The following is a 461,373-nucleotide window of genomic DNA, read 5'->3' as shown; positions in this document are numbered from 1 at the left end:
CGACCCGAAGAACCTGGTCAGCTTGCTGCAACTCGGCGCGGGCGCGAATGCGGCGCTCGTGGTGTCCGCGCAGGGCGTCGATGCGGCCGATGCGCTTGCGGCGCTGGCGCGCACGATCGAGGCGCTCGCGGCCGAAGAGCATGCGCGCGCGGCCGCCGCGCAGGCGCGCAAGCAGCAGGCGCAGCCCGCACTGTGGGCGCCGGAGGACCCGGCGACGGCGATCGACGGCATCGGCGCGGGGCCCGGCCTCGTGATCGGGCCGGTGCGCGTGCTGCGCGCGGCGGCGCTCGAGATCGAGGACCGCCCGGGCGATCCGCTCGACGCGTCGCATCGTCTCGAACAGGCGTTCGCGGATACGGCCGCCGAGCTTGACGCGCTCGCCCGTTCGACGGCGGCGCGCCTCGGCGCAGCCGAGGGCGAGATTTTTGTCGCGCAGCGCGAACTGTTGAACGATACCGCGCTGCTCGACGAAACCGCGCGGCTGGTCGCCGACGGCCACGGGCTCGCGTGGGCGTGGCATCGCGCGGCGGACGCGCAGGCGGCGCGGCTCGCCGCGTTGCCCGATCCGTTGCTCGCCGCGCGAGCGGCGGATTTGCGCGATGTCGCGCGGCGCGTGTTGCGGCATCTCGGTGAAGCGGGCGCGGGCGGCAGCGCCGATGCGGGCGCGGGCGCGCCTTCGATCCTGATCGCCGAGGATCTGACGCCGTCCGACACCGCGCAGCTCGATCCCGCCGTGACGCTCGGCTTCTGCACGGTCGCAGGCGGCCCGACGTCGCATACGGCGATTCTCGCGCGCACGCTCGGCGTGCCGGCGGCGGTCGCCTGCGGCGCGAAGCTGCTGGAGATTGCCGACGGCTCGCACGCCGTGCTCGACGGCAACGCGGGGCGGCTGTTCGTCGGCGTGTCCGCGCGCGACGCTGAACGCGCGCGGCAAGCGCAGCTGCGGCTGATCGAGGAGCACAAGCGCGCGAGCGCGAACCGTGCGCTGCCCGCCGCGACGCTCGACGGCCATGTGATCGAGATCGGCGCGAACATCACGCGGCCGGACCAGGTTGCCGACGCGCTCGCGCAAGGCGCGGACGGTATCGGCCTGATGCGCACCGAGTTCCTGTTTCTCGAGCGCCGCGACGCGCCCGACGAGGACGAGCAATACGACTGCTACCGCCGGATGGTCGACGCGAGCGGCGGCCGGCATCTGATCATCCGCACGCTCGATATCGGCGGAGACAAGCAGGTGCCGTACCTGAACCTGCCGCACGAAACCAATCCTTTCCTGGGCGTGCGCGGAGTGCGTCTGTGCTTGCGGCGTCCCGATCTGTTCATTGCGCAATTGCGCGCGCTTTATCGCGCGGCCAAGCATGGGCCGCTGTCGATCATGTTCCCGATGGTGTCGACGCTCGACGACGCGCGGCAGGCCATCGCGCTTGCCGAGACGGTGCGCGTGGAGCTGGAGGCGCCGAAGGTGCCGCTCGGCATCATGGTCGAGACGCCGTCGGCCGCCGCGCTCGCCGATCATTTCGCGCAACTCGTCGATTTCTTCTCGATCGGCACGAACGATCTCACGCAATACGTGCTCGCGATCGATCGCGAACATCCGGAGCTGGCGCGCAATGCGGAGAGCCTGCATCCGGCGGTGCTGCGGATGATCAAGCAGACCGTCGACGGCGCGCGCCGGCATCGCAAGTGGGTCGGCGTGTGCGGCGGGCTCGCGGGCGATCCGCTCGGCGCATCGATTCTCGCGGGGCTCGGCGTCGACGAATTGTCGATGAGCGCGCGCGATATCGCGGCGGTCAAGGCGCGGCTGCGCGGCGCGCGGCTCGACGCGCTGCAAACGCTCGCGCAGCGCGCGCTCGATTGCGGGGATGTCGACGCGGTGCGGGCGCTCGATGCCGCGGATACGCGGGCGGCCGCATGAGAGGCGATTTCGGAACCGATATGAACGCTGATTCCACCACTGCAACCACCGATTCAACCACCGGTTCGAAAGCTGGCGTGCAACCCGACGCGGCCGGTGTTTCGGCCGCCCCGCCCCGTGCGACGGTCGTGACCGTCACGCCGAACCCCGCGCTCGATCAGACCGTGCGTGTCGCGAATCTGACGCTCGGTGACGTGAACCGCGCGGAGTCGCTCGAATTCAACGCGGGCGGCAAGGGCGTGAACGTCGCCGGTTGTCTTGCCGACTACGGGATCGACACGATCGCCACCGGCTTGCTCGGCATGGAAGACAGCGCCGTGTTCGACGCGATGTTCGCCGACAAGGGCATCGCCGATCGCTTCGTGCGGATCGCGGGCCGCACGCGCATCAACGTGAAGCTCGTCGATCCGGCGCGCGACGAGACAACCGACGTCAATCTCGCGACGTCGCGGCCCACGTCCGGCGACGTCGCGGCGCTCGAGCGCCGGCTGGCCGAACTTGCCGCGCCGGGCTGCTGGTTCGTGCTCGCGGGCAGCCTGCCGCCGGGCGTCGACGCGTCGTTTTACCGGCGTGCGACGCGCATGCTGCATGACGCGGGCGCGCGCGTCGCGCTCGATACGAGCGGCGCGCCGCTTGCCGATGCGCTGGCGGCCGCCGATCCGCGCGAGCTGCCCGATCTCGTCAAGCCGAATCTCGCCGAGCTGGAGGCCGCGTTGGGCCGCACGCTCGGCGATGACGACGGCGCGATCGCGCGTGCGGCTTGCGAGCTGGCGGCGCGGGGAATCGGGTATGTCGCCGTGTCGCTTGGCGCGCGCGGCGCGCTTGGCGTGACGGCGTCCGGCGAAGCGGAAAAAGCGGGCGCGGCGGCAGCATGGCACGCGCAAGCGCCGCTCGACGCACGGGCTGCATCGAGCGCCGCGCAAGCGTCGCTGCCGGCGCCTGTTGCGGCTGCCGCCGGCCAAACGGTGGCGTCGACCGCCACCGCGGTCGCGGCGGCAGCAGCGACGGCGGCCGACAGCGCCGCGGCATCGCCGCCGCGCCGCGCGGCGCCCGTCACCTTCGAAGGCTTTCGCGCCACGCCGCCGCGCGTGCGTGTCGCGAGCACGGTCGGCGCGGGCGACGCGTTCGTCGCCGGGCTCGTCGCGAGTCTGACCGAGGCGCGGACGTGGTGCGACGCGGGGCGCCGCGCGAGCGCGTTCGCGGCGGCCAAGCTCGCGCGCGTCGGCCCGCATTTGCCGGACCGCGCCACGCTCGACGCGCTCGCGGCGCAAGTCGAAGTCGAGCGTTTCACGCTGACCGCGTCCGCGGATGGCGTTGTCGTTGATCTATGAGCCGGGCATGCCGGAGACAGCAATGAAAAATTTGATCGGATTCGTGGCGGCGGACGCGCAAACGGTCGCGCCGGCCTTTGCGTCGCACGCGCTGAGCCGCGCGGCGCGCGCCCAGGGGATTGCGTTGACGCTCGAGACGCGCAGCGCGCTCGGCGTGCAGACGCCGGTATCGGCCGCGCAGATCGACGCGGCGAGCGCGGTGCTGATTGCCACCGATGGCGTCACCACGATCGACGAAGCGCCGTTTGCGGGCAAGAAGCTGCATCGCGTGTCGCTCGACGATGCGATCCGCGATGCGCACGGCGTGCTGGCGCGCGCGGCAGGCGGCGCATCTGCCGCCGCGCTTGCGCATCCGGCGGCAGATGCGCCGGATGCGGCGGCAACCGGCATGACGCCGGCCGCCGGCGCATCGTCGACGAATGGCGCCGGCGCCGCATCCGGCGCGCGTGCGCTGAAAATCGTCGCGATCACGTCGTGCCCGACGGGCATCGCGCATACGTTCATGGCGGCCGAAGGGCTCACGCAGGGCGCGCGCGCGCTCGGCCATACGATCCACGTCGAAACGCAGGGCTCGGTCGGCGCGCAAAACCGGCTGACCGATGCGCAAATCGCCGAGGCCGATCTCGTCGTGATCGCCGCCGACACGCAAGTCGACAAGCGGCGCTTCATCGGCAAGCGGCTCTATCAGACGGGCACCAAAAGCGCGATCGGCAAGGGCGCGGCGCTGCTCGACAAGGCGATCGCCGAGGCGAGCGTCGAAGGCGGCGCGCAGGCCGGGGCTAGTGCGAACGCCGCGCCGCTCGTCGATCAGGTCGCGGCCGCGAAGCAGGCGCGCGCCGCGAAAGCGGGCGGCCCGTACCGTCATTTGATGACGGGCGTGTCGTTTATGCTGCCGTTCGTGGTTGCGGGCGGTTTGTTGATTGCTTTGTCGTTTGCGCTCGGCGGCATTTACGCATTCGACGATGCGCACAAAGGCACACTCGCATGGTCGCTGTTCCAGATCGGTGCGAAATCGGCGTTCGCGCTGATCGTGCCGGTGCTGTCCGGCTATATCGCGTATTCGATCGCGGACCGGCCCGGGATCACGCCGGGCATGGTCGGCGGGATGCTCGCGGCGAGCCTGAACGCGGGTTTTCTCGGCGGCATCGTGTCGGGTTTCCTTGCGGGTTACACCGCGCTGCTCATCAATCGCCACTTGAAGCTGCACCGCAATCTCGAAGGATTGAAACCGGTGCTGATCATTCCGCTGCTGTCGACGCTGGTGGTCGGCCTGCTGATGCTCTATGTGGTCGGCACGCCGGTCGCCGCCGTGCTGCATGCGCTCGAAGGCTGGCTGCGCTCGATGCAGACGGGCAGCGCGGTGATGCTGGGCGCGCTGTTGGGCGGCATGATGGCACTCGACATGGGCGGCCCGGTCAACAAGGCGGCCTACGCGTTCAGCGCCGGTTTGATCGCAAGCCATGTGTACACGCCGATGGCCGCGACGATGGCTGCCGGGATGACGCCGCCGCTCGGCATCGCGCTCGCGACCTGGCTGTTCCGCAGCCGCTTCGGCGCCGAGGAGCGCGAGGCGGGCAATGCGGCCGCGGTGCTCGGCATCGCGTTCATCACCGAAGGCGCGATTCCGTTCGCGGCGCGCGATCCGATGCGCGTGATTCCCGCGTGCATTGCGGGCTCGGCGGTCACGGGCGCGATCTCGATGGCGGCGGGCGCGGAGCTGAAAGTGCCGCACGGCGGGATTTTCGTGCTGCCGATTCCGAATGCGGTCACGCATCTCGGCGTGTATGCGCTCGCGATCGTCGTCGGCACGCTCGTGACGGCGGTGGCGGTGGGCGTGCTCAAGCGCAGGCCCGCTGAGGCGGCGGGCGCTTGAGCGTGGCGGCGTATTGGCAGGCGAGCATGCTGGCCAACGCGTGAACGCGCGCTGTGCGCATGGCGGCGGCGCATCGGGCGGCGATACATCGGACGCCACAGTGAGTGGGCGGCACATCGGGCACCGTTCGTTCGCGGCCGTGCGCTGCGGCGGGGGCGCCGCCATTCTATAGGGCCGCCAGCCGCCAGCATGCCAGCCGCCAGCCGCCGGCACGCCAGCCGTGCGCATACCAGCCGCGCGGCACGCGCCGCTTAGTTGAACCGGTGCGCGAACTCCAGCCAAACCGTGCGCCCGTAAGGCATGTAGTAGCCGACCGGGTAGTAAGGCCATCCACTCGAATCGTCGTGCTTGATCGTATCGAACACGTTATTGACGACAAGCGTCAGCGACGTGTCCTTCGTGAATTGATGCGACACGCTCAGGTTCGCGAGCGTCGTCGGCGACAGATACGCGGTCTGTGCGGCATTGGGCACTTTGCCGTAGCGCTCGACCTGCACGGTCGTCGTCCATTTCGGCAGCGACCACGTGACGCTCGTCATCAGCTTGTCGGGCCATTCGGGGTTGCCGGTCGGATTCTGCAGCGAGTGCAGCACGTCCACCACCGCGCCGCCCGCGTTCTCCTGATACTTGTGGCTCAGCACCTTCGTGAAATTGACGGTCCACAGCAGCGTGCCCCAGCCGCGCAGCCGGAAACGCCACTTGCCGGTCAGATCGAAGCCGGTGGTTTTTTCCATCGCGGCGTTGATCGGATTCACGAGAATCGTATTGATCGCGCCCGGATCGAGCACGGCCGTCAGCGGGTTGCGGACCACGCGGCGCAGCGCGTCCTGGCAGTCGACCGAGTTGGCGTTCAATTGCCCGCTGCGGCACGCCGATTCGGTGCGCAGCAGGTTGTCCGGATCGATGTTGGTGACGAGATTGTCGATCCGGATGTTGTAGTAATCGGCCGATAGATCGATGTCCGGCGTCGGCGCGAGCACGAAACCCGCGCTCCACGACTTGCCGTTTTCCGGCTTCAGATTGTGATTGCCCATCTGCACGAAATTGGAGCCGGGCGATACCCGCGCATACTGGCATGATGCGATCGGCTGCCCCGACTGCGCGCAGCGGTAGTAGTCCGTGGTCGATTCGAAATAGCCTTTCGTCGGGGCCTGGAAGATGTAGTTCATGTCCGGCGCGCGGAAGCTCGTTCCGTAATTGCCGCGCAACAGCAGCTCGCGCAGCGGCCGGTATTCGATGCCCAGATCGTAGGTGAACTTGTGATTGCGCGTGCCGGCAAACGAGTAGTCGTCGTAGCGGGTCGCGACGTTCGCGATCAGTTGCTTGAACACAGGGATGCGCAGCTCGAACTCGGCCGCATAGCGCTTGCGGTTGCCGCTCGCGCCGTAGATGCCGTTTTGGTTGTAGTACGCGCCTTGATTGAGCGCGGAGTCGACCGTGTTGCTGAAGCCTTGCGTGCCGTACTCGATCACGCCCGCGGCCTTGACCGCGCCCGCCGGCAGCTTGAACAGCTCGCCGTTGCCGGACAGGCTGACCGTCTGCGTCCACGTGTTGTTCTGGTTGCTCGACTGGCCGTACAGCGAGCTGAATTGGCCGGGCGTGACGGGCGACGAGAAGCGCGACGGATCGGGCGCGTAGATCGGCGTGCCGTCGGCGGTCGTGCCGAGTTGCGGGCCGAGGAAGTACGAATCGATGCCGGCGCGCAGGATCGGTCGCGTCGCGCGGCTCTGATAGCCGGATGCGCTATATGACAACTCGTAGTTCCAGGTGCCGGTGCCGGGCACCGTGCCGCGAATGCCGGTAATCAGGTTGCCGAAGCGATCGTCCCAGCGCTTGTTCCAGTTCGTCACGCCGCCGATTTCCTCGGGAGAGAAGCGCTTGGTCCATTGCTCGTTCGCGTCCGTCAGCGCATTGTGGAAATAGCCGGTCGATCCGCCGAGCGATGTCCAGTTCGGGCCGCGCGTATTGTTCTCCGTCTGGTTGAACGCGGCCGACACCGAGCCGAACAGCGTGGCGTGTTCGTTGAGCCGGTATTCGACGCCGCCGTACAGGTTTTCGCTGCTATTGTCGGTCTGCGTGGTCCAGTACGCCGGCAGCGCCTGGCCCGAGCCGCAGTATGTGCCCTTGCCGCCGGTGACGCTCGACACGGAGCCGCCGAACGCGCCAATGCCGTTGAGCGCGCTGCACGGGCCGGACGCGTTGAAGTACTTGCCGGTGTCGAGGTTGCGGCGCGACCAGACGATTCTCGGCGTCTCGCCTTCGAGCGTCTCCGACGACATGAAGTCGCGCTCGCGTGCCCAGATCGGCCGGGTCTTGCTGACTTCCAGGCCGAACACCGCGCTCAAGTCGCCGAGTTCCTTGCCGCCCGTGATTTGCAGCCGGCCGTTTTCGCCGCCGCCGCGCGTCGCGCCGCCGCCCTTGACGTTGACTTCGACGCCGTTGATGTGCTTCTTCATGATGATGTTGACGACGCCCGCGATCGCATCGGAGCCGTACACGGCGGACGCCGCGCCGTTCAGGATCTCGATGCGCTCGACCATCGCGGACGGAATGTTCGCGAGATTGGTGAAATTCACGTTGCCGTCATAGGCGATCGGATAATCGGCGAGCCGGTGGCCGTCGATCAATACGAGCGTGTGGTTCGGCCCGAGCCCGCGCAGGCTGATCGCGTTGGCCGCCGGCGTGAACGTGTTGCCGTAGTCCGAGCCTTGCGTGAAGCCGGTATTTTGCGTCTGCTGCTGGAGCGCGTCGAAGACGTTGCGGTAGCCTTTTTCGTCGAGTTCCTTGCCGGTGATCACCGTCACGGGCGTCGAGCCTTCCTTTTCGGTGCGCGGAATCCGCGATCCCGTCACGACGAATTGCTTGAGCGACGCAACCGGCTGCTGCGCGGGCGTTTCGCGCGCGGCGGCGACCGTGCCGGATGCCGCCGTTGCCGCGGTGGCGCTGGCCGCGCCGGACGCACCGGCAGCCGTGCCGGCCGGCGCTTGTGTTGGTTGCGCGCCGGCCGGGGGCATGGCGAACAACATCAAGGACAGGCCGAGCGCGAGCGCGCCCCTCCTCGTAAAGGATAGTGGTTCGTGAAGCGGGTTCATATTGTTTTATCGACGACCAGACCGACAGGTCATACGGCTGCCGCCCGGCCCCGGCGTCGCCGGGCGAGCGGCGATGCGGCGGCGCGCGACAACCCCCCCTGCTCGCGACGATCCGGTCTGCGTGTCGATCAGGACGCCGATCGAACCGCGACACGCGAATCGAGAGCAGACTATTGCTTGACGTTGCCCGGCGCGCGCTTCGAGACGCGCGTCCGGCGACGCGTGGGGAGGACTCTAGCGACAGAGAAATCCCGGATCAAACGATCTTTTCTGCTATGAATGTGATATTTCGAATGTTGGCGGCACGGTGTGTCTTGTGCTGAGCATGCCGCGCGCCGGCATGCGCCGTGATGGCGCGACGGGCATCCCCGGTACAATGCGCGAACCCGGCAGCCGCGCGGCCGCATGCCGCCCTCACAACGGCGCGACGGCAATAGGCCGACAGACTGGTAGGCCGACAGGCCGGCGGCACGAGCGAAGGCGATACCGCGGCGGCACGGCACACGACAACGACACGAATCTGGAATCTGGAGACACTCCCGCATGATCTCAACGGATAGCGACCCGCGCACGCCGCCCGTGCCTGCGTCCGGACGTGCACCGGCGACGAATCCGACGCATGCGGCGGCGCTCGACGCCGGCGCCATCGCGGCGCGCCTGGACCGCCTGCCGCCCACGCGCAGCGTCTGGAAACTCGTCGTGCTGCTGAGCCTGGGCTTCTTCTTCGAACTCTACGATCTGTTGTACAGCGGCTACGTCGCGCCCGGTCTCGTGAAAAGCGGCCTCTTTACCGCGACGACGCATGGCTTGTTCGGCACCACGGGCATCGCGAGCTTCATCGCCGCATTGTTCGCGGGGCTGTTCGTCGGCACGATCGCGTGCGGTTTTCTCGCCGATCGCTTCGGGCGCCGCGCGGTGTTCACGTATTCGCTGCTGGCCTATACGGCCGCGAACGTCGTGATGGCGTTCCAGCACACGGCCGCGGGCGTCAATTTCTGGCGCTTCGTCGTCGGGCTCGGACTCGGCGTCGAGATGGTGACGATCGGCACGTACATTTCCGAGCTTGTGCCCAAGCAGATCCGCGGGCGCGCGTTCGCCTGCGAGCAAGCGGTCGGCTTCGTGGCGGTGCCCGTCGTCGCGCTGCTCGCTTATCTGCTCGTGCCGCGCGCGCCGTTCGGCATCGACGGCTGGCGCTGGGTCGTGCTGATCGGCGCGCACGGTGCGATCTTCGTCTGGTGGATTCGCCGTCAGTTGCCGGAGAGCCCGCGCTGGCTCGCGCAGCAGGGCAGGCTCGACGAGGCCGAGCGCGTGCTCGCGGCGCTGGAGGTCAAGGTCGAGGCCGAGCATGGCCGGCCGCTGCCGCCGCCCGGACCCGCCGAGCCGGTCGCGCCGCGCGGCCGCTTCAGCGCGATGTGGGTGCCGCCGTATCGCAAGCGCACGCTGATGATGACGGTGTTCAACGTGTTTCAGACCGTCGGTTTCTACGGTTTCGCGAACTGGGTGCCGACGCTGCTCGTCAAGCAGGGGATCACCGTGACGACGAGCCTGCTGTATTCGAGCGTGATCGCGCTCGCCGCGCCCATTGGCCCGCTGATCGGCCTCGCGATCGCCGACCGTTTCGAGCGCAAGACCGTGATCGTCGCGATGGCGGGAGCGGCGATGGTCTGCGGGCTGCTGTTCAGCCAGACGTCATCGGCGTGGCTGCTGGTTGCGCTGGGCGTGGGGCTGACGCTTGCGAACAACATCATGTCGTACAGCTTCCACGCTTATCAGGCGGAGCTGTTTCCCACGGCGATCCGTGCGCGAGCCGTCGGTTTCGTTTATTCGTGGAGCCGGTTTTCGGCGATCTTCACGTCTTTTGCGATCGCGGCCGTGTTGAAGGGATTCGGCACGGCGGGCGTGTTCGTGTTTATCGCAGCCGCGATGGCGATTGTCATGTCCGCGATCGGGCTGATGGGGCCGCGCACGAAAGGCATCGCGCTCGAGGCGATATCGGGCTGATCCGGCGGATGATTCGCGCGGGGCCGCAAGCGTGCCGCCGGCACGCTTGCGGCGGCCGGTTTGCCTGCCGGGCCGTGGCGCGATCGCGAATTGCGTGTTGAGCCGCGCCGAACGCGATGCGATGCTCGAATCCGGCGGCTTCACGCGCCCGTACCAACTTGCCCGGCGGCCGAAGCCGCCGTCATCGGCGGTTGCCTGCACGGACGGCTTGCCGGCGCGACCCGGCCGGCGGCATCCGCATGCCGCCTTATGCTTCCAGCGCGAGCGTCGCGAACGACGCGAGCCAGTGCTCGCCCATGTAGTCGCCCGTCACGTGCGGCAGCGCGCTCGCCAGATGCCGTTCGGCCGCCTCGGCGAGCACGGCCCGGCGGGGATCGTCGTGCGGCAGCGCTCGCGCGAGCGAGCGCTGGCACCATGCGCGGCTCAGGTTCAGCCCGTCGAGGTGGGCGATTTTGCCGTCGCTGCGGTCGGTGACGGTCGCCGGCGTGAATAGCGTCGCGGGTTCGCGCGCAGCGAGTGCCGGCAGAAATGCGTTGAACCACGGCAGGAATTCGTCGGCGGGCAACACGCGTCGCATCAGCTCCGCTTCCATCAGCGCAGGCGACAGGAACTCGTCGCCGCCCGGCTCCCAGGCTTGGCAGTGCGCATCGCGCAGATGCCAGCGGCGCGCGGTCTCGACGATCAGCGCATCCAGCGCCGCATGCTGGGTGACGCGCGCGAAATCGAGCGCGAGCGACAGCGCGAACGACGTATTGAAGTGCGTGCCGACGCGCACCGGATAAGTCGCCTTCGGCAGAAACTCGACGAAGCGCTCGACGACGATACCCGTGAGCGGCGCGAGCGTCGCGCACCAGCGCTGCGCTTGCGCCGAGCGCATCGACGCGAGTTGCGCGGACAACGCGAGCAGCCACGCCCAGCCATAAGGGCGCTCGAAATTGCGGTTGTGCGGCAAGCGCAAGTAGGCCGCTTCGCCGGCGGCGTTGGCGGCGGTGAAATGCTCGTCGACGACCGATGCGATGCGCGCTGCTTCCGGCAAATCCGGAAAGCGCTCGATCAGATGCGTGACGAGCCAATAGCCGTGCACGCAAGAATGCCAGTCATAGCTGCCGTAGAAGATCGGATGCAACTCGCGCGGGCTGCGCACGTCTTGTGGCCCGGCGAGCGAATGCGTGATCCGGTTTGGGTATTCGCGCGTCAGGTGGCCGAGCGCGACGCGCGCAAAGTGCGACGCGAGCGCGGCCGTCAGATGGCTGTCGGTCATGAATGAATGGACTCGATGGGCGCGGCGCGGGAGCGCGCCGCGATCGGCATCATCTTACTGGTTGACGCGCGAACGCGCTCGGGCCGCGCCCGGCCGTTTGCCGGCTACGGGCGGCAGTTCAGCTGCCGGTAGCGGGCTTCCAGCTCGGCCTGCCTGTCGCTGCGCTCGCGTTGCTGCTTCTTGTCCTTTTCCGTCATGGGAAAGGCGGCGGGATCGTGATGCAGCGCGGACGGGTATGCCGGCGGCACGTTCGGCGGCGTGCGGCCTTGCTGCTTGGGCAGCGGCCTGGACGGCGGCGGGAGATAGACGGGCGCGGCAGGAATCACCCACGGCGCGGGATCGTAAGCCGCGCCCGGTGCGCGCAGCGACAGCGGCGGGGCAGGCGCTCCCGGCGTACTTGCGCGCATCAGATTGTCGATTTGCGATGCGAGCTTGTCGCATTCGTCGAGCCGGCCATATTCCTGCGCGTGCGCGAAGTTGCGCTGCAACGGCGCGGCATATTGCGCGTGGGACGCTTCGACGCTCGACGACGCGGCGCGCACAGCGTAGGCGGCCGGCGCGGCGGCCGCGCGTGGGACCGTGCGCAGCGCGGCCGAGTGAGCGTGAGTGGGCGGCGACGGATGGCGGGGCGACGGCGGTTGTTGCCGCGTCGTGCCCGGTTGCGGCTGGCCAAGCGGTTGCGCGCTCGCATAGGCTGGGCTCAGCAGCGAGATGGCCAGGGCCGCATTTGACATCGAAAACTTCATGCGGACGAACGGAGAAACGAGAATCCAACGGCCGCGTATCGTCTCACATTGCGCCCGTCTCGTCGAATCGGGCGCGTATCGAATCAAGCTCCGCTTGCGCGTTGCGCGTCGTCGAGCCGGCGCATCGCGTCCGCGACGTCGCTGCGAAACCGCGCGAGCGCCTCGCGCTGCGGCTCGGGCGGTTGCAGCGCGGCCCACAGCAGATCGGTCAATTGCTGGGCGGTCGCGTCGATATCGAGCTTGCGGTGGCCGAGCGTCGCGTCCCACAGCACGTGCTCCATCGGCCCGAATACCAGCGAGCGCAGCAGGCTCAGCGGCACGTCCGCGCGAACCTGGCCGTTTGCCTGGCCGCGCGCGAGCACGTCCATCAGCGGCGCGGTGTAGCGGCGCTGCAGCGCGCTTAGCTCGTCGGCGAGCGCGTGCTGCTTCGCGCGCCCCTCGGACAGCACGAGCGCGCACAGCCCGGTGCCGTGCACGAGCATCAGCCGCAAGTGCGTGCGCACGATGAAGGCGAACTGCTGGCGTACCGATGCGTCGCGCGGCATGCCGGTTTCGAACGCGTCGATGATCTCGTCGTACCAATCGGCGATCACGCGCGCGCAGAGTTCGCGTTTGCCGCGAAAGTAGTTGAATACGGTCGCTTCCGAGACGCCCACCCGATGCGCGATCTCGGCGGCCGTCGCGTGCTCGTAACCTTTTTCGGCGAACACGGCGCGCCCCGCGCGCAGAATGTCCTGCACGCGCTGCTGCGATTTGGGGCCGGTGGGCGCGCGCGGTGTGCTGGGACGGTCGGTCTTGGCTGGCGTGCTCATAACGGAAGAAGGGCGGATTCGCGTCGCCGGTGCAGGATTGGAACAGTTTCGATGATAGTTGAGTATCGCTCAGAAAACTATTGACGATTGCGTGGGCGACGCGCGAAACTAGCAAAAATTTTCGCTGTATATAGCGTTGAAACTGTGGCGGCACGAATCTGAGCATCACTCAGAAGCCGGCGCCTCGCCGAACTTCCTGGCATTGGAGGAGACATGAGCAACCTGCCTGGCGTGAACTTCATGCTCGGTGAAGATATCGAGATGCTACGCGATGCGGTCGCGCATTTCGCCGCGAAGGAAATCGCGCCGCGCGCGGCGGAAATCGATCGCACCGATCAGTTCCCGATGGATCTGTGGCGCAAGTTCGGCGAGCTTGGCGTGCTCGGGATGACGGTTGCCGAGGAATACGGCGGCGCGAATCTCGGTTACACCGCGCACATGGTCGCGATGGAGGAGATCTCGCGCGCGTCGGCATCGGTCGGGTTGTCGTATGGCGCGCATTCGAACCTGTGCGTGAACCAGATCCACCGCAACGGCACCGACGCGCAAAAGCAGAAATATCTGCCTAAGCTGGTGTCGGGCGAGCATGTCGGCGCGCTCGCGATGAGCGAGCCGAACGCGGGGTCCGACGTCGTCAGCATGAAGCTGCGCGCGGACCGGCGCGGCGATCGCTACGTGCTGAACGGCACGAAGATGTGGATCACGAACGGCCCGGACTGCGACACGCTCGTCGTCTACGCGAAGACCGAGCCCGACGCCGGCCCGCGCGGCATCACCGCGTTCATCGTCGAGAAGGGCATGAAGGGTTTTTCGGTCGCGCAAAAGCTCGACAAGCTCGGCATGCGCGGCTCGCATACGGGCGAGCTGGTGTTTCAGGACGTCGAGGTGCCGGCCGAGAACATCCTCGGCGAGCTGAACGGCGGCGTGAAGGTGCTGATGAGCGGCCTCGACTACGAGCGGGCAGTGCTGGCGGGCGGCCCGACGGGCATCATGGCCGCGTGCCTCGACGCGGTGGTGCCGTACATCCACGATCGCAAGCAGTTCGGCCAGCCGATCGGCGAATTCCAGCTGATCCAGGGCAAGATCGCCGATATGTACACGACCTTCCAAGCCTGCCGCGCGTATCTGTACGCGGTCGGGCGCCATCTCGATACGGCGTCGTCGGGCGGGCATTTGCGCGAGGTGCGCAAGGACTGCGCGGGCGTCATTCTCTATACCGCGGAAAAGGCGACGTGGATGGCCGGCGAGGCGATCCAGATTCTCGGCGGCAACGGCTACATCAACGAATATCCGGTCGGCCGTCTATGGCGCGACGCGAAGCTCTACGAGATCGGCGCCGGCACGAGCGAGATCCGCCGGATGCTGATCGGCCGCGAGCTGTTCGCGCAAACGCTTTGATTTCGTGCGTGGAGCCTACGCGATGCCGATCATCGAATCCAAGCTGAACCCGCGCGCCGACGATTTCCGCGCGAACGCCGCCGCGCTCGAGGCGCTCGTCGCCGATCTGCGCGACAAGATCGAGCGGCTCGCGCAAGGCGGCGGCCAAGCCGCGCGCGACAAGCATCTGGCGCGCGGCAAGCTGCTGCCGCGCGAGCGGATTGCGCAACTGTTGGATCCGGGCACGCCGTTTCTGGAGCTGTCGCAACTGGCCGCATACGGGATGTATAACGACGACGCGCCGGGCGCGGGCATCATCACCGGCATCGGCCGGATCGCGGGCCGCGAGTGCGTGATCGTGTGCAACGACGCCACGGTCAAGGGCGGCACCTACTATCCGATGACCGTGAAGAAACATGTGCGCGCGCAGGAGATCGCGGCCGAGAACCGGCTGCCGTGCGTCTATCTCGTCGATTCCGGCGGCGCGAACCTGCCCAACCAGGACGACGTGTTTCCCGATCGCGATCATTTCGGCCGGATCTTCTTCAATCAGGCGAATTTGTCGGCCGAAGGCATCGCGCAGATCGCGGTCGTGATGGGTTCGTGCACCGCGGGCGGCGCGTATGTGCCGGCGATGAGCGACGAGTCGATCATCGTGAGGAATCAAGGGACGATCTTCCTCGGCGGCCCGCCGCTGGTGAAGGCGGCCACCGGCGAGGAAGTCAGCGCGGAGGATCTGGGCGGCGGCGACGTGCATACGCGGCTGTCGGGCGTTGCCGATCATCTCGCGCAGAACGATGCGCATGCGCTCGCGATCGCGCGCGGCATCGTCGGCCATCTCGGCGCGCGTGCTTGGGCGCCGCTCGTCGCACGCGAGCCGCTGCCGCCGCGCTACGACGCGAAGAGCCTGTATGGCGTGATTCCGACCGATACGAGAAAGCCGTTCGACGTGCGCGAGGTGATTGCGCGGATCGTCGACGATTCCGCGTTCGACGAATTCAAGGCGCGTTTCGGCACGACGCTCGTCACCGGTTTCGCGCACATCTGGGGCTATCCGGTCGGGATCGTCGCGAACAACGGTATTCTGTTTTCCGAATCGGCGGTGAAGGGCGCGCATTTCATCGAACTGTGCTGCCAGCGCAAGATTCCGCTCGTATTCCTGCAGAACATCACCGGGTTCATGGTCGGCCGCAAATACGAGAACGAAGGGATCGCGCGGCACGGCGCGAAGATGGTGACGGCGGTGTCCACCGCGCAGGTGCCGAAGTTCACGGTCATCATCGGCGGCTCGTTCGGCGCGGGCAATTACGGAATGTGCGGCCGCGCGTTCGGCCCGCGCTTTTTGTGGATGTGGCCGAATGCGCGGATCTCGGTGATGGGCGGCGAGCAGGCCGCGTCGGTGCTCGCGACGGTGCGGCGCGACGGGATCGAGGCGAAGGGCGGTCAATGGTCGGCCGACGACGAAGAGGCGTTCAAGCAGCCGATTCGCGAGCAGTACGAGCGCCAGGGGCATCCGTACTATGCGAGCGCGCGCTTGTGGGACGACGGCGTGATCGATCCGGCGCAGACGCGCGACGTGCTCGGCCTGGGCCTTGCTGCGGCGATGAACGCGCCGATCGGCGAGACCCGCTTCGGCGTGTTCCGGATGTGAGGACATGGTCATGCGCTACGAAACGATCGAAGTGACCGAAGACGGCCGCATCGCGACCGTCACGCTCGCGCGTCCCGACGTGCGCAACGCGTTCAACGAGACGATGATCGCCGAGCTGACGACCGCGTTCGAATGGCTCGATGCGCACGAAGGCGTGCGCGCGGTGGTGCTCGCGTCGCGCGGGCCGGCGTTTTGCGCGGGCGCCGATCTGAACTGGATGAAGAAGATGGCGGGCTTCTCCGACGACGAGAACCGCGCGGATGCGCGCAAGCTCGCGCGGATGCTCGATGCGATTTACCGCTGCGCGAAGCCCGTGATCGCGCGGGTGCACGGCGATGCCTATGCGGGCGGAGTCGGCCTCGTCGCCGCGTCCGATATCGCGGTCGCGGCCGACGGCGTGAAATTCTGCCTGTCGGAAGCGCGTCTCGGGCTGATTCCGGCGACGATCGCGCCATACGTGGTGCGTGCGATCGGCGAGCGCGCCGCACGCCGTTATTTTGTGACCGCGGAGGTGTTCGATTGCGCGAAAGCCGAGCAGCTCGGCTTCGTCCACGAGCGCGTGCCGGGCAGCGCGCTCGACGAGACGGTCGCCAAGCTTGCCGATGCGCTGTGCGCGAACGGGCCGCAGGCGGTGCGCGCGTGCAAGACGCTGGTGCGCGACGTGGCGGGGCGTCCGCTGGATGCGGCGCTGATCGACGATACCGCCGAGCGTATCGCGCGCACGCGCGCCGGCGCGGAGGCGCGCGAAGGCATCGCGTCGTTTCTCGAAAAGCGCGCGCCCGCGTGGCGCACGTGAACCGGCCGCCAAGGCAACGCGCCGCCGCAGGCGCGGCGCACGCCGAGCGCCCGATGTCCGAGTTTGTCCGGCAGCGGATGCCGCGCGCCGCCGGATAGGGCAGCGCCAGCCTGCTGTCAACCGAACCCGTTACTTTCACCCATTCCCAGAGCCGCCATGTTCGACAAGATCCTGATCGCCAACCGCGGAGAAATCGCGTGCCGGGTGGCCGCAACCTGCAAACGTCTCGGCATTGCCAGCGTCGCGGTTTATTCGGACGCCGACGTGAACGCGAAGCACGTCGCCGCGTGCGATGAAGCCGTGCATATCGGCGGGGCGGCCGCGGCTGACAGTTATCTGCAAATCGCGCGCATCGTCGATGCCGCCCGGGCGACCGGCGCGCAGGCGATTCATCCGGGCTACGGCTTCCTGTCGGAGAACGAGGAATTCGCGCGTGCGTGCGCCGAGGCGGGGATCGTGTTCATCGGCCCGCCCATCGACGCGATCGCGGCGATGGGTTCGAAAGCCGCCGCGAAGGCGCTGATGCAGGCTGCGGCGGTGCCGCTCGTGCCCGGCTATCACGGCGACGACCAGGCAGCCGATTTGTTGCGGCGCGAAGCAGACCGGATCGGCTATCCGGTGCTGCTGAAGGCGAGCGCGGGCGGCGGCGGCAAGGGCATGCGGGTGGTGGAGCGCGCGGAGGATTTTGCTGCGGCGCTCGTGTCGTGCCAGCGCGAAGCGGCCGCGAGCTTCGGCAACGATCGCGTGCTGATCGAAAAATATTTGCAACGCCCGCGCCACGTCGAGGTGCAGGTATTCGGCGATACGTTCGGCAATGCGGTTTATCTGTTCGATCGCGATTGTTCGGTGCAGCGCCGTCACCAGAAGGTGCTCGAGGAGGCGCCCGCACCGGGCCTGCCGGACAACGTCCGGCAGGCGATGGGCGCGGCGGCGGTCGCGGCCGCGCGTGCGGTCGGCTATGTCGGCGCGGGCACCGTCGAATTCATCATGACGGGCGATACGTTCTACTTCATGGAGATGAACACGCGGCTGCAGGTCGAGCATCCGGTGACCGAAATGGTCACGGGGCTCGATCTCGTCGAATGGCAGCTGCGCGTCGCGGCGGGCGAGCCGCTGCCGTTGCAGCAATCGCAGTTGCGCGTGCGCGGGCACGCGGTCGAGGCGCGGCTCTATGCGGAGAATCCCGTGCGCGGCTTCCTGCCGTCGACCGGCACGCTCAAGCATCTGCGGCTGCCGGCGGGCGTGGAATTCGCGCTCGGCGCGGCCGTGCGCATCGACAGCGGCGTGCGCGAGGGCGATGCGATCACACCGTTTTACGATCCGATGATCGCGAAACTGATCGCGCACGGCGAAACCCGTGCGCAGGCGTTGGCAACGCTCGTGCGCGCGCTGCGCGAATGCGAAGTCGTCGGCTTGCAGACGAATGCGGCATTCCTGCAACGCATCGTCGAGAGCCGGCCGTTTGCCGACGCGGATCTCGACACGGGACTGATCGAGCGTCATCGCGACGCGCTGCTCGCGCCGCGCGATGCGCCCGCTGCCGCGCTCGCGCTGGCCTGCGCGGCGCTATTCGCGCGCGAGCAGGATGCGGCGCGGTGCGGCGAGATCGCGTCGCCGTGGAGCGCGTTGTCGAACTGGCGGCTCAACGGCGGCTATGCGCGCACGCTCGAATGGCGCGCACTCGCTGACGACGCGGCGTTCACGGTCCGCCACGCGCAGGACGATGGCGAGCAAACGCTGCAGATCGATGGCGTTGCCCGGCCGTTCGTTTGGACGCGCGGCGCCGGCCCGCTCGATTTCGACGTGATGTTCGGTGGCGTGCGCACGGGCGGGCGCGTGTATGTCGACGGCGACACGTTCCATGTGTTCTGTCAGGGCGTTGCATGCGCGTTCGAATGGCGCGATCTGCTCGAGCATGCGGCCGATTCGACCGAGGGCGAGGGCCGCCTCACCGCGCCGATGCCGGGCAAGGTGATTGCGGTGCTCGTCGAGCCAGGGCAGAAGGTCGAGCAGGGCGATCCGCTGATCGTGATGGAAGCGATGAAAATGGAGCACACGATCGGCGCGCCGGCGGCAGGCGTCGTCGGCGAAGTGTTGTATGCGGTCGGCGATCAGGTTGCGGACGGTGCGCAGTTGTTGATTTTGAGCAAAGAGTGACAGCCGGACGACGCCAAACCTTAACGATATCTGACAGTCCGATTATTTGATGTCCGCTAGACTCATTTATGGGGGCGCGCGACGCGGGCGGTAGAACTTAAAACGCAACAGGCGGGCGGCGCGCTACACTGCGAACTTTCCCTTGCCTCCGGCATGCGATGACACCCCCTGTCGATTTAAATGGCTTGCGTATTGGCATCACCATCGGCCTGCGCGAGCCGAATGAGAGCCTGTGGATCAACGGCATCAAGCAAAATGCGCTGTTTTTAGCGAAATTGTTGATGAAATCGTCGCGCGGTTATCGCGTGACACTCGTCAATACTACTGATGTTCCGCTCACCGACGCGCTGCCATGGGACCGCCGGATTTTCGGCACCCGTTCGTTTTCCGAAATGAAGGATTCGCTCGATGTACTAATCGAGCTTGGTGGCCAGATTGACGGCGAGCAGACTGCGTATTTGAAAGCGCGCGGCGTGAAAATCGTCAGTTATTGCTGTGGTGTCGAATATATTAACGCGGTCGAATCGATTTTATTCGGCCGCCGAATGTGGGAGTCACTCTTTATCAATCGCGGTTACGACGAGATTTGGGCGATTCCGCAAATCGCGCAGTCGTCGTTGCCGTTTTTGCAGTCGTTGCGGCGTTGTCCGGCACGCGTCGTGCCGTTCGTTTGGGATCCGATGTTTCTCGGCGAGCGCACGCGGCTTCTGGCAGGGCATGGCGAATACCAGCCGAGCGGCAAGCGGGCGAAGCGGCTGACGGTGATGGAGCCGAACTTCGACGTGGTCAAGTGCTGCATCTATCCGCTGCTCATCATCGACGAGGTGTATCGCCACGATCCCGATGCGATCGCATTTACGCATGTGACGAACGCCGATCGCCTCGCGCGCGAGAGCCCGGAATTCACGATGCTGATGAACTATCTGGAGATCGTGCGCGCGAGCAAGGCGAGTTTCGTCGGTCGCTACGACACGCCCACGTTTCTCGCTGAGTACTCCGATGTCGTCGTGTCGCACCAGTGGGAAAACCCGCTGAACTACTTCTACTTCGACGTTTGTTGGCAGGGCTATCCGCTTGTCCATAACGCGAGCCTCGCGCCCGATCTCGGCTATTACTATTCGGGCAACGACGTATCCGCGGGCGTCGACGCGCTGCTGCGCGCGCTGCGCGAGCACGACGACGACTGGGAAGGCTATACGGCGCGGCAGCGGGCGATCCTGCGGCGCTACACGTCGAAGAGCCCGGCGCTCGTTGCCGAATACGACACGCTGCTCGCGAATCTCATTAACGACAGAAACCGCTGATGCGGCAACGGCCGGCGGACGCCTGCGTTTGCCGCATCACGCCCCGTCATGCCGCGCCATGCGATGCATGGCCGCACGCCGCGTTTATCGATATAGCGCGACAAGTGCGTCGGTATAGGCGGCGATGTTGCCGGCGTTGTAAATGCTGACCGAGTCGAGCAATGCCCGCGCGTTTTCCCGGTACGCATCGAGATGCGCATCGTGGTTGCGGAACGCGTCGATGAGCGCGCGGCCGCCGTGCTGGCAGTTGAAATCCGGGTAGTAGTAGCCGCATTTGCCGAGAAACGGCGAATTGTGGATCAGCGGATAGCCGCCGTACAACAGCTCGTAGTACAGGTAATTTTGCGCGTTCTCCCACGTGTGCGAAACCACCGCGTCGCCATACGCGGCCATGAACTCATACACCGCGAAGCGTCCTTCGAACGTCGTGAGGCCATGCGCGACGATATCGAGGTTCGTTGCGAATTTCACGAACGTCGCGTGTTCTTTCATATGCAGCGTGTTGCACACGCGCGTGTTTTCGAGAAACGACGGCTGCGCGCGATACGCTTCTTCGACGATCAGCATTGGGATCATGCTGGTCTTCACCATGCAGATGTTCGGCTCGAAGATCGCGACGCGCCAGCGCGGCTTACCCGGTTGATAGCCGAATTCGAGGTGCGGGGCGAGCGTTGCGCGGGCCTTGTCGAACAACATCGGATGCCAGATGTGCGCGACGATCGTGACGGGCGAGCGCAGTCCTGTCTCGAGATAGTGCCGGCACGAGCGCTCGAATTCGGGAATCGTCCAAACGCCGTCGTAGGCCGCGCCCGAGAACAGGAAGCCGGGCGGCTTGTCGAACATCGCCCGCTCGATGTCGATCACATAATCGTTGCCGACCCGCATCGTGACCACTTTGCCGCCGCTTGCACGGAAATGTGCGATCCAGCTCGCGTCGAACTGTGCGCTCATCTCGATCAGCACGTCGCAGCGGGCGAGCGCTTCGTCCATCGACCACAGCGGAACGTTCCATTCGTCGAGCATCATCTGAGGATCGGCCACATTGCCGCCGCCGCCGTTGACGAGCACTGCTTCGGCGACGAGCGGCGACTGACGCAACAGCAGCACCAGCAGCAGGCAGTTCTGGAAGATGCCGTTTTCCCATAGCGATTGGCCCGCGCCGCGAACGAACAGCGATACGCCGACGACGACACGCTTGCTGCCGTCACGCACGCCGCGAGCGGTGGATTCGGACATGCTTTTCTCCGGGATTCAAGCTTTTGCAATCAGACGCATCACGAACGCATCGACGTTGCACGGATTGTCGATCGCGACATCGCGCAGCAACGCGTTGGCGGCGGCACGATACGCATCGAGCTGCGCATCGTGATGTTGCCATGCGTTGGCGAGCGCGCGGCCGCCGGCCGCCGAGTCGAAATCCGGGTAATAGTAGCCGGCGCCGCTGAGCAGCGGCGAATTGTGGATCAGCGGATAACCGCCGTACAAGACGTCGTAGTACAGATAATTTTGCGAATTTTCCCAATGATGAGACACGACGGCATCCGCATGCGACGACAGGAACGACGGCAGATCGATCCGCGGCTCGAACGTGGCCTTGTGATCGCGAACCAGGTCGAGCGCGTTCGCGAAATGCACGAAGCTCGGATGCGACTTCATGTGCATGGCGTTGACGACGAACATGTGCTGGACCGCATCCGGTTGCGCACGGTAAAACTCCTCGCATGCGAGCATCGGGTAATGACAGCTTTTGACGACCGAGATGTTCGGTTCGAGGATCGCGAGCCGCCAAGGCCGCGGACCAGGGCGATAGCCGTAGGTCAACCCTTTGGCCGCGAGTTGCGCATTGCGGCGCTCGATGAAATACGAAGACCAGATGTGCGGCATCGTATGGACGGGAGTGCGCAATGAGGTGCGTAGCAGCGGCGCGCACGTCTTCTCCGATTTTTGCAGTACCCACGCTTCATCGAAGCGTGCGCCGTTGAACACATGGCTCGACGGCAGCCCGAAGAGCGGCGCCTCGCACAGCCCCGCATAAGTATGGCCGACAAAGAATGCGACAAGCTTCTTGCCGAGCGCGCGCATATGGTTGAGCCAGCCGACATCGAGCTGCGCGCCCATCTCGATCACGACATCGAGTTCGTGCGTGACGTCGCGCGGATTGACGAGCGCAATATCGAGGCCGCCGAAATCGAGCCCGTCGGGCAGCTTGCTCGCGTCGCCGCCATTTAGAAAGTAAACCGGGCCGATTGCGTCCGATTGCTTGAGCAGCATCGCGAGAAACGCAATGTTTTGATGGATGCCGCTTTCCCAGATGGCCTGACCGTCACGGGCAAACAGCGAGATGCCGACGGCCGGGCGTTTTTCGCGCCGTCTGGCGGACGATGAGGATGCTTGATCGATCACCGGCTATGTCCGTTTTCAGCATCGAACCTCATCGGTGGCCCGACGGGTCGATGCGCAACTGATGAGAGCGACGCGGCTGGCGTGCTCGAGCGCGATCCGCAAGCCGACCGGAATGCGCCTGGAGCGGGCCGGATACGCGAGCCGGATCGCCGGGCCGAACAAATCGGCCCGCGCCAGATTGTGACATAGAAGCCCGCGCGCGAAGCGTCCGGCGTTGTGCGTGCGGGTTTCCATGCCGGTCACGGGCCAGTGGTCATGAACCCGGCGCCGACGAGGCGAGCGGCGTCGAAACGCATTCGAACGTGAGGCTCAATGGTTCGTCATGCTGACCGTTATCGCGGTAAGCGGCGTCGGCCGCAATCGTGTTGACTTGGCGATCGCCGCAGACGCGCGCGGCGACATTCGTGCAGATTGCGCTTTTCCCGAACAAGCCGCCACAGGAGACGCGGTACGCGTCTGGATGGTCGGGCAGACGGGTCTGCGTGACCGAGTAGGTCGGCCAACTCGACGCAGTACATCCTGCCGCCGCGAGCGCGGCGAACGTGAGCGTGGTCCAAGTGATCTTCATCGTCATGTTTCCTCCAATTTGACGCGGCGGCGCAATACGCTCGCCGCTGCGCGTTACTTCCATTGATAAAGCATGCCCGCGCCGAGCACTTTCTGACTGCCGCTGAGACCGCCATTCAGCGAAGCCTTCAGGTTTTCGGTAAGCCGCGCCTGTATGCCGAGCGCCATCGCCTTCTGACCGAGGAACGTCGATGAGCCGACACCCATCGCGAAATTCGCGTCGCGATCCATATGCGGAATCGCCGCCATGGCCGCTACGGCCGCGATCCCTTGGCGTGCCATCGCATCGGTTTGCTGGAGCTGTTGCTGCTGTTGGTTGACCTGCGCGCCGAGCGTGTCTATCTGCGTCTGCTGATTCGAAAGCGATTGCGACATCGAGGCCGACACCGCATTCAACTGGTTCAGGTTCACCGCATCGGTGCCTTCGGTGCCCGGCGCGACGTTCGTGATTTGTCGCTGCTGCGTGGCGCTGCCGACCGACACCACGTTCGAGCGGCCCGCATCGTTCGAATTCGCGCCGATCGCGACCGAGTTCGAGCCGGCGGTGACGGAGGGCGCCGCAGCGCTCGGCGCGCTCATGTCGGCCGCGATGCCGGTGCTCGCAGGCAGCGAATGAATCACGTTTTCCGTGATCGACGTCGATAGCGATGTGATCTGCGTATTGATGTTCGTTACGCTCGTCGATAGTGAGGCGACCGAGGTGTTGGTGTTCGACAGACTGGTCGACAGTGAGCCGAGGCCGCTCGACGTTGACGTGGACAGCGACGCGAGATTGCTGTTGGTTGCCGACAGCCCAGTTGACAGCGAGCCGATGCTCGTCGACGTCGACGTGGACAGCGATGCGAGATTGCTGTTGGTCGCGGACAGCCCGGTGGATAGCGAACCGACCGCGGTCGACGTCGACGTGGACAGCGACGCCAGGTTGCTGTTCGTCGTATTCAACCCTGTGGACAACGATGAGACGATGTTGTTGGTTGCATAGAGCTGACTGCCGTTGACCGCGTCCGTGCTGACCTTCGCAATCCTGCCGGCTGCGACGTTCGTGATTTGCCGCTCGGCGCCCGGTGCGCCGACGCTGAACACGCCGACCGGGTTGCCGCCCGCAAAACCGCCGAACGTCAATCCCCCGATGGCCACCGACGACACGGCGACGGCGGCCGACGTCGTCGCGCCGTTGCCGATCGCGATCGAGTCGGCAATATTGGCGATCGCGTTCGGACCGATCGCCACGCTGTTCGCGCCGGCCGCGATGCTGTCGGGTTGGGTCGAGTTCTCATGGAAGTACTTGATGCCTTTTGCGTTGATGCTGTCGATCACGTTGCCGACGCTGTGATTCACGCTCGTCGTGCCGTCGCTGTTGTACGTGATGTACGACGGCGCGGAAATCACGCCTGTTGCAGAGTTGTACGAGGCGCCGCCGCCGAGCGCAGCAGCGGTACTGGTGCCGAGTTTCGTCGTGTTCGACGTGATCGAGCTGAGTCCGGTCGACAGAGAACCGAGGCCGGTGGAAGTGGACGTGGACAGCGACGCGAGATTGCTGTTGGTTGCCGACAGCCCGGTGGACAGCGAGCCGATACCAGTGGAAGCCGAGGTCGAAAGCGACGCCACCGAACTGTTGGCCGACGACAGGCCGGTGGACAGCGAACCGATGCCAGTTGACGCGGAGGTCGAAAGCGAAACGAGCGAACTGTTGGTGGTGCTAAGCCCGGTGGAAACCGAGGTCGAAAGCGACGCCACCGAACTGTTGGTCGACGACAGCCCGGTGGACAGCGAACCGATGCCGGTCGACAGCGACGAGATCGAACTCGTCGCCGAGCCTAGTTGCGACGCCACCGAGTAGAGCTGGCTGCCGTTGATTGCATCGGTACTGGCGGGACTTACCTGCCCTGCCGCGACGTTCGTGATTTGACGCGGTGCGCCGGGCGCTCCGACGCTCACGACACCGATCGGCGTGCTGCCGGCGAATGCGCTTAACTTGATTGATCTGAGCGTTGCATTGGCGACGGGAACGGCCGCATCTGCCACGGAATTCGCGCCAAGTGCGACCGAGTTATTGCTGCTGGCCACCGCGCCGATACCAATGGCGACGGCGTTCACGCCGGTTGCGATGCTGTCCGTGCCTGCCGAGTTGGCGTGAAAGTACTTGATGCCCCTTGCATTGATGTTGTCGAGTGCGTTGCCAACGCTGTGATTTGCGGTGGTCGTGCCATTATCGTTGTACGTGACATACGATGGCGCGGAGATCTTGCCCGTGGCAGCGTTGTACGCCGCACCGCCGCCAAGGGCGGCGGCGGCGCTGTTGCCGAGGTTGCTGGCAGTTGACGCGACGCTCGACAGGCCGGTGGACAACGAGCCGATGCCGGTAGATGCGGAGGTCGAAAGAGACGCCATCGAGCTGTTGGCGACCGACAGGCCGGTGGAAAGCGAGTTGACCCCGCTCTGTGCGGTGCTGATTCCCGTCGAAGCCGAAGTTGATAACGATGTTAATAAATTATTAGTTGTACTAAGCCCGGTGGACAACGAAAAAACGGTGCCGTTGGTTGTAGAGAGCCCACTGGAAAGCGATGCGATGTTGCTGTTGGCCGTGCCGAGGCCGGTGGAAAGCGAATTGACTTCGCTGCGAGCCGTGTTGAGCCCGGTTGAGGCCGAGATTGATAAAGATGTTAGTAAATTATTAGTTGTACTAAGTCCAGTGGACAGCGAAAAAAAGTTGCCGTTGGTTGCGGATAGCCCGCTGGAAAGCGAGGCGATATTGCTGCTGGCCGTGCCGAGCCCGGTGGAAAGGGAGCTGACGCTGGCCTGAGCCGTACTGATTCCGGTTGACGCGGAAGTCGACAGACTCGCAATGTTGGCTGCGGTCGTCCTCATGCCGGTGCTCAATTGCGCGACCGTCGCGGCGTCTTGCGGCGCGGCGCCGTCGGCAACGTTCGTGATGCGGCGCAGATTCGTCGTACTGCCAACCGATACCTCGGACTGCGGCGCGGCCGTTGCGGTCAGGTAGCCGGAAAGAGTGGGCGCTTTGGAGCCAGTTGTGCTGCCTTGGCCGATCGCGACGCTGTCCGCGTATAAAGCTGCGCTCGACGGGCCGATTGCTACCGTGCCTGCCGCATTCGCATTCGCCTGTGTGCCGATCGCGGTCGCGCCCGTGCCGTTCGCGTTGGTTTGATTGCCCAGCGCGAGCGCGTTCGTGCTGTTCGCAGCCACCGTTGCGCTGTTGCCCATTGCAACGCCATTCGTGCTCGTTGCGTCGACCGTCGCACCAAGTCCGATCGCGACGCCCGATTGTGCTGCCGCGCTGGATTGTCCGCCGAGCGCAATCGCATCTTGCGCGGTCGCTTGTGCGCCTTTCGTTGCATTGCTGCCGATCGCAATCGATCCCGCACCGGAGGCGAGCGTCGAGTTTGCCGCCGACAGCGCAGTCGTGCCGTTGCCGCCGGCGCCGCCGATCGCGACGGAATTCAGCGCGCTTGCGATGCTGCCGAAGCCGACCGCGGTCGCGGCCGTGCCGCTTGCATTCGCTTCGAGACCGGCTGCCGTTCCCCATAGGTCCGCCGAGCTGAGAAAGCCGGTGGCGGTGCCGCCGTTGCCCGTTACCTGTGCGAATACGCCGTAGACGGTTGCCGCAAGCTGATTGTTGCCGCTCGAATTGCAGCCGCTGACGGTCGAATACGTACCCGAGCCGTCGACAGGATAGGTATCCGTGTTGCCCGTGGCCGTCCGCCCGACGGTTGTCGTGCCGCTACCGGACGAGCAGGTCGCGTGAGTGAGTTCTCCGGTGGGCGAGATTTCGTCGGGAATATAGACGTCGGCGCTCGCGAGCGAGGGTAATCCGGCCAGCAGTGCCACGATCGCCGTGACGATGACGGAAGATTGGTTCGGCTTGCCGCGCGCCGATTCAAGTTCCGATGTAGCAACCCACGCGCCGAGCGCTTCGTTCCAAATGGATCGGTATGAGCGGTTCATGCTGAAGTTCCCCTAAAACGAGTGCGCAATACGTCCGTCTCTCGTTTGCGTCGATCTCGTGTTGACGTGTTGTGATCAGGGAGCGAATTCTAGTATTGATAATTTGGAAGAATGAAAAAGAAATGGCCGTCAGAATGTTAAAAAGTGTTATGGCAAGATGGGGGAATAAGAGGCGTCATTTTTACCATTTTTGTAGATTGATGTTTTGATTGAAGTTTTTGCGTATTGGTTAACTGATTGAATGAGTTTTTATGTTCGATGCCGGTGTTGTTTCAAACACACTGAAAATTTCAAATTCAATAAATTCGTAAGGTTTTGGGCCATTTTCATACAAATACCTCTTCTATTTGTATGACTTTATTGAAATGAATGTGGAGGAATATCCGATTTATTTTTTTGTGATGCTGTTAATTAATTTTTTGAAATCGTCTGGTGGTGATGAGCGCGGCTGGATGATTATTGAAAATTGATCAGGCGGATGCTTAATTATATTCGGGATAATCGGTATTGCGAATGATATGAAAAAGGCGCGGCCGGTTCGGAGCCGAAGGCGCGCCGGCAGAGGATTACTTGCGCAATAAACGCAGCGCTAACCGCGCGAGCCGGGGGACGGCTGTCGGGCGCAGTAGCCGTTTGTCGTAACCGGCCATCCGTCGTTCGTTCTCGACGAGACAAAGTTCGATCAGTTCGCGCGGATTCAGCGCGTCGCCGACGGTGGCTGCGGTATTGGCCGGAAAATTCGCATCACGGGCGACGCCGTCGGCGTCGATGCCTCGCGCGATGCCGATTCGCTCCCAGATCAGGAACGCCCACACCGCCGCGACCCGTGCGAAGAACCACGGCCGGCGCCACCACGGCAGGTTGCGCCAATACCAGCCGAACCAGTTCACGAAGAACAGAATGTGGCGGCCTTCTTCCTGGATCACGGGCTCGAAGGTTTCGACAAGCGCTGGTGGAAAGTAGCCCGAACGTTGCGCGGAGCGGAACAGTCCGAACGCGAAGAAACTGTCGATGCATTCGCTGAATCCGGTGACCATCCACGCCCACTCGGCATCTTTGGGCGCCGGATAGTCCGGCTCGGGCGCGAGCTTGATTCCGTATGCCTCGACGAGCTTGGACAGCACGACCTTGTGCCGGGCTTCCTCGGCGCCGTCCATCTCGAGCGCCTTGCGCAGCAGCGGGTCGTTTTCCACCGTCGATGCGAAGGTCGCTACCCGGATCGACGCGCGGCCTTCGGTTTGCACGGCGATGTCCCAGATCGGCAGCGACGTGAGTTTTGCCAGCGAATCGGCGTCGAGCAGCGGCCAATCGATGACGGCCGGCTTATACGGATTGTGAGTGTCGAGCAGCATACGGCAGAACATCTGCTTATGCATATCGGAACCGATTCGCACCGGGCCGCGGCTTGGATGGACCCAGTTGCGCATTGCGTGATCTGCTGCTTGTTCCGCCGTTTGCTCTTGTGGCAGCGTGTCGGACATGGCCAGGTTGGTAAACGTGATGTAAGGAGTAAGCGATTGTTACATAGCTCCGGAAATCACGTATTTTGCCCAGCCGATGTCCGTGCGCGATGTGGCACGCGGGCAGTCGTTTTACCGAGCGCCGCTGGCGTCTGGCTCAACAGTGCGAGTCGACCCAGAGGCGTCCCCAGCGGAACGCATAGGCGAGTGCATGCTCTTCGTCGAAGAAGAAATCGATGGCGTCGAACGAATAGGCACGGGCGGGGGCGCTTGCCTTTTCGATGGTGAGGTTCGCGGCGAACAGGCCGTTCGGCAGTCGCGCCGCAGCGGGCGCAACCTCATAGCCCTTGTAGCGGATCGAACGATTCATGGCTTACGCGAGAGTTGAGAACGAGCTTGCAGCGTAAGCAATCGGCGTGCGACGGTGAACCAATCTTTATAGGTAAGCAAATCACCCGGCGGGATCGAATGTCATGAAGACGGCTCTCGATCCGATAGGCGCTTGGTGCGCATTCCGCGGCGGGGCGACACGCTCCGGTGCGATGCGCCGATCCGCTCGCTAAAAGGCGGACACGGCAAATACGGCGGACCCAATTAGGCGCACCTGATCAGCGTCCGACGGGCAGGCAAGCGTGGCGGCGCGCCCGCGCGCCGCGTGTTCAACCGGCGGTGGTTTCGAGCACCGCCGCGAGCGCATCGTCCCCCGTGACGCGGGCGGCCGCGCGGTGCAACGCGAACGCGAGTGCGAATTCGGCAGCTTGCTTACCGACGGTTTCCAGCTGTGAAGCCACCTTGGGATCGGAGCAGTTATCGGTGGTGTCGAAGCGGGTTTCGAGTGTGTTGACCGTCGCGCCGAACGGCGTCGGCCAGCCGCGCAGCGCGTGGACGATCGAGCGCAGCGACGTCAGCACGGTGCCCGCCGCCTGCCAGCCGTATGCGGTGACGATGCAGCCCACCGCGCGGCCGTCCAGGTACGGACGCTCGTCGGCACGCAATTCCTCGAGCGTGTCGAGCGCGTTTTTCACGAGTCCGGATACGCCGCCGTGGTAGCCCGGCGTTGCGATGATCACCGCGTCGGCGGTGCGGACAGCGTCAATCAGCTCGTGCTGGCTATCGGTCAGTTCGCGCCGCTCCGGCGCGTAATGGGGCAGCGTATGCAGAAATGGGCCGTCGAACAATCGCGTGCGCGCGCCGGTTGCTTGCGCGCCGCGCAGGGCGAAGCCGAGCGCGCGCTCGGTCGACGATGCGGCTCGGGTAGTGCCGCCGATGCCGACGATGAACGGCCGACGATGCGGATCGAATGCAGTCAAAGTGCGCTCCATGTAGGTGCGGCGCCTGATTAAAAGTAGGCTGGATACAGCATATTAATGACGTAATCGATGCTGGAGAAACGACTTTTCATTCTATCGATATGCTAATTGAGGAGGGGAACGGTGCTGCGCGCCGTGAATTGAATAGCAGAAATGCTTGGTTGGGAGGCACGCAACGGATCGATATGATCGCACCTGTCTCCTCCGTGAGATTTCTCTAACATGGGTTGGCCCCGCCGGTGGGAATGTCGGCGGGGCTTTTTTTCGTGCGTTGGCGATTCGATATTCGCAATGCCGGATCGGCCATCGATTTGGATAACCGAACATCTCGCGCGTGTTTTCGATTGGGTTTCGATTCGCGCGCGAGATGCTTTCGGCACGCACGGTGCCGCACCGGGTCGAGCCGCCCGCTACGCGAGCGCGCCATTGCGGTTGCGAGGCAGTCGGTAAGTACCTGCCGGGCGGCAGACTTCGCTTTGCTTTGCCCAATGGCCGGAGCGGTATCAACGGCGAGTTTCGCGTCGGCCGTGGCTGGCCGAGTGTGCGCGGCATGGCCGATGAGGATCAAACAAAGTTTGATGAAGCGCGCTTGACGCGGTGTGCCGGCTGCCGTGCTGCCGCCGAGGCGGTGCGCTTTTCTTGTCAGCTTTTTGCCGCGGCGCGCAAAAGCAGCATGTCCGACGCCGGCCGCACTTGACCGGCGCCGCCGCGCGTGTCGTATTTGCGCAAGCGTTTGTCGTAATTCGTCGGCTGGACAGGGTTTTTTCTGGCAACCATGTAGGCACGCTCTGATGGCTTGATTTCCGCTACACCAGGAGACGGTTGCAATGGATGCCCCGAAGGTCGTGGTCGAAGGTCTGTGCAAGGTATTTGGAAATAATCCGCGGCAGGCGCTCGACATGCTTGCCGCGGGCGCGACGAAAGATGAAGTGTTCGCACGCACGGGCCAGGTGGTCGGTGTGCATGACGTCTCATTCGACGTGCAGGAAGGCGAGATTTTCGTGCTGATGGGCTTGTCGGGTTCCGGCAAATCGACGCTGATCCGGCTCGTTAACCGGCTCGTCGAGCCCAGCGCCGGCAAGGTGCTGATCGACGGCCGCGATGTTGCCGCCGTGCCGCGCGCCGAGTTGATCGCACTGCGCCGCAAGGACATGAGCATGGTGTTCCAGTCGTTCGCGCTGATGCCGCAGCGCACGGTGCTGTCGAATGCCGCGTTTGGTCTCGAGGTTGCCGGGGTGCGCCGCAAGGAGCGCGAGCGGCGCGCGATGACGGTGCTCGAGCAAGTTGGGCTCGCGCAATTCGCGCACAAGCTGCCTGCGGAATTGTCGGGCGGCATGCAGCAGCGTGTCGGGCTCGCGCGGGCGCTTGCAGTTAATCCGTCGTTGATGATCATGGACGAAGCGTTTTCCGCACTCGATCCACTCAAGCGCAAGGAAATGCAGAACGTGCTGCTGCAACTTCAAAAGGAGCAGCGCCGCACGATCATGTTCGTGTCGCACGATCTCGAGGAGGCGCTGCGTATCGGTAGCCGGATCGCGATCATGGAAGGCGGCCGGCTCGTGCAGCTCGGCACGCCGCAGGAAATCATCGCGCATCCGGCTGACGAGTACGTGCGCGCGTTCTTCGAGGGCATCGACACGAGCCGCTATCTGACGGCCGGCGACCTGATGCTGACGGGCGCGGTGCCCGTCGTCTCAAGGCTCGATGCGGCGAATGTTGCCGCGACGCTGAACGGCAGTGCCGAATACGCATTCGTGCTCGACGAAACGCGCAAGTTGCGCGGTTGCGTGACGCGCGATGCGCTGGGCAGCGCGAAGCTCAGCGTGAATCAGATCGAGAGCATCGCGCGCGACGCGTCGCTCGAGCATGTGATCGAGCGGGTGGTCGCGCATCCGCACGCGCTGCCCGTCGTCGACGATGATGGCTGTTATTGCGGTTCGATCGACCGGACCGTGTTGCTGAAGGCCATTACGCGCTCGCGAGGTTCCCATGTCTGAACGCATTCCGCTCGGTAGCTGGGTAGATCAGTCGGTTCACTATCTGCTCGACCACGATGCCAAGACGTTCGATTCGATCGGCCGCGCAATCGAAGGGCTCGCCGCGTTTGTCGAGCACACGCTGCAAGCGGTGCCGATGTGGGCGATGATCGCCGGTTTCGTCGGCGTCGGGCTATGGCGTGTCGGCTGGCGTTTCGCATTGTTCACCGCGTTGTCGCTCGGCCTCATCGTCGGCACGGGCTTTTGGGATCAGACGGTCGTCACGCTCGGGCTCACGTTGTCGTCGACGATCATCAGTCTTGTGCTAGGCATCCCGCTCGGGATCTGGGCGGCAAAGAGCAAATGGGTCGCGGCGCTCGTGCGCCCGATTCTCGATCTGATGCAGACAATGCCCGCATTCGTCTATCTGATTCCGGCCGCCATGCTGTTCGGTTTGGGCCGTGTGCCTGGCATCTTGTCGACGGTGATTTTCGCAATGCCGCCCGCCGTGCGGCTAACGAGCCTCGGCATTCGCCATGTGAACCGCGAGATCGTCGAAGCGGGGCAGGCATTTGGCTGCACGCCGTGGCAGCTTCTCTACAAGGTGCAGTTTCCGAATGCGCTGCCGTCGATCATGCAAGGCGTGAACCAGACGATCATGATGGCGTTGTCGATGGTGATCATCGCATCGATGGTCGGCGCGGGCGGCCTCGGTAACGACGTGCTCGCGAGCATTCAGCGTTTGGACATCGGCCTGGGTTTCGAAAGCGGGTTGTCCGTCGTGCTGTTGGCGATCATTCTCGACCGTATCACCGAAAGTTTCGGTCGCGCGCCGGGCACGGCGAAAACCCCGTTGTTCCCCGGCCTCAGGCAATTGTTCGGCACGCGCTCGTCGATTGCGCAAGCCTGACGTTTTTCGTCATTCCGAGTGTCGCAAACCGGCCGGCTCAGGCAGGCGTGCAGCCGCCCGAGCCGGTCGGCCGCAGGCAACCTGATTGCTGGAGAACGATGTGACGTCCGCCCCCGCCGTTGCCGTATTTGATGCCTGTACTGATCCGCTTGCTTCGGTCAGGAATTTTGGATTCCTGACGTTGAATAATTTTTCGATGATCGCGTTTACGAGTGCGGTCGAAGTGTTGCGGATGGCGAATTATGTTGCGCGCGCCCAGCACTACCGCTGGTCGGTGCTTACGCTCGACGGCACGCCGGCGCATGCAAGCAACGGCATTGCGGTGCGGCCGACGCAACCGCTCGACATCGACGCGCCGCCCGATGCGCTGATTGTTTGCGGCGGAATCGGGGTTCGTGAGGTGGTCACCTCCGCGACGTGCGAGGCGCTCGTCGCGCTTGCCGGGCGTGGCGTGCCGCTGGGCGGCTTTTGCACGGGCGCGTATGCGTTGATGGCAAGCGGCTTGCTCGACGGCTACCGGTGTTCGGTGCATTGGGAGAATCTGTCGGCGCTGCACGCGCAGTTTCCGCAAGTGAGCTTTGCCGACGAGCTGTTCGTCGTCGATCGCGACCGGCTGACCTGCACCGGCGGCACCGCGCCGCTCGATCTGATGCTCAATCTTGTCAGCGCGCAGCTCGGGCAGCGGCTTGCCGCGCAGGTTTCCGAGCAGTTCGTCCTCGAGCGGATTCGCGGCGCGACCGATGCGCAGCCGATTCCAGTCGATGCGCGCGTGGGTTTTTCCCGCGCGGAGCTGATCGAGGTCGTGCGGCTGATGGAGTCGAACATCGAAGAGCCGCTGTCGCTGGATGAACTGGCGCGGCTCGTGCAGCTATCGCAACGGCATCTGCAGCGCATGTTCAAGGTGTATTTGAATGTGTCGCCGACGCATTACTACCTGACGCTGCGCTTGAAGCGCGCGCGTGATCTTTTGCGCACCACCGACACATCGATCGCGCGCGTGACGGCGATTTGCGGTTTTCATTCGCCATGCCATTTCAGCAAGGCGTATCGCGCGCAGTTCGGTCATGCGCCGAGCCACGAGCGCCGCGCGCCGGCGGCGGGCTGAGCCGGATGCGAACCCGCGCACGGGCAGGCTTGCTGTTTGCCGATGCGCGATAGGCGGCGCGATGCGCGATCCTCGCATTCGCGAAGCACGGATTTCATGTGGAAGACGTCGTAGTCGAGGAGAACAGGAATGAAACGACAATGGATCGCGGCGGCTTGCGGGTTCGCCATTTCGGTTGCGCCGTTCGCGGGCGCGCGGGCTGGGGAGCCGCTGGCCTGCAAGACAGTGCGCTTTGCGGACGTCGGCTGGAGCGACATAGCCGCGACGACAGGGCTCGCTTCGACGATGCTCGCGGGCCTCGGCTACACGCCGACTAAGACGATCGCGTCAGTGCCGATCACGTTCGCGGGCATCAAGAGCAAGCAGATCGATGTGTTTCTCGGCTACTGGTCGCCGACGATGGACCCGATCATCGCGCCGTTTACGAAGGCGGGTACGATCAAGGTGCTGCCCACGCCGAACCTGACGGGGGCGAAATACACGCTCGCGGTACCGGATTATGTCTATCAAGGCGGCCTGAAGTCGTTTGCCGATATTCAGAAATTCTCGGACAAGCTCGGGGGGCGCATCTACGGCATCGAACCCGGCAACGACGGCAATATGCTGATCAAGAAGATGATCGACGGCAACCAGTTCGGGCTCGGCAAATTCAAGCTGGTCGAATCGAGCGAGGCAGGGATGCTCGTCGAAGTGAACCGCGCGATTCGAGACAAGCAATGGATCGTGTTTCTCGGCTGGGAACCGCATCCGATGAACGTGCAAATGAAGATCGATTATCTGAGCGGCGGCGATGACGTATTCGGCCCGAACTACGGCGAAGCGAAGGTGCTGACGGCGATGCCGCCCGATTACGCATCGCGTTGCCCGAACGTCGCGAAATTTGTATCGAATCTGCAATTCTCGACGTCGATCGAGAATCACGTGATGGTGCCGATCATGAACAAGGAGGAACCGAACAAGGCGGCGGGCGAGTGGCTGAAGGCGAATCCGCAAATGCTCGATAAATGGCTGGCCGGCGTGACGACGTTCGACGGCAAGCCGGCGGTGCCGGCCGTCAAGCACTATCTCGGTATGCAGTGAATCGCGGCGCCGTGCGCGCGGCGCTTTCCGTTCTTCGCATCGCCGGAATCGTTGATTGGAGGACGTCGGCGGCGCATCGCACGTCGCTCGGCAAAGCTGCCGGGGCCGCCGCCGAAACCCCATGGCCGCCGGCAAGACCTTCATCGCGACAGGCGCCGCTGGCCGATGCCCGGCGTCACAGATACGGCCTGAGCCAGCCCAAGCCCTCCGACGTGCCGGCTCGCGGCCGGTATTCGCAGCCGATCCAACCGTCGTAGCCGAGCGCATCGATCAGCGCGAACAGGTACGGATAATGGATCTCGCCGATGTCGGGCTCGTGCCGCTCCGGCACGCCGGCTATCTGAATGTGGCCGATGGTCGCGATGTCGCGTTTGAGCGCCGTCGCCAGATCGCCTTCGACGATCTGGCAGTGATAGCAATCGAATTGCACTTCGAGATTCGGCGCGCCGATCTCGCGGCGGATCGCTTGCGCTTCTTCCTGACGGGTCAGGAAATAGCCGGGTATGTCGCGCGGATTGATGGGTTCGATCAGGATCGTCACGCGCTCGGCGTGCGCCGCGTCGGCCGCGTAGGCGAGGTTGCGCAGATAGGTGTCGCGGTGGCGCGCGCGGTCGTGCGTCGGCGCGATCGCGCCGGCCATCACATGAATTTTGTCGTTGCCGATCGCGCGGGCGTAGGCGAGCGCCGTGTCGATCGAGCACTTGAATTCGTCTTCGCGGCCCGGCAGCGACGCGATCCCGCGTTCGCCCGCGGCCCAATTGCCGGCGGGCGCGTTGAAGAGTGCTTGAGTCAGGCCGTTCGCGTCGAGCCGGGCTTTGAGTTCGGCGGCAGGAAAGTCATAGGGAAACAGGTATTCGACTGCCCGGAAGCCGTCGCGCGCGGCGGCGGCAAAGCGTTCGACGAACGCGTGCTCGTGGTACATCATCGTCAGATTGGCGGCAAAGCGTGGCATGGCAGCGTGATGAGGTTTAGACGTCGATTGGACGATGTGTCGCGCGTCATACGTCATGTGACGCGCAACGCGTGGGCGCGCGTAGCGATCCGCGATCTGCCGGCAATGCGCCGACGCTGGTTCCTGTACATACCTTCAGTATGACGGTGCCGCAGAGGCTAACTTGATCGCGCGTCTTTTTCAGACCATTTTATCTGGCAGGCAACTATTCGGCATGAATGGAAGTGAACGCCGGCGCTCTGGCGAGGTAACGACAACGGGTCTGGCGCTATCGTCAATCGCCGGATGTCCGGCTATTGAGCGAGCGCGCAGGGACGCGAGTTGGCGTCGTGCGCGACGTGGGCCGTTGCGCTCGCGTCGCCTGCAAGGGCAACGCCTTTATCCCGGTAAGCCGCGGGCGGTTCGCCGAACTGCTTGCGGAATTCCCGGCCGAGGTGAGACGCGTCGGAGAATCCGCAACTCGACGCGATGTCGGCGACGGTGCGGTCCGAACTCGTCAGCAGCCACGCGGCGGTGCGCAGCCGCACCTGCTTGGCGAACGCCTGCGGGGTCTTGCCCGTTTCCGCCTTGAACAGCCGCTCAAGCTGCCGCGTCGACAGGTCGAGCTTGCATGCCAGTTCGTCGAGCGGCAGCGCACGGCCGACATGCTGCTCCATCAGCAGGATCGCGCGCTTGATTTTCGGATGCGTCGCGGGCGCGAGGCCGGGCGGGTGCGGTTGCGGCGCGTTGCCTTTCTGCATCTCGCCGACGAGCAGGATACGGAGCGCTTTTTGTACGGTCGCGTGATCGAAGTGGCGCAGCAGGATCGCGGCGGCAACGTCGATCGACGCGCGTCCGCCCGAGCAGGTGATGCGCCGCCGGTCGATCACGAACAGCCTGTCGGCGATCAGCAGATCGGGGTCGATGTCCGGGAAGCGCTCGACGAAATCCCAATAATGGAACCAACTCACGCAGACTCTGTGTCCGTCGAGCACGCCCGCTCGCATCAGCGCGAACGCGCCGGTGCAAATGCCCACGAGATGCGCGCCGCGTTGCGCGGCGCGGTGAATGAATTGCAGCACCGGCTGGCCCGCCTGCGGCCCGGAATGCAGCAGCCCGCCCACGACGACGACGTAGTCGAACGTGCCCGCGTCGTCGAACGTTTGCCATGGCGTCACCTGGATCCCGCAACTCGCGCGCACAGGCGCGAGCGTGTCGCCGATCACCGTCCATGAGCAGCGCACCGGCTTGCTGTGGTCGCCGTCGTCAGCCGACAGGCGCAGCATGTCGACGAAGCCGGAGAACGCGGTCAACGTGAAATTCGGCAGCAGCACGATGCCGAAGCGCAGGCGCGGCTTGGCGTCGGTCGCGGCTGCAGGGGGCGGGGCGGATGCGTCGGCGGTCATCGTGGCAGTCTTGGGCTGAATCGTTTAGCTGATGCGGCAGCGCAGCATGGCGCCGCAGGCGCACCGGTTGCGGATGGTTCGCGGCGGGCCGGTGAATGGTCCCTGACGCGGAGCGCATCCGGAACCCTATCGCGAGCGTCGCCGATCGGCTCGGGCGGGACTTGTGTTTTTTCGCCGCGAATCATCGCCGAAACGCATCGCCCGGCCGGCGGGCGCGGCGCTTGGCGGCGGCGTCCCACGCCGATGCCGTTTTTGTTCTATCGGCCAATTTTACGCTTTGGTGTACTGACACCCAACGTCAATTTCACATTGCGTCGTCACGCAAGGATGGCCGAATGAATGTCAGCGTCTTCGATCTGTTCAAGATCGGCATCGGTCCGTCGAGTTCGCATACGGTCGGACCGATGATCGCCGCATGCCGTTTCGCGTCGCATGTCGAGGATGCGAACCTGCTTGCGTTCGTGCGGCGCGTGCGGGTGGAGCTGTATGGCTCGCTCGGCGCGACCGGCAAGGGGCATGGCACCGACAAGGCGGTGCTGCTCGGTCTCGAAGGGCATCTGCCCGACCGTATCGACCCCGATCTGATCGCGCCGCGCTTGGCCGAGATCCGTTCCCGGAAGTCGCTTGCGCTGCTCGGCAAGCATCCGGTGCGCTTCGACGAGAAGGACGATCTCGGGTTCTATCGCAAGCTGATGACGGGTTCGGGCGTCGTGCATCCGAACGGGATGCGGTTTCAGGCGTTCGACGAGCAGGGGCAGCTTCTCGTCGAGAAAGAGTATTACTCGGTGGGCGGCGGTTTCGTTGTCAATCGCGACGGCGATCGCGTCAACGGTGCGCGCGCGGGGGCCGACGTGCCGTATCCGTTTCGCACGGGCGACGATCTGATGCGCGCGTGCCGCGACAGCGGGCTGTCGATCGCGGCGCTGACGTTTCGCAACGAATGCGCGCTGCGGCCGCCCGAAGAGGTGCGTGCGGGTCTCGTCGCAATCTGGCGGGCGATGGCTGCGTGCGTCGAGCGTGGCTGCAAGGCGAGCGGCGAGCTGCCGGGGCCGATGCGCGTGAAGCGTCGCGCAGCCGAGCTGCATGCGCGGTTGCGTGAGCGATCGGAGGAATCGCTACGCGATCCGCTGTCGATGCTCGATTGGGTCAATTTGTATGCGATGGCCGTCAATGAGGAGAACGCGGCGGGCGGCCGGGTGGTCACCGCGCCGACCAACGGCGCGGCGGGCGTGATTCCTGCCGTGCTGCATTACTACGTGAAGTTCGTGCCGGGTTCGAACGAGCAGGGCATCGTCGATTTTCTGTTGACGGCCGCCGCGATCGGGATCATCTACAAGGAAACCGCATCGATCTCGGGCGCGGAAGTCGGCTGCCAGGGCGAGGTCGGCGTCGCGTGCTCGATGGCTGCCGCCGCGCTTGCCGCGGTCATGGGCGGCACGCCTGGCCAGGTCGAGAACGCGGCCGAGATCGGCATGGAGCACAACCTAGGAATGACTTGCGATCCCGTCGGCGGTCTCGTGCAGATTCCGTGCATCGAGCGCAACGCGATGGGCGCGATCAAGGCGCTGAACGCGTCGCGGATCGCGCTGAAGGGGGACGGTCAGCACTACGTATCGCTCGATTCGGTGATCAAGACGATGCGCGAGACGGGCGCCGACATGAAGACGAAATACAAGGAGACGTCGCGCGGCGGGCTTGCCGTGAACGTCATCGAATGCTAACGAAGGGTTGATCCATATGAGCCGCTATTCGATATTCAGCCTGTTTCGCAACGGTCTGTCGTACCACGAAAACTGGGAGCGCCAATGGCAGAGCCCAGAGCCCAGGCGCGAATACGACGTCGTGATCGTCGGCGGCGGCGGGCACGGGCTCGCGACCGCGTATTACCTCGCCAAGGAGCACGGCGTGACCAACGTCGCGGTGCTCGAGAAGGGCTGGATCGGCGGCGGCAATACCGCGCGCAACACGACGATCGTCCGCTCGAATTATCTGTGGGACGAATCGGCCGCGCTGTACGAAAAGGCGATGAAGCTGTGGGAGGGACTCGCGCAGGATCTGAACTACAACGTGATGTTCAGCCAGCGCGGCGTGATGAATCTCGCACACACGCTGCAGGACGTGCGCGACACGCAGCGCCGCGTGAACGCGAACCGGCTCAACGGCGTCGATGCGGAGTTCCTGACGCCCGAGCAGATCAAGGCGATCGAGCCGACGATCAATCTGAACAGCCGCTATCCGGTGCTCGGCGCGTCGATCCAGCGGCGCGGCGGCGTCGCGCGGCACGACGCGCTTGCATGGGGCTTCGCCCGCGGGGCCGATCGCGCGGGCGTCGACATCATTCAGAACTGTCAGGTGACGGGCATTCGCCGCCAAGGCGGTGCGGTCACGGGTGTCGATACCGTGAAGGGCTTCATCAACGCGAAAAAGGTCGCGGTGGTCGCGGCCGGCAATACAACGACGCTCGCCGATATGGCCGGCGTGCGCCTGCCGCTCGAAAGCCATCCTTTGCAGGCGCTCGTGTCGGAGCCGATCAAGCCGGTCGTCAATACGGTCGTGATGTCGAACGCGGTGCACGCGTATATCAGCCAGTCCGACAAGGGCGATTTGGTGATCGGCGCGGGGATCGATCAGTACACGGGCTTTGGCCAGCGCGGCAGCTTCCAGATTATCGAAGGCACGCTGCAGGCGATCATCGAGATGTTCCCGGTATTTTCGCGGGTGCGGATGAACCGGCAGTGGGGCGGTATCGTCGACGTCTCGCCGGATGCGTGCCCGATCATCAGCAAGACCGACGTGAAGGGGCTGTACTTCAACTGCGGCTGGGGCACCGGCGGCTTCAAGGCCACGCCGGGCTCGGGCTGGGTGTTCGCCCATACGATCGCGCGCGACGAGCCGCATCCGTTGAACGCGCCGTTTACGCTCGAGCGTTTCTACACCGGCCACCTGATCGACGAGCACGGCGCGGCCGCCGTTGCGCACTGAGCATCGCACGCCACGAGGAGAACTGAATGTTATTGATCGAATGTCCGTGGTGCGGCCCGCGCGCCGAATCCGAATTCACGTGCGGCGGCGAGGCTGACATCGCGCGTCCGCTCGATACCGACAAACTGTCGGATCGCGAATGGGGCGATTACCTGTTCATGCGCAAGAATCCGCGCGGCACGCATCGCGAACAATGGTTGCACACGCATGGCTGCCGGCGCTGGTTCATCGCGCAGCGCGACACCGTCAGCTACACATTTCAGGGATACGAAACGTTCGACAAGCCAATCGACAGGCCGGCCTCGAGCGCAACGGAGGAAGCGCGTAAATGAGCCAGAAAGACCGACTCGGCACGGGTGGGCGCATCAACCGCGCGCAGCCGCTCACGTTCACGTTCAACGGCCGCACTTATCAGGGTTATCAGGGCGACACGCTCGCCTCGGCATTGCTCGCCAACGGCGTGCATTTCGTCGCGCGCAGCTTCAAATACCACCGGCCGCGCGGGATCGTGACGGCGGGCGTCGACGAGCCGAACGCGCTCGTCCAGCTCGAGAGCGGCGCCTATACGGTGCCGAACGCGCGCGCGACCGAAGTCGAGCTGTATCAAGGACTGGTTGCGACGAGCGTGAATGCGCGGCCGTCGCTCGAGCATGACCGGATGGCCGTGATGCAGAAGTTCTCGCGCTTTCTGCCTGCGGGCTTCTATTACAAGACGTTTATGTGGCCGCGCAAGTGGTGGCCGAAGTATGAGGAAAAAATTCGCGATGCGGCGGGCCTTGGCCGCGCGCCCGATGTACGCGACGCGGACCGCTACGATAAGCGTTATGCGCACTGCGACGTACTCGTCGTGGGTGGCGGCCCGGCTGGCTTGGCGGCTGCGCAAGCGGCGGCAGCCAGCGGTGCGCGCGTGTTTGTCGTTGACGATCAGCGCGAACTCGGCGGCAGCCTGCTTTCGTGCCGTGCGCAGATTGACGGCAAGCCGGCGCTTCAATGGGTCGAGAAGACCGAAGCCGAACTCGCGAAGCAGCCGGACGTGACGATTCTCACGCGCAGCACGGCGTTTGGGTATCAGGATCATAACCTGGTCACCGTGGTGCAACGGCTGACCGATCATCTGCCGATATCGGTGCGTAAGGGCACGCGCGAGCTGCTGTGGAAAATCCGCGCCAAGCGTGTGATTTTGGCCACGGGCGCGCACGAACGGCCCCTCGTGTTCGGCAACAACGATTTGCCCGGTGTGATGACCGCCTCGGCGGTGTCGACGTACATTCACCGCTACGGCGTGTTGCCGGGACGTGTCGCGGTAGTCGCGACCAACAATGACCGCGGCTATCAATGCGCGCTTGATTTGAAAGCGTGCGGCGCGCAGGTGACGGTGGTCGATGCGCGCCCGTCCACGCGCGGCGAGCTGGCGGCTGTCGCCAGACGCAATGGCGTGACCGTGATGAGCGGCGCGGTCGTGATGGCGGCGCAAGGTAAGCTGCGCGTCGCATCGGTTGACGTCGCGTCGTATACGAACGGCAAAATGGGCGCCAGGCTTGCGACGCTCGTGTGCGATCTCGTCGCGATGTCGGGCGGTTTCAGCCCGGTGCTGCATCTGTTCGCGCAATCGGGCGGCAAAGCGCATTGGAACGACGACAAGGCGTGCTTCGTGCCGGGCAGGCCGGTGCAGGCGGAGACGAGCGTCGGTGCGGCGGCAGGCGAGTTCGAGCTGTCGCGTGCATTGCGGCTCGCGTTCGACGCCGGTGTCGATGCGGCGAGGGCGGCGGGCTTTACCGATGCCGTGCGCCCTGCGGTGCCGCATGTCGTCGAAACGGCCGACGACGCGATATTGCCGGTATGGCTCGCGAGTGGCATCGACGCCGCGGTGCGCGGCCCGAAGCAGTTCGTCGACTTCCAGAACGACGTCGGCGCAGCCGACATTCTGCTCGCCGCGCGCGAAGGCTTCGAATCGGTCGAGCATGTGAAGCGCTATACGGCGATGGGCTTCGGCACGGATCAGGGCAAGCTCGGCAATATCAACGGAATGGCGATTCTCGCGCAAGCGCTCGGCAAGACGATCGCCGAAACCGGCACGACGACGTTCCGTCCGAACTACACGCCGGTGTCGTTCGGCGCGTTCGCGGGGCGCGAACTCGGCGATTTTCTCGATCCGGTCCGCAAGACCTGCATGCATGAATGGCACGCCGGGCATGGCGCGCTGTTCGAGGACGTCGGCAACTGGAAGCGGCCTTGGTACTACCCGAAGCCTGGCGAGGATTTGCATGCGGCGGTGGCGCGCGAGTGTCTCGCGGTGCGCAACGGCGTGGGCATGCTCGACGCGTCGACGCTCGGCAAGATCGACATTCAGGGCCCGGATGCGGTGAAGCTGCTGAACTGGGTCTATACGAATCCATGGAACAAGCTCGAGATCGGCAAATGCCGTTATGGGCTGATGCTCGACGAGAACGGCATGGTGTTCGACGACGGCGTGACCGTGCGTCTCGGCGAACAGCATTTCATGATGACGACGACGACGGGCGGCGCGGCGCGCGTGCTCACATGGCTCGAGCGCTGGCTGCAAACCGAATGGCCCGATATGAAGGTGCGGCTCGCGTCGGTGACCGATCATTGGGCGACGTTCGCGGTCGTCGGCCCGAAGAGCCGGCAAGTCGTGCGCAAAGTATGCGAAGACATCGATTTCGCGAACGACGCGTTCCCGTTCATGAGTTTCCGCGAAGGCACCGTCGCCGGCGTGCGCGCGCGCGTGATGCGCATCAGCTTTTCGGGCGAGCTTGCATATGAGATCAACGTGCCGGCGAATGCCGGGCGCGCGGTCTGGGAGGCGCTGATGGCCGCCGGCGCCGAATTCGACATTACGCCCTACGGCACCGAGACGATGCATGTTTTGCGTGCGGAGAAGGGCTATATCATCGTCGGGCAGGATACCGATGGCTCGGTCACGCCGCATGATCTCGGCATGGGCGGACTCGTCGCGAAATCGAAGGATTTTCTCGGCCGGCGTTCGCTGACGCGCACCGATACCGCGAAGGCGGACCGCAAGCAATTCGTCGGACTGCTGAGCGACGATCCGCAGCACGTGCTGCCGGAAGGCGGCCAGATCACGGAGGCCGACGCGACGGCGCGCGCGGACGGCACTTGCGCGATGCTCGGTCATGTGACGTCGAGCTATTACAGCCCGATTCTGAAGCGCTCGATTGCGCTTGCCGTGATCAAGGGCGGATTGGATCGAATCGGCGACAAGGTGGCGATCTCGGATGCAAGCGGCACGCGCGCGAGCGCAACGATCGCAAGCCCGGTTTTCTATGACACGCAAGGGGTGCGCCAGCATGTGGAATGAGACAAGAAACGAAGCGCCCGCGCGCGTGCAGGCGCCGGGCGGCATAGCGCTCGAATCGCCGCTCGTGGGCGCCGGTGATGTATTGAAGGCGTTTCAGGCGCGCGAGTCGACGAAATTCCAGTTTCGCGAGCGTGCGTTCCTCGATCTCGTGAACGTGCGCGGCGAGCCGGACGATGCGGCTTTCGTTCGCGCATTCGAGCAGACCGTGGGCTGCTTGCCGCCCGTCGAGCCGAACACGGTCGCCCGCGCCGCCGAATACGACGTGCTGTGGCTCGGCCCCGACGAATGGCTGGTGCGCTCGAACGGACCGGTCGCGTCCGGCCAGCTCGAAGCGAAGCTCGTACCGGCGCTCAACGGCATCTATGCGGCGGCGGTGGACGTCGGCAGCGGCTACACGGTGGTCGAAGCGAGCGGCGAGCGTGTGCGCGACGTGCTGGCACGCGGTTGTCCGCTCGATCTGCATCCACGCGTGTTCGGCGTGGGGCAATGCGCGCAGAGTCACTACTTCAAGGCATCGATCGTGCTCGTCGCGACCGGCGACGCGACGTTCGAGATCGTGGTGCGCCGCAGCTTTGCCGATTATTTCTGCCGCATCATGCTCGACGCGGCCGAGCCGTTGATCGGATGAAACCCGTCGAATCGCCGTTTGCGGCACGCGAGCCGATGATGCAGAACGGCCGGGGCTGGAGCGTATTCGTCGACGGGTTGAGCGTATCGGCGCGCATCGGCATCTATGCGCATGAGCATGCAGCGCCGCAGCCAGTGGTGATCGATGCGCGGCTCGCTTACCGATGCGAGCCGTCCGATGCGGACAACGACGGCTGGATCGATTATGACGCGTATTGCGCGCGGATCACGTCATTTCTCGCGCATAAGCCGCATACGCGGCTGCTCGAGACGCTCGCGGTCGAAATCGCGGCGCTTTCGTTCGAGGCTTGGCCCGCGCTTGATGCATTGATTCTCGCGTTGCACAAACCGAAGATCAGGCCGGGCACGCAGCGTATCGGCATTGAGCTTAATTGGACGCGCGCCGATTACGCTGCGTGGCGTGCAGGCGCCGACCGTGCGTCGAGCGCGATACGTTGATGCGCGTCGCGCTTGATTCGTTAGGCTATCGACAGCCGCGCGCGCGGCAAGTCGAAACTTGGTTCGTGGGCGCATCGATCGCGCAAGCCGCATTTATCGCATGATTCGATAAAACGGCAAAAGCCGGCACGCGATGCCGCGATGCCGGCGATATGCCGCTCGGGTGCAGCGGCGGCCGGCGCGCCTCACAGCGTAAGCCGCGCCGGCGCGGCCGCGTTACGAGCAGGCCTTGCCGTGCGATGCGTGGTAGCCCTTCGCCTTCGCATCTGCTTCCGACATGTACGAGCCTTGCTTGGTCTTGCCATAGTACTTGTCGCCCTGGCAGTGGTAGACCTTGGTGCCGGTGTTGACCCACACTTGGCCGGGCGCGCCCGCGGCCGCCGTGCTCTTTGCCATGCTCTTCGTCGAGGCGCCCGTGCCCGATGCCATTGCCGGAGCCGATGCGGCAGCGGCCGGCGCCGTCGTGGCGGACGCGCCGCTTGCGGCGGTTTCCGCCGATGCGCCGTACCAGGTCTTCACGCCCTTATGGCCGGCGCACGCGCCTTTTTTCGATGCGCCCGAGTAGTACGAGCCGTCCTTGCAGAGACCGGTCGTGCCGGCGGGCGCATTCGCGGGGACTTGCGCGAAGCTGCTGATCGAGATGCACAAGCCGGCGGCGAGCGCCGAGAGGATTGCGGTCTTTTTCATTTCGACTCCTGACTGTATGGGATTGGCGCAGATTCACTTGCGTGATCCGTGCGTGCGCGCTTTCTTTCGAAGAGGGCGCAGCCCTGACGCGATTCAGTGCGCCAGTACCGTCAATAACTCTTGTTGCAGTCGATTGGTTGACGCTCGCGGCGTGGAGAATCGTGCATTAATGCAACGATCCGTGACAATCTGTAACGCGGCGGCAGGCTTAGCCGCGCGGCACGCTAGCCGACGCTGCGATCGTGCGATACTCGCGAACCGGCCGCGCCGCGGCCTGCTATGACATATCGACGGGAGTTGCCGTGTTTGCGAGTTTTGAGCCGACCGCCACCGGTTTTGTCGCGGAAATCGACGGATGCCGTTGCAGCATCGAAGGCGCGCCGTCGCCGATCGCCGATCGGATCGACTGGCGCTGGACGATTGCGCAACCGGAGGCTGATAACCTCGACGGCGCCGATCCTTACAAATATGAAGTGCTCGCGACCGGCGAAACCGTGACGCCGCTGCAAGCCGAGCAGCAGATCGTCGCATGGCTGGAGGCACATCCGCCGGAGGCGGCGTAATCGTCGAAGGAAACGCAGCGAGGGGGGCTTGCTGTTGCGTTTCGGCGCTTGCGCTCCGGTGTATTGGTGTTTCGTTTTTATGTTTTCACGTTGCTGCGCGCGTTCGTCTGTGCTGAACGGCGCCGCCGTGAAGTCCCAGCTTCTCGTGTCCCCTGGTTGACGCATCCGAATGACAAGGGCGCGGGAACGGCGCAGCAGTCGAAGCCGCCATGTTGGCCACCGCTGCCTTCTCGGCGTGCTTTCCATCCGCGTATGGCATGACGCGAAGGTGGGCTGGTTGATTAGAGCGTGCGTGACAACAGGTAAACGACCGAACTACCGGTTGCCTGGATGACCGCTCCGTTTTCTCCTCCGTCCACCGAACGATTGACACACCGCTTACCGTTGCATTTTACCTCTAGGAAAAATGCCGGAGCGGGAGGGCGATGTTCGACATTCACTTGGCCGCGGCCAATCAGCGGTTCCCAATACCGAACCCGAACTTTGGCGATTTTTCCATTGGACAGTTTTGTTGTCACGGTCCATGAAATGTCAAAGAGGCAGGTCGCCAACAAGCGCTTTAAATTGATGGTTACTTGCCCGTCTGTCGAAACGTCAAATGATTCGGGACCGAAATCGGCAAGGCAAGTATGATCGATAAGACTGACGTGATAGGCCACGTCGTGGCCGGGGATGCCTTTCCAATTTTTCCATGTGACCGGGATGGTCATCGGTAAGTCCGCATGAGCGCTGCCTATCAAAGCAAACGAAAATGCAACCAAACTTAATTTTAAGCGAATGGGGAGATGTGATTTATTCATGGAAGACCTCCGTCGATTCGATTGAAATTACGGGTATCCGGCGTTCATATGTAATATTTATTTGGGATATTTTTATACTATTGTTGCTTGCTGCCGAAGGTGACCGGGGAACGTCGCCCGCTAGACATCCGGCGTGGCCATAGCGCAACGGGCAGATGACGGACGCCAGATAAACGCTTGGCGGCGAGTGCATACGGCGCGACGCGGTGCGCGTATGTCGTTCCCGCAATCATTGCCCCGGAATTGCAACGCATAAAACGATCATTCCTGCCTCAATCGAATCAGAATGATGCGATTCAGCTCGAGCAGGCGTGACCTAAAACGGGGCCGCTATTTGTGCCGTCAATATGCCCGGTTTGCCGGGCGGCTTGGCATTGCCCCGTGCGATGCTTCCAAACACCCCTGAAATAGCAGCGCTGCTCTCGATGGCTGCGGCGAGCGTCGCAACAAGCTCACGAACCGGCATGCGTAGCGAAACCGCTGCGGCGCAACAGGCCGCATCCATCCCTTCGCCACGAAACTCTCCGCGTAATGATCCGGCAGAAAGCCAAGATAGCGACCGGACAAAATCAGCGTCGCGATCGACTCCTGATCCGATGCCGTCGCGCTGCGCGTGAGTTTTGCCCGATGGCTGACGTCCATGTTCGGCGAATGGTAGCCAAGCCCGGCAAACGCGTAGTCGCGCACCTGGCGCCAGGTCAGCTTGCCGTGCGGCGCGTCGAACAGCGGGTGGCCCGCGCCGCAATAGAGCAGCATCCGCTCGTCGAATAGGTCCGTGTAGACCAGGCTGCCTGAACTGCGATGCGCGGGAATGATGCCGATTTGATAGCTGCCGTCGATGACCCCGCGCTCGACCTCGTTGATCGATGCGACATGCAGATTCAGCGCAACGCCGGGCGCCTGATCGTGAAAGCGGCCGATCGCGTCGGGCAGCCGCGATAACGGATTCGTTGCGGTCTTGTCGAATATCGCGACGTGCAGCTCGCCGCCCATCCGATCGTGGATGCCGTCGATCCGGCTTTTAAACGCCTCGACCGACGCGAGCAGCCGCAGCGTTTCCTCATAGACGGTCTGGCCCTCCGGCGTCAATGTGAAGCCTGCGCGCCCGCGCCGGCACAGCACGAGCCCGACGCGCGTTTCGAGATCCTTCACATGCCGGCTGATCGTCGAAATGCCGATGTTCAACTCCAGCTCGGCCGCCGCCATCCCGCCGCATTGGACGACACTCCTGAACACGCGCAACAGGCGCAGATCCATATCGGTGAGCTGGCCGAGCAGCGCACGGCTCTTCGGTTTTTTTGCTTGCATGAATGCTCAAGTAAACATTGATATTGCGATATTTAAAAGACTATTTGTCGACTCGACAATGCGCAATATCTTTCTCAACCTCCGCGCGCTGCGCAGACCGCCATGAACGCCCCGACAGATCCCAAGACCCTCGACACGCCGCCGCGCACCGACGCCGAGTGGCTCGACGCGCATTGGATGCCGTTTACCGGCAATCGCCAGTTCAAGCAGGACCCGCGGATCATCGTCGCGGGCGAAGGTGCGTACTATATCGACGCCGACGGCCGCCGGATCTTCGACGGCCTGTCCGGCCTCTGGTGCTGCGGCCTCGGCCACGGCCGCAAGGAGATTGCCGACGCGGTGAGCCGGCAGATCGCGCGGCTCGACTATTCGCCTGCATTCCAGTTCGGCCATCCGCAATCGTTCGAACTCGCCAACCGGATCAAGGCGCTGACGCCCGCCGGACTCGACTACGTGTTTTTCACCGGCTCCGGCTCGGAGGCGGCCGACACGTCGCTGAAAATGGCGCGCGCGTACTGGCGCGCGAAAGGCAAGGGCACCAAGACGCGTCTGATTGGCCGCGAGAAGGGCTATCACGGCGTGAACTTCGGCGGCATCTCGGTCGGCGGGATCGGGCCGAACCGCAAGCTGTTCGGTCAAGGCATCGACGCCGATTTCCTGCCGCATACGCAATTGCCGGAGAACGCGTTTTCGCGCGGGCAGCCTGCGCGCGGCGCGGAACTGGCCGACCGCCTGCTCGATCTGATCGCGCTGCACGATGCGTCGAACCTCGCGGCGGTGATCGTCGAGCCGTTTTCAGGCTCGGCAGGCGTGATCGTGCCGCCGCAGGGCTATCTGCAACGGCTGCGCGAGATCTGCACCGCGCACGACATCCTGCTGATCTTCGATGAAGTCATCACCGGCTTCGGCCGTACCGGCGCGATGACGGGCGCCGATGCGTTCGGCGTGGTGCCGGACATCATGAACGTCGCGAAGCAGGTGACGAATGGCGCGCAGCCGCTTGGCGCGGTGATCGCGAAGCGCGATATCCACGATACGTTCATGGCGGCAGGCGGCCCTGACTACATGGTCGAATTCCCTCACGGCTATACGTATTCGGCGCATCCGGTCGCGTGCGCGGCAGGCGTTGCCGCACTCGATCTGCTCGAGAAGGAGGATGCGCTCGGCCGCGTGCGCGCGCTCGCGCCGCACTTCGAGGCCGCCGTGCACGGCCTGAAGGGCGTGAGACATGTCACGGACATTCGCAATTGCGGTCTGGCGGCTGGGCTCACGATCGCGCACGCGCCGGGCGAGCCCGCACGCCGCCCCTTCGAGATCGCGATGCGCTGTTGGCAAAAAGGTTTCTATGTGCGCTATGGCGGCGACACGATTCAACTCGCGCCGCCGTTCGTCGCGGACAAGCGCGAGATCGAAGATTTGATCGGCGCGTTGAACGACGCGCTGCTCGCGACTGATTGAGCGCGGCAGGCTGACGGCCGTACTGCGCGGTCGGCGGATGCGGTGCCCGCCGTCTTGATGGTCCCGCGCTCGCGGGTTTACCGCCGGCGTTTGCCAATAGCCGCCGCGGGCTGCCCGACCGGGACCGGCCGCTCAGCCCGCGGGCGATCGACCGCTCGCCCGTAAGCGCGTTACCGAGTTTGTGCCCGTTGCGGCGAGCGACGTCACACCTGGCCTGCAATGAGCCGCGTGTCGCGCCGCCGCTTTTTTTCGACCCATTCGAACCCGAGATCGCAGGAACCTTCGCGATGAAACACGACAGCAACGTGACCTCCACCCTCGGCCACCTGATCGACGGCAAGCGCGTCGGCGGCGGCGAACGTGTCCAGCCGGTGTTCGATCCGGCAACGGGCGTATCGGCGAAGAGCGTGACGCTCGCCGACAAGCCGACCGTCGAAGCCGCGATCGCGGCCGCGCAGGCGGCGTATCCCACGTGGCGCAATACGCCGCCGCTGAAGCGCGCGCGCGTGATGAGCCGTTACAAGACGCTGCTCGAAGAGCATGCGAACGAGTTGTGCGCGCTGATCACGGCCGAGCACGGCAAGGTGCTCGCTGATGCAATGGGCGAGTTGCAGCGCGGGATAGAGAACGTCGAGTATGCGAGCTATGCGCCCGAGCTGCTGAAGGGAGAGCACAGCAAGAACGTCGGGCCGGCGATCGATTCGTGGAGCGAGTTTCAGGCACTCGGTGTCGTCGCGGGCATTACGCCGTTCAATTTTCCGGTGATGGTGCCGCTATGGATGTGGCCGATGGCCGTTGCTTGCGGTAACACGTTCGTGCTGAAGCCGTCGGAGCGCACGCCTTCGTCCACGCTGAGGATGGCCGAGCTTGCGCTCGACGCCGGGCTGCCGCCCGGCGTGCTGAACGTGGTGAACGGCAATAAGGAGGCGGTCGACGTCATCCTTGCCGATTCGCGCGTCAAGGCCGTAAGCTTCGTCGGTTCGACGCCGGTCGCCGAATCCATTTATACGATTGGCTGCGCGCACGGCAAGCGCGTGCAGGCGCTTGGCGGTGCGAAGAATTTCGCGGTCGTGATGCCCGATGCCGATATCGGCAACGCGGTGAGTGCGTTGATGGGGGCGGCATATGGCTCGTGCGGTGAGCGCTGCATGGCGATTCCGCTCGTCGTCGCGATTGGCGACGACACGGCGGACCAGGTCGTCGAAGGTTTAAAGGCCGAGATCGAGAAGATGAAGGTGGGGCCCGGTGCCGGTGAGGGCGTCGATATGGGGCCGCTCGTCACGAAGCAGCACTTCGACAGGGTGGCTGGCTTCGTCGACGCGGGTGTGGCCGCCGGCGCAACGCTTGTCGTCGACGGGCGCGGCGTGAAGATCGACGGCCACGAAGGGGGCTATTATCTCGGCCCGTGCCTGTTCGATCACGTGAAGCCCGGAATGCCGATCTATCAGCACGAGATTTTCGGGCCGGTACTCGGCGTCGTGCGCGTTGCTTCGCTCGCCGAAGCAATGGCGCTCGTCGATGCTCACGAATACGGCAACGGCACCTGCCTTTTCACGCGCGACGGCGAGGCTGCGCGTTTCTTCAGCGACAACATCCAGGTCGGTATGGTCGGCATCAACGTGCCGCTGCCTGTGCCGGTTGCGTATCATTCGTTCGGCGGCTGGAAGCGCTCGCTGTTTGGCGATTTACATGCCTATGGTCCGGACGCGGTGCGGTTCTATACGAAACGCAAGACGATCACGCAACGCTGGCCATCGGCCGGCGTGCGCGAGGGCGCGGTGTTCAGCTTCCCGTCGAGTCGATAGACCGTGCCGAATAGAACGGCCGATGTAATTTTTTGAAAGCGATAGGCATTGATTCGGTGTCGCGTGGTATTAATCTCCGGCCTCGCGTCGACGGATGTTCGTTGGCGCGGCGCACTTGCATTGTTTACGAGGAGATGTTGATACCGATGATGTCGTCGTCCAAACCTACTCATCGCTGCGTTCGAAAATCGTTCACGTTAGCGTCGCGCGTGACCGGCGTGGTTGCTGCTGCAATGCTCGCCGCCTGTGCGACGCCACCGAATTCGGCGCCTGCTGCCGGCTATCAGGGCAAACCGCCTGCCGGCGCGACGCAGTCCGCGCAGTCGTCCCTTCAGCGGTCCCCATTGCCGGATGCATCAACGCCGGCCTTCGCATGGCCGGTGCGCGGTCCGATTCTCAAGCCAGTCGGCAATACGAAAGGCGTCGACATTGGCGGCACGGCGGGCGAGCCCGTGAAGGCGGCCGCAGGCGGCGTTGTCGCGTATGCGGGCAGCAGCCTGCGCGGCTATGGCAATTTCGTGATCATCAAGCATGACGATACATATCTGAGCGCCTATGCGCACAATCGCGTGCTGAAGGTCCAGGAAGGCGACAAGGTCGAAAAAGGGCAGACGATCGCCGAGATGGGCAGCAGCGATGCGAGTCGCGTGATGTTGCATTTCGAGATCCGCCGCAACGGTGTGCCTGTCGATCCGCTGAAATATCTGCCGCCTCAATAAAGCCTCAGCGGGCGGGCAGCGAACGCCGGTGATCGTTTATCCGATCGTTCGGGAATCCGATCGATCGTCGCGGACTTGCCACCTGCCTTCGCGTTTGTCCGCCCGTTTGCGATGCCGTCGCGGGCAGACCGCCTTTTAGGGCGATGGCCTGACCACGTGCCAAACTTCCTTGAAGCCGTCGCCTTGTATGCAGTGACGTGGTTGCATGCTCGCACGCTGCGCGAATCGTCAGCGTGCGTCATTTTGTCCTAACGCTTGCAGGAACAGCGAGAATAGTTCGGGCTGCGATGCAATGCCGAGTTTCGAATAAAGGTGCCGGCGATGTACCTTGACGGTTTCGGGCGAGATCGAGAGCCGCTCGGCGATCGCCTTCGACGAGTTGCCGCGCAGCACGAGCCGCGCGATCGCCATCTCGCGCTCGGACAGACGCTCGGCGCCAAAGCGTGCCAGCGCACGCTCGACGCGTACCGCAAGGTCGCTGTCGGTGCGGCCGTGCGCACTGTCGTTTTGCAGCCTGCGCTGCTGGCGCAGTGTCGCGATCAACCACGGCGAACACGCGCACAGACGGCCGAGCGAATCGGAGTCGAAACGGGTGCGTGCGCCGAGCGATAGCGACAGCATCTCGTCAGGCCGTGTACGCACGATGATCTGCAATTCGTCTTCGCCCACTGCGTCGCGGAAATAGCTCAGAAAATATTCGCTCTGCCTGAACCGGTCCGGCGCGACTTCCTCGAGCCGGTAACAACCGTCCGCGAGACCGTCCTGGGCGGCCTGCAGGAACGGATCGAGCAGATACAGCCCGTCCAGATAGAGCGGCACGGGCGATGGCTGGCCCGCGCCGCCGGTGTCATATTCGTCGAGCACGGCAGGCACGCCGTCGGCGCCGATTACGGTCGCGAGCGCATTGTCGAACGGCACCAGCTCGTTGAGAAACAGGATCAGCAAGCGCCAGAAGCGCGGCTCGCCGAGATGCTCGAGTGCCCGTCCGAACGCCTGATGCATCGCCACTTCACTGAACAATCGATCCATAAACGCCCCAGATTGGCGTACCTACAAAGGGGAATTGGCACGCGCAAATTGTCTTCCTAGACTGCGCGCCATGCATAGCCCGAGTATGGGCGTTCAAAAACCCGGCGGCAAAGGAGAGCAAGATAGCGATGATATCGGAGCCTTCGAGCACGACGTCCGACGCGCCGCGCGACGCGCGAGCGGCCGATGCGCTTGTGCGCTCGCTCAGCGTGCGTGACGTCGTGATGATCACCGTGTCGGGCGTGACGCCGGCAAGCTCTATTTTCGTGATCGCGCCGTTCGCGATTCGGCAATCGGGCAGTGGCGCGGTGATGTCTTTCGTATTCGGGGGCTTGCTCGCGCTTGCGTTTGCGCTTTGCTACGCGGAACTGGGCGCGGCCCATCGCAGTGCGGGCGGCGAGTACGTGATGGTGAAGCGCGTGTTCGGTGGATTGTCTGGCTACCTGACGTTTGCCGCGGTACTCGCCGTCAACGCATTCATTCCGGCGGTGCTCGCGAGCGGCGCTGCCCCCTATCTGAATGCGGCGCTCGGCACGCATATCGGTAATCAGCCTGTGGCGCTCGCGATCGTGTTCGCGAGTTATGCGCTAGGCATCCTGAATATTCGTACCAATGCGTGGATTACTGGGGGGTTCCTCGTGATCGAGGTACTCGTGCTCGCGCTGATCGCGTATCTGGGGTTCTCGGCGCCGCACCGATCCGCGTTTGCGTTCGTCAATCCGGTCATCGTGAGCGGCGACGCGCTCGTACCCGTGACACTCGCGGCGATCATACCGGCCATCGGAACGGCAATCTTCTGCTACAACGGCTTTGGCACGGCCGTCTTCCTTGCCGAGGATCTGGAAGGCGGCAATCGCGATGTCGCGAAAGCCGTGATCTGCTCGCTCGCGGTGGTGCTTGCCGTGGAACTGGTACCGCTGAGCGCGATCGTGATCGGCGCGCCATCGTTCGTCGAACTCGCGAAAAGTCCGGACCCGATCGGCTATGTCATACGTTCATTGAGCAGTTCCGCCGTATCGCGCGTCGTGAGCGCGGGCATTTTCCTATCGGTGTTCAATGCGATCATCGCGATCGTGATCATGACCGGCCGTTTGCTGTACAGCAGCGGCCGGCATGCAATGTGGGCGCCCGCGTGCAATGCTGCCTTCACGCGCATTCATTCACGCTTTGAATCGCCGTGGGGCGCGACACTGGCGCTGGCCGTGCCGTCGATGCTGCTCGTGTTCGTGTCGAGTCTCGACGAACTGACCGCTTTTACCGTCGATTTACTGCTGCTCGTCTATCTCGCGGTCGGTATTGCCGCGCTCGCGAGCCGCGTGCTGCGACGCGATGTCGAGCATCATTACCGGATGCCGTGGTGGCCTTTGCCGCCGATCGTTGCAATCGCCGGCGCGGGTTATACGCTTTATACGACACTCGCTGCCGCGGCCGGGCCGACGGATCTGTACATCATTGCGGGAATTGCCGGCGTCGCGTTCGCGGCTTACGCGCTCTGGGTCCGCCGCAGTGTCCCATTCCGGCAGCTTTGACTCACGCATCCATTCATCAGGAGGACTAGCGACATGCGCACACGGGATCTGGGCATCCGCATCGGCCGCGGCCGGCCAGGACGCTTCAACGCGATCACCGACGTGACGGGCGTGCGGGTCGGCCATCATACGATTCACGTCGATGCAGGCGATGCGTCGGCGCATACCGGCGTGACGGTGATCGAGCCGCGCGTGAGCCGCGCGCGTGACGAACCGTGCTTCGCCGGTGTGCACGTGCTGAACGGCAACGGCGACGCGACAGGGCTCGAATGGATACGCGAGGCGGGGTTGTTGACCACGCCGATTGCGTATACCAACACGCACAGCGTCGGCGTCGTGCGCGACGCGTTGATTGCGGCCGAGCGTGCCGAGGGCGGCGTGCGTGATCGTGAGCAGGTTTATTGGTGCATGCCGGTTGTGCTGGAGACGTTCGACGGACTCCTGAACGACATCTGGGGGCAACATGTGCGCGGCGAGCATGTCGCGCATGCACGCGCCGTTGCGCGTACCGGGCCGGTCGACGAAGGCAGCGTCGGCGGCGGGACCGGAATGATTTGCCACGAGTTCAAGGGCGGCATCGGCACCGCGTCGCGTGTCGTCGACGCGACGGCAGGCGGCTGGACCGTCGGCGCGCTCGTGCAGGCGAACTATGGGCAGCGCGAGGCACTGCGCGTTGCCGGTTATCCGGTCGGCGAGGTGCTGCGCGACGTACATTCGCCGTTTCGCGTGCCGGGTGCGGGCGAGCCGGGAATGGGCTCGATCGTCGTGACACTTGCGACGGACGCGCCGCTGCTGCCGCATCAATGCCGGCGGCTTGCGCAGCGGGCCAGCATCGGGCTCGCGCGAGCCGGCGGCGGCACCGACAATTCGAGCGGCGATATCTTCGTTGCGTTCGCCACGGGTAACAGCGGGCTGCCGATTGCGAGCTACGGATGCGCCGCCGCTGCGACGCTCGACGTGCGGATGGTCGCCGATTCGCATATTTCCGCGCTGTTCGAGGCGGCGGCGGAGGCGGTGGAGGAAGCGATCGTCAACGCGCTTGTCGCCGCGACCGATCTTGCTGCGCGTGGATGCCGCGTCGAGGCGCTTGGCGCGGCCCGGCTGACGGATGCATTGCGGCAGACTGGTTGGCGGCCCGCGCGTGACGCTCAGCTTCAGCTATAGCCGTGGCAGCGTTTCAGGCCGGCGTAGTCATAAAAATGACTGCCGGCTGCGATTCGTGCGCCGTCGCAAGCGGGTTGAAAATCCGTTTCGCGCTCGTTGTACAGCATCTTCACGATAAGCCGCGAGCCGTTGCGATATACGTCCCATTGCAGGTTCGCGGCCATCGGCGATACGGTTTCGCCGCGCCAAGGGTTGTTTGCATACGTGTAGGTTTGCGCTTGCGGCACGGGAACGAATACATCTTTGAGCTGCAGAATCGATGCGAACGGAATGATGACCTCGGCGTGCGTGAAACGCAGCGTCGCCGCATTCGTCAAATCGCCGCGCGCGACAGCATCGATTTCATTGAAGAAGTCATCGGCCAGCCGTTGAGCCATTCGATAGGTTATCGGATTGGATTCGGCCACACCTGGGCCTTTCGTGTAGAAATCCTCTGCATCTTGAAGATAGGCGAGATATTCGGCCTGGGGCGCGGCGATATAGCGCTCCATCGTCACGCCGCCGGTTTCCGCCGCCATCGCCGGTGCGATTTGCAATAGGTTGTACAGTACGTTTGCTGCGTCGGTGGCGGACTTGATCTTTGTCTTGCCGTCGCCGTTGAGCGTGTTGCTGAATTTGCCGTCCGCCGACGTGAACGTATACGTACCTCTATTCGAGAATGTATAGCCCGCCGTGCCGAGTTTCGCGACGAAATCGGGTTTCATCAACGCGGCGAGGACAGTTTGTGCGACCTGTGCGGTTTGCGGCGCTTGCGTGATTGCGTCGAGCTTCGCGGCGACGACGGGATCGTTCGCGTAGGCCTGATAGGCGAGGCTGTCGCGATATGTCGCGTAGTACGGATCGGCGCTCGACGTCACGAGATCGGTTGCGGGCTTCAGCGCATGAAAGTACAACAGAAATCGATTGACGCCCGCCGGCTGTGCGATTGGCGTGCCTTGCGGATAACCTGCCGGCGCGGCGGGCCGCACGATCGCCGAGGCGAGTGCGGGCCGTGCGGATACGAGTGCATTCGCGAAATAGGTCGAACTATCGACTGCGCGGTCTTGACCGGAATTGACGACGACGATCTTGCGGCGCGACACGCCGGATGCATCCGCGACAGCGTCGAACAACGCCGGCATCCGTTGCAGCAGGCGCGAGGCGAGTTGCTGATGCTCGCTGATGCCCGCTTGCGTCAAATTTCCGTAGCCGGGAGCCGAGATGCCCGCTATGCCGTGGCCGAGCAGCGCGTTCGCCTTGATCAACGTGAACGTATCTGCTTTGAGTTGCTGGCCGAGTGCAGTCAGTGCACCGTCTGCATCAGCCTTTTGCAGCATGTCGTAGATTGCGCCGTCGTATTTGAACCCTGACAGTCCTCGCGAACCGTGGCGTGCAACCATTTGTGTGTAGATCGGCGTATAACCGGCGGGCGGCGCTTCGTATGCCGAAATATCCTGAAGCGGACGATACGGCGTTTTCGTTTGATAATAGGTTGGTGTAGCCGGAGCAGGAGCCGGAGCGGGCGTCGACGCGGGTGTATCGGGAGTATGGGGTACGGCGTTCGACGCAGCGCTGGGCGGCGGATTGTCGTTGACGTTATCCGAATTGCAGCCGGCGAATGCGGTGCATAGCAGAATCGGTCCGAAGAGGCGGGCGAGGTGGCGTTTCATCGGGGTGGTAGCGCGCAATGGAAAGGCATAGGGCGCCGCCGCTTGTGGAAGCGGTGCGCGGCGGTCGGTCGATCGCGCAGTCTCGCAAAACTATTTGACAGCTTGAAGTCATCGAACGGAAAGCGTCCCGCACGCTTTCCGTTCGCATCCGCTTGCGGCGAACATAGTGTTTAGCTGCCGAAATAGATATTGCAGAAGCTGACGGGGCCCACGCACTCGCCCGATTGCTTGCGGCTCTGATGAGCGGGCACTCGGCCGTTTTGCAGAACGGATTCGGCGCGGCTTGCCGATTGAGGGTTCGCGCCGGCGGCGGTTTGTCCTTGAGATGCCATTGCAGCGGTGCCAATCGACAGGGCTAAGAGAGCGGCACACAGCGACTTCATGTTGTTTTCTCCTTGATGTTCAACGCCTTGCTTGGCGTTGACGACACTATATGACTCGGATTCGAGCTGATTAATCGTCGGTGTTGGAGAGCTTCTTTCCATATCGAACAACGATTCACGCGCCATATCGATAAAGGGCGGCGTCAGCGTCGACGCGGCGTGCGCGCCTGCGTATACCGGCGAAACGGTGTGTCCCGGTCGATCAACGCACTGCGGATGAAATGCAGACAACTGGCGATGCGCTGCATGCGCCGGCGTTCGTCCGGGATCGCATGCCATATATGTTGCGTATGCTGAAGCGCCCGAATCGCGAGACTGACCGACTTCAGCGCGGTTGCGAGCCGGTGGGCGTCGGGCGATTCGAATAGGCGCGGCAGCGTGTCGGATACCGCGCCGACGAGCGTCGTCCAACGCGGCGCGGGCACGGTTGGCGTGCTCGAGTAGACTTGCATTTCATTGCGCAGATCGACGACGGCATGACCCACTTCGAGCGTGACGAGCATCCAGCGCATCGCATTGCGATAACCACGTGAGCGCCTGACGAGCAGGTTGCGCAACTGCGACATCAAGTCATGCGTGCTCGATTGAAACCGCTGATCCAAGCCGGGCAACGGACCGTTGCACGCGAGCGCGACCTGGCGGCGCAGGTCGCGTGTAATCTTGCCGATAAGCCAGGGCGACTCGGTAGGCAAGATCACCGCGAAGGCGAGCGATGTGGTGAGCATCGATACGATCAGCGCGAGCCCGTTGTTGAGCAACACGTCCGGCGCGTAGGCGATTACGTTGTCCGGCCCGGCAAGCAGGCAGAAGAACACGACGAAGCCGATTCCGTAGCCGGACTTGCCGGGCAGCGTCGCGAGAAACGCACCGAATGCGAGCGTTGGTGCGAGCGCTGCGCATAGCAGCCCAAAACCGTCGATGTTCGGGTACACGTAGCAGAGGTACAGGTAGCCGGCGAGCGTCGCGCCCGCCGCACCTGCCGCCATCTGTGCGATGAAGCGGCTCGCGCGCGCGGCGCTCGAACTGAGCGCGCACGCGATGGCGGTGCCGATTACCGCGAATGCGCCGCTCGGCCATTCCGAAGCGATCCAAAATGCGCTCATCGAGCCCATCGCCACGATCGTGCGAACGAACGTGAAGCCGACGAAATAGCGGTTGGTCTTCACCGCATAACGGGTAACCGAGCGTTCGAGAACGTGACTGTCCAGCGCGAGCGACGCATGCGTCTGCGCATAGCCGAGGAATTCGTCGACGAAGCGATAGAGCAGTTCGATCGCGGTATCGAAATCGAGCAAGCCGGCCCGTGCATGCTCTTCGATGATTCGGCGCGATGCACGCGCGCGCATGGGCAGCGCGGCGAGGTAATCGCTCAGTGCTGCAATGGTCAACGAGTGCGCGTTCCCGTCGCGTTCGAACTCGGCGCCGAGCTTGCCGAGCAATGCCGATAACGATTCGATATGCGAACCGACGGCAGCGAGCACGTCGCTCGCATGCCTTGTTCGCAATCGTTTGATCAGCTGATGGAACGCGTGCAGCCGCGCGCATGCATTCATGAATTCGCTGTTGAGCCGCGCAAGCCTTCGGCTGCGCGCGCGAATTCGCGGATCTTCGAACGAGGCGAACGCGCGGGTTGCCTCGAAACCAACGATGCCGTCGACGAAATCCGCGAAACGCCGCTCGAACGTGCCTCGTTCGACGAGGCCGCCGAACGTGCCGGCGGCGAATGCAATGAAATCGCGATGACGCGTGTTCAACGTGCGCATCAATGCGTTGCTCGCACTGAGTGGGAATACGATCGCGCTGACCGTGGCCGAGCAGATGATTCCGACGCTGACTTCGCTCGCGCGCGTGAGCGCCGCGAGAAACAGCGTATTCGGCGCCATCACGGCTGGCAGACCGATGAGCGCGGCGGTATAGCCGGCAAGCACGTAGCCGTACCAACGGAAATGCCGGTTGCGCACGGCCGCCGTAATGCAGAGTGCGACCCACAGCGTCATGCCGGTCATATAAAGCTCAGGCTGTTGCGCGCACAGTGCGCCCAGGGCCAACGCGGCGGCGAGCCCGACGGCGGTGCCCACGATTCGATAAAAGCTTTTCGCGAACACCATGCCGCTCATCGGTTGCATCAGCACGAAGACGGTCGTCATCGCAATGCGCGGCTGCGGCATGTCGAATAGCATGGCGATACCCATCGCAAGCAACGCCGCCGAGACCGTTTTCGTCAGATGAAGCCACACAAGTCCGCTGCTCTTCGCCCAGTCCCGAGCGAGCTTGACGAACACCGGCCACCGCGACTGCCATCGTTGAGGATCGATGCAGAATCGCGATGACGCAGGCTCGGTTTTCATGACAAGGGCGAATGCTCGTAACGGTGCTGATCGGGGAGCCCCAATCTGTGCGGCGGCGCCGGATCGATTGGAGCGGCGCCGATTGTAGGAGCGTCGCGCATGCGTATTAACAAAACTACGAGGAAACCATCGTTGCAACAGAGGTAACAATCGACACCGGGTGCTGGAGGACAATAGCGGCTCTTCGACAAGTTTCGAACCAGCATGGATACGTTACAGAACATGCGGGTATTCGCCCGTGTGGTGGAAGCGGGGAGCTTCACGGCAGCCGCGCAATCGCTGAATTCGACGACGGGCGCGATGTCGCGCGCTGTGTCCGAACTCGAGGCCCGGCTGAGAACGCGCCTGATGAATCGTTCGACGCGCCGCCTGGCACTGACGCCGGCCGGCGAGCGCTATCTGCTGCGCTGCCGGCAGATTCTGGCCGACGTGGACCAGGCCGAGGAAGAAGCGAGCCGCGCGCATGAGCGTCCGGCGGGCGTGTTACGCATGCATAGCTTTGCAAGCATTGGCCAACATTATGTGTTGCCTGCATTGACTGCGTATCGCGAGCAGCATCCGGATGTGTCGGTCGAGCTTACGCTGTCACAACGAATGCCCGATCTCTTTGACGGCACCAATGACATGGCAGTCGTCACGGCCGCCGCGCTGCCCGATTCGGAGCTGGTGTCGCATCTGCTGGGTTCGACCTATAACATCCTCTGCGCGACGCCGGCTTACCTGCGCGCGCATGGCGCACCATGCAGCCCGCGCGATCTCGCGCGGCATGCGTGTCTGACGCTGTGCACGCCCGCGTTTCCGTCGCACGAGTGGCAGCTCGAAGGGCCGGCGGGCACCGAGACGATCAAGGTGGAAGGGCCGGTGCAGACCAACACCGCCGAATCGCTCGCAGTGGCGATTCGTTCCGGTATCGGCATCGGCATGCTGCCGCTCTACGCGGCAATCGAAGATTTGCGGCGCGGCATGCTTGTGCGCGTGTTGCCCGCGTATCGGCTGCAGAAGATGAACGTTTACGCGCTCTATGCGTCACGGCGCTTTATCGATGCGAAAGTCCGGACCTGGGTGGATGCATTGCGTTTTCATATGCCCAAGATGATCGCGCGTGACGAGGCGGTGTTGTCTTCGATCGGCGCGCAGACGTCCGAGGCGGCGCAGACTGCCTGTGCGGTTGCGCGGGAGGCGTTTGCCGATTCCGAACGGACGTTGACGCATTGATGCACGAACCAGTGCGGATTTCTCAGCGTTTTCGAGGTGCCTGAAACGGTCGCGATAAGTGTGCGACACATTTGACCGGTTTGAACTCAGCTGTGTTGCGCGCGCGTTTCGCACGTCATGCCGCGCATACGGAATGCGTGCGAAGGGAGGTGTCGCTTATTCGTCGCTTATTGGACGCGGGCCGCGGTAGGTTTGCCGGCCTCGACGGTGCCGCTGACGGCCGCGCCGTAGGACGTCGCCGCCTTTTTCTGGGCGAGGCGTTTCTGATCGAGCCGTTGTTGAGCGGCTTGAATGTCTTCCGGGTAATTCGCGTCGTTGCCGCGTGCCGGCTGGTAGCCGACCGATTCGAGGTCGACGAGTTCCTGGATGACTTGGGCGCGCGTGGGCCCTTGGTTCGACGGCTGCTGCGCAAACGAGACGACCGGTGCGGCGAGCATCAGCGCGGCAGCGGCAGTGGCGACGATCGATTTCATATAGAACTCCGAGATGATTCAGTGCGATTCGACGTAGTTCGCGTCTAGTGATCCGAACTGTCGATACGCAGTTTATGGAGTCGCCGCGTGTGGAAAAACCCTCGAAGCCGGTTTGCAGCCTTCCAGATCGAACAACATTGAATCGATATGAGGCGCACGGCAGAACATGGCGTCGTATTGCGCGGCGCCGTGTTGCATGCGGTGTGTGGTCATTCCGGTACGCCGGTGCTGGGCGTGCGATCGCTGCCTGTGCGTTGCCATCGATGCGATTCCGCTTTGCGGGGCACGCGTTGTGCGATAGCAGTATCTATCCGAAGCGGGCGGACGGACATATGAACGCCAATTGCGCTGATCTATCCAGTTTCTTTTCATCGAAATCGGCAACATGCCGTTCGTGCGGAAAAATGTGCGACGCGTGTTCGTAGTGGTGCATCGCATCATGTTTTGCACATTAAAATGGCGGCCGGATCGACGGCCGAGCTACGGGCATTGTGCAATCGGCACATCGCATATTGCCCGCTTTGCCGCGCTTTACCGCCGCCATGCCGGCCGTGAGCATGGCATGACCCTTGCAATCATCGGCGTGCCGCCAGTCGCGGCATACCAACTGTTCGCGCTGAAGCGCTGGAGACCTGAACGATGACGAAGCAAGGCGAATTTTCATTGAGCGAAGTGCCGCAGAACGAGCGCAAGGGTTTGTTCTCGATCACGATGGTATTGCTGAGTTTTACGTTTTTCACGGGCACGATGTTCGCGGGTGGCAAGATCGGTATGGCATTCGGTGTGGTCGACATGCTTTGGATCGCCGTTGCCGGCAACCTGTTGTTGGCCGCCTATGCGGCGTCGCTTGGACTGATCGCGGCGCGCAGCGGCCTCAATTCGGTATTGATGGGGCGCTTTTGTTTCGGCGAGATCGGCAGCAAGCTGTCCGATTTCCTGCTCGGTTTCGCGGAGCTTGGTTGGTACGCTTGGGGCACCGCGACGGTTTCGATCGTTCTCGTCAAGCTGCTCGGCTGGCCGCAGGCGGTGACGCCGCCGCTGATGGTGCTGTTCGGTCTGGGTTTCTCGATTACCGCGATCGTCGGTTATCGCGGGATGGACGCGCTATCACGCGTATCGGTGCCGCTGATGTTCGTGCTGCTGATCGTATCGATGTGGATCGCGACGCGCGATATCGGCGGCTGGCCGGGGCTGATGAAAGTGTCGCCCGCGCATCCGATGGCGTTTCCGGCGGCGATCACGATGGTGTTCGGCACGTTTGCAAGCGGCGCGACGCAGGCGACCAACTGGACGCGCCTCGCGCGCGGCGGCCGTACCGCGATGATCGCAAGCCTGATCGGCTTTTTTGTCGGCAACGGCTTGATGATCGTCGCGGGCGCATATTGCGCGATCGTTTATCAGCAGCCAGATATCGTCGAAGTGATGATGTTGCAGGGGCTGTCGATTGCGGCAGTCGTGATGCTGTGCCTGAATTTGTGGACGATCCAGGGGCCGACGATCTATAACGTCGCCGCCGCCGCATGCCATCTGCTGCGCACCGAGCGTCGCCGCACGCTGACGTTCGCGGGCGCTGTGCTTGGCATCGTGCTGGCGATCGGCGGCATGTACGAATTGCTGATCCCGTTTTTGCTTCTGCTCGGCTCGATCATTCCGCCTGTCGGCGGCGTGATCATGGCCGACTATTGGTTCCGGCACCGCGGCCGCTATCCGGCGCTCGTGTCGGTGCGATTGCCGCGCTTCAACGTCCCGGGGCTGGCCGCCTATGCGGTAGGCGCGGTGACGGCGTATGTGTCGCCTTGGATCGCGCCGATCGTGGGGATTGCGGCTTCGTCGTTCGCATATATCGTGTTCGTGCAGATCACGCAGCGCGTCGCACGCGCGCCTTCGATTCAGGAGCCATGAACCGATGAGTTCGAGATGATTTCGCGAAGAAAATATTCGGAAACCTGATCGATGGAAATCGCAGCCATACGGCCGTGCCGATCGAAACGCCGGGCGCGTTGCCACGAATGAACGGCCACGCAAATCGCGTGGCGGAGCAATGACCGATTCACCGCAATACGCCCAATCGTCGGCCGCGTTGCTTGCATGGCGGACGCTGGACACTCAACTACAGGAACGTTCATGAAAATCGTCAATGCCGCGCTGCGCAAGCGCAACGGCCTGCACACGATCGATATCGACGGCGGCGCGATCGCAGCCGTTGTCAAGCAACCCGAGCGGATCTCAACGCCGGGTGCGGATCATATCGATGCGGCCGGTCAGCTCGTGATCGCGCCACTCGTCGAGCCGCACATCCATCTCGACGCCGTGCTGACTGCGGGCGATCCGCAATGGAATATGAGCGGCACGCTGTTCGAAGGCATCGAGCGTTGGGCGCAGCGCAAGGCGACGATCACGCATGACGATACGAAAGCGCGCGCGCATGCGGCGATCGGAATGCTGCGCGATCATGGAATTCAGCACGTGCGCACGCATGTCGACGTGACCGATCCGACGCTTGCCGCACTGAACGCGATGCTCGAAGTGAAAGACGAGGCGCGCGGGCTGATCGACCTGCAAATCGTGGCATTTCCGCAGGAGGGTATCGAATCGTTCGACGGCGGCCGAAGGCTGATGGAACAGGCAATCGAAATGGGCGCGGATGTCGTCGGCGGGATTCCGCATTTCGAGAACACGCGCGAGCAGGGGGTGAGTTCGATCAAGTTTCTGATGGATCTCGCGGAGCGAACCGGCTGTCTCGTCGACGTGCATTGCGATGAAACCGATGATCCGAACTCGCGTTTTCTCGAAGTGCTCGCCGAAGAGGCGCGTGCGCGCGGTATGGGCGCACGCGTGACGGCGAGCCATACGACGGCGATGGGCTCGTATGACAACGCATATTGCTCGAAGCTATTCCGGCTGCTGAAGCGCTCGGCGCTCAACTTCATTTCGTGTCCGACCGAGAGCATTCATTTGCAGGGACGTTTCGATACATTTCCTAAGCGGCGCGGCGTGACGCGCGTCGCCGAGCTGGATCGTGCGGGGCTCAATGTGTGTTTCGGCCAGGATTCGATCAAAGACCCGTGGTATCCGCTCGGAAACGGCAATATCCTGCGTGTGCTGGACGCGGGCCTGCACATCTGCCACATGATGGGCTACGACGATCTGCAACGCTGTCTCGATTTCGTCACCGATCATAGCGCACGCGCGATGCATCTCGGCGAACGCTACGGAATCGAGCCGGGACGGCCCGCGAACCTGCTCGTATTCGATGCCGACAGCGACTACGATGCGGTGCGCCGGCAGGCGAAGGCGCGACTGTCGATCCGGCATGGCAAGATCATCATGCAGCGTGAGCCGGAGCGGCTTGCCTATCCGGCGTAACGCAGCAAGGGCGAGAAGGCCGGGCGCGGTCTTCTCGCTTCACTCGCGCCCGCCGCGCAGCCGCAAGCTGGCCAACGCCGCGATCACGAGCGCGGCGGCCAGCAGCAAGAGGCCGTTTTTCGCGTCGCCGCTTACCTGCTCGATCGTGCCGACGACTGTCGGCCCGACGAAGCCGCCGAGCAAACCGCACGTATTGACGAGTCCCAGGCCGCCCGCGAGCGCGCTGCCGGTGAGCCGCGACGCGGGAAACGTAAAGATGATCGACTGCACGACGAAGAACATCGTTGCGGCAACACACAAGCTGATCAGTTCCATCATGGGCGATGCGTGGGCAGCCCCAGCAAGCCCGAGCGCCATTACGGCGAGCCCTGAGCACAGCATCGTGCGCGCGCGGCGCGAATTGCGCGCAAAGCGCGGCAGCGTTGCCGCGCCGAGCGCGGCGGCAAGCCAAGGCGTAGCCGTCAATACACCGACCTCGAACGGCGAGAATTGTCCCGACGCGCCGATGATGCCTGGTAAAAAGAAGATCACGGTATAGATCGTCAACTGGTGGCAGAAGTACACGAAAATCGCCAGCCAGATTTGCGGGTCGCGCAGCGCGACACCGAACGAATGGTTGCCGTGCGCGGCCGAGCCGGTTTCCTGCTCGGCTGCGAGTGCGCTCTCCAGTGCGCGGCCGGTTTCCGGTGCGAGCCAGCGCGCGTCGCTCGGACGATCGGGCAGGCGCATCCAAACGACGAGTGCAAGCGCAATCGCGGGTATGCCTTCGATCACGAATAGCCATTGCCAGCCATGCAGCCCGAGCAGGCCGTCGAGTTCGAGCAGCACGCCGGCTAGCGGGCCGCCAACGATATTCGCTATGCAAACGCCGAGCAGAAAGTAGCCCGTCGCGCGTGCGCGTTCGTCGCGGCCGAACCAGTAGGTCAGATACAGCATCACGCCGGGAAAGAGTCCGGCTTCAGCGGCGCCGAGCAGCAACCGCATCAGATAAAACGACGTTTCGCCACGCACGACGGACATCGCGATCGATAGCGCGCCCCACGTCATCATGATCCGGGCGATCCAGAAACGCGCGCCGACACGATGCAAGATCAAATTGCTCGGGATTTCGAAGCATGCGTAAGTCAGGAAAAACAGCCCTGCTCCGAGACCATATGCGGCCGACGAGATGCCGAGATCAACGCTCATCGAATGCTTCGCGAACGCAATGTTGGTACGGTCGAGAAAACTGATGACATAGGCGGCAATCAACAGCGGCAGCAGCTTTCTGAACAGCAGCCGGTTCAAGGGCGGATCGGCGTGAACGGCAGCGGGGCGCAACGCTTGGGCTTGGCGAGTGGACATGCTGACGGCTCCGGTAAAGGCGAACTGGCGCGCACGGCAAGCGCGACGCACCGTGTTCGATTCGTGTTCGACAAAAGTTGAGCAGATGACGGAGTCGCGCGCCGGCGGCACTCACCGGGAGCGGGGCGATGACGGCTTGACGGTGGTCGGCGTGGGCCGGCACCGTGTCTCTGCGTTTGCTTGCGTATTCAGCGAGCGGCGGGCGGCCGCCTCAGAACTTCACCGCGCCGCTGCCCTTGAGCCCGAGCATCTCGCGTGCGTCTGCCGGCGTAGCGATGTCGAGCGCCAATCCTTCGAGTACCTGACGAATTTTCCGCACTTGCTCGGCACTCGATTGTGCGAGCTTGCCGGGCGCAATCCATAGCGAATCCTCGAGTCCGACCCGGACATTCGCACCTTGAGCCGCGCCGATCGACGCGAGCGGAATCTGATGGCGGCCCGCGCCGAGAACCGACCAGACATAGTCCGCGCCGAACAGGCGATCGGCTGTGCGGCGCATGTGCATCAGGTCTTCCGGATGGGCGCCGATGCCACCGAGCAGGCCGAACACGCTTTGAATGAAGAACGGCGGCTTTGCGAGCCCGCGATCGACGAAGTGCGCGAGGTTGTAGAGATGCGAGATGTCGTAGCATTCGAATTCGAAGCGCGTGCCGTTCGCGCCACAGCGCGTCAGGATGGTTTCAATGTCCGCGAAGGTGTTCTTGAATACGAGGTCGCGGCTCTTTTCCAGATGCTCGCGCTCCCACGGGTGCTTGAATTCACGTGTGCGCTCGAGCATCGGGTAGAGGCCGAAATTCATCGAGCCCATGTTGAGCGACGCGATTTCCGGTTGAAAATGAAGCGCCGGACGCAGGCGTTCGTCGACCGTCATGTGCGGGCTGCCGCCCGACGTGATGTTGATCACCGCATCGGTTTGCGCTTTGATGCGCGGCAGGAATTGTTCGAACACGGCGGGTTCTTGCGTGGGCTTGCCATTGAGCGGATCTCGCGCGTGCAGATGCAGAATCGCCGCGCCAGCCTGCGCTGCGTCGATTGCCGCGGTTTCGATTTCGCGCGGCGTGACGGGCAGGTGTGGCGACATTGACGGTGTATGGATTGCGCCTGTCGGCGCACAGGTGATGATGACTTTGCGAGCGTTTGCCACGATGGTCTCCTGGTCGGTCTGGGTGCAGGCGGATTAAAGCGTTTCGACGTTGCCGCAGACGGAAATGGCCTGGCCGGTGATGCTGCGTGCGCCCGGCGTGCATAGGAACAGCGCGGTGGCGGCGATTTCGTCGGGATCGGTCATGCGGCGCAGTGAAATCTTCTCGAGGTAGCGTGCCTCCATTTCGCGATAGCCGAGGCCGAGTTGCGCGGCGCGTGCTTCGATCACGCGTCGCATCCTCGGCCCGCGCACGATGCCCGGCTGGATCGCGTTTACGCGGATGCCGAGTGGGCCGAGTTCGATCGCGAGACTTTTGACCAGACCGACGATCGCCCATTTGGTCGCTGAATATGGCGTGCGATACGCGTAACCCAACCGGCCCGCCACCGACGACAGCGCAATGATCGAGCCGCCATGGGCGGCATTGCGCAACAGCGGCACTGCACGGCGCGTGAACTCGAATTGCGCGTTCAGATTGATCGCGACGGTCTGTTCCCACTGAGCAGACGTGATCTCGTCGATACCACCGGTCGGCCCTGCGATGCCGGCGTTGTTGACGAGCACGTCGAGCCCGCCGAATGTGTGCGCGATATCGGCGAACACGCGATCGATTGCGCGCGGATCTGTGACGTCGGCTAGCGTCGCACCGAGTGCCGGCCGCTGGGGGCGATCGACAACTGCGGCGAGTGCTGTTTCGGATGCGTCGCAGATGTGCACACGCGCACCGCAATCGGCGAAGGCGTCTGCGATCGCGAGGCCGATGCCGGCCGCACCGCCCGTCACGAGCACGCGTAGATCGTCATAGGGTTTGAGCAAGTCGTGTGCGGCCATGCGCAATGTCTCCTTCGGTGTTGGATGGCTGTTCGAATCGAAAGCGAATCGGTTTGCGCTTAACCGGCTCGCGGCGGGCCGGCGCGGCTGCCAGGTGCGTTGCCTGAGTGTCACGAGCGCGCGCGCAGCCGCGGCGACGCCTGCTCGGCCGTGAGCGAAGCAGCGAGATCGTGCGCGGCATGACCGATGTCCAGCGCGATGCCGGCACGTACGCCGGCGCCGTCACGCCGCTCGAGCGCGTCGACGATCGTGCGGTGCGCATCCATCGAGCGGCGCATGTGCGGGATGTCGAGCGCGACCATGTTCAAGAACGGGCCGATCCGCATCCACAGGTTCTGAATGATCGCGAGGGTGCTTTCGCTCGCGCCGTGCGCATAGATCGCGCTGTGAAACGCGAAGTTGCTTTGCAGGTACGCGCGGGTCCGGCCGGCTTCGGCGTGGGTTTGCATGGTTTCGCAGAGGCGGCGTGTGCCGGCGATCTGCGCGTCGGTCATTCGCGCAGCCGCACGTTCGGCGACGCAGCCTTCGAGCGCGATGCGCACGTCACGCAGCTCGTCAAGCATGCCGGTCGTCATCGGCGGCACCACGAGCGCCCGGTTCGGACCATCGACGAGTGCGCGCTCGGCACGCAGCCGCGTGAGCGCGGCGCGCACCGGCATCGTCGACGAGCCGACCGCCTGCGCGACGCCACGCAAGCTCAACGCCTGACCAGGCGCGAAGCGGCCGCTCATCAGTGCTTCGCGCAGTTGTTGGTAGACCTTGTTGGCCATGGTTTCTTGTTCGATGACCTTCAATGCGGGCGGGGCGATGCGCGTGATCAATCCGGTCTCCTGATTTTGATGTGTGATTCGTGATCACACTGTGAATGCGTGGAAGTGTTGTCGATGGCATCGCATGCGTCAAGGAGCGAGCGGTAGGGGAAAACGCTAGACGTGCGAGCGCAGATCGGGATGCGGCCAGCACGCGCAGCGTGTTTGTGCAAGAATCCGCCCGGTTCGCCAAATCATGCCGGCGGCATTGAATGCCGGTTGGCCCGCTAACGAGCACGCGATTGGCGTCACCCTGAACGAAGAGACGAGGAGAGACAATTGATTCAACGCATTTCCGTTTTTTTCACGCAGATCGTGCATCGGGTACTGCCCGATCCGTTGATTTTCGCGATCCTGCTGACCATCGCGACATTTGCGCTCGCGTTCGGCCTTACGCCTCAATCGCCGCCGCAACTTGTGATGATGTGGGGCTCGGGCTTTTGGAATCTGCTTGCATTCTCGATGCAGATGGTGATGATTCTCGTCACTGGGCATGCACTCGCCAGCTCCGCGCCGGTCAAGCGCTTGCTGGTTGCGCTGGCGTCGTCGGCGCGTTCGCCGGGGCAGGGCGTGATGCTCGTGGCGTTCGTCTCGGCGCTCGCGTGCGCGATCAACTGGGGCTTTGGCCTTGTGCTCGGCGCGATGCTCGCGCGCGAAGTCGCGCGGCGCGTGCGCGGCGTCGATTACCGGCTGCTCGTCGCATCGGCTTATATGGGCTTTTTGAGTTGGCACGGCGGGTTGTCCGGATCGATCCCGCTCGTTGCCGCGACGAAGGGCAATCCGATGGAAAAGACGGTCGGCTTGATCCCCGTGTCGGATACCCTCTTTACCGGCTATAACGCATTCGTGACGATCGGCCTCATTGTGATGCTGCCGTTCCTCGCACGGTTGATGATGCCCAAGCCGTCCGACGTCGTGATGGTCGATCCGAAGCTGCTCGAAGACCCGCCGAGTGTCGAGCGCACGCTCGGGCCGGATGCGACGCTTGCCGAGCGGCTCGAGGAGAGCCGTTTGCTGTCGATGCTCGTTGCGGCAGTATGTTTCATATTTCTCGGCGTGCGCTTCGCGCAGAAGGGCTTCGCACTCGACATCGACACGGTGAATCTCGTGTTTCTTGCCGCCGGTATCCTGCTGCACCGCACGCCGATGGCTTATGCGCGCGCAGTTGCGGCGGCCGCGCGCGGCGCATCGGGAATCATGATCCAGTTTCCGTTCTATGCGGGTATCCAGGCGTTGATGGATCACTCGGGGCTGGCGGGCGTGATCACGAAGTGGTTCGTCGATATCGCGAACGTCCACACGTTCACATTGCTTACATTCCTAAGCTCAGCCGTAATCAATTTCGCGGTGCCGTCGGGCGGCGGTCACTGGGTCGTACAAGGGCCGTTCGTGATGCCGGCGGCGCAAGCGCTCGGTGCGGATCTCGGCAAGGCGGCGATGGCCATCGCATATGGCGAGGCGTGGACCAACATGGCGCAGCCGTTCTGGGCGCTACCCGCGCTCGCGATCGCAGGGCTGGGGGTACGCGACATCATGGGGTATTGCGTGACGGCACTGTTGTTTTCGGCAGTGGTGTTCGTGGCGGGGATGTATTTGTTCTGAGCATGCGCGGCCGCCACGGCGTTGATGGGTTTCGACTCTCAGACGTGCGTCGCTTACGATGCCGGCGCGCATTGGCGCTGCAGGATGAGTTCCATCATGCCGGGGCTGCGAGGTTGGTGTAGCGTTTGCAAATAGCTGGCCGAATAACGTTGCTGATCCTGATCCTGTTCGTCCAACAGAAAGGGAGTCAGCGCGTGGCCGGCGAGATCGCTGAAGAGGTTGTATTGATCGACGGAAGCAAAATGGCGAGTCGAATCGGCCCACCGGGCACGCATCAATGCTGGATACGAAGGCGGCTGTGCCATGCCGGCAACCGGCGCGGTCAACTGCTGTTGCATCGCATGGCTGACATACAGCGTGACCGGGTTGTCCGGGAAAACTCGCCGGATGGCGTTTAAACGGTGCGCTTTTTCCACGCCCGTCATGTCGTCGGAAAACAGTCTGCGCATGATAAAGATGCCGACCGGACGACGCGGCGCAATGGCAGCGCGCAATTTATCGAGGGCGGCGACGATTTGCGCGGTGGAAAAAAGCCTGAGCGTGCCGACGGAGGTGGTGTAGTTGCCGCCGAGCCAGATCGCATAATCGACCGGCGGGGCGGGAACCGGCAAAACGTTGGCGCTGCTAACCGTCGTCATGACGAGCGGTGTCAGGTATACGGCAACGCGTGGATGCGCGCGCTGCAACCGGCTGTACAGATCGGCATCCCTTTCTTGCAATAACGCAAGTTGCGAATCCGTCGTGTACAGATTCAGCCGGCCCATGTTGTCGATCTTGTCGCTGACGAGCGTCTTGATCGTGCTATCCAGCAGATGGGTATAAATGGCGACGGGACGCGTGAGCAGCGACGATCTTATCCGGTCCGTTGCCAGCAACGAATCCGCGGCACGCTGCCCGACAATCATGATGCAGGTTGAAGCGGTGACGTCGATTTCCTGCGGGGCGAGCTGTGCCAGATCGACGAACTCCGCCGCCGGGGCGAGTTGCGTTGCAAGCATCGACGCGGCTTGGCCGTCGCCTCCGTTGCCGCTGGCGATCACCACCGTTTTTGCCGGTGCCGATACGTTGGCGGCGAGCAGCAGCGTCAACAGAGCAAGTCGGTTTTTCATGCGTTCGTGGCAGGCCAGCGGTGTGTTTGCGTCGGATGTCGTTTGTCTGTCGCGCTTCGACCGCATTTGCCGGATACCGGTGCGGCGTCAACCGGCAATCGATCGGCGCACGCCATTTTTACCCGATGCGCGTGCGCTGGCGATCGGGGTATCGGAGAAATTGGTACGGTATCCGAAAAGGCGGCGGCTTGGGTCTCGCCTGCCGCGGGCCGCTGATTACCGCCATGCGGTCCATCCACGTGTTGCGCTCGGCCGCATTGGGCGAACCGGTTCACGCTCAATCGGACTTTTCATCGGTGAGCGTTTTCAGGAAAGCGATGATGTCCTGGATATCCTGCGGCGACATCGCGGGCTGAGCGCCGAGCTTGCGATCGAACGGTGCGTCGGTCACGTCGACGTTCGCCCGGTAGCGGGCCGGCATGTCGTCGTATTGATCGATCTTGCCGTTCGGCCCGCGTGGATAAAACTTGCCCGGATCGATGTTGCGCGTGTTATAGAAATCCATCACCTGATCGAGCGTGTGATAAATGCCGTTGTGGAAGAACGCGTGACGCGTGGCCGCGTTGCGCAGCGTCGGCGTGATGAACATGCCGCAATATTGCGTCTGGTCCTTCAGATCGTCGCGCAACGGTCCGCACACGCCGAGATCGTAGAAACCGGGATTGCGGTTCTGCGCGAGCGCGCGATTGCGCGGCACGCCGAGTGCTTCGTACTGGTAATCGGTGAACATAGGCGGCAGGCCGTCCGGACTCGGTTTGGACAAGTGGCAGCCGGCGCAGTTGGCCTTGGCGGGATCGTTGAACAGGCGCAGCCCGCGCAACTCGGCTTGCGTGAGGCGCGCGTCGCCTTCGAGCCATCGATCGTACTTGCTGTGATACGGATGGAACGACGGGTCCTCGACCTGGAAACGCGCGATCGCGAACATCGCCTCCGATACGGCAAGCCGCGTGTTGTCGAAGATGCGCGGACCGAACAGTTGCGTGAACTGCCGGGCGTATCGCGCATGGGACAGCTTTTTCGCAACGGTGTCGATGTCCGGGTTGGCCATCTCCAACGGGTTGAGCAACGGGCCGAATGCCTGCTGTTGAAGCGTGTCCGCGCGGCCGTCCCAGAACATGCCGCCTTGTGGAACCATCTGCGGCGTGGCGGCGATGCCTGCCGTCTTCTGCGTCTTCACGACACCGGCTGACGATGCAGCAAGCTGTGCGACGCTCGGCGCGTTGTCGCTTTCGCCTTGGTCCGGGCCGATGCTGAAATTCGGCTGGCGATACAGATACATCAGCGAAGGCGGCGGCCGATAGCCTTGCGATGTGAGTGTGGGGCCGCCCCGCTGCACGTCGAGATCGTTCGGCGGCCCATACGCGTGTGCGGGGCTGTGGCACGACGCGCACGATTGGCGGCCCGACGCAGACAGCGCGGGATCGAAGAACAGCGTCCTGCCGAGCTTTGCAGCAGCGCTGAGCGGCGCGGCAGCGGGGCGTTGCAGGACAACGGGGTGAGGATTCGCGCCGGTCAGGTTCTCGACGATTTCGCCGATTGCATTCGGCACCTGCGCGGGAAATGCGAAGGCGAATGCAGCGAACCCGAGCGCGCCGGCGGCGAGCGCGATCGCCAGCACGCACGATGTGCGGCGCAACGCTGGGGGCCGTTCGTCTGGTGGCGGGCAGCGGGTTGGGGTGGTGCAGAGTTCGGTCATGCTGAAGGTGGCGGCGAGTGCGAGCGATGTGCGGCGCAGGCGCCCGGCTGCCGTATGCGGCGCCGGATATGGCCTGAGCGCGAAAATGCCGGCACTTGCGTGCCGGCTCATGTCGGTGCGTCGACGGCCGATTGATCAGATCGACGGCGGCGCGCTGACCTGCGTGCCGAGCGTCGGATCGAGATACAACGGCGTCGTATTGGCGCTGCCGCCCAGGTTCAGCATGTCGCGGATGTCGCCGGCGCTCACATCGAACGAACCGCCGCCGATGCGCTGACCGTTCAACCAGTTGTCTTCGATGAAACGCACCACCGAAGCCTGGTCGATCAGTGTATGGCTCACGTAGTTTTGCTTGACCCACGGCGATACCAGCAGGAACGGAATCCGCGTGCCCGGTCCGCATCGGCCGTTGACTGCCGCGCCGTTTACGCCCGTCGTCGCCGTGCCTGAGCCGCACCTGGCCGGGCCGTTCAATTGATCGACCGCGTCGAACGAAGCGTGGGTCGGCTGCGCGTATGCGTGGTCGTACCAGCCGTCCGAGTCATCATAAGTGACGATGACGGCCGTGCTTTGCCAGTCGGGCTGCTGCTGCAGGAAGTTGATGACCTTGGTGACGAACTGCTGCTCGTCGAGCGGATCGGAATAGCCTGCGTGCGCATCCTGTGCAGCCGGTGCCTTCAGGAAGCTGACCGACGGAAAATTGCCGGCCTTCACCGCGGCGAAGAAATCGTCGGTGTCGTATTGATGGTTCGCGGGCTCGGCCGTCTTGCCGTCCGTCTGCACGCTTGAGCCGATCGCCGCGACCGAACTCGGGCGCGTGTGTTGCGGGTTCGCGGTCGACGCGTAGTACTGGAACCAGTTGTGATGCGGGATATAGTCGGCTGTTGCCGCATTCACCGCGGTTGCGATCGTGCTGCGCTTGCAGCCCGTCGTGCCGTTGCTGTTCGTCGTCGACAGGTTGAAGCCGCCCATGAAGCCGCCCCACGTGATGCTCGCGGCGTTCAGCAGATCACCGATATTCTTGCCCGACATCATCGCCTGATCGGTCGGGCTGGAGCAGACGTCGTAGCCCGGATCGACGTCGTTGATCATCGTGTAGCCGCCCTGGCCGTCATTGACGTAATACGACGATTTCGCGAGCGTCGACACCGCCTTCGACGTTTTCACGATCTGCATCCCGTTCGTCTGCCCGGAGATCACGTTGAGCGCGCCGGGCGTCGACGGGCCGTAGGTCGACGTATATGCGTTGTCGTTCATCGCGAAGCGTTGCGCGTAGTTCCAAAGCGCCGTTACGGTGTTGCCGTCGAAGTAACCCATCACCTGGCCTGTCGTGCCGAACGCGCCGGCGCCGCCGCTCGACCCTTTGCCCGTATATTTGGGGAAAAGGTCGGCTGCGCCGTTGTCGTAGGCTTGCTGCTCGGCCGTATATGCGTGGTTCTGATCGGCAGTCGCGGCCTGCGTGCGATCGAGACGGAACGGGTTCGTCGCACCCGCGCCGTTCGCACTGTTTGCCGCATTCGGGTTCGCGTTCAACAACGCATCCGACAGACCGTTGACCGACGGTGTGCCCGCCATCGCATTGAATGCCGGTTCACCCGGCGGATTCGTCGCTTTCGGATAGGTGCCGAAGTAGTGATCGAATGAAATGTTCTCTCCGTAGATCACGACGAGGTGCTTGATCGGCGTCGCGGTTTGCAACGCGTTTTGTGGCGACGTGACGGCAGCGGGACTGTCTGAGCCGTCGCATGCATAGAGGGCGAATGCCGCCGCGGCACAAGCGGTGACGATCAAAGAGCGATGAAGCATCTGGCGAAACTCCGTTGAAGGCATGGATGGGCGCTGCGTCGCGCGGGGGTACGGAGGGTTCGACGAAGCCGGCGCGCGATGCGGATATCGCAAGGGATGGTGACGAAACCGGAGCGTATTGAAACAAGGTTGTATGAAGATAAGGGGGCGGGAACCCTTCGATTACTTTACGGGCGGCGCAGTCGTGATAGCGGTCCACCGGTCCACGTCGGGGCGACGACACCGCCGGAAGCAGTGCGTTCTTTTTGTCGTGATTGGATCGTGATGGAAAATACGCGTGCATTCGGACGCCGATGCAAGGCTTGTGACTGCTCGCATCGGCCGTGCCGAGAAGAATTGCCGCGCGGCGGATGCGAGCCGACGAGCGATTGAGAAACAGCGAATGAGACCGTCAAGGCAAACGCATGATTTTGTATCGCAGGCGCGTGATTTTTATTTCCAGCTGGAGTAGGCGTTTTTGCGCGTTGTTTGATATTTTCTTGATTGGCGATTTAGTCGAATCGGGAAATGTTCACAGCATCGATTCCGCCAAAGGGCGGCCCGAGCGGACATGGGCTGCACGCCGATAATCGGAAGGTGATACACCGGTATGCTCTTTGAAAAAACGCGAGAAATTGCTGGCCGCCGAAAATCCCAGTTCATGCGCAAGGCTCGCGAGCGGCAACCGGCCGTTGATCAGTTCACGGATCGCCTCTTCGAGCCGAAGCGCGCGCCAGAATACTTGCGGCGTGGTATTGAGCTGATCGCGGAACAACACGAACAGGCGCGCGCGCGAAAGTCCTGCTTCGCTGGCGATTTCGTCGATGGTTGAGCGGGTATCGACGCGCTCATGCATCAGATGCACCGCCATTCTGAGCTTACGGCTCAATACCGGCGCGTTGACGATCTTTGCTCCGCACTGTGTCGTGGCCGACGACGCCCGCACGGACATGGCGATCAGTTGCTCGACGGCTTGATCGATCGACGCGCCCTTTTCCGAATCGGAGAGAATCAGCGCGAGGAGCTGCCATAAGCCGGCACGTAACGCCGGGTCGATGTCGATTCTCGGCGAAGGAAATAAAAAAGGGCCGCCCGCTGTGCGCGCCTTTTGCTCCAGCCACGCTTTCTCGATATAGACGGCAAGAAACAACGCGGGCCGATCCGATGCGAGCAACCTCAGGTCGTGCTGCTCATACGGATTGACCGCCGAAGCCTGGGTTGCGCTGTACCGAAAGACCTCGGTGCCGATTCGCGCCTCGGCTTGCGCGCCGCCGAGCCACCAGACGATATGCGCATCCGGATGAGCGTGAGCGACCAGCCCCGAGCGCAGCGACAACAGCGATATGCGGCCGAAAGCGCCGTCATGGAGTGCGAATGTCTCCGTCATGCTTCCTCCTGTTTGCGTGTCAATGCATTTGATTTATAAGCGATAAGACTAGCATTTTCGTAGTTGACCGGGAATCTGACGCGTGAACGAATCCTGACTGAATTTTTAAAAAAATGGATTCTTGGATAAGTGACGGCTGATGAGAAATGGCATGACTGAAAGGATTTCGGTTTTCAAAAAATAGCGAGACGCCGCGATAGACCGGCAGACGTTTCGATATGGCGCAGGCAATCAGCATTCGTAGAATCGCCGCATACGGAATCGAGGTGTGTGGCCGCGATTCCAACTGGCGGGCGCGGTTTTCGCGCGAGCCCAACGGAGAGCGCGATGTGCACAGTGTCCGAGCAGCGCACCCAAACAGTCGATCGACCCGACGAGCCGCCAACGGCCAGGCTGCTGGCCGAGACATTCGCCATTTGCAGAACCTGCCCGAGAAACCGGCCCGGCAGCGGAGCGTTCGCCCATGCGTTGTACCGGGCGATGAAAGATGCGCTGTGCGGGCAGGGTGTCGAAGTCAGGCTGGTGCATTGCCTTGGAAGCTGTGTCGATCCGTGCGCCGTGGCGCTCGATTCGCCTGTGAAGCCACGGCTTCGTTTGTCCGGGCTGACGGAATCGATGACAGGGGATCTCGTCGACGCTGCGCTGGCTTACCGGTCGGCCGATGCCGGACATGTTGGCGCGTCGATGCTGCCGGTGGCATTGAAGTCGAACATATCGGCGATTTCGCCAAAAAAACCGGCTTCGGACTGACGCCGCGCGCGGGTTGGATCGGCTCTCAACCGATTTTCGAATCGGTCAACGAATAATCAAGGAATGCGAATGAAGGTGCGATACGACGACACAGGGCACGGCGTGCCGGTGGTTCTGATTCATGGCCTGGGTGCCTCGGCGAATATTTTCGGCGCGCAGGTGGCGGCGTTGCAATCCGATTTCCGGGTGCTCGTGCCGGATCTGACGAGACAACGGCGCGACACCGGTATCGCGATATCGATCGATACGCTGGTGGGCGACGTGATCGAATTGATCGACGGGCTGGGTATCGAGACAGCTCATTTCGTCGGTCATTCGCTGGGCAGTGTGGTCGTACAGCATTTGGCGGTGCGGTATTGGCCGCGAGTGAAGAGCATTGCGTTGATCGGCCCGATTCAGGTGCCCACCGACGCAGGCAAGCAAGCTTTGCTCGGGCGTGCCGCACGCGCAAGGTTGTCTGGAATGACCGAAGTGGCGGATACGACGGTACTGTCGGGAACTGCAAAGGAAACCCGACGCGATCGTCCGGAAATCGCAGCCTTCGTGCGTGAACTGGTGATGCGTCAGGACCCCGAATCGTATGCGCAAACCTGCGAGGCGATCGTCGCGCTGTCGCCCGCGCCCATCGAGACGCTGCGTTGCCCCACGCTGGTTGTGACTGGCGATCAGGATGCGACGTCACCGCCAGAGGTTGCAAAGGCGATTGCGCAGAAGATTCTGGCCGCGACGTATGCGGAGCTGCCCGCCTGCGGCCACTGGACACCGATAGAGAAAGCGGGCGAGATTAGCGGCTTGCTGCGCGAATTTCTATTGCGTGTCGCCGACTGAGTGTCAGTGGCGGCGGCACGCGAACATCGCCGCGTCCAGATCGAAGCCCGCACCGCTCGAGGGCAATGTCGCGACTGAAGGGTTGTATTCCGGCGTTCATCGTGAGAGAGGCAAATGAAGCCACAATTGTTCACGCAGTTGAAGATTTTCGATGGTACTGGCGCGCCCTGTTTCGAGGGCGAGGTGTTGGTCGAAGGAAGCCTCATCCGAAGCGTGGGGCGCGGGGCGCACAGCATCACGCGCGAGTCGCACTACGACATCATCGACGGACAAGGCATGACGCTGATGCCGGGGCTCGTCGAAGCGCATGCGCACGTGACGTACAGCAACATGGCGAAGTTCAACGAGCTTGGGCAAATTCCGCTCGAAGAGCACACGCTGTTGACGCTCGAGAACGTGAAACTGATGCTCGACTCCGGATTCACCAGCCTTTATTCGGCCGCATCCGCGAAGTTTCGGCTCGAGGTGCCGATTCGCGATGCGATCGACTCAGGACGGTTTCCGGGCCCGCGCATGCGCGCCGCTTCGCCGGAGCTGGTCGCCACTGGCGGTCTGGGCGACGAACGTCAATATCATATGCATCATCAGGGGTTCGAAGTGATCGCGGACGGCGTCGACGAAGTGCGCCGCACCGTTCGAACGCTGATTCGCGAGGGTGTCGATACGGTCAAGGTGAATATCTCGGGCGATCCATTCTATGGCCGTCACGGTTTTGGCCAACGTCTGTCGTATACCGAGGCGGAAGTGGCCGCAGCGGCCGAGGAGGCGCACATGCGAGGCGCGTGGCTGTCTTGCCATGCACGCGCGGACGAATCGGTGAGGTTGGCATTGAAATATGGCTTTCGCGTGATTTACCACTGCGATTTCATCGAGGGCGACACCTTCGATCTGCTCGAAGCGCAAAAAGACCGCGTTTTTCTCGCACCCGCGATCGGCGCGATCTATACGGCCGCCTACGAGGCCGAGCCTTGGGGCATCACGCAGCAGTTTGCGCAGGACCACGAGTTATTCGACATGCTCGAACGATGTCCGCGCGTTTACCGCGATTTGAAGGCGCGCGGCCTGCGCATTTTGCCGGGCGGAGACTACGGATTCGCGTGGAACCCGATCGGCACGAATGCCCGTGATCTCGAACACTTCGTGAATCTACTCGGCTTCACGCCGGCCGAGGCGCTGATGGCCGCGACGAAATGGGGCGGCGAAATCATGGGCATCGCGAATCTGGGGCTGATCCGGGAAGGTTATCTCGCGGATTTGCTCGTCGTCGACGGCAATCCCGTCGACGATATTACGTTGCTGCAGGATCGTGACAACATCAAGATCGTGATGAAGGATGGAGCGTATTGCAAACGGCCTGCGCCGGCCGCAGGAAGGATCGAGCCGCTCGGCGGCCGCCGGGCCTATGCGTGAGCGATGGTGTTTGCGCACGTGCGGATCCAATGCATGGTTATCCGAAATATTTGATGAACGTGGACGGTATTAGCCGATCCGCATGGAGGAGGATTTTCGATGATGATTGGCGGCATTTTTCATTGCGCGATCCGCACGGCGGATCTCGACGCCACGCTTCTTTTCTACAAGGGTGCACTCGGGTTGAAAGAGGTGCCTCGGCCGGCCGGGCTGAAATTCCCCGGCGCTTGGCTTGCCGTGCCGAACGCGATCGGTCAGCCGATTCTTCATGTTTATGCCGGCTATGCGGCGGCAGACGGCCGCGGAGAGATTCCAACGGACAACGAACGAGGCGCGGTCGATCACATTTCGCTGCTCGCGCACGGGTTTACGCACTATCGTGCGCATTTCGAAAAGTTAGGAATCAGCGCGCGGGAGCAAAACCAAAACGGCGGCTCGAACTGGCAGATGTTCGTTCATGATCCGAACGGCATCAAGATCGAACTGACCTTCGATCAGGCAGCGGAGCCGGATTTGCCGGTGCCCATTGCCGACGCGCGCCGCTACGACGCCAGCGAGCGGTTCTTCGATGCGCGCGAGTATCTGGCGTTGAAAGAGAAGATTGCGTTGTCCGCGAATGACGCGACGTGAGCGAAGCGTCGGAACGACCGCCTGCTGAGCACGACGCGTGCGGGCGTTCCACCGAAATCGACGTCGCACGCGTGAACGTGCCGGCTGGTGCGGCTCAAGTGGGCTTCCGCGCGCGCATGCGATATCCGCGCTTTGCGCAGCCGATCAGAACGCCGCTACTGGCTTGCGGCCGCTTAGCGTGTTGTTCAGCTTGCGAATTACTTTATGGACGAGAAGCGCCGGCTTGGAAATGTGCGGGCGCAGAATCGCATGCTTGCGGACGTATCGGGGTACGTACCATTCGGAATGGCTGCCGGCGGGAAACAATGCGGCGTCGCCCGCGCGCAGCGTGCGAGGGGCATGGCCCGGTGACGAAATGATCACTTCGCCTTCGATCACGTGAATGGTCTCGTCGACTTCGAAGTACCAATTGAAGCGTCCCGCAGTGCAATCCCAGACCCACATGGTCGTCGTCGAATCAGGGCTGGACGACCATTGACCGCAGCGGGCGACGGGATTGCCCTCGATGATCCAGGCCGGATTGATGGGCGAGGGTTGCAACACAACGTCGTCCAACCGTACGGACTCGAAAGCGGGAGAGGACATCGATCTACCTTTGCAGCTGTTGAATTCGAGGATGAGAAAAGCGCGGTTCCCGATACAGGAAAATGGCTGCCGTGTACTTGGTGAAGAATCGGCGATGGCTATTTTGTAAGGCAGAGCCGCATACCAGCAAGAAAAAAATTGTCTACTTGTAGAGAATTAACAAATTCTGGTAGCGAATTGCAGAGTCGTTGCAAAAGATGATCAGATCGGATGGGCGCGACGCGGTGGAATGTACTGGCATGCATTCACTCGCCAGATTGGCAGGCGGCCGCGTTCGCGGCGGCGGTGCGCTTTTCCTGCCGGAAAAGCCTCCTCGATGCGCGGCATTGCGGCGCACCGCCTGAATGACGCTGCGTAGGTTGGCGGGTGGTGGCGTGATAGTGGTCCGGTATTTATCCGGGAGTGCGTATGATTTACCAGGCGCGGGGCACAACGCGTTTACAGCGCTCGGACAATTCCGCCGTCCACCCGGATATTTTGGCCGGTGATATAGCCCGCGCCATCCGACAGCAGGAACGCCACCGTCTTCGCGATCTCCTGCGTTTTACCGAAGCGGCCAAACGGAATGCGCGCGACGATCTCAGGCGTTTGCGGCCAACTGTCGATGAAGCCGGGCAGAACCGAATTGATGCGGATGTTGTCGTTCGCATAACGCTCGGCGTATAAGCGCGTGAATGCGCTCAACGCGGCGCGAAGCGCGGACGAAACCGGCATCGCCTGCTCGGGAGCGTCGGCCGCGAAGCTCGAGATGTTGACGATCGCGCCGCCGCCTTGAGCCTGGAAGACCGGCGTGACGCGACGCAGCACACGCACGACGTTCAGAATGATGAGGTCGAGGCCCGCGTGCCATTTTTCGTCGTCGATCGACAGCAGATCGCCCTTGGGCGGGTGCCCGGTATTGTTGACGACAGCATCGATGCGGCCATACCGTTCGAGCGTCAGATGGACCAGGCGATCGAGGTCGGCCGTATCGGTCACCGAGCCGGCTATGCCGATGCCGCCGAATTCCGCGGCGAGCTTCTCGGCGCTGCCCGACGGCGACATCAGTGCTACCCGGTAGCCGTTCGAAGCCAGTTCCTTTGCGATCGCCGCGCCCATGCCTTTACCCGCTGCCGTGACGAGTGCCACTTTTTCTACGGTCATATTGTTCTCCTGAATTCGTGCCGTATATTTTGCTGCCTAAAAATCTGCTTTTATTCACGGTACTTTAGAGAGATAGAATGGTTCTGTCGAACCATGATTTCTCATCATTGCCTGTAGTTTTTCTGCTGTATGAAAGATGAACTGAAAAGGCGGCGCCTGCCGCCGCTCAACGCATTGCGCGCGTTCGAGGCGGCGGCGCGCCATCTCAATTTTCGACTGGCGGCGCAGGAGATCGGCGTGACGCAAGGCGCGGTCGCGCAGCAGGTGCGCCATCTCGAAGCGGCGTTGACGCTGAGGCTCTTCGAGCGTCTGCCGCATGGACTTGCGCTGACGGACGAAGGGCTCGCGTATTTCTCCGCTATTCAGCGTGCGTTGCACATCATCTCCGATGCAACCGACGCGCTCGACCGCCGGCCGTCGACACTGACGGTCAGCACGACGCCTTCGTTTGCATCGAAATGGCTGATCCCGCGCCTGGCTCAGTTCAGCGAAGCATATCCCGCCATCGAAGTGCGCGTGGTGGCAGACGAAAAACTCAGCACGTTCAGGGGCGACGGTGTGGATATTGCCATTCGTCTTGGCAAACCGCCGTTCGGCAACGCAGTGAGCGGCGATCTGCTTTTTTCTCTCGATATCTTTGCGGTCGGCAGTCCGTCGCTGCTCGATGGTCCGCGCGCGGTCCACGCACCGTCGGATCTGGCCAAGCATGTGTTGCTGCACGACACGCACGACCTATGGCCCGAATTTCTCGGCGCGCTGGATCTGCTCGATCAGATCGATCCCGCGAAGGGACCGCGATTCAGCATGTCGGCGCTGGCGATCGATGCCGCCATTGCGGGCCAAGGCGTCGCGTTGACGAGCGAGCCGTTGGTGGGCGGCGATATTGCCGCGGGCCGGCTGCGTCGGATTGGCGATTTTTCGTTTCCGCTGTCACTGGGTTTCTACGTGGTATATCCGAAGGAATCCAAATCGTCGGACACGGCTCGGGCGATGCGCGAGTGGTTGTTCGCGCAGCGCGACAAGGACCAACAAAGCCACTGGGCGAGCTTGCTGCGCATGTGAACCGCGCGGCTCGAACGCGCGCCGGGGCACCGGCGCGCATTGCCGCTTGCTTACGGCGTCGTGTGAGTATCCGGAAACGACGGCAATGCCGAGGCGTCGGTTCCCCACGCTGCGGCAGCCGGATTGCCCGTCATCGTGAAAGTCAGCTTGCCTCCGCGCGCAATTGCCGCGAGCGGCAGCCACGCGCTCGAGTAGGCTGCGCCGTTCAATTGCAGCGATTGGACATAGAACGCTGCGGTGTTGCTCGAGCCGGCCCCAGGCGCGACGATGCGCAACAGCCGGTAGCGGCCGTTGGCCTGCCCGATGCGCACGTCGATTTTCTCGAACTGCGGACTCGACAGCGCCAGTCCGCTCACGCCCGGCACGACTGGATAGAGGCCGAGCGAGGCCCACACGTACCAGCCCGAGATTGCGCCGAGATCGTCGTTGCCCGGCAGGCCGCCCGGGCTCGTATCGAACTGGGTTCCGAGCGCCGCGTGCAGCACACGCTGCGTATGGGTAGGCGCGCCGGCCCACGCATATACCCATGGCACGGCCATCGTCACTTCGTTGCCGACGTAGAAAAAGGGTTTTTCGGTACCGACGTTCAGGTTCGTGAAAAATGCGTCGAGCCGCTTGACGACCGTGCGCGTATCGCCGATCCGGCTGAGCAATTCACCGAAATTCTGCGGCACATACCATGTGTACTGTTCGGAATTGCCCTCCATGAAGCCGCCGTTTGCCACCCATGCGCCAGTCGGCGTCTTCGGATGAATGGCGCCCTGGTTGAGCAGATTTTTCCAATTGCCGCTCGATTTCAGCAGGGTGGCGGCTGTGGCCGTGTCGCCGAGGGTCATTGCAAAGCGCGATACGGCGAAGTCGCGTAGTGCGTACTCTAGCGTATTCGACGCGCTTTGGTTGTCGTCCGCGCTTGTCGACGGCACGTAGCCGAGGCGATCGAAGTCGGCGCGGCCGCCCATCACCGGGGAGCCGGCGCAGGCCGCGCCCGGCGCCGTGCTGTTCTTCATGATCGCGAGGGCGGCCTGCGTATCGAAATTCGTTGCGCCGAACGCGTGTGCATTCGCGACGAGCAGCGACCCGGCGTCGCCGGGCATGACTGCGGTTTCCGTGTTGAAGTACGCCCAGCGCGGGAATGCACCGCAAGTTTGCGCGTCCAGAACGAGCGACTGCACGATGTCGCTCGTTCGTACCGGATCGAGTAACGCCTGTAGTTGCATGAACGAGCGGTCGATGTCCCAGCCCGAGAAGTTCGCGTACATCGTGCGGCCGCGCACGACCTGCTTCGTTTTCGGCGTCGCGCCGGACGTGAGAAAGTCGGGATACTGGCCGTTGACATCGTTGAAAACGTTCGGGTGCAGCGATGCGTGATAGAGCGCCGTGTAGAACTTGGTCTTGTCCGCATCGCTGCCGCCTGTTACCTGAATCGCGTTCAAACGTGCATTCCATGCAGCGTCGGCGGCCGCGCGCACTTGATCGAAGTTCCAGTTTGCCCGGCCGGCGGCATCGGTGTCGGGGTTTTCGGCGTCCAGATTAGCCTTTGCGTTTGCCTCGCTGACGAACGAGATGCCGAGCTTCATCAACACGGCCGGTTGTTTTGCGTCGAGCGCGAATGTCACCGAGACGGGCCGATTGGCGGCGAGCACCGGCTTTGCCGCGAACGGCCGGCTGAACTTTGCGTAGTAATAGACTGGCACGCTATGCCCCGCCCAGCAGAAGCCGCCGCCCGCGATTCGGCCCGAGAGCGCACGATCGCCGATTTGCTGGATCGTGTCGCTCGTCGAACCCTGCGCGCGGTTGTTGAGCACGGTCGGATCGATCGAGATGCTCGCTTGCTGGCCCTGTGCGAGCGCCGGATAGTTGAAGCGCGCGTAGCCGGTGCGCAGCGTTGCCGTCAATTCCGCCTTGATGCCGTTGTTGAGTGTCACGGCGTAATAGCCGGCCCGCGCGGTCTCATTCGCGTGACTGAAGCTTGTCTGGGTGCGCGCGCCGGGGGAGAGCGTCGGCATCACGTTCAGGTAGCCGCCGTTTGCCCAGCAGCCGGTGCCGCTCAGATGCAGGATGCTGAATGCGTTGATCGACGTGTCGCCATACCAGTAGCCGCCCGAGAATCCGGAGCCGTCGCCTACCGACGCGTCGTATTGCGCGGTCGGCGTCATCGGGCTCCATTGAATCATCCCGAACGGCAGCGTCGCGCCGGGGAACGTGCCGCCGCCAAGCCCCGAGCCGACCGGATCGGCAGGGCGGTGCGTCGCATAGTCCGTGCCGATCAATGGGTTCACGTATGGCGTGAGTGCGAGATCTGCGTTTCGCTCGGAGGCCGCGCCGCCCGAATCCATCGGACCATTCGGCGCGACGGCTATCGGTTGGGCGAGCGGCGCGAGCCGTGCGCCGTCGAACGCAAGCGCATGGCCGCCATACGATGTCAGTGCCGTGTAGAGCATCAGCATCGCACCCGTCAGCTTCCCGCTTCTTCGCATTTTCGTCTCCGTTTGATTTTGTTCCGGATCGGCCGGTCCTGTTCGGCGCCGTATCGATGTTTATGGGGTTTATTGAATTGAGATAAACAAAAGATTTCTGAAACGAGCGGCCGGATGTACGGTCCCTTTAAAAGGATTCGGCGCGCGGCAATCAATAATAATCGTTCGCCGAGGCAGCTTGTGGTTTTAGATGAAAGTTACTTTGTTTATATGAATGAGAATGGTGTGCCAATGTTCGCTTGGGTACGAAACAGGCGGAAGCCGCGGCTAAACTGATCGATGCAGGGCTACGCAGGTTGTTTGCCGGGCTATTTCAAATAATATGTCTTATCAATATTCGATGTATTAAAAGACCGACTATTGGTTGAAAGCATCCGGCAATGACGGCGGCGCGCCGATAAATCGGGGCGCGGAAACTTTCACGAATTCAAGTAGACGAGGTATTCAATGGGAAACCTGATCCGCAAGCTGCAGTTTCCGGCACGAACCCGCGCGCGCTCGCACTGGGTGGGCACGCTGTCATTGTTGGGAGGCCTGACGTTTTCGCTGACGGCGCTGGCTGGCGCGACAGGCTATACGACGCTGTTCGGCGGCGGCCCGATCTATAAGAATACGTCCAACAACATCAGCGAACTGGCGGCGTCTGGCGCGACCGAGATCGTCGTCTGGAACATCGCGGTCAGTTCGGCCGGCGATCTGAATTTCAACGGCGAGTTTCCGCTGGTGAAGAACGGAGTGTACGTCGGCAACGCTACCTATCCGAATTTCGCGAACAACCTGGCAGCGTTGAAGCAGGGCACCGTCAAGCGCATCACGTTCAGCATCGGTTCGTCCAATGTCGGCGACTGGCAGAACATCAAGGCTCTCGTGCAGTCGCAAGGAACGGGACCCTCCAGCATCCTCTATAAGGACTTCTTGGCAATCAAGCAGGCACTGCCCTCGGTCGACGCGATCGACTTCGATGACGAGAACAGCTACGACGCCGCAACGACCGTCCAATTCGGCGTCATGCTGGGCAGCCTGGGTTACCACGTGATGCCCGATCCCTATACGAACGCGTCTTATTGGACTTCGGTGGTATCGCAGATCAATGCGCAAAGACCGGGAACGGTCGATGGCGTTCATCTGCAAACTTATGCGGGCGGGGCGCTGAATACCCCGTGCAGTGGCTGGAATTTCGGCGGCGTTCCGGTGTTTCCGGGTGTCGCGGATTGGGATGACTCGCCGCCGCAGGCTCAAAGTGTGATGAGCGCGTGGAAGAAACAATGCGGGATCGTTGGTGCGTTCCTTTGGCTGTATGACGATATCGCGGGGAAAAACTATGGGGGCGTCAGCACAGCGTCGGCCTATATGAGCGCTTTCAGCGCCGGGCTCGCAGGCAAATGAGCAAGTCGGGGCCGGAGGCGGGCCGGTTCGTGCTCGGCGGGCTCCAGTGGGAATCGAAATCCGCTTCGCTTCTGTACCGATGAATTGCACAAGACGATGGCGGCGTTTCGATTATCGCTTGATCGATGCCTGATCATATCCGTCCGATCGCGCCCACTTCGAATGGACGGAATGCGTTTTCGGCGCGAGCGATTCGTATGCGGCATTCGCATGTACATGCGCCAACGGGCGTGCATTGGCAACCCGAATATCGAGGATGCTTGCTTGCCGAGCGGCCTTGCATGGACTCCATCGCGTCGAGCGGGCCGGTATTCACAAAAGCTCAACGAGCCGCTACAATGACGCCCCTTGCCCAGGTGGCGGAATTGGTAGACGCACTATCTTGAGGGGGTAGCGCCGAGAGGCGTTCGGGTTCGAGTCCCGACCTGGGCACCAAACATCCTTTCCCGGCGCGCCTTTTGGCGTAGTTGGGTGGGAGGCGGGCAGGCTTATCGAAGAGGCTGCCAGCCTGTTTCGAGCACTCACGCCGCCGGCGTGATCTTTGTTGCCGCAATGGCTTCGATACGCGCCTGATACTTATCCATTTCATGATCGCCGAATCGCCAGCCACCGGACCATTGATTTCCGTCGGATAGCATGTGAAATGGCCTCCGGTCGCTTTTGAGCCGCGCGGTTTCGACCAGCGCGCGGACTTGCCATCGCTTGATGGCCACATTACATGTGCTCAGTTTCCCGGCTGCGTAATGATGCCAATTAGAACAACAAACCCAGCATCGCTGCTTTTACTGCCGCTTCGGTTTTATTTGATGCATTGAGCTTGCGCATTGTATTGACCAAATGAAACTTGACGGTGCGCTCATCTATGCGCATGATTTTACCGATTTCAAAGTAAGTTTTTCCGCATGCAGACCATTTCAATGTTTCGCGTTCTCGGGCGGTGAGTTCCACGGCGTATTCTGCGGCTAATTCTTTGAGAAGATACTGGCTCATTGCAGCGTTGGCTGCACTCACAAGCCACGACATCTGATATCCCCGGCCAATGAGTTCGCGTTCCGTGATGGGTTCACTGGAGCGCACCATAGTTACGAGTCCAATCATTCCCGCTCGTCCCCCAACGGGCATGCACCAACCGTAGCGCAAGCCATAATCGGCCGCCTCCTCCCAAAATTCCGCGCTCTGCGTTTGATTATCTGCTTGCCAGCTCAGCGGTAGCGACTGTGTCAGGCTGTATTTAACCGTCGGATCGATCGCAAAGTAGTTGTGACGGATATAGCGTTCCACCCATGCGTCTGGATAGTTCGACTGAAGGGAAAATTGCGGTTCGGAAACGGGGAGCGACACGCGGGCGCCGAATGCGCAGTGCTCGAATCCCAGCTCCCGAACCGAGGCGGCCAGCGATTGGAAAACGCCGGCACCAGACGTCGCGGTGGCGAACGAATCTAAATAGGCTTCTCTCCATCCACTCATTCTGTATACCTTCATCGGCTAATTGTGCTCAAAAAGGGGTATTGTTGGCATTGCCACCGCATTAAAGCGTTTAAATTTTTTTGAAATGTATTCCCATATTTATTTAAACGCATATTTAAATTGATCTTTGAAAGAAAAGGAGCGACGTTGGTTGGGTTTGAATGTAGTACGGCAATGATGTTGGGATGATGAAAGATTGATGTTACTCTACATCTACAATATGAAGGACGACTTGAGAAAATATCTATCCCTGTTTCAGAAATGGCGCAATTTATCTTCAATGTGCGGATGGGCATATTAAGCAATGGGTGATAGATATTTATGAGTGTCTCGGGCTATATTTTACGTGCTAGAGCGTCAACAGCATATGTATCTGTGAGCGCGGTATCTGTAGGGCGACCTTGAGCGGGAGGGATGCTATGAGCGTCGGTTACTATGGACTCGCATATGACGACACGCATCCGGCTGTCAGTGTCCGTTGCGTGTTTAATGTGCGGCAGTTGGTTGGTGCGATGTCACGATCGATGCAATCAATGTCAGCAACGGGATGCTCGTTGATGGGAACGGCGGTGATGTGGGTTATCGTGAGTAATATAGCCAGATGATCATTCAGAATCAGCTAGACTCGGGTGCCAGTAACGTGACTTCTCGGTTGCAATGGTCAACGATGCAGGCGTTCGCCATTATTCATCATCCAGCAGTTGATTGGGTCTGCACGGCAATGCGGGCGATGGTTTGGGGTTTCTGCGTTGGCGGCGGCGTGACGCGTATCGATAGTCGATTCCGCGCTTGCTGGCACATTCGTCGCTCATATCTCTGCGCGGTGTGCCACAGCCCATCCGACGCGGTGTAGTAGTCTGCTCGGAAAAGCGGCCGCGCGTCTTATATGGCGATGCGACGATTACACCAACTCATGTGCTCATATGACGCAAACAGGCGGCCCAGCGCGCTCAACAGAATTTGGCGGGGAACGCTGACGACGCATTCCACATTCTGATGGTTGGCGCGGAGGTTTCCTCGATCTGTTAGTGTTCACTGACCCGGCACTGCCCGTTTGGGCAGCTTTCTAGAGTGCCAATTATCGGGTTCAATTTTCGTCGGAGTTATGAAAGCCAGGAGATGCCTGAGCCGGAACGGAAGCCCGATTTATGCCGGGAAGCGACCATCGACGGCAACATTTCCGCTCCAACGCGTTTCAAGGGCTCGAGTCACTATTGCTTGACCATCCGAGTCGGCATCTTTCCCCGTAAAATCATCTACATTTTCGATATGCTGATAAGAAAGATTGGATTCCTCTCCGGTGTGGCGATCGCGGTTTCCATGGTAGTGGGGTCCGGCTTATTCGGCCTGCCGGGGCTTGCTGTCGAGTCCACCGGACCAGTGGTAGCGCTTGCGGGGTGGATTTTAATTATATTGTTGATGCCCGCGCTTATTCACATTTTTTCTTTTCTGGGCCGGAAATATCCATCTTCAGAAGGTATTGCGCTCTACGCCAGCATTGGATTCGGTTCCTGGTCGAAAAACGGCATTTTGTTATTGACGTGCGGCACTTTGGCCGTCGGCATGCCGGCGTTTTTTTTGGTGGGGGGAAGCTACTTAGCGAGTTTATTTGGCATCGATACGAAGATCTGGGCTATTCCATGCGGTGTCGGCCTGGCCATTGCCACGACCGCGGTCAACCTGGCCGGCGTAGAAAAATTAGGCTGGATGAACCGAGTAGCTGTCGCGCTGGTGTTGTGTATCGTCGGGTACATCACAATTACGTCGTCAACGCATGTGACTGAAGCTTTTGGTGCGCTTTCCGTTGCCGATCTGGCTCAAATACATGTTTCGAGTGTGTGGCTTTCTGCATCCATTGCATTTTGGGCTTTCCAGGGGTGGGAGAATCTTACGTTTGGATTCGATGAAATAGAAAATCCATCCAGGAATATTCCTAGAATATATTGGCTGAGTTTTGTTTTTGTTGCGTTGATTTATCTCGTTTTCGCAGCGACTATTTCGGCATCCGCACTGCGTGGGATCGATGTATCTGGATTGGCGGGTGTCGCATCGCTACTTCCAAGCACCAAATTTGGCCGCTTCGTCATTCTTTTAATGGTCGTCATCCTTGCTGCTAACGCGAATTCATGGGTTTTCGGAGCATCTCGTGCGTATATGTCGGCTGCTCGCGCGGGGGTTTTGCCTAAATTTCTGGCTCATGTGACGTCGAAAGGCATTCCTGCAATCAGTTTGCTGGTAGCTTTACTGGTTTACATTGTGATAATGTTCGCAATGAAATATTTTAAAATACAAACCAGTTATGCATTTCTGATGACGACGCAAGGGTTTATTTTGTTGTATGGAGGTGCGATTCTGGCATTTCTCAAAAATACCAGAAGCGCCGGCAGTAAAATCGTCGCACTCGTCGCGGTTGCGAGCTGGATTTTTCTGATGCAGGGGTTCGGCTTGATGATTGTGTACCCGTTGACCTTATTTGTGCTGGGATCTTTGTTGTCGCGCGGAGCAGGGCAGGCAGCTGTGGACATTAAAGATTAATGCGATAAATTCTTCCATCCTTCACCGCGCGATGATCGTGGCCGATGATCGCGATCATCGCGCAATATTAAGTTTGGTTTCGCACGCCCAATGGGTCCCGCCTTGCTGCCGATGTAACGCATTTTTAATGATCAGATTGGTTTCATTGATTTTGCGATATTGAGCGCGTTACAGTAATCTAGATATTTACATCCTTCCAATTTCGCGGTTAACGTAAATTAATCAATTGGTGTAAATTGCATACGCATCGAATGGCCGCGCGGAATCATTTCCTTTTTCTTGGTGTGTCGCCGAGCGTGTACTGAATTGATGGTGCATGAAATGTTATACCTTATCTCCGTTTTATTATTGAAGCATTTTGCTTTCAGTGCGGTTGGTTTGATTTTATTATTCGGTGACCGAAGAAAATAACTGGAAAATTTTTGTGAGAATTGTTTGTTCTGAATTGTATGTGTTTATCGCCTGGGTTCTATCGGGCTGGCGCAGTAGGTATTTACATGGAAATGTCAGCTTATCTTGTTGTGGCTTGTTGATTTGGCAAATTTGATTTTTTGCTGATTGACCTCCGTAACCAGGCAGTTTATTGAGCATGGAAATATCGTATCTAATAATGGTAAGCCCATGCAATATTTCCGATGTGTCGCGGTGATAATGGCGTTGCGTGCCAAAGAGAAAAAGTGGTGGGCTGGGCAAGTATTATGAAGTTGCTTACATAATCTCACTTCGGATTTAAGGGCTCTCATGCTCATCGTTTGCAACTGGTGAATTTGTTGGGCGATGTTTTATCGTGTGCCCAAGGTTGTCCGGTATCTACGCACTATCAGGGTTTATGGGGATTGCTGTTTTTTATGATCAATATATTTTGCGGTGCAATATTTTCTAATTGAAGGGCATGGCGAGGCGTGTGAATCGGTAGTGCGAAACTCGGTGTGCCTCCGATAGGCATGATGTTTGAAATGCCGATTATTTTGCCAAATTTCCAGTTCATACTCTCTTCCGAGGTTGAATGCAAATATTCGTCGAACAACGTCCTCGGTTTGTTGGCGAAAATAAGTGCTGCCCTTTGAGTTCGATATCGGCTGAAATAATATTTTCGCCTATTGCGAATTAGATTCCTGGGTGATTGATTTTTCCACGAAAAATCTGTTGCTTATGCAGATGGTTTTGCAATATGCGTTCAATAGGTCATTTCGGTAGCGCGCAGCTAGTTGCTTCATTCTCGATTTCGTTGTGCGGTAGCTGATAACCGTCAGGTGTTTTTTTAAGGAAAATTATTCAAAGAGTGTGGAGGGGACCATGGTAGAGGAATATGATGGTGATTTGATTGAGTTTTCTGATCGCATAAACGAAATGAGGAATCATCGTGTGTTTACGCAGATTGGGAATATAAATCAACTGAAAATTTTCATGGAATGGCATGTTTTCGCGGTTTGGGATTTCATGTCAATAGTTAAACGTTTGCAGAATGATTTTACCTGCACGCGCGTACCCTGGGTGCCACGTTCCACGTATCGTTCTGCGCGGCTGATCAATGAGATCGTGCTTGGCGAGGAAACGGATGAGATCCCCGGTGGCGTTCATTTGAGCCACTACGACCTCTATCTGGCTGCGATGGAGGAAGTGGCGGCGGATTCGCAGCAGATCCGCCAGTTCGTGTCTCTCGTTGAGAATGGCGTACCGACATCCACGGCGCTGGTCGAGGTATCGGCGCCGCCGCCGATCCGGCAATTTGTCACCGCGACGATGCGTGTCGCGGAGATGGGCAAGATCCATCAGGTTCTTGGCAATTTTTTCTATGGCCGGGAAGACGCCATCCCTCAAATGTTTCGTTCGCTGCTGAACAGCTGGGCGCTTGCTCCAGACGACGCGCCGATGTTTCGCTATTACCTGGACCGTCATATTGAGCTTGACGGCGAGAATCATGGGCCGGCAGTGAAGGCAATCATCTATGAAGTCGTGAAGGGCGATCCGGTGCAGATGGCCGAACTTAAATCCGCTGCGCTGGAGGCAATCGAGCAGCGAATTGCACTCTGGGATGCCCTGTCGACCCATTTGCAAACCATCCAGCAGGTTTTGCTGCCGATGTAACGACCCGCCATTTCCCAAATGACAAACAATGACCTGTTCACTCTCTTATCCGGAAAAATCGTTTCCGATGAATACTTGAGTGATTACTACACGCGATGCCTGCACGAAGATTTTGTATCTACGGGATACGTGAAGCTGCCGAATTTCTTCGTTGCGCCGATTCGAGACCTGATCACGGGGCAGCTTCAAAAAATCGAATCGCTGAGCTGCCGAAAGAATTTCGTGATGCCCGGGTATGAAACGCCGCGCCGTTTATCCGTTGTCGGAGGTGCAAGGATCCTCGAAGAATGTTTTCCACTGGCGATGGTATATGCGAACCATAGTCTTTGGTCGGTTCTTTCGGAGATTACGGGAAAAAAGCTTTATTCCGTCACACATCCCGACGAGTTTATTGTCGCGAATTTTTTGCAGCACGAAGACGACACGCATGGCTGGCATCTAGACGATCCACAGTTCGCGTTGATTGTCGTGTTAGCCGCGCCGCCGCCAGACGATGGTGGAATGTTCGAATACGTCGCGAACTGGGTTGCGTTTTGCGAACGGCATGGTTTACACCCCGAGAAGAATCTCGAGAGTGCGGTCGAGCTTGCGCGTACGAGCGGAGAGCTGCGGCGGCTTCATCATGCTGCTGACGACTGCTTTCTGTTGAATGCGGCCGAGAACTTGCATCGTGTTACGCCGATCGTCAGCCATGCGTCGCGAAGCGCGTTAAACATGGCATTCGATGATCGCCCGGATCGACGGTACGGTAATACGGCCACACTCCTGTATGGTGAGGAAGTTCATGTTTGATTCTTCTGTTCTCCGAGGCGCTGAACGCTTTGATGGACAAGTGACGGTCGTCACGGGCGGTGCGACGGGCATCGGTTGCGCGACGAGCCGGCGTTTCGCGGAGCAGGGCGCGCGGGTTGTGATCATCGACATCAATATTGCCGCGGCCGATCGCACTGCATCGGCTCTGCGCGCGCGCGGCTATGAGGCAGAGAGTTTCGAAGCTGACGTAGCCGACGACAATGCGTGCCGGCGTGCTATCGAGTTCATCGAAAAGCAGTACTCGCGGCTGGATATTCTCGTCAACTCAGCCGGTGTCGTGCGCCGCGCGACAGCGGTGGAGACCACCGTCGCCGAATGGGACCGCGTGTTGGACGTCAATCTGCGTTCGGTGTTTTTGATGAGTAAGTATGCCGTGCCATTGATGTGCCGGGGCGGTGGCGGCAGCATCGTCAATGTCGCGTCCGGATGGGGGCTTGCGGGTGGAGCGAAGGCGGCGGCCTACTGCGCATCGAAAGGAGGAGTGGTGCTCCTGACCAAGGCAATGGCGATCGATCACGGCCCGGAGGGCATCAAGGTCAGTTGTGTTTGCCCCGGTGACATCGACACGCCGCTGCTTCTCGAAGAGGCCCGGCAGCTGGGATTGAAAAAGCACGCCCTTATAGAGCAGGCAGCGAGCCGGCCACTCGGCCGTGTCGGTCAACCAGACGAGATCGCGGCTTCGATCGTGTATCTCGCTTCCGCGGATGCGTCGTTTATCACTGGAGTGGCGCTCGTCGTCGACGGTGGTGGGCTCGCAGGTTCGATGTGACGAAGTTGGAGGATAGCCATGGCGTTGACCGTTACACGTGATCCTGCCGCTGCGAAACAGCGAGTGTTATCGATCGCGACGAGACTTGGGCTCGATGGGCATCTTTCGGTGTACGACGTGAATGCGCTGACGCTACAGGAGCTGCTCCACCTCCTGCCCGTTCGCGGCAAGAGCGAACTCGTATCGTATGGTGTGGGGGCCGTTGACGTTCATCTGGAAAAGGCGTTGTTGTTCAGCGAGACTTCCGGCACGACTTCGACGCCGTTGCAGACACCTCGCGGCGCGGTCGATCTCAAGTGGAATACGCTGAACCAGATATTTGCGTATAAGCGTTATCTGCAACCGGGGGTTGATCGTGTCGCGATCTTGCATCCCGGCGTGCTGAGTCCGTTCGTCGAGGCATCCGCACGGGCGTTGCAGGAACTCGGCGTAGGTTATGCGCGTGTTTATCCGATTCCGCGCGTTTGCGAATACGAGCGCATCTATAGTGTGCTGGAGCGTTATCGCATCACGGCGATTATGTCGACGCCGACGCTCGTCTACAAGCTCTTATACGAATTGCACTCGATTAGAGGCGGCTGGCTGCCTCGCGATCTAAAAACACTGTTGCTGACGGGCGAACACTTCTCGCCGGCTAGCGCCGCCAATTTTGCCCGCATCCTTGGTCAAGGCGGACGTGCGGTGCCGTTCGTGTATGGATCGAGCGAAGCCGCCACATTGATGTATGGAATGGAAGACGGCAGTTATCGCGCTGTGTTGGAAGACTTCATTTTCGAAATCATACCGGACAACTCGACGGTGGCTGCGCTGGAACGGAACGACACGTGGTCGGGCCTGCTCGTGGTGACATGGTTGCGCGAAGGCTTGATGCCAATACTGCGCTATGACACCGGCGATTTGTTTACGGTCGAACGCGAGACGCGGACGGGCGAGTATCTGTTCCGTTCAAGAGGGCGCGCGACTGACTACCCGCTAAGTACCGCACAAAAAGATGCGCTCGAGCAGGCGATTTACGGATTCGATTTTCCGGTGTTCCATTACGAATGCTCGATGCGACTCGACAAACGCGAATTGACAATCCGGATTGTGACGAGCGGGGGCGTGAGCATAAAGACAAGTGCCATAGAACGGGCTCTTAAAAAAATTTTGAACGCCGAATGGGAGGTCAGTTTGATATTAAATCCAAAAGATTGCGAATTCTACGAATTCTCGCCAACTACGAAAACGAACCGTTTTTATGTCGACTGAACGGCTTCTATTTTAACCTTGATGGAGGGGACCATGCCCAACTGGCTATGGATAGACCTGATTATCGTCCTTTGCTATGGACTGCAGCATTCGCTGTTGACCAGCCGTGTTGCGATAAAAATTTTCAACGGAATTTTTCCGGATTATTTATGGAACATCGTCTACAGCCTCATTTCGCTGGTCACACTCATTGCCGGGTTCCACTATTGGAAAGGCTCAGGTATTTATCTGTTTTATCTGCAGCCTGGCGGTTGGCTATTCCATTTGAGTGTCATCTCGCTGGCGGCGTCACTGTTCTTTTTCTTTTTTTGCTTTAAGTACACGACGTCTTTCTGGCAATGGCTCGGCGTCAAGCAGGTGGCGCACAAGCTGATGGGTAAGGAGATGCCCGAGTATTACCGGGTACGTCAGAACGGGATCAAGCGTTATATCCGTTTTCCGCATCATACCTGTCTCGTTATCCTATTCTGGACACATCCGGTCATGACACAGGACACGCTGTTTCTGGCAATAGCGGCGACAGTGTATCTGTACGTCGGCACTTATCACCAGGACTTGCGTGGACTGCATATCATCGGCGAGGAATGGGCGGCTTACCGTCAAGAGACCAATTTGTTATTTCCGGGTGGGAAGGCGTTTCGCCGCTTGTTCCGTGATTTGAAGGCGGCCCGTGCCGACTCGGAAAGCGCACCGACGCAGGCTGGCTCCGGGCGCGCAGCGCTCGAAACAGCGAGAGATTAGTGACGTTGCGCTGCAACTACGAACGTTTTGAATTGGGAATTTTCGGCGCCGTCGGGTGGGCAAAATTCGCTCGCCATAGAGCATGTCGAGCGAAATTTGCCATTTGTGAATCTGGCAACCAATCATGAGATTGCGTCGCTTGCATGATAAAGCGATCAGCGTGTGCTTTTGCCGACCCAATTTTGCGACCCGCGGATGTGGTGGGTGGACGAGTGAAGTCCGCTGTCCCACAGTGGGGCGATGTCCGCGGATTCGCATGCGGCGTTGCGCCCGCGACAACGCGTTGGCCGACACCGTCGGGTCAGTCTTTTTCCGATGAATTCGATTACCTGCTGTTATTCCGATATCGGTCAGGCCGCCGGCGGATGGTTCGCCACGAACGGCGAATTGGACAAATTTCGGTATTCAATACGCACATTTCCGCCGCTCTCCTCTATTATTTTTCAGGATGCGACAGCGGCAGTGTCGTATCCCGTGCGGTTTCCTCCTACGCGTGCCCCACTTGCACGAGGCAAAAAATGAACCTGCAACAATTTCCGCGTTATCCGCTCACGTTCGGCCCGACTCCGATTCAGCCGCTCGAACGCTTGAGCAAGCACTTGGGCGGGAAAGTCGAACTGTATGCGAAGCGCGAGGATTGCAATAGCGGCCTCGCGTTCGGTGGCAACAAGACGCGCAAACTCGAATATTTGATTCCCGACGCGATTGCTCAAGGTTGCGATACGCTCGTTTCCATCGGCGGCATTCAGTCGAACCAGACCCGGCAGGTGGCGGCCGTCGCCGCCCATCTCGGAATGAAATGCGTGCTCGTGCAGGAAAACTGGGTCAACTATCACGATGCTGTCTATGATCGCGTTGGCAACATCGAGATGTCGCGGATTATGGGCGCCGACGTGCGTCTCGTATCGGACGGCTTCGATATCGGTTTTCGCCGGAGCTGGCAGGAGGCGATCGACAGCGTTCGCCGTGCGGGCGGCAAGCCGTATGCGATTCCCGCCGGCTGTTCGGATCACCCGTTGGGCGGGCTTGGATTCGTCGGTTTTGCCGAGGAAGTTCGCGCACAGGAAGCTCAGCTCGGATTCAAGTTCGATTACGTCGTCGTATGTTCGGTGACCGGCAGCACGCAGGCCGGCATGGTGGTCGGCTTTGCGGTGGACGGACGCGCGGATCGCGTTATCGGCATCGATGCGTCGGCGAAGCCCGAACAGACACGCGAGCAGATCGCTCGCATTGCCGCTCATACCGCCGAGCAAGTGGGTCTTGGCCGGCGCATCGCCGACACGGATATCGTGCTCGATACCCGCTATGGCGGCCCCGAGTACGGTTTGCCGAATGACGGCACGCTGGAGGCGATCCGCCTGTGCGCGCGCTTGGAGGGCGTGCTGACCGATCCGGTTTACGAGGGCAAGTCGATGCACGGGATGATCGACAAAGTGCGCAACGGCGAATTTCCGCCCGGCTCGAAGGTGCTGTACGCCCACCTTGGCGGTGTGCCCGCGCTCAACGCCTATAGCTTTATTTTCCGCAACGGCTGACGCGACGGCGTGATTGAAACGCACGGCCGCACCGGCCGCTTCTTAAAACGCGATCTCGCAGATCAGCGGAGCGCGCCACTCGCCAGATCCACGGCCGAGGTCCAGCGCGCTTATTCCGCGGCTTGCGCGCGAATGAACAGATGCACGGGAGCTGAGTTGGACATCGTATGCATCAATGGCCCGATCAATTCCGGGAAATCCACGGTCGGGCGCTGCTTATGCGAGCTGCTGCCGGGTGCGCGGTTCGTCGACGGCGACGATCATGGTGCGCCGGAAGACGCCGATCTCGATACCGTGATCGCGGTCGCGCTTGCGCGGATCGAGGCGCTGATCGCCGATGCCCATGCCGATACCGATCTGATCGTCGCCTATCCGCTGCGCGTGGAAGATCATGCGCGCTTGGCCGCCGCGGCTGGCCGCCGTGGCGCGGGGTTGTTCGTCGTGACGCTGGCACCGCCGCTTGCCGTCAGTTTGAGCAATCGCGGCGCGCGCGCCTTGTCGCCGGCGGAATGTGAACGAATCGCGCAAATGTATGACGAGGGCTATGCCGATCCGCCATTCACCGATCTGCTGCTCGATAATGCAACGATGGCATCGACGCAGACGGCCGAGGCGATCCGCTCAGCGTTGGCGGCATGGCGCCGATCGTGAGCGCCGCTGCCGTTGAAATGCGGCTGCGGGTTGGTTGCCGGCGGCTCGTCCGCCGGTTGCCCCAGACCGTCGCCAAGCAGCTTGGTTCGTTGCTTGAATGCCGAGTGCGCATGCGGAACGCTCGTTCGGCCTTTTGCGGATTCGCAGCCCGATGGCAGAAAAATCTTGATGATCGCGATACCGGGCGGCATTCGCGATTCGATTGGCCGAATATTGCCGGCGGCCGCCGTTGCGTACTCCGGCGGGCTGGCCCGATCCGGCCGGCCATCTCCTGCGTGGCACGCGTTGTCATCCTGGATTCCGCTGATGAACGGAATACCGATCGGCGGCATAGCGCCGGACGCTTGCGAATCCGCGCGAGCGGTATGGTCAGCCGGATCGCGACGGCCATCGCGTGCGTACCGGCGGCACTCGAGCGGCGGATTGGCGGGTGCTCCGAGGGGGAGTGACGGCGCGGATGATGTTGCATGCGCTCGGGCGTTTGCGAGCCGTGTCGAGTGAGGACGCTGCGCCCGCGGATGCCTCCGTGCCTCCGCAGGCGCAGGGTCGCGCCGGATGCGGCGCGTTGAGCACGCGATGGATGACGCGTGACGTGGCGGGGGCGTAAGTCGGTCGTACCGCGTCAGAGCTGCTCCAGGCCGAAGGCCGTGAGCGTCGGCAGATCGAGCACGTCGATCTGGTTATAGGCGACGCGCAGCGCGCCCAGCGCCTCCAGATGCTGGAGCGCCTGATTGATCCGCTGCCGCGACACACCGACGAGCATCCCCAGTTCCTCCTGCGAGATCGCGAGCGTCGCGCCGGTATCCGGATACAGATCGGGGTTGAAGAGTTGCGCAAGCGATTGGGCAACTCGCGCGTTCACGTCGAGCAGCCGGCTGTTTTGAATCGACGCGATGAATTCGCCCATCCGGTTGTTCAATTGGCGGATCACGAAGCCGGTGAACGGTAGGCTGCGTTCGAGGAGCGCGTGGAATGCATCGGCGGGCACGAACAACACGAGCGAGCGCTGGATTGCGATCACGTCGTACTTGCGCTGCTCGCGCTTGATCACGCTGCCTTCGCCGAACCAGCCGCCGGACGGCACGCCGGAGAACGTGCAGCCGCGTCCCGAGACGTTATAGATAGACAATTTCACGAGCCCGCCATGCACGCCGATCCAGTAATCGGACGGCGCATGCCGGCGCGCGACCCAATCTCCGGCATCGTGATGCTGCGCGTGCGATTGCGCGATGACGAACGCCTGATGTTCGGGCGCAAGCGCGTTGAACCAGCCGCTACGCGTGAAGAGTGCACGTAGGCTGCCTGTGATGCGGCGTCCGGCCGAGCGGGGGGCGCTCGCATCGATTGCTGGGGAGACAGTGGGCGATGATGCGGCGCAGGTGTCGGCAGGGGGCATGCCGGCTGCTTCGCCGCAGGCTTTGTCAAGTACTTCGAAGGATGCTCCGTCAGATGTTCCCGCCGGTGTTGCGCATATCGCTTCGATCGCCGCATAGGCCGATGCTCGACCCGCTGCGCAGGCGGACCCGCCGTTGCCAGCCGCGCCCGGCGCTTCAGTCAGCCGTTCGCCAGCATGTTCGCCGGCCTGTCCGGCGGACCTGACTGACGACCCGGAAATCGGCGCAGCCGGCTGCGCGGCGGGCATCGACGAAACTCGGCAGGCTTGATGATCGTTTGGCATCACACAGGGTTTGCGAGGATAGGGAATACGCGCGGTTGCCGGCGGCGAGTCTGTCGTTCGGATGACAGACGGCTCACAATGGCCGCGAGTAGCCTGATTGGATCACAAACGAACGTATCGAGGCGCCCGCTTCGCAGGAGACGACATCATGACGCAGAAATTCGACGACGGGCTCGGCCGTCGCGACGCGAACTACGTGCCGCTCACGCCGATCGACTTCATCGCCCGCGCGGCGGAGGTTTATGGCGACCGGCTGGCTGTCGTGCATGGCGACATTCGCCGCACGTGGCGCGAGACTTACGCGCGCGCACGACGGCTCGCGAGCGCGCTCGCGCGCATGGGGGTGGCACGCGGCGATACGGTAGCCGCACTGCTACCGAACATTCCGGAGATGATCGAAGCACATTTTGGCGTGCCGATGGCGGGTGCGGTACTGAACGCGATCAATACGCGGCTCGATATACCGTCGATGCTGTTCATGCTTCGCCATGGCGAGGCGAAGGCGCTGATCGTGGATACCGAATACGCGGAATTCGCGCAGCGCGCGGCGCAGGAAATGCCGGGGCTCGCGATTATCAGCGTTGCCGACGCGCTGCCCGCCGATCCGGCGCGCTTCGCGAATGCGACGGACTACGAAGCGTTGATCGACGGTGGCGACCCGGCATACGCATGGACGCCGCCGCCCGACGAATGGGATGCGATCGCGCTCAATTACACGTCGGGTACGACGGGCGACCCGAAGGGCGTCGTCTATCACCATCGCGGCGCGTATCTGGCTGCGATCAGTAACATCCTCGAATGGGATATGCCCAAGCACGCCGTGTATCTATGGACGCTGCCGATGTTTCATTGCAACGGCTGGTGTTTTCCGTGGGCAGTCGCGGCGCGTGCGGGCGTCAACGTATGCCTGCGCAAGGTCGACGCGCAGCGCGTGCTCGAGTTGATCCGGCGCGAGCGCGTGACGCACTACAGCGGCGCGCCGATCGTTCACGGCGCGATCGCCAATGCTCCCGCCGACTGGCGCGCGGGGATCGACCACACGGTTCATGCATTCGTCGCGGGCGCCGCACCGGCACCCGCGGTGATCGCGAAGATGAAGGAGATCGGTTTTGATCTGACGCACGTGTACGGGCTCACCGAAGTGTATGGCCCCGCGGCCGTGTGCGCGAAACAAGCGCATTGGGATACGCTCGCCGACGACGAGCTTGCGCGGCTCAATGCACGGCAGGGCGTGCGTTACCACCTGCAGACAGGGGCGACGGTGCTCGATCCCGATACGATGTTGCCGGTGCCCGCGGACGGCGAGACGCTTGGCGAGATCATGTTTCGCGGCAACATCTGCATGAAAGGCTATCTGAAGAATCCGCGCGCGACCGACGAAGCATTCGCGGGCGGCTGGTTCCATACCGGCGATCTTGGCGTGCTGACGCCCGACGGGTACATCCGGATCAAGGACCGTCGCAAGGACATCATCATTTCAGGCGGCGAAAACATTTCGAGCATCGAGATCGAGGATGCGTTGTACCGGCATCCGGCGGTTGCGGTCGCGGCGGTCGTCGCGCAGCCCGATTCGAAGTGGGGCGAGGTGCCGTGCGCGTTCGTCGAGTTGCGCGAAGGGATGACGGCGACCGAGGAAGAGATCGTCGCGCACTGCCGGCAATGGCTCGCCGGCTACAAGCTGCCGAAGGCGGTGCGTTTCGGCGAGCTGCCGAAAACGTCGACCGGCAAGATCCAGAAATTTCAATTGCGGGCGCAGGTCGGGTCGGCCAAGGCCATCGATCTGGCGGGCGGCGGCGCGGGCAAGAACCACGACGGACAGTGATGCGCGGCGGTATGTGTACGCGCCGCCGCGTTGGTCGTTGCCGACGCGTGCGCGATTACCCGGCGGATGCCTGCCGGGTAATCGCGGCGGCGGCAATATCGTCCCGGCCATGCACGAGCGGGCGCACCGCCGACGGCCGAATTCGCCGCCCGGCGACGATGCGCGTCGCTTACTGAAGTGAGCTTGCTTCCGTAAAATGAAGGTCCGGCAATCGCATCGTTTGTGCGAGCGCCTTGTCCGGTTTCGAAGGCTCAGTCCGCCGGAATCTGGCGGCGCAATTCGCTTTTGCGATTGAGCCAGTAAGTGAGTTGAGATGACGGCTGGGATGCGAATTCGCCGGCCGGATCTTCAGACGTGCTGCCGTGAATTCGGCGCTCGCTCGTGGCGCTGGACGCGGACGCGTTTTGGCTCGATTCGCCATTATCGATGCGCGGCTGCTTGGGCGGCGGCCCGTCGCCGGAGCCGCCGTTGTCCGATCCGGCCGGCCGGTCCGGCCGCGGCGCCAAACGCTGCAAGCGCTGCCGCAACTGCTGCAACGCCTGTTCGGTTGCCTGTATCAGCTCGTCGGCGCCTTGTGCCTCATCGCCGTGTCCGCCCGGAATGCCGCCTCGCAGAAGCCTCTGCATGCGCGGCAACGTAGCCTCGTGAATCACCTGGAGCCAGTCTGCATGCTGTTCCAGAAATTGATCGTGTGCGTGAGCAAGCGCCGGCGTCAGAAAAAACTCCATACGCTGCATCTGGTTGCGTTGCTGTTGCAGGTTCGCACGAAAGACGTTGTTAGGCGGCAGGTTGTTCAGCGCATGGTCGATGATTTGCCGTGCCTGGACCACGTTGGTTCGAATATCTTCGCCGTGACGCTGGGTGGCGGGATTGGCCAAATAAATCCGCGCCTGGTTGACGGCCTCCCAGGCGGGTTGGACTAGCGGCCGCACTCGATCCAGGGGCGTCTGGGCTTGTGGAATCAGCGCTCGCGCCCGCTCCAGGTTTCGCTGTGCGTTGTCCGCGAGCGGCCATATGGCCCGCGGATTGTCGCCTTGGTCGAGCCGAGCCGTCGCGTCCTGAATGCGGTGCCGTGCTTGGGCGATTTCGTTTCTGATATCGGTGACCACACGCTGAACCTCGATGGCCTGCGTGGTGGCATCGTTGAGCCGCGTGAGGGCCGGCAGAAGTGGAGCGGTGAATTGGTTGAACTGGATGGTAGCCAGATCGCCTGCCAGCATCGCCTGATGGTCGAGCGGCAACGCGGGCAAGGGTGGATCCAGGCGGGTGGGGTCGGGGGGGATTCGGTTGTCTTCCCTTTTGATGCGCTGGGGTGACGATTCCCGCGTTTGTTTTAGATGTTGGACGACGCCCTTCTTCAGTGCCTGAGGTGCTTGGGCTGGCGTAGGCCAATCTGCGCCGGATGGCCGACTGTTTCGATGATCAAACTGAATCGATGCTTGCTCGATCTGCCTTGAACCTACTGCTATCGACATTCAAAAACTCCTAAGGAAATTCCAAATTTTCCCTCTACCTATGCGCGAATAATGGATGAAGGGAAGAGGCGCAGCTCAGGAGGCTAATGGATATAACGACGAAACCCGCATCACTGCCCGAAAGCATCGCTCGTCGAGCGAAAGCGGGTGGTTTATCTCATATTTAATTCCGCTATTTTTTGATGGCCGTCTCATCGCGGTTTTTCGTCGCGATGGTCAGTTTGACTAAATGTGCTGCGAATTTTTCGAGTGCCGGGATGTCGGGAAAGGCAGGGTGTCGGGTGATTTTGACGAGTCGGAAAATCCATGAAGCGTGACGGCGCGCGGATGCTTGCCGAAAACGCGCGAGCGCACGCCGCCGGTGCAGCCGACCCGCCGTCGTCGCTCGCCGCGCTAATCAGCCGCCTGCTCCGCGGGATCGGTCCGGCCCGCTTGCTTCCACTTCGCCGAGTACCGGAAATGGCTGCCCAACTCGATCGCGACGCCCAGTGCGATGCCGCAAGCCGCAACCAGCAGTCCGACATGCCGGAACGCAATCTGATCGGCAAGCCAACCGGTCAGCAATGCGAAGAAGACGAGCAAGCCGGTTCCGATCGCATTGCTGCCGGCCGTCAGCGTGACGATATCTTCCGGTTCGCTGGTTTGGATCAGCGCCGATTGCGCTGCTGTAAACGCAACTTCGAACAGGAAGATGAACGCGAAGTAAAGCGCGAGCAATTGCGTGCGCGATTGCGCGAAGGTCGTTGCATAAAGGCTCGCCGATGCCAGAAGGTTGACGGCGAAGCCGAAATGGCCGAGCTTCACGAGCTTCGGCATGATCGACACGGCGAGTGCGCCGAGCACGATCGCAATGCCGCTTGCCACCTGCAATTGCATGACCGCGGTATCGGACAACGCCATCGTCCGGATCGGCAGGATGGTGCGCGCGGCGTTGTGAAAACCCTGGAATATGCCGGTTGCGACACACAGATAGCAGAATGCGCTGAACAGCGCACGGTGCTTCATGGCTGCGGCGGCGGCCGACGCGATCGCGCCGCGCGCAACAGGTGCGGCGCGCCGCTGCGGTGTCACGTTCGGTAGTAATGCGTAGCAACTCGCCGAGAACACGAATGCAGCCGCGCTGATTTGTGCGACGCCTAGCAACGACACGCGGCTCACGAGCACGCTGCCAAGCACGCCGCCAAGCACGCCGCCCAGGTAATACGACAGATTGAATGTCGATGATGCCAGTTCAAGCTGACGGCCTTCGAACAAGTATTTGACCATCACCACGCGGCTCGTTTTCGTGATCGCTTCGACAAAACCGCGCAGCAGGAAGCAACCAAGCACAGGTATCACCCAGCCGTGTGCGAGCAACAGCCCGATCGTCAATGACAGCACGGCGCCGGTCAGATCGCTGGTTACGATGGCGCGGCGCAAGCCGGCGGTCTCGCAGATGCGCCGGATCGTCGAGACGAGCAGCACCGGCAGGATCCATTGGAACGCAAACACCGACGCCGCGCCGATGCCTGAACCATGCACGCGGACCAGATTGGACGACACCGCGAGCAACAGAAAGAACGTGCCCGTGGCGCTGACCAGCATCGCCAGCCATAGCAGCAGGAACCGTCGGTCGCGCGCGAGGAGTAGCCAATCCCGCATAGTTGTCCTTTCTCAATCGTTGATTTCGACCAGCTTGATGCCCAGCACCCGCTCCACGTCCGCGTGCACTTGCGCGACCTGGCGTACCACGTCCGTGTAATTGTCCGCGGTCATGCGCACCACGCCGTGAACGCCATAGTTGTTGTCCATTTTACGCAGCGCCATTCCGGCGCGGATATCCGAGCTGCCGGAATGCAGCCGCGGGAGAAACGCATCGAACCAGTCGGCCGGCAGATCGTCGCGCACCACGCAGTCGCGCTCGGCCGCGATAAACGAATGGCTCGCGGCCGTCAGCGTTGGCAGGCGCTCGATGTTCAGGCGCTCGCCCAGGTAGACGCGCACCAGCAGCTCGAACAGGTTGACGCCGCTCGATGCGCGAATCAGATCCGGAATCGAGCCGCCGGCGATGCGCGGATTGACTTCGACGAGCTGCGGGCCGTCATGAGTGTAGATGAATTCGACGTGGAAGATCCCGAGATCCAGCCCGAGCGTGCGCACCACGCGGATCGCATAATCGGCCGCCGCCGCGTATTGCTCGTCGCTCAGACCGGACGGAATCGTCGAGCCCATTTCGAGGATCGGATTGTGGCGGCCGGTCTTGCGCCGCACGATCGCAAGCGGCGCCCATTCGCCGTGGGCGCTCGCCGCGACTTCGATCGAGAACAGCGGCCCGAGCGCGATCTCTTCGATGATGAACGCGAGCGAGACTTCGTCCTTCAGGCCATCCTCCAGTGCGTCGAATTCCCTGGCCGCCTGCTCGAAGTGCGCGGCGAGCCCGACGTCGTCGTGAACCACCGAGGTCAGGATCTTGCCCATGCCGGTGGCCGGCTTGACGATCGCCGGATAGCCGATCCTAGTGAGTGCGTGCCGTGCTGCGTCGAGCGACGTGACGAACGCGTATTTGACGCACGGCACGCCCGCTGCCGAGAGTAGATCGCGGCACGTTGCCTTGTTGCGGGCATTTTGAATGCCGGCGACGCTGGTGCCGCGCAGTTTCGCGCGCTCGGCCGCGATCGCGGCGGGCAGCGCACACATGTGCAGCGCGCTGAGCACCGTATCGACGCGGTGCCCGGCGGTGCATGCCGTGAGCGCCGCGTGAACGGCGTCGGCGTTTTGCGTGTCGGCGGCTTGCCAGGTGAAATCGACAAGGCGCTTGCGCTCGCCCTTGGCGGTGTCGTCAAGCAGCCAGTCGAACTTGCCGGACGTGATCAGCGACACGGTATGGCCGAACCGCTTCGCGGCTTCCAGCGCTTGAAGGCCGGGGCGGGTCGTTTCGACGAAAACTAGGTGAGCCATGAGGGGGTAGTTTATTCGTATTCGTGGGTGGAAACAGAAATATCGGACGACGGCTCGTTCGGCGCAAGCCCCGGACTTTGCGGCTCGCGGCCGCATGCGCGCAAAGCTTGCAGGATCTGGCCGCCGCGCAGCGCGTATTGTCCGGTGGGCGTCAGGCTGTTGTCGTCATATGGGTATGGATTCATCCCCATCACGAAGAGCGGCAGCGTCCCGGCGCCGGGCACGCGCAGCCGGCCGGCGCGATCCGTCTCTACGATGCCGCCTGCCGCGCACATTGGCACGTCGACGCCGTCGACGGTAAGCGGCAGCACGTTGCTTTCGTAGCCGAGCGCCTGAACGATGTAGTCGGCTGCGTCCAGTTTCGGTGCGGCCGCCGCGATCGACGGCGCGCGCAGCAACGTGAAGCCGGACACGCGGCCCGCCGCGATGTCGACGAACGTGGCGCGCGCCGCATGGCGCAGGCCGGAGTAGCGGAACACGTTGCCGGTTTCGGGGCACTGATTGAGCGCCGGATCGGGCACGGCTTCCAGTGGATGATGAGGCTCGGCCGCGTATTCGTCGAAATTGCGGTAGAACAGCTTGACCGGGCCACGGTGCTGCAGCGTCACGGTGCTGCCGGCCGCCAGCGCACCCGGCGCGCGCAACAGATTCGCGATCGCATACGCGCTATGTGAGCCGCCGACGATATGCACGTTGACCGGTGCCTCGCGCCAGCGGGCGGGCACGCCGTGTTCGACGATGTGCCGGGACAAGAGCAGCTTGTCGCGCCAGCGTGCCAATTCGGCGTGCGGCCGTTCGCGGATGCCGGTGGCCAGCACCGCCATATGCGTATGAATGCGCGTGCCGTCGTCGAGATGCACGGTCGCTGCGCCGTGCTCCACGTTGATGCGCATCGCCCGGCGGCGTTGCCACACGCGCGCCGCGCCCAATTGATCGCGGATCGCGTCGCCAAACGGACGCAGCGCGTTCGCGAGCCGCGCGAGCGGGAAACTGCCGGCTGACTGGCGCAGCAAGGTCACGTCGGCGTGGCGCAGCGCACCGCCGAATGCGCGCTCGGGGTGGACCCAGCCGAAGAAATCCGAGCCGTAGGAGTTCGAATCGATCCGATACGACGCGAAGCTGCCCGGACCGAGACGGTCTCCGGCATCGACGACGCCGATCTGGTATTCGAGCAAATCAGGATTGGCGCTCAGCAGGCCGGTGCCGCGCAGTCCGCATCCCACCAGCAGCAAGTCGAGGGCTTGATTGGGTTTCATGGTTGATGGCGTTGGCACGCGACGGCGCATGACCGTCGCGTGCCTGCTTTGCCGTTCAGGCTGCGAGCGAAGCGGGCTGAACCGTCGGCAGCATGACCATCATCCTGTCGCAGACTTCGGCCGCATGTTCGAGCCGGCGCGCCATGCCGAGCGCGATCGGCGCGAGCAGTTCGGGCTGCTTGTCGAGCAACGGCAGTACCACTTCGTTCATCCATCCGTGTGCGTGCTCCACGTCGACCACGGTGTGTTCGAGCAGATAGCGCATCCGGTCATCCGCCCAGCCGACCCGGCGCCAACCCATGATCTGCTGGTCCAGGCGGCCCGGCACCATCAATTCGGTCGCGAGCATCATGCCGATTGCCTGCGGCAGCAACGCGCGATTGAACACGGCGTGGAAGTACATGTTGGCAAGTCGCAGCTCTTCGACGCAGAAGCGTTCGATCTGCGACAGATAAACGTCGTCGACTTCGTCGAGCGCGCTGGTCATGTCCAGGCGCAGTTGCCGGTGCATCGCGGCCGTTTCGCCGCGGCCCATTTCATCCCAGAAGTTCTTCGAAAATTCCGATTTGGCCGCGCCGTAGACGCCCGGCAGCATTTTGGCGAGGATGTCGCCGAAATGGATGTCGAACGGCGTTTCTTGAATCAGGAATTCGCGCAGTTGCGCGTAGCTTGCGGTGTCGCGCAAAAAGGCGAAGAGCGGGTGGGCGACGTTCGAGCGATGCGCTTGACAATGCCGGGCCGCCCACGCTTCGAAATCGGCCGGCGCGGGCAACGGGCCGAAGAAATCGCGATAACACGCGGTTTCGCGTTCGGACCACGCATCCTCGAACATTTGCCGTAGCCGGTCGAAGCGGTGATGATCGAGATTGCGCCAGCCGGGTGTCCACGGCGCGGCGATCCGGCCGGCATACAACGCGTAGAGGACGCGGTGCAACGCCATCTCGGCGCTGGCCTGTCTTTCGTCCGGCGTGCCGAACGCCGCCGTGCAGGCATCCTCGGCTGCCTGGAACAGGCGCTGCCAATCCTGCTCGGTCGAGACGGCCTCGATGCCGAGAAACAGCGGCCAGACGGGATGGCTCGTCGTTGCTTGGGAATGCGCGATCATGGGAGTCATGGTTGTCTCTCGATTTCGTTAGTTGTGTTGAAGCAATTGCGTATTCAGCCACTCGGCGACTTCGTCCTCGGTGAAGAGCGACTGATTGAGGGCGCGGTGATAATCGGCGATGCAGCGGCGCAGATCGTCGTGCGCCGATGCGCTGCGCCGTTTCCACTCGGCTTCGAGCAGCGGATACAGCCGATCCGCAAGCTCGGCGGTCGGTTCGAGTCCGTGAGGCTCGAGCAAGCGGGTTTCCCGCAAAAAGCGCAGCAAACCATCCCGTCCACTGCGCACGCCGAACATCTTGACGAGACTTGAGCCGATCTCGTGCGGATCGAGGATGTCGAAAATCGTCGGTGCTTTGGCGAGCAGCTCGGTGCGTATGCCGCTCTGGATGCTGTGCGTGATCACGCCGGTGATGGCTTGCGCGGGATTCTCAAGCAATCCGTACAATCGTTCGCTGAGCCGGCTCAAAGCGAACAGGCTACGGTAGTCGAAGCCCGCGAGTTCGATGCCGTACAGCTTGCGCAATGCCATTGCCACTTCGGCAAGCGCCGGATGGCCGGCGCGATTCGCGAAGCCGCCAACCGACACGTCGACGCCCTGCAAGCCGAGCGACAGGCCCACGATCGCATTGCTCGTTGCCATGCCGAAATCGTCATGGAAATGGCCGTAGAAGCGCAGTGCCGGATGGCGCGTGACGAGCGTGCCGACGGTCTGCTCGAGTTGATGCGGCAGGCAAGTGCCGGCGGTATCGACGAGCCGCACCTGTTCAAAGCCATGCCGGGCGACGAGATCGACTGCATTGACGAGATGGCCGTGGTCTGCGCGAAATGCATCGAGCAGACCGATCATCACGCCACCGCCTCGAAAGCGTTTGAGCGTCGGCAGAAACGCGTCGAGCCACTGTAGATTGAAATCGCGCCGCTCGGCCGTGGTGCGGGCGTCCCAATCGGCCTGATCGAAATCGATCGCGCAATCCTTGCGCAGAATCACCGGGAACAGATGTTGGACTTGTTGATCGGAGACCGAATGAATCGCGATCAGCCACACCGAATCCAGCGGCAGGCCATGTTCGCGCGCGATCCCGTCGAGTGCCGCGAACGATTGCTCCATCGTGATGCCGACATGCGAGATCACCATGAAGCGCACATGCGCGGCAATCCGGCCTGCCTGCTGCCGGCGCAGCAATTCGGCGAGGAATGCGATGTTGTGCGGGACGTCCGGAAACATGCCCACCACGATCGTGCGCACGCCGCACGCGGCAATGGCTTCCGCAAGATCGCATTTCGCTTCGAGCGTCGGTGGCACGGTTGCGCGCTCGGCGCCTTCGCGCAGCGATTCGTCCATCAAATCGATATCGGACTTGAAGTGATACGTGTGTTCCGGCAGCACCATGCGTGTAATGCTCGAAGCGGTGCTCATGCGGCCACCTCGTCTGTCGCACGCGTGCGATGGTCGGTATCGACAGCGTAGCCGTTGGCGCGCATCCAGTCGTCGTCGAGGAATTTACTCAGATACATGTTGCCCGAATCGGGAAGGATTACCACGATGTTCTTGCCCGGATAGCGGGCGCTGATGCGCGTGGCGACCGACATCGCGCTGCCGCTCGATCCTCCGCACAGAATCCCTTCTTCGCGCACGAGGCGGCGCGCCATCACGAATGATTCGCGATCGTCGACCTGGACGATGTCGTCGATCACGCTGAAATCGACGGCCTTGACCAGATAATCCTCGCCGATGCCCTCGACCTGGTAGGTATGTGGCGTGCTCAGACGCCGGTGATGGAAGTATTCGTAGAACACGCTGCCGATCGGATCGACGCCGATGATCTGCACATTGGGATTGCGCTCTTTCAGATAGCGCCCAATGCCGCTGATCGTGCCGCCGGTTCCAATGCCGGAAACCAGAACATCGATTTCCCCTTCGGTTTGCTCCCATATTTCGGGGCCGGTGCTCATATAGTGCGCTTCGGCATTCAGCGGGTTGTTGTATTGATCGGGGTAGATCGCGTGCGGCGTCGTCGAGGCGATTTGCCGGGCGACGCTGTAGTAGCTGCGAGGATCGGCGGCGTCGACTGCGGTGGGCGCCACGACGACTTGCGTGCCATAGGCCCGCATTCGAGAGATTTTTTCGCGGCTCATCTTGTCAGGAATGGTGACGATGCAACGCAGGCCATGTGCTGCCGCCACCATGCTGAGTGCCGCGCCGGTATTGCCGGACGAATTCTCCACCAACACCGAATCCTGCGTGAGTTCGCCGCTTTCCTGCATGCGCTTAACCAGATGCTTGACCAGGCGATCCTTGATGCTGCCCCCGGGGTTCATGAACTCGAGTTTGGCGTAGAGGTTTGCAACATGCCCTTCGCCGAGTAACCGATTGATCTTGACGAGTGGGGTATGGCCGATCGCATCGAGAATCGATTCTGAAGCCTTCATGTCATTACTCCGCTTATTAATTGGCATAACTAACAGATTGATGTTGGGAACGACGCGTCCAGGCGTGTTCCGACATATCTGTCGGGCAGCCCTATGCCTGAGCATCCGACAAGAAAATGGATATGCGGAGATACCCTCGGTGCAGCGAGTGGTTTGCCTTGATCGCTGCGCTTATCACATTTAGTTCTATGGTTATTCCATAGAAAAAATAAAGCAGTGTCAATCCGTGATTTGGAAGGCCAAATCGAAGGGGCTAAGTAATGTATAGAAAATTAGGAGAACGGTCGTTCGAAAAAGACGGCTTTGAGAGGGCGATGGCAGATATTGAAGTGGGTGCTGGGAATCAGATATTGATTTTGTTATTTTCCGGAAAGAGTTGCTGTCAAAATTAACAGGTTGCGAAATGGGAAGTTCTATTGATTTATTTTTTGACAAATCTATGAAGGCTTCAGGCGCAGGATAAGTTCGATAGGGGATTACCCGCGTTTGGCGCTGGTTGAACTACTTGCATTTCTCGATGATGACTGGCGCGCTTGCTTTTCGACACATTGTGAGGTGCGCTGCCGTGATCGCGCACTTCCTTGGGATTTAATTCGACGGCATGTGACGGTGCAATTCGCTGAATGATCGTAAGATTGATGGATGTGACGAGTGGCTCATGCCGCCTTGTGAAGTGGCTGCTTGTTCGGTGAAAATTAGTCCCTCGAGATCATCCGCGCTCGATATTTTCAGTATTCCTGAAATTACGCTTTAAAGAAACTGCGCTATGTGACCTGGTCGAGCGAAAAACCTGCAGGAAACGCACGACACCAAAGTTCTTGACGACGATGTCCGATCCCGCCTTCTTTGGGACGAACGGAACTTGGTCATCGGTGAGCTACTACGGCTGGCTGTTTTGCGGCAGGCTCGAAATCACTGCTCGGCAAAATCGGTACACGTCACATTACTTCGAAACGCTTCGCGCGCAGCAAACTTGAACACATTGAGTGCTTTGCGTCATTGAAGCCTTGTCGCGCGACTGTCGGCAATTGGAGCGGAAATCCCGCGGTTTCTATAAAGTCAGGCACAGTCGAGCTTGCTAATGTCAGCGGGTGACAAACGGCGGCGTAACGCCCGCCGCGCTCTCGCTGCGGGCGAATTTTCGTTCGCGTAACAGCGCGACCCGGCAATTTTCGCGGGCCGTTTCGTTGCCGGCGTCGTCGAGCAGCACGAGATCCCCACGCATCACATTGAACGTGACGACCGCGCCGGTATCGGACGCAAGTGCCTCAGGCGTGTGGTGCGAACCAGTTGGCTCGAGCACGGTGCTGCCTGGCCGGGCGACCCAGTCGTATTCGCGATAACGCCATTCGCCTTGCAGCGTATAGACAAATACCGGACCATCGTGCCGATGGCGCGGCAACGCGAGACCTACCGGCATCTTTAGGAGTACAGTCAGTTCGTCGCTTGCGACATTGATGTGCAGATACTTGATTTCGAGACCAGGCAGCTTTGCATCCATTGGCAGCCACGGGCGATCGTCGTCCTGTACGCATGGAATCGGCGGCAAAAGGGCAGAGGGAATGAGCGGAGGCGGTTGATGCATGGCGTCGATATGGCGCTTCGTGCGCGGCAAAATGTGTGAAGCGCGATTATCGCAGACCGGGCCGTGGAATGCCGCGCGGGCTCAATTCGCGGCGGCGCGGATTGGATCGCGAGCGCCATCGTCGGTATGGTTTGCCGATGAAAGTATTTCCAGCGCGATGCCTTTTGTTTCGATGCCAAGCAAGCCGACTGCGAGCGCCGCCGCGGCGAACGACAGCGCACCAAGCGTGAATACGCCGCGTTGCCCGAACACGGGCAGCACGATGCCGACAACGTATGGCCCGATCAGCGAGCCGACGCGCCCGATTGCCGAGGCGAAGCCCGAGCCTGTTGCACGCACGCCGGTACCGTACAACTCCGGCGTATACGTATAGAGTACGGCCCACATGCCGAACAGGAAGAACTGCATCGCGAGACCGGTGCCGATCAGCAGCGCGATGCTGCTGCCGGCGATCGCACTTTGTCCGTATGCATAAGCCATTGCACCGCCGCCGACGAGTGATGCGATGCAGGTAGGCTTGCGGCCCCAGCGTTCGACGAGCCATGCGGCGCACAGAAAACCAGGGATGCCGCCGAGCGAAATGAGCACCGTATAGAACACCGACTGCGTGACGGCGAAGCCCGCTTGTTGTAACAACGCGCCCAACCACGACGTGAGACCATAAAAACCAAGCAGTGCGAAGAACCACAGCAGCCAGACCATTGCCGTGCGACGGCGATAGGCGGCGCTCCAGAGCTCGAGCAGCGCGCCGCCTCGGCGGGTGACGGGCGCACCGGGATCGGCGTTCAATCGTGCGGGCGCGGGCAGGCTCGTGATGCGGGCGGATCGCCTTACCTTTGTTTCGATATCTGCGAGCACACGCTCGGCATCGGCGAGACGCCCCTGGTGCTCGAGCCAGCGAGGTGATTCCGGCACGACCCGGCGGATGACGAGCACGAACACGGCGGGCAGCGCGAGCAACGCAAACACGGTGCGCCAGCCGAACGTCGGTAACACGTAATAGCTGACGATGCCGGCGGTGATGAAGCCGAGCGGCCAGAAACCGTCCATCAGCGCAATCAGCCGGCCGCGTTTTGCCGCCGGAACGAATTCGGACAACAGGGTTTGCGCAACAGGAAACTCCATCCCCATGCCGATGCCGAGCAATACCCGATAGACGATCAGCGTTTCAACGCTTTGCGCGGTCGAACACAGATAGGATGCCGCGCCCCATAGCACCATGCTCCACTGAAACACCGGCCGCCGGCCGAAGCGATCGGCAAGCAGGCCCGCGGCGGCGGCGCCGGCCACCATTCCGAAGAAACTGGCGCTCGCCACGGCACCGGCCGTCGCGCTCGACAGGCCGAATTCCTTTTTGATCGAGCCGAGTACGAATGTCATCGTGCCGAGATCGACCGAATCGAAGAAGAAGGCGATTGCGATGATCGAGAAAATCAGCCGGTGGTAGCCGGAAAACGGCAGACGTTCGAGACGCTCGGCGGCGCTCGCGCGCGGGGCGGGCGAGCGGAAGGCGGCGGTCATGGCATCCTCCGGCAAGGCGGCCTCGAAGCGAGGCACGGTTCGCTCAGTAGACTCGGCCATTATTCGCCGCCATAGAAGGAAAGCGGCATTGGGCTGGAACGCCCGCGCCATGCACAACGCGCGCCGTTCGTCGATTCAACTCTTCAAGCGGTAGCCGGTCCGGAAGATCCACGCGACGACGGCGAGCAGCACGACGAGGAAAAGCGCGGTCATGCCGAGGCTTGCGCCGATGTGCACGTCGGCGAGCCCGTAGAATGCCCAGCGAAAGCCGCTGATCAAATAGACGATCGGATTGAACAGTGTGACGACTCGCCAGAATGGCGGCAGCATGTCGACCGAATAAAAGCTGCCGCCAAGGAACGTGAGGGGGGTGATGATGAGTAGCGGCACGAGTTGCAGCTTCTCGAAGTTATCGGCCCAGATTCCGATCACGAAGCCGAACAGGCTGAAGGTGAAAGCCGTCAGAAGCAGAAAGACGAGCATCCAGACTGGGTGCAGGATATGGAGCGGTACGAAGAGCGCGGCTGTCGCGAGGATGATGAGTCCAAGTATGATCGATTTCGTCGCTGCCGCGCCAACGTAGGCGACGACGATTTCGAGCGGCGAGATCGGTGCCGACAGCAGTTCGTAAATTGTGCCGGTGAAGCGCGGGAAGTAGATGCCGAACGACGCGTTCGAGATGCTCTGCGACAGCAGTGACAGCATCACGAGGCCCGGCACGATGAACGAACCGTAGCCGATGCCGTTTACGTCGCTGATCCGCGAACCGATCGCGGAGCCGAACACGACGAAGTACAGCGATGTCGAGATCACGGGCGCGATGACGCTTTGCATCATCGTGCGCCGGGTGCGGGCCATTTCGGCGCGGTAAATCGCGCGGATCGCGTGGAAATTGATCATTCGTCGTTACGCTTATCGGGTAACGGCCGCGTGGCCGTTTGCATTTTCGTTGCCATTGCCTTCTCCGTTGCGCTGGTTGCCGACCAGGCGCACGAAGATTTCCTCGAGCGAGCTTTGTGTCGTGCGCAGATCTCTGAAGCGAATGCCTGCCGCGCCGAGCGCGTTCATCAACTCGACGATACTGGTGCGCTCGCTGCGCGTGTCGTAGGTATAGACGAGTTCGCCGCCGTCGCGCGACAGCTCCAGCCGGTACGCGGCAAGCTCGGGCGGCACGCCCGCGAGCGGCTGCTCGAGTTGTAGCGTGAGCTGTTTCTTGCCGAGCTTGCGCATCAGATCGGCTTTCTTATCGACGAGCATGATTTCGCCGCCGTTGATGATGCCGATGCGGTCGGCCATTTGTTCGGCCTCCTCGATATAGTGCGTAGTCAGCACGATCGTCACGCCGTCGGCGCGCAATTCTTCGACGAGCCGCCACATGTCGCGGCGCAGCTCGACATCGACGCCCGCAGTCGGCTCGTCGAGAAACAGCACGCGCGGCTCGTGCGCGAGCGCCTTGGCAATCAGCACACGCCGCTTCATGCCGCCGGACAGCGTGATCAGCTTGCTGTCACGCTTGTCCCAGAGCGACAAATCCTTCAGCACCTTCTCGATATAGTCCGCGGCCGGTGCTTTGCCGAACAGGCCGCGGCTGAAAGACACCGTGTTCCATACCGTTTCGAACGCGTCGATCGTCAACTCCTGCGGCACGAGCCCAATCAGCGCGCGGGCCGCGCGGAAATCGTCGCGGATGTCGTGCCCGCCGACTGTCACACGGCCTTCGGTCGGCGTGACGATGCCGCAAATCGTGCTGATCAGCGTGGTCTTGCCGGCGCCGTTCGGCCCGAGCAGCGCGAAGATTTCGCCGCTCAGGATATCGAGATTGATGTTTTTCAGCGAACGCACGCCGGATTTGTAAGTTTTCGACAGATTGGAAACGGACAGGATCGGCTGCATGCTTGGCGGACGTTGAGTCGAGCGGGCAAGGGCTCTTGTTGCGAAGCGCGCGGGCAGACAGGCCGGATGCGGGACGGCGCGACGCGGACATATCGGAACACTTGCCGCAACGACGGGATCGCTATCTTAGCAACCGCCCGGAAAATTTGCACAACGCACCGACGCAGGCTTTCGGCGATGGTTTTATAGCAGGCGGAAGCAGATGTCAGCAGGAGGGAGATCGGGGAGGCGGCACGCTGGCTGGCGCGGTTCGGTGCGGTCAGAATGCGGCCGGCGATTTGACGGATCGGCGCAGACGGACTGTTTTCGGCTGCGCCGATGGCCGGCACTGAGCGGGCGCGGCCTGCGCCGTGCATGGGCGGCCGGCGCTTTTGTGCAGCACTGGCCGGACGCCCCCGTTTGCCGGGCCGATTACAGTCTGCCTGCTGTGCGATTGCGCCGGCCGGGCCGATTGCCCTAGTTGGCACAACGAGCCCGCCGTCGGTGTGCGGCCTGATTTGCTCAATTGTCTGCGGGAATCACCTGCTGCCCGGCCGCTCGTCGGTGCGCTTCGCGCGGCGCGTTACGTGATGGCCGGTGTGGGCGCCGAGGTGCCGCACTGCCGCGCGGGCGCGCCGTTCGCGACGTAGTATGCAACGTTTGCCCGAGCGAGCGGCGGACGCTTGCGGATTCTGTCGGCGATTTTTTCGGCAATCATGATCGTCGGCGCGTTCAGATTGCCGGTCGTGATGATCGGCATGATCGACGCGTCGACGACTCGCAGTCCGTCGATGCCATGCACCCGGCCTTCATCGTCGACGACTGCCATGTCGTCGAAACCCATCTTGCATGAGCATGACGGATGAAACGCGGTTTCCGCGCGAGCCCGCACGAATGCATCGAGTTCGGCGTCGGTCTTCAGATCCGCGCCGGGGTTCAACTCACGGCCGCGATAGCGATCGAGTGCGGGTTGCCGCATGATCTCGCGCGTCGCGCGGATCGCGTCGCGGAACTCGCGCCAGTCGAGTGCTTCGGACATGTAGTTGAACAGAATGCTCGGATGGTCGTGCGGGTCGCGCGAGCGCAGCTTCACGCGGCCGCGGCTTGGTGAGCGCATCGAGCCGACATGGGCCTGGAAGCCATGCATCTCGATTGCATTCGAGCCGTTGTAGTTGATTGCGACGGGTAGGAAGTGGTACTGAACATTCGGCCAGAGGTCGTCGTCGCGGGTGCGGATGAAGCCGCCCGCCTCGAAATGGTTGCTCGCGCCAAGGCCCGTGCCGGCCAGCATCCATTCGAGCCCGATCTTCGGCTGGTTATACCATTTGAGTGCGGGATACAGCGATACGGGTTCCTTGCACTCGTATTGGATGTACATCTCCAGGTGGTCCTGCAGATTGCGTCCGACGCCGGGCAGATCGAGTACGACCGGGATGTCCAGTTCGCGCAGCCATTCGCCGGGTCCGACGCCTGAGCGTTGCAGCAACTGCGGCGACGCGATCGCGCCGCTGCACACGAGCACTTCGCGGCGGGCGTGCGCGGTGACGCGCTCGCTGCCCCGCACGAACGTGACGCCCGTTGCGCGCTTGCCGGAAAACAGAATGCGATCGGCCATCGCATGCGTGACGATTTCTAGGTTCGGGCGCGCGCGGGCTTGATCGAGATAGCCGCGCGCGGTCGACGCGCGTCGGCCGCGGGGCGTGACCGTGCGGTCCATCGGCCCGAAACCTTCTTGCTGGTAGCCGTTGAGATCGTCGGTGCGCGGATAGCCGGCTTGCACGCCGGCCTCGACCATGGCCTCGAACAGCGGATTCACGCCGGGTTTGCTCGTCGTTACCGAAACAGGGCCGTTGCCGCCGTGATAGTCGTTCGGGCCCGCGTCGCGGCTTTCCGCTTTCTTGAAATACGGCAGGCAGTCGAGATATGTCCAGTTGGCGAGGCCCTTGTGCTGCTGCGCCCAGTTGTCATAGTCGAGTGCATTGCCGCGGATGTAGCACATCCCGTTGATCAGGGACGAGCCGCCGAGTCCCTTGCCGCGCCCGCACTCCATCCGGCGGTTGTTCATGTGCGGTTCGGGGTCCGTTTCGTATGCCCAGTTGTAACGGCGGCCCTGCAGCGGATAAGCGAGGGCCGCGGGCATTTGCGTGCGGAAATCGAAACGGTAGTCCGGGCCACCCGCTTCGAGCAGCAGCACACGGACTTCCGGATCTTCGGTCAGGCGCGTGGCGAGCACGTTGCCCGCCGAACCCGCGCCGCAAATGATGTAATCGAATTCGCGAGTCGTCATCGCAGCAGTTCTCCCAAATAGGATGCTTAGAACACCGGCTGATAGCGGCCGAGTTCGACCTGCACCGATTTGATCCGAGTGTAGTGCTCGAGCGTCGTGATGCCGTTTTCTCGCCCGACGCCGGATTGCTTGTAACCGCCAACCGGCATTTCGGCGGGCGATTCTCCCCACGTGTTGATCCAGCAGATGCCGGCTTCGAGGCGATGGATCGCACGATGCGCGCGCGACAGGTTCTCGGTGACGACGCCGGCGGCGAGCCCGTAGTCGGTCGCGTTCGCGCGTGCGATCGCTTCGTCCTCCGTATCGAATACGAGGATGCTCATCACCGGGCCGAAGATTTCCTCGCGGACGATCTTCATATCGTCGCGGCAGCCGTCGAACACGGTTGGCGCGACGTACTGGCCGTTCGCGAAATGATCGTGCACGAGGCGCTCACCGCCCGCGAGCAGCTTCGCGCCTTCGGCCTTGCCGCTTTCGATGTAGCCGAGCACCTTGTCGAGTTGCGCGGCGCTGGCGAGCGGGCCGAAATTCGTATCGGGGTCCGAAGGTTTGCCGATGCGGATCCGCGCGACGCGCTCGAGCACGCGCGCGACGAAGGCATCCTTCACTGAGCGTTGGACGAAGACGCGCGTGCCGTTCGTGCATACCTGGCCTGCGCTGAAGAAGTTCGCGGTGACGGCGATGTCGGCTGCGCGGTCGAGGTCGGCGTCGTCGAATACGATGAGCGGTGACTTACCGCCGAGTTCCATCGTCACTTCCTTGAGCGACGACGCGCCTGCGATCGACATGACTTTCTTGCCGGTTTCGACACCGCCCGTAAACGACACCTTCGCGATTCCCGGATGCGCCGTGAGCAGCGCGCCAACCGTGCCGTCGCCTTGCACGACGTTGAACACGCCGGCGGGCACGCCTGCCTCGGTATAGATCTCGGCAAGCTTGAGCGCGGACAGCGGCGTGACTTCGCTCGGCTTGAAGATCATCGCGTTGCCGGCCGCGAGCGCGGGAGCGCTTTTCCAGCACGCGATCTGGATCGGATAATTCCATGCGCCGATGCCGCAGCACACGCCGAGCGGCTCGCGGCGCGTATAGACGAACGAGTCGGGGCGCAAGGGCACTTGCAGCCCTTCGATCGCGGTCGCAAGGCCTGCGTAATACTCGATCACATCCGCGCCGGTGACGATGTCGACCGCGCGCGTTTCCGCGATCGGCTTGCCGGTATCGCGCATTTCCAGCTCGGCAAGCACATCGTTGCGCTCGCGCAGCAGCTCGACCGCGCGGCGCAGGATCCGTGAGCGCTGCATCGCGCTCATCGCCGCCCATTCGCGCTGGCCTTCGTGTGCGGAGGCGACCGCGCGGTCGATGTCGTCGGCGCTCGCTTGTTGAACCGTCGCGAGCAGTGCGCCCGTCGCGGGATCGAGCGTGTCGAACGTCTTGCCGCTAGTGGCATCGGCATAGGCGCCGGCGATGTAAAGGCGTTGCAGACCGAATACGGACATGTGGATCTCCTTGTACGGGATAGAGCGAATGCGCGTCGCGTCAGGGGGCCGACGCGAGCAGCAGGTCGATGTAATCGTTGGCGAGCGCGAGCGCCGCCTGGGTGTCGAATGGTCCGCCCGCGAGCGCGCCGCGCAGCCACAGGCCATCGATCAACGCCGCCAGGCCGCTGGCCGCTTCGCGGGCGCGCAGGCGCGGCAGCGCCAGCGCGAACGCTGCGCACAGATTCGAATAGAGCCGCCTCGTGTTGACGCGTTGCAGGCGCTTCAGCGCCGGCTCGTGCATGCTTTGCGACCAGAATGCGAGCCAGGTCTTCATCGCCGGCGCGTTGATCTGCGTGTCGTCGAAATTCGCTGCGGCGATCGCTCGCAGGCGTTCGCGTGGCGTGCTTGGCGCGGCGGCGCGGTGACGGGCGGCAGCCGCGCGCAGATCGTCCAGCACCCGGCGCATCGTTGCTTCGAGCAGCCCGTCCTTGTCGCCGAAGTAGTGGCTGACGATGCCGGTCGAGATGTTCGCGCGCTGTGCGACTGACGCGAGCGTCGTGCCGGGCAGGCCGACCTCGTCGATCGAGCGCAGCGTCGCATCGATCAATTGCGCGCGACGAATCTCGCGCATTCCAAGTTTCGGCATCGTGTGTCTCAGTGCACCGGGTTGGAAGGAGATCGTGAGGATATCCTTTTTTTATTGAACGATCAATCAATAAAAAAATAAAAAGGGGATGATCACGTCTCCGGCATGCGGCTGAGGGCGGGGTGGGTGGCTGTTGTGCGGCGCGGATGGGCGGCGGCGGTGCGGCGTGAGCGCGTGGTGGTGCAAACGAAAGGAAAAGGAAGGAATGCTGAGAATGTTTAAAACGTTTTAATCGGGTGCTCACCATTACTTATTGTCTAAACGGTAATTTAGATACGACTTATTGATCGGCCGATGAGTGGTAATGGATTGGTGGTCGGATATTGAGATGTCGGATTGGACGTAAGTTTGCACTTGGCCGGGTAGCGTCTGAAATAAAGTGAGTCCGGGATGGCTGGCAAAAATATGTAAGGTGGAGTTGGGTATTTTTTAAGTCCTATGTGCTTGATTTTTATGGGGCCTCGTGGAGAGAGCCGCGGGCGTAGGGTGTGGCGGGTGCGTTCGGGAGCCAGGCTGCATGACGGTTCGCTATAGCACAGCCAATATTTCGTGGTGATGAATGAGTTAAGTTTGAAGAGGAATTAGAGGGCGCTGTTCAATGTTGGCTGGAACACATTCGGTGAATTTTTGAAGAAAGTTAGCAAAAGTAGTTGAGGCGGCAATATTTGGCGTATTAATATCACACTCATAAAAAACGCCAGCGGCTGCGTGATTGCCGGCGAGTACGTTGGAATCGGGGTGCGATTGGCCGAAATCAGAAGGGGCGTCATGCGAGACAAAGGGACTGGAGACCGCGAGCCGATGATGAAGGCAGGACTGGGCTCGGCGGGAAGCATGGTCTGCGATGGTGGTAGGCAGGGGGGTAAGCAGGCGTGTTCAGTTCCATCGGACGGGTAACCCATACGGCATTGGGCGTGACCAAGGTCGCGTGCGGATGGCGTGGGGTTACATGAAAGCGCCCTGGAGAGGGGGCGCACTAACAGTTCAATTGTCGAGCAGATGCGGGAGAAACTCGATGGCTATCGAAAAACAGGTCGTAGCGCTGCCGAGCGGATTGAAGGTCCATGTCGAACGTCACGTGTTCGACCCATCTTTTGAAACGGTCATTCTCGTCAACGGAGCGCTGGCGACGACCGCGTCGTTTGGCCAGACGATCCGTTATCTGGGTGAGCGCCTGAATGCGGTGTGTTTCGATTTGCCTTACGCGGGCCAGTCGCGGCAGCACAATCCGAACGAATTCATCCTGACGAAGGACGACGAGGTCGATATTCTGCTGTATCTCGTCGACCGGTTCGCGCCGAGCTATCTGCTGTCGGTGTCATGGGGCGGCGTCGCGTCGCTGTTCGCGTTGGCGCGCGGCTGCGCGAGCGTGCGGCGGGCGGTGATCGCGTCGTTCTCGCCGTTCCTGAACGACGCGATGGTCGACTACGTGACCCGGGCGCGTGATCATATCGCTGCGGGCGAGAACCTGAAGGCCGCGCAATTGCTGAACGATACAGTCGGATGCAATTTGCCGCGGATCATGAAGCTCTATAACTACCGCTATCTGACGAAGCTGCCGAAGAGCGAGCAGAATCAGGTTGCGTTCCACGTGGACCAGATTCTGTCGATGCAGCCGGAGCAGTATTTGCCGTCATTTCGCAATATCAACTGTCACGTGCGATTCATCAACGGCGAGCTGGACGAATACACGACGGCGGCGGACGTGCGGCGGCTGGGCGAGTACATTCGCAGGGCGGATTTTCAGACGATCCGGCAGGCAGGCCATTTCCTGGATCTCGAGGGGCGGCAGCAGCAGGAGCAGATGCGCAACGCAATGCTCGGTTTCTTCTGCGCGGAACGCGGGGCTGACGACGCGACCGAACCGTTCAGCCGGCAGGCGAATCTCGTCCATGGCGAACTGCCCGCGATGTCGTGATTCGTCGGGCAGACGTTTCCCTCTCCTTCGTCGATAAAGGCTGACAACCGTGAACATCGTTCAAACCCTCGCCATCATCGTGCCGTGGCTCCTATGGCTCGCCTACTGGATCGCAACGTCGAAGGCCGTCAAGAAGACGGCGCGCACGGAGACGTCGATCGCGCGCAAGCTTCAGTCGTATCCACTGATCGTCGGGGGCGCGTTGATCGTGCTGCCTGATCTGTCCGCGAGCGCGCTCGTTCCTGACTGGTCGCATATCGGCCCGCTCCAGTATGCGGGCCTGGCGGTTTCAATCGCCGGTTTGCTGTTCTCGGTTTGGGCGCGCGTGCATCTGGGCACCAACTGGAGCGTGTCGGTTACGCTGAAGGAAGGACATGAACTGATCCGTAGCGGCCCTTACGCACTCGTTCGGCATCCGATCTATACCGGCTGCCTGCTGGCGCTCGTCGGTGACGTGATGATCGGCGGCGTGTGGCGCGGCGTGCTCGGCATCGTGCTGATCTTCGCGTCGCTCGCCTACAAGGTGCGCGTCGAGGAAAGCTGGCTGTCCGGGTACTTCGGCAACGCCTATGCACAGTATCGCCGTGAAGTGGCGGCGCTGATCCCCGGCCTTTACTGATCTCTCGCCGGACGTTCGTCATGGCGAAGATGGTGATTACCGCTATCGGCTCGGCCGGAGACATCCATCCGATGCTCGGGATCGGTCGCGCGCTCGGCGCGCGCGGCCATCACGTCGTGTTCTGCACGCATCCGCAGTTCGAAACCGACGCGCGGCATTGCGGCTTCGAATTCGCGCCGGTCGGCACTGCCGACGAATACGCACGCGCGATGGCGGACCCGGCGCTTTGGAATCCGCGCACGTCGTTCAAGACGCTGTGGCGCGTGATCGCGCCGAGCATGCAGCCGCACTTCGATACGTTGCGTGCATTTACCGATCGCGACACGGTGCTGATCGGCACGCTTTGGGCGTTTTCCGCCCGGATGATGCAAGAGCGGTACGGTACGCCGTATGTGTCGGTGCAGATCTCGCCGTCGACGCTGTTGTCCGCGCACGCGCCGCCGACGCACAAGCGCCTGACGATCCCGCGCCGCATGCCGCTCGTCCTGAAAGCGGGGCTGATGACGCTGATCGAGCGGCAGGTGCTCGATAAGGTGTGCGGTCCGCAGCTCAATGCGTTGCGCGCGTCGCTCGGCCTTGCGCCGGCCAAGCGTATTCTCGGCCGCTGGCTGCATTCGACGGACGGCGTGCTGTGCTTGTTTCCGGACTGGTTCGCGGCTCCCCAGCCGGATTGGCCCGCCAATCACCTGCAAAGCGGTTTCCCGCTCTTCAACGATGCAGGCGAGCGCAACGCCGATCCGGAACTCGACGAATTCGTCGCGGCAGGCGAGCCACCCGTCGTGTTCACCGCGGGCTCGACGCTTGTCGATGCGCTCGAGTATGCGCGTGCGGTTGCCGAAGCAGTGCACGCGACGGGCGTGCGAGGGTTGCTGCTGACGCCCGATGTGGAGCGCGTTGCGCGCGACGCGGTATCGGCTGGCCTGCTCGTGCGCCGCTACGTGCCGCTGCGCAGGTTGCTGCCGCGCTGTCGCGCGCTCGTTCATCACGGCGGTATCGGCACTGCATCGCTTGCATATGAAGCGGGTATTGCGCAGGTCGTTACGCCGTTCGCGCACGATCAATTCGACAATGCGCAGCGCGTTGCCGACAGCGGCTGCGGGTTGCGCGTCGACGCGCCGGTGCGCGGCGTGGCGCTTGCCGATGCATTGGCGCGGGTGCTTGGGAACGCGTCGATTGCGAAGCGCTGCGCGCAGGCCCGCGAGCGGATTCTGGCCGCGCCGGACGGTTGTGTCGAAGCGGCGCGGTTCATCGAGCGTTTCGTACCTGCCGCCGGCGGCGTGGGTGCGCGGCTCGCGCCCGCGCCCGCGGTTGCCGGCGCACCGATGGCGCGAGGCGTATGAGTACCGCTCCGGTGTTGCCGGCCGAGGCTGCGGCGCCTTCGGCGAACCGTGGTTTGCGGCTCGCGCTGCTGACGTTCGCGCTGTCGCTCGCGACCTTCATCGAAGTGCTCGATTCGACCGTCACGAACGTCGCGGTGCCTGCGATTTCGGGCAGTCTCGGTGTGTCGAACAGCCAGGGTACGTGGGTGATCAGCTCATATTCCGTCGCCGCGGCAATCGCAGTGCCGCTGACAGGCTGGTTCGCGCGGCGCGTCGGCGAGGCGCGCTTGTTCGTTGCGGCGGTGATCCTGTTCACGTTGACATCGCTGCTTTGCGCGTTCGCAACCGACATACGGATGCTGGTCGTCTGCCGCGCGCTGCAAGGATTGTTCTCCGGGCCGATGGTGCCGCTGTCGCAGACCATTCTGTTGCGCAGCTTCCCGCCCGAGCGGCGCACGCTCGCGCTTGCGCTATGGGCGATGACCGTGCTGCTCGCGCCGATCTTCGGGCCGGTGGTGGGCGGCTGGATCATCGATAACTTTTCGTGGCCCTGGATCTTCCTGATCAATCTGCCGATCGGCGTGTTCTCATTTGCCGTCTGCACGACGTTGCTGAACCAGGAGCCGGGCGACAAGGCAGCAGGTGGGGTCGATGTCGTCGGTATTGTGCTGCTAATGGTCGGCGTCGGTTCGCTGCAGGCCGTGCTCGATCTCGGTCATGACCGAGGCTGGTTCGATTCCACGCTGATCACGACGCTCGCGATCGTCGCGGTGCTGTCGCTTGGGTCGTTACTGATCTGGGAGGCGGGCGAGGCGCATCCCGTCGTCGATCTGAGCCTGTTTCGAGATCGCACGTTTTCGTTCTGCGTACTGATCATTTCGCTTGGGATGATGAGTTTTTCCGTCGTCGGCGTGGTATTTCCGCTGTGGCTTCAGGCCGTGATGGGCTATACGGCATTCCATGCGGGGCTGGCGACCGCGCCCCTCGGCGTCCTTGCGCTCGTGTTTTCGATTCTCGTCGGCATCTATGCGAACCGCTTCGACGCACGCGTGCTCGTGACGTTCGGCTTTCTCGTGTTCGCGGGCGTGCTGTGGTGGGATGCGCATTTCACGCTGACAATGACATTCACGCAGATCATCACGCCGGGCCTGATCCAGGGGATTGGCCTGCCGTGCTTCTTCATTCCGCTGACGGCGGCGACGTTGTCTCGAATTCCCGACGACAAACTTGCGGCGGCTTCAAGCCTGTCGAACTTCCTTCGGACGCTGTCGGCGGCATTCGGCACGGCGATGAGCGTGACGCTCTGGGACAACCGTGCGACCTATCATTACGATATCGTGTCGCAGGCGGTCAACCAGGCATCGGGCAACACGCAGCGTTTTGTCGGGACGCTCCATGCGATGGGATTCGACGGTGCGCGGGAGTTGAGCGTGCTGCATCAAGTCGTGATGCAGCAGGCCTATATGATGGCCACGGGCGACATGTTCTTCATCGCATGCGTCACGTGCTTGGTGCTTGCCGCGATGATGTGGCTGACGCGCCCGAAACGCGGCGCCGCTGCCGCGTTCGGGCATTGACGGGGAGCCGCGATGAAACTCGGGGCGCTGGTCATTCTTTATCATCCGACTGCCGATCATCTGGCGCGTATCGCGACGATTCGGCGCGAGTGCGACGCGCTCGTCGTCGTCGACAATACTCCGCAGCCCGATCGGGAGGCGCGCGCACTGGCTGAGCGAGACGGTATCACGCTATTGCATCACGGCAATCGTGGCGGCATCGCCGGCGGGTTCAACGTGGGGCTTGAGGCGTTGTTTCCGGACGTCGATGCGGTTGCGTTGTTCGATCAGGATTCGACGTTGCCGGATCGATATTTCCCGATGATGCGCGAGATCGGCTCGGGGCTCGCGCCGCGACCATTCATCGTCGGTCCGCGTATTTTCGACGAGAACGGGCAATGCTTCCTGCCCGAACTGATGACGAACGGCGTGACGGTGCGCCGCGTGCGGTTGGAGCCGGGCGGCGAGATGCAGCGCTGTGCGTTTCTGATCTCGTCGGGAAGCGTGGTGTCTCGAGAAGCGTTCCAGTTGCTCGGGCGCTTCGACGAGTCGCTCGTCATCGATCACGTCGATACCGAATACTGCTTTCGCGCGCTCGCGAGCAATGTACCGCTTTACGTGGTGCCGTCGCTCGTGCTGTCGCACCGGATCGGCGTGCGGCAGCGGCACCGGATCGGGCCGTTCGAATTCACGTCGATGAACCATCCGTGGTATCGCCGCTATTACAGCGCGCGCAATGCGGTGCGGCTCGGCATTCAATATGGCATGCGTTTTCCCGTGGCGATCGTGCCGAATTTGCTGACCGTCTGGCAAATCGTGCAGATCATGTTGTACGAGCACGATAAGCGGACGAAGCTGAAGGGTATTCTGCTGGGCGTCGCTGACGGATTGCTGGGGCGGCTCGGCGCGCTTGAGGACGTGCGGCCGCAGTGGACGGCGAGTGTCGCGCGGCGCAGAGCAGCGCGTCACGGATGACAAGGTTGACGAGGAGGCGGTCGAATATGGTTTTGCGCGCTTGGGCCGGGGTGGTCGCGCTCTCGTTCGTACTCGCCGGCTGCGTGCCGTCGGGTTTTCACACGTCGCTCACGCCGCGCGCGAGCGCGAGCGACGCGCTCGCGCATACCGCGCCCGGCTCGCCCGACGGCGAGTGGCCTGCGCCCGACTGGGTCGCGCGGCTCGGCGATCCGCAGCTTGACGCGCTCGTGGCCGACGCGCTGCGCGACAACCCCGATCTACAGGCGGCGCGCGCGCGAATCGACATTGCGCAGGCACAGTTGCAGCAATTCTCGTCGTTGACGGGATTGACGGGCACCAGCGCGCTGTCCGTCAGCAAGGCGCGCATGCCGCAATCCGACGACGTCGCCAACGTATCGGTTCAAGGCTATCAAGTGCCGGTGCAGTTGTTCGGCGATCCGGTGGTGTCGCCGTCGTCGCTGTTCGTCGCGCTTCATTACCAGCTCGACTTATGGGGCAGCAACGCGGCCGCGACGCGCGGGCTGGTGTCGATGCGCGACGCGGCGCGCATCGATGCGCAGCAGGCGCGGCTCTCGCTGACGGTTGCGCTCGTCACGCTGTATTGCCAGCTCGACCAGGCGTATGCGACGCGCGATTTACTCAATGAGAAGCTTGCCGCGAGCGAGCAAGTCGACGCAGTGCTGCGCGAACGTGCGGCGCGCGGCATCGATAACGCATACGACGCAAACGACGCAACGCTCAAGCGCAACCGGCTGCGCGCGCAGGTACAGCTCAACGACGAGCGCTTGCAATTGACCGAACTGCAGCTCGGCGCGCTGTCGGGGCGCGGGCCCGAGGCCGGGCTGTCGCTGAAGCGGCCGCATCTCGCGCCGCTGGCCGATGCACCGCTGCCGCCGCGACTGTCGCTGGACCTGATGGGCCGCCGGCCCGACATCGTCGCGGCGCGGTTGCGCGTCGAAGCCGCTTATGCGAATCTTGATTCGACACGCGCGCAGTTCTACCCGGATGTGAATCTCGCCGCATTCGGCGGGCTGTTCGCGCTGACGCCGGCCGGGCTGTTTTCGAGGAAGGCGCTCGCGGGTTCGATCGGCCCGGCGATCTCGCTGCCGATCTTCGATCGCGCGAGGCTCAAGGCGAAGCTCGGCGAGGACGCCGGCCGCGCGGATGTCGCGATCGCGCTGTACAACAAGACGGTCGACGATGCGCTCGGTCAGGTCGCGCAGCAGATGACGTCGCTTCGCTCGGTCGATGCGCTTCTCGCGCATCAGGCGCAGTCGGTCGACGCGGCTGCGAAGATCGCCTCGATTGCCGCGCAGCGGCACCGGCGCGGCCTGATGATGATGCGCGACGTGAATCTCGCGCGGCTTTCGCTGATCGACGAGCGCATGCAGCTCGTCGAGTTGCGCGCGCGGCGGCGCACGTTGCGCGTCGGGTTGATCGGCGCACTTGGCGGAGGCTTCGACGCGGGCCCGGACGCGGCCGCGCCGCCGACGCCCGGCCGGCGCCAGCCGCCTGCCGGGAAGAGCCGGCACGATGGCGCTGACACGCCGTCCACCTTGTCTCAACAACACGCTCGTCCGAACGATACAAGACTCGACTGAATGCACGCCGATAACCACGTTCACCAAGATCCGATCGTCGCCCAGCGCGAAGCTGAAGCGCTCGAGAAAAAGCGCGCAACGCGCCGGCGCCGTTTCGCGATATTTTTTGGCCTCGTCGCGCTGATCGCGATCGGCGCGAGCGTGCACTGGTTTCTCAGCGCGCGCTTCAACGAAGAAACCGACGATGCATATGTCGCCGGCAACGTCGTGCAGATCGCCGCGCAGACGGCGGGCACGGTCACCGACATCCTCGTGGCCGATACGCAGCAGGTCAAGGCCGGTCAGACGCTCGTGAAGCTCGACGACACCGAGGCATCGGCTTCGTTCGAGCAGGCGCGCGCGCAACTCGCGCAAGCGGTGCGGCAGGTGACGAACACGCGCGTTTCGATGGGCATGTACGAGCAGACGGTCAAGGCGCGCGAAGCCGATCTGAAGCTGGCGCAGCAGGCATACGCGGCGCGTGCCGGCGCGTCGGTCGAAGTGGTCGCGCCGGAGGAGTTGGCGCGGGCGAAATCGGCGCTTGCGGGCGCGCAGGCGGCGCTTGCCGGTGCGCAGGCGCAGCTCGATGCGGCGCGCACGTTCGGCCCCGAGCGTCCGGTCGACCAGGCGCCGAGCGTGCAGCAAGCGGCCGCGCAATTCAAGCTCGCGTTTCGCAACCTGAAGCGCACGACGATCATATCGCCCGTCGACGGAACGGTCGGGCAGCGTTCGGTGCAGATCGGCCAGCAGGTGGGGCCCGGTGTGCCACTGATGTCTGTCGTGCAGTTGCGGAAGGTCTGGGTCGACGCGAACTTCAAGGAAGGGCAGCTTCGGCATATGCGGGTGGGGCAGCCGGTGCGACTGGTCTCGGATCTGTACGGCTCGCGAATCGTGTATCGCGGGCGGGTGGAAGGTTTTTCCGCGGGAACGGGAAGCGCGTTCTCGATGCTGCCGTCGCAGAACGCGGCGGGAAATTGGATCAAGGTCGTGCAGCGGGTGCCGGTGGTGATCTCGCTCGATCCGGCCCAGCTTGCCGCGCATCCGTTGCGTGTCGGGCTGTCGATGCAGGTGACGGTCGATACGCGGGAACGCGGCGGCCACTTGCTGGACAGCGACGCACCGCTGCCGGCGCTTGGCACGCGCGTGCACGACAGTTACGCGAGCGAGGCGGACGCGGCGGCCGACGCGGTGATTCGGGAAAACAGCGGACGGCGCTAAATCGGGTGGCGGGCCGCACGTGCTGCGTCGCAAGCGCGTTTGCGCTGCATGCGCAGCCGAGGATCGAGCCGGTGCGCACCGATGATGCGCCAAGCGCGTCGGATAACGAAACATTCGCGGCGATGCGGTGCACCGTTGGGCTTGATTGGAGGATTCGGCTATGGGCAGCCGTTTCTGCGGAGCGTTGATCGGAAAATTGCGCTACCGGCGTTTCCGGGCGATCGTGACGGGGTTGCCCGCAGACGATCGCACGCCACGGCTTCGATCGCCGTTTGAGCGCTTGGCCGCAGCCACCGATCTTTGCGCAGCCGGACCGTCTCTTCCGCCTGTCCGGCCGCAAGCCGCCTATTTAGGCCGCTGTGTATGCGGGGCGATTCGCGACGTTATTTCTATCGTTTGATCGTTGTCCGTTCTTTTGAAATGAAAAATAATTAGTTCGACTTTTTCGGCGTCTCTCTCATAGTGGGTGCCTGATGGCTATAGACGGCATCAGGTCGTCAAGCCTGCCCCATATTTCGCGCGCCACGCGCGATATTCCGAAGGAGACGCCATGACGGTCGAACTCGACGAACGCACCACTCATCCAATACTCGAAGCCGCACGCGAAGCCGCTCGCGAGGCGGGATTGCCTTATGCAGGCGGTGTATCGCCGCAGGACGCATGGGCGCTCGTCACGGCCGGCAACGCATTGCTCGTCGACGTGCGCACGGCCGAAGAGCGCGCGTTTGTCGGCCACGTGCCGGACAGCCTGCACGTGCCCTGGGCCACCGGCACGAGCCTGACGCGCAATCCGCGCTTCGTGCGCGAACTCGAGGCGAAAGCAGGCGGTAAGGATACGGTCGTGTTGCTGCTGTGCCGCAGCGGCAATCGCTCGGCGCAGGCCGCCGAGGCTGCCGCGAAGGCGGGCTTCTCGCAGGTTTTCAATGTGCTCGAAGGCTTCGAGGGCGACCTCGACGGCGCCGGCCATCGCGGTGCAATCAACGGTTGGCGCCTGCACGGTTTGCCGTGGCAACAAAGCTGATGCACGGGTGCGTGCGCAGGCACTGACGAGAATCAATCGCAATGCAGGTGAACTGCATATATAGACTGAGGGGCGGCAACCGTGGCGGTATTCGATATCGACGACATCGTTCAATCGCTTCAGACTGTGCGCCAACGCTGGCGCGAAGTGCAGCGGCGTTCACTGGAACCCGGCGGGCGCGAGTTTCCGGCGCGCGAGGCGCTCGCGGATATCGTCGACGCATTGAAAGGCGTGCTGTTTCCGATGCGGCTGGGGCCGCCCGAACTTCGTCAGGAAAGCGAAAACTTCTATATCAGCCACGCGCTCGACGATGCGCTGCACGCGCTTCTTGCGCAGGCGCGGCTTGAGCTGCGCTACAGGGCTCGGCACGATACTGCGCCGCCGGCCGACGCCGCGCTCGACGCGAATGCCACAACCGCGGTGCGCGCATTCGCCGCCCGGCTGCCGGAGATTCGCGCGCTGCTCGATTCCGACGTGCTCGCCGCGTTTCATGGCGATCCGGCGGCAGGCAGCGTGGACGAGGTGTTGCTCTGCTATCCCGGCGTGCTCGCGATGATCCATCATCGGCTTGCCCATGCCCTGTACCGCCTCGGGCTGCCGTTGCTCGCGCGCATCGTCGCCGAGCATGCGCATGCGCAGACCGGCATCGACATTCATCCGGGTGCGCAGATCGGCGCCGGATTCTTCATCGATCACGGCACGGGTGTCGTGATCGGCGAAACCGCGATCATCGGCGAGCGCGTGCGTGTCTATCAAGCGGTGACGCTCGGCGCGAAGCGCTTTCCACGCGATGCGGCCGGCCATCTCGAGAAAGGGCTCGCGCGCCATCCGATCGTCGAGGACGATGTCGTCATTTATGCGGGCGCGACGATTCTCGGCCGCGTCACGATCGGCAAGGGCGCGGTGATCGGCGGCAACGTCTGGATCACGCAGGACGTCGCACCTGGCAGCCATGTCACGCAGGCCGTTACACGCAACGATCCAGCGCGGCCGGCCGATGCCTCGCTGCCGTCACCGCAGGCACAAGGTGCGGACGGCGCGGCGCTGTCGTCGGCCGGAGTGCTGTGATGACCGCGCTCGTTCAACGCTTTGGTGCGGCGATTCGCGCGTTGCGCGAATCGCGCGCGTGGTCGCAGGAGCAACTCGCCGAGCACGCGGGGCTGAATCGTTCGTATGTCGGCGAAATCGAGCGCGGCACCGCGATTGCGTCCATCGTTACCGTCGACAAGCTCGCGCGCGCGTTCGATGTGCCGATCGCGCACCTGTTGCCGCCCGCCGTCGAAATGTCCGATCAACCGCCGCCTGGCCTTGGTGCGTCGGGCACATCGAGCCGGCGTTGTGCCGATCCGAGCTGAATTTTCAGCGTCGAGTTTCGATTCCAATCGTTGAATGTTGACGGCTATAGCATGTTGAGCCGCCCAAATCACGTCTCGATAATGCAAATGCATTCTCGTGATAAGCATTTCTTTTTTTGTTCTAAGAAATCCGGAGTTCCCTATGTCGACGACCGTGGGCGCCCAGACGGCGCTCGGCGACAACGCAGCACGGCAACTCGCCAATGCCACCAAGACTGTTCCGCAGCTTTCCACGATTACGCCGCGTTGGTTGACGCATTTGCTGCAATGGGTGCCGGTCGAGGCCGGTATTTACCGGCTCAATCAGGTGAAGAATCCCGAAGCCGTGCGCGCCGCCTGCACCGCACGCGAGGACGAAGGCACGCTGCCGACCACATTCGTGCCTTACGAGGAAGAGCCGCGCGAATATTTTCTGAATGCCGTGAGCACGGTGCTCGACGTGCATACGCGGATTTCGGATCTCTACAGCAGTCCGCACGATCAGATCAAGGAACAGCTTCGTCTGACGATCGAAACGATCAAGGAGTTGCAGGAAAGCCAGCTCATCAACAATCCGGACTACGGACTCCTTGCGAACGTCGCTGAAGAGCAGCGCGTGTTTCCGCTGACGGGCGCGCCCACGCCCGACGATCTGGACGAACTGCTGACGAAGGTATGGAAGGAGCCCGCGTTCTTCCTCACGCATCCGCTCGCGATTGCCGCGTTCGGCCGTGAGTGCACGCGGCGCGGCGTGCCGCCGCCGACCGTCAGTCTGTTCGGCTCGCAATTCCTCACCTGGCGCGGCATTCCGCTGATTCCGTCGGATAAGGTGCCGGTGGCCGATGGCAAGACCAAGATTCTGCTGCTGCGCGTGGGCGACAAGCGTCAGGGCGTCGTCGGCCTCTACCAGCCGGGCGTCGCGGGCGAACAGGGGCCGGGGCTGTCGGTCCGCTTCATGGGGATCAACAATCAGGCGATCGCGTCGTATCTGATTTCGCTTTATTGTTCGCTTGCCGTCCATTCGCCGGATGCGCTGGCTGTCCTCGATGACGTGGAGATCGGCAAGTACCATGACTATCCGGACACCTACCGTTAATCCGGCGGCGAGCGCCGCCACTGCCACGCCGGCCGCGCGTGGGTCCTTGCCTGCGGCTGGCGTGCCGAACGCGGCGGTGCCGCCGTCCGATGTGGCCGTGCCCACGGCGACTTTGCCCGCGGGATTGCCCGATCCGGCCGTGCTTGCCCGGCTCGCGTCGGAGTTTTTGTCGGCGTTGCCGGGACAAGCCGCCGCGCCGGACGTGAGCGCAGGCAGCGGCGCGGTGGGCGGCGTGCCGTCGGCGCTGCCGGCCGCCGCGCCGATCATCGCTTCAGTATCGAACCCCGCGCCGCCGGGTTCGCCATTCGCCGGCCCCGGCGGCAGCGGAACCGGCGTGCCGGGCGTTGGCGTGCCGCAGGGCAAGGTGCCGGGTGCGAATCTCGCGCCCGCTCCGACGCATGTGCTGTCGCTTGGCAACCGCGCGCCCGCGCTCGTGCCGCACGCGGCCGCGCAGAACGGCCTGCCGGACAACGTGGTGTCGGTTGCGCCGGCGTTGGAGCCGCGGGTCGGCGGCGTTGCGCTTGGCGTGCCGCCGGTGGACGGGGCTGCCGCGCAGCCGGCGCTCGCGCACGAAGCGCCGCCCGTCGCTGCGTCGCCATATTACTTCGTCGGTGATGCGTTGCACGGTTGGCATCGCGATGCGCAGCAAATCGGCGTGCCGCAGCAGGGTATTGCGTCGCCGCAGGCTTTTGGTTTGCCGGACGAGAGCGAGTTGCGCGAACTGCTGTCGATTCGTCGTCCTGATGCCGGGCTGCACGATGCCTCGCCGCGCTATTTCATTGACGACGCACGGGCGGGCAACCCACACGCGCCCGCCCCGGGCATTGCGCAGGACAACGTACTGCGCGGCGCTCATCCGCCGTTCGACGTCAACGCAATCCGCCGCGATTTCCCGATTCTGGCCGAGCGCGTGAATGGCAAGCCGCTGATCTGGTTCGACAACGCCGCGACGACGCATAAGCCGCAGTCGGTGATCGATCGCCTCGCCTATTTCTATGCGCATGAGAATTCGAATATCCATCGCGCCGCGCATACGCTCGCGGGCCGCGCGACCGATGCTTACGAACATGCGCGCGAAACGGTGCGGCGCTTCATCGGCGCCGCGTCGCCCGACGAAATCGTGTTCGTCCGCGGCACGACTGAAGCGATCAACCTGATCGCGAAGACGTGGGGTGTGCAGAACGTAGGAGAAGGCGACGAGATCGTCGTGTCGCATCTCGAACATCACGCGAACATCGTGCCGTGGCAGCAGCTCGCCGCGCTGAAAGGGGCGAAGCTGCGCGTGATCCCGGTCGACGATTCCGGCCAAGTGCTGCTCGACGAGTATCGCAAGCTGCTCAGCGACCGGACCAAGATCGTGTCGGTGACGCAGGTGTCGAATGCGCTCGGCACGGTCGTGCCTGTGCGGGAGATCATCGAGCTTGCGCATCGCGCGGGCGCAAAGGCGCTGGTCGACGGCGCGCAATCGATCTCGCACATGCGCGTGGACGTGCAGGCGCTCGACGCCGATTTTTTCGTGTTTTCCGGCCATAAGATTTACGGACCGACGGGTATCGGCGCAGTGTACGGCAAGCGCGCGCTGCTCGACGCGATGCCGCCGTGGCAAGGCGGCGGCAACATGATTGCCGACGTGACCTTCGAGCGTACCGTGTTCCAGCCGCCGCCGAACCGTTTCGAAGCCGGCACGGGCAATATTGCCGATGCGGTCGGGCTTGGTGCGGCGCTCGATTATGTGTCGCGGATCGGCATCGAGAACATCGCGCGTTATGAGCACGATCTGCTTGCCTATGCGACGAGCGTGCTCGCGCCGGTACCGGGCGTGCGGCTCATCGGCACCGCGCGCGACAAGGCGAGCGTATTGTCATTCGTGCTGAAGGGTTACGAGACAGAGGAGGTCGGACAGGCGCTGAACGAAGAGGGCATTGCCGTGCGCTCCGGACATCACTGCGCGCAACCGATCCTGCGGCGTTTTGGGCTCGAGGCGACGGTGCGGCCCTCGCTCGCGTTCTACAACACGTGTGACGAAGTCGATGTGATGGTCGACGTGATACGGCGGCTCGCCGCCCGGCGCGCGTAGGCGGTGCAGCCGCAGAGCGGTTTGACTTGACGCGCTGCATGCGCGAGCGGCGGGCAACGGCGCCCGCCGCTCGCGTTTGGTTTATCCAGTCAGAACGCTGTTCCGCCTGGCGCGATATCGCCGATAAATTGCGCTGCATTGAAGTGCTGCAAGAGCCCATATCCTTGCGCCCAATCATCTAACTGGCTGTCGGCGTTCAGATGCCCGCGTGCCCCGGCGTCGACGAAAGCGCTGCCCCATTTATTTGCGTGGTAACGCGCATAGTCGATGGTTGCGTAGACATCGTCATTGCTTGCGACCACGATGCTGCGAAAGGGCAGCCTCGTGAGCGGTACGGGCGAAAACCCCGTGCAGACGGCGCGAGGAAAAGCGGGTGCAGACGGATCGGGAACTGCCACGAGCAATGCGCCGCGGATCGCAACCGCATGCTGCGCGGCCCAGTGCGCGAGTGCGAGGCAACCGAGACTATGGGCGACGATGATCGTATCGGGGCCAAGCGCCTCGATTTCGCGATGGATTGCCGTCACCCATTCGTCGCACACGGCGTGCTGCCAATCGTCGATCTTCATGCGGCGCCAGTGCCCTGGCTTCGTGACTTCCCAGATGCTCTGCCAGTGCGTCGCTCCCGAGTTGCCGTGACCGGGCACGTTCAATACGCGGCGGTTCATGCGCGATTCTCCTGAATGAGCATTGAGTGTAAAAGCGGTTCGTCTTCGCCGGAATAGTTAAGCTAATGAAATCGACGCTGGCGGGCATGGAAACCACGGAAACGACGGGCACGCACGAATGAAACCTAAGCAGGTCGAACTGGATCGGCTCGATTGGCGCATCATCGAGGCACTGCAAGCTCACGCGCGTATGACCAATACTGAACTGGGCAAGCGGATCGGACTGTCGCAACCGGCAGTCAGCGCCCGGATCAAACGACTGGAGGAACAGGGCGTAATCGAAGGCTATTCGGCGAGGATCAACGCGGCGCTGGTAGGGCGCGACATTTCAGCGCTGATCCGGATACGGACGAGCCATGCGCAGATTGCGAAGTGCCTGAAGGTATTCGCGACGATGCCGGAGGTTGTCGATGCGCATCGCATCACCGGCGAGGATTGCTTCGTTGTGCGTGTGGCAGTCCAGCGAATGAACCAACTGGAGGCGGTTATCGATGCACTGGCGAAATTCGGCCCGGTGACGACTTCGATGATTCTTGCAAGCTATCCACCTAAGGCGATCGGCGAGCCGAAATGAGACGATTCACGCCTCTTTCTCGGCCTGTTGGCAGTATTGGTTTAGACCGATTTGAGAGAGACATCGCGCGTCGAAGCGCCGCTTTTATCGATGCGAAGCATGTCTTGTTGTCAGACTTGTGCCAATGAGCAGCGCATTCGATATGCGTGAAAATCGGCTTGGAGGTGTCGAGCGCACGAGCTTTGCCAATGTCGGTCAGGTGATTGTGCTTCGTCTGATTATGAAGAGAGCGTCGATCTTCTTGTCGGTGCGATTGTTCGGTGATGAAGAAGTGTATAAGGGCTGCAAATTGGCATTTGAAATATTCGCATCCATGCTGGAAAGAATGCGCGGTTTTGAGCATTCTATGATTTAAGCTGCATCTTGCCGCGCCCCCGACCCTGATGAATGATATTCTGCCTGCTGAGGCGCGTTACGTATTCCACGACGGAGCGATGGCGTATGCGTGACGTATCCGCAGAGAAACGGAATTGTGCCGCTGTAACATAGCAGTCGTGTCTGCTTGTTGCATTGGAGCGATCGTGCGTCTATTGTGTTTGCGCATGGTGTTGACGGAATGCGCAATCGTATTGACCTGATTCAGTCCTTAGCGGCGGCGTAAGACCATCTGGATTATATGATTTATTTGTTTTTGTTTTATGGGTTTTGTGGGAAATAGATATTGATTGTTTGGTTGCGGTTTGATTGTATTTAATTTATAAAATTAAAATATAAGTGAGGCGTGCATTTATTCGGTAAATATTTGTCGGGCATGAATCTCGCGGATTGGGGGCGATATTGGTAAAAACTTATATGACCGGCGCGGACGCATTGACGGTGCTGTCTCGACGGACGTTGCGCCGCGCGTTTGCGTTCACCGCTGGACTAGCGGCAGTGGCCGGACTGGCTGTCGGTCTGGCATTGGGTAGCCGGTTCTTGCCTTCCGTTCCTCCGGTTGCCAGATCTGCCGATGGCGCGATGCAGCGCTATATGGCATCGGAACTCGGCCAGCTCAGTGCATCGCTCAACCAGATCGAACCGCGCATGCAAAGGCTCATGGTCGAGGTTGATCGGTTGCGGGATTTCGACGAACACCTGCATCGCGCATTTTCAGCCCGTCCCGGCACCCGGAATCAAGCAGGGCCTTTGGGCGGGGAAGGCGGTCCTGAACGGCCGCCTCAGGTCTGCACTGCGCGGTCTAACAGCGTTACGGCGCTGGCCGAGCAAACTCAGTGCGTGCTGCAAACGCTTGCCGCGCTCGAAGCGGAACTCGGTCACGACCAGGTCGCGTTGGCGACTTATCCCGGCCGCTTGCCCACGCGGGCGGCCAAGTTCGGTTCACCGTTCGGCAACCGGGTCGATCCGTTTACGCATCATTTGGCATTCCACCCCGGCCTTGATCTTGTCGCGCCCGCGGGCACGGCAATTCTCGCCACTGCCGCCGGACGCGTGAGTTTCTCCGGAGAGAAGCCCGGCTATGGCAAGGTTGTCGAGATCGATCACGGCCACGGTATTGTTACCCGTTATGCCCACGCATCGCGCTTGCTCGTACACGCAGGTCAACCCGTGTTGCCGGGCGACGTGATTGCCGAGGTGGGTTCGACCGGCCGCTCCACGGGGCCGCATCTGCATTTTGAGGTGTTGCGCGATGGTACGCCGACTGATCCCGAAATGTATTTGACGCTCTTCGATCATCATGCACCCGGTTGATTTGGTTTCCTTACGATCGCTGCAGCGCCGGCGCGCGCAGCAGAGGTATCGCGTGAGGCCGGTTCGCTCGCCAAGCGTGCTGCTCGCCATCATGTTCGGTTTTTGCGTGGTATGCGCGGCGGCGGGAGGCGCGGTTGCGCGGTTCGTTTGGCCGTTGCCTGCCGCATCTTGTCCGGCAATACCGCCTGGCGATGTGCTGCAAGCCGAACTCGTGCGTGCGCAGCTGGCCCTCACGCAGGAGCGTGCGTCAAAAGCAACCATCCAGCATCTGGCCGATGCGTCGGCTGCTGAACTGGCACATCTGAAGAACGATCTTCGTGTGCTGCGTAGTGTAGCCAGGCCGCGTGCTGCGTCGGCGCGACGATGATGGCGAGGGGCTTTGGCATTTCCAACGGAGATAATCATGTTCGGCAAAAATAAATCGATCAATTCGATTTCGACCAAGATCACGACGCTGATTTCCAGTGATGTGCAGATCGTCGGGGATGTGGAGTTTGGTGAAGGATTACGAATTGATGGCCGCATTACCGGCCATGTAGTCAGCAGACCGGGTAGCCAGACGCTGCTGGTGGTGAGCGACCAGGGGACGATCGACGGTAACGTACACGGCCACGACGTGGTGGTGAACGGTACGATCAACGGAGATGTGACGGCTGAGCACTTCGTGGAGTTGCAGCCGCAAGCCCGTATTACGGGCAACATTGCATACCAACAGTTGCGAATGGATTGCGGCGCCGCCGTGGACGGCAAGCTGACGCGGCGCGAGAACGCGCCGGGGATGGATGCGGGGCAGCCGGCACGGCTGTTACAGGCCATTGCAGCAAGCGATAGCGAGGGTCCGAGCCACGAGGCGCGGCGGATGGCGGACGAACTCCGCGTTTGATCAGGTTGCAGCGACTTCGGATACTGCGGTGCATCGTGTTCAAGCTACAACGAAGGTAGCGTGGCTTCCCCGCGTTCTCTCCATCCGGAGCCTCCGATTACGCGGTCGTCTCTTTTGCCTGCAGAGCAGCGAATGACGAGCGCGACCCGCGTGTGCGAGCCAATGCTTTGATGAATCGCATAGGGCTGGGCGCCTGGCGCAACGCTGGAAATGCGGCAGCGCAGGGCGGCGTTTCAGCAAGCGATTCGGCGCGTGGACTATCTGCCCGCATGCGCCGCCAGATGCTGGCGAATCAACGATAGGTAACGGTCGCCAACCGAATGATCTGTATCGTCGCGCTGAGCGGGATAGCGCAGCGAGATCGGCGGCCAGACGCCTAGATAGCGGCATACAGCCGACAGATAAGGCTTGCGGACGCGTCCCATGTGCCGCGCAGCGCGTTCGACGCGTTCGTCACCGACTTGGCTGCGCAGCCACGCGAGGATTTGGCGGTCTGTTTCGTTGACGATGCGGACCAGGTGCTCCATCTCACACCTCACTGGCTATAAATACAGTACTGTTAATTTATCCAGTATTGGGCGGATGTGCAACATCAATAAATGGGGTGCGAAGAATTGCAAGCGCTCCGAACCGCTTTTAAAGGGTGTCGATACGAGAGGGGCATCGAGATTGCGGTTGGCCGATTTTTGACGGTAATTTGGTTATCGCCATCGTCCATGCCATGCTCGAAGAACGCTGCGGGGAGGCTTCGAGCGAGGCTCGGACGAGGCGCTGAGGAGTCCGGACAACAGATGAATGCGGTTTAGCCACCCGTTGGATGCGTTCGTTCGAAACGCAACTTTTCGGCGGCAATGGCGTATGGGGCCGGCGAGCGGGGTTTTTGCCGTCAGCGGGCAGCGCATCCAGCGCGAGGTGCTTTCACTTGCATCGGGCTCGTCGGAAAAGACGCCACGGCGGATAGGCGGGCGTGAACGCTCGATGAATTGGACGCGATATTTGAAACGATTTATCGGAGCGCGCGTATTCGACGATGCCCGCCGGGCAGGGAGTTTCGGACGACGAACGACCGGAGTGTCCCGTGACGGCTGTATGATAAATAAGGCCGAACCCGCCCGCCCATCAGATATGGGCGGGCGTACTACATGTACTACCCGATCCGTGCGGGATGCATGGCAGCAGACTATTGCCGCTCAATTATCCTCGCCCGGCCACCAAGGCTTGGGGGCGCGGTCGATCAGATAGTCGTCCAGATCCTTGCCCTCGAGCCACTTTGGCCGCGGGCCGCGACCGGACCATGAGCGTCCCGACGATGGGTCGTAATACTTGGCTTCGGCACGACGTTTGCGCTCCGGCTTCAAGTAACCGAGTGCGCGCATTACTTCGTCCTGCGTAATATTGTACAGCTCGACTTGTTCCTTGAATGCCGCGAGCGCTGCGCGTTTTTCATCATTCTTGGCTTCTGCCAGACGGATATTGGTGTCGCGCAACTGCGCTTGGAGTTCCTGGAGGGTTGGGTTCACGATCAAATCGAAGTTGAATACGGTACTGAGCCGCAATGATACAAGACACTTGCGGAGTGGGGAAATCCGAAGTACCGGGCTAGCGGTTTTCGGACGGATTTTAATGCTTGCATTGGGATTACTGCCGTGAAGATTCACTCGCTTACCGCTTCGAGGAGACGGTAGCGAATGGCGGTAATTGTGAGTTATATGAACTCGTTCGTACAGCCTCTGCTGATAAGTGCCGGCCCGAGCCGCGCGGGCCTGGGCGCTGTTCGGCTGTTTCTCACGCATCCAACTTGCATTCCTGTTGGAAAAGCGGTCGCGGGAGGGCGGGGCATCATTCGAACGCGACTGGGAGCAATACGCCGATCTCATGCGGGACGAAGGCGCGCCGCTCAGCGTGCGCGTGGCGGCGGCGCAGCCGCTGTGCGAGCTTGTCGAGGCGATGAATTGTTGCGATGCATCTCACATATTTCGAAGGTGCTCCGAGGCGCCATGCGGCGCCTGGGGGCAATCACAGCTCTTCACGGACGCTTTAGGCTGGCATGGACGATGACGCAGGGATCGAAGTGGCCGGGCGCGCCGGTCCTGATCCGGCCTTCGATAGGATGAAATCGTAGCGGCGCCGAAAGCCGGCATCAGGCCCGAACCGACGCCACGACGAATTCCTCACCGCTTGCCGGCCGAAGGCCGTCGGTCCGCTTCGAGAAATAGCGTTCGACGAGATCGCGTCCGCTGACATGCCGAACGTCGTCGAAGCCGGCTTGCTCGGCGAGCGCGACGATCTCGGCCGGGCTGAAGAAACTGACGAAAGGCGTTCCGGCGGCGCGCGCCCGTTCATACACGGCCTGATGCTGTGCGCGCTCGGCCGGATCGATTAGATCCAGCGGCAGCAGGAACGTCATCGCAAGCGTCGTGCCCGGTCCGAACGCTGCGATCTGGCGTAGCGTCGCCGCGATTGCGTCGCGGGTCAAATACATCGATACGCCTGTCGATGCGACGATCGCTGGCCGGGTGACATCGAAGCCGGCGGCGCTCAGTTGCTCGCGCCAAAGTTCGCCTGCCTCGAAATCGACAGGCACGAACGTCAGCCAGGCAGGCGCACCGAAGCCGAGTTCCGTCAGGCGTTGCTGTTTCCATGCTTGCGTGCCGGGTCGGTCCACTTCGAATACGCGCAGACGGGAGGCGATTTCCGGCCTGCGCTGGGCGAAAGTATCGAGACCCGCGCCGAGTATCACATACTGATCGACAGCCTGGTCCGCCCGTTCGGCGACTAGATCCTCGACGAAGCGGGCGCGTGCGACGATCGCCGCGCGATAGCCGGCCGTGCCTTGCGGGTGCATGTCGGGGCGCTCGCGCCAGCCTTCGGGCGGCGCGGCAAGCCGCAGGCCGATCTCGTCTTCGAGCACATGCGGCGGCGGATCGATCTGCACGTGCAGCGCACGCCACAGCGCGACGCGCACCGCTGTGCTGTCAGGTATCGCAGTTTGCTTGTCTTGCATGCGGTTTTCCGTTCACGGCCGAGCGCCGTTTGCCGATGAGCGCAAGTGTAGCGGGTAACGAGCCGTATCTCATCCTGCCCGTGCCATATTTCCAGTATCGATCGGGCGTCGCGCCGCTTGCCGCAGCGGGTGCGTTCGGCTTGTTGTCGAGCGGATGCGGATTGATAGACGGTTGCGGATGCCGGTGTGCATGCGGTTCGCTTCCGGCGATGGTCCGGCTCGTGAAAAACCGGCGGGCTGGCTCGCTTGATGTCCGTCTCCTCGCTGATCCGCGAATCCAGTTGCGATTCCAGCGATTCGGCAAACACATGTGGAGCAGCGCCACCGCCGTGGCTGCAGGTAGGCGCGCGCTGCGCACGGGTTTCCATCGCGGCGGCGGTTTGCGGCTGGCGTGTGCGGCGAGGTTCGCTCAACGTCTCCATCTAGGTGTGCGCTCGGCGTCGACGCAGTAAACTTTGGCTTCCTTCCGAGGGAGACGAACGATGAGGATCGACTCCGCACCTGAGCCGGGCTATCCGGGCATCTCGTTGCGGCAACTGGATCGCGCCGATCTGCATGACTGGTATGCATACTTGCGGGTTCCGGCTGTCACGCGGCATACGAGTTGGGATTTGCGATCCGCGCAAGATCTCACGCCGATATTCGATGCGATCGAATCCACCGATCCGCAGTCGGTTCGGCGCCTGGCGATCGTCGACGCGCGGTCGGGAAAGCTTGCCGGCACGATAGGATTCCATACGATTTCCTTGCGCAACCAATCGGCGGAAATCGCTTACGATGTCGCGCCCGAATACTGGGGAAAAGGTATCGCGACGGCTGCCTGCAACGCCGTGACCGAGTGGGCGTTTGCCGAATACGGCTGGGTGCGCGTGCAGGGCACGGTGTTGACGACTCACCCGAACTCAGCGCGCGTGCTGCGCAAATGCGGCTTTTGCCATGAAGGTGTGCTGCGATCGTATCGGATCGTGCGCGGACGGCCGAGGGATTTCGATATCTATGCGCGCTTGGCGGACGAACGCGGTGCTGCCGCCGCGCCGTGAATGCCATGCATCGCGTCGGCGCGCGGCGCGCGGTATCGTGCATGGTTTGCCGCAAGGTCAAGGCCGTGCGGCCTTGCCGCCGAGAGTCGCGGGCATCAGGCCGGCATAGCGCTCGTCGGTCAGCGTTCGCAGGAACGCGACGAGATCGTCGATATCGGCTTCTGTCATCGCGGGCGGCATGCCGGGGCGGCGGTTCATCGGTGTCGAATTCACGTTGATGTTGCCGCGATACGCGGTGGGCACGTCATCGAACGTGTCCCGGCCGTGGTACCAGTGTTTGGGATCGGTCGACCGCGTGTTATAGAACGCGACCGCGTCTCGCAGCGTATCGAACACGCCGTTATGCATGAACGTTTCCTTGATCGCTACGTTGCGCAACCCAGGGGTGCGCAGATAGCCGCACCATTGCGTGGGATCGGGCCAGCGCAGTTGCTTGGCCGTCTCGCACAGGCCATTGTCGAAATGGCGCGGGTCGCGGTTGGCGGGCAACGCGTAATTGCGCGGCACGGCGATCGCGTCGTAACCGAAATCGGTGAACAGCGAGCGTTCGGGGCGGCTGGCCGTATCCGACAGCGCGTGGCAGCTCATGCAGTTGCCCTTGTCGGGATTCTTGAAGAGCGCCAGTCCGCGCTGTTCCTGCGGCGTGAGCGGCGTATGCTTCGTCACGTATCGATCGAAGCGCGACGTGAAGGGGGCCATTTCGTCGCTTTGCAGATACGCCTGCATCGCGTCGCCGAGCGCGCGCGTCATGCGTTCGGCATCCCGGCGGACGTCCGGGCCGAAGCGTTCGACAAGCGCCTGGCCGAGCTCCGTGCTTTCGATCTTGCGCAACAGTGCGGCGGGTGATGCATTGTTCATCTCGTTCGGATCGAACAGCGGGCCGCGTAGCTGCTCGGCGAGCGTGTCGGCGCGGCCATCGGAGAAGAAGCCGCCGAACGGTGCGGGTGCGAGGGCGTCGTCGTCCTGATAGAAGTAGCGGCGTGGTACGTAGCGCACGTACAGCAGCGACGGCGCGTTGCGGCGGCTGAAGTGCGTGGGGCGGCTGCCCTGCGGCACGCGTGGGCCGGCGAGCGACGCGGGCGACAGCGTCGGTGCGAACGCGCGGCCGGGGTCGTGGCAACTCGCGCAGGACGTGCCGCGCGGCTCGGACAGGCGCGGGTCGAAAAAGATGCGCCGCCCGAGCGCGGCAAGCGCCGGGTCGGGGCGGAATACCGCGGCTGCCGGATCGATTTTTGCCGCGACTTGCGGTGTGCCGCGGCCGATCATGGCGACGATGCGCGATGCCGGCGCGCCGGGCAGCAGCTGTGTGGACGGCTGAGGCTCGGATTGCGCCGACACCGCAACGGAGCGGGACAGGTCGGCGGCCGTGGCGGCTACGGTCGTTGCCGTCGTCGCGGCCGCGGCCGCGAGCATCGCGACGACGAGCGCCGCGCGCGCCCATCCCGCGCCGGCACGACGCTGTAATGTGCGAGGCTGGGAATGGGGTGCAGCCGGGGCCGCTGCAAACGCGCCGGTGCGCGGCACCCGATACCGAGCGGGAGCATTCGCGTGGGCCGGATCGGATCGATGCAGGGCATTGTCATGCATATGTCGCGATCCGATGTGCGTCTGCGATCCGTTGATTGGCCGCTTGCGATGCCTGCACGACGTCATGGCGCGATGAAACCGGTCTTGTCGCACGTAAGCGTCGTGCCGGACTGGTTGCAGGTTGCCAGCAGCTTGCCCGCCGCCGTGTAGGCATTGAACGTCCAACCGCGCGCCGGCGCCGCGCGGCGCTCCATGATCAGGAAACCGAAGCTGTTGTTGTGCGACAGCTTGTCGATCACGACGCCGGGTGCGGGTGTCAAATTCGCCGGGAACGGATCGGGCAGCGCGACATCGAGGTTATCGCCGCCGTTGCCCGACACGATCGTCGCCGGATGGCCGGATGCGAAATTGATCGCCTGGAAGTCGTGCACGTGCCCGTGCAGCGCAACCTGCACGCCGGGCGGATAGTACGCCTGCGCATAAAGGCTCGACATCACCGATTGCAGTGCGAGATTGCCCGGCGCGGGCGTGCTGCCAGGGATCGGTGCGAACGCGAGGATCGGATGATGGTTCGTGAAGATCGTCGTCGTCATGCCTGCCTTGTTCGCGAGCGCAGCAACCGTCTGGAACTGCTTCTGATAGATCTGGAACTGCACGTCCGTCGTTTTCAGCGGGTTGCGGCCGACCTTCGCGGTATCGAACACGATCACCTGCGAGCCGGTGCCGAGCGGCACTGCATAGGGCTCCGAATAGTTTGCGTTGCCGTCGTTGGCCGGATCGTCACACGAGCGCGCCGCAGTGTATGGCCGCGGATCGAGGAAGCGGAACCAGCCCTGGCCGCCGCGCGCGCATTCTTCATGATTGCCGCGCACGACTACCCATGGCGCCTTCGCGAACAGCGGCGCGGCGGGCTCGAACAGATCCGCGCGCCAGGTGTCCCAGCCGTAGCCCCACGGGCTGTTTCTGCAGCCGGCGATGTCCGGCGGGCAGGCGTTTTCGCGGTAGTGATAGTCGCCTACATGCAGCACGAGATCCGGGTTCAGCCGCGCGACGCTTGCCGCGATCGTCGCGAACGGCCACGCGGCCGCGTCGCTGCATGCCTGGAATGCGTTATCCGCCTTCTTCATCCGGCAGCCGGTGTCGGCGATGATCGCCACACGCTGCGGCTCGGCTTTCGGCAGCGGCAACGCGCGCCCGGCGACCGTTACGTCCTTGGTGCCGGTGGGTAGCGTCGTTTCGCACACCGATACCGGAAAGCTCGACGGCTTCGAATCAGCCGGATCGCTTGCGGTCGGGCGTTGCGCGACAGTGCCTGCGACGACGCGCAGCGTCATTCGCGCGCTCTTGCCGTCAGCGTTCAATTGCGGACAGACCGGGCTTGCCGGATCGCTCGCGGCGGCAGGCGGTGCGTAGCTGGTGATGACCCGAGCGATCGTCTGATTCGCGTCGCCGATCTCTACCCAAGCGGCCTGGATGTTTGCGGCGGCGCTGGCCGGGTCCTGCTGCGCGTCGATATCGCTCTTGCAGGCGTGGAGAAAAAAAGTGGCGCTCGCAAGCGTCAGCAGGAACGCGGCGGTATGGCGAAGGAGCGGTCGTCGCATGGTCGTCCTCGTTTGGGAGCCGTAATGGTAAGCATGCTATATGCAATATATGTGAAAGCCGTTGGCTTGGTTGCGGCGAGCGGCATGCCTGCGCAGGCGCCGGGGCGGCGTGCACGGCGGCGCGAACGGCAAAGCCGCCGTGCGTTGCCGGCTGCGATGGCGAAGGAGCGATCGCTGCACGCACGTTCGTGCGTCAGCGGATTTCGGCCTGATAGACGAATTCGCGCGCCGGGCCACGCGAGCGTCGCCATTCGAGCGGCCGGCGATCGTAGCCATATGCGAGCCGCTCGATCACGACGGCGGGCGTGCCCGGTTCGATCCGCAGCAGCCGCGCATGCACGGGGCCGATCGCCTCCACCGTCAGCGTTTCGGTTGCGGACGCGACGATCTGGCCGCAATGCGATTCGTAGGCCGGATAGAGCAGATCGCCGATCGCGTCGAGTTCCAGCCGCGCGAACGCGGCGAACGGCTCGTATGGCAGCCAGATTTCTTCGGCGAGCATCGGTATGGCGTCGATCACGCGCAGCCGCGTCATTTCGATGACCTGCGCGCGGTTCGGCAGTTGCAGCGCGGCGGCGACGGCCGACGTCGCTTCGACGATTTCGCGGCGTAGGATCCGGCTCTGCGGTATCCGCCGCTCGCCGTCCTTGCTCTGGAAGCGGAAGAATCGGAACAGCGAACTGTCGAAGCTCGCGCGCCTGACGAACGTGCCGCGCCCCTGAAAGCGTTCGAGCATCCCTTCGCTGACGAGCAGTTCGACCGCCTTGCGTACCGTGCCGATCGCTAGGTCATAACGTTTCGCGAGCGCTTGTTCGGTCGGAATCGCTTCGCCCGGCTGCCAATGGCGGGCCGCGATCAACGAGGCCAGCTCGTCGTGCAGGCGTTGGTAACGGGGCAGGCGGTCGTCGGCAATCATGGGAGGTCGCTGTATTCATCTGTATGTTTGCATGACTGGATCGGGCAGGAATCGGGAAAAACCCGTTTAGACAGCCGGATATTTCATCTTCTGCACGGGTTACCACGCATTGTCGAAGCAGGCGGGTCAATCAATCATCTATATGAATTTGACGGCAAGGAGACGGCCGATGGATGAGCCCGCAGTCAACGAGCAGGCATTGATGACGAAAATCGCGCGGCGGCTGATGCCGCTGCTCGTCATCATGTTCCTGATCGCGTTCATCGATCGGCAGAACGTCGGCTTCGCGAAACTGCAGATGGTGCACGCGCTCGGGATGAGCGAGTCGTCTTACGGGCTTGGCGCGTCGCTGTTCTTCATCGGCTATCTGCTGTTCGAGGTGCCGAGCACGCTTGCGTTGCATCGGTTTGGCGCGAGGCTTTGGCTCGCACGGATCATGATGACGTGGGGCGTGGTTACGATGCTGCTCGGCTTTACGCATTCGACCGGGCTTTTTTACGTGTTGCGTTTCGCGCTTGGTGTCGCGGAAGCGGGGTTTTACCCAGGCGTTATCTATTACTTGACGCTGTGGTTCCCGCAAAGCCAGCGTACTCGCGTGCTTGGTTTTTTCACGCTTGGCAGCGCGCTTGCGAACATGCTGGGCTCGCTCGCCGGCGGGTTGCTGCTGTCGCTCGACGGATGGTTTGGGCTTGCTGGCTGGCAATGGGTGTTCGTTGCGACGGGCGCGCCCGCCGTCGCCGTTGCGCTCGTCGCGCTGCGCTGGTTGCCGGAATCGGTCGAGCGCGCGACGTTCCTGTCCGACGACGAGAAGCGGCGCGTGCGCGCCGCGCTCGAACGGGAGGCGTCGCCCGAGGCGGTATCCGAATCGCCGTGGCGCGCGCTCGTCGATCCGCGCGTGCTGATGTTCGCGCTCGCGTACATGCTGATGTCGACATCGCTGTACGGCGTGACATATTGGCTGCCGACGCTGCTCAAGAGCAGTGGCGTGGCGGCATCGGCGAACGGGATGCTCAACATGATCCCGTGGGCGATTGCCGCGCTGCTGCTGCTGTGGCTGCCCGCGCGGCTCAAGCGCGAGCGCATCGTGTTGAAGGCGATGGCGGCCGTGGCGGGCATCGGTGTTGCCGGCTTCGCGCTCAGCCTCGCGCTGCCGGGCCTGCCGCTGCGCTTTGCGGCGCTCGTGCTCGGCGGTGCATGCATCCCGCTGCTTTACCCGTGCTTCTGGTCGCTGCCGCCGCGTTTCTTCTCCGGCGCTCGGGCCGCCGCGAGCATTGCCGCGATCAATTCGATCGGCAACCTCGGCGGCTTTTTCGCGCAAAACCTGATGCCGTATGTCGGCAAGGTCGCGGGCAATGCGGGCGCGCCGATGCTCGTGCCTGTCGTTTGTCTTGCGGCACTTGGCATCGGCATGCTGGTGGCGTCGATGTCCGGCCGCAGGCCGGCGGCTGGGGTGGCGGCGTGATGGGCGGACGGCCGCGTGCGGGCAGGCGGATCGCTCCGCCTGCGAGGATGCTTCGCCGCGGGTGGGTTCGGCAGCCCCGACGCCGGTAACGCAGGACTGCGCTGGCGGCGCACGCCTCCGTATTGCGCCGTGTTCAGGCTTCGTCTGCCGATGCGCTCTTGCGCGGCCGCCGCGGGCGCGCCGCCGATTGACGCGCCGGTTTTTTCACCGTCGCCTGCTCGGCTGTCTGCGCGAGCTCGGCCCCTGCACGGGCCCGGGCCGCGATTCCTTCGTCAGGTATGACGTCGTCGGTCGCCGCTTGAGGTTCGGCTGCGTGGTTCGCGCGGCCCTGGGTTTTTTTCGGCGCGGTTTTGCGCGCACGCGAACGGGCGGGCTTCGGCGTATCGGCCGCGCCGAGGTCTGCGGCTTCGTCCGTGTTTGCTGATTCGTGGGCGGCGCGCGATGCGCGTGCCTCTTGCGCCGTGCGCGCACTATGCGCGGTGTGATGCGCGACGGTTTCGGCGTCGGTTTCGACAGCGAAGTCGATTTCGCCGCCGATGCTCGCTGCCGCCTCGACGATCAGCGGCATTTGCTCAGGCAGCCGCTTTTTCGCGCCGCGTGCCTTGCCGTGCCCTTTCTTGCCGGATGGCTTCGTATCGGGCGTACCGGCTACGTTGGTCACGGCAGCCGGTTCGGCCGGCGCGATTGACAAGCCGGGCGTTTCGAGCGCGGCGGCGCGTGGCGAAATCTGAAGCGGCCGGAATACGAACGTGCCGGATTTGTCGTCGCGGCCGATCCCGAGCAGGCCGCGCGCCTGCGCTTCGTCGAGCAGATTGCCAAACGCGCGGAATCCATAATATGACTCGTTGAAATCGGGTTTGCGGCGCTTGATCGCGCTTTTCAGCACCGATGCCCAGATTTTGCCGCTCTCGCCGCGCTCGGACGCGAGTGCGTCGAACGTCTCGACTGCGAGCGAGATTGCCTCCGACTTGCGCGCGTCGCCGTCGTGCTTGCGGTGCTTGTCGTCGTCGGCCGGACGCTTGGCGTTCGGGCTTGCCGTGCGCGCGTCGCGTTTGGCGAGCGCGCGCTGCTGCTCGCGAGCGAGATCATCATAGAAGATGAATTCGTCGCAGTTCGCGACGAGCAGATCGGACGTCGAGTTCTTCACGCCGACGCCGATCACGCGTTTCGCGTTTTCGCGCAGTTTCGACACGAGTGGCGAGAAGTCCGAATCGCCGCTGATGATGACGAAGGTATCGACGTGCGCTTTCGTATAGCAGAGATCGAGCGCATCGACGACCAGGCGGATATCGGCCGAATTCTTGCCGGATTGGCGCACGTGCGGGATTTCGATCAATTCGAAGCTTGCTTCATGCATCGCCGCTTTGAACGTCTTGTAGCGTTCCCAATCGCAATACGCCTTTTTGACGACGATGCTGCCTTTCAGCAGCAGTTTTTCGAGGACGGGCTTGATGTCGAATTTTTCGAACTTCGTGTCTCGCACGCCGAGCGCGATGTTTTCGAAGTCGCAAAAGAGCGCCATGTTGACGCTGTCTTGAGGTAAGGCCATGAAATCTCCAGTGTTTGTCGACCGGAGTTAGCGCTTTAGCGCTTACTCCGGTCCCATGCCCTGTGGCGGTCGACCGGAGTCAGCGCTTTAGCACTCGCTCCGGTCCCATGCCTTATGGCGCCCGGCCGGAGTCAGCGCCTTCGCGCTTGCTCCGGTCCCACGCCATGTTTGGCACAAGGGGGCGCTCAGTACCCGCTCCATCCCCGGTGGCGGCCGGCTGGTTGCGGCGCTGCAACGTCCACTTCAATCCCTGATGCTGCCGGCCGGAACCGGTATTTCGACGCCGGCGTCTATCCGGGCGGCCTGCCGGAGCCGCGTTTGCAGCCGTGCTGCCGTCCCGGCCCGGGTAGCCAGCCGATCGCGCTACCGGATTCGGCGCACATGATACCGGTTGCGGCTCGCCGTTCATCCGAGCGCGCCGCCCGGCGGCATACCGGCGAGTGCACGGCTGCGCATCACCTTCCGATACCAGAACGTCCAGAGCATCAGTGCGCCATAGACGCCGTAACCGACAATCGGCGTGACCACCAGCACGCGTTCGACCGGCCAATGCCAGACCATCCAAGCGCGCAACAGGTTTTCCGCGACGAGGCCGCAACCCCAGACAAGCGTGATGAGCCGCATCGCGAAGACGAACGCCGGCTGCTCGTTCCAGAGGCGGTCGAGCTGGGCGGCGCCGTCGCTCTGCTCACGTGCGACGGTTGCGCGCGCAAGATAGAACACGAGCGGCTTGCGCCGTGCGAGCGACAACAGGAACGTGACGCCGATCGCACCGGACGCGAGCGATTCGCGCATCAGCAGCATTCGCGGGCTGCCGCCTGCAAGCGCGGCGGCGATCGATAGCACGATGCCGAACAGCACGAGCGCGGAGAGCGCGTCAATCCGGCGAAAGCGAACGAGTTCGAGCACACTCCAGACGATCGGCGGCACGGCCGACGCGATCAGGCCGCCTGTTTCCCCCCAGTGAGGCGCCGCCGCGCGGTAGGCGGCCCAGGGAAGCAGCAGATTGACTGTCAGTTCGACGAGCAGGCCGGGACGTATTTTCATGTCGATGAAATCGTTGGCGGTGGGCAAGAAGGCGGTCGCGGCAGCGGGGGTGCCATATCGCGGCGCGCCTATCGCATCATGCCCGATTCTGGCCGATTTTGAAGAGGCTTAAACATGGCGGCCGGCCGCTGGCGCAGCGCGCGATGCACCGTTGGCGATTGCAACCCGGCGCATCGATGGCAGGCATGCCTGCGCGCGTCAAACCGGCGGCGGATCGCCGAGCCAGCGCCGAGCGCCCGGCCCGGCGCGCCCCGCGCGGTCATCGGGATTCGTCAGCTTGCAGCGGCGCAAGGACAGGCAGCCGCAACCGATGCAGTGATCGAGGTCGATATTCAGGCGCTGCAATTCGTCGATCTTTTTCGCTACGCGCTGCTTCCATTGCCGCGATAAGCGCAGCCAGTCCTTGTTGGTCGGCAGTGTATCGATTGGCAGCGTCGCGAGCTGTTCGGCGATTTCGTCGAGCGAGTAACCGATGCGCTGCGCGAATACGATGAATGCGATCCGGCGCAGGCTCGAGCGCGGATAAAAGCGGTGGCTGCGTCCGTGCCGTGTCGACACGAGCAGGCCGCGCGATTCATAGAAACGCAGCGCGGACGCTGCCACGCCGCTGCGCGCGACGACCTCGCTGATCGGCAACAGCGGATCGTTGACGGGACGGGATGGAGTCATGGCTCGCCTCTCTGATTCTGTTTCAACTTCATGTTAACTTTAATTTAAACGGCTGGCGACGGGCGGCTAGTCTAACGCACATCGGCGGCGTGATGCGCGGCTGACGCCGGATCGTCGCCGCGTGCGATGCGTGCGGCATGCCCGTGTTCAGTCAGTGATTCAATCAGCGATCTTCGGCATCTGTGCCGGATGGCGAGCGGGGTATTGCGACGTCGACTATTGACGCGGTGGCTGCTGGGAAGCGGCGAAGCAAACACATGCGGTCGAATCGACGCGACCGGGCCGAGCATTGTGCGTCGCGCGCGCCCGGGTCCGCGATTGTGATGACAAGAAGGAATGGAAAGCGAATCGGGTTATCGGCGAACCATGACAAAGGGCATCCGCTCACGGCGCGGATACCCTTTGTCACTGCGTAAATCGTGCGATACCCGGTTCGGGCGGCGATCGGCTTACGATTCTAGTCCGCGCGGCTCGTTGCGGGGCGCTTGAATGAACGTCACGGCCGCATCGATTACTTCGTCGGCGTCCAGAATCCGGCGGTGGCCGAGGCCGTTGACCGCGGCAAAACGCGCACCCGGCCAAGCCGCGGCGATTTCGCGGCCTTGCGAAACCGGCACCACGCGATCGTCCTCCGAATGAACGATCAACGCACGTGTGCCGAACGCTTGCACGGCGCGGGGCGTATCGACAGAAGCGACGTCGACGCCAAGCGCGAGAAGATGGGCGACCATTTGCTTTGCATCGTCGGTCGACAGCCCCGCTTGCATTGCAAAGGCGCTGGCGTAATCGCGGTATCGGGCCGGTGGAGCGATCAGCACGGCCGCATTCGCCGATGCGCCGGCCTTCATCGCCTCGACGGCGATCGCGCAGCCGATCGAGTGCGCGACGATCGCATGAACGGGGCCGAGATGCTCGGTCAGCTGGCGCACGGCTCTCGCGCCATCGACGATCGACGTGCGCGAGCCGGCGGAGCGGCCGTGCGCGGGCAGATCGATCGCCACGACCCGGTAGCCCGCCGCGACGAGCGGCGGCACGAAGCGCTTGAATGCGCCGGCGCTCGCCTCCCAACCGTGAACCAGCAGCACGGTCGGCCCCGCACCCGCCTGCCACGACACGAGCGCGGCGCCTTCGAAGTCGGTGGTGTCGCCGGAGGCGCCGTCGAAAGGCGGATGGTTGTCGGTGGCGGCCTCGCGCCGCGGCGTGAGAAAAAGAATGGCGGCTTGTTCAGGAGTCATCGCTGATTTCTCGACAGAAGGGCGCCCGTGGCACGTCGCCCGCTACGGGCTATCGAATCTGAGCCACCGCGCTTTCGATTTGCGAGAACGTCGACGTGGCTTGCCTGGCGGCCTGCTGGATATCGGCCGGTCGCGCTCGGTTTTTGATCATCCGACGCGCGGCGAGGCAAGCTTGATCGACGCCGAAATGAACGATCGGATAGTCGTCGTCCCAATTCGATTGTACCTGCTCGCAAATATAAATATCTTCGTCGATCGTTTTCTTGATTTGCTGTGCCGTGAGTTCGCTCAGCTGCCGATTGCCGATCTCGAAGTTGCGGTACAGTCCGGCGAACAAATGGCATGTCGATTCCGTCTCGGGCGTGAACAGGCCGAAGGTGCGCGTTTTCATCATGGGACTGTTCTCGACGCCGCAAAGCGTGATCGTCGTATCGATCCACGTATGGCTGATCGGGCGAAAGACGGCGTCCTGGATGCGATCGATGAAATCGACTTTCAGCATGTTCTTGAACATCGGCGAACAGGCTTCGTTGGGCATCGTGCGGCGAACGCGCACCTCGTCGTCGGTGACGAACAGTTCGGTCTGCGCGGCGGTGACGGCCGCCGACGCGACGGTCCATGGGTGCACGAAAAGAACGTGCGAGGCGTCGAGAAAATTGTCGATGCCGAGCCGGTAGTCCGTTTGGGCGTGCGCATAGAGCATTTCGCCCGCGTACTGCTCGGACGAGCACACGGAGAATTCGTCGGGCGCGCTGAACGATGCGGGTTCGCCGTCGCCGATCCAGATCCATGCGAAGCCGTGCGCTTCCGCGACGCGATACGGCTTCAGATGCGCGCGCTCGGGCACGATCGACTGGCTGGGAATGCTTACGCACCGCCCGGCCGACGAGAATTTCATGCCGTGATAACCGCATTGGATATGATCATCGACGACGCAGCCTTCCGAGAGCGGCACTTGACGATGCGGACAACGATTTGGCAGTGCAATCAAATCGCCATTGGCCGTGCGATAAAAAACGATCTTTTCATTGGCGATGGTTCTTGGAAACGGCGTCGCGCCGATTTCGCTCGACAAACCGGCGACATACCACTGATTTCGAACAAACACTTGGACCCCCTCGTGGTTGAATGGAATAGCACGGCGCATGTCACAATCATATTCTTTATATTAGTTGTGTATGCATATATCGGTTAGAACGTTGACTCCAGATGCCGGAGCACAGGTATATATCATGCGCGCGAAGCGGCGACGGCGCATACCGCTTCATACTTCGAACATGCCGATGCAATGGAATGAACAATACGCCGGAGGTAAATTTTGGACCGGTTGACAGAACGAAACTGTCATCCCAGATAGGTGGACGGCGGCGAATATTGCATTGGCCGGATTATTTTCATGATTCAAAGCGGATGTGTTGAATGTTTTTTTGTTGCATTAAATAAAAATAAGAATTGGATGAGAACGGCAGGCTTGGTATGAAAAATAATTTTCGACTGTTGCTCGATCGCGCCGATTCGAAATGGGTGATGAATCCGGTTATTCGCGTGCGGTGCGTGAGGACTCGGCCCGCTGGGCGACGCGCGCGCCGCGCTCGGCGATGCAACGATAGATCGATTGCCAATCTGCCGGTCCGGTGCGAGATTTTTCTGCCCGTCGCGAGCGATGGCGGCAGCAAATGACTGCGCATCGCCGTTTGCCGGACTGAGTGCCGCTTGCACCGGTTCAGCTTCGCATGGTGACTGGTGCGGGCCGGTGTGCGCTGTGCGCCGCCGCCTGCCGGAAAAGACGCGGCTTAATGGAATTTGTGCCGCAATCGCGCGATCGCTTGCCACGCGCAGCCTGCGCTCACGCCGGCGATGCCGAGCAGCGCGACGTCCACGCCGAACCCGAAGCCGGCCGGCATTTCGCCCGAGCCGGGCGGTGACGATGCCGCAAAGCATGCGATTGCGCTGCCGGCGGCGATCAACGCGATGCACGCGAGCCAGTAACCGCGTCTGCGGGCATGTGTGATCGCGCAGTACGACGCCCAACCGATGCCGAACAGATACAACAACGCGAGCGCGCCTAATCCGATCCATTCGGCGGCTGGCATCGCGCTGGCGGACGCGAGCGTGACGGGGGAATTCATCAACGGTTCCTTTTCGACATTTCTCGACTCGATAACCGGATATCTTAGCGAATGACGCCGCGTGGCCCGGCTCGGCTGCGCATGGCAGGCGCGTCGCGTACCGGTTGGATCGGTCCGTCGGCGCGACTGGCCGGTCTGTTCAGCGTCGATGCGTGCGGGAAGGGGAGCGGCGCGTCGCGCGCCATCGTGCGTGTTGTTCGATCGATCGCGCCGCATTTGTATCGGGCGGCGCGAGTATGTCCGCAGGCGCGACCGACGCGCTGCGTGGACAAGAAGCGATTTATATGGAGCCGCACGCGCGGGCATGCGACGGCCTCGATGCCGCGCGCGGCGTGACCGTGTTGCGGCTGGCCTATAACGCTGACGCCGCAGGGGACGGGGCGTTGCCGGCTGTCATGCGAGACGCGGTTTATGTCACGCGAGATGACCGATCCGGCCCGGCCCGTGCGCGCAACGTGGCCCGTGAGTCCGGCGGGTGGGCCGGTACGGCGCCGCCCGCCTCGGATATCAGATATCAGATATCAGATATCGAAAAACACCGTTTCCAACTCGCCCTGCATCCGCACGTCGAAGCGGTACACCGCGGCGCGGCGAGCCGCCGTGTCCGGCTCGCGCCGGGCGATCAGCGTCGCGCGCCGGTCGGCGGGCACGCGCGCGAGGGTCGCGTCGGCTGCGTTGGCGGCCGCTTCATCGTCGAAGTAGATCCGCGTGAATGCGTGTGTGAGTACGCCGCGCATCATCACCGTCACGTCGACGTGCGGCGCGTCCGTCTCCGATGTCCGCCCCGGTTTGACGGTATGGACGACGAAGCGATGGTGCGGATCGGTGCCCGTGCCGATTCGCGCGAAACCCCGAAAGCCGCTTTGCCGGACGTCGTCGCGCGACGTCGGATAGTGGCCGTCGCCGTCGGCCTGCGTGAATTCGAGCAGTGCATCGTTGACCGGCTTGCCGTCGCCGTCGAGCACCTGGCCGATGACGACGATGTGCTCGCCCGCCGCATCGGGCGTGGCCAGCGCCGGCTCGAACAGGCTCTCCAGGTCGTAGCCATATTGCCGAGGGCAGAGACCGTATGCGAAATACGGGCCGACGGTTTGCGAAGGGGTTTGTTTCAGCTTGGGGGGCGTCATGTTCAGCGCTCCATCGGGGTGGCGTCGCGGCCGCGCAGCACGATGTCGAATTCGTAGCCGAGCGCGAAGCCTTCCTGGGTCGTGTCGATCGAGAAGCGCGAGATCAGCCGCTCGCGCGCGCTTTCGGGCGTGCCCTGGAAAATCGGATCGAGCGCGAGCAGCGGATCGCCAGGGAAATACATTTGCGTGACCAGGCGCGAGCCGAAATATTCGCCGAACAGCGAGAAGTGGATGTGATTAGGCCGCCATGCATTCGGATGGTTGCCCCACGGATACGCGCCCGGCTTGATTGTGAGGAACCGGTAGCGGCCTTGCGCGTCGGTCAGGCAGCGGCCCGCGCCGAGAAAATTCGGATCGAGCGGCGCGTCGTGCTGATCGGCTTTGTGCACATAGCGGCCCGCTGCGTTCGCCTGCCAGATCTCGACGAGCGTGTTGGCGAGCGGCCTGCCGGACTCGTCGAGTACGCGGCCGGTTACGATGATCCGCTCGCCGAGCGGCTCGCCGTTTTTCACGGCGTTCTTCGTCAGATCGTGATCGAGCGGGCCGAGATCGTCGGCGCCGTAGACGGGCACATGCTGGTTGCGCAGCTTCTCTTGCAGCGGAATCAGCGGTTGCGTCGGCCCGCGCTTCACCGACGAGCGGTACGGCGGGTGCACGTAGGCGGGATGCGACGGCCAGTCGCGCGGGGTCAGGTGAGGGGAGTCCATCGCGGGTGTCTCCTGATGATTTTGTGGATGACAAAGCGGGTTTTCAGGACTTTAGCTAATCAGAAAAGTTATGCAAAATGATGTTTTATCGTCATTCGTATAACTAGACGTTATGCAAAATCGTGATCGCGGCGGCCGCCGCGCCGTCGGCCGAAGCCCAAGCGGGGACCGGCTCGCCGACGGCCGGGTCAAATTCCGGCATTTGCAGTGCTTTCTCGCCATCGCGCAGTTCGGCAGTGTGCAGAAGGCGGCGCAGAGCTTGTCGATCACGCAGCCGGCGGTATCGAAGACGATCGCCGAACTCGAGTCGATCCTCGGCGTGCCGCTGTTCGAAAGGGGGCGGCACGGCGCGACGCCGACGCGCGACGGGCAACGCTTCTTGCCGCACGCGAACGCGTGCGTGCTTGCGCTGAGGCAGGGCGTCGGGTTGCTGGCGCGCGACAGCGGCCGCGCGGCGGCGACGCTCGCGCTCGGCATGCTGCCGAGCGTTGCGGCGTCGCTGGCTCCTGCCGTGCTGAAGGCGCTGGCCGATGCATGGCCGCGCGCCGTGGTGCGGATCACGACCGCCGCGAATGCCGAGCTGCTCGAGCACTTGAAGTCCGGGGCGCTCGAATGTGCGATCGGGCGGCTGTCGGAGCCCGAGCGGATGGTCGGGCTGTCGTTCGAGCATTTGTACAACGAGCCGCTCATCGCGGTCGTTCGTGCGGGGCACCCGCTCGCGGCGAGCGCCGCGCCCGCCGAGCGGCTCGCGCAGTATCCGGTCGTATTGCCGCCTTACGGCACGCTGATCCGCCAGTCCGCCGAGCAGTTGTTGAGCGCGTGCGGCGCGCCTTTGCTCGAATCGTTCGTCGAGGTGCTGTCGGTATCGGTGGCGCGCGCGCTCGCGCTCGAGAACGATGCGATCTGGTTCGTGCCGCGCTATGCGGCCGAATATGACCTCGCGGCCGGCACGCTCGCGCGGCTGGCATTGCCGGTCGAAGGCGCCGACGAGCCGGTCGGTTTGATCCTGCGCACTGACGCGCAGCCGTCGCCCGTCGCGTATACGCTGATCGATGCGGTGCGCGCGCTCGCGCGCGCTCGCTTGGCCTCGGGGCGCCGGGCGCCGTGACGGGCGTGGGCGGCCACGCCCGTCAAAGCGCGCGGCGGCGGCGCACTGCGTGCGCGAGCGTATCGAGCACCGGCTCGGTCTGCGCCCAGCTCAGGCACGCGTCGGTGATCGACACGCCGTATTGGAGCGGGACGCCCGGCTTCAGATCCTGGCGGCCGGCCTCCAGATGACTCTCGATCATCACGCCGACGATGCGCCGTTCGCCGTCCGAGATCTGTTGCGCGAGATCGCCGGCGACGTCGATTTGCCGCAGATGCGATTTGTTCGAATTCGCGTGCGAGCAATCGACCATCACCTGCTCGCGCAGACCGGCCGCGCGCAACGCCGCGCAGCTTGCTTCGATGCTGGCGCGCTCGTAGTTCGGGCCTTGCTTGCCGCCGCGCAGGATCACGTGCGCGTCGTCGTTGCCGCGCGTCTCGAAGATCGCGGCCTGGCCCATTTTCGTCATGCCCATGAACGCATGGTTCGAGCGCGCGGCGATAATCGCATCGGCGGCGATCTGCACGCCTCCGTCGGTGCCGTTCTTGAAGCCGATTGGGCACGACAGCCCCGATGCGAGCTGGCGGTGGCTTTGGCTCTCGGTCGTGCGCGCGCCGATCGCGCCCCACGCGATCAGGTCCGCGATGTATTGCGGACTCAGCAGGTCGAGAAATTCCGTTGCCGCGGGCAGGCCGAGCGCGTTGATGTCGAGCAGCAACTGCCGGGCGGCGCGCAGCCCTTCGTTGATGCGGAAACTGCCGTCGAGCCGCGGATCGTTGATGTAGCCTTTCCAGCCGATTGTCGTTCGCGGTTTTTCGAAATACACGCGCATGACGATCAGCAGATCGTCCCGAAACGCGTCGGCGGCGGCCTTCAGCCGCTGCGCGTAGGCGAGCGCCTGATCGTGGTCGTGGATCGAGCACGGGCCGACCACGGTCACGAGCCGGTCGCCGCGGCCGTGCAGAATGTCGCCGATCTCGGCGCGGGTGCGCTCGACGAGCGCCTGGGCGCCGGGCGGCACCGGCATCTCGTCCTGCAGCAGTGCGGGCGAAATCAGCGGCCGCACCGCGCTGATGCGCACGTCGTCGATGCGGGTGGTGTCCTGGGTGGCGTCGGCGGTGCCGGCTTCGTGGTAGTGGCGGGGATCGTCGATGTGGGTCATGTCGTTGTCCTGGCGGCGAGGCCGGCAAAGCGGAAATTATCGCATTGGTTGCACGGCGGCATAGGCGTGACGGCGGCGTATGCGGGATTGATCGAATGGCGATGGCCGGCGTTGTCGATTTCGGCCAGGCTGGCACGTCGTTGTATCGGAGCCGCCGGATGCCGGGTCGGCGGCGGACATGTGGCCCGTTGGGCCGATTCTGTTCAAGTCAAGGAGAGACGAAATGCGTGTGATGGTGATCGTCAAGGCGACCAGCGAATCCGAGGCCGGCAAGATGCCGAGCACCGCGCTGCTCGAGGCCATGGGCAAATTCAATGAGGAACTCGTCAACGCAGGCGTGATGCTGGCGGGCGAAGGCTTGCATCCAAGCTCGAAGGGCAAGCGGGTGCGTTTTTCCGGCAGCGGGCGCAGCGTGATCGACGGGCCGTTCGCGCCAACCGGCGAACTCGTTGCCGGGTTCTGGCTGTGGCAGGTCGAGTCGATGGAAGAAGCCGTCGAATGGGTCAAGCGGTGCCCGAATCCGATGGAAAGTGAATCCGAGATCGAGATCCGGCCGCTGTTCGAGGCGCAGGATTTCGGCCCGGAGTTGACGCCGGAATTGCGCGACCAGGAGGAGCGTCTGCGCGCGCAAATCAGCGGCGGGCAATCGCGCGGTTGAGGTGAGGCGCGCCGATGCGCGCTGCGGGCGGCGCATTCGCGCGCCCGCGTTTTCCCGCGGATCGGGCGGGGTGCCGGTACGCCGGTTTGCCGGTGGCTGCGCGCATGGCGGGGCGGCTGCGCGGCCGGGCGCCGCACGCGGCGTACCGCGCCGCGTCACTGGCTTTGCGCGGGCCGGCTGATTCGCGTATAAGCCAGCGCTGCCGCCGTCACCAGCAGCGGCCAGAGCAAATACCACCCGCTCGTTGCGAACAGCGCGGCTGCCGTTACGAACGCGACGAGCGAGCATCGATGCGCGAACGCGCCGCGCGGCAGCAACTTTGCCGCGGCGGCCGCGCCGAGCAGATAAACCATCACGAAATTTCCGGAGGTCGCGAGCACGAGCGGCTTCGGCCCCATGCCGGTCGCAACCGTGGCGCCGAGCGCGCAGCCCGCGAGCACGGCGATCAACGCGAGGCTGCGTCGCGGCACGCCGCCGGTCTGGCTGCCGTGCGCGAGCCATGCCGGCAGTGCGCCGTCGCGTCCGAGCGCCGCGCCCAGCTTCGCCGCGCCGGCAAAGTAGGCGTTCATCGTGCCGAGTGTCAGCAGCAGCGCAGCGGCGGTGGCGAGCCATTGCGCGCGGCCGCCGATGCCGCGCGCGATCAGCTCGGCAAGCGGCGCGCCCGACGCGCCCGCTGTCGGGCCGAGCACGAGCACGCTGGCCGCCGCGACCGACAGATACAGCAATCCGACCACCGCGACGGCAATGCCGGTCGAGCGCGGCAGATCGCGCGCGGGGTGGCGGAATTCGGCGGCCAGATGCGTGATCGCTTCCCAGCCGGCGAAGCTCCAGACGAGCAGCGCGGCGGCTTGTCCCACTGCGAGCCAGCCGTGCGGCGCGAACGGATGCAAATTGGCGATGCGCGCATGCGGCGCGGACGCCAGCACGGCCGCGAGCAGCAGCGCGACGAGCAGCGCGGACAGCACGAGCTGCATGCGCCCCGACACGGTGACGCCGAATGCATTGGCCGCCGCGACGATCGCGATCAGCACGGCAGCGGCGACCACGACCGTCGTGTGGCCGCCGCCCGTGACGGAGGCGACGTATGCGCCGCCGAACATCGCGGCGGCGGGCGCGCCGGCGGGCACGGCGAAGTAGAAACACCAGCCGACGACGGCTGCCGCACGCGGGCCGAATGCGTTGCGCACGTAAGTCGACACTCCACCGGCATCCGGATAGCGCGCGCCGAGCGCGGCGAAGGTCGCGGCGAGCGGGACCGACAGCAGCACGAGCGCGGCCCACGCGACGAGCGACGCGGGGCCGGCGATTTCGGCGGCGAGCGCGGGCAGTGCGATCACGCCGGTGCCGAGCACGGCGCCCACATAGAGCGCCGTGCCTTGGACGATCGTCAGCGAACCGGCGTGGTGAGATTGGGCGGCGGCGGGCGCGCCGTGTTCGGCAGTGACGTTCATCCGGGTGTCTCCGTTGTCGTATTCGTGTATCGGGCCTGCGTCGGTCGGCGCATGCATGCGGCGCACGCGGTTCGCGACGCTCGCGGCTGCGGCGATGATAGTGGATCGCGTCTTTTTTGGGATGGCCGCGTTTAATTTTTCGGCGGGACGGTGCGGGCCGCACGGCGGCGATGAGCAGCAGAGCAGCCGTATGCACCGTGACAGGCAGCGGCGGCGTCTGCTGGCGGCAGCGTCATGATTATTCGTGTGAGCAATATTGTGTGCGATGGGGGCCGTCAACGGTCGCACGGTCTCAACGGCGCGCGAGCCTCGCTCGCGCAGCCTCTCGCTCCGAGGCGTCGAGATCGGGCGCATAGACGAACTGGCCGCCGACGAGCGACGCGACCGGCACGCCGTCGCGGAACAGGATGCGGTTGCCGGCGAGCGCAGGCACGCGCTCGCCCGGCAGCAGCGTGCCGGTCAGATTGAGCGGGTCGGCGCCGCTGACGCACAGCATCAGTTCCTCAGCCGGCCGGCGGCGGATCTCGCGCAGAATCGGAATCGCATCGGGCAGCGCGAATTGTTCGCCCGCCAAGCCGGCGACGAAACGTCCGCCGCGAATCTCGCCGCGCGCCTCGAGCCGCCGGTAGACGGGCAGCAGTTCGCGCCAGCTCGGCATCCATTCGGCTTCGCGCGCGAGGATGCGCCAGAACACGACGCCGTAGCGGCGCAGCAGCGTTCGGGCGACATGCTCGAGCGCGGCCGGCTCGATCGCCGTGCGGCCGGCAGACATCGGCGGCGGCGCGGCATTGCCGTGAGCTTCTACATCGGCGCGCCCATCGTCGTCGCGACGGCCGGGATCGTCGCCGGATTCGACCGCCGCAAGCGGCAGCCGCCGTACCAGCGCCCAGCGTCCCGCATCGTCCATGCCGCCGATCAGCGCGCCGCCACGCCGCGTGCGCGGCACGTAGAACGCATGCGCATGGCGTTTGACCGACGGTTTGAGCAGCGCGCGCAGGCCCGCGAAGCTGTCCGCATTGACGAGTCCCGCCGCGACCAGTTCGCCGAGCGCGCGCTCGAGTTCGACGGGCAGCAGCCGCGCGTGCGCGGCCAGCTCGTCGAAGAACATCGCGCCGTATGTGGCGAGTGTCGCGCGCACGCGTTCGGCGCGCGCGGACAGCGCAGGCTGCGCGGCCGGGTTGCGCAGCGCTTGCCAGCATGCCAGTTCGCGGCGCGGCAGCAGCACGATCGGCGTTGTCCTGACGGGCGCGCTGGCCGCTTTCGCGGGCGCGCCGAGCCGCGTCCATGTGAGCTTGCCCGCGCGGCATGGTTCGTCGAGGCCGCCCGTCACGTAATCGGCGAGCCGCGCGGGCAGCAATTCCTCCTCCCATGCGCTTGCTGCCGCTTCGAACCCTTCTAGCAGGTGGACGACCGAGGCGAGCGCTTCGACGCCGATGCCGCGCGTTTCGGGCGCGACGCGTTGCCAGTGACACAGAAAGCGCATGAAGTCGGCAAGTTCGACCGGCTCGATCTCGCGGCGCAGCCGTTTGACCGTGTAGCGGTGGATGCGCGCGAGCAGATGCCTTTCGCACCATTCGTCGTTGCGCGCGCCGGGCGTGAAGCGCCCGCGCATCACATAACCCTCGCGCTCGAGCGCGGCGAGCGCGCGCGTGAGCGCGGCATGCGGCAGCGCGAGCGGCGCGGCGATCGCCGGGACCGTCTGCGGTCCAAAGCCGGTGAGCCGTGCGCGGATTACGTCGACGAGCGCGGCGTCGGGTTCCCATCGCGAGTCGAAGCCGGGCGGTGGGCTGAGCGGCGGCGCGGCGGGGGCGTCGCCATACAGCGCGCGCATGCAGGCGATGCGCTCGACCGGAATCCATAGGCTGCGGTGACGGGCGGATGCGTGGCGCGGATCGACGGGGATGCCGGCCGGTTCGGGGCTGTCGGTGAGCATGATCCGTGTGGCCCGGCCGCCGGCGGCGAGCCGTTCGAGGCAAGCGAGCCAACCGTCGTTCGCGCGCGCTTCGTCGTCCGAGATGCATGCGAGGCCGATGAGCGCGTCGTGCATCTCGTCGTCGTCGCGCACGAGCGGCCACGCTTGTTCCCGCACCGCGTCGATCGCGCCGGCATCGAGCGCGCCGAGATCGTCGGCCGATTCCGGGTCGCTCCAGCGGCGCGCAAGCACCGCCTGCGTGCGGCGTTCTTCGAGCGGCGCGTCGTCGAGAAACGCGTATGGCTTCGCGTTCAAAATCTCGGCGGCGAGCGGTGACGGCGCGGGCAGCTCGCGCGCGACGAGCGCGACATCGCCCGCCTCGATCTGGCGTAGCAGCGCGAGCCAGCCGTCGGTATCCATCGCGTCGTGCAGGCAATCATCGAGCGTTTGATCGACGAGCGGGTGCCGCGGGACGTCGCGCTCGCCGACCAGATTCTCCGCGCACGCGGCCTGATCGGGGAACACGGCGGCGAGCAGATCGTCGCTTTTCATGCGCTGCAATTGCGGTGCGACCTTGCGGCCGCCCGCGAAGCGCGGCAGCGCGAGCGACGTCGTCGCGTTCCAGCGCCAGCGCACGCCGAATAAAGGCGCGTCGAGCAGCGCCTGGATCAGCACATGTTCGGCGTTTGCCGAGCGCAGATAGCGCCACACTTCGTCGAGCGGGAAACTGTGCGCGAGCGACAACGACAGGATCAGCGCATCGTCGGTTGCCGCCGCCTGCAGTTCGAAGTTGAACGTGCGGCAGAAGCGCTTGCGTAGCGCGAGCCCCCATGCGCGGTTGATCCGGCTGCCGAAGGGCGCGTGAATCACGAGTTGCATGCCGCCGGATTCGTCGAAGAAGCGCTCCATCACGAGCGTATGCTGCGTGGGCAGCGCGCCGAGCGCCGCGCGCGCGCGTGCGAGATAGTCGGCGATTTGCCGCGCGGCTTCGGCATCCAGACCAAGCTCGTTCGTCAGCCATGCCAGCACGGGGGCGAGGCGGCCAGGCTCGGCCGGGGCGCCGGCTTCGACGGTCTCAGCCCGGAGCGCGGGTGTTGCGGGCGTCGGGCTCGCACCGGCGGGCGCGCCGGGCCCGTTGGGTTGCGCGCCCGGTCCGGCAGCCTTGGTCGCAGTCCGAACCGTCGACGTGTTGGTCTGGGCGGATCGCGCGGACGTGCGGGCAGCGGCTGCCGCCGCGCGGGCCGCATTGCCGGCCCGATCGGGCTCTGGCAGACGCGGTGCGGCGGGCGCCTGTTGAGCAGGCGCGGCGGCTTGCGCGAGCAGCGCGTCGATCCGCTCGCGCAGCCGCGCGACGCCTCTGGACAGCTCGTCGCTGCGCGCGGGCGCCTCGCCTAACCAGAACGGAATGTTCGGTGCCTGCCCGTGCGCGTCCTCCACGCGCACGCGCCCGGTTTCGACACGAATGATCCGGTAGGACTGGTTGCCGAGCTGGAATACATCTCCCGCGAGGCTTTCGATCGCAAAATCCTCATTGACCGTGCCGATGTTGATGCCTTGCGGTTCGAGCAGCACCGTGTAATCGGCGTTGTCGGGGATCGTGCCGCCCGAGGTGACGGCCGCGAGCCGCGCGCCGCGCCGCGCTCGCACCGTGCGGGATACCACGTCCCGATGCAGATACGCAGCGCGCGGGCCACGCCGTCCCACGAAGCCTTCGGCCAGCATCTTGAGCACGCCGTCGAACGACTCGCGCGTCAGTGCTGCATAAGGCGCGGCTTGCGTCACGCAGCGATAAAGCGCGTCCTCGTCCCATTCGCGGCACGCGGTTTCGGCGACGATCTGCTGGGCGAGCACGTCGAGCGGCGCGCGCGGCATGCGCAGCAGATCCAGTTCGCCGCGCCTCACGCAATCGAGTAGCGCGGCGCATTCGACGAGTTCGTCGCGCGACAGCGGAAAAAGCCGCCCCTTCGGCACGCCGCCGACCTGATGCCTCGAGCGGCCGACGCGCTGCAGCAACGGTGCGATTGCGCGTGGCGAGCCGAGCTGGCAGACGAGGTCGACATCGCCGATGTCGATGCCGAGTTCGAGCGACGCAGTCGCGACGAGCAGCTTCAGCCGGCCGTTCTTCAAGCGCTGTTCCGCGTCGACGCGATGCTCCTTCGCGAGGCTGCCGTGATGCGCGGCGATAGCGTCGGCGCCGACGCGCTGCGCGAGATGGCGTGCGGCGCGCTCGGCCATCCGCCGTGTGTTGACGAACACGAGCGTCGTGCGGTGCGCGGCCGCGAGTTCGGCGATCCGGTCGTAGACGCGCTCCCATACGTCGGTGGCCATCACCGGCCCGAGCGGCACCGGCGGCAGCTCCAGCGCGAGGTCGCGCTCGCGCGCGTGGCCCGTGTCGACGATCGCGCAATCGGGCGGCGCGCCGCCGGTATCGGCGCGGGCGCCGACCAAAAAGCGCGCGACAGCGTCGATCGGCCGCTGCGTCGCCGACAGCCCGATGCGCGCGAGCCGCCGGCCGGCGAGCGCGTCGAGTCGTTCGAGCGACAGCGCGAGATGGCTGCCGCGCTTATTGTTTGCGAGCGCGTGGATTTCATCGACGATCACGGTGCGTGCGCTTTCGAGCATTCGCCGCCCCGATTCGGACGACAGCAGCACGTACAGCGATTCCGGGGTCGTGACGACGATGTGCGGCGCGCGCTTGCGCAGCGCGGCGCGCTCGGCCGACGGCGTGTCGCCGGTGCGCACGGCGGTGCGGATATCGGGCACCGGCAGCCCGCGCCGCGCAAGCTCGGCGGCGATGCCGGCGAGCGGCGCGGCGAGGTTCACGCGGATATCGTTCGACAGCGCTTTGAGCGGCGATACGTAGACCACGAGCGTCGCGTCCGGCAGCGCGCCGCCGTGCGCGAGCGCGTCGCGCACCAGATCGTCGAGCGCGCTCAGAAACGCGGTGAGGGTTTTGCCGGAGCCGGTCGGCGCGGCAACGAGCGTCGAGCGGCCCGCCTTGATATGCGGCCACGCGAGCGTTTGCGCGTCGGTCGGTGTGGCGAAGGTGCTGGCGAACCACGCGGCGACGGCGGGGTGAAACGCGTCGAGCGCGCCGGTGGCGCAGCGGGTGGGGGCGAGATCCATGGTGGCGGGGCAAGGCATCGGGGCGGGCCGGGCATTGGCGGCCGGAACGATAAGTGTGCCAGACGCCGCGCGCATGTGCCGAACGCGAGCCGTGCGGGGTTAGGCCGGACGCCGGAGGCATCGCCGCGCGATGCCGGTTGTCGCGCGCAGCCTGCCGCAATGCGGGCGCGCGCGGCTGGGAGGCTGCCCGACCGGACGGCGTGCGCCCCGCAAGCGGCCGCAACGTCTGCTCGATCGGGATGATTGGTTTAGAAGAAAAGCGATTCGCCGCCGCGCCGGTGCGGGCGCGCTTGATCGACGGGGCGCTCGTTCGCGGTCAAACCCGCCGCAACCATCCGAGCCAATGCGCGAGCGGCGTCGCATGTCCCCACGCCGCTTGCGTGAGCCATAGCGCGCCGGCCCAGGCCGCCGCGACGACGATCAGATCGCAGTGCCCGCTGTTCCACCAGTTCAGCGAATGACGCTTCCAGATCCACGGAATGCCGAGCGGGTTCGGCCAGTCTGCGATCAGATGGACGAGGCCGCCGCACGCAAAGCCGACGAGCGGCGCGGCCCACGGATGCCCGTGCCCGAGCGAGCGGTAAGCAAACACGAACGCCGCGAGCCACGCGATGCCCCAATGCGTGACGGTGCGATGCGTGATCCAGCGCCGTCGCGAGCGGCGCCACCATGCAAGTTCGAGCCAATCGGGCGCGGTGCCGCCCGCGACGCCGGCCGCGAATGCCGCGATGCAAAAGAGGTGCGACGGTCCCGCCGCGCCCGCCTGCGCGACCAGCGCCGCGGCGACTAGACCCGCGGCCCAGCCGCTTGCATGATGTGCTGCTTGTGATGCCATTGCGTATTGCGCTGCGCGTGCGGCCGGAAAGGAAAGGGGGCGCTATCTTCGCAGATTCGGCCACGGCCTGGCACGCGGTGGCGGATAAAAATTTTTCAGTGTGTGCCCGGATGGGTAGAACTGACCATTTTTGACTGAATTCGCAACCGTGCTATAAGGGCCTGCTCAGGGGCGTTCTGCCCCAATTTCAGCGAAACGAGGAGATTGAGATGGGAGACAATCAATGAACGCCGCCAACCGCTTCAAATCGTCGATGCTCGCGACGCTGCTGGGCGCAGCCGTCGCGAGCTTTCTGCCCGTCGCGCCTGCGGTGGCCAAAGCGCCGCAGCATGTCGTGCTGGACGGCTCGGCCGTCGCCGTCGCCGACAAATACAGCGCCGATGCGGCCCAGCAGATTTTCAAGCAGGGCGGCAATGCGGTCGATGCCGCGGTGGCGATCGCCTTCACGCTGGCAGTCACGTATCCGGAAGCCGGCAACATCGGCGGCGGCGGCTTCATGAACATTTATGTCGACGGCAAGCCGTATTTTCTCGACTTTCGGGAGCGCGCGCCGCTTGCCGCGACGAAGGACATGTATCTCGACAAGGACGGCAACGTCGTCAGCGGCATGAGCCTGTACGGCTACCGTGCGGTTGGCGTGCCGGGCACGGTGGCCGGGATGTGGGAGGCGCACAAGCGCTTCGGCAAGCTGAAATGGAAGCAGGTGCTCGCGCCGGCGATCCACTACGCGCGCGACGGCTTCATCGTCGACGAGCAGCTCGCGCAGCGTGGCGTCGACGCGTCGAAGGAGTTCGGCGGCAAGACCAACTACGATCAATATTTCGGCACCCTGAAGACCGGCGCGAACTTCAAGCAGCCGGATCTCGCGGCGGTGCTCACGCGCATTTCGAACGACGGCGCGAAGGATTTCTACGACGGCAAGACGGCCGATCTGATCGCGGCCGCGATGAAGCAGGGCGGCGGCCTGATCACGAAGCAGGATCTCGCGCAGTACAAGGCGGTCTGGCGCCAGCCGATCGAGGCGAACTGGAACGGCTATCGCGTCTACACCGCGCCGCCGCCGAGTTCGGGCGGCATCGGGCTCGTGCAGCTTCTGAAGATGAAAGCCGATCGCCGGGCGGATTTCGACGGCGTGACGCTGAATTCGCCGCAATACGTGCATTTGATCGCGGAGATCGAGAAGCGCGTGTTTGCCGATCGCGCGCAGTATCTCGGAGACCCCGATTTCTACAAGGTGCCCGTCGCACAGCTTATCGACGATGCGTACATCGCCAAGCGCGCGGCCGACGTGAATCCGACGCAGCCGTCCGACACGAAGAGCGTGCTGCCGGGGCTCGGCACGTCGATGCCGGAGAAAGCGGAAACGACGCACTTCTCGGTGGTCGACAAGTGGGGCAACGCGGTGTCGAACACGTACACGCTCAACGGCTACTTCGGCTCGGGCGTCGTCGCCGAAGGCACCGGCATCGTGCTGAACGACGAGATGGACGATTTTTCCGCGAAACCGGGCGTCGCGAACATGTTCGGCGTGGTCGGCAGCGATGCGAATGCGATCGAGCCGAAGAAGCGTCCGCTGTCGTCGATGTCGCCGACGATTCTGACGAAGGACGGCAAGGTCGCGCTCGTCATCGGCACGCCCGGCGGCTCGCGGATCTTCACGTCGATCTTCCAGGTCATCACCAACCTGTACGATTTCAAGATGCCGCTGCACGATGCGGTTGCCGCGATGCGCTTTCATCACCAGCTCTTGCCCCCGAACACCATCTTCTGGGAGCCGTACCGGCCGATCGACGGCGATCTCGCGAAGGGGATCGAGGCGAAGGGCTACACGCTGAAGGGGCAGGACTTTAGCGGCGATATCCAGGCCATCCGGATCGACGGCAAGACGCCCGAGGCGGTGTCCGATCCGCGCGGCCGGGGCGTGTCGCGCGTGATCCGCTAAATAAGCGCGCTCCCCGCTGGGCAGGCGGGGAGCGCGATCGTAGCGCAGGCCGGCCGGTTTTTCTTTTCCTTTTGCGCTTGCAAAGCCCGCTGCCCGGCCATCTCAAAAAACATGCTTCGGATAACGTATCGCATGGTTTGTTCGTGAAACGGGCCTGATCGGTTCACGCCGATCAGGCCCGTTTCATGACGGCTGCCGCCTTTAAAGCCGCCGCAAGCCGGCTTTCACGTCCGCGGCCGTCGCGTTCACTGATTCCTCGAATTCGGTGTTTCCGCGTTGCTGTCGAGGAAGTTGTCGACGGCGACGAGCGACTGCTCGTTCAACGTGCCGAGAACGCTCTTGAGCTTCAGTTGCAGCTTGAGCGCATCGAGATAGCTTTCGAAAAGCTTCTCGCGGATATTCGAGATATCCTTGCGCAGGTTCAGCGTCTCGTAGGTCGTGCTGTAGCCGACGCTGTGCGCCTTCATCGATGAATCATACGCAAGCTGCGCCGCCTGCAGCGACTGCTGAAGCGCCAGGATGCGCGCGCCGATCGATTGCAGCGACGCAAGCGCTTCGCGATGATCGGTGCTCAGCTGCTGCTCGACTTCGCGCAACCGGTTCTGATATTGCGCGGCGACGTATTGCGCTTCGACATGCCGGTAGTACACGCTTCCGCCGGAGAAAATCGGGATCGTGACCTGTACGCCCATTGCGCTCTGGTGGAAATTGGACTGATCGGTGACGCCGCGCAGGTTCGGGTTGAGGCCGCGCGAATACGAGGCGAACAAGTCGACGGTCGGCAAGTGCTCGGCGTTGATCCGCTTGGACGTAAGCTGCGCGGTGCGCAGATCGCGATACGCCTGTTGATACGACGGATTGTCTTGCGGCGCGTAATCGCCCGACGGAATGCGGGGCGACGTGCCGTGCATCGCAAGACGCGGCCAGCGCGCGAAATCGATTTCGGAGCCGAGCAGCGTTTCGTAGCGTGCCTTGCGCGCCTCGACTTCGGTGCCGGCAATCAGCGCCTCGGATTTCGCGAGGCTGCGCCGCGCCTCGATTTCCGCCGTGTCGCCGATCGTTTTCATGCCGAGCTGCGCCATGCGGCGCGTGTCGCTCGCGAGCCGCGTGAGGGCGTCGACTTCGTCGTCGGCAAGCTGCTGCTTCTCGCGTGCGGACAAAAGATCGAAACAGGCGTTCGCCACGCGCATGATCAGATCCTGGCGCTCGACTTCGAGCTGCTGCCGCGCGGATTCCTCCATTTCGCGCGCACGGCTCATATCGTACAGATACGGCATGTTGAAGAGCGCCTGCGTGACCTGCGCGGCGCCATAGGCGGCATTGTTGGTGCTGCTGACGTTGAACCCGAACAGCTTCGCATTCGTACCGTACCGGCCCCATTCGAGCACGGCGCTCGCCTGCGGCAGCATCTGCGCGCGGGCCTGGGGAAATTTTTGCCGAGCGGCATCGTATGCGGCGCGCGCCTGCAGGAATTTGGGATCGTTGGTGACGGCGTGCTGATACGCTTCATCTAGACAAAACGCACTGGCATTGGTGGGACCGGTGCACAGTGCGATGACTGTCGCAATTCCAGTCACTCCTGTAACATATTTACATAAATTAAAGAATTTTTCTTTTAAGTGAAAACCCGTATATCGAATTTCCGATGATCTATTCAAATCCGATGTTTCAAACATCCTCGTCTCCCTCTCCAGCCTTTCCTCACAAGCCATCGGCGACATAGATTAAACGTTTTAAAATTTAAATTGAAACGCATGCATCTTTTTGGGGAACGTCGCCGCGCCGGAAAGTCGTGATTTCAGGGGATCAGCTAGCTTGTTTCCGGCTTGCCTGCATGATAGCCTGATTCCGGCTAGTAATCGTATCGATAAAAAATTAAATGTCGTTCGGTTATATACGGCCGTTGGCTTTTTTTAGCAGTTCTTGTGGTCTTCTTTATTTTTTACGAGGAGATAGTAATGAAGGTCATGTCGATGGAACAGGCTCAGGAGATCCGTGGTGGTGGCCCGATCAGCTCGATTGGTCTGCTGCTGACCCAAACCGGCCCGGTGTTGAGCTCGCTCGCCACCTTCGCGCCGCAACTGGGGAATTACCTGCAGAACCCGAAGACGTATAACAATCAAGGCAAGTAAGTCGTGCTTTGCGCGGGGAGGCGCCCCCCGCGTATTGTGTGGTTTGCAATCAAGCCATAATGGCGAAGCGGTATTTGCATTAAATGGCAATTCGTTGCCGATCCAGTCGCAAAAGCGCCATCCTTTTGTGCCGGTCGGTGATCGGGCGAAGTATGTCAGGAAGGAGACGGCGCGGTCGAAGCATGTGAGTTCCGGAGCGGGTGTTCGCGCAGGCGGATGCGGGGCCGGAATGTCGTCGAGACCGTTGCTATAAGACAAGGGCTACCCCAATGAAGTCCATATCCGAAGAGCAGGCACGAGACATCCGCGGCGGAGGTTCGATTTACGCCAACTCAGCCAATTACACGATTTCCCTTGTGAATCAAGCGATCGAGCCCACGATGCAGGCACTCCTGGCTCAAGCCCAGTACCAAGCCGTCGAACAATTCAAGATGGCGCTGGGCTCCGGCTCGGGCTCGCATGGGTAAGCCGGCAACTCGCCCGTATTGCTCGTCGCGCGCAGCCGCGACGCTCACGCCGCACCGGCGCGACGGCCTTGAGCCCGAGCGCGCCGCGTGCGGTTCGGCATTATTGTCGTATCCAGCGATTCGCAAGCTATGTGGTTCAATACAAAGAAAGTCCGGCCCATTCTCCAGGATGAGGTAACCGAGTGTGGCCTGGCGTGCATCGCGATGATCGCGACTTGGCACGGCCGCGACACGACGTTACGCACGCTGCGCAATCGCTACCCGGTCAAGATCGATTCTGGCCTGTCGTTTTTCGAGCTGATGGAGATCGCGAACGATCTCGGTCTGCGCTCGCGCGGGCTCCAGTTCGAGGCGAACGAGATCGATGCACTGAAGCTGCCTTGCATTCTGCATTGGGGGATGAACCACTTCGTCGTGTTGACGAAGGTGGGCTACGGCAACGTTCATATCGTCGATCCGGCGCTCGGCGAGACCAAGATGCCGCTCGCGCAGGCGCTCTCGCAGATCACGGGCTATGCGCTCGAACTCAATCCCGATATCGGTTTCAAACATGCCGGCACGACCGACCGGATTCGTCTGCGCGATTATCTGAACGGGCTGACCGGTATTCGCAAGAGCTTGCTGATCGGTGTGGGGGCCGGCATTGCGACGCAATTGCTGCTGCTGCTCGGCCCTTCTTACGTCCAACTGACGATTGACGAGGCGCTGAAGAAAACCGACATCGACATCCTGTATCTGCTGACGATTCTGTTCAGCATCGTGTTTCTGTTCGATACGCTGTACTCGAATCTCGTCGGCAATATCAAGAGCTACCTGCGCAATATCATCTCGCAGCAGCTTTCGTCGAACATGGTCGGACACTTGGCGCGGCTGCCGATCGGCTACTACCTGTTCCACAATACCGGCGATTCGATTTCGCGCGTATCGTCCATGTCCGAGGTTGGGCGCTTTCTGGTCGACGGGTTGATCGGCGGGTTGCTCAATATCGTCACATGCGTGCTGACGCTCGTGCTGATGCTGTATTACAGTCCGGTGCTCGCCGGCATCAGCCTTGCGGGGATGGTGCTGTTCGCGCTGTCGCGGCTGGCGATCCAGCCTCAGTTGCAAGATGCGATGTCGCAAATCCTCACGCGCGGCGCCGAGGCCGACGCGCTGCTGATCGAGAACATCCGTTCCGCGCATTCGATCAAGCTGCTGTCGTCGGAGACGTCGCGCAGCAATCTGTGGGTGAACGCCTTCACGCAGAAACTTCAGGCGATCCGCCAACAGGAACGCCTGCAGCTTCTGTTCGATGCTATCTCGAAGGGCATCGTGCATGTCGAGCAACTGGTGATCGTCACGTATGGCGCGTGGCTCGTGATGCACGGGCAAAGCACGATCGGCGTGATCTACGCGTTCATCCAGTATAAGAACCTGTTTGCGGACAAGTTCATCGATTCGATTCAGCTTTACGTGCGGCGCAAGGTATTGCAGGTCCACATGGATCGCGTCGCCGACGTGCTGCAGACCGAGACCGAGGAGCCGGCGCCCGATGCGGCCGTGCGTTCGGTCGAGCAGTTCGACGGTTCGCTATCGATTCGTTCGTTGAGCTACACGCCGAAGGGCGGCCGCCGCGCGATTCTCGAGAACGTCAACCTCGACGTGCCGGCCGGCTCGAAAATCGCGATCGTCGGGCGTACCGGCAGCGGCAAGACAACGTTGCTGAATCTGATTTGCGGCCTGTACAAGCCTGCGCCGAATATGCTGTTTGTCGGCGGCGTCGATCTATCGGAAGTGAATTTGCGGCTGTACCGCAAGCATATCGCAGCGGTCACCCAGTCCGATCAGCTCTTTCGCGGCACGATCCGGGACAACATCACGAACTTCGCGCCGGCGCCTCGCCTCGGTTCGATGTTCGAGGCGGCGCGCCTCGCATGTATCGATCGCGACATCGATATGCTCGACAACCGCTACGATACGCCGCTGGGCGACACGCAGAAGTTTCTGTCGGCCGGGCAGATGCAGCGCTTGTTGATTGCACGTGCGCTGTATTGCGAGCCGCGCCTGCTGATTCTCGACGAATTCTCGTCGAATCTGGACCAGGCGACGACGCACGAGATCTGCCGCAACGTGCTGACGCTGCCGTGCACGATCGTGCTCGTCACGCATGACGCGTCGATCCTATCGATGGTCGATCGAATCTACGAGATGCGCGACGGCAAGCTTGCCGAGATCGATCGCGCTCAGCAGCAGGAATTCGAGGTGCCAAGATGACGTTGGTTCGGCTCTTTCTATTCAACGCATTCTCGTATTCGTTCTTCATTCGGCGGATCGTCCGGCGCATCGCGCTTGGCCGATCGCCCGAGCAGGGGCTCGGGATGATGCGCTGGTGTTCGCGCACGTGCTTGCGGCTGTTTCCGTCGATCCGCTATTCGATCGAGCGCTCGATCGCGCATATGATGAGCGCGCATCTGAACGACGATCCGACCCGGATCCGGCAGGTCGCCGACCGGGTCGTCAACGAACTGTTCGAGGCCGAGCTTGCGGGCCTCATGCTGCGCACGCATAGCCTGAGTTCGATGAAGACGATGCTCGACGGGATGGAATGCGAAGGCGAGCCGTTGCTGCGCGAGGCGCTTGCGCGCGGCGGCCCGCTGATGCTCGCGGGGCTGCATTTCGGCAACCTGATGATGTTCGTCACGAAGCTGCGTTTCCTGATTCCTGAGGATCGCAAAATGATGATCGTGATGCACAAGGATGCGCCAGGCGCGTTTTTCGACGACGCGCAACGGCTCGTCAACGAATTCGGCGCGGGCAAGATCGATCTGATCGACATCGAGCAGCGCGTGCATCTGCGGCGGCTCATTACCGGCTTGCGCAAGGAGGAGCCGGTGTTCCTGCTGTTCTCCGATTTGCACGGCCGCTTCGGCAAGACCAACCCGTGCCGGCTTGGCGGCCGCTGGATCCGACTCGCCGGAGGCGGCGTGAAGCTGGCGGTCGAGCAGGGCATTCCGCTTCTCGTCGCGTACGCGACCGGCGTGCCGTTTCGCGATCGCTGCACCGTGCATTTCGTCGAGCTCGGTTCGACCACCGGATCGCGGATGCTGAACACGCCGGAGAACGCATCGCGCGTGCTGACGACCCACCAGCTGATCGTCGATCGGCTCGAGGACGCGCTCGTGAAGCAACCTGAGCAGTGGCACTTCTGGGAACACTTCGCCCCGTATTTGATGCCTTCCCCGTTGCTCGAGCACAGCACGCGCGCTTCCGAGCCCGCGCTCAAGAACGTTTGACGAGTATTCCCATGCCTGCCTGGACTGAATCACTGAGAGAGCAAAAGGCACCACGCAAGCTGGCGCGCGGCACGACGTTCGGCACCGTCATCAACGGCGTCGTTGGGGTGCCGGTGTCGATGCGGTTTTTCTGCTACCTGTCGATTGCGATGTTCGCGATGTTCATCATCGCACTCGTGCGCCTTTCATACGCGAATACCGAAAGCGTGGTGGGTACGCTCGCACCGCGCTCGGGGTTGATCGGTGTCGGCGCGCCGCCGGGATGGGCGGTACGCGAGGTATTCGTCACGAAGGATCAATATGTGAAGGCCGGGCAGAAACTGATGAGCGTCACACGTGACACGAGCTTCGTCGCGCAGGCGAACAACGCGCAGGAAATGCGCGACTCGATCAAGCGTCAGCGCGTCGAGGTCAATCAGCAAATGGATGCCGCGAAGCTCGAGTACCAATCGTCGATACAGCAGACCAATCAGCAGATCGCCGCGCTGTCGGAAAGCCGCGGACTCATCGACAAGCAGATCCAGGATCAGCGCCGTATCGTGTCGGAAAACCAGGAGCGGCGCGATCGCGTGAAGCAGCTTCTGAACGAGCAGGTCGTCACGCTCGAGCAGTACAACCAAGTGAACACGCAGTTCCTGCAAGCAAGCCAAGGGCTTCAGGATCTGCTGCTGCGCAAGGCCGATCTCGTGAAGAACATCATGAAGCTGCGCGGCGATCTGGACACGATGCAAAGCAAGTACGACGGCTCGAATGCGGAATTGAAGATCAAGCAGGAAGAACTGAACTCGCGCGAATACAACATCGACGAGAACGTCAACCAGATACTGTATGCGCCGGCCGACGGACAGATCGTGCGCCTCGACGTGGTACAGGGCGGCGTGATCGACCAGTCGAACACACGCGTCGTCGAAATCCTGCCGGCAAAGGCCGACGGGCTGGTCGCCGAGTTGTATATTCCGTCGTCGAAAGCCGGCTTCATCAAGCCGGGTCAGGAAGTGAAGCTCGCGTATGGCAGCTATCCGGTCGAGAAATTCGGCACGTACCGCGGCAAGCTTCTGTCGGTGTCTCCCGTGGCGTTTTCCGCGAAGGAATTGAATTTGCCCACCGATAGCAGCAACGCGACGCAAACTTATTTCAAGAGTTGGGTCGAGCTTGCCGATCGGCAGCCGGTGTTCGAAGGCAAGCCGCTGGCGTTGCGAGCAGGGATGTTGCTGAGGGCGGATATCGTGCTGGAAAAGCGCAGTCTGCTCGAATGGCTGTTTGAGCCGCTCTATCGAATCCGGCAGCGAATGTTTGGCACGCCTGCGTAATCGCTCATGCGCAAGAAGGACAAGCAACACCGTCAACGAGCGTGTCGCGGCTGGCGCGTGCCGGCATCGTGCTGGTTCGGCGCGACGCTCGTGATGTTGGCGGGCGCCGCGCAAGCACAGGACGCGGACTCCACCCGCTGGCGCGACGGCGCAGATGGCATCGGTTTCTATCCGGGCGGCGACGCGCCGGGCTTCGACGCAAGCTCATGGAGAACGCCGGGGCAAGCCGGCAGGACGCGTGGCGCAACGGTGGGCGCCGTTGCGCCGGCTGTCGATCCGAATGCGCCGCCGCGCAGGCTGACCGAAGAAACGATCACGCTCGGGCATGACGCATCGGCTTCGGTCGCGCCCGGCGCGGGTGTGCAAGGTGACGACGGCATCGGTTTTGCCGACGTTCCGAACCGAGCGCCTTCCGAGCGACGGCTATCCGCGAGCGCTCGATCCGAACGCGCCGCGTCGCCGTCGAATTCGACCGATATGTGCGGCGATCACGTGTGCGGCCCCGGCGACGGACCGGTACGCCCGCCCGCGGGTCCGGCGCCGCGCTTCATTGCCGGCGTGCGTTACGATCGGATGCCTTACGAGCTTCATCCGATCGATTCGCAGCAACTGCCGGATTTGCCCGAGGCGCAATGGCCGTCGATTGTCGAGCAACTGCAAGGCGACGACAGCAACATGATTGGGATCGGTTGGCACTATATCGTGACGACCGGCCGCTCGACGCGCGTGACGACGGAGACGGGCGCGCTCGGCATCGGATCTTTCGACAATCCGGGCAGCAGCGTGCAGATCAACAACATGAACACGCTCGCGCTGGCATTCACGCATTTCTTTACCGAGCATGTGACCGCCAAGCTGCTTGCCGGGCTGCCGCCGAAGCTGACGATGTACGGCAAAGGCAGCATCGGTTTGCCGTTCGACAAGATTTTTCCCGGCACGTCGGGCAGTCTGCCGCTCATCAATCTCGCGAACCCGAACAGCAATCCGCTCGGCACGACGCGCGCGTGGCCGATTACGATCTTGATGGAATATTATTTGGGCAAGCGTGAGGATCGATTCCGGCCTTACTTCGGAGCGGGCTTGAGCTATACGCGCTTCACGCACACGAGCCTGAATTCCGTGTTCGCGCAAAAGCTCTCGTCGCTTGGCGGGCTGCTGTCGGCCGGCATGTCGATCGGCACGCTGCAATCGCTGCTTACCAGCCCCGATGCGCTCAACCGGCTGCTGCAAGCAGGCGCCGATTTGATTCTGCCGACCGGTGCGCATGCAACGGCGTCCGTGAGAAGCGCGTGGTCGCCCGTTTTCACGCTCGGCGCGAATTATCAGCTTACCCGTAATCTGTCGCTGTCGGGGTCGCTGACCTACATGGCGCTGCGCACGACGATCAACGTCAATATCAACGATCCGAAGCGGGTACTCGCGAAAAATTCGGTGAAGCTCTCCGCAAACCCGATACTCTGCACGGTTTTGCTCAATTATCGTTTCTGAATCCGAAGCTTTGGAATTCGCAGATCATGCAATGGCCGAAACGGCGGCCTCGGCATTTGTCGGAGGATTCCCGGCGGTCTGGGGCGCAGGGCGCGGCGCGGGCAGCGTCGGCGCGGCAGTGAAGCGTCGGCGAACGCTCAGACGTGGCCTCGCGCTCGCGCGGGCGATTCTTCCGGCCGAGCCGGCCTGAGCGGAGAAGAAAATCGAGGCTGATATGCTTCGGCAAGTTGCGCCGCCCCGGCTTGCCGAAGCGTCGACATGGAGGTCGAGCCGTCTGCGAAAACCAATCGATACCGCCCGATGAGGGAGTAACGCGTTGCTGCGGCCGTCGCTGCCGAAGCTAGGCTCGCGGTGCCGGGCCGCGCGCCGTCATGCCCGCGACACGCCTGGCCTGCGATAATTGCACCGCGGCGTCGCAGACGCGACCAGCATAGGAAAGGAGGCCGGGATGGGCGAGCAGGATACGCAGCGGCGCGACATGGCGCCGTTGGAAGAGCGACAGCGGCGTTTTGAAGAGGATCTCGTCGACGCGTATGACGAGGAACTTGAAATGGAGTTGGACGATCGCCGTTTCGACGACGAATCGATTTTCTCCGAGGAGCGCCGTGACGCGCGCAAGCGCTATTTTCGCGAACTGTTCCGTCTGCAAGGCGAGCTTGTGAAGCTGCAGGACTGGGTTGTGCACACCGGGCATCGGCTCGTCGTGATTTTCGAGGGGCGCGACGCGGCGGGCAAGGGCGGCGCGATCAAGCGCATCACGCAGCGCCTGAACCCGCGCGTGTGCCGGGTGGCCGCGCTGCCCGCGCCGAGCAACCGCGAGCGCACGCAATGGTATTTCCAGCGCTATGTCGCGCATCTGCCGGCCGGCGGCGAGATCGTGCTGTTCGATCGGAGTTGGTATAACCGCGCGGGCGTCGAACGCGTCATGAGCTTTTGCACCGACGACGAATACGAGGAATTTTTCCGCTCGGTGCCTGAATTCGAGAAGATGCTCGCGCGCAGCGGGATCCAGATCATTAAGTATTGGTTTTCGATCACCGATCAGGAACAGGAGACGCGCTTCCAGAACCGCATCGACGACCCTCTCAAGCAATGGAAGCTGAGTCCGATGGATCTCGAAAGCCGGCGCCGCTGGGAGGCGTATACGGCGGCGAAGGAGGAAATGCTGTTGCGCACGCATATTCCCGAAGCGCCTTGGTGGGTGGTGCAGGCCGTCGACAAGAAACGGGCGCGGCTCAACTGCATTCATCATTTGCTGAGCCTCGTGCCGTATCACGATATCGACCGCGAGCCGGTGCATCTGCCGCAGCGCGAGCACCATCCCGACTACATTCGGCGGCCGGTTCCGGACGACATGATCGTGCCGGAGATTTATTGAGCGGGACGGCTGCGGCCGGCGTTCGAGGCTTGACAAATCTTGCCTGCCGGCGCATGCTGCCCCGCATGAACTCGGCTCGCCTTTACTTCGCGCACATTATTATTCGCACCATTCATCGAATGGTGGGTTAGCGCGCGTCCGAGTCTCGATCACTGCAAACCCGCCCCGTGAGGCGGGTTTTTTGTTTCCGCCTGCCGGGACATCCACCATCGAGGAGCCTGTCCATGCAGTCAGCCGGTGCCGTTGAGCAAACGTCTCAAGCCCACACGCCAGGCGCGCTCGCGCCCACGCTCAATGATTATCTGACGTCGATTCTCAACGCTCGCGTGTACGACGTCGCCCGCGAAACGGAGCTTGAACGCGCGCGCAACCTGTCGGTGCGGCTGGGCAACGACGTGTGGCTCAAGCGCGAGGACAACCAGCCGGTGTTTTCGTTCAAGCTGCGCGGCGCGTACAACAAGATGGCGCATATTGACGCCGAGGCGCTCGCGCGCGGCGTGATCACCGCGTCGGCGGGCAACCACGCGCAAGGCGTCGCGTTCTCGGCCGCGCGGATGAACGTGCGCGCGATCATCGTCGTGCCGGTCACCACGCCGCAGGTGAAGGTCGACGCGGTGCGCGCGCACGGCGGGCCGGGCGTGGAGGTGATCCAGGCGGGCGAGTCGTACAGCGACGCGTATGCGCACGCGCTGCGGCTTCAGGCCGAGCGCGGCCTGACGTTCGTTCATCCGTTCGACGATCCGCACGTGATCGCGGGCCAGGGCACGGTCGCGATGGAGATTCTGCGCCAGCACCAGGGGCCGATCCATGCGATTTTCGTGCCGATCGGCGGCGGCGGGCTGGCGGCGGGCGTTGCCGCCTACGTGAAGGCAGTGCGGCCCGAGATCCGGGTGATCGGCGTGCAAACGGACGATTCGTGCGCGATGGCGCAATCGCTTGCGGCGGGGCGGCGCGTCGAGCTGAGCGAGGTCGGGCTGTTCTCGGACGGCACGGCGGTCAAGCTGGTCGGCGACGAGACGTTCCGCCTGTGCGCGGCGCATCTGGACGGGGTCGTGACGGTCGATACCGACGCGCTGTGCGCGGCGATCAAGGACGTGTTCCAGGACACGCGCAGCGTGCTCGAGCCGGCCGGCTCGCTGGCGGTGGCGGGCGCGAAGGCGTATGCGCAGCGCGAGGGGCTGGCCGGCAAGACGCTGGTGGCGATCACCTCGGGCGCGAACATGAACTTCGACCGGATGCGCTTCGTTGCCGAGCGCGCGGAAGTGGGCGAGGCGCGCGAGGCGGTGTTCGCGGTGACGCTGCCCGAGGAGCGCGGCAGCTTCCGGCGCTTTTGCGCGCTCATCGGCGAGCGCAACGTCACGGAGTTCAACTACCGGATTGCGGATGCGCAGACCGCGCATATTTTCGTCGGCGTGCAGATCCGGCAGCGCGGCGAATCGGACGCGATCGCGGCGAACTTCGCCGCGCACGGCTTTGCCACGGTCGACCTGACGGGCGATGAATTATCCAAGCAGCACGTGCGCTACATGGTCGGCGGGCGCTCGCCGCTCGCGCGCGACGAACGGCTGTTTCGCTTCGAGTTTCCGGAGCGCCCGGGCGCGCTGATGAAGTTCCTGTCGGCGATGGCGCCGGAGTGGAATATCAGCCTGTTTCATTACCGGAATCAGGGCGCGGATTACAGCTCGATCCTGGTCGGCCTGCAAGTGCCGCCGGCCGACCATGCGGCGTTCGAGCGCTTCCTGGTCGCGCTCGGCTATCCGTTCTGGGAAGAGAGCAGCAATCCGGCGTACCACCTGTTCCTGGGCTGACATCAATGCGGTAGCCGCGATCGACGGCCGGAAATGAATCGAACCTGTCGATACCGGCCGATTCGAACCGCTACCGCCAGCGCCAAAATAAACGGCCCCGGTCAATGCGAATGGCGGTGATGAATATCCGGAAAATGCGCGTGCGTATGCGTGAGCGGCGTATGCCGATGCGCATGCGTATGCGGTTCGTCGCCATCCCAGTCGAAATCGTGCGTGTGCTGGTGATGTGCGTCGTGGCGATGCCGGTGGCTGTGCTCGAGCGCCTCGTGCGTATGCGGATGCTCATGTCGCTCGCGCAGATGCAGCCAGATGCCGACGGCCATCAACGCCGCTGCCGCCCAAAACGACAGCGCGGGCCATTCAGGCCAAATCGCGAGCGACAACCCCACGCCGAATAGCGGCGCAACCGAAAAATACGCGCCGGTGCGCGCGGTGCCAAGCTCGCGCAGCGCAAGGACGAACAGCACGAGGCTCACGCCGTAGCCGGCGAAGCCGGTCAGCATCGCGGCGGCGACCGCCGGCACGGCTGGCAGCCGCGAGCCGAGCGCAAACGCGATCACGAGATTGACCGTGCCCGCGACCAGGCCTTTGATGCACGCGATCGTCGCGGCGTCGTGGGCCGACACCTTGCGCGTCAGGTTGTTGTCGATCGCCCAGCATGCACACGCCGCCGCGACGAGCAGCGCACCTGCCGGCAGGTGCGCCGCGCCCGGATGCCAGGACAGCAGCACGCCGCCCGCGACGATCGCAGCCATGCCGGCGAGGATCTGCCCATCGACGTTCTCGCGAAACACCAGCCACGCAATCACGGCGGTAAATACGCCTTCGAGATTGAGCAGCAGCGCGCTCGTGGCGGCGGGCGTCGCAGCGAGGCCGAGCATCAACAGCGCGGGGCCCGCCACGCCGCCCGCCATGACCGCGCCGGCGAGCCAGGGCAGTTCCGCCGACGGCAGGCGTGCGGCCACGCTATGGTGCGCATCGGCGGGTTCGCCGCGCGACAGGCGCCGCACCAGGATGAAGACCGCCAGGCCGGCTCCGCTGCCGAGGTAGAACAGCCCGGCGACCATGAACGGCGGCAGGGCGCCGAGCAGCAGCTTCGCGACCGGGGTGGTGGAGCCGAACAGCACGGCGGCGAGAAGCGCGGTAAAGACCGCATGCGTTCGGACGAACATGGGCGTGGCGCGTGCGCGTGAAATAGGGGCAGGGAATGTGACGCAACGATATCGCAAACCCGGCGCGCCGGTCATTCGTTCGGCGCCGGGCGGGCAAAACGCGTCGCGGCGGGACAACATGGCAAGGCGGAGCCGTCGCGGCGACGCGGGATGTCACGAAACGCAGCGCGGCAGGAGGCGCGCGGCGCAAGGCGGCGCGATGAGGTTGGCGGCACCCGGCGCAACGGGCGGCAGGCGCTCCAATGCAATGAACGGTTTGCCGAATTCGGCGCGTGGCGGCGCGCCGCCGCCGCGTCGGCAGCCTCGAGCGTCAACCAGGCGATGCCATTCACGACGGCAAACGCGAACACGAGGCGGCGCGTCCGCACGCGCTCAATCGATCGCGGGAAATCCGGCGCGCCCTTGCGTCAAATCGAACAGTGCATCGCGTGCCGCGTCGCGCGCGGCGGCGGGCAGCCGGATCACGAGTTTGACCGTCATCCCGTACACGCTGTCGACCAGTTCGTGCTTTTCCTGCTCGATCCAGCGGCGCACGCGCGCCTCGTCGGGATAACCCATCTCGATCGCGAGCCGCGCATACGCGATCCGGTCGATGCGCTCGGCGTCGGCGAGCGCGGCGGCGATTGCATCGGTATACGCGCGCACGAGGCCGCCCGCGCCGAGCTTCACGCCGCCGAAATAGCGCACGACGGCGCCGAGCACACCGTCGAGGTCATGATGGCGCAGCACCTCGAGAATCGGGCGCCCGGCCGTGCCGGACGGCTCGCCGTCGTCCGACATGCCGGACTGCCCGCCCGCGAGCAGCGCCCAGCAGACGTGCGTTGCGCCTGGATGTTCGGTGCGCAGGCGCTGTAATTCGACCATCGCGGCGTCACGGCCATCGACCGGAATTGCATAGGCGATGAAGCGGCTCTTGCGGATCTCGATTTCGCGCGTGGTGATGTCGGCGAGTGTGCAGGTCATGTCGGATGTTGCATAACGTTCGATGTATTCAATGATGTAGGCCGTTTCCCGGGTAGGTGAAGCCGTGCCGCTCGAACGGTCTCAGGCAACGGTCGGCCCGCGTTGCGGCGGACGGCGGCCGGGCCGGTGACGGATCGGTCACGAAAAAGGGAATTTTACGGCGTTGCGCATTGCGGCGGTGCGCGGTGCAGTGGCGCGCGGGGGAAGGCCGTCGCGGGGCGCCGTGCATTGCACGAGCGGGCAGGTGCTGCGGCGGTCGAAAAAGCAGCCGCGATTCGGTATGCCGCGCATCGCGGGAGAGCGGACTATCCGGTAGCGGGCTTGAGCGGTTTCGCGCCGACATCGATTCCAATCGGCGCCGATCGGACCGGGGCCGCCCGCACCGTGCCCGGCTCCGGCTGCGATGGCGAGCAGCGACGCCATTTCGGCGCACGTTGCCGCCGAGGGTTGATCGAAGTCAACGCACGGGCGTCGCAGGCCGCCGATCATGATAACGAAGCTACGCGCGACGGTGCGCATGGCGGGTTATCTAGGGGAGTCATCCATGTACCAGAACATCATGGTTGCGATCGACGGCAGCGCGCCGTCGATGCATGCGCTCGCCGAGGCGCTGAAGCTGGCGAAGCTGAGCGGCGCCCATGTGCGCGCCGTCTATGTGATCGATACGTCGGTGCTGTTCACGTATGCGGGTCTCGGCGATCCGCGCGAACTGCTCGAAGACGCGCGCATCGGCGGTGCCGAGGTGTTGACGAACGCGCAAAGCGCGTTGGCGCAAGCGGGCGTGGCGGGCGATACCGAGTTGATCGAGACCGATAGCATTGGCGACGATATCGCGAGCCGATTGGAGCGCTATGTCGAGCAGCACCATTTCGATCTGGCCGTGATCGGCACACACGGGCGTCGCGGCGTGCGTCGTCTGCTGCTGGGCAGCGTCGCGGAACGCTTCGTGCGCACGTCGAGCTGCCCGGTGCTGTTGGTGCGGGCCGACGAGCCGCCGCGCAGCGCGCGTGCGGCGGCCTGATCACGCGGAGCCGGACATGGCGCGCAAACAATATCGGATCGTCGCCGCCACGATCTGCGTTTTTCTGTCGCTCGCAGGCATGATGGCGGTGGTGACCAGCATGCTGTTCGATAACGGCGCGGCGTTGCGCTATGGCGCGATCGGATTGATTGCCGGGATCGCGGGCTTCGTCGTGATGCTCAATCCGGGCGAGAAGCGCACGTAACGTTGTGCAGACCGGGGCGCGAGCGGACGGCGTGTGCCGGTGCCGATTCGAGCGCGCATGTCGAGGCGAGCCAGGCGACGCGAGCGCTGGGGCATCGGATTGTTGCCGGGATGCCGAATACGGTCAAACTCGAGGCGCGTGCATCGCAAGCTTCGCATGCATTTGGCGTCGCCCATTTGACCATCGGCGGGCGTGCCGGGCGGCGGATATCGGAAGGGCGCGATGCGGATTCAATTTTCCGCACATTTCGCCGCGTACTGCGCCCACGATCTGCCTAGGCGCTGTTCGCGCGTCGAGCAAACGTCGGCGACTCGCGCGCGAACGTTGCGCGCACGGCTGAAACGCTTGGAGATCACGTCGACGCCTGCGCGTTGCGTGATCGGAACATTCCCGTGCCCGGCAAGCCGGAAAGTCGATCTCGCTCAGATGCAAGGAGGCGGACATGACGCTGACAGGCACGATTCATACGACGCAATGGTCGGTCGACGTCGACACGTCCGCTGCACCGGAAGGCGGCTATCGCTGCCGCATTCAGGTGGCGCACCAGTCGGCTGGGCAGGCGTTCGAGCGCGCCTTCGAACTTGGCCGCACGTTCACGACCGAGCGCGACGCGGTGCTTGAAGGATTGCGCGCGGGCATGACGTGGATCGAGATGAAAACGTCGCATGCGTTCAACGTAAGTTGACGTGACGGCCGGCTGGTCAGCCGCACGGAGCGATGGCCGGCACGAATCCGACGGTTCCCCGGCGTTGCCTCGTGCCGGCACGCCCGATATGTGCGAAAAATGCCCCGCCATGCACGGCGAGCAACGCATCCCGTTACTGTTCATTTTTTATTCGACATGGCAGACGGCGAAGCGCCGGCACACGGTCGCCAGGATACCGGCGTCGAAGCGCCCGATCGACGGCCGGAATCATTCGAATAGCACGCTCGCGCTGCGGCCTGCGATGCCGCTTGATGCACGTCAACGCGCGAACGGCAGCCATCCGGATCATATGAACCGGGGTTGAAATCAGGACGGCTTTGCATGGGGTTTGGCGTGTCGCGGCGGTAAGCCGGGCGGGCTCGAGGTGCGATGGGAGGAGAGTTTGATGGGCGTCGGCATGCAAATCGCCTATTTCGGTTTCGCCGGATCAGCGCGGATCGAAGCCGAAGCCAGCGTGCAGCTCATGCGGCTCGGCCGCTTCGACGGCAAGATCGCGAACTGTCTGCTTGTGGTCGAGGCGCTGCATGAATCCGATGGCCGCACACTGTATGACGCGCGGCTCGATTTGCTCGCCCGCGATCGTGAGTCGATGCCGAACATGCGCTGCACGCACGCCAATGCGCTCGTCGCGATCCGGCATGCGTTCGATGTTGCGGAAGCGCTGCTCTTGCGTGCGCGGCTCGATGAATCTTGACGCAGAGCGTCGGTACAGGCGGAAGGAGAGCGTGATGCGTGACGAAGGGTTGATCGAGTTGCTGCGTGAGGCGGCCGCAGACACGTCGATTCCAGATGAAGCGCTACAGCGCTGGTTGGACGATGAAGTCGCGCGGCTCGAAGAGGGGGCGTTGATTCACGATTACGTGCGCGTGTTCGCGATACGGCGCTTGCGCGAGCGGCTGGCCGCCGTGCGCAAGCGTTGAGCCGTGCGCGCTGCGCACGGCGATGCCACCGGGCAATGTGCGCACGTAAAGCGTGGATTACCTACGCGATGGCGTGTGGGTGAAGCGTGTGGCTTCATAGCGACTGAGCACCACGTCGATGCGGCGTTCTTCGTGCCGGCAGCGAACTGCCAAGTGCTACAGATGCCGGTGCGCATTTGCGGTCGCTGCCACCAGCCGTTGGCGAAAACGCAAGTGCGGGGCCGGCAGCGGGACGTCGGCCGCGTGGCCGCGCTACCGTTGCGTTGCGCATCGCACGGCGCGGCCTGTGTCAATGCCTGCCGCGCTCAGATGCGTTGCAGCCCGTCGAGATCGACGATGCGAATCCGTTTGCCACGCGTGGCGACGAGGCCGTCGCGCTGAAACTTCGACAGCATCCGGCTGACAGTTTCGAGCTTCATGCCCAGATAGCAGCCGATTTCCTCGCGCGTCATCCGCAAATTGAACTCGGCCGGCGAATAGCCGCGCGCCTCGAAGCGTGCCGACAGATTCAGCAAGAACGCGGCGATCCGCTGCTCGGCCGTCATCGTACCGAGCAGCGCCATCAGGCTCGATTCACGAACGATTTCGCCGCTCATCAGTTGGTAGACGTGGTGCTGCATCGGCTTTACGTCGCGGCATACCTGCTCGAGCTGCGCGAACGGAATGATGCAGACCGTGCTGTCCTCCAGCGCGCGCGCGTCGGTGTTGTGGCGTCCCGTGTGCAGTCCGTCGAGCCCGAGAGATTCGCCCGCGATCTGGAAGCCGGTCACGTGTTCGCGGCCGTCGCGATGCGTGAGTACGGTTTTGAACGAACCGGTGCGCACCGCGTAGATGCTTTGAAACGGGTCACCGGACCGGTACAGCGTATCGCCGCGCTTGACTTGCCGAGTCGTGCAAATCAGCGCGTCGAGCTGGGCGAAATCGGCGGGCGTCAGATTCGGCGGCATGCAGACTGCGCGCAGCGCGCACGATGAACAGCGCACCGTGCTGCGCTTGGGCTGATTCGCGCGCATCGATGCCGGCATCGGCGAAATGGGATGGATCGGGATAGCGGTTAGGGCGTGGTTCAGCATGATCTGCTCCGGTTTATTGGCTCATATCCGATCGGCGTTGGTGCGCGATCGCTTCGATCGTTTTGCATGCAGCGTCAAACTCGACGGTCTTGTCGAAGAAAAAATCCGCGCCGGCCGCGCGGGATGCCGCGCGGAATGCCGGCCCCGACAAATTCGTCAGCACCACCGTCACGACTCTCGGAACCCGGCGCGACAGCGCCGCGATGAGTTCGAGGCCGTTGCCGTCGGCAAGACGAAGGTCGATGATCGCGATGTCCGGCTGGCACGCGGACAACCCCGCCAGCGCCGCAGCCAAATCCTCCGCTTCTCCGACCACGGCAATGCCGGCCAATGCGCCGAGCCGCGCGGCGATCCGGCAGCGCACCGGCTTGGCGTCGTCGACGAGATATACGCTTACGGGTGCCGGCGTGGGTCTGACATTCATGGGCGTCAGTATCGTCTGCCCAGCGCGCGGGGAAAATCGGCGCCGCTTGAAGTTTGAGTAGGCGCGGCGGAAGTGTTGTAGGGGGATTCCTACAACGATGCGGCGTTGCGTCGCGTTGCCACCGTCAGGCCCCGCAATGGGCCGAGGGTTGGGATGCCGCCGGCTTGCTTCGACGCTGGTTGTCGCGCGCGGCGGGTACGGTCGCGGGGGAGGGTGACGCGCAAGCGGCCGCCATGCGTTTCCGTTCGGCAACAGGGCGCGACGCCGATCTCATTGATGCGCCCCGCTGCCGGCGCGCGCCGATTCGGATAAATGCGGGCAGGCGCGTGGCCGGGCCGTGCGGGTTCCAGGCGGTCGCGCGAACCGGCGCGGCAGCGGGCCGTATGAGAAACAGACCGACGCCGGGCGTGGCAAGAGCGATGAAGCGGCGCCGCAGTCTTGAGTTCCGCTGGCGCCGCAGGTTGTCGTCAGCGCTTCGCTACCGACGCCGTCGACGCTTGCCGCAAATATTCGCGGACTATCGGCATGCGCGAGACGTTTGCGCCCGTCACGCTGATCGAGCCTGTCGTCGAGCAGCCGGGCGGCGGAGGCAGCGGATTGCCGTCGAGCGTGTTCGCCTGGCAGATGAGCTGGCTTGCCGAGCAGCCAGCCGCCTGCAACAGCGCGATCGGCGTATCGTTGATCGACGCGAACGCATTGCCGGACACGTTGACGTCGCAGACGTTGCCGAGCGTGCGCAGGCCCTGATAGTGGGTGCGGGAGACGCGGTTGCCCGTCACGGACACGCGCGTGACCTTGCCGCTCGGCCAGGTGTTGAGCTCGATTCCGCCCATGTATGCCGGATCGCGCGGGTTGTTCGGATTGGGCAGCTCGATGTTGGATACGTCGTTGTTCGACACGACGACGTTCGTCGAATTGTAGGTATTCCAGCTATCCTCCTGCGCAACGAGGATGCCCGCCGCCTTCTCGACGTTCTGCACCGTGTTGCCGGTGATCGTCACGTCCGCGCCGCCGACCACGGTCGCGCCGCGCCCCCAGTAGTTGCCGAGCAGCTTGTTGTTCTGGATCAGCACGTTGCTGCACATCTTGCCGTCGGGGATATAGCTGACGACGGCGACCATGTCGTCGCCCGTGTTCTTCACCGTGTTGTCACGCACGAGCACGTTGCGCGAGCCGTGGGTGGTATGGATACCGTCGGCGAGCGTGTCCTGCACCGTGTTGCCGACGACCGCGACATCCGCGCCGCTGAACACGAAGATGCCCGCGCTCGCGCCGCCGCGAATCGTCACGTCGAGCACCTGGATGCCGGAGCCCTCCACATCGACTTTCGTCGAGCTGGGTGTCGCCAGCCGTGTCGTTCCGGTGCCGACCAGCGTCACGCCGACGAGCGTCGAATTCTGGCCGCGCATTTCGATCGTCTGATCGGCGTCGTTGGTCGCGATGAGCGTCGCGCCGTAGCCCGACACCACCGCTTGCAGAGTCTTTACCACCAGCGAGCGGCCGACGACGTACTGCCCCGGTGCGAACACAAGGCGCTGGCCGGCTTGCAGCGAGTCGAGCGCGCGCTGGATCGTGTCGGCCTGATCGGTGTTGTCGCCCGTCGGATGAAGCGTGACGTCGGGGAGTGCTGCCGCGAGCGGTGCGGGTGCGGCGGGCTGGGCGGCTTGGCCGGCCGCGGCAACGGACAGTGCGGCGACGAGTGCGGCAAGAGCGGGAAGCGATCGAGTCATGGTGAACCTTTCTTGGTGGAATTTTTCGTTAGCCTCACGCTAAGCTTTCGAAAGGATCGGCGTCGGTGTGTTAGCCAACACTGTGTGCCGTGTCGAATCCAAATATCGATGCGAGGTCTGTGATCGCATGTGCCGTATGGCACGGGAGAAACGCCGCTGCCTGATCGACGCGCGATGCGCGTGCGGCTTTGCGTGCGCATCCGCCGGTGTGTGAAGCCAGCGATCGGCTCGTGGCGCGCGTCGCGATGTGGGATCGCTGATGTCCGGCTAGCTTATCCGGTCGCGCGCCGCCGCCACCTATCGCTAGGTTCGCGCCGACAGCCATTCGGCAATGCGCGGCCATGTGTTTCGCAACGTGCGTGAGCCCATGAAGAGGCCGATATGGCCGCCGGGTACGAGCTGGCTCGTCACATCGGACGCGGGTGTGCCGAGATATTGGCGCGCATCGAGCACCTGCTCCGGCGTCGTGATGTCGTCGTCTTTGCCGGCAAGCAGATAGACCGGGCACGTAATGGTCGTCAGATCGAGCGTGCGGCCTAGCGCGACGAATGTCCCCTTCGCGAGCCGGTTTTCCTTGAAGAGCTGCACGATCGCCTGCAGATACCAGCGCCCGGGCAGATCCACGGGATTCTCGTACCAACTCGCGAATGCCTCCGCACGGCGCACGTAGGTCGGATCGTCGATGTGCTCGTACATGTCGATGAGATTGCCGACATAATGCTGTTCCGGATGCATATTCTTCCAGCCGCGCAGCATCATGCGGCCGCGCATCAGTCCGCCGCCGGTTCGCACGAGTTCTTCGTAAAACGATGTCGGATACGCGTGCGCCATGCGCTTGATCGGGCCGTCGCCGGCGTCGGTATCGATCGGTGAGCCGGCGAGCACGACGCTTGCCACCTTGTGCGGAAACCGCGCGGCATACATCGCGCACAGCCAGCCGCCCTGACATAGCCCGACGAGGTTGACGCGGCCGCCGATCTCGTCGACGCACACGTTCAGTTCCGCGAGATATTGATCGATCTCCAGATCCTTCATGTCCTCCGTCGCGCTATGCCAATCCGTCAGATACAGGCGCGTCACGCCATGAGTGCGCAGCGTCTCCATTAAGCTCTGGCCGGGCTGATAGTCGGCGATCATCGCGCTGTGGCCGGCGTATGGCGCGTCGACGATCGTTGGCAGCCCGGCGGCCGGCGCGACTGAATAATCGCGAAACGTCATCGTGCGCAGCGCGAGCAGCGGTTGGTTCGGCGACGCGAGCGACGGCCGCAGCTCGAAATGCAGCTTTTCCTCTTCGGCGAGGAAGTGCATGTAGCGGGCCGTCCAGCTATTGCCGGCTTCGATGAAGGTGGCGGCGGCGGCGAGCGGCCAGAAGATCGGCAGCGCGGGAGGGGCGACAGGCGGGGCGTTCGAGGGATGGTTCATGTGGGCGTCGGCGGTCCGATTGAAACTGGTCAAATACCGCTCGGCCAGCGCTGGCTGGGAACGGCGGCGCGGGGCAGTGTGGCGGGGAGGGCGCGAATGCGCTCGCGCCCCCGGCGGCGAGTCGACGCAATAAGAAAACGGCAATGCCGATAGGCGGCGCGTAACGATGTGTTGTTGCATCGACGCGTGGCGCTGCCTCGAGGCCGAACTCGGCAGCGCGCGAACCGCGCGTTGCGCACAGCGTGTGTGCGGTGCCGGGCATGGCGTGCGCTCGCATGGTCGAGCGAGGCTCCGCCGTCGGCCGCCATTCAGCGGGCGGCGCGCGCCGGCGCTACGGATGCCGCGGGCGCGGGCGTTGCCGCACGCTCGGCAATGCGGTCCATCAGCTTCGCACAGAGATAAACGAGTAGCGCGCCCGCGGCAGCGCCGTGTAGGTCGCCTGACATCGTCGACAGGCTGGTCAGCCGATCGAGCCCGGTGACGACGGCGGCCGTCGCGAGCCAGAGCACGAGCGCATCGACTGGGCGGTCGTGGCGCAAAGGGTGCGCAAACGGTGCGGGCCGTGGAGCGCGGGCGGAACGACGCAAGGTTCGCATGACTGCCTCCTGAATGAAGTAACGCGACAAGTTGAATCGATTGTGGGCGAATCGGCAGGCAACCTGATGATCTGTATCAAATGCCGAAATGCGGGCGCGGATAGTCTTGGTTTTGTCATATCGATACCGGCTTGAAGAACATGCATATCCGAGAAATTCGTTCGAAGATCGACAGCACGCAGTCGACACGCAAGATCACACGTGCAATGGAAATGATGGCGCGCACCCGGATGGCCAGCGCGCAGCGGCGCGCGCGCGAGTTTCGTCCATACGCGGCGCGCGTGACGGCGATCGCCCAGCGGATGTTGCGCGATCGGCCCGATTACACGTCGGTGCTGATGAGGCGGCGCGAGCCGGTGCGTCGCGCGGGCTTGATCGTCGTCAGCACCGATCGCGGCCTGTGCGGGCCGCTCAACACGCGGCTGCTCGTCGCGTGTGCCGATACGCTCGACGCATGGCAGCGTAAGAACATACAGAGCGAGCTGAGCGTGATCGGCGCGCGCGGTGCGGCGCCGCTCGCCCGGCATGGCGCAAACGTTGTCGCGCGCACCGCCAATCTCGGCGGCGAACGGCAATTCGATGCGGTGCTCGGCGCGCTGCTGGTGCCGCTGACCGCGTTCATCGACGGCGAGCTGGACGAGGTGTGGATTGCCTATAACCGGTTGACGAGTGCGCTGTCCTACGAGCCTCGAATCGAACGGATCTTGCCGGTCGACGGCATCGAACCGCTCGGTAGCGAGCCGCTTGCGCCATACCTGTACGAACCGGCGCCGAAGCCGGTGGTGGATACGATCCTGTTACGGTACGTCGAAGCGCGCTTTTACCAGGCGGTGGTCGAGAACGGCGCATGCGAGCAATGCGCGCGGATGTTCAGCATGCAGGCCGCGACGCGCAACGCCGACCAGATGCTGCGCGATCTGCGGCATCTGTACCAGAAGACGCGGCAGGCACGGATCACGACGGAACTGTGCGAGATCGTGGCCGGCGCCGCGGCGATTTGACGGAGCGCGCGATGCCGTTATCGTTGCGAGTCGATGTCCTGAGCATCGACGCCGTGCTCTATGCGGGTGAAGCGCGCATGGCCATCGTGCCGGGCGACAGCGGCGAGCTGGGTATTTATCCGCGGCATGCGCCGCTTTTCACGCGGATCCGGCCCGGCGTCGTCACGATCGTCGATGCGCGCACGGGCAAGCCGCTGCGTTTGCTGGTCGCGGGCGGCGTGCTCGAGGTGGCGCGCGAGGGCGTCACGCTGATTGCCGATCATGCGTTGCGCACGCCCGAGCTGGATGCGATGCGTGCGGGCGCGGCGCGCCGCGCGGCCGACGAGTGGCGCCGGCGCTATGCGCAAGAAGTCCGGCGGCCGTTCGATGTGGCGGCGGCGAAGACGGAATTGATCGACGAGATTCGCCGGTTTTTCGCCCTTGCGATGCATCGTGAGACGGCGCGCGACGGCGTGGATGCGCCGAGGTAGCGGCGTGGGCGCCGGCGGCCGATGCCGGCTTGGGCGCGCCGATTCGGCGCAGCACATGACGGGCCCGCCGTTTCGGCGCGGCGCGCTCATGCGCCCGAAGCCGGTTCGCTGCCGCCGTTACAACTCGTCGGGATCGTCGAACAGATGATGGCGCATCGCATAGCGCACGAGCGCGGCCTCGTGCGGCATCTGCATCTTTTCGAGAATGCGGGTCTTGTAGGTGCTGACCGTCTTCGTGCTCACGCAAAGCGTTTGTGCGATCTCGGAAATCGTCTCGCCGGCGGCGATCCGGCGGAACACGTCGAACTCGCGATCCGACAGGCGGTGGTGCGGCAGGGTGTCGGCGGGCTCGTTCAGGCTCTGCGCGAATTGCTCGGCCATCGTGATGCTGACGTAGACGCCGCCGGCCGCGATCTTCGTTACCGCGCCCACCAGCTCGGCGCTCGCGCTTTCCTTCGTCATGTAGCCGGACGCGCCCGCGCGGAATGCGCGCACTGCGTACTGCTGCTCCGCGTGCATGGTCAGCACGAGGATGCGCAGCGCGGGCTTTTCGTCCTTGATCTGTTTGATCAGCTCGATACCGTGGCGGCCCGGCATCGACAGATCGAGCACGAGCACCTGCGCGTCGGCGTCGCGCACGAGCGCGATCGTCGATGCGCCGTCCCACGCTTCGCCGGCCACTTCGAAGCCGCTCGCGTTTTGCAGGATATGGCGCAGGCCGTCGCGTACCAGCGTGTGGTCGTCGGCGATGAGTACCTTGATCATGAAAGCGACTCGGATTGTTGGATTGCGTGCAGCGGCAACGCGACCGTGATCGTGAAGCCTTGCCCGGGCTTGCTGTCGATCGTCACCGTGCCATCGAGCATGTGCGCGCGCTCGCGGATGCCGATCAGGCCAAACGACTGGCCTTCGCGGGTGCCGCCACGGGCGCCCTGGCCGTTGTCGGCGATGCGCAGCACGCAGTGGCCGCCGTCGATTTTCAATGCCAACGCCACCTGCGTTGCGTCTGCGTGCCGCGCGACGTTGGTCAGCGCTTCCTGGACGATACGGAACAGCGTCGTCGCGCCGGCGTTCGTCAACGCGATATCGGCGAGCGCGATGCGCCGCTCGACTTCGATGCCGTAACGATTCGTGAAGTCGGTCGCGAGCCATTCGATCGCGGGAACGAGGCCGAGATCGTCGAGCATGACCGGGCGCAGATCCGCCGCGATGCGCCGCACCGACGCGACGGTCGAATCGATCAGCCGGTGCATGCCGCGCAACTGGCCGCGCACATCGGCGCCCGGCTGGCCGGATGCGGGCGGCGCGCTTTGCGTATCGGCGGCAGTGCCGGCGCTGCCGAGCGCCAATTCGACGGCCGACAGATCCATTTTCAGCGCGGTGAGCTGCTGACCGAGATCGTCGTGCAGCTCGCGCGCGATCCGGGTCTTTTCCTCTTCGCGGACGTTCTGCAAGTTCGCCGACAGCCTGCGCAGTTCCTCGCGCGATTGCTTGAGCGCATTGTCCGCGCGCACGCGTTCGGTGACGTCGCGCAGCATCACCGTGTAGAGCTTGCCGGAACCGTCGCGAATCTGCGAGATGGACGCCTCGATCGGAAACTCCTCGCCGTTGCCGCGCAGCCCGAACAACACGCGCTGACGCCCCATCTGCCGGTCGGATACGCCAGTGACGCCGAATTGCTCGACATGCTTCGCATGCGCGGCGCGAAAGCGCTCGGGGATGAAGCGCGACAGCGGCGCGCCGATCGCATCCATTGCCGATACGCCGAAGACGCGCTCGGCCGCCGGATTGAAAATCACGATCGTCTGCGTTTCGTCGATCGTGATGATCGCCTCCATCGACGAGCGGATGATGCCCATCATCCGCGCTTCGTCGAGCGTGCCGTCCGGCCGCTGCGCCGGCGCGGCCGAACGCCGGCGTGCGAGCCGGTACGCGATGACGGCGGCAGCCGCCGATGCGGCGAACCCGGCGGCGAGCGCGGCGATCGCGTTCGACGGCAGCGTGGTGTTGTCCGCCGCAGCGTATGCCAGCGACAACGTTTCGCCGCCGAACGTCAGCGTATCGGTCTTGCGCCACGTCGCGCCGCCGTCGCGCGGTACGACGGACGGCGATCCCGTCGCATAGATCAGCGCGGCAGGATTGCCCGCCGCGATCTGCAACTCGATGCCGGCGCTGTTCGCGAATTCCAGGAAACGGCGCGGATCGAGTGTCGCATAGACGAATCCGGCCGTCGCTGCGCGGCGTTCGTGGGCGGTTGCATCGACGTTGCGGCTGCCGTTCGCATCACGGTGCGCACCGCCGCTCGCATAGACCGGCACGTAGAGCGTGAACGCCCGCCGGTTGTGCATGCCGCCAGCGTCATGTGGCACGGGGCGGGCGGCGAGCGCGAGCTGGCCGGTGTCGGTGGCGCGTTGCAATGCGTCGCGCGTCGCCGCATCGTCGACGAGCGCGGCGAACGGCGCGGCGTCGCTGGTTTGGTGCGCGCGGGCGTCGAGCGTGCCTAGCGTGCGCACGGGTGATTGCAGATCGTCGAGTTCGAGCTGGCTGACGTAACGGCGCCACGCATCGTCCGACGGCGGGAACGATGCGGCGACGAAGCCGCGCGCGCTACGCAGCACGGCGGCCGCATCGTACAAATGCTGTTGCAGCGATGCAGTGACGTGATCGGCGCGCAGTGCGAAACGCTCGTGAGCAGCATCGCGTGCTTGCTCGTATGCGCGATGCGCGATCGCAATCGACGCGGCGGCGCCGAGCACGAAAGTCAGAACGGCGACCGACATCGCGCGCGTCCCCAAACGGGCGTTTCGCGATGCCGGCGCGAGGTTGGGGGAAGGCGCGCTAACGGTCATCAATGATCATGCCGGCCGGTTGGCCGATAGGTGTGGTGCGAAGGGTTGCCGCCATGCGACGCGGCGGCGCTGGAATTATTAGGCGAAATTGTGCGCGTTTTACGGGATTTCTCCAAATTCGAACTCCGATGGATCGCAGTCGTGCCGGGTTGATGACGATAGGAACGAATTGTCTCGGCACTTCGAATGCCGCGCGCACGCTGCCAAGCCAGCGCGCAATGACAGCGCACATGCGCGGGAGCCGCGCTCGAAACCGTGCCGCGTCGCCGCCTCTGGTGCGCATGCGGGATGGATGTCCTGCCACGCGCCGTCAGGCCAAGGTTTGCGGCGCGCTCGGCCGACGATGCGTGAGCTGCCGAACCGCCGGGCAGTTCGGCATGCATCGAACCGCTTGATTCAGGTCAACCGGCCCCGGCGAATGGCCTCGTACAGTGAAATGCCACGGGGATGCGCCCCATCGACGGAGGAACGGCAATGAAAGCATTGGTCTATCACGGTCCCGGTCGCAAATCGCTCGACGAGCGGCCGATGCCGGAGTTGCAATCGGCAACCGATGCGATCGTCCGCGTCACACACACGACGATTTGCGGCACCGATCTGCATATCCTGAAGGGCGACGTGCCCACTTGCGAGCCGGGGCGCGTGCTCGGGCATGAAGGCGTGGGCATCGTCACCACGGTCGGCGCGGCTGTCGATGCGCTGAAGCCGGGCGATCGCGTACTGATCTCCTGCATTTCGTCGTGCGGACGCTGCGCGAATTGCCGCCGTGGCCTCAATTCGCATTGCGAGACGGGCGGCTGGATTCTTGGCCATCGAATCGACGGCACGCAGGCCGAATACGTGCGGATCGCGCATGCGCAGACAAGCCTCTACCGGATTCCACCCGGCATGGACGACGAGGCGCTCGTGATGCTGTCCGATATCCTGCCCACCGGTTTCGAGTGCGGCGTGCTCAACGGCAAGGTGCAGCCGGGCTCGACGGTCGCGATCGTCGGCGCGGGGCCGATCGGGCTCGCGGCGCTGCTGACCGCGCAGTTTTATTCGCCTGCACAGATCGTGATGATCGATCTCGACCGCAACCGCTTGGAGATTGCGCGGCGTTTTGGCGCGAGCGCGTGCATCGACGGGCGTGCCAGCGATCCCGCCGCCGAAGTGATGAAGTTGACCGGCGGCGTCGGCGTCGATTGCGCGATTGAGGCGGTGGGCATTCCGGCAACGTTCGAGCTTTGTACGGAGATCGTCGCGCCGGGCGGCGTGGTCGCGAACGTCGGCGTGCATGGCGTCAAGGCTGATTTGCATCTCGAGAAGCTATGGGACCGCAATGTCACGATTACGACGCGGCTTGTCGATACGGTCAGCACGCCGATGCTGCTGAAGACCGTCGGCGCGGGGCGGCTGGACCCGAAACGGCTGATCACGCATCGCTTCGCGCTCGACGATATCGAGCAGGCTTACGACACGTTCAGCCGGGCGGCCGATACGCAAGCGCTAAAGGTGATCATCGAGATCGCATGACGGCGGCGGCCGCAAACCGGGCGCCGGCTCGCGGCCGCCTCGTTTCACCGGTCTTGTTGCCAATCGGGTTCGAGTCGACATGGTTCGGCGCATGGGTCGATGGCCGGGGCCCCGCGATCGAAAGATGTCGATCCAAAAATGACGATATGCGACACGCTATGCCGTTTTGTACGCCGGAACAGATCGGCCGCATGTGCGACGCGAGAACGGTTGCCTGAAAAACGATGAGCGCGAGTAAATATTCGGCTGGGCGGATCAACGTTGACGGCTCGCGTTGCCAGCCATCGATTTTGAACGCGATGCGGAAGCGGATGTGGCCGAAAGCCGCACGCTTGCGGCAGATGCGCGGACATGCAACTGCGGGCTCAACCGGCCGTTCGGCTCGGCAGAGCGGTGCGGCGGGCTTGGCGCTCGCGCATTGACGCGCTATCGCGCCCGTGTGCTGTTGCGTAGCTTGTTGCGTTCATTTGCGCGGCGGTGACGATCATGATCGTCGGATATCGGCCTGTGCGCCGGTTTTGCCGTATCGCGGCTTATTGCGCGAGCATGATTTCGGACAATGCCCAACCTGTTCTATACCACGCATAAACGCCCGCAAGCAGAAAGAACAGCAGCATGCCGGCGCAAAAATCGCCAGCCGCCCCAAATTGGCTCGATTGATCGTTTTGATGTTGCCGAATCGAATTTCTCAAATTCCGGAAACTCGAATTAGAACTCGGTTTGCAGAAAGACGATTCGTCCGCTCGCAGCCGCTCGGAATGCAGGGCGGATTTTCTGCCGGCAAGGACCGTTCCCCATTTGGGGCGGGCAGGTAATCGCATCAGGGCCTCTCAGTATTCTTGCCGCTGTCGGGCAATACCGTGCGCGGCTGAAGGAAATGTCGATCTCACGGGATTAATGATAATGCGAAATTTCTGACAGGAATGTGTAAGTTTATTATGAATTTATAGTGCATATATTTTTCCCGATATTCATTTTTGTCGCTACGGAATGAAGTGATCCGCGTAATCGCGCGTATAGCGGAAATGCACCTGGATGGAAAGCTTATTCTGAATGCGGCTATTCGGCCCGTATCGGGAAAGTGATCGATTCGCGATTCCGGCCGGGTAGATCGAGCCGTGTTGCCGATATGCCGAGCGATTGGATCGATCGAATGGCTGGTTAAGCTTTTAGCCGATGCGATTTGCCGTTATCGCGAAATCGATTGAGTCGGGAATGACGCGGCGCGGCGGCGTATCGATGCCGCCGCGCCGGCCGTTCATGCAATGCCGCCGTTCGCGCGCAGCACCTGTGCGTTCACCCATCCGCCGTCCGGGCCGCAGAGGAACGACACGACGGCCGCGATGTCATCCGGTTCGCCGAGGCGTTCCAGTGGCGGCATCTTCGCGTAGTGCTCGATCAACTCGGCCGATTTCCCGTCGAAAAACAACGGTGTCGCGACGGGTCCGGGCGCGACGGCGTTCACCGTGACGCCGCGTCCGCGCAACTCCTTCGCGAATACGCGCGTGAATGCTTCGACGGAGGCTTTCGTCGCGTTGTAGATCGCATAGCCGGGCAGGTTGAGCGCAAGCACGGTGGTCGAAAGGTTGACGATACGGCCACCGTCGTTGATACGCGCGGCCGCTTCGCGCAGCGTGTTGAACGTGCCGCGCACGTTGATCGCGAAGCTCTGCTCGAACGCAGCGTCGCTGAATTCGGCGATCGGCGCGGTGTGGAGGACGCCCGCGTTGTTCACGAGCACGTCGAGCTTGCCCAACTGCTGTTCGACAGCGTCGAACATGCGGCGCACATCGTCGGCTTGGCCGATATCGGCTTGCACGGCAAGCGCGTGCGAGCCGGCCTCCTTCAGTTCGGCGACGAGCGCCTGCGCTTGCTGCGCGTTCGCCGCGTAGTTGACGGCGATGGCGAAGCCGTCAGCCGCGAGGCGCCGTGCGATGGCAGCGCCGATGCCGCGCGACGCACCGGTGACGACAGCGACTTGAGCGTTCCTGACCTTGTTCATGATGAATGTCCTCAGAGGAGTAATCGGTGAGCGGAATCATCGGGCATTTCTTGGGATGGATAATCGGCGCCATATGGATATAATCATTCCATTTACATTAACAATTGACCCGGAATCGACGCGATGGACCGGTTTCAGGAAATGCAGGTTTTCGTGCGGATCGCGCAGCGGCAGAGTTTCAGCCGCGCGTCGGATGACTTGCAGATCCCGCGCGCCACCGTCACCAATCTGATGAAGCGGCTGGAACAGCGGCTGGGCGCGCGCCTGCTCGAGCGGACCACGCGTACCGTGCGCCTGACGCCCGATGGCGACGCGTACTATCAGCGTTGCGTCAGGCTGATCGCCGATCTGGAGGAGGCCGAAGGCGCGTTTCGGAACGCCACGCCGAAGGGGCTGTTGCGCGTGAATCTGCAAGGCACGCTCGCGCGTCATTTCGTCGTGCCGGCGTTGCCCGATTTCCTTGCGCGTTTTCCGCAGATCCGGCTGCACATCGGCGAGGACGACCGGCTGGTCGATCTCGTGCGTGAAGGCGTCGATTGCGTATTGCGCTCGGGGAATCTGCAGGATTCGTCGATGGTCGGACGACGGGTGGCGCAACTCGAGCAGGTGACCGTGGCGAGCCCCATCTATCTGGCGAAATATGGCGAGCCGATCGATCTCGCGGCGCTATCCGCGCATCGCGCGGTCGATTACGTGTCGAGCGCGACGGGCAAGCCGATGCCGCTTGAATTTACCGTCGGCGCGAGCGTGAACGCGATCCAGCTCGATGCGTCGATCGCCGTGACCGGCGCTGACCTGTACACCGGTGCGGCCGTCGCGGGGCTGGGAATCGTGCAGGTGCCGCGCTACCGGATCGCCGGCGAACTGGCGGCGGGCAAGCTGAAGATTCTGCTGAGCGACTACCCGCCGCCGCCGATGCCCGTCACGGTGCTTTATGCGCAAAATCGTCAACTGTCTTCGCGTGTGCGGGCCTTCGCTTCATGGCTGCGCGACTGCTTTGCCACCGCCGCCGTCTAGTGCCCGCCATACGCGCCGGATCTCTAGACGACTGGTCTAATTACTGTTAACATCCGGACCCATGAACTCATCTTCGGGCGCGGAAGTTCGCCAACACATCCTGAACGTCGCGAAGCCGATCATGCTCCACAAGGGTTTTTCGGCGGTCGGATTGAACGAGATTCTCGCTGCGGCGGGCATCCCGAAGGGATCGTTTTATCATTACTTCGGATCGAAGGAAGCGTTCGGCGAGGCGTTGCTCGAATCCTATTTCGAAGGTTATGCCGAGCACCTCGACCATGTGCTGTTCCGCCAGCCGGGCACGGGCGCCGAGCGCTTGATGGGCTACTGGAGCAGTTGGCTGCACGCGCAATGCACCGACGATCCGCAGGGCAAATGCCTGGCTGTGAAACTGGGGGCGGAGGTGTCGGATTTATCCGAGGCGATGCGCGCCGTGTTGAAGCGCGGCACGTCGCAAATCATTGAGCGCTTGGCGCATGGCGTGCGAATCGGGCTCGAGGACGGCTCGCTCACGGGTATCGACGATCCGTATCGGACGGCCGCGGCGCTCTATGAATTGTGGCTGGGCGCGACGCTGCTCGAAAAGGTGCACCGCGATCGCAAATCGCTCGAAATAGCGATGGCGCAGACATTGTTAATGTTGAATCTGCCGGCGTCGTTTCGCGAATCGGCATGAAGGTCGATCTGGATCTGACGGTGGAAAAGGAAAAGGCGCGCTTGGACGCGCCTTCTTTTGACTGGTGATCTAGACGACTGGTCTACTATTGATGAGGTAAAAATGCATCATTTTGATTTTTATAACCCGACGCGAATCGTTTTCGGCGAAAAGACGATCGAGCGCCTGAGCGACCTGGTGCCTGCGGCGGCGCGCGTGCTGGTGTTGTACGGCGGCGAGAGTGCGCGCAAGACCGGAACGCTCGACGAAGTCAGAGCGGCACTCGGTGCGCGTGACGTGCACGAGTTCGGCGGAATCGAGCCGAATCCGACCTACGAGACCTTGATGAAAGCGGTTGAGTTGGTTCGACGCGAGAAGATCGATTTCCTGCTTGCGGTCGGTGGCGGATCGGTGATCGACGGCACCAAGTTCGTCGCTGCCGCCGCGCTGTTCGACGGCGAGCCTTGGCACATCCTCGAGGCGCGCGGCGCGAACATCACCGCGGCGCTGCCGTTCGGCAGCGTACTCACGTTGCCCGCGACAGGCTCGGAAATGAACAATGCGGCGGTCATCACGCGCCAGGCGACGCAAGCGAAGCTGGCGTTTCGTCATTCGCTTGTGTTTCCGCGATTCTCGATTCTCGATCCGCTCAAGACTTACACGCTGCCGCCGCGGCAGATTGCGAACGGCGTCGTCGATGCATTCACGCATATCGTCGAACAGTATCTGACGTATCCTGCACAGGGTTTCGTGCAGGATCGCTTTGCCGAAGGTCTGCTGCAAACGCTGATCGAAATCGGCCCGAAAGCGCTCGACAGGCCGCACGACTATGTGATTCGCGCGAACCTGATGTGGGTCGCGACGCTCGCGCTCAACGGCCTGATCGGCGCCGGCGTGCCGCAGGACTGGGCCACGCATATGGTTGGCCACGAACTGACCGCGCGCTACGGGATCGATCATGCCCGCACGCTTGCGATCGTTCTGCCGTCGATGCTGCAGGTCCGGCGCGCCAGCAAGCGCGGCAAGCTGCTTCAATACGCCGAGCGCGTATGGCAAATCACGGACGGCCCGGAAGAGGCGCGCATCGACGAAGCAATTCGCCGCACGCGCGCATTTTTCGAGAGCCTCGACGTGAAGACGCGCCTTGCCGACTACGGCATCGGCGCAGACGCGATCGACGGCCTGATCGCGCAACTGGACGCGCACGGCATGACGCAGCTTGGCGAACACAAGGACGTGACGCTTGACGTGAGCCGCCGCGTGCTCGAAGCAAGTCTTTGATTCCGGACGAACCTTCATTCATGACATCGATACCGACGGAGGGACTTATGTCGCAGAGCCAAACCACGAATCGCAGGATCATTTTGAACTCGCGTCCGCACGGCGCGCCCTCTCTGGAGAACTTCCGCCTCGAGACGGCGCCGGTGCCGACGCCGGCGCAAGGGCAGGTGCTGATACGCACGGTCTGGCTGTCGCTCGATCCGTATATGCGCGGCCGGATGAATGATGCGCCGTCGTATGCGGCGCCCGCCGAACTCGGTGAACCGATGGTCGGCGGAACGGTGGGCCGGATCGTGTCGTCGACGCTGCCGGCCTTTCGCGAAGGAGATTTCGTGCTCTCGGCGAGCGGTTGGCAGGATTTCGCGCTGTCCGACGGCTCGGGGCTGATGCCGCTTGGCTCGATCGCGCATCCGTCGTATGCGCTCAGCGTGCTCGGCATGCCCGGCTTCACCGCCTATTGGGGACTGCTGAAAATCGGCGAGCCGAAGGCGGGGGAAACGGTCGTCGTCGCGGCGGCGAGCGGCGCGGTCGGCTCCGTCGTCGGACAGATCGCGAAGTTGAAGGGTTGTCGCGTCGTCGGCGTGGCGGGCGGCACGGACAAGTGCCGCTACGTGACGGACACGCTTGGCTTTGACGCGTGCGTCGATCACCGAGATTCCGATTTCGCGCACAAACTTGCCCAGGCGTGCCCGAAGGGGATCGACGTGTATTTCGAGAACGTTGGCGGTCCGGTATTCGATGCGGTACTGCCGCTGCTCAACGTCGGCGCGCGCGTGCCGGTGTGCGGCATGATCGCGCATTACAACGACAGTGAGTTGCCGCCGGGGCCGAATCGTCTGCCGAAGCTGGTGGGAAGCCTGTTGACGAAGCGCATCAAGATGCAGGGTTTCATCATCTCCGATCACTATGCCGAAGGATATGCGGCATTCCTGAAGGAAATGGGCGAATGGGTCGCGCAGGGCAATGTGAAGGTGCGAGAGGATGTCGTCGACGGACTCGAGCAGGCGCCGCAGGCTTTCATCGGGCTGCTCGAGGGGAAGAATTTCGGCAAGCTGATCGTGCGCGTGGGGCCCGACGCGCTTTGATCCGACCTGTCGTGCCCGCCGCGCGTCGAGTCGGCCGCGGCGGATGCCGAATCGTCATTTCAGGGAATTCATCATGAAAGTTTTAGTGGTTCTAACCTCTCACGATCAGCTTGGCGACACCGGGGAAAAGACCGGCTTTTGGCTTGAAGAGCTGGCCGCGCCTTATTACGCGCTAAAGGATGCGGGCGTCGAATTGACGCTCGCGTCGGTCAATGGCGGGCAGCCGCCGCTCGATCCGAAGAGCAATGACGCCGCGTTTCAGACAGATGCGACGCGCCGCTTCGACGCCGACGCGCACGCCAAGGCCGCGCTGGCAGCCACGCTCAAGCTGTCCGACGTGTCGGCCGACGACTACGACGCATTGTTTTATCCAGGCGGGCACGGCCCGCTCTGGGATCTGGCCGAGAACGCGCATTCGATTGCGCTGATCGAGCGCGCGATCGCCGCGGGCAAGCCGGTGGCCGCGGTCTGCCATGCGCCGGCGGTATTCCGTCATACGAAGGCGGCCGACGGCGGCCCGCTCGTCAGCGGCAAGAAGGTGACCGGCTTCACGAACACCGAAGAGCAGGCGGTGGGTTTGACCGGCGTTGTGCCGTTCCTGGTCGAAGACATGCTGAAGGCGAACGGCGGCCGCTATTCGCGGGCCGACGATTGGCAGCCCTATGCGGTGACGGACGGCTTGTTGATCACCGGTCAGAATCCGGCGTCGTCCGAGCTCGTCGCACATGCGTTGCTCGATCAATTGAAATCGAATCGGGATGGAATACATGCAGGCGAACAATGACACGTCGGTTGGCCCGTTGTGGCATGCGCGTTACCGGGAAAGCGCCGCCGACAGCGGGCACGTGGCGTCGAACGAAGTCGTGCGCAATTTGCTGAATCATCGGTCGGTCCGTGCGTATTTGCCCGACGCCGTACCGGAATCGATGCTGGCCGCCGCGATCGCGGCGGCGCAATCGGCATCGACGTCGTCGAATCTGCAGGCTTGGAGCGTGATTGCGATTACGGATCGGGCGCGCAAGGCGCGGCTTGCGGCGCTGGCCGGCAACCAGCGGCATATCGAGACAGCCCCGTTGTATCTCGCGTGGGTGCTCGACTTGTCGCGCTTGCGGCGCGCGGGCGAATCACAGCGTCAGCCGACGGATGGCCTCGATTATTTGGAAACCTTCGTGGTGGGTGCCGTCGACACCGCGCTCGCCGCGCAAAACGCCGCGGCGGCGTTCGAGTCGTTCGGTCTCGGGCTGGTTTATATCGGCGGGATGCGCAATCATCCGGAAGCCGTCGCACGCGAGCTTGCGCTGCCCGCGCAGAGCGTCGTGCTGTTTGGCATGTGCGTGGGATTTCCCGATCCAGACCATTTGCCGGCGGTGAAGCCGCGTTTGCCACAGGCGGCCGTGCTGCATCGCGAACAGTACAATGCGTCGGCCGAACACGAATCGATCGATGCGTATGACAAGCGTGTGTCCGAGTATCTGCAGGAGCGAGGCGGCAATGCGGGTTCGTGGCGCGAGGCGGCCGTTGCGCGCATCGGTTCGGCCGGCGCGCTGAGCGGCCGGGACCGATTGCGCGAGGCGCTTTCGGCATTGGCGTTCAAGCTGCTTTGACGCGCACGGCAGCGCGAGAATCGAATTGCAGTCCGAATTCAAAAAAGGAACGAGTATGACTATCTATGTGTTTGCCAGCGTGATTCCGAAGCCTGAGCATGCCGATGCTGTCGATGCGCATTTGCGCCAGCTTGTCGCGGCGACTCGCGCGGAGCCGGGCAATCTCCGCTACGACTTGTTTCGCCAGACCGACGGCGCGCCGGGCTTTCATCTGTTCGAGGCGTATGTCGACGAGGCCGCGCTGGACGCGCATCGCGCGAGCGCCCATTACAACGCGTATCGCGCGAACGCGGCCGAGTGGTTTGCGCAGCCGCCCGTCGTGAAGGTGCTGACGGCGGTCGATGCGGTTCAGCAATAAATCGTTGGTATAAGAACGAGAACGAGAACGGTGGATGCGGTGCAGGCCGTGTCCGTTGCGGCGCGTGGATTGCATTGCCGTGGTTCGCGCATCGATTCCGCATGGCGGCCGGGCGTTGCGCGGCCGTGCGCATACGCGATTCGCCTGCATCCGCACCCGACGATAGCCCGTCCGGTAGCCCACCATACCTAGCCGGTCATTCCTGGAGAGAGCATGATCAGTTTGAACATCAACGGCACGACTCAAACGGTCGACGCCCCCGCCGATATGCCACTGCTTTGGGTGCTGCGCGATCTAGTCGGCTTGACCGGCACGAAGTTCGGTTGCGGTATTGCGCAGTGCGGTGCGTGCACCGTGCATCTCGACGGCGTTGCGGTGCGTTCTTGCGTGCTGCCGGTCGCGGCGGTCGGCGACAAGAAGATCACGACGATCGAGGCGGTCGGCGCGACGCCTGCCGGACAGAAGATCCAGCAGGCATGGCGCGAACTCGACGTCGTGCAATGCGGGTATTGCCAGTCCGGCCAGGTGATGGCGGCGGCCGCGCTGATCGCGTCGAACCCGCATCCGGGCGACGCCGACATCGATGCGGCGATGGCGGGCAACATCTGCCGCTGCGGCACCTATAACCGGATTCGCGCGGCGATCAAGCATGCCGCCAAGGAGGCCTGACATGTCGCGCGGACTGATCGAAGCGGGCCACGCTGATGCCGTATCGGCAGCGGGCGAAGGCGTGTCGCGCCGCACGTTCCTGAAATTCGGCATCACGCTTGGTGCAGCAGCGGGAGGCGGCCTGCTGCTCGGTTTCAGCATGCCGGCGGCGGGCGGCGATGCGCGGCGCTCAGTGATCGGTGGTGATGCCGCCGAGCCGGCGCAGCCGGGCGTGTTTGCGCCGAATGCATTCGTGCAGATCGATCGCGCCGGCAAGATCACGCTCGTGATGCCGAAAGTCGAGATGGGGCAGGGCGTATACACGTCGCTTCCGATGCTGATCGCCGAGGAGTTGGAGGCGCCGCTGTCGAGCGTCACACTCGATCACGCGCCGCCGAACGAGAAGCTGTTTCTCGATCCGTTGCTCGGCGGCCAGCTCACCGGCGGCTCGACGTCGGTTCGTTACGCCTGGGAGCCGTTGCGTCGTGCGGGCGCGACTGCGCGCACGTTGCTCGTGGCGGCCGCTGCGCAGCAATGGAAGGTCGACCCCGCCTCGTGTCGCGCGCAGGACGGCGAGGTGCTGCATCCGGCGAGCGGGCGGCGCGCGTCATATGGACAGCTCGCGGATGCGGCGGCGAAGCTGCCGGTGCCGAAAGACGTGGTTTTGAAGAAATCCGAGGACTTCAAACTGATCGGCAAACCGGTCAAGCGGCTCGATTCTCCGGAGAAAGTCGACGGCAGCGCGCAGTTCGGTCTCGATGTGCGTCTGCCGGGCATGCTGTATGCGGTGATCGTCAACAGTCCGGTGTTTGGCGGCACGCTCGCGCATGTGGATGACAGCGCGGCGCGCAAAGTGCCGGGCGTGCGGCAGATCGTCATTGCGGACAATGCGGTCGCGGTGGTCGCGGACCATACCTGGGCGGCCAAACGTGGCGCTGCCGCGCTGAATGTTCAGTGGAACGAAGGAGCGGGAGCGCGCGTATCGATGCAGGACATCGTGGCGGATCTCGCTCGCGCAGCCGGGGGCAACGGGGCCGTCGCGCGCAAGGAAGGCGATGTCGAGCGTGCGTTCAAGGATGCAAAGACGCGCGTCGAGGCTGTCTATGAGCAGCCGTTTCTCGCGCACGCGACGATGGAGCCTGTCAATTGCACGGTGCACGTCCGACCGGACGGCTGCGACGTGTGGGTGGGCACGCAGGTGCCGACGCGTGCGCGCGATGCGGCGGCGCACGTGAGTGGCTTGCCGGCCGACAAGATCAAGGTGCACAACCATCTTCTCGGCGGCGGCTTTGGCCGCCGGCTCGAGATCGATATGGTCTCGCAGGCCGTCAAGATCGCCAAGCAGGTGAACGCACCAGTGAAGGTCGTTTGGACTCGCGAAGAGGATATCCGGCACGATATGTACAGGCCGTATTACTACGACCGGATTTCCGCGGGACTCGACGCGAACGGCAAGCCGATCGCATGGCAGCACCGGATCGTCGGCTCGTCGATCATCGCGCGCTTTGCGCCGCCCGCGTTCAAGGATGGCGTCGATCCGGACGCGGTCGAGGTGGCCGCCGATTTGCCGTATGACTTGCCGAATCAATTGATCGACTACGTCCGGCAGGAGCCGCGCCACGTGCCCACAGCGTTTTGGCGCGGTGTCGGGCCGACGCGCGGTACGTTCGTCGTCGAGAGCTTTATCGACGAACTCGCCGCGCAGGCCAAGACAGACCCGGTTGCTTACCGGCGCGCGTTGCTCGGCAAGAGTCCGCGCGCGCTCAACGTGCTCGACGTTGCCGCGAAGGCGGCCGGCTGGGGCGAGACGCTGCCCAAGGGGCAAGGGCGCGGCGTATCGGTGATGCATGCGTTCGGCAGCTTCCTGTCGATGGTCGCGGATGTCGTGGTCGAAGATGGCGACGTGCGCGTGACGCGCGTCGTGTGCGCGGTCGATTGCGGGATGGTCGTGAACCCGGACACGATCGAGGCGCAGATTCAGGGCGGTGTCGTTTTCGGCATCACGGGCGTGTTGTATGGCGAGATCACGATCAAGGACGGCCGGGTCGAACAGGGGAATTTCACCGACTACCGGATGCTGCGAATCGATCAGACGCCACGGATCGACGTGCATATCGTCAAAAGCACCGAAGCGCCTGGAGGGATTGGCGAGCCGGGAACCGCGGCGCTGAGCGCCGCGGTTGCGAATGCGATCCATGCAGCGACTGGTAAGCGCTTGCGCAAGCTGCCGGTCGGCAATCAGCTCAAAACCGCCTGACGATGGGGATGCCGATGATTCGTACCACTCAAGTTCTGGCCGGCGCGGCGAAAGCGCTCGCCGCACTCGCGCTGGGCGCGATCGTGCCGGCCGCGGCGGCGGCCGCGCCGGCCGACGATGCGCTCGTCGCGCGCGGAGCCTATCTTGCGAAGGCGGGCGATTGCATTGCGTGCCACACCGCGCCGCGCGGCAAGCCGTTCGCGGGCGGCCTGCCGATGATGACGCCAATGGGCGCGATCTATTCGACCAACATCACGCCTGATTCTCAGACGGGAATCGGCGGCTACACCGAAGCGGATTTCACACGCGCATTGCGCGAAGGCGTGGCCAAGGACGGACACAATCTGTATCCGGCGATGCCCTATACGGCTTATGCGAAACTTCGCGACGACGACGTGAAGGCGCTCTATGCGTATTTCATGCGTGGTGTGGAACCGGTGCAGCAGGCTAATCGGGCATCGGACATTCCGTGGCCACTCAATATGCGCTGGCCGCTGAAGATCTGGAATGCGGTGTTTCTCGACAAGACCATTTATCAGGACAAGCCGGGCAAGGATGCGGCATGGAATCGCGGTGCGTATCTGGTGCAGGGGCTTGGCCATTGCGGATCGTGCCATACCCCGCGCGGTGTCGCGCTTCAGGAGAAGGCGCTCGACGAACGGGGGCCGGCGTTCCTCTCCGGCGCACTGATCGACAACTGGTTCGCGTCGAATTTGACGGGCGAATTCAATACCGGGCTCGGCCGTTGGAGCGATGCGGAAGTCGTGCAGTTCCTGAAGACGGGTGCGAACCGGCACGCGAGCGCATTCGGCTCGATGACGGACGTGGTCAACCACAGCACGCAATGGTTGACCCCCGACGATCTGGGCGCAATCGCGCGTTACCTGAAAACGTTGCCGGCCGCGGGTGGCAATGGCGCGCCGCCGTACCGGTACGATGCGCAGGCAACGCAGGCTCTGCTCGCGCATCCAGCGAGCGATGCGGGCGCGAAGGTGTATGCCGCGTATTGCATGCATTGCCACGGCGTCGACGGCAATGCGTTCGCGCCATTGCTTGCCCCGCTCGCTGGAAATCCGAATGTGCTGGAGGCGAATCCGGCTTCGCTGATCAATGTGACGTTGAACGGCACGGCGGATTTGGTGATCGACGGGCTACCGGCCGCGTATCCGATGCCAAAGTTCGCGGACGTGCTGACCGATCAGCAAGTCACCGACGTGCTGACGTTCATGCGTGCTGGTTGGAACAACGGTGCGCCCGCCGTGCAGGCGGCCGACGTCGCGAAGCTCAGAAAGGCGACGCAGGCGGCGCGCTGAACGCTGGGCAGTATGGCCGGCGTGTCGAGCACGCGCCGGCTTGCCGGCGATTGTCGAGCGCTGCCGCCGACGGTGCATGGATTTTGACGCACGCCGCCGCACACCGCGGACATCGCGCGAGTGTGGCGGCGGGCATCGGCCGCTTGGGTGCCGAGCGGGCGATGCAGGACAACACGGCATCCGTTAAGCGTTCGACGCCTGCCGCATGATGGTTGTGCGGTTGCGCGAACCGAAGTTCGGCGTTCCGGTGCGGATGAAGGTACCGATGACGCGGGCGTGCTGCGTGAGCGCGAACTCGGTGCGCGTGTTCGACGCGCGACGGTTTGGCGGAACACCACTGTTCATCAGTCATCCTACGGGAATCGTCGGGTCCGGTCTGCCGACTCTTCGTGGGGAAGCTGACGTTCGTGCCGTACCAAAGTGCATTGACGAGCTAGGTGGTGTTTACTGCGCGCGGCCACGCCAGCGAATCTCGATTTCGCATTTCGTTTTCCAACTAATTTTATTTATTTAACGGACTGAAAATTAAAGTTGACGAAGATGATTTATTATTGAATTTCCGGTTTTACAATAGCCAATGAGCGTGTAATTCGAGATTCTGGATTGTCGAAATCTATTGGCGAATTTCGTACCGTTGACTAGTATGAAACTGGCTCGTGTCCCTCGGTACGAGTCGGAATCATAGCTTCCATTTGCGCGACCTTCGGGTCGCGCTTTTTTTGAATTTAAAAATATGTTTTGTGGTTTTAATTAATTCAGGCAAGGAATTTATTATTAATATTTAAATTAATTCAATGGGTTTTGCGATCGCGGTGTATGCATGGTTCACCTGACCTGATGCAAGCTTAAACACTGGGGATGCATGTTGTTGAAACCTCATGGCTTCGTAGCGAAGGCGGTAGCGGCGGCGGCGCTGGCGGCGCCGGGAATGTCGGCTCACGCGACGGCACCGTTCGTGGTGCAGGACATCAAGATAGAGGGATTGCAGCGCGTGGAGGCGGGGTCGGTGTTTGCGTACCTGCCGCTCAAGCAAGGCGAGACGTTCACGGACGAGAAGGCGTCGGAGGCGATCCGAGCGCTGTACGCGACGGGATTTTTCACGGATGTCCGGGTGGCCACGCAAGGCGGGGTGGTGATTGTCCAGGTTCAGGAGAGGCCGGCGATCGCGTCGATCGATTTCACGGGGATCAAGGAGTTCGACAAGGACAACTTGAACAAGGCGCTGAAGGCGGTGGGGCTGGCGCAGGGGCGGTACTACGACAAGGCGTTGGTGGACAAGGCGGAGCAGGAGCTCAAGCGGCAGTATTTGACGCGAGGGTTTTACGCGGCGGAGGTGACGACGACGGTGACGCCGGTGGACGCGAACCGGGTGTCGATTCTGTTTTCGGTGGCGGAAGGTCCGAGCGCGAAGATTCGTCAGATCAACTTCATCGGGAACAAGACGTTCAGCACGAACACGCTGCGTGACGAGATGCAGTTGTCGACGCCGAACTGGTTCTCGTGGTACACGAAGAACGATCTGTATTCGAAGGAGAAGCTCACGGGCGATCTGGAGAACGTGCGCTCGTACTACCTGAACCGAGGGTATCTGGAGTTCAACATTGAGTCGACACAGGTGTCGATTTCGCCGGACAAGAAGGACATGTACCTGACGGTGACGCTGCACGAGGGCGAGCCGTACACGGTGTCGGGAGTGAAGCTGGCGGGCAATCTGCTGGATCGGGAAGCGGAGCTGAAGAAGCTGGTGAAGGTGAAGGCGGGGGATCGATTCTCGGCGGAGAAGCTGCAGCAGACGACGAAGGCGATCGTGGACAAGCTGGGGGAGTACGGTTATGCGTTCGCGACGGTGAATGCGCAGCCGGAGATCGACCAGAGCAATCACAAGGTGAATCTGACGCTGGTGGTGGAGCCGAGCCGGCGGGTGTACGTTCGGCGGATCAACATTGTGGGCAACACGCGCACGCGGGACGAGGTGGTGCGCCGGGAGATGCGTCAGCTGGAGAGTTCGTGGTTCGATTCGAGCCGGCTGGCGCTGTCGAAGGACCGGGTGAACCGGCTGGGGTACTTCACGGATGTGGACGTGACGACAGTGCCGGTGGAGGGCACGAACGACCAGGTTGACGTGAACGTGAAGGTGGCGGAGAAGCCGACGGGGGCGATCACGCTGGGGGCGGGTTTTTCGTCGACGGACAAGGTGGTGCTGTCGGCGGGGGTGTCGCAGGACAACGTGTTCGGCTCGGGGACGAGCCTGGCGGTGAACGTGAACACGGCCCGGAGCTACCGGACGCTGACGGTGACGCAGGTGGACCCGTACTTCACGGTGGACGGGATCAAGCGGATCACGGACGTGTTCTACCGGACGTACCAGCCGCTGTACTACTCGACGAATTCGAGTTTCCGGATCATCACGGCGGGGGGCAATCTGAAGTTCGGGATTCCGTTCTCGGAGACGGATACGGTGTATTTCGGCGCGGGCTTCGAGCAGAACCGGCTGGACGTGAACATGGACGACACGAGCACGCCGGAGTCGTACAAGGACTATGTGCGGCAGTTCGGGCGGGTGTCGAACACGGTGCCGCTGACGATCGGATGGTCGCGCGATGCGCGCGACAGCGCGCTGATTCCGAGCCGCGGGTACTTCACGCAAGCGAACGTGGAATACGGCGTGCCGGTGGGCAAGATCCAGTATTACAAGGCGGACATTCAAGCGCAGTACTACTATTCGTTCGCGCGGGGCTTCATCCTGGGGCTGAACTTCCAGGGGGGCTACGGTAACGGTATCGGCAACGCGTATCCGATCTTCAAGAATTACTACGCGGGGGGGATCGGTTCGGTGCGCGGCTATGAGCCGAGTTCGCTGGGTCCGCGCGACAAGCAGACGAACGACCCGATCGGCGGCTCGAAGATGATCGTGGGCAATATCGAGCTGACATTCCCGCTGCCGGGGACGGGCTATGACCGCACGCTGCGGGTGTTCACGTTCCTGGACGGCGGTAACGTGTGGGGCAATGCGCCGGGGGGCACGAGCACGGGGGCGAACGGGTTGCGCTACGGTTACGGCGTGGGCCTGGCGTGGATTTCGCCGATCGGCCCGCTCAAGCTGAGTTTGGGCTTCCCGCTGCAGAAGCATACCGGCGACCAGTATCAGAAATTCCAGTTCCAGATCGGAACGGCGTTCTGATCGGATTCCCAGCGGGGGCCGTGATAAAGCCGAGGTTCAGTGTCTCGACTGATCTTGCATCGGGCGTGGTGGTACCCGGTTCGGCATGCGAGCGTCGCGCACTGACCGGGGAAGGGCTGTAGCGTGTCTTCTGTACCCGCAAACAATTGAATGCCAATCGCCGAAATAGGATTGGGACGCGGTGTACTGACCGGATGCGCTGAGCGTGCAAGCATCGCTGGTGGCGATTTTTGGGCTCCTCGATGTGCAAAAAAATTTCGGCAATCGAAGTATTGGGTTACTGCCTTGAATGTGCGGCTGTAAGAAGAGGATTGTGAAATACGAACGGATGACTACTGAAAATTCGAACGATAGCGAAATAGCGTGATTGCTCTCGAAAAATTAAAACATGCGAGTTGTGCGGAAATGCCCAGGTGACCAACATTCGAAATTTAAGTGCTAGATTAGTGCGGCGTTCAAATCGATCAAACGCTGTGCGTCAGTGATAAGTTGATATCTTCATCATCAAATTTCACTGACGCACTGGGCGAAGAAGACATTTGCAATACAGTGTTACACGAAGCATAAAGCGGACAATCAAGCCGTTGTGAGTCGTTTACTCTTCCGTCATAGCTTCCGCGATTTCATCAATATGTTGCAACACATGCTCTGCTGCCTTGGTGCGTGTATGCTTAATCGCCGATCTAATTGCCTCATCGTGAATGGGAATACTGAGTGGAATAACGCCGTCTGGCCGGGGACGTCCGACGACGTAATCTCCTAAATTTTGCCTATCCCGATACAGGCGCAATATGTTCAACGCATGGAATGCGCAATCACCATCGGGGGGGACGTCATAACGATCATCACCAATCTGAACGTTATAATGGTCATGCTGTAAAATCAATGTTCCGACATAGGGGGCATTGGGTTGGCCAATGCGATGAGAATAATCTGGAGTCTGCACGTCGAATTGCATATTGTTGTCAAATGCGAATGTTTTAAGCGAGTTCGCAAAAAGAAGGTCGGCATGAGGAAAGTTCCATTTTCCGAGTTTAATTAATTTAGAAGCCGATTTTTTGATGGCGGATATCTTGCGCTCCTTTGTGATTTCAGACTTACTTTTGATTTCCAAAAGTAAAGAAGTGTCTTCTTGGGGTAGTGGTTTATTTTTCTTTATGTAACGCTGACCTTGGGGCGTAAGGGTGCCATTGGCTCTTACGAGGCGATTTAAAACCAAAATTGAAATGCCGTGTATTTGGGCAAAATCACGTCGGCTTGTCATGATTCCGCCGGTGCCGATAGTTTGCGAGGCCAATCGAATCAGTTCAGGCGTAACAGGCTTGGATTCTTTTTCTTCCAGTAATTGTTCGCCTGCAAGGGTCAAGCCTTTGTTTGAAATATAATGGAGGAGCGTTCTTTTATTAAGTTGATACTTTTTTAAAAATTCCGACAATTTTCCAGGCCGATCAATTATTGCTTGTTGGGCCAGTTTGAGGAGTTGCGGGGTAATAAGACGTGCGTATTTCTTGAATTTTTGGTGTTTTTTGGTGGAAATGGCTTCTTCTAAATTATCTCGAAGTACAGCTTCGGTATACTTACTTTGAGTGAATTCCGCTTTTTGATGTTGAGAAATGGGAAAACCTTTTTTTGGATATTGTGTCTGTAAACCCGATGCCGATACAGAGGGGGAGTGTGGATAGATTGAAGATGTAGTCGGATCTAATTCCGAAGGATGCGACCACTCATCTAACACTGACAAATAACTTATATAAGAAACGGATGCCTCTGACTCAGGTAAGCTTGTGGGCAGAGTTGCCTTTATGTCGAGCGACTGCGGGGGGCGAGAAAAGGGAGAAATACGTTCACCGGATTCCGAAGCCTGTTTGTCCGGAATTGCGAGGCTGATTTCATTTGCATTACGTATGACGTATGACGCAGCTATATAGCGTAATTTTCTGATTGTTGATTTAATCATAATATCGTCAGACGGAAGGATTAATGGAATAGTGCCGTCGGTTCGTTGAGGACCGGCGATATAATCTCCAAATCCACCTTCCTTGTTGTATATGCTCAATATATTTAATGCATGAAAGGCGCAATCTCCATCGGGAGGGGGATCGTAACGACTGCCGCCGATTTGAACGCTGTAGTGATTTTGTTTTAGTATTAATGAACCTGCGTGTGGGGCGTTATCACTACCAATGCTATGAGTGTATTCAGGGGTTTCGACGTCAAATTTAATATTTAAAACTTGAGAGAGAATTTTAAAGGACTGTGCAAAAAGCAAATCGTCGTGGCAGAAATTCCATTGCCCCAGCTTCGCCAGATGCGATGCCGCCGTTTCTATTTCAATTATTTTTTGAGATTTTTCGTATTTTGAAAAAGGGGCTTTGGCCAAACGTTTTTTTCCTTTTTCGGTAAGAATTCCTTGTGCGGTGATATGTTTTCTCAATGAAATAAATGAAACATTATGGATTCTGGCGAACTCGGAAAATCTCATTTTTCCGTAAGTGGTGCCGATGTTTTGAACTGCAAGTTTAATTAAATTTTCCGTGATTGGTTGTAGCTCTGAAATTTTTCTTTGCTTCGAAATAAACTGCTTGCCGATCAATGATATGCTTCTATTTTTAATGTAGCGCCTAAGTTGGTGTGGGCGAGCACCGACTGCGTATGCAACTTCGGAAAATGTTTTTCTGACGTCTTTTAGCATAGCTTCTGCTTTTTCGAGTATTTCAACGGTAATGACTTGAGACTGAGGAGAATGAGTTAAACGCCGCTGTCCGCGAGAGGTTAGAGTGCCATCAATGTTTATATAACCCTGCAAGATTTTATTTGATAATCCATGTAGCAATTCGAAACGGTTGCGAGATATCTTACCGGGCCCGGTGCCTACGCTCTCGGCAGCGAGACACAAAATCTCGGGGGTGACTGCCGATATTGGGTTTAATTTGATAGGTTCGTTTTTCTTTGATTTCTCTCTGGGGGGAGTTTTTTTTGATGCAACGCTGGATGAAGGCAGGGGTTGGGTGATATTTTCATATTTATTTTGAGTATTGATGAAATCACTGGAACTAAACGAGGAAAATTCTAGGAGAGGATCGAGGTGCGTGGTTTTGGATTCCAGCCAAGCTTGAATTCTTTCAATTGATGTGGCGGAATATGGTGTGCCGGGGCGTTTTTCTTGGTCTGAATGGTTTCCAATCATTATGTCTCGGATAAAATTTTCTCCCTCTAATGGATTAAGATTGGAGAACGGGGCGGCAAGGTCGAGATCGATTTCGGTTAATGGAGAAATTGTTCGCTCTTCGGAACTAAGAGTGCGTTGACGGCGAGGTGAAGATGAAAGAGCGTCTAATTCAGGGGAAAAGGAGAGGCTGCGTGTCACTACTCGGGATTGTCGATCAAGTGACTCAATAGAAACATTTGATTGACTATCTTTTGAACCCGAAGTGATCGATACGGAAGAGGAGCGAGTTGAAGGAGTATGTGGCATGGCTATAGTGCGATTTATTTCAAATATTGAATTTGCGGAATTTTAATTACGGTTATTTTTTTATTTAAATATTAAATTTTGCGATGTTGAAATTGCCTATTATGTCGGATGCGAGCAATGAGGCAATTTCACATTACCGATATAGTATTGTTTTCATACTCCGTCTATAGCTTCGGCAAGTTCGTCAATGTGACGCATTGCATGCTCTGCCGCCATATAACGTGTCCCTCCAATTGCCTGCTTGATCGTTGTATCGTCGGCTGGAATAGATAATGGAATAATGCCGTCCGGGCGTCGAGGTCCAACGATATAATCACCAAGCTCCTGATTACTGCTATGAAGGCGTAAAACATTCAAAGCATGAAAGGCACAGTCTCCATCTGCTGGAACATCATAACAATTTTCGTTAATCTGGACGTTATAATGATTTTGTTTCAATATTAGTGTTCCAGCATAGGATGCATTTGGATTGCCAATATATTGAGAATAATCTGGGGTTTGAATGCCAAATCTTATATTATGATCGGATGCAAAATTGCTGAAAAAATATGAAAAAAGTTGGTCGGAATGGGGAAAATTCCATTCCCCTGGATTCTTCAATTTCAATGCTGCTTCCCTTACCGCGCGCCGTCTATTGGCAATTGAGTTTGCTGCAGGTTGGTTATTTTGGAATAGTGGTAACCAACGACGATAACGAGATTTACCTTGATTGGAAAGTGTTCCATCGGCTTTTAAATAATATTTCAAAATTGTTGTCGATATTTTATTACGCCGTGCGAATTCATCTCGATTCATGTCGCCGGGCTTTGTGCCGATGCTCTGCGAAGCAAGTTGAAGCATTTCGACAGTGAGAGGCTTTAATGCTTTTTCATCTTTGTCGGCCGCCAAGACTTGTTGGCCGGCGAGAGTCAGGCCATGGCTCGAGATATACAATCGAAGTGTATCTATTTTGATTCCATGCTCTTTTAAGAAAGATGGAATTTTTTTGGGATTTCCAACTATAGTACGCTGAGCCAGTTTGAGTAACTGTGGGGTGATAACACGTTTTTTGCCGTGACCTGGATTTTTACCGGTGGCAATGATGTCTGGAGGTTGATGAGAATCCATGCTGAGTGATTCCTCCATTGGAGTAGACGAACTGTATGAATGTGGCGATGCGGAACTCGATTCCGGCAAGCAAACTGCCTGGCCAGCATTGGCGTTGATCCGAGAGGGGGCAAACTCGGCTGGTGAGGGCGCGCTGACGGCTTCCCGGGGTTGTTGGTTCAACACCGACTGAGCGATTTCATCTGCATTTCGCATGACGTAAGTGGCAGCTTTATAGCGTAAATCATTAACTTCCGATTTTATTGATGCATCATTACTCGGAAGGTTGAGAGATAGCGTACCATTCTGGTCGGGCGGATTGATAATATAATCACCGAAATTACCTTGGTTATTGTATATCCTCATTGCATTTAATGCATGGAATATACTATCTCCATCCTGTGGAGGGATGTAGCATTGATTTTCAATTTGGAAGATGTGATTATTTTTTTTAAAAAACAATTTTCCTATATGCGGCGAACTTGAATTTCCAATGCTGTGTGATTTTTCTAGGTCTACAATGTCAAGTTTTATGTTCAATGTGTTGGTGAGAAATTTTAGTGAATGTAGGAAAATCAAGTCGGCAAAAGGGAAATTCCAGCGGTCTGATTTCGCTATCTTAAGTGCGGCAGTTTTGATTGCGCTTTTTTGAGATTTAAATATTTCTTGATTTTTGTTTTTCTCTGTATCTAATTTATTTTTCCCCGCAGCAGTCAAGCTGCCATCTGCTTTTATGTATTTTCTCAATAAGGCTAATGAAAGAGAGTGATTCCTGCAAAACTCCGACAAACTAATTTTGTCGAATGCCTTCCCGATGCGCTGAGTTCCAAGTTGTATGAGATCTGTTGTAAGTGTTTGAAATACGTTTTCTCCACTACATCTTGCAAGTGCTTGTTTGCCAGCTAGTGATAAACCGGATTTTGTTAAATACGGATATAGTTGTTTCGGTTTGACTCCAATTTCAGTTGCAATATTTGAAATACATTTATTGCTGTCTTGGACCATTGAGGCTGCCTTTTGGAGTGCTTCAGCAGTGATGGTGTTGGTTCGAGTTGGATTTGCTAGGAATCGCTGCGCTCGTTCAGTAAGAGTACCGTCAACATTGATATGAAATTGCAGAGTACCGGACGGTAAATTGTATTTTTTTTCAAAAAAATGACGGGCTATTTTGCCTGGACCTATTCCTATTTTTTCGTGAGCAAGACGTAAAATTTCGGCAGTGACTTTTGGTGGAGGATGTGCAGAGGCTATACTCCGGCGACCAAACTGTCTTCTTGCCGAAGTTTCTTGTGCGGTTGAAGCAGATGCGGCTGATGTTTGTTCGATATTTGCTGTTTCTTCGACTTGAGAATTTAATTCAACTCTATCTTGTATTGGTGGTATCGTTGCTTGCTCCTGGTAAGGGAAATCGGATGTCAACCAATTTTGAATAGTGTCGACTGACATAGGTGTGACCGAGGTGAGAGGCTGGTTTTCTTGCTCTGAATAACCTTCATTTATGATTTCGCGGATAAAATCATCCTGTTCGTTTGGGTTGAGATTGGAAAATGGGAGCGCGATTTCGAAATTAATTTCGGATAACGGGGAAACAGTTCGGTGGTTGGATGTTGTGGCGCCTTGTTGTTGCGATGAACGCGAGTATGAGCTCAATCTGGACGAAGAGGTGAGGCTGGTGGTTGTTACCCTCGGAGACTGAAACGATAAAGCCGATGGAGAGCTTCGTTGGGTGTCGTCTGAGCTTAAAGTTATTGTATTCGGAGACGGATTAATTGGAGGAGTGGTCGGCATGGCTGATTTTTATTAAATTAAATAGTGAAAATGTTAATCTAAAAACGGAAATGATAAAAATTAGATATAATTGAAAATGAAAGTCGCTTGCATGCCGGTGTAGGTGATCGTGACGTAAAGTCACGACTCCCATTCTTCTGCTGCCAATGTAATTTCCCTCGATCGAATAGCCTGCTAAAATGCCTTTAGCAGAATTGAAGTCGGTATCTGAAAATATGTCAGTTTTGGTCGAAGTATTTATTTACTCATATTTATTTAATTTTCCTGTTTGAAGATCATTTAATGAACACGCATGATGAATGTGGAATGTTAGAGTGTGTAACTATTATTAAACTACTGAGCTGAAAGAAATAGATCGATACCGAAAATACTCGCCCGTTTACGAAATACTGTATCGTCGTACTTGTTTACCGCAGAGAGCGGGTTCTGCTGAGCGATACGCTAAATCTTTGCTTGGACAAGGCGCCACATTACGTCGGCTATTCAGAACTGGCTGATGCGATAGTTCCGGTGCGCGATGTTCGCGATGCGCCACGCGAGCGTTCGTTCGTCACAATCCGCGCCGGCGCGATCGCTCAGACGGGTCTTGTTAATGCGGATTCGATTTCTCTGTCAAATCGGACGAGAAGCGCAGCCCTTTCCCTAGCGTGCATTGATAGATGGCCGGCGTGGCGCTGCCGGGCAGCGGCTGATAGGTGGTGGGCGAAAGGGCCTGTACGCTGACGGCCGCACTGCCGTTGGACATCGCTTGATATTGAATAAATTCGATGGTCGGCGTCCCGTCGGGTCTGATCGTGAAGTGGCGGCTGGAGTACGCAATGCGCTCGCCGTCATTCTGCGGGATCACCATGAATTCCTGAATCTTGAGTCCGCCGAGCAGATTCGGTCTTTCGACGGCCGTTTCTGGTTTGCCGCTCGGAGCGCACTGATGAGGGTAGAACAGAGAGGTGACGGCCGCGCCGGCAAGCAATTGATTACGCAGCTGCTGATATTGAGGTATTTGCTGGGCGGCGGCTAGCGAAGAACCGAACAGGCAGGCGCCGTAGGCAGCGGCGATCATTCGCTTTTGTCTCATGATTTTTCACCTCGAATTTGTAGAGAATCTTCGGCAAACGGAAGATGCTGGGCCGTCGCCGCTCTTTGTGCCCGCCGCAATCGGGCGAAGCGCTGTGAAAGTATTGACAGCAACGGTACTGAAATTTGAACGGCTGCGAAATGGCTGTGTTGCTTGCGAAATTTTTCAGCACAGGGTTTGCCCGGAGTTCGAGCTTGCGTTGGCACGGTAGTCGCCCTGAAAACCCGTGCGATCAGAAGTAGAATTTTCTCGTTGAGGGGAAGGGCTACTGTACGAAGAAGTCGAAATGCATGGACAAAGTGATTAAATTATTGCATTTCCATAATGGTATCGTGTAATTTTTCATCTTTCGGTTATAGTCTCGACTATCTCATCGATGTTGCGCATCGCATGTTCTGCTGCCATATAGCGGGCACCTCCGACTGCGAGTTTAATTGCTGAATCATCGGTAGGGGTATATAGCGGAATAACCTTATCTGGACGTTGAGGCCCGACGACATAATCGCCGAACCCTTGACCCGTGCTATGCAAACGCAAAATATTCAATGCGTGAAAGGCACAGTCGCCATCTGCTGGTACGTCATAATAATTTTCGCCGATTTGAATACCGTAATGATCCTGATTCAATAGTAGTGCACCAGCATAGGGGGCACTGGGATCACCAATGCGCTGACAATAGTTTGGTGTTTTGATGTCAAATCTTATATTGTGATCGAATGCAAAGCTATTAAAATAATTTGAGAAGATCTGATCTGCATGAGGGAAATTCCATTCTCCCAGCTTCATTATTTTCAATGCTGCTTCTCTTACCGCTCGACGCCTGTCCAAAATTGAACCTAGTACAGGAGAGTTTTTTTGAAATAATGGTAACCAATGGTGAAAGTGACGCTCACCTTGCTTGGTAAGGGTGCCATCGGCCTTTAGATAATACTTTAGAAGTTTAATTGATACTCCGTGGTTTCGCGCGAAATCGTTTCGATTCATATCGCCGGATTTGATGCCGATGCTCTGGGAGGCAAGTTGAACCAGTTTGACGGTGAGAGGATTTAGCGACTTTTTATCCTTCCTCGTGAACAAAAATTGTTGACCGGCGAGAGTCAAACCACTGCTTGATACATATTGCTGAAGCGTACGTAATTTAATCCCATGCTCTTTTAAAAAGGAAGGAATATTCTTGGGTTTTCCGACTATGCTGTGCAGAGCCAGTTTGAGTAACCGGGGGGTAATGATGCTTTTTCCTTTGCGACTACGATTTTTGCCGATAGTGGTGATGGTATCTGGAGTTTGACGGGCGTTCGATGCGAGTGATTCTTCCATTGAGACAGGTGATGTGTATGTATGTGGTGTCGCGGGACTTGATATTGGCGAGTATGCGGGCTGGCTAACATCGGCACTGATCTTGGGGGGAGCTGGCGTGGTAGGCAAAGGGGAGCCATCAGTCTCGGAGGGCGGCTGCTCCGACACCGAATGAAGGATTTCATCCACATTTCGTATGATGTAGCTGGTTGCCAGATAACGTAAATTATTAATTACCGACTTTATTGATGCGTCGGTACTTAAAAAACTGAGAGCGCGTGTGCCATCCTGTTGTGGTGCGCCGACAATATAAGCGCCGAAATTATTTTTCTTGCTGTATATGCTCAATGCATTTAATGCATGAAAGACGCGATCACCACCCGGCGGAGGTGTGTAACATTGGTCACCAATTTGAAAGTCGCAATTCTTTCTTTTCAAATATAATTTCCCTGCATATGGGGCATTTGGATTTCCGGTGTGGTGAGTATTTTCAAGGTCAATAACATCTAACCTTATATTCAGCATGTCGGTAAGCGATTTCAGTGAATGAAAAAAAATCAAGCTGGCGAAGGGAAAATCCCAGTGCCCGGGCTTGGCCATCTTGTATGCCGCGTTTTTTATTGCGTTTCTTTGGGATTTTATGGTTTTTCGATTTTTATTCCTTTTTGTGTTGATCCGGTTTTTTCCTGCATCAGTCAAGGTGCCGTCTGTTTTTACGTATTTTCTTAATAATGACGGTGAAACAAAATTCTCATCGCAAAATTCTGATAAACTGATTTTATCAAATGTATTACCGATGCGCTGACTCGCGAGCCGAAGGAGATCAGTCGTCAGCCTACGCAATACTGTTTCTCCTTTATGTTTTGCAAGCAATTGTTTTCCGGCTAATGATAAACCGGATTTTGTTAAATATGGATAAAGCTGAGTTGGCTGAATTCCGATTTCAATTGCTATATCAGAGATATTTTTTTCACCATTTTTAGCTATCGAGACGGCTTTTTGGAGCAGTTCGGCGGTGATGGCCCTGGTTCGAGGCGGGCGTGTTAAGGCGCGCTGTCCTCGAGCAGTTAACGTACCGTCAATATTGATATGGAATCGCAAAGATCCAAGTGTTAAGCCATATTTTCTTTCAAAAAGATAGCGTGTTATTTTTCCTGGTCCAATTCCTATTTTCTCGTGGCCAAGGCGTAAAATTTCAGTAGTGATTTTGGTTGAGGAGCGGGGAGGCGCTGTGTCGCGGCCACTAAACTGTACTCCAACAGAAGTTTTTTGTCCGATTGAATCGGAGACTATCGGTATTTGTTGGATATTGACTGTTTCTTTTGAGGCGAGATTTAATTCGACTCTATTTTTTGGAGAAGATGTTGTTGCATGTTCGAAATAAGGTGATTCGGAGGCGAGCCAATTCCGGATTGCCTCGACCGACATTGGGGTGAATGGGGCAAGAGATTGCTTTTTTTGTTCAAAATGGCTTTCGGCCATAATCTCTTTAATGAAGTTATCTTGTTCGTTTGGATTGATGTTTGAAAACGGAAATGTAATGTCGAAATTAATTTCGGATATCGGGGAGACAGTTCTATTGCTGGATTGACGATCGGCTTGCTGTTGCGAGAAAAGCGAGTGCGTAGAGGAGGCGAGACTGGTGGTTCTTGCCGTGGGGTATGCATTCGGCGAAGCCGGAGGTGAGCCTTGTGGAGTGTCGTCTGGATTTGTATTCGCCGGAATCGAGGGCGGACGGATCGGAGGCGTGGTCGGCATGATTTATATGAATTTGATGGTGAGTTTAAATGGTTCGAAAATTTTCGAATATCGTATTTCTAGAAAAGAGATTTAGATTAGGAGATGTCTGTTCGAAGGTATGTGTTATTATGGGATTTAATTGCAATGCAAATTGTTTGCTGGTGGCATAAATTTCCACGATTGATGTAATTTCGATGAGTAAATTTTATAAAATAAACGGTTGGTGCCGAAACGCATCGACTTTTCATGTTGAAACGCTCAGTGAGAATTGCGAGACATTTGGTGAATAGATGACAGCGAATGATTGAAAGTCTGCGTGGTATCCATTGTCATCTTAAATTTTCCTGATTGAAGATCATTTTTATACACCAAAAAATATAAAAAATAAGGGCGTGTAACTATTATTGACCCGTCGAAATAAAAAAAATGACCAATAGCGAAATCACTTGCTTGTTCGCGAAATATCATATTGCCGCATTCGCTTACAGTAGAGGGGCGACGCTTGCTGAGCGATGCGTTGAGTGGCTTCGGCATTCATTGTTTGGCCGAATGCACTTGGTACGGTCGCTTGCGGTCTCGGTGCGTGGCGAGGCGCGTTTGAACTGTTTGCCTGCGCTGATGAGCTTGACGGAATGGGGCTTTGTCGGTGGCGCCGATTTTCGAATGCCGAGCGCAAGGCACCTTCCGTTTAGTGTTGCTTCCACTTTGATGGACCTACTGCTTTTGCGTCGACTATTCAGAACTGGCTGATGCGATAGTTCCGGTGCGCGATGTTCGCGATGCGCCACGCGAGCGTTCGTTCGTCACAATCCGCGCCGGCGCGATCGCTCAGACGGGTCTTGTTAATGCGGATTCGATTTCTCTGTCAAATCGGACGAGAAGCGCAGCCCTTTCCCTAGCGTGCATTGATAGATGGCCGGCGTGGCGCTGCCGGGCAGCGGCTGATAGGTGGTGGGCGAAAGGGCCTGTACGCTGACGGCCGCACTGCCGTTGGACATCGCTTGATATTGAATAAATTCGATGGTCGGCGTCCCGTCGGGTCTGATCGTGAAGTGGCGGCTGGAGTACGCAATGCGCTCGCCGTCATTCTGCGGGATCACCATGAATTCCTGAATCTTGAGTCCGCCGAGCAGATTCGGTCTTTCGACGGCCGTTTCTGGTTTGCCGCTCGGAGCGCACTGATGAGGGTAGAACAGAGAGGTGACGGCCGCGCCGGCAAGCAATTGATTACGCAGCTGCTGATATTGAGGTATTTGCTGGGCGGCGGCCAGCGAAGAACCGAACAGGCAGGCACCGTAGGCAGCGGCGATCATTCGCTTTTGTCTCATGGTTTTTCACCTCGAATTTGTAGAGAATCTTCGGCAAACGGAAGATGCTGGGCCGTCGCCGCTCTTTGTGCCCGCCGCAATCGGGCGAAGCGCTGTGAAAGTATTGACAGCAACGGTACTGAAATTCGAGTGGCCGCGAAATGGTTTGGATCCCTGTGCAACGCCACAGTGCGGGGTTGGCGTGGGGAACCAAATGCTTGGTGTGGGCCGGACAGGTGGCGCGTCAATATGTGAGCGGCGCGGGGCAGATCGAGACCGGCAAGCCGCCGTGCATGTCGCGCGGCGGCTTCAGGAGACAATCAATGCTGGATACCTTCAGTATTTAACCATCCGAAGTTTCGGGTTCCGAATCGTTAGATACGTTACATGGCGAGCTTCACGCTCGCATAGAAGGGTGCATGTCCGGCACAGAAGAGCGCTGGCGTGCTGGTGTCCCAGTCGGTTGCCGTGCCGGGACGCATCGCGCGTTTCGCTGCTTGTATACGGATCGAGCAACCCGCGCTCCACGAAGCGAGGGCGGTGTGCAGCGTGGCCGGCACGGCTACGATGCCGAATGGTGATGCTGCCGTGATCATTCATTGTGAGCCATAGCATTTGCGATTTCATTCGAGTGGCGTATGGCGTATTCAGCTACCACGTAGCGCAAGCCGCCAATAGCCAGTTTGATCGTCGTATTGTCGGCGGGAACATTCAATGGAATAACGCCATCCGGACGCTGAGGCCCGGGAATGTAATCTCCAAAAGTATGCCCTATGCGATGCAATCGTAAAATATTCAATGCGTGGAAAGCACAATCACCGTCAGCGGGAACATCATAGCAGCAGTCTTCAATCTGTACCCCATAGTGATTTTTCTGCAAAATCAATGTTCCTATATAGGGGGCTTCAGGATTGCCAATGCGCTGAGAATAATCCGGAGTTTTAATGTCGAATTGCATATTGTGATCAAATGCAATCATTTTGAATGAATGTGCGAAGAGCAAGTCTGCGTGAGGGAAATCCCACTCTCCAGGTTTCATTAACTGTAGCGCGGAATCCTTCACGGCAGTTATTCTATCTGCCATTGGATTTAAGGAGACATGTTTGTGAAATAATGATTTTCTGTGTCTGAAGACGCGCTCGCCTTTAACAGTAAAGGTGCCATCGCTTTTTAGATAATTTTTTAAGATATGGATTGAAATTTCATGATCTCTGGCAAAGCTTTCAAGACTTATGCCTTTATTAATGATGCTCTGCGAAGCCAATTGAACCAATTCGAACGTGATGGGTTTGAGTGCATTTTTATTGCTTTCCTGCGCGAGCATTTGCTCGCCGGCGAGGGTTAGTCCATTGCCTGATATGTAAAGTTGGAGTGATTTTTCTCTAATTCCATGTTCTTTTGCAAATGATGGAAGATTTTGAGGGTTGCCTATTATGGCGTCGCAAGCTAGTTTGAGTAAACTGGCGTTGATGGTGGGGCTTCTTTTTAATTTTGTTTTGCTTTTTGGGATCGAAGTAACTTTGCTCGAGGGTTGGCGAACTGCTCCGTCATCAATGCCATGCTGAGAACTGTTTTCTACAGATGGCATTTGGTCGAGCTTCGTTCCGAATGTATGAAATGACGGTAACGCTTCTCCTGAAGCAAAGGGTTGCGACTCTTCTACCACAATGGGAAAATCATGTGAATAGGTCGGTGATATACTTGATTCTAATAGATATGCCTCTTCTACCAAGAGAAATCCGTCATGCGGTTCGATTAACAAGACACCAATTTCTGATGAATCTATCACTCCTTCCGAGGTAGATGGTACAGATGGTGAGACCAACACCGATGGGCATGACCAGTCGTTCAGAATAGCCAGATAGCCTGGATAGGACGACGGATTCTCTTCCTCCTCCGAAGCGAGGGAATAATGTTGGCTGACAGGTAAAGCGCTCGGCTCAGATGGGAGGGCAACTTGGACGATATCCGTACTGAACTGAAAGGGGAGTAAGACAACAGGTAGAGGAGGTGCATTGACTTCCTGGATCGGTTGATCCGGAATGGCGAGAGCTATTTCGTCGGTATTGTGAATAACATGACTGCAAATAATATGGCGAATTTCTCTGATTGCGAATTTTATGATTGTGTCATCAACTGGAACGCTTAAAGGGAAAACACCGTCCGGGCGTTGCGGGTTGACGAGATAGTGGTCAAGTCGTTTTTTATTGTTATATATACTCAATATATTTAATGCATGGAATGCGCAATCGCCATCTGGTGGAGTGTCGTAATATTGACCGCCAACCTGAACACTGTAGTGATCATTCTTGAGAATCAACGTTCCGGCAGATGGCAAGTATGATTTGCCGACGCTATGAGAAAATTCGGGTGTTTGAATATCGAATCGCAAATTCCAAATTTGAGAAAATATCTTGAATGAATGTGAGAAAAGCAAATCCGCATAAGGAAAATTCCATTGCCCTGGTTTTGCCAATCTGAATGCGGCTTCTTTGACTGTGCGTTGTTTTGCGGAGGCGTTGCTTATGTTTTTTTTCAGATTGGTTCGTCCGGCGCTGGTGAGGTTGCCTTCTACGGTTATATATCTTTTTAATAATCCTAGTGGTATATTGTGTATGCTGCAAAAATCGACTTGATTTATTTTTTCAGGACCGATGCCAATGCTTTGGGTTGCAAGTTCAAGTAAATCCGGTGTGAGTGGTTGTGGCGCTTTATTTTTGGGGCGGTTTGAAAATGTTTTTGTGCTGGCTGGCGATAGAATGCTTTTTTTTAATAATTGATAAAAATAGCTTGGCTGAAAGCCGAATCCGTGCGCAATTTCAACAATTTTTTTATTGCTATTTTTCAGCATGAATTTTGCTTGAGAAATTATTTCGGGTGTGATTTTGGGCTGAGGAGGGGGATGAACTAAACGATGTCCAAGATTGGTTAACGTGCCATCGGCATTGATGAAGTTTTGTAAACTTCCCGGCGATAAGTCGTGTTCCGCTTCAAATTCCCGGCGCTCTATCTTGCCGGCCTCTGTTCCTATTTTTTCGCTGGCCAAGCGTAAGATTTTGACCGTGGCGATCGAGGCAGGATTAACTAAGATCGATGAATGTTTTTCATCTTGTGCCTCAGTGATATTTGATTCCTCCTTCAAGTCGGGTGCAGGGGAAGCTGGGTCGATGCATTCAGATTTTCCAAAAACCGTATCTATATCACCTTGATTGAGTTGAGGCAGCTTCTCGTTGAAGTCGAGATCGGAATAGCATGTATCGGCCGTTCCTGCTGCCATCGGCGTGGAGTATCCCGTTGGGCGGGCAAAGTCTTCGGCCATGATTTCTCGAATTAATTCTTCTTGTGCATCTGAGTCGAGGTCTGAAAATGGCGTATTGAGATTGAAACTTAGTTCGGATATTGGGGAAATATCTTGATCTTCCGTGTCGCGAGAATTTTGTTGATGAAGCTTAGCTAAAAGCGAAGTCAATCTCGGTGAGGAGGTAATACTGGTTGGACTTGCCGTGTATTGCGAGGGTGATTGCACGGAGGGCGGGTTTTGTTGAGTATTGCCCGAGTTCGAAGCAACTGATATACGAAACTGAGTGATGGGAAGCTTATTCGGCATGACAAAGGTACAGCTGGTTATACTAATATTAAAATTTTTGGGGTGATTGGAATAAAATTATCTATGATAATGCTTGAATTCATGGTCTTTGGGCGATGCTGATCTTGATTCGAATGATCGGTCGAGCGGGTGGCTATGGTGCATAAAATGTTTTGATTTTTTAAAATAACTTTTATTGCGATGCCATATTTAAATTTTGCATTGAAATGCGCATGGTCAATAATTTGATGTTATTTGAAATTTTATATCATATAGTAGTTGTTGAATAATGGTTTGGTTTTTCGGGGAAGACTGGATGTGGTCGTCTGATATTCCGGGTTGAAGTTCAAGGGATGATGTACTGATATGTTGATTGCGCGATGGCGAGATCATAATCCTATTGCTGAAATAAGACGTCGAAATAAAATTACTGTTTTGCCGATAACGGTATATGAAGGCATCGTTTTTGAAATCGCCATTCACCGTGCCCTTTCGATGGAGCGCGCTGAGTTGCGGCGTAATCCATGCTGGGTATCGCACAACCGACCGAATTTGCGCGGCGCGTCCGTTGGCTGGCCGCCGTGCTCGTCGTGAAGTAGCCTGGACCGGCGGCTAATGTTGAATTCCCCCGAATGCGGACTCGCCCGCGGTTTTGGTTTTCTAATTGCCAGATCCGCGGCGGCCTTTGTCCGCGTAGCCAGCGAATATCGTTGGAAATATTGACAGATCGCGGTATGCGGATTCGAACGGCCAAGAAAAGGGATGAATGTTTGCGAAATGTCGGGGGGCGCGGTTTGAGCGGATTTGAAAGACGGTTTGTATCGAGCGTCATGAATCAACTGCGCCGCAAACAATCGGCTGCGCTCGACATATCGAGCGCGGCGGGCCGCCCCGCGTATCGCGAAGCGGCCCCAGCCGGCGATCAGTGCCGGATGTCCCACCAATATTGGCCCGAGCGCAGTTTCGGGCTCTGAATCGCCAGATAGGTCGTGCTCCAAAGCTGCGCGGCATTGGCCTCGGTTGCATCGGCGCTGCGGGTGCCGAACGCTTCGGTCCGGTATTGGCCGTTCGCATACGACCACGACCACATTTCGGTCGAGCGCATGTCGTTCGCGTTCGTGATGACCTGCCAGATCTGTTGCCGGGCTTGGCTGAGCAGCGTGCGCACATTACCGGGCAAGTCGGTGCGCGCAAGCTGGCGGTCGAGGCCGGCAATCCACATCGCCTGCTGCCACGACCAGACCACCGTGCCGTGGTATGCCGCGCTCGTGAAGCGCGGCCACAGCGATTGGCTCGCATAAGCAGGATTGGCGATCAGCAGGCCGGCGTCGGTGACGAGCCCGGCCGGGAACGGGCGCATCACATCGGTGACGATATGCGTGAGCTGGTCCGCGGGCGGCGTGCCGAACAGCAGCGTGAAGCCGCCATCCGAGTTCATGATCGGAATCGGCGCGCCTTGTTCGTCGAGCGAAACCGCATCGAACGACAGCGGGGCGGTGGGCGGCGGGCCGGCCGGCACGCCCGCCTGCGGCGCATATGCGGCGAGTTTCGCGCTCGCGTCGGCGGGCGTGAGCGCGACGCGGAAGAATGCAGGCGCGCTGTTCTCCCAGGCGGCGGCTTCGGTTGCCGCACCGGCGAGCGTGGCGCGTTGATCGCCGCTCAAATACGGATCGAGCAGCCCGCGCTCCAGGAAGCGGTTCGCGGCGCGCAGCGCAGCCGGCACGAGCGCGACGTTCACGTCGTATGGGTACACGCCGCCGCCCAGACCATCGGTGCTGTCGCGCCAGTTGCCGACGATTTCGCCGGGTCGCAGCCGAATCAGATTCGTTGCGACGGGCTGCTGCGCGAACGGCTGCGCGGTGGACGCAACGCGCAGCAGATTGGCGACGAAGCGCTGACCGTTCGTGACGCCGTCGCTGCCCTTTTGCGCGAGATACGCGGCTGCGCGCGCCTGGCCGCGCGGATCGTCGATGAGCCAGTCCGCCATGATCGGCGCGAGCATGTAGTCGCCGTCGATCATCTTGTAGTCATAGGTTGGCGTCGGATCGTTCGGGCGGCCATGCTTGCGGTTGTCGATCAGCGCGAATTCGCCGATGCCTTCCTCGTGCGCGACCTTGCCGTCCGGCGACAGGCGGCTCAGCACCGAACTCAGTCCGGCTTCGATCACGTCGGGCTGCAACACGGGCATCAGCATGCGCACCGAGATCAGCGTGTCGCGGCCGAAGTAGGTATCGTACTGCCACGAACCTGCCAGCAGCTTGTCCTGGAAACTTAGGAATTCGAACACGTTCTGGTTCAGCGCATCGGGGTTGACCGATGACGTGAACAGATCCGGACGGGTGATCGGCCGCAATGGCGTCTCGCCGGTGAATGCCTCGATGCGCAGACGCATCGGCTGCGTGCTGTTCAGCGTTCGCAGCGTCAGCTTGCCGGTGTTGTCGGACGTCATCGTGCCGCCGCTCAGCAGCGTGATCCGTAACGCGTATCCCGGCGCGCCGTCGACGCGGTTGCGCTGCCAAGTCACCGCGTTGCCCGACACGGACGGCGACACGACGATATCGGACGGCACTGCCGCGCCGCCATTGTAGTCGCGCAGGAAGCGCACCGAACTCAGCAGTGCTTGCTTGATCGACAGGCTGCTCACGTCGGCGGAGACGTCCGCGCGGATGCCGTATAGCGGCCTGCCGGCCGAGTCCCGCATTTGCGCGGCGGCAATCGGCGCGTCCTGGCTCCAGTTGACGGGCTGCGGCGTGTCGTCGAACCAGAGGCCGGTGCCGCTGTTGCCCGCCGGAAAGACAACGAGCAGCCGAGGCTTGGTCGACGAGCGCATCAACAAGTGCGCGGCGACCTTGTCTTGCCGGTAGAACGCATTGATTTGTCCGCCGCGATCGAGCCTGAATGCGAGGGCGGAACTGCTCGCATTGTCGCCGCCGGTTTGCGACGACGCATTGTCGTCGTCGCCGGAGCAGCTCGCCAGAAAGACGACGAAAATAGCGAGTACTAAATGGGTCAAGACGTTCGTGATTGCGATACGTGCCCTCATCTCTCCTCCATTTTTTATGCGCGCGTGATGCAGCGCGCAGCGGTTGCGCAGGCTGCACTGGACGCGTCGATGCGTCAGCGCCACCCGATGCTAAACCAATCTGCATGCGATTGTCTCGTGCGCGTATGTGGCGAGGCGCACATTTGGAGGGCGGAGATTTGCCGAGGATGCCACGCCGCCGGGCCGCCGCGCGCGGGCCGATGCGATATTTCTTCGACGTGCTGAATCGTTCGTTTTTACGGGATATAATCGCCCGCGTTGATATAGCAAGCCATGGTGGCTGAGCGGGCCGCGCGCCGCTTTATAGCGGCGTTTTCGCAGTTCGCGCAGCCGAATCCAGGGCTTCGATTAAATTTACGGGGTTGCTTCAATACAAGCTTCATTGCGCGTTTATCGGCCAATCTTTCGTATTGCATCATGCGAAAGCGCCGGGGCGCGTAACTGACGCTGCATGCGCGCGGGGGAATCGCCACACGGTAGGCCGTGCTCGATCGGGGCGCTCGAACGTCGTTTTGCCTGCTTGCCGCAATATGCCGGCGGGACGGGCGGCGCTCGGCCGTGTCGCGAGAACGGGGCCGTGATTGTTGGCTCGCCTGTGCCATGCCGCCATCGCGCAGCGACGACCAGGCACATGCCCGCTCATATCACGCCTAATCAGGTTCTCCAGCTCATCGTGCCGGGCGTATCGCTGCTGTTCGCATGCGGCTTCGTCGGAACCTGGCTCTTCGAGCGCAAGCTGCGTTATCTCATCCTGTTGGCGTTGTCGTTTTTTTTGTTTGCGTGCGGCGTGACGCTGCAAATCCTGCATATGCCGCAAGCATGGCAGCCGAATGCGCTCGTTTCGGCTGCCTTTTACGTCGCGAGCATTCAGGCGCTCGCGGAAGGCGTCGTGTGCCGATGGGGCCTGCATTTCCGGCGCGCGACGCACGCGGGCGTGCTGGCCGGTGTGCTGGCCGGCATTGCGTACTTCAGCTACGGCGTGCCGAACCTGATCGCGCGAATCTATCTGTTGAACTATAGCGCGGGCCTGATGATACTCGCGGCGGTCGCCCGTATCTGGGCGCGCGGCAAAGGCCGCACGATCAATCGCGTATTGACCGGCAGCCTGCTGTTGTTCGGCCTGAGTTTTCTCGTCAGAACGCCGCTGACCGTCAGCCGCACGCTGCCTCACAGCCCCGAGCAATTCGGGCAGAGTACGTTCTGGATCGCGCTGCAAGTGTCGCTCGCGTTGCTGGGCGGAGTCATGGGAATGGTTCTGATCGGCGCGGGAGTGGCGGACATGATTCAACATCTTGTCACCGAGCGCGATTTTGATCCGTTGACCGAAACGATGAGCCGGCGTGCGTTCGAGCGGCACGCGTCGCGGCATCTGGCGAGCCCGCGCAGCCGTCCGCTCGCGCTTATCCTGTTCGACGTCGATCATTTCAAATCCATCAACGACAGGTATGGGCATGCGGCCGGCGATGCCGTGCTGCGCGGGTTCGGCCGGCTGTTGCGCGATATGGTGCGGCCGGGTGACGTGGTCGGGCGCATCGGCGGCGAGGAGTTTGCGATCCTGTTGCCGCATACCGGCCGCGACGGCGGATGCGCGATAGCGGAGCGAGTGCGCGAGGCACTCGAATCGGCGCATTTCGACGGGCCCGCGCGAGGCTTGAACGTGACGGTGAGCGCGGGGGTCGTCGAGCATCGGCGCGCCGAGACGGTAGCGATGCTGCTCGCGCGCGGCGACGTGTTGCTGTACGACGCGAAGCGGGGCGGACGCAATCGGGTCGTCGCCGAGCAAGCGGCCGTGCGCCCGGTCGACGCGGTGTGACGGCGGCGCGTGCTGTCGGGCGCCGCAGGTTGCTGTCGATGGGCCGAGGTTGGGTGAAAGTGTCAGTGTGAAAGCGTCAATCGCCCGGTTGTCGGCAGCCGAGGTCTTGGCCGAACCGCCGTTGAGCGGGTGTGACGCGGTCCGGGAAGCCGAACCGTTCGGACCGAGCACTGCGCCGGCGTTTGCATGTTTGGCATGCCGGCCGGACCGCTGCCGGTTGCCCGCGCCAACCGTTGCTAATCCCCGTATCGGCGCGCGCCGGAACGCGGCCGGCGCGCATCAGCGGCCGCTGCGGCGCGGTGTTCGGCCAGCGCGCGCACCACGCCCGGCGGCACGTAATGCGGGCCGTCGAATAGATACGCCGGATAGCCGCGATACGCTTCAAGCTGCGGTTGCAATTCCGCCGCGGTGGCGGCGCGCAGCGTCCCGTTCGGCAAGGTCCTGAACGCCTCGGCGATGATCCGCACGCGCGGCGCGCCGAGCGTTGCTGCCAGCGCGTCGGCATACTCGCGCGCGATGCGCGGTTCGCGCACATAGCCGCCGCAACCGTCCTGAAAGAACACGCCGACGTCGCGCGGCAGCCAACTGTCGAGCCATGCGGCAAGCGCGGGGCCGCCGATGTTCGAGTTGTCGTAGACGCTGATCCACAGCGGTTTCGGCAGCGCTTCGAGCAGCGGCTTCAACGTGTCTGCACGTTTCCAGGTCGGGTCGACCTCGACCGGAAAATACCAGCCCGAGACGTGCACGGCGGGCGGTGCAAGCGCAAGCGCGAGCGATTGCGCAACGAGCTGGGGCGTGCGCTCGCGGGCCTCGGTCTCGTCGAAGCGGCCCGCGAGTCCGACGATCACATTGCGCGCCCACGGCTCGCGGCCGATGCGCTTCCAGTCGGGCAACCGGGCGACGGTGGGCAGCCCCGCGCCGGCGACGAGCGCCACGCCGTCAACGGCGCTCCACTGGACGAGCAGATCGGTGACGCCGAGCGCGTCCCAGTCGCCGCGCGGGTTGGCGTGCGCATCGTCGGGCTGCCAGACGATGCCTTGAACGAGCGGCGCGCCGTGCAGCGGCGGCGGTGAAGTTGGCGAGGGCGGCGGCGCGGGCGAGGCGGCTGGCACGCGCGCGCAGGCTGCATGGCCGATCGCGAGCAGCAGCGCGAGCGCGGCGGCGGCCCGATGCGCGAGGCGCGTTCGCGTAGATCGGCGGCTGGCGTTATCGGCTGGAGCGATCGAGTTGCGCATGTCGGTATTCATCGGCGAGCCGGGCCCGGTCGATCTTGAAGTTGACGGTGACGGGCAGCGTGCGGCACGCGATCAGTTCGGACGGAATCATATAGGGCGGCAGCCGCTCGGCGAGCCGCGTCTTCCAATCGGACGCGACGGACGCCGGCAGCGCGTCGTGCGAGCCGGTTTCGACGAATACAACGATCCGCGCGACCGCACCGTCCGGCCGCCGCAGTGCGACCGCGGCGGCGCGCGGCGCGTTCGGCAGCGTGCCGAACGCCGCGTCGATCTCGCCCAGCTCGATCCGGTATCCGCCGAGCTTGACCTGGTCGTCGATGCGGCCGTCGCAGAATAGCAGTCCATCGTCGCGCATGCTGCCGAGGTCGCCGGTGCGGAACGCGCGCATGCCGTGGTGCTCGAACATCCGCGTGGCGTTCAAATCGTCCCGGTTCAGGTAGCCGCGCATCACGTGCGGCCCCGCGATGCACAGCTCGCCGCCGTCGACGAACACTTCGCCGTTGGGGCGCGCGCGGCCGATCGGCAAGCGCTGGGGATGCGCGTCCAGCAGCGCGTCGTCGACGACGATCCAGGTGGTCGCGACGGTCGCTTCGGTCGGCCCATAAGTGTTGATGATGCGCGCGTGCGCGAACCGTTCGCGCAGCCGCCGCGCGAGCGGCACGGGCAGCGCTTCGCCGCAGAACAGGAACGTGCGCAGCTTGGGCAGCGACGTGCCGTTGAAAGTGGATTCGATCAGTTGCTGCTGGGCGAACGACGGCGTCGACACCCAAGTATCGATCCGCTCGCGCGCGAGCCGCTCGACGAATGCCGCGCCGGGCGCGCTTGCGGCGCGCGACATCAATACGATCGTGCCGCCGAGCGACAACGTGCCGAATACTTCGTACATCGATAGATCGAAGCTGAACGGCGCCTGGTTCATGAAAACCGGGGCCGGGCCGAGTTCGAAATCCGCGGCCATCCAGTTCGCGAGCGCATCGACGCTTTCGAGGCCGATCTGCACGCCTTTGGGCTCTCCTGTCGTGCCGGACGTGAAAAGCACGTATGCCAGCCCTTTTTCAGGCAGCGTGCGCGGCGGCGGCGCATTGACGGCGGCGGCTTCGATCTGCTTGAACGTGCGGCTGCGCGCGTCGTAATAGACGTGTGCGTCGAGCGTGCGGGCGATGCTGCGCATGCGCTCGCCGGGATAGATGGTGTCGAGCGGCACGAACGGCGTGCCGAGCATCAGCGAGCCCGTGATCGCGACGAAGAACGACGCTTCCTTGTGTCCGCGCACGATCACGGGTGCATCGGGCGAGAAACCGGCGGCCTCGGCGGCCGCGCACCAGGCTTCGGCTTCGTCGGCCAGCGCGCGCCAGGTCAAAGTGCGGTCGTCGCCGACGACGGCGAGGCGTTTGCCGTCGTGCGTGCGTTCGACGAAGCAGCGAGTAAGCAGATCGAAACGCATGTGGGTCACCTAACGGTTATCGGCGATGAAGACGGCCAGTGTGTGTACGCTCGCGAGATGCTCGGCGATTTCGGTCGCGGGCACTTGCACGCCGAACTCGGCGTCCACGCGCAGCACGATCTCGACGGCCAGCACGGAATCGACCAGGCCGGATTCGATCAGCGGCGTATCGGGTTCGACGTGGCGCAGCACGATCGATTCGACGAGCTGTTTCACGTCGGCGAGGGCAAGGGGAGGGGAAGTCATTGGGGCTCCTTCAAAATTGGAAATACAGGAAACGCACTTCGCCGTGCAGTTGCGCGGCGCAGACGAGCAGCAGCGCGAGCGCGGCCGCGCTCCAGCGCCATGACGGCCGCCATGCGAGCCAGCCGGGCGCGCCGGGCGCCGCGCGTTCGAGCGCGGGCGAGAAGGGGCCCATCAGCTCGTGCGAGTTCGGCGCGAACCAGACGATCGCGAGCAGTGCGACGATGTGCGGCGCGGCCGCCGCACGGCCGAGCGCGAGCCGCAGCCAGTCGAGCGGAGAGACGCCGGCGTCGAGCGGCGGCCATGCGAGCCCGCCGGCGCCGTGCAGGCACGCCATGCGCGCGAGCATCGCGAGTGCGTCGTCGAGGCTGTGCGCGCGGAAGAACACGAAGGCGGCGAGCGCGGCGACAAAGGTGGCGAGCACGCTCGCCGCGTGACAGATGCGCGTGCGGGCGCGGCGCACGATGCCGGCGGCGGCGCACGTGGCCGCCGGCGATTGGCCGACGCTTGCGGCTGACGCGGCGTCCGTTTCCGCCCGCGATGCCGCGGCCGGTTTCGGCGTGGCGGCTTGCGCCGTCACGGATGCCGTTCGCCAATTGCGCCACGCATGGTTGATGCTCAGGTAGCCGGCATGAAGCAGGCCGTACACGAGGTATTGCAGCCCCGCGCCGTGCCAGACGCCCGCGAGCCCCATCGTGTAGAACGTCGGCAGCGCGACGGTCCACGCGAAGCCGGACGGCGTGCGTTGCGCCGCGCGCGCGGTCGGCAGCCCGCGAGCGGCGCGCCAGCGGTTGATCCGCATCGCGAGCGGATAGTACAGATAGGCGCTCAGGTAGCGCGTGAGCGTCATATGCCAGCGCTGCCAGAAATCGATGATGCTCGCGGCCTTGAACGGCGAGTTGAAGTTCAGCGGGAAGCGCACGCCGAACAGTTTCGCGAGACCGACGGCCATGTCCGAATAGCCGGAGAAGTCGAAGTAAAGCTGCAGCGCGTAAGCGATGCACGTGAGCCACGCATCGAGCGCGCTCAGCGATGCGGGTGCGGCGAAGCCGGCATCCGCGTAGACGGCGATCGGATCGGCCAGCAGCAGTTTCTTCGCGAGACCGATCGCGAACACGGTCGCGCCGATCGACAGATTGTCCGCGCGCAGCCGATAGGTGGCAGGCTGCGCGAACTGGGCCATCATTTCCTTGTGATGGAGGATCGGCCCGGCAATCAGGTGCGGAAAGAACGTGACGAACTGGACGAAGCCCAGCAGATCGGGTTTCTTGACGATCCGCGCATGGCAATCGAGCAGATAGCCGATCTGCGTGAACGTGAAGAACGACACGCCGAGCGGCAGCGCGACGCTTTGCGCGGCCTGCGCGAGCACGCCGTGCGGCGCGACGCCGAACCATTCGGTCAGGCCGCCGACGAGCGCGGCCAGATACTTGTAGCGCACGAGCACGCCGAGATCGACCGCGATCGCGGCCGTGAGCCACGCACGCCGCCAGCGCGCCGACGCGCCGGATTTCAGGATCGCGCGGCTCATCGCGTAGTTGAATGCGATCGACATTGCGAGCAGGCCGACGAACGCGGGATTCCACGCGCCGTAGAAGACGGCCGACGCGGCGCATACCCAGATCGCCGCCGCGCGCGGCGAACGCGCGCCGGCCGTGTAATAACCGGCGAGCGAGACCGGCAGGAACAGGGTGAGGAAAACGAAGGAATTGAATAGCATCGCCGGAGTTCAGTTCGACAGGAGTAGGCGGGGGCGCGGCGCATCGGCAGGCGCGGCCGAGGGGCGGGCGGCTGGGCCGGGCGTGACGCCCGGCGCTGGCGCGGCGGCGGTGGATCTCATGACAGTCGGCGCGTCGGGCGGCGCGGACAACGCATCCTCCGACATCTCCCAGATCACCACGCGCAGGCTCGCCGGCCAGCGCGCGCGGCGCGTCCACATTGCCGCGAGCGCGCGGTCGAAGCGTCCGTCGTCGACGCTTTCGTTCCATACTTCACGCCCGAGCGCCTCGCCGAGCCGTTCGGCGAACGCGCTGCGCCGCGAGAACGAACTGCCGGCGAGCAGCACCTGCACGGGCGGGCCGTCGTCGAGCAAACCGCCCGCGCGCTCGGCATGCAGCGTTTCCTGCACGTCGTCATCGGGGGCCGGCCGCCATCCGTCCGGCACGTCGCCCAAGCCGGCAAGCGCGAGCAGATCGCCGACGCGCGGCTGCTTAGCCGCGCCGCGCTCGAGCGTGAAACGGGTGTCGCCGCGTCCGCCGACGAGCGGCAGCACCGCATCGCCGACGGCGCGCGCCGCGGCTTGCGCGCCACGTGCGTTCCAATGCACGTCGGTTCGATAGAACGCCGGACGCACGGCTGAGAGCGCGCCGGTCAACTCGACATGCGCGACGCCAGCCTGCGCCAGCGCGCTTTGCCACGCGCGCCAGCGCTGCCCGATGCGCGGGTCTTGCCGCAAGCCGCACAGCGCCTGCGTCTCGACGCGCGCCTTGTCGGGCACCGTGACGACGACGAGCGCGATGCCGTCGCGGCGCAGCGCGTGCGCATAGCGATGCATCGCCGCGATGCGCGCGTTCAGCACGGCGTCGACGGGCTGCGTTGCCGCGGATTCGGGCGGCGGGTGCAGCCCGTCTGCATAGAACAGCCAGCCTGGGCAGCCTTCGCGCACCTGCGGCCCGAGATCGCCGAGCAGGCGGTAGCGCAGCGCGGCCTGCCAGCGGTGCAGCCAATGCGCATACGGGACGTCGATCGCGCGGTCGATGCGCTGCATCTGGCTGCCGTCGCGCCAGTCGCGCGCCGTGCCGATACCGAACGACGGATCGCTGCCGCCGCGCGCGACGAGCGTGACGATGGCGAGTGCGAAGCCGGCCGCGAGCAGCCCGAGCACGCATGCGGCCATTGGCCGGTGTGCGGACGCGGGCGTCGGTTTGGGGGGCTGTGGCGCGTGCCGCGGCAGTGACGATGGTGGTGCCGTTGCTGCTACCGTGGCAGACGGAGGCGTTGTCACGGACGAAGCCGCCGCCTCGGTCTCGGGCGTTGTCGAAGACGCAGACGGTGCCGCCGCCAGCGCGCCCGCATCGCGCGGCTGCGTTGGCGAAGCTGCCGCCGCCACGGCTGCCGGTTGCGCCGACGCTTGCGGCCGCGCCGCCGACGGCATTCCGCTCCCGGCGCGCGTTGCCGCTTCCGCGGGCTCTGCCGCCGCCGCTCGCGGGCCGCGCGCGCGTTCGTCCGGGCGGCGTGAATCGACGCTCGTGTCCATCAGCCGAGCGCCTTCGCGATGCGCGTGAGCCATGCGTCGTCGGGCATGATCGACGTGGCGTCCCATTGCCCCGACGCGCCGGGCCCATAGGCCATCTGTCCTTCGTTGAATTGCCAGACGATCGCGCGCGGCCGCGCGTTGCCGAATGCGGCCGATTCGAGATAGTCGACGAGGGTTTTCCACGGCCCGGTGTTGCCGAACGTCCACGTGAGCCCGACCGGGCGTTCGAGCTGATTCGACAGCCGCTGCGGGAAGCCCAAATAAGGCTGCACCATGCTGTTGCCGACGACCTGCACGGCGGGCCGGTCGTCGCCGACGAGCGCGCCGTCGCCTGCCGCCTGCCGGACGATGAAGCGGTCCTTGCCGATCGCGCGCTTGCGCTCGGGCGGCAGCAGCTCGGCGAGATCGCCGTAATGCACTTCCTCGGTCCACGGGCCGAGCGTCGGTGCTTCGCCGCCTGGGCCGAGCGGCACGCGCGCGAGGCGTTCGGCGGTGGCGAGCGCGAACGCTTCGGCCGTGTGCGCGGACCAGTGGTAATCCGCGCGGATGTAGAGGTCGTCTTCGTTCGTGCGGGCTTGCGCGAGCGCCGCGTCGCTATCGACGATGTCGACGCCGGCTTGCGCGGCGCGCGCGCGGATTGCCGCGTCGCGCTTTTGCACCGCCGCCGACACGGCTTGACCGGCGGCGAGCTTGTCCGCGCATGCACGGGCCTTGAGCGGTGCGATGACGATCGTGCAATGAATCTGCCGCGCGGCCAGTTGTGCGGCGGCCTTGCCGATCAGATCGGCAACGCTCGCGCATGCGGCGGTGTCGTCGGCGACGTAGCTTTCCCACGCGGGGAAGAGCCACCGGTCGCGGCCTTCGATCACGCCGCCTTGCGACGCGGCGCGTGCGGCACGCGGCAGCGCCGCGGCGGCGCCCGCCAACGGCATCGCGGCGAGCGCGGCGAGCAGGCGGCGGCGTTGGCCGCAGGGTTCGGGCCGGGGGTGGTTCGTCATGCTGGTCGGGATACGCATGGTTTTCTCGGTTGGGTGAAGGGGCAGGGCGGGCGTGCGGCTGACGGCGTACCGCTGCTCAGCGCGGTGCGGCCGGCCATGCAAGGTCGTCGCGCGCGCCGCTCAGCGCAGGCTTCGATGCGGGGCCGGACAGGAACAGGCTGTAGCTGTCGCCGGCGGCCAGCGCCGGCAACGCCAGCGCGGCGGCGGGAGCGGCCGGCGCGACGTTCGCGCATTGGCCGGTGAGCCGGGCGGCGACGGGGCGCACGCTGCGCGTTGCCGCTTGCGCCGCCGGCACGTGCTGGAATACCGCCGGGCCGTTGCCGGCGAGTGAGATCCGGCCGTCGCAACCGGGCGCGAAATTGAATACGTTGAGCGTGGCGCGCATTGCATCGGCGCCGGTGCGCGGCACGGCGGCCCGCATCGCGTGCCAGCCGTTTGCGTCGCGCGTGAGCGCGATGGTGATCGCGAAGCCGGCGCTCGTGTGGCCGGCGACGCGGGCGGAAGCGGCCTGTGCGGCGGCGGCGGTGGAAGCGGTGGTGGAACCGAAGGGGGACGCGCCGCGCGCGGGCGCGGTTTGCGTGCCGGCCGACGGCGCGGCGGCGCGTGCGCGGGCAGCCGATGCGCCGGCCGATGGACTGTCCGACGGGTTGACCGATGAGCCGCCCGATGAATTGGCAGGTGAATTGGCAGCGGCGGCATCGGCAGCATTCGCGCGGGTGGCGTCGCCCGCATCGCCCGCTTCGCCCGCGATGCGGGCGGATGCCCCGAGCGGCCGGCCGTCGACGGTGACGTCGAGCGGCGTACCTGGCGTGACGACGCTCAGCCGCGTCGCGGTGCCCGCTTCGAGCCGGCTCGCGCCTGCGCTGCCGGGCAGCGCGACGCGCACGGCGTGCGCCGACAGGTTCACGACGCGCAGGTAGGTCGCATTCGCGGGCGGTTGCGGGCCGTAGAGACTTGCGACGTCGTCGGCCGCGGCCTGCGCGGCTGGGGCAGCGAGCGCGGCAAGTGCGGCGAGCAGCGCCGCGCCCGCGCGCGACATCGCCGCGCGGCGCAGTCCAGCCGCGGCCGGCTGGGGCGGCGCGATCCGTTGGACTATCGGCGGTATGGCGTGCTGATCGGTTTTGGAATGCAGTGCCGGGTTGACGGTGATTCGGCTCGGTTTCATGGCGGATTCGGTTGGTCGGGTGGATCGATCGGGGTGTCGGTCAGTCGGCATCGGATCGGCAGGCTCAGTAGGAAAAAATCGCGGAGAAGAACACGCCGCGCGCGCGATCGTCGCCGGCGAGCTTCCAGCGGTATTGCAGCGACAGGTCGACGAACGAGCGGCGCGTGTCGTAGCGGCCGTCGCGAAACGCATAGCGCGTCGAGACGCCGACGCCCGCGCCGAGCGGCACGCCGCCGCCCATGCTCGAGTCGTAGTCGGCGCCGATCACCGCATGCGGGAACACTGTCCAGTACGGCGTGACGCGCTCGACGCGCAACGTGCGGCCTGCTTCGATGCTGCCCGTCGCGTAGTGGGTCGACTGATGGACGTAGTGGCCCGCTTCCCCGTAGCCGCGCACGGTCCACCACGACGGCACGTCGCGGCGCCACTCGGTGCCGATGCCGCCCGCGTAGCCGAGCCGCACCAGCCAGTCGCCGCGCGCCTGCGAGCCGATCGGCACGAGGCGCTCGAACGCGACGATTGCGTCGAGATCCGCGAACGGCTTCACGCGCGCGCCGAGCGCGGCTTCGAGCGTGCTTGCGCCGCCGCGGCCGTCGCCGCCGAAGCTCCCATAGCCGCGTGCGTAGACCTCGAACAGCCGGTCTCCGAGGCTGCCGAACGGCCGCCAGTACGCTTCGATACCTGCCTGCCAGCCGTTGTCGATCGCCGACGGCGCGCCGCCGTAACCGGGATGCAGACCCATGCCGCGATAGTCGAGCGAGGCCTGCCAGCCCCAGCGGCGCGTGGCTTCGGCGTGAGCCGCGCGCAACTCGTCGAGCTGTTGCGCGGCGGCGAGGCGCTTGTCGTTCGCGGCGAGTTTGGTGTCGATCGCGCGCTCGAAATAACGGGCGGCGTCGGCGTCGCGCCACGCGCCCGCGCTCGCGTAGCCAGCGTCCGCGAGCGCATCGGCGGGCAGTTTGGCGCCGCCGGCGGCGTCGGCGCGCCGGAATTCGCGCAGCGCGCGCCGCTCGTCGCCCGCGCGCAGCGCGACGTAGGCGGCTTCGAGCGGCGGCAGCGCGTCGAGCATGCCGTCGCGGAGCATCGTGCGTGCCGTTGCGCGCGCGCTGGTGGCGTCGCCGGCCTCGTCGAGCGCGTCGATCAGCTCGACGCGGTGCGCGGCGCTGGCCGGCGCGGCGGCGACGGCGTCGCGCGCATGACGCAGCGCGGCCTGCCTGTCGCCGCGCGCGGCCGCGCGGGCCGATGCGCGAGCGGCCGCGAAACCGGGGTCCGCGGGCGACACGTCGCAGCCGGCGCCGAATTCGTCGATTTCGCAATCGATGATCGGACGGGCGCGCGCGAGCAGCAAAGCGGCAGGCGCGGGCGCGGCCGGCGGCGGCAGCGCGGGGGCCGGCGTGGCGTGCGCGGCGGATGGCGCGGCGGCGAGCGGCTCCAGCGCTTGCTGCCGCACGATTTCGGCTGGCTGGCCGAGGTCCGCCTGATGCGCTTGCCGCCTGTCGTCGGCAAGCGCCGCGCGCGCTGGGTCCGTGGCCCGTTCGTTCGCATGGCCCGCGCTTGCCGCGCGGTCCGCCGGCAGGCCGAGCCGCCGGCGCGCGGTTGCGATGCGCTCGGTGATCAGCGCGTCGGTGTCGTCGCCGCTGGGGCGCAGCGGCGTGAGTGCGTCAAGCGCGCGCTGCGGCCGTCCTGTTTCGATCCAGATGTCCGCTGCGATCGCGCGCGCGATGTTGCGGGTGGAGCGCGCCGCATCCGATTCGCCGAACACGTGGCCGAGATCGGCGTCGGATGCGTCGAACCGCTGCTGGGCCGCGCGCGCGTAGGCGCGATAGACGTATGGCATCGGTTCGGTGTTGTCATACGCGATCGCGTCGGTTGCCGCGGCCTCGAGCGCGGGCCAGTCGCCCAATGCCGACAGCGCGTCGAACAGTTCGACCCGGTAATCGATCGCATCGGGCGCATACGCGACGGCGTCGCGCGCGGCGTCGCGCGCGCGCGGCAGATCGCCGCGTTCGAGCGCGTGCCACGCGTCGGTCGATGCGGCGGGCGCAAGATGACTGCCGATGAAAAAGCGCCGCAACCGCAGATCCTCGTTTTCGCCGAAGCGGCGCGTCGCATCGGCGGCAGTGCGCCACGCGAGCGCGTACTGGCCGTCGGCATTGGCGGCGTCGATCAGCAGCAAATGCCAGCGCAATACGTCGCCGCGCAGCGCGATCGCCTGCGCGGCGAGCCGCGCGGCATCGGCGTAGCGCTTGTCGGCATACGCGGCATAAGCGGTTTTCGCGGTTTCGAACGCCGGGCCTGCCAGGTTGTCGCCTGCCGTGCCGGATACGCGCTCGGCGCGCTCGGCCTGTGCGATCGCGCCGAGCAGCGCATCGATTTGCGCGCGACGCTGAAGCAGCGCGTGGCGCGGGCCGAGCGTGCGGATCGCGTCGTCGAGCGCGCGGCGTGCCGGGGTGTACTGCCGGCGTGCGGCGAGCGAATTCGCGAGCAGCAGCCGCAGCTGGACCACATCGGGCCGCTGGCGGATGGCTTCTTGCGCGAGCGCGACCGCGCGTGCGTAGTCGCGCCGGTCATAGGCGTCGTATGCGCGTTGCGCGACGCGGTATGCGGCGCCCGCGAGCGGCAGCGGCAGCGCGTCGGGCGTGGCGGCGCGGGCGGGAGTGCCGCAGCCGAGCAGCGCGGCGCATGCGCAGGCGAGCGCCGCACGGCCGCGCAATCGCGGCAGGGTGCGGCTGGGCCGCGCGGGTGGGGGAAAGAGTCCGTTCATGTCGTGGCGGGCAGCGCCGCTCGCAGGCGGCGCTGTTGTTCAATGACGTCGTCGAGCGACGCGCGCGAGATCACGCTGTGCTCGACCATGTACTCACCGATGCGGCCGTCGTGCTCGGGGCGATAGCGGCTGAGCGCCGCGTCGAACGCGCTGCGCCGCACATGGCCAAGCTCGATCAGCAGATCGCCGAGCAGCGGGACGCTGCGCCCAGGCAGCAGGCAAGCGTTGCCGATCGCCGCTGCGCCGTTCGGGCAGCGGGCGCCGCGGGCGGGGTCCGCTGCCGCCGTGCCCGCGTGATTCGGTTGCGCTTTGGAGATGCCGCGCGGCGTGCCATTTGCCGCCGCGTTCGCGTCGGCATGAGCGTGTGCATCGCCGGCCGCCGCGACGGTTGCGACCGCCGCGATCGAATCGGCTTCGTCGCATGCATCGCACGATGTCGAGGCGGCGATGCCGTCCGGCGTGGCGCCGGTTCGATCGCGACTCGTGCGGGCTGCCGCGACGTCGTCGTGATGGTGTGCCGAATCGCGTCGAGCGCCGGCGTTGCCGGCGGCCGGAACGGCCGACGCGGCGCTTCGCCCGCACAGCAGCCGCAATCCGTCGGCGATCTCGCCTTCGCGCACGATGCGCTGAACAACGCCGGTGCCGAGCCCGCGCGCCAGCTCGGCGAGCGTCGCCGCATCGAGCGGATTGGCGCTCAGCACGATCGCATTGCCCGCGTCGTCGCCGCCTTGCGGCAGCACCCGATGGCGCACGATCGTCTCGAGCGGCAGCGCGGCGTCGTGCCGCGCGAGCGCGCGCACGTCGAGCCTGCCGCGTTCGAGATCGGCCTGGAACGCGATCGCCTCGGCCAGCGTTTCGTCGTCCAGCCAGCCCTTGGCCATCAGCACGCGCCCGAGCGGCGCCTCGCGCGCATGATCGTCGTGCAGCGCGCTTTCGAGCTGGGCGGCGTCGATCGCCTGCCACGACACGAGCAGCTCGCCCAGCCGCTGGCGGCGCTCGGCCAGGCCGTCGGCGGACGGGAAGTCGTGCATGGTCTTGTCCCACGCGAGCCGCTTACCGGTGACGAGATGCGCGATGAACAGCCGCCACGCGCGCGACACGGCCATGAAGTTCACGAAGTTGCCGATCACCATCCGCGGCACCGACAGCAGCCCGTGCTCCCAGCCGTACAAGCGCGTGACGAAATACGCGCGCTGCACGGCGCGCAGCGTCAGCGCGCACGCGTTGAGCCATAACAGCGCGCTGAACCAGCGCGAATCGGACAGCGGCGACACGGTGAACGGCGGCGCGACGCCGAGCGCGTCGGCAAGCGCGAACAGCAGGAATTGCGCGACGAGCACGTAGCCGAGGATGCCGACGAACGCGGTGACGATGCCCTTGCGGTCGCGCAGCAGCAGATAGCGGTTCGCGAGCGAGCCGGAAAACCCGGTTTGCCGCCAGCCTTGCAGACCGATGCCGAGCGTCCAGCGCGCGCGCTGCCGATACGCGGTGCGAAACGTATCGGGAAAGAACTCGCGCACGCACAGCGGCATCGTCAGCGTGAACTCGCGCTCGGGGCCGAGGCCGAACCACGATTTGCGGCGCGTGGCGAACGTCACCGGAAAGCGCGCGAAGATCGACTGCATGCCCAGTTTGCCGAGCCGCGCGCCGACGTCGTAGTCTTCGGTGAGGCTGTCGGTGTTGAACGGCTGGTTGTGCGATTCGTCGATCAGCGCGAGCAGCGCGCGGCGCGAAAAGCAGGTGCCCACGCCGGCCGACGGCACGACGCCTGCCAGGCTCTCGCGCACGACGAGATCCTTCGCGTGCCATTCGGCGAACTCGTCCATGTAGGTGCCCGCGACCAGCTCGAACCAGTGCCGCTCGAGCGACGTGACCGGAAGCTGGATCATGTCCTTGCGCGGCAGCAGGTAGTTGAAGAATTTCAGCTCGAGCGGATGCAGCACGTCCTCGCTGTCGTGCAGCACGACGCCCGCGAACTCGATGCCCGCGTCGCGCTCGTGCTTGAAGATCGCCTGGATCACCCAGTTCAGGCAGTCGGCCTTGCAGGTGGGGCCGTCGTGCGGCACCTCGACGCGGCGCAACTGGCGGTAGCGCCGCCGCATCCGCTCGACTTCGGCGATCGTGCGCGCATCGTTGCGATAGGTGCCGACGAATACGACGTAGCGGCGGTAGTCGAGCACGCGGATCATGTCTTCGAGCATCGCGGCGATCACGTCGTATTCGAGCCACGCAGGCACCATGATCGCGATCGGCTGCTCGGCGCGCGCGTGCAACTGCGCGGCGGTGAGCGGCCGATGGCGGCGCTCGATCGTGAAGCGGCGGTACAGCGTGCGGGCCCAGAACCACGCGTCGATGAACAGATCGTCCAGGCTCGACACGAAGATCACGATCGCGACGAACACGGCAAGCGCCTCGAGGCCGCTGTAATAGCGGTCGAGCGCATAGGCTCCGTACCAGTGCAGCGCGTCGGCGCTCATCACGCGCCGCTCCGGTTGCGATGGCGACGGCGTGCGATCGCGGCGGCGGCGAGCAGCACCGCAAGCGCGGCCACCGCGCCGGCCGCGATCAGCCACGGCAGGCCGCGCGCCGCGCGGCGCACGCCGGTGTCGCGATCGGACACGGGCTCGCCCGGATGACGCGAGTCGAACAGGCTCGCCACGCCGTTCGACGACACGAGCGCGACGTCGCCGCGCGACAGGCGCAGCGCCGCGGGCAACTGCGGCGGCGCCGCGTCGAGCGAGCGATAGACGATGCCGGGCGTGCTGCCCGATTGCGCAACCTGAATCACGGCGAGATGCCGCAGATCGGAGACGTCCGCATAGACGCGCCCCGCCGGATCGGTGAGCGTCAGGCGGTTTTTCGACAGCGCGGCGCGGCTCGTCTCGTGCGGCAGCGCGACGTCGGCGGCGAGGAACGGGCCGCTCGGCGCGGCGGCCGTGCCGTTGGCGGCGACCGACAGCGTCGCGCGCGTCGGCGCGAGCCCGGCGATGCTCGCGAGCCGGGCCAGACGCGCGAGCGACGCGGGCGCGTCGTCGAGATACGCGGCCGGCACGATCACCTCGGCCGCGTGCGAAAAGCGCGCGAGCAGGCCGGTGAAATCATCGTCGGGATGCGCGTTGGCCAGCGTGACGTGGCTCGTCGGCAGCACGGCGACCGGATAGCCTTGCGAGCGCGCTTCGCAGCCGCCGTCGAGGCGGCGCTGGAACACGACGCGCAGCGCGTTGGTGGGCGCAAGCGCGTAGCGCGGAATGTGCGCGGCGATCCGCTCGGGTTTGCCGTTCTGCGTGAGCAGTTGCGACGCGATCAGCACGCCGTTCAGATAGATCGACGCAATTTCGCCTTCGGCGCGCGGCGTTGGCGCGGCGGCGACGTCGAGCACGACTTGGTCGGGCAGCTTGCCGTCGCCGGCGAGCGCCGCCAGCTCGAAGCTCGCTTCCCACATCGCGCGGCCGAGCACGTCGAGCGTGCGCGGCTCGCCGCCGAGCGCGGCGAGCGAAATCCGCTCGGCGTGCGCGTAGGGCGTATCGTCGAGGCGGTGCGCGACATAGCGCTGCGCGACACCGATCGGCCGCCACGCGCGGGCGAGCGCGGCGACGCCTGCGTTGTCGCCGACCACGATCGCCGTCTGGCCCGCCAGATGCGCGATGCGCACTTCGCCAGCAGCGAGCGGGCGCTCGATCGGACCGAACGTGCGCTCGCGCCATGCATCGAAGGCGGCGGCGCTCGGCGGCGACGCCGCCGCGACCTGCGTGCGCAATGCGTTCAACGCGTCGCGCGTGGCGCGGCGCAGCGTGTCGTCGGCGACGATGACGTCAGGCGCGAACGCGGCGCGCGGCGCGAGCGCGAGCAGCGCGCCGAGCTGCGCGGCGTCGGCGAGCTTGACGCCGCCGCGCGTCGCGCCGGCGGCGGACGCGGCCGGCGACTGCCGGGCGTTCGATGCGCTTGCGTCTGCCTGGCCCGCTGCGCTCGATGCGTCCGCCACCGCTGCCGCATTCGGTCCCGCATTGGGTCCATTCAGCGCGCCCGGCCCGCCGGCCGCCGCCGACGCAGGCAATCCCGATCCGCCAGACGACTTCGATCCGCCCGTGCCGCCCGCCGCCAGCGCGGCGAACGCCGGCACGGCACGCAATGCGGCCGGCACGTCCATGCCGGTCAAATCGACGGTGTCGCCGACGGCGGGCCATGTGCGCACGACCGGCCTGCGGCCTTCACGCTCCGCGAGCGTGCCGATGCGCCACGCTGCGTCGAACGCAGCCGGCGCGACGCGCGGCGCGGCGATCGCCACGACCGGCGCGACCGGCAATGCGCTCCACGCGGTGCGCACGTCGGTAATCGCGGCGGGATCGAAGCGGTAGGTCAGGCGCGTGCTCGGCGCGATGCGCAGCACGTTGCCGATCGCGGTCTGATCCGTGCACAGCCGCTCGTCGATCACCGACGACCATTGCAGCCCGACGCGCACAAAGCCGCCCGGCCGCGCCGTGCCGTCGACGCCGATGCTCGTCGCGGCGTCGCCCTGCGTCAGCGTGAAGCCGCGCGCGAGCACCGGTGCGCCGTCAAGCGAGACGAGCATCGTCGTGCGGCCGCCGTCGGCGTGCAGATACGCACCGTCGAGCTGTAGCGTCGCCGCATCGAGGGGCACGCCGGCCGGCACCGGCAGATAGAGTTCGTGGCGGGTGTCGGGCGCGGGCAGCACGAGCGGCTCGTGCATGCCGAGCGCGTCGAGCGACACGCTGCGGGTGACGGCGCGATGCTCGCCGAGACGGGCGAGCGCATCGGCGATGCCGCCGGGCGTGGCAAAGACAAGCGGTGCATGCGCGAGCAGCGCGGCGGGCGCGGCGATCGCGAGGAAGTGAAGGCGTGCGCGGCGGCACAAGGGCAGAGGGCAGGTCACGGGTTCTCTCAGGTGAAAGGCGCGAGTCAGGATGCGGATCAACGGATGAATCGGGATACCGGACGGCAAGCAACGCGATGGACGGCCACGTGCGACGCGACGCGCCACGCGAATCGGCGGCGCGCATCGCCCAATCTCTGCCGCGCGGGCAGACGGGCGGCGTATGCCGCGGCGGGTTCGCGCGTGGCCGGACGACGCGGCCACGCGCGGTTGCGCGGCCGTTGCGGCGCGCCTAAGCGGGCTGCGGGCTCGCGTGCGCGTGGCTGTGCCGCGGCGCGGCGTGCGCGAACTCGGTGAACGGCCGCCCGGCGATCGCGGCGGCGATCCGCTGCGCCGCGTGCCCATCCCCGTAAGGGCTGATCGGCGCACGCGGCGCACCGCCCGCGCGCAGCGCCGCGAGCCGCTCGCGCACGGCGTCGACGATCGTTTGATGCTGCGTGCCGACCAGTTCGACCGCGCCGGCCGCGACCGCCTCCGGCCGTTCGGTGACGTCGCGCATCACGAGCACCGGCTTGCCGAGCGCGGGCGCTTCTTCCTGCACGCCGCCCGAATCGGTCAGCACGATCGACGCGCGCTGCATCAGCCGCACGAAGCGCAGATAGTCGAGCGGCTCGATCAGATGCACGTTCGGCGTCGCGCCGACCAGCGCATGCACCGGGCCGCGCACATTCGGATTCAGATGCACCGGATAGACGATCTGCACGGCCTGGCTGCGCGCGAGCGTGTCGAGCGCGCGGCAGATCGACGCGAAGCCCGCGCCGAAGCTCTCGCGGCGGTGGCCGGTCACGAGCAGGATCGGCTGCGTGTCGTCGAGCAGCGGCAGGCTGGCGTCGAGTTCGGCGCGCAGCGCCGCGTCCGCGTCGAGGCGGGCAGTCGTTTGGTGGAGCGCGTCGATCACCGTGTTGCCGGTGACGATCACGCGGCCGCGCAGCGCTTCGGCCTGCAGGTTCATTTTCGAGCGCTGCGTCGGCGCGAACATCAGATCGCTGACGACGTCGACGACGCGCCGGTTCATCTCCTCGGGCCACGGCCGCGCAAGATCGCCGGTGCGCAGCCCGGCCTCGACGTGGCCGACCGGAATGCGGCGATGAAACGCGGCGAGCGCGGCCGCGCAGGCGGTGGTCGTGTCGCCGTGCACGAGCACGTGGTCGGGCTGCTCGCGGGCGAGCACGTCGTCGAACGCGGCGATGAGCCGCGCGGCGAGGCCGTTGAGCGTCTGATTGTCGGTCATCAGAGCGAGATCGTGCCGTGGCGCGATGTCGAACAGATCGAGCACTTGCGACAACATCGAACGATGCTGGCCGCTCACGCAAACGACAGATTCGAGTTCCGGCATGGCTGCGATTGCGTTGACGACCGGCGCCATTTTGATGGCCTCTGGCCGAGTGCCGAAGACGGATAAGATTTTCCGCGACATTCTCGATATTTCCCCGTAACGAATTGGTCTGTGTTTTCACCTGCGCGGCCTGCGTGGCCGCGCGCTTGCGTGAACACTGCGCTTGACTGACGTTGCACCGTTTTATTGATGGACCGATTCGAGCCGATGTCGTATCGGCCGAGCGTCCGGCCGTTCCAAGCGGCTTTTGCGGCGTCGTCGTGCTGTTTTTATGCGGGTGCAACTATGCCGAAAAAATGTAAAGGCGAATTTTAAAAACTGTCAAACGAGTGACGGGAAAATCCGGTTAAACGTTTGCGGTAAAAGTTTTATTTTGATAGGTAAAACGTTTGATATTGGAAATGATTGCGAGAGATAACTGTCTCGCGCAATAAGAAATGATTATCTGGAAGCAGGATGTTTAAAAGAACGCATTTGAAGTTCGGCTGTCCGCGCGTTGGCAAATTTCGACGCCGCGCGGCCGCGGGCGCGCGGCTCCGGCGGGTGGGCGCGGGCCGCCGGCGCTCGCGCTGTCACCAGCATGGCGATCGTGTCGGTCAGTTTGCGAGGCTGGCGTGAGGTGGGGCGTGACGGGGAGTGAGGCAGCCGGGGGGGCGGCGGCCCCATCGGCGGGTATGAACGGGAAGGCGAGGCATCCGGCGCAACGCGGCCGGGCCTGTCGATCATTGCGCTATGCATTTCGGCGGCGGGCGCCGCGCGCATCCGATGCGTGCGGATGCATCGGATGCGCGCGGCATTGTTCCGGCGCATTGTCCCGCCGCGTCTACCGCGCGGACTGCGCGAGCGCGGCGCTCGGTAGACGTTCCCGCCGATGCGACACACTGCCGTCGTGCCGGAACTCCAGCACGATCCTTTGCGAGCGGTGCATTTCGATGGCGGTCGGCGGCGGCACGTTCAACGCGCCGGCCATCGCGAGCCGATCAGCGACGGGCCGGTTGCGGCGCCGATCGAGCTTGCCGTAACGCAACAGGTTGTAGCCGGACCAGGCGAGCGACAGCATCGCGCATGCGAGGCCGATCGCCACGACGATCAGCAGATCGCGCGCGCCCATGCCGTGCTTGAGCACCACGAGCTGCACGTAGCCGTTGCGCAGGCCGACGCCCCACGCAACCAGCGTGACGAGCGGCAGCCACAGCCAGCTCCACGCGATCCACGCGAACGCCGTGGCGAACGCGAACAGATAGCGCTGGGCTTTCGGTTGCCGCTCCGGCCGCTGGATCACGATGACATCGGCTTTCATCGCACCCCCCGGTCCGGGCTGACCCATATCGCGCGCGTGCCTTTGCGCTTCATCAGCGCCTTTGGCAGCGCGACCACGGTGGTCAGCGTATTGAGCAGCCAGTACGCGAGCGGATACCAGATCATCCAGTAGTAGTTGCGGCCCATGCGCGTTTCGTAGCGCCGGTCGATCAGCGCGCTGACGCCGAACTGGAGCAGGCACACGAGCCCCAGCACGACGCCATGCCATTGCGGCAGCAGCGTGCGCACGTACAGCGCGTCGGGCACGGGCAGCACGAGGCCGAGCAGCCACAGCACGATGATGCCGAACATCACGTAGGCCCAGATCAAGCTGAGCATGTATTCGATCGCGACTGGCCACTTGCGGCGCGCGCGCCAGCGGCAGAGGCCCGCCGTGTAGCGCAGGATCACCTCGACGCCGCCTTGCGCCCAGCGCAGCCGCTGCCGCCACAGGCCGCGCAGCGTTTCCGGCATCAGGATCCAGCACAGCGCGTTCGGCTCGTAACGGATGTCCCAATGGCGCATTTGCAGACGCCAGCTGATGTCGATGTCCTCGGTGACCATGTCGGTGCTCCAGTAGCCCACGTCGTGCAGCGCGCTCTTGCGAAAGCACGCGATCACGCCGGAGACGGTAAAGAGGCGTCCGTAGACGCGCTGCGCGCGCTTGATGAGACCGATGATCGACGAGAATTCGCCGACCTGCAGCTTGCCGAGCAGCGTCGAGCGGTTGCGGATGCGCGGATTGCCGGTGACCGCGCCCACCCGCGGCCCGCTCGTCATGTGGCGCATCAGCCAGTGCGTCGCGTATTCGTCGAGCAGCGCGTCGCCGTCGACGCAGACCAGATACTCGCCGCGCGCGGCCATCGCGGCCATGCGCAAGCCCATCGCCTTGCCCTGGTTGGCGGCGAAGTGGATCACGCGCAGGCGCGGGTAGGCGGCGAGCAGCGCGTCGAGCTGCGTGCCGGTGTCGTCGGTGGAGCCGTCGTTGACGGCGACGATTTCGAAATCCGGATAGCGCTGCGCGTCGAGATACGCGATGGTTTCGCGCACCTGCTCGCCTTCGTTGTGGCAAGGCACCACGAGCGTCACGAACGGATAGTCGTCGAGCGGCGGCGGCTTGATGCGCGGCGGTTCGTTGCGCTCCCAGCGGAAGTAGTAGATGAGGCTGCCGCTCAGCCAGACGAGCGACATCACGAGCGGATAGTAAAACGCATACCCGAGCATCAACGGGATCAGTTCGTCCATGGAGTCTCCTCAGCGTTCCGGATACGGGTGCTCGGCGCTCGAGACGAACGGCCGGATCGCCTCCAGCGGCGGCTGGTTTCGAATGAAATCGTCGGGGTAGTAGCCGACGTGCCGCGCGCCTTGCTCCTGCAGCACGCGCATGCGTGCGCCGAGCGCCGCGGCCGGCACCGGCTGGTGGCCGTGGCGCCAGTCAACCGCGGCCAGCTCGAACAGTGTGCGCTCGAGGCCGCCGGGATGCGCGGCCACCGCGTCGACGAGGCGGCGCAGCCAGCTGTCGGCCGTCGGCTCGCCGTCGAGTTGCGGCATCGCCATCAGCGCGGTGTAGTCGTAGGCGGCGTTGAATGCCGGCAGGCTCTGCGCGAACCACGCCTCGGCGCGCGGCTCGAGTACCGGCCGCGCGTAGAGATTGCGCGCGGTCTTCAGCGGCGAGCGCCAGCGCGACGCGCGCGCGGTCAACTCCTTCGTGAAGTCGATCAGATATTGCGTGCGCTGCGCGGGCGTGCTGCCGGCAAGCGGGCCGAGCGAATCGGTGTCGCGCAGGTACGCATCATCGGAGAACAGCAGGCCGTCGAAAAACGCGTGCATCGCGAGATCCTCGTAGACGTCGCCGATCACGCGGCGCACGTCGGGCGACCACGGCGCGAGCCGGTAGTGATCGCGGTCGTTCGGATCGCCCGGGCGGCCGAGCGTCGGCAGATGTTGCGCGTGCGCCAAGCGCAGCGCGAGCACCGGCATCCACGCATACACCTGCACGTTGCAGCGCGTGCTCAACTGCCATGCGACGCGCGAGAACAGATCGGCGCGCATCGGCAGATGGCGGTTCGGAAAATACAGCGCATCGGCAACGCCGTCGCCGTCCGGATCGGCATAAGCCTGCAGCCACACCTGGCTCGGCTTCATCCGTTTGATGCGCTCGAGCAGCGCCGACAGGTTTTGCTCCTGCTGCGCGGGATCGGGATCGTACACGTAGTCGAGATCCACCTGCACGATGCGTTGCGGCTGCACTTTGCGTTGCTCGTAGATCAGCGTCGCGAGCCCGTCGACGCCCATGTTGCCGGCGATCAGCAGGCGCGGCACGGTGACGCCGGGCTTGAGTTGGGCGCGGGCGTCGTCCAGGCTCAGCGAGACGGTCATGCCGAGCCTGGCCGCCTCTTCTTCGGCGATCTGGTTGTAGTCGCCGTATGGCCAGACGATCGCGCGCGGCCGGCGGCCGGTCTCGCGCGCGATCTCGTCGGCGCTGCGCGCGAGGTCGGCGCGGATGCGCTCGCGGTACGCGCCGGGCGTTTCGTAGCCGCGTGCGGGATCGTAGAGCAGATGCACCGCGGCCGGCAGCAGATTGCGTTGCGGATTGCCGACGATGCCGCGATGCAGATCGTAGGTGTGCGACGCGAATTCGATCAGGCCCGACGCCTGCATCTCGCGCACCTGGCTCCAGGTCACGAAGCATTCGCGGCCGCATGATTTGCCGTTGTAGTCGAAGGTCTTGCCGGGCGGCAGGTCGATCCACGAGCCTTCGAGCGCGAACAGCGCCGGGTAGCGGTATGCGCGCAACAGCGGGTACACGCGGCTGTACGCGCTGGCGAGGCCGTCGTCGAAGGTCAGCAGCACGGCTTTGTCCGGCAGCGGGCGTTCGCCGCGCCCGGCGGCGAGCACGTCGTCGAGGCTGACCATGTGAAAGCCGTTTGCGCGCAGCCATTCGAAGTGGGCGATCAGGTGATCGGTGCTGACCGGGATCTCGTCCTTGCGCGGCGCGTCGCGCACGTCGTCGAGCACGTCGTGATAGGTCAGCACGATGAGCGGCGGGGGCGCGGCGCGTGTGCGCAGCGCGCCGCTCAACGCGTCGAGGCGGTCGGCCGCGCGCGCGGCGCTTGCTGCGAGCCACACCAGCAGAATCAGCGAAAGCAGCCGGCGCATCGCTCATTGCCCCCAGTGCAGAGTGAGATCGAGCATCACGCGCGATTCGCGCTTGCCGTCGTAAGGCTGGCTGGTCCAGCCCACGCCCCAGCCGAAGCTCAGCCCGCCGCGCGGCTGAAAGATCTGCCCGTAGCGCACGCTGGCCGCCCAGCCGGTGCCGTGGCCGCGTTCGTTGTATGGGCCGATGGCGGCATCGAGGCTGTGCCGCCAGTCGCGTTCGTTGCGTTGATAGAGCATATGGTCGATCCGTCCGGTCAGCATGGCCCAGCGCGCTTGCGCGGGGCTGTAATAGGGAACGTCGGTCAGGCGGTTGTGCGACAGGCCAAGCTGCGCGCCGCCGTCCACCGTGAAGTAGCGCGCGGTGTAGAGCCGCTGCGTCAGATCGGCTTGCCAACCGTAGCGGCGGTTGCCGTCGCTGAAGCGGTCATACGATGCGGCGATGCCTGCGCGCGTCAATTCGCTCGCACGCCATTGCGCGCTCGCGTCGTAGCTGTGGGCCGTGATGCCGAACGCGCTTGCGCGCAGCGGCACGTGCGCGTCGCCCTTGGTGCTCCAGTCGACGCCGAAAGTCCAGTGATCGTTCGGCGACCATTTGAAGCCCGATTCGAGCGCGATGCCGCGGGTCTGGCCGATGCCGGGCAGCGCTTGCAGGTAGGCTTCGAAGCCGCGCGCGTAGCCGCGCACGCCCGCGCCGAGCCGGTAGCGCTGGGCGCGGCCGCCTTCGTCGAGCGAGCCGCCGGCGAGCCGCGCGATGCCGGCCACGCGCCAATGGTTGTACAGCAGCGGGCTTTGCAGCACGGCCTCGGTTTCGTTGTCGTAGTCGCCGTAGGTCGATTTGCCGCCCTTGCCGTTGTAGTGATCGATGTCGAACTGCCAGCCGCGCTGCCTATCCCACGCTTGACGCGTGAGTTGCACGCGCTGCTCGCGCGGGATGATCTGCTCCAGATCGCGCAGCGCCGGCTCGACGCGCGCGAAATCGTTGAGTTCGCGCCAGTCGTCGATTGCCTCGAGCCGCGTGCCGGTGTCCTCCGGATCGAGTCCGGCCGCGCCGACGGCGGTTGCCTCGGAGCGGCGCGGCCAGCCGCGCATGCGCTCGACGTATGCGAGGTTGCGCCACAGCGCCACGTTGGCCGGCGCCTCGGCGCGCAGCGCTTGCAGGCGCTCCCAGGCGTCGCGGTGCAGCCAGACGTTGTCGCGCAGCACGGCAGCGGCGATGTCGGCGCCGATCTTGTGCGGGTTCGGGCGCGGTTCGAGGCCGGCCGCCGGCGGCAGCCACGCCGGCGCGTCTGCGGCCGTGCGATCCGCGAGCGCGAGCGCATCGCGCGCGCCACGCTTCGAGGTACGCGTATGCCAGCGAGATGTGCGGATCGCTTTCGTCGTCCGCATACGGGCCAGGGTGGCTCGCGATGCCGGCCTCGTACAGCGGGATCGCCTGTTCCGGCTGCCGCTGCTGCATCAACGCGTCGGCCACGGCGACCTCGGCATAGGGCGGCAACGGCTCGCCGGCCTGTTGCATCGCCCGATAGCCTTCTATGGTCTCGGCGCCGCGTGCCGCTTCGCTCGTCGAAACCAGGCGATCGGCGTCGAGGCGGCGGCGAAGCCCGGCGTAAGTGCGGTAGCGTTCGCGCGCATCGTCGAGCGTGGCGACGGCGCGATCGCTTTGCGCGTAAGGCCGATTCGGATCGGCCGGCATCGTGCGCGCCCAGCGGGTCTGGTGCGCGGCCAGATCGGCGTGCAGCGCGGCCAGCTCCGCGTCCGGCAGCGGCGCACGCAGTTGTTGCGCCCAATACAGCGCTTGCCCGGCAGCGCCCAGTTCGGATAGCGCGCGCACGCGCAGGCGCAGCGCGTCCGGATCATCCGGCCAACGTTGCAGGATGTCTTCGCAAAGCGCGAGCGCTTCGACGCGCCGATGCGCGGCGAGCCGGCTTTGCGCATCGGCGAGTTGTTGCGCGCGCGTGCCGGCATCGGCGGATGCGCTCGCGTGCGCACTTGGCATCGCGCACGCGAGCGCCAACCCGATGAGCGATGCAAGACGCCGCCGCGCGGCGCCGGCGCGGCAGGGCAAAGTGAATGTCGACATAACAGGCTTCCAGCCCGGCATGCGCGCGCACGGTTGCGCCGTCATCGGACGAACCGGATGCGCCCGTCATGGGCGAGCTTTTGGATTTTCGCGAGAAAGGAATTCGCAATTCGACGCCGCGCCGGACGAGCAAGCCCGGTGAATCCGGCGTCGATACGATTTAGCGAAAACGATGAAGCGGCGTCATCGCCGACGGTGGCGGACGAAATCGGTGACGTGCCGGTGCGGCGTGCCCGGTTCGGTCAATCCGGCGGCCGAATGCGAACCGGGATAATCGGATTCGACAGACAACGCGACAGTCAATGGGCGAGCGGCCGATGCTAAACCGGCATTTTTATTTCCGATGCGAAGCGCGAGCAAGCTATTTGCAAACATCCCCGAAATTCCTCGTCGATCAATCTTGATTTTTTTGGCGTGTGGTCGATACCAGGCCGGCACGTGTATTGCCGCATTGCGTCGGTCCGGCACGAGTACCGATTTATTTTTGACGGCGCACTCGGATAGCGATATCCCGAGCACCCGGTGATTCTGCGTGGCTTCGAGCCGAAACCACGCTGCGCTGCGTTTATGCGGGTGAAACTATGCCGAAATATCTCGTCATTTAACTTCAAAGACCGTTAAACGTTCAACGGTGAATCGACGTAAAACGTTTGCCCGGATCGAGTCCGTTTTTCATGTCAAACGTTTTACGTCATGGTTGATTGTGCTTAATTAAGCGCGGGCGCAATTAAAAATCGAAATAAGCAGCGCGGTATTGTGGAATAGCGGAATTTGAGTATCGCTTCGAATGGCTGCTGGACGATTTCGATCGACGGCGCGGCAGTGGTGTCATGAGGGCGGCGTCGCGCGCCACGCGGTGGCGGCTTCGTCGTACAGCGCGGTGTGCGCGACGCCCGCCGCGATGGCCGCGTCGTCGGCCGGCCCGTCCAGCATCCGCCAGCGCCGGTATTGCGACAGAAACCACAGCCCGTCGCTCGCGAGCGGCCGGTTCACCGTGCCGTGACCGTGAAAGCGGATCGGCGCGGGCGGTTGCGCGAACGGCCCTGGGCCGTAATCGCCGAGCAGCCGCGGCGCGATTTGCGCAACCGGCACGCCGATCGCGTCCGGCGCGGCGAGCCATTCGGCCGCAAGCGCGCGATGACCGGGCTCGTCGAGCCATGCGCATGCGTCGAGCAGCGCGCGCACGAGCGCGCGCGCCGTGTTCGGATACAGCGATGCGAACTCGCGCCGGCACGCGAGCGCCTTTTCCGGGTGATCGAGCCAGACCTCGCTGGTCGCCGCGACGGTGCGGCCCACGCCGCATGCGTCGGCAACCGCGTTCCACGGCTCGCCGACGCACAGCCCGTCCAGCTCGCCGGACGCGAGCGCATCGACCATCTCCGGCGGCGGAATCACGATGCTGCGGATATCGCGCATCGGATCGACGCCGCGCGCCGCGAGCCAGTGATACAGCCACATCGCATGCGTGCCGGTTGGAAAGGTTTGCGCGAACACGGGCTTGCGCCCGAGCGTGGCGAGCGCGGCGCGCAGCTTGTCCGGCTGATGCGGCCCAGGGCCGGGCGCGACGTGCTGCGACTGATACGCGTCGGCCAGCCGGTTCGAGAACGTGATTGCCTGGCCGTTGCGGTTGAGCACCATCAGCACCGCCATGTCGGCGCGCGGCCCGCCGATGCCGAGCTGCACGCCGTATACGAGGCCGTATAGCGTGTGCGCGGCGTCGAGTTCTCCGGATAGCAGCTTGTCGCGGATGCTCGCCCACGAAGGCTGCCGGCACAGCTCCAGCGTGATGCCGTAGCGCTCGCCGAGCGCCAGATGCCGCGCGGCGACAAGCGGCGCCGCGTCGCAGAGCGCGACGAAACCGATGCGCAGATGGCGTCGCTCCGGGGCATCGAAATGGCGGGTATTCATGCGGGTCACACCTTCAAGAGGGCGGGTGGTCGGCAAGCAGCAGGCGCGCCGCGTCGACGATCCGGATGCCTTGGTTCATCGCGCTGCGCCGAAGCGTCGCGTAAGCTTGCTGCTCGGACAGCCGGCGGTGCTCCATCAGCATGCGCTTGGCGCGGTCGATGAGCTTGCGATCGGCAAGCTCGCGTTCGACCTCCGTGAGCCGCTGGCGCAAGCGCGCGTCATGCGAGAAGCGCGCGAGCGCGACTTCGAGAATCGGCGCGAGCCGCTCGGCCGACAAGCCTTCGACCAGATACGCGCTGACTCCCGCGCCGACCGCCGCGCGGATCAGTTGCTGGTCGGCGTCGTGGCTGAACATCAGCACGGGCCGCGGCGCGGTGGCGTTCATGACCGCGAGCTGCTCCAGCGTGTCGCGCGACGGCGATTCGGTATCGATGATCACGACGTCCGGGCGTTCCTTTTCGATGGCGGCGGGCAGCCGCGCGGGCGTGGCGACTTCGTCGAGCATCTCGTAGCCGATGCGCGCGAGCGCGTCGCGCAGCTCACCGAGCGGCTTGTCGGTGTCGGTGACGAGCAGCACGCGCAACCGGGCGCCGTGGTCGGTCGAATCGGTCAATTCCATCGGGCAGGCGCAAGAGACGGGCGCGGCGTCGCGGCGCGCGCGCATCGAAGAACGGCCGGCGCGCGGGCCGCCGTGGCGTGCGCAAACACGGGCGAGCCGGTGCCGGCAATGGGGGCCATGCGCTGCGCCGGGCGGATCATGCCGCGGCCGGGACCGGCGCGCGCGCGGACTCGGGGTCACGCACGGGCAGGCGGGCGGGCGTGCCGGAGGACGCGCGTCCGGCGGCCTCGCCGTGCGGGCCCGCTTCGCAGGCCGGAGCGGGGAACGCTTCGTCGCGTGTTTTACCGGACGCTTTATCGGCTGCTTCGTCGAGCGCTCCACCGACCGCTTTACTGACTGCCTCGTCGAGCGCTGCGCTGACCGCTTTGTTGGCTGCTTCGTCGAGCATTCCGCTGACCGCTTTGTTGGCTGCTTCGTCGAGCATTCCGCTGACCGCTTTATTGGCTGCTTCGTCGAGCGCTCTACCGATTGCTTTACCGGCTGCTTCATCGAGCACTCCACCGACCGCTTCATCCACCGCGTCACCGATCGCACGCCCGACGAGGATCACCGCCGGGCTGCCCAGCCCGGTTTCGGCCGCGGCGGCGGCCAGTCGGCCGAGCGTGCCGGTCCAGCGCCGCTCGGCCGGTGTGCCCGCCCATTGGACGATCGCGGCCGGCATCGACGCGTCGAGCGCCGCGAGCAAGCCCGCCGCGACTGTATCGAGGCGGCTCATGCCCATGTAGATCACGAGCGTCGTGCCGGCCGCGGCGAGCGAGCGCCAATCGGGTTCGCCGTGATCCTGCTTGTGCGCGGTGACGAACGTGACGCCCTGGCAATGCTCGCGGTGCGTGAGCGACACTTGCAGGCTCGCGGCGGCGGCAAAGCCCGCCGAGATGCCGTTGACGATGTCGACCGGCACTCCGGCCGCGCGCAGCGCGGCAAGCTCCTCGCCTGCGCGGCCGAACAGCAGCGCGTCGCCGCCCTTTACGCGCACCACGCGCTCGCCGCGCAGCGCATAGCGGCACATCAGCCGCTCGATGAATGCCTGCGGGGTTGAGCGGCAGCCGCCGCGCTTGCCGACGCGAATGACGCGCGCGCGCGGCGCGAGCACCGCGATTTCCGGCGCGACGAGATCGTCGAGCAGCAGCACGTCGGCCGCCGCCAGCGCTTTCGCGGCGCGGATCGTCAGCAGGTCGAGCGCGCCCGGGCCGGCGCCCAGCAGCGTCACGTTGCCAATCTTCTTCATCATCCGTTTCCTGTCGTTTCCTGCTTGGCTCCTGTGCGGCCGCGCCCGGCGGCGCGGCGCATTGCTCACACATGCTGCTGCGCTGCTGTCTGACCACTGTCTGGCCGAAACGAAAACGGCGTCCCGCGCACCTGGCCGGGCTGGCCGGGCGGATGCGCGGGACGCCGTTGTCCCATCCCGAGCGCAGCGCGCGACGAATACGCGCAACCTGCTCGCGCTTCAGTTGGCCGCTGCTCGCAGGCCACGGACTTGACGCGTGGCCGCACGGCGGATGCCGCTGCCGCGCCGCGAATTTGCCGCTGCCGCAGGCGCGTGTGCCGCTGCCGCACGCCGCCGTTGATTCCAGCGAGCGTCCGATATGCCGCTGGCGTCGTTGCCGGCGGTGTTCCTCAATCGAACGATCAGCGAACAATCAGCATGCAATAAGCGCGGAGCAATAACCGGGCCAATGGCGATCGCCGCGCAAGCTCCCCATGCCCCGGCGCGTCAGCGCACGATTTGCGCGCCCATTCGCCGCACGCCGACAGTGCTGCATTGCACTACAACTGTGCCTGCTGCCTCACGGCGTATCGTCGGCGCGGCGACGCCGCACTCGTCTTTTATCGCGCGATGCACGGCCCATCTCGTTTCCGCACGCTTGGCATGGCGCTTGCGTAACGTTCGGCGGGCGGATCAACGGCGATCCGCTTCGCGGCACCGACTATCGATTCGCCCGGCAACGGGCGCGTTTTGGGCAACGGCGTCCTACGCATCCGGTCATCCGACGGGATTCGCAGGGCGCCGTTTTCGTTTGGTGAGACAACACGCAATGTCCGACAAGGCTACCCGCATCGATTTGCTGAACTGGCGCACTGCGCCGATGCGCGCTTTCCACCTGACGTGGATGGCGTTCTTCATTTGCTTTTTCGCATGGTTCGCGTGCGCGCCGCTGATGCCCGTCATCGCGCACGAATTCAAGCTGAGCGCCGCGCAGGTCGCGGACATCAACATCGCGGCCGTCGCGGCGACGATCGCCGTGCGGCTCGTGGTCGGCCCGCTGTGCGACCGCTACGGCCCGCGGCGCGTTTATGCGGCGTTGCTGTCGCTCGGCGCGATTCCGGTGTTCGCCGCGTCGTTCAGCCATGACTACACCACGTTCCTGCTGTGCCGCCTTGGCATCGGGGCGGTGGGCGCGAGCTTCGTGATCACCCAGTACCACACGTCGATGATGTTCGCGCCGAACGTGGTCGGCACCGCGAATGCGGCCGCGGCGGGCTGGGGCAACGCCGGCGCGGGCGCCGCGCAGGCGCTGATGCCGCTGTTGCTGGCCGCCGCGCTGCTCGGCTTGAGCGACGCGTCCGCATGGCGCGCCGCGCTCGCCGTGCCGGGCGTCGCGATGCTGGCGATGGCGTGCGTCTACTGGCGTGCGACGCAGGATTGCCCGCAAGGCGATTTCGCCGACTTGCGCGCGCGCGGCGTCACCGTCGGCAGCGGCAAGAAAGGCGGCTTCGCGAGCTTCGCAGCCGCATGCGCGAACTACCGCGTATGGATGCTGTTCGTCACCTACGGCGCGTGCTTCGGCGTCGAAGTATTCATGCACAACGTCGCTGCGCTGTACTACGTCGATCGTTTTCATTTGTCGCTGAAGGATGCGGGGCTGGCCGCGGGCGTCTTCGGGCTGCTCGCGTTGTTCGCGCGCGGCCTCGGCGGCTGGCTGTCGGATCGCGTGGCCGCGCGGCGCGGGCTCGACGCGCGCGCGACGCTGCTGTTCGCGCTGATCGTCGGCGAGGGCGTGGGGCTGCTTGCCTTCGCGCAGGCGGGCAGCGTCGCACCGGCCGTCGTCGCGATGGTCGCGTTCGGCCTGTTCACGCACATGGCATGCGGCGCGACCTACGCGCTCGTGCCGTTCGTCGATCGCCGCGCGCTGGGCGGCGTGGCGGGCATCGTCGGCGCGGGCGGCAATGTCGGCGCGGTCGCGGCCGGATATCTGATGAAGGGCGTCGGCGCGATCCAGCCGACGCTGATGCTGCTCGGCGCGGCGGTTACCGGCGCGGCGTTTTGCGCGCTCGCCGTGCGCTTCAGCGCCGAGCACAAGGCAAGCGAAGCGGCGCTGCGCGCGCAGGCGCTCACCATCAACGGCGTTTCGAATTGACAGGGAGCCTCACCATGAAAATCGTCGTCATCGGTCACGGAATGGTCGGCCATAAGCTGCTCGAATGCATCGTGGCGGGCATGGGCCCGGATGAGGCGCGCCACGCGCCGCAGATCGACGTGATCTGCGAAGAGCCGCGCCCCGCTTACGATCGCGTCCACCTGTCGGCGTTCTTCTCCGGCCGCTCGGCCGACGATCTGTCGCTCGTCGAACCAGGCTTTTTCGAGCGCCATCCGAACATCCGGCTGTGGTTGAACACGAAGGCGAGCGCGGTCGACCGCGGCGCGCATACCGTCACGCTGTCCAGCGGCGACACGCTCGGCTACGACAAGCTCGTGCTCGCGACCGGTTCGACGCCGTTCGTGCCGCCGGTGCCGGGGCGCGAGCGCGCCGGCTGCTTCGTCTACCGGACGATCGAGGATCTGGAGGCGATGCAGGCGTGTGGCGCGCGCGCGAACAGCGGCGTGGTGGTCGGCGGCGGGCTGCTCGGCCTCGAATGCGCGAAGGCGCTGCTCGACATGGGGCTCGACACGCACGTCGTCGAATTCGCTCCGCGGCTGATGGCGGTGCAGGTCGACGAAGGCGGCGGCCGGATGCTGCGCGGGCGCATCGAGGCGCTCGGCGTGCGCGTGCATACGGACAAGAACACGCTCGCGATCACCGACGGCGGCACGGCCGCGCACCGGATGCAATTCGCCGACGGCACGCATCTGGACGCCGACATGATCGTGTTCTCCGCTGGCATCCGGCCGCGCGACGAGATCGCGCGGCAATGCGGGCTCGAGATCGGGCCGCGCGGCGGCGTGGCGATCGACGAGCACTGCATGACGAGCGACGCCGATATCTACGCCATCGGCGAATGCGCGGCGTGGCGCGGCCAGACGTTCGGCCTGGTCGCGCCGGGCTACGAGATGGCGCGCGTCGTCGCGCGGCGGCTCACGGGCGTCGATGCGGCGTTCGCCGGCGCCGATCTGAGCACCAAACTCAAGCTGATGGGCGTCGATGTCGCGAGCATCGGCGATGCGCATGGCAAGACGCCCGGCAGCCGCGTCTACCAGTTCGCGGACGAGCGCAAGCAGATCTACAAGAAGCTCGTCGTATCGGAATGCGGCACGCATCTGCTCGGCGCGGTGATGGTGGGCGACGCGGCCGAGTACGGCACGCTGTTGCAGATGATGCTGAACCGGATCGCGTTGCCGGACGCGCCCGAATTCCTGATCCTGCCGCAGCCGGACGGCGGCGCGAAGCCGGCGCTCGGCGTCGACGCGCTGCCCGACGCCGCGCCGATCTGCTCGTGCAACAACGTGACCAAGGGGCAGCTTTGCGATGCGCTCGCCGGCGGCGCGACCAGCATCGGCGCGCTGAAGAGCTGCACCGGCGCGGGCACCTCGTGCGGCGGCTGCGTGCCGCTCGTCACGCAGATCATGAAAGCCGAGATGAAGCGGCAGGGGCTCGCGGTGAACAACCATCTGTGCGAGCACTTCCCGTATTCGCGGCAGGAGCTTTTTCATCTGGTGCGCGTCGGCCGGATCGAAACGTTCGGCGAGCTGCTCAAGCGGCACGGGCGCGGGCTCGGCTGCGACATTTGCAAGCCGGTCGCCGCGAGCATTCTCGCGTCGTGCTGGAACGAATTCGTGCTGAAGCACGAGCACGCGGGCTTGCAGGATTCGAACGACTACTTCCTCGCGAACATCCAGCGCGACGGCACGTATTCGGTCGTGCCGCGGATGCCGGGCGGCGAGGTCACGCCGCAAGGGCTGATCGCGGTCGGCCAGATCGCGCAGAAGTACGGGCTCTATACGAAGATCACGGGCGGCCAGCGCGTCGATCTGTTCGGCGCGCGCGTCGAGCAACTGCCGCTGATCTGGGAGGAACTGATCGCAGCCGGCTTCGAATCCGGGCATGCGTACGGCAAGGCGCTGCGCACCGTGAAATCGTGCGTCGGCTCGACGTGGTGCCGCTACGGCGTCGGCGATTCGGTCGGCCTCGCGATCGCGCTCGAGAACCGCTACAAGGGGCTGCGCGCGCCGCACAAGCTGAAGTTCGGCGTGTCCGGCTGCACCCGCGAATGCGCGGAGGCGCAAGGCAAGGACATTGGCGTGATCGCCACCGAGAAGGGCTGGAACCTGTACGTGTGCGGCAATGGCGGAATGAAGCCGCGCCATGCGGAGCTGCTCGCCGCCGATCTCGATCGCCACGCGCTCGTGCGCTACATCGACCGCTTCCTGATGTTCTACATCCGCACCGCCGACCGGTTGCAGCGCACCAGCGTCTGGCGCGACAGCCTCGAAGGCGGGCTCGATTATCTGATCGACGTCGTGGTGCACGACAAGCTGGGGATTGCCGCCGAGCTGGAGGCCGACATGCAGCGCATCGTCGATACCTACGAATGCGAATGGAAGAAGGCCGTCGACGATCCGGCCACGCGCCGGCGCTTCCGCCATTTCGTCAACAGCGACGCGCCCGATTCGACGATCGCGTTCGTGAAGGAGCGCGGCCAGATCCGGCCCGCGATGCCCGGCGAGCGCGATGCGCTCGCGCCGGATGCGCGGCCCGCGTTCGAAACCGAAGCGCAAACCGAAACGGCGTGAGCTTCGTTGAAGCCTTTTTGAACGAAGCCCGCTGAAGACCTTTGAAGCCTTTGTCTGCCAGGAGATCGACATGAACCGCCATCAAACCGCTTCCGGCTGGACCCGCATTTGCGCGCTCGACGACATCGTGCCGAACACCGGCATCTGCGCGCTCGTCAACGGCGAGCAGATCGCCGTGTTCCATATCGATGCCGCCGACGCCGCCCGCGCGCAGGTATTCGCGATCGACAACATCGATCCGCATTCGCGCGCCGCAGTGCTCTCGCGAGGGCTGATCGGCAGCATCGGCGAGCGGATCGTCGTGGCGTCGCCGTTGTACAAGCAGCACTTCGACCTGCGCACCGGCGAATGTCTCGAAGCGCCGGACAAATCGGTGGCCGCGTATGCGTCGCGCGTCGAGGACGGCGACGTCTGGGTGGCCGCGTGATGCGCGCGCGTGCGCGCGCACGGCGCGCCGCGTGACCGAACGAACCCGAGGCGAATGATGATGGCGAGCGTGAAGAGCGTGTGTCCGTATTGCGGCGTCGGCTGCGGGATGGTGCTGCATGTGGAGGACGGCGAGGTGGTCAAAGTGTCCGGCGACGCCGAGCACCCGAGCAATTACGGCCGTTTGTGCACGAAGGGCTCGTCCGCGCACGTCGCGTTGCGCAACGCCGGCCGTCTCGAACATGCGTTCGTGCGCGACACGCGCGATCACGATCCGGCGCCGGTGCCGATGTCCGACGCGATTGCCGAGACCGCGCGCCGGCTGCGCGCGGTGCTCGACGCGCATGGCCCCGACGCGATCGCGTTCTACGTGTCGGGCCAGCTTTCGCTCGAAGCGCAGTATCTCGTCAACAAGCTGGCGAAGGGCTATGTCCGCACGCCGCACGTCGAGTCGAACTCGCGGCTGTGCATGGCGAGCGCGGGCAGCGGCTACAAGCTGTCGCTCGGCGCGGATGGGCCGCCCGGTTCGTATCAGGATTTCGATCGCGCGGATCTGTTCTTCGTGATCGGCTCGAACATGGCCGACTGCCATCCGATTCTGTTCCTGCGGATGATGGACCGCGTGAAGGCGGGCGCGAAGCTGATCGTCGTCGATCCGCGCCGCACCGCGACTGCCGACAAGGCCGGGCTGTTCCTGCAGATCCGGCCGGGCACCGATCTCGCGCTGCTCAACGGGTTGCTCCATCTGCTGCACGAAAACGGCCAGACCGATGCGGATTTCATCGCCGCGCACACCGAAGGCTGGGACGCGATGCCGGCGTTTCTTGCCGACTACACGCCCGCGCGCGTGGCCGAGCTTACCGGGCTGGCCGAGGCCGACATCCGGCTCGCCGCGCAGTGGATTGGCGAGGCGGGCGAATGGACGAGCTGCTGGACGATGGGCCTCAACCAGAGCACGCACGGCACTGCGAACACGAACGCAATCTGCAATCTGCATCTCGCGACGGGCAAGATCTGCCGGCCCGGCAGCGGCCCGTTTTCGTTGACCGGCCAGCCCAACGCCATGGGCGGGCGCGAGATGGGCTACATGGGGCCGGGGCTGCCGGGCCAGCGCAGCGCGCTCGACGGCGACGAGCGCCGCTTCGTCGAGACCGTGTGGAACCTGCCCGCCGGCACGCTCAGGCAGGACGCGGGCGGCGGCACGGTCGAGCTGTTCCGCAAGATGGCCGCGGGCGATATTAAGGCGTGCTGGATCATTTGCACGAATCCGGCCGCGACGGTCGCGAACCGCAGCAGCGTGATCGCGGCGTTGAAGGCAGCCGAGCTGGTGATCGTGCAGGACGCGTTTCTCGATACTGAAACCAACCGCTATGCGGACATCCTGCTGCCGGGCGCGCTTTGGGCGGAGGCCGAAGGCGTGATGATCAACTCCGAGCGCAATCTGACGCTGATGCAGCAGGCCGTCGAGCCGCCCGGCGACGCGCTGCCCGACTGGCGGATCATCGCGCAGGTTGCCGCCGCGATGGGCTTTGGCGACGCATTCGATTATCGTTCGGCTGCCGAAATATTCGACGAGATCACGCGCTTCGCGAATCCGAGAACGGGCTACGATCTGCGCGGCGCAAGCCACGCGGCGCTGCGCGCGGCGCCGATTCAATGGCCGTGCCCGCCCGGCGACGGCGAAAGCCGCCATCCGATCCGCTATCTGACGGGCGGCGCGGCCCAGGGAACCGGCGAGGGCGCTGCCGCGCCGCAGCGGCCCGTGTTTCCGACACCCTCCGGCCGCGCGCGCTTCTTCGCGCGGCCGCACGTCGCGCCGGCCGACGCGCCGACGCGCGAGTTCCCGATCGTGCTGAACACCGGCCGGCTGCAGCATCAGTGGCATACGATGACGAAGACGGGCAAGGTCGCGATGCTGAACAAGCTCAATCCGCGCCCGTTCGTCGAGATTCATCCGGACGACGCGGCGACGCTCGCGATCGGCGCGAACGACAGCGTCGAGATCCGCTCGCCGCGCGGCCGCGCGGTCCTGCCAGCCGTCGTGACGAAGCGCGTGCGCCCGGGCGCGTGCTTTGCGCCGATTCACTGGAACGACGTGTACGGCGACGAGCTGTGCGTGAATGCGGTGACGAGCGACGCGGTCGATCCGGTGTCGTTACAGCCCGAACTTAAATTCTGCGCGGTGTCGCTCGCGCGCGTCGACGTAGCCAGCGGCGCGCGCGCCGACGCCGACGGCGACACGGCTGCCGCCGCCCAGCCGCATTGCGCCGCCGCCGTCGCCGCTGAAGCTGCCGCAGCCGCAGCCGCGATGCCCGGCGACGCGCGCGCGGCGTCGGCCGGCACGGCATCCGGCAGCGCGCGCACCACGCCGTCCGGCTGCGCATCCGTTGCCGCCTTCGAGGAATCGAACATGGCCGATATCGACACTTTCGCCGATTTGCTCGGCATCCCCGCCCAGGCGGGCGCGCGACGGCTCACCGACGCCGAGCGCGTCTACGTCGAGGGCTTCATCGGCGGCTTGCGCGCGGCCGCCGCGCAGGCGCGGCTCGCGGGCGTGCCGGTCATGCCCGACGGCGCGCCGCTTGCGGCCGACACCCGGCTATGGCTCGACGGCCTGCTCGCCGGGCTGTTCAGCCGCGCGCCCGGCCCCGGCGGCGGACCGGAAGAGCACGCGCGTTTGCCGGCCGGCGCCGCGCTGGCAACGGCCGCGGCCGGCGCGCCGGCCCGTGTTGCGCAGGTGGCGAATGCGGCGAACGGCGTGCGGATTCTGCGCACGCGGCCGAAGGTCACGCTGCTGTGGGCGTCGCAGACGGGCAATGTCGAATCGCTGACCGAGCGCTACGCGACCCAGTTGATGGACTCCGGTTTCGAGATCCGCGTGACCTGCATGGCCGACTATCCGGTCGACGCGCTGCCGAAGGCGCAATACGTGCTGTTGATGACGAGCACGTTCGGCGATGGCGACGCGCCCGATAACGGCCAGGATTTCTGGGCCGCGCTGAGCGCGAACGACGCGCCTCGCATCGACGGCGTGCGCTATGCGGTGCTCGCGTTCGGCGATCGCAACTACGATCAGTTTTGCGGCCACGGCCGCCGGCTCGACGAGCGGCTGGCCGCGCTCGGCGCGGCGCGCGTGATCGAGCGCGTCGATTGCGATGCCGAATACCAGCCGGGTGCCGATGCCTGGCTCGAGCGCGTGATCGCGCGGATCAAGGAGGACGATGCCGCGCTGCACGCGGTGCCCGCCGACGGCATGATCGCGGCCGGCGCGGTGCCGACGAAAGCGCGCCCGGCCGCGTCGCGGCTGATCGCGAACCGCCGGCTCAACCGGGCGGGCGCGGCCAAGGACACGCGTTACGTGTCGCTGTCGACGGACGGCACGGCGCTCGAATACGAAACGGGCGATGCGCTCGGCGTGTGGCCGACCAACTGCCCGGCGCTCGTCGACGAGTTGCTGACGCTCGCGCACGTCGAGCCGGACGCGCCGGTGACGGTCGCGGGGCTGGGCGAGCTGCGCGCGGCGGACGCGCTTGCCAGGCACTTCGACATCACGCGCACGCATCCGGACACGCTCGCGTTCATCGCGGCGCGCAGCCCGGCGGGCGATGCGCTGAAAAGCCTGCTGCGCGACGATCGCCGTGCCGATCTCAAGCACTGGCTATGGGGGCAGCAACTTGCCGACGTGCTGCACGAGTTTCCCGTCGAGCTATCGGCGGCCGAGCTGATCGGCATGCTCAAGCGGCTGCAGCCCCGGCTGTATTCGATCGCGTCTGCGCCGAGCGCTCACCGTGGCGAGATCCACCTGACCGTGTCGGCGGTTCGCTACAACAACGGGCGGCGGCAGCGCAAGGGCGTCGCGTCGACGTTCCTCGCGGATCGCGCGGCCGATGCGAACGTGCCGGTGTTCGTGCAAAAGTCCGCGCACTTCCGGCCGCCCGCGAGCGGCGACGTGCCGATCGTGATGGTCGGGCCCGGCACCGGCGTCGCGCCGTTTCGCGGCTTCCTGCACGAGCGGCGCGCGCGCGGCGCGACAGGGCGCAACTGGCTGTTTTTCGGCGAGCGGCACGCGGACACGGATTTCTACTACAGCGACGAACTCACGCAGATGCGCGACGACGGTTTTTTGACGCGGCTCGATCTCGCGTTCTCGCGCGACCAGGCGCAGAAGATCTACGTGCAGGACCGGATGATCGAGCACGGCAAGCAGCTATGGGCGTGGCTGGACGAGGGCGCGCATTTCTACGTGTGCGGCGACGCCGCGCGGATGGCGAAGGACGTCGACGCGGCGTTGCGCACGGTGGTCGCCCGGCATGGAGGAATGACCGACGAACGCGCGGCGGAGTACGTCGCGCGGCTCGCGAAGGACAAGCGGTATGCGCGCGACGTGTATTGACGGAATCGACGCGGGGGTGGGAATGCCGGGAACGCGGCGCTGCTCCGGGGCGGGTGGCGGCGTCGCGCGTCGCAAGCGCGAACGGTAGAAGGTGCGGCGGGTGCGGCCGCGTTTGCGTTGCAGGGCGGTGCTGTGTCGCGCGACGCTTCGTCGAGCCGGACGAGCTTCGCCGTATGGCGCGGTGCTTCGCCGTGCGGTGCCGCGTCGCGCAATGCGTCACGCGGCCGGTGGCGTCCGATCTGGCCCGCGCTCGAGGCGGCTCTTGCGAACGCGTGGATTTCCGCGTGCCGGCGGCAACGAGTCAATCCGGCGGCCCGCCCCGAGTGAACCGAACGAAATGCGCCGAGCGTCCGCTCGTCACGCCGCTACGCCGCGAATTCGTCCTTCAACGCGCGATACAGCCGACGATACCGCGCGAGGCGTCCAGCCAGCAGCGCCGAGCGGGCGGGATCGGGCGCGATCGTCTCGATGATCGCGGGCGTCACGCAGACCTCGTCGATCGTGTCCTGCGTCGCCGCCAACCGGGCGAGCCGCGCCGCACCGAGCGCCGCGCCGAGCGCGCCGCCCTCGTGCCGGTGCATCGCTATTCCCGTCGCGTCCGCGCAAAGCCGGGCCCACAGCGCGCTTTTCGAGCCGCCGCCGATGAACGACGCCGCGTCGAGCGTCGTGCCGGCTTCGCGCAGCGCCGCGTAGCCGTCGGCCATCGCGAACGCGACGCCTTCCATCACCGCATACGCCAGATCGCCCGCGCGGTGTTCGCTCGCGACGCCGAAAAACACGCCGCGTGCGTTCGCATCGTTGTGCGGCGTGCGCTCGCCGCTCAGGTACGGCAGAAAGAGCGGCGCGCGCGCCGCGTCGGCTTGCTCGGCAAGCGCGGGCAGCGCGTCGATCGCGATGCCGGTCGTCTTGGCGAACCAGTCGAGGCTCGCCGCCGCCGACAGAATCACGCTCATCTGATGCCAGCGCGCCGGCAGGCAATGACAGAACGCATGTACGCCGGCATCGGGATTCGGCGCAAAGCGGTTGTTGCCGGCGAACAGCACGCCGGAGGTGCCAAGCGACAGGAAACCGCTGCCCGCGTTCGCGATGCCCATGCCGATCGCGCTGGCCGCGTTGTCGCCAGCGCCGCCCGCGATCGTCACCGGGCCGGCGATACCCCAGTCGCGCCGCAACGTATCGCGCAACGCCGCCGCCGCCGCGTTGCCTTCGACGAGGCGCGGCATCTGCTCGCGCGACAGCTCGGTTGCGGCGAGCATCCGCTCGGACCAGTCGCGCCGGCCGACGTCCACCCACAGTGTGCCGGACGCATCCGATAAATCCGACACGAATTCGCCCGACAGCCGCCATGCGACGTAATCCTTCGGCAGCAACACCTTGGCGGTGGCGCGAAATACCGCCGGTTCGTATTTGGCGAGCCACAGCAGCTTCGGCGCGGTGAAGCCCGGCATGGCCATGTTGCCGGTGATCGCGCGCGATTCGGGCACGAGCGCCTCGAGTTCGACGCATTCGGCGGCCGCGCGCGTGTCGTTCCACAGAATCGCGGGGCGCAGCACCTGGCCCGCGCGGTCGAGCAGCGTCGCGCCGTGCATCTGGCCGGACAGGCCGATGCCGCGCAACGCGGCGAAGCCGCGCGCATGCGCGGCGCGCACGGCGGCGATCGCGTCGAGCGTGGCGTGCCACCACGCTTGAGGACTTTGTTCGGACCAGTGCGGATGCGGGCGCTCGACCGATAGCGGCGCGCTGCCGGTTGCGAGCGGCGTGGAGTCGGCGTCGGTGAGAATCGCCTTGACTTCGGATGTGCCGAGATCGATGCCGAGAAAAGTCACGGGTGGAGGCTCCGGTTCGGTTGGCGCGCCGCGCGCGGGGCTGCCCGCGACGGCGGCTCGGTGGGGGCGGGCGGCCGCGTTGCGCGGGCTCGAATCGCTCGAATCGCTCGAATCGCTCGAATCGCTCGAATCGCTCGAATCGCTCGAATCGCTCGAATCGCTCGAATCGCTCGAATCGCTCGAATCGCTCGAATCGCTCGAATCGCTCGAATCGCTCGAATCGCTCGAATCGCTCGAATCGCTCGAATCGCTCGAATCGCTCGAATCGCTCGAATCGCTCGAATCGCTCGAATCGCTCGAATCGCTCGAATCGCTCGAATCGCCGGACAGCCGCTCGCGCCGTTCGTTCAATTGATACAGCGCGCGGAATCGCGACGGCGGCATGCCTTTTGTCGCGAGGAATTGCCGGTTGAAATTCGACAGATTGTTGAAGCCGACCCGATAGCAGATATCGGTCACGCTAAGCGCCGAGCCCATCAGCAGTTCACAGGCTTGATCGATGCGCAGCCGGTTCAGATACTGGACGAACGTCGTGCCGGTATGGCGGCGGAAAAAACGCGTGAACGTGCTGACGCTCATGCCGGCGAACGCGGCGACGTCGGTTTCTGCCAGCGTGCCCGACAAGTTCTGCCGCAGATAGGCGAGCACCTGATTGATCGTCGAAGACATGTAGTGCTGCGCGTCGATCCGGTAGCGCGGGCCGGCGAGCAGCCGGCGCTCGTCGCATGACGACAGCCGGCCGAACAGCGCCATCAGGATCTCGACGCGCCGGCAGCCGCGCGCGCTCGACAGCTCGGCCATCAGCGGCGCGAGCGCGAGGCCGAGCGTATCGGGAAACTGGATGCCGCGCGAAGCGGCGTCGATCAGATCGAGCACCGGCTGCAACTCGGCGAACGCGGCGACCATCTTCTCGGCCGCCGCACGCGAGAATTGCAACACGGCGTCGCGCGACTGCACGCGCTCGCCGGGGCCAAGCTCGCTGATCCAGTTGTGCGGCAGATTCGGCCCCGTGATGACCAGATTGCCGGGCGCGAAATCGCCGATATGATCGCCGACGAAAAACTTGCCGCGCGAGGCCTGAATCAAATGGATTTCGTACTCCGGATGAAAATGCCATTTCGCGACCGGGTGCGGATAGTCGTGGGTCCACGCGCGAAACGATTCGTCGTGACGAGTGGGGACGATCTCAAGATCAGGGTTCATGTCTCGCTTTGCGAAAGCCGCTGCGCGGCATTTTGTTTTTTAGCGTGAGGCATGCGCACGCCGCGCTCGTCGAATCCCAACGTTATCACGGCGTCCGGCGATGTGCCGAACTGTAGTGACGTGAAGCGGCAACACGCTACGTCAAAAGTGGTACATCGTTGATACTTTTTGCTCGTCCCAAATATTGATATTGATTGGCGTGCGCAATTTTTGCCGTGTCGCAGCAGCGGGATGGCAGAATTTTCCACGTGCGACGTTTGCCGAGCCGGGAATTTCGTCTGACTTTTCGTGCCAATTCATTCCTGATCGGATTTAATTTGGCATTATGTGTTTTGATTGATGCATTATGATTTTGTGTTTTTGTGTTTATCTAAAACTTGCCAAGTTTAATGAGGAATGTTATGGGGGAATATTTTTTTAGAGTCGTTTTCTTTATAAACTGATTGACATGCCTGCTTTGCCTTACTACGATCGAATGTATTAAGGAGCGAATTAACTGGTTGGTAAGCCGGTAATTTCAGATGCAATATTTTCAGACGATATCGAGGCCGCTTGGCATGGTGCGAGGAAGGCCGTGATAACAGAAAAAACTATTTGGATCATTTGCCGGAGGAGATGGGCAGCTAGGCTGCCGTAAATTATGCCGATTGCCATGGGCCGTGAATCTGCTTCCCTCTTGCCGGCGCTGTCCGCGAGTGCCGGAATTGCCGCAGCCGTTGGCCTTTCGATTGTCTCGATTTACAAAAAATCGGTGAGCCGGGCGTCGGCTGGCCGAGTGCTCCGCATTATCTCAATCGGCGGTGCCGATAATCATCGTATTGCGAGTAAAAATGACGTGACGCACGCCGTCGATTAGACGGAAATCGCTTTGCGGCGATGAAAGCCGCTCGTCGATAAAACGCCGTCAGCGGCGCGCCGGGTTTCGTCACGATTTTCAACCAACGCTGAGCAACTGGCAACTCAGATCATGCTTGGCCTTTTGCGGCCGGATCGCTTCGCGATCTGGCCGCATTTTTCATCGGCGCTTGACCGATATTGAAAGGCCGCCGATGGCCGTCGGCGCGGCGGCTGCACCTTCGACGAAAACGCATCGCGCAAGCATTCAATAAAACTCGATGCCGCAGGCCCGGCGGTGTTCGTGGCGGCGGCGCTGTCGCGGCTGTTGCCGCGCGACACGCTGATGAGCCGGGGCTGGCGCGTGCCGTTCGTATTCGGTTTGTTGATCGGGCCGCTCGGATTTTATCTGCGACGGCTTCTCGACGATACGTTGCACCAGACGGTGGCCGCCGCGGATGCGTGTGGCGCAGCGGCGAAGAAGTCGGCGGCTGCGGCTGGCAGCGCCGAGGCGGCCGTGCCGCCAGCAGCAGCGGCATGCGCGCCGGCCACGCTACGTCGCGCCGCCCGAATTTTGTGGCGGCAGATCGTGGCGGGCACGCTGCTCGTGATCGGCGGCACGTCGACGATGTATACGATCGTCTTTTCCTGCCTGTGCTCCTGCTCATGACCTGCGGGATGCCGCCGTCGGTCGTGCTGCTCGCGGGCGGCGCGGCGGCGGCGCGCCGCTTGTCGGTTCGCCGTTCGCCGGCAGGTTCCCCGACAGGTTGACGCGCCGCAAGCCGTTGATTGGCGCATCGTGCATCGCGTCGTGCGTGATCGTGCTGCCCGCGTTCGCCGCGAGCACGCATGGCCGTCGGTCGTCACGGCGCTCGCGGTCGTCTGCGTGCTGATCGGCCTGATGACGCTGTCGAGCCCGGCCGGTTTCGTGCTGATTCTCGAAACGCTGCATCCACAGGTGTGGACGACATCGCCCGGCGTGATCTATGCATTCTGCGTGACGATTTTCGGCGGCTTCGCGCAATGGATCGTCAGCGCGTTGTGGCACGCATCGGGCAGCTTTTACATGCCGGCGTGGTACGTGCCCGGATGCGGGCTCGCAAGCCTCGTCGGGCCGGCGATGTTGAAAGAGGCCGCGCACGCATGAGCGGCGCGGCAATCCGGAAGCTTCGCATATCTGATCGATTGCGGCACTTCCTTCGCACCGGGCGCGGGTGATAAGTACATAAAAAAGAAGTCTTTGGCGGCACTCCCGGATCAATGCTTACATAGTCCGTTCCGATTCTTTCCGCGCGATCCACACCGCCACCATGAGCGATATCAGCGAAGCGATCGAGATCCGCCGCCCGAGCGCGCCGCGAGCCGATTTGCCGTTCCAGCCATACCGGGCGGGCCGCGCGCTCGATGCGCGCACGCGCCGCGCGATCCACGCGGCATTCACCGCGAATCCGTGCCTGCGCAACTGGCCTGCCGCGTCGATCGACGCATTGTGCGATGCCGGCTACTTGCGCACCTGGACGAGCGGCGAGCTGATCTTTGCGCGCAACGGGCCGTGCGACGATATCCAGGTCGTGCTGTCCGGTGCGATCGAGATGAGCTGGACGAACGCGGCCGGCACGCGTGCGGTTGCGATTTACATGTGGCCGAACGAGGTCATCAATTTCATTCCGGTGATCGACGGCGGCGGCTCGATGCACGACCAGCGCGCGCATGGGCTGACGACGCTGTTCCATATCTCGCGTGATGCGCTGTTCGCGCAGTTCGAGCGCGAGCCGTCGCTGCTGCGCGGCGTGCTCGACTTGATCTGCGCACGCAGCCGTGCGTTGCATCGGCGCATCGGCAGGAGCGCGCTGTCGGGGTTTCGCGCGCGGCTCGCCGATCAGTTGCTGAGCCTCGCCGAATGGCACGGGCAGCCGGCGCAGCGCGGCATCGAGCTGACGATCCGGCTGTCGCAGGAAGATCTTGCTTCGCTGCTCGTCGCGTCGCGGCAGAGCGTGAACAAGGAACTGCGCCGGCTCGTGCGGGAACGCGTCATCGACGCGCAATACAGCCGGCTGACGATTCTCGATATCGAGCGTCTGCGCGAGATCAGCGACGGCGACGAGTGACGGTGCGGGGCGTTTTGGGGCGCGGGCGTAGCCCACGTCGCGCGCATCGCGCCGCTGCTGCCGGTTTTGCGACGCAGAGGGGACGAGGGAGTGAAGGGGGCAAGGCGGGGCGTCGAGCCATTCGCGTGCCGGGCTCTGAAGGCCTGACGGAGCGTGAGCGAAGCAAACGGCGCAAGCGCTACTGGCATTCCGAGTATGTCAGGTCTCTCGCCCACCACATGCATCGTGGCGACGGCCGGCATTACGGCGCGCCACTTCGCCGCGCGCGGATCACGCGCCGCGTCGCTGATTACGCGCCGGCGCCGCTTGCGATGGGCGCCGTATCTCGCACGACACGCTTGGCGGAAACGTCACGCTTCAGATGCACGAACGCTAAGCATTTCACCGCCGCGCGCATATCGGCATGCCAACTTCGTCTGTCAAATGTCCAACGCGCGATAGATTCCGCGCTGCGCCCCTGCCAATAATGATTCCCGTCAAATCTTTCCGACTGGACCCTTGACGTGCCGAACCCTTGTGTTGCCCCCGCAGACCACCGCTTGAACCGCCGCGCACGCTTTGCGCCACGCTGCCGGCGTCAATGCCACTGTCGCCACCGCTGAGGCGGCTGATCGCGACTGCGCGGCAACGGCCGCGGCGCGTCGTTTTCCCATGTGTTATCGCCAGCTGCTGCGCGCATTGCGCCGGTGCGCTGTTTCGTCCTGCTCATTTCATATCCGGAGTGCCGTCATGACCAATCTGAGTCTCGCCGCGTCGAATTTGCTCGACATCCGTCCCGTCACCGGCCGCATCGGTGCGCAAGTTCATGGCTTGAAGCTGTCGGCCGCGCTCGACGCGGCAACTGTCGGCGCGATCCGCGCCGCGCTGTTCACGCACAAGGTGATTTTCTTTCGCGACCAGACACACCTGGACGACGCCGCGCACGAGGCGTTCGCGAAACGGCTTGGCGACCCGGTCGCACATCCTACGGTGCCCGCCGTCGACGGTACTGAATACTTGCTCGAACTTGATTCGCATCGCGGCGGGCGGGCGAATTCGTGGCATACCGACGTGACCTTCGTCGACGCATATCCGCAAGCGTCGATCCTGCGTGGCGTGACGATTCCCGAGGTCGGCGGCGACACGGTCTGGGCCAACACGGCCGCCGCCTATGAGGATCTGCCCGCGCCGCTGAAGTTGCTCGCCGAGCAATTGTGGGCCGTGCACAGCAATGATTACGACTACGCGGCCCATCGCGTCGGTAACGGCCATTCGGCGCATGACGAGCAGGCACTCAAGCGCTATCGGGAAGTGTTCGTGTCGACGCGCTACGAAACCGAGCATCCGGTCGTGCGCGTGCATCCGCACACGGGCGAGAAAACGCTGATTCTCGGCCATTTCCTCAAGAATTTCACCGGTGTGTCGCCGTCGGGTTCCGCGCACCTGTTCGAGCTGCTGCAAAGCTATGTGACGCGTCCGGAGAACATCGTGCGCTGGCGCTGGCGCGAAGGCGATGTCGCGATCTGGGACAACCGCGCGACGCAGCATTACGCCGTCAACGATTACGGCGACGCGCACCGTGTCGTGCGCCGCGTAACGCTGGCGGGCGACGTGCCGGTTAGCGTCGACGGCCGCCGCAGCGTCACGCGCGTGCGCGAGCCGAATCCGCACGCGGGGGCCGCCACTCACGCCGCATAAGCAGGCCGTGCACCGCGCCGCACTGTCTTTCCATGTCTTTCAGGACGACTATGAAATCACTCATTCGATGGCTGAAACCACTGTGGCTGCCGATGCTCGCGTTCGCGCTTGCGGTGCCGGGTGCGGCGCCTGCGCAGACTGTCATCCGCATCGCCGTGCCCGACACGAGCGCAGGCCCGAAGCCTGCGGGCGGCGGTATCGTCGACGTGATCTACGCGAACAAGCTGCTCGACAAGGCGTTTGCGAAGCAGGGCGTCGAACTGCGTTGGACGTTTTTCAAGGGCGCCGGCCCGGCGATCAACGAAGCGTTTGCGAACGGGCAGGTCGATCTCGCGTTTCTCGGCGATCTCGCTGCGGTGATCGGCCGCGCGAACGGGCTCGACACGCGCCTGATCGCCGCGCTCGCGCGCAACGTCAACGGCTTTCTCGCCGTCACGCCTGGCTCGGGAATCGCCGATTTGCGTGCGTTGAAAGGCAAGCAGGTGGCGGTGTTTCGCGGCACGGCGCTGCAATTGTCGTTCGACAGCGTGCTGCGTGCCGAGGGGCTTGCCGAGCGCGACTTGCGTGTCGTAAACCTCGATCCGAACGCGGCAGCGGCCGCGCTTGCCGCGCGCCGGATCGATGCCGTATGGGGGGCCGCCAGCGTGTTCGTGCTGCGCGACAAGGGGCTCGCGGATGTGCCGGTCAGCACGAAGGGCCGCCGGGGCGTCGGCACGCTGAAGGCCGGGCTGGTGGCGTCGTCCGCGTTTTTGCGCGCGCATCCGGAACTGGCGCGAACCGTCGTGAAGACGGTGGTCGAGGCGTCGCAATGGCTGTCGGACAAACGCAATTTCGACGCCTTCATCGCGCTCGAGTCGCAGCAGGGCAACATTGCGCCGTCCATCTGGCGCAACGAGCTGACCGCCGACGATCTGAGCGTCGTATTCTCGCCGCTGCTCGACCGCTACTACGTCGATGCATTCAAGCAGGACGTGCGCACGGCGAAGGAGGCGGGTTTGATTCGCCGGCCGTTTGACGTCGATGCGTGGATCGACCGCAGCTACGTCGAGGCCGCGCTGCGCGAGCTGAATCTCGGCGCGCACTGGCAGGCATACGAATCGTTCGGCAAGCCGGGGAATGCGTTGTGATGGCCAGGATGACTAAACGCAATACGGCACGGTTGAAATGGACGGCGCTTGCGGCGGCGTGGATGCCGACCATTGCGGCTTGGGCGCAGGCAGACACTGCGGCCCGGGCGGCCGATGCGGCCCGGGTGCCGGCGGCGTCGCGAGCATCGGGCCCGATCAACGGCAAGCGCGCGCCGGGTGCCGGATATGCCGCCGCGAAACGAGCGCACGCCGCTCAAGCGGCACTGGCAACGGCGGCGCAGACAACGACTCCCCGTGCAGACGCGCCCGGCGACGCGACACCGCCCGGCAGTCGGGCCGCCGTGCCGAACAGCGATGTAATCGCACCGCCTGCCGTCGTGCTGAAGGACGTCGTCGTCACTGCGCGCCGTCGCAAGGAAAGCGCGCAGCGGGTGCCTGCGCCGATCTCGACCGTGAGCGGCGACGATCTCGAACTGTTGCGCAACTATCGCGTGCAGGATCTGCAGACCGTGCTGCCGAGTACGAATGTCGCGTTCATCCACGCCCGGCAATCGAGCGTTTCGGTGCGCGGCCTCGGCAACAATCCGGCCAATGACGGCCTGGAAGGCAGCGCAGGCGTCTATCTGGACAACGTATATCTCGGGCGTCCCGGCATGGCGGTGGTCGATTCGCTCGACGTCGAGCAGATCGAACTGCTGCGCGGTCCGCAAGGCACGCTGTTCGGCAAGAACAGCACGGCCGGCATCCTCAATATCACCACGCGCAAGCCGACGATGCGCACCGAGGCGTCGCTCGAGCAGTCGCTTGGCCTGCATGGCTACGTGCAATCGAAAGCCGTGCTCTCGGGGCCCCTGTCGACAACGCTCGCTGGCCGGCTGGTGCTATATCGCACGCACGAGGACGGCGACGTGACGAACCTGTTCAATGGCAGCCGGCTGAACGGCGGTACGCGCGAAGGCGTGCGCGGCGAACTGTTGTTCAAGCCGTCGGCGAACCTGAGCGCGCGCGTGATCGCCGATTATCATCGCGAGGATTCGAGCTATGGCACGACGGTCCTGTACGGCTTCGGGCCGACGATCAACGGCTATAACCCGTTTCTGAGCCGCGCGGCGTCGATCGGTGCGACGCCGGTAACCAATCCCGCGCTGTATCAAGTCAATCTGGATTCGCGGCAACACGTGAGTGTTCATCAGGGCGGGGTGTCGGCCGAAGTGAACTACACGCTGCCAGGCGGTCACACGCTGACGTCGATCAGCGCCGCACGTTTTTGGAATTTCGAGCCCGCCAACGACGATAACCTTAACAGACCCGTGATCTACAACACGGGCGTCGCGGTCAACGATCATCAGCTTTCTCAGGAACTCCGGTTCGCGTCGCCGACGGGCGGCCGCATCGATTACGTGCTCGGCGCGTATTATTTTCATCAGCGGTTGAGCAACAACACGTTCGCATTCTACGGCCCGTTTGCGGATGCGATGATTCTCGGCAACCATAGCGGCGCGCTCGCGAACACGGCATCGAGCGCGCCCGCGACGATGACGACCGACAGTTTCGCGCTGTTCGCGCAAGGCACGTGGCACGCGACGCCGCGCGCGGACGTGACGGCCGGCATCCGCGGCACCTATGAAACCAAGGCCGCGAGCGTCACCCGCAACGCACCGGTCGGCGGCGCGCCGTTGCCCGCCGCGCTGCAGGCAGTGCGTAACGGCGTAATCGGACAGTACGCATCGGGGGATCTGAATCTGTATAACCTGAGCCCGTCCGCGCTGCTGAATGTCGGCTATAAGCTCGCGCCGGACGTGCTCGCCTATGCGACGCTGTCGCACGGCGAGAAATCGGGCGGCGTGAACATGTCGGTGTCGTCCGCGCCAACCCAGGGCGCGCAATCGCTCGTGGTCGGCCCCGAACGCGCGAACAACGCGGAACTCGGGGTGAAGAGCGAATGGTTCGCACGCCGATTGATCGTGAACGCGAATCTTTTTTGGACACAGGTGAGCGGCTATCAAGCGACCAGCTTCGTCGCAACGCCCACTGGCGTCGTCTCCGTGCTGTCGAACGCGGCCGACGTGAGAAGCCGCGGCGCGGAACTCGATTTGCGCGCGATACCGATCCGCGATCTCGTGTTGGGCGTCAACGCGTCGTATGTGAACGCGACTTATACGTCGTATAAAAATGCGCCGTGCCCGTCGGAGGTATCGATCCCGAATCCGAAAGCGACGTGCAGCCTGAGCGGGCGGCCGGTGGCCGGCGCACCGCGCTGGATCGTCAATCTGAATGCGCAATATCAGTTCCGGCTCCGTCACGAGATCGACCAATACATCGCCGCGCAATATTCGCTGCGCTCCAGCCAGTACGGCACGCTCGACGATTCGCAGTACGGGCGTCTGCCGGGCTACGGCGTGCTGAACTTGACGACCGGCTGGCGCCTCGCGACGGGCCGGCATCAATGGGACTTGTCGATATGGGCGCGCAACGTGTTCGACAAGCGCTATTACCTCGCGTCGTTCGCGACCTACAACGGTGCGTACACGGCATCGGTGGGCGACGAACGGATGATCGGCGCGACGCTGCGCTATGACTATTGATGCGTGACGACCCAGGAGCCTGACGATGGCGAGATCGAGCGAGCCGATCGTATCGATGCGCGCCGTGCCGCTTCGGCCCGCCGGCGCGGCGCGCGTTTATACGCCGCAAACGCAGAGCCGTGCGGCCGGCCGCGTCGCGCGAGCCGTGGCCGGGTGGCGCGCGCTGAGCGGCGCGGCGCTGCCGGTGCTATGGATTGCATTGTGGTGGCATGCGGCGCATCGGCATTGGATGTCGCCGCAAATCCTGCCTACCCCCGAGCTGGTTTGGCACACCGCGATCGAACTCGCGTCGGACAACCTGTTTGCTCAACTCGCGGTGAGCCTCATGCGGCTTGCGATCGGGTTTGCGGCAGGCGTTGTCGCGGGCATCGCGCTCGGTGCGTTGATGGGGCGATCGCGGCTCGCGCACGAGCTGGTGTCGCCGCTGTTTTACGCGTTCGCGCAAATCCCGACGCTTGCATGGCTGCCGCTTTTGATGGTCGTGCTAGGCATTGGCGAAGCGCTGAAGATCGCGCTGATCGTCAAGGCCGTGCTCGTGCCGGTGGCGGTCCACACACAGTTCGGCATGCGCACGGTGCCGCCGCGGCTCGCGGAGATCGCCGCCGTTGCTCGGCTGCCGCGCCACACGACATGGCGCCTGCTCATCGCCCCAGCCGCATTGCCGCCGATGATGACGGGGCTGAGAATCGCGCTCGCGCAAGGCTGGCTGACGTTGATCGCGGTCGAATTGCTCGCGTCGTCCGAGGGGATCGGCTACCTGATGGTATGGGGCCGGCAGATGTTTCAGCTCGATATCGTGTTCGTCTGCATTGCGACGATCGGCGTTACCGGCTTTGCGATGGACGATGTGCTGCGCCGGCTCGATGCACGGATCGTTCGCTGGCCCCGCACCGCGCTGGCCGAGCATGCGTCAGGCGCGCCGCGCGGTATGCTCGCCAGACTCAATGGCGCGATCCTGCCCGCTGTACTCGTCGCCGTTTGGGCTGCCTGCGCGCATTGGCAATGGGTTGATGCGCGTTTGCTGCCCGCGCCGTCGGCTGTGTTCGCGGGCACTTGGCGCGATCTGACGAGCGGCGCTCTGCCGGTGCCGCTTGCGCATACGTTGCTGCGTGCGCTCGAAGGGCTTGCGCTCGGTGCGCTGGCCGGAACCGGCGTGGGGGTCGCGCTTGGGATCGTGCGCTGGCTGGGCCGTGCTGTCGCTCCGACGCTCGCGGCGTTGCGCCAAGTGGCGATCTTCGCATGGATTCCTTTATTGACTGCATGGGCTGGCATCGACGAGCTTGCCAAAGTGATTTTCGTCGCGCTTGCCGCGTTCTTTCCGATGTCGGTCGCCGCGCAGCGCGCAGTCGAGAACCTGTCGCCTCAGCTGGCCGAAGTGGCGCACACGCTGCGGCTGTCGACGCGGCAGCGTCTTGTTGCATTCGTGCTGCCGTCGATCGCGCCGGGCCTGTTCGCGGGGCTGCGTCTCGCGCTCGTCTACGCGTGGCTTGGCGCGATCGGTGCCGAATACTTCATGCCGTCGGGTGTCGGCATCGGCAGCTTCATGCTCGATGCGCAGCAATTGTTTCGAATGGATCGATTGCTGAGCGCAGCGGTGATCGTCGGCGCGCTCGGCGCGGCGCTCGGCTGGCTCGGTGGTCGGCTTGAAACCATGGCAACGCGCTGGCGCGGCCCGAGTTGAGCCGTGCTTGCGCCTTAAGCGTGTATTTCCGTTTCCGATTTTTATCGCACTCCAAACCAGGACCATCATGTCGACTTCCGTCATCCCGCGTCGCCGGCCGGCCGAACGGCCGAACTTTTTGATCATCGTTGCCGATGATCTGGGCTTTTCCGATCTCGGCGCGTTCGGCGGCGAAATCGCGACGCCTAATCTCGACGCGCTCGCTTACGCGGGCGTGCGCTTCACGGATTTTCATGCGGCTTCCGCCTGCTCGCCAACCCGCTCGATGCTGCTGAGCGGCACCGATCACCATATCGCCGGCATCGGCACGATGGCCGAGGCGCTGACACCGGCGTTGCAGGAGAAGCCGGGTTATGAAGGATATCTGAACGATCGTGTCGTCGCCTTGCCCGAGCTGCTGCGCGACGCGGGTTATTTCACGACGATGGCAGGCAAATGGCATCTCGGACTCACGCTCGATCGCGCGCCAGCGGCACGAGGCTTCACGCGATCGTTCGCGCTGTTGCCGGGCGCGGCGAACCATTACGGCTTCGAGCCGGTCTCGGCCGACACCGAGCAGCCGAGGCTGATGCGAACGACGCGCTCGCTGTATGTCGAAGGCGATCACTTCGTCGACGCGCTGCCCGAGCATTTCTATTCGTCCGATACGTTCACGGACAAACTGCTGCATTACCTCGGCGAGCGCCTCGACGATGGCCGTCCGTTCTTCGCGTATCTGCCGTTTTCCGCACCGCACTGGCCGTTGCAGGCGCCGGCCGAGATCGTCGCGAAATATCGAGGCCGCTACGCACACGGGCCGGATGCGCTGCGCGAAGCGCGGCTTGCGCGCCAGCGCGAGCTGGGCTTGCTCGAGGCCGGCGTCGAAGCTCATCCGGTCGTGGCGCAAAACCCGCAATGGGCGCAGCTTACGTCCGGCGAGCAGGCCATTTCTGCGCGGACGATGGAAGTCTATGCGGCGATGGTCGAGCGGCTCGACTGGAACGTGGGCCGCGTGATCGATTATCTGAAGGCGACGGGCGAATTCGATAATACGTTCGTGCTGTTTTTATCCGACAACGGCGCGGAGGGCGCTTTGCTCGAGGCATTGCCGGTGTTCGGCCCAAACCTGCAGCAGTTCCTGAGCGAATACTACGACAACAGCCTCGACAATATCGGCCGTGCGAATTCCTATGTGTGGTACGGCCCGCGCTGGGCACAGGCGGCGACTGCGCCGTCGCGGTTGTACAAGGCATTCACGACGCAAGGCGGGATTCGCGTCGTCGCGTTCGCGCACTATCCGGCACTCGCACGCAAGCGCGAGATCGGCGATGCGTTCGCGACCGTGATGGATGTCGCGCCGACGGTGCTTGAACTCGCAGGCATCGCGCATCCAGTGACGCAATATCGCGGACGCGAAATCGCGCCGCTGAAGGGCGCATCGCTCGTAAGCTATCTTCAGCGCACGACATCGCACGTGCATGACGCCGAACACGTGACGGGATGGGAGCTGTTCGGCATGCGTGCGGTGCGGCAGGGCGACTGGAAGGCCGTGTTCATTCCGCAGCCCGTGGGCCCGGGCGCGTGGCAACTCTACGATCTCGCTGACGATCCCGGTGAAACCCGCGATCTTGCCGACGCCGAGCCCGAGCGTCTCGACGCGTTGCTCACGCATTGGGAACGTTATGTGATCGAAAACGGCGTGCAGTCCGGTGCGCAGCGCATATTCGAGACGTTGCCACAACAGCAACAGAAAGATTGACCGGTCCGTGCGTCGAGCGCGAGCCGCGTCAGCGGCATGCCAGGTGTCGCGATCGACTTGCCGACCGCTATTGCCGCGGCGATGCGGCTTGAACGCATTCTTTCTCTATTCAAACGGAGCACGGTCATGAATCGATCGGCACCCGCCATTGCATTTCATCGCGTGGGCAAGACTTTCGATGTCGGCGGACGCCCCTACGAAGCGATTCGCGATTTTTCGCTCGACATCGCGGCAGGGGAGTTCGTCGCGATCGTGGGCGCGAGCGGCTGTGGCAAGTCGACGCTGTTGCGCTTGCTCGTCGGACTCGACACCGCGTTCGACGGTGACATTCGCGTCGACGGCGAGCCGATCGACGGCGTCGGCGCGGAGCGCGGCATCGTGTTTCAGGAGCATCGGCTGTTTCCGTGGTTATCGGTCGAGCGCAACGTCGCGCTCGGCATCGCCGCCCAAGCGTTGCCGGCACATGCGGTCGCGCAGCGCGTGGCGGATGCGATCCGGCTGGTCGGACTCGGCGGGTTCGAGCGCGCATTGCCGCACCAGCTTTCGGGCGGCATGGCGCAGCGTGTAGCGATTGCGCGCGGGCTGGTTGCAAACCCGCGGATCCTGATGCTCGACGAGCCGTTCGGCGCACTCGATGCGCTTACCCGGCAGCAATTGCAGGACGAGTTGCTGCGCGTTCGGGCGCACGAGCGAATCACGACGCTGCTCGTCACGCATGATGTCGACGAAGCGGCGTACCTTGCCGATCGCGTCGTCGTGATGCGGCCCAGGCCGGGGCGAATCGGACAGGTTATCGATATCGCGCTGCCCAGGCCGCGCGAGCGGCTCAGCTACGATTTCCACCGTTATCGGGAAATACTCGCGGCCTTGCTGCTGAGCGATAGCGAAGATATCGGTAGTTTGCACGCGCCGGCTTATACGCTCGAATTGAATCGCATTGCCCGGTAAGAGGAGACGGAGGAATAAAACTTTTCAAATGGATTACTCTGACATTTAGCCGTTTTATAATCCAAATAATGAAATAAATGTCCCATATTTGATTCGATTCGCCGGTGCGCCAAGCCCGCCAAGGGCTCCTTCTCCTGCCTTCCATTCATTCCTTAAAAGAATGAAATCAAGATCCCCTATCTATAATTACAAACCTTTCCGTTGTTTTTGTCATGGATTGTTAATTTTTTAAGGTTCAAAATATCAAATCTTCATTGATTGACAAACCATAGATGATGATCAAACAAAGTTATTGACATGCGCATTTTGTGTTACTAGGATCGATCGCAGTTATAGAGATTAAATATCGAGAGAATGTCCATTTAATATTTTTTTGCAATTGCATTGCCGCGCTGATTAAAACGCGAAAGAACTCTATGCGGATGCATGCAAAAAATCATGGCGGTACCGGAAACAGGGGGGGTGTTTCGGCTCGGCGCTCGTGTGAGCGCCGGGCTGATCCCCTGATCCAGTTTTGATTGGTTGCTGGAAGGAGGGGAGGGATTTTATGTCACCGTGAATCGTGTTTGTTCGTTGGGTCACGAATCCGTTCGCATCCAATCGTCCCGTTATCCATGGGCGTTGGTGCTGCAACAGTGCTAGTTACCCCTAGAGCTAACCATGCAGAGAACTCGGCAAGCCTGATGTCGACGAGTTGGATGCTCGGTGCTTTTTCCTTTGACGTGTGAGGCGCCGCTACATCACGCAGACGAAGCACGCTTGATATCCAACGCCCCGCATCGATGAATGGCGTTGCTTTCCAATGATGAAATCCACCATCAATAGATAGGAATGCAAAATGATTAATGAAACGAGACCCAACATGAAAAAGACCACGTCACGAGTGTTCAAGCAAGGCCGCTTGGCGGCTGCATTGGCTATCGCGTTTGCAGCAAGCGGAGCAGCGCTTGCCGACGCGACGCCGGGAACCGATGCGAGCAACTGGGTGCCAACCCGCAACCAAGTGCATGCGAACGTAACCAATGCACAATTGGTTGGAACTGCGAATGATTCCGAGCCGGTGTCGATCACCGTCACGATGAAGCTTCGCAACGAAAGCAAGCTCGATCAATTCATCAAGGAAGTACATCGTCCGGGAAGTGCATCGTTTCACAAGTTCCTGAGCGCGAGCGAAAGCACGGCGGACTACGCACCGACCCAGCAGGAAGCCCAAGCCGTTGCGGATCACCTGACTCGCGCAGGCTTCACCAATGTCCAGATCGCGCCGAATCGGATGGCCGTCACGGCGCAGGGCACGGTCGGCGCCGCGCGTGCCGCGTTCCACACGTCGATCGGTCACTTCAACGTGCATGGGCACGATGCGATTGCGAATACGGCGCAGGTGGAGGTGCCGGCGGCACTGAGCGGCACGGTCGATCGCGTGCTCGGCTTGCAGACGCTGCATCGCCCACAGGTTTTCTCGCGCACGCCGAAGCCGGCCTATACGGTTAACAGCTCGGGTGGCCATGCATACTATCCGAAGGAGTTTGCGACGGTCTACAACGCCGGATCGGTGCCGGCGGCCACCTCGACTGATGTGGCCATCGTCGGTTGGGGAACGATGACCAACAGCGCGGCCGATCTGGCCTATATGACCAAGGATCAGGGCCTGCCCAGCATCCCGACGACGATCAAGGGTTATGGCGGTCCAACGGCGGGCGCGACGGGCAATGACGACAGTGGCCGCGGCGAGTGGTCGATGGATGCCCAAGCGATTGCCGGAGTCAGCGGTGGCGTGAAAAGCCTGACGTTCTATACCGCGTATAGCAACATCGATTCACGGCATCCGCAAGGTTCGGCGACCAACGCCGGAATTGCTGCGGCGATCAATGGTGCCGTCAGCGACAACATCGCCAAGGTCATCAATATGTCGTGGGGCGATACCAACAGCGAAGTGTGCTCTGGCACGAGCGATACGGCCTGGCTCGATTCGTACTTCAAGCTGGGTGTCGCGCAAGGGCAGACGTTCTCGGTCTCCTCGGGCGACAATGGCGCGTATCCGTGCAACGCGCCGCAGAACGGCGCTTATGGCGACAAAACTCAGCCTACCGTGAGCTATCCGGCCACTTCGCCGTATGTGGTTTCCGTCGGCGGCACGACTTTGAACACGACGACTACCGACAGCTACATTTCCGAAACCGTCTGGCCGTACAGCGGCGGCGGACTGAGCAAGATCGAAGCGAAGCCGGCATGGCAGACCACGGTTTCGGGCAACTATCGCGCGGTGCCCGACATGGCGTTCGATGCGGACTGGAACAATTCGCCGATCCGCTATTACATGGCCTATGTGCCGGATAGCTCGACGAGCAAGGGTAGCGGTATCACGCAATCCGGCTATTACGACAACGGTGGCACGAGCTTGGCTTCGCCGCTGTTCGTCGGCTCCTGGGCCCGCTTGGAAAGCGCGCACGGCAACTCGATGGGCTTTGCAGCGCCTGCGCTTTACGCGTATGGCACCACGATGCCGGTACACGACGTGACGAGCGGCAGCAACGGCCTCTATACGGCAGGCGCCAGTTGGGATAACGCTTCGGGCTGGGGCAGCTTCGACATCTCCGGCATGAGCACTTTCATCACCAACACGCCGGGCTTTGTGACCACGTCCAATCAGCATTAACCCTTTCTGAAGCGCGGTAACGCACGCCCGAGCCCACGAATAGTGGGCTCGGGCGTGTCGCATTGCCATTCGGTGCGGCGATTATTCACGGGGATGGCTAAGGAATCCAACCGGTTTTTGTGACGACGTCGAATTACTGATTGCCGCCGGCTTCGGCGTTGATTCGACGATTGGCAGGTGGGCTTTCGAGTGCCCACCTGTTTTTTTATGGGTCGGTTATTGCCGTTGCTGGAGGAACTGCTGCACTTGCTTGAGCGTGACCTTGCCGGTGTGAGCGGTATCGATTTCTTCGAAATGCTGAGCAACGAAGCCCAGCCCGCTGGCTTGCGCATCGGCCTTCGAGATCGCACCGCCATTCGCGAGCGTGCTGTTGGCGCCGAGGCTAGCGGCGAGGCGGCTTTGCGCTTGCTGTTGCAACGCGGCGCCGGTCGTGGCCGATGCAGGCGCAGCGATCGCTGTGCGCGGGAAGAACGGGCCGTCAACGCCGCCGCCTTTCGGCGGCGTCGCGGGTGCAACGGCTTGCAGTGATGCGGCGCACGCGCCGCTGGCAATTGCGGCCAGCATCAGGACCGGCGTGATGCGTCGCAATGACAGAGTCTTGGACATGACGTTTCTCGTATCAAAATGGTTGAGCGCACGCGCCGCCAGCGGGCGGCGCCGTACTGCATTGCTACGTTAGTGGGCCGCTGCGATCGCCGTCTTCACCGTTGGCGTGCCGGCCGGATTTTCGTCCGGCCACGGCGGCGGCAATTGCGCGAGCGACAGCGCGGTCGAGATCGGCTTGCTTTGATAATAGGCGACGAGATCATCCCGCATCTTCGGCCGCGCCACGTCGTCCAGGTAGATCATGTGACCGCCCTGGTAGAACGTAACCTGCAGATTCGGATTGAGCCCCGATACGGATTGCAGGCGCGCGAGCTGGTTTTCGGTCAAAAAGTACGGCGTCGCCAGATCGTGATAGCCATTCGACGACAAAACCTTCAGTTTCGGATTGAGCTGCAGCGCAGCGAGCAGATCCGGAATCGTGTCCGGTACGGCCTGGCCTGCGTGGCTGAAATCCCATACGCCGATGATGTCGTTGTTGAGCGGCGCGTAAGTTGCGTTCGGCGCCTGATAGCCGAGATAGTTCGGCAGTTGCGTCGCGAGCGCATTCGTAAACGGCTGGGAAATCAGGATATCCGACGGATCGGAGTCGTTTTGCAGGCGAGGGTCCGAACTCGGCAGTGATACGCGGCCATCATAGCGGCCGATCGTGGAGCCGGGCACGAGCGCCGTGCCGTAATAGCTATTGCCGAAGTACGCGTTCAGCGACGATACCGTCATCTTCGTCTGCGTGGACCACGACGCGAGCGTATTGTTGTCCGGGAACACTGGTGTGGGCACCAGCGGCGTGCCGGCGAAGAAGAACGTCGGACCGTATTGAGACAGCGACGTGTACTGTGCGGTGACGAAGTTCAGGATCTGCGTTGCATACGCGCCGAGATCCGTTGGCGTCGGCGACACCTGGTTGAAGTAAGCGGCAACCTGCGCATAGCTCGGAAAGTAGCCGATCATGCCGTCGCTCGCGAGCTTCAGTTCCACCGCGTTCGCGCTCGGATCGCCGTTCGTGATCGCGTAGGTTTCGCCCGGATCGGCGAAGTAATTGAGAATCGATGATTGCAGCACGATTCCGGTCAGCTTCACGCCGGCGGATTCGAGCGACAGCGCGAGCATGTTCGTGCGCGGCGTGCCGTATGATTCGCCGTACAGATAAATCGGCGAGCTTGAGCGATTGTTCACCGCAAGATAACGCCGGATGAAGTCGCGCATCACTTTCACATCCGCATCTGCGCCCCAGAACGTCTTGTTCGTGTTCGGCTGGATTGCCTCGGACAGGCCGGTGCCGGGCGGATCGATGAACACCATGTCGGTCGTCGCGATCAGGCTTTCCTTGTTGTCGATGAGCGGGAAATTCGGCCAGTTCGTCATCAACGGATCGGGCGTCGCAACCCGTGTCGGCGCGAACGAACCCAGCCGCAGCCAGATCGAAGACGAGCCGGGGCCGCCGTTATAAAAAAACGTGACCGGCCGAGGTGAGCCGTCCAGACTGGGCGCGGTATAAGCGACATACGACATCGACGCCTGCGGATTGCCGTTCGGGTCCGTGGCGGTCAAGTGGCCCGTCGTCGTCGTATAGTTGACGATCGTGCCGCCGGACTTCCACTGGTGATGCATGACAGCCGCTTGTTCGGTGACCTGTGCGGCAGGGAGGCTGTCGCCGGACTTGGTCGAGTAGGCGATGGTATCGGTAAAGGGCCGGTCGGGCGGCAGCGGCTGGGTGTCGATGTCATCGCCACACCCGGCAATCGATGCCAGCACCATGCATGCCAGCAAAGTTCCCCCTGCATGCCGGGCAGCCCGCTTCAGCACGAACCTGGCTTCGTCTCGTATTTCTTCCATCTCTCGTCCCTTGTGTTCTGAATGGGTTTGGAATGGCTCTTGTGATCTTGCGAGATTGCGGGCCGCGCGCCGTGCGGTGAAGCCCGCCCGAGTTTGTGCGTCGCAAGCGAGTGAGACGCCGCAGACCCAGCCCGATCAATATACTTTAGTTACTCTAAATTTTTTAGCGGCATTGGAGAATTTTTGCTATTCGGTGACGTACCGCCGCAATGGCGTGCACCGAAGGGCGCTTGATTGGCCACGCAGGTACGCAGCGCATTGTGAGGACAAATACTTTCAAAAAATTTACATCGCGACGCTCGGCGTAACGGCGGCCTGTTGCAATTCGATCGCATCGAATCGACAAGGCACGGCGCGCATCGGGATGGCCACGTCCCCGATTGCGGCGATGCAGCACGTCGCGGCTGCGTCGCCGGGGCGGCCCTTCAGTGGCCGTTGCGCGTGTTGCTCATGCAAACCTGGGCAAGCGCTCATGTTTCAGCGGAAAAAAGCGCGAGCGAGTACGCATGCCAGCCTTAACGGTCTGAGCGGACGTGAGCGCAGTCTGATTTCGTAAAATTTAAATCAATTTCGCCGTGTTTCAATATGGTGTGATGAATGCTTGTTAAAGTAAATCTTCTATTGCGAGGATCTCGTCGGAATCTATTTGCGCAGCCGTTGATGAATTGAATGATGAAATTCCAGATGTAAAATTCGACTATAAAAATCAACAAAAATCAGGCTACAAACGCCCGTTGCAAAAATGAACGAGCGTTTTCGGGAACAACGGGCGAGCGCTCGTGACAGTGTAGAGACCCTGTCGTCAACGGCTCACGAGGTAGCCGACGAATGTCCGCACGATTTGCCGGTAACGGGCGATTTGGGTCGATCGCTTCTTATTGGTCACCCTGGCCTCATGGTCATCGGTATCGGGTTCGAAAAAAGCGCAGCGCATGCACCTCTGGAACGATACCGCTGTCGATGTTGACCGGCGTGCGCGAGAGTCTGGCGAATAGCCGCAGTTCTTCCCCTGCTAACTTGCACGAATACGACATGTCACGGATACCGATTACCCGGTAACGAAGCATTGTTGATTTTTGTTGCTGAAGCAACATGTTGGTTGACGCGAACAGCGGTGACTTCGCAAGATGGGTAGCGTACTGAATTTGTATTCGCATATATACGCATACATTCGATTGCGGCATCACGGCGGTTTTGCGTATCACATGTCCGTCCCGTCGTGCAGTGCGAATGCACGGAGGCGCTTACTGTTTCGTGAGATCCGGATTTTCCAGTTCTGCTTGCGCACGCGACGAAGTGAATAAGACGGGCGTTGCACTCAAGCGGACTCACCGCGTTCATGGCCGCTCTTGGACAGAGCCGCCGCCAACTTAGTCATGCTACTCAATTCAACGGATGACATATGATGGACTAAACACCTGGAGCCTTCATGAAAGAGGCTTCAGGCATTTCCGGCGCGAGCCCGTCAGGAAGTGTTCTTGAGACGATCCGAAATAATGCATGCGATGGGCTCGGATCGCGTCGATCAATCGGAAGAGCATTACATTGTTATCGAAACCTCACACCACTCAGTCGCCGTCGGCGCACCCGTCGGATCCCTATCTTGCGCTCGAGGCGGCGCAGGATTCCGATGTCGAGACCTGGATCGGCGAGCAGAACACGCGCACGATGCGTGCATTCGGCGATACCGCGCGTTCGCAGGCACGTGCCCGGCGCATTGCTCAAATTCTCACGTCGAGCGAACGTATCGCACAGTGTTCGCGTTTCGACGCATGGGGCTACAACACGTGGATCGACGACGCGCATCCGCTTGGCCTGGTTCGGCGCACGCCCTGGCAGGCATGGCTCGACGGCCGGCCGCAGTGGGAGGACGTACTGGATGTCGGTACGATCGATTTAAACAATCGCGACGGCGACGGCCCGCGCTGGGTGTTGGTGGATTTCACCCTCGTTCATCCCACCTACGACCGCGCGCTCGTGATGCTTTCGCCGGGCGGCGCGGACGCGTGCATCGTGCGTGAATACGATGTGAATTCACGCATGTTTGTGAAAGACGGGTTCGAGCTTGCCCAAGCGGGGCGGCACTGCGTGTCGTGGATCGATCGCGACACGATTTATGTCGGCTGGGACGACAGCGCGGTCAACGACGCGCCGCAACTCACTGCGTCGGGTTTTCCGCGCCAAGTGCGCAAATGGCAGCGAGGCACCGACGTGGCAGCGGCGCCAGTCGTTTTCGAGGGCAGACGGGATGACGTGTCCGTGGTGGCGACCTATGACGATGTGAATAAACGGCATTTGGCGTGGCGCGACGTCACGTTCTTCGAGTCGGAGGGATTCTGGCTCGATCAGGACGGCACGTGGCAACGCTACGACGTGCCACGCGACGCAAGCGTGTTCGAATGGAGCGGATGGCTGCTTGTCACGATTCGCTCGGATTGGACAGTTGGCGGCACGATGCAGACGGGCGGTACGTTGCTGGCATTCCGACGTTCCGCATTTGTCGAAGGTGCGCGTGATGTCACCGTGCTTTTCGCACCGGGCGAGCGGCATATCCTGTCGGACGTGAGTTACACGCGAAACTGGCTGATCATCAAACATAAACAGGACGGGGTGACGCAGGTGACGCTATGGCGGCCGCCCGTTGCCGCCGAAAGCGCGTGGCAAGACCGCGAATGGGCATTGCCGCAGGGGTGCGAAGTGTCATTGAGCGCAATCGATGAAATTCGCGACGACACGGTCTTGATTCACACCGAGCATTTCCTGACGCCACCGTCATTGTATTGGGCCGATCTCGCGGATGAGTCGCCCTGGCGGCTGATTGCCCGGCTGCCTGCGCAGTTCGATGCAGCGGGGCTGGCCGTCGAGCGTCGCTATGCTGCCGCGCCCGATGGGGTTCGGATTCCTTATTGGATCATAGGCCGCGAGAGCGATCTGCGCGGCAATCCGCGGCCGTGCGTGCTGTTCGGCTATGGCGGTTTCGAAGTCGAATTCGATACGCCGTTTTATCTGAACGTCGACGGCTACGCTTGGCTCGAAGCGGGCGGCGTGCTGGCGATTGCCGGCATCCGCGGCGGCGGCGAATTCGGGCCTTCGTGGCACCGCGCCGCACTGCGCGATAAGCGTCAGACAGTATTCGACGATTTCATCGCCGTCGCGCAGGCGCTGGTCGATGCCGCGACAACCACGCCGAAGCAACTGGCTATTCGAGGCGCAAGCAATGGCGGCTTGCTGACGGCGGCCTGCATGATACAGCGCCCGGATTTGTTTGGCGCGGTCGTGTCCGAGATGCCCGTGCTCGACATGGCGCGTTTTCATGTTTTGCTGCAAGGCGCGGCATGGATCGACGAATATGGCGATCCCGACGACGCCGACGCACTGCGCGCATTGATGGCGTATTCGCCATACCAGAACGTGAAAGCGGGCGTTGCCTATCCTCCCGTTCTATTCACGACGTCTGCAACGGACGACCGGGTGCATCCGGGGCATGCGCGTAAGATGGTCGCGAAGATGCAGGCGCTCGGGCATGAGCAGGTGTGGTATTGGGAGCAGCGCGACGGCGGGCATGGGCCCGGCGTCGAGCCGGAAGCCGTCGCGCGCGCGTATGCGACAGTGTACGAATTCCTATGGACGACGATCGGTTCATGCCGCGATTGATGGACGTTTGCCGGGCGAGCCGTGCGTCAGCGCGTGGCAGAGGCGCTGCCAACGGCGATTAGCCGGCCCGCGTTGGCGGCCCATGCCGACAAGCCGTCTTTGCCCGTTCGCGCGACGATGTGCCGGAACCAGATAGTGAATGCATCGGGGTCTGCCGCGATCCATGTGAGCAGCGTCGGCAGATCGATCCATCGCCACGCGGCGACTTCGGCCGGGTCAGGAGCGAGCACATCCTGAGCCGCGCCGGTGTGGATATGTAGGAACTCGTGTTCGACGAGCCCGTTGTCGAGCGGCGCGCGATACAACAGCGTGTCGACTTCCCTCAGTTCGCAGGCGAAACCCATTTCCTCGTGCAGACGGCGGCGTGTGGCATCGGGTAACGTTTCGCCGGGGCGCGGATGCCCGCAGCAAGTGTTGGTCCACAGTCCGCCCGAGTGATATTTGCCATGCGCCCGCTGCTGTAACAGTACTCGGCCTGCGTAATCGAACACGAAAATCGAGAATGCGCGATGCAGCAGCCCTTCGCGATGGGCGTGCAGTTTGCCGCATACGCCGAGGGCGCGGTCATCGGCATCGACGAGGATCAAGCGCTCTTCCATCTGGTCTCCTGATATTTCCGCGCCGCTGTGTCCGTGCGCGGATGCAGTGGTCGGCACGGACCGTTGTGCTTGCCGATTGATCGGAATGCCGCTTCTTTTGCCGAGTAAAGATAGCAGTGCAAACATTACAGCGAATACGGGTGCGGAGCGTTGTCGAGCATGGCGTCGAACGGCAGGATGGTTGCAGTGGTCGCCGTGGCTGCGTTGGCGGCGGCCGCTGCGGGACACCTATCGAGCCGGGCGATAAAACGCTCGACCGACGCTCGAATGCCGGCAGCGTCGAGTCCATTTAATGTCAATAATTCGTCCGGCTCGCCGTGTTCGACGAACGCATCCGGCAAGCCGATGCGCAGCACTGGACGGGAAATCAGCATGTCGGCCAGCGCCTCGATGCAAGCCGATCCCGCACCTGCATGCAGGCAGCCTTCCTCGATCGTGACGAGAACCTCGTGGGTCGATGCGATCTCGCGCAGCCGCGTGGTGTCCAGCGGTTTGACGAAGCGCATGTCGACCACCGTTGCATCGAACGCTTCGGCCGCGCTCAACGATGGTGCCACCATCGTCCCGAACGCGAACAGTGCAATGCGCCGTCCGTTCGGCGCATTGCTTGAGCGCAGCAGCGCCGAGACGCCGATCGGCAGCACCGTCATCTCCGCTTCGATCACCGCGCCCGGTCCGCCGCCGCGCGGATAACGGACCGCGCAAGGTCCAGGCTGCCGCAGCGCGGTATGCAGCATCTGCCGGCACTCGTTCTCGTTCGACGGCGCCATCACGATCAGATTGGGGATGCAGCGCAGATACGCGAGATCGAACGCGCCCGTGTGTGTCGCGCCGTCTGCGCCGACGATGCCCGCGCGGTCGATCGCGAACGTAACGGGCAAGTTCTGGATCGCGACGTCGTGGATCAACTGATCGTAGCCGCGCTGCAGAAACGTTGAATAGATCGCGACGACGGGGCGCATGCCGTCCGCCGCCAGCCCGGCCGCGAACGTAACCGCATGCTGCTCGGCGATTGCGACGTCGAAATAGCGGGCAGGAAAACGCCGCTCGAATTCCACGAGGCCAGAGCCCTCGCGCATCGCAGGCGTGATCGCGACGACGCGCTCATCGCGCTTGGCTTCGTCGCATAGCCATTCGCAAAAGACTTGCGCATAGGGTTTCCGCTTGGATCGACCCGGTACGATGCCCACAGCCGGATCGAATTTGCCGGGCCCGTGATACCGGATCGGATCAGCTTCAGCCAGCGGATAGCCGCGGCCCTTCTGCGTAACGACATGCAGCAGATGCGGACCCGGCACGCGTTTCAGGCCGGCCAGCGCGTCAATCAACTGATTGACGTCGTGGCCGTCGATCGGGCCGGCGTAGTCGAAGCCGAACTCTTCGAACCATGTCACGGGGGCGGCCTGGCCTTGGACCGGTGTTTCGAGCCGGTTGACGGGCTGGCGTGTCGGTGGCGCGAGATTCATCAGATCCTGAGCACGCCGCTTGGCGCGCGTCCGCGCTCGGCCCGCAATCAGCCTGCCGAGCGCGTGCCTGAGCGCGCCCACCGATGGAGAGATCGACATGTCATTGTCGTTTAGGACAACGATGAACGGCAATGCGTTGACGATGCCGGCGTTGTTCAGCGCTTCGTAAGCGATGCCTGCGGATAGTGCGCCGTCGCCGATGACGGCGATGCAATGGCGCGAGACGCATTGCAGCCGGGCCGCGTGCGCCATCCCGAGGGCGGCTGAGATCGACGTGCTCGAATGCGCGGTGCCGAACGCATCGTATTGCGATTCGCAGCGACGGGGGAAACCGGAAATCCCGCCGAGCTGACGGATGGTCGACATCGCGTCGCGGCGGCCGGTAAGGATTTTATGTGGATATGACTGATGGCCGACATCCCAGACGATGCGGTCGTGCGGTGTGTCGAATACGTAATGCAAGGCAATCGCGAGTTCGACGCCGCCGAGGTTTGAGGCGAGATGGCCGCCCGTCTTCGATACGCTGTCGAGCACAAAAGCGCGCAACTCGTCGGCGAGTTGGGGGAGAGTCGCGCGCTCGAGCGTGCGGAGGTCGCAGGGTAGGCGGATGTGTTGGAGGAGGTTATGCATGATGGCTTTTTCCATAATAATTATACAAATTACATCCTGCTCTATTAATGGATTTAAAACAATAATTTTTGTACTGGTATTACCTGGTTGATGAAGCTCTTGAAAAATAAAAATATATTTCATATAAAAATAACATCTTCTTTTTTCGAGGATCGTAGTATTAAAAGTGAAAAAACTCCAGGCCAAAGATTGTTTCATAAGTGGGGTTGATGTCGAAAATTGAATCTATTTCTTATGAAAATTAATTTGAATGAGCGTGTTATGAATTTGTGCTCATGAGTGAATGGATTCGGTGCCGGTGTTTCCTGATTTGTAGGGGGTAGAGGTATTTGGGTTTTAGATCTAATGGGGTCATGCGGCGTGTGATTTTTGTGATCTATTACCTGGAGAAATAAAATCTGCTTTTCATGTGAAAAGGTGAAATATGGAACATGCCAATGCTCAACGGGGAGTGTCTGCCCATCATTCAATGAATTCCGGAATGCTGCCGATCAGGTGCTTACGCGGCGATGCTGTCAACGATTACGAAAGTAAGATCGAAACGACTTATCAAGGCGATCCGGAAGAATGGCGTAAGGCAATTGGCGATTATTTGTTATTTCAGTTCGGCGTCTATGACGATCCCCGCTCGACGCCGCCGATCTCGCTGGATGAGGCTGGCATCCGGTATTTTGAGCGTCAGCTAAACCTTGCCGGTTTTGACGATCCGGATCATCCCGATGTAGAACGGATTCTCGATATCGGGTGTGGCTGGGGCTACATACTTAAATATCTGGCTGAACGCTTTCCTAACTGCATGCGGCTCGACGGCATCAACGTGAGCCGGGAGCAGCTTGAATATTGCGCCCGTTTTCATGCAAAACATGGTCTGGCGGATCGAGTCAATCTGTATCAATGCAATGCTCAAGATGTTCATCTTCTGCCGGACCATGCGGCCCCATATGATCTCGTCATCATCCGAGGCGTGATTTCGCACTTTCCGAACGAATTATATGAAAAATCGATGCACGCTTTGCATGGAAGAGTGCGGCCCGGCGGCATGGTGGTGATTTCAGACAATCTTTACAACGTGGATCTCGACGAATACACATCGGATACACCGGACGAAGTGGATCGTATCGCATGTAAACACCGTAAAACGGCCAAGTATTTTGTGCAGGTGTTGACCAATGCCGGCTTCAAGATGCGCGACATGCGCGTATTACCATCGAATATCGACGTTGCCCGTTGGTTGATGGATTCGAAAGCGAATATTGAGAAACATTTTCCCCATGGGGCGACGGGTACGCTCGAGGAATTGCGCGTACTGGCCGAGAATTGGTCCGTCGCACTGATCAAGAACAAGGTCTCGACATACAGCGTAATCGTCACCCGGCCGATCGGCTGATCCCACATGCACACCGGCTGTTGGTTCGATATACGGAGCGCCGTATGACTGAATCCAGCGTAGCAACCGCAATGGATCGAGCCGCTGCGTCGGACGAGTTGTTTTTTCCGTCGCCGCGACTTGAATTGAAGGCCGCGTGGCATCCGCTGCATGATGCGATCGAGCAGCAACTGGCCGTCGACAACTATTCGTATCTGCTGCGTCACTGCGGCAACGAACAGGCCGCGCGCTGGTTTCTGTCGCAACGCGTCCCGGCGTATGGCGGGCTATGTTACCCGAACGCCCTAGACGAGCGGATCTATGCGATCGAGCAGTTGATGAATGTGATGACCTTGATGGACGACGCATTTACCGCATTCGCGCGGGACGGCAATCAACCGGGGCTCGATGCACTGCGCGGCGATTTCATTGCCGCCATTGACGGCAAATGTCCTTCTCCGGATACGCCGTCCGCCCAGTTGTTGTACGAGACGCTGCGATTGATGGATGGCGTGCGCACGTCGCGCCCTCGTTTCTGGCAGCGATTCATCGGCTGCATCGGTGAGCAGATCGATATGCAGGCGAATCCGTCAGCCATCGATGTCGCGCACCTGTCATTCAACGAATATCTCCAGCTCAGACATGTCGAGGGATTTGGCCATTGGATCACGCTAACGACCGAATACGCGCTTGACGTCGATATGGGAGATTTACTGGACGAGTCATTGATCGCCGTGCGCGATGCGGCGATCGACTCGGTGATTCTCGTCAACGATCTTTTTTCGTTCCGCAAGGAATCGTCGTCGTCGGAAACGCTGAATGCGGTTTGGATTTTGATGCGCGTCGAGCAACTCGATACCCAAGCCGCGATATGCCGGCTCGCCGAGCTATGCGAGCTAAACGAACGTCGGCTGATCGACGCGCAGAACTTGGTTGCCGCGAGCGCGCTCGGCCAGCGGGCCGACGTGCGTGCCTATATTGCCGAGCTGGGCCACATGAGCGCCGGAAACGCGGAGTTCCATCGATTCAGTACGCGCTACCACGCAGAGGAGTGCGATAGCGGGTGATGTGCGGGTAGACAGCAGATCACGTTGACGGTAGGCAAGGTAGGCAAGCACAGATCGCGTTTTGACGGTAAGGAAAAAAATCGATGAGGGCTCTTAACGAATGTCAGGATGCACCATTGGGCCGCTACCCGGACGGCTGGTTTGCGCTCGGTTACAGCCGGGACGTGAAGCGCGGCGCAGTCGTAGTCAAGCGCTTCGCGGGGGGCGACGTCGTGATGTATCGAGCGCGATCCGGGCTGCTGCGCGTGATCGAACCGCACTGTCCGCATCTCGGCGCACATCTGGGACACGGCGGCGTGGTCGATGGGAAAAATCTCGTCTGCCCGTTTCATCATCTTGCATTCGGTCCGGACGGAGCTTGTGCGCACGCACCGGGTGCGCTGAAGCCGCCGCCGGCGATGCTGCGGCAGCGGCACGTGCGCGAGGTAGGAGATCGCAATGAATGACGCCGCGTGCGCTGCCGACGTTCCGCCGCTGCCCTATCCGGACGGATGGTTCGCACTGTGCTTCAGCGACGAGCTGAAGCCGGGAGCAGTATTGACGACGCCGTTCATGGGGCGCGACGTCGTATTGTATCGAACCGCACTCGGCGTTGCATGTGCGGTTGACGCGTATTGTCCGCATCAAGGTGCGCATCTGGGGCGCGGTGGCACCGTCGAGGGCGAGAATCTCGTTTGCCCGTTTCATGGTTATGCCTATGGAACAGACGGTCGGCGTGCCGGTGTCGCGTGTGAGCGCGGCCGGGCACTCGCGCTGCGGACCCTGCGCGTATGCGAATGGAACGGTTTCGTATTCGTCTGGCAGCACGCACGCGGGCTCGAGCCGACGTGGGCGTTACCCGAGGTCGATATGGAAGGTTTTTCGAAGCCCATCGGCCGTGCGTATACATTGCGCGGCGTGATGCAGAACTTGCCGGAGAACGGCTACGACCTCGAGCATTTCGGCGCATTGCATCGATGGAGGGACATGGTGCCGCATCCGCCGGTGGTCGATGGACCGAGGATTTCGATGCGGGTCGACATGAAGTGGCGGAGCGTGAAATGGAGCACGGTCATCGGTGTGCATGGACTTGGCTGTGTGTCGTCCGACCATCAGATGAAGGCGCTCGGACTTGAAGCGAAGATATTTGCATGCGGCGTGCAGATCGCGCCGTTGCGATGGACCTTTCGCGATGGCATCTCGTTTCGTTTCTCATGGCTATCGAACTGGCCGTCGTGGCTACAGCATCCGATCTACGCGATACTCGCGCGCATACTGCATCGTTTATGGCTTGTGCCGGTCTTCAATGAAGACATCATGGTTTGGAGCAACCGCGATTACGCCGATTACGGCCGGCCCGGGGCTGGAAACAGCCCATATGCGGTATTTCAACGTTGGGCACGGCAATTTTATTCATCAGTCGACTAGCATGAAGATATTTTGCCGGATGCCGCGAGTGCAACGCTGCACAAGCCGTTTGTCGAACGAATAGCCTGATCCGGCACATCATGGATTGCCCGGTCTTGCTAGACCTGGTGCGATGCCGGGGAAGCCGGCATCGCGCGCACCGGTCCGGCCCGAGGCTGCATTGGCTTGCAGCCGGGGCGAAGGCACTCGGCCGCGCGGCAAAAGGCGCCCCGCATTTTTTGCGGCACGACGATGCCGGGCGACATGGTTTTCCCGCAGCCACCACATGCGTCGATATCTACCTTGCTCAAACAAATATTTTTCGGCACGATTGCACGCTGACATGAGCCGCGCACGCACCGTTGTCGGGCGGCCTGGGTCAACACGAATCGGAAACAGGGGACTCCCATGAATGTCAAGCTGCAAAAAATAATGCCGCTCAGCGCGGCGGCAATGCTGCTGGCGGCGGCCGCGTCGAATGCGGCCGCGGATCAGGTCGTGAAGATCGGCAGCGTCGAGCCGCTGACGGGAGGCATCGCGCACCTCGGCAAGGACAATGAAAACGGCGCACGTCTGGCCATCGAGGAGATCAACGCGAAGGGCCTCACGATCGGCGGCCAGAAAATCACGCTCCAGCTCGACGCGCAGGACGACGCGGCCGATCCGCGCACGGCCACGCAGGTCGCGCAGAAGCTGGTCGACGACAAGGTCGTCGCCGTGGTCGGCCACCTGAACTCGGGTACGTCGATTCCGGCCTCGAAGATCTACAGCGACGCCGGCATCGTGCAAATTTCGCCGTCGGCGACCAATCCGGCCTATACGCAGCAAGGCTTCAAGACCACCTTCCGGGTCGTCGCGACCGATGCGCAGCAGGGCCCGGCGCTGGCCAACTATGCGTCGTCGAAGGGTGTGAAGACGGTGGCCGTCGTTGACGATTCGACCGCGTATGGCCAAGGCCTCGCGAACGAATTCGAGAAAAAGGCGAAATCGCTCGGTCTGAAAGTGTTGTCGCACGACGCGACGAACGACAAGGCGGTCGATTTCCGCGCGATTCTGACGAAGATCAAGGGGGAAAACCCGGACGCGATCATGTACGGCGGGATGGATGCGACGGGTGGCCCGTTTGCGAAGCAGGCCAAGCAGCTCGGCCTGCGCGCGAAGATTCTTTCGGGCGACGGCGTGTGCACCGACGGGCTCGCGAGCCTGGCGGGCGATGCGGTGGGCAACATCATCTGCTCGCAGGCGGGCGCGGCGGTCGAAAAGATGCCCGGCGGTCCCGCGTTCAAGGCGAAATACGAGAAGCGCTTCAACCAGCCGATCCGGTTCGATGCGCCGTTCGCGTATGACGCTGTCTACATCATCGTCGATGCGATGAAGCGCACGAATTCGACGGACCCGGCGAAGATTCTGTCGGCGATTCCGACGACGAAGTACAAGGGCGTGATCGGCGAGACGACCTTCGATTCGAAGGGCGATCTCACGCATGGCGTGATCTCGCTGTACAACTATAAGGACGGCAAGAAGACCTTCCTCGATCAGGTCGAGATGTAACGCGGTTCGAAAACGCGGCCCGCTCGTCCCGGGCCCGGTTCGGCGTTTCGCGGCCCCGCGCACGGTTGTTCGTGTGCGGGGCCGCGCGTTTTTGTGCGCCGCAGCGCGGCAGCTGATTCAATTCACCCGTTGTTCATCGCAATCCCTTATCCTTGAACCTTACGAATGATTTACATACAAGGATGCCAGGATGCCTCATGACGTCAGCCTGATTGCGCTGCTCGCGGCCGGTTTCGGTCTTGCGATGATCTTCGGTTACCTCGCGTCGCTGCTGAAAATGCCGCCGCTCGTCGGCTATTTGCTCGCCGGCATCGTAATCGGCCCAGGCACCCCCGGTTTCGTCGGCGACATCGCGCTCGCGCAGCAGCTCGCCGAAATCGGCGTGATGCTGCTGATGTTCGGGGTCGGCTTGCATTTCTCGCTTGGCGATCTATTGGCGGTCCGCAAGATCGCGCTGCCTGGCGCGATCGTGCAGATCACCGTCGCGACGGCGCTCGGCGCGGGGCTTGCGCTGTTGTGGGGATGGAGCGTAGGCGGGGCGCTCGTGTTCGGTCTTGCGCTGTCGGTTGCGAGTACGGTGGTGCTGTTGCGCGCGCTCGAAGGGCGCGGGCTCGTCGAATCGGTCAACGGGCGCATCGCGATCGGCTGGCTTGTCGTCGAGGATCTGGTGATGGTGCTCGTGTTGGTGCTGCTGCCGCCGCTGGCCGGGCTGCTCGGCGGCGCGGACGTGGGCACGGCCGGCACGCAAGCCGCTCACGATGCGCACGGCGCCGCATCGGCGGGCGGCAATCTGTGGCACGCGCTCGGCGTCACGTTGATGAAAGTCGCCGCGTTCGTCTCGCTGATGCTTGTGGTCGGCAAGCGCGTATTCCCTCGTGTGCTGTGGCTCGTTGCGCGTACCGGCTCGCGCGAGTTGTTTACGCTGTGCATGATCGCGGCAGCGGTGGGCGTGGCGTTCGGCGCGGCGAAACTGTTCGACGTGTCGTTCGCGCTCGGCGCGTTTTTCGCCGGGATGATGATGCGCGAATCCGAATTCAGCCGCCGCGCAGCCGACGAGACGCTGCCGCTGCGCGACGCATTCTCGGTGCTGTTCTTCATCTCCGTGGGCATGCTGTTCGATCCGCGCGTGCTGATCGACGAGCCGCTGCACGTGCTCGAAGTCGCGGCGATCGTCGTGGTCGGCAAGACAATCGCCGCGGCGGCGCTCGTGCTCGCATTCCGCTATCCGCTCAATACCGCGCTGACGGTTGGCGCGGGGCTCGCGCAGATCGGTGAGTTCTCGTTCATTCTCGCGGGGCTTGGGCGTGCGCTGGGCCTGTTGTCGATGCAAGGGCAAAGCCTGATTCTTGCAGTCGCGCTGCTGTCGATCGCGCTCAACACGCTGCTGTTCGCGGCGATCGATCCGGCGCTCGCATGGATTCGCGAACGCTCGGCGCTCGCGCGCCGTCTGGAGGCGCGCGACGATCCGCTCGCGGCGTTGCCGATGTCCACGCCGCAGGCGCATTTGACGGGGCAGGTGGTGATCGTCGGCTATGGGCGGGTCGGCATGCGTATCGCGCAGGCGCTCGATAGCAGGGGCATCGCATATGTCGTCGTCGAGCAGAATCGCGAGATCGTCGAGAAGCTGCGCAACGACGGCGTCGCGGCCGTGTCGGGCGACGCGATCGAGCCTGTCGTGCTCGTGCAGGCGCACGTCGCGCGGGCGGCGATGCTCGTCGTCACGCTGCCGGATGTGTTCGACGTGCGGCAGATCGTCGAGATTGCCCGCACACTCAATCCACCGCTTGAAATCGCGCTATGCACGAACAGCGACGACGAAGCGGCGCTGCTCGCGAGCGAAGGGATGGGCGAGGTGTTCGTCGGTGAGGCGGAGTTGGCGCGCGGGATGACCGAGCATGTGCTCGCGCGAATGGGGAAGGAGGCGGTGCATAAAAGGCAAGCGGTTGCGCATTAGCATGCCCCATCGGACGGCAGTCGCTACCGCCGTTTTGGCTGACGCGGCTCTTCCCGCAGCCGCGTATCAGCCGTGCTCGCTGAAATATCGCAAGACGGCATCCCAATCGTCGACGCGCGGCTGCCAGTCTAGGCTGGCATTGTGAGGCGCGGTAAAGAGCAGGCCCTGGCCGCTGAAACGGCGAAAGTGACGAGTGTTGTCGTCGATCAGATAATCGGCATGGACGATGCTTTTGTCGCCGCAGAACACGATGTTCGATGGCTCAATGAACGGCAGATGCCGGCGTAGCCAGCGGAATTTGTATTCGCACGAATTCGGATATTCCATCGCCGCAGTGGTCACGAAGAGTTCGAATCGGCTCGACAGCGTGCGCAATGCGCGTTGCGCTCCCGGCATGACGGGCAGCGTTTCGAAAAAACGTCCTTCGGCGAGCAGCGCTTCCATCATCGCCGCGTGCTCGGGCGAGACGAACGCCGAAAGCGGTTTGCCGATGCAAGCCGTGCGCGACAGCGCGTAATGGTGAGTGGTTCGATACCAGGCGAGTTCCGCCGAGAACGCGTCGGCAATCACTTCGTCCATATCGATGGCAATCCGGATCATCGTCGTCTCCCGAGTGGCGCGCATCGTCAACTCATTGCGTTTCGTATGATAAAGAGTTTCGACGCTGTTCAGGCCACGGGGCCGCATCGCGGCGGTCTTCCCGGCACTGGCGCGATCCCGGTGTTCGAGCTGCTCGCTCGTGTGCAACCGGGAATCGACCGCCGTCATCCGCCGGAGCGGGCTGCGCCAGCAGTCCGTTAGCGATTCACACATTTCGACGTTTAATTTAATTAAATAATTTAAATTGTATAAGCGTTGATGAATTTTAAACAAAATGGATGAGTGAGCCTACCAAGTTTTATAGGTTGATGATGATATTTTCTTGATTTTTTCTTAACCGTGTTTAGACTCTGCTTGCATTTTTAATTGATTTATTTGGTCAATTAAAGAGTGAGCTTGCAGGTTCGTGAGTGCTATCGGGTGCTTGTCGCCAATAATGCAGTGGAGTGTGTTGAGCATGGCGATGGGGCATGCGATGCATATCGTGGTTTGAGTATTAAATAAAAAATTCATAACTATTTTTCATTTTTGTGGGGAAAACAATGATTTTATATGGATGTTTTGTCTCATCCTGAATGCCGGTTTATTTTGAATTTCAATGGAATGACGGTGTTTGAAAACGCAGGGGATTTCGATGAGGAAAATCAGAATCTGCGCGGCGCAGGAGATCGAGTACAGCATCGAATCGCACGATTCTCTGGAGAAAATGGCGGCGGGTGTCGCGTCTTTCGCCGACGGCGGTGCGATGAGCGTTTTCATCGACCAGGGTTTGCCGCGCGCGCATGCCGACTCGCTCGTGGCCGCGCTTCGCTTTGCCGGGATCAACGTGCGCTGCCATTGCGTCAACGCAGAAGAAGAGCAAAAGACGCTCGGTAATGCGCTGCGGATTGCGGAGATATTGAATCAGTCCGGCACGAAGCGCCGGTCCTCGCCGCCGGTCGTGATCGGCGGCGGGGTGGTCTGCGACCTGGTGGGATTTGCATGCAGTCTCTATCGTCGCGGTATTCCGTTCATTCGCGTGCCGACTACGCTGCTCGGCATGGTCGATGTGAGTGTTGCCGCGAAGACGGCGGTCAATCATTTCGGTTACCGAAACAGGCTCGGTTCATTTCATCCGGCTGCCGCCACTTATTTGTATCCCGGCTTTCTCGATACGCTGCCCGGCCGGCATATCGCAAACGGCTTGGCCGAGGTATTCAAGGTCGCGCTGATCAAAAGCCGCCGCCTGCTCGATCTGCTTGACGAGCATGGGCATGCATTCTTCGAGCCGGGTGTCGAAACGAATCCGTTCGTCAACGAAATCATTCATCTGGCGGCGATAGCGATGGCCGAAGAGCTGGAGCCGAACCTGTGGGAGCGCGATCTGCGCCGCATCGTCGACTATGGGCATTCGTTCAGTCCGTTGATCGAGATGACCTATATCGACGAGCTGCTGCACGGCGAAGCCGTCGCGCTCGACTGTCTATATTCGGCGTTGCTGTCGAAGCAGCGCGGCATGTTGGACGAAGCCGATGTCGATCGGATTTTCGATATTGCGAAAAAGCTTCGTCTTCCTCTGTATCATCGCGGCTTCGGCGATGGGCAACTCGTTGCCGATGCGTTACGTGACACGACGATTCATCGCGACGGCCATCAGAATTTGCCTCTGATGTACGGCCTTGGCGATGCGGTATTCGTCAACGATCTGACGCCTGCCGAGATGCGCACTGCATCCGAGGCGTTGTCACGGTTTTCGTCAGCGAGCCGCAGCGTGGGTTTTCTCATGGAGACATACCCGACATGACGGCGCCGATTCTGCTGATTACAGGGGGGACGCGGGGGATCGGCGCCGCTGTCGCCCGTCATGCGGTGCGTGCCGGCTGGATCGTTCATGCGTGGGGGCGGGACGCGCGTGCGGGCGAGGCGCTCGTGCATGCGCTCTCCGAAGGCCCGGGCGAGTGCTACTACCGTCAGGTCGACGTTTCGGATTTCGCGGCGCTGAAGCGCGAGTACGAGCGGCTCGCCGGCCCGCACCGCATTGCGTATGCATTCAACAATGCCGGCATTGCCGCCGCCGGCTCGCTCGCGACGATCGACGCCGACGCGGTGCGACGCTGCTTCGATACGAACGTGTTCGGCCTGTGGGCGAACTTGCGGTTCCAATTGGCCGGCATGGTGGGCGCGGGGCAGGGCGTCATCGTCAATAATCATTCGATTCATGCGGTCCGCACGATGTTTCCCGGCGTCGGCGTCTATGCGGCATCGAAGGCGGCGGGGGCGGCGCTGACCAAGGCAGCCGCACTCGAGGCCGGGCCGGCGGGTGTCAGGGTGAACGGCATCGCGCCGGGGCCGATCGATACGGACATGTACCGCCGCAGCCTCGTCGACAGCGCCGACGCGAACACGTGGCCGTCGCGCATTCCGCTCGCGCGCATCGGTACGGAGGACGAGGTCGCGCAGACGGTGATGTTCCTGTTTTCGTCCGGCGCGTCGTTCATCAATGGCCAGATCGTCGGCATAGACGGAGGTGCATCGTGCTACTGAATGATGCCGTGGCGCCGGTCTACGATTACGTGATTGTCGGCGCAGGGCCGGCCGGCTGCATCGTCGCCGAGCGCCTGTCACGCGATCCTTCGGTGAGCGTGCTGTTGCTGGAGGCGGGCGACGATCTGTCGGTCCGCGAAGACGTGCTCACGCCGAGCCGCTGGCCGGTGCTGATCGATTCGGCGCACGATTGGGCGCATCGAACCGAACCGCAGCCGGCACTCGGGAATCGCGCGGTCGCTTGGCCGCGCGGCAAGATGGTCGGCGGCTCGGCGGCCATGCATGCGATGGTGTACGTTCGCGGCCATCCGGACGATTTCGCGCGCTGGGCGGACGAGGTTGCGCCTTCGTGGGGCTGGGCGAGCCTGCAACGCTTTTTCGAGCGGTTCGAGCAAGGGAGCGGTGAGATCGTGTCGGTCGAGCGGCCGACGTCGCTGCATCCTTTCTGCGAAGCGTTTCTCGACGTCGCGCAGACGCTCGGCTTGCCGTGCCGCGAGATGGTCGACGTATGCGCGCACCCGGGAGTTGGCCGATACCACGTGATGCAGCGCGACGGCCTGCGTTCGTTTCCCGCGCGGACTTGCCTGGCGAGAGCGTTGGCGCGGCCGAATTTCACGATGCTCACGCATTGCCGGGTCGAGCGGCTGGGATTCGATGGCCGCCACGCGCGGCAAGTGATCGTCGAGTGCGTGGACGGCACGCAGCCGATCCGCGTTGAACGCGAGGCGATTCTGTGCGCGGGCACGATCGGCTCGCCAGCCATTCTGCTGCGCTCGGGCGTCGGTCCCGCCCGCGCGCTGCGCGCGGCGGACATTCCGATCGCGCATGCGCTCGAAGGCGTCGGCGCGAATTTGCACGATCACGCGCAGGTGACGTTGTCCGTCCGGTCGCTCACCAGCATGCCCGTCGCGCGCACGTCGAATCTCGGTGAAGTCGGCGGTTTTTTGAATACGCCGGCATCGGCCGAGCAGTCGTCGACGCAGCTTGCGTTCGCGCCGATCATCGGCTTGAGCCGCGGCGGCGACATCGGCGGCGGATTTTCGCTCGGGCCGTCGGTCGGCTTACCGGCGAGCCGAGGCCGGGTCGGTATCCGGCGTGTGGCGGGCCGGCTGCGAATCAGTATCGATCCCGCTTATCTGAGCGACGAGCGCGATCTCGCCGTGCTCGCCCACGGCGTGTCGATCTGCCGCGAGATCGTCGGTCATCCGCGGTTGTCCGCACTTGCCGGCACGACGGGCAGGGATTTCGACCGGTTGCGGGAGCGCGACGCGATCCGGCGCTTCTGCCGCGCGCACGCGCATACGCAATTTCATCCGGTCGGCACTTGCAAGGCGGGGCACGGCGGCGACGCGGTGGTCGCGCCGGACTTCAAGGTCATCGGCCTGGACAACGTCAGGATCGTCGACGGATCGGTGATTCCGTCGATCACGAGGGCGAACACGTGTGCGCCGATCATGGCGCTCGCGATGCTCGCGGCCGATTCGCTGGCCGGCGGCTGAAGTCTATTTCATCCTTAGAGGAGCTAACGATATGGCGGGACCGGGGTATTCTTTTTTGGGCGACGAAGAGCGGGACAACGTCAACCAAGTGCTCGATACGTGGGGCCTGACGCGTTTCTCATACGACGTGCCGAACTTCACGTCGTTCGTCAGGCAGACTGAAGAGGCATTCGCGTCGCTTGCCGGCGTGCGGCATGCGATCGCCGTCAACAGCGGGACGTCCGCGCTGATCACGAGTCTCGCCGCGCTCGGCGTCGGACCGGGAGACGAGGTGATCGTGCCGGGGTACACGTTCGTCGCATCGATCGGCAGCATCGTGCTGAGCGGCGCGACGCCCGTGCTCGCGGAAATCGACGATACGCTGACGATCGATCCGGCCGACGTCGAACGCAAGATCACGAGCAGGACGAAGGCGATCATGCCGGTTCACATGCTCGGCGCGGCATGCGACATGCATGCGCTAGGCGCGCTCGCACGGCGTCACGGGCTGAAGATCGTCGAGGATGTCGCGCAGGCGTGCGGCGGCAGTTTTCAGGGGCGGCGGCTGGGCGCGCATGGCGATATCGGCGCGTTCTCGCTGAATCCGTTCAAGGTGATCACGTCGGGCGAAGGCGGACTCGTCATCACCGACGATCCGCATCTATACCAGCGCGCATACGCGTTTCAGGATCAGGGCTGGTTCCCGCTGCGTCGCGACACGGGCGAGGGCGACATCCTGTTCGGACTCAATCTGCGCATGGCGGAGCTTGCCGGCGCGGTGGCGGTTGCGCAGATCGCGAAGCTCGACCGGGTGCTCGCCGCGACGCGCCGCGCGAAATCGGCGCTGCTGAGCCGGCTCGCGCTGCCGGGCGACTGCCCGATTCAGCCGCGCCGATTGAACGACGAAGCGGGCGATTGCGCGACGGTGCTGGTGCTGACCTGCGCGGAACGCGAGCAGGCGAAGCGCCTCGCCATGACGCTCGGTTCGAAGACGCTCGACGATTCGGGCCGGCATTACTACCGGAACATGTCGCAACTGCATCGGCTTGGCGATCGCGTGAAGTCGTCGGCCGTGTTTCATCGGCATTACGCGGGCGATCCGGCGCTCGGCACGTTTCCTTCGCTTACCCGGACCGACGATCTGCTCGGGCGCTCGGTCGGCATATCGATTGGCGTGTCGGACCGATACCTCGGCGCAGGCTTCGGCATCTCGGTCCAGGATGACGACGAGACGATCGATGCGCGTGCGCGCACGCTTCGCGACGCGATTCTTTCGGCATCGTGAAGCCGCCTGGCGCATGGGTGACGCTTGTGGCGACGGCGCAAGACTTGGGCGCCGCCGTGCGGCTCGCGGACGGTTCGAGCGCGGGCTTGCGCGCGCGGCTGCTCGAGCGTTTGAAGTGCGATGCGGCTGAAGGGGGCCGGCCGCACGACGAATGCACGCTCGAAGTTGCAGCGCTCGTCGGCACGGATGGAATCGTGGCCGGCGGCATAACCGGCAGTCTGTTGTATGGCCGGCTCTATGTCGATTTGATCCACGTCGACGAATGCTTCAGGGGGCGCGGTCTCGGCGAGCGGCTGCTGCGGCATGCCGAGGGGTGGGCGCGCGAGAAGGGTGCGTCGCACGTGTGGCTGCATACGTACCGGTTTCAAGCGCCCGGATTCTATCGCCGGTGCGGCTATGCGGAACTCGCGACGATCGGCGAGACGCACGATCCGCAAGCGATGACGTTTTTCGCGAAGCGGATCGGCTGACGTCCGATGGCCCGGCCAATGCGGCGGCGCGACCTGGCGGACGCGCCGCGGCCGGCCGACGTCACGCCTTCGGTTTTCCGGATGCCGCTTTGTCGTTTCCGGCCGGCGCGTCCGGCGGCACGCCGAGCAATTGCAGCGATCCGCTCGTCACCGAAGAAAACACCGGACCGGCGACCGTCCCGCCGTAATAGCCTTTGCCGCTCGGCTCGTCGATCATCACCGCGACGATCAGGCGCGGGTCGCTCATTGGCGCCATGCCGGCGAACAGCGCGCGGTATTTGCCCTTCGCATACGACGCGCCGACTTGCTTGCGCGCCGTTCCCGTCTTGCCGCCGATCCGGTAGCCGTCGACGCGCGCCGCGCGTCCGGTTCCGCCCTGGCCAACCGCCATTTCGAGCATCGAGCGAATCGCGGCCGCGGTGGCGGGCGATGTCACGCGATGGCCGCGGTGCGCGGCGTCGGTTTGCGCATCGGCCGACGTCTTCAGCAGCGACACCGGGTGCAACGTGCCGTCGCCCGCATACGCGGTGTAGACCTGCGCGATTTGCAGCAGTGACGTCGACAGTCCGTAGCCGTAAGCCATCGTCGCCTGCTCGATCGGCCGCCAGCGCTTGTACGGACGCAGCCGCCCCGATGCGACGCCGGGAAACGTCAGCTCCGGCGCACGGCCGATTCCGTATTCCTGATACTTGTTCCAGATCATTTCCGCCGGCAGGTTGAGCGCGAGCTTCGCGAGCGCGATGTTGCTCGACATCTGCAACGCCTGCGCGACGGTGATCGCGCCGTGGTTCGATGTGTCATGGATCACGGCGGGCCCGATCCTGTACGAGCCGGGCGACGTATCGATCACCGTTTGCGGCCGCACCTTGCCTGCGTCGATCGACAGCGCAACGACGAGCGGCTTGATCGTCGAGCCGGGCTCGAACGTGTCGATCACCGCGCGGTTGCGCAATTGCTGGCCGGTCAGGCGCGCGCGATCGTTCGGATCGAACGTCGGATAGTTCGCGAGCGCGAGGATCTCGCCGTTTTTCGCGTCCAGCACGACAACGCTGCCGCCTTGCGCGTGGTTCGCGATAACGGCCGACTTCAGTTGCGCATACGCGAGTTGCTGGATGCGGCGGTCGATCGTCAGCTCGATCGTCGCGCCGTGCTGCGCCGGCACGAGCGGACGGGTATCGGAAATGATCCGGCCGAGCCGGTCGCGGATCACCTGGCGCTCGCCCGCGGTGCCCGACAAGCGCGCGTTCGCGGCAAGCTCGACGCCTTCTTGCCCGCGATCCTCGACGTTCGTGAAGCCGACGACGTGCGCGGCCGATTCGCCTTCCGGGTAGAAGCGCTTCGAATCGGCAATCTGCGTGATGCCGTCGGCGTCGAGTTTTTCGATCCGGGCAGCCGTTTCGGGGTCGATCTGGCGTTTGAGCAGCACGAACGAGCGTTCGCTCGTCAGCCGGCGCCGCACTTCGGCGAGCGGCATGTCGAGCAGCTTCGCGAGCGGTGCGTAAGCGGCTTCGTCGACCTGCTTGGGATTCGCCCAGATTTCATAGGTCGTCAGGCTCACGGCGAGCAGCGCGCCATTGCGATCGACGATGCTGCCGCGCATCGCGCCTAGCTCGATGGTTCGTTGATAGCGTTTCTGGCCTTGTCCGACATAGAAATCCTGGTTGGCGACTTGGACCCAGAACGCGCGGCCGATCAGCGCGGCGAACCCGGCAAAGACCAGGATCACGACAAATTTCGAGCGCCACATCGGCAGGCTCGATGCCAGCATCGGATTTTTGGCGACGGCGAGGTACGGATCGGAGGACGAGGTCGATTTCTTCTTCAGGCGCATGAGGGGAGGCTATCGCGTGCGTCGGGCGGCCAGAGGAGGTTGAAATGAATGCAATTGTAATTAATAAGTAATCGTTTCGTCTGAAAATGACGGCAACATCTTGATAAATCTGACAATTTGAGACGGATGCGAAGGGAAGGGGGCGGCACGGGAAGCAGCGCGGGCGCGCAGTTTGGGCTGCGCGTGGTTTTCGCGATGATCACGCTCTGCGTCGCGCGGCAAGCGATCGATTTTTCGCGCGCATCGGCGCACACCGCCTGGGCGCGCGGTTGCCGGGGCGGTCAACCATCGCGCGGATGGCAGAGCGGGGCGCATCGCGTTCGTGCGGACGCGGGCGCTTCGTTTTCGGGCGGCTGAGCGCGTGCCTGCGTTTGTGCCGCATGCCGGTGCGGCACACGGCGACGCGGCTCGCCGCGAATCCGTCAGCTGCGGGTTGGCTGTCCGCGGCCGCTCACCCGCGGCCGGGGCGCGTGCCGGATCGCGTCCGCCGCGAGCCTCATCGCGCCGGGTGCTGCCGCATCACGCCGGCAATGCAAATTGGGCAACCGCCGCGCGCAACGCGTCCGCCTGATCCTTCAGCGAATGCGCGGCGGCGGCGGCTTGCTCGACGAGCGCGGCGTTTTGCTGAGTGACCTGATCCATTTCGCCGACCGCCCGGTTCACCTGATCGATTCCCGTGCTTTGTTCGCGTGACGCGTGGCTGATCTCGTCGAGAATTTCGTTGACGCGCGTGACCGATTGCACGATCTCGGTCATCGTCGTCCCCGCGCGCGTGACGAGCGACGCGCCGTGCTCGACCGTCGCATTCGACGTCTCGATCAGCGATTTGATCTCTTTGGCCGCGCTCGCCGAGCGCTGCGCGAGCGAGCGCACCTCGCTCGCGACGACCGCGAAGCCACGCCCTTGCTCGCCCGCGCGCGCCGCCTCGACGGCCGCGTTCAGGGCCAGAATATTGGTCTGGAACGCAATGCCGTCGATCACGCCGATGATGTCGCCAATCTTGCGCGACGCGCCGGTGATCTCGGCCATCGTCCGCACGACGTCGCCGACGACCGCGCTGCCGCGCGTGGCAACCTGCGCCGCCTCGTCGGCGAGCCGCGCGGCTTGCTGCGCGCTGTCGGCGTTCTGCTTCACGTTCGCCGTCATCTGGTCCATGCTCGTGGCCGTTTGCACGAGTGCCGCCGCCTGCTGCTCGGTGCGCTGCGACAGGTCGGTATTGCCGGCCGCGATTTCGGAGGCGCCGACATTGATGTTCTCGGTGCCGAGCCGCACGCGCGACACCATGTCGATCAACGCCGTCTGCATCGCGCGCAGCGCGTGCAACAGACTGGAACGGTCGTTGCCGCGCACGCCGACCTGCGCGGTCAGATCGCCCTGCGCGATCCTGTGCGCCGTTGCGACGGCCGCCTCCAGATCGCCGCCGAGGCTGCGCCGCACGCTGCGCAGCACGCCCGCCATCACGATGGTCCCGACCACGCCGAGCGCGGCCGCCATCGCCAGCCAGCGGCCGATGCTGGCGAGCACGGCCGCCTGCACGTCGTCCATGTACATGCCGGTCACGATGTACCAGTCCCACGGCGCGAAATGGCGCACGGCGCTCGTTTTGTCGATCGGCCGGTCGGCGCCGGGCTTGGGCCACTGGTATTCGACGTAGCCGAGGCCGCCGCCGGCGTTGGCGGCCTTGACGATCTCGACGAACACGCGCGTGCCGGCCGGATCGGCGAGATTCGACGCGTCCTTGCCGTTCAGCTCGGGTTTGATCGGGTGCATCACGATGACGGGTCTCGAATCGTTGATCGATACGTAGCCGTCCTTGCCGTAGCGCATCGCGGCGATCGCGTCGAGCGCCGCGCGCTTCGCGTCGGCTTCCGGCATCGCATGCTGCTGGGCGAGCGCGTAAAAGCGCTCGCTGACGCCATAGGCTTGCGCGGTGAGATTCGCGAGCTGCGCGCGCCGCTCCGCAATCATCGATGCGCGGTTCTGCCATGCGCCGATCGCGCCGATCAGCAACAGCCCGATCCAGACGAAGACGATCAGCGATGTGAGCTTGTGGTTCAACGACAGGTTGCGCATAGGTTCGGAGCGCCGGACGGCGGCGTGTGGAGACGGGGATGCCTGTTTATCGGCGTGGAGCGACGCGAGCGCAGGCGGGTATTCCCTATAGGCTGGCTCGGTTTGCATGGCCGCGGGATGCGATGGCGGCAGTTCAAGGGCGGTTAGGTGAGGGCGGGCTTGCGAGCGTATCGTGAGCGACGCCCGCTGTTATGTTGAGGCGTTTTGCGGCAGCGCCGCATTTTTATGCGATTGGCGGCGACTCTATAGAAGCGGGATCGATGCTCATAGCGAGGAGTATGAGGGGCATGGCGCCGCGATGTTTTCGCATCGCGGCGGCCTCCACGTTCCCGGATTTCGCGGAAAATCTATTTGGCTTGTCCAGAACTTCATTTTATCGAGAGTTGGCGTTTCTTCGGGCCGGTGAGATCAAAGCTCATGCCGGCGAGCGTCATCTCCATGTCTCGATAGTTCCGAACCCCAAGTTGCCGCAGCTGTTGATTGGAGAGCTTAATTGAACCTGAGTGCCCAAGGTGAATGCAAGCTGAGCTTGGGAAAATAACACGCGCCCTACCGGATTCGTATCCAGCGGTATATCACTGGAATCGTGATAATAAAATTTAGCGGTGTCGGTCCAATACGGTTTGTCATTGATGTAAACGCCAAATTCACTCCAGGCGGATTTGCCTGATCCGGAATAAGGGCCCACGATGTCGACGATATAACCTTTGGCACAAACCGTACCGATTCCGGCGAATGCCAAGTGGCTGGTTGCCATTAGTAAGGTAAAAATCAAAGGGATCTTAAGTTTCATGGTATTCTCCATGCAATTCGCAGTGACGGCGTTATTTTCTATCCCACAGCAAATTTGTTGGCGAAATTACCGGAAATGCATACTTTGCCTTAATTTTTTCAAAATCTGGAATGATGCTGTTACACGTATCCGAGGTGGTCGCTGAGGCTGGAATACTTGTGGGATGTGTATTTGTTCGTTTTCCTTGAGGGGTTTTTATTCGATATTCTCCATTGACGTACTGCCAATCGCCGGAATATAAAGGATAAACGCTCCGTCTGTCGGCAATTTGCGTCAATCCGGTAGCTATGGAGCCAAGCACACTTTGATCGCCATTGTTGTAGCGGACCATGTTTTGATAAACCGAACTTAATGTATTGAACGCATTCTGTCCGACGATTTCGACCGCGCCTTCTTCGAATCCTTCTCCTGGGTCATCAGAGCGATTGTTGGGACCGATGAAAAGATTTCCTGGCAGCCAGGTGTAAAATTCCTGAAATGTATCCAACCCTGGCGGCGGCCGGTTTCCGCCCCATCTGGCATAATTATCTGCGACGGCAAGCGCCAAGTTTGAAGCTTCTAGGTAATCGAGGCGATTTCTTTCGCAATCCAGGCTGGCTGCCGACGCATACGATGGAATATTTCTTCCAAAAACTATAAGAAAGCTACGAAATCTTAGTATTTCGCCGTGAGTTTCCATCACTCTGTTATAGAACGCGCGCAGCACATTGTAAGGGATAATATGGTGACGACTTACTTCAACGGAGTAATCGGGGCCGCTTCCCTGTGCTGAAAGGTCAATATTGTAATTTTGTAGCGGCGGGTATGGCGCTCCTGGTCTCGCCCCAAGTTCAAGCTCATATGAACCTGGCGGGAAATCTTCCGGATCGGCGTGACATAGTGCGGATGCAGTCGCTATCCACGCTGCGAGTATAATTAAAATATGAGATCGCATTTTATGATCACTCATGCGGTTGAATTGTGGCTGGTCGCGCCTTGATGGCGATGTATAAATTATAAACAATTGCGTGCATAGTATTTGCGGTGAGTGTTCTGAATTGCACTTGCCGAATTTTTGAAGTCAGAGTATCTGTGGGTCGGTTAAATTTCGATGATTTTTATGGCGGAGAGGTCGTATTGAGTGTATTTCCAGGTATTTTATTTGTCAATAAAGGAAGATTTTTTTGTCTGAATGTTTATTCGATTCAATAAATTCTTTTTTTTAAAATAAATTGAATTGAAACGATTCAGTTCGGTCGTCGAACTGAAATTGAGATTTGACGCTAATTTGAAGCGGCTTCAAGGCCATACGTGTAATCAAGCCAAGCCGTCTGGTTAATGGCAATTCTGACGCAGCGCCCCAGTCAACCTCCGTCGATATGCCGCTTTCATAAACCCGCGGCGAGAAACGCAGCATCGTAATCATTCCATCGAATATTTGCCGTGGCTTGCGTGCTGCGCTTCGACGCGTCGCGTCGAAGCGGTCGATCGGCATGTCGGCGCTCGCGTACAATCAATCGCGACCGGCCCGTCCATGCCGAGGTGTCGGCAACCCGCCGGATATTTTCCTCAAACCTCCCAACGCGACGGAACCCTACATGGATCATGGAAACATCGTTCATCCGCAGTTCGTAACGCTGAACAACGGCGTGCGCCTGCATTATGCGAGCGCGGGCCAGCCCGGCCAGCCGTTGATGCTGTTCGTGCACGGCTTCCCCGAATTCTGGTACGCATGGCAAGCGCAACTGTCTGCATTCGGCGATGCGTATTACGCGGTCGCGCCGGACTTGCGCGGCTTCAACCTGTCGAGCAAGCCGGCGGGGCCGGGCGAATACCATCCCAAGCTGATCGTCGACGATCTGGCTCAACTGATCGACGCGCTTGGCTACAGCCGGGCAATCGTCGTCGCTCACGATTGGGGCGGCGCGGTTTGCTGGAGTCTCGCGATCAAGTTTCCACAGCTGATCGACAAATTGGTGATTGTGAATGCGCCGCATCCGTGGCTGTTTGCGAACGCGCTCGCAAACGATCCCGCGCAGCAAGCCGCTTCCGCGTACATGAACTGGCTGCGGCAGCCCGGCTCGGAAGACGCCCTTGCCGCCAACGATTTCGCGAATCTGGAAAAATTTTTCACGGCAGGCGGGCAGTCCGGGGCGTCGTGGTATACGCCCGAAGTGCGCGGCAAATATCATGCGGCGTGGTCCGTGCCCGGCGACGGCGGATCGCACGGCCTGACGGGCGGCTTGAACTACTACCGCGCGTCACCGCTGCATCCGCCGGCCGGTGGCGAGGCGGCGCCGGACATATCGAAGCTTGTGCCCGAGGAATGGGTCGTGCAGGTGCCGACGATGGTGATTTGGGGCGAAAGCGATACCGCATTGCCCAAAACGCTGCTCGACGGCATCGAACGCTTCGTGCCGGATCTGCGGATCGAGCGCATTCCGGAAGGATCGCATTGGGTGATACACGAGCAGCCGGAACGGATCAATACGCTGATTCGTGGATTTGTCGGTTGATTTCGACACGTGGCCCACACCGGCGCTATGCCGGTTGTTGCGCTGGCGATGATTGTCGAGCTGTTTACCGTATCGTTTCGCAGGAAAGCGTGCGCGGTGGTGTCAATCCAACCGCGCATGCGCGGCGCAGGTGCAGGCTCAAGGGCATGCGCAGCGACTAGGCGCGGCGCATGCAAACGAATCGTTTTGCGCCGTCGTGCCCGCCCGTTGCGCGTCTGTCGCAGCCGGCCTTGTCAAACCGGATCTTTGCTGGGCGGCTCTTGCGGCTTTTGCGGATGCTCGTGATGGTGGTGATGGCCGGACGACGGCGGCGCGAACGCATCCTCTTCGGGGTCGCGAGTAGGGTCGGTGGGCGATTCAGGCTGCGGTGATGTGTGATCAGTCATAACGATCTGCCTGCAAGTCTTGCAATGCGCGCGCATGCCCGCGCGGACGCGCGACGCGCACCGGGTTTCGTTTCTCTGTTATAGGCGATTGGACGTGCATTTGCCGGATCGCGGCGTAGACCGTCGATCAATGGTTCGCGAGCCGAGGCCGATCGACATCGGCGGCTTGGGGGTGGCGGGCGGATCGGCGGAGGAGTAGGGGGAAGCGCCGGGTGCTCCTCCTCTACCGCGCGAACCTTCGCGGGGAAATCTGGCCGGCCGCATGGTTTGTTACTGCGCACGCCGGGAATGAACGGATCGGAGACGCGGCTTCAGTTTGCAATTAAAATTCCAAAATTCATTTCATGTATAACGCAAATCCATTCTCGGAAGGATTCAAAATAAGAATTTTATTGCCTCCACCTTGATTGTTACCCGGAACTTCGGTTGCATCGTTATACGAAAATGGAGCATTGCAATACTTGATGGCGTCCTTGCCTGGCGGATTCCAGTAATCTTGAAATAGAAAAATCAGTATTTGAGAGGGGGCGCCATCAATAATATTTATTGCCTTATTCCCCTCGCTCTGACCGGCGATCCACGGAACCCATATATCGCCAGTCCACGCTCCGCTTGCCGGAACGGAGAACAATTGGGAGGCGCTGTCTCCATTTTTGATAGCAATTAAATTGAAAGTGTTATTTATAATCATTTTTATATTTGTGACGTCAGCCATTTAAATTTTCCCCCATTGATTTTCGGTTAAATGTACTGGTTCCGTCCTTGCAAAGAAAGCTGTTATTTATCGGAGGTGTTTGCCAATATTTTTCTACCTAGATTCAAGTAATCCATGGGTCGTCCGCATTGGCGATCCTTATTTCTAAGTGATTATCCCGTTGTTCGATTATCTTGTTTTCGATAAGGCAATGCGGGCCGTCGTTATTTATAGATGTGTGTTTGCATAGTTCGATGATCGGCAATCGGTTGGTGCTGTGAATAATGCTTCGCGATTTTTGCCGCGATGCAACCGCAATCCTTTGATTGTAAAAATAAAGATCATGGCAAAATACTACATTATCTATGCGATAATTGAAAGATCTCCGAGAAACTACTATTGCTATTCTGGATATATTTCATTTGACCAGAGTGATAAAAAATTTTCTCCGGAAGGATATATAAGAACTGGTGGGAAAAATGGAGATATTCCAAATGAATATTCACTGTATTTGAATCCTACCGATTACCCGCCAACCGGGGTGTTCTATAACGGAGGAATCAGGGATCCCAAGCAACCTCAATTCGCCTTGGTTACCGGCATCGACAGAATCGCATATGCGGTCAGACCTTATGTTGCCCTGCCGGGCGGGCAGGGAACTTTCAATTTTATGACGTCGATCAATGTGGCATCGCCCTACAGTGCAATCGTGCCGTTTAGACAAGATAACGAAGTTGGAAAGACATTGATGTACCACTGGTTCTATAAAACTGAAGACGGGGCTTTGTGGTGGGCGGCGGGAAGCGGTAGCGTGAAAATTACGGACTTACCGACAAGGAGTTATCCAAGTATCGTACAGCGCGTGATTGCCGATGATTGTGGATGGATAATTGCGTGCGACGATAATGGGAGAATAAGTTACTCTGCGGTAGAAAGCTTTCAAAATCAAAAGCTGAAAGCTCTGGAAAGCTTCGATAATGTGATTGACGGCCGGCCAGCCGCCATTATGGGTGAATTCATCGTTGACGGGACTACTGAAAGTTATATTTTTGTGTTTTACAAATCCTCGAACAACGTGCTTCGTTGTTGTGTTTTCGACTGGCGTGGCACGGAATTGGGTTGGCAAGTCGATACCGCAGTTCTTTCTGGGGAGGGGCAGGAATTTAGCATCACATCGTCACCGTCGGCTGCGCCATGTTATCTCAACGGAAAACGCAATACTGAACGTGCATACGTTTGTGCTTTCGGTCCGGATCCGGATGATAGAAATAAAACCAAGCTGATTTTATTTGAGATCGATCTGGCCTCGGTAGACCTTGAAAATAAACGGATGCCCGCGACCAAAATTAATCAAATTTCCACGTCTTACAACACCAATGCAGGCCCCTTCATGTTCTATGGCGGTTGATCGGGATATCCGATATAGGATGTACACCATAGAAGAATACGAAGAGATAAACGAAATTGCCGGCGGCCAGCGCACGTCCTATTTGATCTGTCTGTACGATCGAAAACGGCCTTCGCGGCCGTAGATACGATGGGGCGTGCGCCGGTTTGAGTCTGGAGGGGCGGGTGTAGGGTGCACTTTGCGATCGTGAACAGGCTCTCAGCCGGGCAGATCGGCCGGCGTATCGACGTCGCGCAACACGGCTGAATCGTCGACGTCGACGATCGCGGGCGGATGGGCGACGAGCAGCGCGCGGGCGCCCGAATCGCCGTCGAGCGCGGCAAGCGCCTCGTAGTGGCGGCTCGCGAACCCGACTGGATGCCCGCGTTGCCCGCGATAGGCGGGCGCGACGATCGACGCCGGTCCCACTTCGAGCGTCCGCGCGAGCGCCTCGATCGTCGCCGGCGCGATCCATGGCATATCCGCGAGCGCGACGATCCAGCCGGGGCTGTCGGCGCTCGCGCGCACGCCGGCCGCGAGGCTCGCGCCCATCCCCCGGACGGCGTCTGGCGCGAACACCGCTTGGCAGCCGACGCCGTTGAGCAACTGCGCGAGCTTTTCCGCGCCGGGCCGAACTACCGCGATCACGTTGGGCAGCACGGCGGTAAGCCGTTGCGCGGCGGCGACCGCGACGGGCGTCCCGTCGGGCAGCTTCGCGAGCAGCTTACTGTGGATGCCGCCGGGATCGAAGCGGGTGCCGAGGCCGGCGGCCAGCAGCACTCCGGTGGCGAGCGACGCGTATGTCATGGCGGTAACCGGTGGCGGACGTGTCGCGATTGTGCGATGCAGGAGAAGCAGACGCAAGCACGTGCAGTCCGATTGCAAGGCGTCCGTCCAGCCGTCCAGCCGTCCAGCGGGATGCGCGCGGGTGCGGCGCGGCGTGAAGTTCGCAGCGCGCCGCTAGAATGGCTTATTTCAACTTCCGCTGCCGCCCTCCCGCATGGATACGTCGCCGCTTTGCGCGCATGCCGCGCTGCTGCTCATCGATCTGCAAGAAGGCATTCTTGCGCCGAATCCGACTATCCCGCGCAACAATCCCAATGCGCAAACGCATTGGGCGACGCTGCTCGACTGCTGGCGCCGTACCGGCCGGCCGATCGTGCATGTCCGGCATATTTCCCGCTCGCCGGATTCGGTATTTCGGCCCGGCCAGCCGGGCGCCGAATTTCACGACGCATTCGCACCGCTCGCGCGCGAGCACGTGATCGAAAAAAACGTCCCCGACGCGTTCGCGGCGACGGGGCTCGCGCGCTGGCTGCACGAGCGCGGCATCGCGCAACTCGTGATCGCCGGCGTGATCACGAACAATTCGGTGGAATCGACCGCGCGCTCGGCGGGTAATCTCGGCTTCGATACGATTGTCGCGGGCGATGCGTGCTTCACGTTCGATCAGCGCGATCTGTCGGGGCGCGTGTGGGCGGCGGCCGACGTTCATGCGCTTTCGCTGAGTAATCTCGCGATGGACTACGCAACGATCATGGATACGCGCGAGATCGTCGAGCGCCCGGCTCAGGCTGGCGGATGAGTCCGCCGCGCCACGCCGGTTGCGCGCGATGCAAGCGCGGCCGGCAGCAGCCGGCGCGTCGCGCGGCCCCGGCGCTCACGCATCCGCCCAGCGTCGCAGCAGGTTGTGATAAATCCCGGTGAGCGCGATCACGCCCGCGTCGCCCGCGCCTTTTTCCGCACTGAGCTGCTGGATCTGCGTATCGAGTTGGAAGAGCAGCGTGCGGTCGGCATCGTCGCGCACCATGCTCTGAATCCAGAAAAACGACGCGACCCGCACGCCGCGCGTCACCGGCGTCACGCGATGCAGGCTCGACGCCGGATACAGCACCATATCGCCCGCCGGCAGCTTCGCGCGATGCACGCCGAACGTGTCCTCGACGCATAGCTCGCCGCCGTCGTATGCATCGGGCTCTTCGAGAAAGAGCGTCGCGGAAAGATCGCTGCGCACGCGAAAATCGGTGCCGCGCAGCAGCCGGATCGCGTTGTCGACGTGCGTGCCGAACGCGTCGCCGCCCGCGTAGCGGTTGAACAGCGGCGGAAACACCTTGAGCGGCAGCGCGGCCGAGAAAAACAGCGGATGGCGCGCGAGCGCGTCCTGGATCGCGTTGCCGACCGCGCGCGCGGCGGCCGAATCTTCCGGCAATTGCAGATTGCGCTTGGCGAGCGCGGACTGCGCGCCGGACGTCGCATTGCCGTCGGTCCAGTCCGCTTGGTCCAGCACGGCCCGGCATTGCGCGACCTCGTCTTTCGTCAGCACGGCGGCAATTCTGAGCATCATCCGGCGAACTCCTGCGCTGCCGCGGCGCGAAACGCATCGATCGGCGAAGCGGCCAGATAGGCGCGCATCTTCGCGACGAACGCGGGCGTGGCGGTGCGCGGCACGCGCGCGAGCCATTCGAGCGCTTGCGCGATGCATCCGCGCTCGGCGAGCAGCCGTGCGTAGTTGAACTGTCCGCGAAAATCGCCGGCCTGCGCCGCGCGCCGGTAGTAATCGAAGGCGATGTCGCGGTTTGCGGCGACGACCCAGCCGTCCTCGTAAAATCCGCCGATCAGGTTGATCGATTTCGCATGGCCGAGCGCGGCCGCTTTCTCGAACCATTCGAGCGCGGCGGCCCGGTTTTCGTCGATGCCATTGCCGAGGGCGAGCATCGTCGCGTAGTTGTACATGCCCCAATCGAGCCCGGCACGCGCGGCCTCGCGATACCAATACACGGCGACGGCCGCGCTCGCGGCTGTCCCCCAGCCGAATTCGTAGCAGCGTCCGACCATGTTCATCGCCATCGGATGGCCGGCGCGCGCCGCATGCTTGAACCATTCGAGCGCGGCGGCGGGATCGCGCGCGACGCCGTGGCCGTCGAGCAGATATTGGCCGTATACGGCCTGTGCGTCGACGATGCCGTTTTCGGCCGCCGCCGCGACCCATGCGGCCGCGCGCTCGGGCGGGCCGCCGAGGATCTCGACGAGCGATTCGCGCGTGGCCGACGCCAGCGCGGCGAGCGATACCGCCTGCATCGCGTCAGTAGCGCGCATTGAGCGTGACGAATGCCGAGCGGCCCGGCGCGATCGATGCGTAGTGCGCCGGATACGCTTGATCGTAGTACGTGCGGTTGAACAGGTTCTGCACGTTCAATTGCACATCGAGCTTCTTGTTGATCCGGTATTGCGCGGTCGCGTCGAAGCGCCAGTACGACGGCACGGCGCGCAGATTCGCGGTATCGCCGAACACCTTCGACATATAGAATGCGCCGCCGCCAAGCGTGAATTTCGGCGTCACGTCGTAGTTCGTCCACAAAGTGAAGCTGTGCTTCGGCGTGTTCGGGAACTGATGGCCGTTGTCGGCCCGGTTTTTGCCGTTGTCGCGCAACTCGCTCTTCATGTAGGTATAGCCGCCGAACACTTGCCACGCGCGCGTGAGCCGGCCCGCGAAGCCGAGTTCGAGCCCTTGCACGCGCTTGTTGCCGGCCATCGCGTATTCGTTGTTCGGCAGCGTGACGCGCGCATTCGTCGTATCGATCTGGAACAGCGCGGCCGTCAACGACAGCTTGTCGGCGAGCACGTTCCACTTGGTGCCCAGCTCGATGCTGCGGTTTTTCTCCGGCGCGAGCTGATCTGCGTTCGCGCCGACGCCGCCGCGGCCGGGCGTGAGCGACTGGGTTTCGGCGCCTTCGCCGAGCAGCGCGCCGGCGGGCGTCGACGACGTCGCATACGACGCGTAGACGCTGCCGTTCGGCGCGGGCTTGAACACGACGCCCAACTGCCAGTTGACGAGCGTATCGTCGCGCGTGTAGGTCTTCGAACCGTTCGCGCGGGTGTCGGTGAAGCGGGTCGAGTAATCGTCGATCCGCACGCCGGCGTTGACCTGCCAGCGCTTGCTGAGTTCGATCGTGTCGAAGCCGTAGATCGACTTCGTTACCGTGCGCGCATACGACGGATCGTTGTTTCGCGTGATCGAGCCGGCCCACGGATCGCTCGGGCTCGGCGACCACAGGCTCGTGCAGTTGTAGCCGGACGCCGCGCCGATTCCGGCTGCGCAGCTCTTGCCGTTGCCGGCCGCGACGGTGTACGCGTCGCGCTCGGAGGATTCGCGCGACAGTTCGATGCCCGTCGTGAAGCTGTGCTTGAGCCGCCCGGTCTTGAACTCGCCGGACAACTCGGTCTGGTTCGCGATGCTATGGACCGAACTGTCGCGATTGTTGTTGCGGCGCCAGACGCGGCCGTTGATCACGTTGCCCTGGCTGTCGTCCGGCTGGGTCCAGATGTAGTCCTGCGTCGATTTGGTATAGCGCGTCGTGTTGCGCACCGTCAGCGACGGCGTGAGGTCGTGCTCGATGCGCACGGTGCCAATGTCGGACGTGGTCTTGCGGAAATCGCGGTCGACGAGGCCGTAGAAATTGTGCCGGTTCACGTTCGCCGGATAGATCGTGTCGACGTTCGCCGGCTTGTTCGACGTCGTGTAGAAGTACGGGATGCCGCTGTCGGGCAGGTCGTCGGTCGACAGGTGATAGTAGCTGGCGGTGACGCGCGTCGGCGTGCCGAGGCCGAACGCGATCGACGGCGCGACGCCCCAGCGCTCGTTGTTCACCCAGTCGCGGCCGGCGACGTCGTTGTTGTGGCTCATCACGTTGAGCCGGAATGCCGCGTGTTCGGCAAATTGCCAGTTGCCGTCGGCGGTGAAGCGGCGGTAGCGGTCGGTGCCGAGCCCAGCGCTCGCGGCGGCGGTCGTGCCGAGATGCGGCGTCTTCGTCACCAGGTTGATGCTGCCGCCCGCGCCGCCGCGCCCGCCGTAGGCGCCGTCCGAGCCTTTCGTGATTTCGATGCGCTCGGTGTTGAAGATCTCGCGCGTGGTCGCGCCGACGTCGCGCATGCCGTCGGCGAACAGGCTGCCTTGCGTGTCGTAGCCGCGCAGGAACGGACGGTCGCCGAGCGGATTGCCGCCTTCGCCCGCGCCGAACGTGATGCCGGGCACGGTGCGCAGGGCTTCGGCGAGGGTGGAGGCGCCGCTGCTTTCGATCAGCGCTTGCGGAATCACGGTGACCGATTTCGGCGTGTCGACGAGCGGGGCGGTGAATTTCGCGGACGACGCGAAATCGGCCTTGTAGCTATGCTCGGCGGCGCCCTTGATCTGGATCGGTGCAAGCTCGTTGTCGTGGCCGGCGGGTGCGGCGCTCGGCGCGGCGTCTTGCGCGAACGCCGGGCTGGTGGCGAGTACGCCGACTAGCGTGGTGAATTTTCCGAGCTTCAACTCGTCGGGGCGCGACTTCATCGATGGTAATCCTTGCCAGATAAGACTCGATCGGACGAGGGCGCGATGAGAACCAGCGGGATTGCTCGACGGCTCGCGTCCGAATATTACAAATTGTTTTCGGGCGACATTTTAGTAAATAAATTTATAAATGAGAAGCGTTATCGTTCATGTTTTTTGAAAGATGCAGGCGGCGAGGCGGGTGCGGGGCTCCTCGCCGCCGGTTCAATCGCTCCCATGAAACGGCGCGTCTTCCGGCCCCAGGTAAGCGGGCGGGCGCCAGGCCGCGTCGCGCATCGAGTGCTGGACCAGATGCTCGACGCCGAGCAGCACCGCGAAAATCGCCATCCGTACCGGAATCCCGTTGTCGGTCTGCCGGAAGATCGCCAGGCGCGGGTCGCGGTTCAAGTCGGTCGACAGGTCGTTGGCGCCTGGCCGGCTGTCGCGCGGCAGCGGATGCATGATCAGCGTATCGCGGCCGCAGGTTGCGTCGACGAGCGCCTGATTGATCTGGAAATCCGGCGTGTAACCCTCGAACGACTCGTCGGTGAAGCGCTCCTTCTGGATTCGCGTCGCATAGACGACGTCCGCGCCTTTCAACCCGTGCGCGAGATCATGTGTCTGCTCGATCACATGGCCGTTTTTCGCGATCTGCTCGACGATGTATGCGGGCAGCTCTAGTGTCGGCGGCGAAATGAGCGTGAATTTCAGCCCGCGATAGAGCGCGAGCAGTTTCGCGAGCGAATGGACCGTGCGGCCGTACTTGAGGTCGCCGACCAGCGCGATATGCGCGCCGTCAACGATCTTGCCGAGCCGCGAGAACTCGCGCTGGATCGTATACAGATCGAGCAGCGCCTGGCTCGGATGCTCGCCGGGGCCGTCGCCGCCGTTGATCACGGGCAGATTCGTCGCGCGGGCGAATTCGGCGACCGAGCCTTGCTCGGGGTGGCGGATCACCAGCGCGTCGACGTAGCCCGCGATGACGCGGCTCGTATCGTAGATCGATTCGCCCTTGGCCATCGACGAGAACGTGAAGCCCGTCGTATCACACACCGAGCCGCCGAGCCGGCAGAATGCCGCGCCGAATGACACGCGCGTGCGCGTGCTGGCTTCGAAGAACAGATTGCCGAGCACCGCGCCTTCGAGCACGCGCGAAATCTTGCGGCGGCGGGCGATCGGCTGCATCACGTCGGCCACGCGAAACAGGGCCTCGACCGAATCGCGCGAGAACTGATCGACCGACAGCAACTGGGGCTTGCCTTCGTGCAGGATTTGATTCGCAAGCGGCTGCCGGAAATCTACGCTTTGCGTATATCCTGGTGACGATGGCGGCGCGGCGACGATTTCGGACACGAAGCGTTCGACGATCTCGGGCATGCCGCGCGATTCCTGCGAATCATCGGGCAGCAGCCAGGTGTCGAGTGCGCGGCGGCTGACGCCAATGCGGTTGGCGAACGCGTCGCGGGTCATGTTGAGGCGGCGCATCGCGTCGCGCAGAAACGCTTGTTGAGGGACGGTCATCGGTCGGTGGGAGTGGGTGAAAATATACGCGGTGCGTATAATATGCGGGTGGCGGTTGAAGTCAAGTAAAAATGCGGGCGAGACCGCGTGACGCGCGGCGGCATTCAGCGTTGTCTGCACCGCACGACGTTTAACAATTGCAGTATTTCGAACGGCCGGTGCATCCGTATAATCTGACCCCGCCCCCGCGCGCCCATGCGTGGGTGAGTTTCGCTAATAACGGGCGCTCGTCGACGCGACCGCATTGATCAGGAGAAAACGAATGAACCGTGTGATTGCCGCAGCACTGTTGATCTTCACTGCCGCGCTGGCTGGTTGCAACACGATCGCGGGCGTCGGCCAGGACATTTCGAAAGGTGGCCAAGCCATTTCGAACACGGCCGAAAAGGCCAAGTAAGCGGTATAAATCATAAGCAGCCGGCTCGACGAGCCTGGGTATGCGATGCGGGCGGGCCCGGCGAATTGCCGGGCCCGCGCCGTTTCGGCTGCCCGAATTGACGCGGCTGCGCTTCGTTCGCGGTTGGTCCATATGCGCTGAATACACGGCCGAATACGCGCGAAAGTGACGCGTGCGGCGGGCGGCGTTCGACGATGGAACCCCGGGATATTGCGCGCCGCCCGCCGTGATCAGAATCGCTGCTGAATGCCCGCGGTCACGCCGACTTGCGTATCGCCGTACCCGGCGATGTCGCGCGATACGCCGACCTTATTGCCATGCTTGGCGATCGCGAAACCGCCCGCCGCGTATAGCACCGTGCGCTTGGACAGCGCATATTGCGCGCGCATCGAAACGAGTGTCGGGTCGGCATCGGTGGCGCCCTTGATGTTCTGGTGATACACCGCCGCGATCAACGAAAACGCCGGCGTAAGCTGATACGAGCCGCCGATCCAATACATGTCGCTCAACTGCTTGGCCGCCGCGTGGAACGTGCGCCGGTAATGACGGTAGCCGGCCATCGTCTTCAACGCGCCGAAATCGTAGGACAGGCCCGCATGAATGCCCTGTGTGTAGTTGACCGGATCGGCGGGCGTCACGCTGTCGGCCGCGCCGTTTTGCCGGTCGAACGTGGCCACCGCGGCAAACGGTCCGGCTGCGTAGCCGAGCGCGAAATCGTATTTCGAGCTGGTCTTCAAGCTGCCCGGCACATTGCCGAAACCGTACATCGCGCCGAACTTGACGCCGCTGAAATCGCCGTCATAACGCACCGCGTTGGACGAGCGCGTGAGCATGCCGTCCTTGCGTGCGCCGGTGGCCATCGACGACGTCGCCCACGAATAATTTTGCGCGTAGCCCATCGGGTCGAACGGCAGCATGTAGTCGTAGGTGACGGTGAACGTTCGCCCGAGCGACAGTTCTCCCCATTTGCCTTTCAGCCCGATCGTCGCGCGGCGCGCGAAGATCGAATCGGGGCCGTCGTCGAATCCGCCGTTCGCCAGGTCGATGCCGCTTTCGAGGCGGAAGATCGCGTTGAGTCCACCGCCGAGATCCTCGACGCCGCGCAATCCCCAGCGCGACGTATTCTTGTTGCCGGACTTGAGCCGCAATGCGTTGCCGCCGTCCGGCGCCGCGTGGTTCGTGTATTCGATGCCGGCGTCCATGATCCCGTAGATCGTGACCGACGATTGCGCATGGGCGGCGGTGGCGGCCGCGAGCACGGCGGCCGAGCCGCCGGCTGCCGCCGTGCGAAGCGCGCATTTCGCGAATGACTTCATTGACGGTGTCTCCAGTTTCTTATGGTGGGGAAAATCTGCGCGGCGCGGCGTGCTGTGCTGCACGGATGCGCCGATGTGCATGGCACGCCGCGCGCGGCTGCCGGATCGGCCGGCATGCCGCTGCGCGCGGCTCAGCCCGCTTTCGCGAATGCCCAGCAGTCGTTGGCCGGAAACTCCAGCCAGTGCTTGCCGGCCGCGCGTGGCCCGGTGCCGAATGCGCGCAGCCGCAAGCCGCCGCAATGGAACAGGTATTCCCAGCGATCGCCGAGATACATCGACGTGACCAGCTCTGCGTGCAACCGGTTCGCGCCGGGCCCGTCGGCAAGCTGCACGCGCTCCAGGCGGATTACCGCCTGCGCGTGCTGGCCCGGCGCGAACGTGTCGCGGGCGCGCGCGCGTAGCTGCCAGCCGTCGCCGGCGAGCGTCACGCAGTCGCCGTCGACGGCCGCGACCCGCGCGTCGATCCGGTTGTTGCTGCCCATGAACTCGGCCGCATAGAGCGAGCGCGGCGCGCCGTACAGTTCGGCGGGCGTGCCTTCCTGCTCGATGCGGCCGTTGCGCAGCAGTAGGATGCGGTCGGACATCGCCATCGCCTCGGTCTGGTCGTGCGTCACGCACAGCGCAGAAAGCCCAAGCGACACGATCAATTCGCGCAGCCACGCGCGCGCCTCTTCGCGCAGCTTCGCGTCGAGATTCGACAGCGGCTCGTCGAGCAGGATCACGGGCGGGTTGTAGACGAGCGCGCGCGCGATCGCGACGCGCTGTTGCTGGCCGCCGGAGAGCTGGTGCGGCAAGCGCTCGGCGAGGTGGCCGAGGCCGAGCTGCTCGAGCGCGGCGCGCACGCGGCGCTGCTGCTCGGCCGGCGCGACGCGGCGCAGCTTCAGCCCGTAGCCGACGTTGTCGGCGACGGTGCGATGCGGCCACAGCGCATACGACTGGAACACGAGCCCGAGCGAGCGCTGCTCGACGGGTAGATCGATGCGCCGCGCGCCGTCGAAGAAAACCTGCTCGTCGAGTTGAATGCGCCCGCCGGACGGTTGTTCGAGGCCCGCGACCGCGCGCAGCAGCGTGGTTTTGCCGCTGCCGGACGCGCCGAGCAGGCACACCACCTCGCCCGCCTTCAGTTCGAACGACACGCCGTTGAGAATCGCGTTCGTGCCGTAGCTGAGATGAAGATTGTCGACGGTAAGCTTATCCATGAAGTTTGACTCCGACGCGCAATGCCACGCCGAGACCGGCGCCGACCATCGCGATGTTGATGACAGACAGCGCCGCAACCTGATCGACCGCGCCCGTTGCCCACAGCGACACGAGCAGCGAGCCGATCACCTCGGTGCCGGGCGACAGCAGGTAGACGGCCGTCGAGTATTCGCGCTCGAAGATCATGAAGATCAGCAGCCATGCGGCGAGCAGGCCGAAGCGCACGAGCGGCAGCGTCACGTCGAGCGACGCGCGCTCGCGCGTCGCGCCGACGCTGCGCGCGGCTTCCTCCAGCTCAGGGCCGACCTGCAGCAGCGCGCTTTGAATGAGCCGGATGCCATACGCGAGCCAGACCACCGTGTACGCAATCCAGATGCTCCACATCGAGTTCTTCAACTCGCGCAGGCCGGGCACGAACAGGAAGATCCACAGGAACGCGAGCCCCGCGAGCAAGCCCGGCACCGCGCGCGGCAGCAGCACCAGGTAGTCGAGCAGCTTGGTTGCCCAGTCGTGGCGCCGGTGGCCGGCGAACGCGACGAGCGAATAGAAGCCGACCGACAGCGCGCCGCCGGCCACGCCGATGCCGAGCGTGTTGACGATCGCGCGCACCAGGTTGTCCTGCTCGAACAGCTCGACGAAATTCGCGAGCGTCAGCACCTCGGCAAGCGCCACGCCTTCGCCCCAGTTCGTCACGAACGCGCGCAGCACGATGCCGGACAGCGGCACGATCACGCTCAGCGTGAGCCACAGCGCGACGAGCGCGACCGCGACCCAGCGCCATGCGCCAAGCGGCAGCACCGTCATGCGTGTGGCCTTGCCTTTGACGGTGACGAAACGGTTCGCGCTTTTCAGCAGGCGGCGCTGCAGCAGCACGAGCGGGAACGTGATCGCGACGATACAGATCGCCACCGCGGCCATCAGGTGATACGACGGCACGCCGAGCTTGTTGGTCAGCTTGTACAGATAGGTGGCGAGCACGAGATGGCCTTCCGGGTCGCCGAGCACCAGCGGCAGGCCGAACACCTCGAAGCCGAGAAAGAACACCAGCACGCCGGCGAACAGCAGCGCGGGCATGGTCATCGGCAGGCTCACGTCGAGCGCGACGCGAAATGGCCGCGCGCCCGTCACGCGCGCGGCTTCCTCGGCGTCCGAGCCGAGGTTGCGCAGCGCGGCCGACGAATACAGGTACACGTGCGGCACGTGCGTAAGACCGACGATCACGGTGATCGCGGCGATCGAATAGATGTTCCACGGCGCGCTCGCGGCGCCCGTCCATTCGCGGAACCACACCGAATAGAAGCCTACCGGGCCCGCCGCGACGACATAGCCGAACGCGAGCACCATCGGCGACACGAATACCGGCGTGAGCAGCAGCGGCTCGAGCCAGCGGCGGCCGGGCAGGTCGGTGCGCACCATCAGGAACGCGAGGATGCCGCCGAGCGGAATCGAGATGAGCAGCATCCCGCCCGCGATCACGAACGAGTTTTTCGCGGCCGACCAGAAATCGGGATCGTCGAAAATGAAACGGAAGCCGTCGATGCCTAGCGTTTTGTTCGCGTCGAAGAACGGCGCGGACAGCAGGCTCTGGAACAGAATGAAGCCGAGCGGCAGCGCGACCGCGACGCTCAGCGTCGCGATGACGATCCAGCGCAGCATGCCGCCGAGCGGCCGCAAGCTGCTTGCCGGCAGCGGTTGCGCCGCGCCGTCGGCCGTGGGCTGCGCGGCGCACGGGGACGCGCCCGGCGGGGCGCCGCGTGTACTGGTTGAAAGCATGAGTTTGCCCCTGCGGCCCGCAGGCCGCGTGAAAAGAAAATCGCCGAAAGGGAAGTCGCCGAAAGGGGAAGGGCGCGTCGCGCGCCGCGCGGGCGGCGCGCTAGGCGGCGCTCAGCGCTTGATCGACTGTTGCCATTGCTTGAGGAACGCGAGGCGCTTCGACTGGTCGAGATAGACCAGCAGGCCCGTGCCGATCTGGATCGGCTTCAACGAATCGCCGAGCGCTTTCGACAAGCCCGCCGCCGACGTCTCGCCGTTCACGTCCGAGCGGATCGCATACAGATTCGCCTGATTCGCGATCAGCGTCTGGCCGCGCTGCGACAGCAGGTAATCGATCCACAGCCGCGCGGCATTCGGGTTCTTCGCTTTCTTCGAGATCGTCGCGAGGCGGCTGACGACTTGCGTGTAATCGCTCGGAAACACATAGCCGATCGATTTATCCTTTTTCGCTTTCGCGTAGGCATACGAACCGATGATGTTGTAGCCGATCAGGTTCTCGCCGGACGAGATCCGCTCCATCATCGCGCCGGTGCTGGATTGCAGCTTCGGCCCGGTGGCGCCGATCGCCTTCACCAGCTCCCAGGTGACCTTCTCGTTGACGTGCGCATCCTGGGTCAGATAGTTGAAGCCGACGCCGGATTTCTCGATGTCGTAGGTGGTGACCTTGCCCTTGAAGCGTTCGGGCTGCGATTGCAGCAGCCGGATCAGATCGGCGCGGGTCTTGGGCACTTCGTTGTCGGCAATCAGCCGTTTGTTGTAGACGATCGCGAGCGGCTCGAAGGTTGTGCCGTAAGCCTGCTTCTGATACTGCGCCCATTGCGGGATGTGCGCGCTCTCCGGCGAATCGTATGACGTCATCAGGCCGTCGTTGACCAGCTTGATCTGCAGATCCATCGCGGAACTCCACAGCACGTCGGCGCTCGTGCTGTTCGCCGCGTTCTCGCTGATGTAGCGGTTGTACAGCTCGGTGCTGTTCATGTCGTTGTATTCGACCTTCACGCCGTATAGGCTTTCGAAATCCTTGAGCAATGGCCGCACCAGGCCGGTGTCGGTCGTCGAATAGACGATCAGCTTGCCTTCCTTTTTCGCGGCGTCGATCGTGCCTTGGTAATTTCCCGGATATCCGGCGGGAACCTGCGCGTAGACGGCGCTGGCGGCCGCGCTCGCGACGAGCGTGACGATCGCGGCTACGCGCTTGGGTGCGAACGGCATGTCTTCCTCCAATGGCTTGTTGTGTTGTTCGAGTGACGCGGATGGTAAGGGCGGCGCACTTTCAGCCTGCTTTCATTTCGGTTCAAAATAATGCATTTTGTGTCATGGATTTCCCGAGGTTCCCATGCGTGTGCTGCTCGTCGAAGACAATCCGATCCTTGCGCAGTCGCTTGCCGATGCGCTGAGCACCGCGTGTTTCGCGGTCGATCACATGGCTAACGGGGAAGCGGCGGACCACGTGCTGCGCACCCAGGATTACGCGCTCGTGATTCTCGATCTGGGGCTGCCGAAGCTCGACGGGCTCGAAGTGCTCAGGCGCCTGCGCGCGCGGCGCAATCCGGTGCCGGTGCTGATCCTCACCGCGCACGGCTCGGTCGAGGATCGCGTGAGGGGGCTCGACCTCGGCGCCGACGACTATTTGTCCAAGCCGTTCGATCTGACCGAACTGGAAGCGCGCGCCCGCGCGCTGATCCGGCGCAGCCTGGGACATGAGCATTCGCGCATCGAGTGCGGGCCGCTCGTCTACGACAGCGTCGATCGCAACTTCCGGCTGGCCGGCGAGGCGCTGCAGCTGACCCCGCGCGAGCGCTCGGTGCTCGAAGTGCTGATCCTGCGCAACGGCCGCGCGATCAACAAGGAAACGCTGTCGGAGAAGATCTTCGGGCTCGACGAGTCGGTCAACACGGACGCGATCGAGATTTACGTGCATCGTCTGCGCAGAAAGCTCGACAATCGCGGCGTGGCGATCGTGACGCTGCGCGGGCTGGGCTATCTGCTCGAAGCGAGCGCTTCGGCATGATGCGTCCGAATCTGCGCACGCAACTCACGCTGTGGCTGCTGTTGCCGCTTTTGGGGCTGCTCGTTCTGGATTCGTGGCTCACTTATCAGCGCGCGATGAGCGCCGCGCATGTCGCGTTCGACCGCACGCTGTCGTCGTCGCTGAAATCGATCTGCGAGGGCGTGCAGCTCAATGGCGGCGATATCGAAGTCAATCTGCCGTATCTCGCGCTGGAGATGTTCGAATCGAACGACGGCGGCAAGATCTACTATCTGATTCGCGAGAGCGGCGGCCGCGCGGTCACCGGCTATCCCGATCTGCCGCTGCCCAAGGCGCTCGACGCCGGCAGCGGCGAGCCGTTCGTCACGCATTACTACGATGCCGTCTATCGCGGCGAGCGGCTGCGCATGGCCGCGCTGCGCCTGCCGATTCACGACGTGCCGAGCGCGCAATCGCGGGTCGTCTGGGTGATGGTCGGCGAAACGATCGAAGCGCGCCAGGCGCTCGCGCGCGAGATTCTGACCGGCTCGCTGTTGCAGGAAGGGCTGCTCGTCGTGCTGGCGCTCGGCATCGTTTGGCTGGGCGTGGCGCGCGGGCTGCGCCCGCTGAACCGGCTGTCCGCGACGGTCGCCGCGCGCGCCGAGGACGATCCGGCTCCGCTAGATACGCTTGGCATGCCGAGCGAGCTTGCGCCGCTCGTCGAATCGATCAATCAATACATCGGCCGCACCCAGCGCATGCAGATCGCGCGGCGGCGCTTTTTCGCGGATGCCGCGCATCAGCTGAAAACGCCGCTCGCGGCCGTGCAGGCGGGCGTCGAGCTTGCGCTGCGGCCGGCCGAGGAACAGCGGGTCGGCGTGCATCTGCGGCGCGTCGATGGTGCGGTGCGGCAGGCAGCGAAGATCGTTCAGCAATTGTTGTCGCTGTCGCGGCTCGATTCGGATAGCGGCCACACGGCCACGCACGAGCCGGTCGCGCTGCATCGCGTCGCGCGCAGCGTGACGCTCGACTGGTCGCCCGTCGCACGCTCGCGCGACATCGATCTCGGCTTCGAGCACGACGCGGATGTCGTCGTGGACGGGCGGCCCGAATTGCTGTCGGAGATGATCGGCAATCTGATCGACAACGCGATCCGCTATGCGGGCAATCGCGCGGTGATCACCGTGCGCGTGGGGCGTGAAGGCGACGTCGCGCGGCTCGACGTGATCGACAACGGGCCGGGGATTGCGGCGCACGAGCGCGAGGCGGTGTTCGCGCGTTTCCATCGCGGCAGCAATGCGCAGACGGTCGAAGGCACCGGGCTCGGGCTGTCGATCGTGCGGGAGATTGCGCGGTTGCACCAAGGGCGGGTCGAACTGGCCGATGCCGCCGGCGGCGGATTGATCGCGACGGTGACGCTGCCGGCATCGAGCGAGGCGGCGCGAGGCTTGCCGAATGGGCGAACCAAATCGATGCGGTTTTTCGACGACCGAACCGGTTGAGCCGGTTGCGTCGGCCGGTCCGTTATCGCGGGCAAATTTCAACGCCCGGATGGCCATGCCGGCCGCCATCGCCGGCATTTTTCATATTTTGGAGGCGTGATGCCGGCAGGGAGCGCCACTGCCGGCGTGCCCGTTCCGATGCCGCTGCATGCCAGGCGGCGTGGCATGGCAGGCACACGCCGTATGCCGCACGGGCGCGGCGTGTCCCGGCGCGTGTCTTCGTATTGCGCGCATTGCCGTTCAGGCGGACGCCTCGCGCAGAATGTCCGTTGCATGCGGTGCTACTGGATCGGCGGTGCGGTGCCCAGTTTTTCGGCCAGCATGCGCTCGTAGACGCCGAAGTGCAGGTCCACGTCCGCCTGTGCGACCGGCGTGACGGTGATATTGATCTGCTGCGGCAGCAGCCCGAGCACGACCGCGATGGCGGCTTCGAGTTGCGGCGCGCAAACCTTGTCCTCGGCGATCGTGGTTCCGATGACGACGTCGTAGGCCTTTTCCTGCCGGCAGACGAGTTCGACCAGCCGCGCACGGGCGCTCATGTTGTTGTCGATCGCGATTCGGACCACTTCCGCCACGGTGCGCATCGCTTCCGTCGGAAAGCCCTTGGTCGAGCGCAGCCGCACGCGGTGCCTGCCGAGTGTCAACCAGTCAGTGTCGAATTCCATGGAGTCCTCCGTTCGGGGTTGCCTTTGCCTGCGATGATAGGATCTGTCGGACGATTTCCAAGTCCGCGATTTCGTTTTCGCCTCTTGAATTCCCCATCCGAGTGCCTATCTAAAGCTTCGCTCAAGCAGCGGCATGGCGAGTACCTGCGCCGTGCGTTGCGTGTTTCGATTTGTTTGCCAGACGTCGGCAGGCGAACTGGAGCGCGTAGGTCCGTTCGTCTCGACGCATCACATGAGGAGAGCACCATCATGAGCGATCTTTATTCCGGCACGGGTCTTTTCAGGGAACTCGACCGCTTGCAGCGGCAGATGGAGGGCCTGTTCGGTCCTTTCCCGTCCAGCATCCGGGCGAGCCGTTTCGGCACTTTTCCGGCCATCAACATCGGGGCGACCGATGATTCGATCGAGATCGTCGCGTTCGTGCCGGGCGTCGACGCTGCGGCGCTCGACGTCTCGATCGACAAAGGGTTGCTGACTATCAGCGGTGAACGCAAACCCGTGCAAACGGGCGAAGAGGAAACGCGCGCCTATGCGCAGGAGCGCTTCACCGGCACGTTCCGGCGCGTCATTGAACTGCCGCAAACGGCAGATCCCGACAAGGTCGACGCACGTTACGAAAATGGTTGCTTGTCGATCAGAGTGGGCAAGCGCGAATCGTCCAAACCGCGCGCCATCACCATTCAGTAATTCGAGGAGCGGAAAATGAGCGACACCACCGGACTCACCCAACCCCAACGATCCGCCGTCACGCGCACGCAAGGCGGGCAGCCCGCGCGCCGCACGGCAGTCACTCCGGCAGTCGACATCTATGAGAACAGCCACGGCGTGACACTATGGGCCGACCTGCCCGGCGTGACGAAAGACAAGCTGGACGTGCGGGTCCATGACGACAACCTTTCCATCGAAGCGGAAGCCATCGTGCCGACGCCCGCCAACCTCCAGTTGCAGCATGCCGAAGTACGCGAGCCGCATTTCTCGCGCACTTTCACGCTGTCACCGGATTTCGATACGGCGAAAATCGAGGCCAGCCTGCAGGACGGCGTGCTGAAGCTGACGATTCCGCGTCGCGAAGAGGCACGCCCGCGGCGCATCGAGGTGAAAATGGCCTGACGCGCCGGCAGCGAGCGGCGTGAGTACCGTGGCGGCAGCGCTCGCGCGTGCCGCCACGGCGAATGCATGGCAGCGCTGCTCAACCGGACCGGTGCGCGCGATGTCCGAATTGCAGTACGCCTGATGCCTGGCCCGGATGCGATCGGCCGCCGTTTCGGTGACGGCGGCGTGTTTGCGTGCACGCGCTGCGTGCGGACATTGGCGTATATGCGTTGCGTGCGGTGTCACCGTCGATGGTCGGCGTCCGACGGTTGAAGAATTGACGCAGGCCGGATATGCGCAAGCGTGGACGACGCGCGGCGACGGCGCGGCCGTCCTGCATGGCGAAAGCGGCGACCTGGCCGCGACGCGAATCGGCTTGGCGACGGTTCGCTCACCGGTGCGTTATTCGTATGCGCCGCGGCATGTTCACGTCGGCCGCGCGGCGCAGATGAGCGCATCAAAATGAGCGCATCGAAACGGACACGGATGTTCGGCTGATATTCGATTTTCGGCGATAATGGCGGCCGCCCGGAGCGGCAGTTTATCGAACGGTCGCGCCGGCAATCGAATTTGGAGGACGTTACATGCGTGACATCATCGACGGCTTTCTGCGCTTTCAGCGCGAGATCTATCCGCAACGCATCGAACTTTTCAAGCAACTTGCGACGACGCAAAATCCGAAGGCATTATTCGTCACCTGCTCGGATAGCCGCGTCGTGCCCGAACTTCTCACGCAGCGCGAGCCGGGCGAGCTGTTCGTGATTCGCAATGCGGGCAATATCGTGCCGTCTTACGGCCCGGAGCCGGGCGGCGTGTCGGCTACCGTCGAATATGCGGTTGCGGTACTGGGTGTGCGGGATATCGTGATTTGCGGCCACTCCGACTGCGGCGCGATGGGCGCGATCTCGCGGTGCACGTGCCTCGATCATTTGCCGGCGGTGGCCAACTGGCTGCGCCATTCGGATGCCGCGAAGGCGATCAATGCCGCGCATCAGTTCGATACGCCTCGCGCCAAGCTCGATGGGCTCGTGCGTGAAAACGTCATCGCCCAGTTGGCGAATCTGCGCACACATCCTTCGGTGGCGCTTGCGCTCGAACAGGGGCGCATGACGCTGCACGGCTGGGTCTACGACATCGAGACAGGCAGCATCGACGCGCTTGACGGCGCGACGCGACGCTTCGTGCCGCTCGCCGAGTCACCGACCACCGTTGCCGTGACTTCGCGCGGCCGCGAACCGGTGTGATGCGGTCTGAATTGCCGGTGCGATAGCCGGTTTTCGTTTTCGCGATTTATTGCAGAAATGGCAGGTATCCGGCAGCCCCGGCTGCCGGTTTCATTGCAGCGCCGATCTTTTGCCGTCACCGCCCGGGACGGGGAAGCGCCGGGCGGTTGCCGCATGCCGAAGCCGCTATCGAGTCGTCGCGCGATGCGCGTGTCCGCCGCGCATGTTGTCTAAAGCTGCGAGGGCGCGCTCGCGCGCATACTGATGAGCCACGATGGGCTGCGGGTAGTCGTGGCCGAGCCGAACCGACGCGGCGGTCAATTGTGCGGATTGAGCGAGCCACGGGGCGTGAATCGATTCGCCGGGTAGACGCGAAAGCTCGGGCACCCAGCGCCGCACATAGTTGCCGTCCGGGTCGAACTTCTGGCCCTGCAGCACCGGATTGAAGATGCGAAAGTAAGGTGCCGCGTCCGCGCCGCTGCCGGCTACCCATTGCCAGTTTGCCGGGTTGCTTGCCTCGTCGGCATCCACGAGTGTGTCCCAGAACCACGCTTCTCCGTCGCGCCAATCGATAAGCAAATGCTTGACGAGAAAGGACGCAGCCACCATGCGAACCCGGTTGTGCATCCAGCCGGTATGCCAAAGCTCCCGCATGCCGGCATCGACGAGCGGATAGCCGGTTTCGCCGCGCTGCCAGGCGCGCAGTTCGCCGGCATCGGTGCGCCACGGCATTGCGTCGAATGGGCGTTTGAAGTTGACCTGATGCAATGGCGCAAAATGATAGAGCAGATAATACGAGAACTCGCGCCAGCCCAGCTCGTCGAGAAACTTGCCCACACTCGCGTCGGCGGCGCTCGAAGAGGAGCGGGGGCGCGCGGCCGACCGCGCGGCGTGCCATACCTGCCGCACCGAAAGATTGCCGAAACGCAGATACGGCGAAAGCCGGCTGGTTGCCGTCATCGCAGGATTGTCCCGCCCACTCGCGTAACCGGCCAGCGCGCAGGCTAGAAAGGACTCGAGCTGACGCTGCGCCGCTTGTTCGCCGCATTGCCATGTCGCGCGCAATCCGCCTGCCCAGTCGGGTGCGCAAGGCTGAAGCGCCAATGCCGACAAATCCTTCACCTGGGCGCTCACGTCTTCCGGCACGGGGAAAAAGTCGATGTGACGCGGCGCGGGCAACGGCTCTTCGGCGCAATAGTCGTGGCGCGCCGCACGCCAATACGCGCTGAATACCTGATATGGCCTGGCATCCTGCGTGGTCACTGTCCAGGGCTCGCGCAGCAGGTGGCCATTGAAAGTCAGAACCGCCATTCCACGTTCTTTCAGCGCCGATTTGATCGCCGCGTCTGTCTCGCGTTGCGCTGCCGAGTATCTGCGGTTCCAGCACACTTTGATCGCACCGATTTTGACGGCAAACGCTTCGATCGTCTGTTGCTCCGGCCCGCGAAGCACGGTCAGTTGACCGCCCATTGCGGCAAGGGAAACGTCGAGTTCGCGCAACGATTCATGAAGCCACCAGCGCGCGGCAGCGCCTGGTGGGCGAATATTCCGTGGCTGCGGATCGTAGACATAAACGCATACGACAGGGTGGCCCGATGCGGCGGCATGTGCGAGTGCGGGGTTGTCGGCAACCCGCAGATCATCACGAAACCAAACGACGACCGGCGGGAGCGGGCGGTGCGGCGAAGCGGCAGGCATCGGCAACTCACAGAGCGGTTGGAGCGGGACAATCTACCTGATATGGGCTTCGCGCGTTAGCCGTCGATCGGCGGGCCAGCAGGCTGCCAAGCACGCACGCCGCGCCCAAGCGGACGCACGGAACGTCATGCCGTTTCTCAACGTATGAGCGTCGTTCGTGATCGGCATGCGTGTGCTGCGCAGAGCCGGCCGGCGGGCGTTTACGGCCGGTGCGCGGCCGGTTCGAGAATGCTCGTCGCGTGGCCGAGAAACAGCCATTGGTCGCGTTGCGGCTCGGACATATCGGTTTCCCGCATCCAGTATCCGCCGCATGTGTGGCAACGAAATTTGCCGACGATCAGCGGCTTGCTCATCAGCGGCCGCAGCTTCTTCGGTTTGCCGACGGCGATCAGCGGCGCGTCGCTCGGGGGCCGCTCCCCGGCGAACGGCAGACAAACATCACAAGGCTTCATCGAAACAATTCCAGGCCGTCGTCCGGCCTCTTCGCCATTTCCGGCACGATCACTGCATTGCACCTGCACCGCCGGTTCAATGCATGACGCGAGCCTGCGCGCGGGCGAGAAACGCACGCAGTTCGGTTTCCCAACCATCGTCCTGTAGCACGACCGTTGCCGTATCGAGCGGCTCCATGTCGCGGCTCAGATGCGCGAGCGCTAACGATCTCGGCGGGCACGGCCGGCGAAAGAAGCGCCCTTCGGCATCGAGAAAGAGGCTCGGGCTGTGTCTGATTCGCGCGCTGGACACCGAAATCGGGTCGAGCACGTGACGCGCCGATTCTTTCGGATAGACGAAGATCACGTTCGTCCCGCACGACTCGAGGCACGCGCAAACGTCCGCGAACCGGTACAGCATCTGAAAACCGCGTTCGCCGCTCCTGCCGACGCCGACGATCACGAGCCCTTGATCGCCCATCACATCGCGCGGCTCGCGACGTGCGTAGTCATGCGCGAGGAGGGCTACATGCATGTCGAACACGTATGTCTCCAGGTTGGCGCGTTGTGCTCGAGCGCAGCGCGCGGGCGGTTGAGCGGGGAGCCGGACAAGAGGTTCGGCGCAAGGATCAGCCGCTTATTTTAATACATCGAAACGCCGATGGACATCGGCTTGACATGTCGGATGTGTAACGCATGTGCGCATGCTGGACGACCAATGGAGCGCGAACTGCCTGCCGATGAATCGGCGGAGCGAAAGTTTGTGCTCCGAACGACGCGATGCCAGGGGCGATCGTGGCGCGTATGGCCGCGCTATGCAGTCGATTCGGGCGGATTTGCCGGACGCCGGATATTTTTGGGATGGCGGGCACGGTGAAATGCTTGAAAAGGGGGCGGATAGCGAAGTGGCGGTTTTCATGCCGTTTATTTTGATCCGCGGGATGCGATCCATCATTGCCGTCCCTCGACGAGAGAATGAGATGGCCGGGTGGCTCATAATGACCTCTTCGAGATCCTCTTCGGCGTGCTGCGATGTTCGACAACTTCCAAGCTACAACCGTCAAAACCGACGTGGCAGAGATATTCGTCAGGAAGTCCGGATCAGGAATGCCAGTATTGTTGCTGCACGGCTTTCCAGAAACACACTTGATGTGGAGAGATATTGCGCCGCTGCTGTCTGATCGATATGAAGTCTTTTGTGCCGACCTTCGCGGATACGGAAATAGTAGTTGTCCTGACTCCACGTTCACCCATGAGCCGTATAGCAAGCGGGCAATGGCTGGAGACATGGTTGAAATGATGCAGAGATTTGGCCATCAAGAGTTCGCGGTCGTTGGCCATGATCGAGGCGGTAGGGTCGCGCATCGCATGGCGTTAGACTTTCCTGATCGAATACACCATCTGGCAGTTTTGGATATCTTGCCGACGGAAGTTGTTTGGGACAAAGCGGATGCGAGGTTGGCGCTGTCATTCTGGCCATGGTCGCTGCTATCTCAACCATCGCCGCTTCCCGAGCGGCTTATTTCGGCAGCACCGGAAGCGGTTATTGATGATGCATTGAATGGTTGGGGAACCAGTGCGGATACGTTCCCGAAGCACGTCCGAGACGCTTACGTCGATGCTCTACGCGATCCCGCCAGAGTTCACGCCATTTGCGAGGAATACCGCGCGGCTGCGACCATCGACCGGGAGCACGATATGAGCGATATCGCTTCCGGACGAAAAGTTACCTCTCCCGTGCTCGCGGTGTGGAGCAAGCATGGGGGAATAGAAAAGTGGTACCAGGAACATGGCGGGCCAGTGGAACTTTGGCGGGATTTTGCCTGTAACGTTCAAGGTTATGCAGTCGATGGAGGGCACTTTTTCCCGGAAGAGCTTCCGGAACAAACGGCGGACATGCTCCACGCCTTCCTATCGAAGGGTACTTGACGAGTGTCAGCGAGGTTCGTCGCGAATCTTCGAGCGAAGCAGCGCGTCGTAGTCGTCGGCGGTTTTCGCCAGCAGCAGATGCTGGAGCGGCCAAGCGAGGTAGCGGTAGGCATCGAGACGATTCGCGCGGCATGTCTCGACCGACGCGTAGCGGTTCGCACTCGCACTCGCGCCGTTCACGGTGTCCGCGAACAACCACGAGCGGTGTCCAATGCATAGCGGGTGCTGCTGTTCGCCGTTGTCGCCATCGCCAAGCCCGCCGCTTTTTTTCGGCCGGTGCGACCGGTTCGGCAGCAGTGCTGATGAAGCGCGTGGCGGCGAACGGGCCCGCCGGCGCTGCTTCGCGAGCGGCGCTCTGCGTCAGGCGTCGCTCGGACGCGCTCGTTCGTCAGGCAGTGCCAGAATGTCCAGCGCCTGTTGCAGCAGGTCGGCCTGGGTTCGCTCGTACATGATCCCGGCTTGCAGCACGAGATGCTGTAAGCGCCGATTTTTTGTCTGTCCATCGTGCGCGAAATCGCGCGCTTCAATTTCGCGATAGAGCGCGAGCTTTTGCCGATGCTGTTCGAGCCGCTGCCGGACCGTGTCGACGAGCCCGGTCGGTCCGACCGCCGCCTCCGCGCGCAGCCGGATCAACAACTCGTCGCGTTGCGGCTTCGGATCGTCGTGCTGCGCGACCCAGCGCTTGAGTTCGTCGCGTCCGGCAGGCAGGATCCGGTATGCGCGCTTGCGGCCGCGCGCCTGTTCGACCGGCGACGATTCCACCCAGCCGCGTTGCTCGAGCCGCGCCAACTCGCGATAGATCTGCTGATGCGTCGCATGCCAGAAGTAGCCGATCGACCGGTCGAAGCGGCGAGTCAGCTCGGAGCCGGAGCCCGGGCGTTCGGCGAGGGAGGTGAGCAGCGCATGAGGCAGTGACATGGGACGGCGGACGGCGCAGGGCCAATGATCGAACTTCCGTCATCTTGCCATATCGCAACGCGTGGACCTGTCCTGCCGTCGCAGGGGCCGGCGAAACCTGTCCGGCGGGCCGTCGCTGCCGGACGCATCGAAGACGCGTGCGTAGACGGGCGCTCGCCACGTTGCGGTGGCCGGGCCGGATAGGCTAACGGGTTGCCGCGCGCAAAAAACGCCCCGTGCGTTGCCGCTCGCCATAACCGTCGGCGAACGCGCCGTCGCGGTACACGGTCTGTCCGTTGACGAGCGTTGCCGCGACGGCCGCGCCGCTGCGGTTCACGAGCCGGCGCAGCCCGTCGAATACCGGCATCGCCTGCTCGTGATACGCGTCGACCGACGCGTCCAGGTGCGCGGGATCGATGATCGCGATATCCGCGCGATCGCCGATGCGCAACGTGCCGGCGTCGATGCCGAAATACGCGGCCAGCTCGCCCGTTACGCGATGCACGGCCTGCTGGATCGTCATGAACGGCCGTCCGGCCTGCCCGGCTTCGTGCACGCGCCGCAGGAAGCGCACCGGCGCGTTGTAGAACGCCATGTTGCGCAGATGCGCGCCCGAATCGGCAAAACCGATCTGCAATGCGGGATGCGTCGCGACCCGGTCGAGCACGTCGGCGCGATGATTCGCGATCGTCATCCGCCAGCGCACTTGCTTGCCGTGCGAAACGACGAGATCGAGCAGCGCATCGGCCGGATGCAGCCCGCGCTCGTCTGCAACCTGGCCAAACGATTTGCCGATCACCGACGCATCCGGACAGTCGACGATCAACGTATCGTACAAATCGCGGGTCCACAGCCGCAGATCGAGCCCCTTGCCGACCTGCTTGCGGAATTGGCGCCGATAGCCTTCGTTTTGCAGCAGCTTGTTGCGCTCGAGCGCATCGTTCAGGTGCAGCGCCGCGCGCCCCGCGCCGAATTCCTCGAAGATCACGAAATCGATGCCGTCCGCGTACACTTCGAACGGCACGGGCAAATGCTGCCAGACGAGCTTGGCGCGCAGCAGCGCGTTCGCGAACTTCACGCCGTTCAGCAACACGTCGAGCGTGCCTTTCGGGGCGGCCTTGCTGTCGGCGGCCACGAGCAGCGACGTGCGCAGCGGCTTGCGCAGGAAATAGCCCGCGCTCGCGGCCATGAACAGCAGGCCGTTCAGCGGATTAGTCGTATTCGGCGCGCTTTGCAATACCCGCCCGCGGCGGCGCAGCACCCGGTTCAGGCGCCGATATTCGTGCCATGTCGCGAACGTCGACGGCAGCGATTTCGACCGGTATCGCTCGCCGTCGAGCTTGTCCCACGGCGTCGTCATCGACGACAGTCCGACGAAGCCCGCGTCGAGCGCGTCGTCGAGCAGCGCTTCCATGCGCTGCAATTCGGCGCGGTCGGGGCGCACGTGGTCGTCGACCGCGCGTCCGAGCCCCATCACATAGGTGCGCAAGTCCGAATGGCCGAGGAACGCGGCGACGTTGGGGCCGAGCGGCAGCGATTCGAGATGGCTGACGTAACCGGCAGCGCTATCCCAGGTCTTCACGCGCGACAGCACGCTGAGCATCTGCTCGCGCGGCAACGCCTCGACGCGGCTGAAGAGGTCGGTGCAGTCGAGCGCGTCGGCATGCACGGTCGACAGCGAGCACGAGCCGAGAAAAACGCTCGTCACGCCATGGCGCACCGATTCGGGCAGGCCCGGCGATACAAGAATTTCGGCGTCATAGTGCGTGTGGATGTCGACGAAGCCGGGCATCACCCATTTGCCGCTCGCGTCGATCGATTGCGCGCTGTCGGCGGCGAGCGGGGTGTCCGACACTGTGGCGACGCGTCCGTCGCGGATGCCGAGATCGCGCGTGCGCGGCGCGGCGCCTGTGCCGTCGAACCATAAGCCGTTCCGGATGATTGTGTCGTAATGCGCCATCGGGCGTGTCTCCGTATCGTATTCCGAGCGCAGACGGCACGCGGGTAGACGGCTGCGCCTCTATTAAACGTTACATTGCATGATGTAACGATAAAGCGCAAGCGGGAAGATTGCGGATGACGCCGACGCAGCAGCGGCAGGCGCCCGGCCAGCCTGATCGGCGAGGTGTCGGACGAGCCGGGCGATTGGCGGCGTCGCGCACAGAATCGACGAGCGCGCCGCGCGCCGAGCGGCCGGACGCGAAGCGGGCTGCCGAGGCCGGCGCGACGCCGGACGCCAACGGGCGCCGCGCCGCGCCGGATCGGCCGACGGGGAACCCTGCGGCGCCCGCCACCGCGTCAATTCGGCGGAAGCGCGATTTCGAGCGTACCGTCCGGCGCGATGGTCGCGTCGCCTGACGCGAGCCGCTGCCGGTAGTCGTTGAGCGCGAATCTGAACGTGCGCGTCAACGGCGTCGGCCGGATCAACGCTCGCGCGTTGAGCAAGGTGAGGTTGAAAAACTTGACGTCGCCCGATTGCAGCCAGATGTACGACTGCGGCAACGTGCCGGGCGGCGCGAAAGTCATGGCCGTTTCGCCCTGTTTGCCGAAGCGCAGATACAGCCCGCGCGCGCCGACCCACGCGGCGCTTGCGTTGCCGACGATCTTCGGCGGCGGGAACAGCGCCTGATAGTCGATATCGAGCGTATTGCCCTTGAAGTCCACGCCCGCCGCGGTGATCGGCACGACCGACGCCAGCCCGATGCCCGTCAGGTGCATCATCGTCGTGAGCGGCAGGCCGAACGCCTGAGTTTGCTGGGGTGTCAGCCGCAGCACCGGCCGGTCGTCGATGGTCGCGATGTCGGCGATCATCGTCACGGGCACGCTGGGATGCGGCAGCAGGCCCCACGGGTTCGCGCGGCCGGTGATCATCAGTTGCTTGGCCGTGTAGTAGCTCGTTTTGACGTCGGTGAACCGCGCGCCCGGGTAAGTCAGGATGTAGCGGTTGAACAGCGTCGCGAGCACCTCGAACGGCACCATGATTTCGCCGCTTTCGATGCGCAGGTCGTAAGTGTCGGGCGCGTCGAAATCGACCGGCATGTCGGCGCGCTTGGGTTCGAGCCAGCCATCCAGCTGCAACACGTGAAAACCGAGATCCTGATTCAGATAGATGTCGCTGTTTCGGATCTGGATGCCGACGCGGGGATAGCCCGAGCGGCGGTCGGTCGCAGCAGGCGGGCAAGGCGGCCGCGCGCCGGCGGGCAGCGGCGTGATGTCGGCCTGCCAGAACTTGCGCCATGCGGCATAGCCGGTCGACGGCCGGCCGGCATCGGCGGCGGCGCTTTTTTTGCGCAGCTTGGCGTAGCCGGACACCGGATCGATGACGGCTTGCGCGATGGCCGTATCGTCCCCCGGCGCGTCCGGCGGGACCGGCGGCTGCGCGGCCGACGTCAAGCGCTCGCATTGCGGGCGTGCAGCCGGGGTGGTGTCCGCGCCCAAGACCGGCAACGCGGCGGCGCTGCAAATGACGGCCGCCATCGCCCAGCGCCATGCTCGGAGCGGCTTCATTGGAGCCTCCTGGCTTGTTTATCGGCATCGGGCCGCTTGATGATCGAAACGCTACCGTCTATTCCCAAGCGGACATTGCAGCGCTGCAGCAGGGTGCGGTAATCGTAAAGGCTGAACGTCAGCGTTTCGGACGCATCGGCGCTGGAAAACGCGAGCGTGGTGTCCCGGGCGAGTACGCGCGCGACGCGAATGTCGCCGCCCGACAGCAGCAGATAGCTGCGGGCCGGATCGCTGATCAGCCCGTTGGCGGCCGATGCAAGCGGCGGCTCGCCACACGCATCGGCGCCGGTTTTCGTGTTGGCGCGGGGGGCGGCGTTGACGCCGGCCGTCGCGCTTGCCGCCGCGCTCGAAGCTGAACTCGAACCCGGGCTGGGGCCCAGCGTCATGACGATGCGCTCGCCGGTCTGGTTGATTGCCTGAATCGAGAAGCGGAATTGCGGCGGCGGCAGGATCGACATCACCCGGATCACGATGCGGTTGTCCCGCAACGAGATCGAGCGGGTGTGCAACGGCACGATGCTCTGGATGGTCAGCCGCGCGACATGCAGGCTGGGCGCGACCTCGACGCCGTCGATCAGGATATTGTCGGCTTCGAAGCCGAGCGTTGCCGCGTCGTCCAGCATCAGGCGTCCGGTGAGCGTCATCGGCAGCCAGCTTTTGCCGCGCAGCAGTTCGCCGACAATTTGCAGTCCGTTGTTGACGACCTTGATTTGCGTGTTGCGAATCGGCGCGTGCGCGTCCGACAATTCGCGATTCAGCAGCGCGGCGAGATTGGCGCCGGTCATCGATATTTCGCCGTTCGACACATCGACCCGGAACGATTCGGGATCATCCATCACGATGGGGCGAGACGGATCGTTTGCGTTCAGCCACGCATTCACGTGGCGGATATGAAAACCCGCGTCGCCGGTAAAGCGGAATTCGAGATTATTGGCGACGAAGCGCGTCGCACGCCGGTCGCCGCACTGCGCGGACACTGCTGCCAACGCGGTGCTCGCCGGGTAAGCCACGGCCGGATTCGACGGGTCCGCCGCCGCGCCGGCCGCCGGACAGTGCGCGAGCGACAGCAGCGTCGCTGCCACGCCGAGCAGGGGAGGCCATCCCCTTTTTTCATCCCGCATTGCATGTCTCCCTGTTTCTATATTGAATTTATTTAGCAACCCGCGGTATGGCCGTGCGGCAACGCCTGCACTGCGACGGCGCAAGCGTTGTCGACCGATGCGTTCGAATTCAGGTTCGAAGCACGCCGGGGTGCCTGACGGACTTTATATCCAAACCGCCATTTTGTCGTTCATTCGTTATCCGAATATACCGTCGGATACAGACGCCGGTATGTCGTCGGAACCGAAGATTCCGCCTATTTCGTCGAGTTTGACGTCACCGTTTCGAATGTTTTAAACAAGCGGCGATTGGCGTCGTTCGCTGCGGAGGGCGATTCATCGGGATTGCCGAATTCCGCTTGAAACAATCGGCGCGGCTTGGCCGGCTGGCTGGCCGGTCTGCCGGGGAGCCGAGCCGGCACGTCGACGGCTTTTCTCGCTATTCTCGAATCCGCCGCGTTCCGGGCCGCTCGGCTCAGCCCGGATGCTCGCGGTACATCTCCAGCGTCAATGCCTTGACGAATTCGACATACTCGGACCGGTCGTGCCGCCGGTGGCTGAGCACGATCGGCGACGTCGCGAATTCGTCGGCGAGCGGCCGGTACAGCACGTCCGGGCGAATGAAGCGCGCGGACGAAGGCACGATGCAGATTCCGGCGTCCGCGGCCACGAGCCCGAGCGCGGTTTGCAGTTCGCGAACCTCGGTGATTTCGGGCGGATGCACGCCATGATCGTGCAGCAGCGACAGCACCTGGTCTGCGTAACTCGGCCGAGGCTCTTTCGGGTAAATGATCACGCGCTGGCCGCCAAGCATGTCGACCGGCAGCGGCGCGGTGTCGTGCGCGAACCGGTGATCGGGCGAATACGCGGCCATCAGCCGTTCCTCGTGTATCACGAGCCGCTCGACGCCCGGGTCGGTGATGCGCAATCGCCCGAAGCCGAGATCAATCCGCCCGCTTTTCAGCGCTTGTGTTTGCTGGATCGAATACATCTCGATCAATTGCACGTCGAGCGCGGGATCATGCTGCCGCAGACGCCGCACAAGCGTCGGCAGTCCGCTGTAAAGCGTCGACGCGACGAAGCCGATCGACAACACGCTACGCTCGCCGTTGCCGACGCGGCGCGTCATGTTTTTCGCCTGCTCGACGCGCCCGAGAATCTGCAGCGCCTGCTCGTAAAAAAGCCGCCCGGCCTCGGTGAGCTTCAGTGGCCGGCTCGTGCGGATCAGCAGCGGCACGCCCAGCTCGTCCTCGAGCTGCTGGATTTGCCGGCTCAGCGGTGGCTGTGCGATATGCAGCAACTCGGCCGCGCGCGTGACGTTGCGCTCGTTCGCGACGGCAACGAAGTAGCGCAGTTGTCTGATGTCCATCGAGTCAGCCTCCGGTATTTCTTTCGATCAAGGTATTTTGATGATAAAAAACAGAAAAAAATCAAATATTTACTTTGTATCATACCTTTAAGGTATCTAATAAGACGCAAATAGTGTTGGATTTGGCGCGTGCGCATTTCTAGACTCGTGCCCATGAATACCGCACTCATTCCTTCCGGCCGCGCCGAAGCGCGCATCGAGCGCGTGGAAACCCTGCTGCTCGACATTCCGACGATCCGCGCGCATCGGCTGTCGATGGCGACGATGCAGAGCCAGACGCTGATGCTCGTGCGCATTCATACCGCCGACGGCATCGTCGGCATTGGGGAGGGCACGACGATCGCCGGCATGGCCTACGGTGCGGAGAGCCCCGAAGGCATGAAGCTGACGATCGACCGTTACATCGCGCCGCAACTGGTCGGCGCGGATGCGACGCGCGTGCAGGCGCTGATGGCGCGGATTGGCCAGTTCGTCAAAGGCAACCATTTCGCGAAGTGCGCGGTCGAGACCGCGCTGCTGGACGCGCTCGGCCGGCGCGCCGGCCTGCCGGTATCGGAGCTGCTCGGCGGGCGCCGCCGCGATACGCTGCCGGTGGCCTGGACGCTTGCGTCCGGCGACACCGCGCGCGATATTGCCGAAGCCGAGCAGATGCTCGCCCTGCGCCGTCACAATGTGTTCAAGCTGAAAATCGGCGGCCGGCCGCTCGCGCACGACATTTCGCACGTCGCGGCAATCAAGCGCGCGCTTGGCGAGCGCGCGAGCGTGCGGGTCGACGTGAACATGGCATGGAGCGAGACCGAGGCGGTGCGCGGGCTCGCGGCGCTCGCGCACGCGGGATGCGATCTCGTCGAGCAGCCAGTCGCGTCGCCGCGCGCGCTTGCGCGGCTCGTCCGGCGCTTTCCGGTTGCGGTGATGGCCGACGAATCGCTGCAAGGCCCGCAGACGGCACTCGAACTCGCGCGCCTCGAAGCCGCCGATGTGTTCGCGGTGAAGATCGAGCAATCGGGCGGGCTGTTCGCCGCGGCGCAGGTGGCCGCGATCGCCGATGCGGCGGGTATCGAGCTTTATGGCGGCACGATGCTCGAAGGCGCGGTAGGCACCATTGCCTCGGCGCAGCTTTTCTCGACCTTTGCGCACTTGCAATGGGGCACCGAGCTGTTCGGGCCGCTGCTGCTGACCGAGGAAATCCTGACTGAGCCGTTGCGCTACGACGAGTTCGAACTGCATTTGCCGACAGGCACCGGTCTGGGCATCGCGCTCGACGAAGCGCGCGTCGACGCGCTGCGGCGCGATCGCCCGCGCGTGACGGTCGCGGCCGCGCGCCATTGACATTCGACATTGATTCGAGGAGACGAACCCATGCTGTTTCATGTGCGTATGGACGTGAAATTGCCGCACGACATGCCGGCCGACGTCGCCGCCAAGCTCAAGGCCGACGAGAAGGCGCGCTTTCAGCAATTGCAGCGCAGCGGTGCATGGCGCCATATCTGGCGCATCGTCGGGCAATACGCGAACGTGAGCATCTTCGACGTCGAAAGTCCCGCGCAACTGCACGACTATCTGATGTCGCTGCCGCTTTTTCCGTACATGCAGATCGACGTGATGCCGTTGTGTCGGCATCCGTCTTCGCTGCTCGACGACGATCGCTGATTCCGCCGCTTCCGATACCGAAAGGCGCGGCCGTCGCGCCGCCCACCATTGAGGAGACTGCTCAGATGAGCATCAAGATCGCAACCACGCCAGAAATGCGCGCATTCGCCGAACTCGCCAGTGGACTGACATCGGAGCAGGGATCGCGTCGCGCAAAGCAGATCGTTCATCGTTTGTTGACCGATCTGTTTAAGGCGATCGACGACCTCGACATCACGCCCGACGAAGTCTGGGCGGGGATCGCGTACCTGAACGATCTCGGCGCGGCGGGCGAGGCGGGGCTGCTCGCCGCCGGTCTCGGCCTCGAGCACTATCTCGACGTCCGGATGGACGCGCAAGACGCCGCCGCCGGCATCGAAACCGGGACGTCGCGCACGATCGAAGGTCCGCTGTATGTCGGCGGCGCGCCGCTGTCGGACGGCGCCGCGCGCCTGGACGACGGCACCGATGCGGGCCGCACGCTGATCATGCACGGCGTCGTGCGCAATCTGGCAGGCGAGCCGGTTCGAAACGCGATCGTCGACGTCTGGCATGCGAATACGAAAGGGATGTATTCGTTCTTCGACAAATCGCAGAGCCGATACAACCTGCGCCGCAGAATTCGGACGGGCGCCGACGGCCGCTACGAATTCCGCAGCATTCTGCCGTCCGGCTACGGCTGCCCGCCGGACGGCCCGACCCAGCATTTGCTCAATCAGATCGGCCGCCACGGTCAGCGCCCGGCGCACATCCATTTCTTCGTCAGCGCGCCCGGCCATCGTCAATTGACGACGCAAATCAACATCGCCGGCGACGCGTATTTGCACGACGACTTCGCGTTCGCGACGCGCGACGATCTGATTGCCGACATCGTCGAGCGCAGCGACGCTGCGTCGCTACAGGCACGCGGCCTGAGCGCTCCGTTTGCCGAGATCGCTTTCGACTTCGTGATCACGCCGCTCGACGCTCGCGCGCCGGATGGCGTCGTGCAGCGCCGCCGCGTCGAGGCTGCTTAGACGATCAGCCGCTTGAAGCGGTGCATTTGGCCCGGCTTCGCGGGGCGGCGGCGTGATGCGTCGCCGTGCATCAGCGTCGGGCATTGAGCCGTCGAATATCGGCGGGGCATGAGTCGATGTCGGTCGCGGCCTGCCGACTACCCATCTTGGCCAGTCTAGACGGCCAGATAACGTCATTCGACTGTCATCGCTGTCCGTTAAACTGCGGCCGAGGCAGGGCGATCGCGCCGCCCGCTTTCAGGAGGACCGATGGCATTAAATCTCGAAGATATTCGAAGCCTGTTCCAACTGCACGGTTCTCTGGCCTATAGCGGCGAGCCCGTCACTCAGCTTGAGCATGCCTTGCAATGCGGCACGCTTGCGCAAGCCGAAGGCGCGCACGATCACCTCGTCTGCACGGCATTTTTGCACGACCTGGGCCATCTTCTAGTCCATCGCGCCAACGGCCCGGCCGATCATGACGTCGACGACGTGCACCAATATTGCGTGCTGCCTTTTCTTCGGCCTGTTCTACCAGACGCCGTACTCGAGCCGATCCGGCTTCATGTGGATGCCAAACGCTATTTATGTTTGATCGACGCCGAATACGCGAGCCGACTATCCGCGGATTCGGTACGCAGCCTGCGGTTGCAAGGCGGGATATTTTCCAGGGACGAGGCCATCGCATTCATGCGAAAGCCATTCGCCGAAGAAGCCTTACGTTTGCGGCGGTGGGACGACGAGGCTAAACAGGCCGGATACGAGACGCCGCCGCTTGAGCACTTCATCGAAGTGGTTGCGCGTGTAATGAATAGCCACGAGAAAAAGGCGACTGCCGGCCACGATCGACGGTAGCCGAAGTCGACATTATGGTGCGCAGCGTTGCCACCATGACCCACGGGAATGCGACGATGGCGTCCGGATGCCTTGCGAAGCGTCCGGGGGAATATCAGCATTCAAATTGCGTCGCATCGATCGCGCTGTCGTTGGTCATCCTGAATTATTCTGCTATTTCTTTTCCCATTCCGTTTGATCGGCGCCCTTCACGCTGAAATACTTGGGTTGCCGATATGCACGGCGGTTGAACTCGTACCCTCCCATCCCTCAAATGCACTAATTGTTCCGGTACGTTTGAACATGGTGCGCGAATGGCCGCTTTTCTACACTAGCTCCCGGGATGTCGAATGGCTTCGCGGATGTGAGCCAACGTTATCCCGATGATTAGACAAGCAAATTTAACGACGAGGTCAATTATGTTCGAAAAAACCGAAGGTACGGTACAGAAGCTGGTGGGCAAGGCGCAAGCGGCGGTGGGTGACGCCGTGGGCAATACCGACCTGCAGGTCGAGGGAACGGTGCGCGAGGTGGCAGGCAAGGTCCAACAGTCCTATGGCGAGGCGCTCGAGCAGGTGCGCGACGTTGCGGCAAACAACCCGCTTGCGACGCTGGCCGCTGTTGCGGCGGTGAGCTTCATCATCGGCGCAATGTGGTCGAAGCGTTAATCGCAATCGCTTTAGTGGAACGGGTCCGCGCGCGGTGAAGTCATCACGGGAACATGTCATGGTTGTGCTTTCAAAACTCAGAAAATGGCAAAACGTCGCACAATTTTCGGCCTCGCGTCTAACCGATTATGCAGGTCTGGCGGCAGTCGAGTTCGATCTCGCCCGGAAGTACTTCCTGCGCGATTTGATCCTGTATGCGCTGCTCGGCTTGAGTGTCATGCTGGGGCTGGCGTTCGTGTCCGTGGCGGCGATTGTCAGTGCTGCGACGACGCCGTACTTGATCGAGATCGCGTGGAGCGTCGCCGCGTTCTGGATGCTCGTGTCCATCGGGTGCTGGGTTGCGGTGCGCATGCGCGATGAGCGCGGCACGTTTTCCGTTCTGGCTGCGGAATTGCAGCGCGACATTCAGACCATTAAAGAGAGTATGTGATGAAACGACGAACAGCAGAGGGTTCGCCGGAAGCACAACGCAGGGTGCTGCTTGCCCGCATGGCCGCGACGCGCACCGAATTATCTTCGTCGAACCGAGTGATCGACATGACGAGGCCGATTTCCGCAGGCGGCAATGCCGCCGGCTATCGGGCCATGACGCTGCCGAATCTCGGCGGATCCGCCGGCATTGCAATCGCGGTGGCGCTCGTCGGGTGCGTGCTGCTGGGGCCGCGGCGTTTGGTCATGACGGCCGCGCGCGCGGGCGTCGCGGCGCTGATCGGACGAATGGCGCGGGACGCCGTCCAGAAATAGGGCGGCGCGGCATCGGACGAAAATGGGATGCGTTTGAGCAGACGGCGCGAGCATGATGCCAACGTCCTACTTGCGTCCTTTTCTGCCAAACGCGTTTTTGAGAATACGGCGTGTACGTTGTCGTATGGAAGCGTGCCGCGCCGATTACTGTTTTTCCAAGGAGAACTTGCAATGAAATTCCTCGCGATCACAGCGACTTGCGTCGCATTGTTCGCCGTTTCCGCTTCGGCGCGAGCAGAAGGGTGTCTGAAGGGGGCGGCGGTGGGCGCTGTCGCTGGCCACGTTGCCGGTCATCATAGTGTGGCTGGTTCGGCAGCGGGGTGCGCGATTGGCCATCATCGCGCGGCGAAGAAGGCCAAGGCAGCGAGCGCGGCTAGTGCGGTTTAGTAACGCGATGAGGCGGATGCCGGTGAAACGCCGATTCCGTTATCGATCGGCGCGCCCGATTGCCCGGCATGATGTGATCGATCGAGACTGGCCCCATGCCGGCTGCCCGATGCGAGCGGTGCAGCCGGCCGATGGTCCGTTCACCGGACGGCAAGACGGTGAGCTTGGCGGCCTGCGCTCAGGCGCGTGAATCCGCTTGGTATTGAGCATATCAAATCGCAGTTAGCCGAGGCCATCGAGGCGCGGGAGCCCGTCTCGAAAGGCGAGGCGCAAGCGAAACGCATCTGGCGCGCGCCGCGCGACATACCCACCGATTGCGGTGCGCCGCTCAGAGCCGCAAGGCTGCGATAAACCCGTTCGCTATTCTTTTGTATCCTTTATCTTCTTTGCGTGGAGCGTTCGTAGATCGTTTTTACGCAGATCGATTTTTTCGATCAACCATGTGAAGCCCGAGCGGGTCGACACGGAAATTCTGCATCCTGCCTGCATACTTATATCGGATAGCTAACGGTTGTCTACCATCAGCTGGCAGAAGTTGCAGTGCGCGATACCGGGTCTCGGCACCTCGCGTTCGCGCCAAGATCCAGCTACGCTCGATAGCCATCTACCTTGGCGTTGGCTTTGTTCATATGTGGTCGGCGACATGCTCGGCGTTAGCCGAACGCAGCACCGACGGGCGTTTATCGACGAAATGTCGGCCGATCAAAATCGACCTGGCGCTTCGCGGATCTCTGCCGTCCCGCTGCCTTACCGTTGAAATCGACATTCGATCATGCCGTCTGCTGCTTACTGCGACGCGGTGGCGGCGATTTTCGCCGTGCAGCCGTATCGTGAGCCGCCGCAAGGCGGCATAGCTTAACTATCGGTTGCTGCGATGATTTCGATACGAAATGGCGATTTTTCTTTTGCGCGTGCCGCTCTTAGCATGGAGGCCGATGAAGTCCGGCAAGCATGCGCATCGTGACCGGTGCCGTTGCTTGCCGAGCTTGTGCCGCTGCTGACGAGAGTGTCGACGGAGGATGGGATGGAGCGCAAAGCACGCACGCAAAACGAAGAATTGGAGGTCAAGACGACGACCTGCTACATGTGCGCCTGCCGATGTGGGATTCGTGTGCATCTGCGCGATGGCGAGGTGCGTTATATCGACGGCAATCCGGCCCATCCGCTCAATCAGGGAGTGATCTGCGCGAAGGGCTCGTCGGGCATCATGAAGCAGTATTCGCCCGCGCGGCTAACGCAGCCTTTGATGCGCAAGCCAGATGCGTTGCGTGGCACGGCGCAGTTCGAGCCAGTTTCATGGGATGTCGCGTTCGACGTGCTAGAAAAGCGCCTTGCGCATCTGCGCGCAACCGACCCGAAAAAATTCGCGCTCTTTACCGGCCGCGATCAGATGCAGGCTTTGACGGGGCTTTTCGCCAAGCAGTTCGGCACCCCTAATTATGCCGCGCATGGCGGCTTCTGCTCGGTGAACATGGCTGCAGGCATGATCTATACGATGGGCGGCTCGTTCTGGGAGTTCGGCGGCCCCGATCTCGATCGTGCGAAGCTGTTCTTCATGATCGGCACCGCCGAAGACCATCACTCGAATCCGCTCAAAATTGCGATCTCGAAGTTCAAGCGCGCGGGCGGCCGCTTCATCGCGATCAATCCGGTCCGCACGGGCTATGCGGCAATCGCGGACGAATGGGTGCCGATCCGTCCGGGAACCGACGGCGCGCTGTTCATGGCGCTGATGCATGAGTTGATCGAAAACGATGCGTATGACCGCGAGTTCGTGGAGCGCTACACGAATGCGGGCGAATTGCTCGACATGCGCGAGGGTTCCAGCACCTATGGCCTTTTCGTGCGGGACGAAGGGGCGCAGGAACGCAATGCCCTGTTTCCGCAGAACCATATGTGGTGGGATCCCGTGAGCCGGCGTGAAGTCCTGCATCACACGCCGGGCGTGCGTCCTGCGCTTGAAGGGCGTTATACGCTGGCAAACGGCACGCCCGTTGCGCCGTCGTTCTCGCTGCTGCGCGAACAAGTGGCGGGTTGCACGCCGCAATGGGCGTCGGACATCACGGGCATCGCACCCGATACGATCCGCCGGCTCGCGCAGGAAATGGCCGACGTGGCGCGCGACCAAAAGATCTCGTTGCCGATTCAATGGACCGATGCCTGGGGACAAACGCATGACACCGTGACGGGCGCGCCGATCGCATTCCACGCAATGCGCGGTCTGGCCGGACATTCGAACGGCTTTCAGACGATCCGCGCGCTTGCCGTGCTGATGTCGCTGCTCGGCACCATCGACCGCCCGGGCGGCTTCCGGCACAAGTCGCCCTATCCGCGTGCCGTGCCGCCATCGGCCAAGCCGCCGAACAGCCCCGGCGACGTCAAGCCGAATACGCCGCTCGCCAATGGCCCGCTTGGCTGGCCGGCCGGCCCCGAAGACCTGTTCATTCATGACAACGGCGACCCGGTGCGCATCGACAAGGCGTTTTCATGGGAATATCCGCTTGCCGTGCATGGCCTGATGCACAGCGTCATCACCAACGCGTGGCGCGGCGATCCCTATCCCATCGATACGTTGCTGATCTTCATGGCCAACATGGCATGGAATTCGTCGATGAACACCGTGGAGGTCCGCAAGATGCTCGCGGATCGCAACGAAAACGGCGAATACAAAATTCCATTCATCGTCGTATGCGATGCGTTCCAGTCGGAAATGACGGCATTCGCCGATCTCATCCTGCCCGATACGACTTACCTTGAACGTTACGATGCAATGTCGATGCTGGACCGCCCGATCTCCGAATTCGATGGCCCGGTCGATTCCGTGCGTGTTCCTGTCGTGCCGCCGACTGGCGAATGCAAACCGTTCCAGGAGGTGCTCGTCGAGCTGGCGAGCCGGCTGAAACTTCCCGCCTTCACGACACCGGACGGCAAGCGCAAGTATCGCGACTATCCGGATTTCGTCGTCAATTACCAGACAGCGCCAGGTTCCGGAGTCGGGTTCCTGATCGGCTGGCGCGGCAAGGACGGCCAGGACGCCCTGGTCGGCGAGCCGAATCCACGGCAATGGGAAGCCTATGCGCGGCACAACTGCGTTTATCACTACACGCTGCCCGAGCCGTTGCAGTACATGCGCAATGCGAACGGGCCATACCTGCAATTCGCAGTCGAGAAGGGTTTTCGAAAATTCGCAGAGCCAATCGTCATTGCGCTGTATTCCGACGTGATGCAGAAATTCAGGCTCGCCGCGCAGGGCAAGACCGAAGGGCGGCAGCCGCCCGACCATTTGCGTGCGCGCGTGGCGCACTATTTCGATCCGCTGCCGTTCTGGCATCCGCCGCTCGAACACGGAACGACCGATCACGCGCGTTTTCCGCTGGCGGCTGTCACGCAGCGCCCTATGGCGATGTACCACTCGTGGGATTCGCAGAACGCGTGGTTGCGGCAGATTCATGGCGAGAACTATCTGTATATGAATCCACGCATGGCTGCCGCGCAAGGTATCGAGGATGGCGGGTGGATCTATGTCGAATCGCAATGGGGCAAGGTGCGGTGTCTTGCGCGCTATAGCGAGGCCGTCGAGCCGGGCACGGTATGGACATGGAATGCGATTGGCAAGGCAGCGGGCGCATGGAATCTCGGCCCGGAGGCCAACGAATCGCAGCGAGGGTTCCTGCTGAATCACCTGATCACGGATGAGATTCCCGTTGCCGACCCGCAACATGCGCGCACCTCTAACTCCGATCCGGTGACGGGGCAGGCCGCTTGGTATGACGTGCGTGTGCGTGTCTATCCTGCCGAGGCGCACGCCAGCCATACCCTGCCGCAATTCGCGCCAATGCCAGCGGCGATGCCCGGAGTGGTGGGCACGGGTTCAGGCGGCCTGCTTCATCGCATCGTGCAGACGTATTTCGCGGGGCGCGGCGAATTCGCGGCGCGGCTGCGCAAAGCGACACGGCACAATTGAACGGAGCATGACATGACCCAGATGGCGCTCGTAATCGATCTGAATGTCTGCGTGGGTTGCCACGCCTGCGTGACGAGTTGCAAGGAATGGAACACGTCAGGCGAGGCGGGCAGTCTCGCGGACTTCCGCCCATATGACGCCGATCCGTCCGGCACCTTCTTCAACCGCGTGCAGACTTTCGAAGCCGGTGAGTTTCCGCTCGCCGATACCATTCATTTTCCGAAGTCGTGCCTGCATTGCGAGGAGCCGCCGTGCGTGCCGGTATGTCCGACCGGCGCGAGCTACAAGCGCAAGGAAGACGGGCTGGTGCTGGTCGACTATGACCGGTGTATTGGTTGCAAGTACTGTTCGTGGGCTTGCCCTTACGGCGCGCGCGAAATCGACGAAGCGCGCAAGGAAATGACCAAGTGCACGCTGTGCGCGGACCGAATCCACAACGAGACGTTGCCGGAGCGGGATCGTAAGCCCGCGTGCGTACTGGCGTGCCCCACCTCGGCACGACTGTTTGGCGATATACACGATCCTGATTCGAGCGTGTCGAAGGCGATCCGCGAACGCGGCGGCTATCAGTTGATGCCGGAATGGGGTACGCGGCCCGCGAATCACTATTTGCCGCGCCAAAAGGTGTCGTCGTGCGGCGGCGAGTCGTGCTCGTGCAAGACGTCTCCCGAGCACGATGAAATTGCATCAGTCGAGGCTCAGCTCGAGCGCGGCGCGCTTCATCTCGCTTCCATCGCGACGCGGGTCTGAATCCGGACGCTCTGGGGAAAAGACAATGAATCCAGCATTTTCCGTGGTGTTTCTCACGACGTTGAGCGGAGCGGGGCAGGGGTTGTTGATCGCGCTCGTCGGAAGCCAAGCTGCGTTGCGGCTCGGTTTCGGCGATGCTGCCGCCGTGCCGCCGGCGTTCTACGTCGCCGGTGCGGCGCTGTCATGTCTGCTCACTGCACTGGGGCTCTTTGCATCGTTCTTCCATCTGGGTCATCCCGAACGCGCGTGGCGCGCTATCGCGATGTGGCGAACATCGTGGCTGTCACGCGAATGCCTGGCGTTGCCGCTGTTTCTCGCATGCACATTCGCTTATGGCGTAGCGCATGCCGTTTCATCACCTTATGCACTGGCGATCGGCATGGTTGCGGCCATGGCGAGCGCGACGTTGTTCATCTGCACGGCGATGATTTACGCATGCCTGCGTTTTCTGCAGGAGTGGGCGACGCCGCTTACGCTGGTGAACTTCGCCCTGCTGGGTTGCGCATCGGGCTTCACCGTCGCGACCGCCTGCGCTGCGTTGCTCGCGCCCACGCTTATGACGCCGCTTGCGGTAGCAGCCTGCACATTGACGCTCGGCGGTTTCGCATCGCGCAGTGCATCGCTTGTGCGCAACGCGCGGCTCAAACCGAAATCGACGGTGCAGAGCGCGACTGGCATACGTGCCGCGCGGGTCGAACAGCAGTCGCGCGGCTTTACGGCGGGCGCCTTCAATTTGCACGAATTCTTTCACGGCAAGACGCCTGAGGCGCTAGAGCGCATCATGTGGACATTCATTGTTGCCGCCTTTGTCGTACCGATTTTTCTAGTGGCGCTCGGCGGCAGCATTCGTTCGTTCTATGGTTCGTTTGTGCTGTTGTGCGCGGCGTCTGCGATTCAATACGCAGGGCTCGTCGCGGAGCGGTGGTTCTTCTTCGCCGAAGCAAGGCATCCTCAGAATTTGTATTATCGGCAAGCCTAACGGTTGTTCAATTGGGATGCGAGCGTGCAAGACGGAGCGCACCGAATGACTGATCAAAACCTCTGGGCCGACTCACTGCTCATCTGCTGCTTGGGCTTGTTTGGGATAACGGCCTGTGTTCGGCCGGGCGCGCTTCCGCAAGCGGCTTGTCCCACATCCCCACGCTCAACTCGGTCGCGGGTTTCGTGCGACCTCATGTGCGATCCCGAGTAAGTTGCGCACAAGCTTTTCTCGTGTCGATCCACGTTGCCACAACACGCCGAAGCGCCTTGGTTCCGTCTTCTTCGGCAATGGTATTCGCACGATCCGCAATCCCGACAGCAGCGGCGAAGCAATATCTGGCATCAGCGATACACCGAGGCCGCGCTCGACCATCATGGCGATCGCCAGCAGTGAATTGATCTCGAAGCGCTCGTGAGGCACGATGCCTGCGGCGTGCAGATATTGATCTGCTTGTTTGCCGCCGCCGAGGCTTCGATCGTAACGGATCAGCGGCTGACTGCGCAGCAGCTCGTGTGCGTCGCGCCTAGCAAGCCGTTGCGGTGCAAGCACAACTAGCGGCTCGTCTCGCACCAGTTCCCAGTCAAGGCGCTTGGACAGAGCGAAACTCGGATGCAGGCAGATAGCGGCATCGTATTGACCGCGCTGAACGCCTTCATATAGCTCCATTGACGTGCGGGACTGAACCATCACCTTGATGTTTGGATGAGCGCTGACAAACCGCGACAGGACATCGGGAAGCACGCTATGAAGGGCCGAATTGATCGCGCCCAGGCGGAATTCACCTGCTGCCTGTTCATTCTTCGCTACTTCTGCCAAATCATCCAATTCCCGTACTAACCCCCTCAGCCGTTCGAGTACCCGGTGTCCCGCTTCGGTCGGCTTGACGGTCCGTCCTGAACGCGCGAGCAATACGGTATCTAGCTCACGCTCGAGCACGCGCATTTGAAGAGCGACCGCACCCGCGGTCACGCCAAGTCGACGCGCCGCCTCCGCGATTGATCCGGTGTCTGCCACCGTCAGGAAGTTTTTCAGGAAGGTGGTGTCCATAAATATAGTTTTCCTACTGTTTGAAAGTAGCAAACATCAGTTATTCAAAATGAATAGTACCCCTACACTGGGGACCATGAGAAGCAAACTATTCGTTCCCGGATCCCGTCCCGAACTATTCGACAAGGCGTTGCGCAGCCAAGCCGATGCCATATCTTTCGATCTCGAAGATGCGGTAAGCGACAGTCGCAAAGCGGATGCCAGAGTGGCGCTGGGCGAGCTGTTGCGATCCTCTGTCGTGCAGCGCGCGCGGGCTGCCGCGAAGATCATCATCGTGCGAGTCAATGCATTCGACACGCCGTGGTTTGCCGATGACATCGCATCGATCGTCATGCCCGGCATCGATCTCATTAACCTTCCCAAACCGCGAGGCGTGCATGACGTTCGTGCTGCTGCGGTGGCAATCGAACACATGGAGCACGTGAATGACGTCACGGTGCCGATAAAGATGCTGATCAACATCGAATCGCCTGCTGCGCTGCAACTTGCTCGGCGCTTGGCCATCGCAGATCCGCGGGTTGCCGGACTGCAGCTCGGGTTGGGCGATCTGTTCGAACCGCTCGGTATTGCAAGACGAGAAAGCATCGCGGTCAGCTATGCGATGTGTGCCGTGAGGGTCGCCGCCGGGGCGGCCGGCGTATTCGCATGCGACGCGGCGTTCGCCGACATTCGTGACAGTGCGGGTTTCCGTGCCGAGGCCGAACTTGCGCGTCGGCTCGGTTTTGTCGGCAAGAGCTGTATTCATCCGTCTCAGGTGGCGATTGCCAATGAAGTATTTCGTCCTACCGAAAAAGAAATTGATCGTGCGCTGAAGATTCTCGAGGCGGCACGGGAGGCTTGTGTCACCGGAACCGGGGCATATATCGTCGACGGTCAGATGATCGATCGGCCGTTCATCGAGCGCGCGCGCGGCGTCGTGGCGCACGCCATCCGCCTGGGGCTGCTTGCTGAGTCAGCCGCGCCGGCAGGCGTAGCAGACAGCAAGGTAAAGTGACCATGATCGCCTCTGCTGCAACAACGCAATCGACCCAACAGGGCCTCTCCGCGCCATGTTCTTCGTCGACGCGGGATGCGTCGCCGCGAGGCCATCGGGCCGGCAGGCCCGCAGCGGGGCCGCTTGCGGGTATACGCGTTCTGGACCTCAGTGCCTACATTGCGGGGCCCTATGGTTGCACCTTGCTCGCGGATCAGGGGGCCGAGGTGATCAAGATCGAATCGCCCGACGGCGACAACCTTCGGAAATATCCGTCGACACTCGATGCCGAAAGCCGCGCCTTTCTTGGCATCAACCGAGGCAAACGCGGACTTGTTCTGGATCTCAAACGTCTAGAGGGACGCGACGTGCTGCTGGATCTTGTACGCAGTGCCGATGTACTCGTGCATAACTTCCGGCCGCGCGTGCCGCCCAGACTCGGGATTGCCTACCAGCAATTACATGCGCTCAACCCACGTCTCATTTACTGCGCGGTAACCGGATATGGCGATACCGGTCCGTTGAAGGACAGGGCCGGCTACGATCAGGTATTGCAAACAATGACCGGCATCTGCATGTTGCAGGGCAAGCGAGGCAGGCCGCCAGAAATCGTCTATGGTTCGGTGGTCGATTACTATGCGGCCGCGATGGTTTCATCGGGTGTGGTATCGGCGCTCTTTGAGCGCGAACGCAGCGGCGTTGGGCAATACGTTGGTGTTTCGCTATTGCGCAGCGCGCTTGCCATGCAGTCGGCGCGTTTGATTTGGGCCGACGGCGAATCGAAGGATATCGGTCGCGACATGCGTTCCGGCGGTGTGACCGGCATTCATCCCACCCGGGATGGCTTTCTGTACATTTCGGCGAATACACCGCATTTCTGGCGGTCGCTTTGCGAAAAACTCGGCGTGCCGGAGCTTGGCGCCGACGAACGGTACGACACGGTACGTAAGCGCGCTCAGTACAGCGAAGAAATCCTGCCGCGGCTGCATGCGGCGCTGAAGGCGCGCACGGCCGAGGAATGGGAGGCGTTGTTTGGCGACGACGTGCCTTGCGCCGCTGCACGTCCCATCGAAGACATGTTCGACCATCCCCAGGTGGAAAGCGAAGGCTTGATGACCTGCTTTGAACACCCGACGGTGGGACGATACCGCGGCTTTCGTCACCCGATTGCTTTTGGGCGTACTCCAGGAGCGAATCCGAGCGCGGCTCCCGCGCTGGGTGAACACTCGGACTCGGTGTTGTTGGAGCATGGCTATACGTCTGAACAACTCGCGCGACTACGCGCTTCGGGCGTTTTGTTTTGACGAAGACTGCCTTTCAATGCTTTCAAAAGCCAGGATGAGACAACTTAAGCATGAATACGACAACCCCTCATGCGCCATTGCCAGGGACGGCATGCGCTTCACGCGCCGCCCGGCTTCCGGATACTGTTGGAACCGCAAAAACCCCAACACTTCAATCGCCGGCGAATGCGTGCGATTCGCACATCCATGTTTTCGATCAGCGGTTCATGCATGTCGGTTCGTCACCGATTATCTCTGACGATTCTACCGCCGACCATTACCGTGCTTTCCAACAGCGCATCGGAACGCAACGCGTGGTGGTGGTCACGCCGCGCGCATATGGTACGGATAACAGCGTGACGCTCGACGCCATTTGCCGGCTTGGGCGCGAACGGGCGCGTGGCGTTGCCGTGGTCACTCCCGATGTAACAGACGGGCAATTGGAAACGCTGCACAGCGGCGGCATCCGCGGCATCCGCTTCACTCTATACCGGCCCGAGCATGCGGTAACGAACTTCGCCATGGTGGAGGCGCTCGCGCGACGGGTGCATGAACTCGGATGGCATGTGCAACTGCACTGGACGGCTGACCAGATCATTCAACACACCGATCTCCTGTTGCGATTGCCGTCGACGATCGTGTTCGACCATCTCGCACGCCTGCCGTTGCCGGCAGGCACATCGCATCCCGCCTTTCACGTCGTGCGTCATTTACTTGATGGAGGGCGAACCTGGATCAAGCTTTCCGGCCCGTATCTCGATTCGCAAAGCGGTGCGGCAGACGGTTACGCCGACCTGGATGGCGTGATTGAGTCCTGGGTGGAAGCGGCGCCCGAGCGTCTCGTTTGGGGCAGCGACTGGCCGCATGCGACTGAAACTGTCAAACCGGACGATGCGATGCTGTTCGATCTGCTTCGCCGTTGGACCGGCAGCCCGTCCGTGCTGGAGCAAGTCCTCGTTACGAATCCAGCGCAGCTGTACGAATTCGGTACTTGATGCCCTATGCGGGCATAGTTTCCCGGCGGCCCGACGCGATGCACGAAAATTCCGGCCCCCGGAGCTCAAAACGACAACCAGGAGACAATGCGTGAGCGCCACCCATTCACCGCACGCAACCAGGCCTCGCTTCACGGACGCTACCATCCGCCTGTTCGAGAGGATGATCCCCGATCCGTTTGTTCTTGCATTGCTCATTACTGCGATTGTCGCGTTGGCTTCGCTGCTGTTTGCTCCAAATGCATCTTTTCATGCCATCGTCGGTGGGTGGTACAAGGGATTTTTCGATATCCTGACTTTCACCATTCAGATGACGCTGGTGTTCATCACCGGGCATGCGCTTGCACATGCGCCTGCGGTTCAGCGCAGCTTTTGCGCAGTAGTTTCGATCGCTCGTACCCCCGTGCAGGCAGCGACCCTGACTTTCCTGTCGGTTGCCGTGCTGTCATTCTTCAATTGGGCTCTGGGCCTCGTGATCGGTGCCATGCTGGCGCGCGAGGTCGCAAAGCGTATGCGAGTCGATTTTGCGTGGATGGTTGCTGCCGGTTTTTCAGGCTGGGTCGTGTGGGGGAGCGGGATATCGAGTTCGATCGCGCTCGCTCAATCAACGCACGGCAACCCGATGAATGTCGTCGAGAGATTGACCGGGCACCTCTTGCCTTTAAGCTCGACGGTTTTTACGGCGTTCAACTTGATACCTACTCTAGTGATGTTGGTCGCGACGCCCATCGTTTTTGCCGCGCTCAAACCGCGTGATGAGGACGTGATCGCGCTTGCCGATATGGGAGGCATGGACGCGCCGCGGCCTACGCGGCCGGCAGGGAAATTGTCGCCGGCGCAATGGCTCGAATACTCGTGGGTGGGTAGCGCATTTGTCGGTGCCATCGGGATATCGTTGCTGCTGCTCTCCCAGCGCGGGCACGTAGTGTTCTCGGGCGCCAATGCGGTCATCTTTGTGATGCTGGTTGTGGGTGTCGTATTGCATGGCTGCCCGATCGCCTATGCGCACGCGATCAGGAGCGCCGCGCGGCAAACCGGCTCGCTGCTGCTCCAGTACCCGATGTACGGCGCGATCATGGGGATGATGGATGCAACTGGCCTGCCGGGCGTTATCGCGCACGGTTTCATTGCTGTCTCCAATACGCACACGCTGCCATTCTGGAGCTACGTTTGTTCTGTGGTCGTGACTTTCCTGATTCCGAGCGGCGGTGGCCACTGGGCGGTGCAAGGTCCATTCGTCATCCCGGCCGCGGTTATGCTCCACGCGTCGGTGCCGGCTACAACGATGTCGGTTGCCATGGGCGAGCAGGTGTCGAATATGATGCAACCATTCTGGGCCGCTCCCGTGGTGGCCATGGCCGGCATTGGCGTCCAGCGCGTCCTGGGATATACAGCGATGACGTTCCTGCTTGGCTTTCTTGTCTATGGCGCGGCACTGCTGACGCTGGTGTAGAACCAGGCTTTCGTGCGGCGGATAACGAGGTGCTGGCGAGTTCGACATAGTCAGACCTCGCACCAAGCCTGAATAGGAGACGTCACGCGTGAATCGACGGGATTTTCTTGCAGCATTGGCTGTTGCAGCGGTTGCCCCTCGCATTGCAGACGCAGAGCCTTCACCAATAGCGGGCAGTGTGGGTACGGCGCCGATCGCGGACCGGCTTGCCGATTACGCTTGGACTCTTACGTATCGCGACCTGGACCCGGCCACAATCGAGGCCGCGAAGGCACACCTCATCGATGCGATCGGCTGCGCGATATCCGCGTTCGACGAGCCGGTGGTACGCAAATGCCGAAACGTTGCTGCGTCGACCGACGGTCAGGCGACGATCATCGGTGCGGGGCTGCGCACGACGGCTGAGCTGGCCACATTCTCGAACGGGGTCGCCGTGCGCTACTACGATTTGAATGACCTCTACGTAGGGCGCGAGCCGGGGCACCCGAGCGACAACGCGGCTGCTTGCATCGCGGTCGCAGAGGCGGAGCGTGCCAGCGCAGAGGACTTGTTGCTTGCGATCGTCCTCGCTTATGAGATCGACTGCAGATTTCTCGACGCGGCGGAACTCACGGCCCGGGGATGGGATCATCCCATATACAGTTTGCCTGCGTGCGCTCTTGCGGCAGGCAAGCTTATGCGGCTGGACCGGGCGCAACTTACACAAGCCGTCAACTTGGCCGTCAACGGTCATTTGGCGATGAACCAGACGCGGGTTCAACAGTTGTCTGACTGGAAAGGCATGGCCGATGCAGAGGCGGCACGCAACGCGGTCTTTGCCGCGCGGCTCGCGCGCGCCGGCATCACCGGCCCTGCGCCGGTATTTGAGGGACGTGCCGGTTTCTTCACGCTCGTATCGACGCCGTTCACACTGGATGTGGACGGTTTTGGCGGACGGCGCGGCCGCTTTCGTATCAACGATTGCGCCATCAAGCCTTATCCGGCGCAGGGTTATACCTTGACAGCCATTCCTGCCGCGATCGACGTTGCAAAGCGTGTCGGCGACCTTCGGCGCATACGTGCCATCGAGATTTCCACGACGCATCTGGGTTACGTGACCGCCGGACGTGATCCGGAGAAGTGGCGCCCGCAGACCAAGGAAACGGCAGATCACAGCCTGCCTTTCATTGTTGTGCGAGCGATGCTCGACGGCGATATCACGAATGACAGCTATACCCCTGCTGCGATTCATGATCCCGCCACTCAGGCGCTCTTACGAAAAACGACCGTGAGTGAGGACGCAACGCTCACCGCAATGCAACCGGGCGCGATTCCCAACCGGGTCACAGTCGTCCTCGATGACGGGAGCAGGTTGTCTTGCCAGACCGACGTACTGCCTGGGTTGAGCGGACAGCCCGTGTCGAGAAACGAGATTGAGCGAAAATTCCGTAGCAACGTCTCGAAACATTGGAGTTCTTCGCAAACGCGTGCCGCGCTCGATGTGTTGTGGGATCTCGACAAGCAAGCTTGGCTGGACGGCCTGATGCAGCTGCTCGAGATCCGCGCGTGATGCGTGGCGCTTGGCGCGCGCCGGGTCCCGCGCGATCGATCGCATGGACCATGCGATCCGCGTTACCGAAGTGTGATCGAAAGGCGGGGCGGCAGCGCATACGCCGTACCGGCGACACACGCCGATGCGTCGGGCGTCACGAGATGGAACAGATCGACGCAGGGCGCAACGCGGCCGCCCACGGCCGCAAGGTGATTGGCGGCGCCGTGCGATCTGGGCCGTAATGTGTTGCTCGCATGGCTCGACGAGTTTCAGGCGCACTATCCGGATGTGTCGCTGCAGGTCCGCATCGGCGATCACGTGACGGGCAAGATCATGCTCGAAGGATTCTGAGCAAGGCTGTCGTCAGGGTGGTCGCCGCCGTGCGGGTCATGCTGGTGGGCGGCACTTCGTGGAATTGGGGCGAATGGAGTTTGCTCGCGCAGCATCGCTATCGGCCCACGCAGGATGCCGCGTTGCCGGACGGTTTTCACAAGAAGTGCGGCGAGCCGCTGGGCGTATGGCAGATCGACCTCGATGCGTCGTCCGACCAGTGCAACGACGAACCGGACCATCAACGCCAGCGGGGCATGGCAGGACGTCCATACGTCTCTTCGTCGACCCACTGAACCTTGCACATCAAGTACCCGGTGCGGTTGCGGGACCGAGGCAACCATGTTCGATGGATCCGATTTGAAAATGTCCCGTGCTTTTGGCACGAGACATTTTCTTCATCAAAGCTTTCGGGCAATCAAATATCCAAGCGAAACGATAACGGCGGTGTGGATCACTTGACGTTCACCGCGGCCCATGCCCGTGCCACGGCTTTCGCTTCAGCGGAAGTCGAACCATACAGATCGCCCGCTGCCCGGATCGATGCCTTCCTGGCATCAGAGTATGTCGAACTGGACGTCAAATAAACCGTCAATGTCCGGTACCAGATTTTGCCTGCCTTGTCTCGCCCGATGCCAACGAGCGACGTATCGCCGTTACATACGAGCTGGTTCTTGGTCAGCTTCGAGTCGGTGACAGGAACCGTTGCTCCTTCAGCAAGCAGATAGAAGAACCGATTGCCGACACCGGACGAATAGTGCGGGTTGGTTCGCGTGAATCCGCCGTTCGGATAACAACTGGACGATTGACCATCCAAATCCTGCTTATACATCTTGCGAAGCCCGCCTGGCAACATCGCTGCGCCGATGACGTAGTTGCCCGGATCCTTCGGGTTGTTTGCATAGAATTTGACCAGCGTTCCGAAAATATCGGACGTCGATTCGTTGAGGCCACCAGAATCTTTGAGGTTATAAGTGAGATTTGCTGTCTTGCTGGTAACGCCGTGGGTCATTTCGTGCCCGGCCACATCAATCGTCACCACCGGCTTGTTACCAAGATTGGACGCGCCGTCACCGTACAGCATAATTCCGGGGGATGGAGCCCATGAAGCATTGCCCCCGCCACCGTTGAACAACACGTGGGCGTAACTCCTCACACCCTTTCCATCATTCGCGACTCCCATGCGGCCATGAGTGTTCTTGTAGTAATCCCACGTCATCGCTAAACCGTAATCGATATCTGCCGCTACCGTTTGACGATCACTCGTCGTGTTATTGCCCCAAGTATTGGTGGTGCTGGTATAAATCGGCAGACTATCTGCCTGGGATTCAACGTCATAATCCTCTAAGTTGCTTCCGTCATGCACCGATCCACTGCCGCGCTTCGGATCCAGCATGCGATAACCATTGGCGGATGTCTGGTCCGTCGTCAATGGCACGTCGCCATAATAGTAAGAACGTCCGATGCCCGTTGCCGCATCCTGTTGTATCAAGCTCTCGGTATCCAAAACGCGCCCCGTGCGCGCATCAATTGAATAGCGCATCGCGGACGAATGGTCTTTCGTGGACGGACCGTACACATTGACTTGATACGCGCTGTCAACAGCAACTTAGAAGTGACCCACTTGGGCCGTTGTGCAGCACATTAGATTTGACCCACCTGGGTCACCAAGTTGATGCCCAGCATGTTGCGTGACCCTGGGTCAGCGCCAGTTGCTGGCCATCGGTTTCGCCTGACCCAGGTTCAAACGATGTTGCTGATCATCACTTAGGCGTGCATCTCCAGTTGCTGTTCAGCACTTTCGGATGCACGGGATCGGATCACGCCGGCTTTTCGCTTGTCCTTCAGTCGGTAGCTTTCGCCTTTGATCTGTAGAACATGGCTGTGATGTAGGAGGCGGTCGAGCAACGCGGCCGTGAGCGTCTGATCTCCGGCGAATGTCTGGTCCCATTGCCCGAACGGCAAGTTGCTCGTTACGATCACGGAACCCTTTTCATACCGCTTGGCGATTACCTGGAAGAACAGATTGGCATCGTCCCGGCCGAGCGGCAGATAGCCGACCTCATCAATGATCAACAGCCGTGGGTTCATGATGTTGCGCTTCAGGAAGTCGGCCAATCGATCCTGCCGGGAAGCGGCGGCCAAGGCAATGACGAGATCCGCCGCAGAGATGAAGCGCGTCTTGATCCCCATCTGCGTTGCGATGTAACCGAGTGCGATCGCCAGATGCGTTTTGCCAAGGCCGCTCGGCCCGAGCAACACGATGTTCTCGGCGCGCTCGACGAAGGCCATCGACGACAGCTCCAGCACCGATTTCTTGGTAACGCCGTGAGCAAACGTAAAGTCGAACTCCTCCAGCGTCTTCAGTACAGGGAAGCCGGCCGTGCGCAGCAACATGGATTTGGTCCGCGTGTGCTTCGCGTCCATCGCAGACTTCAACAGCGCCTCGAAGAAGTCGGCAAACGTGAGTTGGTTCGCCGCCGCGCGAGTTGCCAACATGCTGTACTGCTCGCCCATCGTGTCGATGCGCAGTTGTCGACAGGCTTCGAGGATACGTTCGTGCTGGATGTCCATCAACGCGCCTCCGTCAGCAGGGCTTGATAGACTGACAGCTGATGCTGCAGCGGCGTATCATCGAACCGCGACGGCGGTGGCATCGTCGGCATGGAAGCTGACGGCAGGTTCGCGCGCCACGGCTCCGGCAACTGCTGCAGCTTCGGTTGCTCGAGCAGGAGCCGCTCGAGCGGCGACTCGCCAGTCGTGCCGTGGATGCGCACATTGGCGACATCTCTCAGCCAGCGTACGACCTCGGCGTTCGCCGTGGTCGCGTCAAGCGAGAGGCGATCCTGAGCGAGCCGGCTTGCCAGCGGATTGTAGAAGCTGCGGCGCAGGTACCCGTTAAAGCGCTCCACCTTCCCCTTGGTCTTGGCTCGGTAGGGCTTGCACAGGCGCGGCACGAAGCCGTGGTGCTTCGCAAAGTCGAGGAAGGCCGGTTGATAGCGATGCAGTCCGGGACCATAGGCGTCTCGGCCAATCACCACCGTCTTGACGTTGTCGTACAGAACCTCGCGAGGAACCCCACCGAAGAAGTCGAACGCGCGCTCATGGCAGCCCAGCAGCGTCGGCAATCGTTCGTCGGTCACGAACTCGACGTAACTCGCCCGACTGTAACCAAGCGTCGCGACAAATGCCGATAGCGGCAGCTTGCCACGTCGAAACACAATCCAGTCGACCTGCATCTGCTGCCCCGGATCGGTTTCGAAACGCACCAGTGGCTCCGGCGCCTTGATCGACTTCAGCGACCGCAGATAGGCCCGCAGCCGCGTCAGGCCTCCGTCATAACCCATCGCGCGAATCTCGATCAGCAGTGCGGTCGCCGGCAGCCAGGCCGGATGCGCTGCGCGAACCCGGTCATGCAGATAGGCTTTGAACGGATCGAGCTTCTGCGTGCGCCCCGATCGCGGCGCACGATCCTGCTCAGCACAACTGCGTAAGTATTTGCGCACGGTGTTCCTCGACAGCCCCAGTTCCCGCGAGATCTCCCGGATTCCTAATCCTTGGCGGGCCAACACACGTATTTCCACGATTACCTCCCTCGTAAGCACCGGCCCTCCAAAAAGGGCCCATCCTACCCGGGTGGGTCAAATCCAATGTGCTGCCGCTGGGTCATTTTCAACGTGCTGCTGACAACGCCAGAACGGGAGAGGTATCGCGTGCATAGATAACTTTGACCGGACTGTCAGTACGTTTGACGGTCGATGCAAACTGGGCAACCGCAATTTTCTCTGCACCGACAGCGCCGATATCCGATACGCCGGCCATTTTTCCTTGAGTTGAGGTTATGTTCGGCAAGCTGATCGGGGCGGCCAGAGTCGCACTCGGTTGCAACATTTGACCTTGCTTCGAATGTACGACAACGTCTGCGCCAATCACGGGCAATCCACCATAAAACCGCTCGAACCGGACATGTTCGGTACCGTCGTGATCTACGATCACGTCGCGGGCTTTAAATTGATCCACAGCCGCTCCGGCCGTTGTTGCGGCGCTACTCGCCACATTGAAGTCGAGCGCTTTGGCGGAACGTTCGACGCGGCTCGGAGCCAACTGGAACGCCGACGGATTGGCTTGGATCAGCGCAAGTGCGCGGTCGACAGCGGCCTGCTTGTCGGCTACTTGGGCGAATGCACTGGCGCAGGCCGTCGCGAGGATGGGTGCACAAACAAAATAATATAGGTTTTTCATATCATCTCTCGGTTATATGTTAGTAATCCGAAATTTATAATTTCTCGTCGCCGGTCCCTCCTTTCATCAAGGTCTATGAAATCGATCTTTTTGCTTTACCGGCCAGTCGCATTCGGCCGATGAGTTTTCACCAGTCGCATTCGGCCGATGAGTTTTCACACTTCTTTCCCCCGAACAGAGGCGAGACGCCGTGAACGCACGGCGCCCGTCCCACGGCACGGCAACGCCGTGCCGTGGACCGTTATCACTCACTGTGTTGTCGCCGAAGTTTGAATTCACCCTGGTAACGCAGCAGCGGGTGCACCCTCTGCGGCGTCGCGGCCGGGGCCGGCAGCACATTCCTGGGCGGCAGTTGGCGCAGCGATATCGCGGCCGGCGAGTTAATCGATTCAATGCTGGTCAAGCGTGACTGCGGCGCGAGGTTCGAGCTGACCAGCAGCGCCGCTTCGCTCTTGAGACTTTGCAGCAGGACGGGATCTGTCGATCGGTTAAGCTGCGGGAGCAGCGCGCTCCATGCGGCGTCGGCATAGTTCGTCACGTAGTAGTCGTGGCCGGTCGGGTTGGCGAGCACTGCCGAGCAGCCATTCAGGCGGATCTGTGCCTGCACGTCCTTCAGCACGAGCGTCTTGCGATTGACGAGATTGTCGCCATAGGCGAGCGTCACGGGTACCGTCCACTGCGTGCCCGGGTACGCGTTCTTGTTCGGAAACGGCGCTTGTTTGATCGTGACGATGTTTTGGTTTTTCGTCAGATCGCACTGCGTGTCGAGCGACAGCAGGGGGACGCCGGTCTGGCGCACGTAGCTGTCGCCGATCGCGCCGATAGGCTGACCGCTCGCCTTCGACAACGCGTCCCACAGACGCTTCGGCGTGCCGTTGCCAAATGAATAGTCGGTCAGATATTGCCGCAGCCCTTTGCGCATCGCTTCATCGCCGATGAAGCCTTCGAGCATCTTCAGCACGTGGCCGCCCTTGCTATAGACGAACGCGGCGCCGCCGATCACGAAGTCGTTCGACCCCCACGCGTTGAAGTTGGGCGCGATCGGGTAGGCATTCGGGCCGATGTCCGCTTCGATCACGTCATAGCGATCGCCTACGTCGTCGATCCAGTTAAATTTGTCCGGGAAGAACTGGATTGTCGTGCGAGTCTCGAAGTACGTCGCGAATGATTCGTTAAGCCAAACGTTGTCCCACCAGTCGGCGGTCACGAGATCGCCGAACCATTGATGCGCGATTTCGTGTGTCAGCACCGTGTCTCCGTAGGTGGATATTGGTTTTCCGGGCTTGGGCAAGATATCGTCGGCAAACTCGAGAATTGCTCCCCAGTTTTCCATGCCGCCGAAGTTCAGATTCTTCTGGGCTTTGAATGCGTCGTTGGCCGCGACGGTGTCGAACTTGGTGAGCGGCAGCGCAATGCCGGTGTACTGGTAGTAAAAATTGAGCGCCTGTTTGGTGCGGTCCATCGCGGGCTTGGCCCAGTCACGCATGCCGGGCGGCGTGAAGATGCGTAGGTGCAGGCCTTTGCCGTCGGGCAGAGGGCTCGTGAAATCGTCCTCGAGCACGTCGAACAGGCCGCCACCGAAGAACAACAGGTACGACGGCATTGGCGGGGTCTTCTCGAACGACACCAGCTTGTAGCCCCCGCCAACGTTTGCAGCGGGCTTCTCCGCCGCATTGGACACAACCCGCCATGCCTGAGGCACTTCAGCCGTCACCTCGTAGGTCGGGCGGAACGCCGGTTCGTCCCAGCCGGGAAACCATTGCCGAGACAGGTCGGTTTCGCCCTGTGTCAGGATCGCGCCGCTTGTCTTGCCGTCGGTGCCCTTCAGGTCTACGCGAAACACGCCTTCCGCGGCCGAGCAGCCGGGGTATGGATCATTGTCGCAACTGCCGACGATGCCTTTTGTCGGGTCGCCCCGCGACATGAAATTGATGATGCCTTGCCATTCCATGTGCAGCGAATAGTTGCCGGGTGCGATTGAGCCATTTGCCGGGCGCAGTTGATAGTAATCGCCCTTGTTTTGAGGTGTCGCGATCAGTTGTACGTTACCCGGCTGCAATGTGATTTTGCCGTTGGTGAACTGGAGCCGATGAGCTGCGACCACGATCGCGTTAACTGGTTTGAGCACCTTGATCTCGACGTCGGCGCGTCCGTCGAACTGGTTCAAGTCGGCGTTCGGGCGAAACCAGAGCCGGTAGTTGAGCGGCAGGACCGTGTCAGGCAACTCGACAGGATTGGTGCTTTTGTTTGCCGGCGTTTGAGCAATGGTGGTGGTAACGGGATTTGTAGCCGGACTCCCCGCGAGGGGTTGGGTGATGGCGGGGCTCGCCGCCGGGCCGTGTGCGGAGCCGAGCAGGGTAGTGGAGCCGCCCACGCCGCCATCGTCACCGCCGCAGGCGGCAAGCGCCAGTGCTCCGGTCAAATAGAGATAACGAATCGCATGAACGATTATCCGCATACTGAAACCTCGAATGAAATAAGGTGGATCGACTCCACATAAATTCACCGACAATAAGATCCCTTCGTCGCTAATCAGCGACGAAATGGGATGGCGCTAAGTACTTGATATGTGCCGCGATAAATTAATTGAATATATTCAAAATATACAACCCCCTGTTTATTTTTTTAGATAAACAAAACCTTGTTTTGTGGGAAGGTATGCGGCCCCACTGAACCGGCTTGCGATCGAATATATACGGCAAAATTTTGAAAGGAAAGATGAAAATCATCAAATTTTCACATTGAGATGTATTGTGTTTTGTATATAAAAATTAACAATTTCTAATATAAAAAATATTATCAATGATTTGGATGCAATCATTGGTTATTAGAATGGTTTGACTTTGAAATATCTGGGAAAGAGGGGTAAAAGCCGAAATCGTTTGGTGGCGGTCACGGTTCCTGGCCGCTGCAATCAATCCGGCGGGCGCACGGAAAGCGTTGTGCACTGGCCATGGCTCTGCGGTTTGCGGCCTCGATGCCATGTTGGCCGACCGTGCATCACCTTCCGCGATCTAGCCGGCATGATCGCGCCAACGGAGGCAAATTCTTATCGATACACCGGTGCCCACATTAATGCTTCATTGGAAGGTCATCGAATTTTGGTTATGTAATTATCAATGAATCGATTTTAATGTGTGGGCGGATTTGTAATTTTTTGAAATCTAATGTATTCATATTTCATTCCGAGATTTTGCGGGGGGCGGTTTGTCCAAGGGCCGGATGAGGTTTGGTGCAGTAATGGGGTGTCGTCTTTCAGAGTGATAACTGTCAAGCAATAATCAGTCGCGCTTTAAATGCGAGAACAAGTGTGGATGAAGGAATTCAACTTGTTTATTGGCATCGAATAAACAAAAGGGGCGGTCGTCATGAATGTCTGAGCGTAGTTCTTTGTCTATTTAAATAAGGTATCGAAGGTCGTTTTTTGCCGAAGACATTCGGCAAGGGATAGGTATCGCCATCTGCTTTGGCTTGGAATCTTCCGGTTTTATCTCTGCCGGCAGATCAATATCGGAAGCAATTCAAAAGTCTTTTACCTCGGTCGCAAGAATACGGCCGGGCACGGTGCCGCCCATACGGATCATGTTCCGGCGTCAGCATGAGCGGTTACGCGTCTGTGCCCTTCGGTTGACCAATCGGGGGGAATGGAAAGTTGGAATGTGTTTGTCCAACGAACTTTGTTCAATTTACATAGGATAACTAAATATGAAGAAGCTGCTGATGACTTGCGCGGTACTGGCCGCCTGGGGGTGTGCATCGCTGGCGCAGGCGGCCGATACGGCCGGATTTTGGTATGACGTTCCGGCGTCGGCGGGAGTCTCGGCTCGCGGCGCGACAACGTCCGAGCCCGCGGCCTATCGAGCGGTTACGCTGAATTTTGGTAACCTCAAGTCGGAGCTTGCGGCGAACGCCACAACGACCAAAAGCGGGCAGAGTAACAGGCTCGCGTTGCCGCTGCCGGAAGGCGGCATGACATACTTCACACTGTCCGAATCCAATGTGTTGCCGCCTGCATTGGCCAAACGCTATCCGGCACTGAAAAGCTACAAGGGAGTGGACGACAAGGGGCGCCGCGCCCGGATCGACATCACGCCGCAGGGGTTGCAGGCGGCAGTGTACGGAGACTCGGACGGCATGTGGCTGGTGCAGCCGGCGGGACAACTGTCCGGACGGGCCAGCAAAGCGGCTGACAGCGGCGACGTGTACTGGTCGTTCAGACGGGCCGCGCTGCCTGGTTCATCTCCGTTCAACGAGGACGGGTTCGACAAGAACCTGCTCAACGGCAGCGGGGTGCGAAAGAATTCGGCCAAAGCGACGGCCGGCAACGCGACCGGCGCCCGCGCGAGCGGCTCCGTCATGTATGACTACCGTCTGGCCATGGCGGCGACCAGTACGTATACCAAGAGCTTTGGCGGAACTGTCGTCGATGGGCTGGCCGCGGTGGCAACGATGGTCAACCGCATCAACGAAATTTACGAGAACGATCTGGGCGTACACCTGACCCTGATCGACAACGAAGACAAGATCATTTACACGGATGCCAAAACCGATCCATACGCGGGGTTGTCTCCCGGTAGTGGCGCGATCAACAACGAGAACGTGAAGAACCTCGCCAAGGTGATCGGTAACAAGAACTTCGACGTTGGCCATGTCGTGGCGGGCGATGGAACCGGCGGCATGGCGTCGATCGCCAGCACCTGTCAGGATGCTACCAAGGCGGCGGGCAGCACTGGCCGGCGCAATCCGGTGGGCGATGCGTTCGCGGTGGATTATGTGGCGCATGAGCTGGGGCATTCATTCGGCTCGTACCATTCGTTCAATGCCAACCGCAGTACACCGGAAGAGGATGCGGTCGAACCCGGCGAGGGGTCCACCATCATGGGCTACGCGGGCGTATATCGTCAGAACTATCCTGAGTTCTCCTATCAACCGCATAGTGATCCTTATTTCAACAGCAGCAGCATCGGCATGATCCAGGACTGGATCTCCAGCGCAGGCGGAAGTTGTGCGACGCGCACGCTCAACAAGAACAGCGCGCCGTGGCTCGATCCTGAATCGCTGATTCCGCCGGATGCGTTCGCGACCGGCCGCGCGTCCTACACCATTCCGGCCAAAACGCCTTTCACGCTGAAGGTGAAGGCGGCTAAAGGCAGCAAGGCAAGCGGCTTGACTTATACCTGGGAGCAATTCGATTTCGGTCCGGAGCAATTCGGCAAACTGAAGGACGACGGCCAAGGCCCGATCTTCCGCTCATTCAAGCCGCATGCCCAAGCCGAGCAGACGTTCCCACACTTGGCCGCCGTGCTGGGCGACGAGCCGCTTGGCAATGGCGAAGTCTATCCCGCGACCAATCGCAAGCTCAGCTTCCGGGTGACGGTGCGAGACAACGTCGCGATGGCTCGCTCACTAGGCGTGGGGCCGAACACTGCGAGCGGCAATATGTATGTGAACGTGGTCGATACCGGCAGCCCGTTCGCCGTCACCGCGCCGAAATCTGCTGTGAAATGGGAGGCGGGTTCCGAGCAAACCGTGGCCTGGAATGTGGCGCAGACCAACGCCGCGCCGATCGCCTGCACTAACGTCAAGCTGGATTTATCGCTGGACGGAGGGTATCACTATCTGTCCGAGCCGCTGCTGGCGAGCACGCCCAATAACGGCAAAGCCAAGGTTACGTTGCCGGCGGTGGCGTCGAACAAGGCGCGCATCCGGGTAAGTTGCACTGACAACGTGTTCTTCGCCGTGACGCCCGCGAATTTCACGATCTTGAAATAAGAGGCTGCCGACCTTGGTTGACGGGGGCCGCCGAAGCCTCGGCGTAGCCCCTGCACGGGATGCGCGTGCATCACTTGCAGCAGCCGATCCGGCGAACACGCCGGACACGGTGCCGTGGACCTGTCTCGTACATGGCCGGGTGAGCGCAATCACCCGCGCACGATGGCGCCGGCGCTTGCGCGCATGGTCCTCATCGCGGGAACGATGCTCCGACAGCGCCGCTATGCATAAAACGCCGATGGCGGCACACCGAAATGCCGCTTGAACATCGCGGAGAACGCGCTCTGGCTGCTGTAGCCATGATCCATCGCGACGGTCAGCACCTTCTCGCCATGCGCAAGGCGCTTGAGGGCGAGCAGCAGCCGCGCCTGCTCGCGCCAGCGGCGGAAGTTGAGTCCGGTCTCGCGCTGGAACGCGCGATGGAGCGTGCGCACCGACAGGCCCAGCAGGCCGGCCCACTCGGCAATCGTGCGCGAGTCGTCCGGTGCGGCGACGAGCGTGTCGCAGATCGTCCGCAGGCGCGCGTCGTGCGGCCACGGCAGATACAGCGGCAGCAGCGGCGCGGCCGTCACCTCCGCAAGCAGCAGATGCGCCAGGTGATCGTGGCGCGAGCCTGGCCTGTAGTCGAGCGGCATATCGACTGCGGCTAGGATCAGCTCGCGCAGCAGCGGATGCACTTCCACCACGCAACTGCGCGTGGGCAGGCGCTCGATCGCGCCTGGCTCGACGAACACGGTGCGCATCTGAACGTTGCCGCTCATCTGCACCGTATGGTCGAGGCCGGCTTCGAGCCATACGCCGCGCGTGGGCGGCACGATCCACGACGCACCTTCGGACTGCACGTGCATCACGCCCTCGATCGCGTAGAGCAATTGCGCGCGGCGATGGCGATGCGGCGCGATCGACGTGCCGTGGGCGTACACAGCCGCCATTGCCGACACGGGCATCGGTGTCGATTCGTAGCGCAGGTGGGCGAAGGGCGGCGTGGACTCGATTGTCCGATTGGCGACAAGTCGTGACATGTTGGCGTGAGACAGGCAGTTGGGCGGGCTGGCACGATGGCGTTCCGCTGCACGTCAAGCCCTGTCACTATCTTAATCCGTCAAACGCGATGAACAAGTCTCCTTTTCTGTTTCCCTTTTGCGCGATCGTGCTGTGGGCCGGCAACGTCGTCGTATCGAAGCTGTCCGCGTCGACGATCGACTCGTCTGCGATCACGTTCTATCGGCTGCTGCTCGCGGTCGCATTGATGAGCGTCTTCACGCTGCGCCCCGCGTGGCGCAATCGCGCGGCGCTCGTCGCGCATCTGCCGAAGCTCGCGACACTCGGCTTTCTCGCGATGGCGCTGTTCCAGAGCCTGTCCTACGAGGCCGCGAAAACGACGAGTGCGACCAACATGGCGATCATCACCGCGCTCGTGCCATTGATGACGATGGCGCTCAGCTCGCTGCTGCTGGGCGATCCGCCGGGTGCGGGGATGGTGGGCGGCGGCATGCTGTCGCTCGCGGGCGTCGTCTACCTGATCGCCGAAGGGCATCCGATGGCGATCGCCGCGCGCGGCGTGCATGCCGGCGATCTGCTGATGCTGGCCGCGTCGGCCGCTTATGCGCTCTATGGCGTGCTGCTCAAACGCTGGCGTATCGGTCAGTTGCCGGCTTGGCAGTCGACTTATGTGCAGGCGCTTGCCGCACTCGTGTTCATGGCGCCGATGCTGATCCGGCTGCCCACGCACGCCGCGTGGCCGACGCGCGCGAGCGTACCGCTGATTCTGTACGCCGGCGTGCTGGCATCGGTGGCGCTGCCGTATCTGTGGATGCAGGGGGTGCGGTTGCTCGGTCCGAGCCGCTGCGCGATGTTCATGAATCTGCTGCCCGTGATAACGGCCGGCGGCGCGATCGTGCTGCTCGGCGAATCGCTGCGGCTTTATCACTTGATCGGCGGCGGCGTCGCGCTCGCCGGTGTGGCAATCGCGCAGCGTTTCCCGTTCCATGCAGGCGCATCGCAACGTGTGCGGCAGTGAGCGCCAATCCCGGCGTGCAAGCGCTGATTGCCATGTTGCCGAACGCGCGTGCCGCCGCCTAGGTGCTCGTTCGTATGCTCTAACGGATCAATGCGGGCGTCGATCACCGAATCGTCGGCACTCGTATGCCGAGTGCGCCGAGCGCACGGCTAGCGCTTCGTTCTCGCGGTTCGTGCTGCGCATCGTATGGCGGCACGCTGCGAGCAAGCCCGCCATACCGGCAGGCCGACGCCCACAGATGCAGGTCTTCTTCAGGATCGACTTGTTTGGCTTGCATGACTTGGGGTGCCCTTCCATGAGCAGTACGTTGTCAAGTCAAGATCATCTTTGGATCGGCCTGTGAATCGTCGATATGATTCTCCTGTAGCCGATCGTGGCGCTCGTGAGAACCAGCGTCTCACCACCTTCTATCCGCTGGCGGTTGGCCAGCCTCATTCTGCATGCGCATCGCGCCAGAATTTCATTCCGGGAGCAAGCCCCATCTCAAGAAGCGATATGGGCGGCGGGGACACTGCTGCAAGCCTCACCCCACAGCCTGCAAGAGATGGCGATCGAAGTCGCCGATCCAGCTGTTCGGTTCGTCGGGCAGCGCTGCTTGCGCCAAACGCTTGTCGTTACCTCGTGATCGAGTTGCGGACGAAGTCGGAGACGGTGTATTGTTCATGACTTCTCCCGTCGGCCGGAATGGCCGATCGTGAAAGCTTGCTCCGATTGATTTGATTGTGTGCTGACGGTTCAGATGCCAACTGGCTATGACGGCCTCGTCACGGGTGGGAATTACCGGGAACTGTGCTTAAAAGCACTTATATGCTGCAACGCATAAGCGCTTATCTTGTTCATACCCGAAAGAACGTTGCGTGACCATATAACCGGTGCCGGCCATGCAATCACCTCGAGCGCAGCCACTGGCAGCGCCACCTGCGGCTTCTCGCCACGCTTGACTGTCTAAGCAGCTAGGCGGAGTCAGCAGCACCGCGAGCGCGACGGAGGCATATGCGAAGCGTCAGTCAGGCGTGTTGCCGTGCTCTGGCGCTGACAGCGATCGAAAGCTACGGATATACCGGTTGCGCCGAGTACCGAGGCCAGCACAAGGAGAAAATGATTCACATGATTGCGTCAATCGCGCTGTTCGAATCGAATTTTAGGTCGATTGCCTGTTATTTACTTCAGGATACATCGAGTCGGAATATCATCATGCAAAATTGAAAAACAAATCAAATCAAATTCTCCAAATATTAAATTTATTGACCTCGCTTGCGTGCCCGGCATGAAAATTCCGATAAAGTTGACTTTGAAAACATCGTGTATTACCTTGTCGTCTCGATGGATTTTCAGTTCACGACAGTCTAGATTGTTGACAGAGGGTCGCTTCATTATATTGAGGGCCCGTTGAAGAGCTTCCCGAGTTTGCCCGTCGGTGCTTTGATTTGCGCCGTTCTGGCGCCTTCTCCTGTTTTCAATTTGGAAAACAATGCCGATGGGGGGCGTTGGCGAGCAAGGCAATATCTGGCTTTGCTGGTAGCGGCCATGCATAAGGGGGATGCAAAAAATCAATAATCTGAGAGATATCCAAACAACGTGCCGAGCGATGTGATGCTGACATAATCGACAAGCCTGATTTCAGGCGTTTGTTGGTGCCTGACGTTCCGCAGTGCCTTGTTTTACTTTTCTTGCAGAAACACTTTTGATCACAAAGCGATCGAATCTGAAAATTTCTTGTGTGAACGTCCCCGAAGCGGAAATGACATGGTTTGCGCGAGGCGCTATGCGAGGCAAATTACGGAGTTGGTACGTCAGTCGCAAATAAATAAGGGAGAGAAGGGGCTGAGTATCGGTGCGTATTCGTTTTCATCAAAATAGCCCGTGTTCTCCGAACGTGCGTCGACGAATCGAGGCGGGCATTCAGATGACCGACATACCCCAGGGCCGCGACGCTCAGCGATGTGCGTGGCATCACCTTTGGCTGGACGCACAGCGGCGCGGCGCACATGTCCATTTAGCCGAAAATCGGGAGGAGGGGGCCAGTGACTCATTCGCTTGATTCATTTGCAGAGCGAAAACTCGCGGAGCTGAGCGCGTCGAACTTGCGTCGCGCTCTCACGGAAACAGATCGAAGCGAAGGAATCTGGATCCGCCGGGACGGACGCAGACTGCTTTCGTTCTCGTGCAACGACTACCTCAATCTCACCCAGCATCCGGCGGTGAAGGAAGCGGCGATCGCCGCAATTCGCCGCTATGGGGCCGGTGCCGGCGCGTCGCGGCTCGTGACCGGCAATCACCCACTGTTCGCCGATCTCGAAGCGCGGCTCGCCAGCCTGATGGGCACTGAGACCGCCTGCGTGTTCGGTTCGGGTTACCTTGCGAACGCGGGCATCGTCCCGGCCCTCGTCGGCAAGGAGGACCTGATCCTGATCGACGAACTCGCGCACGGTTGCCTGTGGGCGGGCGCGCAATTGTCGCGCGGCCGGATCGTCGCGTTCCGGCATAACGATCTCGCCCACGTCGAGGCGCTGCTGGACGAGCACCGGCGCGCGCATGGCAAGGCGATACTGTTGACCGATGGCGTGTTCTCACAGGATGGCGACATCGCGCCGCTCGAGGCGCTGGTCGCGCTTGGCGATCGTTTCGATACCTGGGTGATGTCCGATGACGCGCATGGTATCGGTGTGGTGGGTCAAGGGCGCGGCGCGACCTTCGCGGCCGGGCGCGACGCGCACGTACCCCTAAAGATGGGCACGCTAGGCAAGGCGGTGGGCAGCTATGGCGGTTACCTCGCCGCTTCGGCACCGGTGATCGACCTGATCCGCAACCGCGCGCGCACCTATGGGCTGACGACGGGCCAACCCCCGGCAACGGTCGCGGCGGCCATCGCGTCGCTCGAGATCATCGCCACCGATCCGGCGCTTGTCGAGCGGCCGCTCGCGAAAGCGAAGGCGTTCGCGGCGTCGCTGGGCATCCCCGAGCCGCAGACCCCGATCGTGCCGATCATCATCGGCGACGAGATGTCCACGCTGAACGCATCGCGCATGCTAGCTGACGAAGGATTCTTCGTGACCGCGATCCGTCCACCCACGGTGCCGCGCGGCACGGCCCGCTTGCGAGTCCTGATCACCGCGGGCCATCCCGACGACGAGATCGAGCGTCTCGCGACGGTGATCCGGCAGTGCGTTCCGCGCGCGCACGCACCGGCCAGCGGCTGATTATCCGCCGTAGTCGGTGCGACGGGCGCGGCGCGCCCGTCATTGCTGCTTCCTGTCGGCCGCCTCGACGTCGTGTGGCGCGACCGATTCATGGAGAAGACATGAGGGAACTTGGAGAGAAGGGGCGCGTGCTCGTCATAGGTGCCGGCGTGGCAGGCTTAACGACAGCGCTGTGCCTGCACGAGCGCGGCATCCGCGTGGTGGTCGTCGGCGAGAAATTCGCGCCAAACATCACGTCGGTGGTGGCCGGCGCCCTGTGGGAATGGCCGCCTGCCGTCTGCGGCTATCACCACGACGAGGTTTCACTGGAGCGCTCGAAGCGCTGGTGCATGGTCTCGTTCCGCAAGTTCGAGACGCTCGCGGCCGACCCGGCAACCGGCGTCTACATCCGTCCAGTCAATTTCTACTTCCGTAATCGCATCGAGGAGCACGCGTTCCATCTCGAGAAGATGAACGAGATTCGCGAGCACGTGCCGGGTTTCCGGCGCGACTCGGCGCTGATCCGCGAGAACGGCGTGAATCTGGACATCGGACTCGTCGACGCGTATTGCCATCTCGCGCCAATGGTCGATACGGACGTCTACATGGCCTGGCTGCTGGGCCAGGTGATCGCAAAGGACATCCGCGTCATCCAGCAGCGGATCGAAGGCAACCTGCAGGCGAACGAGGCGCACCTGAAGGCGGACTTTGGCGTCGATGCGATCGTCAACTGCGCGGGCCTCGGGGCGGCTGAACTGAGCGGCGAGCCGATGTATCCGCTGCGCGGCGCCGTGATCCGCCTCGTGAACGACGGCAGCAAGATGCCGCGCCTCGATCAGGCGCACTGCGTGTCCCACGACCACGTGACGGGCGCCGACGAGATCGTGTTCATCGTGCCGCGCGGCGAGGACCGCATCGTGCTCGGCGCGATCGCGGAAGCCGACGAATGGAGCACGGACATCGGGCTCGACAATCATGAGCCGATCCGGCGGATGTACCGGCGGGGCGTCGAGTTCATGCCCGCCCTCGCGAACGTCGAGATCGATCCGGGCGAGCCGGTGCGGGCCGGGCTGCGGCCGTTCAGGCATGGCAACGTGCGGCTCGAAGCGATGCCGGACACGCACATCCTGCACAACTACGCGCACGGTGGGGCCGGTGTGACGTTGTCGTGGGGATGCGCGCTCGAGGCTGCGGAACGGGTCGAGCACATGCTGTCGGCCGGGCCGGCCGGCATCGAGCAGGATGGCCGTCCGGGCGCACGCGCCGGCGACGTGCCGGCCGGGGCTTGATCATGCGCGCGATCGTATGTGAAGCCTATGACGGCACCGGGGCGCTGGCGCTGCGGGACGTGACGCCGGCACCGCTCGCGGCGGGCGAGGCGCGGGTCGACGTGCATGCGTGCGGCATCAATTTCGCGGACACGCTGATCGTCGAGGGGTGCTACCAGACCAAGCCGGCGCTGCCGTTCGTGCCGGGTTTCGAAATTGCGGGAACGGTCGTCGAGACGGCGCCCGGCGTGACGTCGGTGTCAGTCGGCGACCGGGTGATGGGCATCCTCGCGTGGGGCGGCTTCGCGGATGAGGTGGTGCTGCCTGCCGCAAACCTGTTCAGGATACCGGCATCAATGGATTTCACGACCGCCGCGGGTTTCGCCATCGCCTACGGCACGTCGTATGGCGCGCTCACGTGGCGCGCGCGACTGCAGGAGGGCGAGACGCTGCTGGTGCACGGCGCGGGCAGCGGCACCGGCCTGAGCGCTGTCGAAGTGGGCCGGGCGCTCGGTGCCATGGTGATCGCGGTGGCCAGCTCTGAGGACAAGCGGGCGGCCGCCTGCCGCAATGGCGCGCACCACGTGATCGACGCCGGTCGGGACGATTTTCGCGAGCAGGTGAAGGCGCTGACCGGCGGGAAGGGAGTGAACGTCGTATACGACCCGGTCGGCGGGGCCGCGTTCGACGCCAACCTGCGGGTGGTCGCGCCCGAGGCGCGCATCGTCGTCATCGGTTTCGCGAGTGGGGAGATCCCGCGCGTGCCGGCGAACCTGTTGCTGGTCAAGAACTGCGATGTGATGGGTTTCTATTGGGGGCATTACCGGGCGAGCCGGCCGGACTGGGTGCGCAACGCGTTCGCCACGCTGCTCGGCTGGTTCGAGGCCGGCAAGCTCGCACCGCACGTGTCGCGCGTCATGGCCCTGTCGGAGGCGGCGAACGCAATCGAGCTGCTTCGCCAGCGCAAGGTTGTCGGAAAGGTGGTGCTTAGCACCGGGCGGAACTGACTGCCGTCCGATTTTCATTTCAATCAACGGAGTCGTTCACATGAGTCATGACACATCGTCGGACGGCGCTCGCGCGTCCGCAGGCAAGCGGAGCGCCGACGCAGCCGTCCGGCACGACTGGACGCACGAAGAGATCGCGGCGCTGTTCGCCGCGCCGCTGACGGATCTTCTGTACGACGCGCAGACGATCCAGCGCCGCTTCCATGCGGGACGTCCGCTACAGATTTCGCAGCTGCTGTCGATCAAGACCGGCGGATGTCCGGAGGACTGCGGCTATTGCAGCCAGTCGGTGCACGCCAACACGATGCTGCCGGCCAGCAAGCTGATGGACCTCGATGCGGTGCTGGCTGCCGCGGCGTCCGCGAAGGCGGCCGGCGTGCAGCGGTTCTGCATGGGCGCGGCATGGCGCAGCCCGCACGAGCGGGATCTCGAGCGCGTGTGCGATATGGTCAAGGGCGTGAAGGCGCTCGGCCTCGAGACCTGCGTGACGCTCGGCATGCTGACCAGGCCACAGGCCGAACGGCTGGCGGATGCCGGCCTGGATTTCTACAACCACAACATCGACACCGGGCCGAAGTATTACCCGATGGTGGCGAGTACGCGCACGCTCGACGATCGCCTGGAGACGCTCGACCACGTGCGCGACGCGGGCCTCAAGGTGTGCTGCGGCGGCATTGTCGGCATGGGCGAGACCCGCGACGACCGCATCGGCATGCTGCAGACGCTCGCGAACCTGCCGGTCCATCCCGAGTCGGTGCCGATCAACTCGCTGATGCGGGTTCCCGGCACCGCACTGGCCGATGCCGACGGCGTCGACGGGCTGGAGTTCGTGCGCACCATCGCGGTCGCCCGGATCCTGATGCCGGAATCGGTGGTCCGCCTGTCGGCCGGCCGGGAGCATATGAGCGACGAACTGCAGGCGCTGTGCTTCCTGGCCGGCGCCGGCTCGGTATTCGTCGGCGACCGGCTGTTGACAACGCCAAACCCCACGCTCGAGCGGGACGAGCATCTGATCACGAGACTAGGCGTGCGCTGACCCGGCGTCCGCGTCAACCCGACACCATTCGCATCACTTTACGAGGGGCCGTCATGCATGTCCTTGGCATTAGCGGGCTGGACCGCGCCGTTTCGTTTCGCGAGCAGCATTACCCGAATATCCAGCGCCGTGAACTGCGCATCACGCAAGGGTTGGACGCCGCCGCGGCGCTCGTCGGCCCGGGCGGCATCGTCGGCGCGGCGGCGGAAGAGCGTTTCACGGGCCACAAGGGCACCGAGCGCTTTCCGGCCGGTGCGATCGACGCAGTGCTGGCCCAGGCGGGCCTGCGGCTCAATCAGGTCGATCGCATCGCTCACGGCTTTGCCTACGATGCCGTCGCGGCATCGCTGGCCCAGACGGGCGATGCGCGCGCGGAGTTCGAGCAGGTCCAATCGCGCGACGCGCAACTGAGCGTGCTGCGCGAACGCTGGGGCGACGGGCCGTGGGACGAGAAGTTCGTGCAGGTGCCGCACCACCTCGCGCATGCGGCCAGCGCCTACTACCCGAGCGGCATGGACGACGCGCTGGTGTTCGTCTCCGATGGGATGGGCGAGACCGAGAGCGCGTCGATCTGGATCGGCCGCGATGGCCGCCTTACACGGGTCGCGAGCGTGTCGCACCGGCACTCGCTCGGAGTGCTGTACGGGCTGGTCACGCTGCACCTGGGGTTCCGTTTCAACTCGGGCGAATACAAGGTGATGGGGCTGGCGCCGTATGGCGATCCGCGCCCGTACTTTGCGAAGCTGAGCGAGCTGGTGCGCCTGCAGGACGACGGCTTCTACACGATTCCGATTCTGCAACTGAACGAGACGCCGCTCGAGATGGCAACCTATCGCGCGTCGTCGCGGGTCATCGAGGAACTGGTCGGCAAGCCTCGCCTGCCGGACGAGCCGATCACCCAGGCTCACATGGATCTCGCCGCCGCGCTGCAGGCCGTGCTGCAGAACACGACGCTGCACACGCTGCGGACCTTCAAGGCGAGCACCGGCGCGCGCCACCTGTGCATGGCGGGTGGCGTCGCGCTCAACTGCACCGCGAACGGCGTCGTGCTGCGCAGCCGGCTGTTCAAGCGCACCTTCGTGCAGCCCGCTTCGGGTGACGACGGTACGGCGCTCGGCGCGGCGCTCTACGTGCAGAGCGAGCATGACCCCGATGCGGTGATGCAGCCGATGAGCATGCCGTTCTGGGGCACGCACGAGGACGACGGCGCGATTCGCGCGGCGCTCGACAAGCCGTGGCTCGACGTGCGCCGCTTCGACGATGCGGTGGAGCTGGCGCGCGTGACGGCAGACTTGCTCGCCCACGAGCAGATCGTCGGCTGGTTCCAGGGCGCGATGGAATTCGGTCCGCGTGCGCTCGGCAACCGCAGCATCCTCGCCGATCCGCGCTCGCCGTCGATGCGTGCACGCGTCAATGCGCTGGTGAAGAAGCGCGAGGACTTCCGGCCGTTCGCGCCGGCCGTGCTGGCCCACCGTGCGCCGGAATTCTTCGACATCAAGGCGGGCGAAGTGGAGACCTTCGCACACATGCTGTACGTGACCGGCGTGAAGGCCGCGCACCGGAACGCGTTGCCGGCCGTCACGCATTGCGACGGCTCCGCGCGCGTGCAAACGGTGTTCGCCGAACGCAATCCGCGCTTTTATCAGTTGCTCGAGGCGTTCGAGCATGCGGCGGGCATTCCGATCCTGTTGAACACATCCTTCAACGTGCGCGGCCAGCCGATCGTTCGCACGGCGGACGAAGCGGTCGAGACGTTCCGCGAAGCGCGCCTCGACGCGCTGGTGATCGGAAATTGCCTGGCAACGCTGAAGGCTTGAAGACAACGACGACACGACCATGAACGTACACACGACCAAGCCCGCGACGTACACGTCCGTCCCGCTCGACCTGCCGCGGGACTATCCCGCGCCGGTCACGCTTCGCTACCGCCGGATGCGCCATGACATGTCCGTGCCCGAGGCGGCGGCTGAGGCGGCCGGCGCGCGCGCGCGGCACGGCGGCTACGCGGAGACGACGCTCTGGCTCGCGGCGCTCGGCATGATGCTCGCCCGCTACGCGGACCAGTGCAGCGTGCCGCTCGACCTGATCACGCATGCTGATGCACTGGACGAACCGGCGCGAACGCGCCTGACGCTCGGCGTCGCGCCGGACGCGCCGGCCGACGTGCTGCTGCGCGCGACCCGCGGCGCGCTCGACCAGCGCACGCCGCACGACTCCGAGCGCGCGCCTGCCCAGGTGACGGTATCGTTCTCCGGCTTGCCCGTCGATCTCGCCGAGGCGGCGCTGTCCGGGGCGGCACTGGACGACGCCGATGCGCTGTTCGTCGACAGCGAACTCAATTTCATGCTGATCCGCCGCGCGCACGCGCTGTCGCTCGAGTGCGAGTACGACGAGGATCGCTACGAAGCCGCGACGATCGCGGGCATGCTGACGAGCTGGCTTGGCGCGGCAACGGCGCTGTCGGACGCGGCGGACGCGCCGATCGGCGAGCTGCCGCTGTGGCCGGCGCATGAGCTCGCCGCATGGCGCGACACGCTGCGCGGCCCGGTGGCGGAGATTCCCGATTTGACGGTCAGCGCGCTGATCCGTGCGGCCGCCGCGCGCACGCCGGACGCGATTGCTGTCGAAACGGCGACGCAGCGGCTGAGCTATCGCGAACTGCTGCAGCGCGCGGCGCAGGTCGCTCGCGCGATTCGCGCACGCGGCATTCAGCCGGGCGAGCGCGTGGCGGTGTGCGTGGAGCGTCGCGTCGATTTGCTCAGTGCGCTGCTCGGCGTGATGACGGCCGGCTGCGCTTACGTCCCGCTGGACCCCGGCTACCCTGCCGCGCGATGCGATTTCATCCTGGAGAACGCCGACGTCCGGCTCGTGATCGCCGAAGCGGCGGCCGGCGGTGCGCAGGCGCGTCCGCAGGTGGCGTTGGACGCGCTGCTGGAAGGCGTGCCCGCCGACGGCGCGGGCGCTGACTTCAGCGATGACGATCCGTCCGCGATCGCCTACCTGATCTACACGTCGGGCTCGACCGGGAAGCCCAAGGGTGTGCGCGTCGCGCATCGCGCAGCCGTCAACCTGTTGCTCGCGATGCACGAGCGCAGCGGCCTGCAGGCCGGCGAGACGTGGCTGGCCGTGACCACGCCGATGTTCGACATCGCATTCGCGGAGCTGTTCGTGCCGCTGGTCGCCGGCGCGCGCGTGTGGCTTGCCAGCCGCGACGAAACGGCGGACCCGCTGGCGCTGGCGAGCCGGATCGACGCGGCGCAGCCGCGCGTGCTGCAAGCGACGCCGGCCACCTGGCGGATGCTGGTCGCCGCGCAATGGCGCGGCAAGCCCGAGCTGACCGCCGTTTGCGGCGGCGAAGCGCTCGACGAGCCGCTAGCCCGCGCGCTGCGTTCGCTGGTGGGCCGCCTGTGCAACGTCTACGGGCCGACGGAGGCGACCGTGTGGGCGACCTGGCACGACGTGCGCGATCACGGCTTCGTGGAGATCGGCGCGCCGCTGCGCAACGTGCACTTGCATATTCTCGACGCGCGTGGCGCGCCAGTGCCGCCCGGCGTGGCGGGCGAGCTGTACATCGGCGGCGCGGGCCTCGCCGACGGCTACCACGGCCGCGATTCACTGACGCGGGAGCGGTTCGTCCAAGTGACGCTCGACGACGGCCGCACGGTTCGGCTGTATCGCACCGGCGACCTGGTGCGGGCGAGTGCGAGCGGCGCGATCCGCTGGCTCGCGCGGCTCGACGACCAGGTGAAGCTGCGCGGCTTCCGGATCGAGCTGGGCGACGTCGAGGCCGCATTGACCGCGCTGCCGGGCGTGCGCCAGGCGGTAGCCATCGTCGAGCGCCTCGACGAGCACGACCAGCGGCTCGTCGCCTACGTGGTGCACGACGACGGCGCGGCCACGGACCGCTCAGCGCAGTGGCGCGACGGTGTGCGCCGCACGCTACCCGACTACATGATTCCAGCGGCGTTCGTGCCCATCGAGCGGGTGCCGCTGACCGACAACGGCAAGGTTGACCGCAACGCGCTGCCGGCGCTCGCGCGCGCGGTGTCGCCCGCGCCGCAGGCCGCGGCGCACGGATCGACACTCGAACGCGTGCAGGCGATCTGGCGGGACGTGCTGCGCACGCCCGAGGTGGGCGTCGACGTCAATTTCTTCGATCTCGGCGGCCATTCGATGCTGCTGCTGCAGATGCAGCAGAAGATCGAGCAGGCGTTCGGGATGCGCGTGCCGCGCGTCGAGTTCTTCCGCAATCCGACGGTGGCCGGGCTGGCCGCCTATCTCGACGTGCACGGCCTGCCGGCCGTTGCCGCCGGGCGGCCGCGCGGACGCAGCCGGGACGGGGCGGGAGCGCGCTCGGCGAGTGTCGCGGTGGTCGGGATCGGAGTGCGGGTGCCGGGCGCATCGAGCGTCGACGCGTTCTGGCGCAACCTGCGCGAAGGCGTTGAATCGCGCACGGAATTCAGCGAGGCCGAACTGCTCGCGGCCGGCGTCTCGCCCGTGCTGCTCGCCGATCCGAATTACGTGCGCGCGGGCTTCGTACTCGACGACATTGACGCGTTCGACGCGACCTTCTTCGGCATGAGCCCGCGCGAAGCCGAACTGCTCGATCCGCAGCAGCGGATCTTCCTCGAATGTGCGTGGCAGGCGCTAGAGGATGCGGGCATCGATCCGCAGAAGGAGGGCGACGGGATTGGCGTATTCGCAGGCGCGGATGCGAGCGGCTATCACAAGGCGGTGCTCGCGCCGCTCGAATCCGACTCGGCGCCGGCGGCGGCCTTCCAGATCCGCATCAGCAACGAGAAGGATCACCTGCCGACACGCGTCAGCTACCGGCTGAACCTGCGCGGCCCGAGCGTCAACGTGCAGACGGCCTGCTCGACATCGCTGGTCGCCGTACACTTGGCCGCGCAAAGCCTGTTGCGCGGCGAGTGCGATGCGGCGCTTGCTGGCGGGGTCAGCATTCACGTTCCGCATCGCATCGGCTACCTGTACCAGGAAGGAATGGTCGCGTCACCCGACGGTCACTGCCGCGCATTCGACCGGCAGGGCGCGGGCACCGTTTTCGGCAGCGGCGCCGGTGTGGTCGTGCTGAAGCGGCTCGACGACGCCCTCGCGGCCGGGGACCGGATCTATGCGGTGGTGAAGGGAACGGCGATCAACAACGATGGCTCGGGCAAGGTCGGGTACACCGCGCCAAGCGTCGACGGCCAGGCGGCCGCGATCATGGAGGCGCACGCGGCGGCCGGCATCGATCCACGCGCGATCGGCTATGTCGAGGCGCACGGCACGGCGACGCCGCTCGGCGATCCGATCGAGATCGCCGCGCTGACGCAGGCATTCCGCGTATCGACCGCGGACGTCGGCTTTTGCGCGATCGGTTCGGTCAAGACCAACATCGGCCACCTCGATCAAGCGGCGGGCGTCGCCGGGCTGATCAAGGCGGTCCTCACGGTATTTCACGGTGAGATCCCGCCGAGCCTGCACTGCACGCAGACCAATCCGGACATTCCGTTTGACGCAAGCCCGTTTTTCGTCAATACGCAGTTGCGCGCGTGGCGCCCCGAGGGCGGCGTGCGCGTGGCGGGCGTGAGTTCGATCGGGATCGGCGGCACGAATGCGCACGCGATTCTGGAATCGGCGCCGGAGGTGGTGCGGGAAGCGGCGGGCGGGGGGCGCGGCGTGCAGGTGCTGACGCTGTCGGCGCGCAGCGAGGAGGCGTTGCGTGCGTTGTCGATGCGCTATGCGTCGTTCGTGGAGCAGGGCTCGGCGGATCTGGCGTCGATCTGCTACACGGCGAACACGGGGCGCAGCGCGTTCGAGCAACGCGCGGCATGGGTGGTGCGCGAGCGGGCGGAGTTGGTGTCGCGGCTGCGCGCGTTCGGCGAGGGGGGCGAGCAGCCGGCGCTGCTGCGCGGGGTGTACCGCAACCGCCGGCCGCGGCTGGCGATGCTGTTCACGGGCCAGGGTTCGCAATACGCGGGAATGGGGCGCGAGCTGTACGAGCGCGAGCCGGTGTTCCGGGCGGCGCTGGACGAATGCGCGAGCCTGCTGGAAAACGAGCTGGAGGTGGGGCTGCTGGAGGTGCTGTACGGGGCGTCGACGGCGCTGCTGGACCGCACGGACTACACGCAGCCGGCGCTGTTTGCGCTGGGGTATGCGTTGCGCCGGACGTGGGAGAGCTGGGGCGTGACGCCGCAGGTGGTGATGGGACACAGCCTGGGCGAGTACATGGCGGCGCAGGCGGCGGGGGTGCTGACGCTGGAGGCGGGGCTGAAGCTGGTGGCAAGGCGCGGGCGGCTGATGCGCAGCCGTTGCGAAGGCGGGGCGATGCTGTCGGTGATGCTGGATGCGGCGACGCTGCGCGAGCGGCTGGCGGAGCAGGGCGGCGGGCTGGTGATCGCCGCGCTGAACGGGCCGTCGCAGCAGGTGGTGGCGGGGGCGTCGGCGCAGATCGAGGCGCTGCGTGAGCGGCTGGCACGGGAGGCGGTGCGCACGGACCTGCTGCCGGGCTCGCACGCGTTTCACTCGCCGCTGGTGGAGCCGATGCTGGAGGCGTACGAGGCGGTGCTGAAGGCGACGCGGCTGTCGGCGCCGCAATTGCCGCTGGTGTCGAACGTGAGCGGCGCGGTGGCGGGGGCGGAAGTGGCGGCGGCGGAGTACTGGGTGGAGCATACGCGCGCGCCGGTGCGGTTCGGTGTTGGGGTTGAGGCGCTGGCGGCGCAGGGCGTGGACGTGGTGCTGGAGATCGGCGCGCGGCCGACGCTGACGGCGCTGGCACGGCAGACGCTGGGGCCGGACAGCGAGGTGGTGTGGCTGGCGAGCCTGCGGCCGGGGCGCGGGGAGGTGGAGCAGATGCTGGAGAGCGCGGCGGCGCTGCACGTGCGCGGCGCGGCGCTGGATTGGGCGTCGCTGCATCGCGCCGAGCGGCCGGTCAAGGTCGCATTGCCGACCTATCCGTTCCAGCGCAAGCGCTACTGGGTCGACGCGAGCCAGCACGCCGATGCGTCCGCGCACCGGCACGCGGTGCCTGACGAAGGCGGCCTGCACACGCTGCTCGGCCGGCGCCTGAAGCTGCCGCGTTCGGCCGAGGTCCGTTTCGAGGCCGAATTCCGTCCGGATTGGCCTGCCTACGTGGACCACCATCGCCTGTTCGGTGCGATGGTCGTGCCCGGCGCGTCGCACATCGCGATGTTCCTGGCCGCAGCCGAAGCGGTCTACGGCGAAGCCGGCTGCGTCGTCGACGAAATCCTGTTCCTTCGGCCGTTCGTGATGCCCGAGGCCGGCCGGCGCACGGTGCAGATCGTGATGCGGCCGGCGGCCGGCCAGTCGTATGCGATCGAGATGGTCACGCTCGCACCGCAACGCGATCCCGCCGACGACGCGGCGTGGACGCTCCACGTCGAGGCCCGCAGCATTCGAGGCCCGCGCGCGCTGCCGCCGGCCCCGGACGCATCGGAGCTGGACGCGGTCAAGGCGCGCTGCGCGGACTACCTGTCGGGCGCCGATTTTTATTCGAAAGTGTGGATTCCCGGCATGGACACGGGCAATTCGTTCCGCTGGATCGACGAGATCTGGCGGGGTGACGCGCAGGCGCTGTGCCGCACGCGTCTGCCGGCGCTGCTCGAACCGATCGACGGGCCGTTCCATGCCGGTCTCGTCGAATCCGGCTTCCAACTGCTCAACAGCTGCTGGCAGTTCGCGACCGAGGAGTTGCTCAAGACCGATTACATCTACGTGCCGTTCAGCATCGATAGCTATCGCCTGTACGGCCGTCCCGCCACCGATCGGCTGTGGGTCCATGCGCGGATCATCCGGCAGGGCGAGGGCGAGGAGAACGGCGTGACCGCGGATATCCGGGTGTTCGAGGACTCGGGGCGTGTGATCGCGCACGTGCGCGGCTTCGAGGTGCGCCGTCTGCATCGGAGCGCGGTGCATGCGCTGTTGCAGGGCGACGGAACGGATCGCCTGTTCGCGACCCGCTGGCAGCGCCTCGATGACCTGGCGACCTCGCCGCTGCCGGCCGACGACTGCGTGCTGGTCGCCGGCGACGGTGCGGGAATCAGCGCGGCGCTGGCCGCTCAGTTGCGCGGCGCGGGGGTGCGCTGTCTGCGGATCGATGCGGCATCGCATCCCGACGATGACCTGACCGTGCCGCTGGCCGATCCGGCGAGCGAGGCGGCATGGCGCGACACGCTGCGCGCGGTCGCCGTGCGTGCGGGCAACGGCACACTGCATGTCGTGGATCTGCGCGCGCTGGACCTCGGCGCCGGGGCCGACGCGCCAGCCGATTCGCTCGCCGTCCAGGCGCAGCTGTGCGGTGGCGCGCTCGCGCTCGTTGGCGCGCTGGCGCAGGTCGACAGGCCGGCCCGCGTGAACTTCGTCACCCGTGGCGCGCAAGAGTTGGGCGGCACGCTGAACGTCGAGCGCGCGGCTCAGGCGACGCTGGCCGGGCTCGCGCGCGTGGTCGCCGCCGAGCATCCGGAATGGGGCTGCCGCACGATCGACCTGGATCCCGCGACGGCCGACCCGGCCGCCGCGCTGGCGCCGCTGCTGCACGCCGCGCCGGACGAACTCCAGCTCGCGATTCGCGACGGCGCGGTGCACGCCGCCCGCCTTGGGCGAGCGAAGCCGGTCCGCCGGGACGCACCGCCGCTGGAGCCGAACGGCAGCTACCTGATCACCGGCGGGCTGGGCGGGCTGGGCCTGCGCCTTGCGCAGCAGCTTGCGCAGGCCGGCGTGAAGCGGCTCGTGCTGATGTCGCGCGGCGCCCCCGATGCCGCTGCAATCGACGCGATCGACACGCTGCGCAAGCAGGGCTGCACGGTCGACCTGGCCCGCTGCGACGTCGCCGATCTCGAGGCGCTGCGCGCCGCGTGGCACGAGACCGTGCTGTCCGGCCCGCTGCCGTTGAAGGGCATCTTCCACGCAGCCGGCGCGCTACGCGACGGGGTGCTGAGCGGCCAGTCCTGGACGGAGTTCGCGGTGCCGTTCCACGCGAAGGTCGCGGGCGCGCTCAACCTGCATGCAATGAGCCTCGATGCGCCGCTCGACTGCTTCGTCTGCTTCTCGTCGATCAGCGCGTTGTTCGGCACCGCCGGACAGGGCAACTACGCGGCGGCGAACGCGTACCTCGACGCGCTCGTCGGCGCCCGCCGCACCCTCGGGCTGCCGGCCACGAGCATCCAGTGGGGGCCGTTCGCCGAAGTCGGGATGGCGGCCGCGCTCGATCGCGCGCATCGCGACAAGGCGGCCGCGCGCGGCCTGCAGGCGCTGTCGCCGGACGAACTCCTCAAGTACGTCGAAGCGGCACGGCGCGCCGACGCGGCCACGGTCGTGATCGGCAATGACGACTGGCAGCGCTATGCGCAGACCGAACCGTCCGAAGGCGTGCGCAAGCTACTCGCTGACTGGCTCCCGAAGGAGGCGGCCGACGCCGCGCCCGCCGCGACCCACATCGAGCGCGACCGCTTCGACGCGCTGGCGCTGCCGGCCCTGCGCGACGCGCTGACGACCTATCTGCAGGCGCAGATCGCGGCGATGCTCGGCCGCGCCGCTGAAGAGATCGCGCCGACCCGCGGCTTTCTGGAACTCGGGCTGGATTCGCTGGCCGCCGTCGAGTTTCGCAGCAAGGTGCAGCGCGACCTGCAGCTGTCGTTGCCGGCGACCTTCGCGTTCGACTACGGCAACGTCGAACTCGGCGCTGACTTCCTGTTCGAGCGGTTGAAGGCGGAACGCGCGCCGGTGGTGGACGAGCCGGTGCCGGCGGCCGAGACCGGGAGTCAGGGGCAGGCGGCGGGCGAAGCGGCGGACGACGTCGATGCGGAATTGGCGCGCCTCGAGGCGTCGCTGCGCCGCTGAGCATCACGTGCACAGACATGGGGACATCAAGGTGACTACAACGCAGCAACGGATCGCGCAGGCGCTCAAGCTCGCGCGGGAGCGAGTCGAGACACTCGAGCGCGCCCAGCGCCAGCCGCTCGCGATCGTTGGCATCGGCTGCCGCTTCCCGCACGACGTCGCAAGCCCGGGCGCGTTCTGGGACGTGCTGTCGAACGGCCGGGACGTGACGACGGAGATTCCGGCGGACCGCTGGGACGTCGAGCACTTCTTCGATCCCGATCCGGAAGCGCCGGGCAAGATGTACGTGCGGCGCGGTGGTTTTCTGGACGCGGTGGACGGCTTCGACCCGGCGTTCTTCGGCATCTCGGAGCGCGAGGCCGTGTCCCTCGATCCTCAGCAGCGACTGTTGCTGGAAGTGGGCTGGGAGGCGCTCGAGCATGCCGGGATCGCGCCGAGCGCGGTGCGGGGAGCATCGTGCGGCGTCTTCATGGGCGTGAGCTGGCACGACTACGAGCGCCTCGCGTTCGGCCGCGACGCGCGGCGCGTCGATGCTTACGCGGGGCTTGGCAACACGCCGAGCATCGCGGCGGGCCGGCTCGCCTACGTGCTCGGCGTCGAGGGGCCGACGATGCTCGTCGACACGGCGTGCTCGGCCAGTCTGGTCGCGGTTCACGAGGCGTGCCAGAGCCTGCGCATGGGCGAATGCGACATGGCACTCGCGGGCGGGGTCGCGTTGATGCTGTCGCCCCTGTCCACGGTGTTCTGCTGCAAGATCCGGGCGCTGTCGCCGACCGGCCGCTGCCATACGTTCGACGCGGCGGCCGACGGTTATCTGCGCGGCGAAGGGGCTGGCGTGATCGTGCTGAAGCGGCTCGACGACGCGCGCGCGAACGGCGACCGGATTCTGGCCGTGATTCGCGGCACGGCCATCAACCATGACGGCGCGAGCAGCGGGCTGACCGTGCCGAACGGCCGGGCGCAGGAGCGCCTGCTGGAAGCCGCGCTGAAAGATGCCGGCGTCGATGCCGGCGCGATCGGCTATGTCGAGGCGCACGGCACGGGCACACCGCTCGGCGACCCAATCGAGCTGGCCGCGCTGTCGAAGGTATACGGGCGCGGGCGCACTGCGCAGCGGCCGCTGCTGGTCGGCTCGGTGAAAACCAACATAGGCCATCTGGAAGCCGCCGCGGGCATCGCGGGGCTGATCAAGGCGGTGCTGATGCTGCAGCACCAGCGGGTACCCGCGAGCCTCAACTTCGCGGATCCGAATCCCCGCTTCGACTGGACCGGCAGCAGGCTGGCGGTGCCGACGCGCCTGACGGAAACCGACGCGCCGCTGAAGATGATCGGCGTAAGTTCGTTCGGCTTCAGCGGCACGAATGCGCACGCGATTCTGGAGTCGGCGCCGGAGGTGGCGCGGGAAGCGGCGGGCGGGGGGCGCGGTGTGCAGGTGCTGACGCTGTCGGCGCGCAGCGAGGAGGCGTTGCGCGCGCTGTCGACGCGCTATGCATCGTTCGTGGAGCAGGGCTCGGCGGATCTGGCGTCGATCTGCTACACGGCGAACACGGGGCGCAGCGCGTTCGAGCAACGCGCGGCATGGGTGGTGCGCGAGCGGGCGGAGTTGGTGTCGCGGCTGCGCGCGTTCGGCGAGGGGGGCGAGCAGCCGGCGCTGCTGCGCGGGGCGTACCGCAACCGCCGGCCGCGGCTGGCGATGCTGTTCACGGGCCAGGGCTCGCAATACGCGGGAATGGGGCGCGAGCTGTACGAGCGCGAGCCGATGTTCCGGGCGGCGCTGGACGAATGCGCGAGCCTGCTGGAAAACGAGCTGGAGGTGGGGCTGCTGGAGGTGCTGTACGGGGCGTCGACGGCGCTGCTGGATCGCACGGACTACACGCAGCCGGCGCTGTTTGCGCTGGGGTATGCGTTGCGCCGGACGTGGGAGAGCTGGGGCGTGACGCCGCAGGTGGTGATGGGTCACAGCCTGGGCGAGTACATGGCGGCGCAGGCGGCCGGGGTGCTGACGCTGGAGGCGGGGCTGAAGCTGGTGGCAAGGCGCGGACGGCTGATGCGCAGCCGTTGCGAAGGCGGGGCGATGCTGTCGGTGATGCTGGATGCGGCGACGCTGCGCGAGCGGCTGGCGGAGCAGGGCGGCGGGCTGGTGATCGCCGCGCTGAACGGGCCGTCGCAGCAGGTGGTGGCGGGGGCGTCGGCGCAGATCGAGGCGCTGCGTGAGCGGCTGGCACGGGAGGCGGTGCGCACGGACTTGCTGCCGGGCTCGCATGCGTTTCACTCGCCACTGGTGGAGCCGATGCTGGAGGCGTATGAGGCGGTGCTGAAGGCGACGCGGCTGTCGGCGCCGCAGTTGCCGCTGGTGTCGAACGTGAGCGGCGCGGTGGCGGGGGCGGGGGCGGAAGTGGGGACGGCGGGGTACTGGGTCGAGCATACGCGCGCGCCGGTGCGGTTCGGTGTTGGGGTTGAGGCGCTGGCGGCGCAGGGCGTGGACGCGGTGCTGGAGATCGGCGCGCGGCCGACGCTGACGGCGCTGGCGCGGCAGACGCTGGGGCCGGACAGCGAGGTGGTGTGGCTGGCGAGCCTGCGGCCGGGACGCGGGGAGGTGGAGCAGATGCTGGAGAGCGCGGCGGCGCTGTACGTGCGCGGCGCGGCGCTGGATTGGGCGTCGTTGCATCGCGCCGAGCGACCGGTCAAGGTCGCGTTGCCGACCTATCCGTTCCAGCGCAAGCGCTACTGGGTCGAACCGGAACCGGACGATGCCGAGACCGCGGGCGGTGTGCCTGGCGTCGCGGCGTCCGGGCTCGGCGCGCGCGTCGACGTCGCGGACGGCTCGATCGTGTTCGAGCTGCGTTGCAGCGCGCGCAGCCACGCGTTCCTACGCGACCACCGGCTGTCAGGAGCGATCCTCGTGCCGGGCAGCTTCTACCTGAGCCTCGCGCTCGAAGCGTGCGATGCGCTGCGCGACGGCATCGCGACGGGCGTGCGCGACATGGTGTTGAGCGCGCCGCTGCGCCTCGCGGAAGATGAGACCCGGGTAATCCAGCTGATCGTCTCCGCGTCGGCAAACGGTGCGCGGCGCTTCGCGATCCACAGTCGAGACGACGCCGCGCGCGCCGAAGTGGGCTGGACCGAGCATGCACGCGGCGAGCTGGCGCCGGTCGCGCGTGCAGCCGGCGCACCGGCGTTCGACGCCGCCGACGACGCGCTCGTCGGGCAATTGGCCGGCGATGCGCTGCGCGCGCAATTCGCGCGGCGCGGGCTGAGCTACGGCGGCAGTTTCCAGGCGCTCACCGATGTGCGTCACGGCGCGTATCGCGCCGAGGCGACCCTTGTTGACCAAGGGACGACGAACGGGCTCGCGGTGCATCCCGGCCTGCTCGACGCCGCGCTCCAAGCGACCGCCGCGTGCCTCGTCTATCAGCTGCTCGACGGGGCTTTCGTGCCGCTGGCGTTCGACGAGGTCGTACTGTCGCGCGACACCCGGCCGTTTGCCGCGTCGCGGGTGGCCGTCTGGCTGCACCGAGATGACGACGCGCAGCCGGACACGATCCGCGCGACGCTGCGCCTCTTCGCGAACGACGGCGCGCCGGTGATGGAGGTGCGCGGCATGACGCTGCGCCGCCTCGCGGAACCGGCGCTCGACGCGGCGCCCGAGGCGGCGGAGCCGACCGAGCACGCGATCGAATGGGCACCGATCGATGCAACCGTTGGGCCAGACGATCCGGCAGGCGTCTGGCTGCTCGTGGGCCCGCCTGCGCGTTGCGCCGCGCTCGAGGCAAGGTTCGCGCGCGGCGGTGCCGGCGTGACGCTCGTGCGCGTCGACGAGACGGCGGGGCGCGACGCGATCGCCGCGGCATGGCGCGACGCGCCCGGCCCGTTGCGCGGCGCGCTGCGCGTCGTACCGGAGCTGGACGTCGCGGCGGGCAGCACGGCGATCGCTGGCGTGGCCGCGCGCGTCGGCGCATTGGCCGTCGCGCTCGCCGCTGCGCCGTTGGCAACAGGGTTCAAGCTCTGGCTCGTGACCGCCGGCGCGTGGTCGCCGGCCGACGAACCAGGGCCGGGCGTGCCCGCGGCCGGCGCGATCGCGGCGCTGGGTCGCACGCTCGCGGTCGAGTACCCGGACCTGCGCTGCACCAATGTCGACCTGGCGCGCGGTCTGTCGGACGACGCGGCGGCGGACGCGCTGTGGCCCGAGCTATGGCGCACCGACGGCGAGACCGATGTGTGCCTGCGTGCGCGCCGCTATGCGCTGCGGCTGCGGGTGGCCGCCGGCGACGACAGCTTGGCCGTGCCGTGCGCAGCGTCGTACCGGCTCGCGGCGGCGGCCGACGGCCGGCTGGAGTCGCTGGCGCTGACCGCCTGCGAGACGCCTCAGCCGGGACGCGGCGAGGTCGTGGTTGCGGTGCGCGCCGCCGGCCTCAATTTTCGCGACGTATTGCGTGTGCTCGGCAAGCTGCCTTTGAGCGCGAGCGGAATCGGCGGCGAGTTGAGCGGCGTGGTTATCGCGATTGGCGATGGCGTGACGACGCTGCGGGTCGGTGACCGTGTGATGGCGATGGCTGATGGGAGCTTCGCGTCGCATGCGGTCGTCGACGCCCACTGCGTGGCGCGGATGCCCGACGATTGGTCGTTCGACGCGGCAGCCACCGTACCCGTCGCTTTCTTGACCGCGCACTACGCGCTGACAGCGCTCGGCGGGCTCACGCGCGGCCAGCGCATCCTGATTCACGCCGCCGCCACGGGGGTCGGCCTCGCGGCGGTCCAGCTGGCGCAACGAATGGGCCTGCAGGTGTTCGCCACCGCGAGCGCGGGCAAGCGCGGCGTGCTGGAGCGGCTGGGCGTCGAGCATCGCTTCGATTCACGCAACCCGGGCTTCGCCGACGAGATTCTCGCGAGAACCGGCGGACGCGGCGTCGACGCCGTGCTCAACGCGCTGACCGGCGACTTCATCCCCGAAAGCCTGCGCGCGCTCGGCCCGTCGGGCGTCTTCCTGGAAATGGGCAAGGCGGAGATTTGGCCGCCGGAGCGCGTCGCCGCGCATCATCCGGGCGCGCGCTACCTGCCTTTCGACATCGCCGACGTACCGGACGATCGGATCGAAGCGCTGTTTGCCGAACTGCAGGCGATGTTCGCGCGCGGCGAGTTGCAGCCGCTGCCGCGCACGGTCCATCCGCTGCGCGACGCGCGCGCGGCGTTCCGCACGATGGCGCAGGGCCGTCATGTGGGCAAGATCGTGCTGCGCGTCGCGGACGATGACGCCGATGCGTTGCCGGCCGGCGCGACCTACCTCGTCACGGGCGCCAGCGGCGCGCTTGGCCGGGAAGCCGCGCAATGGCTGGTCGAGCGCGGCGCCCGGCACCTGATGCTGGTCTCCCGAACCCGCAGCGCAGCGCTCGACGCGCTGCTCGAACACCTGTCGGCGCGCGGCGTGCGGTGCGGCTGGACGCCAGCCGACATCGGCGTCGAGGCGGATGTCGACAGCCTGTTCGCCGCGCTCGCGCACGGCTGGCCGCCGCTGCGGGGCGTGCTGCATGCCGCCGGCACGCTCGACGACGCGCCGCTGAGCGCGCTCGACGAGCCGCGCTACGGCCGCGTGATCGCGCCCAAGGCAGACGGTGCGCGCTGGATTCATGAGCGGACCAGTCGGACGCCGCTGGACTTCTTCATCGTCTACTCGTCGATCGCATCGGTGCTCGGCGCGGCGGGCCAGGGCAACTACGCGGCGGCCAACGGCTATCTCGACGCGCTGGTCCAGTACCGCCGCCGCCTCGGCCTGCCGGCCCTCGCTGTCAATTGGGGCGGCTGGAGCGGGGCCGGCATGGCGGGGTCGATGGAGGCCGCCGCACTGCGCCGGCTGCGCGTGCAAGGCCAGTTCCTGCTGAAACCGGCGAGCGGCATGGCCAGCCTCGCGCGGCTGCTGAGCGCGCCCGACAGCCAGGTCGCGGTGATCGCGGCCGAGTGGGCGACGGTCGTGCAGACGCGCGCCGTGCGCCCATCGCTGCTGGCAGACGTGGGCAACCCTCCGGCCGCGCCGTCGCCTGCGGCCGCCGCGCCGGGGCGCGACGTCGATCCGCGCATGCTGGTCGAGCAGGCGGTGCGCAAGGTGACGGGCACTCGGCCGTCAACGCGGCTCGACGTGCAGATGCCGTTGCGCGAGCTGGGCCTCGATTCGCTGATGGCGATGGAATTGCGCAACGAGCTATGCGCGCTCACGGGGCGGCGCCTGGCGCCGACGATAGCGTTCGACTACCCGAGCATCGTGGCGCTCGCCGAGCATCTCGCCGCGCTGGCGGACGAGGCGGGCAAGACGGCCGCAGCGGCCGCCCCGGCGCAGGCCGCGCGTCGCGACGTGCGGGACGAGGCCGTGCCGGCCGCGCTGACCGACCTGTCCGCGGACGAACTGGTCGCCAGGCTCGAGCGGGAAATCTCTGCATTGGAAGGACATCTGTGATGACGGCATTGAGTGCTGATTCTTCGCTGTTGCGCGCGCTGTCGGCGCTCGAACGCAGCCGGCTCAAGCTGGAAGCTATCGAGCGCGAACGCTCGGAGCCGATCGCGATCGTCGGAGCGGCTTGCCGACTGCCGGGCGGTGTCGTCGATCTCGACAGTTACTGGGCGTTGCTGGCAAGCGGCGGCGATGCGGTATCCCGGCTGCCGGAGGCGCGCTGGAACGCCCCGGGCCTGTACGACCGGAATCGCAACGCGGCGGGCAAAGTCTACAGCGACGCGATGGCGGTGCTGGACGGCGCGGACCATTTCGATCCGGCCGCGTTCGGCCTCTCCGCGCGGGAGGCTGAGCGCATGGAGCCGCAACAGCGGCAACTGCTCGAAGTGACTTACGAGGCGCTCGACCACGCGGGACTGGACATCGACGGCTTGCGCGGCAGCGACACCGCGGTCTACGTCGGGATCTGCGCGAACGATTTCGTGCACCGCTTCGCGACCGAGGCCGCCGACACCTACTCGGCAACCGGCGCGTCGCTCGCGACTGCGTCCGGGCGGCTCGCCTACACGTTCGGCTTCCAGGGGCCGGCACTCAGCATCGATACCGCCTGCTCGTCGTCGCTGGTCGCGCTGCACCTGGCATGCCAGGCGCTGCGCAAGGGCGAGACGCGCATCGCCCTTGCGGGCGGCGTGCACGTGAGCGCCGGCCCGGAATCCTCGGTGGCGCTCGCTAAGCTCAATGCGCTGTCGCCGAGCGGCCGGTGCCGCGCGTTCTCTGCGGACGCGGACGGCTATGTGCGCGGCGAAGGTTGCGTCGTGCTGGTCCTGAAGCGCCTGGGCGACGCGCTGCGCGATGGCGATCGCATCCTCGCGTCGGTGCGGGAGACGGCGCTCAACCAGGACGGGCGCAGCAACGGACTGACCGCGCCGAACCGGCTCGCGCAGACCGAGTTGCTGCGCACGTGCCTGTCGCGCGCGAAGCTGAGTCCGAGCGACGTCGGCTACCTGGAGGCACACGGCACCGGGACCGAGTTGGGCGATCCGATCGAGCTTTCCGCCGCGGCGGCGGTTTACGGTATCGACCGTGCGTTGCCGCTATGGGTCGGCTCCGCGAAGACCAACATCGGTCACCTCGAAGCGGGCGCGGGGCTGGCCGGCCTGCTGCGCGCGGTACTTGCGCTGCGGCACGCGACGATTCCGCCGAACCTGCACCTGAACGGACTCAATCCGCATTTCGACTGGGAGGCCGGGCGGCTGCGGGTGCCGACGGCGCCCACGCCGTTTCCGCTCAATCCGTCCGGGACCAGGATCGCTGGCGTCAGCGCGTTCGGCTTCAGCGGCACGAACGCGCACGCGCTCATCGAGCAGCCGCCGCCCGCAGAGGCCGCGGCGCCCCTGCCCGGCGACGTGGATGCCGTGTTCCTGAGTGCCGCCTCCGAGGCGGGGTTGCGCGACCAGGCGCGCCGCTTCGCGCGCCGCCTCGCCGATGCGCCCGCGCAGTGGCGCGAGTTCTGTCACACTGCGCGCGCGCGGCGCAATCCAGGCGCGCTGCGCATCGCGGGCGCAGGCAGCGACGCGGCCGAACTCGCGGCGCAGCTGAACGCGTTCGCGGACGGCGCAGCGCCCGCGGAGATCGTGCGCGGCGAACGGCTGCCCGGCGAGTGCGGCGTCGTCGCGGTGTTTTCTGGGCAGGGCGCGCAATGGGTCGGGATGGGGCGGGAGCTGATTGCGACGAGCCCCGTGTTCGCGCGTGCGTTCGACGAGTGCGCGCAGGCGGTCGAGCGCCATTCGGGGCGCGTGATGCGCGACGCGCTCGCCGCCGATGAAGCGGCCTTCGCGGCGCTCGACGCGGCCACCGTCCAGCCGCTGCTGTTTTCGGTTGCGGTCGCGCTGGCCGCGCACTTGCGCGCGCTCGGTGTGCGCTTCGATGCAGTCGTCGGGCAGAGCATGGGCGAGGTAAGCGCGGCGGCCGTTGCCGGCGCGCTGTCGATCGACGACGCCGCGCGCGTCATGTGCGAGCGCAGCCGTCTCGGCGTTACGGCGAAGGGCGGCGCGATGGCGGTGCTCGCGATGAGCCGCGCGGAGGTCGAGGCGCGGGTCGCGGCCGAAGGCCGCGCCGTGACCCTCGCCGCCTGCAACGGTCCGGCGTCGACGCTCGTGTCCGGCGAGGAAGCCGAGATCGACGCGCTCGTCGGCGCGTGGCAGGCGCGCGGCGTGTTCTGCCGCAGGCTGCGGGTCGACTATGCGTCGCATAGCGCGTTCATGGAGCCGTTGCTCGCGCCGCTGAAGGCCGGGGTGGCCGCCATCTCGCCGCGCGCGGCGCAGATCCCGCTGTATTCGACGGTGACGGCCGACGAGATCGACGGCGCGACGCTGACGCCCGACTACTGGGCCGCCAATCTCCGGCAACCCGTACTGCTCTACCCGACGCTCGAAAAACTGATCACGCGCGGCTACCGGCTGTTCCTGGAAATCTCTCCCCGTCCGGCGTTGAGTGCCTCCATCGAGGACGCGCTGGCGCAGGCAGGCGTCGACGGCTGCGTCGTGTGCGCGATGAACGACGACGCGCCGCAGGGGCGCACGGCGCTGTTGGCCGCCGGCCGGCTGTTCGCGCACGGTGCGCGCCTCGACGTCGAGCGCGCGCCCGGCCGGGTGGCCGAAATTCCGCCGCGCAGCTGGGAACATGCCGAGTTCCCGCTGCCCGCCTATCGGCGCGCGGCGGGCTCGGACGGGCACACCGACGCGATTCTCAACGCCGCGCGCGCGATCGCGGGCCAGGCCGGCACCATGGTAGCCGACGGCGGGCTGAGCGTCGGGCATCCGCTGGTCGCGCAGCATCGCGTCGACGACAGCGCGCTGCTGCCGGGCACGGGGTTCCTGCGGCTGGCGCTGCAGGTCGCGCAAGTGCGCTGGCCGCAGCAGGATCTGGCGGTCACCGATGTCGTGTTCCGACAGGTGCTGGCATTGCCCGATGACGCGATCGAGCCGAGGCCGCTGCAACTCGTGATGGTCGACGAGTCGCCCGACGCGGCCGGCTGGCGCGTGAGCAGCCGCGACAGCGAGCGCGACGATCGCTGGGTCGAGCATGCGGGCGGCCGCGTGAGCCGCGCGAGCGGCCCAGCGGATGACGGCGCCCAGCTGGGCTTCGCCGACGCGCAGGCGCGCATGCGCGACGAGGTGGATGGTGCGACGCTGTATGACGCACTCGACGGGATGGGCCTGCAATACGGCCCGCGGTTTCGCTGCGTCGAGCGGCTCTGGTGGGCGGACAATGCGTTCGTCGCGCGGCTGGCCGATGGCGGCGCCACGCAGCCGGACGCATTCAACCTCGATGCATGCCTGCACGGGCTGGCCTGGCTCGGCTGCCGGCACGGCGAGCCGGCCCGGGTGCCGGTCTCCGTCGAACGGGTCGTGATCGCCGCCGGCGCGGGCGCACCCGCTTGGGTGCATGGGGTGCGCGCCCTCGACGGCGACGCGTCGACGGCCGATCTGGTCGTGTGGGACGTGGCGGGGCGCGTGGTGACGCGGATCGTCGGGCTGCGCGCGCTGAGCCCCGATCGCGCCGAAGCGGCGCTGCCCGCGCAGGGCCGCTGGCTGCACGGCCAGGCATGGATCGCGCAGCCGTTGCTGACCGACACGCAAGCCGAGCCGCGCGCCTGGCTGATCGTCGCTGCTTGCCGCGACGCATCCGGCGCGTGGTTGGAGCGGCTGCAGGCGCGTCTCGGCGGCGCGGCGCTGCTGCGCTGGAGGTCCGGCGACGGCACGCCGTTTCCGGCGGCCGAGTTGCGTGCATGGGCGGAGTCGGACGAGCGCGGGGTGCGCTCGATCGTCTGGATCGGCGACAGCGTCGAGCGTGCGCTCGCGGGCGACGCCGGCGGCAAGCCGGCGATCCGCGCGAGCATCGATGCGCTCGGTCTCGTGCAGGCCGTGCTTGCCGCGTTCGACGGCCGCGAGGCGCCGCGACTGAGCTTCGTATCGGCCGGCGCGCAGGCCGTCGCCGGCCAATCCGCGCCGGCCTGCGCGGCGCTGGGCGATGCCGGCCTCTGGGGGCTGGCGCGCGCGCTGTCGGCGGAACATGCGCAATGGCACGTGCGTTGCATCGATGTCGATCCGGGCGACGCGCACGCACAGGCGGAGCGGCTGGCCGACGAGCTTGCCGGCGGGTCCGCCGAAACGGAAGTCGCGCTGCGCGCGGCGCGCTGGGTCGGCAGGTTCGCGCGCCGGCCGCTTGGCGAAGAGCGCGAGCCGGTCGGCCGGCTTGCCGGCGAACCCTATCGCGTCGAGATAGACCGGCCGGGCGCGCTGAGTTCAATGAAGCTGCGGGCGGCGCCGCGCGTCGAGCCGCAGGCCGGCGAGGTGGAGATCGAAATCGACGCGGCCGCGCTCAATTTCGCGGACGTGATGCGTGCGATGGGCTTTTTCCTCGCCGGCGGCGAGCGCTCGATCGCGCTCGGCAGCGAATGCGCCGGGGTTGTGTCGCGCGTCGGTCCGGGCGTATCGGCCATGCAGGTCGGGCAGCGGGTGATTGCGATCGGCGCGCACTGCTTCGCGAGCCACGCGTGCGTCGACGCGGCACTGGTGGCGCCGCAGCCCGACGCGCTGTCGGCTGCACAGGCGGCCGCGTTGCCGATCGCATCGATGACCGCATGGTACGCGCTGAAGGAGGTCGCGTCGCTGCGCACGGGGCAGCGCGTGCTGATCCATTCGGCGACGGGCGGCACGGGGCTGGCTGCCGTGCAGCTTGCGCTGTCGCTCGGCGCGGAGGTGTTCGCGACAGCCGGCAGCGAGGCCAAGCGCCAATTGCTGCGCGAACTCGGGGTGCGGCATGTGTTCGATTCGCGCAACGCGACGTTCGAGCGCGCGACGCTCGATGCGACCGGCGGGCGTGGGGTCGACGTCGTGCTCAATTCGCTCGCGGGCGCAGCGATCGAGCAGAACCTGCGGGTGCTGGCCGCCGATGGCTGGTTCCTGGAGCTGGGCAAGCGCGACATCTACGAGGACGGCCGGCTGTCGATGCGCCACTTCAAGAAGCGGCTGCGCTTCGTGGCGATCGACCTGGGCGGCTTGCAACGGGAACGGCCCGAGCAGTTCGCCGCGCTGTTCCGGCGGGTGCTGCACGCATTCGCGCAGGGCGAGCTTGCGCCGCTGCCTACCACGGTGCTGCCGGTGTCCCGCGCCGGCGAGGCGTTTCGGCGGATGGCGGCGGCGCAGCACGTCGGCAAGCTGGCGTTGACCATGCAGGATCCCGAACGGGTCGTCGCCGAGCCGGGCGGCCCCGCGCCGCTGCTGCGCGGCACCCACCTGATCACGGGCGGCACGGGCGGCCTTGGCGCGGCGCTCGCCGGCTGGCTGGTCGAGAACGGCGCGCGGCGAATCGTGCTGATGGGGCGCTCGGCCGCGGGTGCGGCGGCGCAGGCACAGGCTGAGCAATTGCGGCGCCAGGGCGCCGAAGTGCGGACGGTCGCGATCGATGTGACATCGCGCGCGGACCTTGCACGTGAGCTTGACGCGATCGACGCCGATTTCGGCCCGCTGCGCGGCGTGTACCACTTGGCTGGCGTGCTGAACGACGGGCTGGTCGACACCCAGACGCCTGACGCGTACCGGCGCGTGCTGGGCTCCAAGGCCGACGCCGCGTGGCACCTGCACGAGCTGACCGCCGGGCGAGCGCTCGATCATTTCGTCCTCTATTCGTCGGCAGCGGCGTTGCTGCCTTCGCCGTCGCAAACGAACTATGCCGCGGCGAACGCGTGCCTCGATGCGCTCGCCGCGTGGCGGCACGCGCAGGGGCTGCCGGCGCTTAGCCTCCAGTGGGGGCCATTCTCGGACGCCGGGCTCGCGGCGGTTCGCGGCGAGCGGGGCGCACGCCTTGCGGAACGCGGCGCGGCCAGCCTGACGACGGGCGAGTCGCACCGCTACCTCGGCATGCTGATGAAGCGCGACGAGCCCGTGGTCGGCGTATTCCCGTTCGACGCCGCGCGCTGGCTCGACGCTTCTCCTACGGTGGCGGCCCAGCCTCGCTTCGACATGGTGCGCGACGGCGCCGCTGCGCGACCCGGCAGCGGCGCGTCGCAGGCGCGCCTCAAGGACGCGCCGCCGGCGACGCGGCGTGAGCTGATCCAGGCCCTGTTGCGCCGGCATGCTGCCGCGGTGCTGCGAGTGCCGGAAGCCGCGCTGACGCCCGCGACGACCTTTGCGCAGGCCGGGCTGGATTCGCTGACGGGCCTCGAGCTGCGTAACCGAATCGAGAGCGAAGTGGGCTTGCCGCTTTCGTCCGCGGTGTTGTGGCGTCATCCGACGGTCGGCGCGCTTGCCGAGTTTTTGACGCGGCAGCTCGGTGCATCGGACCGTTCGGCAGCCGCGCCAGCGCAGCCCGTTGCCGCGCCGGTGTCGGCGGCGGACGCGGGCAAGTGGTTTCTCGTGCCGCGACCGTCACATGCGCCGCGTCTGCGGATCTTCTGCATCCCGTTCCTGGGCGGCCTCGGCTCGGTGTTTTCCGGCTGGGTTCGTCACCTGCCCGAAGAGATCGAGTTGCAGGCGCTACAGTTGCCGGGACGGCCGCCGCGCCACGCCGAAGCGGCGCATTCCCTCTATCCGGAGCTTGTCGACGCGCTGCGCGATGCGCTGCTGCCGCGCCTCGACACGCCATATGCGATCTACGGGCACAGCCTCGGCGCACTGCTGGCGTTCGGCCTCGCGCATGCGTTGCGAGACGCGGAGGCGCCCGCGCCGGAGCACTTGTTCCTGGCCGCATATCCGGCGCCGCATCTGCACAACCCCGTCGGCGACATCGCGGGCCTGCCGGATGCGGAATTCATCGAGGGGTTGAAGCGTCTGCGCGGCATTCCGGAGCAGGTTCTTGCGGACAGTGAATTGCTGAACGTCTTCCTGCCGAGCCTGCGGGCCGAGATCGCGCTGCTGAACTCCTATGCGCACGAGGCGCGTGCGCCGCTGGCAGTGCCCGCGACGATCCTCGGCGGCACGCACGACCACGTCGTCACCGCCGCCGAGATCGACGCGTGGCGGCGGCACTTCGCGGGCGCGGTCGAAGTGCGCGAGATCGACGGAGGGCATTACTTCGTGAAGGACGCGCCCCGCAGCGTGGTTGACGTGGTGCTGGCTCGGCTCGCGCTGGCCTGACTCAGTGTCGTGCGTCCGGCCGGGACTGGCGGGCGCACCCGAATTGCAGGCGAACGCTGCCGTTCGTGCGGAGCGGCAGCGGGGAAATCGATCCGCACGTTCATGACCAAGGAGATGAAAAAGTGAAAAAAATGCTGATGTCGCTCGCTACCGTCGGTACGCTGTCCTCGTCCGCTCTCACGCTGGGCATGATGCCAGCGGCGGCCTGGGCGGGCACGCAGTCGTGCGCGAGCCTGGTCGGCTCGTGGGGCAATCAGCTTGGCTCGACGATGAATATCCAGTCGGTCGATCCGGTGACGGGCGCGATCACCGGCACCTACCGGTCGCCGTCGGGCACGAGTGGCCAACTGTTCCCGCTGGTCGGCTGGACCAACACCGCGCCCGCACAGAACGGCCAGGACAACGTCACGCTGGTGTCGTTCGCAGTGAACTGGGGCGACTACGGCACGGTGACGTCGTGGTCGGGTCTGTGCCGCACGCAGAACCAGGTGCCGACCATTTCCGCGCTGTGGCATTTCGCCCAGTCGAACGCGCACTACACGTGGAGCCACGTGCAGACGGGCCAGGACGTTTTCAGCCCGACAAGCGCGCGCTGAAGCAACGCGCCCGCGCAAGCAGCAGTTGGCGCTCGCCGCCGTGGCGCGGCATCATGCCGACCCGGTTTCCCCGCGCCGCGCCGCGCCGTCAGGCGGGCGCGGGCGAACGCCGGGCGCCGCGCGCGAGCGCGCCCGCTTTCCGGATTCATCAGTAATCAGTAGGGAGACAATTTCATGGCGTCAGCCGCCGAACTGAAACAGAACGCATCGCTGTATTTCCTGGCGCTGGGCGCCTTTGCCATCGGCACCGAAGGATTCATGCTCGCGGGGTTGCTGCCGATCATCGCGAAGGATCTGTCCGTCAGCCTCGCGGCAGCGGGGCAGCTCGTCACCGTTTTTTCGCTTTCCTATGCGATCAGCTCGCCGATCCTGACAACGGTCAGCGCGGGCGTCAATCGGCGCCGCTTCCTGATCGTCGCGCTGCTGTGCTTCACCGCCGCCAATTTCGCGGCTTGCGCGTCGCCGGGCTATCTGTCGCTGCTGGCCGCGCGCGTGCTGCTAGCCGTGTCGGCCGGCCTGTACATGCCGAGCGCGAATGCGCTCGCCGGCTCGCTCGTCGCGCCGGAGCGCAGGGGGCGCGCGCTCGCGACCGTCCATGGCGGGATCACGATCGCCGTCGCGCTCGGCGTGCCGCTCGGCGCATGGATCGGCGAGCACTTCGGCTGGCGCTCGACGTTCGCCGGCATCGGCGTGCTGTCCGCGATCGTGACGCTCGGGGTAGTGGTCGGCCTGCCGCGCGGGATCGGCGCGAACCTGTCGGTGCCGTCACTCGCGCAGCGCGTGGCCGTCGGGCGACAGCCCGCCGTGCTGGTCACGCTGCTCATCACGACCCTGTGGGCCGCGGGCATCTGGACTATCTACCCGTATCTCGCACCGTTCCTCACGGGCCGCCCCGGCTTCAGCGGCGCGGAAATCGGCGCCGTGCTGCTGCTGTACGGCGTGTTCGCCGGCATCGGCGTATTCATCAGCGGCCGTGCGATCGACCGCCTCGGCAGCGGCAAGGTGTTGATCGTCTGCCTGGTCGTGATGATGCTGTCATACGAGAGTCTGACCGCCAGCGCGCTGCACCTGGAGCCCGCGCATGCGCGCGTCGCGATCCTGATTGCGATCGCCGCGTGGGGCGCGGCTGGCTGGGCGTTCAACCCGGCCCAGCAGACAAAGCTGATTGGCATCGCCGGCCTTGAAGTCGCGCCGGTCTCACTGTCGCTCAATTCGTCGTTTACGTATCTCGGCTTCGCGCTCGGCGCGGCGCTCGGGTCGTTCATCGTCGCATACAGCTCGGTGTCGGACATCGGCGCGATCGGCGGGCTGTGCGAACTGGCCGCGCTGCTGATCACGCTGGCGGCCGACCGCCATGCCCGGCGCGCGGCGACGCGCGTGCAAGTCGCGGTCCAGACCGCCCCCGCGCGCGCCGAACGCTCGACGCAGCCGTGACACGGCGTGTACGCGCGACAACGAAGGAAAGACCATGAGCCGGGAAGCGATCAAGGCGCTGCACGACACCGGCCGGGCCGCCCCGGCGCCGCGCGACACGTCGCGGCCGTTCACGGTATTGGGCGTGCATCACGTTGCGATCGGGGGGGCCGACAAAGCGCGCCTGACGAATCTGTGGGTGAACCTGCTGGGGTTGCCGGTGACCGAGCGCTTTCGCAGCGAGGCCGAAAACGTGGACGAGGACATCCTGATCGCGGGTGCGGGCGCCGGGGCCGTCGAGATCGACCTGATGCAGCCGCTCGACCCGGCGCGCAAACCCGACGTGACCCGTCCCGCGCTCAACCATATCGGCCTTGCCGTCAGCGACCTCGACGCGGCCGTCGCGTGGCTGATCGCGCAAGGCGTGCGATTCGCCGATGGCGGGATTCGGCGGGGAGCCGGCGGTGCGCGCGTCGCCTTCATTCATCCAGCCGCCAGCGCGCAGTTTCCGCTGAGCGGCGAAGGCGTCCTGATCGAACTCGTGGAGGCCGTGCACGACGCCCGCGACGAACGTGTCCGGCAACCGGCATAAGCAAGCCGTCGCGCCACCCGAAGTCCCCGTGGAGGAACAACCATGTCTGACAATCGAGATCCGGGCGCGCCGGCAGCGGCGCCGAACCTCGCCGCGCTGCAACGCGAGAGGGAGCAGATCCGGCTGAAGCCGTTGTATACCGCAGCGGACACGGCGGGGCTGCCGTTTCAAGACACCTTGCCGGGCGTGCCGCCGTATCTGCGCGGCCCGTATGGGACGATGTACACGACGCGTCCGTGGACGATCCGCCAGTACGCGGGATTTTCAACCGCGCAGGAGTCGAACGCGTTCTATCGCAACGCGCTGTGGAACGGCGTCGACGCAATCTCGGTCGCTTTCGACCTGCCGACCCATCGCGGCTATGACTCGGACAACGCCCGCGTCGCCGCCGATGTCGGGATGGCGGGCGTTGCGATCGATTCCGTGGAGGACATGAAGGTCTTGTTCGACGGCATACCGCTCGACAGGATTTCGGTTTCGATGACGATGAACGGCGCCGTGCTGCCGATCATGGCCTGCTTCATCGTCGCGGCCGAGGAGCAGGGCGTCGCGCAATCCGCGCTGACCGGAACGATTCAGAACGACATTCTGAAAGAATTCATGGTGCGCAACACCTATATCTATCCCGTGCGCCCGTCGATGCGGATCGCCACCGACGTGATCGAATACTGCGCGACCCGCATCAAGAAATTCAATTCGATTTCGATCTCCGGCTACCACATGCACGAGGCGGGCGCGTCGCCGACGGTCGAGTTGGCATTGACGCTCGCCAACGCGCGCGAGTACGTGAGAAGCGTGCTGGCGCGTGGTCTCGCCTTCGACGAATTCGCGAGCCGACTGAGCTTCTTCTTCGCGGTCGGCATGAACTTCTATCTCGAGATCGCGAAGCTGCGCGCCGCCCGCCAGCTGTGGTGGCAACTCGTCGATGAGTTCAATCCGGCCAACGAACGCTCCCGCATGCTGCGCGCGCACTGTCAGACCTCGGGGTGGTCGCTGACGCGGCAAGAGCCTTACAACAACGTGGTGCGCACCACGATCGAGGCCATGGCGGCCGTGTTCGGCGGCATCCAGTCGCTGCATACCAATTCGCTCGACGAGGCGATCGCGCTGCCGAGCGAGTTTTCGGCGCGCCTCGCGCGCAACACGCAACTGATCATTCGCGAGGAAACGCAGATCCCGAGCGTGGTCGATCCATGGGCCGGATCGTACATGATGGAATCGCTGACCCAGGATATCGTCACCCAGGTCACGCAGGTCATGGACGAGATCGAACAGCGCGGCGGCGTGATCGGCGCGATCGAATCGGGCTGGGCCAAGCGCAAGATTGCCCACGATGCGTCGCGCAAGCAGGCGCGGATCGACGCGAACGTGGATGTGATCGTCGGCGTCAACAAATACCGGCCCGACACCCCGGACTGCGAGCCCAAGGTGCGCAGGATCGACAACAGCGCGGTGCGCGGCGAACAGGTCGAACGCTTGCGGCGCCTGAAGGCGACGCGCAGCCAGCGCGATGTCGATGTCGCGCTGGCCGCGTTGCGCGACGCCGCCGCATGCGGGCAGGCCGGCCACGGCAGGCGCAACCTGCTCGATGCGGCGATCCAGGCGGCTCGCGTTCGCGCGACGGTCGGCGAAATCTCCGCCGCGATCGAGGCCGTGTGGGGCCGGTATTCGGTTCGGACGGAGGTGCTCGCGGGCGTCTATGGACGTGAGTTCGCGAACGATGCCGGATGGCAACGGCTCGCCTCGGAGATCGCGCGGTTTTCGGCCGCGCACGGTGGTCCGCCGCGCATTCTGATGGCAAAGCTCGGCCAGGACGGACACGACCGTGGGATCGGCGTGGTGTCGGGCGCCCTCGAGGATCTCGGTTTTTCGGTCGTGATGGGCGCGCTATTCCAGACCGCCGAGGAAGTGGTCCGAATCGCGTCTGACAAACGGGTTCACGCGATCGGCATCTCATCGTTGACGGCGGGACATGGCGTCTCGATTCCTGCCCTGATGGACTGCATGGACCGGCATCTGCCGCGCCGGCTGCCTGTCTATCTCGGCGGCGCGATTCCCGATTCGGACCATCCGGAACTGCGTCGTCTCGGCGTTGCCGACATCTTCGGCCCGGGAACGCCTATCGTCGATTTCGCGACGATCATGTTGCGCCGGATCGAAACCGAACTCGGCACGCGCATGGCCTCGGACCCTCGGGCGACGGGCCAGACCGATGTGCGTCCCGTTACCGAGACGATATCCGGCTGATCGAGATGGAATGCGCTGCCCGATGCGCATGGGCAGATGGCGCGAAGCCGGTGGCCTCCCGGCGCGGCCGCGCCCGTTGGCGCTCAGCTTCGCTCGAAGCCTCTGGCCACCTCCCAGTCGGTGACGCGGCGATCGTATTCGAGCTGTTCCCACTGCGCGGCATGCACGTAATGATTGACCACCTCGTCGCCCAACGCTTCGCGCAGCCATGTCGAATTGGCGCTGATATCGATGGCGTCCCGCAATGTCTTTGGAATGTCGGGCAGGGCGTCGTCGCGGTACGCGTCGCCGACGAACGGGCCGGGCAGCGGTAGCTTTTCGTCGATGCCCGCGAGGCCGGCCGCGATCAATCCGGCAAAGGCGAGATACGGATTCAGATCCGCGCCGCCGATGCGGCATTCCACCCGGATGGCGTGGGAGCCTTCGCCGCAGAGGCGGTATCCGGCAGTCCGGTTGTCCCGGCTCCATGCGGCCTTGGTCGGCGCGAAGGTGCCGGCCTGGAATCGCTTGTACGAATTGACGTAGGGGGCGAGCAGCAGCGTGATGTCTCTCGAATATTTCAGCAGCCCAGCCATGTAGTGCCGCATGAGCTCCGACATGCCGTGGCGCGCGTTGGCGTCATAAAACAGCGGCTTTTTGTCCAGCGACCATAGCGATGCATGAATATGACTGGATGAGCCGGCCAGATCGTAGCGCCATTTCGCCATGTAGGTGATCGCCTTGTGATGCTGCGCGGCGATTTCCTTGCTGCCATGTTTGATGATCGTGTGCTGATCGGCCATCACGAGCGGATCGGCATAGCGCACGTTGATTTCGCCTTGGCCCGCGCCCCATTCGCCCTTCGAGCATTCGATCGCGATGCCTGCGTCATGCAGTCCGTTTCTGATCGGTCGCATGACGGATTCCTGGCGCGTCGTCGACAGGATGTGGTAGTCCTGGCTGTAGGTGCCGGCCGTCTGCGGATCGACGTATTTCCTGCGCGAGATCGCTTCGTAAGTCTCGTCGAACAAATAGAATTCCAGCTCTGATGCGAAGCATGCCGTCATCGCGCGCTCGGTCAGGCGGCGCAACTGCCGTTGCAGGATCTGCCGCGGCGAATGTGCGACGGGCCGCTCGCGATGGTCGAGCACGTCGCAAATCACCAGCGCGGTGGCATCGAGCCACGGCAGCCGCCGCAGCGTGGAAAGATCCGGCTTGAGCAGGAAGTCGCCATATCCGTCTGCCCAGCTCGCGCTGGCATAGCCGGGCACGGGCTCCATGTCGATGTCGTCGGCCAGCAGGTAATTGCACGCATGCGTTTCCTGGTAGCCGTGCTTCACGAAGAAGTCGGCATGAAACCGCTTGCCGACCAGACGGCCCTGCATGTCGACAAGGCAGACAAGCACGGTGTCGATGGCGCCTGACGCGGCCGCCTGCTTCAATTCGTCGAACGAAAGACTCATATTCTGCGCCCGGTCAAAAGAGTGGATGTCGGTTCAATCCGTTGTGTGGAAAGCCGTGAAGAACGCGGCCGCTGTTCAGGCGAATGCGCGCTGGCCGGCGCGGATGAAGTCAACCTGCGCCGCCGCATCGATCGATGCCGATCCGGCTCACCTCGGCCGGCGTCGTTTGATAGATCTGGTTGATCCAGTTGCCGAACAACAGATGTGCGTGACTGCGCCACTGGTTCCGGGGGGCGAGGTTTTCGCAGTCGTCGGGGAAATAATGCCGTGGAACGCCGATGTCCCGGCCAATCGCGCGATCGCGAAAATACTCGTCCGCCAGCGTGTACGAGTCGTACTCGATGTGGTTGAAGATGTGCAGCGAATGATGCTTCGGATCGTTGAGAAGGCACAGGCCCGTTTCCGGCGATTCGATCAGCACGGACACGCCGCTGTCCGGCGGAATATCCGCGCGGCGCATTTCGGTCCAGCGCGACACCGGAATATGCACATCGTCGGAAAAGCCTTGCAGATAGGGCGACCCGGCTTCCAGGCCATGATGCTTGAATACGCCGAACGCCTTTTTGTTCAGCACGTATTTCGGCATGCCGTGAAAGTAGTGCATCGCCGCCTGCGCGCCCCAGCAGATGTTGAAGCAACTGTGAACGTTGGTTTGCGTCCAGTTGAAAATCTTCACGAGCTCGTCCCAGTAGCTCACTTCGGCGAAAGGCAGGGTTTCGACCGGCGCGCCGGTAATGACGAAACCGTCGAATTTCTGCGCCTTGACGTCGGCCCAGTCGTGGTAGAACGAAACGAGGTGGTCCGTCGGCGTGTTCTTCGGCGCGTGATTGGTGATCTTGATCAACGTGAGTTCGACGTGCAGCGGCGTGGCGCCGAGCAAGCGGGCGATCTGGATTTCGGTCTTGATCTTGTTCGGCATCAGGTTCAGCAAGCCGAAGCGCAGCGGCCGGTTATGCGGGCGGACCGTGCGCTCGTCGTCCATGACCATGACGCCCTCCGTCTCGAGCGCGGTCACGGCGGGCAAACCTTTGGGAATTCTGATCGGCATGGACTTGCAGCCTCCGTTATCAGTCAATCGCATCGCGGGCGTCAGCGCAGCCGGCCACGGCTTACGTGATGGCGGCACCGGCAGCGGGCCGCGACGCCGAACGCCTTCGGCGTCACATCGGCCGCACGCATCGATATCGGCGTGGAATCTCCGGTATTTTTCGCGTTGCCAATCATTTGGTATCCGAAATAATGAGGTCGGCAGCTTTTTCGCCGACCATCATGACCGTCGCATTGATATTGACCGACACCATCGCGGGGAACACCGACGCGTCGCAGACTCTCAACCCGGTGACGCCTTTCACCTTCAGATCCGGCGTGACGACGGCCTGCGGATCATGCGCGGAGCCCAGGCGGCAGGTGCCGCAAGCGTGGTAGTACGTCTGGCAGTTATTGCGGATGTAGGCGCGCAGATCCTGTTCGTCGACGATGTCGGGCCCCGGCAGCAGTTCCTTGTTGACGATTCGGCCCAGGCTCTGCGTGTTGCCCATGCGCCGGCAGAATGCGACCGCTTGCAGCAGCACGTCTTCGTCGTAGCGGTCGGCGTCGGACAGGTAGTTCAGGTCGATTGTCGGCGCGACGCGAATGTCGGCGGACGTGATCTTCACGCTTCCGTGGCTTCGGCTGATGGCAACGTTCGGCTCGAGTGCGATGATGGATCGCCCTTTCGGCGCCGACGGGTGATATTCGTCGCCGAACCGGCCGTTGAACCAGCCGGCCGTCAGCCCGAACTGCACTTGGCTTTCCGCCGCGCGGGCGTGCGGTGAGAGCTTGAGCATCGCGATTGCCTCATAGGGCGTGATGTCCCAGTCGGGCACCGGCTCTGCCGTCTCGAAGACCACGGGCACCGTATAGTGATCGAGCAGATGCTGCCCGACTCCTGGACTGTCGTGCACGACGTCGATGCCGAGCGCGCGCAGATCGGCGGCGTTGCCGATTCCGGAAGTCATCAGAAGCTGGGGGGACTGGATGCTTCCGGCGCAGAGAATGATTTCCCGGCGCGCGGCAATGCGCCCCTTGTCCGTGACGCAGGCAGTGGCGGCCTTGCCGGTGAATTCGATCTTGCTGACGAGCGTTTGCGTCAGAATCCGCAGATTCGCCGGCAGCGACGTCAACGGATGAAGATAGGCGACCGACGACGAGCTGCGCAAACGTCCGTGCGCGTTCAACGTGAGCATGCCGATGCCGGGCGCGACTTTGGCGCTGAAATCCACGTTCGGCAGCCCGAGTTCTTCTCCGGCCCGCACGAATGCCGTGGAAAACGGGTGGCGCTCCGGGCGCCGTTCGATCGTGAGGCGCGCCTGCAGGCGATCGAAATAGCGGCTGACGTCCGCGCCCGACCACCCGTCGCCGCCAAGATCGCGCCATGCGTCGAAATCCTCTTTCGGCGGCACCAGGTACGCGCAATCGTTATGGTTGCCGCAGCCGCCCAACATCTTCGCGCGCGAGTAGGTGAGCTGGCGGCTGGATTGCTTCGTGGGATTGGCCAGGAACCCCCAATCCGTGCTGGCGTCCAGCTCGAACAGGCGGGAAATGTCCATCATCGCCGGAACCCCTTCGTCCGGCGGTCCGGCTTCGACGAGCAGAACCGAGCCGATGTCTGCATCCGCGAGCCGCCGCGCGATGACCGCGCCGGCGCTACCGCCGCCGATAACGATGTAGTCGAAAACCATGCTCCTCCCTTCCAGCGTGCCGCTGATCGATATGCCGTCGGTCATGCCGGCTCTCAATAAGGAAACAGAACGAGGCCAAGCGCAACGAGCGCATACAGCAGCGCGGTGATCTTGTTGAGCGCGGCCGTGTTATTGAAGGCCACGCGCGCGTTGTGCGCGAGAAACATGTAGCCGCCATAGATCGACAGCGAAATGGCCGTCGCCGCGAGGCCCAGCGAGACAGCCTGCGTGGTGTACGAAAAATGCGGGCTGATGAAGCTCGGGTACGTCAGCAGGCTCGCCAGCCATCCCTTCGGATTGGTCAGGGAGACGAGCAGCGAATCCACGAACATCTGCTTCGAACTCGCATTTCCGGCGGCGCCGTCGCGCGGCTCCGAGCGGCTGAAAAAGGTCGTCAGCGCCAGGTATGCCAGATAAATCGCGCCGATCCATCGCAGATAAACCAGCACCCATTGATGGTCGCGAATCAGCAATCCCACGCCGGACAAGACCACCGTTGCGTGAATGGCGGTGGCGAGCCCGAACCCGAACGCGCCGGGAATCGCGGTCTTGAGGCCATGTTTGATGGCCTGCGCAACCGCGAACGCTACGTTCGGCCCGGGCACCGCGACCGCGGAAGTAAAGGCCACGCAAAACAACGCCAGCAAATGCAAATCCATGAGGCCGCCGATAGAGACGAAATTTTTTGAGGTGGCGAAGGGTTTCAATGCCCGGAAGGCTCGCCATGTCGCCATTTCCATGACCGCTCCGTTTGATAGGCAACGCAGGCACGCCCGAACGCTTTGAAAATCGTCTGGCTGACGGCATCGCTGGACGCATGCCATTCCGGGTGCCATTGCAGCGCGAGCTGAAAGCTCGCCGGCGTCGGATACGACAGCGCTTCGATCACGCCGTCGTCGGCGACGGCTTCCACCCGGATATCGGCAGCGGCCTCGGCAATGCCCTGATTGTGCAGTGAATTGACGAACAGCGCGCGGCCGTCGATGATCGACGACAGAATGCCGCCCGGCACGACGTTCACCGTATGAACGGGCAGGTACTGCTGATCGCGGGGCAGGGCCGGGTTTTCATGATGGACGACGCCCTTGCTCGCGAGCGACAGATCGGGATGCAGCGTTCCGTTGCGATGCACGTTCATTTCCTGCAGGCCGCGGCAAATGCCGAGGATCGGCATCTCGAGCGCCGTCGCCACGCTCAGCGCGGCGCGCGACAAGCGGTCCCGCGGCCGGTCGCGCTTGCCGGGAATCACGTCGTCGTCCGCGCGATGCCACGCGCGTTCGGTGTCGTTGAAGATGGCCGGATCGAGGTCGGACTCGTCGCCCGTCAGAACCAGCCCGTCCAGGCGGCGCAGCGCATCGCCGAATTTGCGCACGCTCGCGTCCCACGGCAGGTCGCCGTCGATCGTCGGCAGGATCACGCATTCGACACCGGCATGCTTGTCGAGCGCTTCGAGATAGCGCCGCCGCAACCAATCGCGGTGAACGCCGTCGTTGAGATGTCGATTGGCGCTCACTCCGACGACGGCGCGCGTTGCTTCGCGATGGTGTTCCATCATTGTTCTCGTAACGGCGCGGGAAAGGGCGCGCGGCCTGTGTCGTAGAGGCGCCGGTTGCGCTCCAGCAACTGGCTGATCACGCTGGGTTGCCCGTTGGGACCGCGCACGAAGAGCCCGCCCCAGGAATCGGCGACCTGCGCATAGCGCGGATCGCGCAAGCGGATTTTCTGCGCGCGCCTCAAAAGCCAGAACGGCACGCCGGGCGAAAGATGATGTTCCAGATGGTATTCGTCCAGATTGACGCCGAACAGGAGCCGCTCGATCAGGTTGCCCTTGCGGTTGCGCGTCAGGTAGACGTTTTCCACCTCGGTCTCGCACATCGGCGAGTGCTCGGCGATCTCGACGAACCAGCCGAGAATCTGGAATGTGGTCAGATAGGGAATCAGCCAGAACAGCACCAGCAGATGCAACGACTGCGCCTGAACGAATCCGGCGATCACGACTACCCAAAACGCCGCGAAGCCGTAGGAGTCGATCGCGACGCCTCGCCTGTCGACCGCGTTGCCCCCGTTGCCCGAGATGAGGAAACGGTTGCGCCACAGATAATTCAGATAGCGCAGCGTCGCTCCGCCCAGGATCGCTTTCCAGACGATGGCGAATGCATATTCGCGCGGTGGACGAACCTGATAGACGCCGGACGAAATGAAGAATTTCAGGTCGGGGTCCTTTTCCGGGTCGCCGAGATGCGGGTGATGGAGATGCACGTGGGACACGCGGTAAGCCCAATGCCGCTGAAAGAGCGGATACGCGGCGAACACGATCCCGAGGAAGTAGTTCCATGCCGCGTTCTTCGCGAGCGTCCGGTGCGCGGCGTCGTGGGAGATCGTCGTCAGCCCGCGCTGATGGGCGCCGATGACGAGCACCGCGAGCGGATACAGCCACCACGACAGTCGAACCGTGGCGAACGCGCACGCCAGCATGATCAGATAGTCCTTCAGGATATAGAGGGCGCCGGTGATGTTGTCGGGCCGCAATTCGGACAACTCGCGCGTGATGTCCCGGGGAAATTGAAACGTCTCGAATCGCTTGTTGCGAAGTTTCCAAACCTGAGAGGTTTCCATGATCGCAATAGTCCTTACCGAAATGGGGCGTCAGATGGCGTCGAGTCCTCGTTGAAGGTCCGCGATGATGTCGTCCACGTTCTCGATGCCGACGCACAGGCGGATCGAGCCGTCGAAGATGCCGGCGGCTTCGCGTTTTGCCCTGGGCACGGTCGTGTGCGTCGTGGACACCGGATGCGTGACCAGAGTGCGAGCGTCGCCGACGTTCGAGACGTGATACATGAGCCTAATGTTCTGGATGAACTTGCGGCCGGCCGCTTCGCCGTCCAGCTCGAACATGATCATCGCGCCATGGCCCACGCGCGCATCGACCAGTTCGTCGACCAGCTCGCGCTCGCGTCCGGTCGCGAGCCCCGGATACGACACATGCGCGACCTTCGGATGGCGCTTCAGGAACGCAGCGATTGCCGCGGCATTTTCGCTGTGCCGCTGCATGCGCAGATGCAACGTCTCCAGCCCCTGGATCAGTTGGAAACTGGAGAGCGGGCTGATCGCGGCGCCCGTGTCGCGCAGCCACGTCATCCGCGCCTTCAGCAGATAGGCGCTCGCGCCGAGATCGCCGAGCGCATCGACGGCATCCCGCCAGACGATGCCGCCATGCGCTTCGTCGGGCTCATGGAATAACGGGAAACGGGCGTGATCGTCGAAGGCGAAATGGCCATTGTCGACGATCAATCCGCCGAGCGTCGTTCCGTGACCGCAGATATATTTCGTCGCGGAGTACGTCGTGATGGCCGCGCCCAGCGCGCCGGGGCGGCATATCAGCGGCGTGGTCGTGTTGTCGACGACGAGCGGAATTCCGCGGCGCCCGCCGATTTCGGCAAGCGCCGCAACCGGAAGGGGAACGAGGCACGGGTTGGAAAACACCTCGCCGAAAATCGCGATGGTCCGGTCGTCGATCTGCGACTCGAACGACGAGATCTCCTTCGGGTCGGCGGAGCGCGCCTCGATGCCGAGCCGTTTGAACGTGTTGAACAGCAGGTTCCACGAGTTCCCGTACAGGTACTTCGACGCGACTACGTTGTCACCCGGCCGCCCGCTGCACAGGTTCGCGAGGGCCAGGAAGGTGGCGGCCTGCCCCGATGCGACGGCGAGCGCATCGCCGGCGTTGTCGACCGCGGCAAAGCGTTGTTCGAGCACGCGCGTCGTCGGGTTGATGATCCGCGTATAGGTGAAGCCGTCTTCCTTGACGTTGTAGATGTCGGCGATCTTTTCCAGGTCGCCGTCCAGCTCATACGCGGTCGATTGGTAGATCGGCACCGCAACGGCCTTGGTGACGGGATCATGCCGGTAGCCGGCATGCAACAGCGCGGTTTCGCGGGATAGTTCGGTGCTGGGGATATTGCGCGGCATGTCACAAGACCTCTTTCACGAATTCGGCATCGGCGTGGCACAGCGCTTGATCCGGGATGGGGCGTGTATTGAAGAAATCGCGAAAGGCGGTCGCAAGCAGACCGATCCAGGCGGGCCGGATCGAGCCGATGCAGCCGATCCTGAAACTGCGCGTGGGAAGATGCAGCTTCGAGTAGATGTACAGGTTGTAGTTGACCAGATGTGCGTACAGTGCGTCGAAGTCCTGTTGGGTATCGATGACGCCGTGCGCCGTGAGCGCCACGCAGACCGGCGAGCGCACGTGCGCGCTCAGCAGCGGCGATGCGTAACGCCCGGTCGCGCGGATGATCTCGTCGCGCACCGCGCTGTAACGCTTGCCCCGTTGCAGCGGACCTTCGATCGACAGCACGTCGAGCGCCTTCGCGCACGCCTGGACGATATGGGTGGGCGGCGTGGAGCGCCATTCGCCGGTGCGCTCGAAGCCGAGCCATTGATCGCGCACGTCCAGCACGAACGAATTGACCGGATCGGACTTGCGCTTGAGAAGGTCCAGCGACGCGATGACGAAGGCCACGCCGGGCGGCCCTTCGATGCATTTGTTGCTGGACGTCACGAGGACGTCGAAAGGAATGCGCCGGGCGCTGATATCTGTCGCGCCGAACGAACTCATCGCATCGACGATCGTCTTGACGCCGGCGCGCGTTGCCAGTTCGACGAGCGGGCCGAGCGGATTGATGATGCCGGCCGTCGTTTCGCAGTGGACGAAGCAGAGATGGGTGATCTTGCGATCCTGCTCCAGGCGCGCGGCGATGTCGGCCACCGACAGCGGCTGATCGGTCGGCGCCGTGAGGCTAACAGCCTGGACGCCGCGCAGTTGAAGGATTTTGAGAATCCGCTCGCCATATATTCCGTTGATGCAGACGAGCGGCCGATCGGACGCACGCACGAACGTGGCCAGCGCGGCCTCCATCCCATACGATCCGCCGCCCTGGATCGGAACGACCGAATGCGTGCCATTGCCGTCGATCAGTTCGAGCGTCAGCTCGCGCATGAGCGCGGTGATGCGTTTGAAACTCGCATCGCGTGAACCCATGTCGAACTGCATTTGCGCCTTGACTTCGTCGCTCAGGGCCAATGGCCCCGGCGTCATGAGAAAGTGATGCTGTCCCGACATATAACACTCCGTGAATTGAAACGTTTATATGCAGATGCGGGCCGAGCATGAATGCGTTGCGATTGGGCCGTCTTATGATGCGTCACGGCCGATTATAGTATTCGCGTCCCGAATTCACTTATTCGAATTTCTGGTATGCAATTGATGTGAATTTGGCGGTTTATTTAAATATCAAGTGCCGGAATGCTGGACGCGTGCCGGATAGATGAATTGCGGCTCGAACGGCGGTCAACTAGCGCCGATTGCGATTGAAAATTCCATATCCGGCGGCCTGCGTCGATAGGCTTGAGCGGCGGATGAGCGGCTGATTGCAGGCTATATTGTCGATTTTGATGCGGCAGCGAGTGATTTCGAAAAATTGTTATAAATGAAATGGATTGGCCGCGGATTTATTTGTTGAATTAATATGATTCGGAAATTGTATTGCACAAACTCAATCGCTATTGATTCATTTTGAATAATCATCGATATGATGAATTTTTGGTGAAATTTAGATAAAAGGAATGCATCTCGGGATTTTTGGCTCGACAAATAAGATGAATTGCGGCGATGACGCGCCCTGCATTCCGGATGCACAAATGCATTGAAAAAGCCGGTGGAAACGTGGAGCAGGGCGGCCCGTGCCTACGCAATCTGCACGGCGATGAGCCGCGATCTGCCGCGCGATGGCCGCAGCGATTACGGCATGCCGCCAGCCTCGCGCTCGACACGCTGTAGCAGCGCATCGAGCACCGCCATCTCGACGGGCTTCACGAGGTGATCGTCGAAGCCTTCGTTCGCGGTGCGCGCAAGGTCGGCCGCTCGGGCGTGGCCGGACAGCGCGACGCAGATCATGCCGGCCAATGCGTCGATCCCGCGCAGTTCGCGCAGCAGCGTATAGCCGTCGACGTCCGGCATCGACAGATCGATCAGCATCAGGTGCGGGACGGTGTCGCGCGCGAGCGCCAGCGCGTCGTGCGCGTTGTACGCGACGCGCGGCGCGTGTCCCTTTACTTGCAACAGTACGGCGAGCGTGTCGGCCGAGTCGCGATTGTCATCCACCACGACGATGCGCAGCGGGCCGGCGGCCGGTTGCCGCGGCAGGCGCGGCGCGGGCGTATCGGCGGGAGCGGTGCGCGGCACGCGCTCGACCGGCAGCCGGATGGTGAACGTCGCGCCGAGGCCGGGGCCGCCGCTTTCGGCGGAAATCATTCCGCCGTGCAGCTCGATGAACGACCGGCAGATCGCGAGGCCGAGCCCGAAGCCGTCTGACGGGCGCCGGCCCGGCGCGCCTTCCTGTTCGAACAGATCGAAGATCGATTCGAGCGCGCCGGGGGCGATGCCCACGCCAGGATCGGTCACGCGGATCGCGACGACGGGCCCTTCGATATGCGCGTCGACGTCGATGCGCGCGCCGTGCGGCGAGAATTTCGACGCGTTGTCGAGCAGGTTGTGCAGCACCTGCACGAGCCGCGCGGCGTCGCCGCGCAACAGCACGGGATCGGGCGGCAGGTCGATGCGAATGTGCTGCCCGCGCGCGGCGAGCTTCGGCTGGATGCTTTCCACGCCGCGGCACACGATGTCGCGCACCGTCACCGGCTCGCGGTCGAGTTCGACCTTGCCGGCGGTGATGCGCCCGACGTCGAGCAGATCGTCGACGAGCCGTGTGAGCTGCCCGACCTGGCGGTGCACGGCGTCGCGGCACTGCGCGAGCGCGGGTGCGGGATCGGGCAGGCTTTGCAGCACGCCGACCGAATGCCTCAGCGGCGCGAGATGATTGCGCAGTTCGTGCGCGAGCATCGCGATGAACACGCTCAGCCGGTGCGTGGAGGCTTCCAATTCCGCGAGGCGTTTGCGCTCGGTCATGTCGCGCGTGATCTTGATGAAGCCGGCCAGTTGGCCCGTGGGACCGCGCACGGCGGTAATCGTCACGCTGGCCCAGAACAGCGAGCCGTCCTTGCGCACGCGCCAGCCTTCGTCCTCGAAGCGGCCGTGGGCGATCGCCTGCTGGAGCCCGAACGCGGGCCGCCCGGATGCGACGGCCTCCGGCGGGTAGAACCGGGAAAAATGGTTGCCGATGATCTCGGCCGCGCGGTAGCCCTTGATACGTTGCGCGCCCGCGTTCCACGTGGCGACGTTGCCATGCGGATCGAGCATGAAGACCGCGTAGTCGCTGATCGCCTCGACGACGGTCTCGAAGCGGAACTCGGCGAAACGGTGCAGCAGATCGCGCGCATCGGCTGGGCCGAGCGGCGCATGAGGATCGGTAAGCGTGTGGTCTTTCGTCATCGAAACGGTTGAATGCGGGCGGGAGACGTCCGGCCGGCCGCGCGCGGCGGCCGGCGGGGTATTCAAAATGGAATTGGCACCTTCGAAAGCATAAGGAACTCAATTCCGCCGATCAACGGCTGCGCATCACCTGTGCCGCACGGCGCGCGACGGAGCACATCCGCTGTCGCGCAACCGGCGGACGGCGGCGGGGCATGCGGCTTGCTTCGCGCTCCGGCGGGCAGGCCGCGCACACCGCGCACGAATGCGCCGGCCGCGGCTTGCCGCCAGATGAGGAGATTGCGATGAACAGCACCCTGAACCCCGACAACGAACCGGCCGGTCCCGACGACGACAACGCGCGGCGCGGCCGCGACGGCCGCGCGCTGGGGCCGAGCGACTCGTCCGACAGCGGCAGCGACACGGCCGGCGCGCGGCGTCATGCGTTCGACGTCGATTCGCCGCTCGACGGCCATCCGCTCGAGCGCGGCGACGCGTCGCTCGATACCGATACGGATCGCGCGGGCACCGGCGAGCGCGCATCGGCGGACGGCGACGCGACGTTCGACGACGGCGCGGATATCGCGCCGGATCGCACCGAACGGCTGAGCGAGCCCGGCTCGCCGAAGAAACCCGGGACACCGGGCACTGGCCGCGTATAGCGGTGGTGTGGCGTCACCGGGCTGACGTTGCCGCAAAAACTGCAATGGCGTTGCAGATAGGTAGGCACGGCGAAGGCATGCGTCGCGACAGGCGCCGGGCGGGCGGTGCAGGATGGCCGGCGCGGGCCGCGCCCGGCTACGGCGGCGCCGATGGCGGCGCGCGATTTGCAACGCCGAGCCTGAGGCGCGCGCCAACGTGGCCGGGGGCTGCACGGCCCAGGCGCGGTTCACGCGGGCGCGTTTCAAGGAGGGACATGATGCCACGACGATCTGCCGGGCGGCCCGGCGGTCCGCACGATTCGCACGATTCGTCAGAAGGGCCCGAATGGCGCGCGTGACAGCCGGCACGGACGGCACGCCGCCCGCGCCGCGCGGCAGCCGGGGCCAGCCCGCCGGGCGCGGCCTGCGGCTGCGCATCGCGGCCGAGCTGTGGCGCGCGATCTGGCATTACCGCATGCGCGTGCTGGCGGCGATCGTGCTGCTCGTGCTCGCGAAGGCGGCCGCCGTCGCGGTGCCGCTGCTGCTGAAGGATATCGTCGACGGGTTCGGCCGCGCGGCCGGCCAGCCGGTCACGCTGCCCGTGCTGCTGTTGTTCGCGTATGCGCTCGTGCGCTTTGCCGGGAACGCGCTGAACGAAGTACGCGACATGACGTTCGTGCAGGTGACGCAGCACACGGTCGCCGCGTTTACCGTCCGCACGTTCGGGCACCTGCACCGGCTTGGCGCGCGCTTTCATTCGCAGCGCGAGACCGGCGCGGTCGTGCGCGATCTCGAGAAGGGCACGGCCGGCATCGGCTACCTGCTCGGCGTCGCGGTGTTTACGGTCGTGCCGACCGCGATCGAGATCGGCTCGGTGCTGGTGATCGTGATCGGCAAGTACGGCGGCGGCTTCACCGGCATCATCTTCGCGACGTTCGGCGTGTACGCCGCGTATACGATCGTGTTTACGCGGCGGCGCATGCGCTATCAGCGCCGCGTGAATGCGCTCGAGGCCGAATTGAACACGCGCGTGGTCGACAGCCTGCTCAACGTCGATACGGTGAAATATTTCGCGCGCGAGGACGTCGAGCGCGGCCGCCTCGAGCGCGTGCTCGACGCATGGCGCGAGGCGGGCGTCGACAACCAGTACGCATTGTCGGCGCTGCATATCGGACAGAGCGCGTGCATCGGCGCGGGCATCGCGGCGGTGATGCTGCTCGCCGGCCAGCATGTCGCGCGCGGCACGATGACGCTTGGCGATCTCGTGCTGATCAACGCCTACGTCATCCAAATCAGCTTGCCGCTGAATGCGCTCGGCTTCGTGTTTCGCGAGGCGAACGACGCGATGACCAACATCGAGCGGCTGTTCGGGCTGCTCGACGCGCGCGGCAAGCCGGGCGAGGACGGCGACGCGCCGGGCGCGCAGCCGCTCGTCGTGCGCGGCGGCGCGATCGAGTTCGAGCACGTGGACTTCGGCTATGAGCCGAGCCGTCAGATTTTGTGGGACGTGTCGTTTCGCATCGAGCCGGGGCAGTCGGTCGCGGTGGTCGGCGGCAGCGGCTCGGGGAAATCGACGCTCGCGCGGCTGCTGTTCCGGCTCTACCAGCCCGATGCGGGCACGATCCGCGTCGACGGCCAGGATCTGCGGCGCGTCACCGCGCGCAGCCTGCGCGACGCGCTCGGCATCGTGCCGCAGGACACGATCCTGTTCAACGACACGCTGGCTTACAACATCGGATACGGCAAGCGCGACGCGACGCGCGCCGAAGTGATCGCGGCCGCGCGCGGCGCGCAGCTCGACGCGTTCATCGAGCGGCTGCCCGATGCCTACGATACGCGCGTCGGCGAACGCGGCGTGCGGCTGTCGGGCGGCGAGCGGCAGCGCGTCGCGATCGCGCGCGCGCTGCTGAAGGCGCCGCCGATCGTCGTGTTCGACGAAGCGACGTCGGCGCTCGACACGCGCTCGGAGCGCGCGATCCAGCAGGAACTGATGCGCGTCGCGCGGCATCGCACGAGCCTCATCATCGCGCACCGGCTGTCGACGATCGTCGATGCGGACCGGATTCTCGTGATGGAGCACGGCAGGCTCGTCGAGCAGGGCACGCACGACGCGCTGCTCGCGAGCGGCGGCGTGTATGCGCAGATGTGGTCGCTGCAGGCCAAGCAGCGCGAACTGGAGCGCACCGAGGCGAAGTTCGCGCGGCAGCCGGTGCGGATCAATCCGCTCGTCGCGCAGGTGCTCGACAGTCTGGCCGATGCGGCCGCCCAGCGCGGCGTGCCGGTGTTTCGCCACCTGTCCGACGAGGATCTCGCCGTGAAGGCCGATCCGGCCGGGCTGCGCCGTTTCGTGTGGGAGCTGTGCCGCGGCGGGATCGACGTGAGCGGCGGGGGGCAGATCGAAGTGCACACCGCACGCCACGACCCCGACGCGCGAATCACGATCGTGCTGGCGGGCGTCGATGCGCCGGAGCTGCCGCTGGTCGACCTCGAACAGCTGCAGCGCGCGATCGACGACGCGGGCGGCTACGTCGTGCGCGAACGCGACGATACGGGCGTGACACTGCATCTGTCGTTGCCGATGTGCACCGTGGCGCCGGCTTCGCCGGAGTCGGAACCCGCCGCCCCGGACGCGAAACCACTCGGCGGCTTGCGCATCGCGTGTGTCGACGATCACGACGACGCGCGCGAAGCGCTCACCGCGCTATTGCAGAGCGCCGGCGCGCACGTGCGCGCGTTCCCGTCCGGGCAGGCGCTGCTCGACGAGCTGCGGCACACGCGCCGCGCGCACTGGCCGGTGCTGCTCGTGTGCGACATCGATTTCGGCGGCGAAGAAGAGGACGGCTACACCGTGCTGCGCCGCGTGCGCCAACTCGACGCCGATCGCCCCCGCGAAGGCCGCGCGCCATTGGAAGCGCTTGCGCTGTCCGGCCATGCGCGCGATCGCGACCGCACCCGAGCAGTCGAAGCGGGTTTTCACGCTTATCTGACCAAGCCCGCGGTAGCGGCCGATCTGATCGCGGCGCTGCGCGCGCTCGCGTTTTCCTCCGGAGCCATCCATGCCGAATCTTCCGAACCCGACGATGCCCAACGTGCCGAACGCGGCGAAGCTGCCGAACGCCGATCGACGCGGTAGCGCATTCGCCGATCGCCAGGCGGCGGTCGCGGCCGTCGAACTGTTGCTGCCGACGCTGTCGGCCGCGTTGCAGAGCGATTTCGTCGGCGACAGCGGCTGTCTGCACATCGTGATCATGGACCCCGCGCTTGGGCCGCGCGACGCGTCGTTCGAGGACGCGATCCTGTATGAATTCTCGCTGCCCGACCCGAAGGACTGGGACGCCGATTACCGCGCCTACGCGCGCGCGAAGGCGCGGCTGTCGTGGGAAACCGGCCGCGACGGCCACGTCGTGCAAGCGCTCGAGCCGTACCGGCTGCGCGCCGGCGACACGAACCTGTGGGGCGCGGTCGCGCAGCACGGGATCGTGGTCGGGGTATCGGGCGCGCAGCCTTGGTTCGACGAGGCGTTCGCCGGCTGCCTCGCGCATTGCCTGCGCGCGCTCGCCAAGCACCGCGCGCAGGCCACGCCGGACGGGCTTGCGATCTGAGCGCGAGCGGCGGCCCCGTTTTTACAGCCGGTTATAAAAATGCCAGCGCTCGCGCGCGGCGGGCCCTCGGCGGCCCGAGGCCGTGCGGCCCCACGCTCACGGGCACGCTTTTCGCTGCACCTGGTACACGAACACTTGTCGGGACAAGTGTTCGCGCCACGATTCTTTGGACGCTGACAGGAGGTGCATGTGAACGCGACTCACGATCCAGCCCGCGCGCCGCTCGCCGGCCGCACCGCGCTCGTGACGGGCGGCGGCCGCGGCCTTGGCGAGGCCATCTGCGAGGATCTCGCGCAGCACGGCGCGCACGTGGTCGTTGCCGATTTGGACGGCGCGCGCGCGGCCGCGCTCGCGCAACGTCTCGAGCGGCACGGCGGCCGGGCGCTCGGACGGCCGCTCGACGTGCGCGACGAGGTGTCGGTATCGCAGCTCGTGCGCGATGCGCGCGAAGCGCTCGGCAGCCTCGACGTGATCGTCAACAACGCGGCGATCGACGTAACCGCGCCGATCGACGGCATCGGCACCGACGCGTGGCGGCAGGTGATGATGACGAACCTGTTCGGCCCGTACCTGATGTGCCACGCGGCTGTGCCGATCATGAAGGCGCGCGGCGGCGGCCACATCGTCAATATCGCGTCGACTGCATCGAAGCGCGCATGGCCGAATGCATCCGCGTATCACGCGACGAAGTGGGGGTTGCTCGGGCTGTCGCATGCGCTGCACGCGGAGTTGCGCCCGGCCGGCGTGTGCGTGTCGGCGATCGTCGCGGGCGGGATGCGCACGCCGTTCCTGCTCGAGCGCTTCCCGGACATCGACGAGGACACGCTGCAGCCGCCGCAGCACGTCGCGGCGGCCGTGCGCTTCGTGCTGACGCAGCCGCCGGGCACCGTCGTGCCCGAACTGATGGTGCTGCCGGTGAAGGAGACGTCATGGCCGTGATCCGCGAAAGCCGGTGCTCCGGCGCGGTGCTGCTCGACAAGGACGGCACGCTGCTCGAGAACGTGCCGTACAACGTCGATCCCGCGCGCATGCGCGTCGCGCCGGGCGCGGCGCGCGCGCTGCGCACGCTCGGCGCGACCGGCATGCCGCTTGCGGTCGTGTCGAACCAGCCGGGCGTCGCGCTCGGCCGCTTTACCGAAAATGAGCTTGGCGCGGTCCGCCAGCGTTTGGCCGAATTGTTCGAAGCAAACGGCGCGGCGCTGGCGGATTTTTTTTACTGCCCGCATCACCCGGCAGGCAACGTGCCGCACTATACGTGCGACTGCCTCTGCCGCAAGCCGCGTCCCGGCATGCTGCGCCGCGCGCTCGCGACACTCGGCGCGCGCGCCGAATGGAGTTGGATGATCGGCGACATCCTCGACGACGTCGAAGCCGGCCGTGCCGCGCACTGCAACACGATACTCGTCGACTGCGGCAATGAAACCGAATGGCGGCTCGACGCCGGGCGCACGCCGCATTACGTGGCCTGCCGTCTTGATCTCGCGGCCGATATCGTCGTGCGCGAGGCCGCGCGCCGCCAAGGTTCGTGGAGGCGGCAATGAGTGCCGCGTGGGAGCGTGCGCGGCGCATTCTGTGCGTGCGGCTCGACAATCTCGGCGACGTGCTGATGACGACGCCCGCGATGCGCGCGCTGAAGGAAAGCGGCGCCGGACGCGCGCTCACGCTGCTGACCTCGCGCACCGGCGCCGCGCTCGCGGATCATTTGCCGATGGTCGACGACGTCTGGACATACGATGCGCCGTGGGTCAAGCATCAGGATGCGTGCGGCGATCCGGCCGCCGATCGCGGCATGATCGACAAGCTGCAGGCGGGCCGTTTCGACGCGGCCGTGATCTTCACGGTATACAGCCAGAGCCCGCTGCCGGCCGCGATGATGTGCTGGCTCGCGGGCATTCCGCTGCGGCTCGCGCATTGCCGCGAGAATCCGTATCAACTGTTGAGCGACCGCGTGCCGGAGACCGAGCCGCACGCGCGGGTGCGCCACGAGGTCGCGCGCCAGCTCGCACTGGTGCGCTCGGTCGGCGCGAATACGTCCGACTGGCGGATGACGTTCGAGCCCGGCGAGGCGGCGCGGCGCGCGCTGCACGCGCGCCTGCGTGGGGCATTGCAGCGTGCGGGAAGCCCAGGCCGCCCGGACCCGGCGCGCGCGCGCTGGCTGGTCGTGCATCCGGGCGCGAGCGCGGCGTCGCGGCGCTGGCCGGCCGAACGCTTCGGCGATGCAGCCGCACGTCTCGCATCGCGGTTCGACGGCATTGCCGTGACGGGCAGCGTCAGCGAGCGTGCGCTGGTGGACGCGGTATGCGAGCGCGTGGGGCCGCGCGCGCTGCCGCTCGCCGGCGTGCTGTCGCTCGGCGAACTGGGCGCGCTGATCGAGACGGCCGAGCTGCTGCTGTCGAACAACAGCGGCCCCGTCCATCTCGCGGCCGCGCTCGGCACGCCGGTCGTCGATCTCTATGCGCTGACCAACCCGCAGCATACGCCGTGGCGCGTGCCGCATCGCGCGCTGAATGCCGACGTGCCGTGCCGCAATTGCTATCGCAGCGTGTGCAACCAGCCGGGCCATCCGTGCCTGCTCGGCGTGAGCGTGGACGACGTCGTCCATGCCATGCATGCGCTGCTGGGCGGCCGCGCGCGTCATGCGCAACGTGCGGCCGCGCGGGCCGCGGCGCACGGCGGCGAGCCGCTCGCGGCAAGCGCGTCGAACACGCCGGCCTTTACGCCCGTCATCACGAGGAGCTGACGCATGCCCGAACCGATCCATACGCTCGGCATCAATGCCGCGTTCCACGACAGCGCCGCGTGCGTCGTGCGCGACGGCGTCGTGATCGCGGCGGCCGAGGACGAACGCTTCACGCACGTCAAGCACGCGAAACGGCCGGTGCCGTTCTCGACGTGGGAATTGCCGTATCACGCGATCGACTATTGCCTCGCCGAAGCGGGCATCGCGCTCGCGGACGTCGACCACGTCGCATATTCGTATGATCCGTGGCTCGAACTCGGCCGTCACCGCGACGAACCCGCGCTGACGCTGCCGCTCGCGCCGTCCGCGCATGCGCCGCGCGCGGACGGCGCGTCGCCGTGGCATCCGCTGTTCGTTGCATCGATCGTGAACGCGCCGCGCCAGCTTGCGGGCGGCGCACCGCACCATCTGCAGCGCCGCTTTCGCGGCGTCACGCACGACAGGCCGTTCCGCTGGCATTTCGTCGAGCATCATCTCGCGCACGAGGCAAGCGCGTTTCTCGCGGCGCCGTTCGAGCGTTGCGCGGTGATGACGATGGACGGGCGAGGCGAACGCGCGACGACGAGCTACGGCGTGTTCGACGGCCGTTCGTACCGGCGGCTCGGCCAAGTCAATCTGCCGCATTCGCTCGGTCTGCTGTACGAGCGCGTGACGCGCTATCTCGGCTTTCTGCATTCGTCCGACGAGTACAAGGTGATGGCGCTCGCGTCGTATGGCAAGCCGGTGTTCGCCGACGACATGCGCAAGCTGGTCCGCTATCGCGGCGAAGGGCGCTACGAAATCGTCGACGGCGATCTGAGCGCGCTGTTCGGCGCGCCGCGCGAACGCGGCGGCCCGCTCGAGCCGCGTCATTGCGACATCGCGCACGCGCTGCAACTCGTGCTCGAGGAGACGGCGCTGCAGGCGGCCGGCTGGCTGGCCGAGCAAAGCGGCGAGCAGCGGCTCGCGATGGCGGGCGGCGTCGCGCTGAATTGTGTGATGAACGCGAAGATCCGCGATCGCGGCCCGTTCGACGACGTATGGGTGCAACCGGCAGCGGGCGACGCGGGCACCGCGCTCGGCGCGGCGCTATGGACCGACTTCCAGGTCCGCGGCGCGCGCGGCGGCTGGCGGATGGATCACGCGTATTTGGGGCCGTCGTACAGCGACGATGCGATCGAGGCGTTTCTGAACGAAGCGCAGCTGCCGTACCGGCGGCTCGACGACGTCGCCGCGCAAACGGCGGCGCTGCTCGCGGCGAACCGCGTGATCGGCTGGTTCCAGGGCCGCATGGAGTTCGGGCCGCGCGCGCTCGGCGCGCGCTCGATCCTCGCATCGCCGACCGATCCCGACATGCAGCGCAAGCTCAACAGGATCAAGGATCGCGAGGACTTCCGGCCGGTCGCGCCGGTCGTGCTCGAAAGCCGCGCGCATCACTGGTTTGTCGGCGGCCGGCGCACGCCGCTGCGCGCGCCGTTCATGCTGTTCGTGTATGACGTCGCGCCGGGCGCCGAAGCGGCGATTCCGGCGGTGCGCCATATCGACGGCACCGCACGCGTGCAGACGGTGAACGAAAACCAGCATCCGCTGCTGCACGCGCTGCTGTCCGAGTTCGACGCGCTGACCGGCGTGCCGGTGCTCGTCAATACGTCGTTCAACACACGCGGCGAGCCGATCGTCTGTTCGCCGCGCGATGCGCTCGAATGCTTCTGGACGTCGCCGCTCGATGCGCTCGTGATCGGTTCGTTTCTGCTGGAGAAACCGAGATGAATATGCGCGACACGCAATGGCCGCCGATGGTGTCGGTGGTCGTGCCGACCTATCGGCGGCCCGATCTGCTCGCGCGCTGCCTCGGCGCGCTGTGCGCGCAGGCGTTCGATCCCGCGGCGTATGAGATCGTCGTCGTCGACGACGATCGTGCCGGCAGCGCGAGAGCCGTGGTCGATGCCTGTCGCGCCCATTGCGCGCGCGCGGCCGGCGCGCCGGCGATCCGCTACCTGAGCGCGCCCGCTACGCGGGGGCCGGCCGGTGCGCGCAACGTCGGCTGGCGCAGTGCGCGCGGCGCGCTGATCGCCTTCACCGACGACGACACGATCCCCGATCCGGCCTGGCTTAAGCACGGCACGGCGGCGCTCGCGGCCGAACCGGCCGCGGCGGCCGCGGCCGGTCGTATCGACGTGCCGTTGCGCGCGCGTCCGACCGACTACGAACGCGACGCGGCGGGCCTCGCGCACGCGGAGTTCGCCACCGCGAACTGCTTCGTGCGGCGCGCGGCGCTCGAGCGCGTCGGCGGTTTCGACGAGCGCTTCACACGCGCGTGGCGCGAGGATGCCGACCTGATGTTCGCGCTGCGCGAGTATGCCGGGCCGATCGTCGAGGCCGGCAATGCGCGGATCGTGCATCCGGTGCGCGCCGCCCGCTGGGGAGCGAGCATCGGCCAGCAGTCGAAGGTCTATTTCGACGCGCTGCTGTACAAGAAGCATCGCGCGATCTATCGGCGCCACATTCGGCCGGCGCCGCCGTGGCATTACTACGCGGCGGTGCTCGCCGCGCTTGGCGCGATCGTATGTTTCGCGGCCGCGTGGCGCTTGCCGGGCCTTGTGTGCGCGGCCGTCTGGGCGGCGATCACGGCCGCGTTCTGCGTGACGCGCCTGCGCGGCACGCGGCTTACGCCGTCGCATATCGCCGAGATGATCGTCACGTCGATCGCGATTCCGCCGGTGTCGCTCTACTGGCGCGTGCGTGGCGCGCTCCATTTCCGGGTCCTGTTCCTATGACAATCGATTCCGTCTCGTCCTCATCCGGACCGCTGCGCATCGCGGTGTTCCGCGCGCTGCAACTCGGCGACATGCTGTGCGCGGTGCCCGCGTTGCGCGCGCTGCGGCGCGGCGAGCCGGATGCGCGCATCACGCTGATCGGGCTGCCGTGGGCGCGCGAATTCGTTTCGCGTTTTTCCGGCTACATCGACCACTTCATCGCGTTTCCCGGCGCGCCGGGCCTCGCCGAGCAGCCCGAAGCCGACGCGGCCGCGCGCGAGGCGTTCGTCGCCGAGTGCCGCGCGCGCAACTTCGATCTCGCGATCCAGCTGCACGGCAGCGGCGCGCAGACCAACGCGATCGTCGCGTCGCTCGGCGCGGCGCGCACGGCCGGTTTCGTGCCGTCCGGCGGCGGCACGGCCGCGCTCGATTGCACGCTGCCGTGGCGCGACGGCGAGCCCGAGGTCACGCGCTATCTGACGTTGATGCGCAAGCTCGGTTATCCGGACTGGGGCGATTACCTCGAATTCCCGCTCGGCGGCCTCGACTATGCGTTGTGGCACGTGCTCTGCGACGAGCACGCGCTCGATCCGGGCCGCTACGTGATCGTCCATCCGGGCGCGCGGATGGCGTCGCGACGCTGGCCGCTGGAACGCTTCGCGAGCGTCGCTCGGCAGCTTGCGGATGACGGCTGGCAGATCGTGCTGACCGGCACGCGCGCCGAACTCGCGCTGGCCGACGCGCTGGCCGAGCGTCTCGGACGGCCGTGCGTGAACCTGTGCGCTCGCACGCCGCTCGGCGCGCTCGCCGCGCTGATCGGCCGCGCGCGGCTGCTGCTGTGCAACGACACGGGCGTATCGCACGTCGCGGCGGCGCTCGGCACGCCGAGCATCGTCGTCGCATGCGGCAGCGACACGGGCCGCTGGGCGCCGCTCGACGCCGAACGCCATCGCGTGCTCGCGAACTATCCGGCCTGCCGGCCGTGCATGTTCGACGCGTGCCCATATGGGCACGAGTGCGCGACGGCGATCGGCGTCGGCGACGTGATGCAACGGGCGGGCGAGCTGCTCGCGCAGCACGGAAGTCACGTCACGTAAGCGGCTGCGCATGCTTGCGTGATGCGCCGATGCGTATCGGGGCAACGCGCTGAATGGCCTGCGGCCGCCGATTCGCCAGCCGATTCGCCCGCTGTTCGCGTGCCGCCGCCACCGGCGGCGGAGCAGCGGCGGATACTCGGCATGCACGCAATGCGGCGACGTGAATGCACAGGCGGCCGAAGGGCTCAGACAGCCGGTCTGAAGGTTGCCGGCAACTGGTTTGCACGACGGGTGCGACCGGACCGGGAACCTCGCGCGAAGAGCCGATGTTTGATACGCCATACGCCGTGCGCGACGCTGCCGCGCCGGCCGCATTTAGGCGTGCGGCGGCGTGCGTGCGCGGCGTCGCGCGTCGTCGTCGAGCCGGCGGCGCATGCGCTCGACATGAGGCGGAATCACGTGCCGCTCGCGCAAAATCCACGGCAGCCCGGCAAGCGCATCGGCGACGCCGTGCTCGCGCCATAGATGCGGCAGCATGCGCGCCGTATGCGCAAGCGCGGCACTGGCCGGCCATCTGAGCCACGCGGTCCATAGCGCGTTGCGGGCGGACACGCTCGCGCGCGTGCGCATGTCGCGCTGCGCCGACGGGTAATGATGAACGGTCAGATGCGGCGCATACACCAGCCACGCGCCCGTGCGGCACAGGTCGAGCGCGAGCAGCGCTTCCTCGCCGCCGAGAAAATAGCGGGGGTGGTAGCCGCCCGCGTTCACGAACGCATCGCGCCGGAATGCGCTCGCGCCGGCCAGCAGTCCCAGAATCGGGCGGCCAGGCAGCGCGACGCCCGCATCGAGCGGACTGTCGGCCATCAGCCGGCAGGTGGGATCTTCTCGGCGCTCCGGGCCGACCAGCACGCGCGCGGTGACGGCCGCGACCTGCGGATACGCATCGAGCAGGTTCGCGGCTTCGGTCAGCGAGCCGGGCGCCCACCAGGTGTCGTCGTCGCAGAACGCAATGTGCCGCGTGCGCGCGAGTGCCGCGCCAAGATTGCGTCCGGCCGCCCCGAGATTGGCTGGCGCATGCACCAGCGCCACGTGTGGAAAGCGGCGGCGCACGAGCGAGGCGGTGCCGTCGTCCGATGCGTTGTCGACCACGACGACCGCCGGGCGATCGGGCAGCTCGGCAAGCCGCGATAGCGTGCGCGCGAGTTCCGCCGTGCGCCGGTAAGTCAGCACGATCGCGGTCATGCGCGGCTCGCCGGGCGGCAGCGCGACGCGCGCGGGCGTTACGCGGATGTGCCCGTGCATTCGAGCCGCCAGTCTGTTCCGGGTTGATCCCGATGAGGGGAGGAGATGAGCCGGCGTGTCGAATCGGTCATCTCGTGAAGGTCCTTTCGATGGGCGGGCGAACCGGCAATGCCGGCAGCGCACCGCCTGCCGGCATTGCCGGTTCGCGTTGCGTGCCGGCCGGCCCGCGCTGCGCGTGCGGCATGAGCGCGCGCCGATGACCGGCCTCTCGTTCCGCCGGCGCACCGGGGCGCATACTGCGCGGCCGTCGCGTCATGTCGCCGCCTTCGTCCGGTTCGGCGCGCCGATTTGCGCGAGCATGTGCGATGCGATCTGCGTGCTGCGCACCAGATCGCCCGGCGCATGATGCTCCGCCTGCCGATGGATGAAATAGCGCGCGGTATGCGCGAGGCCGCTGGCGAGCGGCGTCGACGCGCGCCAGCCGAGGCGCCGGCGCGCGGCTTCGAGATCGGGCCGGCGCTGACGCGGATCGTCGCTCGGCAGCGGCCGGAACTCGATGGCGACCGTCGCGCCGACGATTCGCACCACTTCGCGCGCGACGTCGATCATCGCGATTTCGTCGTCGCTGCCGAGATTCACCGGCTCGCACGCATCGCCTGGCTCGTCCATCAGCCGGATCAGCGCGTCGACCATGTCGTCGACATAGCAGAACGAACGCGTCTGCTTGCCGTCGCCGTACACGGTCAGCGGCTCGCCGGCGAGCGCCTGCGTGATGAAGTTCGATACGACGCGGCCGTCGGCCGGATGCATGCGCGGCCCATACGTATTGAAAATCCGTGCGATCCGCACGTCGACGCCGTACTGGCGGTGATAGTCCATGAACAGCGTTTCCGCGCAGCGCTTGCCTTCGTCGTAGCAGGCGCGCACGCCGATCGGGTTCACTCGCCCGCAGTAGCGCTCGTCCTGCGGATGAACGTCCGGGTTGCCGTACACCTCGCTCGTCGACGCCTGCAGGATGCGCGCGTTCACGCGCTTGGCCAGGCCGAGCAAATTGATCGCGCCGTGCACGCTGGTCTTGGTCGTCTGCACCGGGTTGCGCTGGTAGTGCAGCGGCGACGCGGGGCACGCGAGGTTGTAAATCTCGTCGACCTCGACGTACAGCGGAAACGTCACGTCGTGCCGCATCAGCTCGAAATTCGGCGCATCGAGCAAATGCGCGATGTTGTCCTTCGTGCCCGTATAGAAATTGTCGGCGCACAGCACGTCGTGGCCGGAACTCACGAGGCGCTCGCACAGATGCGAACCCAGAAACCCGGCGCCGCCGGTGACGAGCACTCGTTTGCAATCGTAGCCCCTCATCATGCATTCTCCTTGCGGTGGGCGAGCACGTCGTGCGTGAGCGCGACAGGCGTGCGCCGTCCCGTGCCGGCCGCGGCGCCGCCGCGCTGCGGGTGCGCGACGTCGCGATAAATGGCGACGAGGCGATCGGCGACGCCGCGCCACGTGTAGAAGCGGTGCGCGCGCAGGTAGCCCGCGCGGCCGAGCGCTTCGCACAGCCCAGGCTGCGCGCGCAGTTGCGCGAGCCGCGCGGCGAGCGCCGCCGGCTCGCGCGGCGGCACCAGGTAGCCGGTCACGCCGTGGTCGACCGTCGTGCGGATGCCGCCGACGTCGCTGCCGATCACCGCCGTCGCGCACGCCATCGCCTCGACCGGCGTGATGCCGAACGGCTCGTACCACGGCGTGGTCACGAACACGTCGGCCGCGCTGTAGTACAGATGCAGCGCGTCGCGCTCGCGCCGGCCAACGAAGCTCACGCGATCCGCGACGCCCGCCTCGCCAGCGCGCGCGGCGAGCCGCGCGAGTTCCGGATCGCGTGACGGATCGGGCGTGGCCTGGCTGCCGCCGACGATATAGAGCCGCGCCGGCCGCCGCGGCTCGCGCGGCATCCGCGCGAGCGCGTCGATCACGTTGTCGATTCCCTTGCGCGGCACGAGGCGGCCGAGCTGCAGTACGATGAACGCATCCTGGGGCCAGCCGAGCCGCGCACGCGCGTCGGCGCGCGGCACCGGCCGGAATTCGCGCGCGTCGAACCCGCACGGCACGATGTCGATGCGCGCGGCGTCGGCGCGGTAATGCGTCGTCAGATCGAGCGCGTCCTGCGGGCATTCGGCGATCAGCCGGTCGCAGCGGCGCGCGAGCGTGTCCTCGATCGCGAAGCGTTCGTCCGGAAAGCCGTCGGCCGCGCCCTGGTGCAGCCGGCGCACGCGGCCGAGCGCATGGAACGTCATGACGAGCGGAATGCCCACGCGTTTCTTCACCCGCAGCCCGGCCTCGCCGGACATGAAGAAATTCGCGTGCATCACGTCGACCGGATCGGGCTCGCGCCGCATCCGCGCGATCATGTAGTCCGCGAATACGCCCATATACGGCAGCAGCCGTTCCTTCGGCACATCGGCGGGCGGGCCGGCCGGAACGTGGATCACGCGCATGCGCGGGCCGATCTGCACGACTTCGGGCAGGTGCGCGTTGTCGCAACGCGTGTAGACGTCGACGTCGAGGCCGCGCTCGGCCAACTGCTTCGCGACGTTCGCGACATAGATGTTCTGGCCGCCTGCGTCGACGCCGCCGATCACCCCCAGCGGCGACGCATGTTCACTGATCAACGCGATTCTTTGCATGGTGTCGCTCCCGATGTCGGGGCCGCGCCGATGGGCCCCGTTACGGGTGTCGTCGGCAATTCGCATGCCTGGCGCGCGGCGGGGAAAACGGCGTGCCGATGCGCCGAAAAATTTACAACGCGTTGGATGAAAGGGCGTCTTATCGCGCCGCGCGACGCTGGTGCCGCGCACCGCGCGCGGCACGCGGCTTGCGCCGAGCGGATGACATCGCCGGCCATGCCGGCTTCGAATCGACACACGAAAGGAGGTCACGATGAAGGTATTTCCGCTGCAAGCCCGCTTCCCGCGCTTTCCACGATTTCGCCGTCCGCGCGCCGCGCGCGCCGGCATGGCGCTCGCACTCGCCGCGGCGGCGGTGTGTACGGTAGCCGCGCCGAACGTGCTCGCCGCCGGCAACGACGCGGCGGCGGCATCATCGGCGTCCGGTTCGTCGACCGGCGCCGCGATCCGCGACACCGCCATCACGGCCAAGGCGAAGGCCGAACTGGCCGGCGCGAGCGACCTGTCGGCCGGCGATATCCATGTGAAGACGCGCCACGGCGTCGTGACGCTGACGGGCAGCGTGCCGCACGAGCAGCAGCGCACGCAGGCGGTCGACATCGTCAGGAAGATCGACGGCGTACAAGACGTGCGCGACCAGTTGACCATCCGGCCCAAATAACCTCGGCGCAGCCAAAGGAGTTCAGTGATGAAGTGCATGCTCAAACCGGTCGGCGAGCAGACGATCGTGATCACCGGCGCCACGAGCGGCATCGGCCTCGTGACCGCGCGCAAGGCTGCCCGGCGCGGCGCGAAGCTGGTGCTGTTCGCGCGCAACGGCGACGCGCTGAACGCGCTGTGCGACGAAATCCGCCAGCACGGCGGCGTCGCGGTGCCGGTGGCCGGCGACGTCGGCAATCTCGATGACGTGCAGCGCGCGGCCGCCCAGGCGGTGCAGACCTACGGCGGCTTCGATACGTGGGTCAACAACGCGGGCGTGTCGATCTTCGGCCCGGCGGCGGCGGTGCCGCTCGAGGATCAACGCCGGCTGTTCGAAACCAATTTCTGGGGCGTCGTGCACGGCTCGCTCGTCGCATCGGACCATTTCCGGCGCGACAGCAATTTGCGCGGCGGCGCGATCATCAACATGGGCAGCGAGGCGTCCGACGCGCCCCTGCCGCTGCAAAGCGCCTATGTGGCATCGAAGCACGCGGTGAAAGGCTTCACCGATTCGCTGCGGCTCGAGCTGGAGGCCGACCGTCTGCCGGTGTCCGTCACGCTGATCAAGCCGGCCGCGATCGACACGATGTTCGTGATGCACGCGAAGAACTACATGAACGTCGAAGCGAAACTGCCGCCGCCGGTCTACGACCCGGCGCTCGTGGCCGACGCGATCCTGTACGCGGCCGCGCATGCGCGGCGCACGCTGTTCGTCGGCGGCGCTGCGAAATTCACGTCGGCGAGCGCCTATCACGCGCCGCACCTGTTCGATCGCGTCGCGGCCGCGCTGTTTTCGCGCGGGCAGCGCACGCAGCGGCCGGCCCGCCCGCGCGACGACAACGCGCTGTACGAATCGCGCCGCGCGCTGCACGAGCGCGAAGGGATGGACGGGCCGGTGTTGCGCGGCTGCGCGTACAACGCGGTGGTGCAGCGGCCGAAGATCGCGGGCGCGCTCGCGTTGGGCGCGGCGGCGCTGATGGTCGCGGCGCGTGCACGTTCGCGGCGCGCGCCGACGTAACGGCGCCCGCGCGCGCCTGTTTTCCGTTTATTTCCGAAGGAGGATTCCATGACATCGCGACAACATACCGGCCACGAACACAGCCACGCGCGCGCGCACGAAGGCGAGCGCACGCAGCAGGACCACGACAAGGGCGGCCACCAGACCGGGCACGGCAAGCCGCCGAGCCCCGTCGACGTGCAAAAGGCGCTCAAGGGAATGGACTATCCAGCGAGCAAGGCGGACGTCGTGCAGTGCGCGCGGCGTTCGCATGCGGATCGCGGCGTGCTGGAGATGCTCGAGCAGATTCCCGATCGCGAATACGCCACGCCAGCGTCGGTGTCGAAGGAACTCGGGCGGCTGATGTGACGGCCGCGTGCGCCGTGCCGCGCGCGGCGCACGACCGTCACGAGGAGCATGAGCATGGCGATGATCGTCACAGGCCGTTTCACGACGTTCGACGAGGCCGAAGGCGGGGCGCGCCACCTTTACGAGCGCGCATTCGGCCCGCAGGACGTGTCGATCTTTTTCCTGAACCCCGGCGGCCAGCATGCGCGCTTTCCGATCGGCGGCGACGTGTACGCCGACACGGCGGCCAAGCCCGGCGGGCGCGGTGCGGTGCTCGGCGCGCTGCGCGGGCTGCTGATCGGCGTCATTGCCGGGATGAGCGTCTATGCGCTCGGTCTGCGCTACTGGTTCGTGCCGGCCGCCGGTGCGCTCGCCGGTGCGTATCTCGGCGCGTTCGGCGGCGCGCTCGGCCGGATGCGCGGCGAGCGCTCCGAAGGCAAGGGCATGCTTGAGAAGAGCGAAACCGGCGTGATCCTCGCCGCGCGCGTGACGCCGGCCACGGCCGCGGCCGCGGAGGACGTGCTGCGCGCGAGCGGCGCGCTGTCGATCGAGTGTGTCGAAGGCGAGTGGCAGGACGGCGAATGGCGCGACTTCGACCCGGTGCGCCGGCCCGGCGGCGCCGCGACGCGCGGCCAGCGCGGCCCGCGTTGAGCGCGGCGCGGGCGCACGCGTCGCGCGGCAGCCCCCGCAACCGGGCGCCGCTCGGGGCGACGCGCGCGGCACGCCGTTTGCGACAGTGCATTCGACGCGGTTTTCCCACCTGTTCCGTTCAAGGAGGAACCCCATGACCACGGCAAAAACCCTGCCGCCCCAAAAGCAGACGCATCAGCCGGGCGCCGAGCGGGACATGCATCCGAAGCCGCATGACGAAGCGGCCGACTACACCGGCAGCGGCAAGCTTGCCGGCAAGGTCGCGCTCGTGACGGGCGGCGACAGCGGGATCGGCCGCGCGGTCGCGATCGGTTTTGCGAAGGAAGGCGCGGACGTCGCGATCCTCTATCTGAACGAATCGGACGATGCCGCGCACACGAAAAAGCTGATCGAGCAGGCCGGGCGGCGGTGCGAGGCGATCGCATGCGACATCGGCGATCGCCAGCAGGTGCGCGACGCCGTCGCGCGCACGGTCGAACGGCTGGGCGGTTTGGACGTGCTCGTGAACAACGCGGGCGAGCAGCATCCGCAGCCGCGCATCGAAGACGTGACCGAAGCGCAGCTCGAACGGACGTTCCGCACCAACGTGTACGGCATGTTCTTCTGCACGCAGGCGGCGCTCGCGCACATGAAGGCGGGCGCGCGCATCGTCAACACCGCGTCGGTGACGGCGTATCACGGCAACCCGAAGCTGCCCGACTACTCGGCGACGAAGGGCGCGATCGTTGCGTTCACGCGCTCGCTGTCGACCGAGCTGGCCGAGCGCGACATCCGCGTAAACGCGGTGGCGCCGGGCCCGATCTGGACGCCGCTGATCCCGTCGACCTTCACCGCCGAGCAGGTATCGGAATTTGGCTCGAACGTGCCGCTCAAGCGGCCGGGGCAGCCAGACGAGCTGATCGGCTGTTACGTGCTGCTCGCCTCCGAAGGCGCGAGCTACATGACGGGGCAGACATTGCATCCGAACGGCGGCTCGATCGTCGGCGGTTGACGGTCAGGGGGCAGCCATTGGACAGCGATGGCGGCTATTGACCCAAGCAAGGAGAACGCGCATGAAACAACGCCACTGGACACTCGCGGCGCTGGCCGCAACGGTGCTGAGCGCAGCGGGCGCAGCCCGCGCGCAGATGCCGAGCGAGCCGCCCGCGTCGAATTCGCAGGTGCCGGGCGGCCTGGGCAAATCGTCGCCGGGCGTCGCAGCCGGCGGTTCGGACGCCGCGCAGGCGGTGCACGACGACGCGCAATTCGTCAACCAGGCCGCGATCGCCGGCAAGGCCGAGGTGCAGGCGAGCCAGCTTGCGCTGAAGCAGGCGCAGTCGGCCGACGTGCGCGCGTTCGCCAAGCGCATGCTCGCCGATCACGGCAAAGCGAACGCCAGGCTCAACGAGATTGCGGCGCGCCAACGCATGAAACCGCAGGTCGAACAGATCTCGGACCCGGACGTCGACGCGCTGCGTGGCAAAGCGGGGCACGACTTCGACGTCGCCTATCTCGCGGCGGCCGGCCCCGGCGCGCATCGCAAGGCGATCGCGCTGTTCGAAGGCGAGGCGCGCAACGGCCGGCGTGCGCCATTGCGCGCATTCGCGACATCCATGCTGCCGACGCTCGAGCATCACCTGAGCATGGCGCAAGCGCTTCAGCGCAAGGTGGGCGCGCCGTGACGCGCGCCCGGTTCAACCCCTGGGCCGCATACGCGGCCCGCTTTTTCGGAGAAGCAGCCATGGCCCAACGCCAATCGAAGCACGAAGGCATCGTCGAACTGCTCTGCCAAGCTTACGAGACCGAGCTTGGCGGCGCGAAGGTCTACGAGGCCGCGCTCCAGTGCGCGACCGACGAGGATCTGCACAACGAATGGGAAAAGTATCACCGCGAAACCTTGCATCATCAGCAGGTGCTGCGCGGCGTTTTCGAAAAGCTCGGCCTCGATCCGGATGCGCAGTCGCCAGGGCGCAGCGCGGTGGCGATGACCGGCGAATCGCTGGTCGAAGTGATCGAGCACGCGAAAAAGCACGCCGATCCGGCCGTCGCGCAGGTGGTCGCGGCCGAGTGCGTGGTGCTCGCCGAAACCAAGGACCATCTGAACTGGGAGCTGATCGGCTATGCGGCGAACCAGTTGCCCGACAGCGACGCGGCGAAGGTGCTGAAGGCTGCGCACGACGAAGTGGAAGCGGACGAGGATCATCACCTGTATCACACCCGCGGCTGGGCGCGCGAGATGTGGATCGAATCGATGGGCTTCAAGGCTGTGTTGCCGCCGCCCGAGGAAGTGAAGAAGGTCGAATCGGCGGCCGACGCGGCGCGCGCGGAACGCTCGCGCGGCAAAATGATGTAACCGGCGCGGCAGCCGGGCGGCGCCGCGCACGCGAACGCCCGGTTGGCCGCTTTCGGCTTTGCGCGCTTTCGCGGCGTTGCGCTTGCTGCTCGGCGCATGGTATTCGGGTCTTTCCCGCGTTCTTGCGCTATTGTCTTTTCGCGGTCTCACGGTCTCACGGTGCCACGGTCAGGCCCGATCGCCCCGTTCGATGGTTCCCGGCGCACCGGCGGCGTCATACGCGGCTTGTCATACGCGGGCTCAGGTCAGCATATCGACGATCATCGTGATCACCGATGCCGCCATCAGCACGACCGCACACCATCCGAACACCTTCGATGCGGGGCCGCTGCCCGGCTGCCCGGTCGCATCGCGCCGCTGTGCGAGCAGCATCACGAGCACGAGCATCGGCACCGCCGCGATGCCGTTGAGCACGGCGCTCCAATACAGCGCCTTGATCGGATTGAGCGGGCTGAAGCAGATCGCGATGCCCGCGACGACGCACAACGTCAGTACCGCATAGAACGCCGGCGCGCGGCGTACCGGTTCGTTCAACCCTTCGCGCCAGCGCCACGCCTCCGCGCAGCCGTATGCGGCGCTGCCCGCGAACGCGGGAACCGCGAGCAGCCCGCAGCCGACGATGCCGAGCGCGAACACCACGAACGCCGCGTTGCCGGCAATCGGCCGTAGCGCCTCGGCGGCCTGGGCGGTCGAGCCGATGTCGTGCTTGCCGTGCGTGAAGAACACCGCAGCGCCGATCGCCATGATGCAGAACGACACCGCGTTGGTCACGATCATCCCGGTCCACGTGTCGAACGTGATGCGCCGCCCGGTCTCGCGGCGCGCGCCGGGCGCGCGGACGGCATCGCCGTTGCGCCGCTCGGCCGAGATTTCCTCGACTTCCAGCGCCGCCTGCCATACGAACAGGTAAGGGCTGAGCGTCGTGCCGAGCACCGCGACCGCGGTTGTCGCATACGCATGCGTGAACGCGATATGCGGCAGCACGATCGCCTGCAGCAGGCTGCGCCAGTCGATATGCACGAACGCGAGTTCGAGCACGTAGGCGCTCAGCCCGAGCGTCATCCATTTCAGCCAGCGCGCGTAGCGATCGTAAGGCAGCAGCACCTGCAACACGAGCGACGCGATTCCGTAGACGGGCGCATACCAGTAGCTGCGGCCGCCGACGACGAGCGCCGTCGCGTCGCCCATCGCGGCCAGATCGGCGCCGACGTTCACGACGTTGACGACCGCAACCATCGCGATCAGGCATTTGGCCAGCCGCTCGGAGTAGTGCTCGCGGATCGCGGCGACGAGCCCTTCGCGGTTGGCACGCCCGATGAACGCAGACGCGAGTTGCACGGCCACCATCATCGGCAGCGTGACGACGATCATCCACAGCATGTGAAAACCGAACTGGCTGCCGGCCTGCGCATAGACGGCAACGTTGCTCGGGTCCGCGTCCGATGCGCCGGCGAGCAGGCCGGGACCGAGCCGCTTGTACCACGGTTTCGTGGCGCCCGGCGCGGCTGCCGCCGGTTGCGGCACGTCGCCGCGCAGCTCGCTCATTCGGCGTCTCCGCGGGCGCGCCGCGCGCCGCCATGGCTTAGCGCCAGGCGCGCCGCGGTGCGCAGCGCGTCGACGAGCACGCGGTAGGCGCGCTCGCGCGAATCGGCGCCGCGCGTGCGCAGCACATACGACGGGTGATAGGTCGCGACGACCAGATAGCCCTCGCCGGTTTGCACCGGTATCGGCGTGCGCTCCAGCGTCGCGTCGTTGTCGCGCAGTACGGCGCGCAGCGCGGTCGCGCCGAGCGCGACGATCACGCGGGGCGCAAGCGTATCGAGTTCACGCTCGAGCCAGTAGCGGCACGCGGCCACCTCGTGTTGCGCGGGCGTTTTGTGCAGCCGCCGCTTGCCGCGCGGCTCCCATTTGAAGTGCTTGACCGCATTGGTCAGATAGACGCGCGCGCGGTCGATGCCGGCTTCGTCCAGCGCGCGAGCGAGCATGCGGCCGGCCGCGCCGACGAACGGTACGCCCGTGCGATCTTCCTGGTCGCCCGGCTGCTCGCCGATCAGCATGATCCGCGCGTCGGCCGGCCCCGCGCCGGGCACTGGCTGTGTCGCGCGTTCCCACAGCGTGCAGCGGCGGCATGCGTCGAGCGTCGCGGGCGCGTCGCCGCCGTCGGCGGGCGATTGCTTGGGCTTTGCGCGCGGTTTGAGCGTCATGCGATACCTGCCGGCGGCACGCGGGCGGTGCCGGCGCTCGCTGCCGCGCGCCCGTGTGCCGCTCGGCCGCGCACCGGCGAACCGGTTGCGTGACGGGCTTGCAAGGACTGCATCGCGTGCATTGGCGGCTCCCATATCGACGATGCCGGACACGCAGCAACCGGCATGCCAGCCGGCGGCGGCCGAGCGGGGCAGCCGAGAGTCGATATGGGTGCGCGGTTTGCGCCGGTGCCGCATCCGCTTACCGGGAGAACGCCGATGCCTGCCACCCCCACCGACGATCCGTCCGACGGCGACGTGCTGTTGTGGCGCGCACCCGCCAGCGTGCCGCCGCGCCCACGCCGCGTGCTGGTTGTCGACGACTATCGCGACGCGGCGCACGCGCTGCAATTGCTGCTCGACGCACGCGGCTTCGAATGCCGCGTTGCCGACGATCCGCGTGCCGTATGCGACCTCGCGCGCGACTGGCAGCCGTTCGCGGTCGTGCTCGACATCGCGATGCCGGTCCTCGACGGTCTGCAACTCGCCGCGCGCCTGCGCAGTGATCCGCTCACTGCCGACATGCTGCTTATCGCATGCAGCGCGCTCGCGTCGCAGCGCGATCGCGAGCGCGCGCGGCAAGCCGGTTTCGATGCGCATTGCGCGAAGCCGCTGACGCCGCACCGGTTGTTGCGCTATCTGGAATTGGCGAGCGGCGGCTCGCGATGATGCGCGCCCGCGCGGGCGCGTTACATGACGCTTGTAAAACGGCGCGGGCGGCGCGGTGCGGTGCTTAGTGTTGCCAGCCCTTGTAAAAAAGCACCTGCCGAGACCCGCGACGACGGCGCACGAACTCTCCGGAGCCGCGCCCGGCGGGGCTTTGCTGTCCTGGCATGAATGCTGCGTAGATTCACGCATACCAACTGCGTACATGGTCAGGAGGGCATTGATGTCCGTCACGCTTGCGCTCCAGATGCGGCAGCATCTGGCACTCACGCCGAGGCTTCAGCAGTCGCTGCGTCTGCTGCAGTTGTCTTCGCTCGAATTCCAGCAGGAATTGCGTCACGCGCTCGACTCCAATCCGTTTCTCGAAGACGGTCAGGGCGACGACGAGATCGTCGCGCACGCACCGGACGGCGCGGCCGAAACGGTTTCGGCCGAACCGCCGCCCGAGCACGACGACGTGCGCGCGCCGGACGGGGACGTATCCGGCGAGATGATGCGCGAGGTGTCGTATACGGCCGCACCCGCGCCGCGCGGGCCGAGCCGCCTGGGCGACGACGCCGGCGAGCTGTCGCCCGGAGAGTGGATGGCGGCCGAGCCGTCGCTGCATCAGCACCTGCATGACGCGCTGCGCCTCTATCCGCTGAACCGGCGCGACCGTGAGGCCGCGCGCCTCGTGATCGACGCGCTCGACGACGACGGCTATCTGCGTCAGGAACTGCCGGAGTTGCTCGTGGCGGCCGATCCAGCGCTGCTGCTCACCGAGCAGGATCTCGTGGTCGCGCTGCGGCTCGTGCAGATGCTCGAGCGGCCGGGAATCGCGGCGCGTTCGCTGTCCGAATGCCTGCTGTTGCAACTCGACGCCATGACTGCCGGCACGCCCGCGCTTGCCGAGGCGAAGGCGATCGCGCGCGAGCACCTCGAACGCCTCGCGCGCCGCGAGACGGCCGAAATCCAGCGGCGCCTCGGCTGCAGCCAGCAAACGATGCAGGCCGCCTGCGCGCTGGTGCGCGGGCTCGACCCGCGGCCCGGCAATCATTACGGCAGCACACGCGGCGACTACGTGGTGCCCGACGTGATCGTGCGCCAGGTGCGCGACGAATGGATCGTGACGATCAACCCGGCGGTGCTGCCGCGCGCGCGGTTGCACGAACGCTATGCGACGCTGTTCGCGCAATCGAGCGGCGAGCGCGATTCGCCGCTTGGCCAGCAACTGCAGGAAGCGCGCTGGCTGATCCGTAACGTGCAAAAGCGGTTCGACACGATCCAGCGTGTGGGCGAATGCATCGTGGCGCGGCAGCGCGATTTTTTCCGTTACGGCGAGATCGCGATGAAGCCGCTCGTGCTGCGCGACATCGCGGAAGAACTCGGCCTGCACGAATCGACCATATCGCGAGCCACAGGCAACAAGTACATGGCCACGCCGCACGGCACGTTCGAATTCAAGCATTTCTTCCCGCGCAAGCTGGAGGCGGCCGGCCGCGGCGTGTGCTCGGCATCGGCCGCGAAAGCGCTGATCCGCGACATGATCGCCGCCGAGCGCTGCACGCAGCCGCTGTCCGACGTCGCGCTCGCGCAGAACCTCGCCGGGCGCGGCATTCTGCTCGCGCGCCGCACCGTCACGAAATACCGGCAGGCGATGAAGATTCCGCCGGCCGAACTGCGGCGGCGCGATGCCGCGTGACAAGGGGGGGCGGCCAGGCCGGGCATGGCGCGTCCGAACGGCCGACGCACGCGTCAGGCGGTGCGATCGCGCGCCGCGCCGCGCGCGATCGCCACTGGCGCGTTGACCCGCACGAGCGGCGGTTCGCCGTCGAACGGCGGCGCATACAGGAAGCGATCGATGGCGCCGGGCTCGAACAGCAGGCAGTACGTCGAGCCGCCGTACTGGAAATAGCCGATCTCGTCGCCCTTGTCGACACGCTGGCCCGGCATGACTTCGATCACGCACGACGACACGTCACCCATGCCGACGAATACGGCCGCTACCGTGCCGATTCCCGGATCGTCGGCCGCGATCGCGACGATCGCGCGCGTGGCCACCGCCGTCGTATACCCTTGCGAGTCGTTGAGCCCGGCCGGGTCGGGGCCTTCGGCCTCGGCAATCGAATAATACGTGCCGTCGACGCGATACGCATGTGTGAGCGTGCCGCGCACCGGCGCATGCCAGCGGTGGTAGTTGTATGCGCTGAGATACGCCTGGTACAGGTCGCCGCCGACGAAACGTTTGGCCAGCGGCAGCCGCCTCGGCGTGAAAATGTCGCGCAGCGAGTACGGCTGGCCCTTGATCCAGAACGAATCGCTCAATTGCACATGGTTCGCGCAGTGATACGGCGACGCTTCGCACGCGCTGACGATCACATGCGCATCGTCCGGCGCCGCGACCGGGCGCGCGCCCGTGCGAAAGCGCCGCGTGAAGAAGTCGTTCCACGAATCGAAGCCCCAGTGCGGTTTGTCCTGTCGATACTCGAATTGCGACAGGCCCAGGCGCTGGCGCGCCGCGTCGCAGAACCAGCCGTCGGGCGCCGACGTATCGAGATGCGCACGCGAATGCGGGCCGCCGAGGAAATCGCACCATACGTTCAGCACGCGCTTGAGATGCGCGTTGAGCGCCGCATCGCGAAACACCGCATGGCCCGACGGCATGCACATCGGCCAGTCGAGGAACGCGTTCAGCGGGCATACGATCAGGCTCGATTCGCTGAACGGCGGCGTGTACGTCATCAGGTAATCGATCACCGTCATCAGTTCGCCGATCGACGTATAGCCGAGCCGATGGCCCGATTCGAGCGCCTCGTCGATCGCGCGCGTGAGGCCCATGCGCAGCAATGCGTTGTCGTCGAACAGGCGGGCGAGTTTCTGTACCGCAGGCGTGCGCAGCCGTTGGCCGGCATGCGCGCGTGCCTCGCCCGCGATTTTTTCACGGTACGCAGCCATGTGCGCTTCCTCGCTGGCCATCCATCCGCCAAGGCGACGGCGTGTGGCGGGCGGCGTGCTGCGGTCTGTCGACATGATTCCTCCAGCGGGGGTTGCAAAAGGGGTTGCCTTGTCATACGGGCCGCCGCGGCAACACGCTTGTCTGCCGGCGGCAGGCCACGCCTGCGCGCGGCGAGCCGGCAGCCAGCGCCGTCTGGCTCACGCGAAATGTCGCGACGAGGTGTCGGGGCAGCAGGCGCGCACGCAGGCGATGCGCTGCAGCGTCCGGCAGATCGCCGCAAATTCCGCTCCGCTCGTGCGCGAGAACGAAACCGAGATGTCGTCGGTGTCCGGGTCATCGTCCGACTGCTGAACGATGAACCGCTTCACGCGCACGCGGCCGGTGCCGAGCGCGTCATGCAGCGTGCCGAGCGTCAAGCCGCCGCGCTCCACGACAAGCCGCAGCGTGCGCTGCTGCCGCCGGGCGATGAAGCGGCGCTCGAGCGGCTTCACGCCTGCGAGGATCGTCAGCACGATCGCCGTCGCGCCGATCGACGCGGCATACATGCCGCCGCCCGCCGCGAGGCCGATACCGGCCACCGTCCACAGGCTCGCGGCCGTCGTCAGCCCGCGCACGACTTCGCCGCGCAGCAGGATCGAGCCGGCGCCGAGAAAGCCGATGCCCGACACGACCTGTGCCGCGACCCGCGACGGGTCGAGCACGACGCCGCTTTGCCCGTGCACGTCCTCGAAGCCGAAAATCGACACGAGCATCACGAGTGCCGAGCCCACGCAGACGAGCATGTGCGTTCGCAATCCGGCGGCCCAGTTGAGCCGCTCGCGTTCGAGCCCGATCACGCTGCCAAGCAGCGCGGCGAGCAGCAGACGTCCGAGGAGTTCGGCGTGGCCGATCATCGTGGCCTCCCTTTGGATGGATGGCGTATCTGAGTGGCGTACCTGAGCGGTTCGATGCACCAAAGGAATGCAAGGCGCGTGCCGGACGGCGAGGGGCGGGCACGGCGCGTGCGCGCAGGCCCGGCGGCGTGCGCGGCGATCATGCGGCGCGCATTTTTTTCATGTCATCGCAGATAAGCACAGGAGGCCAATATGCAGCATCAACCGGACGCACCGGCCCGCGATTCGTATCGCGGCCACGAGATTCGCGTATGGGCGCGGCCCAACGGGCGCGGCGCGTGGGCCGACGAGGTGCAGGTGTATGTCGGCGGCGCGCGCATCGAACTCGTGGTGCCGGAATCGGCCAATCCCGAATGGCTGACCGAGGAAGAGGCGCTGCGCGCGGGCGTCGAGCGCGGGCGCTATCTGGTCGACAAACGTCTCGACGACGACTGAGCCGGCCGGCACGGCGCTTGCGCGCCGCATGTCGTGAGAACCGCATGCCGGCGCCGCGCCGGGGAGGACAGATGAACGATCCGCGCACGCTTCATATCTACCGCTACGACCCCGATCGCGACGCGGCGCCGTACATGCAGCGCTACGAGATCAGCGTGAACCCCGACGACCGGATGCTGCTCGACGTGCTCGGGCGTCTGAAGCGCGACGACGAGACGCTGTCGTATCGGCGTTCGTGCCGCGAGGGGATCTGCGGCTCGGACGCGATGAACATCAACGGCCAAAACGGGCTCGCGTGCCTGACGAACATGACGGCGCTGCCGCGCGAGATCGTGCTGCGGCCGTTGCCGGGGCTGCCGGCGGTGCGCGATCTGATCGTCGACATGACCGATTTTTTCAATCAGTATCATTCGATCCGCCCATACTTGATCAACGATACGCCGCCGCCCGAGCGCGAGCGGCGGCAATCGCCGCAGCAGCGCGACCAGCTCGACGGGCTGTACGAATGCATCCTGTGCGCGTGCTGCTCGGCAGCGTGCCCGAGCTACTGGTGGAACCCGGACAAGTTCGTCGGGCCGGCCGGGTTGCTGCAAGCTTACCGGTTCATCGTGGATTCGCGCGATCAGGCGACGGCCGAGCGGCTCGACAATCTCGAGGACCCGTATCGGCTGTTTCGCTGCCGGACGATCATGAACTGCACGCACGTATGCCCGAAGGGGCTGAATCCGACTAAGGCGATCGCGCAGATACGCGCGATGCTGGTCAGGCGAACCGTTTAGGCGCTACGGCCGCGCGGCAACCTCGTCGAGATGCCACAGCAGGTCGGCCGGATCGTCATACACGCGCAGCGCCCCCGCGCGTTCCAGTTCGTCGCGGCCGTATCCGCCCGACAGCAGCCCGACGCCGAGCGCACGGCAGCGGCTTGCGGCGAGCATGTCCCAGATGCTGTCGCCGACCACCACCGTATGCTCGATCGGCACGTTGAGTTTCGCGGCAGCGCTCAGGAACAGGTCCGGGTCCGGCTTCGCGTACTTGACCTGATCGCGTGTGATGACCACGTTCTTCGCCGGATCGACGCCGAGCGCGTCGAGATTGACCGCCGCCGTCTCCATCCGCCCGCTGGTGGCGATCGCCCAGCGTATCCCCGCGCCCGACAGCGCGGCGAGCAGCTCGCGCGCGCCCGGCAGCGGACAAACCTGTTCGCGCAGCCGCTGGTACGCGGCCGCATGCAGCCGCGCCAGCCGCTCGACGCGTTCGGCGTCGATGTCGCCGGCCGTCTCGCGCAGCAACTGGTTCAGGAACAGGCCGCCGCTCATCCCGATCTTGCGGTGAATGCGCCACACCGACAGCTCGATGCCTTCGGCATCGAGCGCTTCCTTCCACGCGAGCACGTGCTGATAGACGCTGTCGACGAGCGTGCCGTCGAGATCGAACAGAAACGACGTTTCAATGCGCATGGGAATCTCCTGGCCCGACGAGGGTCGGGCGAACCGTCCGTGAACCTATCCTTCGATACATTATCGGCGCGCGGGCGGCCCGGCGTCATCTTCCGGCGGCACGGCAAGCGCGGGGCGGCGCATGTCGTGGCCGCGAGCCGGCGCGCCCATACCGGGCGGGGCCGCTCGCGCATATCGGCGAGAGCCAGGCGAGGGCGGTGCTGTGGGCGGTGAGGGGCGCACCGCGGCGTCGACTGGGTGTCCGTCCGTCAACCCGTCAACCCGTCAGCGCGGCGCGCGATGATACGCCGCAATATGAGGCGATACATGGCGATATCCGGCATGGAGGCGCCTGCGGGGCAGCATGCCACCGCCCATTGGTGAAAGGGGGAAGTACCGAACGTGAGGACCGTCGCGAATGCGGATGCGGACCGGCCCCCGCCGCGCGAGCGTTCATGCGTGCGCGCGGCGCGATGCCGGTATCGCGCGGCTTACCTGCGAATCGCGCGCGCTGCACGGGCTCATCGGCGCGACACCGGCACTCGCATTGGCTGGCGACGGGCGGCAGGCCGCCGGCACAGGCCCACGCCCGGTACGGTTCGACGCGACGCGACACGTGCGCCGCGCCGTCCCACCGGTCATTCCCGACGACTCGTTTTCCCGTCCTTGCGTGCGCCCGCGCCGTGTTCGCCGTTGCCCGGCAGCACGCCCGACAGCACTTGCCGCGCGGTTTCGACGATCACGTTCGCTCCGCGCGCGTCGCCTTTGAGCAGCGTTTCGGCGAAATGCTTCGCCTGCTGAAGCGTCACGTGCGGCGGCAACGGCGGCACCTCGGGGTCGGTCTTCACTTCGAGCACCACCGGGCGGTCCGACGCGAGCGCCTCGTCCCACGCGGCGCCGAGCTGCTCCGGATCGTCGACGTAGATGCCTTTCAGCCCGAGCAGCGACGCGAAGCGCGAGTAAGGCACGTCCGGAATCTGCTGCGACGCGTCGAACTTCGGATCGCCTTCCATCACACGCTGCTCCCACGTGACCTGGTTCAGATCCTCGTTGTTCAGCACCATGCAGATCCAGCGCGGATCGGACCATTTGCGCCAGTACTTCGAGACGGTGATCAGCTCGGCCAGGTTGTTCATCTGCATCGCGCCGTCGCCGGCTATCGCGATCACCGGGCGCGCCGGATGCGCGAATTTCGCGGCGATCGCATACGGCACCGCCGCGCCCATCGATGCGAGGCCGCCCGACAGTGACGCCATCATCCCGCGCCGCATCATCAGATCGCGCGCATACCAGTTTGCGCAGGAACCCGAATCGCTCGTCAGGATGACGCCGTCAGGCAGACGCGGCGACAGTTCGGTGAACGCGCGCTGCGGATTCACGCCACGGCCGGGGCTGGCCTTGGCCGCCGCGCGCGCGGCGAGCGTGTCGCGCCAATGCGCGTTCCATTTCGCGATCCGCTCGCGCCATCCCGTGTCGCTGCGCGCCTTCAGCAGCGGCAGCAGCGCGCGCAGCGTCTCGGCGCTGTCGCCGACGAGATTGACCTCCATCGGATAGCGCAGGCTCAGCATGTCGGCTTTCAGGTCGATCTGCACGCCGCGCGCCTGGCCTTCCTTCGGCAGGAATTCCGAATACGGGAAGCTGGAGCCGACCACCAGCAGCGTGTCGCATTCGGTCATCAGCTCGTAGCTGGGACGGGTGCCGAGCAGCCCGATCGCGCCGGTCACCCACGGCAGATCGTCGGGCAGCGCGGCCTTGCCGAGCAGCGCTTTCGCGGCGCCCGCGCCGAGCCGGTCAGCCACCGCGATCACCTCGTCGCATGCGTGCAGCGCGCCCGCGCCCACCAGCATCGCGACCTTCGCGCCTGCGTTGAGCACGTCGGCCGCGCGCTGCAGATCATCCGCGTAAGGCACGACCTTCGGCGGCGTGTAGCCGAGCCCGGAATGCACGGTGCCGTGCGCGCGTTTCGGCGGCGCATAGTCGAGCCTTTGCAGGTCGTTCGGCAGCACCAGCGCGGTGACGGTGCGCGCGCCGAGCGCAGTGCGCACCGCACGGTCGACCAGATGGCGCACTTGGCCGGGCACCGTGGCAAGCTGGACGAATGCGCCCGCCACGTCCTTGTAAAGCGCCGGCAGATCGACTTCCTGCTGGTAGTGCCCGCCAAGCGCCGCGCGAGCCTGCTGGCCGACGATCGCGAGCACCGGCATATGGTCGAGCCGCGCGTCGTACAGGCCGGTCACGAGATGCGCGGCACCGGGGCCCGAAGTCGCGACACACACGCCAAGCTCGCCTGTAAATTTTGCATGCGCGGATGCCATGAAGGCCGCCATTTCCTCATGGCGTGCCTGGATGAATTCGATCTTGCCGCCGGCCCGGTCGAGCGCGCCGAAAAAGCCGTTGATGCCGTCGCCCGGGTAGCCGTACACGCGGCGCACGCCCCAGTCGTACAGCCGCTCGACGATGAAATCCGCCACTGTCGCCATGCCGTTCCTCCTCGATTCGCGGTGGGCCGAAGCCGATGAGCCGCGACACCGCTGGCCGGCGCACGGCACCGCGGAGCGTCGCGCAAGCCGCGTGCCGCGCGGGCGGGCCGGGCACGGCGGTTGCATGCCGACGCAGCACAGCTTGACGAGAGCGAGGCCGCCCGGATGGCGCGCCGGCTCGAGCGCGATGCTCGAATGTGCCCTCAGCGGCTTGCCGGTGTCGCCGCAATGGGCGGGCTCTCATTCCAGAGGCGGTCTAGCGCCGTGACCGAGTACACATATTCAGAACCCGGACGCGCTTCGACATCGAGATAATCGGTCTTCCTGACGGTCGAGATCAAATGACGCGCATCGAGGTCGCGGCGCGCATCGTGGCGATAAATCGCGTATGACACCGTGTCGGCCGAGCCCGCTTGCCATTTCAACGCGATGCCATCGGAGGTCCGCTCCGCATGCAGATGCGCCACCGCGAGCGGCGCCGCCGCTTTGATCCATGGCATGGTCGGCACGAGCGCGGGGCGCGAATACCAGGCGCGGCCAAGCCTCGACATCGCCCCGAGCGGGTCCGCACGGACGCTCTTCGCGGAGAAATAGACGTTGCCTTTTACTTCTGGAAACCTGAAATTGAACGCAAGGTGATTGTCGAGTTCGGCAGGGTCCGCCCATCCAGCAGATTGAGTCGATGCCCCGACCTTGTAGGCCGCCTGGCCGATATAAAGGTGCGCGCGCGATCTTCGAACCTGTTCCGCCCACCACGGCACGACCTTGTCATAGTCCGCGGGTGGAAAGCCCTGCGCCCAGTAGACCTGCGGAACGATGTAGTCGATCCAGTTTTCGCGCAGCCAGCGGCGCGTGTCGGCATACAGATCGTCATACGTTTGCGCGCCGGCCGAGGTTTGCGAGCCCTGTGGGTCGGTGCTGGCGTTGCGCCACACGGCAAACGGCGAAATACCGAACTTGACCCAAGGTTTTGCCGCCTTGATGCGTTGTGCGAGCGTTTCGACGAACACGTCCACGTTATGACGGCGCCAGTCGGCGAGCGTCGCGAAACCCGCACCGTATCGCATGTAGGCCGCCGCGTCGTCGAACGTTTGGTCCGCGATCGGATACGGATAGAAGTAGTCGTCGAGATGGACGCCGTCGATGTCATAACGGCCGACCGCGTCCATGATCGCGTCGATGATGTGCTCGTAAGCGGCGGGTATGCCGGGATTGAAATAAAACTGATTGCCGTAACGCACGAGCCAGTCGGGATGCAGGCGCGCGGGATGCGTCGGTGCGAGCGCATCGAGATCGGTGGTTCTCGTCGCACGGTATGGGTTGAACCACGCATGCAATTCGAGATTGCGCCGATGTGCCTCGGTGAGCGCAAATGCGAGGGGATCGTAGCCGGGATCGGCGCCTTGTGCGCCGGTGAGGAATTCGGACCACGGCGTGAAAGGCGATGGCCAGAACGAATCTGATACCGGCCGCACTTGCAGGATCACCGCGTTGTAATTCAGCCGGACCGCCTCGTCGAACCACTCGCGCAGTTCGGTTTGCTGTTCGGCGGCCGAGAGCCCTGGTCGGGAAGGCCAGTCGATGTTCTTTACCGAGGCGATCCAAAAGGCGCGAAATTCCCGCTTGGGCGTCGCGCCGGGCTGCGCGATCGTTTGGCCATCGCCTCCGCATGCGGATAAAGCCGGGAGCAGCAAGGTGGCGCCGGAATAGAACAAGAATTGACGTCGACTCGATAAAGAACCCAAGCTTGTCATAAGCATTCCTGTATTTCTTTGCCGAACGAGGTCGACTTGAAAATCATTTTTTCATCATACCTTACACGCCATTTAGCAGCGGATTGCGGGCCGGCCGTCTGACCGGCATGCTCGAACAGATTGGCTGGAGCGCTGGAGCTTCTCGGCAAGCCGCGACCACTTCACATCGTGTGCGTGATTCGCACCGACAGCCAGATCAGGCTGCGTCGAGCCCCGCCTTACGAGACCGTGTCTTCCGTTGAAGACGGGTTTCGCCGGTATGCGCTTGATGTCGGTCTCGATAGTGTTGCTTTTCAAGTCGAGTTCACTGCCATTTCGCAAAACGTATTGCCTGCCGGCAAGCGCAACACACCCTGTGCTGTTTCGGCGATGCTCAACGCATCGTCAGCGCGTTTTCACCGACGCCAGCAGCCATTGCGCGAGCCGTTGCGCACCGTCCGGCATTTCGGCATCGGCGCGCCAGCAAAGGTAGTAATGCCGACCGTCGTCCAGTTCGTGATCGAAAAGCTTGCGCAACGCGCCCGATGCAAGCTCACGCGAAACCAGCGGCGCGCGCATGAGTGATGCGCCCAGATCGGCGAGCGTGGCGCTCAGCGTGAGCTGGCCGTCTTCGAAGAGCGGCCCCTCGGTGCGCGCCACGTGGCGCACGCCCGCGCTTTGCAGCCAGTTTGCCCACGTGCTGCGGTCCTCGTCGTGAACGAGCGGCACACCCGCGAGATCCGCTGGTTTGCCCAGCGGTCCGTGGCGCTGCAAAAAGCGCGGCGTGCACACCGGCACCACCGCGCCCGACATGAGCGGCGTGCTCGTGTAGCCGATCCAGTCGCCGGTGCCGAAGCGGATCGACAAATCGGCGGCATCGCTGCGGTAATTGCGGTGGTTCGCGTAGAGCACCGTCACGTCCACGTCTTCATTGGCCGCGAGAAAGTCGTGCAGCCGGGGAATGAACCAGCCCATGCCAAAGAGCGGAATCAGACTGATCGTGATCTGACGCCGCGACGAGCGCTCGCGCACGAACCCCGTGGCGCTGCGCAACACCGAAAACGCCGCGCTGATCGAGCGATAGTAGTCACGGCCTTCGTCGGTGAGCACGAGCGCGCGGCCGCGGCGAATCGTCAACGGCGTTTGCACGAACGATTCGAGCAATTGCAGCTGATGGCTTACCGCCGAGGCCGTGATTTCGAGTTCGCGCGCGGCGGCCGCGACCGAGCCATGACGCGCGAACGACTCGAACGCGCGCACCGCGCGCAGGGGCGGATCGTCCGCGATTAGTTGAAATTTATTCATGTGTCGAATTATATCGAAAGGTGCGCGGCACGAATGTTTTCTGGATTTTTCTTATAAAACATCCACTTAATCATGATGATAAGGTTCGGGCATATCGATCGAACCAAACGTGATTTAAATCACCGCACACAAAAGATTAATCTTTTTCACTATTCAACGCTGCGCGCCATCCGCCTTCGGGGCGGGCCTGCATGCGTGTCAATAGCGCCTCAATACAGAGGCTCATCGGAATCGATCGACATGACAAAGAAAGCTCTGCCGTTGCCGGTCGCCGCGCTTGCGGTGTCGCTTTTCACGGGCCTTGCGCATGCCCAGGACGAACAGGTGGTGCTGATCGGGCTTGCCGCGCCGCTGACCGGCGCATCCGCGCGCATCGGCAAGGATCTGGAAAACGGCGCACGGCTCGCCGTCGACGACGCCAACGCGAAGCATCCGACCATTGCTGGCAAGCCGGTGATCTACAAGCTCGTGAGCGCCGACGATCAATCGGATCCGCGCACCGCCGTGACGGTCGCGCAGCAACTCGTCGACCGTCACGTGATTGGCGTGATCGGCCACTGGAACACCGGCTGCAGCGTGCCGGCCGCGCGCGTGTATCACGACGCCGGCATCGCG

349 protein-coding genes, 1 tRNA gene and 7 pseudogenes (2 of these 357 running past the window's edge) are annotated in these 461,373 nt (G+C 63.6%); 186 read left to right on the top strand and 171 right to left on the bottom strand.

Annotated features, from left to right (window positions below; translation table 11 throughout):
• The 3 genes in view from ptsP to AQ611_RS22005 are tightly spaced (at most 22 nt apart) and all read left to right on the top strand, a layout consistent with a single transcriptional unit that may run on beyond the window.
• Positions 1–1,915, top strand: the 3' portion of a protein-coding gene (gene ptsP, locus AQ611_RS22015) for a phosphoenolpyruvate--protein phosphotransferase (protein WP_069236057.1). 599 nt of this gene lie to the left of the window's left edge; 1,915 of the gene's 2,514 nt are visible here — the last part of the coding sequence; its start codon lies off the left edge, out of view; its stop codon occupies positions 1,913–1,915.
• Between the two features lie 20 nt (positions 1,916–1,935).
• The gene (locus tag AQ611_RS22010) at positions 1,936–3,246 is read left to right on the top strand and encodes a 1-phosphofructokinase family hexose kinase (protein WP_083237508.1); all 1,311 of its coding nucleotides are present in this window, start codon (positions 1,936–1,938) and stop codon (positions 3,244–3,246) included.
• Between the two features lie 22 nt (positions 3,247–3,268).
• Positions 3,269–5,119 carry a PTS fructose transporter subunit IIBC gene (locus tag AQ611_RS22005; RefSeq protein ID WP_069236462.1) on the top strand — a complete coding sequence of 617 codons (1,851 nt, stop codon included), beginning with the start codon at positions 3,269–3,271 and terminating at the stop codon, positions 5,117–5,119.
• A gap of 251 nt (positions 5,120–5,370) precedes the next feature.
• Here AQ611_RS22005 and AQ611_RS22000 read toward each other — a convergent pair whose 3' ends face one another.
• On the bottom strand, positions 5,371–8,211 hold the full coding sequence (locus AQ611_RS22000) for a TonB-dependent receptor domain-containing protein (protein ID WP_069236055.1): 2,841 nt from the start codon (positions 8,209–8,211) through the stop codon (positions 5,371–5,373).
• 543 nt (positions 8,212–8,754) lie between these two features.
• Between AQ611_RS22000 and AQ611_RS21995 the strand changes: the two genes are divergently transcribed.
• Positions 8,755–10,212, top strand: a complete 1,458-nt coding sequence (locus tag AQ611_RS21995) for an MFS transporter (protein ID WP_069236054.1) — start codon at positions 8,755–8,757, stop codon at positions 10,210–10,212.
• A 247-nt stretch (positions 10,213–10,459) separates the two neighbouring features.
• Here the strand turns inward: AQ611_RS21995 and AQ611_RS21990 are convergent, their stop codons facing one another.
• The 3 genes from AQ611_RS21990 to AQ611_RS21980 all read right to left on the bottom strand — a co-directional run bounded on the left by AQ611_RS21990 (position 10,460) and on the right by AQ611_RS21980 (position 13,031).
• On the bottom strand, positions 10,460–11,473 hold the full coding sequence (locus AQ611_RS21990; protein WP_059520322.1) for a DUF2891 domain-containing protein: 1,014 nt from the start codon (positions 11,471–11,473) through the stop codon (positions 10,460–10,462).
• Positions 11,474–11,577: 104 nt separating this feature from the next.
• On the bottom strand, positions 11,578–12,207 hold the full coding sequence (locus AQ611_RS21985; protein ID WP_083237560.1) for a hypothetical protein: 630 nt from the start codon (positions 12,205–12,207) through the stop codon (positions 11,578–11,580).
• Between the two features lie 95 nt (positions 12,208–12,302).
• The gene (locus tag AQ611_RS21980) at positions 12,303–13,031 is read right to left on the bottom strand and encodes a TetR/AcrR family transcriptional regulator (RefSeq protein ID WP_059520197.1); all 729 of its coding nucleotides are present in this window, start codon (positions 13,029–13,031) and stop codon (positions 12,303–12,305) included.
• Between the two features lie 213 nt (positions 13,032–13,244).
• Here AQ611_RS21980 and AQ611_RS21975 point away from each other — a divergent pair, with 213 nt between their 5' ends.
• From AQ611_RS21975 to AQ611_RS21955, 5 genes are all read left to right on the top strand, one after another.
• Positions 13,245–14,429, top strand: coding sequence for an isovaleryl-CoA dehydrogenase (locus tag AQ611_RS21975; protein WP_069236052.1), 1,185 nt, complete (start codon positions 13,245–13,247; stop codon positions 14,427–14,429).
• 22 nt (positions 14,430–14,451) lie between these two features.
• Entirely contained in the window at positions 14,452–16,059 is a 1,608-nt protein-coding gene (locus tag AQ611_RS21970; protein WP_069236051.1) for a carboxyl transferase domain-containing protein, read from the top strand.
• Positions 16,060–16,069: 10 nt separating this feature from the next.
• Positions 16,070–16,855, top strand: a complete 786-nt coding sequence (locus AQ611_RS21965) for an enoyl-CoA hydratase/isomerase family protein (RefSeq protein ID WP_069236461.1) — start codon at positions 16,070–16,072, stop codon at positions 16,853–16,855.
• 156 nt (positions 16,856–17,011) lie between these two features.
• The gene (locus AQ611_RS21960; RefSeq protein WP_069236050.1) at positions 17,012–19,012 is read left to right on the top strand and encodes an acetyl-CoA carboxylase biotin carboxylase subunit; all 2,001 of its coding nucleotides are present in this window, start codon (positions 17,012–17,014) and stop codon (positions 19,010–19,012) included.
• A 158-nt stretch (positions 19,013–19,170) separates the two neighbouring features.
• On the top strand, positions 19,171–20,316 hold the full coding sequence (locus tag AQ611_RS21955; RefSeq protein ID WP_059520201.1) for a DUF2827 domain-containing protein: 1,146 nt from the start codon (positions 19,171–19,173) through the stop codon (positions 20,314–20,316).
• 84 nt (positions 20,317–20,400) lie between these two features.
• Here the strand turns inward: AQ611_RS21955 and AQ611_RS21950 are convergent, their stop codons facing one another.
• From AQ611_RS21950 to AQ611_RS21905, 8 genes are all read right to left on the bottom strand, one after another.
• A complete protein-coding gene (locus tag AQ611_RS21950) occupies positions 20,401–21,552 on the bottom strand; it encodes a DUF2827 domain-containing protein (RefSeq protein WP_069236049.1) in 1,152 nt (383 codons plus the stop codon).
• Positions 21,553–21,567: 15 nt separating this feature from the next.
• Complete coding sequence (locus AQ611_RS21945) at positions 21,568–22,719, bottom strand: DUF2827 domain-containing protein (protein ID WP_069236048.1); 1,152 nt, start codon at positions 22,717–22,719, stop codon at positions 21,568–21,570.
• A 15-nt stretch (positions 22,720–22,734) separates the two neighbouring features.
• Complete coding sequence (locus AQ611_RS21940; protein WP_069236047.1) at positions 22,735–22,953, bottom strand: hypothetical protein; 219 nt, start codon at positions 22,951–22,953, stop codon at positions 22,735–22,737.
• 19 nt (positions 22,954–22,972) lie between these two features.
• Positions 22,973–23,287 (bottom strand): hypothetical protein, encoded by a 315-nt coding sequence (locus tag AQ611_RS21935; protein ID WP_082712144.1) that lies wholly within the window; start codon positions 23,285–23,287, stop codon positions 22,973–22,975.
• A 53-nt stretch (positions 23,288–23,340) separates the two neighbouring features.
• Positions 23,341–27,249: a YadA-like family protein gene (locus tag AQ611_RS25160; protein ID WP_083237507.1), complete on the bottom strand. Its 3,909-nt coding sequence runs from the start codon at positions 27,247–27,249 to the stop codon at positions 23,341–23,343.
• Between the two features lie 566 nt (positions 27,250–27,815).
• Positions 27,816–28,730 (bottom strand): aminomethyltransferase, encoded by a 915-nt coding sequence (locus AQ611_RS21915; protein ID WP_069236046.1) that lies wholly within the window; start codon positions 28,728–28,730, stop codon positions 27,816–27,818.
• Between the two features lie 136 nt (positions 28,731–28,866).
• Positions 28,867–29,079 (bottom strand): hypothetical protein, encoded by a 213-nt coding sequence (locus tag AQ611_RS21910; protein WP_059520207.1) that lies wholly within the window; start codon positions 29,077–29,079, stop codon positions 28,867–28,869.
• 289 nt (positions 29,080–29,368) lie between these two features.
• A complete protein-coding gene (locus AQ611_RS21905; protein WP_082712126.1) occupies positions 29,369–30,031 on the bottom strand; it encodes an NADPH-dependent FMN reductase in 663 nt (220 codons plus the stop codon).
• Between the two features lie 322 nt (positions 30,032–30,353).
• Here AQ611_RS21905 and AQ611_RS25885 point away from each other — a divergent pair, with 322 nt between their 5' ends.
• The 5 genes and pseudogenes from AQ611_RS25885 (at position 30,354) to AQ611_RS21885 (ending at position 35,090) form a co-directional block, all read left to right on the top strand.
• Positions 30,354–30,716 (top strand): hypothetical protein, encoded by a 363-nt coding sequence (locus AQ611_RS25885; RefSeq protein ID WP_102720146.1) that lies wholly within the window; start codon positions 30,354–30,356, stop codon positions 30,714–30,716.
• A 10-nt stretch (positions 30,717–30,726) separates the two neighbouring features.
• Positions 30,727–32,016: pseudogene (locus AQ611_RS21900) on the top strand (quaternary amine ABC transporter ATP-binding protein); the annotation flags it as partial.
• The gene (gene choW, locus AQ611_RS21895; RefSeq protein WP_069236045.1) at positions 32,009–32,905 is read left to right on the top strand and encodes a choline ABC transporter permease subunit; all 897 of its coding nucleotides are present in this window, start codon (positions 32,009–32,011) and stop codon (positions 32,903–32,905) included. The pseudogene AQ611_RS21900 and the gene choW, both read left to right, overlap by 8 nt.
• Before the next feature lie 100 nt (positions 32,906–33,005).
• Positions 33,006–34,010, top strand: a complete 1,005-nt coding sequence (locus AQ611_RS21890) for a GlxA family transcriptional regulator (protein ID WP_059520327.1) — start codon at positions 33,006–33,008, stop codon at positions 34,008–34,010.
• 129 nt (positions 34,011–34,139) lie between these two features.
• Positions 34,140–35,090: a choline ABC transporter substrate-binding protein gene (locus AQ611_RS21885; protein WP_059520210.1), complete on the top strand. Its 951-nt coding sequence runs from the start codon at positions 34,140–34,142 to the stop codon at positions 35,088–35,090.
• Between the two features lie 175 nt (positions 35,091–35,265).
• Here the strand turns inward: AQ611_RS21885 and otnI are convergent, their stop codons facing one another.
• Together otnI and AQ611_RS21875 are read right to left on the bottom strand one after the other, a co-directional pair.
• Positions 35,266–36,042 (bottom strand): 2-oxo-tetronate isomerase, encoded by a 777-nt coding sequence (gene otnI, locus AQ611_RS21880; protein ID WP_069236044.1) that lies wholly within the window; start codon positions 36,040–36,042, stop codon positions 35,266–35,268.
• A 293-nt stretch (positions 36,043–36,335) separates the two neighbouring features.
• Positions 36,336–37,427 carry a GlxA family transcriptional regulator gene (locus AQ611_RS21875; RefSeq protein WP_069236043.1) on the bottom strand — a complete coding sequence of 364 codons (1,092 nt, stop codon included), beginning with the start codon at positions 37,425–37,427 and terminating at the stop codon, positions 36,336–36,338.
• 335 nt (positions 37,428–37,762) lie between these two features.
• Between AQ611_RS21875 and AQ611_RS21870 the strand changes: the two genes are divergently transcribed.
• Genes AQ611_RS21870 through AQ611_RS21845 form a run of 6 tightly spaced genes read left to right on the top strand, consistent with a single transcriptional unit; the run spans position 37,763 to position 44,835 of the window.
• Positions 37,763–39,148 carry an L-serine ammonia-lyase gene (locus tag AQ611_RS21870; protein WP_059520213.1) on the top strand — a complete coding sequence of 462 codons (1,386 nt, stop codon included), beginning with the start codon at positions 37,763–37,765 and terminating at the stop codon, positions 39,146–39,148.
• Positions 39,149–39,164: 16 nt separating this feature from the next.
• Positions 39,165–40,409 (top strand): sarcosine oxidase subunit beta family protein, encoded by a 1,245-nt coding sequence (locus tag AQ611_RS21865; RefSeq protein WP_069236042.1) that lies wholly within the window; start codon positions 39,165–39,167, stop codon positions 40,407–40,409.
• A gap of 26 nt (positions 40,410–40,435) precedes the next feature.
• Entirely contained in the window at positions 40,436–40,741 is a 306-nt protein-coding gene (locus tag AQ611_RS21860; protein WP_059520215.1) for a sarcosine oxidase subunit delta, read from the top strand.
• Positions 40,738–43,749, top strand: a complete 3,012-nt coding sequence (locus AQ611_RS21855; protein WP_069236041.1) for a sarcosine oxidase subunit alpha family protein — start codon at positions 40,738–40,740, stop codon at positions 43,747–43,749. The genes AQ611_RS21860 and AQ611_RS21855 overlap by 4 nt, the downstream gene beginning before the upstream one ends.
• Positions 43,739–44,377: a sarcosine oxidase subunit gamma gene (locus AQ611_RS21850; protein WP_069236040.1), complete on the top strand. Its 639-nt coding sequence runs from the start codon at positions 43,739–43,741 to the stop codon at positions 44,375–44,377. Before AQ611_RS21855 ends, AQ611_RS21850 begins: the two co-directional genes overlap by 11 nt.
• Positions 44,374–44,835: a dihydroneopterin aldolase gene (locus tag AQ611_RS21845; protein ID WP_069236039.1), complete on the top strand. Its 462-nt coding sequence runs from the start codon at positions 44,374–44,376 to the stop codon at positions 44,833–44,835. The genes AQ611_RS21850 and AQ611_RS21845 overlap by 4 nt, the downstream gene beginning before the upstream one ends.
• A 216-nt stretch (positions 44,836–45,051) precedes the next feature.
• Here the strand turns inward: AQ611_RS21845 and AQ611_RS21840 are convergent, their stop codons facing one another.
• Positions 45,052–45,522, bottom strand: coding sequence for a DUF3761 domain-containing protein (locus AQ611_RS21840; protein ID WP_069236038.1), 471 nt, complete (start codon positions 45,520–45,522; stop codon positions 45,052–45,054).
• Between the two features lie 302 nt (positions 45,523–45,824).
• Between AQ611_RS21840 and AQ611_RS21835 the strand changes: the two genes are divergently transcribed.
• A complete protein-coding gene (locus AQ611_RS21835) occupies positions 45,825–46,085 on the top strand; it encodes a hypothetical protein (RefSeq protein ID WP_059520220.1) in 261 nt (86 codons plus the stop codon).
• A gap of 281 nt (positions 46,086–46,366) precedes the next feature.
• Here the strand turns inward: AQ611_RS21835 and AQ611_RS25880 are convergent, their stop codons facing one another.
• A complete protein-coding gene (locus AQ611_RS25880; protein ID WP_146011782.1) occupies positions 46,367–46,885 on the bottom strand; it encodes a hypothetical protein in 519 nt (172 codons plus the stop codon).
• A 342-nt stretch (positions 46,886–47,227) separates the two neighbouring features.
• Entirely contained in the window at positions 47,228–48,193 is a 966-nt protein-coding gene (locus tag AQ611_RS21830) for a LysR family transcriptional regulator (RefSeq protein WP_069236037.1), read from the bottom strand.
• A gap of 102 nt (positions 48,194–48,295) precedes the next feature.
• On the opposite strand from AQ611_RS21830, the gene aptA reads away from it, so the two are divergent.
• The 3 genes and pseudogenes from aptA to AQ611_RS21815 all read left to right on the top strand — a co-directional run.
• A complete protein-coding gene (aptA, locus tag AQ611_RS21825; RefSeq protein ID WP_069236036.1) occupies positions 48,296–49,651 on the top strand; it encodes an omega-aminotransferase AptA in 1,356 nt (451 codons plus the stop codon).
• Positions 49,652–49,938: 287 nt separating this feature from the next.
• A complete protein-coding gene (locus AQ611_RS21820; protein ID WP_069236035.1) occupies positions 49,939–51,456 on the top strand; it encodes a CoA-acylating methylmalonate-semialdehyde dehydrogenase in 1,518 nt (505 codons plus the stop codon).
• A gap of 215 nt (positions 51,457–51,671) precedes the next feature.
• A pseudogene (locus AQ611_RS21815) lies at positions 51,672–52,175 on the top strand (murein hydrolase activator EnvC family protein); the annotation flags it as partial.
• Positions 52,176–52,403: 228 nt separating this feature from the next.
• Here the strand turns inward: AQ611_RS21815 and AQ611_RS21810 are convergent.
• Positions 52,404–53,204: a helix-turn-helix transcriptional regulator gene (locus tag AQ611_RS21810; protein WP_069236034.1), complete on the bottom strand. Its 801-nt coding sequence runs from the start codon at positions 53,202–53,204 to the stop codon at positions 52,404–52,406.
• A 122-nt stretch (positions 53,205–53,326) separates the two neighbouring features.
• Here AQ611_RS21810 and AQ611_RS21805 point away from each other — a divergent pair, with 122 nt between their 5' ends.
• Positions 53,327–54,733 carry an APC family permease gene (locus AQ611_RS21805; protein ID WP_083237506.1) on the top strand — a complete coding sequence of 469 codons (1,407 nt, stop codon included), beginning with the start codon at positions 53,327–53,329 and terminating at the stop codon, positions 54,731–54,733.
• 33 nt (positions 54,734–54,766) lie between these two features.
• Positions 54,767–55,897, top strand: a complete 1,131-nt coding sequence (locus AQ611_RS21800) for a DmpA family aminopeptidase (RefSeq protein WP_069236032.1) — start codon at positions 54,767–54,769, stop codon at positions 55,895–55,897.
• Here the strand turns inward: AQ611_RS21800 and AQ611_RS21795 are convergent.
• The 3 genes from AQ611_RS21795 to AQ611_RS21785 all read right to left on the bottom strand — a co-directional run bounded on the left by AQ611_RS21795 (position 55,888) and on the right by AQ611_RS21785 (position 60,277).
• On the bottom strand, positions 55,888–57,546 hold the full coding sequence (locus AQ611_RS21795; protein ID WP_069236031.1) for a histidine-type phosphatase: 1,659 nt from the start codon (positions 57,544–57,546) through the stop codon (positions 55,888–55,890). The genes AQ611_RS21800 and AQ611_RS21795 overlap by 10 nt on opposite strands.
• Before the next feature lie 170 nt (positions 57,547–57,716).
• Entirely contained in the window at positions 57,717–57,929 is a 213-nt protein-coding gene (locus tag AQ611_RS21790; protein WP_069236457.1) for a hypothetical protein, read from the bottom strand.
• A 143-nt stretch (positions 57,930–58,072) separates the two neighbouring features.
• Entirely contained in the window at positions 58,073–60,277 is a 2,205-nt protein-coding gene (locus AQ611_RS21785) for an FUSC family protein (protein ID WP_069236030.1), read from the bottom strand.
• Between the two features lie 204 nt (positions 60,278–60,481).
• Here AQ611_RS21785 and AQ611_RS21780 point away from each other — a divergent pair, with 204 nt between their 5' ends.
• Positions 60,482–61,492: a LysR family transcriptional regulator gene (locus AQ611_RS21780; RefSeq protein WP_069236029.1), complete on the top strand. Its 1,011-nt coding sequence runs from the start codon at positions 60,482–60,484 to the stop codon at positions 61,490–61,492.
• A 167-nt stretch (positions 61,493–61,659) separates the two neighbouring features.
• On the opposite strand, the gene AQ611_RS21775 is transcribed toward AQ611_RS21780, so the two are convergent.
• A complete protein-coding gene (locus AQ611_RS21775; protein WP_059520229.1) occupies positions 61,660–61,965 on the bottom strand; it encodes a DUF4148 domain-containing protein in 306 nt (101 codons plus the stop codon).
• A gap of 385 nt (positions 61,966–62,350) precedes the next feature.
• Between AQ611_RS21775 and AQ611_RS21770 the strand changes: the two genes are divergently transcribed.
• From AQ611_RS21770 to codA, 3 genes are all read left to right on the top strand, one after another.
• Entirely contained in the window at positions 62,351–62,608 is a 258-nt protein-coding gene (locus AQ611_RS21770; protein WP_059520230.1) for a hypothetical protein, read from the top strand.
• A complete protein-coding gene (gene codB, locus AQ611_RS21765) occupies positions 62,605–63,867 on the top strand; it encodes a cytosine permease (RefSeq protein ID WP_059520231.1) in 1,263 nt (420 codons plus the stop codon). The genes AQ611_RS21770 and codB overlap by 4 nt, the downstream gene beginning before the upstream one ends.
• Before the next feature lie 222 nt (positions 63,868–64,089).
• Complete coding sequence (gene codA, locus AQ611_RS21755; protein ID WP_069236027.1) at positions 64,090–65,331, top strand: cytosine deaminase; 1,242 nt, start codon at positions 64,090–64,092, stop codon at positions 65,329–65,331.
• A gap of 39 nt (positions 65,332–65,370) precedes the next feature.
• On the opposite strand, the gene AQ611_RS21750 is transcribed toward codA, so the two are convergent.
• The 4 genes from AQ611_RS21750 to AQ611_RS21735 form a co-directional block, all read right to left on the bottom strand.
• Entirely contained in the window at positions 65,371–66,675 is a 1,305-nt protein-coding gene (locus AQ611_RS21750) for an MFS transporter (RefSeq protein ID WP_069236456.1), read from the bottom strand.
• Positions 66,676–66,886: 211 nt separating this feature from the next.
• Positions 66,887–67,819, bottom strand: a complete 933-nt coding sequence (gene kce / locus AQ611_RS21745) for a 3,5-dioxohexanoate:acetyl-CoA acetone transferase (protein ID WP_069236026.1) — start codon at positions 67,817–67,819, stop codon at positions 66,887–66,889.
• Positions 67,820–67,852: 33 nt separating this feature from the next.
• Positions 67,853–68,650 carry an SDR family oxidoreductase gene (locus AQ611_RS21740; RefSeq protein WP_059520234.1) on the bottom strand — a complete coding sequence of 266 codons (798 nt, stop codon included), beginning with the start codon at positions 68,648–68,650 and terminating at the stop codon, positions 67,853–67,855.
• 110 nt (positions 68,651–68,760) lie between these two features.
• A complete protein-coding gene (locus tag AQ611_RS21735; protein WP_102720147.1) occupies positions 68,761–69,471 on the bottom strand; it encodes a GntR family transcriptional regulator in 711 nt (236 codons plus the stop codon).
• Between the two features lie 267 nt (positions 69,472–69,738).
• On the opposite strand from AQ611_RS21735, the gene AQ611_RS21730 reads away from it, so the two are divergent.
• Positions 69,739–71,061 carry a TIGR00366 family protein gene (locus AQ611_RS21730; protein WP_069236025.1) on the top strand — a complete coding sequence of 441 codons (1,323 nt, stop codon included), beginning with the start codon at positions 69,739–69,741 and terminating at the stop codon, positions 71,059–71,061.
• 53 nt (positions 71,062–71,114) lie between these two features.
• Here the strand turns inward: AQ611_RS21730 and AQ611_RS21725 are convergent, their stop codons facing one another.
• From AQ611_RS21725 to AQ611_RS21710, 4 genes are all read right to left on the bottom strand, one after another.
• Positions 71,115–72,170 (bottom strand): hypothetical protein, encoded by a 1,056-nt coding sequence (locus AQ611_RS21725; RefSeq protein ID WP_146011783.1) that lies wholly within the window; start codon positions 72,168–72,170, stop codon positions 71,115–71,117.
• Positions 72,171–72,447: 277 nt separating this feature from the next.
• Positions 72,448–73,866 (bottom strand): cytochrome-c peroxidase, encoded by a 1,419-nt coding sequence (locus AQ611_RS21720; protein ID WP_180978141.1) that lies wholly within the window; start codon positions 73,864–73,866, stop codon positions 72,448–72,450.
• Between the two features lie 135 nt (positions 73,867–74,001).
• Complete coding sequence (locus AQ611_RS21715) at positions 74,002–75,672, bottom strand: phospholipase C (protein ID WP_069236023.1); 1,671 nt, start codon at positions 75,670–75,672, stop codon at positions 74,002–74,004.
• 511 nt (positions 75,673–76,183) lie between these two features.
• Positions 76,184–77,038: a helix-turn-helix domain-containing protein gene (locus tag AQ611_RS21710; protein WP_059520239.1), complete on the bottom strand. Its 855-nt coding sequence runs from the start codon at positions 77,036–77,038 to the stop codon at positions 76,184–76,186.
• Between the two features lie 270 nt (positions 77,039–77,308).
• Between AQ611_RS21710 and AQ611_RS25155 the strand changes: the two genes are divergently transcribed.
• The 4 genes from AQ611_RS25155 (at position 77,309) to AQ611_RS21690 (ending at position 80,656) form a co-directional block, all read left to right on the top strand.
• Entirely contained in the window at positions 77,309–77,788 is a 480-nt protein-coding gene (locus AQ611_RS25155; protein WP_146011784.1) for a DUF1636 family protein, read from the top strand.
• Between the two features lie 69 nt (positions 77,789–77,857).
• On the top strand, positions 77,858–78,616 hold the full coding sequence (locus AQ611_RS21700; RefSeq protein WP_180978137.1) for an alpha/beta fold hydrolase: 759 nt from the start codon (positions 77,858–77,860) through the stop codon (positions 78,614–78,616).
• A 114-nt stretch (positions 78,617–78,730) separates the two neighbouring features.
• Positions 78,731–80,026, top strand: a complete 1,296-nt coding sequence (locus AQ611_RS21695; protein WP_069236020.1) for a metal-dependent hydrolase family protein — start codon at positions 78,731–78,733, stop codon at positions 80,024–80,026.
• 99 nt (positions 80,027–80,125) lie between these two features.
• Complete coding sequence (locus tag AQ611_RS21690) at positions 80,126–80,656, top strand: VOC family protein (RefSeq protein ID WP_059520242.1); 531 nt, start codon at positions 80,126–80,128, stop codon at positions 80,654–80,656.
• 144 nt (positions 80,657–80,800) lie between these two features.
• Here the strand turns inward: AQ611_RS21690 and AQ611_RS21685 are convergent, their stop codons facing one another.
• Positions 80,801–81,241 carry a cupin domain-containing protein gene (locus AQ611_RS21685; protein WP_069236019.1) on the bottom strand — a complete coding sequence of 147 codons (441 nt, stop codon included), beginning with the start codon at positions 81,239–81,241 and terminating at the stop codon, positions 80,801–80,803.
• 438 nt (positions 81,242–81,679) lie between these two features.
• Complete coding sequence (locus AQ611_RS21680) at positions 81,680–82,384, bottom strand: SDR family oxidoreductase (RefSeq protein ID WP_069236018.1); 705 nt, start codon at positions 82,382–82,384, stop codon at positions 81,680–81,682.
• Positions 82,385–82,513: 129 nt separating this feature from the next.
• Between AQ611_RS21680 and gcvA the strand changes: the two genes are divergently transcribed.
• Positions 82,514–83,446: a transcriptional regulator GcvA gene (gcvA, locus tag AQ611_RS21675; protein WP_069236017.1), complete on the top strand. Its 933-nt coding sequence runs from the start codon at positions 82,514–82,516 to the stop codon at positions 83,444–83,446.
• A gap of 50 nt (positions 83,447–83,496) precedes the next feature.
• Here gcvA and AQ611_RS21670 read toward each other — a convergent pair whose 3' ends face one another.
• Entirely contained in the window at positions 83,497–85,923 is a 2,427-nt protein-coding gene (locus tag AQ611_RS21670) for a GH92 family glycosyl hydrolase (protein WP_069236016.1), read from the bottom strand.
• Positions 85,924–86,430: 507 nt separating this feature from the next.
• Between AQ611_RS21670 and AQ611_RS21665 the strand changes: the two genes are divergently transcribed.
• Both AQ611_RS21665 and AQ611_RS21660 read left to right on the top strand, forming a co-directional pair.
• Entirely contained in the window at positions 86,431–87,309 is an 879-nt protein-coding gene (locus tag AQ611_RS21665) for a lysyl endopeptidase (protein WP_146011785.1), read from the top strand.
• Between the two features lie 350 nt (positions 87,310–87,659).
• Positions 87,660–87,744 (top strand) — tRNA-Leu (locus AQ611_RS21660).
• Positions 87,745–87,830: 86 nt separating this feature from the next.
• Here AQ611_RS21660 and AQ611_RS21655 read toward each other — a convergent pair.
• Positions 87,831–88,022, bottom strand: coding sequence for a hypothetical protein (locus tag AQ611_RS21655; RefSeq protein ID WP_069236014.1), 192 nt, complete (start codon positions 88,020–88,022; stop codon positions 87,831–87,833).
• A 40-nt stretch (positions 88,023–88,062) separates the two neighbouring features.
• Positions 88,063–88,776, bottom strand: coding sequence for an autoinducer binding domain-containing protein (locus AQ611_RS21650; protein WP_069236453.1), 714 nt, complete (start codon positions 88,774–88,776; stop codon positions 88,063–88,065).
• A gap of 1,119 nt (positions 88,777–89,895) precedes the next feature.
• Between AQ611_RS21650 and AQ611_RS21645 the strand changes: the two genes are divergently transcribed.
• Entirely contained in the window at positions 89,896–91,311 is a 1,416-nt protein-coding gene (locus AQ611_RS21645; protein ID WP_069236013.1) for an APC family permease, read from the top strand.
• Positions 91,312–92,131: 820 nt separating this feature from the next.
• Here AQ611_RS21645 and AQ611_RS25875 read toward each other — a convergent pair.
• Entirely contained in the window at positions 92,132–92,299 is a 168-nt protein-coding gene (locus AQ611_RS25875) for a hypothetical protein (protein WP_156789237.1), read from the bottom strand.
• 308 nt (positions 92,300–92,607) lie between these two features.
• On the opposite strand from AQ611_RS25875, the gene AQ611_RS21640 reads away from it, so the two are divergent.
• From AQ611_RS21640 to AQ611_RS21610, 7 genes are all read left to right on the top strand, one after another.
• Positions 92,608–93,399 (top strand): DUF3050 domain-containing protein, encoded by a 792-nt coding sequence (locus AQ611_RS21640; RefSeq protein ID WP_069236012.1) that lies wholly within the window; start codon positions 92,608–92,610, stop codon positions 93,397–93,399.
• Positions 93,400–93,417: 18 nt separating this feature from the next.
• The gene (locus tag AQ611_RS21635; RefSeq protein WP_231936040.1) at positions 93,418–94,191 is read left to right on the top strand and encodes a HalD/BesD family halogenase; all 774 of its coding nucleotides are present in this window, start codon (positions 93,418–93,420) and stop codon (positions 94,189–94,191) included.
• Positions 94,184–94,981 carry an SDR family NAD(P)-dependent oxidoreductase gene (locus tag AQ611_RS21630; protein ID WP_069236452.1) on the top strand — a complete coding sequence of 266 codons (798 nt, stop codon included), beginning with the start codon at positions 94,184–94,186 and terminating at the stop codon, positions 94,979–94,981. The genes AQ611_RS21635 and AQ611_RS21630 overlap by 8 nt, the downstream gene beginning before the upstream one ends.
• An 18-nt stretch (positions 94,982–94,999) precedes the next feature.
• Positions 95,000–96,229 (top strand): phenylacetate--CoA ligase family protein, encoded by a 1,230-nt coding sequence (locus tag AQ611_RS21625; protein ID WP_069236010.1) that lies wholly within the window; start codon positions 95,000–95,002, stop codon positions 96,227–96,229.
• Positions 96,230–96,262: 33 nt separating this feature from the next.
• On the top strand, positions 96,263–96,970 hold the full coding sequence (locus AQ611_RS21620) for a hypothetical protein (RefSeq protein ID WP_180978138.1): 708 nt from the start codon (positions 96,263–96,265) through the stop codon (positions 96,968–96,970).
• 518 nt (positions 96,971–97,488) lie between these two features.
• Positions 97,489–98,505 carry a 1-aminocyclopropane-1-carboxylate deaminase gene (locus AQ611_RS21615; RefSeq protein WP_059520249.1) on the top strand — a complete coding sequence of 339 codons (1,017 nt, stop codon included), beginning with the start codon at positions 97,489–97,491 and terminating at the stop codon, positions 98,503–98,505.
• Between the two features lie 156 nt (positions 98,506–98,661).
• On the top strand, positions 98,662–99,156 hold the full coding sequence (locus AQ611_RS21610; protein ID WP_231936039.1) for an AAA family ATPase: 495 nt from the start codon (positions 98,662–98,664) through the stop codon (positions 99,154–99,156).
• Between the two features lie 622 nt (positions 99,157–99,778).
• On the opposite strand, the gene AQ611_RS21605 is transcribed toward AQ611_RS21610, so the two are convergent.
• Complete coding sequence (locus AQ611_RS21605) at positions 99,779–100,639, bottom strand: Crp/Fnr family transcriptional regulator (RefSeq protein ID WP_374755080.1); 861 nt, start codon at positions 100,637–100,639, stop codon at positions 99,779–99,781.
• A 343-nt stretch (positions 100,640–100,982) separates the two neighbouring features.
• Between AQ611_RS21605 and AQ611_RS21600 the strand changes: the two genes are divergently transcribed.
• Complete coding sequence (locus AQ611_RS21600) at positions 100,983–102,656, top strand: acyl-CoA synthetase (RefSeq protein ID WP_069236008.1); 1,674 nt, start codon at positions 100,983–100,985, stop codon at positions 102,654–102,656.
• A gap of 251 nt (positions 102,657–102,907) precedes the next feature.
• On the opposite strand, the gene AQ611_RS21595 is transcribed toward AQ611_RS21600, so the two are convergent.
• The 14 genes from AQ611_RS21595 to betI all read right to left on the bottom strand — a co-directional run bounded on the left by AQ611_RS21595 (position 102,908) and on the right by betI (position 121,247).
• Complete coding sequence (locus AQ611_RS21595; RefSeq protein WP_146011786.1) at positions 102,908–104,131, bottom strand: HlyD family secretion protein; 1,224 nt, start codon at positions 104,129–104,131, stop codon at positions 102,908–102,910.
• A 393-nt stretch (positions 104,132–104,524) separates the two neighbouring features.
• Complete coding sequence (locus AQ611_RS21590; RefSeq protein ID WP_059520254.1) at positions 104,525–105,772, bottom strand: MFS transporter; 1,248 nt, start codon at positions 105,770–105,772, stop codon at positions 104,525–104,527.
• Between the two features lie 12 nt (positions 105,773–105,784).
• The gene (locus tag AQ611_RS21585) at positions 105,785–107,068 is read right to left on the bottom strand and encodes an ATP-grasp domain-containing protein (protein ID WP_069236006.1); all 1,284 of its coding nucleotides are present in this window, start codon (positions 107,066–107,068) and stop codon (positions 105,785–105,787) included.
• Between the two features lie 11 nt (positions 107,069–107,079).
• Positions 107,080–108,324, bottom strand: a complete 1,245-nt coding sequence (locus tag AQ611_RS21580) for a hypothetical protein (RefSeq protein WP_069236005.1) — start codon at positions 108,322–108,324, stop codon at positions 107,080–107,082.
• A 55-nt stretch (positions 108,325–108,379) separates the two neighbouring features.
• Entirely contained in the window at positions 108,380–109,438 is a 1,059-nt protein-coding gene (locus AQ611_RS21575; protein WP_102720148.1) for an iron-containing redox enzyme family protein, read from the bottom strand.
• A gap of 18 nt (positions 109,439–109,456) precedes the next feature.
• Positions 109,457–110,845: a homocitrate synthase gene (locus AQ611_RS21570; RefSeq protein ID WP_069236003.1), complete on the bottom strand. Its 1,389-nt coding sequence runs from the start codon at positions 110,843–110,845 to the stop codon at positions 109,457–109,459.
• The gene (locus tag AQ611_RS21565; protein ID WP_069236002.1) at positions 110,842–111,858 is read right to left on the bottom strand and encodes a PLP-dependent cysteine synthase family protein; all 1,017 of its coding nucleotides are present in this window, start codon (positions 111,856–111,858) and stop codon (positions 110,842–110,844) included. Before AQ611_RS21565 ends, AQ611_RS21570 begins: the two co-directional genes overlap by 4 nt.
• A gap of 1,084 nt (positions 111,859–112,942) precedes the next feature.
• Positions 112,943–113,443: a 2,4'-dihydroxyacetophenone dioxygenase family protein gene (locus AQ611_RS21560; RefSeq protein ID WP_069236450.1), complete on the bottom strand. Its 501-nt coding sequence runs from the start codon at positions 113,441–113,443 to the stop codon at positions 112,943–112,945.
• Between the two features lie 81 nt (positions 113,444–113,524).
• Positions 113,525–114,964: an MFS transporter gene (locus tag AQ611_RS21555; RefSeq protein ID WP_069236001.1), complete on the bottom strand. Its 1,440-nt coding sequence runs from the start codon at positions 114,962–114,964 to the stop codon at positions 113,525–113,527.
• A gap of 135 nt (positions 114,965–115,099) precedes the next feature.
• Positions 115,100–115,864, bottom strand: a complete 765-nt coding sequence (locus AQ611_RS21550; RefSeq protein ID WP_059520261.1) for an ABC transporter permease — start codon at positions 115,862–115,864, stop codon at positions 115,100–115,102.
• A gap of 12 nt (positions 115,865–115,876) precedes the next feature.
• Positions 115,877–116,857, bottom strand: coding sequence for an ABC transporter ATP-binding protein (locus AQ611_RS21545; RefSeq protein WP_069236000.1), 981 nt, complete (start codon positions 116,855–116,857; stop codon positions 115,877–115,879).
• 562 nt (positions 116,858–117,419) lie between these two features.
• Positions 117,420–119,123 carry a choline dehydrogenase gene (gene betA / locus AQ611_RS21540; RefSeq protein ID WP_069235999.1) on the bottom strand — a complete coding sequence of 568 codons (1,704 nt, stop codon included), beginning with the start codon at positions 119,121–119,123 and terminating at the stop codon, positions 117,420–117,422.
• 26 nt (positions 119,124–119,149) lie between these two features.
• On the bottom strand, positions 119,150–120,619 hold the full coding sequence (gene betB, locus AQ611_RS21535; RefSeq protein WP_069235998.1) for a betaine-aldehyde dehydrogenase: 1,470 nt from the start codon (positions 120,617–120,619) through the stop codon (positions 119,150–119,152).
• Between the two features lie 40 nt (positions 120,620–120,659).
• Complete coding sequence (gene betI, locus AQ611_RS21530) at positions 120,660–121,247, bottom strand: transcriptional regulator BetI (protein ID WP_069235997.1); 588 nt, start codon at positions 121,245–121,247, stop codon at positions 120,660–120,662.
• Between the two features lie 1,015 nt (positions 121,248–122,262).
• On the opposite strand from betI, the gene AQ611_RS21525 reads away from it, so the two are divergent.
• From AQ611_RS21525 to AQ611_RS21465, 12 genes are all read left to right on the top strand, one after another.
• The gene (locus AQ611_RS21525; protein ID WP_059520266.1) at positions 122,263–123,165 is read left to right on the top strand and encodes an alpha/beta fold hydrolase; all 903 of its coding nucleotides are present in this window, start codon (positions 122,263–122,265) and stop codon (positions 123,163–123,165) included.
• 49 nt (positions 123,166–123,214) lie between these two features.
• A complete protein-coding gene (locus tag AQ611_RS21520) occupies positions 123,215–123,784 on the top strand; it encodes a methyltransferase family protein (RefSeq protein WP_069235996.1) in 570 nt (189 codons plus the stop codon).
• 20 nt (positions 123,785–123,804) lie between these two features.
• Positions 123,805–125,124, top strand: a complete 1,320-nt coding sequence (locus AQ611_RS21515) for a glycosyltransferase (protein WP_069235995.1) — start codon at positions 123,805–123,807, stop codon at positions 125,122–125,124.
• Entirely contained in the window at positions 125,121–126,680 is a 1,560-nt protein-coding gene (locus AQ611_RS21510) for a DHA2 family efflux MFS transporter permease subunit (protein WP_069235994.1), read from the top strand. Before AQ611_RS21515 ends, AQ611_RS21510 begins: the two co-directional genes overlap by 4 nt.
• A 12-nt stretch (positions 126,681–126,692) precedes the next feature.
• Entirely contained in the window at positions 126,693–127,634 is a 942-nt protein-coding gene (locus AQ611_RS21505; protein ID WP_069235993.1) for a glycosyltransferase family 2 protein, read from the top strand.
• Between the two features lie 26 nt (positions 127,635–127,660).
• Positions 127,661–129,235 carry an efflux transporter outer membrane subunit gene (locus AQ611_RS21500; RefSeq protein ID WP_231936037.1) on the top strand — a complete coding sequence of 525 codons (1,575 nt, stop codon included), beginning with the start codon at positions 127,661–127,663 and terminating at the stop codon, positions 129,233–129,235.
• A complete protein-coding gene (locus tag AQ611_RS21495; RefSeq protein ID WP_083237501.1) occupies positions 129,236–130,432 on the top strand; it encodes an HlyD/EmrA/EmrK family protein in 1,197 nt (398 codons plus the stop codon).
• Positions 130,433–130,982: 550 nt separating this feature from the next.
• Positions 130,983–131,453, top strand: a complete 471-nt coding sequence (locus tag AQ611_RS21485; RefSeq protein ID WP_069235990.1) for a rhodanese-like domain-containing protein — start codon at positions 130,983–130,985, stop codon at positions 131,451–131,453.
• 81 nt (positions 131,454–131,534) lie between these two features.
• Entirely contained in the window at positions 131,535–132,521 is a 987-nt protein-coding gene (epsC, locus tag AQ611_RS21480; protein WP_069235989.1) for a serine O-acetyltransferase EpsC, read from the top strand.
• A complete protein-coding gene (locus AQ611_RS21475; RefSeq protein ID WP_059520274.1) occupies positions 132,521–132,808 on the top strand; it encodes a helix-turn-helix domain-containing protein in 288 nt (95 codons plus the stop codon). Before epsC ends, AQ611_RS21475 begins: the two co-directional genes overlap by 1 nt.
• Before the next feature lie 142 nt (positions 132,809–132,950).
• Positions 132,951–133,883, top strand: a complete 933-nt coding sequence (locus AQ611_RS21470; RefSeq protein WP_059520275.1) for a family 2A encapsulin nanocompartment shell protein — start codon at positions 132,951–132,953, stop codon at positions 133,881–133,883.
• Positions 133,858–135,960 (top strand): family 2A encapsulin nanocompartment cargo protein cysteine desulfurase, encoded by a 2,103-nt coding sequence (locus tag AQ611_RS21465; protein ID WP_083237500.1) that lies wholly within the window; start codon positions 133,858–133,860, stop codon positions 135,958–135,960. The genes AQ611_RS21470 and AQ611_RS21465 overlap by 26 nt, the downstream gene beginning before the upstream one ends.
• Positions 135,961–136,049: 89 nt before the next feature.
• On the opposite strand, the gene AQ611_RS21460 is transcribed toward AQ611_RS21465, so the two are convergent.
• Positions 136,050–136,628 carry an RBBP9/YdeN family alpha/beta hydrolase gene (locus AQ611_RS21460; protein ID WP_069235988.1) on the bottom strand — a complete coding sequence of 193 codons (579 nt, stop codon included), beginning with the start codon at positions 136,626–136,628 and terminating at the stop codon, positions 136,050–136,052.
• A gap of 118 nt (positions 136,629–136,746) precedes the next feature.
• On the opposite strand from AQ611_RS21460, the gene AQ611_RS21455 reads away from it, so the two are divergent.
• The 4 genes from AQ611_RS21455 (at position 136,747) to AQ611_RS21435 (ending at position 139,774) form a co-directional block, all read left to right on the top strand.
• Complete coding sequence (locus tag AQ611_RS21455) at positions 136,747–137,202, top strand: Lrp/AsnC family transcriptional regulator (RefSeq protein WP_059520277.1); 456 nt, start codon at positions 136,747–136,749, stop codon at positions 137,200–137,202.
• 124 nt (positions 137,203–137,326) lie between these two features.
• Entirely contained in the window at positions 137,327–137,557 is a 231-nt protein-coding gene (locus tag AQ611_RS21450) for a hypothetical protein (protein WP_069235987.1), read from the top strand.
• Between the two features lie 410 nt (positions 137,558–137,967).
• Complete coding sequence (locus AQ611_RS21445) at positions 137,968–138,891, top strand: M23 family metallopeptidase (RefSeq protein ID WP_231936036.1); 924 nt, start codon at positions 137,968–137,970, stop codon at positions 138,889–138,891.
• Between the two features lie 403 nt (positions 138,892–139,294).
• Positions 139,295–139,774: a bactofilin family protein gene (locus AQ611_RS21435; protein ID WP_069235984.1), complete on the top strand. Its 480-nt coding sequence runs from the start codon at positions 139,295–139,297 to the stop codon at positions 139,772–139,774.
• A gap of 257 nt (positions 139,775–140,031) precedes the next feature.
• On the opposite strand, the gene AQ611_RS21430 is transcribed toward AQ611_RS21435, so the two are convergent.
• The 3 genes from AQ611_RS21430 to AQ611_RS21420 all read right to left on the bottom strand — a co-directional run bounded on the left by AQ611_RS21430 (position 140,032) and on the right by AQ611_RS21420 (position 142,778).
• Positions 140,032–140,301: a CppA family protein gene (locus AQ611_RS21430; protein WP_059569923.1), complete on the bottom strand. Its 270-nt coding sequence runs from the start codon at positions 140,299–140,301 to the stop codon at positions 140,032–140,034.
• A gap of 663 nt (positions 140,302–140,964) precedes the next feature.
• The gene (locus tag AQ611_RS25870) at positions 140,965–141,294 is read right to left on the bottom strand and encodes an H-NS histone family protein (RefSeq protein ID WP_059520338.1); all 330 of its coding nucleotides are present in this window, start codon (positions 141,292–141,294) and stop codon (positions 140,965–140,967) included.
• 620 nt (positions 141,295–141,914) lie between these two features.
• Positions 141,915–142,778 (bottom strand): class I SAM-dependent methyltransferase, encoded by an 864-nt coding sequence (locus tag AQ611_RS21420; protein ID WP_069235983.1) that lies wholly within the window; start codon positions 142,776–142,778, stop codon positions 141,915–141,917.
• Positions 142,779–143,260: 482 nt separating this feature from the next.
• Between AQ611_RS21420 and AQ611_RS21415 the strand changes: the two genes are divergently transcribed.
• Positions 143,261–143,818: a GNAT family N-acetyltransferase gene (locus AQ611_RS21415; protein ID WP_069235982.1), complete on the top strand. Its 558-nt coding sequence runs from the start codon at positions 143,261–143,263 to the stop codon at positions 143,816–143,818.
• Positions 143,819–143,875: 57 nt separating this feature from the next.
• On the opposite strand, the gene AQ611_RS21410 is transcribed toward AQ611_RS21415, so the two are convergent.
• The 3 genes from AQ611_RS21410 to AQ611_RS21400 all read right to left on the bottom strand — a co-directional run bounded on the left by AQ611_RS21410 (position 143,876) and on the right by AQ611_RS21400 (position 147,862).
• Complete coding sequence (locus AQ611_RS21410) at positions 143,876–145,231, bottom strand: cytochrome-c peroxidase (RefSeq protein ID WP_069236446.1); 1,356 nt, start codon at positions 145,229–145,231, stop codon at positions 143,876–143,878.
• A gap of 236 nt (positions 145,232–145,467) precedes the next feature.
• Entirely contained in the window at positions 145,468–146,946 is a 1,479-nt protein-coding gene (locus AQ611_RS21405; protein ID WP_069235981.1) for a metallophosphoesterase, read from the bottom strand.
• A gap of 193 nt (positions 146,947–147,139) precedes the next feature.
• A complete protein-coding gene (locus AQ611_RS21400; RefSeq protein WP_059520285.1) occupies positions 147,140–147,862 on the bottom strand; it encodes a GntR family transcriptional regulator in 723 nt (240 codons plus the stop codon).
• A gap of 202 nt (positions 147,863–148,064) precedes the next feature.
• On the opposite strand from AQ611_RS21400, the gene AQ611_RS21395 reads away from it, so the two are divergent.
• Positions 148,065–149,324, top strand: a complete 1,260-nt coding sequence (locus AQ611_RS21395; RefSeq protein WP_180978142.1) for an MFS transporter — start codon at positions 148,065–148,067, stop codon at positions 149,322–149,324.
• Positions 149,325–149,457: 133 nt separating this feature from the next.
• Here the strand turns inward: AQ611_RS21395 and AQ611_RS21390 are convergent, their stop codons facing one another.
• The 10 genes and pseudogenes from AQ611_RS21390 to pcaH all read right to left on the bottom strand — a co-directional run bounded on the left by AQ611_RS21390 (position 149,458) and on the right by pcaH (position 157,787).
• The gene (locus tag AQ611_RS21390) at positions 149,458–150,846 is read right to left on the bottom strand and encodes an NYN domain-containing protein (RefSeq protein ID WP_069235979.1); all 1,389 of its coding nucleotides are present in this window, start codon (positions 150,844–150,846) and stop codon (positions 149,458–149,460) included.
• A gap of 432 nt (positions 150,847–151,278) precedes the next feature.
• Positions 151,279–151,920, bottom strand: a complete 642-nt coding sequence (locus tag AQ611_RS21385) for a VC0807 family protein (protein ID WP_069235978.1) — start codon at positions 151,918–151,920, stop codon at positions 151,279–151,281.
• A 198-nt stretch (positions 151,921–152,118) separates the two neighbouring features.
• Complete coding sequence (gene soxR, locus AQ611_RS21380) at positions 152,119–152,589, bottom strand: redox-sensitive transcriptional activator SoxR (RefSeq protein ID WP_069235977.1); 471 nt, start codon at positions 152,587–152,589, stop codon at positions 152,119–152,121.
• Between the two features lie 449 nt (positions 152,590–153,038).
• Positions 153,039–153,824 (bottom strand): alpha/beta fold hydrolase, encoded by a 786-nt coding sequence (locus AQ611_RS21375; protein WP_069235976.1) that lies wholly within the window; start codon positions 153,822–153,824, stop codon positions 153,039–153,041.
• Between the two features lie 49 nt (positions 153,825–153,873).
• Positions 153,874–154,722, bottom strand: coding sequence for an aromatic ring-hydroxylating oxygenase subunit alpha (locus AQ611_RS21370; RefSeq protein ID WP_231936034.1), 849 nt, complete (start codon positions 154,720–154,722; stop codon positions 153,874–153,876).
• A 6-nt stretch (positions 154,723–154,728) separates the two neighbouring features.
• Positions 154,729–154,971, bottom strand: a pseudogene (locus tag AQ611_RS26805) (Rieske 2Fe-2S domain-containing protein); the annotation flags it as partial.
• Positions 154,972–155,225: 254 nt separating this feature from the next.
• Positions 155,226–155,657 carry a hypothetical protein gene (locus tag AQ611_RS25865; RefSeq protein ID WP_146011787.1) on the bottom strand — a complete coding sequence of 144 codons (432 nt, stop codon included), beginning with the start codon at positions 155,655–155,657 and terminating at the stop codon, positions 155,226–155,228.
• Positions 155,618–155,953, bottom strand: coding sequence for a hypothetical protein (locus AQ611_RS21365; RefSeq protein ID WP_069235974.1), 336 nt, complete (start codon positions 155,951–155,953; stop codon positions 155,618–155,620). The genes AQ611_RS25865 and AQ611_RS21365 overlap by 40 nt, the downstream gene beginning before the upstream one ends.
• A gap of 521 nt (positions 155,954–156,474) precedes the next feature.
• Positions 156,475–157,080: a protocatechuate 3,4-dioxygenase subunit alpha gene (gene pcaG, locus AQ611_RS21355; protein WP_069235972.1), complete on the bottom strand. Its 606-nt coding sequence runs from the start codon at positions 157,078–157,080 to the stop codon at positions 156,475–156,477.
• A 2-nt stretch (positions 157,081–157,082) separates the two neighbouring features.
• The gene (gene pcaH / locus AQ611_RS21350; protein WP_069235971.1) at positions 157,083–157,787 is read right to left on the bottom strand and encodes a protocatechuate 3,4-dioxygenase subunit beta; all 705 of its coding nucleotides are present in this window, start codon (positions 157,785–157,787) and stop codon (positions 157,083–157,085) included.
• 112 nt (positions 157,788–157,899) lie between these two features.
• Here pcaH and pcaQ point away from each other — a divergent pair, with 112 nt between their 5' ends.
• Entirely contained in the window at positions 157,900–158,895 is a 996-nt protein-coding gene (gene pcaQ / locus AQ611_RS21345) for a pca operon transcription factor PcaQ (protein WP_069235970.1), read from the top strand.
• A 22-nt stretch (positions 158,896–158,917) separates the two neighbouring features.
• Here pcaQ and AQ611_RS21340 read toward each other — a convergent pair whose 3' ends face one another.
• Positions 158,918–160,036, bottom strand: coding sequence for a 3-deoxy-7-phosphoheptulonate synthase (locus tag AQ611_RS21340; RefSeq protein ID WP_069235969.1), 1,119 nt, complete (start codon positions 160,034–160,036; stop codon positions 158,918–158,920).
• A 223-nt stretch (positions 160,037–160,259) separates the two neighbouring features.
• Between AQ611_RS21340 and AQ611_RS21335 the strand changes: the two genes are divergently transcribed.
• On the top strand, positions 160,260–160,694 hold the full coding sequence (locus AQ611_RS21335; protein ID WP_059520297.1) for a YciI family protein: 435 nt from the start codon (positions 160,260–160,262) through the stop codon (positions 160,692–160,694).
• Between the two features lie 155 nt (positions 160,695–160,849).
• Here AQ611_RS21335 and AQ611_RS21330 read toward each other — a convergent pair whose 3' ends face one another.
• The 3 genes from AQ611_RS21330 to AQ611_RS21315 form a co-directional block, all read right to left on the bottom strand.
• On the bottom strand, positions 160,850–162,145 hold the full coding sequence (locus AQ611_RS21330) for an APC family permease (RefSeq protein ID WP_069236445.1): 1,296 nt from the start codon (positions 162,143–162,145) through the stop codon (positions 160,850–160,852).
• Positions 162,146–162,437: 292 nt separating this feature from the next.
• Entirely contained in the window at positions 162,438–167,183 is a 4,746-nt protein-coding gene (locus AQ611_RS21320; protein WP_069235967.1) for a DEAD/DEAH box helicase, read from the bottom strand.
• Positions 167,184–167,499: 316 nt separating this feature from the next.
• Entirely contained in the window at positions 167,500–168,018 is a 519-nt protein-coding gene (locus tag AQ611_RS21315) for a metal-dependent hydrolase (RefSeq protein ID WP_059520300.1), read from the bottom strand.
• A gap of 223 nt (positions 168,019–168,241) precedes the next feature.
• Between AQ611_RS21315 and ggt the strand changes: the two genes are divergently transcribed.
• Complete coding sequence (gene ggt, locus AQ611_RS21310; protein WP_059520301.1) at positions 168,242–169,960, top strand: gamma-glutamyltransferase; 1,719 nt, start codon at positions 168,242–168,244, stop codon at positions 169,958–169,960.
• A gap of 245 nt (positions 169,961–170,205) precedes the next feature.
• Here the strand turns inward: ggt and AQ611_RS21305 are convergent, their stop codons facing one another.
• Positions 170,206–171,636, bottom strand: coding sequence for a TolC family protein (locus AQ611_RS21305; protein WP_083237495.1), 1,431 nt, complete (start codon positions 171,634–171,636; stop codon positions 170,206–170,208).
• Positions 171,637–171,918: 282 nt separating this feature from the next.
• On the opposite strand from AQ611_RS21305, the gene AQ611_RS26215 reads away from it, so the two are divergent.
• The 8 genes from AQ611_RS26215 (at position 171,919) to ilvA (ending at position 181,815) form a co-directional block, all read left to right on the top strand.
• Complete coding sequence (locus AQ611_RS26215; protein ID WP_069236444.1) at positions 171,919–172,092, top strand: hypothetical protein; 174 nt, start codon at positions 171,919–171,921, stop codon at positions 172,090–172,092.
• Between the two features lie 269 nt (positions 172,093–172,361).
• Positions 172,362–172,559, top strand: a complete 198-nt coding sequence (locus AQ611_RS21295; RefSeq protein ID WP_059520304.1) for a hypothetical protein — start codon at positions 172,362–172,364, stop codon at positions 172,557–172,559.
• Between the two features lie 129 nt (positions 172,560–172,688).
• Positions 172,689–174,812: a peptidase domain-containing ABC transporter gene (locus AQ611_RS21290; RefSeq protein WP_069235965.1), complete on the top strand. Its 2,124-nt coding sequence runs from the start codon at positions 172,689–172,691 to the stop codon at positions 174,810–174,812.
• The gene (locus tag AQ611_RS21285; protein WP_069235964.1) at positions 174,809–175,831 is read left to right on the top strand and encodes a lysophospholipid acyltransferase family protein; all 1,023 of its coding nucleotides are present in this window, start codon (positions 174,809–174,811) and stop codon (positions 175,829–175,831) included. Before AQ611_RS21290 ends, AQ611_RS21285 begins: the two co-directional genes overlap by 4 nt.
• A gap of 11 nt (positions 175,832–175,842) precedes the next feature.
• On the top strand, positions 175,843–177,141 hold the full coding sequence (locus AQ611_RS21280) for an HlyD family secretion protein (protein ID WP_059520307.1): 1,299 nt from the start codon (positions 175,843–175,845) through the stop codon (positions 177,139–177,141).
• 6 nt (positions 177,142–177,147) lie between these two features.
• On the top strand, positions 177,148–178,629 hold the full coding sequence (locus tag AQ611_RS21275) for an OmpW/AlkL family protein (protein WP_069235963.1): 1,482 nt from the start codon (positions 177,148–177,150) through the stop codon (positions 178,627–178,629).
• Between the two features lie 448 nt (positions 178,630–179,077).
• Positions 179,078–180,007, top strand: coding sequence for a polyphosphate kinase 2 (gene ppk2 / locus AQ611_RS21270; protein WP_059520309.1), 930 nt, complete (start codon positions 179,078–179,080; stop codon positions 180,005–180,007).
• A gap of 224 nt (positions 180,008–180,231) precedes the next feature.
• Positions 180,232–181,815, top strand: coding sequence for a threonine ammonia-lyase, biosynthetic (ilvA, locus tag AQ611_RS21265; protein ID WP_083237494.1), 1,584 nt, complete (start codon positions 180,232–180,234; stop codon positions 181,813–181,815).
• A gap of 101 nt (positions 181,816–181,916) precedes the next feature.
• Here ilvA and AQ611_RS21260 read toward each other — a convergent pair whose 3' ends face one another.
• The 4 genes from AQ611_RS21260 to AQ611_RS26210 all read right to left on the bottom strand — a co-directional run bounded on the left by AQ611_RS21260 (position 181,917) and on the right by AQ611_RS26210 (position 184,469).
• A complete protein-coding gene (locus AQ611_RS21260; protein WP_069235962.1) occupies positions 181,917–182,987 on the bottom strand; it encodes a DMT family transporter in 1,071 nt (356 codons plus the stop codon).
• A 71-nt stretch (positions 182,988–183,058) separates the two neighbouring features.
• A complete protein-coding gene (locus AQ611_RS21255) occupies positions 183,059–183,337 on the bottom strand; it encodes a hypothetical protein (protein ID WP_146011820.1) in 279 nt (92 codons plus the stop codon).
• A 22-nt stretch (positions 183,338–183,359) separates the two neighbouring features.
• Positions 183,360–183,950, bottom strand: coding sequence for an IMPACT family protein (locus AQ611_RS21250; protein ID WP_059519667.1), 591 nt, complete (start codon positions 183,948–183,950; stop codon positions 183,360–183,362).
• Between the two features lie 138 nt (positions 183,951–184,088).
• Complete coding sequence (locus AQ611_RS26210) at positions 184,089–184,469, bottom strand: hypothetical protein (protein ID WP_069235960.1); 381 nt, start codon at positions 184,467–184,469, stop codon at positions 184,089–184,091.
• Positions 184,470–184,494: 25 nt separating this feature from the next.
• Between AQ611_RS26210 and AQ611_RS21240 the strand changes: the two genes are divergently transcribed.
• The 5 genes from AQ611_RS21240 (at position 184,495) to AQ611_RS21215 (ending at position 186,802) form a co-directional block, all read left to right on the top strand.
• A complete protein-coding gene (locus AQ611_RS21240; protein WP_069235959.1) occupies positions 184,495–184,971 on the top strand; it encodes a universal stress protein in 477 nt (158 codons plus the stop codon).
• Between the two features lie 16 nt (positions 184,972–184,987).
• Entirely contained in the window at positions 184,988–185,176 is a 189-nt protein-coding gene (locus AQ611_RS21235; protein WP_059519664.1) for a DUF2964 family protein, read from the top strand.
• 442 nt (positions 185,177–185,618) lie between these two features.
• The gene (locus AQ611_RS21230; protein WP_069235958.1) at positions 185,619–185,861 is read left to right on the top strand and encodes a hypothetical protein; all 243 of its coding nucleotides are present in this window, start codon (positions 185,619–185,621) and stop codon (positions 185,859–185,861) included.
• Positions 185,862–186,267: 406 nt separating this feature from the next.
• Positions 186,268–186,576, top strand: coding sequence for a hypothetical protein (locus tag AQ611_RS21220; protein WP_069235956.1), 309 nt, complete (start codon positions 186,268–186,270; stop codon positions 186,574–186,576).
• A gap of 34 nt (positions 186,577–186,610) precedes the next feature.
• Positions 186,611–186,802 carry a DUF3562 domain-containing protein gene (locus AQ611_RS21215; RefSeq protein ID WP_069236442.1) on the top strand — a complete coding sequence of 64 codons (192 nt, stop codon included), beginning with the start codon at positions 186,611–186,613 and terminating at the stop codon, positions 186,800–186,802.
• A gap of 305 nt (positions 186,803–187,107) precedes the next feature.
• On the opposite strand, the gene fnr is transcribed toward AQ611_RS21215, so the two are convergent.
• The 5 genes from fnr to AQ611_RS21190 all read right to left on the bottom strand — a co-directional run bounded on the left by fnr (position 187,108) and on the right by AQ611_RS21190 (position 192,047).
• Complete coding sequence (gene fnr / locus AQ611_RS21210; protein ID WP_231936092.1) at positions 187,108–187,827, bottom strand: fumarate/nitrate reduction transcriptional regulator Fnr; 720 nt, start codon at positions 187,825–187,827, stop codon at positions 187,108–187,110.
• Positions 187,828–187,888: 61 nt separating this feature from the next.
• Positions 187,889–188,299, bottom strand: coding sequence for a response regulator (locus AQ611_RS21205; protein ID WP_069235955.1), 411 nt, complete (start codon positions 188,297–188,299; stop codon positions 187,889–187,891).
• A 467-nt stretch (positions 188,300–188,766) separates the two neighbouring features.
• A complete protein-coding gene (locus AQ611_RS21200) occupies positions 188,767–190,029 on the bottom strand; it encodes a right-handed parallel beta-helix repeat-containing protein (RefSeq protein WP_069235954.1) in 1,263 nt (420 codons plus the stop codon).
• 303 nt (positions 190,030–190,332) lie between these two features.
• Positions 190,333–191,451 carry an alpha/beta fold hydrolase gene (locus AQ611_RS21195; protein ID WP_069235953.1) on the bottom strand — a complete coding sequence of 373 codons (1,119 nt, stop codon included), beginning with the start codon at positions 191,449–191,451 and terminating at the stop codon, positions 190,333–190,335.
• Between the two features lie 308 nt (positions 191,452–191,759).
• Positions 191,760–192,047, bottom strand: coding sequence for a hypothetical protein (locus AQ611_RS21190; protein WP_143757267.1), 288 nt, complete (start codon positions 192,045–192,047; stop codon positions 191,760–191,762).
• Between the two features lie 140 nt (positions 192,048–192,187).
• Between AQ611_RS21190 and atpG the strand changes: the two genes are divergently transcribed.
• A complete protein-coding gene (atpG, locus tag AQ611_RS21185) occupies positions 192,188–193,048 on the top strand; it encodes an ATP synthase F1 subunit gamma (RefSeq protein ID WP_069235951.1) in 861 nt (286 codons plus the stop codon).
• Positions 193,049–193,059: 11 nt separating this feature from the next.
• Positions 193,060–193,518 carry an ATP synthase F1 subunit epsilon gene (gene atpC / locus AQ611_RS21180; protein ID WP_059519655.1) on the top strand — a complete coding sequence of 153 codons (459 nt, stop codon included), beginning with the start codon at positions 193,060–193,062 and terminating at the stop codon, positions 193,516–193,518.
• A 117-nt stretch (positions 193,519–193,635) separates the two neighbouring features.
• Here atpC and AQ611_RS21175 read toward each other — a convergent pair whose 3' ends face one another.
• On the bottom strand, positions 193,636–194,283 hold the full coding sequence (locus tag AQ611_RS21175) for a response regulator (RefSeq protein ID WP_069235950.1): 648 nt from the start codon (positions 194,281–194,283) through the stop codon (positions 193,636–193,638).
• The gene (locus AQ611_RS21170; protein ID WP_069235949.1) at positions 194,280–196,367 is read right to left on the bottom strand and encodes a PAS domain S-box protein; all 2,088 of its coding nucleotides are present in this window, start codon (positions 196,365–196,367) and stop codon (positions 194,280–194,282) included. Before AQ611_RS21170 ends, AQ611_RS21175 begins: the two co-directional genes overlap by 4 nt.
• 474 nt (positions 196,368–196,841) lie before the next feature.
• Between AQ611_RS21170 and AQ611_RS21165 the strand changes: the two genes are divergently transcribed.
• Entirely contained in the window at positions 196,842–197,882 is a 1,041-nt protein-coding gene (locus AQ611_RS21165) for a zinc-dependent alcohol dehydrogenase family protein (RefSeq protein WP_069235948.1), read from the top strand.
• A 533-nt stretch (positions 197,883–198,415) separates the two neighbouring features.
• On the opposite strand, the gene AQ611_RS25860 is transcribed toward AQ611_RS21165, so the two are convergent.
• Both AQ611_RS25860 and AQ611_RS21155 read right to left on the bottom strand, forming a co-directional pair.
• Positions 198,416–198,703 (bottom strand): hypothetical protein, encoded by a 288-nt coding sequence (locus AQ611_RS25860; protein WP_125910498.1) that lies wholly within the window; start codon positions 198,701–198,703, stop codon positions 198,416–198,418.
• Between the two features lie 437 nt (positions 198,704–199,140).
• Positions 199,141–199,884 carry an SDR family oxidoreductase gene (locus AQ611_RS21155; protein ID WP_069235946.1) on the bottom strand — a complete coding sequence of 248 codons (744 nt, stop codon included), beginning with the start codon at positions 199,882–199,884 and terminating at the stop codon, positions 199,141–199,143.
• A 123-nt stretch (positions 199,885–200,007) separates the two neighbouring features.
• Between AQ611_RS21155 and AQ611_RS21150 the strand changes: the two genes are divergently transcribed.
• From AQ611_RS21150 to bamA, 11 genes are all read left to right on the top strand, one after another.
• Positions 200,008–200,901, top strand: a complete 894-nt coding sequence (locus tag AQ611_RS21150; protein ID WP_059519650.1) for a LysR family transcriptional regulator — start codon at positions 200,008–200,010, stop codon at positions 200,899–200,901.
• Between the two features lie 61 nt (positions 200,902–200,962).
• Positions 200,963–201,577, top strand: coding sequence for a TetR/AcrR family transcriptional regulator (locus tag AQ611_RS21145; protein ID WP_059519649.1), 615 nt, complete (start codon positions 200,963–200,965; stop codon positions 201,575–201,577).
• Between the two features lie 102 nt (positions 201,578–201,679).
• Entirely contained in the window at positions 201,680–202,837 is a 1,158-nt protein-coding gene (locus tag AQ611_RS21140; protein ID WP_059519648.1) for an iron-containing alcohol dehydrogenase, read from the top strand.
• 47 nt (positions 202,838–202,884) lie between these two features.
• Positions 202,885–203,922, top strand: a complete 1,038-nt coding sequence (locus tag AQ611_RS21135) for an NADP-dependent oxidoreductase (RefSeq protein WP_059519647.1) — start codon at positions 202,885–202,887, stop codon at positions 203,920–203,922.
• A gap of 73 nt (positions 203,923–203,995) precedes the next feature.
• Entirely contained in the window at positions 203,996–204,706 is a 711-nt protein-coding gene (locus tag AQ611_RS21130; RefSeq protein ID WP_059519646.1) for a type 1 glutamine amidotransferase domain-containing protein, read from the top strand.
• Positions 204,690–205,526 carry a nitroreductase family protein gene (locus tag AQ611_RS21125; protein WP_102720200.1) on the top strand — a complete coding sequence of 279 codons (837 nt, stop codon included), beginning with the start codon at positions 204,690–204,692 and terminating at the stop codon, positions 205,524–205,526. Before AQ611_RS21130 ends, AQ611_RS21125 begins: the two co-directional genes overlap by 17 nt.
• A 55-nt stretch (positions 205,527–205,581) precedes the next feature.
• Positions 205,582–205,884 carry a putative quinol monooxygenase gene (locus AQ611_RS21120; protein ID WP_069235944.1) on the top strand — a complete coding sequence of 101 codons (303 nt, stop codon included), beginning with the start codon at positions 205,582–205,584 and terminating at the stop codon, positions 205,882–205,884.
• 213 nt (positions 205,885–206,097) lie between these two features.
• Positions 206,098–206,553 (top strand): (2Fe-2S)-binding protein, encoded by a 456-nt coding sequence (locus AQ611_RS21115; RefSeq protein ID WP_059519643.1) that lies wholly within the window; start codon positions 206,098–206,100, stop codon positions 206,551–206,553.
• Between the two features lies 1 nt (position 206,554).
• Positions 206,555–208,789 (top strand): xanthine dehydrogenase family protein molybdopterin-binding subunit, encoded by a 2,235-nt coding sequence (locus tag AQ611_RS21110; protein ID WP_059519642.1) that lies wholly within the window; start codon positions 206,555–206,557, stop codon positions 208,787–208,789.
• A gap of 14 nt (positions 208,790–208,803) precedes the next feature.
• Positions 208,804–210,102, top strand: coding sequence for a c-type cytochrome (locus tag AQ611_RS21105; protein ID WP_374755092.1), 1,299 nt, complete (start codon positions 208,804–208,806; stop codon positions 210,100–210,102).
• 862 nt (positions 210,103–210,964) lie between these two features.
• Positions 210,965–213,283 carry an outer membrane protein assembly factor BamA gene (bamA, locus tag AQ611_RS21100; protein ID WP_069235943.1) on the top strand — a complete coding sequence of 773 codons (2,319 nt, stop codon included), beginning with the start codon at positions 210,965–210,967 and terminating at the stop codon, positions 213,281–213,283.
• 595 nt (positions 213,284–213,878) lie between these two features.
• On the opposite strand, the gene AQ611_RS25855 is transcribed toward bamA, so the two are convergent.
• From AQ611_RS25855 to AQ611_RS21065, 7 genes and pseudogenes are all read right to left on the bottom strand, one after another.
• The gene (locus AQ611_RS25855; RefSeq protein ID WP_146011762.1) at positions 213,879–216,758 is read right to left on the bottom strand and encodes a hypothetical protein; all 2,880 of its coding nucleotides are present in this window, start codon (positions 216,756–216,758) and stop codon (positions 213,879–213,881) included.
• Positions 216,759–216,911: 153 nt separating this feature from the next.
• Entirely contained in the window at positions 216,912–219,632 is a 2,721-nt protein-coding gene (locus AQ611_RS25850) for a hypothetical protein (protein ID WP_146011763.1), read from the bottom strand.
• 589 nt (positions 219,633–220,221) lie between these two features.
• The gene (locus tag AQ611_RS21085; protein ID WP_069235940.1) at positions 220,222–220,692 is read right to left on the bottom strand and encodes a VirK family protein; all 471 of its coding nucleotides are present in this window, start codon (positions 220,690–220,692) and stop codon (positions 220,222–220,224) included.
• Positions 220,693–221,049: 357 nt separating this feature from the next.
• A complete protein-coding gene (locus tag AQ611_RS25845; protein ID WP_146011833.1) occupies positions 221,050–223,761 on the bottom strand; it encodes a hypothetical protein in 2,712 nt (903 codons plus the stop codon).
• A gap of 824 nt (positions 223,762–224,585) precedes the next feature.
• Positions 224,586–225,056, bottom strand: coding sequence for a VirK family protein (locus tag AQ611_RS21080; protein WP_069235940.1), 471 nt, complete (start codon positions 225,054–225,056; stop codon positions 224,586–224,588).
• 586 nt (positions 225,057–225,642) lie between these two features.
• Positions 225,643–228,657, bottom strand: coding sequence for a hypothetical protein (locus AQ611_RS25840; protein ID WP_146011767.1), 3,015 nt, complete (start codon positions 228,655–228,657; stop codon positions 225,643–225,645).
• 907 nt (positions 228,658–229,564) lie between these two features.
• Positions 229,565–231,679, bottom strand: a pseudogene (locus tag AQ611_RS21065) (hypothetical protein); the annotation flags it as partial.
• A gap of 631 nt (positions 231,680–232,310) precedes the next feature.
• On the opposite strand from AQ611_RS21065, the gene AQ611_RS26575 reads away from it, so the two are divergent.
• On the top strand, positions 232,311–233,492 hold the full coding sequence (locus AQ611_RS26575) for a GGDEF domain-containing protein (RefSeq protein WP_069235937.1): 1,182 nt from the start codon (positions 232,311–232,313) through the stop codon (positions 233,490–233,492).
• 236 nt (positions 233,493–233,728) lie between these two features.
• Here AQ611_RS26575 and AQ611_RS21055 read toward each other — a convergent pair whose 3' ends face one another.
• From AQ611_RS21055 to AQ611_RS20985, 15 genes are all read right to left on the bottom strand, one after another.
• Entirely contained in the window at positions 233,729–234,739 is a 1,011-nt protein-coding gene (locus AQ611_RS21055; protein ID WP_069235936.1) for an alpha-amylase family protein, read from the bottom strand.
• A complete protein-coding gene (locus tag AQ611_RS21050) occupies positions 234,699–236,171 on the bottom strand; it encodes an AMP-binding protein (RefSeq protein ID WP_069235935.1) in 1,473 nt (490 codons plus the stop codon). The genes AQ611_RS21055 and AQ611_RS21050 overlap by 41 nt, the downstream gene beginning before the upstream one ends.
• A gap of 9 nt (positions 236,172–236,180) precedes the next feature.
• The gene (locus AQ611_RS21045; RefSeq protein ID WP_059516342.1) at positions 236,181–236,417 is read right to left on the bottom strand and encodes an acyl carrier protein; all 237 of its coding nucleotides are present in this window, start codon (positions 236,415–236,417) and stop codon (positions 236,181–236,183) included.
• Positions 236,418–236,427: 10 nt separating this feature from the next.
• A complete protein-coding gene (locus AQ611_RS21040) occupies positions 236,428–238,134 on the bottom strand; it encodes an MBOAT family O-acyltransferase (RefSeq protein ID WP_069235934.1) in 1,707 nt (568 codons plus the stop codon).
• A gap of 9 nt (positions 238,135–238,143) precedes the next feature.
• Positions 238,144–239,310: an alginate O-acetyltransferase AlgX-related protein gene (locus AQ611_RS21035; protein ID WP_083237557.1), complete on the bottom strand. Its 1,167-nt coding sequence runs from the start codon at positions 239,308–239,310 to the stop codon at positions 238,144–238,146.
• A gap of 359 nt (positions 239,311–239,669) precedes the next feature.
• Positions 239,670–240,686: an alginate O-acetyltransferase AlgX-related protein gene (locus tag AQ611_RS21030; protein WP_083237492.1), complete on the bottom strand. Its 1,017-nt coding sequence runs from the start codon at positions 240,684–240,686 to the stop codon at positions 239,670–239,672.
• A 58-nt stretch (positions 240,687–240,744) separates the two neighbouring features.
• On the bottom strand, positions 240,745–241,833 hold the full coding sequence (locus tag AQ611_RS21025; RefSeq protein ID WP_069235932.1) for an alginate O-acetyltransferase AlgF: 1,089 nt from the start codon (positions 241,831–241,833) through the stop codon (positions 240,745–240,747).
• A gap of 64 nt (positions 241,834–241,897) precedes the next feature.
• On the bottom strand, positions 241,898–244,594 hold the full coding sequence (locus AQ611_RS21020; protein WP_083237491.1) for an NfrA family protein: 2,697 nt from the start codon (positions 244,592–244,594) through the stop codon (positions 241,898–241,900).
• Positions 244,591–247,071 carry a glycosyl transferase family protein gene (locus tag AQ611_RS21015; RefSeq protein WP_231936031.1) on the bottom strand — a complete coding sequence of 827 codons (2,481 nt, stop codon included), beginning with the start codon at positions 247,069–247,071 and terminating at the stop codon, positions 244,591–244,593. The genes AQ611_RS21020 and AQ611_RS21015 overlap by 4 nt, the downstream gene beginning before the upstream one ends.
• Entirely contained in the window at positions 247,071–249,485 is a 2,415-nt protein-coding gene (locus tag AQ611_RS21010) for a cellulose biosynthesis cyclic di-GMP-binding regulatory protein BcsB (protein ID WP_146011765.1), read from the bottom strand. The genes AQ611_RS21015 and AQ611_RS21010 overlap by 1 nt, the downstream gene beginning before the upstream one ends.
• A 232-nt stretch (positions 249,486–249,717) precedes the next feature.
• Positions 249,718–250,902 carry a non-hydrolyzing UDP-N-acetylglucosamine 2-epimerase gene (gene wecB / locus AQ611_RS21005; RefSeq protein WP_069235929.1) on the bottom strand — a complete coding sequence of 395 codons (1,185 nt, stop codon included), beginning with the start codon at positions 250,900–250,902 and terminating at the stop codon, positions 249,718–249,720.
• A 742-nt stretch (positions 250,903–251,644) separates the two neighbouring features.
• Positions 251,645–252,121 (bottom strand): poly-beta-1,6-N-acetyl-D-glucosamine biosynthesis protein PgaD, encoded by a 477-nt coding sequence (pgaD, locus tag AQ611_RS21000; RefSeq protein WP_069235928.1) that lies wholly within the window; start codon positions 252,119–252,121, stop codon positions 251,645–251,647.
• A complete protein-coding gene (gene pgaC, locus AQ611_RS20995) occupies positions 252,118–253,365 on the bottom strand; it encodes a poly-beta-1,6-N-acetyl-D-glucosamine synthase (RefSeq protein WP_059516361.1) in 1,248 nt (415 codons plus the stop codon). The genes pgaD and pgaC overlap by 4 nt, the downstream gene beginning before the upstream one ends.
• Positions 253,366–253,374: 9 nt before the next feature.
• Positions 253,375–255,279 (bottom strand): poly-beta-1,6-N-acetyl-D-glucosamine N-deacetylase PgaB, encoded by a 1,905-nt coding sequence (pgaB, locus tag AQ611_RS20990; RefSeq protein ID WP_069235927.1) that lies wholly within the window; start codon positions 255,277–255,279, stop codon positions 253,375–253,377.
• Between the two features lie 3 nt (positions 255,280–255,282).
• Positions 255,283–256,665 (bottom strand): PgaA family protein, encoded by a 1,383-nt coding sequence (locus AQ611_RS20985; protein WP_069235926.1) that lies wholly within the window; start codon positions 256,663–256,665, stop codon positions 255,283–255,285.
• Positions 256,666–256,675: 10 nt separating this feature from the next.
• Here AQ611_RS20985 and AQ611_RS20980 point away from each other — a divergent pair, with 10 nt between their 5' ends.
• Positions 256,676–257,101 (top strand): hypothetical protein, encoded by a 426-nt coding sequence (locus AQ611_RS20980; protein WP_069235925.1) that lies wholly within the window; start codon positions 256,676–256,678, stop codon positions 257,099–257,101.
• Between the two features lie 441 nt (positions 257,102–257,542).
• On the opposite strand, the gene AQ611_RS25835 is transcribed toward AQ611_RS20980, so the two are convergent.
• From AQ611_RS25835 to cobA, 4 genes and pseudogenes are all read right to left on the bottom strand, one after another.
• On the bottom strand, positions 257,543–257,878 hold the full coding sequence (locus tag AQ611_RS25835) for a hypothetical protein (RefSeq protein ID WP_146011764.1): 336 nt from the start codon (positions 257,876–257,878) through the stop codon (positions 257,543–257,545).
• Between the two features lie 309 nt (positions 257,879–258,187).
• Positions 258,188–259,267, bottom strand: coding sequence for a CmpA/NrtA family ABC transporter substrate-binding protein (locus AQ611_RS20970; RefSeq protein WP_069235923.1), 1,080 nt, complete (start codon positions 259,265–259,267; stop codon positions 258,188–258,190).
• A gap of 13 nt (positions 259,268–259,280) precedes the next feature.
• Positions 259,281–259,886 (bottom strand): ANTAR domain-containing response regulator, encoded by a 606-nt coding sequence (locus AQ611_RS20965; protein ID WP_059516382.1) that lies wholly within the window; start codon positions 259,884–259,886, stop codon positions 259,281–259,283.
• Positions 259,887–260,316: 430 nt separating this feature from the next.
• Positions 260,317–261,114: pseudogene (gene cobA / locus AQ611_RS20960) on the bottom strand (uroporphyrinogen-III C-methyltransferase); the annotation flags it as partial.
• An 808-nt stretch (positions 261,115–261,922) separates the two neighbouring features.
• Between cobA and AQ611_RS20955 the strand changes: the two are divergent.
• The 4 genes from AQ611_RS20955 to AQ611_RS20940 all read left to right on the top strand — a co-directional run bounded on the left by AQ611_RS20955 (position 261,923) and on the right by AQ611_RS20940 (position 270,655).
• Positions 261,923–263,245: an MFS transporter gene (locus AQ611_RS20955; protein WP_059516368.1), complete on the top strand. Its 1,323-nt coding sequence runs from the start codon at positions 261,923–261,925 to the stop codon at positions 263,243–263,245.
• 14 nt (positions 263,246–263,259) lie between these two features.
• Positions 263,260–265,836 carry a nitrite reductase large subunit NirB gene (gene nirB / locus AQ611_RS20950; RefSeq protein WP_069235922.1) on the top strand — a complete coding sequence of 859 codons (2,577 nt, stop codon included), beginning with the start codon at positions 263,260–263,262 and terminating at the stop codon, positions 265,834–265,836.
• Between the two features lie 70 nt (positions 265,837–265,906).
• Positions 265,907–266,263: a nitrite reductase small subunit NirD gene (nirD, locus tag AQ611_RS20945; protein ID WP_059516371.1), complete on the top strand. Its 357-nt coding sequence runs from the start codon at positions 265,907–265,909 to the stop codon at positions 266,261–266,263.
• A gap of 54 nt (positions 266,264–266,317) precedes the next feature.
• Entirely contained in the window at positions 266,318–270,655 is a 4,338-nt protein-coding gene (locus AQ611_RS20940) for a bifunctional nitrate reductase/sulfite reductase flavoprotein subunit alpha (RefSeq protein WP_069235921.1), read from the top strand.
• Between the two features lie 365 nt (positions 270,656–271,020).
• Here AQ611_RS20940 and xylB read toward each other — a convergent pair whose 3' ends face one another.
• The gene (gene xylB, locus AQ611_RS20930; RefSeq protein ID WP_069236440.1) at positions 271,021–272,481 is read right to left on the bottom strand and encodes a xylulokinase; all 1,461 of its coding nucleotides are present in this window, start codon (positions 272,479–272,481) and stop codon (positions 271,021–271,023) included.
• 342 nt (positions 272,482–272,823) lie between these two features.
• Positions 272,824–273,684: pseudogene (locus tag AQ611_RS20925) on the bottom strand (AraC family transcriptional regulator); the annotation flags it as partial.
• A 1,132-nt stretch (positions 273,685–274,816) separates the two neighbouring features.
• On the opposite strand from AQ611_RS20925, the gene AQ611_RS20920 reads away from it, so the two are divergent.
• From AQ611_RS20920 to AQ611_RS20875, 10 genes are all read left to right on the top strand, one after another.
• A complete protein-coding gene (locus tag AQ611_RS20920; protein ID WP_069235919.1) occupies positions 274,817–275,188 on the top strand; it encodes a hypothetical protein in 372 nt (123 codons plus the stop codon).
• A gap of 141 nt (positions 275,189–275,329) precedes the next feature.
• Entirely contained in the window at positions 275,330–275,665 is a 336-nt protein-coding gene (locus AQ611_RS20915) for an MFS transporter (protein ID WP_146011712.1), read from the top strand.
• A 163-nt stretch (positions 275,666–275,828) separates the two neighbouring features.
• A complete protein-coding gene (locus tag AQ611_RS20910; protein ID WP_069235917.1) occupies positions 275,829–276,626 on the top strand; it encodes a Crp/Fnr family transcriptional regulator in 798 nt (265 codons plus the stop codon).
• A gap of 729 nt (positions 276,627–277,355) precedes the next feature.
• Entirely contained in the window at positions 277,356–278,303 is a 948-nt protein-coding gene (locus tag AQ611_RS20905) for a TauD/TfdA dioxygenase family protein (protein WP_069235916.1), read from the top strand.
• Between the two features lie 50 nt (positions 278,304–278,353).
• Positions 278,354–279,430 (top strand): ABC transporter substrate-binding protein, encoded by a 1,077-nt coding sequence (locus AQ611_RS20900; RefSeq protein WP_069235915.1) that lies wholly within the window; start codon positions 278,354–278,356, stop codon positions 279,428–279,430.
• On the top strand, positions 279,430–281,976 hold the full coding sequence (locus AQ611_RS20895) for a TonB-dependent receptor (RefSeq protein ID WP_083237489.1): 2,547 nt from the start codon (positions 279,430–279,432) through the stop codon (positions 281,974–281,976). The genes AQ611_RS20900 and AQ611_RS20895 overlap by 1 nt, the downstream gene beginning before the upstream one ends.
• A gap of 25 nt (positions 281,977–282,001) precedes the next feature.
• A complete protein-coding gene (locus tag AQ611_RS20890; protein WP_197517137.1) occupies positions 282,002–283,657 on the top strand; it encodes an ABC transporter permease in 1,656 nt (551 codons plus the stop codon).
• 67 nt (positions 283,658–283,724) lie between these two features.
• The gene (locus AQ611_RS20885; RefSeq protein WP_069235913.1) at positions 283,725–285,395 is read left to right on the top strand and encodes an arylsulfatase; all 1,671 of its coding nucleotides are present in this window, start codon (positions 283,725–283,727) and stop codon (positions 285,393–285,395) included.
• 126 nt (positions 285,396–285,521) lie between these two features.
• Positions 285,522–286,343, top strand: a complete 822-nt coding sequence (locus AQ611_RS20880) for an ABC transporter ATP-binding protein (RefSeq protein WP_069235912.1) — start codon at positions 285,522–285,524, stop codon at positions 286,341–286,343.
• Between the two features lie 862 nt (positions 286,344–287,205).
• The gene (locus AQ611_RS20875; protein WP_180978101.1) at positions 287,206–288,999 is read left to right on the top strand and encodes a S53 family peptidase; all 1,794 of its coding nucleotides are present in this window, start codon (positions 287,206–287,208) and stop codon (positions 288,997–288,999) included.
• A 216-nt stretch (positions 289,000–289,215) separates the two neighbouring features.
• On the opposite strand, the gene AQ611_RS20870 is transcribed toward AQ611_RS20875, so the two are convergent.
• Both AQ611_RS20870 and AQ611_RS20865 read right to left on the bottom strand, forming a co-directional pair.
• The gene (locus AQ611_RS20870; RefSeq protein WP_069235911.1) at positions 289,216–289,605 is read right to left on the bottom strand and encodes a hypothetical protein; all 390 of its coding nucleotides are present in this window, start codon (positions 289,603–289,605) and stop codon (positions 289,216–289,218) included.
• A gap of 69 nt (positions 289,606–289,674) precedes the next feature.
• Entirely contained in the window at positions 289,675–291,438 is a 1,764-nt protein-coding gene (locus tag AQ611_RS20865) for a S10 family serine carboxypeptidase-like protein (RefSeq protein WP_069235910.1), read from the bottom strand.
• A gap of 1,545 nt (positions 291,439–292,983) precedes the next feature.
• On the opposite strand from AQ611_RS20865, the gene AQ611_RS20860 reads away from it, so the two are divergent.
• On the top strand, positions 292,984–295,092 hold the full coding sequence (locus AQ611_RS20860) for a prolyl oligopeptidase family serine peptidase (protein WP_069236437.1): 2,109 nt from the start codon (positions 292,984–292,986) through the stop codon (positions 295,090–295,092).
• Positions 295,093–295,118: 26 nt separating this feature from the next.
• Here the strand turns inward: AQ611_RS20860 and idi are convergent, their stop codons facing one another.
• Positions 295,119–295,691, bottom strand: coding sequence for an isopentenyl-diphosphate Delta-isomerase (gene idi, locus AQ611_RS20855; RefSeq protein WP_069235909.1), 573 nt, complete (start codon positions 295,689–295,691; stop codon positions 295,119–295,121).
• A gap of 125 nt (positions 295,692–295,816) precedes the next feature.
• Positions 295,817–297,787, bottom strand: coding sequence for a 1-deoxy-D-xylulose-5-phosphate synthase (gene dxs / locus AQ611_RS20850; RefSeq protein ID WP_069236436.1), 1,971 nt, complete (start codon positions 297,785–297,787; stop codon positions 295,817–295,819).
• A 424-nt stretch (positions 297,788–298,211) separates the two neighbouring features.
• Between dxs and AQ611_RS20845 the strand changes: the two genes are divergently transcribed.
• From AQ611_RS20845 to AQ611_RS20820, 6 genes are all read left to right on the top strand, one after another.
• A complete protein-coding gene (locus AQ611_RS20845; RefSeq protein WP_083237486.1) occupies positions 298,212–299,174 on the top strand; it encodes an SAM-dependent methyltransferase in 963 nt (320 codons plus the stop codon).
• 44 nt (positions 299,175–299,218) lie between these two features.
• Positions 299,219–300,220, top strand: coding sequence for a terpene synthase family protein (locus AQ611_RS20840; RefSeq protein WP_146011711.1), 1,002 nt, complete (start codon positions 299,219–299,221; stop codon positions 300,218–300,220).
• 83 nt (positions 300,221–300,303) lie between these two features.
• Positions 300,304–300,666, top strand: a complete 363-nt coding sequence (locus AQ611_RS20835) for a Rieske 2Fe-2S domain-containing protein (RefSeq protein ID WP_083237485.1) — start codon at positions 300,304–300,306, stop codon at positions 300,664–300,666.
• Positions 300,659–301,627 carry a Rieske (2Fe-2S) protein gene (locus AQ611_RS20830; RefSeq protein WP_069235905.1) on the top strand — a complete coding sequence of 323 codons (969 nt, stop codon included), beginning with the start codon at positions 300,659–300,661 and terminating at the stop codon, positions 301,625–301,627. Before AQ611_RS20835 ends, AQ611_RS20830 begins: the two co-directional genes overlap by 8 nt.
• Before the next feature lie 387 nt (positions 301,628–302,014).
• On the top strand, positions 302,015–303,157 hold the full coding sequence (locus AQ611_RS20825; protein WP_059519805.1) for a branched-chain amino acid ABC transporter substrate-binding protein: 1,143 nt from the start codon (positions 302,015–302,017) through the stop codon (positions 303,155–303,157).
• 190 nt (positions 303,158–303,347) lie between these two features.
• Complete coding sequence (locus AQ611_RS20820) at positions 303,348–305,111, top strand: cation:proton antiporter domain-containing protein (RefSeq protein ID WP_069235904.1); 1,764 nt, start codon at positions 303,348–303,350, stop codon at positions 305,109–305,111.
• A gap of 66 nt (positions 305,112–305,177) precedes the next feature.
• On the opposite strand, the gene AQ611_RS20815 is transcribed toward AQ611_RS20820, so the two are convergent.
• Positions 305,178–305,735: a 5' nucleotidase, NT5C type gene (locus AQ611_RS20815; protein ID WP_083237555.1), complete on the bottom strand. Its 558-nt coding sequence runs from the start codon at positions 305,733–305,735 to the stop codon at positions 305,178–305,180.
• 610 nt (positions 305,736–306,345) lie between these two features.
• Between AQ611_RS20815 and AQ611_RS20810 the strand changes: the two genes are divergently transcribed.
• From AQ611_RS20810 to AQ611_RS20790, 5 genes are read left to right on the top strand one after another with little or no spacing between them, the layout of a single operon-like run.
• On the top strand, positions 306,346–307,494 hold the full coding sequence (locus tag AQ611_RS20810) for a sedoheptulose 7-phosphate cyclase (RefSeq protein ID WP_146011710.1): 1,149 nt from the start codon (positions 306,346–306,348) through the stop codon (positions 307,492–307,494).
• Entirely contained in the window at positions 307,491–308,234 is a 744-nt protein-coding gene (locus AQ611_RS20805) for an SDR family NAD(P)-dependent oxidoreductase (protein ID WP_069235902.1), read from the top strand. The genes AQ611_RS20810 and AQ611_RS20805 overlap by 4 nt, the downstream gene beginning before the upstream one ends.
• Positions 308,225–309,733 (top strand): GMC family oxidoreductase, encoded by a 1,509-nt coding sequence (locus AQ611_RS20800; RefSeq protein WP_180978100.1) that lies wholly within the window; start codon positions 308,225–308,227, stop codon positions 309,731–309,733. Before AQ611_RS20805 ends, AQ611_RS20800 begins: the two co-directional genes overlap by 10 nt.
• Positions 309,734–309,764: 31 nt before the next feature.
• Positions 309,765–310,997, top strand: coding sequence for a DegT/DnrJ/EryC1/StrS family aminotransferase (locus AQ611_RS20795; RefSeq protein WP_069235901.1), 1,233 nt, complete (start codon positions 309,765–309,767; stop codon positions 310,995–310,997).
• Positions 310,994–311,467, top strand: coding sequence for a GNAT family N-acetyltransferase (locus AQ611_RS20790; protein WP_069235900.1), 474 nt, complete (start codon positions 310,994–310,996; stop codon positions 311,465–311,467). Before AQ611_RS20795 ends, AQ611_RS20790 begins: the two co-directional genes overlap by 4 nt.
• A gap of 61 nt (positions 311,468–311,528) precedes the next feature.
• Here the strand turns inward: AQ611_RS20790 and AQ611_RS20785 are convergent, their stop codons facing one another.
• The 5 genes from AQ611_RS20785 to AQ611_RS20765 form a co-directional block, all read right to left on the bottom strand.
• On the bottom strand, positions 311,529–313,298 hold the full coding sequence (locus AQ611_RS20785; protein ID WP_059519798.1) for a peptidoglycan D,D-transpeptidase FtsI family protein: 1,770 nt from the start codon (positions 313,296–313,298) through the stop codon (positions 311,529–311,531).
• Between the two features lie 519 nt (positions 313,299–313,817).
• The gene (locus tag AQ611_RS20775; RefSeq protein WP_069235898.1) at positions 313,818–315,371 is read right to left on the bottom strand and encodes a methyl-accepting chemotaxis protein; all 1,554 of its coding nucleotides are present in this window, start codon (positions 315,369–315,371) and stop codon (positions 313,818–313,820) included.
• Between the two features lie 430 nt (positions 315,372–315,801).
• Complete coding sequence (locus AQ611_RS25825; RefSeq protein ID WP_125910508.1) at positions 315,802–316,164, bottom strand: hypothetical protein; 363 nt, start codon at positions 316,162–316,164, stop codon at positions 315,802–315,804.
• A 31-nt stretch (positions 316,165–316,195) separates the two neighbouring features.
• A complete protein-coding gene (locus AQ611_RS25820) occupies positions 316,196–317,113 on the bottom strand; it encodes a hypothetical protein (RefSeq protein WP_146011709.1) in 918 nt (305 codons plus the stop codon).
• A 252-nt stretch (positions 317,114–317,365) separates the two neighbouring features.
• Complete coding sequence (locus AQ611_RS20765; protein WP_146011708.1) at positions 317,366–317,638, bottom strand: hypothetical protein; 273 nt, start codon at positions 317,636–317,638, stop codon at positions 317,366–317,368.
• A gap of 103 nt (positions 317,639–317,741) precedes the next feature.
• Here AQ611_RS20765 and AQ611_RS20760 point away from each other — a divergent pair, with 103 nt between their 5' ends.
• The gene (locus AQ611_RS20760; RefSeq protein ID WP_069236433.1) at positions 317,742–318,659 is read left to right on the top strand and encodes an alpha/beta fold hydrolase; all 918 of its coding nucleotides are present in this window, start codon (positions 317,742–317,744) and stop codon (positions 318,657–318,659) included.
• A 723-nt stretch (positions 318,660–319,382) separates the two neighbouring features.
• Here AQ611_RS20760 and AQ611_RS25145 read toward each other — a convergent pair.
• Positions 319,383–319,760, bottom strand: a complete 378-nt coding sequence (locus tag AQ611_RS25145; protein ID WP_082712068.1) for a hypothetical protein — start codon at positions 319,758–319,760, stop codon at positions 319,383–319,385.
• A gap of 322 nt (positions 319,761–320,082) precedes the next feature.
• On the opposite strand from AQ611_RS25145, the gene AQ611_RS25815 reads away from it, so the two are divergent.
• Positions 320,083–321,147, top strand: a complete 1,065-nt coding sequence (locus tag AQ611_RS25815) for a hypothetical protein (protein ID WP_146011707.1) — start codon at positions 320,083–320,085, stop codon at positions 321,145–321,147.
• A 198-nt stretch (positions 321,148–321,345) separates the two neighbouring features.
• Here the strand turns inward: AQ611_RS25815 and AQ611_RS20755 are convergent, their stop codons facing one another.
• On the bottom strand, positions 321,346–321,933 hold the full coding sequence (locus AQ611_RS20755; protein ID WP_069235895.1) for a nucleotidyltransferase family protein: 588 nt from the start codon (positions 321,931–321,933) through the stop codon (positions 321,346–321,348).
• A 193-nt stretch (positions 321,934–322,126) separates the two neighbouring features.
• Between AQ611_RS20755 and AQ611_RS20750 the strand changes: the two genes are divergently transcribed.
• Positions 322,127–322,711 carry a cysteine hydrolase family protein gene (locus AQ611_RS20750; RefSeq protein WP_069235894.1) on the top strand — a complete coding sequence of 195 codons (585 nt, stop codon included), beginning with the start codon at positions 322,127–322,129 and terminating at the stop codon, positions 322,709–322,711.
• Between the two features lie 75 nt (positions 322,712–322,786).
• Here the strand turns inward: AQ611_RS20750 and AQ611_RS20745 are convergent, their stop codons facing one another.
• From AQ611_RS20745 to AQ611_RS20730, 4 genes are all read right to left on the bottom strand, one after another.
• Positions 322,787–323,470 (bottom strand): Fe2+-dependent dioxygenase, encoded by a 684-nt coding sequence (locus tag AQ611_RS20745; RefSeq protein WP_069235893.1) that lies wholly within the window; start codon positions 323,468–323,470, stop codon positions 322,787–322,789.
• A complete protein-coding gene (locus AQ611_RS20740) occupies positions 323,467–324,204 on the bottom strand; it encodes a tetratricopeptide repeat protein (RefSeq protein WP_069235892.1) in 738 nt (245 codons plus the stop codon). Before AQ611_RS20740 ends, AQ611_RS20745 begins: the two co-directional genes overlap by 4 nt.
• 4 nt (positions 324,205–324,208) lie before the next feature.
• The gene (locus tag AQ611_RS20735) at positions 324,209–326,455 is read right to left on the bottom strand and encodes a TonB-dependent receptor (RefSeq protein ID WP_069235891.1); all 2,247 of its coding nucleotides are present in this window, start codon (positions 326,453–326,455) and stop codon (positions 324,209–324,211) included.
• Positions 326,456–326,659: 204 nt separating this feature from the next.
• Positions 326,660–327,955: an aspartate carbamoyltransferase gene (locus tag AQ611_RS20730; protein WP_069235890.1), complete on the bottom strand. Its 1,296-nt coding sequence runs from the start codon at positions 327,953–327,955 to the stop codon at positions 326,660–326,662.
• Positions 327,956–328,217: 262 nt separating this feature from the next.
• On the opposite strand from AQ611_RS20730, the gene AQ611_RS20725 reads away from it, so the two are divergent.
• Positions 328,218–328,352 carry an entericidin A/B family lipoprotein gene (locus AQ611_RS20725; protein ID WP_059570723.1) on the top strand — a complete coding sequence of 45 codons (135 nt, stop codon included), beginning with the start codon at positions 328,218–328,220 and terminating at the stop codon, positions 328,350–328,352.
• Positions 328,353–328,582: 230 nt separating this feature from the next.
• On the opposite strand, the gene AQ611_RS20720 is transcribed toward AQ611_RS20725, so the two are convergent.
• From AQ611_RS20720 to AQ611_RS20705, 4 genes are all read right to left on the bottom strand, one after another.
• The gene (locus AQ611_RS20720) at positions 328,583–329,668 is read right to left on the bottom strand and encodes a porin (RefSeq protein WP_069235889.1); all 1,086 of its coding nucleotides are present in this window, start codon (positions 329,666–329,668) and stop codon (positions 328,583–328,585) included.
• A 131-nt stretch (positions 329,669–329,799) separates the two neighbouring features.
• Positions 329,800–330,867 (bottom strand): ABC transporter ATP-binding protein, encoded by a 1,068-nt coding sequence (locus AQ611_RS20715; RefSeq protein WP_059519785.1) that lies wholly within the window; start codon positions 330,865–330,867, stop codon positions 329,800–329,802.
• Positions 330,860–332,641, bottom strand: a complete 1,782-nt coding sequence (locus AQ611_RS20710; protein ID WP_059519784.1) for an ABC transporter permease — start codon at positions 332,639–332,641, stop codon at positions 330,860–330,862. The genes AQ611_RS20715 and AQ611_RS20710 overlap by 8 nt, the downstream gene beginning before the upstream one ends.
• 111 nt (positions 332,642–332,752) lie before the next feature.
• Complete coding sequence (locus AQ611_RS20705; RefSeq protein WP_059519783.1) at positions 332,753–333,853, bottom strand: ABC transporter substrate-binding protein; 1,101 nt, start codon at positions 333,851–333,853, stop codon at positions 332,753–332,755.
• 124 nt (positions 333,854–333,977) lie between these two features.
• Between AQ611_RS20705 and AQ611_RS20700 the strand changes: the two genes are divergently transcribed.
• Positions 333,978–334,652 carry a response regulator gene (locus AQ611_RS20700; protein ID WP_059519782.1) on the top strand — a complete coding sequence of 225 codons (675 nt, stop codon included), beginning with the start codon at positions 333,978–333,980 and terminating at the stop codon, positions 334,650–334,652.
• A complete protein-coding gene (locus tag AQ611_RS20695) occupies positions 334,649–336,112 on the top strand; it encodes a sensor histidine kinase (RefSeq protein ID WP_069235888.1) in 1,464 nt (487 codons plus the stop codon). Before AQ611_RS20700 ends, AQ611_RS20695 begins: the two co-directional genes overlap by 4 nt.
• 281 nt (positions 336,113–336,393) lie before the next feature.
• Here AQ611_RS20695 and AQ611_RS20690 read toward each other — a convergent pair whose 3' ends face one another.
• Positions 336,394–336,777 carry a hypothetical protein gene (locus AQ611_RS20690; RefSeq protein WP_059519780.1) on the bottom strand — a complete coding sequence of 128 codons (384 nt, stop codon included), beginning with the start codon at positions 336,775–336,777 and terminating at the stop codon, positions 336,394–336,396.
• Between the two features lie 249 nt (positions 336,778–337,026).
• On the opposite strand from AQ611_RS20690, the gene AQ611_RS20685 reads away from it, so the two are divergent.
• The 3 genes from AQ611_RS20685 to AQ611_RS20670 all read left to right on the top strand — a co-directional run bounded on the left by AQ611_RS20685 (position 337,027) and on the right by AQ611_RS20670 (position 339,113).
• Positions 337,027–337,464 (top strand): Hsp20/alpha crystallin family protein, encoded by a 438-nt coding sequence (locus AQ611_RS20685; protein ID WP_059519779.1) that lies wholly within the window; start codon positions 337,027–337,029, stop codon positions 337,462–337,464.
• Between the two features lie 15 nt (positions 337,465–337,479).
• The gene (locus tag AQ611_RS20680; protein ID WP_069235887.1) at positions 337,480–337,887 is read left to right on the top strand and encodes an Hsp20/alpha crystallin family protein; all 408 of its coding nucleotides are present in this window, start codon (positions 337,480–337,482) and stop codon (positions 337,885–337,887) included.
• A gap of 566 nt (positions 337,888–338,453) precedes the next feature.
• Positions 338,454–339,113 (top strand): carbonic anhydrase, encoded by a 660-nt coding sequence (locus tag AQ611_RS20670; RefSeq protein WP_059519776.1) that lies wholly within the window; start codon positions 338,454–338,456, stop codon positions 339,111–339,113.
• A gap of 165 nt (positions 339,114–339,278) precedes the next feature.
• On the opposite strand, the gene AQ611_RS20665 is transcribed toward AQ611_RS20670, so the two are convergent.
• The 3 genes from AQ611_RS20665 to AQ611_RS20655 all read right to left on the bottom strand — a co-directional run bounded on the left by AQ611_RS20665 (position 339,279) and on the right by AQ611_RS20655 (position 341,765).
• Positions 339,279–340,790: a cryptochrome/photolyase family protein gene (locus AQ611_RS20665; protein WP_069235885.1), complete on the bottom strand. Its 1,512-nt coding sequence runs from the start codon at positions 340,788–340,790 to the stop codon at positions 339,279–339,281.
• A 200-nt stretch (positions 340,791–340,990) separates the two neighbouring features.
• The gene (locus AQ611_RS20660) at positions 340,991–341,242 is read right to left on the bottom strand and encodes a hypothetical protein (RefSeq protein ID WP_069235884.1); all 252 of its coding nucleotides are present in this window, start codon (positions 341,240–341,242) and stop codon (positions 340,991–340,993) included.
• A gap of 76 nt (positions 341,243–341,318) precedes the next feature.
• Positions 341,319–341,765 (bottom strand): hypothetical protein, encoded by a 447-nt coding sequence (locus tag AQ611_RS20655; protein WP_059519774.1) that lies wholly within the window; start codon positions 341,763–341,765, stop codon positions 341,319–341,321.
• Positions 341,766–342,253: 488 nt separating this feature from the next.
• Here AQ611_RS20655 and AQ611_RS20650 point away from each other — a divergent pair, with 488 nt between their 5' ends.
• On the top strand, positions 342,254–343,150 hold the full coding sequence (locus tag AQ611_RS20650; protein WP_069235883.1) for an alpha/beta fold hydrolase: 897 nt from the start codon (positions 342,254–342,256) through the stop codon (positions 343,148–343,150).
• 6 nt (positions 343,151–343,156) lie between these two features.
• On the opposite strand, the gene AQ611_RS26205 is transcribed toward AQ611_RS20650, so the two are convergent.
• The 6 genes from AQ611_RS26205 to AQ611_RS20615 form a co-directional block, all read right to left on the bottom strand.
• Positions 343,157–343,345: a transposase domain-containing protein gene (locus AQ611_RS26205; protein WP_069235882.1), complete on the bottom strand. Its 189-nt coding sequence runs from the start codon at positions 343,343–343,345 to the stop codon at positions 343,157–343,159.
• A 165-nt stretch (positions 343,346–343,510) separates the two neighbouring features.
• Positions 343,511–344,068, bottom strand: coding sequence for a PadR family transcriptional regulator (locus AQ611_RS20640; RefSeq protein ID WP_069235881.1), 558 nt, complete (start codon positions 344,066–344,068; stop codon positions 343,511–343,513).
• A gap of 184 nt (positions 344,069–344,252) precedes the next feature.
• A complete protein-coding gene (locus AQ611_RS20635; protein WP_059519770.1) occupies positions 344,253–346,007 on the bottom strand; it encodes an N-acyl-D-amino-acid deacylase family protein in 1,755 nt (584 codons plus the stop codon).
• 338 nt (positions 346,008–346,345) lie between these two features.
• Positions 346,346–347,554 (bottom strand): hypothetical protein, encoded by a 1,209-nt coding sequence (locus tag AQ611_RS20625; RefSeq protein WP_069235879.1) that lies wholly within the window; start codon positions 347,552–347,554, stop codon positions 346,346–346,348.
• A complete protein-coding gene (locus AQ611_RS20620) occupies positions 347,551–348,675 on the bottom strand; it encodes a hypothetical protein (RefSeq protein WP_069235878.1) in 1,125 nt (374 codons plus the stop codon). The genes AQ611_RS20625 and AQ611_RS20620 overlap by 4 nt, the downstream gene beginning before the upstream one ends.
• A 454-nt stretch (positions 348,676–349,129) precedes the next feature.
• On the bottom strand, positions 349,130–350,023 hold the full coding sequence (locus tag AQ611_RS20615; RefSeq protein WP_059519767.1) for a LysR substrate-binding domain-containing protein: 894 nt from the start codon (positions 350,021–350,023) through the stop codon (positions 349,130–349,132).
• A 153-nt stretch (positions 350,024–350,176) separates the two neighbouring features.
• On the opposite strand from AQ611_RS20615, the gene AQ611_RS20610 reads away from it, so the two are divergent.
• The 11 genes from AQ611_RS20610 to AQ611_RS20565 all read left to right on the top strand — a co-directional run bounded on the left by AQ611_RS20610 (position 350,177) and on the right by AQ611_RS20565 (position 360,973).
• Positions 350,177–351,352, top strand: a complete 1,176-nt coding sequence (locus AQ611_RS20610) for a muconate/chloromuconate family cycloisomerase (protein ID WP_069235877.1) — start codon at positions 350,177–350,179, stop codon at positions 351,350–351,352.
• Between the two features lie 30 nt (positions 351,353–351,382).
• Entirely contained in the window at positions 351,383–351,673 is a 291-nt protein-coding gene (catC, locus tag AQ611_RS20605) for a muconolactone Delta-isomerase (protein WP_059519765.1), read from the top strand.
• Between the two features lie 65 nt (positions 351,674–351,738).
• The gene (gene catA / locus AQ611_RS20600; protein ID WP_069235876.1) at positions 351,739–352,668 is read left to right on the top strand and encodes a catechol 1,2-dioxygenase; all 930 of its coding nucleotides are present in this window, start codon (positions 351,739–351,741) and stop codon (positions 352,666–352,668) included.
• 249 nt (positions 352,669–352,917) lie between these two features.
• Positions 352,918–353,502 (top strand): phosphonate degradation HD-domain oxygenase, encoded by a 585-nt coding sequence (locus AQ611_RS20595; protein WP_069235875.1) that lies wholly within the window; start codon positions 352,918–352,920, stop codon positions 353,500–353,502.
• Positions 353,503–353,900: 398 nt separating this feature from the next.
• The gene (locus AQ611_RS20590) at positions 353,901–354,149 is read left to right on the top strand and encodes a CsbD family protein (protein WP_059519762.1); all 249 of its coding nucleotides are present in this window, start codon (positions 353,901–353,903) and stop codon (positions 354,147–354,149) included.
• A 58-nt stretch (positions 354,150–354,207) separates the two neighbouring features.
• Positions 354,208–354,579 (top strand): hypothetical protein, encoded by a 372-nt coding sequence (locus AQ611_RS20585; protein ID WP_059519761.1) that lies wholly within the window; start codon positions 354,208–354,210, stop codon positions 354,577–354,579.
• A gap of 44 nt (positions 354,580–354,623) precedes the next feature.
• Entirely contained in the window at positions 354,624–354,893 is a 270-nt protein-coding gene (locus tag AQ611_RS20580) for a hypothetical protein (RefSeq protein ID WP_231936030.1), read from the top strand.
• Positions 354,894–355,064: 171 nt separating this feature from the next.
• Positions 355,065–355,280, top strand: a complete 216-nt coding sequence (locus AQ611_RS26485; protein ID WP_083237482.1) for a hypothetical protein — start codon at positions 355,065–355,067, stop codon at positions 355,278–355,280.
• A gap of 1,024 nt (positions 355,281–356,304) precedes the next feature.
• On the top strand, positions 356,305–359,244 hold the full coding sequence (locus tag AQ611_RS20575; RefSeq protein WP_069236432.1) for a molybdopterin oxidoreductase family protein: 2,940 nt from the start codon (positions 356,305–356,307) through the stop codon (positions 359,242–359,244).
• Positions 359,245–359,256: 12 nt separating this feature from the next.
• Positions 359,257–359,994 (top strand): 4Fe-4S dicluster domain-containing protein, encoded by a 738-nt coding sequence (locus AQ611_RS20570; protein WP_069235873.1) that lies wholly within the window; start codon positions 359,257–359,259, stop codon positions 359,992–359,994.
• A gap of 25 nt (positions 359,995–360,019) precedes the next feature.
• Positions 360,020–360,973 (top strand): dimethyl sulfoxide reductase anchor subunit family protein, encoded by a 954-nt coding sequence (locus AQ611_RS20565; protein WP_069235872.1) that lies wholly within the window; start codon positions 360,020–360,022, stop codon positions 360,971–360,973.
• A 165-nt stretch (positions 360,974–361,138) separates the two neighbouring features.
• Here AQ611_RS20565 and AQ611_RS20560 read toward each other — a convergent pair whose 3' ends face one another.
• Complete coding sequence (locus tag AQ611_RS20560; protein ID WP_059519757.1) at positions 361,139–362,023, bottom strand: LysR family transcriptional regulator; 885 nt, start codon at positions 362,021–362,023, stop codon at positions 361,139–361,141.
• Positions 362,024–362,099: 76 nt separating this feature from the next.
• On the opposite strand from AQ611_RS20560, the gene AQ611_RS20555 reads away from it, so the two are divergent.
• The 7 genes from AQ611_RS20555 (at position 362,100) to AQ611_RS20530 (ending at position 368,884) form a co-directional block, all read left to right on the top strand.
• The gene (locus AQ611_RS20555) at positions 362,100–363,017 is read left to right on the top strand and encodes an HpcH/HpaI aldolase/citrate lyase family protein (RefSeq protein WP_069235871.1); all 918 of its coding nucleotides are present in this window, start codon (positions 362,100–362,102) and stop codon (positions 363,015–363,017) included.
• A 131-nt stretch (positions 363,018–363,148) separates the two neighbouring features.
• Positions 363,149–364,300 carry a CaiB/BaiF CoA transferase family protein gene (locus tag AQ611_RS20550; RefSeq protein ID WP_069236431.1) on the top strand — a complete coding sequence of 384 codons (1,152 nt, stop codon included), beginning with the start codon at positions 363,149–363,151 and terminating at the stop codon, positions 364,298–364,300.
• A gap of 50 nt (positions 364,301–364,350) precedes the next feature.
• Complete coding sequence (locus AQ611_RS20545) at positions 364,351–365,274, top strand: amidohydrolase family protein (protein WP_083237480.1); 924 nt, start codon at positions 364,351–364,353, stop codon at positions 365,272–365,274.
• Positions 365,275–365,365: 91 nt separating this feature from the next.
• On the top strand, positions 365,366–366,727 hold the full coding sequence (locus tag AQ611_RS20540) for a TIGR00366 family protein (RefSeq protein WP_069235870.1): 1,362 nt from the start codon (positions 365,366–365,368) through the stop codon (positions 366,725–366,727).
• Between the two features lie 88 nt (positions 366,728–366,815).
• Positions 366,816–368,276 carry an MmgE/PrpD family protein gene (locus tag AQ611_RS20535; protein WP_069235869.1) on the top strand — a complete coding sequence of 487 codons (1,461 nt, stop codon included), beginning with the start codon at positions 366,816–366,818 and terminating at the stop codon, positions 368,274–368,276.
• 195 nt (positions 368,277–368,471) lie between these two features.
• Positions 368,472–368,609 (top strand): hypothetical protein, encoded by a 138-nt coding sequence (locus tag AQ611_RS26480; protein ID WP_231936028.1) that lies wholly within the window; start codon positions 368,472–368,474, stop codon positions 368,607–368,609.
• Positions 368,610–368,638: 29 nt separating this feature from the next.
• Positions 368,639–368,884: a hypothetical protein gene (locus tag AQ611_RS20530; protein WP_146011705.1), complete on the top strand. Its 246-nt coding sequence runs from the start codon at positions 368,639–368,641 to the stop codon at positions 368,882–368,884.
• A gap of 158 nt (positions 368,885–369,042) precedes the next feature.
• On the opposite strand, the pseudogene AQ611_RS25130 reads toward AQ611_RS20530, so the two are convergent.
• The 5 genes and pseudogenes from AQ611_RS25130 to AQ611_RS20505 form a co-directional block, all read right to left on the bottom strand.
• Positions 369,043–370,182 (bottom strand): annotated as a pseudogene (locus tag AQ611_RS25130) (M4 family metallopeptidase); the annotation flags it as partial.
• Between the two features lie 173 nt (positions 370,183–370,355).
• Positions 370,356–371,162, bottom strand: a complete 807-nt coding sequence (istB, locus tag AQ611_RS20520; RefSeq protein WP_059515728.1) for an IS21-like element ISRme20 family helper ATPase IstB — start codon at positions 371,160–371,162, stop codon at positions 370,356–370,358.
• Complete coding sequence (istA, locus tag AQ611_RS20515; protein ID WP_069233719.1) at positions 371,162–372,193, bottom strand: IS21-like element ISRme20 family transposase; 1,032 nt, start codon at positions 372,191–372,193, stop codon at positions 371,162–371,164. Before istA ends, istB begins: the two co-directional genes overlap by 1 nt.
• Before the next feature lie 67 nt (positions 372,194–372,260).
• Positions 372,261–372,830 carry a hypothetical protein gene (locus tag AQ611_RS25125; RefSeq protein ID WP_083237478.1) on the bottom strand — a complete coding sequence of 190 codons (570 nt, stop codon included), beginning with the start codon at positions 372,828–372,830 and terminating at the stop codon, positions 372,261–372,263.
• Between the two features lie 244 nt (positions 372,831–373,074).
• On the bottom strand, positions 373,075–375,267 hold the full coding sequence (locus tag AQ611_RS20505) for a M1 family metallopeptidase (protein ID WP_374755052.1): 2,193 nt from the start codon (positions 375,265–375,267) through the stop codon (positions 373,075–373,077).
• Positions 375,268–376,535: 1,268 nt separating this feature from the next.
• Between AQ611_RS20505 and AQ611_RS20500 the strand changes: the two genes are divergently transcribed.
• Positions 376,536–378,602: a reprolysin-like metallopeptidase gene (locus AQ611_RS20500; RefSeq protein WP_069235864.1), complete on the top strand. Its 2,067-nt coding sequence runs from the start codon at positions 376,536–376,538 to the stop codon at positions 378,600–378,602.
• A 221-nt stretch (positions 378,603–378,823) separates the two neighbouring features.
• On the opposite strand, the gene AQ611_RS20495 is transcribed toward AQ611_RS20500, so the two are convergent.
• Complete coding sequence (locus tag AQ611_RS20495) at positions 378,824–379,624, bottom strand: AraC family transcriptional regulator (RefSeq protein WP_069235863.1); 801 nt, start codon at positions 379,622–379,624, stop codon at positions 378,824–378,826.
• A gap of 89 nt (positions 379,625–379,713) precedes the next feature.
• Here AQ611_RS20495 and AQ611_RS20490 point away from each other — a divergent pair, with 89 nt between their 5' ends.
• From AQ611_RS20490 to scpA, 13 genes are all read left to right on the top strand, one after another.
• Positions 379,714–380,622 carry a DMT family transporter gene (locus AQ611_RS20490; RefSeq protein ID WP_069235862.1) on the top strand — a complete coding sequence of 303 codons (909 nt, stop codon included), beginning with the start codon at positions 379,714–379,716 and terminating at the stop codon, positions 380,620–380,622.
• A 2,084-nt stretch (positions 380,623–382,706) separates the two neighbouring features.
• Positions 382,707–383,822, top strand: coding sequence for an aminotransferase class I/II-fold pyridoxal phosphate-dependent enzyme (locus tag AQ611_RS20485; protein WP_231936027.1), 1,116 nt, complete (start codon positions 382,707–382,709; stop codon positions 383,820–383,822).
• A gap of 101 nt (positions 383,823–383,923) precedes the next feature.
• Complete coding sequence (locus AQ611_RS20480; protein ID WP_069235860.1) at positions 383,924–385,090, top strand: FAD-dependent oxidoreductase; 1,167 nt, start codon at positions 383,924–383,926, stop codon at positions 385,088–385,090.
• Between the two features lie 2 nt (positions 385,091–385,092).
• Positions 385,093–386,076 carry an NADPH:quinone oxidoreductase family protein gene (locus AQ611_RS20475; RefSeq protein WP_069235859.1) on the top strand — a complete coding sequence of 328 codons (984 nt, stop codon included), beginning with the start codon at positions 385,093–385,095 and terminating at the stop codon, positions 386,074–386,076.
• Between the two features lie 40 nt (positions 386,077–386,116).
• Positions 386,117–387,112, top strand: a complete 996-nt coding sequence (gene bioB / locus AQ611_RS20470) for a biotin synthase BioB (protein ID WP_176704119.1) — start codon at positions 386,117–386,119, stop codon at positions 387,110–387,112.
• A gap of 53 nt (positions 387,113–387,165) precedes the next feature.
• Positions 387,166–388,929, top strand: a complete 1,764-nt coding sequence (locus AQ611_RS20465; RefSeq protein WP_069235858.1) for a carbamoyltransferase family protein — start codon at positions 387,166–387,168, stop codon at positions 388,927–388,929.
• Positions 388,930–388,948: 19 nt separating this feature from the next.
• On the top strand, positions 388,949–396,970 hold the full coding sequence (locus AQ611_RS20460) for a type I polyketide synthase (protein ID WP_069235857.1): 8,022 nt from the start codon (positions 388,949–388,951) through the stop codon (positions 396,968–396,970).
• A gap of 31 nt (positions 396,971–397,001) precedes the next feature.
• On the top strand, positions 397,002–403,415 hold the full coding sequence (locus AQ611_RS20455; protein ID WP_069235856.1) for a type I polyketide synthase: 6,414 nt from the start codon (positions 397,002–397,004) through the stop codon (positions 403,413–403,415).
• Positions 403,415–410,548: a type I polyketide synthase gene (locus tag AQ611_RS20450; RefSeq protein ID WP_069235855.1), complete on the top strand. Its 7,134-nt coding sequence runs from the start codon at positions 403,415–403,417 to the stop codon at positions 410,546–410,548. Before AQ611_RS20455 ends, AQ611_RS20450 begins: the two co-directional genes overlap by 1 nt.
• 122 nt (positions 410,549–410,670) lie before the next feature.
• Positions 410,671–411,144, top strand: a complete 474-nt coding sequence (locus AQ611_RS20445) for an avidin/streptavidin family protein (protein ID WP_069235854.1) — start codon at positions 410,671–410,673, stop codon at positions 411,142–411,144.
• Between the two features lie 174 nt (positions 411,145–411,318).
• On the top strand, positions 411,319–412,578 hold the full coding sequence (locus AQ611_RS20440) for an MFS transporter (protein ID WP_069235853.1): 1,260 nt from the start codon (positions 411,319–411,321) through the stop codon (positions 412,576–412,578).
• A gap of 34 nt (positions 412,579–412,612) precedes the next feature.
• Positions 412,613–413,149, top strand: a complete 537-nt coding sequence (locus AQ611_RS20435) for a VOC family protein (protein ID WP_082712061.1) — start codon at positions 412,613–412,615, stop codon at positions 413,147–413,149.
• Positions 413,150–413,191: 42 nt separating this feature from the next.
• On the top strand, positions 413,192–415,396 hold the full coding sequence (scpA, locus tag AQ611_RS20430; protein ID WP_069235852.1) for a methylmalonyl-CoA mutase: 2,205 nt from the start codon (positions 413,192–413,194) through the stop codon (positions 415,394–415,396).
• 83 nt (positions 415,397–415,479) lie between these two features.
• On the opposite strand, the gene AQ611_RS20425 is transcribed toward scpA, so the two are convergent.
• The 9 genes from AQ611_RS20425 to AQ611_RS20385 all read right to left on the bottom strand — a co-directional run bounded on the left by AQ611_RS20425 (position 415,480) and on the right by AQ611_RS20385 (position 426,948).
• A complete protein-coding gene (locus tag AQ611_RS20425) occupies positions 415,480–416,838 on the bottom strand; it encodes a glutamine synthetase family protein (protein WP_069235851.1) in 1,359 nt (452 codons plus the stop codon).
• A gap of 109 nt (positions 416,839–416,947) precedes the next feature.
• Complete coding sequence (locus tag AQ611_RS20420) at positions 416,948–417,886, bottom strand: homoserine O-succinyltransferase (protein ID WP_059519737.1); 939 nt, start codon at positions 417,884–417,886, stop codon at positions 416,948–416,950.
• A 172-nt stretch (positions 417,887–418,058) separates the two neighbouring features.
• Entirely contained in the window at positions 418,059–419,603 is a 1,545-nt protein-coding gene (locus tag AQ611_RS20415) for a GMC family oxidoreductase (protein ID WP_069235850.1), read from the bottom strand.
• Positions 419,604–419,611: 8 nt separating this feature from the next.
• Complete coding sequence (locus AQ611_RS20410; protein ID WP_231936026.1) at positions 419,612–420,187, bottom strand: LysE family translocator; 576 nt, start codon at positions 420,185–420,187, stop codon at positions 419,612–419,614.
• A 74-nt stretch (positions 420,188–420,261) separates the two neighbouring features.
• Positions 420,262–421,110: a gamma-glutamyl-gamma-aminobutyrate hydrolase family protein gene (locus tag AQ611_RS20405; protein ID WP_231936024.1), complete on the bottom strand. Its 849-nt coding sequence runs from the start codon at positions 421,108–421,110 to the stop codon at positions 420,262–420,264.
• Positions 421,110–422,174, bottom strand: coding sequence for a fatty acid desaturase family protein (locus AQ611_RS20400; RefSeq protein WP_069235848.1), 1,065 nt, complete (start codon positions 422,172–422,174; stop codon positions 421,110–421,112). Before AQ611_RS20400 ends, AQ611_RS20405 begins: the two co-directional genes overlap by 1 nt.
• 30 nt (positions 422,175–422,204) lie before the next feature.
• Positions 422,205–423,527, bottom strand: coding sequence for an O-acetylhomoserine aminocarboxypropyltransferase/cysteine synthase family protein (locus AQ611_RS20395; RefSeq protein ID WP_069235847.1), 1,323 nt, complete (start codon positions 423,525–423,527; stop codon positions 422,205–422,207).
• A gap of 1 nt (position 423,528) precedes the next feature.
• Positions 423,529–424,680, bottom strand: coding sequence for a 2-aminoethylphosphonate--pyruvate transaminase (locus AQ611_RS20390; protein ID WP_059519731.1), 1,152 nt, complete (start codon positions 424,678–424,680; stop codon positions 423,529–423,531).
• Between the two features lie 678 nt (positions 424,681–425,358).
• Positions 425,359–426,948, bottom strand: coding sequence for a PAS domain-containing hybrid sensor histidine kinase/response regulator (locus tag AQ611_RS20385; RefSeq protein ID WP_069235846.1), 1,590 nt, complete (start codon positions 426,946–426,948; stop codon positions 425,359–425,361).
• A gap of 284 nt (positions 426,949–427,232) precedes the next feature.
• Between AQ611_RS20385 and AQ611_RS20380 the strand changes: the two genes are divergently transcribed.
• From AQ611_RS20380 to AQ611_RS20340, 9 genes are all read left to right on the top strand, one after another.
• Positions 427,233–427,589, top strand: a complete 357-nt coding sequence (locus AQ611_RS20380) for a hypothetical protein (protein WP_059519829.1) — start codon at positions 427,233–427,235, stop codon at positions 427,587–427,589.
• Between the two features lie 334 nt (positions 427,590–427,923).
• Positions 427,924–430,701, top strand: coding sequence for an ABC transporter transmembrane domain-containing protein (locus AQ611_RS20375; protein WP_374755053.1), 2,778 nt, complete (start codon positions 427,924–427,926; stop codon positions 430,699–430,701).
• Positions 430,649–431,170: a hypothetical protein gene (locus tag AQ611_RS20370; RefSeq protein WP_369828185.1), complete on the top strand. Its 522-nt coding sequence runs from the start codon at positions 430,649–430,651 to the stop codon at positions 431,168–431,170. Before AQ611_RS20375 ends, AQ611_RS20370 begins: the two co-directional genes overlap by 53 nt.
• Positions 431,171–431,359: 189 nt before the next feature.
• Positions 431,360–432,109 (top strand): SDR family oxidoreductase, encoded by a 750-nt coding sequence (locus tag AQ611_RS20365; protein WP_059519828.1) that lies wholly within the window; start codon positions 431,360–431,362, stop codon positions 432,107–432,109.
• A complete protein-coding gene (locus AQ611_RS20360) occupies positions 432,100–432,711 on the top strand; it encodes a D-glycero-alpha-D-manno-heptose-1,7-bisphosphate 7-phosphatase (RefSeq protein ID WP_059519727.1) in 612 nt (203 codons plus the stop codon). Before AQ611_RS20365 ends, AQ611_RS20360 begins: the two co-directional genes overlap by 10 nt.
• Positions 432,708–433,910, top strand: a complete 1,203-nt coding sequence (locus tag AQ611_RS20355) for a glycosyltransferase family 9 protein (protein WP_069235844.1) — start codon at positions 432,708–432,710, stop codon at positions 433,908–433,910. The genes AQ611_RS20360 and AQ611_RS20355 overlap by 4 nt, the downstream gene beginning before the upstream one ends.
• 3 nt (positions 433,911–433,913) lie before the next feature.
• Positions 433,914–435,659, top strand: a complete 1,746-nt coding sequence (locus AQ611_RS20350) for a carbamoyltransferase family protein (protein ID WP_069235843.1) — start codon at positions 433,914–433,916, stop codon at positions 435,657–435,659.
• A complete protein-coding gene (locus AQ611_RS20345; protein ID WP_069235842.1) occupies positions 435,656–436,666 on the top strand; it encodes a glycosyltransferase family 2 protein in 1,011 nt (336 codons plus the stop codon). The genes AQ611_RS20350 and AQ611_RS20345 overlap by 4 nt, the downstream gene beginning before the upstream one ends.
• Positions 436,663–437,742 carry a glycosyltransferase family 9 protein gene (locus tag AQ611_RS20340; protein ID WP_069235841.1) on the top strand — a complete coding sequence of 360 codons (1,080 nt, stop codon included), beginning with the start codon at positions 436,663–436,665 and terminating at the stop codon, positions 437,740–437,742. The genes AQ611_RS20345 and AQ611_RS20340 overlap by 4 nt, the downstream gene beginning before the upstream one ends.
• Before the next feature lie 315 nt (positions 437,743–438,057).
• Here the strand turns inward: AQ611_RS20340 and AQ611_RS20335 are convergent, their stop codons facing one another.
• The 3 genes from AQ611_RS20335 to AQ611_RS20325 all read right to left on the bottom strand — a co-directional run bounded on the left by AQ611_RS20335 (position 438,058) and on the right by AQ611_RS20325 (position 441,605).
• Positions 438,058–438,987 carry a glycosyltransferase family 2 protein gene (locus AQ611_RS20335; RefSeq protein WP_069235840.1) on the bottom strand — a complete coding sequence of 310 codons (930 nt, stop codon included), beginning with the start codon at positions 438,985–438,987 and terminating at the stop codon, positions 438,058–438,060.
• 252 nt (positions 438,988–439,239) lie between these two features.
• On the bottom strand, positions 439,240–440,286 hold the full coding sequence (locus tag AQ611_RS20330; RefSeq protein WP_069235839.1) for a UDP-glucuronic acid decarboxylase family protein: 1,047 nt from the start codon (positions 440,284–440,286) through the stop codon (positions 439,240–439,242).
• Positions 440,286–441,605, bottom strand: a complete 1,320-nt coding sequence (locus AQ611_RS20325; RefSeq protein WP_069236429.1) for a glycosyltransferase family 4 protein — start codon at positions 441,603–441,605, stop codon at positions 440,286–440,288. The genes AQ611_RS20330 and AQ611_RS20325 overlap by 1 nt, the downstream gene beginning before the upstream one ends.
• 253 nt (positions 441,606–441,858) lie before the next feature.
• Here AQ611_RS20325 and AQ611_RS20320 point away from each other — a divergent pair, with 253 nt between their 5' ends.
• From AQ611_RS20320 to AQ611_RS20290, 7 genes are all read left to right on the top strand, one after another.
• Positions 441,859–442,266: a BON domain-containing protein gene (locus AQ611_RS20320; protein WP_069235838.1), complete on the top strand. Its 408-nt coding sequence runs from the start codon at positions 441,859–441,861 to the stop codon at positions 442,264–442,266.
• 27 nt (positions 442,267–442,293) lie between these two features.
• Complete coding sequence (locus AQ611_RS20315; RefSeq protein WP_069235837.1) at positions 442,294–443,322, top strand: SDR family oxidoreductase; 1,029 nt, start codon at positions 442,294–442,296, stop codon at positions 443,320–443,322.
• Between the two features lie 48 nt (positions 443,323–443,370).
• Positions 443,371–443,670, top strand: a complete 300-nt coding sequence (locus AQ611_RS20310; protein WP_069235836.1) for a DUF2795 domain-containing protein — start codon at positions 443,371–443,373, stop codon at positions 443,668–443,670.
• Between the two features lie 54 nt (positions 443,671–443,724).
• Positions 443,725–444,300 (top strand): hypothetical protein, encoded by a 576-nt coding sequence (locus AQ611_RS20305; protein ID WP_069235835.1) that lies wholly within the window; start codon positions 443,725–443,727, stop codon positions 444,298–444,300.
• A 133-nt stretch (positions 444,301–444,433) separates the two neighbouring features.
• Complete coding sequence (locus tag AQ611_RS20300) at positions 444,434–445,291, top strand: SDR family oxidoreductase (protein ID WP_069235834.1); 858 nt, start codon at positions 444,434–444,436, stop codon at positions 445,289–445,291.
• A gap of 61 nt (positions 445,292–445,352) precedes the next feature.
• Complete coding sequence (locus AQ611_RS20295) at positions 445,353–445,961, top strand: DUF4142 domain-containing protein (protein WP_059519715.1); 609 nt, start codon at positions 445,353–445,355, stop codon at positions 445,959–445,961.
• A 59-nt stretch (positions 445,962–446,020) separates the two neighbouring features.
• A complete protein-coding gene (locus AQ611_RS20290) occupies positions 446,021–446,632 on the top strand; it encodes a hypothetical protein (RefSeq protein ID WP_059519714.1) in 612 nt (203 codons plus the stop codon).
• Positions 446,633–446,872: 240 nt separating this feature from the next.
• Here AQ611_RS20290 and AQ611_RS20285 read toward each other — a convergent pair whose 3' ends face one another.
• A complete protein-coding gene (locus tag AQ611_RS20285) occupies positions 446,873–448,177 on the bottom strand; it encodes an NRAMP family divalent metal transporter (RefSeq protein WP_069235833.1) in 1,305 nt (434 codons plus the stop codon).
• Complete coding sequence (locus AQ611_RS20280; protein WP_059519826.1) at positions 448,174–448,836, bottom strand: UdgX family uracil-DNA binding protein; 663 nt, start codon at positions 448,834–448,836, stop codon at positions 448,174–448,176. Before AQ611_RS20280 ends, AQ611_RS20285 begins: the two co-directional genes overlap by 4 nt.
• Positions 448,837–449,094: 258 nt before the next feature.
• Here AQ611_RS20280 and AQ611_RS20275 point away from each other — a divergent pair, with 258 nt between their 5' ends.
• Positions 449,095–449,544, top strand: coding sequence for a response regulator (locus AQ611_RS20275; RefSeq protein WP_069235832.1), 450 nt, complete (start codon positions 449,095–449,097; stop codon positions 449,542–449,544).
• 220 nt (positions 449,545–449,764) lie between these two features.
• Entirely contained in the window at positions 449,765–451,222 is a 1,458-nt protein-coding gene (locus AQ611_RS20270; RefSeq protein ID WP_069236428.1) for an RNA polymerase factor sigma-54, read from the top strand.
• Positions 451,223–451,275: 53 nt separating this feature from the next.
• Here AQ611_RS20270 and AQ611_RS20265 read toward each other — a convergent pair whose 3' ends face one another.
• Positions 451,276–452,550 carry a phosphatidylserine decarboxylase family protein gene (locus AQ611_RS20265; protein ID WP_069235831.1) on the bottom strand — a complete coding sequence of 425 codons (1,275 nt, stop codon included), beginning with the start codon at positions 452,548–452,550 and terminating at the stop codon, positions 451,276–451,278.
• A gap of 123 nt (positions 452,551–452,673) precedes the next feature.
• Positions 452,674–453,369, bottom strand: coding sequence for an MgtC/SapB family protein (locus tag AQ611_RS20260; RefSeq protein WP_059519710.1), 696 nt, complete (start codon positions 453,367–453,369; stop codon positions 452,674–452,676).
• Positions 453,370–453,561: 192 nt separating this feature from the next.
• Here AQ611_RS20260 and AQ611_RS20255 point away from each other — a divergent pair, with 192 nt between their 5' ends.
• The gene (locus AQ611_RS20255; protein ID WP_069235830.1) at positions 453,562–453,804 is read left to right on the top strand and encodes a DUF6566 family protein; all 243 of its coding nucleotides are present in this window, start codon (positions 453,562–453,564) and stop codon (positions 453,802–453,804) included.
• 71 nt (positions 453,805–453,875) lie between these two features.
• Entirely contained in the window at positions 453,876–454,583 is a 708-nt protein-coding gene (locus tag AQ611_RS20250; RefSeq protein WP_069236427.1) for a succinate dehydrogenase/fumarate reductase iron-sulfur subunit, read from the top strand.
• Between the two features lie 3 nt (positions 454,584–454,586).
• Here AQ611_RS20250 and AQ611_RS20245 read toward each other — a convergent pair whose 3' ends face one another.
• From AQ611_RS20245 to AQ611_RS20230, 4 genes are all read right to left on the bottom strand, one after another.
• Positions 454,587–455,261, bottom strand: coding sequence for an HAD family hydrolase (locus AQ611_RS20245; protein WP_059519707.1), 675 nt, complete (start codon positions 455,259–455,261; stop codon positions 454,587–454,589).
• A gap of 617 nt (positions 455,262–455,878) precedes the next feature.
• The gene (locus AQ611_RS20240; RefSeq protein ID WP_069235829.1) at positions 455,879–457,720 is read right to left on the bottom strand and encodes a thiamine pyrophosphate-requiring protein; all 1,842 of its coding nucleotides are present in this window, start codon (positions 457,718–457,720) and stop codon (positions 455,879–455,881) included.
• Positions 457,721–457,923: 203 nt separating this feature from the next.
• The gene (locus AQ611_RS20235; RefSeq protein WP_069236426.1) at positions 457,924–459,474 is read right to left on the bottom strand and encodes a glycoside hydrolase family 10-like protein; all 1,551 of its coding nucleotides are present in this window, start codon (positions 459,472–459,474) and stop codon (positions 457,924–457,926) included.
• A 384-nt stretch (positions 459,475–459,858) separates the two neighbouring features.
• Entirely contained in the window at positions 459,859–460,758 is a 900-nt protein-coding gene (locus tag AQ611_RS20230; protein ID WP_059519705.1) for a LysR substrate-binding domain-containing protein, read from the bottom strand.
• 240 nt (positions 460,759–460,998) lie between these two features.
• Here AQ611_RS20230 and AQ611_RS20225 point away from each other — a divergent pair, with 240 nt between their 5' ends.
• A protein-coding gene (locus tag AQ611_RS20225) for a branched-chain amino acid ABC transporter substrate-binding protein (protein WP_083237477.1) crosses the window boundary here: on the top strand, positions 460,999–461,373 show its 5' end (the start). 807 nt of this gene lie beyond the right edge of the window; the window shows 375 of its 1,182 coding nt (coding positions 1–375); the start codon lies at positions 460,999–461,001; its stop codon lies off the right edge, out of view.

This window comes from Burkholderia singularis, from assembly GCF_001718875.1.
In the GTDB taxonomy this organism is placed as follows: Bacteria; Pseudomonadota; Gammaproteobacteria; order Burkholderiales; family Burkholderiaceae; genus Burkholderia; species Burkholderia singularis.
The sequence above is the reverse complement of the archived record's forward strand: the minus strand, read 5'-3'. Positions and strand labels throughout refer to the sequence as shown.

Excerpts from the sequence above, each read along its gene's own strand:
- AQ611_RS20500 (WP_069235864.1), top strand. The coding sequence starts at position 376,536 with ATGAAGAAGCTGCTGATGACTTGCGCGGTACTGGCCGCCTGGGGGTGT.
- AQ611_RS21840 (WP_069236038.1), bottom strand. The coding sequence starts at position 45,522 with ATGAAAAAGACCGCAATCCTCTCGGCGCTCGCCGCCGGCTTGTGCATC.
- AQ611_RS25840 (WP_146011767.1), bottom strand. The coding sequence starts at position 228,657 with ATGCCGAATAAGCTTCCCATCACTCAGTTTCGTATATCAGTTGCTTCG.
- AQ611_RS21970 (WP_069236051.1), top strand. The coding sequence starts at position 14,452 with ATGCCGATCATCGAATCCAAGCTGAACCCGCGCGCCGACGATTTCCGC.
- AQ611_RS21590 (WP_059520254.1), bottom strand. The coding sequence starts at position 105,772 with ATGCGGGATTGGCTACTCCTCGCGCGCGACCGACGGTTCCTGCTGCTA.
- AQ611_RS20735 (WP_069235891.1), bottom strand. The coding sequence starts at position 326,455 with ATGAAGTCGCGCCCCGACGAGTTGAAGCTCGGAAAATTCACCACGCTA.
- AQ611_RS20845 (WP_083237486.1), top strand. The coding sequence starts at position 298,212 with ATGGAACATGCCAATGCTCAACGGGGAGTGTCTGCCCATCATTCAATG.
- AQ611_RS20230 (WP_059519705.1), bottom strand. The coding sequence starts at position 460,758 with ATGAATAAATTTCAACTAATCGCGGACGATCCGCCCCTGCGCGCGGTG.
- AQ611_RS25855 (WP_146011762.1), bottom strand. The coding sequence starts at position 216,758 with ATGCCACATACTCCTTCAACTCGCTCCTCTTCCGTATCGATCACTTCG.
- AQ611_RS21975 (WP_069236052.1), top strand. The coding sequence starts at position 13,245 with ATGAGCAACCTGCCTGGCGTGAACTTCATGCTCGGTGAAGATATCGAG.
- AQ611_RS21170 (WP_069235949.1), bottom strand. The coding sequence starts at position 196,367 with ATGACCGTTAGCGCGCCTTCCCCCAACCTCGCGCCGGCATCGCGAAAC.
- AQ611_RS21700 (WP_180978137.1), top strand. The coding sequence starts at position 77,858 with ATGAAGGTGCGATACGACGACACAGGGCACGGCGTGCCGGTGGTTCTG.
- AQ611_RS20660 (WP_069235884.1), bottom strand. The coding sequence starts at position 341,242 with ATGAAGCCTTGTGATGTTTGTCTGCCGTTCGCCGGGGAGCGGCCCCCG.
- AQ611_RS20825 (WP_059519805.1), top strand. The coding sequence starts at position 302,015 with ATGAATGTCAAGCTGCAAAAAATAATGCCGCTCAGCGCGGCGGCAATG.
- AQ611_RS20355 (WP_069235844.1), top strand. The coding sequence starts at position 432,708 with ATGAGTGCCGCGTGGGAGCGTGCGCGGCGCATTCTGTGCGTGCGGCTC.
- AQ611_RS20910 (WP_069235917.1), top strand. The coding sequence starts at position 275,829 with ATGAGCGATATCAGCGAAGCGATCGAGATCCGCCGCCCGAGCGCGCCG.
- AQ611_RS21085 (WP_069235940.1), bottom strand. The coding sequence starts at position 220,692 with ATGATCGCCGCTGCCTACGGCGCCTGCCTGTTCGGTTCTTCGCTAGCC.
- AQ611_RS20565 (WP_069235872.1), top strand. The coding sequence starts at position 360,020 with ATGAATCCAGCATTTTCCGTGGTGTTTCTCACGACGTTGAGCGGAGCG.
- AQ611_RS21435 (WP_069235984.1), top strand. The coding sequence starts at position 139,295 with ATGTTCGGCAAAAATAAATCGATCAATTCGATTTCGACCAAGATCACG.
- AQ611_RS21205 (WP_069235955.1), bottom strand. The coding sequence starts at position 188,299 with ATGAATGTCAGACCCACGCCGGCACCCGTAAGCGTATATCTCGTCGAC.
- AQ611_RS20745 (WP_069235893.1), bottom strand. The coding sequence starts at position 323,470 with ATGATGCTCAGAATTGCCGCCGTGCTGACGAAAGACGAGGTCGCGCAA.
- AQ611_RS21430 (WP_059569923.1), bottom strand. The coding sequence starts at position 140,301 with ATGGAGCACCTGGTCCGCATCGTCAACGAAACAGACCGCCAAATCCTC.
- AQ611_RS20350 (WP_069235843.1), top strand. The coding sequence starts at position 433,914 with ATGCCCGAACCGATCCATACGCTCGGCATCAATGCCGCGTTCCACGAC.
- AQ611_RS20280 (WP_059519826.1), bottom strand. The coding sequence starts at position 448,836 with ATGACGCTCAAACCGCGCGCAAAGCCCAAGCAATCGCCCGCCGACGGC.
- AQ611_RS21385 (WP_069235978.1), bottom strand. The coding sequence starts at position 151,920 with ATGAAAATACGTCCCGGCCTGCTCGTCGAACTGACAGTCAATCTGCTG.
- AQ611_RS21770 (WP_059520230.1), top strand. The coding sequence starts at position 62,351 with ATGCCGTTCGTGCGGAAAAATGTGCGACGCGTGTTCGTAGTGGTGCAT.
- betB (WP_069235998.1), bottom strand. The coding sequence starts at position 120,619 with ATGTCCGTATTCGGTCTGCAACGCCTTTACATCGCCGGCGCCTATGCC.
- AQ611_RS21585 (WP_069236006.1), bottom strand. The coding sequence starts at position 107,068 with ATGGCTCACCTAGTTTTCGTCGAAACGACCCGCCCCGGCCTTCAAGCG.
- AQ611_RS21495 (WP_083237501.1), top strand. The coding sequence starts at position 129,236 with ATGCACGCCGATAACCACGTTCACCAAGATCCGATCGTCGCCCAGCGC.
- AQ611_RS21800 (WP_069236032.1), top strand. The coding sequence starts at position 54,767 with ATGCGCACACGGGATCTGGGCATCCGCATCGGCCGCGGCCGGCCAGGA.
- AQ611_RS21565 (WP_069236002.1), bottom strand. The coding sequence starts at position 111,858 with ATGAAGGCTTCAGAATCGATTCTCGATGCGATCGGCCATACCCCACTC.
- AQ611_RS20700 (WP_059519782.1), top strand. The coding sequence starts at position 333,978 with ATGCGTGTGCTGCTCGTCGAAGACAATCCGATCCTTGCGCAGTCGCTT.
- AQ611_RS21230 (WP_069235958.1), top strand. The coding sequence starts at position 185,619 with ATGACGCTGACAGGCACGATTCATACGACGCAATGGTCGGTCGACGTC.
- pgaC (WP_059516361.1), bottom strand. The coding sequence starts at position 253,365 with ATGGACGAACTGATCCCGTTGATGCTCGGGTATGCGTTTTACTATCCG.
- AQ611_RS21995 (WP_069236054.1), top strand. The coding sequence starts at position 8,755 with ATGATCTCAACGGATAGCGACCCGCGCACGCCGCCCGTGCCTGCGTCC.
- otnI (WP_069236044.1), bottom strand. The coding sequence starts at position 36,042 with ATGCCACGCTTTGCCGCCAATCTGACGATGATGTACCACGAGCACGCG.
- AQ611_RS20785 (WP_059519798.1), bottom strand. The coding sequence starts at position 313,298 with ATGCGCCTGAAGAAGAAATCGACCTCGTCCTCCGATCCGTACCTCGCC.
- AQ611_RS20765 (WP_146011708.1), bottom strand. The coding sequence starts at position 317,638 with ATGCCGATCGACCGCTTCGACGCGACGCGTCGAAGCGCAGCACGCAAG.
- AQ611_RS21415 (WP_069235982.1), top strand. The coding sequence starts at position 143,261 with ATGAGGATCGACTCCGCACCTGAGCCGGGCTATCCGGGCATCTCGTTG.
- atpC (WP_059519655.1), top strand. The coding sequence starts at position 193,060 with ATGCCGTTATCGTTGCGAGTCGATGTCCTGAGCATCGACGCCGTGCTC.
- AQ611_RS21950 (WP_069236049.1), bottom strand. The coding sequence starts at position 21,552 with ATGTCCGAATCCACCGCTCGCGGCGTGCGTGACGGCAGCAAGCGTGTC.
- AQ611_RS21295 (WP_059520304.1), top strand. The coding sequence starts at position 172,362 with ATGAAGTCCATATCCGAAGAGCAGGCACGAGACATCCGCGGCGGAGGT.
- AQ611_RS20265 (WP_069235831.1), bottom strand. The coding sequence starts at position 452,550 with ATGTCGACAGACCGCAGCACGCCGCCCGCCACACGCCGTCGCCTTGGC.
- AQ611_RS21575 (WP_102720148.1), bottom strand. The coding sequence starts at position 109,438 with ATGACTCCCATGATCGCGCATTCCCAAGCAACGACGAGCCATCCCGTC.
- AQ611_RS20680 (WP_069235887.1), top strand. The coding sequence starts at position 337,480 with ATGAGCGACACCACCGGACTCACCCAACCCCAACGATCCGCCGTCACG.
- AQ611_RS22010 (WP_083237508.1), top strand. The coding sequence starts at position 1,936 with ATGAACGCTGATTCCACCACTGCAACCACCGATTCAACCACCGGTTCG.
- AQ611_RS21320 (WP_069235967.1), bottom strand. The coding sequence starts at position 167,183 with ATGGATCTCGCCCCCACCCGCTGCGCCACCGGCGCGCTCGACGCGTTT.
- AQ611_RS20875 (WP_180978101.1), top strand. The coding sequence starts at position 287,206 with ATGAAAAAGACCACGTCACGAGTGTTCAAGCAAGGCCGCTTGGCGGCT.
- AQ611_RS21110 (WP_059519642.1), top strand. The coding sequence starts at position 206,555 with ATGTCGCGCGGACTGATCGAAGCGGGCCACGCTGATGCCGTATCGGCA.
- AQ611_RS25880 (WP_146011782.1), bottom strand. The coding sequence starts at position 46,885 with ATGAATAAATCACATCTCCCCATTCGCTTAAAATTAAGTTTGGTTGCA.
- AQ611_RS21080 (WP_069235940.1), bottom strand. The coding sequence starts at position 225,056 with ATGATCGCCGCTGCCTACGGTGCCTGCCTGTTCGGTTCTTCGCTGGCC.
- AQ611_RS20415 (WP_069235850.1), bottom strand. The coding sequence starts at position 419,603 with ATGACCGACGGCATATCGATCAGCGGCACGCTGGAAGGGAGGAGCATG.
- AQ611_RS20820 (WP_069235904.1), top strand. The coding sequence starts at position 303,348 with ATGCCTCATGACGTCAGCCTGATTGCGCTGCTCGCGGCCGGTTTCGGT.
- AQ611_RS25125 (WP_083237478.1), bottom strand. The coding sequence starts at position 372,830 with ATGAAAAACCTATATTATTTTGTTTGTGCACCCATCCTCGCGACGGCC.
- AQ611_RS21740 (WP_059520234.1), bottom strand. The coding sequence starts at position 68,650 with ATGGCCGCACACGACTTGCTCAAACCCTATGACGATCTACGCGTGCTC.
- AQ611_RS21595 (WP_146011786.1), bottom strand. The coding sequence starts at position 104,131 with ATGTCGATAGCAGTAGGTTCAAGGCAGATCGAGCAAGCATCGATTCAG.
- AQ611_RS20300 (WP_069235834.1), top strand. The coding sequence starts at position 444,434 with ATGACCACGGCAAAAACCCTGCCGCCCCAAAAGCAGACGCATCAGCCG.
- AQ611_RS21580 (WP_069236005.1), bottom strand. The coding sequence starts at position 108,324 with ATGAAACCCAATCAAGCCCTCGACTTGCTGCTGGTGGGATGCGGACTG.
- AQ611_RS20360 (WP_059519727.1), top strand. The coding sequence starts at position 432,100 with ATGGCCGTGATCCGCGAAAGCCGGTGCTCCGGCGCGGTGCTGCTCGAC.
- AQ611_RS20435 (WP_082712061.1), top strand. The coding sequence starts at position 412,613 with ATGAGCCGGGAAGCGATCAAGGCGCTGCACGACACCGGCCGGGCCGCC.
- AQ611_RS20545 (WP_083237480.1), top strand. The coding sequence starts at position 364,351 with ATGAATACGACAACCCCTCATGCGCCATTGCCAGGGACGGCATGCGCT.
- AQ611_RS20345 (WP_069235842.1), top strand. The coding sequence starts at position 435,656 with ATGAATATGCGCGACACGCAATGGCCGCCGATGGTGTCGGTGGTCGTG.
- AQ611_RS21120 (WP_069235944.1), top strand. The coding sequence starts at position 205,582 with ATGACTATCTATGTGTTTGCCAGCGTGATTCCGAAGCCTGAGCATGCC.
- AQ611_RS21650 (WP_069236453.1), bottom strand. The coding sequence starts at position 88,776 with ATGAGTGGATGGAGAGAAGCCTATTTAGATTCGTTCGCCACCGCGACG.
- AQ611_RS21830 (WP_069236037.1), bottom strand. The coding sequence starts at position 48,193 with ATGCAAGCAAAAAAACCGAAGAGCCGTGCGCTGCTCGGCCAGCTCACC.
- AQ611_RS21780 (WP_069236029.1), top strand. The coding sequence starts at position 60,482 with ATGGATACGTTACAGAACATGCGGGTATTCGCCCGTGTGGTGGAAGCG.
- AQ611_RS20720 (WP_069235889.1), bottom strand. The coding sequence starts at position 329,668 with ATGAAGTCATTCGCGAAATGCGCGCTTCGCACGGCGGCAGCCGGCGGC.
- AQ611_RS21600 (WP_069236008.1), top strand. The coding sequence starts at position 100,983 with ATGACGCAGAAATTCGACGACGGGCTCGGCCGTCGCGACGCGAACTAC.
- AQ611_RS21500 (WP_231936037.1), top strand. The coding sequence starts at position 127,661 with ATGGTTTTGCGCGCTTGGGCCGGGGTGGTCGCGCTCTCGTTCGTACTC.
- istB (WP_059515728.1), bottom strand. The coding sequence starts at position 371,162 with ATGGACATCCAGCACGAACGTATCCTCGAAGCCTGTCGACAACTGCGC.
- AQ611_RS20610 (WP_069235877.1), top strand. The coding sequence starts at position 350,177 with ATGAATACCGCACTCATTCCTTCCGGCCGCGCCGAAGCGCGCATCGAG.
- AQ611_RS20440 (WP_069235853.1), top strand. The coding sequence starts at position 411,319 with ATGGCGTCAGCCGCCGAACTGAAACAGAACGCATCGCTGTATTTCCTG.
- AQ611_RS20270 (WP_069236428.1), top strand. The coding sequence starts at position 449,765 with ATGTCCGTCACGCTTGCGCTCCAGATGCGGCAGCATCTGGCACTCACG.
- AQ611_RS21725 (WP_146011783.1), bottom strand. The coding sequence starts at position 72,170 with ATGAAAAACCGACTTGCTCTGTTGACGCTGCTGCTCGCCGCCAACGTA.
- AQ611_RS21935 (WP_082712144.1), bottom strand. The coding sequence starts at position 23,287 with ATGAAGATCACTTGGACCACGCTCACGTTCGCCGCGCTCGCGGCGGCA.
- AQ611_RS21105 (WP_374755092.1), top strand. The coding sequence starts at position 208,804 with ATGATTCGTACCACTCAAGTTCTGGCCGGCGCGGCGAAAGCGCTCGCC.
- AQ611_RS21620 (WP_180978138.1), top strand. The coding sequence starts at position 96,263 with ATGCCCAACTGGCTATGGATAGACCTGATTATCGTCCTTTGCTATGGA.
- AQ611_RS21145 (WP_059519649.1), top strand. The coding sequence starts at position 200,963 with ATGAACTCATCTTCGGGCGCGGAAGTTCGCCAACACATCCTGAACGTC.
- AQ611_RS21215 (WP_069236442.1), top strand. The coding sequence starts at position 186,611 with ATGCGTGACGAAGGGTTGATCGAGTTGCTGCGTGAGGCGGCCGCAGAC.
- AQ611_RS20385 (WP_069235846.1), bottom strand. The coding sequence starts at position 426,948 with ATGACGAAAGACCACACGCTTACCGATCCTCATGCGCCGCTCGGCCCA.
- AQ611_RS20335 (WP_069235840.1), bottom strand. The coding sequence starts at position 438,987 with ATGCACGGGCACATCCGCGTAACGCCCGCGCGCGTCGCGCTGCCGCCC.
- AQ611_RS22005 (WP_069236462.1), top strand. The coding sequence starts at position 3,269 with ATGAAAAATTTGATCGGATTCGTGGCGGCGGACGCGCAAACGGTCGCG.
- AQ611_RS21460 (WP_069235988.1), bottom strand. The coding sequence starts at position 136,628 with ATGAACCGCCGCGTATTGAACGTGCCCGGTCACGGCAACTCGGGAGCG.
- AQ611_RS21045 (WP_059516342.1), bottom strand. The coding sequence starts at position 236,417 with ATGACTTCCCCTCCCCTTGCCCTCGCCGACGTGAAACAGCTCGTCGAA.
- AQ611_RS20710 (WP_059519784.1), bottom strand. The coding sequence starts at position 332,641 with ATGCTTTCAACCAGTACACGCGGCGCCCCGCCGGGCGCGTCCCCGTGC.
- AQ611_RS21475 (WP_059520274.1), top strand. The coding sequence starts at position 132,521 with ATGACCGCGCTCGTTCAACGCTTTGGTGCGGCGATTCGCGCGTTGCGC.
- AQ611_RS20690 (WP_059519780.1), bottom strand. The coding sequence starts at position 336,777 with ATGGAATTCGACACTGACTGGTTGACACTCGGCAGGCACCGCGTGCGG.
- AQ611_RS20260 (WP_059519710.1), bottom strand. The coding sequence starts at position 453,369 with ATGATCGGCCACGCCGAACTCCTCGGACGTCTGCTGCTCGCCGCGCTG.
- AQ611_RS21240 (WP_069235959.1), top strand. The coding sequence starts at position 184,495 with ATGTACCAGAACATCATGGTTGCGATCGACGGCAGCGCGCCGTCGATG.
- AQ611_RS20320 (WP_069235838.1), top strand. The coding sequence starts at position 441,859 with ATGAAGGTATTTCCGCTGCAAGCCCGCTTCCCGCGCTTTCCACGATTT.
- idi (WP_069235909.1), bottom strand. The coding sequence starts at position 295,691 with ATGGAAGAGCGCTTGATCCTCGTCGATGCCGATGACCGCGCCCTCGGC.
- AQ611_RS21695 (WP_069236020.1), top strand. The coding sequence starts at position 78,731 with ATGAAGCCACAATTGTTCACGCAGTTGAAGATTTTCGATGGTACTGGC.
- AQ611_RS20815 (WP_083237555.1), bottom strand. The coding sequence starts at position 305,735 with ATGCGCGCCACTCGGGAGACGACGATGATCCGGATTGCCATCGATATG.
- AQ611_RS20965 (WP_059516382.1), bottom strand. The coding sequence starts at position 259,886 with ATGGAATTGACCGATTCGACCGACCACGGCGCCCGGTTGCGCGTGCTG.
- AQ611_RS21450 (WP_069235987.1), top strand. The coding sequence starts at position 137,327 with ATGAGCAGCGCATTCGATATGCGTGAAAATCGGCTTGGAGGTGTCGAG.
- AQ611_RS20840 (WP_146011711.1), top strand. The coding sequence starts at position 299,219 with ATGACTGAATCCAGCGTAGCAACCGCAATGGATCGAGCCGCTGCGTCG.
- AQ611_RS21630 (WP_069236452.1), top strand. The coding sequence starts at position 94,184 with ATGTTTGATTCTTCTGTTCTCCGAGGCGCTGAACGCTTTGATGGACAA.
- AQ611_RS21260 (WP_069235962.1), bottom strand. The coding sequence starts at position 182,987 with ATGTTCGTCCGAACGCATGCGGTCTTTACCGCGCTTCTCGCCGCCGTG.
- AQ611_RS20305 (WP_069235835.1), top strand. The coding sequence starts at position 443,725 with ATGGCGATGATCGTCACAGGCCGTTTCACGACGTTCGACGAGGCCGAA.
- AQ611_RS21685 (WP_069236019.1), bottom strand. The coding sequence starts at position 81,241 with ATGTCCTCTCCCGCTTTCGAGTCCGTACGGTTGGACGACGTTGTGTTG.
- AQ611_RS21375 (WP_069235976.1), bottom strand. The coding sequence starts at position 153,824 with ATGACTCCTGAACAAGCCGCCATTCTTTTTCTCACGCCGCGGCGCGAG.
- AQ611_RS20870 (WP_069235911.1), bottom strand. The coding sequence starts at position 289,605 with ATGTCCAAGACTCTGTCATTGCGACGCATCACGCCGGTCCTGATGCTG.
- AQ611_RS20795 (WP_069235901.1), top strand. The coding sequence starts at position 309,765 with ATGGCGGGACCGGGGTATTCTTTTTTGGGCGACGAAGAGCGGGACAAC.
- AQ611_RS20985 (WP_069235926.1), bottom strand. The coding sequence starts at position 256,665 with ATGCGGACGACGAAAGCGATCCGCACATCTCGCTGGCATACGCGTACC.
- AQ611_RS21850 (WP_069236040.1), top strand. The coding sequence starts at position 43,739 with ATGTGGAATGAGACAAGAAACGAAGCGCCCGCGCGCGTGCAGGCGCCG.
- AQ611_RS20460 (WP_069235857.1), top strand. The coding sequence starts at position 388,949 with ATGAACGTACACACGACCAAGCCCGCGACGTACACGTCCGTCCCGCTC.
- fnr (WP_231936092.1), bottom strand. The coding sequence starts at position 187,827 with ATGCCGGCATCGATGCGCGCGAATCAGCCCAAGCGCAGCACGGTGCGC.
- AQ611_RS21275 (WP_069235963.1), top strand. The coding sequence starts at position 177,148 with ATGCGCAAGAAGGACAAGCAACACCGTCAACGAGCGTGTCGCGGCTGG.
- AQ611_RS21510 (WP_069235994.1), top strand. The coding sequence starts at position 125,121 with ATGAGTACCGCTCCGGTGTTGCCGGCCGAGGCTGCGGCGCCTTCGGCG.
- AQ611_RS20590 (WP_059519762.1), top strand. The coding sequence starts at position 353,901 with ATGTTCGAAAAAACCGAAGGTACGGTACAGAAGCTGGTGGGCAAGGCG.
- AQ611_RS20315 (WP_069235837.1), top strand. The coding sequence starts at position 442,294 with ATGAAGTGCATGCTCAAACCGGTCGGCGAGCAGACGATCGTGATCACC.
- AQ611_RS25860 (WP_125910498.1), bottom strand. The coding sequence starts at position 198,703 with ATGCGATTACCTGCCCGCCCCAAATGGGGAACGGTCCTTGCCGGCAGA.
- AQ611_RS20380 (WP_059519829.1), top strand. The coding sequence starts at position 427,233 with ATGAACAGCACCCTGAACCCCGACAACGAACCGGCCGGTCCCGACGAC.
- AQ611_RS20465 (WP_069235858.1), top strand. The coding sequence starts at position 387,166 with ATGCATGTCCTTGGCATTAGCGGGCTGGACCGCGCCGTTTCGTTTCGC.
- AQ611_RS21810 (WP_069236034.1), bottom strand. The coding sequence starts at position 53,204 with ATGGATCGATTGTTCAGTGAAGTGGCGATGCATCAGGCGTTCGGACGG.
- AQ611_RS21115 (WP_059519643.1), top strand. The coding sequence starts at position 206,098 with ATGATCAGTTTGAACATCAACGGCACGACTCAAACGGTCGACGCCCCC.
- AQ611_RS21330 (WP_069236445.1), bottom strand. The coding sequence starts at position 162,145 with ATGAACGTCACTGCCGAACACGGCGCGCCCGCCGCCGCCCAATCTCAC.
- AQ611_RS21915 (WP_069236046.1), bottom strand. The coding sequence starts at position 28,730 with ATGTCCGACACGCTGCCACAAGAGCAAACGGCGGAACAAGCAGCAGAT.
- AQ611_RS20235 (WP_069236426.1), bottom strand. The coding sequence starts at position 459,474 with ATGACAAGCTTGGGTTCTTTATCGAGTCGACGTCAATTCTTGTTCTAT.
- AQ611_RS20395 (WP_069235847.1), bottom strand. The coding sequence starts at position 423,527 with ATGCCGCGCAATATCCCCAGCACCGAACTATCCCGCGAAACCGCGCTG.
- AQ611_RS20480 (WP_069235860.1), top strand. The coding sequence starts at position 383,924 with ATGAGGGAACTTGGAGAGAAGGGGCGCGTGCTCGTCATAGGTGCCGGC.
- AQ611_RS21720 (WP_180978141.1), bottom strand. The coding sequence starts at position 73,866 with ATGACCGAACTCTGCACCACCCCAACCCGCTGCCCGCCACCAGACGAA.
- AQ611_RS20865 (WP_069235910.1), bottom strand. The coding sequence starts at position 291,438 with ATGGAAGAAATACGAGACGAAGCCAGGTTCGTGCTGAAGCGGGCTGCC.
- AQ611_RS21615 (WP_059520249.1), top strand. The coding sequence starts at position 97,489 with ATGAACCTGCAACAATTTCCGCGTTATCCGCTCACGTTCGGCCCGACT.
- AQ611_RS21870 (WP_059520213.1), top strand. The coding sequence starts at position 37,763 with ATGAATGTCAGCGTCTTCGATCTGTTCAAGATCGGCATCGGTCCGTCG.
- AQ611_RS21570 (WP_069236003.1), bottom strand. The coding sequence starts at position 110,845 with ATGAGCACCGCTTCGAGCATTACACGCATGGTGCTGCCGGAACACACG.
- AQ611_RS21015 (WP_231936031.1), bottom strand. The coding sequence starts at position 247,071 with ATGAGCGCCGACGCGCTGCACTGGTACGGAGCCTATGCGCTCGACCGC.
- AQ611_RS20340 (WP_069235841.1), top strand. The coding sequence starts at position 436,663 with ATGACAATCGATTCCGTCTCGTCCTCATCCGGACCGCTGCGCATCGCG.
- AQ611_RS21290 (WP_069235965.1), top strand. The coding sequence starts at position 172,689 with ATGTGGTTCAATACAAAGAAAGTCCGGCCCATTCTCCAGGATGAGGTA.
- codB (WP_059520231.1), top strand. The coding sequence starts at position 62,605 with ATGACGAAGCAAGGCGAATTTTCATTGAGCGAAGTGCCGCAGAACGAG.
- AQ611_RS20880 (WP_069235912.1), top strand. The coding sequence starts at position 285,522 with ATGAATCGATCGGCACCCGCCATTGCATTTCATCGCGTGGGCAAGACT.
- AQ611_RS20560 (WP_059519757.1), bottom strand. The coding sequence starts at position 362,023 with ATGGACACCACCTTCCTGAAAAACTTCCTGACGGTGGCAGACACCGGA.
- AQ611_RS21875 (WP_069236043.1), bottom strand. The coding sequence starts at position 37,427 with ATGACCGCCGACGCATCCGCCCCGCCCCCTGCAGCCGCGACCGACGCC.
- soxR (WP_069235977.1), bottom strand. The coding sequence starts at position 152,589 with ATGACTCCATCCCGTCCCGTCAACGATCCGCTGTTGCCGATCAGCGAG.
- AQ611_RS21670 (WP_069236016.1), bottom strand. The coding sequence starts at position 85,923 with ATGCGAAGAAGCGGGAAGCTGACGGGTGCGATGCTGATGCTCTACACG.
- AQ611_RS21190 (WP_143757267.1), bottom strand. The coding sequence starts at position 192,047 with ATGCGAACCTTGCGTCGTTCCGCCCGCGCTCCACGGCCCGCACCGTTT.
- AQ611_RS20715 (WP_059519785.1), bottom strand. The coding sequence starts at position 330,867 with ATGGATAAGCTTACCGTCGACAATCTTCATCTCAGCTACGGCACGAAC.
- AQ611_RS20685 (WP_059519779.1), top strand. The coding sequence starts at position 337,027 with ATGAGCGATCTTTATTCCGGCACGGGTCTTTTCAGGGAACTCGACCGC.
- AQ611_RS21390 (WP_069235979.1), bottom strand. The coding sequence starts at position 150,846 with ATGGCGCTCTTTTGCGACTTCGAAAACATCGCGCTCGGCGTGCGAGAC.
- AQ611_RS20250 (WP_069236427.1), top strand. The coding sequence starts at position 453,876 with ATGAACGATCCGCGCACGCTTCATATCTACCGCTACGACCCCGATCGC.
- ggt (WP_059520301.1), top strand. The coding sequence starts at position 168,242 with ATGAACGCCGCCAACCGCTTCAAATCGTCGATGCTCGCGACGCTGCTG.
- AQ611_RS21395 (WP_180978142.1), top strand. The coding sequence starts at position 148,065 with ATGACGAAAATCGCGCGGCGGCTGATGCCGCTGCTCGTCATCATGTTC.
- AQ611_RS20325 (WP_069236429.1), bottom strand. The coding sequence starts at position 441,605 with ATGCAAAGAATCGCGTTGATCAGTGAACATGCGTCGCCGCTGGGGGTG.
- AQ611_RS20805 (WP_069235902.1), top strand. The coding sequence starts at position 307,491 with ATGACGGCGCCGATTCTGCTGATTACAGGGGGGACGCGGGGGATCGGC.
- betI (WP_069235997.1), bottom strand. The coding sequence starts at position 121,247 with ATGCCGAAACTTGGAATGCGCGAGATTCGTCGCGCGCAATTGATCGAT.
- AQ611_RS20725 (WP_059570723.1), top strand. The coding sequence starts at position 328,218 with ATGAACCGTGTGATTGCCGCAGCACTGTTGATCTTCACTGCCGCGCTG.
- AQ611_RS21905 (WP_082712126.1), bottom strand. The coding sequence starts at position 30,031 with ATGGAGCGCACTTTGACTGCATTCGATCCGCATCGTCGGCCGTTCATC.
- AQ611_RS25160 (WP_083237507.1), bottom strand. The coding sequence starts at position 27,249 with ATGAACCGCTCATACCGATCCATTTGGAACGAAGCGCTCGGCGCGTGG.
- catA (WP_069235876.1), top strand. The coding sequence starts at position 351,739 with ATGAGCATCAAGATCGCAACCACGCCAGAAATGCGCGCATTCGCCGAA.
- AQ611_RS21315 (WP_059520300.1), bottom strand. The coding sequence starts at position 168,018 with ATGGCATCACAAGCAGCACATCATGCAAGCGGCTGGGCCGCGGGTCTA.
- AQ611_RS20420 (WP_059519737.1), bottom strand. The coding sequence starts at position 417,886 with ATGCCGATCAGAATTCCCAAAGGTTTGCCCGCCGTGACCGCGCTCGAG.
- AQ611_RS21645 (WP_069236013.1), top strand. The coding sequence starts at position 89,896 with ATGCCTGAGCCGGAACGGAAGCCCGATTTATGCCGGGAAGCGACCATC.
- AQ611_RS21865 (WP_069236042.1), top strand. The coding sequence starts at position 39,165 with ATGAGCCGCTATTCGATATTCAGCCTGTTTCGCAACGGTCTGTCGTAC.
- AQ611_RS21040 (WP_069235934.1), bottom strand. The coding sequence starts at position 238,134 with ATGCTATTCAATTCCTTCGTTTTCCTCACCCTGTTCCTGCCGGTCTCG.
- AQ611_RS20670 (WP_059519776.1), top strand. The coding sequence starts at position 338,454 with ATGCGTGACATCATCGACGGCTTTCTGCGCTTTCAGCGCGAGATCTAT.
- betA (WP_069235999.1), bottom strand. The coding sequence starts at position 119,123 with ATGACGACTCGCGAATTCGATTACATCATTTGCGGCGCGGGTTCGGCG.
- AQ611_RS21035 (WP_083237557.1), bottom strand. The coding sequence starts at position 239,310 with ATGGCCGCATGCGTGCTCGGGCTGCTCGCGGCCGGCTTCGCACTCGCC.
- AQ611_RS21980 (WP_059520197.1), bottom strand. The coding sequence starts at position 13,031 with ATGAGCACGCCAGCCAAGACCGACCGTCCCAGCACACCGCGCGCGCCC.
- AQ611_RS20490 (WP_069235862.1), top strand. The coding sequence starts at position 379,714 with ATGAACAAGTCTCCTTTTCTGTTTCCCTTTTGCGCGATCGTGCTGTGG.
- AQ611_RS21505 (WP_069235993.1), top strand. The coding sequence starts at position 126,693 with ATGAAACTCGGGGCGCTGGTCATTCTTTATCATCCGACTGCCGATCAT.
- AQ611_RS21055 (WP_069235936.1), bottom strand. The coding sequence starts at position 234,739 with ATGAATACCGACATGCGCAACTCGATCGCTCCAGCCGATAACGCCAGC.
- AQ611_RS20635 (WP_059519770.1), bottom strand. The coding sequence starts at position 346,007 with ATGGCGCATTACGACACAATCATCCGGAACGGCTTATGGTTCGACGGC.
- AQ611_RS21545 (WP_069236000.1), bottom strand. The coding sequence starts at position 116,857 with ATGCAGCCGATCCTGTCCGTTTCCAATCTGTCGAAAACTTACAAATCC.
- AQ611_RS21680 (WP_069236018.1), bottom strand. The coding sequence starts at position 82,384 with ATGACCGTAGAAAAAGTGGCACTCGTCACGGCAGCGGGTAAAGGCATG.
- AQ611_RS20615 (WP_059519767.1), bottom strand. The coding sequence starts at position 350,023 with ATGGACATCAGACAACTGCGCTACTTCGTTGCCGTCGCGAACGAGCGC.
- AQ611_RS20705 (WP_059519783.1), bottom strand. The coding sequence starts at position 333,853 with ATGCCGTTCGCACCCAAGCGCGTAGCCGCGATCGTCACGCTCGTCGCG.
- AQ611_RS20650 (WP_069235883.1), top strand. The coding sequence starts at position 342,254 with ATGTTCGACAACTTCCAAGCTACAACCGTCAAAACCGACGTGGCAGAG.
- dxs (WP_069236436.1), bottom strand. The coding sequence starts at position 297,787 with ATGCATAACCTCCTCCAACACATCCGCCTACCCTGCGACCTCCGCACG.
- AQ611_RS21990 (WP_059520322.1), bottom strand. The coding sequence starts at position 11,473 with ATGACCGACAGCCATCTGACGGCCGCGCTCGCGTCGCACTTTGCGCGC.
- AQ611_RS26485 (WP_083237482.1), top strand. The coding sequence starts at position 355,065 with ATGAAATTCCTCGCGATCACAGCGACTTGCGTCGCATTGTTCGCCGTT.
- AQ611_RS20275 (WP_069235832.1), top strand. The coding sequence starts at position 449,095 with ATGCCTGCCACCCCCACCGACGATCCGTCCGACGGCGACGTGCTGTTG.
- pgaB (WP_069235927.1), bottom strand. The coding sequence starts at position 255,279 with ATGCGCCGGCTGCTTTCGCTGATTCTGCTGGTGTGGCTCGCAGCAAGC.
- wecB (WP_069235929.1), bottom strand. The coding sequence starts at position 250,902 with ATGTCGCGGAAAATCTTATCCGTCTTCGGCACTCGGCCAGAGGCCATC.
- AQ611_RS21515 (WP_069235995.1), top strand. The coding sequence starts at position 123,805 with ATGGCGAAGATGGTGATTACCGCTATCGGCTCGGCCGGAGACATCCAT.
- AQ611_RS20390 (WP_059519731.1), bottom strand. The coding sequence starts at position 424,680 with ATGTCGGGACAGCATCACTTTCTCATGACGCCGGGGCCATTGGCCCTG.
- AQ611_RS20900 (WP_069235915.1), top strand. The coding sequence starts at position 278,354 with ATGAAATCACTCATTCGATGGCTGAAACCACTGTGGCTGCCGATGCTC.
- AQ611_RS21960 (WP_069236050.1), top strand. The coding sequence starts at position 17,012 with ATGTTCGACAAGATCCTGATCGCCAACCGCGGAGAAATCGCGTGCCGG.
- AQ611_RS21465 (WP_083237500.1), top strand. The coding sequence starts at position 133,858 with ATGACTATCCGGACACCTACCGTTAATCCGGCGGCGAGCGCCGCCACT.
- AQ611_RS20885 (WP_069235913.1), top strand. The coding sequence starts at position 283,725 with ATGTCGACTTCCGTCATCCCGCGTCGCCGGCCGGCCGAACGGCCGAAC.
- AQ611_RS20595 (WP_069235875.1), top strand. The coding sequence starts at position 352,918 with ATGGCATTAAATCTCGAAGATATTCGAAGCCTGTTCCAACTGCACGGT.
- AQ611_RS21195 (WP_069235953.1), bottom strand. The coding sequence starts at position 191,451 with ATGAACCATCCCTCGAACGCCCCGCCTGTCGCCCCTCCCGCGCTGCCG.
- AQ611_RS20835 (WP_083237485.1), top strand. The coding sequence starts at position 300,304 with ATGAGGGCTCTTAACGAATGTCAGGATGCACCATTGGGCCGCTACCCG.
- AQ611_RS21940 (WP_069236047.1), bottom strand. The coding sequence starts at position 22,953 with ATGGAAACCCGCACGCACAACGCCGGACGCTTCGCGCGCGGGCTTCTA.
- AQ611_RS21365 (WP_069235974.1), bottom strand. The coding sequence starts at position 155,953 with ATGAATTCCCCCGTCACGCTCGCGTCCGCCAGCGCGATGCCAGCCGCC.
- AQ611_RS20810 (WP_146011710.1), top strand. The coding sequence starts at position 306,346 with ATGAGGAAAATCAGAATCTGCGCGGCGCAGGAGATCGAGTACAGCATC.
- AQ611_RS21625 (WP_069236010.1), top strand. The coding sequence starts at position 95,000 with ATGGCGTTGACCGTTACACGTGATCCTGCCGCTGCGAAACAGCGAGTG.
- AQ611_RS20575 (WP_069236432.1), top strand. The coding sequence starts at position 356,305 with ATGGAGCGCAAAGCACGCACGCAAAACGAAGAATTGGAGGTCAAGACG.
- AQ611_RS21690 (WP_059520242.1), top strand. The coding sequence starts at position 80,126 with ATGATGATTGGCGGCATTTTTCATTGCGCGATCCGCACGGCGGATCTC.
- AQ611_RS21910 (WP_059520207.1), bottom strand. The coding sequence starts at position 29,079 with ATGAATCGTTCGATCCGCTACAAGGGCTATGAGGTTGCGCCCGCTGCG.
- AQ611_RS25825 (WP_125910508.1), bottom strand. The coding sequence starts at position 316,164 with ATGAAACTTAAGATCCCTTTGATTTTTACCTTACTAATGGCAACCAGC.
- AQ611_RS21455 (WP_059520277.1), top strand. The coding sequence starts at position 136,747 with ATGAAACCTAAGCAGGTCGAACTGGATCGGCTCGATTGGCGCATCATC.
- AQ611_RS21340 (WP_069235969.1), bottom strand. The coding sequence starts at position 160,036 with ATGACCCACATCGACGATCCCCGCCACTACCACGAAGCCGGCACCGCC.
- AQ611_RS20450 (WP_069235855.1), top strand. The coding sequence starts at position 403,415 with ATGACGGCATTGAGTGCTGATTCTTCGCTGTTGCGCGCGCTGTCGGCG.
- AQ611_RS21485 (WP_069235990.1), top strand. The coding sequence starts at position 130,983 with ATGACGGTCGAACTCGACGAACGCACCACTCATCCAATACTCGAAGCC.
- AQ611_RS21410 (WP_069236446.1), bottom strand. The coding sequence starts at position 145,231 with ATGCTCGCGGCCGCGGCCGCGACGACGGCAACGACCGTAGCCGCCACG.
- AQ611_RS20740 (WP_069235892.1), bottom strand. The coding sequence starts at position 324,204 with ATGCAGGCGGTATCGCTCGCCGCGCTGGCGTCGGCCACGCGCGAATCG.
- AQ611_RS20730 (WP_069235890.1), bottom strand. The coding sequence starts at position 327,955 with ATGACCGTCCCTCAACAAGCGTTTCTGCGCGACGCGATGCGCCGCCTC.
- AQ611_RS25875 (WP_156789237.1), bottom strand. The coding sequence starts at position 92,299 with ATGAACTGGAAATTTGGCAAAATAATCGGCATTTCAAACATCATGCCT.
- AQ611_RS20370 (WP_369828185.1), top strand. The coding sequence starts at position 430,649 with ATGCCCAACGTGCCGAACGCGGCGAAGCTGCCGAACGCCGATCGACGC.
- AQ611_RS21750 (WP_069236456.1), bottom strand. The coding sequence starts at position 66,675 with ATGTCCACTCGCCAAGCCCAAGCGTTGCGCCCCGCTGCCGTTCACGCC.
- AQ611_RS21025 (WP_069235932.1), bottom strand. The coding sequence starts at position 241,833 with ATGAAACCGAGCCGAATCACCGTCAACCCGGCACTGCATTCCAAAACC.
- AQ611_RS21305 (WP_083237495.1), bottom strand. The coding sequence starts at position 171,636 with ATGTTTGAAACATCGGATTTGAATAGATCATCGGAAATTCGATATACG.
- AQ611_RS20290 (WP_059519714.1), top strand. The coding sequence starts at position 446,021 with ATGGCCCAACGCCAATCGAAGCACGAAGGCATCGTCGAACTGCTCTGC.
- AQ611_RS20695 (WP_069235888.1), top strand. The coding sequence starts at position 334,649 with ATGATGCGTCCGAATCTGCGCACGCAACTCACGCTGTGGCTGCTGTTG.
- AQ611_RS20895 (WP_083237489.1), top strand. The coding sequence starts at position 279,430 with ATGGCCAGGATGACTAAACGCAATACGGCACGGTTGAAATGGACGGCG.
- AQ611_RS21155 (WP_069235946.1), bottom strand. The coding sequence starts at position 199,884 with ATGAACAAGGTCAGGAACGCTCAAGTCGCTGTCGTCACCGGTGCGTCG.
- AQ611_RS20760 (WP_069236433.1), top strand. The coding sequence starts at position 317,742 with ATGGATCATGGAAACATCGTTCATCCGCAGTTCGTAACGCTGAACAAC.
- AQ611_RS21125 (WP_102720200.1), top strand. The coding sequence starts at position 204,690 with ATGCAGGCGAACAATGACACGTCGGTTGGCCCGTTGTGGCATGCGCGT.
- nirB (WP_069235922.1), top strand. The coding sequence starts at position 263,260 with ATGAAAATCGTCGTCATCGGTCACGGAATGGTCGGCCATAAGCTGCTC.
- AQ611_RS21175 (WP_069235950.1), bottom strand. The coding sequence starts at position 194,283 with ATGATCAAGGTACTCATCGCCGACGACCACACGCTGGTACGCGACGGC.
- AQ611_RS21860 (WP_059520215.1), top strand. The coding sequence starts at position 40,436 with ATGTTATTGATCGAATGTCCGTGGTGCGGCCCGCGCGCCGAATCCGAA.
- AQ611_RS20400 (WP_069235848.1), bottom strand. The coding sequence starts at position 422,174 with ATGGAAACCTCTCAGGTTTGGAAACTTCGCAACAAGCGATTCGAGACG.
- AQ611_RS20585 (WP_059519761.1), top strand. The coding sequence starts at position 354,208 with ATGGTTGTGCTTTCAAAACTCAGAAAATGGCAAAACGTCGCACAATTT.
- AQ611_RS21470 (WP_059520275.1), top strand. The coding sequence starts at position 132,951 with ATGTCGACGACCGTGGGCGCCCAGACGGCGCTCGGCGACAACGCAGCA.
- AQ611_RS20955 (WP_059516368.1), top strand. The coding sequence starts at position 261,923 with ATGTCCGACAAGGCTACCCGCATCGATTTGCTGAACTGGCGCACTGCG.
- pgaD (WP_069235928.1), bottom strand. The coding sequence starts at position 252,121 with ATGAAAGCCGATGTCATCGTGATCCAGCGGCCGGAGCGGCAACCGAAA.
- bamA (WP_069235943.1), top strand. The coding sequence starts at position 210,965 with ATGTTGTTGAAACCTCATGGCTTCGTAGCGAAGGCGGTAGCGGCGGCG.
- AQ611_RS20640 (WP_069235881.1), bottom strand. The coding sequence starts at position 344,068 with ATGTCACTGCCTCATGCGCTGCTCACCTCCCTCGCCGAACGCCCGGGC.
- AQ611_RS21420 (WP_069235983.1), bottom strand. The coding sequence starts at position 142,778 with ATGCAAGACAAGCAAACTGCGATACCTGACAGCACAGCGGTGCGCGTC.
- AQ611_RS21560 (WP_069236450.1), bottom strand. The coding sequence starts at position 113,443 with ATGCATCAACCGCCTCCGCTCATTCCCTCTGCCCTTTTGCCGCCGATT.
- AQ611_RS21785 (WP_069236030.1), bottom strand. The coding sequence starts at position 60,277 with ATGAAAACCGAGCCTGCGTCATCGCGATTCTGCATCGATCCTCAACGA.
- AQ611_RS21885 (WP_059520210.1), top strand. The coding sequence starts at position 34,140 with ATGAAACGACAATGGATCGCGGCGGCTTGCGGGTTCGCCATTTCGGTT.
- AQ611_RS21150 (WP_059519650.1), top strand. The coding sequence starts at position 200,008 with ATGGACCGGTTTCAGGAAATGCAGGTTTTCGTGCGGATCGCGCAGCGG.
- pcaQ (WP_069235970.1), top strand. The coding sequence starts at position 157,900 with ATGCAAAATCGTGATCGCGGCGGCCGCCGCGCCGTCGGCCGAAGCCCA.
- AQ611_RS21550 (WP_059520261.1), bottom strand. The coding sequence starts at position 115,864 with ATGATCAATTTCCACGCGATCCGCGCGATTTACCGCGCCGAAATGGCC.
- AQ611_RS26210 (WP_069235960.1), bottom strand. The coding sequence starts at position 184,469 with ATGCGCACCGTCGCGCGTAGCTTCGTTATCATGATCGGCGGCCTGCGA.
- catC (WP_059519765.1), top strand. The coding sequence starts at position 351,383 with ATGCTGTTTCATGTGCGTATGGACGTGAAATTGCCGCACGACATGCCG.
- scpA (WP_069235852.1), top strand. The coding sequence starts at position 413,192 with ATGTCTGACAATCGAGATCCGGGCGCGCCGGCAGCGGCGCCGAACCTC.
- AQ611_RS20905 (WP_069235916.1), top strand. The coding sequence starts at position 277,356 with ATGACCAATCTGAGTCTCGCCGCGTCGAATTTGCTCGACATCCGTCCC.
- AQ611_RS21200 (WP_069235954.1), bottom strand. The coding sequence starts at position 190,029 with ATGACTCGATCGCTTCCCGCTCTTGCCGCACTCGTCGCCGCACTGTCC.
- AQ611_RS21050 (WP_069235935.1), bottom strand. The coding sequence starts at position 236,171 with ATGCGTTTCGATCTGCTTACTCGCTGCTTCGTCGAACGCACGCACGAC.
- AQ611_RS20940 (WP_069235921.1), top strand. The coding sequence starts at position 266,318 with ATGATGATGGCGAGCGTGAAGAGCGTGTGTCCGTATTGCGGCGTCGGC.
- AQ611_RS21640 (WP_069236012.1), top strand. The coding sequence starts at position 92,608 with ATGGTAGAGGAATATGATGGTGATTTGATTGAGTTTTCTGATCGCATA.
- AQ611_RS20295 (WP_059519715.1), top strand. The coding sequence starts at position 445,353 with ATGAAACAACGCCACTGGACACTCGCGGCGCTGGCCGCAACGGTGCTG.
- AQ611_RS20570 (WP_069235873.1), top strand. The coding sequence starts at position 359,257 with ATGACCCAGATGGCGCTCGTAATCGATCTGAATGTCTGCGTGGGTTGC.
- AQ611_RS21250 (WP_059519667.1), bottom strand. The coding sequence starts at position 183,950 with ATGACCTGCACACTCGCCGACATCACCACGCGCGAAATCGAGATCCGC.
- AQ611_RS21955 (WP_059520201.1), top strand. The coding sequence starts at position 19,171 with ATGACACCCCCTGTCGATTTAAATGGCTTGCGTATTGGCATCACCATC.
- AQ611_RS21555 (WP_069236001.1), bottom strand. The coding sequence starts at position 114,964 with ATGACCGCCGCCTTCCGCTCGCCCGCCCCGCGCGCGAGCGCCGCCGAG.
- pcaG (WP_069235972.1), bottom strand. The coding sequence starts at position 157,080 with ATGACGCCCCCCAAGCTGAAACAAACCCCTTCGCAAACCGTCGGCCCG.
- AQ611_RS25820 (WP_146011709.1), bottom strand. The coding sequence starts at position 317,113 with ATGAGTGATCATAAAATGCGATCTCATATTTTAATTATACTCGCAGCG.
- AQ611_RS21140 (WP_059519648.1), top strand. The coding sequence starts at position 201,680 with ATGCATCATTTTGATTTTTATAACCCGACGCGAATCGTTTTCGGCGAA.
- nirD (WP_059516371.1), top strand. The coding sequence starts at position 265,907 with ATGAACCGCCATCAAACCGCTTCCGGCTGGACCCGCATTTGCGCGCTC.
- AQ611_RS21135 (WP_059519647.1), top strand. The coding sequence starts at position 202,885 with ATGTCGCAGAGCCAAACCACGAATCGCAGGATCATTTTGAACTCGCGT.
- ppk2 (WP_059520309.1), top strand. The coding sequence starts at position 179,078 with ATGGGCGAGCAGGATACGCAGCGGCGCGACATGGCGCCGTTGGAAGAG.
- AQ611_RS21715 (WP_069236023.1), bottom strand. The coding sequence starts at position 75,672 with ATGCTTCATCGCTCTTTGATCGTCACCGCTTGTGCCGCGGCGGCATTC.
- AQ611_RS22000 (WP_069236055.1), bottom strand. The coding sequence starts at position 8,211 with ATGAACCCGCTTCACGAACCACTATCCTTTACGAGGAGGGGCGCGCTC.
- choW (WP_069236045.1), top strand. The coding sequence starts at position 32,009 with ATGTCTGAACGCATTCCGCTCGGTAGCTGGGTAGATCAGTCGGTTCAC.
- AQ611_RS20830 (WP_069235905.1), top strand. The coding sequence starts at position 300,659 with ATGAATGACGCCGCGTGCGCTGCCGACGTTCCGCCGCTGCCCTATCCG.
- AQ611_RS21405 (WP_069235981.1), bottom strand. The coding sequence starts at position 146,946 with ATGCGACGACCGCTCCTTCGCCATACCGCCGCGTTCCTGCTGACGCTT.
- gcvA (WP_069236017.1), top strand. The coding sequence starts at position 82,514 with ATGAAAGATGAACTGAAAAGGCGGCGCCTGCCGCCGCTCAACGCATTG.
- AQ611_RS20555 (WP_069235871.1), top strand. The coding sequence starts at position 362,100 with ATGAGAAGCAAACTATTCGTTCCCGGATCCCGTCCCGAACTATTCGAC.
- AQ611_RS20890 (WP_197517137.1), top strand. The coding sequence starts at position 282,002 with ATGGCGAGATCGAGCGAGCCGATCGTATCGATGCGCGCCGTGCCGCTT.
- AQ611_RS20755 (WP_069235895.1), bottom strand. The coding sequence starts at position 321,933 with ATGACATACGCGTCGCTCGCCACCGGAGTGCTGCTGGCCGCCGGCCTC.
- AQ611_RS21280 (WP_059520307.1), top strand. The coding sequence starts at position 175,843 with ATGCCTGCCTGGACTGAATCACTGAGAGAGCAAAAGGCACCACGCAAG.
- AQ611_RS21985 (WP_083237560.1), bottom strand. The coding sequence starts at position 12,207 with ATGTCAAATGCGGCCCTGGCCATCTCGCTGCTGAGCCCAGCCTATGCG.
- AQ611_RS21030 (WP_083237492.1), bottom strand. The coding sequence starts at position 240,686 with ATGCGTATCCCGACCAGCATGACGAACCACCCCCGGCCCGAACCCTGC.
- AQ611_RS20405 (WP_231936024.1), bottom strand. The coding sequence starts at position 421,110 with ATGGAACACCATCGCGAAGCAACGCGCGCCGTCGTCGGAGTGAGCGCC.
- AQ611_RS21335 (WP_059520297.1), top strand. The coding sequence starts at position 160,260 with ATGCGTGTGATGGTGATCGTCAAGGCGACCAGCGAATCCGAGGCCGGC.
- AQ611_RS21795 (WP_069236031.1), bottom strand. The coding sequence starts at position 57,546 with ATGAAACGCCACCTCGCCCGCCTCTTCGGACCGATTCTGCTATGCACC.
- aptA (WP_069236036.1), top strand. The coding sequence starts at position 48,296 with ATGAACGCCCCGACAGATCCCAAGACCCTCGACACGCCGCCGCGCACC.
- AQ611_RS21130 (WP_059519646.1), top strand. The coding sequence starts at position 203,996 with ATGAAAGTTTTAGTGGTTCTAACCTCTCACGATCAGCTTGGCGACACC.
- AQ611_RS21965 (WP_069236461.1), top strand. The coding sequence starts at position 16,070 with ATGCGCTACGAAACGATCGAAGTGACCGAAGACGGCCGCATCGCGACC.
- AQ611_RS20620 (WP_069235878.1), bottom strand. The coding sequence starts at position 348,675 with ATGCGGGATGAAAAAAGGGGATGGCCTCCCCTGCTCGGCGTGGCAGCG.
- atpG (WP_069235951.1), top strand. The coding sequence starts at position 192,188 with ATGCATATCCGAGAAATTCGTTCGAAGATCGACAGCACGCAGTCGACA.
- AQ611_RS21370 (WP_231936034.1), bottom strand. The coding sequence starts at position 154,722 with ATGAAATTCTCGTCGGCCGGGCGGTGCGTAAGCATTCCCAGCCAGTCG.
- AQ611_RS25845 (WP_146011833.1), bottom strand. The coding sequence starts at position 223,761 with ATGCCGACCACGCCTCCGATCCGTCCGCCCTCGATTCCGGCGAATACA.
- AQ611_RS20330 (WP_069235839.1), bottom strand. The coding sequence starts at position 440,286 with ATGAGGGGCTACGATTGCAAACGAGTGCTCGTCACCGGCGGCGCCGGG.
- AQ611_RS20425 (WP_069235851.1), bottom strand. The coding sequence starts at position 416,838 with ATGAGTCTTTCGTTCGACGAATTGAAGCAGGCGGCCGCGTCAGGCGCC.
- ilvA (WP_083237494.1), top strand. The coding sequence starts at position 180,232 with ATGCAGTCAGCCGGTGCCGTTGAGCAAACGTCTCAAGCCCACACGCCA.
- AQ611_RS21845 (WP_069236039.1), top strand. The coding sequence starts at position 44,374 with ATGAAACCCGTCGAATCGCCGTTTGCGGCACGCGAGCCGATGATGCAG.
- AQ611_RS25145 (WP_082712068.1), bottom strand. The coding sequence starts at position 319,760 with ATGGCTGACGTCACAAATATAAAAATGATTATAAATAACACTTTCAAT.
- AQ611_RS25815 (WP_146011707.1), top strand. The coding sequence starts at position 320,083 with ATGGCAAAATACTACATTATCTATGCGATAATTGAAAGATCTCCGAGA.
- pcaH (WP_069235971.1), bottom strand. The coding sequence starts at position 157,787 with ATGGACTCCCCTCACCTGACCCCGCGCGACTGGCCGTCGCATCCCGCC.
- AQ611_RS25850 (WP_146011763.1), bottom strand. The coding sequence starts at position 219,632 with ATGCCGACCACTCCTCCAATTAATCCGTCTCCGAATACAATAACTTTA.
- AQ611_RS21400 (WP_059520285.1), bottom strand. The coding sequence starts at position 147,862 with ATGATTGCCGACGACCGCCTGCCCCGTTACCAACGCCTGCACGACGAG.
- AQ611_RS21020 (WP_083237491.1), bottom strand. The coding sequence starts at position 244,594 with ATGAACGGACTCTTTCCCCCACCCGCGCGGCCCAGCCGCACCCTGCCG.
- AQ611_RS20625 (WP_069235879.1), bottom strand. The coding sequence starts at position 347,554 with ATGAAGCCGCTCCGAGCATGGCGCTGGGCGATGGCGGCCGTCATTTGC.
- AQ611_RS20665 (WP_069235885.1), bottom strand. The coding sequence starts at position 340,790 with ATGCCTGCCGCTTCGCCGCACCGCCCGCTCCCGCCGGTCGTCGTTTGG.
- AQ611_RS21285 (WP_069235964.1), top strand. The coding sequence starts at position 174,809 with ATGACGTTGGTTCGGCTCTTTCTATTCAACGCATTCTCGTATTCGTTC.
- AQ611_RS26575 (WP_069235937.1), top strand. The coding sequence starts at position 232,311 with ATGCCCGCTCATATCACGCCTAATCAGGTTCTCCAGCTCATCGTGCCG.
- AQ611_RS21220 (WP_069235956.1), top strand. The coding sequence starts at position 186,268 with ATGGGCGTCGGCATGCAAATCGCCTATTTCGGTTTCGCCGGATCAGCG.
- codA (WP_069236027.1), top strand. The coding sequence starts at position 64,090 with ATGAAAATCGTCAATGCCGCGCTGCGCAAGCGCAACGGCCTGCACACG.
- AQ611_RS20475 (WP_069235859.1), top strand. The coding sequence starts at position 385,093 with ATGCGCGCGATCGTATGTGAAGCCTATGACGGCACCGGGGCGCTGGCG.
- AQ611_RS21165 (WP_069235948.1), top strand. The coding sequence starts at position 196,842 with ATGAAAGCATTGGTCTATCACGGTCCCGGTCGCAAATCGCTCGACGAG.
- AQ611_RS21635 (WP_231936040.1), top strand. The coding sequence starts at position 93,418 with ATGACAAACAATGACCTGTTCACTCTCTTATCCGGAAAAATCGTTTCC.
- AQ611_RS26215 (WP_069236444.1), top strand. The coding sequence starts at position 171,919 with ATGAAGGTCATGTCGATGGAACAGGCTCAGGAGATCCGTGGTGGTGGC.
- AQ611_RS21855 (WP_069236041.1), top strand. The coding sequence starts at position 40,738 with ATGAGCCAGAAAGACCGACTCGGCACGGGTGGGCGCATCAACCGCGCG.
- AQ611_RS20970 (WP_069235923.1), bottom strand. The coding sequence starts at position 259,267 with ATGAATACCCGCCATTTCGATGCCCCGGAGCGACGCCATCTGCGCATC.
- AQ611_RS20775 (WP_069235898.1), bottom strand. The coding sequence starts at position 315,371 with ATGCGCAACCTGTCGTTGAACCACAAGCTCACATCGCTGATCGTCTTC.
- AQ611_RS20495 (WP_069235863.1), bottom strand. The coding sequence starts at position 379,624 with ATGTCACGACTTGTCGCCAATCGGACAATCGAGTCCACGCCGCCCTTC.
- AQ611_RS21710 (WP_059520239.1), bottom strand. The coding sequence starts at position 77,038 with ATGACGGAGACATTCGCACTCCATGACGGCGCTTTCGGCCGCATATCG.
- AQ611_RS20255 (WP_069235830.1), top strand. The coding sequence starts at position 453,562 with ATGCAGCATCAACCGGACGCACCGGCCCGCGATTCGTATCGCGGCCAC.
- AQ611_RS21790 (WP_069236457.1), bottom strand. The coding sequence starts at position 57,929 with ATGAAGTCGCTGTGTGCCGCTCTCTTAGCCCTGTCGATTGGCACCGCT.
- AQ611_RS20285 (WP_069235833.1), bottom strand. The coding sequence starts at position 448,177 with ATGAGCGAGCTGCGCGGCGACGTGCCGCAACCGGCGGCAGCCGCGCCG.
- AQ611_RS21820 (WP_069236035.1), top strand. The coding sequence starts at position 49,939 with ATGAAACACGACAGCAACGTGACCTCCACCCTCGGCCACCTGATCGAC.
- AQ611_RS20310 (WP_069235836.1), top strand. The coding sequence starts at position 443,371 with ATGACATCGCGACAACATACCGGCCACGAACACAGCCACGCGCGCGCG.
- AQ611_RS20240 (WP_069235829.1), bottom strand. The coding sequence starts at position 457,720 with ATGGCGACAGTGGCGGATTTCATCGTCGAGCGGCTGTACGACTGGGGC.
- AQ611_RS21235 (WP_059519664.1), top strand. The coding sequence starts at position 184,988 with ATGGCGCGCAAACAATATCGGATCGTCGCCGCCACGATCTGCGTTTTT.
- AQ611_RS21775 (WP_059520229.1), bottom strand. The coding sequence starts at position 61,965 with ATGAAATCGATCGTCGCCACTGCCGCTGCCGCGCTGATGCTCGCCGCA.
- bioB (WP_176704119.1), top strand. The coding sequence starts at position 386,117 with ATGAGTCATGACACATCGTCGGACGGCGCTCGCGCGTCCGCAGGCAAG.
- AQ611_RS20750 (WP_069235894.1), top strand. The coding sequence starts at position 322,127 with ATGGATACGTCGCCGCTTTGCGCGCATGCCGCGCTGCTGCTCATCGAT.
- AQ611_RS21525 (WP_059520266.1), top strand. The coding sequence starts at position 122,263 with ATGGCTATCGAAAAACAGGTCGTAGCGCTGCCGAGCGGATTGAAGGTC.
- AQ611_RS20245 (WP_059519707.1), bottom strand. The coding sequence starts at position 455,261 with ATGCGCATTGAAACGTCGTTTCTGTTCGATCTCGACGGCACGCTCGTC.